Source organism: Roseixanthobacter glucoisosaccharinicivorans (genome assembly GCF_043195095.2).
Lineage (GTDB): Bacteria > Pseudomonadota > Alphaproteobacteria > Rhizobiales > Xanthobacteraceae > NCEH01.
In genome coordinates, this window is record NZ_CM195538.1 from 2,715,097 (window position 1) to 3,170,283 (window position 455,187).

The 455,187-nt window shown below is 66.4% G+C and carries 423 protein-coding genes, 6 tRNA genes, 3 pseudogenes and 1 riboswitch (2 of these 433 cut by a window edge); of the genes and pseudogenes, 203 read left to right on the forward strand and 229 right to left on the reverse strand.

Features of this window, described 5'->3' with window-relative positions; genetic code table 11:
* A protein-coding gene (locus tag V5F78_RS12585) for a DUF1194 domain-containing protein (RefSeq protein ID WP_394070908.1) crosses the window boundary here: on the forward strand, window positions 1–729 show its 3' portion. The gene continues 99 nt to the left of window position 1, outside the view; 729 of the gene's 828 nt are visible here — the last part of the coding sequence; its start codon lies beyond the left edge, outside the window; its stop codon occupies window positions 727–729.
* A gap of 422 nt (window positions 730–1,151) precedes the next feature.
* Here the strand turns inward: V5F78_RS12585 and V5F78_RS12590 are convergent, their stop codons facing one another.
* A complete protein-coding gene (locus V5F78_RS12590) occupies window positions 1,152–2,375 on the reverse strand; it encodes a class I SAM-dependent RNA methyltransferase (protein WP_394070909.1) in 1,224 nt (407 codons plus the stop codon).
* Window positions 2,372–3,100: a TlyA family RNA methyltransferase gene (locus V5F78_RS12595; RefSeq protein WP_394070910.1), complete on the reverse strand. Its 729-nt coding sequence runs from the start codon at window positions 3,098–3,100 to the stop codon at window positions 2,372–2,374. Before V5F78_RS12595 ends, V5F78_RS12590 begins: the two co-directional genes overlap by 4 nt.
* A 184-nt stretch (window positions 3,101–3,284) precedes the next feature.
* Between V5F78_RS12595 and V5F78_RS12600 the strand changes: the two genes are divergently transcribed.
* Both V5F78_RS12600 and V5F78_RS12605 read left to right on the forward strand, forming a co-directional pair.
* The gene (locus V5F78_RS12600; RefSeq protein WP_394070911.1) at window positions 3,285–3,893 is read left to right on the forward strand and encodes a hypothetical protein; all 609 of its coding nucleotides are present in this window, start codon (window positions 3,285–3,287) and stop codon (window positions 3,891–3,893) included.
* A 102-nt stretch (window positions 3,894–3,995) separates the two neighbouring features.
* Window positions 3,996–4,457, forward strand: coding sequence for a hypothetical protein (locus V5F78_RS12605; protein WP_394070912.1), 462 nt, complete (start codon window positions 3,996–3,998; stop codon window positions 4,455–4,457).
* 116 nt (window positions 4,458–4,573) lie between these two features.
* On the opposite strand, the gene dxs is transcribed toward V5F78_RS12605, so the two are convergent.
* Window positions 4,574–6,493, reverse strand: a complete 1,920-nt coding sequence (gene dxs / locus V5F78_RS12610) for a 1-deoxy-D-xylulose-5-phosphate synthase (RefSeq protein ID WP_394070913.1) — start codon at window positions 6,491–6,493, stop codon at window positions 4,574–4,576.
* Between the two features lie 279 nt (window positions 6,494–6,772).
* Window positions 6,773–7,666 carry a glycosyltransferase family 2 protein gene (locus V5F78_RS12615; RefSeq protein ID WP_394070914.1) on the reverse strand — a complete coding sequence of 298 codons (894 nt, stop codon included), beginning with the start codon at window positions 7,664–7,666 and terminating at the stop codon, window positions 6,773–6,775.
* Between the two features lie 131 nt (window positions 7,667–7,797).
* Between V5F78_RS12615 and V5F78_RS12620 the strand changes: the two genes are divergently transcribed.
* Window positions 7,798–9,174, forward strand: a complete 1,377-nt coding sequence (locus V5F78_RS12620; RefSeq protein ID WP_394070915.1) for an alpha/beta hydrolase family protein — start codon at window positions 7,798–7,800, stop codon at window positions 9,172–9,174.
* Window positions 9,171–9,761, forward strand: a complete 591-nt coding sequence (locus tag V5F78_RS12625; protein ID WP_394070916.1) for a protein-S-isoprenylcysteine O-methyltransferase — start codon at window positions 9,171–9,173, stop codon at window positions 9,759–9,761. Before V5F78_RS12620 ends, V5F78_RS12625 begins: the two co-directional genes overlap by 4 nt.
* 115 nt (window positions 9,762–9,876) lie before the next feature.
* Here V5F78_RS12625 and V5F78_RS12630 read toward each other — a convergent pair whose 3' ends face one another.
* Window positions 9,877–10,161 carry an exodeoxyribonuclease VII small subunit gene (locus V5F78_RS12630; protein ID WP_394070917.1) on the reverse strand — a complete coding sequence of 95 codons (285 nt, stop codon included), beginning with the start codon at window positions 10,159–10,161 and terminating at the stop codon, window positions 9,877–9,879.
* Window positions 10,162–10,358: 197 nt separating this feature from the next.
* Between V5F78_RS12630 and V5F78_RS12635 the strand changes: the two genes are divergently transcribed.
* The 3 genes from V5F78_RS12635 to V5F78_RS12645 all read left to right on the forward strand — a co-directional run bounded on the left by V5F78_RS12635 (window position 10,359) and on the right by V5F78_RS12645 (window position 13,611).
* Window positions 10,359–11,555, forward strand: coding sequence for an ATP phosphoribosyltransferase regulatory subunit (locus V5F78_RS12635; RefSeq protein ID WP_394070918.1), 1,197 nt, complete (start codon window positions 10,359–10,361; stop codon window positions 11,553–11,555).
* On the forward strand, window positions 11,552–12,532 hold the full coding sequence (gene hisG / locus V5F78_RS12640) for an ATP phosphoribosyltransferase (protein ID WP_394070919.1): 981 nt from the start codon (window positions 11,552–11,554) through the stop codon (window positions 12,530–12,532). The genes V5F78_RS12635 and hisG overlap by 4 nt, the downstream gene beginning before the upstream one ends.
* Window positions 12,533–12,636: 104 nt before the next feature.
* Complete coding sequence (locus tag V5F78_RS12645; protein WP_394070920.1) at window positions 12,637–13,611, forward strand: malate dehydrogenase; 975 nt, start codon at window positions 12,637–12,639, stop codon at window positions 13,609–13,611.
* 84 nt (window positions 13,612–13,695) lie between these two features.
* Here V5F78_RS12645 and V5F78_RS12650 read toward each other — a convergent pair whose 3' ends face one another.
* Window positions 13,696–14,901 carry an acyltransferase family protein gene (locus tag V5F78_RS12650; protein WP_394070921.1) on the reverse strand — a complete coding sequence of 402 codons (1,206 nt, stop codon included), beginning with the start codon at window positions 14,899–14,901 and terminating at the stop codon, window positions 13,696–13,698.
* A gap of 242 nt (window positions 14,902–15,143) precedes the next feature.
* On the opposite strand from V5F78_RS12650, the gene pepN reads away from it, so the two are divergent.
* From pepN to V5F78_RS12670, 4 genes are all read left to right on the forward strand, one after another.
* Window positions 15,144–17,777 carry an aminopeptidase N gene (gene pepN, locus V5F78_RS12655; protein WP_394070922.1) on the forward strand — a complete coding sequence of 878 codons (2,634 nt, stop codon included), beginning with the start codon at window positions 15,144–15,146 and terminating at the stop codon, window positions 17,775–17,777.
* Window positions 17,778–17,907: 130 nt separating this feature from the next.
* Window positions 17,908–18,192: a hypothetical protein gene (locus V5F78_RS12660; protein WP_394070923.1), complete on the forward strand. Its 285-nt coding sequence runs from the start codon at window positions 17,908–17,910 to the stop codon at window positions 18,190–18,192.
* A gap of 89 nt (window positions 18,193–18,281) precedes the next feature.
* On the forward strand, window positions 18,282–19,244 hold the full coding sequence (locus V5F78_RS12665) for a LysR family transcriptional regulator (protein WP_394070924.1): 963 nt from the start codon (window positions 18,282–18,284) through the stop codon (window positions 19,242–19,244).
* 216 nt (window positions 19,245–19,460) lie between these two features.
* On the forward strand, window positions 19,461–21,776 hold the full coding sequence (locus V5F78_RS12670; protein ID WP_394070925.1) for a sensor histidine kinase: 2,316 nt from the start codon (window positions 19,461–19,463) through the stop codon (window positions 21,774–21,776).
* Between the two features lie 27 nt (window positions 21,777–21,803).
* Here V5F78_RS12670 and V5F78_RS12675 read toward each other — a convergent pair whose 3' ends face one another.
* The 8 genes from V5F78_RS12675 to ccmI form a co-directional block, all read right to left on the reverse strand.
* The gene (locus V5F78_RS12675) at window positions 21,804–24,776 is read right to left on the reverse strand and encodes a bifunctional [glutamine synthetase] adenylyltransferase/[glutamine synthetase]-adenylyl-L-tyrosine phosphorylase (RefSeq protein WP_394070926.1); all 2,973 of its coding nucleotides are present in this window, start codon (window positions 24,774–24,776) and stop codon (window positions 21,804–21,806) included.
* A gap of 43 nt (window positions 24,777–24,819) precedes the next feature.
* Entirely contained in the window at window positions 24,820–26,214 is a 1,395-nt protein-coding gene (locus V5F78_RS12680; protein WP_394070927.1) for an ATP-binding protein, read from the reverse strand.
* 42 nt (window positions 26,215–26,256) lie between these two features.
* Window positions 26,257–26,973, reverse strand: coding sequence for a response regulator transcription factor (locus V5F78_RS12685; RefSeq protein WP_394070928.1), 717 nt, complete (start codon window positions 26,971–26,973; stop codon window positions 26,257–26,259).
* Between the two features lie 195 nt (window positions 26,974–27,168).
* A complete protein-coding gene (locus V5F78_RS12690; protein ID WP_394070929.1) occupies window positions 27,169–28,731 on the reverse strand; it encodes a Do family serine endopeptidase in 1,563 nt (520 codons plus the stop codon).
* Between the two features lie 214 nt (window positions 28,732–28,945).
* Complete coding sequence (locus V5F78_RS12695; RefSeq protein ID WP_394070930.1) at window positions 28,946–29,449, reverse strand: cytochrome c-type biogenesis protein; 504 nt, start codon at window positions 29,447–29,449, stop codon at window positions 28,946–28,948.
* Between the two features lie 4 nt (window positions 29,450–29,453).
* The gene (locus V5F78_RS12700) at window positions 29,454–31,457 is read right to left on the reverse strand and encodes a heme lyase CcmF/NrfE family subunit (protein WP_394070931.1); all 2,004 of its coding nucleotides are present in this window, start codon (window positions 31,455–31,457) and stop codon (window positions 29,454–29,456) included.
* A complete protein-coding gene (gene ccmE / locus V5F78_RS12705) occupies window positions 31,454–31,933 on the reverse strand; it encodes a cytochrome c maturation protein CcmE (protein WP_394070932.1) in 480 nt (159 codons plus the stop codon). The genes V5F78_RS12700 and ccmE overlap by 4 nt, the downstream gene beginning before the upstream one ends.
* 81 nt (window positions 31,934–32,014) lie before the next feature.
* Complete coding sequence (gene ccmI / locus V5F78_RS12710; protein ID WP_394070933.1) at window positions 32,015–33,256, reverse strand: c-type cytochrome biogenesis protein CcmI; 1,242 nt, start codon at window positions 33,254–33,256, stop codon at window positions 32,015–32,017.
* A gap of 161 nt (window positions 33,257–33,417) precedes the next feature.
* On the opposite strand from ccmI, the gene V5F78_RS12715 reads away from it, so the two are divergent.
* Window positions 33,418–33,840, forward strand: a complete 423-nt coding sequence (locus tag V5F78_RS12715; RefSeq protein ID WP_394070934.1) for a YidB family protein — start codon at window positions 33,418–33,420, stop codon at window positions 33,838–33,840.
* A gap of 10 nt (window positions 33,841–33,850) precedes the next feature.
* On the opposite strand, the gene V5F78_RS12720 is transcribed toward V5F78_RS12715, so the two are convergent.
* The 15 genes from V5F78_RS12720 to V5F78_RS12790 form a co-directional block, all read right to left on the reverse strand.
* The gene (locus V5F78_RS12720) at window positions 33,851–34,303 is read right to left on the reverse strand and encodes a hypothetical protein (RefSeq protein WP_394070935.1); all 453 of its coding nucleotides are present in this window, start codon (window positions 34,301–34,303) and stop codon (window positions 33,851–33,853) included.
* A 146-nt stretch (window positions 34,304–34,449) separates the two neighbouring features.
* Window positions 34,450–35,865: an ATP-binding protein gene (locus V5F78_RS12725; RefSeq protein ID WP_394070936.1), complete on the reverse strand. Its 1,416-nt coding sequence runs from the start codon at window positions 35,863–35,865 to the stop codon at window positions 34,450–34,452.
* An 18-nt stretch (window positions 35,866–35,883) separates the two neighbouring features.
* Window positions 35,884–36,555: a response regulator transcription factor gene (locus tag V5F78_RS12730; RefSeq protein ID WP_394071141.1), complete on the reverse strand. Its 672-nt coding sequence runs from the start codon at window positions 36,553–36,555 to the stop codon at window positions 35,884–35,886.
* A gap of 76 nt (window positions 36,556–36,631) precedes the next feature.
* Window positions 36,632–36,775: a hypothetical protein gene (locus V5F78_RS12735; protein WP_394070937.1), complete on the reverse strand. Its 144-nt coding sequence runs from the start codon at window positions 36,773–36,775 to the stop codon at window positions 36,632–36,634.
* Entirely contained in the window at window positions 36,747–37,055 is a 309-nt protein-coding gene (locus V5F78_RS12740) for a hypothetical protein (protein WP_394070938.1), read from the reverse strand. The genes V5F78_RS12735 and V5F78_RS12740 overlap by 29 nt, the downstream gene beginning before the upstream one ends.
* Window positions 37,052–37,933 carry a glycoside hydrolase family 108 protein gene (locus V5F78_RS12745; RefSeq protein WP_394070939.1) on the reverse strand — a complete coding sequence of 294 codons (882 nt, stop codon included), beginning with the start codon at window positions 37,931–37,933 and terminating at the stop codon, window positions 37,052–37,054. The genes V5F78_RS12740 and V5F78_RS12745 overlap by 4 nt, the downstream gene beginning before the upstream one ends.
* A gap of 315 nt (window positions 37,934–38,248) precedes the next feature.
* Entirely contained in the window at window positions 38,249–38,485 is a 237-nt protein-coding gene (locus tag V5F78_RS12750) for a hypothetical protein (protein ID WP_394070940.1), read from the reverse strand.
* Window positions 38,482–39,828, reverse strand: coding sequence for a hypothetical protein (locus V5F78_RS12755; protein ID WP_394070941.1), 1,347 nt, complete (start codon window positions 39,826–39,828; stop codon window positions 38,482–38,484). The genes V5F78_RS12750 and V5F78_RS12755 overlap by 4 nt, the downstream gene beginning before the upstream one ends.
* 11 nt (window positions 39,829–39,839) lie before the next feature.
* Window positions 39,840–40,163: a spike base protein, RCAP_Rcc01079 family gene (locus V5F78_RS12760; protein ID WP_394070942.1), complete on the reverse strand. Its 324-nt coding sequence runs from the start codon at window positions 40,161–40,163 to the stop codon at window positions 39,840–39,842.
* Window positions 40,164–40,215: 52 nt separating this feature from the next.
* Window positions 40,216–40,938 (reverse strand): DUF2793 domain-containing protein, encoded by a 723-nt coding sequence (locus V5F78_RS12765; RefSeq protein WP_394070943.1) that lies wholly within the window; start codon window positions 40,936–40,938, stop codon window positions 40,216–40,218.
* Between the two features lie 81 nt (window positions 40,939–41,019).
* The gene (locus V5F78_RS12770; protein WP_394070944.1) at window positions 41,020–41,808 is read right to left on the reverse strand and encodes a DNA-methyltransferase; all 789 of its coding nucleotides are present in this window, start codon (window positions 41,806–41,808) and stop codon (window positions 41,020–41,022) included.
* A gap of 30 nt (window positions 41,809–41,838) precedes the next feature.
* Window positions 41,839–45,753: a baseplate multidomain protein megatron gene (locus V5F78_RS12775; RefSeq protein WP_394070945.1), complete on the reverse strand. Its 3,915-nt coding sequence runs from the start codon at window positions 45,751–45,753 to the stop codon at window positions 41,839–41,841.
* Between the two features lie 393 nt (window positions 45,754–46,146).
* On the reverse strand, window positions 46,147–46,590 hold the full coding sequence (locus V5F78_RS12780) for an NlpC/P60 family protein (RefSeq protein WP_394070946.1): 444 nt from the start codon (window positions 46,588–46,590) through the stop codon (window positions 46,147–46,149).
* Window positions 46,587–47,477, reverse strand: coding sequence for a phage/gene transfer agent baseplate hub protein (locus V5F78_RS12785; RefSeq protein ID WP_394070947.1), 891 nt, complete (start codon window positions 47,475–47,477; stop codon window positions 46,587–46,589). The genes V5F78_RS12780 and V5F78_RS12785 overlap by 4 nt, the downstream gene beginning before the upstream one ends.
* A gap of 11 nt (window positions 47,478–47,488) precedes the next feature.
* The gene (locus V5F78_RS12790) at window positions 47,489–48,127 is read right to left on the reverse strand and encodes a phage distal tail protein, Rcc01695 family (RefSeq protein ID WP_394070948.1); all 639 of its coding nucleotides are present in this window, start codon (window positions 48,125–48,127) and stop codon (window positions 47,489–47,491) included.
* A 108-nt stretch (window positions 48,128–48,235) separates the two neighbouring features.
* Between V5F78_RS12790 and V5F78_RS12795 the strand changes: the two genes are divergently transcribed.
* A complete protein-coding gene (locus V5F78_RS12795; protein ID WP_394070949.1) occupies window positions 48,236–49,060 on the forward strand; it encodes a hypothetical protein in 825 nt (274 codons plus the stop codon).
* Between the two features lie 593 nt (window positions 49,061–49,653).
* Window positions 49,654–50,019, forward strand: coding sequence for a porin (locus V5F78_RS12800; RefSeq protein WP_394070950.1), 366 nt, complete (start codon window positions 49,654–49,656; stop codon window positions 50,017–50,019).
* 21 nt (window positions 50,020–50,040) lie between these two features.
* On the opposite strand, the gene V5F78_RS12805 is transcribed toward V5F78_RS12800, so the two are convergent.
* From V5F78_RS12805 to V5F78_RS12840, 8 genes are all read right to left on the reverse strand, one after another.
* Window positions 50,041–50,616 (reverse strand): phage tail tape measure protein, encoded by a 576-nt coding sequence (locus tag V5F78_RS12805; protein ID WP_394070951.1) that lies wholly within the window; start codon window positions 50,614–50,616, stop codon window positions 50,041–50,043.
* A gap of 196 nt (window positions 50,617–50,812) precedes the next feature.
* A complete protein-coding gene (locus V5F78_RS12810) occupies window positions 50,813–51,016 on the reverse strand; it encodes a rcc01693 family protein (RefSeq protein WP_394071142.1) in 204 nt (67 codons plus the stop codon).
* Window positions 51,013–51,357, reverse strand: a complete 345-nt coding sequence (locus V5F78_RS12815; RefSeq protein WP_394070952.1) for a gene transfer agent family protein — start codon at window positions 51,355–51,357, stop codon at window positions 51,013–51,015. Before V5F78_RS12815 ends, V5F78_RS12810 begins: the two co-directional genes overlap by 4 nt.
* Before the next feature lie 209 nt (window positions 51,358–51,566).
* Complete coding sequence (locus V5F78_RS12820) at window positions 51,567–51,974, reverse strand: phage major tail protein, TP901-1 family (protein ID WP_394013656.1); 408 nt, start codon at window positions 51,972–51,974, stop codon at window positions 51,567–51,569.
* 10 nt (window positions 51,975–51,984) lie between these two features.
* Window positions 51,985–52,404 carry a DUF3168 domain-containing protein gene (locus V5F78_RS12825; protein ID WP_394070953.1) on the reverse strand — a complete coding sequence of 140 codons (420 nt, stop codon included), beginning with the start codon at window positions 52,402–52,404 and terminating at the stop codon, window positions 51,985–51,987.
* Window positions 52,401–52,685: a hypothetical protein gene (locus tag V5F78_RS12830; protein ID WP_394070954.1), complete on the reverse strand. Its 285-nt coding sequence runs from the start codon at window positions 52,683–52,685 to the stop codon at window positions 52,401–52,403. Before V5F78_RS12830 ends, V5F78_RS12825 begins: the two co-directional genes overlap by 4 nt.
* Window positions 52,682–53,005: a phage head closure protein gene (locus V5F78_RS12835; protein WP_394070955.1), complete on the reverse strand. Its 324-nt coding sequence runs from the start codon at window positions 53,003–53,005 to the stop codon at window positions 52,682–52,684. Before V5F78_RS12835 ends, V5F78_RS12830 begins: the two co-directional genes overlap by 4 nt.
* Entirely contained in the window at window positions 53,002–53,565 is a 564-nt protein-coding gene (locus tag V5F78_RS12840; RefSeq protein ID WP_394070956.1) for a head-tail connector protein, read from the reverse strand. The genes V5F78_RS12835 and V5F78_RS12840 overlap by 4 nt, the downstream gene beginning before the upstream one ends.
* Before the next feature lie 82 nt (window positions 53,566–53,647).
* On the opposite strand from V5F78_RS12840, the gene V5F78_RS12845 reads away from it, so the two are divergent.
* Together V5F78_RS12845 and V5F78_RS12850 are read left to right on the forward strand one after the other, a co-directional pair.
* Entirely contained in the window at window positions 53,648–54,445 is a 798-nt protein-coding gene (locus V5F78_RS12845) for a S1 family peptidase (protein WP_394070957.1), read from the forward strand.
* Window position 54,446: 1 nt separating this feature from the next.
* Entirely contained in the window at window positions 54,447–55,445 is a 999-nt protein-coding gene (locus V5F78_RS12850; protein ID WP_394070958.1) for a transglycosylase SLT domain-containing protein, read from the forward strand.
* A gap of 640 nt (window positions 55,446–56,085) precedes the next feature.
* Here V5F78_RS12850 and V5F78_RS12855 read toward each other — a convergent pair.
* The 5 genes from V5F78_RS12855 to V5F78_RS12875 form a co-directional block, all read right to left on the reverse strand.
* Complete coding sequence (locus V5F78_RS12855) at window positions 56,086–57,333, reverse strand: phage major capsid protein (RefSeq protein WP_394070959.1); 1,248 nt, start codon at window positions 57,331–57,333, stop codon at window positions 56,086–56,088.
* 78 nt (window positions 57,334–57,411) lie between these two features.
* Window positions 57,412–57,921 (reverse strand): HK97 family phage prohead protease, encoded by a 510-nt coding sequence (locus V5F78_RS12860; RefSeq protein WP_394070960.1) that lies wholly within the window; start codon window positions 57,919–57,921, stop codon window positions 57,412–57,414.
* The gene (locus tag V5F78_RS12865) at window positions 57,918–58,106 is read right to left on the reverse strand and encodes a hypothetical protein (protein WP_394070961.1); all 189 of its coding nucleotides are present in this window, start codon (window positions 58,104–58,106) and stop codon (window positions 57,918–57,920) included. Before V5F78_RS12865 ends, V5F78_RS12860 begins: the two co-directional genes overlap by 4 nt.
* Window positions 58,107–58,571: 465 nt before the next feature.
* A complete protein-coding gene (locus V5F78_RS12870; RefSeq protein ID WP_394070962.1) occupies window positions 58,572–58,757 on the reverse strand; it encodes a hypothetical protein in 186 nt (61 codons plus the stop codon).
* 7 nt (window positions 58,758–58,764) lie between these two features.
* Complete coding sequence (locus tag V5F78_RS12875; protein WP_394070963.1) at window positions 58,765–59,940, reverse strand: phage portal protein; 1,176 nt, start codon at window positions 59,938–59,940, stop codon at window positions 58,765–58,767.
* 189 nt (window positions 59,941–60,129) lie between these two features.
* On the opposite strand from V5F78_RS12875, the gene V5F78_RS12880 reads away from it, so the two are divergent.
* Window positions 60,130–60,756 (forward strand): general stress protein, encoded by a 627-nt coding sequence (locus V5F78_RS12880; protein ID WP_394070964.1) that lies wholly within the window; start codon window positions 60,130–60,132, stop codon window positions 60,754–60,756.
* 424 nt (window positions 60,757–61,180) lie between these two features.
* Here the strand turns inward: V5F78_RS12880 and V5F78_RS12885 are convergent, their stop codons facing one another.
* The 3 genes from V5F78_RS12885 to V5F78_RS12895 all read right to left on the reverse strand — a co-directional run bounded on the left by V5F78_RS12885 (window position 61,181) and on the right by V5F78_RS12895 (window position 64,271).
* The gene (locus V5F78_RS12885) at window positions 61,181–62,410 is read right to left on the reverse strand and encodes a DNA-packaging protein (protein ID WP_394071143.1); all 1,230 of its coding nucleotides are present in this window, start codon (window positions 62,408–62,410) and stop codon (window positions 61,181–61,183) included.
* Between the two features lie 43 nt (window positions 62,411–62,453).
* Window positions 62,454–63,017 carry a helix-turn-helix domain-containing protein gene (locus tag V5F78_RS12890; RefSeq protein WP_394070965.1) on the reverse strand — a complete coding sequence of 188 codons (564 nt, stop codon included), beginning with the start codon at window positions 63,015–63,017 and terminating at the stop codon, window positions 62,454–62,456.
* Window positions 63,018–64,043: 1,026 nt separating this feature from the next.
* Window positions 64,044–64,271 carry a hypothetical protein gene (locus V5F78_RS12895; RefSeq protein WP_394070966.1) on the reverse strand — a complete coding sequence of 76 codons (228 nt, stop codon included), beginning with the start codon at window positions 64,269–64,271 and terminating at the stop codon, window positions 64,044–64,046.
* Between the two features lie 248 nt (window positions 64,272–64,519).
* On the opposite strand from V5F78_RS12895, the gene zigA reads away from it, so the two are divergent.
* Window positions 64,520–65,740, forward strand: coding sequence for a zinc metallochaperone GTPase ZigA (gene zigA, locus V5F78_RS12900; protein ID WP_394070967.1), 1,221 nt, complete (start codon window positions 64,520–64,522; stop codon window positions 65,738–65,740).
* A 138-nt stretch (window positions 65,741–65,878) separates the two neighbouring features.
* The gene (locus V5F78_RS12905; protein ID WP_394070968.1) at window positions 65,879–66,595 is read left to right on the forward strand and encodes an MgtC/SapB family protein; all 717 of its coding nucleotides are present in this window, start codon (window positions 65,879–65,881) and stop codon (window positions 66,593–66,595) included.
* Between the two features lie 34 nt (window positions 66,596–66,629).
* Here the strand turns inward: V5F78_RS12905 and V5F78_RS12910 are convergent, their stop codons facing one another.
* The 3 genes from V5F78_RS12910 to V5F78_RS12920 form a co-directional block, all read right to left on the reverse strand.
* The gene (locus tag V5F78_RS12910) at window positions 66,630–67,169 is read right to left on the reverse strand and encodes a hypothetical protein (RefSeq protein ID WP_394070969.1); all 540 of its coding nucleotides are present in this window, start codon (window positions 67,167–67,169) and stop codon (window positions 66,630–66,632) included.
* A gap of 160 nt (window positions 67,170–67,329) precedes the next feature.
* Window positions 67,330–67,758, reverse strand: coding sequence for a Rieske (2Fe-2S) protein (locus tag V5F78_RS12915; RefSeq protein ID WP_394070970.1), 429 nt, complete (start codon window positions 67,756–67,758; stop codon window positions 67,330–67,332).
* A gap of 111 nt (window positions 67,759–67,869) precedes the next feature.
* Window positions 67,870–68,619: a hypothetical protein gene (locus tag V5F78_RS12920; protein ID WP_394070971.1), complete on the reverse strand. Its 750-nt coding sequence runs from the start codon at window positions 68,617–68,619 to the stop codon at window positions 67,870–67,872.
* Window positions 68,620–68,964: 345 nt separating this feature from the next.
* On the opposite strand from V5F78_RS12920, the gene V5F78_RS12925 reads away from it, so the two are divergent.
* From V5F78_RS12925 to V5F78_RS12950, 6 genes are read left to right on the forward strand one after another with little or no spacing between them, the layout of a single operon-like run.
* On the forward strand, window positions 68,965–69,924 hold the full coding sequence (locus V5F78_RS12925) for an AAA family ATPase (protein WP_394071144.1): 960 nt from the start codon (window positions 68,965–68,967) through the stop codon (window positions 69,922–69,924).
* 19 nt (window positions 69,925–69,943) lie between these two features.
* The gene (locus V5F78_RS12930; protein WP_394070972.1) at window positions 69,944–70,933 is read left to right on the forward strand and encodes a DUF58 domain-containing protein; all 990 of its coding nucleotides are present in this window, start codon (window positions 69,944–69,946) and stop codon (window positions 70,931–70,933) included.
* Complete coding sequence (locus V5F78_RS12935; RefSeq protein WP_394070973.1) at window positions 70,930–71,460, forward strand: DUF4381 domain-containing protein; 531 nt, start codon at window positions 70,930–70,932, stop codon at window positions 71,458–71,460. Before V5F78_RS12930 ends, V5F78_RS12935 begins: the two co-directional genes overlap by 4 nt.
* On the forward strand, window positions 71,457–72,503 hold the full coding sequence (locus V5F78_RS12940) for a vWA domain-containing protein (protein WP_394070974.1): 1,047 nt from the start codon (window positions 71,457–71,459) through the stop codon (window positions 72,501–72,503). The genes V5F78_RS12935 and V5F78_RS12940 overlap by 4 nt, the downstream gene beginning before the upstream one ends.
* Window positions 72,500–74,626, forward strand: coding sequence for a VWA domain-containing protein (locus V5F78_RS12945; RefSeq protein WP_394070975.1), 2,127 nt, complete (start codon window positions 72,500–72,502; stop codon window positions 74,624–74,626). Before V5F78_RS12940 ends, V5F78_RS12945 begins: the two co-directional genes overlap by 4 nt.
* Before the next feature lie 2 nt (window positions 74,627–74,628).
* Entirely contained in the window at window positions 74,629–76,458 is a 1,830-nt protein-coding gene (locus V5F78_RS12950; RefSeq protein ID WP_394070976.1) for a BatD family protein, read from the forward strand.
* A gap of 301 nt (window positions 76,459–76,759) precedes the next feature.
* On the opposite strand, the gene ugpB is transcribed toward V5F78_RS12950, so the two are convergent.
* Window positions 76,760–78,073 (reverse strand): sn-glycerol-3-phosphate ABC transporter substrate-binding protein UgpB, encoded by a 1,314-nt coding sequence (gene ugpB, locus V5F78_RS12955; protein ID WP_394070977.1) that lies wholly within the window; start codon window positions 78,071–78,073, stop codon window positions 76,760–76,762.
* Window positions 78,074–78,186: 113 nt separating this feature from the next.
* Complete coding sequence (locus tag V5F78_RS12960; RefSeq protein WP_394070978.1) at window positions 78,187–79,260, reverse strand: helix-turn-helix domain-containing protein; 1,074 nt, start codon at window positions 79,258–79,260, stop codon at window positions 78,187–78,189.
* A gap of 344 nt (window positions 79,261–79,604) precedes the next feature.
* On the opposite strand from V5F78_RS12960, the gene V5F78_RS12965 reads away from it, so the two are divergent.
* A complete protein-coding gene (locus V5F78_RS12965; RefSeq protein ID WP_394070979.1) occupies window positions 79,605–79,952 on the forward strand; it encodes a twin-arginine translocation signal domain-containing protein in 348 nt (115 codons plus the stop codon).
* A gap of 138 nt (window positions 79,953–80,090) precedes the next feature.
* On the opposite strand, the gene V5F78_RS12970 is transcribed toward V5F78_RS12965, so the two are convergent.
* The 3 genes from V5F78_RS12970 to V5F78_RS12980 all read right to left on the reverse strand — a co-directional run bounded on the left by V5F78_RS12970 (window position 80,091) and on the right by V5F78_RS12980 (window position 83,411).
* Complete coding sequence (locus V5F78_RS12970; protein WP_394070980.1) at window positions 80,091–81,758, reverse strand: MFS transporter; 1,668 nt, start codon at window positions 81,756–81,758, stop codon at window positions 80,091–80,093.
* 53 nt (window positions 81,759–81,811) lie between these two features.
* Complete coding sequence (gene glsA, locus V5F78_RS12975) at window positions 81,812–82,816, reverse strand: glutaminase A (RefSeq protein ID WP_394070981.1); 1,005 nt, start codon at window positions 82,814–82,816, stop codon at window positions 81,812–81,814.
* An 82-nt stretch (window positions 82,817–82,898) separates the two neighbouring features.
* Entirely contained in the window at window positions 82,899–83,411 is a 513-nt protein-coding gene (locus V5F78_RS12980) for a DUF1269 domain-containing protein (protein ID WP_394070982.1), read from the reverse strand.
* Between the two features lie 613 nt (window positions 83,412–84,024).
* Between V5F78_RS12980 and V5F78_RS12985 the strand changes: the two genes are divergently transcribed.
* From V5F78_RS12985 to V5F78_RS13035, 11 genes are all read left to right on the forward strand, one after another.
* Entirely contained in the window at window positions 84,025–84,522 is a 498-nt protein-coding gene (locus tag V5F78_RS12985; protein ID WP_509276231.1) for a Na+/H+ antiporter subunit E, read from the forward strand.
* Window positions 84,515–84,805: an MrpF/PhaF family protein gene (locus tag V5F78_RS12990; protein WP_394070984.1), complete on the forward strand. Its 291-nt coding sequence runs from the start codon at window positions 84,515–84,517 to the stop codon at window positions 84,803–84,805. The genes V5F78_RS12985 and V5F78_RS12990 overlap by 8 nt, the downstream gene beginning before the upstream one ends.
* Window positions 84,802–85,146 (forward strand): cation:proton antiporter, encoded by a 345-nt coding sequence (locus V5F78_RS12995; protein ID WP_394070985.1) that lies wholly within the window; start codon window positions 84,802–84,804, stop codon window positions 85,144–85,146. Before V5F78_RS12990 ends, V5F78_RS12995 begins: the two co-directional genes overlap by 4 nt.
* Window positions 85,143–86,084 (forward strand): MnhB domain-containing protein, encoded by a 942-nt coding sequence (locus V5F78_RS13000; protein WP_394070986.1) that lies wholly within the window; start codon window positions 85,143–85,145, stop codon window positions 86,082–86,084. Before V5F78_RS12995 ends, V5F78_RS13000 begins: the two co-directional genes overlap by 4 nt.
* Window positions 86,081–86,449: an NADH-quinone oxidoreductase subunit K gene (locus tag V5F78_RS13005; protein ID WP_394070987.1), complete on the forward strand. Its 369-nt coding sequence runs from the start codon at window positions 86,081–86,083 to the stop codon at window positions 86,447–86,449. Before V5F78_RS13000 ends, V5F78_RS13005 begins: the two co-directional genes overlap by 4 nt.
* Window positions 86,446–87,954, forward strand: coding sequence for a complex I subunit 5 family protein (locus tag V5F78_RS13010; RefSeq protein WP_394070988.1), 1,509 nt, complete (start codon window positions 86,446–86,448; stop codon window positions 87,952–87,954). Before V5F78_RS13005 ends, V5F78_RS13010 begins: the two co-directional genes overlap by 4 nt.
* Window positions 87,951–89,588: a complex I subunit 5 family protein gene (locus V5F78_RS13015; protein ID WP_394070989.1), complete on the forward strand. Its 1,638-nt coding sequence runs from the start codon at window positions 87,951–87,953 to the stop codon at window positions 89,586–89,588. Before V5F78_RS13010 ends, V5F78_RS13015 begins: the two co-directional genes overlap by 4 nt.
* Window positions 89,589–89,807: 219 nt before the next feature.
* On the forward strand, window positions 89,808–90,929 hold the full coding sequence (locus V5F78_RS13020) for an efflux RND transporter periplasmic adaptor subunit (protein WP_394070990.1): 1,122 nt from the start codon (window positions 89,808–89,810) through the stop codon (window positions 90,927–90,929).
* Window positions 90,926–94,000, forward strand: coding sequence for an efflux RND transporter permease subunit (locus V5F78_RS13025; RefSeq protein WP_394070991.1), 3,075 nt, complete (start codon window positions 90,926–90,928; stop codon window positions 93,998–94,000). Before V5F78_RS13020 ends, V5F78_RS13025 begins: the two co-directional genes overlap by 4 nt.
* Before the next feature lie 67 nt (window positions 94,001–94,067).
* The gene (locus tag V5F78_RS13030) at window positions 94,068–95,105 is read left to right on the forward strand and encodes a patatin-like phospholipase family protein (protein WP_394013617.1); all 1,038 of its coding nucleotides are present in this window, start codon (window positions 94,068–94,070) and stop codon (window positions 95,103–95,105) included.
* 2 nt (window positions 95,106–95,107) lie between these two features.
* Window positions 95,108–96,559: a GntP family permease gene (locus V5F78_RS13035; RefSeq protein WP_394071145.1), complete on the forward strand. Its 1,452-nt coding sequence runs from the start codon at window positions 95,108–95,110 to the stop codon at window positions 96,557–96,559.
* Between the two features lie 172 nt (window positions 96,560–96,731).
* Here V5F78_RS13035 and V5F78_RS13040 read toward each other — a convergent pair whose 3' ends face one another.
* Window positions 96,732–97,967 carry an alpha/beta hydrolase gene (locus V5F78_RS13040; protein WP_394070992.1) on the reverse strand — a complete coding sequence of 412 codons (1,236 nt, stop codon included), beginning with the start codon at window positions 97,965–97,967 and terminating at the stop codon, window positions 96,732–96,734.
* Window positions 97,968–98,198: 231 nt separating this feature from the next.
* Between V5F78_RS13040 and V5F78_RS13045 the strand changes: the two genes are divergently transcribed.
* From V5F78_RS13045 to budA, 4 genes are all read left to right on the forward strand, one after another.
* Complete coding sequence (locus V5F78_RS13045; RefSeq protein WP_394070993.1) at window positions 98,199–98,762, forward strand: hypothetical protein; 564 nt, start codon at window positions 98,199–98,201, stop codon at window positions 98,760–98,762.
* A 76-nt stretch (window positions 98,763–98,838) separates the two neighbouring features.
* Entirely contained in the window at window positions 98,839–99,882 is a 1,044-nt protein-coding gene (locus tag V5F78_RS13050) for an AI-2E family transporter (RefSeq protein WP_394070994.1), read from the forward strand.
* Window positions 99,883–99,994: 112 nt separating this feature from the next.
* Window positions 99,995–101,650, forward strand: a complete 1,656-nt coding sequence (alsS, locus tag V5F78_RS13055; protein WP_394070995.1) for an acetolactate synthase AlsS — start codon at window positions 99,995–99,997, stop codon at window positions 101,648–101,650.
* A gap of 12 nt (window positions 101,651–101,662) precedes the next feature.
* Complete coding sequence (budA, locus tag V5F78_RS13060; protein ID WP_394070996.1) at window positions 101,663–102,511, forward strand: acetolactate decarboxylase; 849 nt, start codon at window positions 101,663–101,665, stop codon at window positions 102,509–102,511.
* 27 nt (window positions 102,512–102,538) lie between these two features.
* Here budA and V5F78_RS13065 read toward each other — a convergent pair whose 3' ends face one another.
* The gene (locus tag V5F78_RS13065; protein WP_394070997.1) at window positions 102,539–102,925 is read right to left on the reverse strand and encodes a DUF427 domain-containing protein; all 387 of its coding nucleotides are present in this window, start codon (window positions 102,923–102,925) and stop codon (window positions 102,539–102,541) included.
* 358 nt (window positions 102,926–103,283) lie between these two features.
* On the opposite strand from V5F78_RS13065, the gene V5F78_RS13070 reads away from it, so the two are divergent.
* The 12 genes from V5F78_RS13070 (at window position 103,284) to V5F78_RS13125 (ending at window position 115,997) form a co-directional block, all read left to right on the forward strand.
* Window positions 103,284–104,747, forward strand: coding sequence for an alpha/beta hydrolase (locus V5F78_RS13070; RefSeq protein WP_394070998.1), 1,464 nt, complete (start codon window positions 103,284–103,286; stop codon window positions 104,745–104,747).
* 32 nt (window positions 104,748–104,779) lie between these two features.
* Entirely contained in the window at window positions 104,780–106,372 is a 1,593-nt protein-coding gene (locus V5F78_RS13075) for a gamma-glutamyltransferase family protein (protein WP_394070999.1), read from the forward strand.
* Window positions 106,373–106,573: 201 nt separating this feature from the next.
* Entirely contained in the window at window positions 106,574–107,722 is a 1,149-nt protein-coding gene (locus V5F78_RS13080; RefSeq protein WP_394071000.1) for a trans-sulfuration enzyme family protein, read from the forward strand.
* Between the two features lies 1 nt (window position 107,723).
* A complete protein-coding gene (locus V5F78_RS13085) occupies window positions 107,724–108,458 on the forward strand; it encodes a TIGR04282 family arsenosugar biosynthesis glycosyltransferase (protein WP_394071001.1) in 735 nt (244 codons plus the stop codon).
* Window positions 108,455–109,213 carry a glycosyltransferase family 2 protein gene (locus V5F78_RS13090; protein WP_394071002.1) on the forward strand — a complete coding sequence of 253 codons (759 nt, stop codon included), beginning with the start codon at window positions 108,455–108,457 and terminating at the stop codon, window positions 109,211–109,213. The genes V5F78_RS13085 and V5F78_RS13090 overlap by 4 nt, the downstream gene beginning before the upstream one ends.
* A gap of 1 nt (window position 109,214) precedes the next feature.
* Complete coding sequence (locus V5F78_RS13095) at window positions 109,215–110,243, forward strand: NAD-dependent epimerase/dehydratase family protein (protein WP_394071003.1); 1,029 nt, start codon at window positions 109,215–109,217, stop codon at window positions 110,241–110,243.
* 6 nt (window positions 110,244–110,249) lie between these two features.
* The gene (locus tag V5F78_RS13100; protein ID WP_394071004.1) at window positions 110,250–110,618 is read left to right on the forward strand and encodes a DMT family transporter; all 369 of its coding nucleotides are present in this window, start codon (window positions 110,250–110,252) and stop codon (window positions 110,616–110,618) included.
* A 129-nt stretch (window positions 110,619–110,747) separates the two neighbouring features.
* Complete coding sequence (mtnK, locus tag V5F78_RS13105; protein ID WP_394071146.1) at window positions 110,748–112,004, forward strand: S-methyl-5-thioribose kinase; 1,257 nt, start codon at window positions 110,748–110,750, stop codon at window positions 112,002–112,004.
* A gap of 1 nt (window position 112,005) precedes the next feature.
* The gene (locus V5F78_RS13110) at window positions 112,006–112,473 is read left to right on the forward strand and encodes a PRC-barrel domain-containing protein (protein WP_394071005.1); all 468 of its coding nucleotides are present in this window, start codon (window positions 112,006–112,008) and stop codon (window positions 112,471–112,473) included.
* 34 nt (window positions 112,474–112,507) lie between these two features.
* Window positions 112,508–113,134 (forward strand): cytochrome b/b6 domain-containing protein, encoded by a 627-nt coding sequence (locus V5F78_RS13115; RefSeq protein WP_394071006.1) that lies wholly within the window; start codon window positions 112,508–112,510, stop codon window positions 113,132–113,134.
* A gap of 15 nt (window positions 113,135–113,149) precedes the next feature.
* The gene (locus V5F78_RS13120; protein WP_394071007.1) at window positions 113,150–113,938 is read left to right on the forward strand and encodes a molybdopterin-dependent oxidoreductase; all 789 of its coding nucleotides are present in this window, start codon (window positions 113,150–113,152) and stop codon (window positions 113,936–113,938) included.
* A 43-nt stretch (window positions 113,939–113,981) separates the two neighbouring features.
* Window positions 113,982–115,997 (forward strand): hypothetical protein, encoded by a 2,016-nt coding sequence (locus tag V5F78_RS13125; protein ID WP_394071008.1) that lies wholly within the window; start codon window positions 113,982–113,984, stop codon window positions 115,995–115,997.
* On the opposite strand, the gene V5F78_RS13130 is transcribed toward V5F78_RS13125, so the two are convergent.
* From V5F78_RS13130 to V5F78_RS13170, 9 genes are all read right to left on the reverse strand, one after another.
* Window positions 115,969–116,604, reverse strand: coding sequence for an NrsF family protein (locus tag V5F78_RS13130; RefSeq protein ID WP_394071009.1), 636 nt, complete (start codon window positions 116,602–116,604; stop codon window positions 115,969–115,971). The genes V5F78_RS13125 and V5F78_RS13130 overlap by 29 nt on opposite strands.
* The gene (locus V5F78_RS13135; protein WP_394071010.1) at window positions 116,601–117,155 is read right to left on the reverse strand and encodes a sigma-70 family RNA polymerase sigma factor; all 555 of its coding nucleotides are present in this window, start codon (window positions 117,153–117,155) and stop codon (window positions 116,601–116,603) included. The genes V5F78_RS13130 and V5F78_RS13135 overlap by 4 nt, the downstream gene beginning before the upstream one ends.
* Window positions 117,152–117,763, reverse strand: a complete 612-nt coding sequence (locus V5F78_RS13140) for a TetR/AcrR family transcriptional regulator (protein ID WP_394071011.1) — start codon at window positions 117,761–117,763, stop codon at window positions 117,152–117,154. The genes V5F78_RS13135 and V5F78_RS13140 overlap by 4 nt, the downstream gene beginning before the upstream one ends.
* A gap of 173 nt (window positions 117,764–117,936) precedes the next feature.
* Entirely contained in the window at window positions 117,937–119,076 is a 1,140-nt protein-coding gene (locus V5F78_RS13145) for a phenylacetaldoxime dehydratase family protein (protein WP_394071012.1), read from the reverse strand.
* A gap of 113 nt (window positions 119,077–119,189) precedes the next feature.
* On the reverse strand, window positions 119,190–119,927 hold the full coding sequence (locus V5F78_RS13150; RefSeq protein ID WP_394071013.1) for an ABC transporter ATP-binding protein: 738 nt from the start codon (window positions 119,925–119,927) through the stop codon (window positions 119,190–119,192).
* On the reverse strand, window positions 119,924–120,700 hold the full coding sequence (locus V5F78_RS13155; RefSeq protein ID WP_394071014.1) for an ABC transporter ATP-binding protein: 777 nt from the start codon (window positions 120,698–120,700) through the stop codon (window positions 119,924–119,926). Before V5F78_RS13155 ends, V5F78_RS13150 begins: the two co-directional genes overlap by 4 nt.
* Entirely contained in the window at window positions 120,697–121,899 is a 1,203-nt protein-coding gene (locus V5F78_RS13160; RefSeq protein ID WP_394071015.1) for a branched-chain amino acid ABC transporter permease, read from the reverse strand. The genes V5F78_RS13155 and V5F78_RS13160 overlap by 4 nt, the downstream gene beginning before the upstream one ends.
* Before the next feature lie 2 nt (window positions 121,900–121,901).
* Window positions 121,902–122,819: a branched-chain amino acid ABC transporter permease gene (locus tag V5F78_RS13165; protein ID WP_394071016.1), complete on the reverse strand. Its 918-nt coding sequence runs from the start codon at window positions 122,817–122,819 to the stop codon at window positions 121,902–121,904.
* Between the two features lie 40 nt (window positions 122,820–122,859).
* Entirely contained in the window at window positions 122,860–124,017 is a 1,158-nt protein-coding gene (locus V5F78_RS13170) for a branched-chain amino acid ABC transporter substrate-binding protein (protein WP_394071017.1), read from the reverse strand.
* A 406-nt stretch (window positions 124,018–124,423) separates the two neighbouring features.
* Here V5F78_RS13170 and V5F78_RS13175 point away from each other — a divergent pair, with 406 nt between their 5' ends.
* Complete coding sequence (locus tag V5F78_RS13175) at window positions 124,424–125,479, forward strand: carbon-nitrogen hydrolase family protein (RefSeq protein ID WP_394071018.1); 1,056 nt, start codon at window positions 124,424–124,426, stop codon at window positions 125,477–125,479.
* A gap of 84 nt (window positions 125,480–125,563) precedes the next feature.
* A complete protein-coding gene (locus tag V5F78_RS13180) occupies window positions 125,564–126,457 on the forward strand; it encodes a LysR family transcriptional regulator (protein WP_394071019.1) in 894 nt (297 codons plus the stop codon).
* 84 nt (window positions 126,458–126,541) lie between these two features.
* Here the strand turns inward: V5F78_RS13180 and V5F78_RS13185 are convergent, their stop codons facing one another.
* Entirely contained in the window at window positions 126,542–126,934 is a 393-nt protein-coding gene (locus tag V5F78_RS13185; protein ID WP_394071020.1) for a VOC family protein, read from the reverse strand.
* Between the two features lie 423 nt (window positions 126,935–127,357).
* Between V5F78_RS13185 and V5F78_RS13190 the strand changes: the two genes are divergently transcribed.
* From V5F78_RS13190 to V5F78_RS13235, 10 genes are all read left to right on the forward strand, one after another.
* Window positions 127,358–127,864 carry a YciE/YciF ferroxidase family protein gene (locus V5F78_RS13190; protein WP_394071021.1) on the forward strand — a complete coding sequence of 169 codons (507 nt, stop codon included), beginning with the start codon at window positions 127,358–127,360 and terminating at the stop codon, window positions 127,862–127,864.
* Window positions 127,865–128,305: 441 nt separating this feature from the next.
* On the forward strand, window positions 128,306–129,046 hold the full coding sequence (locus tag V5F78_RS13195) for an IclR family transcriptional regulator (RefSeq protein ID WP_394071022.1): 741 nt from the start codon (window positions 128,306–128,308) through the stop codon (window positions 129,044–129,046).
* Entirely contained in the window at window positions 129,043–129,858 is an 816-nt protein-coding gene (locus V5F78_RS13200) for an enoyl-CoA hydratase/isomerase family protein (protein WP_394071023.1), read from the forward strand. Before V5F78_RS13195 ends, V5F78_RS13200 begins: the two co-directional genes overlap by 4 nt.
* A gap of 7 nt (window positions 129,859–129,865) precedes the next feature.
* Window positions 129,866–131,494 (forward strand): acyl-CoA mutase large subunit family protein, encoded by a 1,629-nt coding sequence (locus tag V5F78_RS13205; RefSeq protein WP_394071024.1) that lies wholly within the window; start codon window positions 129,866–129,868, stop codon window positions 131,492–131,494.
* Window positions 131,491–131,934 carry a cobalamin B12-binding domain-containing protein gene (locus V5F78_RS13210; protein WP_394071025.1) on the forward strand — a complete coding sequence of 148 codons (444 nt, stop codon included), beginning with the start codon at window positions 131,491–131,493 and terminating at the stop codon, window positions 131,932–131,934. Before V5F78_RS13205 ends, V5F78_RS13210 begins: the two co-directional genes overlap by 4 nt.
* A complete protein-coding gene (locus V5F78_RS13215) occupies window positions 131,931–133,058 on the forward strand; it encodes a CaiB/BaiF CoA transferase family protein (protein ID WP_394071026.1) in 1,128 nt (375 codons plus the stop codon). The genes V5F78_RS13210 and V5F78_RS13215 overlap by 4 nt, the downstream gene beginning before the upstream one ends.
* Entirely contained in the window at window positions 133,055–134,002 is a 948-nt protein-coding gene (locus tag V5F78_RS13220; protein ID WP_394071027.1) for an ArgK/MeaB family GTPase, read from the forward strand. Before V5F78_RS13215 ends, V5F78_RS13220 begins: the two co-directional genes overlap by 4 nt.
* A gap of 151 nt (window positions 134,003–134,153) precedes the next feature.
* Window positions 134,154–135,158 carry a TRAP transporter substrate-binding protein DctP gene (gene dctP, locus V5F78_RS13225; RefSeq protein ID WP_394071028.1) on the forward strand — a complete coding sequence of 335 codons (1,005 nt, stop codon included), beginning with the start codon at window positions 134,154–134,156 and terminating at the stop codon, window positions 135,156–135,158.
* A 42-nt stretch (window positions 135,159–135,200) separates the two neighbouring features.
* Entirely contained in the window at window positions 135,201–135,734 is a 534-nt protein-coding gene (locus V5F78_RS13230; RefSeq protein WP_394071029.1) for a TRAP transporter small permease, read from the forward strand.
* Window positions 135,731–137,014, forward strand: coding sequence for a TRAP transporter large permease (locus tag V5F78_RS13235; RefSeq protein WP_394071030.1), 1,284 nt, complete (start codon window positions 135,731–135,733; stop codon window positions 137,012–137,014). The genes V5F78_RS13230 and V5F78_RS13235 overlap by 4 nt, the downstream gene beginning before the upstream one ends.
* A 181-nt stretch (window positions 137,015–137,195) precedes the next feature.
* Here the strand turns inward: V5F78_RS13235 and V5F78_RS13240 are convergent, their stop codons facing one another.
* Both V5F78_RS13240 and V5F78_RS13245 read right to left on the reverse strand, forming a co-directional pair.
* A complete protein-coding gene (locus tag V5F78_RS13240) occupies window positions 137,196–138,782 on the reverse strand; it encodes an amidase family protein (RefSeq protein WP_509276232.1) in 1,587 nt (528 codons plus the stop codon).
* Between the two features lie 90 nt (window positions 138,783–138,872).
* The gene (locus V5F78_RS13245) at window positions 138,873–140,306 is read right to left on the reverse strand and encodes a sigma-54 interaction domain-containing protein (protein WP_394071032.1); all 1,434 of its coding nucleotides are present in this window, start codon (window positions 140,304–140,306) and stop codon (window positions 138,873–138,875) included.
* A 183-nt stretch (window positions 140,307–140,489) separates the two neighbouring features.
* Here V5F78_RS13245 and V5F78_RS13250 point away from each other — a divergent pair, with 183 nt between their 5' ends.
* Genes V5F78_RS13250 through V5F78_RS13265 form a run of 4 tightly spaced genes read left to right on the forward strand, consistent with a single transcriptional unit; the run spans window position 140,490 to window position 143,758 of the window.
* On the forward strand, window positions 140,490–140,873 hold the full coding sequence (locus tag V5F78_RS13250; RefSeq protein WP_394071033.1) for a DUF485 domain-containing protein: 384 nt from the start codon (window positions 140,490–140,492) through the stop codon (window positions 140,871–140,873).
* Window positions 140,870–142,420 carry a solute symporter family protein gene (locus V5F78_RS13255; protein WP_394071034.1) on the forward strand — a complete coding sequence of 517 codons (1,551 nt, stop codon included), beginning with the start codon at window positions 140,870–140,872 and terminating at the stop codon, window positions 142,418–142,420. Before V5F78_RS13250 ends, V5F78_RS13255 begins: the two co-directional genes overlap by 4 nt.
* Before the next feature lie 14 nt (window positions 142,421–142,434).
* Complete coding sequence (locus tag V5F78_RS13260; RefSeq protein WP_394071035.1) at window positions 142,435–143,205, forward strand: haloacid dehalogenase type II; 771 nt, start codon at window positions 142,435–142,437, stop codon at window positions 143,203–143,205.
* On the forward strand, window positions 143,198–143,758 hold the full coding sequence (locus V5F78_RS13265) for an HPP family protein (RefSeq protein ID WP_394071036.1): 561 nt from the start codon (window positions 143,198–143,200) through the stop codon (window positions 143,756–143,758). Before V5F78_RS13260 ends, V5F78_RS13265 begins: the two co-directional genes overlap by 8 nt.
* Window positions 143,759–143,785: 27 nt before the next feature.
* On the opposite strand, the gene V5F78_RS13270 is transcribed toward V5F78_RS13265, so the two are convergent.
* A complete protein-coding gene (locus V5F78_RS13270) occupies window positions 143,786–144,352 on the reverse strand; it encodes a TetR/AcrR family transcriptional regulator (protein WP_394071037.1) in 567 nt (188 codons plus the stop codon).
* 163 nt (window positions 144,353–144,515) lie between these two features.
* Between V5F78_RS13270 and V5F78_RS13275 the strand changes: the two are divergent.
* The 8 genes and pseudogenes from V5F78_RS13275 to V5F78_RS13310 all read left to right on the forward strand — a co-directional run.
* Window positions 144,516–144,683: pseudogene (locus V5F78_RS13275) on the forward strand (phosphohydrolase); the annotation flags it as partial.
* A 302-nt stretch (window positions 144,684–144,985) separates the two neighbouring features.
* The gene (locus V5F78_RS13280; RefSeq protein WP_394071038.1) at window positions 144,986–145,966 is read left to right on the forward strand and encodes a CobW family GTP-binding protein; all 981 of its coding nucleotides are present in this window, start codon (window positions 144,986–144,988) and stop codon (window positions 145,964–145,966) included.
* Window positions 145,967–146,041: 75 nt separating this feature from the next.
* Entirely contained in the window at window positions 146,042–146,545 is a 504-nt protein-coding gene (locus tag V5F78_RS13285) for a DUF1097 domain-containing protein (RefSeq protein WP_394071039.1), read from the forward strand.
* Between the two features lie 26 nt (window positions 146,546–146,571).
* A complete protein-coding gene (nthB, locus tag V5F78_RS13290) occupies window positions 146,572–147,309 on the forward strand; it encodes a nitrile hydratase subunit beta (protein WP_394071040.1) in 738 nt (245 codons plus the stop codon).
* A gap of 26 nt (window positions 147,310–147,335) precedes the next feature.
* The gene (gene nthA, locus V5F78_RS13295; protein WP_394071041.1) at window positions 147,336–147,953 is read left to right on the forward strand and encodes a nitrile hydratase subunit alpha; all 618 of its coding nucleotides are present in this window, start codon (window positions 147,336–147,338) and stop codon (window positions 147,951–147,953) included.
* Window positions 147,954–147,962: 9 nt separating this feature from the next.
* The gene (locus V5F78_RS13300; protein ID WP_394071042.1) at window positions 147,963–148,301 is read left to right on the forward strand and encodes a nitrile hydratase accessory protein; all 339 of its coding nucleotides are present in this window, start codon (window positions 147,963–147,965) and stop codon (window positions 148,299–148,301) included.
* Window positions 148,302–148,340: 39 nt separating this feature from the next.
* On the forward strand, window positions 148,341–149,018 hold the full coding sequence (locus tag V5F78_RS13305) for an energy-coupling factor ABC transporter permease (RefSeq protein ID WP_394071043.1): 678 nt from the start codon (window positions 148,341–148,343) through the stop codon (window positions 149,016–149,018).
* A gap of 61 nt (window positions 149,019–149,079) precedes the next feature.
* Window positions 149,080–150,102 (forward strand): GlxA family transcriptional regulator, encoded by a 1,023-nt coding sequence (locus tag V5F78_RS13310; RefSeq protein WP_394071044.1) that lies wholly within the window; start codon window positions 149,080–149,082, stop codon window positions 150,100–150,102.
* Window positions 150,103–150,120: 18 nt separating this feature from the next.
* On the opposite strand, the gene V5F78_RS13315 is transcribed toward V5F78_RS13310, so the two are convergent.
* From V5F78_RS13315 to V5F78_RS13335, 5 genes are all read right to left on the reverse strand, one after another.
* On the reverse strand, window positions 150,121–151,095 hold the full coding sequence (locus tag V5F78_RS13315; RefSeq protein WP_394071045.1) for a LysR family transcriptional regulator: 975 nt from the start codon (window positions 151,093–151,095) through the stop codon (window positions 150,121–150,123).
* A 139-nt stretch (window positions 151,096–151,234) separates the two neighbouring features.
* Window positions 151,235–152,500: an MFS transporter gene (locus V5F78_RS13320; RefSeq protein ID WP_394071046.1), complete on the reverse strand. Its 1,266-nt coding sequence runs from the start codon at window positions 152,498–152,500 to the stop codon at window positions 151,235–151,237.
* A gap of 165 nt (window positions 152,501–152,665) precedes the next feature.
* On the reverse strand, window positions 152,666–153,469 hold the full coding sequence (locus V5F78_RS13325; RefSeq protein WP_394071047.1) for a helix-turn-helix domain-containing protein: 804 nt from the start codon (window positions 153,467–153,469) through the stop codon (window positions 152,666–152,668).
* Window positions 153,466–153,690: a helix-turn-helix domain-containing protein gene (locus V5F78_RS13330; RefSeq protein ID WP_394071048.1), complete on the reverse strand. Its 225-nt coding sequence runs from the start codon at window positions 153,688–153,690 to the stop codon at window positions 153,466–153,468. Before V5F78_RS13330 ends, V5F78_RS13325 begins: the two co-directional genes overlap by 4 nt.
* Window positions 153,691–153,698: 8 nt before the next feature.
* Entirely contained in the window at window positions 153,699–154,067 is a 369-nt protein-coding gene (locus V5F78_RS13335; protein ID WP_394071049.1) for a winged helix-turn-helix transcriptional regulator, read from the reverse strand.
* A 118-nt stretch (window positions 154,068–154,185) separates the two neighbouring features.
* Here V5F78_RS13335 and V5F78_RS13340 point away from each other — a divergent pair, with 118 nt between their 5' ends.
* Window positions 154,186–155,280: an alkene reductase gene (locus tag V5F78_RS13340; protein ID WP_394071050.1), complete on the forward strand. Its 1,095-nt coding sequence runs from the start codon at window positions 154,186–154,188 to the stop codon at window positions 155,278–155,280.
* A gap of 70 nt (window positions 155,281–155,350) precedes the next feature.
* On the opposite strand, the gene V5F78_RS13345 is transcribed toward V5F78_RS13340, so the two are convergent.
* From V5F78_RS13345 to V5F78_RS13355, 3 genes are all read right to left on the reverse strand, one after another.
* Window positions 155,351–156,469, reverse strand: a complete 1,119-nt coding sequence (locus tag V5F78_RS13345; RefSeq protein ID WP_394071051.1) for a CaiB/BaiF CoA transferase family protein — start codon at window positions 156,467–156,469, stop codon at window positions 155,351–155,353.
* A gap of 168 nt (window positions 156,470–156,637) precedes the next feature.
* Window positions 156,638–157,684, reverse strand: a complete 1,047-nt coding sequence (locus V5F78_RS13350) for an amidohydrolase family protein (protein WP_394071052.1) — start codon at window positions 157,682–157,684, stop codon at window positions 156,638–156,640.
* A 116-nt stretch (window positions 157,685–157,800) separates the two neighbouring features.
* Complete coding sequence (locus V5F78_RS13355; protein WP_394071053.1) at window positions 157,801–158,481, reverse strand: TetR/AcrR family transcriptional regulator; 681 nt, start codon at window positions 158,479–158,481, stop codon at window positions 157,801–157,803.
* Between the two features lie 233 nt (window positions 158,482–158,714).
* Here V5F78_RS13355 and V5F78_RS13360 point away from each other — a divergent pair, with 233 nt between their 5' ends.
* The 6 genes from V5F78_RS13360 (at window position 158,715) to V5F78_RS13385 (ending at window position 165,659) form a co-directional block, all read left to right on the forward strand.
* Entirely contained in the window at window positions 158,715–160,328 is a 1,614-nt protein-coding gene (locus tag V5F78_RS13360; RefSeq protein WP_394071054.1) for an AMP-binding protein, read from the forward strand.
* Window positions 160,329–160,366: 38 nt separating this feature from the next.
* Complete coding sequence (locus V5F78_RS13365; RefSeq protein ID WP_394071055.1) at window positions 160,367–161,467, forward strand: C4-dicarboxylate TRAP transporter substrate-binding protein; 1,101 nt, start codon at window positions 160,367–160,369, stop codon at window positions 161,465–161,467.
* A gap of 15 nt (window positions 161,468–161,482) precedes the next feature.
* Entirely contained in the window at window positions 161,483–162,013 is a 531-nt protein-coding gene (locus V5F78_RS13370; RefSeq protein ID WP_394071056.1) for a TRAP transporter small permease, read from the forward strand.
* Window positions 162,014–162,015: 2 nt separating this feature from the next.
* Entirely contained in the window at window positions 162,016–163,323 is a 1,308-nt protein-coding gene (locus tag V5F78_RS13375; protein ID WP_394071057.1) for a TRAP transporter large permease, read from the forward strand.
* Window positions 163,324–163,443: 120 nt separating this feature from the next.
* Window positions 163,444–164,499: an acyl-CoA dehydrogenase family protein gene (locus tag V5F78_RS13380; protein ID WP_394071058.1), complete on the forward strand. Its 1,056-nt coding sequence runs from the start codon at window positions 163,444–163,446 to the stop codon at window positions 164,497–164,499.
* A gap of 17 nt (window positions 164,500–164,516) precedes the next feature.
* Complete coding sequence (locus V5F78_RS13385; RefSeq protein ID WP_394071059.1) at window positions 164,517–165,659, forward strand: acyl-CoA dehydrogenase family protein; 1,143 nt, start codon at window positions 164,517–164,519, stop codon at window positions 165,657–165,659.
* Window positions 165,660–165,789: 130 nt separating this feature from the next.
* Here the strand turns inward: V5F78_RS13385 and V5F78_RS13390 are convergent, their stop codons facing one another.
* The 7 genes from V5F78_RS13390 to V5F78_RS13420 all read right to left on the reverse strand — a co-directional run bounded on the left by V5F78_RS13390 (window position 165,790) and on the right by V5F78_RS13420 (window position 172,813).
* Window positions 165,790–166,974 (reverse strand): acetyl-CoA C-acyltransferase family protein, encoded by a 1,185-nt coding sequence (locus V5F78_RS13390; RefSeq protein WP_394071060.1) that lies wholly within the window; start codon window positions 166,972–166,974, stop codon window positions 165,790–165,792.
* Between the two features lie 97 nt (window positions 166,975–167,071).
* Window positions 167,072–167,848, reverse strand: a complete 777-nt coding sequence (locus tag V5F78_RS13395; RefSeq protein WP_394071061.1) for an enoyl-CoA hydratase/isomerase family protein — start codon at window positions 167,846–167,848, stop codon at window positions 167,072–167,074.
* Window positions 167,849–167,933: 85 nt separating this feature from the next.
* Window positions 167,934–168,647, reverse strand: a complete 714-nt coding sequence (locus V5F78_RS13400; RefSeq protein ID WP_394071062.1) for an SDR family NAD(P)-dependent oxidoreductase — start codon at window positions 168,645–168,647, stop codon at window positions 167,934–167,936.
* 29 nt (window positions 168,648–168,676) lie between these two features.
* A complete protein-coding gene (locus V5F78_RS13405; protein ID WP_509276233.1) occupies window positions 168,677–169,429 on the reverse strand; it encodes a crotonase/enoyl-CoA hydratase family protein in 753 nt (250 codons plus the stop codon).
* 19 nt (window positions 169,430–169,448) lie between these two features.
* On the reverse strand, window positions 169,449–170,213 hold the full coding sequence (locus tag V5F78_RS13410) for an SDR family NAD(P)-dependent oxidoreductase (RefSeq protein WP_394071064.1): 765 nt from the start codon (window positions 170,211–170,213) through the stop codon (window positions 169,449–169,451).
* Between the two features lie 20 nt (window positions 170,214–170,233).
* Window positions 170,234–171,415 carry a thiolase family protein gene (locus tag V5F78_RS13415; protein WP_394071065.1) on the reverse strand — a complete coding sequence of 394 codons (1,182 nt, stop codon included), beginning with the start codon at window positions 171,413–171,415 and terminating at the stop codon, window positions 170,234–170,236.
* A gap of 216 nt (window positions 171,416–171,631) precedes the next feature.
* Window positions 171,632–172,813, reverse strand: a complete 1,182-nt coding sequence (locus tag V5F78_RS13420; protein ID WP_394071066.1) for an acyl-CoA dehydrogenase family protein — start codon at window positions 172,811–172,813, stop codon at window positions 171,632–171,634.
* A 396-nt stretch (window positions 172,814–173,209) separates the two neighbouring features.
* On the opposite strand from V5F78_RS13420, the gene V5F78_RS13425 reads away from it, so the two are divergent.
* The gene (locus V5F78_RS13425; protein WP_394071067.1) at window positions 173,210–174,430 is read left to right on the forward strand and encodes an ABC transporter substrate-binding protein; all 1,221 of its coding nucleotides are present in this window, start codon (window positions 173,210–173,212) and stop codon (window positions 174,428–174,430) included.
* A gap of 504 nt (window positions 174,431–174,934) precedes the next feature.
* Here the strand turns inward: V5F78_RS13425 and V5F78_RS13430 are convergent.
* The 3 genes from V5F78_RS13430 to V5F78_RS13440 all read right to left on the reverse strand — a co-directional run bounded on the left by V5F78_RS13430 (window position 174,935) and on the right by V5F78_RS13440 (window position 177,190).
* Window positions 174,935–175,011, reverse strand: a tRNA-Arg gene (locus V5F78_RS13430).
* A 233-nt stretch (window positions 175,012–175,244) separates the two neighbouring features.
* Window positions 175,245–175,556: a hypothetical protein gene (locus V5F78_RS13435; RefSeq protein ID WP_394071068.1), complete on the reverse strand. Its 312-nt coding sequence runs from the start codon at window positions 175,554–175,556 to the stop codon at window positions 175,245–175,247.
* Window positions 175,553–177,190 (reverse strand): GMC family oxidoreductase, encoded by a 1,638-nt coding sequence (locus V5F78_RS13440; RefSeq protein WP_394071069.1) that lies wholly within the window; start codon window positions 177,188–177,190, stop codon window positions 175,553–175,555. The genes V5F78_RS13435 and V5F78_RS13440 overlap by 4 nt, the downstream gene beginning before the upstream one ends.
* Window positions 177,191–177,515: 325 nt before the next feature.
* Here V5F78_RS13440 and V5F78_RS13445 point away from each other — a divergent pair, with 325 nt between their 5' ends.
* The gene (locus V5F78_RS13445) at window positions 177,516–178,856 is read left to right on the forward strand and encodes an Nramp family divalent metal transporter (RefSeq protein ID WP_394071070.1); all 1,341 of its coding nucleotides are present in this window, start codon (window positions 177,516–177,518) and stop codon (window positions 178,854–178,856) included.
* Between the two features lie 270 nt (window positions 178,857–179,126).
* On the opposite strand, the gene V5F78_RS13450 is transcribed toward V5F78_RS13445, so the two are convergent.
* Complete coding sequence (locus V5F78_RS13450) at window positions 179,127–179,801, reverse strand: GntR family transcriptional regulator (protein ID WP_394071071.1); 675 nt, start codon at window positions 179,799–179,801, stop codon at window positions 179,127–179,129.
* Window positions 179,802–180,169: 368 nt separating this feature from the next.
* Between V5F78_RS13450 and V5F78_RS13455 the strand changes: the two genes are divergently transcribed.
* The 5 genes from V5F78_RS13455 (at window position 180,170) to V5F78_RS13475 (ending at window position 186,154) form a co-directional block, all read left to right on the forward strand.
* Window positions 180,170–181,558, forward strand: a complete 1,389-nt coding sequence (locus V5F78_RS13455; protein WP_394071072.1) for a malonyl-CoA decarboxylase — start codon at window positions 180,170–180,172, stop codon at window positions 181,556–181,558.
* Window positions 181,555–183,084, forward strand: coding sequence for a malonate--CoA ligase (locus V5F78_RS13460; RefSeq protein ID WP_394071073.1), 1,530 nt, complete (start codon window positions 181,555–181,557; stop codon window positions 183,082–183,084). Before V5F78_RS13455 ends, V5F78_RS13460 begins: the two co-directional genes overlap by 4 nt.
* Window positions 183,085–183,228: 144 nt before the next feature.
* Window positions 183,229–184,248, forward strand: a complete 1,020-nt coding sequence (dctP, locus tag V5F78_RS13465) for a TRAP transporter substrate-binding protein DctP (RefSeq protein WP_394071147.1) — start codon at window positions 183,229–183,231, stop codon at window positions 184,246–184,248.
* A complete protein-coding gene (locus V5F78_RS13470) occupies window positions 184,245–184,805 on the forward strand; it encodes a TRAP transporter small permease (RefSeq protein WP_394071074.1) in 561 nt (186 codons plus the stop codon). Before dctP (V5F78_RS13465) ends, V5F78_RS13470 begins: the two co-directional genes overlap by 4 nt.
* Window positions 184,802–186,154, forward strand: coding sequence for a TRAP transporter large permease (locus V5F78_RS13475; protein ID WP_394071075.1), 1,353 nt, complete (start codon window positions 184,802–184,804; stop codon window positions 186,152–186,154). The genes V5F78_RS13470 and V5F78_RS13475 overlap by 4 nt, the downstream gene beginning before the upstream one ends.
* 28 nt (window positions 186,155–186,182) lie before the next feature.
* Here V5F78_RS13475 and V5F78_RS13480 read toward each other — a convergent pair whose 3' ends face one another.
* The 5 genes from V5F78_RS13480 to V5F78_RS13500 all read right to left on the reverse strand — a co-directional run bounded on the left by V5F78_RS13480 (window position 186,183) and on the right by V5F78_RS13500 (window position 197,966).
* Complete coding sequence (locus V5F78_RS13480) at window positions 186,183–187,091, reverse strand: transglutaminase family protein (protein WP_394071076.1); 909 nt, start codon at window positions 187,089–187,091, stop codon at window positions 186,183–186,185.
* A 6-nt stretch (window positions 187,092–187,097) separates the two neighbouring features.
* Window positions 187,098–189,614, reverse strand: a complete 2,517-nt coding sequence (locus V5F78_RS13485) for a circularly permuted type 2 ATP-grasp protein (protein WP_394071077.1) — start codon at window positions 189,612–189,614, stop codon at window positions 187,098–187,100.
* Between the two features lie 343 nt (window positions 189,615–189,957).
* Window positions 189,958–193,293 carry a transglutaminase family protein gene (locus V5F78_RS13490; RefSeq protein ID WP_394071078.1) on the reverse strand — a complete coding sequence of 1,112 codons (3,336 nt, stop codon included), beginning with the start codon at window positions 193,291–193,293 and terminating at the stop codon, window positions 189,958–189,960.
* A 136-nt stretch (window positions 193,294–193,429) separates the two neighbouring features.
* Window positions 193,430–196,642 carry an efflux RND transporter permease subunit gene (locus V5F78_RS13495; protein WP_394071079.1) on the reverse strand — a complete coding sequence of 1,071 codons (3,213 nt, stop codon included), beginning with the start codon at window positions 196,640–196,642 and terminating at the stop codon, window positions 193,430–193,432.
* A gap of 31 nt (window positions 196,643–196,673) precedes the next feature.
* Window positions 196,674–197,966, reverse strand: a complete 1,293-nt coding sequence (locus V5F78_RS13500; protein WP_394071080.1) for an efflux RND transporter periplasmic adaptor subunit — start codon at window positions 197,964–197,966, stop codon at window positions 196,674–196,676.
* 468 nt (window positions 197,967–198,434) lie between these two features.
* Between V5F78_RS13500 and secA the strand changes: the two genes are divergently transcribed.
* Entirely contained in the window at window positions 198,435–201,212 is a 2,778-nt protein-coding gene (gene secA / locus V5F78_RS13505) for a preprotein translocase subunit SecA (protein ID WP_394071081.1), read from the forward strand.
* A 372-nt stretch (window positions 201,213–201,584) separates the two neighbouring features.
* Here the strand turns inward: secA and V5F78_RS13510 are convergent, their stop codons facing one another.
* Together V5F78_RS13510 and V5F78_RS13515 are read right to left on the reverse strand one after the other, a co-directional pair.
* Window positions 201,585–202,760: a L,D-transpeptidase family protein gene (locus V5F78_RS13510; protein ID WP_394071082.1), complete on the reverse strand. Its 1,176-nt coding sequence runs from the start codon at window positions 202,758–202,760 to the stop codon at window positions 201,585–201,587.
* Window positions 202,761–202,937: 177 nt separating this feature from the next.
* Window positions 202,938–203,888, reverse strand: coding sequence for an acetyl-CoA carboxylase carboxyltransferase subunit alpha (locus V5F78_RS13515; RefSeq protein ID WP_394071083.1), 951 nt, complete (start codon window positions 203,886–203,888; stop codon window positions 202,938–202,940).
* Window positions 203,889–204,055: 167 nt separating this feature from the next.
* Between V5F78_RS13515 and V5F78_RS13520 the strand changes: the two genes are divergently transcribed.
* Complete coding sequence (locus tag V5F78_RS13520; RefSeq protein ID WP_394071084.1) at window positions 204,056–204,277, forward strand: hypothetical protein; 222 nt, start codon at window positions 204,056–204,058, stop codon at window positions 204,275–204,277.
* A gap of 28 nt (window positions 204,278–204,305) precedes the next feature.
* On the opposite strand, the gene V5F78_RS13525 is transcribed toward V5F78_RS13520, so the two are convergent.
* A complete protein-coding gene (locus V5F78_RS13525; protein WP_394071085.1) occupies window positions 204,306–205,631 on the reverse strand; it encodes a bifunctional folylpolyglutamate synthase/dihydrofolate synthase in 1,326 nt (441 codons plus the stop codon).
* A 53-nt stretch (window positions 205,632–205,684) separates the two neighbouring features.
* Window positions 205,685–206,578, reverse strand: coding sequence for an acetyl-CoA carboxylase, carboxyltransferase subunit beta (gene accD, locus V5F78_RS13530; protein ID WP_394044306.1), 894 nt, complete (start codon window positions 206,576–206,578; stop codon window positions 205,685–205,687).
* Window positions 206,579–206,839: 261 nt separating this feature from the next.
* On the opposite strand from accD, the gene V5F78_RS13535 reads away from it, so the two are divergent.
* Both V5F78_RS13535 and mctP read left to right on the forward strand, forming a co-directional pair.
* A complete protein-coding gene (locus tag V5F78_RS13535) occupies window positions 206,840–207,007 on the forward strand; it encodes a DUF3311 domain-containing protein (RefSeq protein ID WP_394071086.1) in 168 nt (55 codons plus the stop codon).
* The gene (gene mctP, locus V5F78_RS13540) at window positions 207,004–208,491 is read left to right on the forward strand and encodes a monocarboxylate uptake permease MctP (RefSeq protein ID WP_394071087.1); all 1,488 of its coding nucleotides are present in this window, start codon (window positions 207,004–207,006) and stop codon (window positions 208,489–208,491) included. Before V5F78_RS13535 ends, mctP begins: the two co-directional genes overlap by 4 nt.
* Window positions 208,492–208,649: 158 nt before the next feature.
* On the opposite strand, the gene trpA is transcribed toward mctP, so the two are convergent.
* The 6 genes from trpA to V5F78_RS13570 all read right to left on the reverse strand — a co-directional run bounded on the left by trpA (window position 208,650) and on the right by V5F78_RS13570 (window position 213,409).
* Window positions 208,650–209,489 (reverse strand): tryptophan synthase subunit alpha, encoded by an 840-nt coding sequence (trpA, locus tag V5F78_RS13545; protein ID WP_394071088.1) that lies wholly within the window; start codon window positions 209,487–209,489, stop codon window positions 208,650–208,652.
* Window positions 209,490–209,556: 67 nt separating this feature from the next.
* Entirely contained in the window at window positions 209,557–209,898 is a 342-nt protein-coding gene (locus V5F78_RS13550; RefSeq protein WP_394071089.1) for a hypothetical protein, read from the reverse strand.
* A complete protein-coding gene (gene trpB, locus V5F78_RS13555) occupies window positions 209,895–211,106 on the reverse strand; it encodes a tryptophan synthase subunit beta (RefSeq protein ID WP_394071090.1) in 1,212 nt (403 codons plus the stop codon). The genes V5F78_RS13550 and trpB overlap by 4 nt, the downstream gene beginning before the upstream one ends.
* The gene (locus tag V5F78_RS13560; protein ID WP_394071091.1) at window positions 211,103–211,807 is read right to left on the reverse strand and encodes a phosphoribosylanthranilate isomerase; all 705 of its coding nucleotides are present in this window, start codon (window positions 211,805–211,807) and stop codon (window positions 211,103–211,105) included. The genes trpB and V5F78_RS13560 overlap by 4 nt, the downstream gene beginning before the upstream one ends.
* A 52-nt stretch (window positions 211,808–211,859) precedes the next feature.
* Window positions 211,860–212,852 carry a complex I NDUFA9 subunit family protein gene (locus V5F78_RS13565; RefSeq protein ID WP_394071092.1) on the reverse strand — a complete coding sequence of 331 codons (993 nt, stop codon included), beginning with the start codon at window positions 212,850–212,852 and terminating at the stop codon, window positions 211,860–211,862.
* 167 nt (window positions 212,853–213,019) lie between these two features.
* Window positions 213,020–213,409 carry a hypothetical protein gene (locus V5F78_RS13570; protein ID WP_394071093.1) on the reverse strand — a complete coding sequence of 130 codons (390 nt, stop codon included), beginning with the start codon at window positions 213,407–213,409 and terminating at the stop codon, window positions 213,020–213,022.
* A 340-nt stretch (window positions 213,410–213,749) separates the two neighbouring features.
* Between V5F78_RS13570 and rpsT the strand changes: the two genes are divergently transcribed.
* The 11 genes from rpsT (at window position 213,750) to V5F78_RS13625 (ending at window position 230,343) form a co-directional block, all read left to right on the forward strand.
* Window positions 213,750–214,016, forward strand: coding sequence for a 30S ribosomal protein S20 (rpsT, locus tag V5F78_RS13575; RefSeq protein ID WP_394071094.1), 267 nt, complete (start codon window positions 213,750–213,752; stop codon window positions 214,014–214,016).
* Window positions 214,017–215,218: 1,202 nt separating this feature from the next.
* The gene (dnaA, locus tag V5F78_RS13580; RefSeq protein ID WP_394071148.1) at window positions 215,219–216,640 is read left to right on the forward strand and encodes a chromosomal replication initiator protein DnaA; all 1,422 of its coding nucleotides are present in this window, start codon (window positions 215,219–215,221) and stop codon (window positions 216,638–216,640) included.
* A 301-nt stretch (window positions 216,641–216,941) separates the two neighbouring features.
* Complete coding sequence (gene dnaN / locus V5F78_RS13585; protein ID WP_394071095.1) at window positions 216,942–218,066, forward strand: DNA polymerase III subunit beta; 1,125 nt, start codon at window positions 216,942–216,944, stop codon at window positions 218,064–218,066.
* Window positions 218,067–218,215: 149 nt separating this feature from the next.
* Window positions 218,216–219,406 carry a DNA replication/repair protein RecF gene (gene recF, locus V5F78_RS13590; RefSeq protein WP_394071096.1) on the forward strand — a complete coding sequence of 397 codons (1,191 nt, stop codon included), beginning with the start codon at window positions 218,216–218,218 and terminating at the stop codon, window positions 219,404–219,406.
* Window positions 219,407–219,542: 136 nt separating this feature from the next.
* A complete protein-coding gene (locus V5F78_RS13595; protein WP_394071097.1) occupies window positions 219,543–220,196 on the forward strand; it encodes a L,D-transpeptidase in 654 nt (217 codons plus the stop codon).
* Window positions 220,197–221,166: 970 nt separating this feature from the next.
* Window positions 221,167–221,829: an arsenical resistance protein ArsH gene (arsH, locus tag V5F78_RS13600; protein ID WP_394071149.1), complete on the forward strand. Its 663-nt coding sequence runs from the start codon at window positions 221,167–221,169 to the stop codon at window positions 221,827–221,829.
* Between the two features lie 297 nt (window positions 221,830–222,126).
* Entirely contained in the window at window positions 222,127–224,550 is a 2,424-nt protein-coding gene (gene gyrB, locus V5F78_RS13605; RefSeq protein ID WP_394071098.1) for a DNA topoisomerase (ATP-hydrolyzing) subunit B, read from the forward strand.
* 131 nt (window positions 224,551–224,681) lie between these two features.
* Window positions 224,682–226,466: a glucan ABC transporter ATP-binding protein/ permease gene (locus V5F78_RS13610; protein WP_394071099.1), complete on the forward strand. Its 1,785-nt coding sequence runs from the start codon at window positions 224,682–224,684 to the stop codon at window positions 226,464–226,466.
* Between the two features lie 197 nt (window positions 226,467–226,663).
* Window positions 226,664–228,148: a D-alanyl-D-alanine carboxypeptidase family protein gene (locus V5F78_RS13615; RefSeq protein WP_394071100.1), complete on the forward strand. Its 1,485-nt coding sequence runs from the start codon at window positions 226,664–226,666 to the stop codon at window positions 228,146–228,148.
* Window positions 228,149–228,607: 459 nt separating this feature from the next.
* Window positions 228,608–229,783, forward strand: a complete 1,176-nt coding sequence (locus V5F78_RS13620) for a CobW family GTP-binding protein (RefSeq protein WP_394071101.1) — start codon at window positions 228,608–228,610, stop codon at window positions 229,781–229,783.
* Window positions 229,780–230,343 (forward strand): DUF924 family protein, encoded by a 564-nt coding sequence (locus tag V5F78_RS13625; protein WP_394071102.1) that lies wholly within the window; start codon window positions 229,780–229,782, stop codon window positions 230,341–230,343. Before V5F78_RS13620 ends, V5F78_RS13625 begins: the two co-directional genes overlap by 4 nt.
* On the opposite strand, the gene V5F78_RS13630 is transcribed toward V5F78_RS13625, so the two are convergent.
* Both V5F78_RS13630 and ccrA read right to left on the reverse strand, forming a co-directional pair.
* Complete coding sequence (locus tag V5F78_RS13630) at window positions 230,333–231,613, reverse strand: TIGR03862 family flavoprotein (RefSeq protein WP_394071103.1); 1,281 nt, start codon at window positions 231,611–231,613, stop codon at window positions 230,333–230,335. The genes V5F78_RS13625 and V5F78_RS13630 overlap by 11 nt on opposite strands.
* A 216-nt stretch (window positions 231,614–231,829) precedes the next feature.
* Window positions 231,830–233,116, reverse strand: a complete 1,287-nt coding sequence (ccrA, locus tag V5F78_RS13635; RefSeq protein WP_394071104.1) for a crotonyl-CoA carboxylase/reductase — start codon at window positions 233,114–233,116, stop codon at window positions 231,830–231,832.
* Between the two features lie 356 nt (window positions 233,117–233,472).
* Here ccrA and V5F78_RS13640 point away from each other — a divergent pair, with 356 nt between their 5' ends.
* On the forward strand, window positions 233,473–233,712 hold the full coding sequence (locus V5F78_RS13640; RefSeq protein ID WP_394071105.1) for a GlsB/YeaQ/YmgE family stress response membrane protein: 240 nt from the start codon (window positions 233,473–233,475) through the stop codon (window positions 233,710–233,712).
* A gap of 106 nt (window positions 233,713–233,818) precedes the next feature.
* Window positions 233,819–235,792, forward strand: coding sequence for a methylmalonyl-CoA mutase family protein (locus tag V5F78_RS13645; protein ID WP_394071106.1), 1,974 nt, complete (start codon window positions 233,819–233,821; stop codon window positions 235,790–235,792).
* A gap of 94 nt (window positions 235,793–235,886) precedes the next feature.
* Here the strand turns inward: V5F78_RS13645 and V5F78_RS13650 are convergent, their stop codons facing one another.
* Both V5F78_RS13650 and V5F78_RS13655 read right to left on the reverse strand, forming a co-directional pair.
* Window positions 235,887–237,695: a TRAP transporter large permease gene (locus V5F78_RS13650; RefSeq protein ID WP_394071150.1), complete on the reverse strand. Its 1,809-nt coding sequence runs from the start codon at window positions 237,693–237,695 to the stop codon at window positions 235,887–235,889.
* Between the two features lie 139 nt (window positions 237,696–237,834).
* Window positions 237,835–238,452 carry a TRAP transporter small permease subunit gene (locus V5F78_RS13655; RefSeq protein WP_394071107.1) on the reverse strand — a complete coding sequence of 206 codons (618 nt, stop codon included), beginning with the start codon at window positions 238,450–238,452 and terminating at the stop codon, window positions 237,835–237,837.
* Between the two features lie 328 nt (window positions 238,453–238,780).
* Here V5F78_RS13655 and V5F78_RS13660 point away from each other — a divergent pair, with 328 nt between their 5' ends.
* Window positions 238,781–239,662, forward strand: coding sequence for a VOC family protein (locus V5F78_RS13660; protein ID WP_394071108.1), 882 nt, complete (start codon window positions 238,781–238,783; stop codon window positions 239,660–239,662).
* A 53-nt stretch (window positions 239,663–239,715) separates the two neighbouring features.
* Here the strand turns inward: V5F78_RS13660 and V5F78_RS13665 are convergent, their stop codons facing one another.
* The 3 genes from V5F78_RS13665 to V5F78_RS13675 form a co-directional block, all read right to left on the reverse strand.
* The gene (locus V5F78_RS13665; protein ID WP_394071109.1) at window positions 239,716–240,732 is read right to left on the reverse strand and encodes an ABC transporter substrate-binding protein; all 1,017 of its coding nucleotides are present in this window, start codon (window positions 240,730–240,732) and stop codon (window positions 239,716–239,718) included.
* An 82-nt stretch (window positions 240,733–240,814) separates the two neighbouring features.
* Window positions 240,815–241,621 (reverse strand): ABC transporter ATP-binding protein, encoded by an 807-nt coding sequence (locus V5F78_RS13670; protein ID WP_394071110.1) that lies wholly within the window; start codon window positions 241,619–241,621, stop codon window positions 240,815–240,817.
* Window positions 241,618–242,343, reverse strand: a complete 726-nt coding sequence (locus tag V5F78_RS13675) for an ABC transporter permease (RefSeq protein ID WP_394071111.1) — start codon at window positions 242,341–242,343, stop codon at window positions 241,618–241,620. Before V5F78_RS13675 ends, V5F78_RS13670 begins: the two co-directional genes overlap by 4 nt.
* Before the next feature lie 580 nt (window positions 242,344–242,923).
* Between V5F78_RS13675 and V5F78_RS13680 the strand changes: the two genes are divergently transcribed.
* The 6 genes from V5F78_RS13680 (at window position 242,924) to V5F78_RS13705 (ending at window position 246,022) form a co-directional block, all read left to right on the forward strand.
* Complete coding sequence (locus V5F78_RS13680; protein WP_394071112.1) at window positions 242,924–243,229, forward strand: hypothetical protein; 306 nt, start codon at window positions 242,924–242,926, stop codon at window positions 243,227–243,229.
* Window positions 243,230–243,253: 24 nt separating this feature from the next.
* Window positions 243,254–243,538, forward strand: coding sequence for an SH3-like domain-containing protein (locus V5F78_RS13685; RefSeq protein ID WP_394071113.1), 285 nt, complete (start codon window positions 243,254–243,256; stop codon window positions 243,536–243,538).
* A gap of 9 nt (window positions 243,539–243,547) precedes the next feature.
* Window positions 243,548–244,153 carry a nitrile hydratase subunit alpha gene (locus tag V5F78_RS13690; protein ID WP_394071114.1) on the forward strand — a complete coding sequence of 202 codons (606 nt, stop codon included), beginning with the start codon at window positions 243,548–243,550 and terminating at the stop codon, window positions 244,151–244,153.
* Window positions 244,154–244,246: 93 nt separating this feature from the next.
* A complete protein-coding gene (locus V5F78_RS13695) occupies window positions 244,247–244,402 on the forward strand; it encodes a DUF5993 family protein (protein WP_394071115.1) in 156 nt (51 codons plus the stop codon).
* A 10-nt stretch (window positions 244,403–244,412) separates the two neighbouring features.
* A complete protein-coding gene (locus V5F78_RS13700) occupies window positions 244,413–244,970 on the forward strand; it encodes a disulfide bond formation protein B (RefSeq protein ID WP_394071116.1) in 558 nt (185 codons plus the stop codon).
* 113 nt (window positions 244,971–245,083) lie between these two features.
* Entirely contained in the window at window positions 245,084–246,022 is a 939-nt protein-coding gene (locus tag V5F78_RS13705) for a DMT family transporter (protein WP_394071117.1), read from the forward strand.
* Window positions 246,023–246,107: 85 nt separating this feature from the next.
* Here the strand turns inward: V5F78_RS13705 and serA are convergent, their stop codons facing one another.
* From serA to V5F78_RS13735, 6 genes are all read right to left on the reverse strand, one after another.
* A complete protein-coding gene (gene serA, locus V5F78_RS13710) occupies window positions 246,108–247,694 on the reverse strand; it encodes a phosphoglycerate dehydrogenase (protein WP_394071118.1) in 1,587 nt (528 codons plus the stop codon).
* 222 nt (window positions 247,695–247,916) lie between these two features.
* Complete coding sequence (locus tag V5F78_RS13715) at window positions 247,917–249,092, reverse strand: phosphoserine transaminase (protein WP_394071119.1); 1,176 nt, start codon at window positions 249,090–249,092, stop codon at window positions 247,917–247,919.
* A gap of 250 nt (window positions 249,093–249,342) precedes the next feature.
* On the reverse strand, window positions 249,343–249,750 hold the full coding sequence (locus V5F78_RS13720; protein WP_394071120.1) for a DUF3597 domain-containing protein: 408 nt from the start codon (window positions 249,748–249,750) through the stop codon (window positions 249,343–249,345).
* A gap of 201 nt (window positions 249,751–249,951) precedes the next feature.
* Entirely contained in the window at window positions 249,952–252,180 is a 2,229-nt protein-coding gene (locus tag V5F78_RS13725) for an acyltransferase family protein (RefSeq protein WP_394071121.1), read from the reverse strand.
* Window positions 252,065–252,706: an NrsF family protein gene (locus tag V5F78_RS13730; protein ID WP_394071122.1), complete on the reverse strand. Its 642-nt coding sequence runs from the start codon at window positions 252,704–252,706 to the stop codon at window positions 252,065–252,067. The genes V5F78_RS13725 and V5F78_RS13730 overlap by 116 nt, the downstream gene beginning before the upstream one ends.
* Window positions 252,703–253,257 carry a sigma-70 family RNA polymerase sigma factor gene (locus tag V5F78_RS13735; protein WP_394071123.1) on the reverse strand — a complete coding sequence of 185 codons (555 nt, stop codon included), beginning with the start codon at window positions 253,255–253,257 and terminating at the stop codon, window positions 252,703–252,705. The genes V5F78_RS13730 and V5F78_RS13735 overlap by 4 nt, the downstream gene beginning before the upstream one ends.
* Window positions 253,258–253,518: 261 nt before the next feature.
* Between V5F78_RS13735 and V5F78_RS13740 the strand changes: the two genes are divergently transcribed.
* The 9 genes from V5F78_RS13740 to V5F78_RS13780 all read left to right on the forward strand — a co-directional run bounded on the left by V5F78_RS13740 (window position 253,519) and on the right by V5F78_RS13780 (window position 263,346).
* Window positions 253,519–253,809, forward strand: coding sequence for a hypothetical protein (locus tag V5F78_RS13740; protein WP_394071124.1), 291 nt, complete (start codon window positions 253,519–253,521; stop codon window positions 253,807–253,809).
* A 280-nt stretch (window positions 253,810–254,089) separates the two neighbouring features.
* The gene (locus tag V5F78_RS13745) at window positions 254,090–254,635 is read left to right on the forward strand and encodes a phage tail protein (RefSeq protein WP_394071125.1); all 546 of its coding nucleotides are present in this window, start codon (window positions 254,090–254,092) and stop codon (window positions 254,633–254,635) included.
* A 37-nt stretch (window positions 254,636–254,672) separates the two neighbouring features.
* The gene (locus V5F78_RS13750; RefSeq protein WP_394071126.1) at window positions 254,673–255,209 is read left to right on the forward strand and encodes a phage tail protein; all 537 of its coding nucleotides are present in this window, start codon (window positions 254,673–254,675) and stop codon (window positions 255,207–255,209) included.
* A 45-nt stretch (window positions 255,210–255,254) separates the two neighbouring features.
* The gene (locus V5F78_RS13755; RefSeq protein WP_394071127.1) at window positions 255,255–255,815 is read left to right on the forward strand and encodes a phage tail protein; all 561 of its coding nucleotides are present in this window, start codon (window positions 255,255–255,257) and stop codon (window positions 255,813–255,815) included.
* A gap of 15 nt (window positions 255,816–255,830) precedes the next feature.
* Window positions 255,831–256,331: a GNAT family N-acetyltransferase gene (locus V5F78_RS13760; RefSeq protein WP_394071128.1), complete on the forward strand. Its 501-nt coding sequence runs from the start codon at window positions 255,831–255,833 to the stop codon at window positions 256,329–256,331.
* Between the two features lie 404 nt (window positions 256,332–256,735).
* A complete protein-coding gene (locus V5F78_RS13765; protein WP_394071129.1) occupies window positions 256,736–258,304 on the forward strand; it encodes a winged helix-turn-helix domain-containing protein in 1,569 nt (522 codons plus the stop codon).
* Between the two features lie 438 nt (window positions 258,305–258,742).
* Complete coding sequence (gene ampH / locus V5F78_RS13770; protein ID WP_394071130.1) at window positions 258,743–259,873, forward strand: D-alanyl-D-alanine-carboxypeptidase/endopeptidase AmpH; 1,131 nt, start codon at window positions 258,743–258,745, stop codon at window positions 259,871–259,873.
* A gap of 23 nt (window positions 259,874–259,896) precedes the next feature.
* Entirely contained in the window at window positions 259,897–261,627 is a 1,731-nt protein-coding gene (locus tag V5F78_RS13775; protein ID WP_394071131.1) for a ShlB/FhaC/HecB family hemolysin secretion/activation protein, read from the forward strand.
* 126 nt (window positions 261,628–261,753) lie between these two features.
* A complete protein-coding gene (locus V5F78_RS13780; RefSeq protein WP_394071132.1) occupies window positions 261,754–263,346 on the forward strand; it encodes a serine hydrolase in 1,593 nt (530 codons plus the stop codon).
* 8 nt (window positions 263,347–263,354) lie between these two features.
* Here the strand turns inward: V5F78_RS13780 and V5F78_RS13785 are convergent, their stop codons facing one another.
* Window positions 263,355–264,704: a sugar porter family MFS transporter gene (locus V5F78_RS13785; protein WP_394071133.1), complete on the reverse strand. Its 1,350-nt coding sequence runs from the start codon at window positions 264,702–264,704 to the stop codon at window positions 263,355–263,357.
* Window positions 264,705–264,861: 157 nt separating this feature from the next.
* Here V5F78_RS13785 and V5F78_RS13790 point away from each other — a divergent pair, with 157 nt between their 5' ends.
* The 4 genes and pseudogenes from V5F78_RS13790 (at window position 264,862) to V5F78_RS13805 (ending at window position 269,554) form a co-directional block, all read left to right on the forward strand.
* Window positions 264,862–266,178, forward strand: a complete 1,317-nt coding sequence (locus V5F78_RS13790) for a DegT/DnrJ/EryC1/StrS family aminotransferase (RefSeq protein ID WP_394071134.1) — start codon at window positions 264,862–264,864, stop codon at window positions 266,176–266,178.
* Window positions 266,174–267,598 (forward strand): annotated as a pseudogene (locus V5F78_RS13795) (sugar porter family MFS transporter); the annotation flags it as partial. The gene V5F78_RS13790 and the pseudogene V5F78_RS13795, both read left to right, overlap by 5 nt.
* Window positions 267,595–267,933, forward strand: coding sequence for a hypothetical protein (locus V5F78_RS13800; RefSeq protein WP_394071135.1), 339 nt, complete (start codon window positions 267,595–267,597; stop codon window positions 267,931–267,933). The pseudogene V5F78_RS13795 and the gene V5F78_RS13800, both read left to right, overlap by 4 nt.
* Complete coding sequence (locus V5F78_RS13805) at window positions 267,926–269,554, forward strand: GMC oxidoreductase (RefSeq protein WP_394071136.1); 1,629 nt, start codon at window positions 267,926–267,928, stop codon at window positions 269,552–269,554. The genes V5F78_RS13800 and V5F78_RS13805 overlap by 8 nt, the downstream gene beginning before the upstream one ends.
* 347 nt (window positions 269,555–269,901) lie before the next feature.
* Here V5F78_RS13805 and V5F78_RS13810 read toward each other — a convergent pair.
* The 4 genes from V5F78_RS13810 to V5F78_RS13825 all read right to left on the reverse strand — a co-directional run bounded on the left by V5F78_RS13810 (window position 269,902) and on the right by V5F78_RS13825 (window position 273,180).
* A tRNA-Lys gene (locus tag V5F78_RS13810) sits at window positions 269,902–269,977 on the reverse strand.
* A gap of 107 nt (window positions 269,978–270,084) precedes the next feature.
* Window positions 270,085–271,584, reverse strand: coding sequence for a tripartite tricarboxylate transporter permease (locus tag V5F78_RS13815; RefSeq protein WP_394071137.1), 1,500 nt, complete (start codon window positions 271,582–271,584; stop codon window positions 270,085–270,087).
* A gap of 10 nt (window positions 271,585–271,594) precedes the next feature.
* A complete protein-coding gene (locus V5F78_RS13820) occupies window positions 271,595–272,056 on the reverse strand; it encodes a tripartite tricarboxylate transporter TctB family protein (RefSeq protein ID WP_394071138.1) in 462 nt (153 codons plus the stop codon).
* 143 nt (window positions 272,057–272,199) lie between these two features.
* Window positions 272,200–273,180 carry a tripartite tricarboxylate transporter substrate binding protein BugD gene (locus tag V5F78_RS13825; protein WP_394071139.1) on the reverse strand — a complete coding sequence of 327 codons (981 nt, stop codon included), beginning with the start codon at window positions 273,178–273,180 and terminating at the stop codon, window positions 272,200–272,202.
* Between the two features lie 292 nt (window positions 273,181–273,472).
* Between V5F78_RS13825 and V5F78_RS13830 the strand changes: the two genes are divergently transcribed.
* Complete coding sequence (locus V5F78_RS13830) at window positions 273,473–275,605, forward strand: DUF6600 domain-containing protein (RefSeq protein ID WP_509276234.1); 2,133 nt, start codon at window positions 273,473–273,475, stop codon at window positions 275,603–275,605.
* Between the two features lie 165 nt (window positions 275,606–275,770).
* Here the strand turns inward: V5F78_RS13830 and V5F78_RS13835 are convergent, their stop codons facing one another.
* Complete coding sequence (locus V5F78_RS13835) at window positions 275,771–277,357, reverse strand: 2-isopropylmalate synthase (RefSeq protein ID WP_394072134.1); 1,587 nt, start codon at window positions 277,355–277,357, stop codon at window positions 275,771–275,773.
* Window positions 277,358–277,846: 489 nt separating this feature from the next.
* On the opposite strand from V5F78_RS13835, the gene V5F78_RS13840 reads away from it, so the two are divergent.
* Window positions 277,847–278,176, forward strand: a complete 330-nt coding sequence (locus V5F78_RS13840) for a hypothetical protein (protein ID WP_394072135.1) — start codon at window positions 277,847–277,849, stop codon at window positions 278,174–278,176.
* 219 nt (window positions 278,177–278,395) lie between these two features.
* Here the strand turns inward: V5F78_RS13840 and V5F78_RS13845 are convergent, their stop codons facing one another.
* From V5F78_RS13845 to V5F78_RS13865, 5 genes are all read right to left on the reverse strand, one after another.
* Window positions 278,396–279,145 carry an NUDIX hydrolase gene (locus V5F78_RS13845; protein WP_394072136.1) on the reverse strand — a complete coding sequence of 250 codons (750 nt, stop codon included), beginning with the start codon at window positions 279,143–279,145 and terminating at the stop codon, window positions 278,396–278,398.
* Complete coding sequence (locus V5F78_RS13850) at window positions 279,142–280,239, reverse strand: alkene reductase (protein ID WP_394072137.1); 1,098 nt, start codon at window positions 280,237–280,239, stop codon at window positions 279,142–279,144. The genes V5F78_RS13845 and V5F78_RS13850 overlap by 4 nt, the downstream gene beginning before the upstream one ends.
* A 124-nt stretch (window positions 280,240–280,363) precedes the next feature.
* Window positions 280,364–281,260: a PhzF family protein gene (locus V5F78_RS13855; RefSeq protein WP_394072138.1), complete on the reverse strand. Its 897-nt coding sequence runs from the start codon at window positions 281,258–281,260 to the stop codon at window positions 280,364–280,366.
* Between the two features lie 65 nt (window positions 281,261–281,325).
* The gene (gene pdxY / locus V5F78_RS13860) at window positions 281,326–282,174 is read right to left on the reverse strand and encodes a pyridoxal kinase PdxY (protein WP_394072139.1); all 849 of its coding nucleotides are present in this window, start codon (window positions 282,172–282,174) and stop codon (window positions 281,326–281,328) included.
* A 128-nt stretch (window positions 282,175–282,302) separates the two neighbouring features.
* Window positions 282,303–283,238, reverse strand: a complete 936-nt coding sequence (locus tag V5F78_RS13865; RefSeq protein ID WP_394072141.1) for an SDR family NAD(P)-dependent oxidoreductase — start codon at window positions 283,236–283,238, stop codon at window positions 282,303–282,305.
* Window positions 283,239–283,319: 81 nt separating this feature from the next.
* On the opposite strand from V5F78_RS13865, the gene V5F78_RS13870 reads away from it, so the two are divergent.
* Window positions 283,320–284,339, forward strand: coding sequence for a polysaccharide deacetylase family protein (locus tag V5F78_RS13870; protein ID WP_394072143.1), 1,020 nt, complete (start codon window positions 283,320–283,322; stop codon window positions 284,337–284,339).
* A 38-nt stretch (window positions 284,340–284,377) separates the two neighbouring features.
* Window positions 284,378–285,637: an amidase gene (locus V5F78_RS13875; RefSeq protein WP_394072145.1), complete on the forward strand. Its 1,260-nt coding sequence runs from the start codon at window positions 284,378–284,380 to the stop codon at window positions 285,635–285,637.
* A gap of 60 nt (window positions 285,638–285,697) precedes the next feature.
* Here V5F78_RS13875 and V5F78_RS13880 read toward each other — a convergent pair whose 3' ends face one another.
* Window positions 285,698–285,925: a hypothetical protein gene (locus tag V5F78_RS13880; protein WP_394072147.1), complete on the reverse strand. Its 228-nt coding sequence runs from the start codon at window positions 285,923–285,925 to the stop codon at window positions 285,698–285,700.
* Window positions 285,926–286,417: 492 nt separating this feature from the next.
* Here V5F78_RS13880 and phnC point away from each other — a divergent pair, with 492 nt between their 5' ends.
* The 5 genes from phnC (at window position 286,418) to V5F78_RS13905 (ending at window position 290,780) form a co-directional block, all read left to right on the forward strand.
* Window positions 286,418–287,230: a phosphonate ABC transporter ATP-binding protein gene (gene phnC / locus V5F78_RS13885; protein WP_394072149.1), complete on the forward strand. Its 813-nt coding sequence runs from the start codon at window positions 286,418–286,420 to the stop codon at window positions 287,228–287,230.
* A 184-nt stretch (window positions 287,231–287,414) separates the two neighbouring features.
* Window positions 287,415–288,335: a phosphonate ABC transporter substrate-binding protein gene (phnD, locus tag V5F78_RS13890; RefSeq protein WP_394072151.1), complete on the forward strand. Its 921-nt coding sequence runs from the start codon at window positions 287,415–287,417 to the stop codon at window positions 288,333–288,335.
* A gap of 62 nt (window positions 288,336–288,397) precedes the next feature.
* On the forward strand, window positions 288,398–289,294 hold the full coding sequence (gene phnE, locus V5F78_RS13895) for a phosphonate ABC transporter, permease protein PhnE (protein WP_394072153.1): 897 nt from the start codon (window positions 288,398–288,400) through the stop codon (window positions 289,292–289,294).
* Entirely contained in the window at window positions 289,291–290,151 is an 861-nt protein-coding gene (phnE, locus tag V5F78_RS13900; protein WP_394072155.1) for a phosphonate ABC transporter, permease protein PhnE, read from the forward strand. The genes phnE (V5F78_RS13895) and phnE (V5F78_RS13900) overlap by 4 nt, the downstream gene beginning before the upstream one ends.
* Before the next feature lie 272 nt (window positions 290,152–290,423).
* Window positions 290,424–290,780, forward strand: a complete 357-nt coding sequence (locus V5F78_RS13905; protein ID WP_394072157.1) for a c-type cytochrome — start codon at window positions 290,424–290,426, stop codon at window positions 290,778–290,780.
* Between the two features lie 143 nt (window positions 290,781–290,923).
* Here the strand turns inward: V5F78_RS13905 and V5F78_RS13910 are convergent, their stop codons facing one another.
* Together V5F78_RS13910 and phnF are read right to left on the reverse strand one after the other, a co-directional pair.
* Window positions 290,924–291,535, reverse strand: a complete 612-nt coding sequence (locus V5F78_RS13910; protein WP_394072159.1) for a pyridoxamine 5'-phosphate oxidase family protein — start codon at window positions 291,533–291,535, stop codon at window positions 290,924–290,926.
* A gap of 8 nt (window positions 291,536–291,543) precedes the next feature.
* A complete protein-coding gene (gene phnF / locus V5F78_RS13915; RefSeq protein WP_394072161.1) occupies window positions 291,544–292,308 on the reverse strand; it encodes a phosphonate metabolism transcriptional regulator PhnF in 765 nt (254 codons plus the stop codon).
* Here phnF and phnG point away from each other — a divergent pair.
* The 10 genes from phnG to phnN all read left to right on the forward strand — a co-directional run bounded on the left by phnG (window position 292,307) and on the right by phnN (window position 299,944).
* Window positions 292,307–292,915 carry a phosphonate C-P lyase system protein PhnG gene (phnG, locus tag V5F78_RS13920; protein WP_394072163.1) on the forward strand — a complete coding sequence of 203 codons (609 nt, stop codon included), beginning with the start codon at window positions 292,307–292,309 and terminating at the stop codon, window positions 292,913–292,915. The genes phnF and phnG overlap by 2 nt on opposite strands.
* Complete coding sequence (gene phnH, locus V5F78_RS13925; RefSeq protein ID WP_394072165.1) at window positions 292,915–293,514, forward strand: phosphonate C-P lyase system protein PhnH; 600 nt, start codon at window positions 292,915–292,917, stop codon at window positions 293,512–293,514. Before phnG ends, phnH begins: the two co-directional genes overlap by 1 nt.
* A gap of 3 nt (window positions 293,515–293,517) precedes the next feature.
* Window positions 293,518–294,639 (forward strand): carbon-phosphorus lyase complex subunit, encoded by a 1,122-nt coding sequence (locus V5F78_RS13930; protein WP_394072167.1) that lies wholly within the window; start codon window positions 293,518–293,520, stop codon window positions 294,637–294,639.
* Window positions 294,636–295,205 carry a hypothetical protein gene (locus tag V5F78_RS13935; RefSeq protein ID WP_394072169.1) on the forward strand — a complete coding sequence of 190 codons (570 nt, stop codon included), beginning with the start codon at window positions 294,636–294,638 and terminating at the stop codon, window positions 295,203–295,205. Before V5F78_RS13930 ends, V5F78_RS13935 begins: the two co-directional genes overlap by 4 nt.
* A gap of 5 nt (window positions 295,206–295,210) precedes the next feature.
* Window positions 295,211–296,116: an alpha-D-ribose 1-methylphosphonate 5-phosphate C-P-lyase PhnJ gene (locus tag V5F78_RS13940; RefSeq protein WP_394072241.1), complete on the forward strand. Its 906-nt coding sequence runs from the start codon at window positions 295,211–295,213 to the stop codon at window positions 296,114–296,116.
* The gene (locus tag V5F78_RS13945) at window positions 296,113–296,589 is read left to right on the forward strand and encodes a GNAT family N-acetyltransferase (protein ID WP_394072171.1); all 477 of its coding nucleotides are present in this window, start codon (window positions 296,113–296,115) and stop codon (window positions 296,587–296,589) included. Before V5F78_RS13940 ends, V5F78_RS13945 begins: the two co-directional genes overlap by 4 nt.
* Entirely contained in the window at window positions 296,586–297,377 is a 792-nt protein-coding gene (gene phnK, locus V5F78_RS13950) for a phosphonate C-P lyase system protein PhnK (protein ID WP_394072173.1), read from the forward strand. The genes V5F78_RS13945 and phnK overlap by 4 nt, the downstream gene beginning before the upstream one ends.
* 11 nt (window positions 297,378–297,388) lie before the next feature.
* Window positions 297,389–298,138: a phosphonate C-P lyase system protein PhnL gene (gene phnL, locus V5F78_RS13955; RefSeq protein ID WP_394072175.1), complete on the forward strand. Its 750-nt coding sequence runs from the start codon at window positions 297,389–297,391 to the stop codon at window positions 298,136–298,138.
* Window positions 298,139–298,208: 70 nt separating this feature from the next.
* Window positions 298,209–299,363, forward strand: coding sequence for an alpha-D-ribose 1-methylphosphonate 5-triphosphate diphosphatase (locus V5F78_RS13960; RefSeq protein WP_394072177.1), 1,155 nt, complete (start codon window positions 298,209–298,211; stop codon window positions 299,361–299,363).
* Window positions 299,360–299,944, forward strand: coding sequence for a phosphonate metabolism protein/1,5-bisphosphokinase (PRPP-forming) PhnN (phnN, locus tag V5F78_RS13965; protein ID WP_394072179.1), 585 nt, complete (start codon window positions 299,360–299,362; stop codon window positions 299,942–299,944). Before V5F78_RS13960 ends, phnN begins: the two co-directional genes overlap by 4 nt.
* Before the next feature lie 42 nt (window positions 299,945–299,986).
* Here phnN and sciP read toward each other — a convergent pair whose 3' ends face one another.
* The 4 genes from sciP to V5F78_RS13985 all read right to left on the reverse strand — a co-directional run bounded on the left by sciP (window position 299,987) and on the right by V5F78_RS13985 (window position 305,186).
* Entirely contained in the window at window positions 299,987–300,262 is a 276-nt protein-coding gene (gene sciP, locus V5F78_RS13970) for a CtrA inhibitor SciP (RefSeq protein ID WP_348847339.1), read from the reverse strand.
* A 326-nt stretch (window positions 300,263–300,588) separates the two neighbouring features.
* Window positions 300,589–302,823, reverse strand: coding sequence for a glycine--tRNA ligase subunit beta (gene glyS / locus V5F78_RS13975; RefSeq protein WP_394072181.1), 2,235 nt, complete (start codon window positions 302,821–302,823; stop codon window positions 300,589–300,591).
* 61 nt (window positions 302,824–302,884) lie between these two features.
* Window positions 302,885–304,240 (reverse strand): MFS transporter, encoded by a 1,356-nt coding sequence (locus V5F78_RS13980; protein WP_394072183.1) that lies wholly within the window; start codon window positions 304,238–304,240, stop codon window positions 302,885–302,887.
* A 16-nt stretch (window positions 304,241–304,256) separates the two neighbouring features.
* Window positions 304,257–305,186: a glycine--tRNA ligase subunit alpha gene (locus V5F78_RS13985; RefSeq protein WP_394072243.1), complete on the reverse strand. Its 930-nt coding sequence runs from the start codon at window positions 305,184–305,186 to the stop codon at window positions 304,257–304,259.
* A 262-nt stretch (window positions 305,187–305,448) separates the two neighbouring features.
* On the opposite strand from V5F78_RS13985, the gene V5F78_RS13990 reads away from it, so the two are divergent.
* Window positions 305,449–305,862 carry a hypothetical protein gene (locus V5F78_RS13990; protein WP_394072185.1) on the forward strand — a complete coding sequence of 138 codons (414 nt, stop codon included), beginning with the start codon at window positions 305,449–305,451 and terminating at the stop codon, window positions 305,860–305,862.
* Between the two features lie 84 nt (window positions 305,863–305,946).
* Here V5F78_RS13990 and V5F78_RS13995 read toward each other — a convergent pair whose 3' ends face one another.
* From V5F78_RS13995 to V5F78_RS14015, 5 genes are all read right to left on the reverse strand, one after another.
* On the reverse strand, window positions 305,947–307,038 hold the full coding sequence (locus tag V5F78_RS13995) for a TRAP transporter substrate-binding protein (protein ID WP_394072187.1): 1,092 nt from the start codon (window positions 307,036–307,038) through the stop codon (window positions 305,947–305,949).
* A 157-nt stretch (window positions 307,039–307,195) separates the two neighbouring features.
* Window positions 307,196–308,332: an Mrp/NBP35 family ATP-binding protein gene (locus V5F78_RS14000; protein ID WP_394072189.1), complete on the reverse strand. Its 1,137-nt coding sequence runs from the start codon at window positions 308,330–308,332 to the stop codon at window positions 307,196–307,198.
* 150 nt (window positions 308,333–308,482) lie between these two features.
* The gene (locus V5F78_RS14005; RefSeq protein WP_394072191.1) at window positions 308,483–309,187 is read right to left on the reverse strand and encodes a uracil-DNA glycosylase family protein; all 705 of its coding nucleotides are present in this window, start codon (window positions 309,185–309,187) and stop codon (window positions 308,483–308,485) included.
* A gap of 99 nt (window positions 309,188–309,286) precedes the next feature.
* Window positions 309,287–309,898: a glutathione S-transferase family protein gene (locus V5F78_RS14010; protein WP_394072193.1), complete on the reverse strand. Its 612-nt coding sequence runs from the start codon at window positions 309,896–309,898 to the stop codon at window positions 309,287–309,289.
* Window positions 309,899–309,967: 69 nt separating this feature from the next.
* Window positions 309,968–310,453 (reverse strand): thermonuclease family protein, encoded by a 486-nt coding sequence (locus V5F78_RS14015; protein ID WP_394072245.1) that lies wholly within the window; start codon window positions 310,451–310,453, stop codon window positions 309,968–309,970.
* 143 nt (window positions 310,454–310,596) lie between these two features.
* Here V5F78_RS14015 and V5F78_RS14020 point away from each other — a divergent pair, with 143 nt between their 5' ends.
* Window positions 310,597–311,805 carry a sensor histidine kinase gene (locus V5F78_RS14020; protein ID WP_394072195.1) on the forward strand — a complete coding sequence of 403 codons (1,209 nt, stop codon included), beginning with the start codon at window positions 310,597–310,599 and terminating at the stop codon, window positions 311,803–311,805.
* A 17-nt stretch (window positions 311,806–311,822) separates the two neighbouring features.
* On the opposite strand, the gene cobT is transcribed toward V5F78_RS14020, so the two are convergent.
* From cobT to V5F78_RS14065, 9 genes are all read right to left on the reverse strand, one after another.
* Window positions 311,823–312,848, reverse strand: a complete 1,026-nt coding sequence (gene cobT, locus V5F78_RS14025) for a nicotinate-nucleotide--dimethylbenzimidazole phosphoribosyltransferase (RefSeq protein ID WP_394072197.1) — start codon at window positions 312,846–312,848, stop codon at window positions 311,823–311,825.
* 45 nt (window positions 312,849–312,893) lie between these two features.
* On the reverse strand, window positions 312,894–316,100 hold the full coding sequence (locus V5F78_RS14030; RefSeq protein WP_394072199.1) for an efflux RND transporter permease subunit: 3,207 nt from the start codon (window positions 316,098–316,100) through the stop codon (window positions 312,894–312,896).
* 12 nt (window positions 316,101–316,112) lie between these two features.
* Window positions 316,113–317,303, reverse strand: coding sequence for an efflux RND transporter periplasmic adaptor subunit (locus V5F78_RS14035; RefSeq protein WP_394072201.1), 1,191 nt, complete (start codon window positions 317,301–317,303; stop codon window positions 316,113–316,115).
* 139 nt (window positions 317,304–317,442) lie between these two features.
* The gene (gene murJ / locus V5F78_RS14040; protein WP_394072203.1) at window positions 317,443–319,011 is read right to left on the reverse strand and encodes a murein biosynthesis integral membrane protein MurJ; all 1,569 of its coding nucleotides are present in this window, start codon (window positions 319,009–319,011) and stop codon (window positions 317,443–317,445) included.
* A 159-nt stretch (window positions 319,012–319,170) separates the two neighbouring features.
* Window positions 319,171–320,325 (reverse strand): DegT/DnrJ/EryC1/StrS family aminotransferase, encoded by a 1,155-nt coding sequence (locus V5F78_RS14045; protein ID WP_394072205.1) that lies wholly within the window; start codon window positions 320,323–320,325, stop codon window positions 319,171–319,173.
* 23 nt (window positions 320,326–320,348) lie between these two features.
* Window positions 320,349–321,341 carry a Gfo/Idh/MocA family oxidoreductase gene (locus V5F78_RS14050; RefSeq protein WP_394072207.1) on the reverse strand — a complete coding sequence of 331 codons (993 nt, stop codon included), beginning with the start codon at window positions 321,339–321,341 and terminating at the stop codon, window positions 320,349–320,351.
* A 250-nt stretch (window positions 321,342–321,591) separates the two neighbouring features.
* Window positions 321,592–322,227 carry an outer membrane protein gene (locus tag V5F78_RS14055; RefSeq protein WP_394072209.1) on the reverse strand — a complete coding sequence of 212 codons (636 nt, stop codon included), beginning with the start codon at window positions 322,225–322,227 and terminating at the stop codon, window positions 321,592–321,594.
* A 206-nt stretch (window positions 322,228–322,433) separates the two neighbouring features.
* Complete coding sequence (locus V5F78_RS14060) at window positions 322,434–323,132, reverse strand: outer membrane protein (RefSeq protein WP_394072211.1); 699 nt, start codon at window positions 323,130–323,132, stop codon at window positions 322,434–322,436.
* A 206-nt stretch (window positions 323,133–323,338) separates the two neighbouring features.
* Window positions 323,339–323,932 (reverse strand): outer membrane protein, encoded by a 594-nt coding sequence (locus V5F78_RS14065; RefSeq protein WP_394072213.1) that lies wholly within the window; start codon window positions 323,930–323,932, stop codon window positions 323,339–323,341.
* A 208-nt stretch (window positions 323,933–324,140) separates the two neighbouring features.
* Here V5F78_RS14065 and uvrC point away from each other — a divergent pair, with 208 nt between their 5' ends.
* The 4 genes from uvrC (at window position 324,141) to V5F78_RS14085 (ending at window position 327,732) form a co-directional block, all read left to right on the forward strand.
* The gene (uvrC, locus tag V5F78_RS14070; protein WP_394072215.1) at window positions 324,141–326,264 is read left to right on the forward strand and encodes an excinuclease ABC subunit UvrC; all 2,124 of its coding nucleotides are present in this window, start codon (window positions 324,141–324,143) and stop codon (window positions 326,262–326,264) included.
* Window positions 326,265–326,352: 88 nt separating this feature from the next.
* The gene (pgsA, locus tag V5F78_RS14075; RefSeq protein WP_394072217.1) at window positions 326,353–326,991 is read left to right on the forward strand and encodes a CDP-diacylglycerol--glycerol-3-phosphate 3-phosphatidyltransferase; all 639 of its coding nucleotides are present in this window, start codon (window positions 326,353–326,355) and stop codon (window positions 326,989–326,991) included.
* On the forward strand, window positions 326,988–327,239 hold the full coding sequence (gene moaD, locus V5F78_RS14080; RefSeq protein ID WP_394072219.1) for a molybdopterin converting factor subunit 1: 252 nt from the start codon (window positions 326,988–326,990) through the stop codon (window positions 327,237–327,239). The genes pgsA and moaD overlap by 4 nt, the downstream gene beginning before the upstream one ends.
* A 4-nt stretch (window positions 327,240–327,243) precedes the next feature.
* Complete coding sequence (locus V5F78_RS14085; RefSeq protein WP_394072221.1) at window positions 327,244–327,732, forward strand: molybdenum cofactor biosynthesis protein MoaE; 489 nt, start codon at window positions 327,244–327,246, stop codon at window positions 327,730–327,732.
* Window positions 327,733–327,781: 49 nt separating this feature from the next.
* Here V5F78_RS14085 and V5F78_RS14090 read toward each other — a convergent pair whose 3' ends face one another.
* Together V5F78_RS14090 and V5F78_RS14095 are read right to left on the reverse strand one after the other, a co-directional pair.
* The gene (locus tag V5F78_RS14090) at window positions 327,782–329,077 is read right to left on the reverse strand and encodes a dicarboxylate/amino acid:cation symporter (RefSeq protein WP_394072223.1); all 1,296 of its coding nucleotides are present in this window, start codon (window positions 329,075–329,077) and stop codon (window positions 327,782–327,784) included.
* Window positions 329,078–329,222: 145 nt separating this feature from the next.
* Window positions 329,223–330,113 carry a branched-chain amino acid aminotransferase gene (locus V5F78_RS14095; RefSeq protein ID WP_394072225.1) on the reverse strand — a complete coding sequence of 297 codons (891 nt, stop codon included), beginning with the start codon at window positions 330,111–330,113 and terminating at the stop codon, window positions 329,223–329,225.
* 213 nt (window positions 330,114–330,326) lie between these two features.
* On the opposite strand from V5F78_RS14095, the gene V5F78_RS14100 reads away from it, so the two are divergent.
* Genes V5F78_RS14100 through V5F78_RS14110 form a run of 3 tightly spaced genes read left to right on the forward strand, consistent with a single transcriptional unit; the run spans window position 330,327 to window position 333,033 of the window.
* Window positions 330,327–330,878, forward strand: coding sequence for a MarR family winged helix-turn-helix transcriptional regulator (locus V5F78_RS14100; RefSeq protein WP_394072227.1), 552 nt, complete (start codon window positions 330,327–330,329; stop codon window positions 330,876–330,878).
* An 11-nt stretch (window positions 330,879–330,889) separates the two neighbouring features.
* Complete coding sequence (locus V5F78_RS14105; protein ID WP_394072229.1) at window positions 330,890–331,612, forward strand: response regulator; 723 nt, start codon at window positions 330,890–330,892, stop codon at window positions 331,610–331,612.
* A 41-nt stretch (window positions 331,613–331,653) separates the two neighbouring features.
* The gene (locus V5F78_RS14110) at window positions 331,654–333,033 is read left to right on the forward strand and encodes an ATP-binding protein (protein WP_394072247.1); all 1,380 of its coding nucleotides are present in this window, start codon (window positions 331,654–331,656) and stop codon (window positions 333,031–333,033) included.
* Window positions 333,034–333,218: 185 nt separating this feature from the next.
* Here V5F78_RS14110 and rpoC read toward each other — a convergent pair whose 3' ends face one another.
* From rpoC to V5F78_RS14170, 12 genes are all read right to left on the reverse strand, one after another.
* Entirely contained in the window at window positions 333,219–337,400 is a 4,182-nt protein-coding gene (gene rpoC, locus V5F78_RS14115; RefSeq protein WP_394072231.1) for a DNA-directed RNA polymerase subunit beta', read from the reverse strand.
* 127 nt (window positions 337,401–337,527) lie between these two features.
* Window positions 337,528–341,658, reverse strand: coding sequence for a DNA-directed RNA polymerase subunit beta (gene rpoB / locus V5F78_RS14120; protein WP_394072233.1), 4,131 nt, complete (start codon window positions 341,656–341,658; stop codon window positions 337,528–337,530).
* 263 nt (window positions 341,659–341,921) lie between these two features.
* Window positions 341,922–342,296, reverse strand: coding sequence for a 50S ribosomal protein L7/L12 (rplL, locus tag V5F78_RS14125; protein ID WP_394072235.1), 375 nt, complete (start codon window positions 342,294–342,296; stop codon window positions 341,922–341,924).
* A 54-nt stretch (window positions 342,297–342,350) separates the two neighbouring features.
* A complete protein-coding gene (gene rplJ / locus V5F78_RS14130) occupies window positions 342,351–342,869 on the reverse strand; it encodes a 50S ribosomal protein L10 (protein ID WP_394013499.1) in 519 nt (172 codons plus the stop codon).
* A 671-nt stretch (window positions 342,870–343,540) separates the two neighbouring features.
* Window positions 343,541–344,239: a 50S ribosomal protein L1 gene (gene rplA, locus V5F78_RS14135; RefSeq protein ID WP_394072237.1), complete on the reverse strand. Its 699-nt coding sequence runs from the start codon at window positions 344,237–344,239 to the stop codon at window positions 343,541–343,543.
* Between the two features lie 5 nt (window positions 344,240–344,244).
* Window positions 344,245–344,694: a 50S ribosomal protein L11 gene (rplK, locus tag V5F78_RS14140; RefSeq protein ID WP_394072239.1), complete on the reverse strand. Its 450-nt coding sequence runs from the start codon at window positions 344,692–344,694 to the stop codon at window positions 344,245–344,247.
* Between the two features lie 255 nt (window positions 344,695–344,949).
* Entirely contained in the window at window positions 344,950–345,480 is a 531-nt protein-coding gene (gene nusG, locus V5F78_RS14145; protein ID WP_348846924.1) for a transcription termination/antitermination protein NusG, read from the reverse strand.
* A gap of 8 nt (window positions 345,481–345,488) precedes the next feature.
* Entirely contained in the window at window positions 345,489–345,686 is a 198-nt protein-coding gene (gene secE, locus V5F78_RS14150; protein WP_394044203.1) for a preprotein translocase subunit SecE, read from the reverse strand.
* Window positions 345,687–345,998: 312 nt separating this feature from the next.
* A tRNA-Trp gene (locus tag V5F78_RS14155) sits at window positions 345,999–346,075 on the reverse strand.
* Window positions 346,076–346,318: 243 nt separating this feature from the next.
* A complete protein-coding gene (gene tuf / locus V5F78_RS14160; protein WP_509276235.1) occupies window positions 346,319–347,509 on the reverse strand; it encodes an elongation factor Tu in 1,191 nt (396 codons plus the stop codon).
* 270 nt (window positions 347,510–347,779) lie between these two features.
* A tRNA-Gly gene (locus V5F78_RS14165) sits at window positions 347,780–347,853 on the reverse strand.
* A 304-nt stretch (window positions 347,854–348,157) separates the two neighbouring features.
* Window positions 348,158–348,242, reverse strand: a tRNA-Tyr gene (locus V5F78_RS14170).
* A 295-nt stretch (window positions 348,243–348,537) separates the two neighbouring features.
* Here V5F78_RS14170 and V5F78_RS14175 point away from each other — a divergent pair.
* From V5F78_RS14175 to V5F78_RS14190, 4 genes are all read left to right on the forward strand, one after another.
* Complete coding sequence (locus tag V5F78_RS14175) at window positions 348,538–349,320, forward strand: molybdate ABC transporter substrate-binding protein (protein ID WP_394072594.1); 783 nt, start codon at window positions 348,538–348,540, stop codon at window positions 349,318–349,320.
* 88 nt (window positions 349,321–349,408) lie between these two features.
* Window positions 349,409–350,257, forward strand: coding sequence for a 23S rRNA (guanosine(2251)-2'-O)-methyltransferase RlmB (rlmB, locus tag V5F78_RS14180; protein WP_394072592.1), 849 nt, complete (start codon window positions 349,409–349,411; stop codon window positions 350,255–350,257).
* A gap of 305 nt (window positions 350,258–350,562) precedes the next feature.
* Window positions 350,563–352,233, forward strand: coding sequence for an MFS transporter (locus tag V5F78_RS14185; protein WP_394072590.1), 1,671 nt, complete (start codon window positions 350,563–350,565; stop codon window positions 352,231–352,233).
* A 234-nt stretch (window positions 352,234–352,467) separates the two neighbouring features.
* A tRNA-Thr gene (locus V5F78_RS14190) sits at window positions 352,468–352,542 on the forward strand.
* A 176-nt stretch (window positions 352,543–352,718) separates the two neighbouring features.
* Here V5F78_RS14190 and V5F78_RS14195 read toward each other — a convergent pair.
* From V5F78_RS14195 to V5F78_RS14205, 3 genes are all read right to left on the reverse strand, one after another.
* Window positions 352,719–353,420, reverse strand: a complete 702-nt coding sequence (locus V5F78_RS14195; RefSeq protein ID WP_394072588.1) for a metal-dependent hydrolase — start codon at window positions 353,418–353,420, stop codon at window positions 352,719–352,721.
* Between the two features lie 82 nt (window positions 353,421–353,502).
* Entirely contained in the window at window positions 353,503–355,113 is a 1,611-nt protein-coding gene (locus V5F78_RS14200; protein ID WP_394072586.1) for a solute symporter family protein, read from the reverse strand.
* 10 nt (window positions 355,114–355,123) lie between these two features.
* Window positions 355,124–355,405, reverse strand: a complete 282-nt coding sequence (locus V5F78_RS14205; protein ID WP_394072584.1) for a DUF485 domain-containing protein — start codon at window positions 355,403–355,405, stop codon at window positions 355,124–355,126.
* Between the two features lie 264 nt (window positions 355,406–355,669).
* Between V5F78_RS14205 and V5F78_RS14210 the strand changes: the two genes are divergently transcribed.
* Entirely contained in the window at window positions 355,670–356,404 is a 735-nt protein-coding gene (locus V5F78_RS14210; RefSeq protein WP_394072582.1) for a DJ-1/PfpI family protein, read from the forward strand.
* A gap of 32 nt (window positions 356,405–356,436) precedes the next feature.
* On the opposite strand, the gene V5F78_RS14215 is transcribed toward V5F78_RS14210, so the two are convergent.
* Window positions 356,437–357,789, reverse strand: a complete 1,353-nt coding sequence (locus tag V5F78_RS14215) for an aminotransferase class I/II-fold pyridoxal phosphate-dependent enzyme (protein WP_509276814.1) — start codon at window positions 357,787–357,789, stop codon at window positions 356,437–356,439.
* 150 nt (window positions 357,790–357,939) lie between these two features.
* Between V5F78_RS14215 and V5F78_RS14220 the strand changes: the two genes are divergently transcribed.
* A complete protein-coding gene (locus V5F78_RS14220) occupies window positions 357,940–359,049 on the forward strand; it encodes a M20 family metallopeptidase (protein ID WP_394072578.1) in 1,110 nt (369 codons plus the stop codon).
* A gap of 51 nt (window positions 359,050–359,100) precedes the next feature.
* Here V5F78_RS14220 and V5F78_RS14225 read toward each other — a convergent pair whose 3' ends face one another.
* The 4 genes from V5F78_RS14225 to paoA all read right to left on the reverse strand — a co-directional run bounded on the left by V5F78_RS14225 (window position 359,101) and on the right by paoA (window position 364,495).
* Entirely contained in the window at window positions 359,101–360,321 is a 1,221-nt protein-coding gene (locus V5F78_RS14225) for a D-amino acid dehydrogenase (protein WP_394072576.1), read from the reverse strand.
* 120 nt (window positions 360,322–360,441) lie between these two features.
* A riboswitch (glycine riboswitch) is annotated at window positions 360,442–360,527 on the reverse strand.
* A 131-nt stretch (window positions 360,528–360,658) separates the two neighbouring features.
* Complete coding sequence (gene paoC, locus V5F78_RS14230; RefSeq protein ID WP_394072574.1) at window positions 360,659–362,857, reverse strand: aldehyde oxidoreductase molybdenum-binding subunit PaoC; 2,199 nt, start codon at window positions 362,855–362,857, stop codon at window positions 360,659–360,661.
* A gap of 4 nt (window positions 362,858–362,861) precedes the next feature.
* Window positions 362,862–363,812 carry an FAD binding domain-containing protein gene (locus V5F78_RS14235; protein ID WP_394072572.1) on the reverse strand — a complete coding sequence of 317 codons (951 nt, stop codon included), beginning with the start codon at window positions 363,810–363,812 and terminating at the stop codon, window positions 362,862–362,864.
* A complete protein-coding gene (gene paoA / locus V5F78_RS14240) occupies window positions 363,809–364,495 on the reverse strand; it encodes an aldehyde dehydrogenase iron-sulfur subunit PaoA (RefSeq protein ID WP_394072596.1) in 687 nt (228 codons plus the stop codon). The genes V5F78_RS14235 and paoA overlap by 4 nt, the downstream gene beginning before the upstream one ends.
* A gap of 471 nt (window positions 364,496–364,966) precedes the next feature.
* Here paoA and V5F78_RS14245 point away from each other — a divergent pair, with 471 nt between their 5' ends.
* From V5F78_RS14245 to V5F78_RS14265, 5 genes are all read left to right on the forward strand, one after another.
* Window positions 364,967–365,608: a L,D-transpeptidase gene (locus V5F78_RS14245; RefSeq protein ID WP_394072570.1), complete on the forward strand. Its 642-nt coding sequence runs from the start codon at window positions 364,967–364,969 to the stop codon at window positions 365,606–365,608.
* 87 nt (window positions 365,609–365,695) lie between these two features.
* Window positions 365,696–366,709 (forward strand): amino acid ABC transporter substrate-binding protein, encoded by a 1,014-nt coding sequence (locus V5F78_RS14250; RefSeq protein ID WP_394072568.1) that lies wholly within the window; start codon window positions 365,696–365,698, stop codon window positions 366,707–366,709.
* Window positions 366,710–366,969: 260 nt separating this feature from the next.
* Complete coding sequence (locus V5F78_RS14255) at window positions 366,970–367,752, forward strand: NAD kinase (protein WP_394072566.1); 783 nt, start codon at window positions 366,970–366,972, stop codon at window positions 367,750–367,752.
* 42 nt (window positions 367,753–367,794) lie between these two features.
* Window positions 367,795–369,213, forward strand: a complete 1,419-nt coding sequence (locus V5F78_RS14260; protein ID WP_394072564.1) for an MBOAT family O-acyltransferase — start codon at window positions 367,795–367,797, stop codon at window positions 369,211–369,213.
* A 4-nt stretch (window positions 369,214–369,217) separates the two neighbouring features.
* The gene (locus V5F78_RS14265) at window positions 369,218–370,321 is read left to right on the forward strand and encodes an alginate O-acetyltransferase AlgX-related protein (RefSeq protein ID WP_394072562.1); all 1,104 of its coding nucleotides are present in this window, start codon (window positions 369,218–369,220) and stop codon (window positions 370,319–370,321) included.
* 256 nt (window positions 370,322–370,577) lie between these two features.
* On the opposite strand, the gene V5F78_RS14270 is transcribed toward V5F78_RS14265, so the two are convergent.
* Both V5F78_RS14270 and V5F78_RS14275 read right to left on the reverse strand, forming a co-directional pair.
* The gene (locus V5F78_RS14270; protein ID WP_394072560.1) at window positions 370,578–371,564 is read right to left on the reverse strand and encodes a rhamnan synthesis F family protein; all 987 of its coding nucleotides are present in this window, start codon (window positions 371,562–371,564) and stop codon (window positions 370,578–370,580) included.
* 44 nt (window positions 371,565–371,608) lie between these two features.
* Complete coding sequence (locus V5F78_RS14275; RefSeq protein WP_394072558.1) at window positions 371,609–372,172, reverse strand: nitroreductase family protein; 564 nt, start codon at window positions 372,170–372,172, stop codon at window positions 371,609–371,611.
* A gap of 257 nt (window positions 372,173–372,429) precedes the next feature.
* Between V5F78_RS14275 and V5F78_RS14280 the strand changes: the two genes are divergently transcribed.
* Window positions 372,430–373,449 (forward strand): RgsD C-terminal domain-containing protein, encoded by a 1,020-nt coding sequence (locus V5F78_RS14280; RefSeq protein WP_394072556.1) that lies wholly within the window; start codon window positions 372,430–372,432, stop codon window positions 373,447–373,449.
* Window positions 373,450–373,486: 37 nt separating this feature from the next.
* A complete protein-coding gene (locus tag V5F78_RS14285; RefSeq protein ID WP_394072554.1) occupies window positions 373,487–373,963 on the forward strand; it encodes a DMT family transporter in 477 nt (158 codons plus the stop codon).
* Between the two features lie 45 nt (window positions 373,964–374,008).
* Here V5F78_RS14285 and V5F78_RS14290 read toward each other — a convergent pair whose 3' ends face one another.
* The 6 genes from V5F78_RS14290 to V5F78_RS14315 all read right to left on the reverse strand — a co-directional run bounded on the left by V5F78_RS14290 (window position 374,009) and on the right by V5F78_RS14315 (window position 385,024).
* Window positions 374,009–376,993: an autotransporter domain-containing protein gene (locus V5F78_RS14290; protein ID WP_509276236.1), complete on the reverse strand. Its 2,985-nt coding sequence runs from the start codon at window positions 376,991–376,993 to the stop codon at window positions 374,009–374,011.
* Between the two features lie 390 nt (window positions 376,994–377,383).
* Window positions 377,384–380,092, reverse strand: a complete 2,709-nt coding sequence (locus V5F78_RS14295) for an autotransporter domain-containing protein (protein ID WP_509276237.1) — start codon at window positions 380,090–380,092, stop codon at window positions 377,384–377,386.
* A 421-nt stretch (window positions 380,093–380,513) separates the two neighbouring features.
* The gene (thrS, locus tag V5F78_RS14300; protein ID WP_394071389.1) at window positions 380,514–382,475 is read right to left on the reverse strand and encodes a threonine--tRNA ligase; all 1,962 of its coding nucleotides are present in this window, start codon (window positions 382,473–382,475) and stop codon (window positions 380,514–380,516) included.
* A 172-nt stretch (window positions 382,476–382,647) separates the two neighbouring features.
* Window positions 382,648–383,883: an alpha/beta fold hydrolase gene (locus V5F78_RS14305; RefSeq protein WP_394071388.1), complete on the reverse strand. Its 1,236-nt coding sequence runs from the start codon at window positions 383,881–383,883 to the stop codon at window positions 382,648–382,650.
* 104 nt (window positions 383,884–383,987) lie between these two features.
* Window positions 383,988–384,407 carry a membrane protein insertion efficiency factor YidD gene (yidD, locus tag V5F78_RS14310; protein ID WP_394071387.1) on the reverse strand — a complete coding sequence of 140 codons (420 nt, stop codon included), beginning with the start codon at window positions 384,405–384,407 and terminating at the stop codon, window positions 383,988–383,990.
* Between the two features lie 149 nt (window positions 384,408–384,556).
* Window positions 384,557–385,024 (reverse strand): iron-sulfur cluster assembly scaffold protein, encoded by a 468-nt coding sequence (locus tag V5F78_RS14315; RefSeq protein WP_394071386.1) that lies wholly within the window; start codon window positions 385,022–385,024, stop codon window positions 384,557–384,559.
* 355 nt (window positions 385,025–385,379) lie between these two features.
* Here V5F78_RS14315 and folE point away from each other — a divergent pair, with 355 nt between their 5' ends.
* From folE to V5F78_RS14330, 3 genes are all read left to right on the forward strand, one after another.
* On the forward strand, window positions 385,380–386,093 hold the full coding sequence (folE, locus tag V5F78_RS14320) for a GTP cyclohydrolase I FolE (RefSeq protein WP_394071385.1): 714 nt from the start codon (window positions 385,380–385,382) through the stop codon (window positions 386,091–386,093).
* A gap of 46 nt (window positions 386,094–386,139) precedes the next feature.
* Window positions 386,140–386,625, forward strand: coding sequence for a phosphoribosyl-AMP cyclohydrolase (hisI, locus tag V5F78_RS14325; RefSeq protein WP_394071384.1), 486 nt, complete (start codon window positions 386,140–386,142; stop codon window positions 386,623–386,625).
* 143 nt (window positions 386,626–386,768) lie between these two features.
* Complete coding sequence (locus V5F78_RS14330) at window positions 386,769–387,827, forward strand: patatin-like phospholipase family protein (RefSeq protein WP_394071383.1); 1,059 nt, start codon at window positions 386,769–386,771, stop codon at window positions 387,825–387,827.
* 85 nt (window positions 387,828–387,912) lie between these two features.
* Here V5F78_RS14330 and V5F78_RS14335 read toward each other — a convergent pair whose 3' ends face one another.
* Together V5F78_RS14335 and V5F78_RS14340 are read right to left on the reverse strand one after the other, a co-directional pair.
* On the reverse strand, window positions 387,913–388,344 hold the full coding sequence (locus tag V5F78_RS14335; protein WP_394071382.1) for a CBS domain-containing protein: 432 nt from the start codon (window positions 388,342–388,344) through the stop codon (window positions 387,913–387,915).
* Between the two features lie 149 nt (window positions 388,345–388,493).
* Window positions 388,494–389,243 (reverse strand): rhomboid family intramembrane serine protease, encoded by a 750-nt coding sequence (locus V5F78_RS14340; protein WP_394071381.1) that lies wholly within the window; start codon window positions 389,241–389,243, stop codon window positions 388,494–388,496.
* Between the two features lie 185 nt (window positions 389,244–389,428).
* Between V5F78_RS14340 and V5F78_RS14345 the strand changes: the two genes are divergently transcribed.
* Window positions 389,429–390,082 carry a transglutaminase-like cysteine peptidase gene (locus V5F78_RS14345; protein WP_394071380.1) on the forward strand — a complete coding sequence of 218 codons (654 nt, stop codon included), beginning with the start codon at window positions 389,429–389,431 and terminating at the stop codon, window positions 390,080–390,082.
* A gap of 61 nt (window positions 390,083–390,143) precedes the next feature.
* Here the strand turns inward: V5F78_RS14345 and V5F78_RS14350 are convergent, their stop codons facing one another.
* On the reverse strand, window positions 390,144–390,674 hold the full coding sequence (locus tag V5F78_RS14350) for a gamma carbonic anhydrase family protein (protein ID WP_394071379.1): 531 nt from the start codon (window positions 390,672–390,674) through the stop codon (window positions 390,144–390,146).
* Between the two features lie 124 nt (window positions 390,675–390,798).
* Entirely contained in the window at window positions 390,799–391,416 is a 618-nt protein-coding gene (locus V5F78_RS14355; protein WP_394071378.1) for a low affinity iron permease family protein, read from the reverse strand.
* A gap of 118 nt (window positions 391,417–391,534) precedes the next feature.
* Here V5F78_RS14355 and V5F78_RS14360 point away from each other — a divergent pair, with 118 nt between their 5' ends.
* From V5F78_RS14360 to V5F78_RS14385, 6 genes are all read left to right on the forward strand, one after another.
* Window positions 391,535–391,957, forward strand: a complete 423-nt coding sequence (locus V5F78_RS14360; protein WP_394071377.1) for an MAPEG family protein — start codon at window positions 391,535–391,537, stop codon at window positions 391,955–391,957.
* A gap of 74 nt (window positions 391,958–392,031) precedes the next feature.
* On the forward strand, window positions 392,032–392,691 hold the full coding sequence (locus V5F78_RS14365; protein WP_394071376.1) for a 5'-methylthioadenosine/S-adenosylhomocysteine nucleosidase: 660 nt from the start codon (window positions 392,032–392,034) through the stop codon (window positions 392,689–392,691).
* Between the two features lie 5 nt (window positions 392,692–392,696).
* Window positions 392,697–393,995, forward strand: coding sequence for an RsmB/NOP family class I SAM-dependent RNA methyltransferase (locus V5F78_RS14370; protein WP_394071375.1), 1,299 nt, complete (start codon window positions 392,697–392,699; stop codon window positions 393,993–393,995).
* 101 nt (window positions 393,996–394,096) lie between these two features.
* Window positions 394,097–394,318 (forward strand): hypothetical protein, encoded by a 222-nt coding sequence (locus tag V5F78_RS14375; protein WP_394071374.1) that lies wholly within the window; start codon window positions 394,097–394,099, stop codon window positions 394,316–394,318.
* 148 nt (window positions 394,319–394,466) lie between these two features.
* Window positions 394,467–396,029, forward strand: a complete 1,563-nt coding sequence (guaA, locus tag V5F78_RS14380) for a glutamine-hydrolyzing GMP synthase (protein ID WP_394071373.1) — start codon at window positions 394,467–394,469, stop codon at window positions 396,027–396,029.
* A 220-nt stretch (window positions 396,030–396,249) separates the two neighbouring features.
* A complete protein-coding gene (locus tag V5F78_RS14385) occupies window positions 396,250–397,599 on the forward strand; it encodes a tyrosine-type recombinase/integrase (protein WP_394071372.1) in 1,350 nt (449 codons plus the stop codon).
* A gap of 1 nt (window position 397,600) precedes the next feature.
* Here the strand turns inward: V5F78_RS14385 and V5F78_RS14390 are convergent, their stop codons facing one another.
* Together V5F78_RS14390 and V5F78_RS14395 are read right to left on the reverse strand one after the other, a co-directional pair.
* Window positions 397,601–397,831 carry a helix-turn-helix transcriptional regulator gene (locus V5F78_RS14390; protein ID WP_394071371.1) on the reverse strand — a complete coding sequence of 77 codons (231 nt, stop codon included), beginning with the start codon at window positions 397,829–397,831 and terminating at the stop codon, window positions 397,601–397,603.
* A 325-nt stretch (window positions 397,832–398,156) separates the two neighbouring features.
* Window positions 398,157–398,711 carry a TetR/AcrR family transcriptional regulator gene (locus V5F78_RS14395; protein ID WP_394071370.1) on the reverse strand — a complete coding sequence of 185 codons (555 nt, stop codon included), beginning with the start codon at window positions 398,709–398,711 and terminating at the stop codon, window positions 398,157–398,159.
* A gap of 176 nt (window positions 398,712–398,887) precedes the next feature.
* Between V5F78_RS14395 and V5F78_RS14400 the strand changes: the two genes are divergently transcribed.
* The 6 genes from V5F78_RS14400 to V5F78_RS14425 all read left to right on the forward strand — a co-directional run bounded on the left by V5F78_RS14400 (window position 398,888) and on the right by V5F78_RS14425 (window position 402,672).
* Complete coding sequence (locus tag V5F78_RS14400) at window positions 398,888–399,862, forward strand: SDR family NAD(P)-dependent oxidoreductase (protein ID WP_394071369.1); 975 nt, start codon at window positions 398,888–398,890, stop codon at window positions 399,860–399,862.
* A 108-nt stretch (window positions 399,863–399,970) separates the two neighbouring features.
* Complete coding sequence (locus V5F78_RS14405) at window positions 399,971–400,693, forward strand: SDR family oxidoreductase (protein WP_394071368.1); 723 nt, start codon at window positions 399,971–399,973, stop codon at window positions 400,691–400,693.
* 13 nt (window positions 400,694–400,706) lie between these two features.
* Window positions 400,707–401,237, forward strand: a complete 531-nt coding sequence (locus V5F78_RS14410; protein WP_394071367.1) for a cupin domain-containing protein — start codon at window positions 400,707–400,709, stop codon at window positions 401,235–401,237.
* Window positions 401,238–401,292: 55 nt separating this feature from the next.
* The gene (locus tag V5F78_RS14415) at window positions 401,293–402,039 is read left to right on the forward strand and encodes an SDR family NAD(P)-dependent oxidoreductase (RefSeq protein WP_394071366.1); all 747 of its coding nucleotides are present in this window, start codon (window positions 401,293–401,295) and stop codon (window positions 402,037–402,039) included.
* A gap of 47 nt (window positions 402,040–402,086) precedes the next feature.
* Entirely contained in the window at window positions 402,087–402,317 is a 231-nt protein-coding gene (locus V5F78_RS14420; RefSeq protein ID WP_394071365.1) for a hypothetical protein, read from the forward strand.
* 16 nt (window positions 402,318–402,333) lie between these two features.
* Entirely contained in the window at window positions 402,334–402,672 is a 339-nt protein-coding gene (locus V5F78_RS14425) for a DoxX family protein (protein ID WP_394071364.1), read from the forward strand.
* Between the two features lie 280 nt (window positions 402,673–402,952).
* Here V5F78_RS14425 and V5F78_RS14430 read toward each other — a convergent pair whose 3' ends face one another.
* Window positions 402,953–404,476 (reverse strand): FAD-dependent oxidoreductase, encoded by a 1,524-nt coding sequence (locus tag V5F78_RS14430; RefSeq protein WP_394071363.1) that lies wholly within the window; start codon window positions 404,474–404,476, stop codon window positions 402,953–402,955.
* A 44-nt stretch (window positions 404,477–404,520) separates the two neighbouring features.
* On the opposite strand from V5F78_RS14430, the gene V5F78_RS14435 reads away from it, so the two are divergent.
* Window positions 404,521–405,003 carry a MarR family winged helix-turn-helix transcriptional regulator gene (locus V5F78_RS14435; RefSeq protein WP_394071362.1) on the forward strand — a complete coding sequence of 161 codons (483 nt, stop codon included), beginning with the start codon at window positions 404,521–404,523 and terminating at the stop codon, window positions 405,001–405,003.
* Window positions 405,004–405,038: 35 nt separating this feature from the next.
* Here V5F78_RS14435 and V5F78_RS14440 read toward each other — a convergent pair whose 3' ends face one another.
* Window positions 405,039–405,482, reverse strand: a complete 444-nt coding sequence (locus V5F78_RS14440; protein ID WP_394071361.1) for a TetR-like C-terminal domain-containing protein — start codon at window positions 405,480–405,482, stop codon at window positions 405,039–405,041.
* Between the two features lie 329 nt (window positions 405,483–405,811).
* Window positions 405,812–406,042, reverse strand: a complete 231-nt coding sequence (locus tag V5F78_RS14445; RefSeq protein ID WP_394071360.1) for an Lrp/AsnC ligand binding domain-containing protein — start codon at window positions 406,040–406,042, stop codon at window positions 405,812–405,814.
* 2 nt (window positions 406,043–406,044) lie between these two features.
* Between V5F78_RS14445 and V5F78_RS14450 the strand changes: the two genes are divergently transcribed.
* Window positions 406,045–406,197, forward strand: a complete 153-nt coding sequence (locus tag V5F78_RS14450; protein WP_394071398.1) for a PLP-dependent transferase — start codon at window positions 406,045–406,047, stop codon at window positions 406,195–406,197.
* Window positions 406,198–406,241: 44 nt separating this feature from the next.
* A complete protein-coding gene (locus V5F78_RS14455; RefSeq protein WP_394071359.1) occupies window positions 406,242–407,273 on the forward strand; it encodes an adenosine deaminase in 1,032 nt (343 codons plus the stop codon).
* Here the strand turns inward: V5F78_RS14455 and V5F78_RS14460 are convergent.
* The 4 genes from V5F78_RS14460 to V5F78_RS14475 form a co-directional block, all read right to left on the reverse strand.
* Entirely contained in the window at window positions 407,234–407,680 is a 447-nt protein-coding gene (locus tag V5F78_RS14460; RefSeq protein ID WP_394071358.1) for an SDR family NAD(P)-dependent oxidoreductase, read from the reverse strand. The genes V5F78_RS14455 and V5F78_RS14460 overlap by 40 nt on opposite strands.
* A gap of 75 nt (window positions 407,681–407,755) precedes the next feature.
* Window positions 407,756–409,978 carry a xanthine dehydrogenase family protein molybdopterin-binding subunit gene (locus tag V5F78_RS14465; RefSeq protein WP_394071357.1) on the reverse strand — a complete coding sequence of 741 codons (2,223 nt, stop codon included), beginning with the start codon at window positions 409,976–409,978 and terminating at the stop codon, window positions 407,756–407,758.
* Window positions 409,975–410,427, reverse strand: coding sequence for a (2Fe-2S)-binding protein (locus V5F78_RS14470; protein ID WP_394071356.1), 453 nt, complete (start codon window positions 410,425–410,427; stop codon window positions 409,975–409,977). Before V5F78_RS14470 ends, V5F78_RS14465 begins: the two co-directional genes overlap by 4 nt.
* On the reverse strand, window positions 410,424–411,428 hold the full coding sequence (locus tag V5F78_RS14475) for an SDR family oxidoreductase (RefSeq protein WP_394071355.1): 1,005 nt from the start codon (window positions 411,426–411,428) through the stop codon (window positions 410,424–410,426). The genes V5F78_RS14470 and V5F78_RS14475 overlap by 4 nt, the downstream gene beginning before the upstream one ends.
* A 162-nt stretch (window positions 411,429–411,590) precedes the next feature.
* On the opposite strand from V5F78_RS14475, the gene V5F78_RS14480 reads away from it, so the two are divergent.
* The 3 genes and pseudogenes from V5F78_RS14480 (at window position 411,591) to V5F78_RS14490 (ending at window position 414,087) form a co-directional block, all read left to right on the forward strand.
* Entirely contained in the window at window positions 411,591–412,541 is a 951-nt protein-coding gene (locus tag V5F78_RS14480) for an AraC family transcriptional regulator (protein WP_394071354.1), read from the forward strand.
* A gap of 628 nt (window positions 412,542–413,169) precedes the next feature.
* Window positions 413,170–413,301 (forward strand): annotated as a pseudogene (locus tag V5F78_RS14485) (helix-turn-helix domain-containing protein); the annotation flags it as partial.
* Between the two features lie 150 nt (window positions 413,302–413,451).
* Window positions 413,452–414,087, forward strand: a complete 636-nt coding sequence (locus V5F78_RS14490; protein ID WP_394071397.1) for a LysR family substrate-binding domain-containing protein — start codon at window positions 413,452–413,454, stop codon at window positions 414,085–414,087.
* Here V5F78_RS14490 and V5F78_RS14495 read toward each other — a convergent pair.
* The 11 genes from V5F78_RS14495 to trbB are packed head-to-tail and all read right to left on the reverse strand — an operon-like array spanning window position 414,051 to window position 423,779.
* Window positions 414,051–414,305 (reverse strand): DUF2274 domain-containing protein, encoded by a 255-nt coding sequence (locus V5F78_RS14495; protein ID WP_394071353.1) that lies wholly within the window; start codon window positions 414,303–414,305, stop codon window positions 414,051–414,053. The genes V5F78_RS14490 and V5F78_RS14495 overlap by 37 nt on opposite strands.
* Entirely contained in the window at window positions 414,302–415,504 is a 1,203-nt protein-coding gene (locus V5F78_RS14500; protein ID WP_394071352.1) for a TraB/TrbI/VirB10 family type IV secretion system protein, read from the reverse strand. The genes V5F78_RS14495 and V5F78_RS14500 overlap by 4 nt, the downstream gene beginning before the upstream one ends.
* Entirely contained in the window at window positions 415,501–416,574 is a 1,074-nt protein-coding gene (gene trbG / locus V5F78_RS14505; RefSeq protein ID WP_394071351.1) for a P-type conjugative transfer protein TrbG, read from the reverse strand. The genes V5F78_RS14500 and trbG overlap by 4 nt, the downstream gene beginning before the upstream one ends.
* Window positions 416,571–417,260 carry a conjugal transfer protein TrbF gene (gene trbF, locus V5F78_RS14510; RefSeq protein WP_394071350.1) on the reverse strand — a complete coding sequence of 230 codons (690 nt, stop codon included), beginning with the start codon at window positions 417,258–417,260 and terminating at the stop codon, window positions 416,571–416,573. The genes trbG and trbF overlap by 4 nt, the downstream gene beginning before the upstream one ends.
* A gap of 3 nt (window positions 417,261–417,263) precedes the next feature.
* The gene (gene trbL, locus V5F78_RS14515; protein WP_394071349.1) at window positions 417,264–418,625 is read right to left on the reverse strand and encodes a P-type conjugative transfer protein TrbL; all 1,362 of its coding nucleotides are present in this window, start codon (window positions 418,623–418,625) and stop codon (window positions 417,264–417,266) included.
* Window positions 418,622–418,963, reverse strand: coding sequence for a putative entry exclusion protein TrbK-alt (gene trbK-alt, locus V5F78_RS14520; protein ID WP_394071348.1), 342 nt, complete (start codon window positions 418,961–418,963; stop codon window positions 418,622–418,624). The genes trbL and trbK-alt overlap by 4 nt, the downstream gene beginning before the upstream one ends.
* 9 nt (window positions 418,964–418,972) lie before the next feature.
* The gene (gene trbJ / locus V5F78_RS14525) at window positions 418,973–419,710 is read right to left on the reverse strand and encodes a P-type conjugative transfer protein TrbJ (RefSeq protein ID WP_394071347.1); all 738 of its coding nucleotides are present in this window, start codon (window positions 419,708–419,710) and stop codon (window positions 418,973–418,975) included.
* Window positions 419,707–422,145, reverse strand: coding sequence for a conjugal transfer protein TrbE (gene trbE, locus V5F78_RS14530; RefSeq protein WP_394071346.1), 2,439 nt, complete (start codon window positions 422,143–422,145; stop codon window positions 419,707–419,709). The genes trbJ and trbE overlap by 4 nt, the downstream gene beginning before the upstream one ends.
* 7 nt (window positions 422,146–422,152) lie before the next feature.
* Window positions 422,153–422,428 carry a VirB3 family type IV secretion system protein gene (locus tag V5F78_RS14535; protein WP_394071345.1) on the reverse strand — a complete coding sequence of 92 codons (276 nt, stop codon included), beginning with the start codon at window positions 422,426–422,428 and terminating at the stop codon, window positions 422,153–422,155.
* On the reverse strand, window positions 422,428–422,769 hold the full coding sequence (locus tag V5F78_RS14540; RefSeq protein ID WP_394071344.1) for a TrbC/VirB2 family type IV secretion system protein: 342 nt from the start codon (window positions 422,767–422,769) through the stop codon (window positions 422,428–422,430). The genes V5F78_RS14535 and V5F78_RS14540 overlap by 1 nt, the downstream gene beginning before the upstream one ends.
* Window positions 422,766–423,779 carry a P-type conjugative transfer ATPase TrbB gene (trbB, locus tag V5F78_RS14545; RefSeq protein ID WP_394071343.1) on the reverse strand — a complete coding sequence of 338 codons (1,014 nt, stop codon included), beginning with the start codon at window positions 423,777–423,779 and terminating at the stop codon, window positions 422,766–422,768. Before trbB ends, V5F78_RS14540 begins: the two co-directional genes overlap by 4 nt.
* A 266-nt stretch (window positions 423,780–424,045) precedes the next feature.
* Between trbB and V5F78_RS14550 the strand changes: the two genes are divergently transcribed.
* From V5F78_RS14550 to V5F78_RS14565, 4 genes are read left to right on the forward strand one after another with little or no spacing between them, the layout of a single operon-like run.
* Window positions 424,046–424,513, forward strand: coding sequence for a TIR domain-containing protein (locus tag V5F78_RS14550; protein WP_394071342.1), 468 nt, complete (start codon window positions 424,046–424,048; stop codon window positions 424,511–424,513).
* Between the two features lie 55 nt (window positions 424,514–424,568).
* On the forward strand, window positions 424,569–425,822 hold the full coding sequence (gene thcB4, locus V5F78_RS14555; protein ID WP_394071341.1) for a Thoeris type III anti-phage system protein ThcB4: 1,254 nt from the start codon (window positions 424,569–424,571) through the stop codon (window positions 425,820–425,822).
* The gene (thcA, locus tag V5F78_RS14560) at window positions 425,819–426,421 is read left to right on the forward strand and encodes a Thoeris type III anti-phage system protein ThcA (RefSeq protein WP_394071340.1); all 603 of its coding nucleotides are present in this window, start codon (window positions 425,819–425,821) and stop codon (window positions 426,419–426,421) included. The genes thcB4 and thcA overlap by 4 nt, the downstream gene beginning before the upstream one ends.
* A 10-nt stretch (window positions 426,422–426,431) precedes the next feature.
* Window positions 426,432–427,034 (forward strand): TIR domain-containing protein, encoded by a 603-nt coding sequence (locus V5F78_RS14565; RefSeq protein WP_394071339.1) that lies wholly within the window; start codon window positions 426,432–426,434, stop codon window positions 427,032–427,034.
* 24 nt (window positions 427,035–427,058) lie between these two features.
* On the opposite strand, the gene V5F78_RS14570 is transcribed toward V5F78_RS14565, so the two are convergent.
* The 14 genes from V5F78_RS14570 to V5F78_RS14635 form a co-directional block, all read right to left on the reverse strand.
* Entirely contained in the window at window positions 427,059–427,505 is a 447-nt protein-coding gene (locus V5F78_RS14570; protein WP_394071338.1) for a CopG family transcriptional regulator, read from the reverse strand.
* A gap of 7 nt (window positions 427,506–427,512) precedes the next feature.
* A complete protein-coding gene (locus tag V5F78_RS14575; protein ID WP_394071396.1) occupies window positions 427,513–429,495 on the reverse strand; it encodes a conjugal transfer protein TraG in 1,983 nt (660 codons plus the stop codon).
* A gap of 41 nt (window positions 429,496–429,536) precedes the next feature.
* Entirely contained in the window at window positions 429,537–431,276 is a 1,740-nt protein-coding gene (locus V5F78_RS14580; protein ID WP_394071337.1) for a relaxase/mobilization nuclease domain-containing protein, read from the reverse strand.
* Window positions 431,277–431,630: 354 nt separating this feature from the next.
* A complete protein-coding gene (locus tag V5F78_RS14585; RefSeq protein WP_394071336.1) occupies window positions 431,631–432,347 on the reverse strand; it encodes a lytic transglycosylase domain-containing protein in 717 nt (238 codons plus the stop codon).
* A 49-nt stretch (window positions 432,348–432,396) separates the two neighbouring features.
* Window positions 432,397–432,687, reverse strand: a complete 291-nt coding sequence (locus V5F78_RS14590; protein WP_394071335.1) for a DUF736 domain-containing protein — start codon at window positions 432,685–432,687, stop codon at window positions 432,397–432,399.
* Window positions 432,688–432,722: 35 nt separating this feature from the next.
* The gene (locus V5F78_RS14595) at window positions 432,723–433,268 is read right to left on the reverse strand and encodes a S26 family signal peptidase (protein WP_394071334.1); all 546 of its coding nucleotides are present in this window, start codon (window positions 433,266–433,268) and stop codon (window positions 432,723–432,725) included.
* A complete protein-coding gene (locus V5F78_RS14600) occupies window positions 433,265–433,780 on the reverse strand; it encodes a DUF2840 domain-containing protein (RefSeq protein ID WP_394071333.1) in 516 nt (171 codons plus the stop codon). Before V5F78_RS14600 ends, V5F78_RS14595 begins: the two co-directional genes overlap by 4 nt.
* Window positions 433,777–434,031: a hypothetical protein gene (locus V5F78_RS14605; protein ID WP_394071332.1), complete on the reverse strand. Its 255-nt coding sequence runs from the start codon at window positions 434,029–434,031 to the stop codon at window positions 433,777–433,779. The genes V5F78_RS14600 and V5F78_RS14605 overlap by 4 nt, the downstream gene beginning before the upstream one ends.
* Entirely contained in the window at window positions 434,028–434,666 is a 639-nt protein-coding gene (gene parA / locus V5F78_RS14610) for a ParA family partition ATPase (RefSeq protein WP_394071331.1), read from the reverse strand. The genes V5F78_RS14605 and parA overlap by 4 nt, the downstream gene beginning before the upstream one ends.
* The gene (locus V5F78_RS14615) at window positions 434,663–435,778 is read right to left on the reverse strand and encodes a replication initiator protein A (protein WP_394071330.1); all 1,116 of its coding nucleotides are present in this window, start codon (window positions 435,776–435,778) and stop codon (window positions 434,663–434,665) included. The genes parA and V5F78_RS14615 overlap by 4 nt, the downstream gene beginning before the upstream one ends.
* A gap of 14 nt (window positions 435,779–435,792) precedes the next feature.
* On the reverse strand, window positions 435,793–436,044 hold the full coding sequence (locus V5F78_RS14620) for a helix-turn-helix transcriptional regulator (RefSeq protein ID WP_002718036.1): 252 nt from the start codon (window positions 436,042–436,044) through the stop codon (window positions 435,793–435,795).
* 213 nt (window positions 436,045–436,257) lie between these two features.
* Window positions 436,258–436,803, reverse strand: a complete 546-nt coding sequence (locus V5F78_RS14625) for a DUF2285 domain-containing protein (protein ID WP_394071329.1) — start codon at window positions 436,801–436,803, stop codon at window positions 436,258–436,260.
* A gap of 31 nt (window positions 436,804–436,834) precedes the next feature.
* Entirely contained in the window at window positions 436,835–437,044 is a 210-nt protein-coding gene (locus V5F78_RS14630; protein WP_394071328.1) for a transcriptional regulator domain-containing protein, read from the reverse strand.
* Window positions 437,045–437,168: 124 nt separating this feature from the next.
* Window positions 437,169–437,432, reverse strand: a complete 264-nt coding sequence (locus V5F78_RS14635; protein WP_338829727.1) for a DNA -binding domain-containing protein — start codon at window positions 437,430–437,432, stop codon at window positions 437,169–437,171.
* 227 nt (window positions 437,433–437,659) lie between these two features.
* Between V5F78_RS14635 and V5F78_RS14640 the strand changes: the two genes are divergently transcribed.
* The gene (locus V5F78_RS14640; RefSeq protein WP_267211246.1) at window positions 437,660–437,905 is read left to right on the forward strand and encodes a helix-turn-helix domain-containing protein; all 246 of its coding nucleotides are present in this window, start codon (window positions 437,660–437,662) and stop codon (window positions 437,903–437,905) included.
* 19 nt (window positions 437,906–437,924) lie between these two features.
* On the opposite strand, the gene V5F78_RS14645 is transcribed toward V5F78_RS14640, so the two are convergent.
* Entirely contained in the window at window positions 437,925–438,137 is a 213-nt protein-coding gene (locus V5F78_RS14645) for a helix-turn-helix domain-containing protein (protein ID WP_394071327.1), read from the reverse strand.
* 137 nt (window positions 438,138–438,274) lie between these two features.
* Window positions 438,275–438,601, reverse strand: a complete 327-nt coding sequence (locus V5F78_RS14650) for a DUF736 domain-containing protein (protein WP_394071326.1) — start codon at window positions 438,599–438,601, stop codon at window positions 438,275–438,277.
* Window positions 438,602–438,842: 241 nt separating this feature from the next.
* Here V5F78_RS14650 and V5F78_RS14655 point away from each other — a divergent pair, with 241 nt between their 5' ends.
* The gene (locus tag V5F78_RS14655; RefSeq protein ID WP_509276238.1) at window positions 438,843–439,055 is read left to right on the forward strand and encodes a hypothetical protein; all 213 of its coding nucleotides are present in this window, start codon (window positions 438,843–438,845) and stop codon (window positions 439,053–439,055) included.
* 120 nt (window positions 439,056–439,175) lie between these two features.
* Here V5F78_RS14655 and V5F78_RS14660 read toward each other — a convergent pair whose 3' ends face one another.
* The 6 genes from V5F78_RS14660 to V5F78_RS14685 all read right to left on the reverse strand — a co-directional run bounded on the left by V5F78_RS14660 (window position 439,176) and on the right by V5F78_RS14685 (window position 446,153).
* The gene (locus V5F78_RS14660; protein ID WP_394071325.1) at window positions 439,176–439,616 is read right to left on the reverse strand and encodes a hypothetical protein; all 441 of its coding nucleotides are present in this window, start codon (window positions 439,614–439,616) and stop codon (window positions 439,176–439,178) included.
* A 148-nt stretch (window positions 439,617–439,764) separates the two neighbouring features.
* On the reverse strand, window positions 439,765–439,932 hold the full coding sequence (locus tag V5F78_RS14665) for a hypothetical protein (RefSeq protein ID WP_394071324.1): 168 nt from the start codon (window positions 439,930–439,932) through the stop codon (window positions 439,765–439,767).
* A 299-nt stretch (window positions 439,933–440,231) separates the two neighbouring features.
* Window positions 440,232–441,161 (reverse strand): DUF2493 domain-containing protein, encoded by a 930-nt coding sequence (locus V5F78_RS14670; RefSeq protein ID WP_394071395.1) that lies wholly within the window; start codon window positions 441,159–441,161, stop codon window positions 440,232–440,234.
* Between the two features lie 362 nt (window positions 441,162–441,523).
* On the reverse strand, window positions 441,524–442,576 hold the full coding sequence (locus V5F78_RS14675; protein WP_394071323.1) for a DUF7146 domain-containing protein: 1,053 nt from the start codon (window positions 442,574–442,576) through the stop codon (window positions 441,524–441,526).
* A 92-nt stretch (window positions 442,577–442,668) separates the two neighbouring features.
* Window positions 442,669–444,759: a ParB/RepB/Spo0J family partition protein gene (locus tag V5F78_RS14680; protein ID WP_394071322.1), complete on the reverse strand. Its 2,091-nt coding sequence runs from the start codon at window positions 444,757–444,759 to the stop codon at window positions 442,669–442,671.
* 197 nt (window positions 444,760–444,956) lie between these two features.
* Window positions 444,957–446,153 carry a DUF932 domain-containing protein gene (locus V5F78_RS14685; protein ID WP_394071321.1) on the reverse strand — a complete coding sequence of 399 codons (1,197 nt, stop codon included), beginning with the start codon at window positions 446,151–446,153 and terminating at the stop codon, window positions 444,957–444,959.
* A 219-nt stretch (window positions 446,154–446,372) separates the two neighbouring features.
* Between V5F78_RS14685 and V5F78_RS14690 the strand changes: the two genes are divergently transcribed.
* Complete coding sequence (locus V5F78_RS14690) at window positions 446,373–447,530, forward strand: IS110 family RNA-guided transposase (RefSeq protein ID WP_394071320.1); 1,158 nt, start codon at window positions 446,373–446,375, stop codon at window positions 447,528–447,530.
* Between the two features lie 304 nt (window positions 447,531–447,834).
* Here the strand turns inward: V5F78_RS14690 and V5F78_RS14695 are convergent, their stop codons facing one another.
* From V5F78_RS14695 to V5F78_RS14715, 5 genes are all read right to left on the reverse strand, one after another.
* Window positions 447,835–448,380: a DUF6886 family protein gene (locus V5F78_RS14695; RefSeq protein WP_394071319.1), complete on the reverse strand. Its 546-nt coding sequence runs from the start codon at window positions 448,378–448,380 to the stop codon at window positions 447,835–447,837.
* 184 nt (window positions 448,381–448,564) lie between these two features.
* The gene (locus tag V5F78_RS14700; RefSeq protein ID WP_394071318.1) at window positions 448,565–449,254 is read right to left on the reverse strand and encodes a Fic family protein; all 690 of its coding nucleotides are present in this window, start codon (window positions 449,252–449,254) and stop codon (window positions 448,565–448,567) included.
* A gap of 51 nt (window positions 449,255–449,305) precedes the next feature.
* Window positions 449,306–449,806, reverse strand: a complete 501-nt coding sequence (locus tag V5F78_RS14705) for a hypothetical protein (RefSeq protein WP_394071317.1) — start codon at window positions 449,804–449,806, stop codon at window positions 449,306–449,308.
* Window positions 449,807–449,809: 3 nt separating this feature from the next.
* The gene (locus V5F78_RS14710) at window positions 449,810–450,151 is read right to left on the reverse strand and encodes a Vch_cass14 family protein (RefSeq protein WP_394071316.1); all 342 of its coding nucleotides are present in this window, start codon (window positions 450,149–450,151) and stop codon (window positions 449,810–449,812) included.
* Between the two features lie 28 nt (window positions 450,152–450,179).
* Window positions 450,180–450,734 carry a hypothetical protein gene (locus V5F78_RS14715; protein ID WP_394071315.1) on the reverse strand — a complete coding sequence of 185 codons (555 nt, stop codon included), beginning with the start codon at window positions 450,732–450,734 and terminating at the stop codon, window positions 450,180–450,182.
* A 149-nt stretch (window positions 450,735–450,883) separates the two neighbouring features.
* On the opposite strand from V5F78_RS14715, the gene V5F78_RS14720 reads away from it, so the two are divergent.
* Complete coding sequence (locus tag V5F78_RS14720; protein ID WP_394071314.1) at window positions 450,884–452,371, forward strand: PDDEXK family nuclease; 1,488 nt, start codon at window positions 450,884–450,886, stop codon at window positions 452,369–452,371.
* Window positions 452,368–453,054, forward strand: coding sequence for a hypothetical protein (locus V5F78_RS14725; RefSeq protein WP_394071313.1), 687 nt, complete (start codon window positions 452,368–452,370; stop codon window positions 453,052–453,054). Before V5F78_RS14720 ends, V5F78_RS14725 begins: the two co-directional genes overlap by 4 nt.
* Here the strand turns inward: V5F78_RS14725 and V5F78_RS14730 are convergent.
* Window positions 453,051–454,211, reverse strand: coding sequence for a hypothetical protein (locus tag V5F78_RS14730; RefSeq protein WP_509276239.1), 1,161 nt, complete (start codon window positions 454,209–454,211; stop codon window positions 453,051–453,053). The two genes, V5F78_RS14725 and V5F78_RS14730, sit on opposite strands and share 4 nt — an antisense overlap.
* A gap of 73 nt (window positions 454,212–454,284) precedes the next feature.
* Between V5F78_RS14730 and V5F78_RS14735 the strand changes: the two genes are divergently transcribed.
* Window positions 454,285–455,016, forward strand: coding sequence for an AbiV family abortive infection protein (locus V5F78_RS14735; RefSeq protein WP_394071311.1), 732 nt, complete (start codon window positions 454,285–454,287; stop codon window positions 455,014–455,016).
* A 130-nt stretch (window positions 455,017–455,146) separates the two neighbouring features.
* Window positions 455,147–455,187, forward strand: partial view of a DUF6088 family protein gene (locus V5F78_RS14740; RefSeq protein WP_151690319.1) — the start only. It continues 553 nt past the right edge of the window; 41 of the gene's 594 nt are visible here — the first part of the coding sequence; the start codon lies at window positions 455,147–455,149; its stop codon lies beyond the right edge, outside the window.

A 455,187-nucleotide genomic window follows, 5' to 3' on the forward strand; every position in this document is an offset into this window, starting at 1 on the left:
CTGCCGGTCGATGTCCAGCTGGTGCTGGCGGTGGACGTCTCCTTCTCCATGGACCCGGACGAGCAGGCGCTGCAGCGCGAGGGTTATGCCTCGGCCCTTGTCTCGGCTGAATTCCTGGATGCCCTGCGGCTCGGTCCCAACGGCCGTATCGCCTTGACTTATATGGAATGGGCCGGCGAGCACGAGCAGAAGGTGGTCATCCCCTGGCAGGTGATCGACGGACCGGAGAGCGCCCGCAGGGTCTCCGAAGCGATCCGCGCCGCACCGCTGCGCCGGGTCTACCGCACCTCCATTTCCAGCGGCCTGCTGTTCGCCGCCGATCTTTTCAAGGACAGCGGCTTTCGCCCCTTGCGCAGGGTGATCGACGTGTCCGGGGACGGCGTGAACAACCAGGGGCGGCCGGTGGAATTGGCGCGCGACCAGGTGGTGGCGCGCGGCATCACCATTAACGGCTTGCCATTGCTGCTGAAACGGGCCTCAAACTCGATCCTCGATATCGCCGACCTCGATCTCTATTACGAGGATTGCGTGATCGGCGGCCCAGGCGCCTTCGTCATTCCGGTGCGGGAACAGGCCGAATTCGCCCGTGCGATCAAGACCAAGCTGGTGCTGGAGGTGGCGGGGATCGAGCCGCCCGCGCCCCGCCTTCCCGTGATCAAGGTGGTGCAGCCGGCCCGCGTTTCCTGCCTCATCGGCGAGCGCTTGTGGCAGGAGCATTGGAACAATTGATCGGGCCACGAAGCGGCCCCCGCCCCCGGCCAGCGTAAAATGTTTCACGTGAAACAATGACTTGGCGCAGACGAACATCGGTTTACTGGCACATCTCCGCGCCCTGCCGCCGGAACAAACCGCCATTTCAGCCGAATATTGGCTCATTTCGGCGAGGGCTGAATCCGGTTCGAGGACCAATCGCCATTCATGGCCTGACGCCGGTGCGGCAGAGCATCGTCATGCACGGGCCTGTCCCGTGCATCCACGCGGCACCGCTGGCACCGGCTTTTCAGGGCTCGCAGCTACGGCCCGGCGGGGATGGCCGGGACACGCCCGGCCATGACGCGCGAAAGATGACCCCCAGTCGATGCAAGACAGTCGCGTTCACCTAACGTCAGTGCCTCGGCGATCCACCGCGCCGCTGAATGTCGATCCGATCCCTACCGGGAGAACACGCCCACCAGTTCCACATGGGGCGAATAGCGGAACTGGTCCACCGGCGTCACCGACCGCAACACGAAGCCGCCCTCGGCGAGGAGGCGGGCGTCGCGGGCGAAGGTGACTGCGCTGCACGAGACATAGGCCAGCCGCGCGACCTTGGATCGCGCCAGCTCCCGCGCCTGCGCCTCCGCCCCCTGGCGCGGCGGGTCGATCACCACCGCGTCGAAGCGGGCCAGTTCCTCCGCCACCAGCGGACGGCGGAACAGGTCGCGCACCTCGCCCTCCACACCCTTGAGGCGGGCGGTGGCCTTTGCGGCGCGCTGCAAGGCCGCGACCGCGGGGGCGTTGCTCTCATATGCGCTCACCCGGGCCGTCTGGGCGAGGCGGAGCGCGAAGGTGCCGACGCCGCAGAACAAGTCGGCGACGCGCTTTGCCCCCTCGACCGCGCCGAGCGCCAGCCCCGCCAGTGTCTCCTCGCCCAATTGCGTCGCCTGGAGGAAGGAGGCCGGCGGCAGCTCGACGCGCGCGAGCCCCATGGTCAGCACCGGCGCGATGCGCTGGAGCACCAATTCCCCATGGCGGGTCAGGCGGGCGAGATCGAAGGTTTCGGCGAGCGCGCCGAGTTCCACCATCAGGTCCGGCGGCAGCGGGCCGGAACCGCGCACGTCGAGGTCAAGCCCGGTCTCGGTGGCGGTGACATGCAGATCCAGCGGCTTCTTCAAGGGCGCCAGAGCATCGGCCACGGCCTGGGCGGCGGCGAGCGCGCGGCCAAGGCCCGGTGCGAGAACCGGGCATTCGCGCAGCGCCACCATGGCGTGGGACTTGCGCTCGGCGAAGCCCACCACGGTGCGCGCGCCATATTGGCGGGCATGAAAGATCGCCCGCCGCCGGCCTGCGCCATGGGCGTCGATCAGATCGCCCACGGGCGCGGTGATGCCCTCGCGCGCCAGCGCCTCCACCACCAGGGAGCGCTTCCACGCCTGATAGGGCGCGGCGCGCCAATGCTGGAGCAGGCACCCGCCGCACACGCCGAAATGGGAGCACACCGGCACCGCGCGGTCCGGGCTGGCGGAAACGATGGTTTCCACCTTCAGCCGGTCCTTCTCTCGCACCCCGACCACGGTTTCCCCCGGCAGGGCATAAGCGGCGAACAGCGGGCCTTCTGCCGTCTCGGCAATCGCATCTCCCTGCGCGCCCATGCGGGCGATGACGGCTTCCATCATGGCTTCACCGCCCCGATCAGGAATTCATGATTGCCGTCGCCCCCCGTGATGGGCGAGGGAATGAGGCCCGTGACGCTCCAGCCCAGCGCCTCGACGCTCTCGCGGACGCGCGCGCAGACGGCGGCATGGATGGCGGCATCGCGCACGATGCCCTTGCGCACATGGGCCGGGCCGGCCTCGAACTGCGGCTTCACCAGCGCCGCGAGGCGCGCACCGGGCGCGGCCAAGGCGAGCGCCGCCGGCAAGACCAGGGCGAGCGAGATGAAGCTGACGTCGATCACCACCAGATCGACCGGCTCGGGCACCTTTTCGCGATCCAGGCTGCGGGCATCCGTGCCTTCCAGCAGCACCACGTCGGGATTGCCACGCAGGCGCGCGTGGAACTGGTCGTGCCCCACGTCCACCGCATAGACGCGCCGCGCCCCGCGCCGCAGCAGCACATCCGTGAAGCCTCCGGTGGAGGCGCCGACATCCAGCGCCACGCACCCTGCCGGATCCAAGGCGAAGGCCTCCAGCGCGGCTTCCAGCTTCAGTCCGCCGCGTGAGACGAAGGGGTGAATGTCCCGCGCCTCGATGGCCGCATCCTCCGCCACCTCGTCGGAGGGCTTGGCGACCGGCTTGCCATCGGCATGCACCTGCCCCGCCAGGATGGCGGCCTGCGCGCGCGCCCGGCTGTCGAACAGGCCGCGCGCCACCAGAAGCTTGTCGATGCGCTGCCGCGCCATGACCACACCCGCATTCAAGGAACCGCGGCGCGCCAAGGGAGCCGCGCCCGCGTTAAGCCAGCCGTGCAAATCTGTCGCGCGCGGCCGGCCGGTCGTGATATGCGATGGCTGGGGGAGAGGCAAACGGCAAGCGACGGAGCGGGCGACCTTGAGGGGACGCGCCGGCTGCCCGATGGGAGAATGTATGCGTATCGCCCTCGCAGCGTGCTGCGCCTTTGTGCTTGCCGCGATGCCCATCTGGGCCGGCAGTGCACAAGCCAACAGTTCCCAGGCCCACACCGGCAAGTCCAGCTCCGGCAAGGCCTCCAAATCCAGTTCCGGCAAATCCAGTTCCGGCAAGACCAACACGTCCAAGGGCAACGCGTCCAAGACCCAGATGCCCGCCGACACGCGCGTGTGGAGCCTGGTGCGCGGGGATGACACTTATGTGCTGCGCTTCGGGCAGCCCCGTGCCGCCGATCCGGCGTTCGCCGCGACCTGCCAGCCCTCGGCGCAATTGCTGCAGATCGCGCTGGAGGTGAATTCCACCAAGATCCGCTCCGGCGACGGGGTCGCGCTGTCTCTGTCCAGCGGCAAGCGCCATCTGGAACTGGCGGCGAGCGCCTTTCAAGGCTCCAGCGACGGCCTGCTGGTGGTGGAGGCGGCGGTGAGCCTGGAGCCGCGCGTGTTCGACATTTTCCGCGACGGGGAGACCCTCACCATCCGGCTGGCGGGCCAGACGCAGACGCTGCCGCTCACTGGCGCGCGGACCCGGCTTCAGGATTTCGAGCGCGCATGCCTCGCGTCCCGGTAGCATAAGACCGATATTCACCACGCTGGCACGTGCCCGGCCCCACCGGCTTCCCCTTTTCCGGCGGACGGTTATGATCCCGCGCCATTTTGTGAGGAATTGAGCATGTATCGTAAGGTCCTCGCGCTCGCGCTTCTCGCCGCCTCCGCGATGCCCGCGGCAGCCCAGGTGAAGATGCAATGGGCCAGCAGCAACAGCGATACCGGGGCGACCCTGACTTTCGGCGTGCCGGAGACGGACGAGTCGATCATCAGCTTCACCTGCGACAAGGGCAAGGACATGGTCCTTGTCAGCTCCTACATCGGCTCCAAGGGGCTGAAGGCGGAAGAGGCTACCCGCATGGTGCTGACCGCCGGCAAGGTGAAGAAGGAACTGGCCGGCCACGCGGTCGCCAATGAGGAAAGCGGCGCCGTGGACGTGGAAGCCGGCGCCAAGATGACCGACGTGAAGGCCCTGCTCGCCGGCGGCAAGCTCCTGGTGGTCGAGACCAAGGGCGCCAAGCAGCAGGTGGCGCTCGCCGGCGCGCCGGAAGCCTATGGCGCGTTCGAAAGCGCCTGCAAGAACTGAAGTCGCACCATCACGGGCGGAACATCGGGCCCGGCCGCAAGGTCGGGCCGATGAGGATCAGGTGGAGGACGACCGGGTCGAAGCCGCCCTGGGTAAGAGCGGCCCGGGGCCTTGATTCAGGCCCGCCGGGTTAAGCCGATACGGTCGGGGCGCTGCAGCACCGAGAGCACCTTGGCCACGATGCCGTCGGCGTCGAGCCCGGCCTGGGCGATCTGCCGGGCCGGCGTCTCCTGGTCGATATAGATGTCCGGCAGCACCATGGCGCGCAGCTTCAGGCCGCGATCCAGCGCCCCGGCATCGCTCAGGAACTGCATGACCTGGCTGCCGAAGCCGCCGATGGAGCCCTCCTCCACCGTAATCAGCGCCGCATGTTCGCATGCGAGGCGGCCGATGAGGTCCTGGTCGATGGGCTTGGCGAAACGCGCGTCGGCGACGCTCGCCGAAATGCCGAGATCCGCCAGCCGCTCCGCCGCCGCAAGGCAGGCGGCAACCCGCGTGCCGAGGCCGACCAGCGCCACGTCCGTACCCTCGCGCAGAAGGCGGCCGCGCCCGATGGGCAGCACCTCGCCCCGCTCCGGCCGCTCCACGCCCACGCCTTCGCCGCGCGGAAAGCGGATGGCGCTCGGCCCCTCGTCGAACGCAACGGCGGTCGCGATCATGTGGGTCAGCTCGGCCTCGTCGGACGGGGCCATAATGGTGAAGCCCGGCAGGCAGCCGAGAAAGGCGACATCGTACGCCCCGGCGTGCGTCGCGCCGTCCGCGCCCACGAGGCCGGCCCGGTCGATGGCAAAGCGCACCGGCAGGCCCTGGAGCGCCACGTCGTGCACCACCTGGTCATAGGCCCGCTGGAGGAAGGTGGAATAGAGCGCGCAGAACGGCTTGTAGCCTTCCGCCGCGAGCCCGGCCGCGAACGTCACCGCGTGCTGCTCGGCGATCGCGACGTCGAAGGTGCGGTTGGGGAATGCCTGGCCGAACAGATCGAGCCCGGTTCCGCTCGGCATGGCGGCGGTGATGGCCACCACCTTGTCGTCGTGCCGCGCCTCGTTGATGAGGCTCTCGGCGAATACGCGGGTATAGGTCGGCGCGTTGGACTTGGCCTTGACCTGCGCGCCGGTCACCACGTCGAACTTCACGACGCCATGATATTTGTCGGCGGAGGCCTCGGCGGGCGCGTAGCCCTTGCCCTTCTGCGTCACCACATGAACCAGGATCGGCCCGGTCTTGGCGTCGCGCACATTGCGCAGCACGGGCAGCAGGTGCTCGAAATTATGGCCGTCGATGGGGCCCACGTAATAGAAGCCCATCTCCTCGAACAGCGTGCCGCCGGTCCAGAAGCCGCGCGCGAACTCCTCCGCCCGCTGGGCGCCGCGCTCGACGAATTTCGGCATGTGGCCGGCGAGCTGCTTGCCGATCTCCCGCAGGGAGAGATAGGTGCGCCCGGAAATCAGCCGGGCGAGATAAGCCGACATGGCGCCCGTGGGCGGGGCGATCGACATGTCATTGTCGTTGAGGATGACGATCAGCCGGCTGTCCATGGCGCCGGCATTGTTCATGGCCTCATAGGCCATGCCCGCCGACATGGCGCCGTCGCCGATGACGCAGACGATGTTGCGCTCCTCGCCGGAGAGGTCGCGCGCCACCGCCATGCCGAGGCCGGCGGAAATGGAGGTGGAGGAATGGGCCGCGCCGAACGGGTCGTACACGCTCTCGGCGCGCTGGGTGAAGCCGGAGAGGCCCCCGCCCTGGCGCAGGGTGCGGATGCGGTCGCGCCGCTCGGTGAGGATCTTGTGGGGATAGCACTGGTGCCCCACGTCCCAGATCAGGCGGTCGTGCGGGGTATCGAAAACGTGATGCAGCGCCACCGACAATTCCACCACGCCGAGACCCGCGCCCAGGTGTCCGCCGGTGACGGACACGGCGTCGATGGTCTCAAGGCGCAGCTCGTCGGCGAGCTGGGGCAGCTTTTCGTCGGGCAGGCGTCGCACATCAGCCGGGCTGCGCACCGTATCGAGAAGCGGGGTCTTGGAAGCGGTCACGGAACACTCCGCACATGCCGGCAGCGCCGGCCCTATTGTCTTCCGGCAGCGCCGGCCCTGATAATCCGCCGGCGGCGCCGGCCCTGTTCGTCTTCCGGCAGCGCCGGCCCCATAATCCGCCAGTACCGCCGGTGCTTGCATCGACCCGAGCGGCTGAGCCGGGGATCGCACCCGGCCTTGCCGGGATAAAAAGCCTTACACACACACATAGGCATGTGCAACGCACACGGCCAGCGCCGTTAACCATTCATCCGGCGGGCGGCACGCCTGAAACGGGCGTCAGCGCCGCTCCTCCCGCCCCGACCCTGTGGGCGCCCCCGGCCCGTCCAGCAGGCCGGCGAGCTTGCCCGCGCGGATCATGAAGCGGTGGATATCGAAGGTCGCCAGCGCGAGCAGGCAGCCGCCAACGAGGCGCAGGGCGTCCTTCGCCATGTGAGGCGCGCGCCCGTACTTGCGGCGCACATAGAGTTCCGAACGCTTCTTGTAGCGATTGATGGCGAAGGTCGCGCCCCAGGAGCCGGTACTGGATTTCCCGCCGCTGTGGGACACCTGCGCGCCCGGCACCACGACGATGGGCAAATCGCGCGCCAGCGCCCGCAGGGCGAGGTCGTCGTCCTCGTGGTAGAGGAAAATCTGCTCGTCGAACCCGCCGAGGTCCAAAAACGCCTGGCGCTTCATGAGGAAGGCGGCTCCGTGCACGAACCGCGTGCAATAATCGCCCGCGATCTCCTCCGCCTTCAGCCGCGCGCCGCGCGCCACCGGCTCGAGAATCGAGCCTTCCTTGCGCATCGGCCGGCCGGTCTCGCCGAGGATGGACGGCATGATGATCGCCGGGCCATAGGCCCGTTCCGCCGCCACCAGGCGCTCCAGAGCGTCCGGCGCCAGGGCCGCGTCGGGATTGAGGAAGAAGACATACTCGCCCCGCGCCGCCCGCGCGCCTTCATTGCAGGCGGTGCCGAAGCCGAGGTTGCGCGGCAGGGCAATCAGCCGGGCGGGCCGCGCCAGATCGGCCATGAAGGGGGTGCCCTGCGGGCTCGCATTGTCCACCACGATCACCTCGCACCCTTCGGGCACGGAGGCGATGGCACGGCCGATCACCGCGCCGCTGTTATAGGAGACCAGGATCACGCTCACCGGCGGCGCATCATTGGCCTCAGTGTCGGTCAAGGTCATCGGTCCTCCGCGCGGGGCTTGGTCCATGTGTGGTAGCACTCAAGCGCGGCGGCTCCAACGCGGCCTGACGCCCGCCGCGCGGGCGCGGGGCCTTTCATCGCGCGCCGCGCTCCGTTAGAAGGCCATCGACCATGGCCGTGCACGAACCAGACCAGACGCTCCGCCGCCATTTCTTCTTCGTGGCGGGCTTCGATCCCATGAGCGTGGAAGGCCATCACAAGGTCTTCACCCGCGAGATCGCCCGATTCGCCAAGGTGTGGACGGTCGAGACCGGCTGCGATCACGCCATCGCGCCCACAGCGACCGGCGCCACATGGAATGCCCACGCCACGGGTCCCGGCTGGTCCACGCAGACCCGGTTCGAGCTGCTCGCCTGGGATGAATTCGTGCGTGCCGACATGGCGCGCAGCCGCTGGTCGCACATTCTCGGCACAACCCGGGCGCTCGCGGACATGATCGCGAGCGGCACGGTGGTGCGCTATTTCCGCCTCAGCCACCGCTATGGCATCTTTTTCGTTCTGACCTATGTGGTGCTGCTCGCCATCACGGCCGCAGCCCTCGCCGCCGGCTATGGCGCGGCGCATTTGGCCGCCACGCCGCTCGGCCCGATCCCGGCGCTGCTCCTCGCCGCGATCGCCACCGCCGGCGTTTTCTTCGGCCTCATGGCGACGCTGGGCAAACGGCTGCGGCTCAAGCAATCGCTGGATCTTGCGGAATTCTCGGTGGATTACGCGCGGGGCCGGCATCCCGACATCGACGCGCGGGTCGCCGCCTTCGCGGCGCGGGTGCGCGAGGTGGCGCGCAAGGGCGGCGTGGATGAGATCGTCATCGCCGGCCACAGCCTCGGCGCCATGCATGTGGTGAGCCTCATGGCGCAGGTGCTGGCGCGCGACCCAAAATTCGGCACGCGCATCCCGATCCGCCTGCTGACCCTCGGCTCCACCACCGCGAAATTCGCGCTGCATCCCGCCGGCACCCGGCTGCGGGCCGCCGCGCACAAGGTGCATGCGGCCCCGGCGGTCGGCTGGGCGGAATTCCAGGCGCGCGACGACATCGTCAGCTTTTACAAGGTCAATCCGGTCACGCTCGGCCATGCCGGCAATGCGGACGGGCGGCGCCGGCCGTTCGTGCGGCAGATCACCATTCGCGGCCTGCTGACGCCCAAGACCTATGCCCGCTTCCGCTTCGACGTGATGCGGCTGCACTGCCAGTTCTTCCTCGCGAACGATCGCAAGGCGCCGTACGATTTCTACGCCTTCATCTGCGCGCCCGTGACCTTCGACGAAATGGTGCGCCAGATGGACGGGCCGATGGCGATCTTCGCGCCCGACGGCGCGCTCATTCCCCTGGCCGACCGGCAATCCACGGCGGTGGGCGGCGCGGCCCCGGCCGAGCCGGCCGCAGCGTCCGCCGGCCCCGCGCAGCCGCCGGCGCGCGCCAAGGCACATCCCAGATCCGGGAGCCGCGCCCGGCAACATCCCAAAAACAGGAGCAGGAAGCGCCCATGAGCACGCTCGCCATCGCAAAACTGGCCTGGGCGCTCGGCGTCATCGCCTGGTACGTCATCCGCATGCCGTTCGAGCGCAAGGCGCGCAAGGCGCGGGTGGCCGACCGGCGCCACCGCACGACGCGGGAAATGGTGCTGCTGTCCATCTCCACGCTCGGGCTCGGCATCATTCCGGCGATCTATGCGGCGACCGGCTTTCCCCGATGGCTCGGCTATGCCCCGTCCCCGCTTCAGGTGGCCGCCGGCATCGCCGTGTTCGCGGTCTCGCTCTGGCTGTTCTGGCGCACCCACCGCGATCTCGGCCGCAACTGGTCGGTGACGCTGGAGATCAAGGACGCGCATCAGCTGGTGACGTCGGGCGTGTATGCGCAGGTGCGCCACCCCATGTATTCCGCCTTCTTCCTATGGGCGGTGGCGCAAGCGCTGCTGCTGCCGAACCTGCTGGCCGGCTTTTCCGGCCTCATCGGCTTCGGCATCCTGTTCTTCTTCCGGGTCGGCCAGGAAGAGGCGATGATGCGCGAGACCTTCGGCGCGCAATATGACGCCTATTGCGCCCGCACCAAGCGCATCATTCCCGGCCTCTACTGAGCGGGTCCCGGCCAGAAGGAACAAAGCCCGCACACGGCGTGGCGCGCGATTCGGACACTTTGTGTTCCCCGCGCGTTCGCCACGCGGGATGGGACTTGTCCCGCCCTGGCACAGATCAGCCGGGATCGAGCGGCGCCGTTCCACTCGGGCGGCCGTCGGAATCGCGGGTGATGGTCTCGACCCGCGCCTCGGCCTCTTTCAGCAGCGCATCGCAGCGCGCTTTCAGCAGTTCGCCGCGCTCATAGATGGCGATGCTCTCCTCCAGGGGCACGTCGCCGCGCTCCAGGCGCTGCACGATGCCTTCCAGCTCGGCCAGGGCCATTTCGAACGAGAGGGTCGCGACCGCCGGGCCGGCGCTGGCGCCTTTGGCCTGCGGGGGAGTCTTGGGAGCGTCGGCCATGGGCTTTCCTTTTTGCGTGCGAGCATCGGAGGCGGACCGGCCGCGCCGATTCCTCGGATCGTTTGCGCGCACCATAGCCGAGCCGGGCGCGAGGCTTAAGCGCCCTTCGGGCAGGCCGGGGTGGCCTGAGGGCTTCGCCTTTGCTAGAAGCCGCGCGAACACTTGAGCCCTTCTCCGGACCCCGGCGGACGAATTCCATGCCCTCCAAGGCGCAAAGCCGATTTCCCGAGCGCGAAGGCCGCGCCCTGGACGATGCCCTTCTCGCCCGCTACGAGGCCGCCGGCTTCGTGCGCATCGACACGCCCATTCTCCAGCCGGCGGACGTGTTCCTGGATCTTTCGGGCGAATCCATCCGCCGCCAGCTCTATCTCACCACCGATATGGACGGGCAGGAACTCTGCCTGCGGCCAGACCTGACCATTCCCGTGGCGCGGCAGGTGCTCCAGTCCGGCGCGCCGCTGCCGACTTTCGTGAGCTATCTCGGCCCGGTGTTCCGCTTTCGCGGGGAAAGCAGCGGCGAGTTCCGCCATGCCGGCGTCGAATCCTTCGGCCGGACCGATCTTGAGGCGGCGGACGCGGAAATCCTCGCGCTCGGCCTGGAAACCTGCGCCATCTATAATGTCCCGGCCCCGTCAATCCATCTCGGCGATGTGGCCCTGTTCGCGGCGCTGCTGGAAGCCCTGCCCCTTCCCCCGGCCTGGCGGCGGCGGCTGCTGAAGGATTTCGGCCAGAGCAGCCTGGACGCCGACCTCACCCGCCTCAATGCCGAGCGCGCGACCAATGGCGCGAGCCATGCCGGCGTGCTGAACGCGCTCACCGGCTCGGATCCGGAAGGCGCGCGGGCGCTGATCACCGACCTGCTCTCCATCGCCGGCATCACCACGGTGGGCGGCCGCAGCGTTTCGGAGATCGCCGAGCGATTCCTGGAACAGGCCTCGCTCGATGCCGGCAACGGCCTGTCGTCGGAAACGGCGGTCATCCTCGCCCGCTACCTGGAGATCACGGGCAATCCCGACGACGCCTCTGCGCGGCTGCGGGCGCTCGCGAAGGACGCGGGCATCGCGCTCGACGCCGCGCTCGATGCATTCGACCGCCGCGCCGGCTTCATCAGCGCCCACGGCATCGCCCTTTCGGATATCCAATTCTCCGCCGCCTTCGGCCGCCCGCTCGATTATTACAGCGGCATGGTGTTCGAGCTGCGCGACCCGCACGGGCGCGTGGAGGGACCGCTGGTGGCGGGCGGGCGCTACGACCGGCTGCTGGAGCGGCTCGGCGGGGGCGCCATCGTGCCGGCCGTGGGCCTCGCCGCATGGGTGGAGCGCCTCGCGCAGCTGGATCGCGCCGCGATGGACAAGGCCGCGGCACGCCCGGCCGATGGGGAGGCGGGACGATGAGCGACACCTTGATTCTCGCCGTTCCCTCCAAGGGCCGGCTGCAGGAAAACGTGCAGGCCTTCTTCGCCCGCGCCGGCATGCCGCTGCTTCAGGCGCGCGGCGCCCGCGACTATCGCGGCGCCATCGGTGGGGTGGAGAATGTGGAGGTGGCCTATCTCTCCGCGTCCGAGATCGCGGCTGCGCTTGCCTCCGGCACCGCCCATGTGGGCGTCACGGGCGAAGATCTGGTGCGCGAGAACATCTCCCACGCCGACACCCGCGTCGCGCTGCTGGAGAAGCTCGGCTTCGGCCATGCCAATGTGGTGGTCGCGGTGCCGCAGGCCTGGATCGACGTGCGCACCATGGACGACCTGGACGATGTGGCGAGCCATTTCCACAGCCGCACCGGCCGGCGCATCCGCGTCGCGACCAAATATGTGAACCTCACCCGCGCTTTCTTCGCCCGGCACGGCATCGTCGATTACCGCATCGTGGAAAGCGCGGGCGCGACCGAGGGCACGCCGGCCGCCGGCAGCGCCGAATTGATCGTCGACATCACCACCACCGGGGCCACCTTGTCCGCCAATGCGCTGAAGGTGGTGGACGATGGGGTGATGCTGCGCTCGGAGGCCAATCTGGTCGCCTCCCTCACCGCGCCCTGGAATGCGGGAACCCGCGCCGTCGCCCGCGCCATCTTCGACCGCATGGCGGCGGAAAAGCGCGCCCGCACCATGCGCGAGGTGCGCACCCGTTTCAGCAGCTGCGATGCCGGCCTGGTGGCGCAGGCGGTGGAGCTGTTCCGCTGCGTGGCGCCGTTCGGCGGGCCGACCTCATCCGGCATGCTGACCCTGCATTGCCCGCCGGACACCTTGCACGGTCTCGCCACCTTCCTGCGCGCCCAAGGCGCCAGCATGGTCACGGTGGGGGCGATGGAATATGTGTTCGCCTCGGACAATCCGCTCTACGAAGCGCTCGAAGCGCGGCTCGCCGCCAGCTGAGAACCCGCGCTTTAGAACAATTGCCTGCTGAAACGTCACGAAAGCCGTCTTATAAGCCGGAGCCGGACCCTTTCGCGTCCGATCCCGTTTTGGAGCTCAGCCTCATGACACGTCCCGCCAAGCGTATCGCAGTGACCGGAGCCGCCGGCCAGATTTGCTATTCCCTGCTGTTCCGTCTTGCGCACGGCGACGTGTTCGGCGCCGACCAGCCGGTGGTGCTCCAGCTGCTCGACTTGCCGCAGGCACAGGCGGCGGTGGGCGGCGTGGTGATGGAACTGGAAGACTGCGCCTTCCCGCTGCTCGCCGACGTCGTCATCACCGACGACCCGAAGGTCGCCTTCCGCGACGTGGATGCCGCCATCCTGGTGGGTTCGCGCCCGCGCTCGAAGGGCATGGAGCGGCGCGACCTGCTGCTGGCCAATGGCGAAATCTTCAAGGTGCAGGGCCGCGCCCTGAACGAAGCGGCGAGCCGCGACGCCCGCGTGCTGGTGGTTGGCAATCCCGCCAACACCAACGCCGCGATCCTCGCCCAGAACGCGCCGGACTTCCCGCGCGAGAACATCAACGCGATGCTCCGCCTGGATCACAACCGCGCCCTCTCCCAGCTGGCTGCCAAGGCCGGCATCGAGGTCGCCAGCATCCAGAAGATGGCCGTGTGGGGCAATCATTCCCCCACCATGTTCGCCGACTGGCGCTTCGCCACCTCCGGCGGCAAGAGCCTGCCCGAGATGATCAACGACGAAGCCTGGTATCGCGACACGTTCATCCCCACGGTCGCCAAGCGCGGCACGGCGATCATCGAGGCGCGCGGCGCTTCCTCCGCCGCATCCGCCGCGAATGCCGCCATCGACCACATGCACGACTGGTTCCAGGGCTCGAACGGCGACTGGGTCTCCATGGGCCTGCCCTCCGACGGCAGCTATGGCATTCCCGAAGGCGTCTATGCGGGCGTTCCCGCGATCTGCGCCAACGGCAGCTATGAGCGCGTCACCGGCCTGCCGATCGACGATTTCGCCCGCTCCATGATCGACCGCACGGTCGCCGAGCTGACCGAGGAACTGGACGCGCTCAAGTCCTGACCTTTCGGAAACTCTGAACGCAAAAAGGCGCGGCCGGCGGGAAGCACCCGCCGGCCGCGCCAGCTTCAAGCCACTCATGTGGGCTTATGTCATGTTAGAGACCCGCCGCGCCCGCACCTGGGCGAACGCGCGGCGCACCGCTTCCCCGCGCTCCATGCGCTTGGCGATCGCATTGAAGGCCAAGCGCGCCGGTTCCTCGATGCGGGAATAGGTGAGCGCCGAGAGCGCCAGCACCACCACGAGCACGCTCGCCAGCGCCGCATGGCTCTGCCACACGCCGCCGAGGTCGTAGAGCGTCTTGGCGTGCCCCTCCACCATCACCTCGTGCTCCAGTGCGACGCCAGCCGCGCGCGCCAGGCTCCAGGCCAGGAATGCCGCCGCCATCAGCACCAATTGGTGGCTCATATAGATGGAATAGGACCAGCGCCCGAGCGCGGCGAACGGCGGGGCTTGCAACAGGCGCGAGATCGCCCCCTGTTCGCGAGCGAACACCAGCACCGCCGCCGCGAACGCCAGCGGCGCGGCCAAGCTGAGCGCGCGCACCGCATCCGGCCCATGGCTGGAGCGAACCACGAACAGCGCCACGAGCGCGACGATGCCCGCTTCCCACGCCGTCGCCAGGGGCAGGCGTCGGTGGCCCCAGATCTCGTGCAGGCGATAGGCGATGACGCCCGTGAAGAAGCCGGCCACGCAGCGGAACAGGCCGAAATCGGCGGTCGAATTCATATAGCTCGGGGCAAACAGGGCCAGGAGCGCAATGCTCGCAAGCACCAAAGCGGCGGCGGCGAGGCTCAGGCGCCGCAGCGCCAGCACGCACACCGCGCCGAACAGCAGATAGGTGTAGAATTCCGCGCCGATGCTCCAGCTCGGGGCGTTCCAGGCCATGCCGTGCAGATCCACCGCGTTCAGTAGCAGCAGGTGGATGGGAATGGCGATGGCGGAATATTCGCTCGGCCCGAGGGTGAAGGCGAAGCGATCGGGGTGGGGCACCAGATTCACCAGCGCGATGAAGCCGATGAACAGCGCGAGCATGGCCGCATGCAGCGGCCAAAGCCGCCCGAACCGGCGCACCACGAACGCGCGCCAGGATGGCGCATCCCCCAGCCGGTCGCGATAGGCGTGGCACACCACGAACCCGCTGAGGACAAAGAAAAAGTCCACGAACAAAAATGCATTTGAAACAATCGGCGCCCCAAGCAGGGGCGAACGGAACACGAAGCAGAAATGGAAAAGGACCACCAGCAGCGCGCAGATCCCGCGCCAAGCATCCAGGGCTTTGAAGCGAACCATGAAACATTCCTCCGGTGCTGAAAAGCCGGAGGTCGGCGTAAGGTTCCCATGCGGAGAAGCCTTGGCTGAAATGCGGATACTTCATGACCCTATGTTTTTGAATATTTCTATCTTGGGCTTTGCCAAAGCGGGAACCCGCGCGGTTTCGCCCCTGAGACCGCCCCCTTCCCCCGCTCATTGCGACGGCCTAGTCTTCCCGCGCGCCGCAAGCGCCAAGACCGTTGCTTGTTCCGGAGTGATCGATGCGTGAAGCCGAGCCCCAACCCGTGCGCCTGGCCGATTACCGCCCGCCCGAATGGCTGGTGGATACCGTCGATCTCGATATCTCGCTGCATCCGACCGCGACTCGTGTGGTCTCGCGCCTTGCCTTGCGCCGCAATCCCGCTGGCACGTCCGACGCGCCGATCGCGCTGGACGGCGATGGCCTGACGCTGGTGCGCGTGGCGATCAACGGCACGCCGCTTGCCGGTGGCGCCTATGAGGCGACACCCCAGGCGCTGGTGATCCCCGCCCCGCCGGCGGATCGCCTGTTGCTGGAAATCGAAACGCTGGTGGACCCCACCGCCAACACCCAGCTCATGGGCCTGTTCCGCACCAGCGCCAATTATTGCACCCAGTGCGAGCCGGAGGGCTTTCGCCGCATCACCTATTTCCCCGACCGCTCGGACGTGCTGGCCGTCTACACCACCCGCATCGAGGCGGATAAGGACGAGGCGCCGGTCCTGCTCGGCAACGGAAATCTGGAGAAGAACGGGCCGATCGTCGGCACCAATCGCCATTATGCCGTCTGGCACGACCCCTGGCCCAAGCCGAGCTATCTGTTCGCCCTGGTGGGCGGCAAGCTCGACAAGGTGCCGAGCCATTTTGTTACCGCCTCCGGCCGGCCGGTGGACCTCGGCATCTATGTGGAGCCGGGAAAAGCCGACCGCGCCGCTTATGCCATGGACGCGCTGAAGCGCTCCATGCGCTGGGACGAGCAGGTATTCGGCCGCGAATATGATCTCGACGTGTTCAACATCGTCGCGGTTTCGGACTTCAACATGGGCGCCATGGAGAATAAGGGGCTCAACGTCTTCAACGACAAATACGTGCTGGCGACGCCCGAGACCGCCACCGACGCCGACTATGCCAATATCGAGGCGATCATCGCCCACGAATATTTCCACAATTGGAGCGGCAACCGCATCACCTGCCGCGACTGGTTCCAGCTGTGCCTGAAGGAAGGCCTCACGGTCTTCCGCGACCAGGAATTCTCCTCCGACCAGCGCTCGCGCCCGGTGAAGCGCATCGCCGACGTGCGCCTGCTCAAAGCCCAGCAATTCACCGAGGATGCCGGCCCCCTCTCCCATCCGGTGCGGCCGCAGGTGTATCGCGAGATCAATAATTTCTACACGGCGACCGTCTATGAGAAGGGCGCCGAAGTGGTGCGGATGCTGAAGACCCTACTGGGCGAGGAGGGATTCCGCGCCGGCATGGATCTGTACTTCACCCGCCACGACGGACACGCCGCCACCATCGAGGATTTCCTGAAGTGCTTCGCGGACGCCACGGGCCGCGATCTCGATGCTTTCGCGCTCTGGTATTCCCAGGCCGGCACGCCCCGGCTTGAGGTGACCGGCGCCTATGACGCGGGCGCCGGTACGTTTCGCCTGGATGTCGCCCAATCGACCCCGCCGACGCCGGGCCAGAGCGAGAAGAAGCCGCTGGTCATCCCGCTGGCGCTCGGCCTCGTCGGCCCCAATGGCAGCGACATGCCGCTGGTTCTGGAGGATGGCACCACCGTGCCGGACGGCGTGCTGGAAGTCACGGCGCCACGCCAGAGCTTCGTCTTCACCGGCATCGGCACGCGGCCCGTCGCCTCGCTGAACCGTGGCTTCTCGGCGCCCGTGAACCTGTCGTCCAACCTCACCAGCGAGGATCTGGTGTTCCTGGCGGCCCATGACAGCGATCCGTTTAACCGGTTCGACGCCCTCCAGGGCCTCGCCTTCGCCCTGCTGAAGGATGGCGCGCGCACTGGCGTCCTGCCGGATCCGGGCGCTCTCGTGGAGGCCGCCCGCCTGCTGATGGGTGATCCCGCCCTGGATCCGGCCTTCAAGGCGCAAGCCCTGGCGTTGCCGGGAGAAGCGGAAGTGGCGCGTGAACTGGCGCGCGACGTTAATCCCGATGCCGTCTTCGCCGCTCGCAAGGCCCTGCGCAAGGCGTTCGCGGAGGGCCTGGGCGATTTGTTCGCGGAGGCTTACGCGACCCTCGGCACGCCCGGCCCCTATACCCCCGACGCGGCTTCGGCCGGCCGGCGCGCGTTGCGCAATCTCAGCCTAGACTACCTGACCGTGCCCGCGACGCCGCAAGCGCTCGCCCGCGCCAAGGCGCAGTTCGAGGCGGCGGACAATATGACCGACCGCTTCGCCGCCCTCGCCGTGCTGTCCCAGCATGATGCGCCCGAGCGCACCGATGCGCTCGACGCCTTCTTCCGCCGGTTCGAGAATGACCCGCTGGTGATCGACAAATGGCTGAGCCTGCAAGCCATGATTCCCGAGACCGGGACGCTGGAGCGGGTGAAGCGCCTGTCGCTGATGCCCTTCTTCTCCATGACGAATCCGAACCGGGTGCGGGCGCTCATCGGCGCGTTCGTCACCGGCAATGCCACCCAGTTCAATCGCGCCGACGGAGCGGGCTACGATTTCCTCGCGGAAGTGGTCCTCGGTCTGGACGGCACCAATCCCCAGGTCGCCTCGCGCATGCTCTCTGCCTTCAAGACCTGGCGGCAGTTGGAGGCGGGGCGCGCCGCCCACGCGGAACGCGCGCTGCGACGGGTTGCCGAAACGCCCGGCCTGTCCGAAGATGTGGCCGACATTGCGATGAGATCCCTCGGGTAACGCAGAGATTACCAACAAAAACGGGATAATAAGCTGCGCGATTGGCCCATTATCCCGTGGCTGGCTAACGACTAGGTTCCCTGCATCAACACGCCGGCCCCGCCGGCTTTTCAAATGCAGGAGACTTTCCATGCGCAACCTGACCCTTGCCGCCCTTGCCATCGGCGCGGCCCTGACCGTTTCCGGCGCCGCCAGCGCCGACGAATACGTCACCGCCCAGAACAAGGAGGCCTATGCGGTCGCCGCCGAGTCCGCCCATCAGGCGGCCGCCACCGAATCGTTCGCCCTCACCCCGCTCGGCTATGCGGAGGCTCCGGCCGCCAGCCATCGGCTGAACGCCATCTTCCCCGCGCGGACCGCGCAGCCCACGGCTGCGAACTCCGCCGAGATCAGTGTTGGCGGAACGGGCGAGTAATTCCCATATAGGGTTAAACGATCCGGATCAGGACGCGGCGCGCAGCGATGCGCGCCGCGTGCCTTTGCATCTCAAGAGGAAGCATCGCCATGGCGCGCTTCGATGATATTGAAGTGTTCCTGCGGGTGGTCGAGCGCGGCAGCTTCAGCGCTGCGGCCGCGCAAATGGGCCTTCCCGCAACCTCGGTCAGCCGCAAGCTGAAGACCCTCGAAGACCGGCTCGGGGTGCAATTGCTCCATCGCACCACGCGGCGGGTCTGGCCGAGCGAGGCGGGGCAGGCCTATTACAACCAGTGCGTCGATGCGATCGCGGCGCTGGACCGCGCCGAAGCCAGCGCCCGGGCGCTCACCAAGGAGCCGGAAGGTCCGCTGAAGGTGCTCATCACCTATGCCCCGGCGATCCTGATCCTGGAGCCGGAGCTTGCTCAATTTCGCGCGCGCTATCCCAAGGTGCAGCTCAACCTGACCCTGGACAATCACCCCCTCGACCTCGCCGAGCACGGTTATGACGTTGCGGTGCGCCCCGGGCCGGTGCGCGATTCCAGCTATCATGTGCGTTCCCTGGGAACGCAGACCATGAGCCTGCTGGCGAGCCCGTCCTATCTCGACCGCAAGGGCCGCCCCGCCCACCCAAGCGAACTCGGGCTGCACGACCTCGTCGCGATCCGCAGCCGCCCGGGACCGCTGCACTGGGACCTCGACGGCCCTGCCGGGCCGATGGATTTGCAGATCCAGCCCGCCCTCGTCACCAATGATCCCATCATGGCCCTGCGGCAGACCTTGAGCGGAGCCGGCATCCTGATGATGTCGCGCTGCCTCGCCCGTCGGCGTCTGGATGCGGGAGAATTGGAGCTGGTTCTGCCCGACTGGCAGCGCCGCGAACCGCTTGAGACGGTCGCCCTGTTCCCCGCCCGCGCCACCCAAGACCTGAAGGTGCGCGTGTTCGTGGATTTCATGGTTGAGGTCTATTCGCGCTGGATCCGCCCGGCTGGATCGCCCCCGCTGGCGCTGGTCGCACAGCAAGGCGAGTCGCGCACCCGCGACGCAGCTTGAGCGATGCCGCAGCGCTTGCCGCAACGGTGAAAATAACCCGCGAAGTGCGTGAATTTTTGCGGTCTTGACTCTCCCGGACTCTAGACAACACCCCCCCGATTCGAGTCCAATCGACCCCGATTCGGAGAGATGCGGCACGTCCCTCCAAGTCTTGTGAGGACGATAGGTCGAGGGGCGTGGCCGCCCTAAGACCGGACACCGGAGGAGGGGCCGGCGATGGCACGCGCCAACGCTGAGAGCGTCGGTGTGCGCGGTCATGCCATAGGTGGATTGGCAAAATCCGTAGCACGACCCGCCTACCAGCGGCTTCTCGAAGCCGAGCCTTTTCTGCGCCGGATCGTCCCGGCGCTGATCATCACCTTCCTGGTCGTCATCGGCGTCGGTGCCGCTGTGCAAGTGCACAGCCATCGTCAAGCCGTGATCGACAACGCCAAGGATGACCTCAGCCTCCTCGCGCTCGCGACCGCCGAAGGGCTGAGCCAGCGCCTGGGCGGCAATCTCGCACGCGTCAGCCAGGCCTTGCTGGATTCCCTTCCGCCCCGCGCGACGCTGGGCGGCCGCCGCATCTACGTGACCGATCCCCAGGGCCGCATCCTCGCCTCGGCGCCGCAGGGCCTGCCGGCGGCGGCGACGCTCGCCGACGTGCTCGATCCCTCCCAGCCGCTCACGGTCTTCGCCGAGCGCGCCGGCGTGCTGGAAATTCCGTTCGGCGAGGACAGCGCGCTCGCCACCGTGCGCAACCTCAACCCGCCGCTCGGCCAGATCATCTACATGCAGCCGATGGCGCGGGCGCTCTCCACCTGGTCGGAAAGCACCACGCTGACGGTGACGCTGTTCACCACCACCGGCGCGGTGCTGCTCATCCTCGGCTTCTCCTTCCACTGGCAGGCGAGCCGGGCGCGCGAGGCGGACCACATCTACGACACCGTGCGCGTGCGCATCGACACCGCGCTCAATCGCGGCCGCTGCGGCATGTGGGATTGGGACATGGCGCGCGGCCGCATGTACTGGTCCGACACCATGTTCGAGATCCTCGGGCTGGACCGGCGCGATGACCTGCTCTCGTTCGGCGACATCGCCAAGCTGGTGCATCCGGACGACGTGAACCTCTACGAACTGGCCCAGGACCTCGCGGACCGCCCCGGCGCCTCGGTGGACCGGGTGTTCCGCATGCGCACCGCGCGCGGCGACTTCGTATGGCTGCGCATGCGCGCCGAAGTGGTGCAGCAGGGCGGCGAGGACGGCCCGCACCTCATCGGCATCGCCATGGATGTCACCGAGGCCCAGCGCATGGCGGAACGCACGGTGACCGCCGACACCCGCCTGCGCGACGCAATCGAGAGCATTTCGGAAGCCTTCGTGCTGTGGGACAGCCAGAACCGGCTCGTGCTCTGCAATTCCAAGTTCCAGAGCCTGCATGAATTGCCGGACGATGCGATCCAGGTCGGCACCTCGTTCGACACCATCGCCACCGTCGGCCGCCACCCCGTCACGCGCACGCCGCTGAAGCCGGAGGACAAGCCGGAAGAGGGCTCGCGCGCCTTCGAGGCCCAGCTTTCCAACGGCCGCTGGCTGAAGATTGCCGAGCGTCGCACGAAGGACGGCGGCTACGTCTCGGTGGGCACCGACATCACCCCGCTCAAGCGCCATGAGGAACGCCTCATGGACAATGAGAAGCGCCTGATGGCGCTGGTCGCCGACCTGCGCAAATCCCAGCAGACCCTTGAGCTTCAGGCCCAGCAGCTGGCGGAGCTTGCGGAGAAATATTCGGAAGAGAAGAACCGCGCGGAGGACGCCAACCGCGCCAAGAGCGAGTTCATGGCCAATATGAGCCACGAGCTGCGCACGCCGCTCAACGCCATCATCGGCTTTTCCGAGATCATGGAGAGCGGCATGTTCGGCCCGCTCGGCTCGGAAAAGTACGCGGAATATTGCGGCGACATCAAAGGCTCGGGCACCTACCTGCTGGACGTCATCAACGACATTCTCGACATGTCGAAGATCGAGGCCGGCCGCATGCAGCTGGAGCTGGAGGATGTGCGGCTCGACGAGATCGTCACTGACGCCCTGCGCGTTATGGCCCTCAAGGGACAGGAGAAGCAGATCTCCGTCACCGCCGAGGCCGGCGAGGGGCTCGCCGTGCGGGCGGATAAGCGGGCGCTCAAGCAGATCCTGCTGAACCTGCTCTCCAATGCGGTGAAGTTCACGCCCGAAGGCGGGCGCATCGCCATCAAGGCGCGGGTGAACGGCGGGGCGGCGGTCATCGCCATCGAGGACAGCGGCATCGGCATCGCCAAGCACGCCCTCGCCAAGCTGGGCCGGCCGTTCGAGCAAGTGGAAAGCCAGTTCACCAAGACCCACAAGGGGTCGGGGCTGGGTCTCGCGATCGCCAAGTCGCTGACCGAGCTGCACGGCGGGGCGATGCGCATCCGCTCGCAGGAAGGGGTGGGCACCACCGTCATCATCCGCCTGCCGCTGGATGGCGGCGCGGCCAATTCCAACGAGACGCCGCGCCTCACCTCGGTGGTGTGAGGCGCCCTCCCCGCCCGAGCGAGGTGGTCAGGCCGCCGCCTGCTCCAGAACCCGCGTGAAGATCTCCCGCACACGATCTTGGGTATCGCGCAGATGGGCGTCCAGGGTGGTGAAGTCCGGCATTTCTCCAGCCCGCGCCAGCAGCGCTTTCAGGGCCGGGCTCGCTTCCGCCGGCAGGAAATGGGTGTCGAGGGCGAGCCGCAGCACCTGCGTCAGATCCTGGTAGAGCCGGCAGGCGTTGGCGAGAAGGTGAATGTCCTCCGCCGGCAACAGGTGGAGTTCGCCCGCCACGGCGATGATGCGCGCGGTCGCCGTATCGACGATCTGCGGGTGGTCGGCGGCATGCACCAGCACCAGATATTGCGCCAGGAACTCCACATCCACCTGCCCGCCGAGGGCATGCTTGAGGTTCCAGCGGTCGGATTCGCCCTTCTCGGCCGCGATCGCCCCGCGCATGTCCAGGATGTCGCCGGCGATGCGGCGCGGATCGCGCGGCCGGGCCAGCACATCGCGGATCACCCCTTCCACGCGGTGGCAGAAATCCGGATGCGCAGAGATCACGCGGGCGCGGGTCAGCGCCATGTGCTCCCAGGTCCAGGCTTCGTCGCGCTGGTAATTCTCGAACGAGCGCAGCCGTGTCGCCACCGGGCCGGAACGTCCTGACGGCCGCAGGCGCAGGTCCACGTCATAGAGCTTACCGGCGTTGGTCAGGCTGGTGAGGGCGGTGACCAGGCGCTGGGTGAAGCGGGCAAAATATTGCGCGCCGTGGAGCGGGCGCGGGCCATCGGACGCGGGGTCGGCATCCGGGTCGAAATCATAAAGGACGATGAGGTCGAGATCGGAGCCGGCGGTCATCTCCCGGCTGCCGAGCTTGCCCATGGAAAGCACCGCCGTCTCGGCCCCGGCAATGGTGCCGTGCGCCTCCTGGAACCGCGCCCAGACGCGCGCATGCAAGGCACGGATGATGACTTCGGCGAGGCGCGCATAGGCCTCGCCCGCACGCGCGGCGGGCAGTGTGCCGGAGGCGATGCGCACGCCGATCAGCACATGCTGTTCCTGGCGGAAGCGGCGCGCGCGGTCGAGCTGCTCCTCATCGCTCTCGGCGGTGTCGAGCAGGATTTCCAGATGCTGCTCCAGGCTCGCCTGGTCGGGCAGCTTGTTGAAGAAGGCCGGGTCCAGCAGAGCGTCGAGCAGCGAGGGCCGCCGCGCCAGCGTCTCGCCGAGGCGCGGCGCGACCGTGAGGATGGTGGCGAGCAGCCGCACCAGATCGGGATGGCGCTGCAAGGCGTGCATCAGATGGCCGCCGGAGAGTTCGGCAAAGAAATTGTCGGCCGCGATCAGCGCCCCGTCGGGATCGCCGCCGCGCGACAATTGCTCCAGCAGCAGCGGCGCGATGCTGGCGAGCTGCCCGCGCGCCACATCGCTGCGCAGAACGCGATGGCGCCCCGCCATCCAGCCGCGCACCACGGTGCTGGCGGCGGGCGGATCGCGGAAGCCGAGGCGGCCGAGCACCGCCAGCGTCTGGCGGTCATCATGATCGGGAGGGAACAGCAATTGCCCGTCCAGCACCGCCGGGGGCGGGCTGTCCTCGAACAATTGGGCGTAATGGTGCTGTACGCGCTTCAGGCGCTCCACCAGGGCGGCGGCGAAGGCGTCACGGGTCTGATAGCCCATGAAGCGGGCGAAGGCGCCAAGCGCGTCGGTCTGCTCCGGCAAGGTGTGGGTCTGGGCATCCGCCACCATCTGGATGCGGTGCTCCACCCGGCGCAGGAAGATATAGGCCTCGGCCAATTCGTCGCGCACCGCGCCGGCAATCCAGAAATCGCGCACCAGCGCGTCGAGCGCCTCCAGCGTGCGCGAGGACCGCAGGTTGGGATCGCGGCCGCCGGCGATGAGCTGCTGGGTCTGGACGAAGAATTCCACCTCGCGGATACCGCCGCGGCCGAGCTTCACATTGTGGCCTTCCACCGCCACCACGTCGTGCCCGCGAAACGCATGGATCTCGCGCTTCATGGCGTGCACGTCGGCGATGGCGCGATAGTCCAGCACGCGGCGCCAGACGAAGGGGGCAAGATCGGAGAGGAATTCGCGGCCCACCGCGAGGTCGCCCGCCACCGGGCGCGCCTTGATATAAGCGGCGCGCTCCCAGGTCGCGCCCTCGCGCTCGTAATAGGCCAGCGCGGCGGCGGTGGAGAGCGCCACCTGCGTGGAGCCAGGATCCGGCCGCAGGCGCAGGTCCACCCGCAGCACATAGCCGTGGCCGGTGCGCTCCTGGAGCATGCGCACCAGGGCGCGGGTGATTTTGACGAAGAAGGGAGAAGGCTCCACGCCCTCGGCGAGGGGCGCCACATCGCGGTCATAGACCACGATCAGGTCCACGTCGGAGGAATAGTTCAACTCGCGCGCGCCATGCTTGCCCATGGCGATCACCGCAAGGCCGCAGCCCATGGCGGGATGCGCGGTATCGGGCGGCAGCAGCTTGCCGGCGGCGACCGCCTCGGCGAGCAGGAAATCCAGCGCCGCGCTCAGCGCCGTGTCCGCCACGTCGGTGAGCGCGCGTGTCACCTGAACCAGGTCCATGGCCCCGCCGATATCGGCCAAGGCGATGGTGAGCGCGGCTTCCGCCCGCATCTGGCGCAGCGCGGTCATCGCCTGCGCCTCGTCGGCGGCATGCGCAACCGCCTGCCGGCAGGTTTCGGTCAGGGCGGCGATATGCGCCGCCGGCGCGACCTCCAATGCCCGCAGGAGGCGCCGGGGATCGGTTCGGATGAGATCATGGAGAAAGGGTGAGGATTCCGAAACGCCAAGCAGAGCATCGCGCGCGCGGGGATACGTCGCGAGCATGGCATCGACGCGCGCGCGGTCGGCCAGGTCCAAGCTCTCGAGCGCGTAGCCGAGCTTGATCTTTGCCGCCTCAGCATCGCAAAGAACGGGGGTTTCCCACATCAAGGCGGCAAGCGAGGCGGCAGCAATAGGGGGCGAAGCGGAGGAAGCGGACATTTGCCTCACTTAAAGGCATGAGGGCATGCCTAAGCGCAAGCCCTTATGGCGTTTTCGCGGGCAAACGAAGGGTCGCGCGCAGGCCGGGGGCATTGTCGGAGAAGACCAGACTGCCGCCGTGCAGCCGCGCCACGGCGGCAACCAGGGACAGGCCAAGGCCGGAACCAGGCCGCGAGCGGCTGGTATCCAGCCGGACGAAACGCTCCACCACGCGTTCGCGATCCTGCGGCGCAATGCCCGGGCCGCGGTCACCCACCTCAAGCAGCGCCTCGTCGCCCTCGCGGCGCAGGCTGACGCAGATCTCGCCGCGCGCGCCTTCGGCGGCGCCGCCGTATTTGAGCGCGTTGTCCACCAGATTGGCGAGCGCCTGCGCCAGCAGCTCGCGCATGCCATGCACGGTCACCGGCTGCGCCTCCACCCGCAGGTCCATGCCCTGCTCATCGGCCAGCGGCTCGTAGAGCTCGGCGACATTCTCGGCGATGGCGCCGAGATCGAGGTCCACCATATTGTCCCGTGCCTGCCCCGCCTCGGCGCGCGCGATCATCAGCAGCGCGTCGAAGGTGCGCATCAGGGAATCGCTCTCCTCGATGGTGGTCTCAAGCGCCGCGCGCCATTCCTCCTCCGAGTGCGCCCCGCGCAACGCCTCTTCCGCGCGGTTGCGCAGGCGCGTGAGCGGCGTCTTGAGATCGTGGGCGATATTGTCGGAGACCTCCTTGAGGCCGACCATGAGCCCCTCGATGCGGTCCAGCATGGTGTTCAGGCTCTGGGCGAGGCGGTCGAACTCGTCGCCGGTCCCGTCCACCGCCAGCCGCCCGGAGAGATCGCCGGACATGATGGTTTCCGAGGTCGCGGTCATGGATTCGATGCGCTTCAGCACGCGCCGCGTCACGAAGATGCCCCCGGCGATGCCGAGCACCAGAATCAGCACCAGCGCGCCTTGGGCCGGCCGCACCACCAATTGGCGCAGGGTGTCGCGCTCCTCGATGTCGCGGCCCACCAGCAGGCGGTAGCCGCCGGGCAGCTGGAACACCTGTACGAAGGCGAGAAATTCCTTCGCCCCCGGCTCGTCGGAGCGGCGATAGGGCGTGATCCGCGTGCCCGGCTTGTCCAGCAGGCCGATGGGCAGGTCGGACACGTTGGAGGCCATCACCTCGCCGGTGAAATTGGTGAGCAGATAGATCGAGGAGCCCGGCCGGCGGGTGCGGCGGTCGATGACGATCACCAGGCGCTGGATGCCACCCAGGCGATATTGCTCCGCAAGGAAGCGCACCTCGCCTTCCACATTCTCCGCCACCTGGCTCTCGATCAGCGCGCGCGTATGCCAGGCCACATAAGCGATCATGGCGACCGAGAAGAGCGCGAACACGACCAGATAGGCCGCCAGCAGCTTGAACGCCGTGGTGCGCACCAATTGGAGCATGTTGCGGGGCATCCGCATGGATTTAGGCCGGCCGTGGGACGCAGAGAGGGCGTAGGGCCATCAGCGCAGCCCGACCCGGACCATATAGCCGGCGCCCCGCACCGTGTGCAGCAACGGCACGTCGAAGCCCTTGTCGATCTTGGAGCGCAGGCGCGAGACATGCACGTCGATCACATTGGTCTGCGGATCGAAATGATAATCCCACACGTTTTCCAGCAGCATGGTGCGCGTCACCACCTGCCCGGCATGGCGCATGAGATATTCCAGCAGGCGAAATTCGCGCGGCTGGAGCGGAATGTCCTTGCCGCCCCGGCTGACGCGATGGGCGAGCCGGTCCAGCTCCAGGTCGCCGACCCGGTAGATGGTTTCCGCCGCCTGCGGCGCGCCGCGCCGGGAGAGCGCTTCCACCCGCGCCAGCAATTCGGTGAAAGCATAGGGCTTGGGCAGGTAATCGTCGCCCCCGGCACGCAGGCCCACCACCCGGTCGTCCACCTGTCCGAGCGCCGAGAGAATCAGCGCCGGCGTGGTATCGCCGCGCCGTCGCAGGTCGGAGACGATGCTGAGGCCGTCCTTGAGCGGCAACATGCGGTCCACCACCAGCACGTCGTACTTGCCGTCGAGGGCGAGGGCGAGGCCCTCCTCCCCGTCGCCGGCATGGTCCACCACATGGCCGGCCTCGCGGAAAGCCTTGCGCAGATAGTCCGCCGCGTCGCGGTCGTCCTCGATGAGGAGCAGGCGCATGGAGAAGGTCAGACCTTGTTCGAGATTCGCGTCCATCATCCTAGCGCCGAAAGCGAGCCGGGGAACGGCCTGAAGCGGCCGCGCGAAGAGGTATCGGACAAAAGCGCGGCGCGGGAAGCACTTGAGCTTCCCGCGCCGCGGGGGCCGGACCGGCACAGGAGGACGGAACACAAGGCCCCGCGCCGTTCCGGAACGGCGGGCCGAAGCCCGCCGCAAACGCTGGTCCCGAGATCAGCCCTTGGCCTTGGCGTCGATGGCGATGGCGACGAAGCGCACGCCCTGTTCGCCCTTCACCCGCATGAGCACCGCCTTGCGGTTCTCGGCCTTGGCCGCCGCGAGGCCTTCGCGCACGTCCTTCGGGCTGGAGACGGTCTTGCCGCCCACGTCCAGGATCACGTCGCCGGAGCGGATGCCGCGCAGGGCGGCCGGGCCGTTCGGCTCCACGTCGGTGACGACCACGCCGTCCGAGCCAGCGCCCTTGACCGACTTGGCCGGGGCGAGCTGGAGGCCGAGGCGCGGCAGGCCGGTGCCGGGCGCCTCATCCCCGTCGTCCTGCTTGAGGCTCGCCTGCTGATCGTTGGGGATCTGCTCCAGCGTCACCGCCACATGGACCGGCTTGTTGTCGCGGATCACCGTCAGATCGACATTGGCGCCGGGCTTCATCATGCCGATCTTGCGGGTCAGGTCGCGGGCGTCCTTGATGGTATCGCCGTTCACCTTGGCCACCACGTCGCCGCTCTTCAGGCCGGCCTTGGCACCGGGGGTGCCGGGCTGCACCTGCGCCACCAGCGCGCCTTCCGACGTGCTCAGGCCGAGGCCGGAGGCGAGATCGTCGGTCACCGGCTGGATCTGCACGCCGATATAGCCGCGGGCCACCTTGCCGCTGTCGCGCAGCTGATTCACCACCGTCTTCACGGTCTCGGAGGGAATGGCGAAGGCGATGCCCACATTGCCACCCGAGGGGGAGACGATGGCGGTGTTCATGCCGATGACTTCGCCGTTCAGGCTGAAGGTCGGGCCGCCGGAATTGCCGCGATTGATCGGCGCGTCGATCTGGATGAAGTCGTCATAGGGGCCCGAGCCGATATCGCGGCCGCGCGCCGAGACGATGCCCGCCGTCACCGTTCCGCCGAGGCCGAACGGATTGCCGACCGCGATCACCCAGTCGCCGACGCGAGGCGCGCCATCGGCCAGCTTCACCCAGGGCAGGTCGCTCTTGCCCTCGATCTTCAGCAGGGCGACGTCGGTGCGCGGATCCGCGCCGATCACCTTGGCGGTATATTCCTTGCCGTCGGTGGTGGTCACGTCCACTTCGCTGGCGCCGTCCACCACATGGTTGTTGGTCACCACATAGCCGTCGGCGGAGATGATGAAGCCCGAGCCCTGGCCGACCACGCGGCGCTCACCCTTGTCGCCGCGATCGGCGCGCGGGCGCATCGGCATCTGGCCCTGCGGGCCGCCCTGCCCTTCGAGGCCGAAGCGCTTCAGGAAGCGTTCGATCTGCGGGGGCACGTCGCCGCCGAAGGGGCCATCCTCGCCCATCGCCATTTCCTGGGCGTTGACGTCCTTCTTGACCTTCACCGAGACCACGGCGGGCGAGACCTTCTCCACCGTATCGGCGAAGGAGAACGTGCCGGCGGGCTGGCTGGTGGTGATCTGCGCGTTCGCCGGCATGGAATAGGGCGGGATGAACTGGCCGACAACGATGCCGGTCACAGCCAGGCCGAAGACCCCGCCGAGCAGAGCGGAGCGGCGGCGACGGATGAGGGTGGACTTGCGCGGGAAGCCGGTCATGGGATCGTTCGTCTCTCTTCTGTCTGCCCCCCGTGGGGCAAGGTCGAGAACGAACATAGAGCCGGGAAACTTACAGCCGGCTGGCGGCAGGATTACCGATCGTTAAGGCGCGTCACGGCTGCGTGAGACTCCTTAATGCGCCCGCCCTCAGCGGCGCGGCACGTGAAGGCGAAGGGCGCCCGCGGGCGCCTGGCGCATTGGCACACTCCACACGTCAGGCGGGCGGCGGCGGGGGCGGCACGCGGCCGGTTTCGGCCAGGATAAGGCGCACCCGCTCTTCCTCGTCCGGGGTCAGGGGCACGGTGTCCGGCGCGGCGCGGCGGCGGCGCTGGATCGCCAGATACGCGGCAAGCCCCCCTGCCCCCAACACCAGCAGCGGCGCGCCCCACAGCAAGGCGTTGCGCCAGGAGAAGGTGGGGCGCATCAGCACGAACTCGCCATAGCGCGCCACCAGGAAATCGAGCACCTGCTGGTTGCTGTCGCCGGCTTTCAGCCGGTCGCGCACGAGCAGGCGCAGATCCTTCGCGAGCGGCGCCTCGCTGTCGTCGATGGACTGGTTCTGGCAGACCATGCAGCGCAATTCCTTGGAAAGCTCGCGCGCCCGCGCCTCCAGCACCGGATCGCTCAGCACCTCGTCCGGCTGCACCGCATGGGCCGGCGCGGCGCCGAGGGCGAGCGGCAGAACAAGGAGGAGAAGGGCGAACAGGGGGCGCAGCATGGGCTTATTCCGCAGCCGCCGGAAAGGCGCCGCGCCGCATGCGCGCGGGCTTCGGCGCCCCGACGCGCAGCCGCCGGTCTGCCAGCGAGAGCAGGCCGCCCAGCGCCATCACCACCGCGCCGAGCCATATCAGGGTCACGAACGGCTTCCAGGTCGCGCGCATGGAGAGGGCGCCGTCCGGATGCTCCTCGCCGATGGAGACATAGAGCTGGCTGAAGCCGAAGGTGCGGATGCCGGATTCGGTGGTCGCCATCTGGCGCGCGGCGAACTGGCGCTTGGCGGCCTCCACCGTGCCCTGGGAGCGGCCGCCGTTGTGGATCTCGAACACCGCCACGCGGGAGGTGAAATTGGGCCCGGCGCGATTTTCGAGGCGCGCGAGGGTGAGGTCGCGGGTACCGATGGTCACCGTTTGTCCGACCCGCACGGCGGCGATCTTCTCCAGGCTCCAGGCGCTCTCGCACACGATGCCCAGCAGGCAGATGCCGACCCCGAGATGGGCGATGGCGGTGCCGAAGGTGGAGCGCGGCAGGCCGGTGAGGCGGCGCACAGCAAGGCGCGCGGATACCCGCCCGATGCCGGCGCGCTCGGCAATGTCCGTCAGCGCCCCGGCGATGATGAACACCGCAAGGCCGATGGCGACCGGCGCTAGGACCGGCCCACGCTCCTCGCTGACCGCCGCCGTCGCAGCCGCGGTCACCACCGCCGCCACCACCGCGAAGCCGGCCGCCAGCATCAGCCGCTGGGCGACCCCCAGCAGGTCGCCGCGCTTCCAGGCCAGCAGCGGGCCGAACGGCATGGCGAACACCAGCGGCAGCATCAGCCCGCCGAAGGTGAGATTGAAGAAGGGGGGACCCACCGTGATCTTGTCGCCGGTCAGCGCCTCGAGCGCGAGGGGGTAGAGCGTGCCCACGAACACCGAGGCGGTGGCGGCGGTGAGGAAGAGGTTGTTGAACACCAGCGCGCCTTCGCGCGAGATTGGCGCGAACAGGCCGCCCTGGCGCAATTCCCCGGCGCGCAGCGCGAACAAGGCGAGGCTGCCGCCGATGAAGACCACCAGGATCGCGAGGATGAACACGCCGCGCAGCGGATCGGTGGCGAAGGCGTGCACCGAGGTCAGCACCCCGGACCGCACCAGGAAGGTGCCGATGAGGGAGAGGGAAAAGGCGAGGATGGCGAGAAGGATGGTCCACACCTTCAGCGCGTCGCGCTTCTCCATCACCACGGCGGAATGCAGCAGCGCGGTGGCGGCGAGCCACGGCATCAGGGAGGCGTTCTCCACCGGATCCCAGAACCACCAGCCGCCCCAGCCCAATTCGTAATAGGCCCAATAGGAGCCCATCGCGATGCCCAGCGTCAGGAAGATCCAGGCGGTCAGCGTCCAGGGCCGCACCCAGCGCGCCCAGGCGGCGTCGATGCGCCCCTCGATCAAGGCGGCGATGGCGAAGGCGAAGGCGATGGAGAGCCCGACATAGCCGAGATAGAGCAGCGGCGGGTGGATCGCGAGGCCGGGGTCCTGGAGCACGGGATTGAGGTCGCGTCCCTCGCCCGGCGGCGACAGCACCCGCAGGAACGGGTTCGAGGTCAGAAGGATGAACAGCAGGAAGGCCGTGGCGATGGACGCCTGGACGGCCAGCACGTTCGCCTTCAGCCGGTCCGGCAGATTGCCGCCAAACAGCGCCACCAGCGCGCCGAACACCGCGAGCACCAACGCCCACAGCAGCATGGAGCCCTCGTGATTGCCCCAGGTGCTGGTGATCTTGTAGACGAGCGGCATCTGCGAGTGGGAATTCTCCACCACATTGGCGACCGAGAAATCGGAGGTCACGTAGAGCGCCACCAGGCAGGCGAAGGCGCCGCCCACGAACACCAGCATGGCCAGCGCCACCGGCGCGGCGACGCCCATGAGCACCGGATCGCCCTTGGCCGCGCCCCAGGCGGGCACCGCCATCTGCACCAGGGCCAAAGCGAGGGCGAGGATCAGGGCGTATTGGCCGATTTCCGCGATCATTGCACGGTGCTCCGCCCGGGCGCCGGCGCCGGCGGGCCGCCGGGCTCGCCTTCCTTCCAATGCCCCTGCTTCTTCAACGCGTCGGCGACTTCGCGCGGCATGTAGCGTTCGTCATGCTTGGCGAGCACGGTGTCGGCCTTGAAGGAGCCATCGGTCTGCACCACGCCCTCGGCCACCACCCCCTGCCCCTCGCGGAACAGGTCCGGCAGGATGCCGGTATAGGTTACCGGAACCTGGGCATTGCCATCGGTGACGGTGAAGCGCACCGCCGTGCCCTGCTTGGCCACGCTGCCGGCTTCCACCAGCCCGCCCAGCCGCAGCCGCGCGCCGGGCGCAACCTTGTGCTCGGCGATCTCGCTCGGCGAGCGGAAGAACACGATGGTGTCGTTGAGCGCGGTCAGGATCAGCCCCGCGGCGAGCGCCAGCACGGCCAAGGCGGACCCGATGAGGATGAGGCGGCGGCCTTTACGCGTCACGGCGATCTGCTCCCGGAGCCCACGGCCTGAGGCGGCGGCTCGCGCATGTGTCGGCTAAGATGGAGCGGGGCGCGCGCATTCTCAATTGCCCGCCTCCGGCCCGATCTTCAATTCATCGGCAAGGGCTGCAAGGCGCGCCTGCGCGGACGCATCGCCCGCGAACGCCGCGCGGGCGGAGGTGAGCGCAGCCGCCGCCTTGTCGCGCTCGCCCAGCACCATTCGGGCGCGGACGAGGCGCAGCCAGCCGTCGAGATCCTTCGGGTCGGCATCGAGGCGCTGCTGAAGGCGGTCCACCATGCCCTGGATCATCTGCGCGCGACCGGCGGCATCGAGTTGGCCCGCCGCCTCCACGTCCTGCGCAGTGGGGCCGGGCGGCGCGGAGAGAGACGGCGCGGAGAGGGGCGGTGTGCCCGCGGCCGAGGGGACCGGCGCCGCGTCCCGGCGCATCACGGAACCGGAGGGGCCGGCGGCCGAGCGGGGCGGCGGCATCGCTGCCCCGATCCGGCCGAGTGCCGCGCGCACCAGGACGAGCCAGGGCGCATTCGGCGGCGAATCCTGCGCCAGCTTGGTCCAGATCGCCGCGGCTTCGTCCTTGCGGCCGTCCTGCTCGGCGGCAAGGCCCAGGAAATAGCGGGCGCGGGGCGATGTCGGATCTTGCGCGAGCGCGGCCTGGAAGGCGGCGGCGGCCTCCTTGGTCACGATGCCATCGGCCTGCACCACCAGCGCCTCGCCCAGCGCCGCGCGCCGCTCCGCGCTGTCGCCGAGATAGCGGATGGCCTGGGCATACGCGCGCACGGCATCATCCACGCGGCCAAGCCGCAGATAGACCGGGGCGAGGATTTCATAGCCCTGCCCGTCGGCGGGATTGGCGGCGAGATGGTCTTCCACCTTGCGCACCAGGATCGCGACGTCGGTGCGGTCCGGCGGCGCGGCGAGGCGCGCGGCGAGCGGCGCACCGGGCAGGCCGGGCGTGCCGAGCACCAGATAAAGCCCAATGGCCGCCAGCGGCACGCCCACCAGCGCGAGCCCGGCGGCAATGCGCCGGCGGGTGCGGGCGCGGACCGGATCCTGCGCCGGCTCGGGCGCGGCATCGGCGGCCACGAGCATGCGGCGCGACACTTCGATGCGGGCGGCATCGGCCTGCGCGGCGGGAAGCCGGCCGGCGGCCTGGTCGCGCTCCAGCTCGGTCAATTGGTCGCGATAGACCGCAAGGTCCGCCGCTTTCTCATCCTTCAGTGCCCGTCGGCGGGCGAGCGGCCACAGCACCGCCATCACCGCGACAGCGGTCATGAGGACGAAGGCTGCGAACAAGGAAGATGGCATCATCGTGTCCAGGCGTTAGCCGAGTAACGCGACGCTGCAAAGGATGCTTTCGGTCGCGGCGGCGCCGCGCCGCAGGCGCGAAGCGCCCGCTCTACGCCCGGCGGTGGTCGCGGCGCGGGCGGGCATCTGGTAAGGGAAAGGCGCACAGCCTTCCTGCCCGCATGGGCCGCACACAGGGGAACACCATGGGACTGTTCGATTCGCTCGGCGCGCTCGGCCAAGGCGGCGGCCTGTTCGGCGGCCTGCTGAACTCCGTCCTCAGCGGCGGCCTCGGGCAGAACCTGCCGGCGATGCTCAACAACGCGCTCGCCAGCACGCCCTACGGCAATCTCGACGGCCTTCTGGAGCAGCTGAGGTCTGCCGGCCTCGGCGAGCAGGTGACGTCCTGGCTCTCCAATGGGGAGAATCTCCCCGTCAGCGCCACCGACCTGACCAATGCGCTCGACATGCCGGTTCTCGCGGAAATGGCCGGCCGGCTCGGCCTGCCCACCGACATGCTGCCCAATCTGATGGCGCAATATCTGCCCGGCCTGATCGACAAGCTCAGCCCGAACGGCACGCTGGAAACCCCGCCGCCGGTCTGATCTCACCGCGCTAGGGCGCAACGGAGGTCCAGCTGCCTTCGCGGGCGACGCAGGCGATGCCACGGGCCGCCTGCGGTTTGCCCTGCACGTAAATGGTATGAGAGTAATCGCGGCACTTGAGATAGCCCGGCCGCGAATAAGCCGGGCCGGCGATCACCGTGCCATAGGCGCCGCTGTCGCCGCGCCAGCCCACCGGCGAACCGGGGCCGCCATTGTCCAGGGCGTTCAACTCGGCAGCATAGGCGCGCGCGCGGTCCTGCTCGTCGAGGCCGCGTCCAAGCGGGCCGCCGACCAGGCCGCCCGGCCCGCTCGTGTCCGCCGCGCCGGAATCCAGCGACGGCAGCGCGAGCGCACTGGCCGCAGGTCCCCCGGTCCCGCCGCTGCTCGCGCAGGCAGAGAGCCACAGGGCGGCTCCCAGGACGGCACTCAGCCTGGCGACCGCCACCCCCATTCGCACGCCCATGAAAGCCTCATTTCTCCGCTGCCACTGCCCGCCGCCACCGCCGCAGGGCGGGCACAACGACCGAGCTCAAGGATTTAGGCGAATGGAAAACTTTGGCAAGCGCGGGCGGTGCCGCACCGGGCGGCGCCACGCGGCCTGCGCCGCGCCTAGATCACCGGCAGGATCAGTTCCACCCGCAATCCACCGATGGGCGCGGTGCCGAGATCCAGCCGCCCGCCATAGAGCGCGGCCAGTTCCTGCACGATGGAAAGTCCCAGGCCCGAGCCGGGCTTGCTCTCGTCGAGCCGCCGGCCGCGCCGCCCGACTTCCGCGCGCTTGGCGGGGGTGAGGCCCGGGCCGTCGTCGTCGATGATGAAGCGCACATAGGCGCGATCGCCCGGCGCGTGGGGAAGCTCGGCGAACATTTCCACCTCGACGCGGCTCATGGCCCATTTGCAGGCATTGTCCACGAGATTGCCGAGCATCTCCTCCACATCCTGCCGCTCCCCGCGAAACCGCAGGTCGTCCATGATGCGCAGGTCGATGGACAGGTTCCGCTCACGATGGATCTTCTCCATGGTGCGGGCGAGCGCCACCAGGATCGGCCGCAGATCGCAGGCCGTGGTCGGAAGCGAGACGCGGGCGGCCATCCGGGCGCGCTGGAGATGATGGGAAATCTGGTCGCTCATCATGCCCGCCTGATCGCGCACGCGCGCGGCCAGAGGATCATCGCGGCCACCGGCCTCGTTCATCAGCACCGAAAGCGGCGTCTTCAGCGCATGGGCGAGGTTGCCCACATGGGTGCGTGCGCGCTCGACCACTTCCTTGTTGGCGTCGATCAGCGCATTCACCTCCCGCACCAGGGGCGCGACTTCTTCGGGATAGCTGCCCTCGAGCCGCTCGGTGGCCCCCGAGCGCACCGCGGCCAGCGCCACCGACAGACGCCCGAGCGGGCGCAGGCCGAAGCGCACCTGGAAGGCCACGATCAGAAGGAACGCCAGCCCGAGCACCCCGAAGGTGCCGAACAGCGCCATATTGAAGCTTGCGCTTTCCTCGTCGATCTCCGAGGCATCCCCCGCCACGGAGATGATGAAGCGCCCCTCCTCCCCCAAATCGAGCACCCGCTCCACCACCCGCAGGCGCTGCCCTTCGGGACCCGGCAGATAGCCTTCCTGCAGCCCCTCGCGGGCGACCGAAAGGTCGGTGCCGCTCAGGGAGGGCAGCACGGTGTCCACCAGCGAGCGCGAGGTCAGCAGCCGCTGGCCGCCCCGGTCCACCCGCGCCACCTGCCAATACCAGCCGGAGAGCGGGAACAGGAACAAGGGGTCGCCCAGCACCTGGGGCGGTGGCAGCTCGGTGCCGACCGAGGCTGGCCCCCCCGCGATCTCCGCCACGATGGTCTTCAGATAGATGTCGAGCCGGCGGTCGAAGGCGCGCTCGGTGCTGCCGCGATAGAGCGAGGACAGCACGAAGCCGACGATCAAAAGCACCGCCGCCGTCACCACCACGGCGGACAGGAACAGGCGGAACGCAAGCGACCCGCTGGCGCGGTCCCGGCGCGTCGGATCAGTCAGGGCTTCCACCACCGGGCACACTCCGCCTCATCGCGGCGCGTCCGGCGCCACGAGCAGATAGCCGAGGCCGCGCACCGTCTGGATGAGATCGCAATCAATCTTCTTGCGCAGACGGCCCACGAATACCTCGATCGTGTTGGAATCGCGGTCGAAATCCTGGTCGTACAGATGCTCCACCAGTTCCGCGCGCGACACCACGCGCCCGGTGTGGTGCATCAGGTACGACAGCAGGCGATATTCGTGGCTGGTGAGCTTGATCGCATTGCCCGCCACCGTCACGCGGCCCGAGCGCGTGTCGAGCCGCACCGCGCCGCACACCAGTTCGCTCGTGGCATGGCCCGTCGCCCGCCGCAGCAAGGCGCGGATGCGCGCGAGCACCTCCTCCATGTGGAAGGGCTTGGCGACATAATCGTCGGCGCCGGCATCGAAGCCCTGCACCTTGTCGCTCCAGCGATCGCGCGCGGTGAGGATCAGCACCGGCATGGTGCGCCGGGCCCGGCGCCAGGCTTCAAGCACCGAAATACCGTCCAGCTTGGGCAGGCCGATATCCAGGACCACGGCGTCATAGGGCTCGGTCTCTCCGAGATGCCGCCCCTCCTCACCATCGAAGGCCGTGTCCACCGCATAGCCGGCATCGCCCAGGGCCGTCACCAATTGGCGATTGAGATCCGGATCATCTTCGACCACCAGCAGGCGCACGCTGTTCCCCATTTCCCGTGTCCGCTCCACCATGCCAGAGCGCGGCCGCGATGTCAGGCGCATCAATGTGGCGGAATCAATGCCAGCCGCACAGCGCGACCCCCACCGCATTGTGCGCCTTGGCCTGGCGGATGGTGGCGTCGGTATCCGCGCGGGACCAGGTGATCGGTGCCGCGCTGGCGCAGAACACCTTAGTCTCGCCGCCACCCGTCGTCGTCACGCAGCCGCCCAGCATCGCGGGCATCGCGCTCAGCATCAGCACGCGCGCCGCGCGCCGCATCAATGGCCCTTTGCGCATCGCGTTCTCCCTTGGCTTCGCGATCGGTCCAACCCTGCTGGGCGCCGCGGCGCCCGGCGATGAAGACAAGGCCCGCGATCCCCACCGCGAGCGCCGCCCGGAGCCCCAGGATCCAGCCGGCCGCGAGCGCCACCGCAAGGCCGGCGAGCGCGAGCAGCCACCACGGCACCTGATAGGTGAGCCATTCCGCGAGCGTGCTCATGGCTGTGCCCGCATGCCGGCGCTCGCGCCTGCGGTCTCGGCGAGATCGAGCACGCCCGCCTGCCGGGTGCGGACATGGTCCGCCCACCAGACGGCGCCGATCCCTGCGCAGGTGAGCACCAGCCCCGCCAGGGTCAGGCCCGTGAAGACCAGGGAGAGCGAGGGCGACCCGCTCGCCAGCGGCGCCACCTGCCGCGCCGCCTCCGCGAGCGCCGAGGCCACGAGCCCGCCGGCCGCCGCGCTCGCGCCCGCCTGAGGACCGGGGAGCGGGGCGGCACTCGAAACCGGCGCCTTCGCCCCCGCAGGTCCTGCATCCAGCGGCAGGACCGGGACGCGAAGGACGGCGGCATCGCCAGCGCCTTGCGCCCAGGCCCGGCCGGCCTGCCGCACGTCGGCCACGCGCCGGGTCCATCCCGCGCCGAAGATCTTGAAGGTCGCGAGGCTCTTCAGCATCGCCAGCCGGCGATCGCAGATCGCGTCCACCAGCGCGGCGCGATCCGCACAGGCGGCCGCCGCCGCGAGCGTCACCGCGCCAATCGCAGCGTCGGCCGGAACCCCGAGCGCGCGTTGGAGCCATTTCAGCGATTGGGCGGGGCCGGAATTCACCGCGCCATCGAACACGACGTAATCTATGCCGGGCGGCAGGTCGTCGGCGCGTACCGCGTCCCAATATTGCCGCCGGTAGATCTCCACCAGCTCGGAGCGCTCCAGCAGGCGCACCGAGCGGCGCGGCGCCCCCTTGGCGGCGCGATAGGCGTCATAGACCCGCTGGATCACGCCCTGCATCGTGGGGCCGCCGGGATCGGCCGGGTGATCGCTATAGCCGCCCTCATGGACGAGCACGCGCGCCAAAGCGGCGTCGAAACTGGACGCTACCATGCACAGCTCCTATAATTTTTCGTTAAGAACGGGGAATCATTGGCGCCGCGCGACCATTCCGGTCACGGAACCCGCTGCGCCAGTCATGGGGATGTCACGTGGAACAGACGCTCGGCCGAATGTTTTTGATTTGCACTCTGATGTTCGTGAGTTTTTCTTTTTATCTTGAAGTAAACTCAATCGGCCTGGTCTATAGCTATCTATCTCGCGACAATGAGCTTGATTGTTATTATTTCACCGGGACGTCCGTCTATAAAACAACGCAATACAACGGAAATCCCTATTGCAACGTCTGGCAGGACGTTTACTGAGCCACTAATCCAGAGCGGCCGTATCGGGGGCCTGCCAGTCCTGCGGCGGCACGAGTCTCATGGCGCACGCCGCAAGCTGGGGCCGACGCACCGCATGAGCCGGATCATCGAGCACGCTCGCGGGCAGAACCCATGTCACGCCATCCGCCAGCGGCACCGGCTCCAGCGCGGCGCCCGGAGCCGTCGGGCCGCGGACCCCTTCCGCCAGACCGGCTGTGAGAAGAAGATAGATGTCGCTCATGATGCGGCTCCCAGGGCCATGAGGTAGGTCCGCAACGCCGAATAAAGCGCGAGGTGTTCGTCCTCGCTCAAGGTCCCGCCTGCGAATGCCGCCGAGACCTGCCCCGGATAATAGGTGCCAACATTGCGCCCCACCCACAGCTCCGTCGTCATGGCCGAAGAGGCTGCGGTGCTCGCTCCGATGGACACGCCGTTGCGGTAGAGTTGCAGGGCGTTCGCGGCGCTGCGGTTGCCCGCCGTCAGCCCGAGGGCCGTCGTGGCGCCGGGCACTGTCAGCGAGACATTGCTGTGCACCCGACAGTAGGTCGTGTTGGTGTCGGAGCGCGGCACGACGGGGATGCTGGACACTGTTGCACCAAGAACAGAGTTGGGGCTGGTGGTCTCGCTGGAGACCCAGGCGCCATAGGTCGCCGAATTCAGCGATGCCTTGCTAAAATCGACGCTCGGATTGGCGTTCGCGTCCAGATAGCTGGTGGTCCCGTTGCCGCTGTAGCCGCGATCGACGGTGAACGCGGGCGAGTTGACCGCGCTGAGGTCGAAGCGGGCGAGGCTCTGCATCTGGGAGGCCGCCGCCCCGCTGGTGGGGATGAAATTACCCGGCACGTCCATCCGCACGAGCTGCGGGGCCGCGATGCGCAAGGTGATGTCGATGGTGGCGCCCACGCTCGGCGCCAGGGCGAGGCGTGGCGATAAGCCGGTGGTTCCGCCCAAGGTCAGTAGCCGTGTCACCGCGAAGCGCTGGAGCGCCCCGGCGAGGGTCGCGATGACGCCGCTCGTTGCATTGTCGCTGTTACCGGGAGACGCATAGGTGACAATGTTCAGGCCCGTCAGGCCGGCCAGGGACCCACCCACCAGGGCGAGCATCACGGACGTCGTATACCGCTCACCCGTTGCCGCCGCGATGGTCGGGGACATTGCCATGTCGACGTAGGTGCTGGTCGCAGTGCCGGCCCAGCGCATATCCACGTAAGGCAGGCCATTGATGGTGCCGAGCCCCACCACAGACCGTGTGATCCCATTGGACGTGGCAATCTGAGCCCAGCCTGTCGGGAACGCGCCGCCCACCACGGCCCCCTGCATGGTGCTGTTGGGCATGAGATTGGTGACCGTACCGGTCCAGGGAATAAGGTTCAGCCGGGCCGCCTGCGCGTCATGGGCGGCGAGCAGATAGAGGGCGTCGAGCTTGGTCCAGAGGCCGGCGGCGAGCAGGCTCTTCACCAGCATGTCGATCTGGGTGCGCCGCGCCGGGGAAGGCGGAACGCTCATGCGCGTCAGCAGACTTGCGGTCTCCGGCGCCGGGGGTTGGCCGCGCTGGCGATAGAGCGCGGCGCTGGGGAGCGACAAGCCGAGCCGCATCACCGGTCCGCCAGCGCATAGAGGATGACGCCGGCCGTGGTGCCGGTGCTCCACACCCGGCGGATCTGCACCGGCGGCAGCGGCTGGAGGCCGCTCAGGGCGCGGAAGTCCACGGTGTCGGCATCGTTCGTGGCGCCTGCCGCCGTGACGCGCACGCTGGCGACACCCCCCGCCACGTCGGGCGGCACATAAAGCCACAGGCTCTTGGCATAAGGATCGAGATCGAGGGTGTCGGATGGCGCCAGCACGCGCACCGTGCGCGCCGGAGAGGAGGCCGAGGCGGCATGGCCGCGCAAGGGATCGCGGGTGGAATCATAAGCCATGGCGGAGTTCTTTCCATTTGGAGACGCACGGTCGCGCGATGCGGTTCGGCGATCAGGCCGAGGGTCCGGGACACAGCAGCAGATGCAGCGCCAGGCGCACGCTGCCGCCGGTGAAGGCGCCGCCATTGGCGCTGATGCGCAGGGCGGTGGGAGCATAGAAAGCGGTGGGGCCGATCACCCCGCCATTGGTCGAGCCGGCGGCGATGCCGAGCGTGCCGCCGAACTTCGCGCGCTCGGCGGCGATGCCGACATCGTAGGAGGTCGCTCCCGTGATGGCGATGAGCGTGCGACTGGTCACGCCGAGCACGATGGCGCGATCGGGAATGACCATGCTGGTGTCGACGCTGGAGCCGGAAAGGAAGCAATCCTCCTCCAGCACCCGCGCCTGGATGCCGGCGCCGTGCAGGCTTCCCGCGAGCATGCCGCCGCTGGCCGAAGGCGCCGCCCACGCGCTGCCGCCGAACATCAGCAGCGCGCCCTGGTCGGCCACATAGGCGAGAAAGCCGGCGCGGCAGGGCAGATAATCCCACGCGCCGGTGTCGTAGGTGGCGATGCTGCCCGCCTTGCCGCTCCAAAGGCCCGTGGCGCCCGCCGGCACATACCAGCATTGCCCATCGGAGGGGGCGCCGGGCAGGCTCGTCTGGGTCACGCTCTGGAGCACCAATTGCACCAGCGCATCGAGCGCGCGCACGGCGGCATTATGGGTGACATGCTTCTGCGCCTGCGCCGCCGCGAGATAGGGCAGCGCGAGGCGCGCGGACTGGTCGGACGACATGGAGCCTCCTTGGGGGTGAGAAATAATGGGGGTGCGGGGGCGGCACCGCGCCAATAGGCTGCGGATCTCGACGTCTGTTACCTAGTTTAGACACTGTTCTTTTTGCGAAATTCGATCGCGTTGCGTCATAGCAGAATTGGCTTGGAGCGCCTTCTCCAGCCGCCTACAGGCAATATCAAAATAAACCTTCTCGCACTCGATCCCGATATAAGATTTTTTCTGACTAATTGCCGCCAAACCGACGGTTCCAGCTCCCATAAACGGATCAAGAACTGGGCCATCTCCCATCACCGTCATTAGGTTTTCCATGAGAGATACTGGCTTGCCAGCAATGTGATACTTGCGAGCGGGGATTGGCTCGCGAACCACACCCGGCGCAACAGGGCCGGTCAGCGGCCGCGGACCGTTTGTGCCCCAAACTACGTATTCCGCCTGGGCTCGATACCGACCTAATTGAGGTCGCGCCCGCTCCGTCTTGTCCCAAGGAACAATGCCTCGCCACACCCAACCGCTGGCCTGCACAGCATCTGTGGTTATAGGAAGTTGGCGCCAGTCACTGAAGACACAGCAAATACCTCCTGGCTTAACAAGAGCGCGGCTTCGACCCAACCAGAGGCTTGACCACGCTAGGTAGGATCGTTGGTCACGGGTATCGCCCGCAAAATCAGGATAGATGCCGCGACTTCCGCGCGACTGGTATTTGACACTGGTGGCTACGGATCGATCGGATTGATGTGATCCCCCACTAGAATAGGGAGGATCACAAAGTAGGTCCGAGACGGAACCAATCGGCAACGTTAATAATATTTCTTGAGCGTCCCCATGGTACAACACCGCATCCCCAAATACTTCACGCCTAAACTGGGCCATCGATTATCTCCGTTCGCATTGAGGGGTGCCTCACACGGCCAGCGTCGCCTGGGCGAACGCGCCCACGCCGAGCACCGCCGAAAGCTGGGCGACGCGGAAGGTCAGCATCGCCTGCGGTCCGCCGAAATCCGCCGTCTCGTCGGCGGCGGCATAGCTGAAGGCAGGCGCGCCCAGCTCCACGGCGCGGACCACCGAGGCGGCTGAGAGAATCTCCAGCCGATAAGCTTCCACCGCCTCGCCGAGCGGCACGTCGACGCCATCCCATCCATCCCCGTCGGTGCGCGTGCGGCGGACCCAGGAAAGCGCGATATCGCCGCCTTGCCGGCGGGCGGAAAGATGCACCGGCGCATAGGGCTTCAAGGCCGCGCCGCCCACCTGCCCGCTCACCTGCGTGACGAAGGCATCGCCATGGTCGCGATCCGCGCGGCCCACGCGATAGACATAGGCGCGGCCGAAGGCGGAAACCCCGTTCGCCACGCTGGCGATATTCCCGTCCAGCACTACGAAGCTTGTGCCGGCGGGCCATGGGGCGGCACCCGCAGCCTCGGTGCCCGCCTGCCCGCGCAGCAGGCCGGAGAGCGCGAACAGGCCGTCTTCCACCAGTTCCGCCTGGGTGAATTGCACGATCTCCGGCGTGCGGCCCTCGGCGAGCAGAACCAGCGCGTTCGCCCCCTCCAGAACCTGCCCCTCGCTCGCGCCGAACAGCAGCCCGCCATCCAGCCGCACCCGCAGAACGGTCGAGCGATCGAACCGCCACATCGGACCCGGCGCGAGATCGTCCAGCGTCTCGCCCATGGTACAAGAGGCGCTGAAGGCGGCCACCGCCTCGAAGCTCGCCCCGTCGCTGGAGCGCCACACGGCGAGCGTGCCGGGCCAGGGCGCGGCGGCGGCGGCGAGCGATTGCAGCGGCACCGGATCGCCCGCCGCCAGCAGCGGCAGGTCGAGCACTTGCACGGCCGGCGGACCATAAGCCGGCGGCAACGCCACGCTGCCCGTGGGCACCCCCTGCAAGGGCGTGTCGAACACCTCCGGCTCGATGGAGCGGGCGGTGACGGCGCGCGCGTCCGCATCCTCGATGCGGGTGATTTCCAGCAGCCGCGTGCGCGGGCCGTCGACGATTTCCACCACGTCGCCCGGCGTAAGCGCGAGGCACGAAGGCGGCAGGGCGAAGGTGGCGCTCTCGCGCCCGGCCCACAGGTCCTGAAGCCAGATGTCGGCGGCGCGCACCATGACGGCGTCGGAGGCGACGACCGGAATTTCGGTCTGCGCCACATGCCGGCTCGCGCCCACCAGGCGCCGCGAGCCGACGCTGGCGGTGCGATAATCGGCGCCGTCATCAATGAAGCTGAGGTCCACTTCCAGGGGCAATTCGCTCTCCTGCGCGCGCACGAGGGACAAGGCCGCGCCCTCCTCGCCCGCCACCAGGTCGGCGGCATCGATGCGCGCCGCCACCGCCCCGCCGCGCGGGCGGAAGGCGAGGATGCCGCCCTCCTCGCGGGCGTCGAAGGCGAAGGCGCGGGCGAGCGGCTCCAGCGCGCTGCGGGCCGACATGGGCCGGTCCACGATGAAGCCGCTCACCACCCCGAGCACGCCGGCCGCGGAAATATTCTCCACGCCATGATCGGCGCACACCGTCTCGACAACGGCGGAGAGCGGCGCGGCGCCGAGCCGGCCGGTGAGCCAATGGCCGGTCTCCCAATTGGCGCCGTCCGCCCACACGTCGCGAGCCAGCGGAAATTGCGGATAGGGCCGCGCATCCCAGGTCCACAGGAAGATGCCACCCTCTTCCACCATGCGCCCGCCATAGGCCGGCGCGGGCGGATTGTCGGCGTCCCCCGCGCCCGCGTCCGGATCGAAGGCGCCGAGCAGCGCTTCCAGCGTGCGGCGCTGCATAAGATCGTCGCGCGCGCCGTTGGAGAAGGGCGGCAGGCCGCCTTCCGTCGATTTCGCGTCGGGAAAGGTGCTCGGCCGGTTGGCGCCCTTGTCCACCGCCGGACACCCCGCCTCGGTCAGGCGGAACGGCTTGGAGCCGGGCGTCCAGGCGGTCGGCACAGAGGCGCGCACGCCCGCCGTGCGCTCGTGGTGCGCATTGCTCCAGAATGACCAGAGGTCCTTCTGGCGATAGATCCAGGGCTCGCCGTAGGCGCCATCGGTGATGGGGGTGCGCGCCTGCGCGGCGCGGGCGGCGTCATCGGCATAATACCAGTCGAAGGCTTCGCCGCGCCGGGTGTTGGCGGTGAGATAATCGAGGTCGTAGGGACCTTCCGCCAGCGCCGCGTCGAGATGGCCACGGCCGTCGCGCCAATCGGCGAGCGGGGGGTAATAATCCACGCCGATGAAGTCCACGGCGGGCGAGGCCCACAACGCATCGAGCGGAAAGCGCACATCGCCGTTCGCAAAGCTCTGCGCGCCGTATTCGGTCCAGTCGGCGCCGTAGGACACCTTGGTTCCGGGGCCGAGCATGGCTTTGACATCCTGCGCCAGCACGCGCAGCGCCTGGGCCGCAGGAAAGGAGCCACCGGCGCCGCGCACGCGGGTGAGCGCGGCAAATTCCGAGCCGATGAGGAAGGTTTCCACGCCCCCCGCCATCTGCGCCAGGAAGGCGTAATGCAGCACCATGCGGCGCAGGCTCCATTCGGCCGGCCCCATGTAGAGGATGCCGCCGAAATAATTGGAGAAATGCCCCGGCTGCGCGGTGCCGAAGAGCGCCGCCACCTGCGCATCCGCACCCGCCCCGCCATCGGGCGAACCGGGGCGCCCCGGCGCGGGATCGCAGGTGATGCGCCCACGCCAGGGATAGGCCGGCTGGGAGGCAGCGCCGCTCCAGGGATCGCCCCGGCCGTTGCCGGGCGCGATGTCCATCATCACGAACGGGTTCAGCGTCACCTTCAGCCCGCGCGTGTTGAGATTGCGGATCGCCGCGATGACGCTGGCATCGCTCGGCGTGCCGCCATAGGCTGGGCGGCCGTCATGGTCGCTGACGATGGGCGCCAGCAGGCGCGGCAACCAGCCCACCGTCCAGGCGTAGGGGATGGTATCCTTCACCGCGCGCTCCACCTTGGGCCGCACGGTGCAGGCGCCGGCCCGCAGATCATCGCCGAACCAGGCAACCACCAGCGAGACCCGCTGCAGATTGGGACAGGCCGCCTGGAGCTGATCGAGCGAGGCTTCGAAATCGCTCTCGGCCCCGGTCACGTGGCGGTTCTCCGCGCCGTAGGCGCCGCGCCCCAGCACGCGCTGCACCTGCCCCGGCTCGTAGCCGAATTCGGTGGAGCCGGGGATCAAGGTGACCGCCTTCACCAAGGGTTCGAGGCGCCCCACCGCGCGCTCCACCTCCACCGTGATCTGCGGCACGCGATTGCCGAATTTCGCCAGCGGCAGGCGCTCGAACACCAGATAGGCAAGGCCGCGATAGGCCGGCACATTGCCCGCCCCCTGCTTGGCCTCGATCCAGGGATCGGGCGGCTGGTCGGCGCTGCCGAGATAGGCGCGCATCGTGAGGCCGGAAGTATCGAGCGGCTTGCCATCGGCCCAGATGCGGCCGATGCGGGTCACCTCGCCCTCGCACAGCCCGAGGGCGAAACTGGCGAAATAGGAATAGGAGATGGTGGTGGTCGTCACCTTCTGCGCGCGGCTGGATTTGCCGCCGCTGGATTGGACCTTCGTGGAGACCACCTCCTCCAATCGCGTTGCCCAGATCACCTGCCCGGCGAGGCGCACGCGGCCATAGATGCGCGGCACCGGCGCGCCGGCGCTGGAGGTCATCACATCCAGGTCGGACAGGCGCGATCCCTGCACCACGTTGGAGCGGCTGCCGCCGAGCAGCGCGCCGTCCACCACCGATCCACCGAGCGCCCCGAGCGCGCGCCCGGCGACCGCGCCCAGCGGCCCGAAGAACGCGCCGCCCACGAGCGAGCCGGCCGCGCCGAGAAGCAGCGTCGCCATTGAGGATCTCCGATTGGGTTGGGGGGATGAAGAAACGAGAAAGCGGCGGGCGGCGGGTGTGCCTTCCCCCTCCCCACCCCTCCCCCGCACGCGGGAGAGGGCGCCCGCTCGGATTGCCGTCGCAACGGCTCTCGCCGCCCGTGCAAAGCACCCCCTCTCCCGCAGACGGGAGAGGGGTGTGGAGGGGGCACATCGCGACACCGAAAGCTCTGTCCGTCATGGCCGGGCGTGTCCCGGCCATCCACGTGGCGCCGCCTGCGCGGGGCCTTAAAAGCCGGTGCCAGCGGTGTCGCGTGGATCCCCGGGTCAAGCCCGGGGATGACGGCTCACGCAGTGGCAAGCGGCAAAAAAGCGAAAAGGCCGCCGGCACGTGGGGAGGCGCCGACGCCCGCCCTATTCCACCCCCGGAAACGCGAAGGCATAGGCCAGATGCCGCCGCCACCAGGGCGTGACATGGCCCTCGCATACGGCGACGCCGTCATAGGCGTGGATCATGAAGCCGGAGGCTGAGAGAATGGCCGCGTGCTTGGCGGGAAGATGCGCGCGGAAGCGGAACAGCAGCACGTCGCCGGGCTGCGCGTGCGCAAGCGGAACCGCCCGCAGATGGCGCGCGGCGGTGCGCGCCAGGGTCTCGCTGCGCGAGGCCTCCGCCCAGTCCGGCGCATAGGGCGCGAGCGGCTCCGGCTCGGCCCCATAGAGGCCGCGCCACACCCCGCGCACCAGGCCGAGGCAGTCGGCGCCCGCGCCCCGCACGGAGGCGCGATGCAGATAGGGCGTGCCGAGCCAGGTCCGCGCCTCTTCCACCACGCGCGCGCGTGTCGGCGCGTGCGGGCTCATGCGCGCGCGCCGCCGTCGTATCCGCCCTCGCCCGGCACGGCGATGGTGATGACGAAATCATTGCCCGGCATGTGGGGGCAGCCGCGAAAATTGAGCGCGTTGGCGAACCGGTCGCGGCAGGTGGAAAAGCGCTTGTCGCAGCCCGCCGTAAGCGCGACGCCATCGCCCGGCATTACGGTTTCCGGCGGCCGCTGCCAGAGCTGGAACAAGGGCGTCTCGCCCTGCGCCTCGTGAAGCTTCACCTCGGTGGAGAAGCCGGCGTTGAGGCCAGAGGTAAAGCGAAGCTGCCCGGCCAGGAACGCCTGCGCGGCGATGCTGCCAAGCCCGGACAGGCGCAGCCGGAGCGCGCTCTCGACGCCGGCCACGACACCGGTGCGCGAATGGGGCGCGACGGTGAGATCCACCCGGCAGCGCGCATCGCCGAGATCGGCATCGCACAGGGCGGAAAACAGCCGCCCGCGGGTCTGGTTGAGCGCATCGGCGGGGGAGCGGATCTCGGCGGTGAAGGCGGCCCCCTCGCGCCGCACTTCGCCGAGCGTTCCGCGCCGGAGCAGCAGGTAATTTTCCGGCGCGCTCCAATCGATCAGCAGATGCTCGATGCGTGCGCCGTCGAAGCGCCCGGCGGCGAGGTCCGCCTCGCTCAGCGTGTCCGCGCTCAGCGCGCCGGAGACCTCCGCGCCGGTGACGCCGAGGCCTTGTCCGACAACACTTTCGCTCCCCGCGATGCCGCCCGCCGCGCGGAACGCGAGGCCGTCCACCAGCAGGTCGTTGTCATGGTCTGTGAAGCCGAGCGTGACGCCGTCGCGGCGGACGATGCGCCAGCCGTGGCACAGCGTGGTGGCGCCGCCGTCGAGGGCGGCCTGAAGGGCGGTTGGCACCGGGCGCATGGCGGCTCCTGTCAGCGGATTTCGATCACCGGAATGCGGGGGATGTCCCCGGCCGCGAAGGCGGTGAGATTGACCTCGAGAAAATCGGTGTCGAAGCGCACCGGCACGTCGAACTGGAACCCCGCGCTGACCCGCGCGCCGGAAGGGGGAACATGCTCCGGCAGGAAGGTCACGCGGCCGCTCGCGGGGTCGCATCCAAAGGCAATTCCCTCCACCTGCTCGATGCCGCCGACGGCCACCCGCACGGTCCCCGAAACCGGCTTGGCGATGGCCCGCGCATAAGGCGCGTGGAGGGCGCCGTAGGTCTTGGTCAACGTGAAGGCGGAACGCGCCCCATCGCCGGTGCCGAGGGTCTGATCGAGGGGCGAAATCGCGCGGTCCGGCGGGCATGAGAACTGGTCCAGCCGGTCGCGCCAACGGAAGCCGTAAAGACGTCCGCGCCGCTCTTCGAAAAAGGCCAGAACATCGTGCAGGGCGGCGAGGGTTTTTACGCCGTAGCCGGCGTCGAACCGGCGTCGCGAATCAGCGGAACGGGCGTTGCGCTCCTCGCGTCCCGAGGCGGTCGTAACCACCTGCGTGACCCGCTCGGGACCGCCGGAAGCGCCCAGGGCGACGTCCAGCGGGAACAAAACCTCATGAAAGGATGCCATATTGTTTCAAAACCTCCCAATTCTGAGGTGTTTTCAGTATCCAGCGTCTTGACATAGATTAGTGGGAAGCTTTGACTTCCAACTCCTCGTTGAGGATGGAGCCGAAGCATGGCCACGAAGACCGCGAAAAAGCCCGCCGCCGCCGCCCCGGCGAAAGCGCCGGAACCCGCCGCAGCGAAGCCCGCGGCAGCCCCCAAATCTCCTGTGGTGAAATCCCCCGCAGCGAAGGCCCCTGCAGCGAAGGCCGCAGCCCCCAAATCCGCAGCAGCCAAGCCGGCGCCCGCGAAGACCGCGAAGGCCCCAGCAAAGCCGGCGGCGGAGGCGGCACCCGCGAAGAAGCCAGCGGCCAAGGCCACCACGCCGAAAGCCGCTGCCCCGAAAGCCGCCGCTCCGAAGGCCGCCGCTCCGAAGGCCGCCGCTCCGAAAGCTGCCGCCGAGGTGAAGTCCGCGCCGGCCAAGCCGGCTGCAAAGCCTGCGGCCAAGCCCGCCGCGAAGGCGAAGGCCGCGCCGGCTCCCGCTGTCGAGGCTCCGGTCGAGCCGCCTGCGGCCGCCAAGAAGCCCGCGGCCAAGAAGCCCGCCGCCAAGACACCCGCCGCCAAGCCGGCGGAACCCAAGAAAGCGGCCGCCAAGCCTGCTGCGAGCAAGCCCGCCGCGAGCAAGGCGGCTGCACCCAAAGCCGCTGCACCGAAGGCCGCCGCCGTGAAGGCGGAGGCCGCTCCGGCGCCCGCCCCCAAGGCGGCCACCGCGAAGGCTCCCGCCAAGGCCAGCGCCACGAGCAAGGTCGCCGCGATCAAGGCCGCAGCGGATAAATCCGCCGCCGCCAAGAAGGCCGCCGAACCGGCGAAGGCGCCGGCCAAGGCACCTGCGAAAGCGGCTGCCAAGGCGCCCGCGAAAGTCGCGCCCAAGGCCAAGGCACCCGCCAAGAAAAGCTGAGGCCCCAAAGCTGAGGCCACAAGGGCCTTGGCACCGCGCGAGGGTCGGAGCCCGACGCCTCGCCGCACATCCGGTGATGCACGGGCCTTGCCCGTGCCTCCAGGCGGAGCCGCCCACGGCGGATTTCAAGGTTCGCGGGCTCCGCGCCGCCTGGATGGGACGCGCAATCGAAGGTAGGCCACGGCGTGCGCCGGTTTCGCCTGTCCCCGCTTGCCCACGCCACCGAAGCCCATTCGCCCCGCCCGCATCCGCCGATCCCGGTGCGCCGGGGCGAGGCCAGAGCCGAAGGTTCGCCAGGACAGGCAGGCCGGCGCGCAAACAACGTGCGCAAACGCCATCGCTTCCCGCCGTGCCAGGTGTGCGCTTGATTGAGGCGTGCGGTCGATCCGCTGGCGCGGAGTGAGGCGGCGTTGCCTTGCCCTCTTCGCGCGGCTTCGCACCCGCTCGCGCCCCGCAAAATATTCGCATCGCATCGGCGGATGTCGCCGCCTTGGCGGGCCTCATCGCCTTGGACGCGCCACGATCTGCCGGTTAAAACTGCGGACGGGACGGTTCCCCGATCTTGCGCGGCCGGGCCGCGTCATGAGGATGCCATGGGTCTGCCTTTCGCTCATATCTCCCCCGTGCACCGCACCGGCGCGGCGGCACGTGCGCTGCGTGGCCGGCTCGCCCTGGCGGCGCTGGTTGGAACTCTCGGCGCTGGCGGCGCCCTCGCGGGCGAGAGCGCCAAGTCCGGCACCGCGTCCGGGACCGCCTCCGGCGCGAACCCCTGCGCGCAATTCGGCGCAGGCTTCCAGCGGGCGCCGGGCTCCGACACCTGCATCAAGGTGGGTGGCGCCGTGCGGGTGGATGCCGGTTCTGGCAACACGGCCGGAAATGCGCCCAATCCCGGGAGTAGCAACACCACCACGACCGGCAATTCCGGCCCGGCCGTCGACCCATGGAAGCCGGCGCGCTGAACCCCGCCAACGAGGCAGAAGTCAGGCGCTGCGCTGCGCCCGTGCCACCGCCCGCGCCACGAGGCCGGAGAGATAGGCGTCCGAGCGGCGGAAGCTCGCCACGTCGGGCGTGCTGACATTCACCGTCACAGACGCGCGGGCCCCACTGTCCTGGGTGCGCACGCCGAGCGCACCGTCAGCGCCGCGCGCCAGGGGCAGGATGGCTTCGGCGCCCCGCTCGCCCATGAGGCCCGTGCCCGCACCGAGGGGAAAATAGGTCGGCGCGGCCACCACGCCACCCTTGGCGAAGGGCCGCACCGCGCCGTCGGCGATCACCCCGCCGCTGGCGAAGGCATTGCCGCCCAATATGCCGGAGAACAGGCCCGCGATCCCCTGCTCCACCGGCTTCAGAGCGAGGTTCAGCGCGAGGCTGGAGAGCCGCGCGCCGATGGTCTCCACCACATCGCCCACATCCTTGCCTTTCACGGCGATGCCGGTGAAGGCGCCGGTGAGGGTCGAGGCGAAGCCGCGCGCGAGGCGCTCGCTGTCGGCCAAAGCATCGCGGAATGGGCGGGTATCGGCATCGACCTTGACCGAAATGCCATCGACGGGGGTCATGGGTTCCTCCTGCTTGGACCGATCAATATTGAGCGGCAAGGTGGATCGTCGCGGCGCCCGAGGCCGGATGCGCGCGATGTTTTCTTTCATCGGGCCTTGAAGAGCGATGCCAGCGGTGCCGCGTGGATGCACGGGTCGAGCCCGTGCATGACGATGCTCTGCGGCAAGCGCGCCAAGCCAAGGGCGGCGATCCGCCCTAAAGCGTATCGGGAAAGCGGCGCATGAGAGCGGCGAGCCCGGCGCGATCGAGGCCGGCGCGCGGGTCCGCCCCGAAGGCGGAAAGCGCAGCGGCAAGCTCGCGCGGCGTCATGCGCCAGAACTGATCTGGGGGCAGCCGCAGAAGCCCGAGCCCGGCCCGCATGGCCTCCTCCCAGGGGAAGGGCCGCGCGGGCGCGCTCAGGCGGTCTGCGGCGGCTGAGGGCGGGTGTCGGCGGCGCCTCCGAAGGTCGCCGCGAGCAGGCGGCCGACGATGCGGGCATAGCCGACCGCCCCCTCCTCCGCCCGCATGGCCGCAACCTCGTCGTCGCTCACGTTTTCACCCGCGCCGCGAAGTCCGGAGGCGATGATGCGGGCGGCGTCGCGCGCCGTCAGGCGGCCATGCTCGAACCGCTCGGCCAGCGCGACGAGGTCGCCGGCGCCAAACGCCTGTTCGAGTTCCGCGAGCGCGCCAAGCGTCAGCACGAGGGTGCGCGGCCGGCCGTCGAGCACCGCCTCGATCTCGCCGCGATGGGCATTGGGCATCAGGATCTCCTCACGGATTGGTTCGGCAACAGGCCCCCTCCCCAGCCCTCCCCCGCACGCGGGAGAGGGGGCATTCGCTGGTCGTGACGAAGCGGCTTACCCCTCCGGCGCCCTGCGGCTCCCTCTCCCGCTTGCGGGGGAGGGTTGGGGTGGGGGCAACGGGAAAGTCCGGACACGAAGGGGGACAGCCCACCCATTCATCCCTCCCCTCACAGCGCGGCGAAGGTGATTTCCCCCGCGCTTTCCAGCGTCAGGTCGAAGGTGACTTCCCGGTCGTGCTCGGCCGCCACCTCCAGCGCCGTCACCTGGAACGGGCCGGAGACGGTGCCGAAATCGGGGATCAGCACCTGGCAGTCGCGCAGCGCGCCGTCGAAGAAGGCGGCGCGCACCAAAGCGTCGGAGGCGGCATCCTTGAACACGCCGCTGCCGGCGATGCTGGCGCGCTTCACGCCGGCGCCGGCGAGCAGTTCGCGCCACCGCCCGGCGGAATCGGAATGTGTGACATCGACGCTCTGCGCGTTGAAGGCGAGCGTGCGCGAGCGCAGCCCCGCCACGGTGGCGTAGCTGGTGCCGTCGTGCATCTTCAGCAGCAGGTCCTTGCCCTTCTGCGCGGCCATGGAAATCTCCTCAAGCAGGTTCGGTGACGGCGCGAAAGCGCACTAAGGCGTGGAAGGTCCGGCCGTCCTCGTCGCGCCGCACCTCGGCGGTGGTGGCGCGCAGATTGGCGAGGCGGTGGCCGGCGAGCGCGAGCGGCACGTCGTGCAGTGCCGATTGCACGGCGGCGGCGAGCGCGAAGGCTTCCGCCCGCCCGCTCTCGCGCGACCAGGCGTGCAAGGTCAGGCTCTGCTCGGTGCCGGCCTCGGTGGCGGTGGACCAATCCGCCACCACCGCTTCCCCGAGCGTGAGGAAGGGAAAGGCGGCGTCCGGCGGTGGTAGGTCATAGATGCGCGGGCCGCCCAGCAAGGCGAGCAGCGGGCCATCGGCCGCAAGGCACACGCGGATGGCGGTGCGCAGAGCCAGAGCGGGGCTGGTGAGAGGCACGCTCATGAGGTCACGCTCCGGCGCAGTTCGGCAAGGACGGGCGCGAGCCAGGGGTCCGCCGGCCGCGCCAGCGTGCCGGTCTCGCGCGCCACGGCGGCGGGATCGTCCGTACCCACGAGACGCGCTGGCCCTAGCGGGCTGATGTCGGCCGGCCGGCCGAGTGCGGGGGCAAGGCGCGCGGCGAGATCGCGCGCGGCCGCGTCCACCGCCTGTTCGGCGAGCCGCGGGGCGAATTGCGCGGCGAGCCGGCTCGCAAGGCCATCGAGACCGGAAACGGGCGTGCTCATGTCTGCTCCTCCCGGCAGAGGCATCGCGTGAAGCGTCCGCGCCCATCGGGATCGCTCAGCGCCTCCACGGCGAAGACGCGCGCGCCCAGCGTCAGCCGGTCGCCGCGCGAGAGCGTATTGGGCGCCCGCACGGTGATGCGATGGATCAGCGTCGCCATGCGCCGCTCGGCGCTCAGCGCGGGATCGCCCGCCGGGCTCTCGATGCGGCCCCAGAGCTGGTCCACGGCGAGAAACGTGGTGCTGGTGCCGCCCGCCCCGTCGGGCAAGCTCACCGCCGTCTCATGGATCAGGCGGTGGCGCAGATCCCCGGCGCCGCTCACAGCCGCACCGAACGATAGGGGCGCAGCAGCGCCAGGAGGCTATCCGGCATGCGGCTCTGGTCGCCCGGCGCGTCGCGATGCTCGTGCAGAAACGCGACCAGCTGGCGCACCGCCTGTAGCAGATCCGCCGGCACCTCCTCGGGCGTCGCGCCGTGGCCCATCTGAAGCTCCAGCACGATGCCGCCAAGCCGCCGCGTCGGCGCGGGGACGCGGGCGAGGTCGACCGCGATCAACGGCGGCAGGCGCGCGCCGGCGAGCGTGAACAGGTCGAGCGGGAGATCTTCCGTCGTGCCGTCTTCGGCGACCATCCGGGCCGCCAGCACCGCGCGCACCGGCGCGAGTGGCACGGTGATCAGGCCGCTCGGCGGCCAGGCGTCGCGGGTGAAGCGCCAGGTCTGGGACAGCAGGATGTGGCGGGTCTCGCTCTCCACCCATTGCCGGGCGGCGGCGATGAGCGCGGCCACCACCGCGTCCTCCGCGTCGGTGTCGATGCGCAGGAAGGCCTTGGCCTCGGCGAGCGCCAGGGGCTCGGCCGATGGCCCGTCTATGCGTTCACACATGGGGATCTCCGCTGAAAGATAAGATTGCGGCGCGCGCGGCGCGGCATTGACGAACGGCCCGCCGGGCCGGCAGAAACGGGCCATGACCATTGACGCGACCGATCCCTTGCCCGCTCCCGCCCGCCGCAATCGCAGATGGCGCGGGTCTGGCCCGCTCGCCGGCCTGCTCGCGGGCGTGCTGGGCCTCGGCGCGATGCCGGTGCACGCCATCGTCGGCGGCGAGGCGGCGAGCGGCGATATCGCCGCGCACACGGTGCTGATCGTCTCCACGCGCGGCGCCTCGTGCAGCGGCAGCGTGGTGGCGCAGGATCTGGTGCTCACCGCCGCCCATTGCGTGCAGCCGGCCGGCGACTATGCCGTAGCGCTGGTCGGTGAGAGCACGCCGCGCCTCCTTCCGGCGCTGCGCATCGCAGTCCATCCTGCCTTCAACGGCGAGCAGTTCCGCACCCGCCGACCGACGCCGGACCTCGCCTTGGTGAAGCTGGCCGAGCCGCTGCCGGAGCGCTTCAGCCCGGTGCGGATCGCCAGCGGCGGGCTGCCGGCGCGCGGCTCCTTCTTCCTCATCGCGGGCTTCGGCGTCAGCGCCGACGGGGCGGAGAAGAGCGCGGGCAAGCTGCGCACCGCGCTGCTGCCCTCCATCGGCACCACCGGCGGCATCATGGCACGCCTGTCGCCGCAGAGCGGGCTCGCGGGCGGCTGCGTCGGCGACAGCGGCGGCCCCGCCTTCCAGGAGGGCGAGGTGGCCGGCGTCATCGGCTGGGCCACCGGCCCCAACGGCGCGCGCGGCTGCGGCGGCGTCACGGGCGTGACCCTGGTGGGCCTGCATCGCGACTGGATCACCGCCACCGCCCGCGCCCTCGGCAGCCCGGTGAAGGGCTGACATGTCCCGCGCCCGCGCCGTTCTCCGCGCGGTGCGATCCATGTTTTTCGCCTGCCTCGCGGCCGCGCTCTGGGCGCCATCGGCTGGGGCGGCGGGCGGCGAAAGCGTGGACCAGGCGCTCTGCCGCCTGATCGAGGATGCGGCGCTGAAGGAGGCGCTCCCGGCCCCGTTCCTCACCCGCCTGATCTGGCGCGAAAGCTCGTTCCGCAGCCATGTGGTCAGCTCCAAGGGCGCGCAGGGCATCGCCCAATTCATGCCCGGCACGGCCGCCGAGCGCGGGTTGAAGAACCCGTTCGATCCCGAGGCCGCGCTGCCGGCGGCAGCAAGCCTCTTGGCCGATCTTCAGCGCCGGTTCGGCAATCTCGGCCTTGCGGCGGCGGCCTATAATGCCGGCCCCGCGCGGGTGGACGCGTTCCTCGCCGGCCGGTCGGGCCTGCCATCGGAAACGCGCCTGTACGTGCGCCTCATCACCGGCCGCAGCGCCGAGGATTGGGCGGCGGAGAAGCGCGGGGAGAAGCCGGCACAAGACGGGCCGCAGGCCGGCAAGGTCAGCGCGGACAAGACATCCGAGGCAGACACGCCTTCTGCCACAAAGGGGGCTTCCGACACGGCGCCGGATCGCGAAGCGCAACAGAAATCCGGCACGGCGCGGGGCTTCTCCGACGAGGGCAAGACCTGCCTCAGCGTGGTCGCCTCCTTGCGCCAGGGCGAGCCGGCGCTCGCTTCCGCGAGCGAAAACCCGGATTTCGCGCCCTGGGGCGTGCAGGTGTCAGGCGCCTTCTCGAAAAGCGTTGCGCTCGCCGCCTATGGCCGCGCCGCCACGCGCTTTGCCAGCGTGATCGGCGAGCGGCAGCCCATGGTCATCGGCACCCGCGTGCCGGGGCGCGGGCGCGGCCCCTTCTACCGGGTGCGGCTTCCCGCCCAGACGCGAGCGGAAGCCAACGCGCTCTGCACCAGCCTGCACAAGGCGGGCGGGGCGTGCATCGTGCTGGCGAACTGAGGGCGGGGCCGGACCCGCGCGGCGTGTCGGCCCCCTCACCCCAACCCTCTCCCCGACGGGGAGAGGGGGGATAGCGCTCGTGAACGTTCGACCTGTTCAGAAGGGGGAACAGGAGGGTTCGTTCGCACGCAAGGCCCTTCGCCCCGCCGCCCGCGCCCCCCTCTCTCCGTCGGGGAAAGGGCTGGAAAGGGCCGTCCCCAGAGGAACCGCCCCCTCCCTACCCTCCCCCGCAAGCGGGAGAGGGTTTTTCGTTCGGCGGACGAACGCCCATTCCCTCGCCATCGCCGTCGGCCCCCTCTCCCCGATGGGGAGAGGGCTGGGGTGAGGGGAAAGGGCCGTCCCCAAAAGAACCGCCCCCTCCCTGCCCTCCCCCGCATGCGGGAGAGGGTTTTTCTGTTCGGGAGGCGTAACGCTCTTCTGCCGGAGTTTCGGCTTTCCGCCCCCGCCGGAGCCATAGGCCCCCTCTCCCGCGTGCGGGGGAGGGTTGGGGAGGGGGAAAAGGTGGAGGTTGGGGAGGGGGAACAGGGCGGCCCCAGAGAGAGCCGCAGGCCCCTCACCCCGACCCTCTCCCCCTCGGGGAGAGGGAGGAATCGGGAAGTGAGGGGAAAGAAGGCAGTCCCCGTATTCGCCCCACCCGCCCTCAGCTCATACCGAACTTCAGCAGCTTGGCGGCGTCGAAATCCTGGATGCCGCCGCCCACCCGCTTGGTGGTGTAGAACAGCACATAGGGCTTGGCGGAATAAGGATCGCGCAGCACCCGCACGCCCGCACGGTCCACCACCAGGTAGAAGCGGCGGAAATCGCCGAAGGCGATCGCGAAGGCATCGGCCGCGATGTCCGGCATGTCCTCGCTCTCGGCCACCGGGAAGCCCATCAGGCTCGCGCTCTGCCCCGCCACGGCCGGCGGCGCCCACAGATAATCGCCGCTCTCGTCCTTCAGCTTGCGCACCGCCGCCTGGGTCCGGCGGTTGAGCACAAAGCTGGCGTTCTGGCGATAGCCGCCCTTCAACGCATAGACCAAATCCACCAGCGGATCAGACGGGTTGGTGGCCGGAAAGCCGCCGGAAACGCCGCTCGCCACATAGCCCACCTTGTCCCAGGTCCAGGCGCTCTCGGCCACCTTGGTATAAGCAAGGAAGCCCTTGGGCTTGGCGATTCCGTCGCCGTTGACGAAGGCCGCGCCCTCCTGGTCGGCGAAGGCGCTGTCCACCTCGGCGGCGATCCACTCCTCCAGATTCACCTGGGCATCGTCCAGCAGCGCCTGGGTGGCCGCCGGCATGGCGTAGAGCTCCATGGCGGGGAAGGCGAGCTCGGCCAGCACCGGGCTGTCGGTCTGCGGGCGGGCGGCGGTCTCGGCCGCCCAGCCGGCGACCGGGCCGCTCTTCATGAACGGCTTCTTGTAGGTGCCCGAACCGATGGTGCGCACGCTGGCGAGCGCGCGGATCGGGGAGAGCTGGGTGAGGCGGCGGCCGATCTCCTGCTCAGTTTCCATCGGCACCAGATAGCCGCCGTCGGCGCCGCTGCCGACCGAGAGCGCCTTCGCTTCCAGCGCCTTCAGGCCGCCGCTCTCGCCGGTGCGGACATAGCTCGCAAAAGCGTCGCCATGCTCCAGCGCCGCGCCCGAGCGCTGCTCCGGAGCGCCGCCGAGGGCGGGGCGCCGGCTCTTGGTGACATGGGCGTCCAGGCGGGCCTTCTGGCTGTCGAGGGCGGCATCGAGGCGGGCCAGCTTCTCCTGGGTCAGCGGATCGGCGGCGCGCCGCTCGATCTCGCCGAGGCGCTGTTCGTTGGTGGCCTTATAGGCCTCGAAGGCGAGCATGAGGTCGAAATGGGCTTCGTTCGCCTCGGGGGCGGTCACCTTGGTCTCGGGGGCGCTCAAAGGATGGGTCATGGATCGGTCCTGTGGGGAGGAGGAGAGGAAAGCGGATGCCGAAGGCTCGGCCGGATCCGGGCGCGGGCCGGCCATTGCTCAGGCGGGCATGCGCCCGGCCAAGAGGCGGCCGCGCGCGTCTTCCCCGCCGGGCGCCGCGATCACGCGGGCGTCGGGCTGCATGGGGAAGGTGACGATGGAAATCTCCCACAGGTCGATGCGGGAGATGCGGCGCACGCGGGTGCGCGGATCGGTGCGGGCGGCGGCGGCCTTGAAGCCGATGGACAGACCATCGAGCGCGCCGAGGCGGATCAGGCTCGCCACCTCGCGCGCCCGCTCCACGTCGCCGGCAAGGCGCCCGCGCACATAGAGCCCGCGCGCATCCTCGACGATATGGGTCCACACGCCGATGGGTTCGGCGGGATCGTGCTGGTAGAGCATGCGCACCGCGCCCGGCCCGCGCGCGGCGAGGCAGGCGGCGAACGCGCCGCGCTCGATGATGTCGCGGCCGAGGTCGAGCATCTCGAAGCGGCAGGCATAGCCGGCGATGTCGGCGCCCGCTTCCCCCGTGCCGGGCGGGAAAAGCGCGGTGCGCGCGGGGGTGCTCATGCGCCCTTCGGATCGGTGCCGCGCGACTTGCGGCGCTTGGCGCGTTCCAGCTTTTCCAGTGCCGCGACGAATTCGCGGAACACCCCGCCGGGTGCCGGCGCGCTCGGCGCCGCGGTGGAGCGATGAAGGGTGGGGCCGAACGCACGGATGCGCGGCGTGGACGCCTTGCGGCCGGGAGCACGCATGGAGGATCTCCGGTTTGGGAAGAAGAGATGGCGGGGAGCGAACGCCCGCGTCCCGGCCAAGTGGAACGCCACGGGCCTGGAACGCGCGCAGGGACCCAGCGCAAGGAACCGCCGCAGGCGCTTCAATCCAAAGCGCGCGGCGCTTTCGGCTGCTGCGCAGAACTCGTGCGCTGGGTCCCGGCTCGGCGCTCCGGCAAAGCCGTCGCTGGGCCGGGACACGAGGGCGATCACGATGCGCCTGCCCCTTGATCCCACGCCCGCACACAGGATCGGGAGCCAACCTCGCGTCCCGGCCAAGTGGAACGCCACAGGCGTGGAACGCGAGCCGGGACCCAGCGCAAGGAACCGCCGCAGGCGCTTCAATCCAAAAGTGAACGGTGCTTTCGGTTGCTGCGCAGAAATCGGACGCTGGGTCCCGGCTCGGCGCTCCGGCAAAGCCGTCGCTGGGCCGGGACAAGCGGGCGATCACTCGCCGCCGTGCCGAGCGTTGAAGCGCGCCAGCTCGCGCACGAAATCATCCAGCCGCTCGGTGGCCTTCGCCAGCCCCGCGAGCGCGCGGAACGCCACCGCCGAGGCGCTCACCGCCCACAGCAGCAGCGCCACATGGGCAAGATCGCCGCGCGCGGCGAAGATGCGGATCAGTTCATCCATGGGCACCTCACGCGCCGGGCACGCGGATGCCGTAGCCGACGGCCGCGCGCTTTTCCGCATCGGTGAGGAAATCCGCCGCGCCCACCCGCGCCCAGAGGTCCGAGCGCTCGGAGGAGAGCGCTTCCACCTGGTCGAGGTCCGGCACCAAGGCGAGACCCTCCCCATAGGCCGGCGCCAGCCAGGCGGAGAGCGAGGCCGCGAGCCGCTTCACCAGGGGCAGCACGGTGAGCCGCCACAAGGCGCGGTGGGCCTCGGCATAATTGGCATAGGTGTTGTCGCCGGGAATGCCGAGCAGCATGGGCGGCACGCCGAGCGCCAGCGCGATCTCGCGCGCCGCCCCGTTGCGGGCGGCCTCGAAATCCATGTCCTTGGGGCTCATGGCCAGCGGCTTCCAATCGAGCCCGCCTTCCAGCAGCAGCGGGCGGCCGGCATTGGTCGGGCCCTGGAAGCTTGCCTCCAGTTCGCCCTTCAGCCGCTCGAACTGCTCGTCGCTAAGCGAACCCGCGCCGCCATAGACCAGCGCGCCGGAGGGGCGCGCCGCATTGTCCAGCAGCGCCTTGTTCCAGGCGGTGGCGGCATTGTGCAGGTCGAGCGCCTGGGCGGCCGCCTCCAGCGGGGCGAAGCCGTAATGATCGTCCAGCGGATTGAAGAAGGTGAGATGCAGGATCGGCGGCACGCCGGCGGTCTCCGCGCCATCCTGCTGGATGCGCAGGGTGCGCCCGTCGAGCGTATAGTCGAACGCCTCCGGCCAGCCGTCCGCGCCGGGCACCACGCGCACCCGGTCGGGGCGCAACACATGGAGTTCGCGCACCGCGCCCTCCACCGCCACGGCTTCCAGATAGGCGTTGCCGGCGACCAGCAGATGGCCGCACAGCGCCTCCAGCAGGTCGGCCCCCTGGACGCGCGGATTGGGCCGGGCGAGCAGGTCCAGCAGCGGGTGATGATCGAGCTCGCGCGGCCCCTGCATCAGCAGCAGCGGCACGCTGGCGGCGGCCTCGCTCACCAGGCGCACGGCGCGATAGGCGATGGCATTGCGCAAGAACCCCTCGCGCGCCAGCGAGCCGTAATCGCGCGCCGACCAGCGCGGCCGGCTCTGGCCGAAGAATGCGACCAGCGCCGCGGTGCGGCTGGCCTTGGCCTCGGCAGGGCGCGCGCGCAGCGGGGCGAGGAAGGAAGAGAGCATGCGGAAGGCTCCTTGCAGGGCAAGCCGGGAACGCGGCAGCGGTAAAGACGTTGAAAGGCGAGCACCCGCGCACGCAGATCGCGCGCGGCCGGATTTCACAAACCGGATTTGGCAGGCAAGATCGCGATGCCGCTCCGGCGACGGCCCTGCCGTCCGGGATCCGGCGCTGCCAACCAGGAGCCGAGCGCAATGACCACCACCGTGACCGCCCTCTACGACAGCCAGGACGATGCCGTCGCGGCGGTGCGCGCACTCCAGATGGCGGGGATTGCCCGCGACGCGATCTCGATCATCGCCAAGAGCGCGGATGACCCGCCGCAGGCCGCCGAGACCCGGGACCATGAGGATCATGTGGCCGAAGTCATGCAGGATGCCGGCGCGGGCGCGGGCATCGGGGCGGGCATCGGCGGCGCGGGCGGGCTGCTGGCGGGGCTTGGCATCATCGCCATTCCCGGCATCGGTCCGGTGCTGGCGGGCGGCTGGCTGCTCTCGACGGCGGCCGGGGCCCTCGCCGGCGCGGCCGTGGGCGGCGCGGCGGGCGGCATCATCGGCGCCTTGATGGATGGCGGCCTTCCCGAGGACGATGCCCACGCCTGCGCGGAAAGCGTGCGGCGCGGCGGCGCGCTGGTGGTGGCGAAGGTAGACGCGGCGCGGCTGGACGCCGCCCGCACCATCCTGCGCGCACCGCCCGCCATCGACCCCGCGGCGCGGGCGAGCGATTACCGCAAGGACGGCTGGTCCCGCTTCAACCCGGAGGAACCGCCCCACGGCGGCGAAAGCGCTCCGCGCCGGGAGCGGCCGGATCGGCTGGCGTGAGATGGGAGCGGGCAAAGCCGCCGCTCCCAATCTCGCCCCAGGACGAAACGACATTCAGCGGCGACGGGTATCGTCGAGGCGCCTGACGGCAAGGGCGCGCGATTGTGTTTCTCTCACCGTTCGTCGTGGCCGGGCGTGTCCCGGCCACCCACGCCGGGCAGATAGCGCGGGCCCTGAAGAGCCGGGACCGGCGGTGCCGCGTGGATGAACGGGACACGCCCATGCATGACGCTCTTTCAGACGACGGCGACACGCGATGGATGCGATCGGTCCGGGCCCCCTCACCCCGGCCCTCTCCCCGTGGGGGAGAGGGGGGAAGGGAAAAGCGTGCGGACAGAGGAAGGCCGGTCTTCGATCATGTCCACCCCACGCATCGGCGCGCCCCCTCTCCCCGCCGGGGAGAGGGCTGGGGTGAGGGGGATGATCACAGCCCCCGCACCCGGGGCGGCGCGGATTTCACGCCCAGGGCCAAGGCGGTGACGGCCCAGACCAGCGCATCCAGCCGGTCCGGCGAGCGGCCGTTGGAAAGCCCGTCCAAGGCGAAATCGCACATCTCGTCCTCCAGCGCCGAAAACGCCCCGGCATGGCGCACGCGGCCCTGCTCATAGAGCGCGGCCACCGGCTCGGCACGCAAGAACTTGCCGCGCGTCGCCCGCACCTGCTCGACGGGAACGGACGGATCCACTTCGGCCAGCACGGCGCTCACCATCTCGCCGCCCTGGTTCACCTCGGCGACAATGCGGTCGGCATCGAAGCGGCGGAACAGGGCCACGGCGCGCGCCGCCCACAGGGCCGGGCGCAGCCCGCTTTCGCTCGCGTCCGCCAGCACATGGACGATGCCGGAGGCGTCGATGCCGGCGCAGACCAGGCCGCAGGCATCCGCCCCGGCGCGGGAGGAAGCCGGCGGGTCCACCCCGACCACGATCCGCACCAAGGGCGGCGCCTCTTCCTCGCGCGCGGCTTCCAGCGCCGGGCGGGACCAGAGCGCATCGGGCCGGTCCTCGATCAATTCGCCGTCCAGTTCCTGCCGGCCGAGGCGCGTGCCGCCATAGCGGGCCAGCACCGCATCGAGGAAGCCGGGGGCGAGATGCAGCGCGTTCTGCGCCGTGCGGGCGCGGCTGATGGCGCTCGAAGGGTCGGCCAACAGGCGCCGCAGCAAAGCGGAAGGGCGCGGCGTGGTGGTGATCATCTGGCGCGGCCGCTCGCCGAGCCGCAGGCCGAATTGCAGCATGTCGAAGGTTGCATCCGCGCGGCGCCATTTCGCCAGCTCGTCCAGCCATGCGGCCTCGAACTGCGGGCCGCGCAGGCTTTCCGGGTCCTCGGCGGAAAAGCCCTGGGCCACCGCGCCGTTGCGCCACACGAGCCGTCGGCGCGTTGGCTCCCAGGCCGGGCGCTCGTCCTCGGCATGGACGGAGAGGAGGCCAGAGACCCCCTCCACCATCACCTCGCGTACATCGGACATGGTTTCCGCCACCAAGGCGATGCGCCCCACCGGGCGTTCGGCGAACGGCGGGCGGCCGAGCGCAAGGCCGCGCACCCATTCGGCTCCGGCGCGGGTCTTGCCGGCGCCGCGCCCGCCCAGCACCAGCCAGGTGGACCAGGGGCCACCGCCCTGGGCGGCATCGGGGGGCAATTGGTCTGGCCGGGCCCACATTTCCCAATCGGCGAGCAGAAGGCGGGCATCGGCCTCGGGCAGTTCAGCCAGCAGGCTCGGCGCCGTCCCCGCCTTGGCGCAGGCGATCAAGGCGGCGCGCAAGCTCGCGGCGGAAGGTGTCGAGGCTTCGTCCACGCAGGCCCTCCTCCGATTGCGCGGCCGCGCCGCCTTTGCCCGTTGCCGGGGATTTCTCTGCCGCGCCCGCGCCATCGAGGGCGCCGAGTTCGCGTACCACGCGGGCCAGCACCGCGAGCGCCTTCGCGTCCTTCTCGCTATCACGCGCACCGGGGCGGGCGGGGGCGGCCTCCGGCCCATCCAGGGCGGCGACGCGGGCGTCGATTTCGTCCATCTGCCGCTCGGCGGCGTGCCACAGGCGCGCCAGGAAGACACGCCGGCGGCTGCGGCTCGGTGGCTTCGTGGTGCGCCCGCCATAGCGGCGCGGCGCGGGTGCGTGATGCACCGTGCCGTCGGGCTCGACGATGCGATCGGCCCAGAAATAGACGGAGGCGAGGGACAGGCCGGTTTCAGCGGCAATCTGGCGGATCGGCGTGCCGGCCTCATAGAGGGCGCGCGCCAGACCCGCCGCCTTGGGCGGGATGCGGGACATGGGGATCTCGCGAGTGGGATCGGGGGTCCGAGGTGGGGGCACGACGCGCCGGCGGAGCGGGCCGCCGCCGTCAGGCGCAAATCTCGAACATGAGCTGACCATAGTCCTAGAGCGCATCGCTGTCAAGGATTAATTTCCTACGAACGCACCGGCGGCTTAGGAGCGATCGACATTCACCGCGTGACGCCGTCGCAGAAGAGCATCGTCATGCACGGGCTTGTCCCGTGCATCCACGCGGCACCGCTGGTGCTGGCTTTTCAAGGCTCGCGCGGGCGGCCCGGCGTGGGTGGCCGGGACATGCCCGGCCATGACGACCGGTGAAAGAAAGACAATGGCGCGCCTGCCTTGAGGCGCCTTAAGCAGGCACCACGCCGCTGGATGTCGATCCGTCCGAGCGCGTTTGCAGCTGAGCATCGTCATGCACGGGCTTGTCCCGTGCATCCACGCGGCACCGCTGGTGCTGGCTTTTCAAGGCTCGCGCGGGCGGCCCGGCGTCGTTGGCCGGGACACGCCCGGCCATGACGACCGGTGAAAGAAAGACAATGGCGCGCACCTGCCTTGAGGCGCCTCGACGAGGCACCACGCCGCTGGATGTCGATCCGTCCGAGCGCGTTTGCAGCAGAGCATTGTCATGCACGGGCTTGTCCCGTGCATCCACGCGGTACCGCTGGTGCTGGCTTTTCAAGGCGCGCGCGGGCGGCCCGGCGTGGGTGGCCGGGACACGCCCGGCCATGACGACCGGTGAAACAAAGACAATGGCGCACCTGCCTTGAGGCGCCTTGAGGAGGCACCACGCCGCTGGATGTCGATCCGTTCTAGCGCGTTTGCAGCAGAGCATTGTCATGCACGGGCTTGTCCCGTGCATCCACGCGGTACCGCCGGCATCGGCTTTTCAAAGTCGGCGCGGGCGGCGCCCCGTTGATGGCCCGGACGTGCCCGGCCATGACGGCTCGTGAAAGAAAGACAATGGCGCACCTGCCTTGAGGCGCCTTGAGGAGGCACCGCGCCGCTGGATGTTGATCCGTCCTAGCGCCGAGCGGTGCCCGCCTTCCCTGCTAGCGCTTCGCGCATCCGGGCGCGCGCCCGCAGGTGGGACATGGCCACCACGTTCGGCGCCTCGATACAGATGCGTTCGAACCGCAGCACCATGTTGCGATGACACCCGCAGCGCAGGCAAAAGGCGGTGCCGGGGTCGAAATCATGGCTTTCCATGGGCGATGGCACAATCGAACGGGGTCCAGCGGGCGAGATCATGGGCGGCCCTCCTCAGGGGCGCGGAGCGTGCACCGAAACCGTTCCGGCGGCAGGGCGCAGAATGGCTCCGAAGCCTTGCCCCAGGCTGCGTTAAGCGCACCGCAGGGCTGAAGGTTCCGCACCCCGCCCGGTGACCGGCTCGCTGCTGTGTGCCCCGGCGCCCGGACACCCCCGCGCCCGGCCGCCTTGCGCCCCGCCCAGCTTCATGGCATGTAAATGATACAATATATCCATTAAAAGGAGCGGCCATGTCCGCCACCGATGCGCGCCTTCCCGTCACCGTGCTGTCCGGCTTCCTGGGCGCCGGCAAGACCACGCTGCTCAACCACATTCTCGCCAATCGCGAGGGCCGGCGGGTGGCGGTGATCGTCAACGACATGTCGGAAGTGAACATCGACGCCGAACTGGTGCGCCAGGGCGGCGCCAATCTCTCGCGCACCGACGAGACGCTGGTGGAAATGACCAATGGCTGCATCTGCTGCACCCTGCGCGGCGACCTGCTGGCGGAGGTGAAGCGCCTCGCCGCCGACGGGCGCTATGATGCCCTGGTGATCGAGAGCACCGGCATCGCCGAGCCCTTGCCGGTGGCCGCCACCTTCGAGTTCCGCGACGCGGAGGGCTTCGCCTTGTCCGATCTCGCCCGGCTCGACACCATGGTCACCGTGGTGGATGCCGCCAATCTGCTGAAAGACTATGGCTCCAACGATTTCCTGCGCGATCGCGGGGAAGTCGCCGGCGAGGACGATGCCCGCACCCTGGTCGATCTGCTGGTGGACCAGATCGAGTTCGCCGACACCATCGTGCTCAACAAGATTTCCGCCACCGCGCCAGACCAGATCGCCGCCGCCCGCGCGGTCATCAAGGGGCTGAATCCCAAGGCGAGGCTGATCGAGACCGATTTCGCCGACGTGCCGCTGGGCGAAGTCATGGGCACCGGCCGGTTCGACTTCGAGACCGCCCACGAACACCCGCTCTGGTATCGCGAACTCCATGGCTTTGCCGATCATACGCCGGAGACCGAGGAATATGGCGTCTCCAGCTTCGTGTATCGCGCGCGGCGGCCGTTCCACCCGGAGAAATTCTCCAACTTTCTCAAGACCGTGTGGCCGGGCCTGATCCGCGCCAAGGGCCTGTTCTGGCTCGCCACCCGCGACGCCTTCGTGGGCGACATGAGCCTGGCCGGCGCCATCTGCCGCACCGAGGCCATGGGCTTTTGGTGGGCCGCCGTCCCCAAGACGCGCTGGCCGAGCGATCCGCAATGGAAGGCCGAGCTGAAGCGCCATTGGGCGCCCGGCTATGGCGACCGGCGGCAGGAACTGGTGTTCATCGGCATGGGCCTCGACGAAGCCGCCATCCGCGCCGCCCTGGACGCGTGCCTGGTCGGCCCCCTCGATCCGAAGGCGCTCGACTTCGCCAAGCTCAAGTCCCTGCCCGACCCGTTCCCGAAATGGGGCCGCGCCGCCGCCTGACCCGCCCGCGCACCACCCGCCGGGGAAGTGCGCGATAGCGGCCTCCCCCGGCCGGCAATTTTCCGCCCCGCCGGCGGTGGAAATTTCCGCCCGGACTGCTAAGGCTGGGATCGGTGGAGCGTGCGGGGCTGCGGAATCATGAAATTCGCCGAAACTTTTGATTTATTGCAGTTTTTTGACACCTTCATCAGCTTCTCCGCGGCGTTCGTCTTCGGCCTGCTGATCGGCGCGGAACGCCAGTATCGCCAACGCACGGCGGGGCTGCGCACCAACGTGCTGGTGGCCATCGGCGCCGCCGCCTTTGTGGACCTGGCCCAGAGGATCGCCGGGACAACGGAGGCGGTGCGGGTCATCTCCTATGTGGTTTCAGGCATTGGGTTTTTGGGTGCCGGCGTGATCATGAAGGAAGGCATGAACGTGCGCGGCCTCAACACCGCCGCCACCTTGTGGTGCTCGGCGGCAGTGGGCGCGTGCGCCGGCACCGACATGCTCGCCGAAGCCGCCCTCCTCACCGCTTTTGTGTTGGCTGGCAATACCTTACTGCGGCCGGTGGTGAACCTCATCAACCGCATTCCCATCAACGACCGGAGCGCGGAACAGACGTACGAGGTGCTGGTCATCACCACCAGCACCGCCCTGGACGAAGTGCGCGACCTGTTGGTGGAACGCCTGGAAGCGGCCCATTATCCGGTCGGTGATGTGGAGGTGACCGAGCGCAGCAACGACAAGGTGGAAATCCTCGCCACCCTGGTCAGCACGGCCGTGGACGCCACGGAAATCGACGCCGTCATTGCCGAGATCGAAAAGCAGCCGGGCGTCCTGCACACCACCTGGAGCAGCAGTACGCAGGACTGATCCGGCTTTACTTTCGTGGCACGCCCCGTGACCGTCAGGCCGCGTTCTTGACCTTCATGCCGTCCTCGAACGAGATTTCCTTATAGTCCGAGAGGCTTGAATACTTCAGCCCCACATCGGCCAGGGCATCGAGCTTGGCGGAGGTATCGAACTTCTTCAGCTTGATCTTGTCGACATAGAAAGTGTCGATCAGCTCGTTATAGACGCTGGTCTCGTCGATATAGATGGCGAACACCTTCACATCGCCGAACCGGATGTAGAAGCGGTTTCCCTGCGGCAGATCGGCGATATAGATGAAGTAGTTTCCCGCCCCGTCGAAGGCTTCGCCGAAGGTCTCGACCAGCTTGGGCAAGCTCGCATATTCCTTGATGGAGCCGGCAAGGAAGCCGATGGCCGGCTTGCCGCTCTCGCAGACCGAGAACACTTCCTTCAATAGGGTTTCCGGCCCATCGAAGGCGATGTCGCCACGATAGCCGAAGCGGCCGGCCACATGGGTATCGGCGCTCAGAAGCGGCTTCAACAGCCGCCCCTCGGTTTCAAGCTTGGCGAAAGGCGTGTCGGAAACGGCGGTCATAGGGGTCGTCCTTCGATGGAATCGACGGGGCTCGTCGAGGCGTGGCCGTCGTTCGCATCGGCGGATCAGTGCCGGGCGACCCGCGACGTCGGGAGAAAACGCGCCTGTCGCGGGGCGCAAAAGGATGCAAAAGCAAGGAGAAAGCCGGCGCTGCGGCGCCTCAGTCGCTGGTGATCATCACCTCGGGAAAGGTGTCGGGCTCCTCGATGTCGAGCCCGTCCTCCTCGGCCAGCTCGATGCCGACCAGGCACACGTCGCCATCGTCGATCACGAGTTCCACCGGGGTCAGCGCCTGGCCCTGGCACGGGCCGATGAAGCAATGGCCGGTATCGAGGTCGAACTGGGCGCGATGCTTGCCGCAGGTGAGGAAATTGCCGTCCTCGTCCAGGAACTCGCCGGGCACGGTGTCGAGCCGCGTGCCCTGGTGGGGGCAGGCGTTCTCGAAACCGAAGAAGGCGTTGGATTTGCGCGTCACGAGGATCGGCCAGGGCTTGCTGGCCCCGGTCTCGTCCAGCCGCGCGAGCACGAAGCCGCGCGCGCCGCCGTCGTCGATCTCATAGGTGGAGCAGATGGCGAACAACTCGGTCATGGTCCCAGCCTTTCAACGGTCGGATGCGGGCGGCGTGTGGGAAAGCGAACATTCTTGGGACGGGTGCGCGGCCCCAGGGACGCGCCCACCGGCGCAACGCGAAAGACCCAGCTATCGGCGCGCCAGGGAACGCAGAAAGCCTTGATATTCCTCGGTCAATTCCATATCGACCGCCGGCGCCGCCTTCAGCAGCAGGTTGGCGATGAAGGGCTGGTCGTTGCGCGGCTCTTCCAGGGCTTCGCGCAGCACCGGAAGATTGTCCTCGATATGATGCAGGAAGGCGGCTTCCTTCTCCGCGATCAGGCCCCAGCGCGCCCGCATCCAGCGCGCCAGGGGATAGATCACCTCCTGGATGAAATTGGATTGCCGGGCCTTCTCGAAGAAGCGCAGGCCGGTGTTCCAATCCTCGCGCGCCCGCATGGGCGGCGGTGGCCTGTCGCCTTCCAGCCATTTGCGCCCGGCCACACCGACAAAATCCTCCAGCAGGATCGGATTTTCGTTGTGGGCGCGGAAATAGCCGACCGCGAGCGCACCGGGATAATCCTCGCCCATGCTGGCTTTCAGCGCGGTGTCGACGGCGTCCACCGCCGCCTTGTCGCCCTTCAGCGCCGCCGTCATGCAGAAGGCGAACAGCGCATCGTTTCCGACATTGCGGACACCGGGGCTTTTCAGATCCTGCGGGCTCAAGGCCGGCGTCACCCCATCGGCGGGGATGGTGGCGGTGCCGGCACGCTGGGCGCTGATGAAGGCGGTGATTTCCAGCCAGCCCATGAAGCTTGCGACAAATGCGTCCGGGTCCACATGCACCACGGCCAGATTGATCGGCTGCTTGCGCTTTTGCAGTTCGACCATATCGGTCATGTCGTCGCCCCCGATCTTGCAGCGGATTGGCGCGTTTGCGTCAATTCCTGTCTCTCAGAGGGGTCGATGCAAGCGCCATGCCGGGGAGGTTTGCGACAGGGTTAGCCACCGGCGTGGCAGCCGGCGCGGCGCCTTTCCTATCACATACACGGCAATAACGGTTATATATTACCGATATACGGCATTCACATTACATAAAAATCATCTGTCCCACGGTGCGGTGCGACGCAGCACTGGCTATAGAGTCGCAAACCCAGACCGGATTGAGCCTTGATGAACCCGACCCGCGACGCCGCACATGCCCATCTTGCCCCTACGGCGGCCGCCACCGAAGACTTGCGTCTCATGGATCTGCACCTGCTGTTCGACCGCCTCGCGGCCTATATGAACACCTGCATCCTCGGGCAGCCGGCATTCGTGGAATTGCTGCTGGTGGCGGTGCTGGCGGACGGGCACCTGCTGGTGGAGGGCGCGCCGGGCCTCGCCAAGACCAAGGCCATCAAGGCGCTCGCCAAGGCCATTGATTGCGACGACCAGCGCATCCAGTTCACGCCGGACCTGCTGCCCTCCGATCTCACCGGCACCGACATCTACCGGCCGGAGGATGGCTCCTTCCGCTTCCAGCCGGGCCCGGTGTTTCACAATTTCATCCTGGCGGACGAGATCAATCGCGCGCCCGCCAAGGTGCAGGCCGCGCTGCTGGAGGCGATGGCCGAGCGGCAGGTGACGGTGGGCGGCAAGACCTATGTGCTGCCCAAGCTGTTCCTCGTCATGGCGACCCAGAACCCGATCGAGCAGGAAGGCACCTACCCCCTGCCCGAGGCCCAGCTCGACCGTTTCCTGCTGCATGTGCGGCTGGATTACCCGGACATTTCCGCCGAGCGGCAGATCCTGCGGCTGGTGCGGGGCGAGGCGCAGGGCGAGGTGATCGACTTCGGCGAACGGGTCTCCCAGGCCGCCATCTTCGCTGCCCGGCGCGATGCACTCGCCACCTATATGTCGGAGGCGGTGGAGGAATATATCCTGCAATTCGTGTTCGCCACCCGCACCCCGCAGCGCTACGACAAGAAGCTCGCCGGCGCGATCGCCTTCGGTGCCAGCCCACGCGGCACCATCGCGCTCGACCGCTGCGCGCGGGCCTATGCCTGGTTGCGCGGGCGGGACTATGTGGTGCCGGAAGACGTGCAGGCGATCGCCAAATCCGCGCTGCGCCACCGCATCCTTCTGACGTTCGAGGCCCAGGCCGACGGCATGAGCGCGGACGATTTCCTCGACACGCTGATCGCCCGCGTGCCGGTGAAGTGAACCGGCCCGAGGACCAAAGATGAGCGATGCCCCCGCCGACGCCACCTATGGCCTCATCGCCCGCCTCGATGAATTGATCGCGGCGCGGCCGGAGGGCGGGAAAAGCGCGTTCGCGCCGCGCGGCAAGGTGCGCAGCCAGCAATTCGGCGGCTATCGCTCGGCCTTCCGCGGACGCGGCATGGAATTCGATGAAGTGCGCCTCTACCAGGCCGGCGACGACATCCGCACCATCGACTGGCGGGTAACGGCGCGCACCGGGCGCACCCACACCAAGCTGTTCCAGGAGGAACGCGAGCGCCCGGTCCTGATCCTGCTGGATTGCCGCTCCTTCATGCGGTTCGGCACGCGCGACACGTTCAAGTCCGTGCTCGCGGCGAAGGCGGCGGCGGTGCTGACCTGGATCTCCATCGAGGCCGGCGACCGGGTGGGCGGGCTGATCGCCACGCCCGCCGGGCTGCACTCCTACAGCCCCCAGCGCAGCCGCGCGCGCGTGCTCGGCTTCGTCAAGGCCATGGCCGACGGCACGCAGGAAGGCTTTGCGCTTTCGCCCGCCGCGCGGCCCGCGAAAGAGGCGCCGGCCGCGCCCGAGCCCGCCCTCGCCGATGCCGTCGCGCGCCTGCGCCGCGCCGCGCGGCCCGGCACCTTGGTGTTTCTGATCAGCGATTTCCACGATTTCACCGAGGCCGCCGCGCGCGAGCTCAGCCGTCTCGCGCTCCAGGCGCAGGTGACGAACATCTTCGTCTATGACGCGCTGGAAGAAGCTATGCCGGCGCGCGGCGCCTATCCGGTCAGCGACGGCGCGGCGGTGCGACTAATGGATGGCGGCAACCGGGCGATGCGCGAGACCTATGCCGCACGGTTCGCCGCCCGCCGCGCGGCGCTGGATGAGCTCTCGCGTCAGCGCGGCATGGCCTTCGTCGCGCTCCAGACCGGCGATGATCCGGCTGCGCTGCTGCATCCCGAGCGGCTGCGCAATGCCCGCCGGCAAGCCCGGAAGGCCGCCGCATGAAGCTGGCGCAGGCCTTCTCCCTTCCCGATGCCCCGGCAACCCTGCCCGGCGCGCCGGCCGAGGACCCGCTGGCCGGGCTGCGCGACATCCATCTGCCAGGGCCGGTCTCCTTCTGGCCGCTGGCGCCGGGCTGGTGGATGCTGGCAGGGCTCGTGGCGATGCTGGCCTTGATCGGCCTGTTCCTGGAATGGCGCCGGCGCCAGACGCTGGCGTATCGCGTGGACCAGGAATTGAAGGCCATCGCCCGCGACACCGCCCGGCACGGCGACGCGCGTGCGGTGGCGGCCGCCGGCGCGCTGCTGATCCGCCGCATCCTGGTGACACGCGCGGGCGATCCGGCGGCGGCGGCGCTCACCGGCGCGGAGTGGGAACGCGTGCTCGCCGAGGGCAAGGCGGGCCTTGCGCCCCCGCTTGCCGCCTTCGTCGCGGCCGCACCCTATCTGCCGGCCCATGCGCCCGGCGGCGACGGGGTGCCGCGCGCCGCGCTGGTGGCGGCGCTGCGGCGCTGGGTGCGGAGCAACGCATGATCCAGTTCCAATGGCTCTGGGCGGCCGCCCTGCTCCCGCTTCCGCTTCTGGCGCGCTATCTGCTGCCCGCCGCCCGGCGCAGCCGCGCCGGTGCGCTGCGCGTGCCGTTCTTCGCGCAGATCGCGCCCCAAGCCAGCGCGCGCGCGATCCTGCGGCGCGGCGGGAAGCTCGCCTTGCTCACGCTGATCTGGCTCGCCTTGGTGCTCGCCGCCATGCGCCCGAGCTATGTGGGCAAGCCGGTGCCAATCCCGGTCGAGGGCCGCGACCTGATGATGGCGGTGGATCTCTCCGGCTCCATGGCGCGGCAGGATCTGACGCAGGACGGCCTGCCGACCGACCGGCTCTCGGTGGTGAAGGCGGTGGCCGACGATTTCATCGCCCGCCGCTCCGGCGACCGGGTGGGGCTGATCCTGTTCTCCAGCCGGGCCTATATCCAGACCCCGCTCACCTTCGACCGCAACGTGACGCGCGACCTCCTGTCGGAGGCCACTATCGGCATGACCGGGCAGGAAACCGCCATCGGCGATGCCATCGGCCTCGCGGTGAAGACCTTGCAGGACCGGCCCGAGGACAAGCGCGTGCTGGTACTGCTGACCGACGGCTCCAACAATTCCGGCGTGCTGGATCCGATCCACGCGGCCGAACTGGCGCGGCAGGAGCATGTGAAGATCTATACCATCGGGGTGGGCGCCGACAGCCTCGCCATCGGCCAGCAGATCGTCAATCCCTCCGCCGACCTCGATGAAGCCGCATTGGCGCAGATCGCCACCTTGACCGGCGGACGCTATTTCCGCGCCCGCGACAGCGCCGGCCTCGCGGCGATCTATCACGACATCAATCTCATGGAGCCTGCGGCGGGCGAGCCGCTCTATCTCGCGCCCACGGTGGCGCTGTTCCAATGGCCGCTGGGCTTTGCCCTGGCGCTGAGCCTGATCCTCGCGGCGGTCCTTCTCGCGCCGGCCCTCGCCCGTGGCCGCGCCGCCGGCGCGCCGCGCGTGGCGGCATCGCGCGATGTGGCCCCCGGTGTCGGGGAGCGGCCATGAACCTGCCGTCGTTCGCCCTGCCCCATTGGCTCGCCGGTCTCCTGCCGGCGGGCTTTCATTTCCTGCGGCCGGACTGGCTGTGGGCGATCGTGCCGGCGCTGGGGCTGGCCGTGCTTGCATTCCGGCGGTTCGGCGCGGGGGGCAACCCCTGGCGCCATCTGGTGGATGCCCATCTGCTGCGCCATCTGAGCCTGCAGGAAACCGCGCGGGGGCGCCTCTGGCCGGTGCTGGCTCTGCTTCTCGGATGGGTGCTCGCCGCGCTCGCGATGGCCGGACCGACCTGGCAGAAACTGCCCACGCCGGCACTCGACCGGCTCGACCCCACCGTGATCGTGCTGAGCCTCGGCCAGTCCATGAACGCCACCGACCAGAGCCCCTCGCGGCTCGGCGCGGCGCGGCACAAGGTGGACGACATCCTCGCCCGCATGCGCGGCGGGCAGGTGGGGCTGGTGATCTATGCCGACGCCCCCTTCGTCGCCTCCCCCTTGACCGAGGACGGGCGGATCATCGCCCAGATGCTGCCGGAACTCTCCACCGAGCTGATGCCGGTGCTCACGGACCGGCCCGATCTCGCGGTCGCGCGCGCCACCGCGTTGCTGCGCGATGCCGGCGCCCCGGCGGGCCGCATCGTGCTGATCACCGACGGCGCGGGCGATGATCCCGCCGCCACGCTCGCCGCCGCGAAGGCCGCGGCGCAGGCGGGCTACCGGGTCAATGTCATCGGCGTCGGCACGCTGGCGGGGAGCCCGCTTCTGGCGTTCGACGGCGGCGTGTTGCGCGCGCGGGACGGCACCGTGATCACCACGCGCATGGACGAGGCGCGCCTGCGCGAGATCGCCGCCGCCGGGCGCGGCAGCTTCTCCGCCATGACCGTCGGCAACGGCGACCTCGACACGGTGCTCGCCAAGTCCTCCGGCTCGGCCGCGCCGCTGGATCCGGTGCTTCAGGACAGCGGCTTGTCCGCCGACCAATGGCTCGACATGGGCCCCTGGCTGCTGCTCGGCGTCCTCGCCCTGGCGCCGCTGGCGTTCCGCCGCGGCTGGATCGCGGTGCTGCTGGTGGCCGCGCTGGGCGGCATGCTTGCCCCGCGCGCGGCCCAGGCCCAAGGCGCGCCCGCACAAACCTTGGAATTGCGGGGCGTGGATACGCAAGGACAAGGCCCGCAGCCGCTCGCGGCGCAGGGGGCAGCCTCCGGCAGTGCCGATGCGGGTGGATCGCGCACCTGGGACGGCCTGTGGCGCACTCCCGACCAGCAGGGCGCCGACGCCTTCGCCCGGTCCGACTACGGCGCCGCCGCCCGCAGCTTCGAGAATCCGCAATGGCAGGCGAGCGCGCTCTATAAATCCGGCGCCTTCGCGGAGGCGGCCGACGCCTACGCCAAGGTGCCGGATGGCGATTACAATCGCGGCAACGCACTCGCCCGCGCCGGGAAGTTGGAAGAGGCGATCAAGGCCTATGACGCGGCGCTCGCCGCCCATCCCGGCCAGGACGACCCGGTCCGCGCCGATGCGGTGTTCAACCGCGAACTGGTTCAGAAGCTGCTGGACCAGCGCAAGAAGGACCAGGAGAAGAAGGACCAAGAGAAGAAAGACAAGGACAAGAAGGACCAGCAGAAGGATCAGGACAAGAAGGATCCGAAATCCGGCAACGACCAGAAGCCGAAGGACGAGCCCGGCAAGGACGAGAAGAAGGACAAGCCGCAGAAGCCGGGCGACGAGAAGAAGCCCGATCAGCCGCCGCCCACGCCTGATCCGAAAGGCGCACCGCAGAAGCCCGAGCCACAAAAGCCCGAGCCCCCGAAGGCACCGCCCAAGCCCGATCCGCAAAAGCCCGATCCGCAAAAGCCGGACCCGCAGAAGCCGGAACCGCCCAAGCCCAATCCGGCAGACCAGAAGCCGCCGGAGCAGAAGCCGCCCGAGAAGCCACCGGAGCAGAAACCACCGGAGCCGCCTCCACCCCAGCCTCCACCCGCTCAGCCGGGGGCGCCCAAGCCCTTGACCGAGGAGGATCAGAATCGCGCGCAGACCCTGCGCCTAGTTCCCGACGATCCCACTGGCCTTTTGCGCGCCCGCATCCGCAGCCATTATGGCGGCGCGGGCGTCGTCGACCCGCAGCAGGACTGAGAATGACCACCCTCCGCACCCTGCTCCGCGTCCTGCCGATGCTGGCCCTCGTGCTGGCGGCGCTCGCGTGCGCGGCGCCCGCAAACGCCGCCGCCCCCACGGCGCGGGTCGACCGCACCACGCTGTCGGTGGGGGAAAGCTTCGATCTGGTCATCACCCTGGTGGGCGGCGACGGCACCCAGCCGCCCGATCTGTCGCCGCTGGCGCGCGATTTCGACATTCTGGACCGCAACCGGGCAAGCCGGGTGGAGGTGGTCAACGGCCGGCGCACCCAGATCAACGAGTGGATCCTCACGCTCGCCTCGAAGCGGCCGGGCGCAATCACCGTTCCCGGCCTGACCCTCGCCGGCCAGACCACGGCGCCGATTCGCCTGTCGGTGGATGCCGCCTCCCCCGTGGATCCGGCCGAGGCGCGCCCGCTGTTCGTGCAGGTGGAGCCGATGGGGCCGGCGCCCTATGTCCAGGGCGAAATGCTGGTGGCGGTGCGCATCTACACCAACGGCCCGATGCTCGGCGGCGGCCTGACGCCGCCGGAGGCGGTCGGCGCCACCTTCACCAAGGTCGGTGACCAGCGGATGTTCAGCAAAGTGGTCGGCCGCCAGCGCTACCGGGTGGTCGAGCAGGGCTACATCATGCGCCCGCAGCGCAGCGGCACCATCGAAATCGGGCCGGTGACGCTGGTGGCGCAGTTTGCGAGCTTTGCCGGCGGGCGCCTCCCCTCGGACATGGCGCGCCTGCTCGGCCGCAACAGCTCGGTCCCCATGGCTGGGCCCGATCCCAGCTTCGGCCGCGAGGTGACGGTGACATCGGATCCGGTGCGCATCGAGGTCAAGGCCCGGCCGGCCGCGGCCACGGGGTGGTTCCTGCCGTCTCAGGGCGTCACGCTCTCCAGCACCTGGGATCCGCCGCTGGCCCAGGCCAAGGCGGGCGAGACGCTGACGCGCACCATCACCCTGGAAGCGGTGGGGGCGACGCCCAATCAATTGCCGCCGATGCCGATCGTCGAGGCGGATGGCGTGCGCCAATATGAGGAATCCAGCCGCTCCGACCAGGCGCTCATCAATGGCAAGCCCGGCGCGGTGCTGATCAAGACCATTTCGGTTGTGCCGACGCGTGAGGGCACCATCACGCTGCCGGGCCTGGATGTGGGCTGGTGGAACACCGACACCAACACCCAGGAAACCGCCCATTTGCCGGCGGAGACCTTCACCGTCGCCGCCTCCGACCAGGCGCGCCCCGCCGCGCCACAGCCCCAGACGCAACCGGCGCCCATCGCGGTGCCCCAGGCGCCGCCGCCGGCGGTCGAGACCCAGCTTTCCCTGCCGGCGTGGCTGGCGGACATGCTGAACCTGCGCACCGGCGCCACGCTGGCCGCGATCCTTTTGGTGCTGGGTGTGACCGCACTGCTGCTGCGCCGTCGCACGGGACACGTGGCGCGCGCGGCTCCTGCCCGGCGCCCGGCGTATCGCAGCGGGGGAGCGCCGCGCGCCAATACCGCCGCCGCGCTGGCCGATCTGCGCGCCGCCTGCAAGGCCGATGACGCGGTCGCCGCCCACGCCGCCCTCCTCGCCTGGACGCGCGCGGACGGTTCACCAGCCTCCGCCCCCGCCGGCGAACCGGACCCGCAGGCCCTCGACGCGCAGACCTTCCGCACACCCGCCATGGCCAAGGCGGCGGAGGATCTGCGCCAGCATCTCTATGGCGCGGGGTCCGCGCGCTGGAGCGGCGCCGCCTGCCTTTCCGCCGTGAACGCGGAATGCGCCGCCCGCGCCCGCTCCACCCGCAAACGCCGGGGCGCCCGCCTCGCCCCGCTCTATCCCCAGGCGGGCTAGGATCCATCGCCATTCATGGGGTTCCGCCGTCGCCAGAGGAACCGTCATGCACGGGCTTGTCCCGTGCGTCCAAGCGGCACCGCTGGAGCGGGCTCTTCAAGGCCTGCACGTTCGGCCCGGCGTAGATGGCCGGGACGCGCCCGGCCATGACGACCGGTGAAAGAAATACAATCGCTCACACCGGCGGTGAGCGCCTCGACGATCACCACGACGCTGACGGCCGATTGGTCCTGAAGCCCCGTCGGGCCAGCGCCGCGGAATCGGGCGGCGCCGGAGCGCGCGGGCCGGCCCAGCCTCGGCCCTATTGATTCGCCTTCTCGAACGCCCGCAACATCTCGTTGCCGCGCGCCTCGGCGGCGGTGAGCGCCTCTTTCGGGGTTTTCTTCCCCGCCAGCGTCGCTTCCAACTCCTCCTCGATCACGTCGCGGATCTGCACGAACGAGCCGAAGCGCAGCCCCTTGGAATTCTCGGTGGGCGGGTTGAGCGTCATTTGCAGGATGGAGACGTCGGTTCCGGGGTTCTTCTCGTAGAAGCCCTGGCTTTTCGAAAGGTCGTAGGCCGCTTGGGTGATGGGCAGATAGCCGGTCTGCTGATGCCACCAGGCCTGCACGTCGGCGCGCGAGAGATAGGTGAAGAATTTCGCCACCCCGCGATATTCCTCCTTCGGCCGCCCGTTCAGCACCCAGAGCGAGGCGCCGCCGATGATGGAATTCTGCGGCGCGCCCTTCACGTCTGGCCAATAGGGCAGCATGCCGTAGCCGAGATCGAACTTCGCATTGGCGAGGATCGCCGCGCGCGCCGCCGACGAGCCGATGGACATGGCGCATTCGCCGGAGAAGAATTTCGGATCCGCCTTCGACTGGCGGCCGCCGTAATCATAGATCTTGGATTTCTGCCATTCGGCCAGCGCGGTCCAATGCCGCTCCACCAGCGGATTGGCGATCTCCAGCACGGTGTCGAGCCCGCCCATGCCGTTCTGCTTCGTACCGATGGGAATATTGTGCCAGGCCGATAGGTTTTCGACATTCACCCAGGATGGCCATTGGGTGGTGAAGCCGCACGGCACGCCGGCGGCCTGGAGCTTCTTGGCATCGGCCTCCACTTCCGGCCAGGTCTTGGGCGGCGCATGGGGATCAAGGCCCGCCTTCGCGAACAGATCCTTGTTGTAATAGAGGATGGCGGTCGAGGAATTGAACGGCAGGGAGAGCATGTTTCCCGCCGTGTCGGAATAATAGCTGGTGACCGACGGCAAATAGGCCTTGGGATCGAACGGCTCGTGCGCGTCCGCCATCAGCTTGTAGACCGGATAGACCGCGCCCTTGGCGGCCATCAAGGTCGCGGTTCCCACCTCGAACACCTGCACGATCGCCGGGTGCTGCTTGGCGCGGAAGGCGGCGATCGCGCCGGTCATGGTCTCCGGATAGGAGCCCTTGTACACCGGGACGATCTTGTATTCGCTCTGCGACGCGTTGAAGTCACCGGCGACCTTCTCCAGCTTTTCCCCGAGCGCGCCGGACATGGCGTGCCACCATTGGATCTCGGTTTGCGCGGATGCGGGGCCGGCGAAGGCCAGCGCGGCGGCAAGCAGCGCCGACGGCAGGATGCGAGATGCCATGAGTGCCTCCTCGGGTGCGCCATGCACCGATCATGCGCAACGCATGATCACTTAGCGTTACGTTTCCATGACAATCGGCAAAATCTGGTGCCCCCAGCCCGGGCCGGCGTGCCTCAGGCCTGGAGCCCGCGCAGGATGGTTGCAAGATCGCGCGTCTCGCCCGGGGGCGCGCGCCGCGCCGGTGCCGGGGCGCGCGGCAGGCCGGCCAGCGCGGCGCTGCGGGCATCGCTCGGGCTGAAGCCGAATTCGCCGCGGAAGGCCCGGCTGAAGCCGGAGGCATCGGAAAAGCCGAAGAATTCGGCGATCTGCCCGATCGCGCGCCCCTCGGCCGGATCGCCCAGCGCGGCCAGCGCCGCCAGCAGCCGTTGGCGCTGGATGTAGCGCGTGACGCCGCCGAGATCCTCGAACAGGCGGTAGAGGCGCGACCGGGAAATGCCGAGCACGCGGCACAGGCCCGCCGGCGTAAGGGTGGGGGAATTGAGATTGGCCTGGATCACCCGCCGCGCCCGCTCCAGCGTGGTGCGCAGCAATGGCGCCTGGGCCTGCGCAAGCGCATCCGCACTCGGGGCGATGCAGGCCGCGAGCAGGGTGCGCGTCGCCTCGGCGACGGCGGGCAGGTCCGCCGCCGTGAGGCGCGGCATCTGTCGTTCCAGGCTCAACAGGTAATCGGCCAGCAGGCCGCCGAGGCCGGTATCGGGAATGTCTGTCGGCGCGGCATCGAAAGCCGCGGCGGTGCCGGCAAACAGATCGCGCGGAATGAACAGCGTCAGCACCCGCCGGTCGGAGCCGGCGCCGACGAATGGCCGCGCCAGCGAACGAAAACCCAGCGGCGCCCTGCGGCCGGGAATTTCGCTCTCGTAGAGCACGAGGCACCAATGGTCGATCGGGTCCTTGCCGATATGGCGCCAGCTGCGCTGATATCCGGCGCCGGGCATGCGCGCCGAGGTCAGGGCGAAGCGGCCGAGATCCCACACCGTCTTGTCCGCCTCGAATCCCACGGCGGGGGCGGCCACCAGGGAGAGGTCCACGGTCGCGGCGATGAAATCGCGCCAGCCGCCGAACTGCTCCGCCTTCGGCAGGTCTGCGGTGGTGAAATGCAGCGGGGCCAGCGGCAAAGCGGCCAGCTCTCCGCCGGTCTCGGCGTGCGCAACGGCAGGCTTGCTCTGGTTTATCGCCACGAAAGACACGTCGTTCCCGCCTGCTTCTCCGGCGCCCGCCGGTGCATTCGGGGATCATATTAGCGCAGGACCAGCCAAGGTTGAACGTTGCCGTTACATCCTCCCCCGCAAGAGGGCAATGCGCGCTTGGGATTGGGATCGAGTGCATAGCGCCGGGACGGGCTGCTCATCGCAAAAGCGAGCGAGCGCGCTAGCCTTGCCGATGCCCTACCCGCCGGTGTCCCCCCGACCTGCGCGGTGCGGGCCCTCGGGACTCCCCTGTCCCGATAGCGCTTCCCGGAAAGAGGCCCATCCTTTCCGGGAAGCCGGCCATTTGTCCGCGCCGCTCCGGCGGCGGCCCTGAGGGTGAAAGCATGCTGTCGCGTCGTAGCTTCCTGAGATCCCTGCTGACCGCGGTGGCCGCCGCCCCGCTCGCGAGCCTCGCGCTGCCGCAGGACGCGCAGGCCCAGCAATGGCAGATCCCCAATCGCCGCTCGCCCAATTTCAACGGTCCGCCGGCCCCCCGGCGCGAGGCCCGCCCACCGGCCCGCCGGGGCTATGTCTGGGTACCCGGCTATTGGATGTGGAGTTCGCGCAGCCGGCGTTATGTCTGGGTGTCCGGCCGCTGGGAGCGCAACCGTCCCGGCTTCCGCCATGTGGGCCCGCAATGGGTGCTGCGCGGCGGCAAGTGGGTGTTCATTCCCGGACGCTGGGTGCGCTGACACCCTTTGGGCACGGTCCGCTCGTCCCGAGCGCGCCGAAAGGGTCCCTCACCCCTCACCCCGGCCCTGACCCCCGCCGGCATCACCTCTCCCCCCCGGGGAGAGGTCGGCCGCGCAGCGGGCGGGTGAGGGGGCGCCTCAGCGCCGGGCGGCGGCGCGGGGCTTCTCCTCCAGTCCCTCGGCCGGGATGGTGCCGGGGATATAGTTCGGCAGCCGCCCGGCCGGAATGATGGTGACCAGCGCCAGGCCCGCCATCAGCAGCAGGCCCATCTTGAGCGCCGCGAGCCGCGCGTCGGTATTGATGCGTACCGCCTCTGCCACCTGCGCCGGGCTGGCGCTCGTGCGTTCCAGCACGCCCTTGAGCCGCTCGTTGCTGACGAAGGTGATGGCGTCGAGATCCACCTGGCTCTGGATTTCCGGCGGCAAGGTGGGATTATCGGCGAGCCCGCGCATGATGCTGGCGGAAAGCAGGCCCACCAGCAGCGCGCCGGCCACCGCCGTGCCGATGGCGGCGGCGAGATTGTTGGCGGTGCCGCGCAGCGAGCCCACATCCCCCGCCAGTTCCTTGGGCGATGCCGTGACCAGCACGTTGAACACCAGCGTCACCAGCGAGCCCTGGCCGATGCCGAACAGCACAAGGCCGATGAGCACCGGGCCGGAACTCCAGTCGTTATGCACCACGAACGCCAGCCAGAGCAGGGCAACCGTGCACAATAGGAAGCCGGCGCGGCCGATCTGGCGCGGGGTGAGCCGCTTGTAGAAGCGCACGATCAGCATGGCCGAGAAGAACACCGAGAGATTGAACGGCATCATGGCGATGGCGGTCGCGAGCGGCGAGCGGCCCTGGACGATCTGGATATAGAGCGGCACCGAGAAGTTCAGCGCCGCCTCCAGCGCCACCACCGAGAACATGGCGAACACCGCTGCCCGCTCCTGCGGCGAGGCGATGACCTCAAGCGCCAGCAACGGCGTCTTGCCGGCCGCCTGCCGGCGGCGCGTCCACACCAGGAAGGCCTGGCCGAGCACGATGCCGATGATGATCATCACCGGCGCGGGCGAGAGGCCGAACACATCGAACGGCGCCCCCGGCCGCGCGAGGCCGAGGCCCCAGCGGTTGAGATTGTTGAAGCCGAACGAGAGAATGATGATGGCGGCGGCCGCCAGCACCACGCCGACGAAGTCGATCTTCACCTCCGGGCGGCCATGGTCCGGCTTCAGGCGGAAGCTGAGCACGAACACCACCGCCGACAGCACGATCAGGATGCCGAACGCCGGGCGCCAGCCGATGAAGGTGCCGAGGATACCGCCCACCAGGAAGGCGGTGACGCCCGCCGCCGCCCGCGCCGAGCCCAGCGCGCCGAGCGCGGTCGCCTGCTGGGTGCCGGTGTAATTCTCGGCGATCAGCGCCACCAGCGCCGGCACCAAGGCGGCCCCGGCCGCGCCGCACAGGCCCTGGGCGAGGATCATCAAGGTGGCGTTGGGGCTGAAGGTCATCAGCACCTGCGCGCAGCCGAACAGCACCACCACGGTGCGGAACACCCGCAGCGCGCCGAACCGCTGGTTGAGCTTGGCGCCCAGCATGACGAAGCCGGCCACCGAAAGCGAATACATGACGATGGCGGTCGCGACCGTGGTCGGCGGCACGTTGAAGCTCGCCACCATGCCGCCGAGCGCGACCGGCAGCGAGGCGACATTGAACGACATGATCACCTGCCCCAGCGCAATGGCGATCATCGGCACCCAGGATTGGGCGGAAGAGGATGGCGCGGAAGAGGCGTCCGCGCGCGCGGCGGCTTGGGCCGACATGGCGTTTCTCCGATTTTTGCGATTTGGGCCGGCGCGCCCGGCGCCGTTGAATTTCAGGTCGCGGGCTGCGAGAGGAACAGGTCCATGCCCAGCTTCTGGGACAGGAATTGCGCCACCAGCTGGCCCTTCACGCTGTTGCCGGCCGCATCGAGCGGCGGGGCAAATGTGCCGAGCCCGCCCTTGCCCGGCGACACGGTGACGATGCCGCCGCCGATGCCGCTCTTGCCGGGCAGGCCGATCTCATAGAGCCAGTCGCCCGAGGTCTCGTAGAGCCCGGCGGTGGCCATCACCGCCAGCGCGTAATGGCAGACCATGGGGTCCACGACCCGTTCCCCAGTGATGGGGTTCACCCCGCCGTCGGCCAGCGTCGCGCCCATCACGGCGAGATCGTGGGCGGTGACGTCGAGCGCGCATTGGCGGGTGTAGAGGTCGGTCGCCTCCTTGGGATCGGCATAGATGCGCGACAGGCTCTGGAGCAGGCGGGCGATGGCACGGTTGCGGAAATTGGTGTCGCTGGCGCAGCCATAGACCTCCTCGTTCAGCGGCAGCGTGCGGCCGGCGAAGCGGGACAGGCCCTCATGGATGAAGCGCCATTTCGCGTCGGCGGTTTCGCCCGGCACCAGCGAGGTGGTGGCGATGGCGCCGGAATTGACCATGGGATTGGTCAGCCCGTCGGCGCTGCGCTCCACGGCGGAGAGCGAATTGAAGGCGAGGCCGGTGGCGTTGGCGCCGATCTTCTCGCGCGCCAGCCGTGGGCCGATGGCCTGGCACACCAGGGCGAACACGAACGGCTTCGACACGCTCATGATGGTGAAGGGAACGTTGGTGTCGCCGACTTCGTGCACGATGCCGTCGGTGCCCACCACGCAGATGCCGAACAGATCGCGCGGCACGCGGGCAAGGGCGGGATAGACCGTGGAATTGGCGCCGTCCGCATTGTCCTTGAAGCGCTTATGCGCCTCGACGACCAATTGGTCGATGCGCTCGCCCGCCGGCAGGTGACCGGTGGAGACATAGTGCGGCCCGGCATCGCCGAACGGCCCGGTGTTCTCCGTCATGTGCTCCTCCCTTGCTGCGCATTGCGGCAGCTTTTTCTGTCGGCGCCCGCGCCCGGCGGGCGCCGGATCGTGACGCCGGCGCTCAGGCCGCCTTGATGAGGGCGTTGCGCAGGCGCTCTTCCGCCTCGTTGGAGAGCGAGGTCTTCAGGATGCGGGGCTTGTAGGGCTCGACCTCGGGCAGGACCTTGTCCTCGGTCACCGAGCGCACCAGCACGAACAGGGCCGAGGAATTGGCCGGAATGGTGCTGCCTAGGTCCTTGATGAAGCCATCGTTGATGCCGAAATCCACCAGCGAGCCGGAGAGCGCGCCGGTGCCCGCGCCGGCCACCGCGCCGATCGCCATGCCGGCGAGCGGATTGAGGAACAGGATTCCCACCAGCGTCCCCCACAAGGCCCCCGACATGCCGCCGCGCGCCGCGCCGATGGCGGTGAGGTTCACCGCTTGCTTGATATGAACCTTGCCCTCCGCATCGCGCTCGACCACGCAGGCGTCCTCAAGATCAATCAGGTGTTCGACATGGAGGGAGCGCAGCTTGTTCAGGACTTCGTCCGCGGCGTGAATGCCATCGAACCCAAAGACAACCAAATTGCTCATAACGTTAATTCCGCGACCACGGAGGTTTTATGAAACCACCTGAGGGATGTTAGACCAGCTGGAGAGACAGACAGGCGGTGATTCAGTGCCATTCGCGGTGCGGTATTACATCCTGGCCGCGGCCTGTTGCATAAACGCTCAGTATTTATGCGCCGGCCAAGCGATTTATGCCGTATTCCGCGGGTCCAGCAATGGGCGGAGAATCCCGTGCCTATTCCATCCATCCCAATTTTCAGCGTGCCCCGGCGCCCCGGCCCGCCGGCCGGAAACGCACGCGGCCGGCGGAGGATCGGGACGACCTTCGATAGACAATTGAAATAATTCGTTTTCTTATTTTCCACGTTGATCATTGGCACGTGCGGCGGCGAAACCTGCCCTTTCGGAAAGTAACGGATCCGATACGCGCGACGCGTGCAATGCGGAACCGCGAGCGTTGCAACGCCCAAGGGCCGGCGATACAAGTTTTGAAGACTCTCTCGCAGCTTCCTGCCGTATCGCTTCCATCATGCAATGTCTGCGAAAGCGTTTTGACCCTGACGGTCCCACCGGACGTCAGCAGCCCCCGGCTGGAGAGACCTTCATGAGGGCAGGCACCGGACAGGTGGAAACCGGAATGACGGACCCGTCAGTCCATGGCCCTGCCTTCGCCCGACGCTGGCTGTGTTTCTTCCTGTTCTGGATCATGCTCGGCCGCGTCTCGGCGCTGGATCTCGGCGCGGGGGCGGTCATCTGCGCGCTGGCCGCAGGGGCGAGCCTTGCCCTGATGGCGCCCGGCACCGGCCGCGCGAAGCCGGCCGCGCTCCTCGCCTTCGCCACGCGCTTCGCCCGCCGCTCGGTGATCGCCGGATGGGATGTGGGGCTTCGGGCGTTCCAGACCCCGGTCCCGCTCCAGCCCGGCTTCATCACCTTCGCGACACGCTGCCCGCGCGGGGTGGAGCTTCAATCCTTCTGCGCCGTCACCGCGCTCCAGCCGGGCACCCTGCCGCTCGGCGATTCGGATGCGGGGCTGCTGCTGCATTGCCTGGACACCGGCGGCCGGGTGCACGACGCTCTCCGGCAGGATGAAGCGGCGTTCCGCGCCGCGATCGACGCCGGTGCCCGCCATGGCTGAAACCTTCCTTGGATTTGCCGCCGTCCTTTTGGCCTTCGCCGCCGCCGCCTTGATACGCCTGTGGCGCAGCCCGGGCGCGGCCGACCAGATGATGGCGGTGCAATTGCTCGGCTCGGTCGGCGTCGCCGTGCTGCTTTTGCTTTTCGCCGGCACCGGCACGCCGGCGATTCTGGACGTGGCGCTGCTGCTGGCCCTGCTCGCCGCCTTCGCCGCAGCGGCCTTCCACAGCGTGCGCGCTGCCCCAAGGGCCGAGGCGCCGCCGCAGCGGAGCACCACCCCATGAGCGTCGCGCGCGACGTCTTCACCCTCCTGTGCCTCCTGGCCGGCGCCGGCTTCTTCCTGGCCGGATCCCTCGGCCTCTTGCGCTTTCCCGATTCCCTCTCCCGCCTCCACGCCCTGACCAAGGCCGACAATGTGGGGCTCGCGCTGATCGTGCTCGGCCTCTTGCCCCAGGCCGGCAGTGTGCTGGATGGCGCGAAGATGCTGGCGGTCTGGGCACTGGTGCAGATCGCCTCCGGCACCGTGGCGCAATTGCTCGCGCAGGTCGCCCACGGCGAGAGCGGTGCGCAGGCCGGGGCCCTCGCCGATTCGCCGGACGCATCGCGCGGAGGCAGGCCGACATGAGCCTCGTCCTCGACAGTTTTCTCGGCGTGCTGGCCCTGGCGCTGGCGCTGCGCGTGCTGCTGGCGCGCGAGGCGCTCACCGCCGCCATCGGCTTTGTCGGGCTCGGGCTGGTGCTGGCGCTGGCCTGGGTGCGGCTCGATGCGGTGGACGTGGCGCTCACCGAGGCGGCCATCGGCAGCGGCGTCACCGGGCTGGTGCTGCTGCGCACCGCCGCGGCCGCGAAACCCGTCGCGCCGCAAGGCGTGGCGGTGCGGGGCCTTGCGGCCCTCATCGCCTTCGCCGTGTTCTGCGGCCTCGCGGTGCTGGTGCTGACCTTGCCGGAACCGGCGCCCTCGCTGGCCGAGGAAGCGGCCACCCATCTGGAGGCGACCGGGCTCGGCAATCCCGTCACCGCCGTGCTGCTGGTCTATCGCGCGCTCGATACGCTGCTGGAAACCGTGGTGCTGCTGCTGGCGCTGATCGGCGTGTGGTCGCTCTCCGCCGACCGCGACTGGGCCGGCGCGCCGCCGCCTTTGTGGCGGTTCGCGCCCACGCCGCCGCTGGTGTTCCTGGCGCGCCTCCTGCCGCCGCTCGGCCTTCTCATGGGGCTCTATCTGTTCTGGACCGGCGCGGACAAGCCCGGCGGGGCGTTCCAGGGCGGCGCCGTGCTCGCGGCCGCCTGGCTGCTGGTGCTGCTCGCCGGCCTGCGCGCCCCGCCGGCCGCCGGAAGTCGCAAGCTGCGGGGCTTGCTACTGCTCGGGCCGTTCTCGTTCCTCGCCGTCGGCGCGCTCGGCGCGGTGGTTGCCGGCGCGTTCCTCGCCTATCCCGAGGGCCTCGCCAAACCCATCATCGTCATCGTGGAAATCGCCATCACCATATCCATCGCCGTGACGCTCGGCCTGCTGGTGCTGGATCCGCCGCAGGCGCCCGACGTCCGGGACGGGCGGAGCGCCCCATGACCGCGCTGCTCTCCACCCCCACTTTGTTCGGCCTCACCGGCGCGGGGCTGGTGGCCATCGGCCTTTACGGGCTGATCGTGCAGGGCGACGCGCTGCGCCGCATCCTGGCGTTCAACATTCTGGGCGGCGGCATCTTCCTGCTGTTCGGGGTGATCGCGCGGCGCGGCGCGGGCGCCGGCTTCGGCGGCGATCCGGTGCCGCAGGCCATGGTCATCACCGGCATCGTGGTCGCCTTTTCCGCCACCGCGCTCGCGGTCGCCCTGGTGCGGCGGCTCCAGGCGCTGCCGCCGGAACCGGAGGACGAGGCCGAGGCGACCGCCGCTGCTCCCGCTGCCACATCGCGCCACCACCAGGCGGCGCCATGACCCCTCTCGCCGCCCCCGCCTCCCCCCTCGGGCTGTTGCTGGTGCTCGCGGTCATCGCGCCGCTGTGCGGGTTCGCGCCCCTGCTGCTGCTGAAGGCGCGCCCGGCCGAGCGTTCGGCCCTGGTGTTCCTCGCCGCCGGGCTCGCCATCGTGTGCGTCCTCTGTTTCGAGGTGGCCCGCAGCGGCGCGCCGCTGGCCTATTTCCTCGGCGGCTTCCGGCCGCCGCTCGGGGTCGGCCTGCGGGCGGACGGGTTTTCCGCCTTCATGCTGGGCGTGACGGCGGTGGTGATCGTCGCCGCCGGCCTGTTCGCCATGACCGCGCCCGGGGCGGACACGCCGCGCCTGCCGCTCGCCTTCTGGATGCTGCTGCTGGGCGTGTGGAGCGCGCTGAACCTCGTCTATGTGGCGGACGATCTGTTCGCGCTTTACGTGGCGCTGGAGCTGCTCACCTTCGCGGCGGTGCCGCTGGTGTGCCTCGACGGGCGCGCGCAGACGCTTTCGGCGGCGCTGCAATATCTGCTGTTCGCTCTGTTCGGCTCGGTGCTCTATTTGCTGGGCGCGGCGCTGCTTTATGGCACCTACGGCACGCTCGACATCATCCTGCTGGCGCAGCGCGCCCATGGCGAACCGGCGCTGTTCGCCGCCCTGGCGCTGATGACCGCCGGCATGCTGGCGAAGGCCGCGCTGTTCCCGCTCTATCTGTGGCTGCCGGCGGCCCATGCGGGGGCGCCCGCCGCCGCCAGCGCCATTCTGTCCGCCGTGGTCATCAAGGCGCCGATCTTTCTCGTGGTGCGTTTCTGGTACGACATCGCGAGCCCGGCGCAGACCGCCGCCGCAGCCCCGATCCTCGCCGCGCTCGGCGCCGGGGCGGTGGTGCTGTGCGGCGTGTTCGCGCTGCGCCAGGCGCGGCTGAAGCTGCTGATCGCCTATTCGACGGCGGCGCAGATCGGCTATCTGTTCCTCATGTTCCCGCTCGCCGCCGCGAGTGCCGGCGCGGGTATATGGGGCGCCATCGCCTGGACCGGCGGGGCGCTGCACCTCGTCTCCCACGCCCTGTCGAAGGCCGCCATGTTCATGGCGGCGGGCGTTATCGCCGAGACGCTGGGACATGACCGCATCGCCCAGCTTTCCGGCATCGGCCGCATCGTGCCCATCAGCGTCTTCGCCTTTGGGCTCGGTGGCCTCTCGCTGATGGGCTTGCCACCGAGCGGCGGCTTCGTCGCGAAGGTCATGCTGCTCACCTCCGCCGTGCAGCAGGGCGCATGGTGGATCGCGCTCGTCATCCTCGTCGGCGGGCTGCTCGCCGCCGGCTATGTGCTGCGCGTGCTGCTGCCGGCGCTGCAACGCCCCGATGCGGAAGTGGTGCCGGTTCCGGTCGCGCGCTGGCGCGAGATGGTGGCGCTGGCGCTGGCGCTCGGCGCGGTGGCGCTCGGCTTCGTGCCGCTCCAGCCGGCGGCGTTTCTCGCCATCGGCCGGCCGGCGAGCTGGGAGGGCGCCGTGCCATGAGTCCATCGGCCGCCCTGCTCATCGCCGCCCCGGTTGTGCCGTTCCTGCTGGCGCTCGCCTGCGCGCTCAAGAGCGTGCGCCGCGTCGGCCCGCTGCTCCTGGCGCCGGCGGCGGTGCCGGGATTGCTGGCGGCGCTGCTGGTGCCGCGCGACGTCTTCGTGCTGGTCGCGCCCGCCCCGTTCCGCATCAGCTTCTTTCTCGACGTGCCCGGCGCCATCCTGCTGGGCGGCGCGGCGCTGCTGTGGATCGCCGCCGGCACCTATGCCGCCACCTATCTGGCGAAGGACCCGCGCCGGGGCGGCTTCTGCGTGTGGTGGCTGCTCACGCTCTCGGGCAGCTTCGGCGTGTTCATCGTGGCGGATGTGGCGAGCTTCTATCTCGCCTTCGCGCTGGTGAGCCTTTCCGCGTTCGGCCTTTCCGCCCATGACGATACGGCGGAGGCGCGCCGCGCCGGCATCGTCTATCTCGCGCTCACCCTGTTCGGAGAAGCGCTGTTGATCGCCGCCTTCGTCATGCTCGCCTCCGGCAGCCCGCAGGCCAATCCGCTGATCCGCGACGCGGTCGCCCAATGGCCGCTCTCGCCCTGGCGGGACGCGATCCTGCTGCTGCTGATGGTGGGGTTCGCCCTGAAGATGGGGCTGGTGCCGCTGCATGTGTGGATGCCGCTCGCCCATTCGGTGGCCCCGGTGCCGGCCTCGGCGGTGCTGAGCGGCATCGTGGTGAAGGCCGGCGTCATCGGCCTGCTGCGGTTCCTGCCGCTCGGGGTCGCGACGCCCCATTGGGGCCTGGCGCTGAGCGTCGCCGGCATCTTCACCGCTTATTACGGCATCGCCCTCGGCCTCACACAGAAGCATCCCAAGCGCGTGCTGGCCTATTCAACCGTGAGCCAGATGGGGGTCGTCGCGACCGTCATCGGCGGCGCGCTCGTGCAGGGGGACGGCGGGGCGGCCGCCATCGCCGCCTTCTATGCCGCCAATCACATATTGCTGAAGGGCGCGCTGTTCCTCGCCGTCGGCATCGCGGCGGCGAGCGCGCCGGGGGCGGTGACGCCGGTGCTCGGGCTCGCCGGCCTTCTGGGCCTCAGCCTCGCGGGCCTGCCCTTCACCGGCGGGGCGTTGGCGAAGCTCGCCATCAAGGGACCCATGGGCGAGGGCGCGGCCGGCTTCCTGCTGGCGCTCTCGGCGGCGGGCACGACTTTGCTGATGGCGAAGTTCGTGCTGCTGCTGCGCGAGAGCGCGAAGGGCCGCGCCGCCTTTCCCCTGCCCCCCCAGCGCCTGCTCGCGCCCTGGATCGTGCTGAGCGTGCTCGCCCTCGCCCTGCCGTTCACGCTCTATCCGCTGGTGACGGGGGAGCGGATCGCCACGGCCTTCGCCTTGGTGAATGTGGAGAAGACGGCGGTGCCGGTGCTGCTGGGCCTCGCGCTCGCATTCGCGCTGCACCAGCGCGGCCCGGCGCTTCCCGAGGTGCCGGCGGGCGATGTGCTGGTGCTCGCCGAGCGCCTCGGGCCGCTGCTCGCGCGCACCCTGGCGGGCGTCGGCCGGCTCGACGACGTGCTGCGGCGCTTCGCCGTGGCGGGCCTGCTGCTCGCCGGCCTCGTGATCGCGCTCGCGGTCGCCGTGAGGGCCGCGCCATGACGATTTCGCCCGAAATGTCATGCGGCGGCGGGCAAAGCCCAAGTCCATTTCGCCCCGGCCCCGAGCCGCGTGCCGCGCTCTCCAATAATCGGAATGTAACCGCCATGCGCGGGCCTGTATTCCGCTTCCCCCCATCCCTGTCACCCCAATGCCAAGTTGGTGCTTTATGCGTGATGCCTCGGCGCGTCCCGGCATGCACTGGCCCGAAAGGAGCGCTCCGTGTCCGCTAGCAAACTGAAGACGCGCGCCAAGGCGCACAGCACCGGACGGCGGCTCGCGCTCGCGGCGGTGCTGCTCTCCCCCCTGGCCCTGACCGCCTGCGGCGGCGAGCAGACCGCTGCCGCCCCCGAGGTCCGGCCGGTCCGCGCGATCACGGTCTCGACCCGCCACACGCCGGACGACCTCACCTTCACCGGCCATGTGGAGGCGATGAACGAAGTCACCTACGCCTTCCGCATCGGCGGGCGGATCATCGAGCGGCTGGTGAATGTGGGCGACCATGTGGACGCCGGGCAGGTCATCGCGCGGCTCGATCCGCAGAACGAGACCAACGCCCTGCGCTCCGCCCAGGCGGCGCTGAGCGCGGCCCAGGGGCAGCTCGGCGTCTCGCGCAACACCTATGAGCGCCAGCGCGCCCTGCTCGCCCGCGGCTTCACCCCGCGCGCCCAGTATGAGCAGGCCGAGCAGGCCTATCTCACCGCCCGCTCGCGGGTGGAGGATGCCGAGGCGCAGGTGAAGATCGCCACCGACCGGCTGGATTTCACCGAATTAAAGGCCGATGCGCCCGGCACCGTCACCGCCCGCCGCGCCGAGCAGGGCGAGGTGGTGCAGCCCGGCCAGGCCATCGTGCAGGTGGCTCGCAAGGATGGCCGCGACGCGGTGTTCGACGTCTCCGCCCAAGTGCTGCGCGACATGCCCGCCGATCCCGAGGTGCAGGTGAGCCTGGCCGACGGCAGCGGCGCCAGCGCCAAGGGCCGGGTGCGCGAAGTGGCGCCCCAGGCCGATCCGGTCACCCGCACGTTCCAGATCCGCGTCGGCCTGATCGACCCGCCGGAGGCGATGCGCCTCGGCTCCACGGTCAATGGCTCGATCGCGGTGGACACCGGGCCGGTGATCGAGATTCCGGCAAGCGCCCTGACCCGCATCGACGGCAAGCCGGCGGTCTGGATCTTCGATCCCTCGACCAAGACGGTGGCCCTGCGGCAGGTGGATGTCGCCCGCTTCTCGCCTGCCACCGTCACCGTGGCCGACGGCCTCAAGAATGCGGAAATCGTCGTCACGGCCGGCGTCCAGGCGCTCCATCCGGGCCAGAAGGTCCGCCTGCTGGGGGCGAACCTGTGAGCGGCCTCAATCTCTCCGAATGGGCGCTGAAGCACCGCTCCATCGTCATTTATTTCATGGCGGTCGCCGTGCTCGCGGGGCTGCTCTCCTATGAACGGCTGGGCCGGGGCGAGGACCCGACCTTCATCATCAAGACCATGGTGGTGCAGGCCTCCTGGCCCGGCGCCTCGGTCGAGGACACGCTGAAGCAGGTGACCGAGCGGCTGGAGCGCACGCTCCAGGAAACGCCGAAGCTCGACTTCCTGCGCAGCTATACCAGCGCCGGCGTGACCACCATCTTCGTCAACCTCAAGGGCAGCGCGACCGCCCAGGAGGTGCCGGACATCTGGTACCATGTGCGCAAGAGCATCGGCGACATGCGCCACACCTTGCCGCAAGGCGTGCAGGGGCCCGGCTTCAACGACGAGTTCGGCGATACCTTCGGCATCATCTACGGCTTCACCGCCGACGGCTTCAGCCAGCGCGAATTGCGCGATTATGTGGAGGAGGTGCGCTCCAAGCTGCTCCAGGTGCCCGATGTCTCGAAGATCGAGATCCTTGGCGCGCAGGACGAGCGGATCTTCGTCGAGTTCAACATGCAGGAGCTGGCGAGCCTCGGCATCGACCGCTCGGCGGTGCTGGCCGCGCTGCAAAGGCAGAACATCGTGAGCCCGGCCGGCAGCGTGCAGACCGGGGAAGAGGCGATCTCGCTGCGCGTCACCGGCGCGTTCGATTCCGAGCAGGACATCGCCAACGTCAATTTCGTCGTCAACGGCCGCGTGCTGCGGCTCTCCGATATCGCGACCGTGCGCCGGGCCTATGCCGACCCGCCGCAGCCGCTGTTCCGCGTGAACGGCCAGCCGGCCATCGGCCTTGCCATCGCCATGCGCGACGGCGGCGACATCCTCGCGCTGGGGTCGCGCCTGAAGAGCGCCATGGCCGACATCACCGCCGATTTGCCCATCGGCATCGAGCCGCATCTGGTGGCGGACCAGGCGGTGACCGTCGACACCGCCATCGGCGAGTTCATGTCCTCGCTCTGGCAGGCGGTGGGCATCATCCTGGTGGTCTCCTTCATCAGCCTCGGCGTGCGCGCCGGCATGGTGGTGGCGCTCTCCATTCCGCTGACGCTCGCCGTGGTGTTCTCGGTGATGGAACTCGCCGGCATCGACATGCAGCGCATCTCGCTTGGCGCGCTCATCATCGCGCTGGCGCTCATGGTGGACGACGCCATGACCACCACCGACGCCATGATGAACCGCCTCGCGGCTGGAGACGACAAGGCGAGCGCGGCCACCTTCGCCTTCCGCACCTATGCGTTCGCCATGCTCGCAGGCACGTTCGTCACGGTGGCCGGCTTCGTGCCGGTGGGATTTGCGGCCAGTTCCGCGGGCGAATACACCTTCTCCTTGTTCGCGGTGGTCTCCATCGCGCTCATCGTTTCCTGGTTCGTGGCCGTGCTGTTCGCGCCGCTGCTGGGCGTGGCGATCCTGAAAGCGCCGGACAAGACCAAGAAGAGCGAGCCGGAAAAGCCCAGCAAAGTGCTCGGCATGTATCGCTCCCTACTCACGCTGGCGCTGAAGGCGCGCTGGATCACGGTGGCCATCACGGTCGGCCTGTTCGTGCTCTCCGTGCTGGCGATCCCGCTGATCCCGCAGCAATTCTTCCCCTCGTCCGACCGGCCGGAGCTACTGGTGGATCTGCGCCTGCCGCAGAACGCCTCGATCTACAACAGCGCCGACATCACCGACCGCTTCGACGCCATCGTGCGCGCCGATCCCGACGCGGAGCGTTTCAGCTCCTATGTGGGGCGTGGGGCGATCCGCTTTTATCTGCCGCTCAACGTGCAGCTTCCCAACGATTTCTTCGCCCAGTCGGTGATCGTCGCCAAGGACGTGGCGGCGCGCGAGCGCCTGCGGGTGAAGCTTGAGAAGGTGCTGGCGGAGCAATTCCCGGAGGTGGTGGGCCGCATCTATCCGCTGGAACTCGGCCCGCCGGTCGGCTGGCCGGTGCAATATCGCGTCAGCGGGCCGGATATCGAGAAGGTGCGCCAGATCGCGTTCCAGCTCGCGGGCGTCATGGCCTCCGACGCCAAGGTGGAGAAGGTCAATTTCGACTGGATCGAGCCGGGGCGGCAGGTGCGCATCCGCGTCGACCAGGACCAGGCCCGCCTGCTCGGCCTCAGCACCCAGGCGCTCGCCGGCGTGCTCAACACGGTGATGACCGGCACGCCGGTGACCCAGGTGCGCGACGACATCTATCTGGTGAACGTGGTCGCCCGCGCCACCGACGAGCAGCGTGTCTCGCTGGCCAATCTCGCCAGCCTGCAAGTGCCGCTGCCGAGCGGCCGCACCGTGCCGCTGAGCCAGCTCGCCAGCTTCGAATATGTGCAGGACTATCCCGTGGTGTGGCGGCGCGACCGGGTTGCCACCCTGACCGTCCAGGCGGATGTGATCGCCGGCGCCTTGCCCGAGACGGTGGTCGGTGCGCTGGCGCCGAAAATCCAGGAGCTGGCGAAGACCTTGCCGCGCTCCTACCACATCGTCACCGGCGGCACGGTGGAGGAGAGCGCAAAGTCGCGCGCCTCGGTGCTGGCGGTGGTGCCGGTGATGCTGCTGATCATGCTCACGGTGCTGATGTTCCAGCTTCAGAGCTTCTCGCGGCTGGTGCTGGTGCTTTCGGTGGCGCCCCTGGGGCTGATCGGCGTCTCCGCCGCGCTGCTCGCCTCCGGGCGGCCGCTGGGCTTCGTCGCCATCCTCGGCATCCTCGCGCTGATCGGCATGATCACCAAGAACGCGGTGATCCTGATCGGCCAGATCGAGGCCGAGCGGGCGCGCGGGGCGAAGGTTCAGGATGCGGTGATCGCCGCCTCCTGCACCCGCTTCCGTCCTATCATGCTCACCGCCATTTCCACGGTGCTCGGCATGATCCCCATCGCGCCGACCGTGTTCTGGGGGCCCATGGCCTTCGCCATCATGGGCGGCCTGCTGGTGGGCACCATGCTGACCCTGATCTTCCTGCCGGCGCTCTATGTCGGCTGGTTCGGACCCGACGCCCCGCCGGAGCCCGGCTCCGCAGCGGTAACGGCATAGCCAAGCCGGCCGGGCCGCAGCCTGCGGTCCGGCCGGGCACGACACGTGCGGGACATTGGAGAGCATCATGAGCGAACCCACCGCCAGCGGGCGCACCCCGGTATTGATCGACTTCGCCCTTCAGGGCGGCGGCTCGCACGGCGCCTTCACCTGGGGCGTGCTCGACCGCCTGCTGGAGGAGGACTGGCTGCGCATCGACGGCATTTCCGGCACCTCGGCCGGTGCCATGAATGCGGCGGTGCTGGCGGACGGCTTCGCGGCCGGCGGCGCGCCGGGCGCGCGCGAGGCGCTGGCCACCTATTGGAAGCGCGTGGCGGAGGCAGCCCGCTTCAGCCCGTTCCAGCGCGGCCCCATCGACAAGATGCTGGGGCGCTGGACGCTCGACAATTCTCCGCTGTTCGTCGGCCTCGACCTGATGTCGCGCCTCTATTCGCCCTACGATCTCAACCCGGGCAATTCCCACCCGCTGCGCAGCATTCTGGAAGACCTGATCAATTTCGAGCGGCTGAAAACCTCGCCGATCCGCCTGTTCATCACCGCCACCAATGTGCGCACCGGGCGCGGGCGGGTGTTCCGCAATGCCGAGATCACGCCCGACGTGCTGCTCGCCTCCGCCTGCCTGCCCACCATGTTCCAGGCCATCGAGATCGACGGCGAGAGCTATTGGGACGGCGGCTATTCCGGCAATCCCACCATGACGCCGCTGGTGCGCGAACTGGATTCGGACGACACGATCCTGATCCCCATCAATCCGGTCGAGCGCGCCGGCACGCCCAATTCGGCGCGGGAAATCCTCAACCGCCTCAACGAGGTGTCCTTCAACGCGGTGCTGCTGAAGGAATTGCGCATGATCGCTTTGCTGCGCCAGGTCGCGGACCCCGGCCACAGCGAGGGCGCGCAATGGGCGAAGATGCGCATCCACATGGTGCCGAACGCGCTGATGTCCACGCTCGGCTATTCCTCCAAGCTGAATGCGGAATGGGAGTTCCTCTCCATGCTGCGCGACGAGGGCCGCAAATCCGCCGAGGCGTTCCTGGCGCGGGACGCCGACAATCTCGGCAAGCGCTCCTCCATTGATCTCGACGTGCTGCTGGAAGGCGTGTGAGCATGGGACTTCTCGGCATCCTCCTCGGCCTCGGGCTGCTCCTGTTCCTGGCCTTCCGGGGCTGGTCCATCCTGCTGCTGGCGCCCATCGCGGCGCTGGTGGCGGCGGCGTTCTCGGGCGAGCCGCTGCTCGCCCATTGGACGCAGACCTTCATGAGCAATGCCGCCACCTTCGTGGCGCAGTTCTTCCCGCTGTTCCTGCTCGGCGCCCTGTTCGGCAAGCTGATGGACGACAGCGGCTCGGTGACCGTGATCGCCGACACCATGACCGAAAAGCTCGGTGAAAAGCGCGCCATCCTCGCGGTGGTGCTGGCGGGCGCCATCGTGACCTATGGCGGGGTGAGCCTGTTCGTCGCCTTCTTCGTGCTCGCGCCCATGGCCATCGCGCTGTTCCGCTCGGCGGGCATTCCGCGCCGGCTGATGCCCGCGGCGATCGCGCTCGGCACCTCCACCTTCACCATGTCGGCGCTGCCGGGCACCCCGGCGATCCAGAACGCCATCCCCATGCCGTTCTTCGGCACCACGCCGTTCGCGGCGCCGGGGCTGGGCGTAATCGCCTCGCTCATCATGCTCGGCTTCGGCATGTGGTGGCTGATGCGGGCCGAGCGGGCCGCGCGGGCGAAGGGCGAGGGCTTCGGCGACGAAACGCCGCTCGATGCCACCGTCGCCGACGACCAGTTCATCCGTGAGCGCGCCACCGCCTCCCATGAATTCGACACGGCGGAACTCTCCCACGGCGCCCACAGCACGACCCGCCCCTCCTTCCTCGTGGCGGCGACGCCGCTGGTGGTGGTGGTGCTGGTGAACCTGCTGATGTCCATGGTGATCCTGCCCCGGCTGGACGTGAGCTTTCTCAGCGAAGCGCGCTTCGGCGCCACCACGCTGTCCGCCGTGGGCGGCGTGTGGGCGGTGGCGACCGCGCTCACGGCGGCGATCCTGGTGCTGCTGGCGTTCAATTTCGCCCGCCTGCCGGACCTGCGGGCCACCATGGACGCGGGCGCCAATGCCTCGGTGCTGCCGGCCTTCAGCGTCGCGAGCCTGGTGGGCTTCGGTGCGGTGGTGGCGGCCATGCCCGCGTTCGAGCTGGTGCGCACCTGGGTGTTGGGCATCCAGGGCGGACCGCTGGTGTCGCTCGCCATCGCCACCAACATATTGGCGGCGCTCACCGGCTCGGCCTCCGGCGGCCTCACCATCGCGCTCGATGCCCTGGGCGCGTCTTATATGAAGCTCGCGGCGGAAACCGGCCTCGATCCCGCGCTAATGCACCGCGTGGCGGTGATCGGCGCCGGCACGCTCGACAGCCTGCCGCACAATGGCGCGGTGGTGACGCTGCTCGCGGTGTGCGGCTCGACCCACGCCAAGAGCTATTTCGACATCGTCATGGTGGCGGTGGTCGGCGCGATCCTGGCCCTGGTGGCGGTGATCGTGCTGGGCAGCACACTCGGCTCGTTCTGAATGAGCGGCCGATAACGCCTTCCGTCATGGCCGGGCGTGTCCCGGCCACCCACGCCGGGCCGATCGCACCGGCCTTGAAAAGCTGGTGACAGCGGCGCCGCGTGGATGCACGGGACAAGCCCGTGCATGACGAGTCCTGCTGCAAACACCGAGACCGCCCGCCGGCCGCGCTTCAGTTCCGCAGGCCGCCGGTGAACACCGTGATGGGCGCAGTCACCACCCCGCCCACGGCGGCGCCGAGCACCTGCACGGCTTCCGTTCCGCCCCCGCCTTCCCGGTCCCCGAGGTCCTGCCCGGACGACAGGCGCGTGCCGAGCAATTGCACCACCTCCGGGCTGGTGGCGAATTTGGAATGGTTGAGCGCATCGCCATTCTCAAGGCCCGACAGGTCCAGCACCACGATGCCGGTGGCCTGTTCCAGCTGGGCCGCCTTGTCGGGTTGGGTGAGGTCGATCGCGCCCACCCGCGTGACGCCACCGGCGATCAGCTGGGAGAGGCCGAGCGCGCGGTCGTTGCGCGACACGAAGATGGTGATGCGCGGGCGGTCCTTGCCCATCTCCGCCACCTGGCGGCGGAACACGTCGATATCGAGATCCGGCGAGGCCAGCACCACGTTGGAGATCTTCGCCGGGATGCGCCCGTCTTGGAGCGCGAGCTGGCGCAGGGATTCCACCGCGAGCCAGGCCCCCATGGAATGGGCCATCACCACCACGTCGTCCACATAAGGCGAGCGCGCCGCCGCGCGCATCACATAAGCGAGGTCGTTGCGGGAGAAGTTCGTGCTCTCGCGATCATAGACATAGTCCAGCACCCGCCCGCGCGAGGGCCAGGAGAACAGCACCGGCGCGATATCCGCGTTCATGTCGTGGACGATCTGGGCGAAGCGGAACACGGCGGAATCAAAGCGCGTGTTGAAGCCGTGCACGAAGATCAACACCCGCCGCTTCTTGCCCCTGGTGCCCTTGAACCAGTCCAGCACGCCGGAGCGCGGCACCGGCGCCACCTCGGAGATCGCGAAATCGCGCGTCGGATCGGCGGTGCCGGGCTGCGGCCACTGGATCGAGCCCAGAGGACGGTTGGGCGGGATCGACACCACGATATTGGTGAGCGAGAGCCCATCCCCGCGCTCGCCGGTGAACAGGACGCCCGGCTGGTCGGTGGGCGCGCGGGTGGTGGCGGCCAGAATATCCACGGTGGCGGCCACCGGCGTGCCAGGAGCGAGCGGCACCAGCACCCCCTCGGGATGGGGCGTGCAGCCGTTCAGCGCCAGCAGCGCGGCCACGGCGAGCAAGGCCGCGCGCCGGCCCGCGGTCCCAAAGCGGGCGGCCCGCAAGGCGGTTGCCCGCAGGCCGGTCGCCTGCGTGCCGGTCGCCGCGCGCCGGCGCCCTGCCCTGATCAATGGCGACACGCGATACCCCCGGCTCGTCCCCTGACGCTTCCGCCTTCCTGCAAAGCGGAAATCGGCAGCGGTTTCAAGCAAAACCGCGCACCCGTCCGGCGGCGCCACGCACCCGCACGGTGAATTTCCGCCGTCCGCGAAATGGTGTAAGCCCCAGCTTGACCATGGTGCGCGGCCCCACCGCGCCGCTCCCCGCAAGCCGCCGCCCGTTTCCCGGCCCATCCATCCAGGCAAGACCCGATGACCGCGACGCCCGGCGAAATCCACCTGCAATTGCGTAACCTGAAGAATTTCTTCCGCGTGCCCGAAGTGGACCCGTTCGAGGGCGAGACCATTGACCTGTCGGGCATCGACCAGGTGATGGACGCGCTGCGGGTGCAGAAGAACTGGCGCACCAGAAGGGCCAAGGCTGTCATCTGGCTGCCGGAGGGCGCCGACGACGCCGCGCTCGAAAGCCAATTGCCCCGCGCGCTCGCCAGCTATTGCAATTCCCAGATCCAATATTGCCGCCGCAAGATGCTGGAGGTGCGCCTGGAAGGGCGCCGCGCGCTGAAGATCGGCGCAATCTTCCTCGCGGCCTGCCTTGCGCTGTCCACGGCGCTGGACCAATGGCTCGGCTCGGACAGCCTGCTCGGCTATCTGTTCGGCGAGGGCCTGCTGATCGCCGGCTGGGTGGGCCTTTGGCACCCGCTGGAATTGCTGCTGTATTCCTGGTGGCCCTATTCCAGCGACATCAAGCTTTACGAGAAGATCAAAGGCATGGAAATGTCGGTGCGGCACGGCACCATGCCGCCGCAGGCGTGAGTCGCGGCTTCGTCGCGCTTTCAGGGATATCGCCGCCAGGCCCACCGGCCGGCCGGCTCGGGGGACAGGGGCGGGAATGATCAAGGATCGCGCGGTCAGGATATTGGTGGGAATCGTCGCGGCGGTCCTTGTGTGTGCGGCCCTCTCCGAGGCCCAGTCGATCATCGCCCCGGTGGTGTTCGCCCTGTTCGTGATCGCCATCGTCTGGCCGCTCCAGAAGGGCCTTCAGCGCTTTCTGCCGGGCGTGATCGCCGCGCTCGCGACCCTGGTGGTGACGCTCGCGGTGGTGGGCACCATCATCAGCCTCGTGGTGTGGGGCTTCGCCCATGTGGGCCAATGGGTGTTCGCCAATGCCGCGCGCTTCCAGGCGCTGTACGGGCAGGCGCACGACTGGCTGGAAGGCCACGGCTTCGTCATGGCCTCCATCATCACCGAGCATTTCGACGTGCGCTGGCTGCTGCTGGTGTTTCAGGATCTGTCGAGCCGCATGCAGAGCCTCGCGAGCTTCCTGGTGGTCACCTTCGTGTTCGTCATCCTCGGCCTGCTGGAGGTGGACATCGTGAAGCGCCAGCTGGCCGGCCTGCGCGGCGGCACGTTCGGGCCCTTCATGCTCTCGGCCGGCGCCGATATCGGCACCAAGATGCAGCGCTACATGATGGTGCGCACGCTCATGAGCCTGGCCACCGGCGTCGTGGTGTGGGCCTTCACCCTGGCCTCGGGCATGGAGCTGGCCACCGCCTGGGGCGTGATCGCCTTCTCGATGAATTATATTCCCTTCATCGGCCCGTTCGTTGCCACCCTGCTGCCCACCCTGTTCGCGCTGGTGCAGTTCGAATCCTGGCAGAGCGCGGTGTTCGTGTTCGTCTGCCTCAATATCATCCAGTTCCTCTCGGGCAGCTATCTGGAGCCGCGCATCGCCGGCAAGGCGCTGGCCGCCTCGCCCTTCATGGTGCTGTTCGCGGTGTTCTTCTGGAGTTTCCTGTGGGGTGTGCCCGGCGCGTTCATCGGCGTGCCGCTGCTGATCGCCGCCCTCACCTTGTGCGCGCACCATCCCGCCAGCCGGCCGGTGGCGGACCTGTTCTCCGGCCGCGCACCGCCGGAAGAGACCCCCGCGCACTGAGCGGCGCCGCGCGGCTCATTTTCCCCATTGGCGCGGTGCCGCGTTAGTGCGAAGCCTGTACGGTCCGATCCAATGATGGACACGTCGGCAACGACCGAACGGGGGAAGCGCCATGGACGAAGTGTGCGGAGCCGAAGTGCTGGTGCGCAATCTCAAGGCGCAGGGCGTGCGGCATGTGTTCGGCATTCCCGGCGCGAAGGTGGACCGGGTCTATGATTGCCTGAACGGCTCGGGCATCGAGACGGTGGTCTGCCGGCACGAGCAGAACGCCGCCTTCATCGCCGCCGGCGTGGGCAAGATGACCGGCAAGGCCGGCGTGTGCCTCGTCACCTCCGGCCCCGGCTGCACCAATCTCGTCACGGGCTTTGCCACCGCCAATTCCGAAGGCATGCCGCTGGTGGGCCTCGGCGGCTCGGTGCCGCGCGCCGAGATTATGAAGCAGACCCACCAGAGCCTCGACACGGTCAATCTGTTCCGCCCGGTCACGCGCTATGCGGCCGAGATCGAGGCCGGCGAATCCATCGGCGAGATCCTCGCCAACGCCTTCCGCGCGGCGGAATCCGGCCGGCGCGGCGCGGCCTATGTCTCGCTGCCCAATGACGTGATGAACGAGCCGGCGCCGGACCTTGTGCTCACCCCCGCCCGCGTGCCGCGCCTCGGCGCCGCGCCGGAGGAGGAGATCACGGAGGCGGTGCGCCTGATCGAGGCCGCGCGCCTGCCGGTGCTGCTGCTGGGCATGGATGCGAGCCGCCCGGCCAATGCCGCCGCCGTGCGCGCGCTGCTCTCAGCCCATCCGCTCGCCACCGTGTGCACCTATCAGGGCGCCGGCGTGGTGCCGCGCGCGGCGCTGGATTGCTTCGGCGGGCGGGTCGGGCTGTTCCACAACCAGCCCTCGGACCGCCTGCTGGATGCCGCCGACCTGGTGATCGCCGTCGGCTATAATCCCATCGAATATGACGCGGGCCTGTGGAACGCCGGCAAGACCAGAGCGGTGATCCATATCGACCATGTGATCGCCGCCGTGGACATGGATTACCGCCCGGCGGTGGAATTGTATGGCGACATCGCCGCGACGCTTGCGCGGATCGCCGCCCTGTTGCCGCGCCGCCCGCGCCTCGTGCCCCATGCGGCGCTGGATGCGGCCCGGCGCGAGCTGGAAGAGGTGCGCGCGGCCGGCGCGCGGGAAGCCGGCATGCCGATGCATCCCTTGCGCATCATCGCCGACCTGCAACCCTTCATCACCGAGGACGTGACCCTCGCCCTCGACATCGGCTCTTTCTACATCTGGCATTCGCGCTATCTCTACAGCTTCCGCCCGGAGCAATTGCTCATTTCCAACGGCCAGCAGACCCTGGGCGTGGCGCTGCCCTGGGCGATTGCCGCTTGCCTTGCCCGGCCGAACGACAAGGTGCTCTCGGTCTCCGGCGACGGCGGCTTCCTGTTCTCCGCCCAGGAGCTGGAAACGGCGGTGCGCCTCAAGTGCAATTTCGTGCACATGATCTGGCGCGACGGCAGCTACAACATGGTCGCGTTCCAGGAGCTGATGAAATACCAGCGCCATTCCGGCATTACCTTCGGCCCGATCGACACGGTGAAATATGCCGAGGCGTTCGGCGCCACCGGCTTCCGCGTGGAACATGCCGACCAGTTCGTGCCGATCCTGCGAAAGGCCATGGAAACGCCGGGGCCGGTGCTGATCGACATTCCGGTGGACTATCGCCACAACATCGCGCTTGGCGCCGCCATGCACGACAATGTCGTCTCGTAAGCGGAGCCACCCATGCCGACCCTGACTTGCGAGATTTCCCAATCGCTCTCGACCGCGCTTGAGGCCGCCGCCGCGGCGAGCGGTGAGACGGTCTCCCACATCGTCTCGCGCGCGCTCGCCGATACGCTCCAGGTGGACCACGGCACGCTGTTCCAGGTCTCCACCTCCGGGGCGCTGGTGGAAGGGCTGTTCCAGGGCGTGGTCTCGGTGGGCACGCTGCGCGAGCACGGGGATTTCGGGCTCGGCACCTTCGTCGATCTGGACGGCGAGATGATCGCGCTCGACGGCGCCTTCTTCCAGATGCGGGGCGACGGCTCCATCCGCCGCGCGGAAGATACCCAGCAGGTGCCGTTCGCCATCGTCACCCATTTTTCGCCCGAGGCGCCGGTGACGCTGGCGCCGTTCGCCTCCATCCACGACCTGGTGGCGCAGCTCGACGCGCTGCGGCACACGGACAATGTGTTCTTCGCCGTGCGGCTCTCGGGGCACTTCGCGCGGGTGCACAATCGCGTCGCCTGCAAGGCCGGCGCCCATGAAACCTTGGTTCAGGCGACGTCCCATCAGGCGGAGTTCGAATGCCGCGACGTGGACGGCACCATGATCGGCTTCTGGACGCCCTCTTATGCCAAGGGCCTCGGCGTGCCCGGCTGGCATGTGCATTTCCTCAGCGACGACCATCGCTTCGGCGGCCATGTGCTGGATTGCGCGGGCGAGGCCATCACGCTCGCCCTGGAGCGGATCGAGGATTTCCGCATCGCGATTCCCGAGAGTGCGGATTTCCTCGCCGCCGACCTTTCCGGCGACACCACCCAGGCCCTCGACACGGCGGAGCGGGTGCAGAAGCCCGCCCCGACCGCCTGAAGCATCCCCGGTCAGGACGTGAGCCGCTCAGGGCGTGAGCGGCTTGTCCTCGATGGAATCCACCCGGTCGGGATAGAAGGCCAAGTGGCCGGCGATCTCGGCCACCGCGGGGTACGGCGTCTCATAGGTCCACACCGCATTGTCCGCCCGCGCGCCGCCGCCGGGAATGCTGAAATAGGCGCACTCGCCCTTATAGGGGCAATAGGTGGCGTGATCGGTGCGCGCGAGCGCCGTCATGTCCACATCCTTGCGGGGAATATAGGCGACCGCGGGATAAGACGCCTCGCGCAGCATGAGCGCCGCGCGCGTATCGGCGATCACCCGCCCGCCGGCGGAAACCACGATCCGCCCGGGATGGCGCGCCACGGTGATGGGATGGTCGGGACCGGGCTGCTTCACGCTACGTTCTGCCATGGGATGGGCTCCCTCGTTTCGACGCCATCCTAGAGCCTGACGCGGCCAGGCTCTAAACACGAGTGAGAGACCGCCATCGCAGCCTGAATCCGGCGTCTCGCCCGGGGCGGATTCATTCGTGGCGCTTCATGCGCCCGAACCTGCGGTTTGGTGTGCGGTCAAGGGGCGGAGAAGCGCCACGAAACCGCTGTTCGTCTGCGCGAAGTCCTTGTTTCACGTGAAACATTTGGCGCCCAACGCCCGCCGTCGCAAGCTTTGGCGGGACAGAAAATCACGCAGGCGCGCCTTTCTCCCGGTGCACGGTCCATAATGCCGTCAGCCCGCCGATTCGACCGGGCCTGCCGGGAGAGACAACAACATGCGCCCGTGGGTGATGAAGGCGGTGCGAGCGCTGGTGATCGTGCTCGGCGTGGTGGCGCTGGTGCTGTTCGCGGGGCGGGCGCTGGATTCCCTGCGCGGCCCGCCGCTGGAGCCGTGGCATACTTTCGTACCGAAGGAACTCAGCATCGCCGAACTCGACCGCGCCGACTGGTCGGCCTATCTCGCCGCCGAGCAGCGCCTGTTCGACAGCGTGCGCACCGAGGTGACCGACAAGCTGCCGCCCCGCGACCGCGTCGCCTCCGACCGCTATTTCGCGCAAAGCCCCATCTATCCCGGCCGTTTCGCGCAGGATTTCAACCGCTCCTTCGTGCTGGAGCCGGACGGGCCGGTGCGCGGCGTCGCGGTGCTGCTGCACGGCCTCACCGATTCCCCCTACAGCCTGCGCCATGTGGCGCGGCGCTATGCGGCCTCCGGCTTCGTGGCGCTCTCGATCCGCCTGCCCGGCCACGGCACCGTGCCGGGCGGCCTGACGGTGGCGGAATGGCCGGACTGGCTTGCTGCCACCCGCCTCGCCATGCGCGAGGCCAAGCGCCGGGCCGGGCCGAACCTGCCGATCCACCTGGTGGGCTATTCCAACGGCGCCGCGCTCGCGCTGAAATATTCCCTGGACGCCCTCGACACGCCGGAGCTGCCGCGCGCGGAAAAGATCGTCGTGGTCTCGCCCATGGTGGGGATTACGCCGTTTGCCCGCTTCGCTGGCCTCGCGGCGATCCCGGCGGTGCTGCCGCCGTTCGCGAAGGCCGCGTGGCTGAACCTGCTGCCGGAGTTCAACCCGTTCAAGTACAATTCCTTTCCGGTCAAGGCGGCGCAGGAATCCTTCCGCCTGACCCAGGTGCTCCAGGATGCGATCCGCGCCCATCTGCGCGACGGCCGGCTAGAGGGAATGCCGCCCGTGCTCGCCTTCCAGTCGATCCTCGACCATACGGTGAGCACGCGGGCCGTCATCGACACCCTGTTCGCCGCCTTGCCCACCAATGGCAGCGAACTGGTGCTGTTCGACGTGAACCGCAATTCCACCTTCGCGCCATTCTTCTCCGCCGACTCCGATACCGCCTTGGACCGCCTGCTGCCGCGGGCGCCGCGCCCCTATCGCACGGCGGTGATCGCCAATATCTCGCCCGCCACCGCCGAGGCCGAGGAGCGCCTGAGCGAAGCGGGAGCAAGCGGGGAAACACGCCGCCCGCTCGGCCTGTCCTATCCACGCGAGATCTATTCGCTCTCCCATATCGCCTTGCCCTTCCCGCTCGAGGACGGCCTTTACGGGCTGCGACCGGACCCGGCGGATGATTTCGGCATCCAGCTCGGCACCATGGCCCCCCATGGCGAATATGGCGCGCTGGATGTGGGCGTGGACATGCTGCTGCGTGTCTCCTCCAATCCGTTTGTTCCCTATATGCTGGAGCGCATCGGCGCCGGCCTGCCCGCCGCCGCGCCGCGCTGAGCCATCGCGCGAGCCGACCAGGAAGATCTTCCATGCGCGATTTCGAGACCCCGGGCCGCTCTCTCGTCATGGCCACGCAGGGCATGGCCGCCACCTCCCATCCGCTCTCCAGCCTGGTCGCGCTCGACGTGCTGCAGGCCGGCGGCAATGCCATGGACGCGGCGATCGCCGCCTGCGCCGTGCAGGGCGTTGTGGAGCCGGGCTCCACCGGGATCGGCGGCGATTGTTTCGCGCTCTATGCGCCACGGGGCGGCGATCAGGTGATCGCCTTCAACGGCTCGGGCCGCTGCCCGCAGGCGGCCGCGCCGGGCTTCTTCGCCGAGCGCGGATTTGGCGAGATCCCGCGCCACTCGCCCCATGCGGTCAACGTGCCCGGCGCGGTGGACGCCTGGGAGCGCCTGGCGCAAGACCACGGCACCTGGCCGCTCAGCCGGCTGCTGGCGCCGGCGATCCGCCTCGCCGGCGAAGGCTATGCCGTGGCGCCGCGCGTCAGCCGGGACTGGTACGAGCAGACCGCTTTGCTGGCGCGCGACGAGGCGGCGCGGCGCATCTTCCTGCCCGGCGGCGCGGCGCCCCTGGCGGGCACGCGCCATGTCCAGGGCGAGCTGGCGCAGACCCTGACCCGGATCGCCGAGGGTGGCAGCAAGGCCTTCTACGAAGGCGCGGTCGCGCAGGACATGGTCGAATGCCTGCGCGCCCGCGGCGGCCTCCACACGCTGGAGGATTTCGCCGAGACGCGCGGCACCTACGTCACCCCCATCAAGACCGCCTATCGCGGGTTCGAGGTCCATGAGTGCCCGCCCAACGGGCAGGGTATCATCGCGCTGCTGCTGCTCAACATTCTCTCGCGCTGCGACGCCACGGGCGATCCCCTTTCCGCCGAACGCCTGCATATGGAGATCGAGGCCGCGCGCCTCGCCTATTCGGTCCGCGACGCGGTGGTCGCCGATCCCGAGCACAGCACGGTGCCGGTGGACTATCTGCTCTCCGACGCCCTGGCCTGTGAACTGCACGGCCTGATCCGGCCCGAGGCCCGCCAGGAGCCGCTGCCGGCGGTGGAGATGCCGGCGCACAAGGACACGGTCTATATCGTGGTCGTGGACAAGGACCGGAACGTCGCGAGCTTCATCAATTCCATCTTCTCGCCGTTCGGCAGCGGCCTCGTGAGCCCGAGGACCGGCGTGCTGTTCAACAATCGCGGCCAGGGCTTCACGCTGAAAGCGGGGCACCCCAACGCCATCGGTCCGTCCAAGCGGCCGATGCACACCATCATTCCCGGCCTGCTCACCCGCGCCGGCAAGGTGGCCATGGGATTTGGCGTGATGGGTGGGCAATATCAGGCGCTTGGCCACGCCCATTTCCTCACCAAGGTGTTCGACTACGGCCTCGATCTGCAAAGCGCCATCGACCTGCCCCGCGTGTCGCCCCTGTTCGGCACGGACGCGGTGGAGGTGGAAGGCAGCATGCCGCAGCCGGCGCAGGACGGGTTACGCCGTCTGGGCCACCGGATCGTGCGGCCCGCCCGCCCCATCGGCGGCGCCCAGGCGATCTGGATCGACTGGGAAAATGGCGTGCTGACGGGCGCCTCAGATCCACGCAAGGACGGTTGCGCCCTGGGCTATTGAGGGCTCCCGGCACGCTCCCGCACGCTCCCTGGCGACGGCATGGGATACCTGCGCCCCCAGGCGCGGCGCGATGCCGTGCGCGCCAAGGCTCACCGGCCCGCCGGCACCCCTGCGATCACACCCGTGTGAGCGTGTAACGAACCCCCGCGCCTCCACGAATACCGATTGATAGCTGTTCAATTGATCGAGAAATAAACCTGGATGGACGACCGGCACGTTCCCTCTCTGACGCGGCGCACGCTCGCCGCGAGCGCGCTGGGCGCTGGCGATCCGGCGACGCGCGGGCTCACCCCGCCGATCCATGTCGCGACCACCTTCATCCGCGACGCGGACAATGGCTATAGCACCGGCTTCGTCTATGGCCGGTCGGACAACAAATCCATCCATCAGGCCGAGGCGCTGATCGCCGAGCTGGAGCATGCCAGCGAAGCGATGATGTTCAGTTCCGGCATGGCGGCGGCGACGGCTGTGTTCCTGTCGCTCGCGCCGACCCATGTCGTCGCCCCAACCGTCATGTATTGGGGCCTGCGCCAATGGCTCCAGGAGCTTGCGCGCTACGGCCACGAGGTCAGCTTCGTCGACATGTCGGACCTCGAGGCGGTCCGCGCGGCGATCGTCCCGGGAAAGACCGGACTGGTCTGGATCGAGACCCCCAGCAACCCGCTGTGGACCATCACCGACATTCGCGCGGTCTGCGCCATCGCCCATCTCGCCGGCGCTATGGTCTGCGCGGATTCCACGGTTTCGACCCCGATCCTCAGCCAGCCGCTCGATTGCGGGTGTGACCTCGTCGTGCATTCGGCGACCAAATATCTGAACGGCCACTCCGACGTGGTCGCGGGCGTGGTCGCGACGGCGCGCGTGGATGCGGCGTGGTCGCGAATTCATGACATCCGGCGGCACCATGGTGCGTTTCTGAGCCCCTTCGACGCGTTCCTGCTGCTGCGCGGCTTGCGCACGCTCGACATGCGGGTCCTTGAGCAGAGCAAGACTGCGAGCCTACTGGCCGGGCGCCTCGCGGTTCATCCCGCGATCCGGGCGGTCCTTTATCCCGGCCTTGCTGATCATCCCGGCCATGCCATCGCGGTGCGGCAGATGAGCGGCGGCTTCGGCGGCATGCTCTCGATCCGCCTGGCCGATCGCGACCAGGCCATCGCGGTCGCGGCCCACGTCCGGCTGTGGCGCCGCGCCACCTCGTTCGGCGGGGTGGAGAGCCTGATCGAGCACCGGGCCTCCATCGAGGGCGTAGACTCGCCCTGTCCCGAGGATCTGCTGCGCCTCTCGGTGGGATTGGAAGATCCGGAGGATCTCTATCGCGATCTTCTCCAGGCGCTGACGGTGGTGATCTGACATGACACACGCACATAAGGCGACACCATCGGTCGCGGTCGCCATCATCTGCAAGACGCCGACCCCCGGCCGCTCGAAGACGCGCCTCTCGCCGCCCCTGCGGCCCGAGGATTGTGCCGGCATCTCGGCCTGTTTCATCCAGGACCTCTCGGCGACCATCGAAAGCCTTACGGGCACCGGGCGGGCGGAGGGCTATGCCGTCTACACGCCGGCGGGATCGGAAGCGCAATTGCGGGCCCTGCTGCCGGAAGATTTCGGCCTCGTGCTACAGGCCGACGGCGATTTCGGCGTGCGCCTGGAGACCGGGATCAACGATCTGCTGGCGGCGGGACATGCCGGGGCGATCGTGATCAATTCCGACAGCCCCACCTTGCCACGCGCGATCCTCGACGCGGCGGTGGAGGCGGCGCTGCGCGGCGACAATCTCGTCCTCAGCCCCGCGCTCGATGGCGGATATACGCTGATCGGCCTGTCGCGGCCGCATCCCCATCTGTTCGTCGACATCGCCTGGAGCACCCCGGCTGTTTATGAGCAAACGCTTGAGCGGGCCCGCGCGATCGACCTGCCGGTGATCGCGCTCGCGCCCTGGTACGACGTGGACGACGCGGCCTCCTATGCGCTACTGGAGCGCGAATTGGCCGGCACGCGTCCGCCGTTCGCCACCGGCCCGCTCCAGGGCGCGCCCCGGACGGCGGCTTTCGTGCGGCAGCGGCGCGAAGCGCTGGTGGCGTCATGACCATGAACCTTTCCCATCGCCCCACCACCGCTATCATCATCCCCTGCCTGAACGAGGAAGAACCGATTGCGGACGTAGTCCGCGAGGTGCTCGCGCAGGGGATCGGCGAGGTCATCGTGGTCGACAACGGCTCGACCGACCGCACCGCCGCACGGGCGGAGGAAGCGGGCGCGCGGGTGGTACGCGCGCCGGTGCGCGGCTACGGCCGGGCCTGCGCCGCGGGCCTCGCCGCCGTCGGGCCGGGGACCGAGATCGTGTGCTTCCTCGACGGCGATGGCAGCGACGTGCCGGCGTTCATTGCCGCGATCGTCGAACCGATCGCGCGTGGGGAAGCCGATTTCGTCATGGGCTCGCGCCTGAGGGGAAAACGCGAGGCGGGCAGCATGACGCCGCAGCAGATCGCCGCCGGCTGGATCGCAGGCCTATTGCTGCGATGGACCTACGGCGTGCGGTTCACCGACATGTCGCCGCTGCGGGCCATGCGGACGGAGACCCTCGGTGCGCTCGGCATGGCGGAAATGACCTACGGCTGGAACCTCGAAATGCAGATGCGCGTCGCCGCAGCCGGCCTGCGCAGCCGGGAGGTGCCGGTCGACCACCGCTGCCGGCGAGGCGGAGACTCCAAGGTCTCCGGCAATCTCGCCGCGGGCGTGAAGGCGGCTTGGAAGATCACCACGACCTTCGTGCGGCTGGCCTGGACCCTGCGCCGGGTCGAAGCCGGCGCGCCGCTCACCTCGCTTGCGGAAGGTCAGTGACATGCACCTGCTTCTGACCGGCGGCGCCGGCTTTATCGGCCAGCATGTCCTTGCCCGCCTGCTTGCGCGCGGCCACCAGGTGCGGGTGCTCGATTCCCTGCGCGCCGACGTTCATCGGGGCAAGCCCTGGACGCCGCCGCCCGGCGTCGAATTCCAGCTCGGCGACGTGCGGGACACGGCGGCCGTCGACGCGGCGGTGCGCGGCGTGGATGGCGTGCTCCACCTCGCCGCCAAGGTCGGGCTCGGGGTGGATGTGGGCGATCTGCCCGATTATGCCTCCTCCAACGATGTGGGAACGGCGGTTCTGCTCGCGGCCATGGCCCGCGCCGGTGTGCCGCGTCTGACCCTGGCGAGCTCCATGGTGGTCTATGGGGAGGGCGTGGGCCTGTGCCCCGAGCACGGCGTGGTGCGGCCTGCGCCGCGCTTCGAGGCGGCCCTGGCGGCGGGTGATTTCGAACCGCCCTGCCCCCATTGCGGTCGCCGGCTGAGCACCCAGCTCGTCAGCGAAACCACCGCCTTCGATCCGCGCAACGCCTATGCCAGCAGCAAGGTGGCGCAGGAATTCTATGCCGCCAACTGGGCGCGGGCGACCGGCGGTTCCGCGGCAATGCTGCGCTATCACAATGTCTACGGGCCGGGCATGCCGCGTGACACGCCTTATGCCGGCGTGGCCGCGATTTTCACCTCCGCGCTGCGCAACGGCCTCGCGCCGCAGGTGTTCGAGGACGGCGGCCAAAGGCGCGACTTCGTCCATGTGCGCGATATCGCGGCGGCCACGGTGCAAGCGTGCGAGATGCACACGCAGGGCGTCGCGGCGTTCAACGTCGGGTCCGGCACCCCGCGCACCGTGGGGGAGATGGCCGAGGCCCTGGCCCGCTCGCTCAAAGGTCCCGCACCCGTCGTGACGGGCCGCTACAGGCTCGGGGACGTGCGCCACATCACGGCCGATTCCTCGCGCCTGCGCACCCAATTGGGCTGGCGGCCGGCGATCGCCTTCGAGGACGGGATGGCTGAACTTGCACAAGCATAAAATCCCATGAACCGCCTCGCTTTGATCGCCGTCATCCTGCTCAGCGTCGCGCTGAATGCCTCGGCGCAGATCCTGTTGCGCTGGGGCGCGCGATCGGGCCTGGGATTTGAGAACGGCTGGAGCATCGCGAGCCTGTTCCAGGTGCTGCTGCGCCCGGGCATTCTTGCCGGCCTCGCCTGCTACGCCATCAGCGTGGCGGTGTGGGTGTTTGTGCTGAGCCGGGTCGAAGCCTCCTTCGCCTACCCCTTTCTCGGCCTCGGTTTCGTGCTGGTGGCGCTTGCCTCCTGGCAATTGCTCGGAGAGCCGCTCACGCCGCAGCGTCTCGGCGGCACGTTGCTGGTGGGCCTCGGTGTGGTGGTGCTCGCGGCGAGTTGAACGCCCGCCCGCCGCGAAAAGCACCCGCGCTGTAACGATCCCGGGGTCGCTCGCGAATTCCTTTCAGAGCGTCACCTGTGCCGGCCGGCGCGGCGGGCAGGATGCGACACACCGATGGAGGTCCGCGTGCTGGACAAACGTCCCTATGAGCCCCTCGATGCGGGCACCCTGTCCCGCCGGCTCTCGGCGGCGCCCGGCCTTGCCGAACGGATCGGGCCGGCCGAGCACTGGCGCGTCCGCGAGGTCGGCGACGGCAATCTCAACCTGGTCTTCATCATCGAGGGGCCGCTTGGCGCGGCGATCGCGAAGCAGGCGCTGCCCTATGCCCGCTGTGTCGGTGACAGCTGGCCCATGTCGCTGGAGCGGAGCTATTTTGAATACCACGCCTTGATCCGCCTGGGGCAGCGCGATCCGGGCCGGCTCCCGCACGTGTTCGCCTTCGATCAGGAGCAAGCCCTGATCGTGATGGAATATTTCACGCCCCACGTGATCCTGCGCAAAAGCCTGATGGCCGGAGAGGTGCTGCCTCAGCTCGAGAGGCATATCGGGCAGTATCTGGCGCGCACGCTGTTTCGGGGTTCCGATTTCGCGATGCAAACCGCGCATCGCAAGAGCGACCTCGCGCTGTTCGCCGGCAATGTGGAATTGTGCGGCATCAGCGAGGATCTGATCTTCACCGATCCGTTCTGCGTCTCGCCGCGCAACCGCGTCACGCCCGGCCTGGAAGGAGACGCCGCGGCCGTGCGCGCCGACCGCGATCTCAAGCTGGCCGCGGCGGCGCTGAAGCGCAGGTTCGCCACCGGCGCGGAAACCCTGCTGCACGGTGATTTCCATTCCGGCTCGGTCATGGTGACCGCGCAGGACAGCCGCGTCATCGACCCCGAATTCGCCTTTTACGGACCCATGGGCTTCGATATCGGGGCGTTCCTGGGCAATCTGCTGATGGCCTATTTTGCGAACGCCGGGCGCGGCACGCCGGAGGCCGCGCGCGAGGCTTATGGAGACTGGATTCTCCAGCTCGCGGAAGGGGTTTGGGCGAGCTTCGAGGACGAGTTCGCGCGGCTTTGGCGTACCGAGCGAACCGGCATGCTCGCCCTCACCGAACTGTTCGAGGACACCGCCGATCCCCAGGGCGCCGAAGCCGCCCTCGCGGCCGTGCTGCGGGACATATGGCGCGACACGCTCGGCTTTGCCGGCATCGAGATGCATCGGCGCATCCTCGGCCTCGCCCATATCCCGGAATTCGAGACCATCGAGGATGAAGCCCTGCGCGCCGCCTGCGAGCGCCGCGCCCTCGCCATGGGACGGCGCCTCATGCTCCAGCCCGACACCCTTTGCGCCCCCCGGCAGATCAGCCGGCTCGCCCGTTCCGTAAGGACCGTTTGACATGCGCCGCGCTGCCTTGCCCCTGCTTCTCGCATTGCTCCTGGCCCCGTTTGCGGCCCGCGCCGGCGGATTGCCCGGCGGTGCTCACACCCAGGGCCAGCAGGCCGTGAGCGACGATGACCAGACACCGCAAGAGCGGATGAATGCGCGTTTTCCGCAGAAGGTCCGGGTGGGCGATCTGATCGGCATTCCGATCCAGGATTTCGACGACCGCATCCTCGGCTATGTCACCGAAGTCGCCCGCAAGCCGGACGGGGACATCGTTCTCGTCATGCCCGAAGGCGGATGGTTCGGCCACGGCGGGCGTCCGGTGCCGATCCCCATCGAAACCGTCGCGATCCTCGCGCGCCACATCAACCTGCTCGATATCCCGCGCGAAGACGTGCCCAAACTGGCGACCTGGGACCCCTCCCAGGGCAGCCCCATCGCAAAGAACGACATCATTCGGATCGCAATCAGCCGCCGCTGACCCTGGCGCCCCACGATTAAACGGACCCACAGCGATGAAGATGCATCCCCTCCTCGTACGTATCGTCCATTGGACCAATGCGATCGCAATGATCATCATGATCGGCAGCGGCTGGAAGATCTATAACGACGAGGTCCTGTTCGGCTTTCTCCATTTCCCGGACTGGATGGTGCTCGGCATATGGGCGCAGCATGCCTTGCAATGGCACTTCTTCGGCATGTGGATCCTGATGATAAACGGCCTCATCTATCTGGCCTATGGCCTGCTCTCCGGCCGTTTCCGGCGGATGCTGCTGCCGATCCGTCCGCGCGAGGTGATTACTGAAGCGATCGCGGCGCTGACCTTCCGCCTCAAGCATACCGATCTCACCCACTACAATGCGGTGCAGAAGGTGCTCTATGTGGGCGTGATCCTGGTGATCATCGTGCAGGTCATCTCCGGCCTGGCGATCTGGAAGCCGGTTCAATTCTCTTTCCTGGTCGCGCTGTTTTCCGATTTCCAGGGCGCCCGCCTCGCCCATTTCATCGGCATGACCGCGATCTGCCTGTTCATGGTGGTGCATGTGATGCTCGCGCTGCTCGTGCCGCGAACCATCCTGGCCATGCTCACCGGCGGCCCGCAGGTGGCCGCGGGTCCCGCCCCCACTTCACCGACGCACTGAGCCGAAGGCCCGACGATGATCCGCTCCCGCACCGCCTCACGTTTTCGTCCGAAAATCCAGCCGGACCAGTCGCTTCTGGTGGAGAACCGCAAGCTGGTCGCGGAGATCGACCGGCGCAAGCTGCTGCGCGGGGCGATGAGCCTCGGCGCGCTGAGCTTCCTCACCGGCTGCGATATTTCCGATCGCCAATCGGTACAGAGCGCGCTGCGGACCGTATCGTCCTTCAACGATCGCGTTCAGGCCCTGCTGTTCAATCCCACCAAGCTTGCTCCCACCTATTCCGTGGACCAGGTCGTCAAGCCGCCCCGCTTCAACGCCTATTATGAGATCGAGGACGTCAAGCCCATCGACCTTGCCACATGGAAGCTCGAACTTGCCGGCCTGATTTCCGACAAGCGGCCCTGGACCCTGGATCAGGTCTATGCCTTTCCCGAGCAGGAAGTCATCATCAAGCACATCTGCGTGGAAGGCTGGGACTATATCGGCCAATGGTCCGGGCCCAACCTGCGGAATTTTCTGACCCACATCGGTGCGGATCTGAACGCCAAATATGTCGCCTTCCATGGCAATGACGATTACATGGAATGCATCGACATGGCTTCGGCACTGCATCCGCAGACCATTCTCGCCACCAAATATGCCGGCGAGCCCATTACCGACCCCTATGGCGCGCCTTTGCGCCTGCGCACCGCCGTAAAGCTCGGGTTCAAGAACCCCAAATGGATCCGGGCCATCGAAGTGACCAACACCTATCCCGGTGGATTCTGGGAAGACCAGGGCTTCAACTGGTTCGCCGGTCTCTGACCAGACATCCTCGCCGCGAGGCGGGATCAACGCACGGAGCATCATGGCCACGCCGTCCGCCGCGATCCTCTGTGCCCTGGTGGCGCTCCTGCTCTGGGTGCCGGTCGGCTGGCTGATCGCGCGCCGGTTGCCGCTGGGGCGCGATCTCGCCTTGGCGGCGGCGCCCCTGCTGGGGTGGGCGGTCCAGGGCATGATCGCCCTGCATGTCGCGACGGCCGCTGGCTTCACGACGATCGTCCTCCTCGTCGCCACCCTCGCGATCGGCGGCGCCACGCTTCTCCTGCCGGCCGCAAAGGACGGCGCGGCCGCTCCGCCTCGCCTGCCGGCCTGGATTTTCGCGGCAGCGGCGCTGGTGGCGGTAGGACCGGCGCTCGCCATCCTGCCCAAGTTCATGCCGGACGGCATCGCGCTGGCGAGCCCGATCTACGATCACGCGAAGATCGCTCTGGTGGACGAGATCGTGCGCACCGGCGTGCCGCCGGCAAACCCTTTTCTCGGCACCGCGCACGGGCCCGGCAGCACGGCTTATTATTATTTCTGGTTGTTCGGCGCCGCCCAGCTCGCGCGCCTTTCTGGCGCGACCGGCTGGGAGGCCGACATCGCGGCGACCTGGTTCACGGGCTTTGCCTCCCTCGCTCTGATCTGCGGCCTGGCCTTTCGCCTGTCCGGCGCCCGCTGGACCAGCGCTCTTTTCGTTCTCGTCGCCGCGCTGGGGGGATCGCTGCGACCGGTTCTCGCGGCGCTGTTCGGCGCGGATGCGGTCGATGCCGCGCTGGAGCCGGCAACGGGCCTCGCCGGCTCGCTGTTCCAGACCAGTTGGAGCCCGCACCATGTCGCCGCGGGTGCAACCGTGGTGCTGTCGCTGATCTTGATGGAGCGACTGGCGCACGCCCCGGGCATTCGACCGCCCGCCGGGCGCCGCGCCCCGCATCTTGCGCTCGTGCTCGTACTGGCGCTGATGATCGCCGCCGGGTTCGAGAGTTCCCTGTGGGTCGGCGGCGTGACCTTCCTGTTTTGCGCCGGCGCGGCGGGGCTCGTGCTTCTGCGGAGCGCCCCAGCCGGCGCGCGCCTCGCGTTCCTGGTCGTGGTCGCGGGCGCCGGGGCGCTGGCGTTGGCGCTGGTCTTTCCTCTGTTGAGCCTGCAACTGGCCGCCGCGTCCGGACGCGGCGGGGGCGTGCCGGTCGTCATCTCGCCGCTTGAGGTCCTCGGCCCTGCGATCCCCGACGCGTGGCGCGGCCTGCTCGACCTTCCGGCCTATTGGCTGATCCTGCTGGCGATCGAGTTTCCCGCCGCCTGGATCGTCGGCGCGATCGCCGCATTCCGCCTGAAGGACCCGCTGGTTCCCACGCTTTCGGCCGGGGCGTTCGCGAGCCTGTGCGGCGGCTGGCTGCTGGTGAGTACGGTCGGCGAGAACAATGATCTTGGATGGCGCGCCGTCCTGCCCGGCCTGCTGATCCTGACCGCTTATGCGGGCGCCTATTTCGCCCGATGCCTCGCGCGGCGCAACATCGCTGCTGCCCTCGCCGCTCTGGTCCTCGCGGGCCTCGCGTTGCCGGACGGCCTCATCCTGCTCCGCAACAACATGGTCGGGGATCTCTCGCCCGACGCCGCCCGCTTCCGCGATGCGCCGGCCATGTGGGCGGCCGTGCGCCGCCATGCCACGCCTCAGGAGCGGATCGCCAGCAATCCCGCGATGACGCGTACGCTTGCGCCGTGGCCCGTCAATTTGTCCTGGGCCTTGCTGGCGGATCGCCGCTCCTGCTTCGCTGGCAATGAGCTGACCTTGGCCTTCGCCACCTTGCCCGCGGACGCACGGACACGGGCGGCCGATCTGTTCGAGCGGGTCTTTGCCGGAACCGGCAGCCCGGACGATCTGGCTTCGCTGGTGCGCGATTTCGATTGCAAGCTCGTCCTGCTCACCCCGCAGGACGGTGCCTGGAGCCACGATCCGTTCGCGCACTCGGCGCTTTTCACGCCCACGGAGGAGGCTGCCGGCCGTTGGCGGATCTATCGCGCCGTTGGGCCTGGCGTCACCAGCGCAGAACCCGCGCACCCATGAGATAGCCCGCACCCACCACGATCGCGATGGCCGAGGTGTACCAGACGGCCACGAACAGCGGGCTGTCGTCCGGGCAATGGGAGGCATAGAGCGTTGCCGCGATGCCGCTGGCGGCAAGGCCCGCGGCGGCGCCGGCAAGACCGGGCCGGGCCGGCGCGCTCTCGCGCAGGGCCACAATCAGACAGGCCAATGGCCCCAACGCCAGGATGGGGATGACCGTGAGGCAGAACGCTGCATTCCGCCCCACCAGGCGCGTGGCCCACAGCGCTTCGGGAGTGACGAGCAACTCCACCATCGCCGCAAAGGCGAGCGCGATCGGCAGCGCGACCAGCACGAACGCCCAGGGCCCGACCCGGGCAGCCGGGCGGCCCACCTGCGTCACCGCACCGGCGGCACCCAGCAGCAAAGCGAGCGCGAACAGAAATTTAAACAGGAACCGCGCGTTGCCGCCCATGGCCAGGAGGTCCGGGCGCAAACCGACCGCGAGGGCGAAAATGATCGTGGAGATCAGCGCACCCAGGCTGAAGGCCAGCGCCAGGCGGCTGGACAGCCTCCAGGTTACGGCGGCGTCCTGCGCCAGAGCTCCGATCAGATCCTCAGTCTTCACACATTGCCTCGATACGCCGCCGCGAGTGTTCGCAATGCCCGGTGCAACGCCACCCGCACCGCGCCTTCGCTCATGTTCAACCGACCCGCAGTCTCTCGGACGCTGGTTCCATCAACCGATATGGACCGGACGATATCACGTTGTGGGTCCTTCAAGGTACTCAGGATCCGATCAATATCGTGCGCCTGCATTCCATCGGGAGGCTCGGCTGCTTCCAATACATCGGACAGGTCCTCGATGGGAATATTGATGTGCCGGCCGCGGCGCCGCAACGTATCCACCATCTTGTTGCGGACAATCGCGGAAAGCCAGGGACCGAGCGGGCGGGCCTGGTCCCAGGTGCCGCGCTTCAGATGGATCGCCAGCAGGACCTCCTGAACCACGTCCTCCGCATCGCTGCGCGGCGAACCATAGCTGTCGCAGCGGCGTCGGGCCATGGCACGCAGATGCGGCGTCAGCGCTTGCAGGAACGCGCGATAGGCGGTGGCGTCGCCCGCGATCGCGGCGCGCATCAAATTCGCCCACTCCTCTTCCCGCGATGCGAGCGTCATGCAAGCGGATCCCGCGCATCAGCCCCGCCGTCGTCTAGCAGGGCCAGGGCCGGGCGGACCAGGCCTTCCAGCAAGGCGCGCTCGGGGCGGTTGCGAGCGAGAACGCGCAGCCCGAGCAGGACGGCGAGCAGCAGGCGCCCGATATCCTCGGCGGACTGGCGGCGGGAAATGGTCCCTTCCGCCTGTCCGTCCAGGGCACACTGACGAAAAAATCCTTCCACCTGCACGAGGACTTCGCTGACCACGCGCTGGAACTCCGGATCATAAGGCGCGACTTCGAGCGCAGAGTTCACAAGCATACAGCCACGGCGGCCCGTGTCGTCCACAGATCGGTCGACGATTTCCTGAAAGAACGCGCCGAGGGCCTCGCGCGGGGGCAAGGCCTGGAACCGGCCGACGCGATCCGAGAAGCTGCATTCCACATAGCGGTCCAGCGCCCGGCGATAGAGCGAGCGCTTGTCGCCGAAGGCATTGTACAAGCTCGCATTGGTGATCCCCATGCGGGCGGCGAGATCGCGCACCGACGTCGCCTCGTAGCCCCGCTCCCAGAAGCATTCGACGGCCGCGCGAAGAGCGGTCTCCTCATCGAACTCTCTGGGCCTGGCCATGCTGAAAGCCGCTCGCGCGCTGGGACACCACGGTTTTAGAGCGCGAAATCTAAAATGCAATACACGCCAGCGCCACGCCCTGCCGATCGAGGGTGGATCGCGAAAATTTCACGCCGGACGAAGCGTCAACACCGACGCACGTCAGGCGCAGTCATGGCCCGAGACGATCGGTGCTAGGCTGGGCTAAGCCGCTCGGCTTCGAACCACTGCAACAGCCCGGTGTCCGGCGCGCAATTGATATATTCGAAGTGCTGGCCGCCCTCGGGCAAGACATACACTTCGTGCCAGGTTCGCAGTTGGTTGGCCGCCCCATAATGGGCATAGCGCTGGATCGCGGCCCCGAAGATGGCGGCGTGGGTGGCATGGCCTTCCGCCCAGCGCTCCATGTGGCGCAGGGAGAGGAAATAGGCGAGCGCGTGCTCCTCCGGCACCGGCGCTCCATCAGGCGTCAGGGTGCCCTGCCAGCGCATGGAGAGGCATCCCGTGGGCAGCGGATTCTGGGCCAGGAAATCCATTCCCGCTTCCAGCGGGACGCGCAGCTTGGTCTCATAGTCGGCCAATTGTTCTCCATCCATGCGGCCCCAGGTGTTGGCCGAGCGGATGACCGCGAGATTGGCCGGCACATGCACCCGCCAGCGCTCGCCGAAGCCCGCGCGGTCGGCATGGGGAACGGGCGCGCCGGAAAGCGGGGTATCGAGCGGATCGGCGGCGGCCAGAGGGATCCGGTCGCGCATGGCGCCATAATAGCCGCAATAGGGCGTGGGGAAGAGTTCCACCTCGGGGCAGCGCATGAGGCCGGCGGGATAATCCTTCCAATAGATGCTTTCCTGCCGGTCGCGCGGCACGCCGAGCACCTCCCGCCAGCTGCCGTACGCCCCCTCAAGGCGCTCGGGCGCATCCCACCAGGCTTGCGCCGACGCATCCGTCCACCAGGCGCCGAAATCGGCCTCGCTCACCCAATACGCGCAGATGATCTGCTCCACGTGACCGCTGGCCAAGCGTGACTGGGCGTAGTCGACGCAGCTGGGGCCGGACGGATGGCCGACGAGATGCGCGCGCACCCAATCGCGCATCGGGTGATGCTCCAGCGCCTCGGGATTTGCCGCCTGCGCCCCGAAAAAAACGATGCGCAAGCCGGCCGCGTCGGCGGGCAGCAGGAACGACCAGCGCTGCACCGCCGGCGTGAAGCCGGCAGGCTTGCGCAGCGGCGCGATCCGCGCCTGCGGCCCCACGGCCTCGGCCGGCGCGGCCTCCAGAAACCTCGGCGCGTCTTGCCCCGTGGCTGCGCGCGGTTGAATGGCAATGCCGCCCATGGCTGGATTCCTCGTTTCTAAAGCCGTTGACACCCTGCAACAGGCGCGCCGCGCGCGCAGGTCACAAAGCGCGCAAATCGGCCTGCGCAAAAGCAGGCTCGGGACGCGATGGTTCAATGCACCCCGAAATAGGCCCGGTGCAGCTCGCTATCCTCGCGCAAGGTGGCGGTGTCTCCGGACGCGACCACATGGCCCTGCGAGAGCACATAGCCGTAGTCGGCGACATCTAGCGTCTGGCGCACATTCTGCTCCACCAGGAGAATGGTCAGGCCGCTCTCCTTCAGCCGCCGCACGATGTTGAAAACCTCGGCCACGAACAACGGCGACAGGCCGAGCGAAGGCTCGTCGAACACCACCAGCTCGGGCTCGGTCATCAGCCCGCGCGCAATGGAGAGCATGGAGCGCTCCCCGCCCGACAAAGTGCCGGCCAGCTGCCCGCGGCGCTCCTTCAGGCGCGGGAAGATGGCGAACATCTCCTCCATGCGGGCCGCCACCTTGCGTGCATCGCGTTGCAGAAGGCCGCCGACCTGGAGATTCTCCACGACACTCATGCGCGGAAGGACGCGATTGCCCTCGGGCACGACGCCGATGCCCAGCGCCACGATCTTGTGGGGCGGCAAATCGTTGAGCACCGTATCGCCGAACCGCACCTCTCCCGAGCGTACGCGGTTGAGGCCGAGGATGGTGCGGATGAGGGTGCTCTTTCCGGCGCCGTTCGCCCCGAGGATGCAGGTCACCTGCCCCGGCGCGACCGTGATGGAGACCTGCTTGAGCACATCGGCGCGATCATAGCCCGAGGTGACGGCGGCGACGTTCAGGCTGCGGGTGGCGGCAATCGTCCGGCTGGTCAATGTCCGCTCCCCAGATAGGCGGTCTGCACCTCGCCATCTTCGATCATGGCATCGAAGCGCCCCTCGAAGATCTTGCGGCCGAAGTTCAGCACGACGCAGCGGTCGGATACGCGGCGGATGACGTCCATTTCGTGCTCCACGAGCACCACCGCGAGGTCCGGCGCCTCATCGCGGAAGGCGAGCAAATCGTCCATCAGCCGGCGGGTTTCGTCGGGCGTCATGCCGGCGGACGGCTCATCCAGGAGCAGCAGGCGCGGACTGGCGATCAGGGCCCGGCAGATCTCCACGCGCCGGCGGTCGATCATGGTGAGGTCACCGGCCGGGCGGAACAGGGCATCGCCGAGCGCCGGATTGAAACGGCAGGACAATCGGAGCGCGCGCTCAATGGTGGCGTCGATATCGCGCCGCAGCCGGCCCCGACGCAAAAGCGTCGCCGCAAGGCCGAGCGGCTTGTTGCGCAGGATGCCGAGGGCGATGTTGTCGAACACCGTCTGATCCAGCATGAGGCGGCACCGCTGGAAGGTGCGCGCGACCCCGGCCCGGCCGATGGATTGCGGGGATTTCGCGTAAATGTCCTCGCCCGCCAGGACCGCCGATCCCCCCGAAGGGTTGTAAAGGCCGGTGAGCACGTTGAAGAAGGTGGTCTTGCCCGAACCGTTCGGTCCCACAAGGCCGATGGTCTCGCCGCGCCCCACCTGAAGGTCCAGCCCATCGAGCGCCAGGAGGCCGCCGAACCGCTTTGTCAGGCCCGCGCAGGTCAGAAGCGCATTCATGATGTTGCCCCTCCCGAGCGTCCGCCAAGATCGCGCAACGGCCGCGGCAGCATGCCCGACGGCCGGAAGCGCAGGATGGCGATGACCACGATGGCGAAGATCAGGAGCCGATATTCCTGGATCGACTGCAACTTCTCCGGCAGCACGATCATGACCGCCCCGGCGAGGATGGCACCCCAGAAATTGCCGAGGCCGCCGAGCACGATGATGGACAGCATGATCAGCGATTCACCGAAGCCCGCGCCATTGGGATTCACGAAGCCGTTCATCATGCCGTAGAGCGCGCCGGCAACGCCGATCATCGCATTGCCGATCAGGAATGCGGTCGCCTTCCACCGCGCGGGCGAAAGGCCGAAGGCGGAAGCGGCGATCTCATCGGTGCGCACCGCGTCCATGGCGATGCCGATCCAGGAGCGTTCCAGCATCCGCCCCGTGGCGAAGGCCAGCGCGAACAGCAGCACGCCGGCAAGCGCATAGGGCAAATAGAAGGAGACATCGACGCCGGCGATGGTGGCGACGTCGCCGAAATCGAAGCCGAAGGGGGCAAAGCCCGGGATCTTCATGCCCTGCGGGCCGCCGAACGTGTCGTTCACTTCCAGCAAGGTGCGCAGCAGCACGCCGAAGGCGATGGTGACCAGCGCCACATAATGCCCCCGGGTGCGCAGCACCGGCAGCAGCATCAGCACGCCGATCAGCGCCGTCACCACGCCGCCGGCCACCAGCACCAGCAGGTGCGGCAGGGCGGTATGCCCGGCGAGCACGGCCGCCGTATAGGCGCCGATGGAGAAGAAGGCGGCGGCGGCGAAATTGGCGATGCCGCCGAACGCCATCTGAATATTGAGCCCGACGCAGGCGGCGGCATAGAGCGCGACGGTCGCGACCATCAGGAGGGCGTAATGGTCCTCCCGGAAGGTCCAGAGCAGCGCGAGCGTGGCAAGCAACGCCGAGGTGTTGGCGACGCTCGCCTCGCTGCGGCAGGCCCGCGTCAGCGCACGCCCCGCCTGCGAGCGATCGAGCGCAACCACCGCGAGGAGAAAGCCGACGACGATGAGCCCGGTCTCCCATTGCTCCTTGGCATGGAGCAGCCAGCCGAGCGCGGCGAAGGCCGCGACCGGAAGCCCGGCGGCGGCAACGCGCGCAAGCAGGCGGCCGGCGGGCGGAACGCCCATGCGGGACGTTTCGATGTTGGTTGAGCTCATGGTCAGACCCGCTCGCTCGAGCGCTCGGCGATGAGGCCGGTGGGGAACAGGCCGATCAGCGCGATGACGACCGCGAATGCGACCACATCCTTGTAGGCGCTGGCCGTCGGCACGGCGATGGTGACCAGCGTCTGGACGAAGGCGAAAAGAAAGCCGCCGAGGATCGGCCCCAGCAGGCTGCCCAGCCCGCCCACAACGGCGGCGGCGAAGCCGATGACCCCGAGCACCAGGCCCATGTTGAAGTTGATCTCGCGATAATAGAGCCCGAGCATCAGCCCGGCCACGGACGCCAGCGCCGAGCCCAGCGCGAAGGTGCCGAGCACGGTGCGGCGGAAGTCGATGCCGGCGAGCCGCGCCACGTCGGCATCCTGCGCCACGGCACGGATGGCAAGGCCGAGGCGGGTGCGGGTGATGAGGAGGTGCGTCGCCAGGATGATGGCGATGCCGGCCAGGAGAATGGCCACGCTGTCGAAGCCGACGCTGAACGCGCCGGCGGAGATCTGCCATTGCGGCAGCAGGACGGGAAACGGCTTGGGATTGCCCCCGTTCGGCACGCCGAGGCGGATCGCCTCGCGCAGGATGGTGCCGGCCATCAGCGTGGCCAGCAGCACGTTGACCGGCGGCGCATTGCGCAGCGGCAACACGAAAGCGCCTCCGATCACCACCCCGGCCAGGCTGCCCGCCGCGATGGCGGCAAGCAGGCCGAACACCAGGGCCAGCCCCGGCATATCGACCAGCAGTCCGATCACCGAGGCTCCGCCAAGCGCCGCGAACGCCCCGACGCTCACCACGTCGCCGTGCGAGAACTTAATCACGTCCAGCACGCCGAAGAACAGCGAGAAGCCCACAGCGACCATTGCGTAGACCATGCCCAGCATCAGCCCGTTGAACACGTGCTGGGCGAGAATGCCTATGTCCATTGGTGCGCTCCGGTCGAGGATGGCGGGAGGCGGCGCGGCATCATTTGCCGGCCAGCTTGCGCTTGCCGGAAGCATAGTCGCTGTCGGGCCAATAGACCCACTTTCCATCCTGCACCACGTAGACGTTCGCCTCCACGAGGTTCTGCCGGTGGTCATCGAAATTGATCTCGCCCACGAGCGCCTTGTAGCCCTTGGTGGCATTGAGCACCTCGGTCACCTTGGCGCGATCCGGCCCCGCCTTCTCGATCGCGTCCATGATCAGCGTGGTGGCGGAATAGGCGAACGGACCATAGGCGTCGGGGTCCTCGCGGAAGCCCGCCTTGGCATAGGCATCGGCGAATGCCTTGCCGCTGGGATAGCGCGACAGCGGCGCGCCATTGTGGAACGAGATGGTGCCCTCGGCCGCCTGCGCCGCGCCCTCGATGAAGCCCGCGGTCATGATGCCGGAGACGCCTGCCAGGTGAGATTCAATCCCGAGCCGGTCCATCTGCGAGCGTACGCGCACGCCGAGGGGCGTAAGGCCACCCACGAGCACATAGTCCGGCTTCAGCTCCTTGATGCGTGTCAGTTCCGCCGTGAAGTCCTGCTGATCCGGGCTGACCGGGAAGGTGGCCAGGATCTCGCCACCCGTCGGCTTCAGGAACTCGGAGAAATACTTGTTCTGCCCCTTGCCGTAGTCCGTGGTGTCGTGGATGACGACAAACGTCTTGGCGCCCTGCTCGGTCAGGAACTTCGCGGCCAGGCGCCCCTCATTGATCATCGTGCCGTTGACGCGATGGATCTGCTTGTAGTCGTTGCCGTAGGTGATCTCGGGCAGGATCGCGCCCCACACCACGACCGGGAATTTGAATTTCGCGTAAGTATCCACCGTGGCGATGCCGACCGCTGAGCAATAATGCGTCACGCCCGCGATGATCGAACGGTCAGAAGCAGCCTTGGTCGCGACCTGCACGCCAATATTCGGCTTGCATTCGTCATCGAGCACCACCAGCTCGTAGGTATATTTCGCGTTCGGATCGGCATTGCGCTGCTGCACGGCCAGTTGCGCGGAATTGCGGCCGCCCATGCCGGCGGCGGCATTGCCACCGGTCAGCGGACCGATGAAGGCGATCTTCACCGTATCCTTGGCCGCGGCGATGGACGGAACGGCGAAGGCGGCGAGACCCGCGAAGAGCAGGCCCACGAGCTTGGAAGTCATGTTGGTTCCCCTTCATTCTGGTTGAGGGGACCATATCCAGGCGCATTGCGCATGGGCACTGCGGAAAGCTGCAAAGGCGTCTGCACATGCTCCGGCCAACGATTGTGCAGGCTCTGCCTATTCATTGGACACTTGTGCCAGATTTCAGTTTGGGAAGGAGCCTCCAGCCAGCCAGAAGTCCAGGTCTCGCGGCTGCTCGGACGCATGTGGGATCGTTGAAATGAGATGATCATTTACGCAGCACAAGGTTTCTTGGCATGTACATCGGTGCGTGGCTGCACGTCGCGTTGCACGGATGCATGCTCAACGCTCCCCGGCCCGGATGCTATCCCGACGGCATGTCGCGTCACACTCGTGGACGCGCCCAAGGCTCGCGCCGTCTGAACGGCCACCACCGAGGTCCCACATGGTCAAGCTTCCACGCTTCAAAGCTGCCGCGGTCCACGCCGCCCCCATTTTCCTGGACAAGGCGGCGACGACGGAGAAGGCGATCTCCATCCTGCGTGAGGCGGCGCGGCAGGGCGCGGAATTCGTGGCCTTTCCCGAAACCTATATTCCCGCCTTTCCGGTCTGGGCCGCGATCTGGGCGCCGATCCGCAACCACGATCTCTTCGCGCGCATGGTGGAGGAATCGGTGTTCGTCGACGGCCCGGAGGTGGAGGCCATTCGACGCGAGGCCCGGCGCCTCGGCGTGTTCGTATCCATCGGCGTCAGCGAGCGGTCCCAGGCCAGCGTCGGCTGCATCTGGAACTCCAACCTGATCATCGGCGACGATGGCGCGATCCTTGTTCATCACCGCAAGCTGGTTCCCACCTTCTACGAGAAGCTGGTGTGGGCGGCGGGCGACGGCGCGGGCCTGCGCGTGGCCGACACGCGGATCGGCCGTCTCGGCACGCTGATCTGCGGGGAGAACACCAACCCCCTGGCCCGTTATGCCCTCATGGCGCAGGGCGAGCAGGTCCATGTCTCAAGCTGGCCGCCGATCTGGCCGACGCGCCCGCCTTCCGGCGGCGGCAATTTCAACAATGTGGCCGCGAACCGCATCCGCGCGAGCGCGCATTCGTTCGAGGCAAAAGCATTCGGCATCGTGACCGCGGGCTATATGGACAAGGCCATGCGCGACGCGCTCGTGGAGCGTGACCGGACGGTCGCCGCGGTGCTGGATGAGACCTCGCGCGCCGCCTCCTTCTTCGTATCTCCAACGGGCGACCAGATCGGTGACACGTTGCAGGATGAGGAAGGCATTCTCTATGCCGAACTCGATCTGAATTGCTGCATCGAGCCGAAGCAATTCCACGATGTGGTGGGCTATTACAACCGATATGACGTCTTCGACCTGAAGGTTCACCGCACCCGCCAGGCCCCGGCGGCGTTCGTGGACACGCCCCGCGAGGGTCGCGGGATCGACGCCGCGCCGCTCCTCGACGCTCCGGTCGCGCAGGGCGACCTGACCCCGTCCTAGGCGTCCGAGTATTGAAGCTTGCCATGGGCATCCTGTTCTCGGGATGATGCCGCGATAATCCATGGCGAGTCGGCGGAACCCTTCGTGTTCAACTGGAACGATCTGACCTTCTTCCTCGAACTGGCGCGCCAGAATCGGCTGATGCCGGCGGCGCGCCGGCTCAAGGTCGATCATACCACCGTGAGCCGCCGCATCTCGGAACTGGAGAAGGATCTTGCGATCAAGCTGTTCGATCGCAAGCCGGACGGTTTCGTCCTGACGGAACAGGGCCACCGCCTGTTCGCCATCGCGGAGCGGATCGAGCAGGACGCCGCCGAGATTCAGGAAACGCTGATCTCGGCCCCCACTTCTCCCACCGGCCGGGTCCGTGTCGCCTCCATGGAGGGGATCGGCGCCTTTTTCCTGGCGAAGATGTTCGCCGAATTCGCCCTGAAGGAGCCCGGCATCGTCGTCGAGCTCGTCACGGAGCGCCATCTGATCAATCTCACGAAGCGGGAAGCGGACATCTCCATCGGCTTCGTGCCGCCCACCGGGCAGCGCCTGGTGGTGCGCAAGGCGGGTTGCATGCGCCTCGCCCTTTTCGCCTCAGCCGACTATCTGGCGACCCATGGCATGCCGCGCCTGCCAAAGGATCTCGCGGGACATGTGTTCGTGGACTATATCGAGGATCTGGTCTCGATCCGGTCCGTGCACTGGCTGCTGGATGTGCTCGACCCGCCCGCCGTCGCGTTCCGTTCCACCAGCATGCACGCGCAGCAGAATGCGGTGGCCGCCGGCGCGGGCATCGCCCTGCTGCCGCTGTTCTCGGCCAAGTCCAACGACCGGCTGATCCCCGTTCTGCCCGAGCAGGTGGTGGTGATGCGCGACATCTATGTTTCGGTCCATGAGGACCTGGAATACATGACCCGCATCCGCGCGGTGATGCGTCACCTGACCCAGATCTTCCAGCGGGAAGCGGCATTCCTGACCGAATTTTGAGGGCAGCACGGCACGCCGGCTTCGCGCTCCCCACGCGGGTCCCTCACCGGGACGGCGCGGCACGACACAGCAGGCGCGTCGCACTCACTTGTAGCAGACGGCATTGAGCTTGTTGCCGTCGGGGTCGCGGACATAGGCGGCATAAAAGGTCGGTCCGTACTGCGGACGCAGGCCGGGCTTGCCTTCATCGCTGCCGCCATGGGCGAGCGCAGCCGCATGGAAGCCGTCGACGGTCTGACGATCGTTCGCGAGGAATGAAATCATCATTCCATTTCCCACCTGTGCCTCAAGGCCATCGAACGGGCGGCCCACCGTAATGTGCGGGCCGGGGTCCGGCGTGCCCCAGCTGGCCCAGCACCCGCCCTTTTCGTCGCTGTAATCCTCGAGCCGGGACTGACCGAGCACCGCCATCACGGCTTCATAGAAGGGAATGGCGCGGGACAGATCGTTGGTGCCAATCATCATATAGCTGAACATGGAAGGCGCTTTCAGGCTGGAGAGGGCTAGGCTGAGCGGGATGAGGCACGATCGGCGGCCTCGCTTCAAGACCTTCCTCACGTTCTGAGAAGACCGGCCATTTCCCGGACCGCCGTGAGATCGGCGACGAAAGCCTCATGGGCCGCGTGCCTGGAGGCTTCATCCGGCAGGCGCGGGAGATGGAACGAGGGCACGGCGAGACCGCCGCGCCGATTGCCGAAGGCGAACGTGTTGCGCTCCCGCGTGACCGCAACCGGAAGCCCGGCACGCCTTCGGGTGCCCACTCGCCCCGCCGCACTATTTCGCCCGCGCGCCTGACGGTCGGGAACGCCAATCCCCGACGCGCGTTGTGGACCGTCGGGCAGAACAATTGCCCCGTCGAAATTTTCCGCAAAATGCAATCAGTAAAGCAAAGGTGACGCCATGGCCCAGGAAAAGAATTTGGACACTTTGTTCCACGATACGCTCAAGGATATCTATTACGCCGAGCGCAAAATCCTCAAAGCCCTGCCGAAAATGCAGCGCGCGGCGCAATCGCCTGACCTGAAGGCGGCGTTCGAAAAGCATCGGCAGGAAACCGAAGGCCAGATCGAACGCCTGCAACAGGTCTTCGAGCTGATCGGCAAGCGCGCCCAGGGCAAGACCTGCGACGCCATCGAGGGAATCCTCTCCGAAGGCGAAGAGATCATGGAAGAATTCAAGGGCGTGCCGGCTCTGGACGCGGGCCTCGTCGCCTCGGCCCAGGCGGTGGAGCATTACGAGATCACCCGCTACGGCACCCTGAAGCGCTGGGCGACCGAGCTGGGACTTTCCGAAGCCGCAACCTTGCTCGACGCCACCCTGAAGGAAGAATCCAAGACCGACGCCGACCTCACGAAGCTCGCGGACGCCGGCGCCAACGACCGTGCGAAGGCACGCAAGGCCGCGTGATCCAGCGCCCCTACCCACTGGGCGGGGGCGTCTTTCTCTGACGGACAAGATTGAACAAGGCGGGCGGCCCTGGCCGTCCGCCGCCCATTTCTCCAGCCTTCCGCCCACCCTCCCGCCCTTTCTGGCTTGTTCACGCGGCTCAGCCGCACCCCTCGTAATCCCGTCGCCGCCCTCCGCGGCGGTCGCTGTCCGGTCAGCCGGATGGCCTGCGCCTAAGCATCTCGGTCCTTCCGCCTCCGCAGCCCAAGCGCCCATGAGCGCATCTGTGGCACGCCGCACGCGCCAGCCACCGAGAGTGACGCCGGCAGGCTCCCTTCCATGCCCCGCTTCAAAACCTGCGCTCCTCAGGGCGCGTTTGCCTGCGTCGCGCCGCGCCGCTTGACGCGCTTTCGATTTTCCATTTCAATATTCAGAACTTAATTTCGGATATATGAAATAAACATGAGCGCTGTGCGATCCGCCTCCCGGGCCTTCCAGATTTTCGAGGTGTTCGGCGCCGAAGGGCGCCCGATGCTGCTCACCGAGATTGCGCCGTTGATCGACGTGCCGCTGTCGAGCTGCTACGGGCTGATCCAGACCCTGCTTGAGCGCGGCTATCTCTATGCCGTGAGCCGCCGGCGCGGCTTCTATCCCACCCGCAAGCTGCACACCCTCACCACCGCCATCGCGGCCAAGGACACCTACCTCCAGCGCCTCCTCCCGCACCTGGAAGCCCTGCGCGACGCCAGCGGCGAGACGGTGATCGTGGGCACCCGACAGGGAGACCAGGTGCTCTATCTGGAGGTTCTGGAAGGGGCGCAGACGATCCGCTATTCGGCCCGCCCGGGCGACTTCAAGCCGCTGCATTCCAGCTCCATCGGCAAGGCGCTGCTGGCAGCCGGCCCGCGCGACGGCGTCGATACGCTGATGCGCAAGAAGTCCATCGTGCCCATCACGGCGCATACGATCACCGATCCCCAGCGCCTCGAAGCGGATCTGGAGGCCGGCCGGGCGCGCGGCTATTGCACCACCCATGGCGAGAACGTGGCCGATGTGACGGCGCTCGCCACCGCCCTGGAGGTGGACGGTATGGTGATCGGCATTGCCGTCGCCGGGCCGAGCTACCGCATGGACGGCGCCATGGACGCGCTTGCGGCCCGCCTGCTCGCCACCGCCGCCGACATCCAGGAGTCCGCGCGATGACCGCCGCGGCGACCCTCACCTCCGCGACGGCGGCAACCACTCCCACGCGGCAGCTTCGGGTGGCGGTGGCGGGAGGCCGGCTAAATGTCACCCTCGATCGCCCGCAGGCGCGCAATGCGCTGAGCCTCGACACCCTGCGGGAGCTCGAGATGGTGTTCACCCGCTTCGCCGCGGTGCCGGACATCAGCGTCGTGGTCCTCACTGGCGCCGGCGACCGTGCCTTCGCCGCCGGTGGAGACCTCAAGGAGCTCGACGCGCATCGCAGCGAGGCGCAAGCCGGCGCGCTGTTCGATACCGGCCGGGCGGCCCTCGATGCCGTGCGGCGGTTTCCCGCTCCGGTGGTGGCCGCGCTGAACGGGGTCGCGCTTGGCGGCGGCGCCGAATTGTCCATGGCGTGCGATTTCCGCCTCGCCGCCGCCCATGCCGGCATCGGCTTCGTGCAGGCGCAACTGGCGCTCACCACCGGCTTTGGCGGCTGCGCCGACCTGCAGGCCATCGTCGGCCCGCGCAAGGCCATGGGTTTGATGCTGGCCGCCCAGCTCCTCAAGCCGGCCGAGGCGGAGCGGCTGGGCCTTCTCGATGCCGTGGCGGGGGAAGGAGAGAGCCTCGACGCGCTGGTGGACCGCTTTCTCGCCCCCATCCTTGCCCGGCCGCCCGAGTTGGCGCGCGACCTGAAGGCGATGGCGCTGGCCGGCATGGATCCGGCGCGGCGCTCCGCCCTCAGCGCCGAGGAACGCGCCCGCTTCATCCGGGCCTGGACGAGCCAGGAGCATTGGGCCGCCGCCGAACGCATGCTCGCCCGCAGGAGCTGAGACCGCCATGACCGCCCTCAAGCAAAAGCCAGCCATGGAGACCGAGGAGCCGAAGGGCATCTCGCCGATGACGCCCTCCGGCATCGAGGTGCCACGGGTGGTGAGCGCCGACATGGTCGCGCGCGGCGCGCCCGAGCAGCCGGGCGAATTTCCCTTCACCCGCGGCATCTTCCCCGACGGCTTCCGCGGCCGCGCCTGGACCATGCGGCAATATTCCGGCTTCGGCACGGCCGAGGAATCCAACGAGCGCTACAAATTCCTGCTGCGCGAGGGCCAGACCGGCCTGTCCGTTGCTCTCGATCTGCCGACCCAGTGCGGCTACGACCCCACCGATCCCATGGCGCGCTCCGAAATCGGCAAGGTGGGGGTCTCGCTCTCCAACCTCTCGGAGATGGAGATCCTGTTCGACGGCATCGACCTGACCAAGATCTCCACCTCCTTCACCATCAACGGCACGGCGGCGCTGATCTATGCCATGTATGTCGCCTGCGCCGAGCGCCGCGGCATTGATCCGGGCCTGCTCACCGGCACCATCCAGAACGATATCCTGAAGGAATATGTGGCGCGCGGCACCTGGATCTTCCCGGTGCGCCCCTCCATGCGGCTGACGGCGGATTCCATCCTCTACGCCAACCGCACCACGCCGCGCTTCAACCCCATCTCCATCGCCGGAGCGCACATGCGCGACGCCGGCTGCAACGCCGTGGAGGAGATGGCCTACACCCTCGCCAACGGCATCGCCTATGTGGACGAGCTGCTGCGCCGTGGCGGCGATGTAGAGAAGTTCGCCAAGCGCCTGTCCTTCTTCTTCTATGTGCACATGGACCTGTTCGAGGAGGTGGCGAAGTTCCGGGCCGGCCGGCGCATCTGGGCCGAGTTGATGCAGGCGCGCTATGGCGTCAGCGATCCCAAGGCGCAGATGTTCCGCTTCGGCGTAGTCTGCGGCGGCTCCTCTTTGGTGGCGCCGCAGCCGCAGAACAACATCGTGCGCGTCGCCATCGAGACTCTGGCCGCGGTGCTCGCCGGGGCCCAATCCATCTTCACCTGCGCCTATGACGAGGCGTTCCAGATCCCAACCGAGAGCTCCGCCGAGATCGCCCTGCGCACCCAGCAGATCGTGGCGCTGGAGAGCGGCGTCGCGCGCACCGTCGATGCGCTCGGCGGTTCGCATTATCTCGAATGGCTCACCGACGAGACCGAGCGCCGCATCCGCGCCCAGATGGACGAGGTGGAAGCCTATGGCGGCGCCGTGAAGGCCATCGAGGACGGCTGGCTGCAGATGCGGCTCGCCCAGCGCGCGCACGAGCGCAAGCGGCAGATCGATTCCGGCGCGTTCCCGGTGGTCGGCCTCAACGTATTCCGCAAGGCCGAGGAGACGCGGGGCGCGGTGGAAGTGTTCCGCATTGATCCCAAGGCCAGCCGCCGCATCCTCGAGAAATACGAGGCGGTGATGGACCGGCGCGACGGCGCCGCCGTGACCCGCGCGCTCGACCGCCTCAGCGCCGCCGCCGCGCAGGACGCGGAAAACCTCATGCCCTATCTCGTCGAATGCTGCCACGCCTACGCCACCGTCGGAGAGATGGTGGCGCGGCTCAAGGGCTGCTGGGGCGAATTTCAGGAGCCCATCCGGCTATGAGCGACACCATCGACCCGCCCGTCGTATCCACCCCGCTGCTGCGCGGTAAGCGCATCCTGGTCGCCAAGCCAGGGCTCGACGGCCATGATATCGGCGCCAAGGTCATCGCCCTGGCGCTGCGCGATGCCGGGGCGGAGGTGATCTATACCGGCCTGCGCAAGAGCCCCGGCTTCATCGCCCGCGTGGCGGTGGACGAGGACGTGGATGCGGTGGGCCTGTCCATCCTCTCCGGCAGCCACAAGGAGCTGGTGGCCGACGCCATCGCCGCCCTGGCGGACCAGGGCGCCTCGAACATCCCGGTATTCGTGGGCGGCACCATCCCGGAAGAGGACGTATCGACGCTTCTGGCGCTCGGGGTGACGGCGGTGTTCACCGCCGACATGAAACTCGACGACGTGGTCGCAGCGGTGGCCGGGCGGCTGGCGGAGCGAGAGGCATGAGCGGCCCCCTCAGCGGCATCCGCGTCATCGAGGTCGGGCACATGCTGATGGGCCCCTACAGCACCATGCTGCTGGCCGATCTCGGCGCCGAGGTGATCAAGGTGGAGCCGCCGGAAGGCGACATCGGGCGCCGCGTCAGCCCGCACAGCATCGGCGCCCACAACGCCTATTTCGCCAGCCTCAACCGCAACAAGAAGAGCGTCGTGCTCGACCTCGCCAGCCGCGAGGGGCAAACGAAGCTTGGCGCGCTGGTCCAGAGCTCCCACGCCTTGCTGACCAATCTGCGGCCCTCGGCGATCCACAAGCTGGGGCTGACCTATGCCCATCTCAAGCGATGGAACCCGAAGATCGTCTGCGTCGCCCTCACCGGCTACGGCCTCGACAGTCCCTATGCGGACCGTCCGGCCTATGACTACGTCATCCAGGCCCTCACCGGCATCATGGCCCTGACCGGCGCGCCCGACGGCCCTCCGGTGAAGACCGGCTATTCGGCGGTGGACAATTCCGCCGGCATCATGGGTGCCCTCGGCCTGGTCGCGAAGCTGGTGGAAGGCACCGGCGGGCAGGTGGACATCGCCATGTACGACGTCATGCTGTCCCAGCTGAACTATATCGCCGGCGCATGGCTCAATGCCGGTGAGCCGGCGCGGCGGATGGACCACTCGGCGCATCCCTATATCGTTCCCGCCCAGATCTTCCCGACATGCGATGGCTGGATCGCGCTGTTCATCACTCATGACGATTTCTGGCGCCGTTTCGCCGAGGAATTGGGCCAGGCCCATTGGCTCACCGATGCCCGTTTCGCCACCATGGCGGCGCGGCGTTCCAACCGCGAGCTGGTGCTGGGCGAGATCGCGGCGGTGGTGCGCGAGAAGGGGACGGACGAACTGGTGCAGCGCCTGTCCAAGCTCGGGGTCGTCGCGGCCGGGGTCGAGTCCCTGGAGCAGGCGCTCGCCAGCGAGCAGGCCAGCGCGCGAGACATGGTGGTCCACATAGATGCGGGTGGCACGGCGATCCGCGTCGTCGGCAATCCCATCAAGGTGATGGGCGCCGTCGCGCAGTTCGCCCCGCCGCCGCTGCTGGGCGAGCACGACGATCTGGCTGGAGGAGGATGCGCGGCATGAGCGCGGCCCCGTCCCAGCCGGCCCTTGGCCAAAGCGCCTTCGACGGGCCGCCCCTCGGGGAGGCTCCCCTCGACCGGCGCGCCCTGGGGCGGGCGCTATCGCGCGCCGCCGATGCCGGCGTGGCGGACATCCTGGATGCGCCGCCGCGCGTCGGAACCCGGTACGCCCGTCGCATCGGCGTGACCGGCCCGCCGGGCGCCGGCAAGAGCACCCTGATCGCCGCGCTCGCGCGCCACCGGCTGGAGCGCGCCGACCGGGTGGCGATCGTCGCCATCGACCCGTCCAGCCCGAAGACTCAAGGCTCGATCCTCGGCGACCGGATCCGCATGGATGGGCTGGTGGACGACCCGCGCGTGTTCATCCGCTCCCTGGCGAGCCGCGGCGCCACCGACGGCCTCGCCGACAACCTGCCGGAAATCCTTTCCGTGTTCGACGATTACGACTTCGACGAGATCATCCTGGAGACGGTGGGCGTCGGGCAGTCGGAATTCGCGGTGCGCGCGCTGGTGGACATCGAGCTGCTGGTGCTGATCCCCGGTGCCGGCGACCAGATCCAGGCCATGAAGGCGGGCATTCTGGAGACCGCGGACATCTATGTGGTCAATAAGGCGGATCAGCCGGGCGCGCGCCGGGTCGAGGCGGAGCTGAAGGCCACCCTCGCCTTGACCACACGGAGCCAGGAGCCGCCTCCGGTGATTTGCGTGCGCGCAGACGCCGGGGAGAACATCGCAGCGCTCGACCATGCCATCGAGGCGCTGGCCGTGCGCAAAGCTTCCGACGCCGGGGCAGCGCTTCGACGGCGCGCGTGCCAGCGGGTCAAGGGCCTCGTCTGGCGACGCCTTGCGGAGGTTCTGGAGGCGCTGCCGCAATCCGCCTTCGATCAGCCGCTGCCGGCGCTCTACGCGGCCCTCCTTGAAGATCTGCACCAGGGGAAAAAGCGCTAGGCGCGTGTCGACCAGCGGCACCGCCGAAGGTGCGGGCCGCATGTTCTGTTGTTCGGAATGGGGAGCCGGTTTCGATCAGCTTGTAACGGCTTCAACACAGCAAACAGACCAAGCGCCGGAGCAACCGGCGTCTACAAAGAGGGAGGACGTCATGTTGAAAGCCCTGCTCAAAGGCGCGTTTTTTGCGCTTCTTCTTGTTAGCCAGCCCTTGGCGGCACGCGCCGAACCCCTTGTGCTGAAGCTCGCCCACCAATGGCCGCAGGACGAGCACGACTATGTCATTGCCGCAGGCATCAAGTTCGCGAAAGAGGTGGAGCAACGCACCAATGGGGAGATCAAGATCCAGTTCTACCCCGCCGAATCCCTCGTGAAGGCGCGCGACCTGCACGTCGCGCTCAAGACCGGCACCGTTGACCTTGCCATCTATCCCTACATCTACGCCGCCGGCGCCGTGCCCGGGCTGAACCTCGTATTGATGCCCGGCATCTGGAAGACGCATGAGGACGTCTACCGTTTCCGCACCACGCCGGTCTGGTCGGCGCTGGAGGACCAGATCAACGCCTACGGCTTCAAGACGCTGTCCTGGATCCAGATCGCCGGCGGTGTCGCCTCGATCGGAAATCCCATCCGCGTGCCGGAGGATGTGAAGGGCCTCAAGGTGCGCGCGTCCGGCAAGTACATGGAACTTGCCATGAGCAATATCGGCGCTTCTCCGGTCTCCATGCCCTCGTCCGAAGTGTATAACGCCATGCAACTCGGCTTGCTCAGTGGCATTTGGACCTCGTCCAGCTCGTTCGGCGCTTTCCGCCTCTACGAGGTGGCGAAGCATTATGTGTCCCCGCAGGACTACAGCCTGTTTTTCACCATCGAGCCCATCGCCATCAGCATGAAGACCTGGCGCAAGCTGACGCCCGAGCAGCAGAAGATCCTCATGGATGTGGGCCGCAGCCTGGAGCCCGAGGCGCTGGCGGGGGCCAAGGCGGAGGATGTGCGGATCGCGGAAAAGTTCGCGAGTTCCGGCGTCAAGGTGGAGAAGCTCACCCTGGACCAGTGGACCGCTTGGCAGGCCCCCTTCCAGCAAGCCCAGGAACGGTTCCGGCAAGACGTTCCCGCCGCCGCGAAGCTGCTCGACCAGATGATTGGAGAATATCGCTGAGAATGGTGCCGCCTCCGGTTCGCTGATCCACAGGAGAGAGCATTGAACCACCTGCTCGATACCGGCATGCGCGTGATTGCGTTATCAGTCGGCGCCGTCTGCTTCCTCATTGCCGGCCTTGTCTGTTACGAGGTGATCAACCGCACCGTCTTCGGCTACTCGCTGGTCTGGGTCGAGGAGGTGACGGGCTATCTCATCGGCTACGTTGCCTTCGTCGGTGCCGCCGCCACGCTGCACCAGGACGGCCATGTGTCGGTGGACCTGCTGGTGTCCCATCTGAAGGGCCGTCCGCTGCTGGTGCTGCGGGCGGCGGGGGAGCTGGTGATCGCAGCGGCGCTGGCGCTTCTTGCCTATCTCGCCGTCCTGTTCTGGCTCGATGCCTTTGAGACCGGAGAACGGTCCGGGACCTTGCTCGGCATCGAGCTGTGGATTCCCTATCTGAGCTTCGCCCTGGGGGCGGGCCTGCTCCTTCTGGTGCAGATCGTGCGCTGCGTCGCGCTGTTCACCGGGTCGGCCGCCCGGCCACAGGCGGATGCGGCGCTCGGCGCGGACGCGGCGAAGGAGGTCGCGCGATGACCCTCACCGGAGCCTTGATGTTCTCAAGCCTGCTGGGACTGCTTCTCGCAGGCGTTCCGGTGGCGATGGCCCTGTTCGCCACCTCGCTGGGCTCGCTTCTCCTCGTGTCGGGCGGGGATCTCTCCGCGCTCGGCCTGGTCGCCAATACGCTGTGGAACGCCATTACGCCCTTTACCCTCTCGTCGGTGCCGCTCTACATCCTGATGGGGGCGATCATTTCCGCTTCTGGGCTCGGGGCTCGGCTCTATGGGGCGGTGGCAACCCTGACCTCGGGGCTGCCCGGCGGCCTCGCGGTGGCCACCACGGCGGCCTGCACCATCATGGCCGCCATTTCCGGCTCCAGCGTCGCCACCGCGGCCGCGATCGGCGGCTTCGCCATTTCGGAGATGCGGCGCTTCGGCTACACCGACGCCCAGGCCGCCGGTGCCGTCGCCGCGGGCGGAACGCTCGGGATCCTCATTCCGCCCTCCATCCCGATGATCGTCTATGGCGTCATCGCCGAGGAATCCATCGGCCGCCTGTTCCTGGCCGGCATCCTGCCCGGGCTCCTGATGGCGGGATGCTTCGCGCTCTATCAGGTCTGGGCCGCCTGGAGCCGCAGGGACACGGTGACGGAAAAGGTGCGCTCGGCTTCGTTCCGCGAACGCCTGTTCGCGCTCGTCGATCTGCTGCCCATGGCGCTCCTGATCGGGTTGATCCTCGGCTGCATCTATACCGGCATCGCCACGCCGACCGAGACGGCTGCGCTCGGGGTCGGCGCAAGCCTTGTCCTGGCGCTGGTCCTGTCGCGGGACCTCACCTCCGACAAGCTGGTCTCGATCCTGCTGGAGACATCGCGCACCACAACCATGGTGCTCGCCATCATCGCCGGCGCCATGCTGTTCGGCTATGCGCTGACGACGACCGACGTCGCCCCGCGCCTGTCCCAGGCGGTGGCGGTCTCGCATCTTCCGCCGTGGCTGGTCTTCATCTCCATCAACCTGCTGTTCCTGTTTCTCGGCTGCTTCCTGGAGGTGCTTTCGGTCATCGTCATCACCACGCCGATCATCATGCCGGTCGTCACGGCCTTCGGCTGGGACAAGGTGTGGTTCGGCGTCATCCTGGTGATCAACATGGAGATGGCGCTCATTCACCCGCCGATGGGGCTCAACCTCTTCATTGTGAAGAGCGTTGCGCCAAACATACCACTGGCGCGGATCATGATCGGCGCCCTGCCCTATGTGGCCATCATGGCGCTGATCCTCGCCACGGTTGCCCTGATGCCGGGCGTATTCAGCTGAAGGGGATTTTCTTCTCACGCCCCCGGGACCGGGCGGTTTCGCATCCGCCCGGCCCCCGTTCTCAGATCGAAGGACGGGCGCCGGCAGCGCGCCGGCCTCCTCTGCCCACGCCCGGCGCCATCGCCGATTGGAGCACAGGTCGCGTCTTCAATCGGAGGCGGCGCAGATCCGGGTCAATGCGCTACATGTCCACCGCAAAGCCGGAAAAGTCCGGAGGCCGCCGCAGCAATGTTGCCTGCTCGAAGGCATAGGCGAAGGACAAAATGGCGGCGTCCGTGTCGATCGCAGCCCCGACAATGTCGACCGCGATGGGGCGCCCATCCTCCAGGACTCCAGCGGGAACCGTGATAACCGGAAGCCCCATCTCATTGATCTCGGTGCCGACGACCTGATCGCCGAGATAGGCCAGCGTATCGCCATCAATATCGGGGAGTGGAGTGACGGAACGGGGCAAGAAAAGTGCATCAATGCGCTTGTCGCGCAGGATCGTCTCATAATGGGCGCGCAGGGCCCCGGCCTGCTCGACGACGGCTCTCATGCCGGCATCATCGGTCCCGACATTTATGTCCGCGCTCGAAAGAAGCCCGTGCAGGGGAGCGGTGGTCGCCACACCGATCTCAAAGCCGGTGCGCGTCTTGAAATCCAGGCGGGATTCGGGGTTGAAGCCGCCCAAGGCCGCAAGGAAGGCATCGACGCCGGCCAGATAGGAGTTGGTGCCGACAAACGAGGTCCGGCCCTCCCACCGCGCCCGCCAGTCCGTATCGGCAAACACCACCGGAACCAGCTCGGCACCGAGGTTTGCCAGCACGTCGGTCATCCTGCGGTAATGGGCGGCGATCTCGGGATGCAGATCGGGGGCCCATTGCCCGGGCTCGAACAGGCCGATCCGAGCTCCCCTGAAGGCATCGGCATCGAGCACGGACGCAAAATCAGGCTTGCCGGTGCGACGCGCAGTTCGCGGGTCGGGGGATGCCGGCCCGGCCAGGACGTCCATCAGAATAGCCACATCGCGCACGGTCTTGGCGATGGGTCCCGCAACATCGTGATGACTGGACAGGCCGGGGAAGATGCCGTCGATCGGCACCATGCCGAAGCTCGGCTTCAGGCCGACCAGACTTTGAGCCGAGGCCGGAAAGAGAATGGAACCGGCCGTGTCGGTGCCCAGCGATGCGATGCCAAATCCGGCCGCGACCGCCGCGGCGCTGCCCGTGCTCGACGCACCCGGCGCGAAGCGAGGGTTGTATGGGTTCAGCGTATCGCCATTGTAGCTCGAATCGGCGCGCAGCCCGTCCAATCCGAAATCGGGCAGATTGCTCTTTCCGACAATCAGGGCGCCGGCCTCCTTGAGCCTCGCGACCACGCTGGCGTCGCGCTCGGGAACCAGGTTGATGCCATTGAAAACCCCGCCGGATGGGGCGACAACCCGATCATCCGCGGCAAACCCCGCATAGCCGGCCGTGGTGCGCACACCTGCAAGGTTCATATTGTCCTTGATGATGATGGGCACACCATGGAGCGGACCCTTTCTCACGCCGGCCCGCCACTCCGCGTCGACCAGTGCGGCCTGCTCCATGAGCGCCATGTTCACGCTGATGAAGGCATTCAGATAGGGCTCCAGCCGGGCGATCCGCGCCAGGCATGCGGCCGCGACATCCGAGGCGGAAAAACTTCCCGCCTCGTAGCCCGCCTGAAGATCGGAAATGGTCCAGCCGATCATGTCGATCTCGACAGAAGGGAGCGGAAAGGCCGGAAGCCTGAGATGCCTCATGTGCGGATGCCATGTCAGAGGAACGGATATCCGCCAATTAAAACGATCGTTCTAAAAAGAAGCAAGACAGGATCGTGCCCGACGCGAGCCTCAGCGCGGTGTCTCGCCCGGGCCCTTCATCTTCCGGACAATGGTGGATTGGCTCACGCCGAGATGGCGCGCCGCGGCCCGCGTGGTGGAGAAGCGCTGCAGCGCGCCCTCGATGATCGCGGCTTCAAAGCGGCGCACCTGTTCGTCGAGGCCGAGTTCCTCGACGCCAGGCAGGTCCACGCCCGGCGCCTCGCCGGTGGCGAGCGCAGGTGGAGCTGCGGCAATCGCCAAATCCTCAACCTCGATCACCGCGCCCGGCGAAGTGACCACCAGCCGTTCGACCAGATTGCGCAACTCGCGAATGTTGCCGGGCCAGTCATAGGCCACCAGCACCAGGGCGGCGGCATGCGAGAATTGCTTGTGAGTTCGGTATTGGGCGTTGAAACCGGCAAGGGCTTGGCGAACAAGCGGTAATATATCCTCACGCCGCTCCCGCAGCGGTGGCACCACCACCGGGACCACATTGAGGCGGTAGAAGAGATCCGCGCGAAAAGTCGAGGCTTCGACCGCGCGCGCCAGGTCACGATTGGTCGCCGCCACGATCCGAATGTCGAGCGGCATGGAGCGGGTGGAGCCGAGCCGCGCGACGGTCCGATCCTGCAGCACGTGGAGCAGCTTCACCTGCATGTCGACCGGCAATTCCCCGATCTCGTCGAGAAACAGCGTGCCGTGGTTCGCCAGTTCCAGCATGCCCGGCTTGCCGTTCTTATGCGCGCCGGTGAACGCGCCGGCCTCATAACCAAACAGCTCGGATTCGATCAGGTCGCGTGGGAGCGCGCCGCAATTGATCTTGATGAAGGCGGCATTGGCGCGCGAACTCTCGCGGTGGACAAGACGGGCGAAGACTTCCTTTCCGACACCCGACTCACCGGACAGCAACACCGTGGCATCGGAGGCCGATACGCGGCGCAGCAGGTCAACGATCCGGCGGGTCGCTTCTCCGTGGAACACCGGGCGGTCCGGCGACCATCCTTCCTGGCGCAGTTGCGCCACTTCGGTCTCTGCCCGCGCCAGATCGTGGCGGATGCGTGAGAGCTCGGTCTGAAGCTGGTCGAGCTCGGTCGTGTCGCGGGAATTGATGATGACGCGCCGCACCCGCCCGTGATCGTCGAACAGCGGTGTCCCGGTCGCGAGAATGGTCTTGCCGGTGTGCGTGCGCTGGATCGCCGTCACGCGCTGGCCGGTGGCAATGACGCGCGGGGCGATGACGGGGCGGATCAGGCCATCCGCCTCAAGGTCGACCACCAGTCGTCCGACGACGTCCTCTGCGCGAAAATCATAATTGCGTTCGCAGCCGGGATTGACGAGCAGCGTGCGCCCCTCGCCATCGGCGACGAAGATACCGTCGAACGAATTGCGAATGATCTCGCTGAAATCGCTCTCGGTCAGCGGCAGATCCGGCGCGGCGGCAGCATGGGGCGTGGGCAGGTTCATGGCGCTCTTTCCGATGCAAAATCGCATCGCTCGATGCAATCTTGCATCAAGAAGACTGGTCGCTGCAACTAACTCTTTGAAATTTCGACGGTGCGGAACTGGCACGCAAGTTGCGAACCATCAACCGGCCAGATCGCGGGTTTCCGCGGGACCAAGGCATAACAAGACCAAAGGAAACGCCCAATGACAATCCAGGCCGCGCCGGTGCATGCACCGGCCGTGGGAGCCTCGCCTCCCCTGCTCCTTTCCGCCGAGCGCATTGACTGGCATGAGCGCGTCGAATCCCCGAGCTTTCGCCGCCTGATGCAGGCCAAGTTCAAGATCATCAGCTGGCTGCTTGCTGTTTCGCTCGGCTTCTTCTTTCTGACGCTGCTGCTCGCCGGCTATGCCCGCCCCTTCATGGCAGCCAAGGCCTATGGCGCGCTGAATGTCGGCTATGTCATGGTCATCGCCATCTATCTCGTGACCTGGGGAACCGCGCTGCTTTACACGCTGGCGGCGCATTTGACATTCGATCCGCTCGCCGCCGCCGCATGCGACGCCGCCACCCGGGAGGGCACGCGATGAAACTGCTCTCCCTCGCCATCTTCGTGGTGATCCTCGCGGTCACCCTCGGCATCACCTATTGGGCGGCGCGGCGCACCCGTACCGCCAGCGATTTCTATACCGCGCATGGCAATCTCGGCCCCATTCAGAACGGGTTCGCGCTGGCCGGCGACTGGATGAGCGCGGCGGCCTTCCTGGGCTTCACAGGCCTCGCCGCGCTCTACGGCATGGATGGGTCGCTCTATGCCGTGGGCGCGCTCGTCGCCTTTCTCGCCATTTTGATGCTGGTGGCCGAGCCGGTGCGCAACACCGGCCGCTTCACCCTGGGCGACGTGATCGCCTTTCGCATGCAGCGCCCGCAGGCGCGGCTCGCGGCAGTGCTCGGCACGGTGGTCGTGAGCTTGGCCTATCTCGTTCCGCAGATGGCGGGCGGGGCGGCACTGATCAAGCTGCTGCTCGGCGTGCCCTATGCGATCTCGATCGTCGGCGTCGGCGTCGGCATGCTGGTCTATGTGGTGTTCGGCGGCATGCTGGCCACGACCTGGGTGCAGATCATCAAGGCCGTCCTGCTGCTCGGCACCGCCATCGTGCTGGTCGCCCTGCTGCTGGCACATTTCGGGTTCGATCCTCTCGCCGTGTTCGCGGCGGCCGAGCAGCGCTACGGACCGCAATTGCTGGCCCCGGGGAATTATCTCAAGCACCCGCTCGATCAGCTCTCGCTCGGGCTGAGCTTTGCCTTCGGCACCGCCGGGCTGCCGCACGTCATGACGCGTTTCTACACGGTTCCGGATGCCCAAACGGCTCGGCGTTCGGCGGTGTGGCTGATGTTCCTGGCAGGCGCCTTCTTCCTGGTGACCACCTTGATCGGCCTCGGCTCGGCGACGCTGGTCGGGCAGGACGTGATCCGGGCCGCCGACAAGGGGGGCAATCTCGCTCTGCCCCTGCTGGCGCAGTATCTCGGCGGCGGCCCCGGCAGCATCGGCGGAGAGATATTTCTCGCCATCGTGGTCGCCGTGGCCTTCGCCACCATCCTGGCCGTCGTGGCGGCACTGACGCTGTCCACGTCCGGCGCCATCGCGCATGATCTCTATGTGAATGTGATCCGCGGCGGACAGGTGGGCGAGCACGAGCAGGTGAAGGTGGCACGGATCGCCACCCTTGCCGTGGGCGCCTTCGCCATATTGTTCGGCCTGCTCGCTCAGGGCATCAACGTGGCGGTGCTGGTCATCCTGGCGATCTCGATCGCCGCCAGCGCGAATTTTCCCGTCATCGTGCTGTCGCTGTTCTGGCGCCGGTTCAACACCGCTGGCGTTGTGGCGGGCATGACGGCGGGGCTGGTCTCATCGGTGGTCCTAGCGATGACCGGACCGGCCTTCATGGGTGCCGACGCGCTGTTTCCCATCGTCAATCCCGCCGTTGCCAGCGTGCCGATCGGCTTTCTCGGCGCCATCCTCGGTGCGTTGCTGTCGCGACGCGATCCCGTATCGGAAGCTCAGTTCGATGAGGTCATTTTCCGCTCGAACACCGGCCTGCGCGAGGACGCGCCGACCCGACCCGCACACCACTAAAAATGAGATGTGACATGATTAAAGCCGTTGTCTTTGATGCCTATGGGACGCTGTTTGACATCCAGTCGGTCGCCGACGCGACCGAGCGCGCCTATCCCGGATATGGCGAATACATCACCCAGATCTGGCGGCAGAAGCAGCTGGAATATAGCTGGCTGCGCTCGCTCATGGGATGTTACCAGGACTTCTGGAGCGTGACGCAGGAAGCCCTGGCCTATACTTTGAATACGCTCGGACGCGCGCCGGACGCCGCATTCCTCCGCGAGATGGCAGACGCCTATAACCGGCTTCAGCCCTACCCCGACACTGCTCAATGTCTGAAGGACCTCGCCCCGCTGCGCCTGGCCATCCTCTCCAACGGGGCGCCGGACATGCTGCAACGCCTGGTCGCCAATGCCGGTCTCACCGAGCTTTTTGACGAGGTGATCAGCGTCGATTCCAAAGCGGTCTTCAAACCCCATCCTCGCGCCTACGAAATGGTGGAGGAAGTCCTTGGCGTGAAGCCGGAGAATGTCCTGTTCGTGTCGTCCAACGGCTTCGATGTCGGCGGCGCGAAGAATTTCGGCTTCCGCGTCGCACGCATCGCCCGTCTGCCAACCGAGAAGCTGACACGCGAACTGGAGGCGCGCCCGATCTCTCCCCTCACCATGTTCAAGGCACTCAGGATGCAGGAGGAGACATACGCCGAAACCGCGGACTTCGTGGTGCAGACCCTCTCTCAATTGCCGCAGCTGCTCGTCGCCGAGCAGGCCGCACAGACGCAGACCGCGGGGGTCCGTGCCTGACGCGACTTCGATCCGAGGGGAAAACCGAGACGCGACAGCACGCAGACGCGAGCGGATCGGCATCGCCGCCGCCGCCGTGCTCGTCACGATCTCGGTGTTCGCCCTGCATGTCGTGGCGCGCGCATCGGGGACGGCACTGGCGGCCTTTCCCTTTGCGACAACCCTCGTCCTCGTGTGTGGCGCGCCGGGAAGCGCGCCCTCCAGCAGTCGCGCCATCGTTGGCGGTCACATGGTCTGCGGCGTGGTGGCGCTGTGCGGCCACCAGCTCTGGCCGGACTCCGAGCTTGCGACGGCCGGCATGGTGGGGGTGGCGCTGGCGCTGATGATGGCCCTGCGCTGCTTTCATCCTCCGGCGGGAATCACCCCACTCATCGCCGCGCAGTTCCACCCGGACTGGAGCTTCCTGCTCTGGCCGGTGCTGACCGGCGCGCTTCTCGCGGCGCTTCTGGCGCGTTGTCTTGAGCCATTCTGGCTCTTCCGGCGCACCGGCGCCGCCACGGACCCGTCGGCGGCGGCGCCCTCCGCGCCGGCGCCGGACGCTCCCCAAAAATAGAAGAGCGGCAACAGCGAGTGTATCGGCTCAGGCCGCTCGATTTGCGTCGCCATCAAGAAGGGCGAACGCACAACCGATCACGCCCTCAAGCAGCGCTTTTTCCGGTCGCACGCGCGCAAGCACGCGCACACCCATCAGGACGCCGAGCAAATGGCGGGCGAGATCTTCGGCCGTCAAAGACGCGCTGATCGTTCCGTCGGCCTGCCCGGCCGCGACGCACCGCAGGAAGAAGGCTTGAAGCTGATTGAGGACGTCGGCGACGTCTTCCTTCAACTCCATGTCATGGGGCGCAACCTCCAGCGCGGCGTTGACCAGCATACAGCCCTTGTGATCCTGATCGCGCAGCGAGCGCCTGAGAATGTCCGCGAAGAATGCGCCGATAGCCGCGCGCGGCGCCATGCCCTCGCACCGCCGGATACGGTCCGCAACGCTTTCCTGGACATAATGCGCGAGCGCCTTGCGGAAGAACGCCCGCTTGTCGCCGAACGCATTGTAGATGCTGGCCCCGGTCAACCCCGTGCTCTCGATCAGGTCGCGAACGGAGGTCGCCTCATAGCCACGACTCCAGAAGCAATCGACGGCCGCGTCGAGCACCGCGTCTTCATCGAACTCCCTCGGTCTGGCCATTCCTTCGTCCGTCCGTTGGTTCCGCGCGCACCCTGCCATCATTCGCGCACGGGTGCATTATAGAACGACTGCACTAAAATTCGAAACGCCTCGTCGACGCGATCGACTGTTCACCTCTGAGCTTTCCGCCACGCCGCACTTCAAGGAAGACATCATCCAAGCCTTCTATGATGGCATCAAGCACAAGCCGGATACCACCTTCGGGAAGGTCAAAGCCGACGTCATCGCCGACAAGGAGCCGCGCTTCCATCGCGGCAATTTCTGCAGCGTCATCCGCTCTTCGCACTGGGCAAGATGATTTGAGCCTGCAGGCTGCTCGAAGCTTCGGCGCCAGGCAGCCTGCTGGCGGCGGGACCCTGCGCCGCTTCGGATCAGGCATACGTCAAAACAGGGTTTGCCCTGCACCTCATTTGTGCATTACCTTGATTAAATAGTAATCGCTCTGTCTAATTAAAAAACATGTCTGCTTAAGCAAAAATGGTTGTCCGTTTCTAGCGTCCCTTTGGCAGAATCTGAAGCATTGGCCATATTGCCGTTCCGCCTCGCCTCGCCTTGAATTTCGCCCAGTTCGAGCAACCAACTGGCGCTAAGGCGATCCCCATGGACAAAATTCCGGCGACGATACTCTCCGGCTTTCTCGGCGCGGGTAAGACCACCCTGCTCAACCATATTCTTACCGCCTCCCCTGGCGAACGTATTGCCGTGATCGTCAATGAATATGGCGAGGTGGGCATCGACGGAAAACTGGTGGTTGAGACGCAGGACAAGGTCATCGAGCTGAATAACGGCTGCATCTGCTGCACCGTGCGGGGGGATCTCATTTCCTCCATCCACGGCCTCTTGGCATCCGGCCGCGGCGTCGATCGCATCATTATTGAAACCTCCGGCTTGGCGGATCCCGCGCCGGTGATCCAGTCCTTCATGGTCGATGATCTCTTGCGCCAGAGCGTGCAGCTCGATGCCATCGTCACGGTGGTGGATGCCCGCCACATGGCCAATCATCTGGCCTTGGACGAAGCCCGCGAGCAGATCAGCTTTGCGGATATTCTTCTGCTCAATAAAATCGATCTCGCCGACGAAGACAGCCTCACGCGGACCGAAACCGAGCTGCGGCGCCTGAACCCGCTGGCCAGGATCGTCCGGACCCGCGATTGCGCGGTGGCCCGGCCTCAGGTTCTCGACGTCGCGGCGTTCGACCTGCGCAATATTCTCGCCATAGATCCCGACATTCTCGAGGATCACACCCATGAGCACGACAGCAGCATCGGCTGCGTGGCGCTGCGCGAGAATGTGCCGCTCGATCCAGCCGCATTCAACGCCTGGCTCAACCGCTTGGTGCAGGCCACGGGGAAGGACCTGTTCCGTGTGAAGGGCGTGCTCCAATTCGCCGGCGAGCCCCGTCGATACGTGTTCCACGGGGTGCACATGACCTTGGAGGGACGCCCAGGGCGCCCATGGCGCTCCGGCGAGGCACGGCTAAGCGAGATCGTCTTCATCGGGCGCCATCTCGATGAAGACGCGCTCCGCAGCGGCTGGCACGCCTTGGCTGTACGTCCCGGCGATCTGCTGGCCGCCGGTTGATCGCAGCGCGCCTGCCCGTGATCCGGAGGGATGCCCCCTCCGTCTTGCCGACCAAAAAACTCCAGAGGAAGAACCATGTCTCCACTTCTCGCTGCCATGACCAGCCTGGGCGTTCTCGGAGCCCTCGATACCTATCTCACCGCCACGCTTCTTCCGGTGCCGGTCTGGGTGACGTTCATCGCCTGGGCCTCCTTCTTCGCCTGCGGCGGAGGAAAAGCAGGCCTCATCAAGTCGGTCGCGTCCAATTGGACCGGCATCCTCATCGCATCGCTCACATTGCTCATCATCGAGATGGGACCCGCCCAGCCGATCTTCGCCGCCATCCTCGTGGGCCTCGGCACATCCGCAATGATCCTGGTCTCATCCTTCCGCCTTTTGAATTTTCCGCCGGCCATCGTGTTCGGCTTCGCGTCCCTGGTGGGGACCGGTGCTGCGGGCGGAACCACGATCACCGGCACGTCCGGCATCTCCCATCCCACCGTCGTGGCCATGGTGGCGATGCTGCTCGGTGCGCTGTTCGGCCTCATCTCCGAGTTGGGCACCCATGTGCTGACAGCCAAAGCGCCGGTGGCCGCCTGATCTCTTCTCACTTCAAGGAGCCTGACGTGAAACTTCAGCATTATCTCGGCGGCCTCGAGGGGCTCGGCCCGGTGAGCACCGAAACCCGCGTGTTCGTCGAGCCTTGGGAAACCCGCATCTTCGGTATTCACACGGCCATGATGGCGCTGTCGACCCAGCTCCCGTTGCCGGAAACGCCCTCCGCCTTCCGTACCGTGTGGACCTGGGCTGATCTGCGCAAGGGCGCGGAATCTCTGAACCCCTTCGACTATTTCCGCTACCGTTACTATGAGAAATGGCTGGGCGGTATCTGCGGATATTTCATCGCCAACGGCTACATCACCGCCGACGAGTTGGACGCCTTGACGGAGGAATATTACCAAGCTTCCGACAAGGCGTTGCCTACCGAGGGCGACACAGCCATCGACGCGCGCGTCCTTCAATATCTGGTGGAGGGGGACAGCCCCAAGCGGCCGCTCCAGGGGACCTATGACTTCGCCGTCGGCGACGAAGTGTTCGTCCGCGATGTGCCCAGCGTCGAGCATACCCGCCTGCCCGGCTATTTGCGCAACAAGACCGGCACCGTGGAGACGGTTTACGAAGGCGCGTACGCCTATCTCTGCGATACCGGCCCCGACGGCATCGGCTCCCCCATGCCGGTTTATTGCGTCCGTTTCGACCCGGACACGCTGTGGCCGGGCAATGCGGAGGCGAATTTCGTGATCTTCGCCGACCTCTTCGCCCACTATGTCGAGACACCCGCCGCAGTGGCGCGCGCCGCTTGACCGGTACGTTTCTTGGGGAGACTTCCATGACCGAACAATTCAATTATCGCGCGGATCGCGAGGCCTATAGCGCTGCCCGCGTGCGTGCCCTTGAAGCGCTCTTGATCAAGAAGGGCATCATCACAGATCAGACGGTAGATACGGTCCTGAACTTCTTCGAGACCAAGATGGGGCCGTTCAATGGGGCCAAGATCGTAGCCCGTGCCTGGATGGATCCGGCCTTCAAGGCGCGCCTGGTGGCGGACACCCCCAAGGCCATTGCCGAGCTGGCGCTGCCCGATGGTATGGCGGGGGCGGAGGGCGAGCATATGCAGGCCGTCGCAAACGCGCCGGGGGTGCACAATCTGGTCATCTGCACCCTGTGCTCCTGCTATCCCTGGCCGGTGCTTGGCCTGCCCCCCTATTGGTACAAGGACCCAACCTTCCGCAGCCGCGCCGCGCGCGAGCCCCGGGCTGTGCTGAAGGAATTCGGCCTCGCCATTCCCGAGGCGACGCAGGTGAAGATTTGGGATTCCAGCGCCCAGATCCGCTGGTTCGTGGTGCCGGAGCGCCCCGCGGGCACCGACAGCCTGAGCGAGACGGAATTGGAGGCGCTCGTCACGCCCGAGGCGATGATGGGCGTCGCTGTCGCCCGCGCGGCGTGAGGCAGGGCCGTGCTCACCGCCTTTGAACAATTCGCCGTCACAGAGATGATGGGCAAGCCCGACACGCCGCCCCGCGCCAACGGAACGCTGTGCTTCGGAAACGATTGGGAACGGACGGCCTTTGGTGTCGCCCTCGCCCTCGCCAAGAACGGCTATTTCGAATGGGACGACTTCCGTGATGAACTGATCGCGGAAATCGGCGGCTGGGAGGCTGACCACCCCGTCGATCGCTCATCTTGGAATTATTACGAGCGCTGGCTCGCGGCGCTGGAGAAAGCAGTGGTGAAGACCGGCCTTCTTGATCCTGCCGATCTTGCCGCGGCATTTGCCGAACAGCACGCGGGTTGACGCCAACCCCACCTCTATTCAGACCCGACGGAGCTTATCATGCATATCGAACCCGGCCTCGTGGACGATACGAAGATCGTCCTTAGTTACGCCACCGGCGGCGGCGCATTGCTCTATACAGCGAAGCTGTGCTGGGAAACGCTGCTCCAGCGCGGCCCGCTGTCCTTCCTCGTCCGCAGCGCCATCACAACGGCGCTGGTCTTCTCCTTCTTCGAACTTCTGCCGCATCAACCGGTGGGCGTGTCCGAAGTGCATCTGATCCTTGGCTCCACCCTGTTTCTGGTGTTCGGCGTCGGTCCCGCCGCTTTGGGGCTTTCTCTCGGCCTGCTGCTGCAAGGCTTCTTCTTCGAGCCGCAGGATCTGCCGCAATATGGCATGAACGTTACGACGCTCCTGGTGCCGCTGTTCGCCCTGACTGGCCTTGCCAAGCAAATCATCGCGCCCCAGACCCCCTATGTGGAGCTGAGCTACCGCCAGGCCTTTGCCTTGTCGGCCACCTATCAGAGCGGGATCGTGGCCTGGGTGGCGTTCTGGGCGCTGTATGGGCAGGGCTTCTCAATGGCGAACCTCACGGCCATTGCCACCTTTGGCGGGGCCTATCTGCTGGTCGTCACCGTGGAGCCGCTGGTGGATCTGGCGGTCCTCGCCGCCGCGAAGGCCCTCCATGGCCTCAAGGGAAGTGCGGTGGTGGAGACCCGCCTCTTCCACTCCGTCTAAGCCGCGCCCCATGGCCCCGCATCGCCATGCGGGGTCATGATTGACGAGCAAGAGGAAGACCATGCGCATTGCCATCCTTGCCCCACCGGGGGTGCAGTCCCTCGATGTGGTGGGCCCAGCGGAAATATTCTGGGAGGCGGCCCGCCGCTTGGGCGATATGAGCGCCTACGACGTGCAGGTGATCTCCACCGGTGAGCCGGCCATCGGCGGCACCGGTCAATTGCGCTTCCTCGCCGATCGCAGCATTTACGATCCGGACGAACCCATTGATACGTTGCTGGTGGCGGGCGATCCCTCCTTTCAGGAGATTGACCCGCAGGTCATCGCTTGGCTGCAACGTCGCGTGCCGACTGTGCGGCGTTACGGCTCCATCTGCACCGGTGTCTTTCTGCTCGCGGCGGCGGGACTGCTGGCGGACAAGCGGGTGACCACCCATTGGGAATGCGCCGACCGCTTCACCCGCCAGTTTCCAGACATTCGCCTCGACACCGATGCCATCTATCTGCGCGACGGGCCGCTGATCACTGCGGCTGGCGTCACAGCGGGCATCGACCTTGCGCTCGCACTGGTTGAGGAGGACCACGGGCGGGACATCGCCATGATCACCGCGCGCTATATGGTGGTGTTCCTGCGCCGGCCGGGCGGCCAGTCGCAATTCAGCGCGCATCTGGTGGGTCAGATGGCGGAAACGACCCTGATCCAGAAAGCGCAGGCCTATATTCTCGCCCACATCGCCCAGCCCTTGTCCGTGGATCATGTGGCGCAGGCGATCGGCATGAGCCCACGTAATTTCGCGCGCGTGTTCCGGCGGGAGTTGGGGCTGACCCCCGCGGACTTCGTCGCCGCCGCTCGGGTGGATGCGGCCCGCCGCCTGCTGGAAGACAGCACCCAGCCTTTGCAGCGCATCGCGGCGAACTGCGGCTTCGCGGACATGAACACCATGCGCCGGGTCTTCGCCAAAACCATCGGCGTAACACCTGCGGCCTACCGCAGCCGCTTCCACACAGGCCAGGAAGTCCAGACCACGACCGCCGCCCGCCGGCCCCGCCGCTCCGCCACGCGGGACAACGACACCCTCACCTAGCGCTTCTTCAGCTGATTATCAGGTAAGATCCGTCTTCGGCAGTGCGAACATCGTGATGGCGGTTGTCGTTAGAGTTCCTGGGGTGGCGCGCTCAGACTCCCCGCCGGCTACGTTCAAAGCCGCGACTTTGCCGAACGCGTCAGCAATGAAATCCATGAAGACGATCGCCCGGCGGGGCAGAAGGCGGTTGGCGGCGTAGAGGATGTGGATCGGCACCGGTGGCGCCTCGTGGTCCGCCAGCAACCGTCTCAGGCGGCCCGCCTTCAGGCCTTCATCGAAGAGCCAGGAGGGACCGAGAGCGATCCCGAGGCCCGCCTCGGCCGCCTCGCGCACGGCTTGCGGCGCATTTACCCGAAGACGGCCCGTAACGGCCACCTCGGTCTCCGAGAAGCGCCACACCGCGCCGGTCGAGAGCAGCGAATAAACGATGCAGTCGTGGTGGGCGAGATCGTGCGGGGTTCGAGGCGTGCCGCGTTCCTTGAGGTAGCTGATCGCGGCCACGCAGATGCGTTCGAAACGCCCAACGCGGCGGGCGCGCAGCGCGCTGTCGCTTAGATGGCCGATACGCAGGGCAAGCTCGGCACCTTCGTCGATCAGGTTCACAAACCGATCCGATATCTGCAAGTCGAGGTCCAGATCGGGATAGGCCCTCAGGAAGGTTGGGAGCAGCGGCATGACGAATTCATGGGCGAGCGCCGTCGGACAGGCGACGCGGAGGAGCCCAGCGGGCGCGATCTCGCTCTTCAGCCCGGACTCGGCTTCGGCCACCGCATCGAGGATCCGTCGCACCTCTGCGTAATACCTCTCGCCTTCCGGCGTCATATGCAGCTTCCGGGTCGATCGCTGCAGAAGTCGACGCCCAAGGTGACCTTCGAGCGCCGCAACGTAACGGCTGACATTTGGCTGGCTGAGGCCGAGATCGCGCGCTGCGCTTGAGAAGCTCCCCGTCTCCACGGTCCGGGCAAAGCATTGCATCAGCAGAAAACGGTCCATGGTCCATTATACAATAGCTGTAATAATACTGTGCAATCTGGCCCACTTATAAGGATTTAGCAATGGGCGCAGATTCGGGTTGATCCAGAGGCCACGAGATTTTCGGCGGGCGGGCGCGCATCTTGGGTGAGCGGATCTATCATCGCCCGTAGGGCGCCTGGTGATGATGGTACGCAGGGTGGGGCGCGCCCTTGGCTTCCTCCGACGGCACCGGATTGAAGAAAAGTATCCCGACGAGTGCACTGACGAGCTTAACCGCGAGGATGAGTGCTATACAGGCTGGCCACCCTCCAGCCGCATAGGCGAAGCCCGGCAGGAAGGCTCCCACGCTACCGCCAGCATAGTAACAACAGACATAAACGCCCGCGGCGGAGGACTTCGCTTTTCCGGCAACCAAACCCATCTGTCCGGTCGCTGCCGTCTGAGCGACGAAAACCCCGGTCGAGATCAGCGCAACACCAATCAGCGCGATGATCAGATCGGGAACAAGGGTCAAGAGGATACCTACGGTGCTGGTCGCCAACGCTGCTATCAAGCCGGTCCGATAGCCCACCCGCCCCATCCATCTCCCTGCAATCGGATTTGCAAGTGCGCCGAAGAGATTCAGCAGGAACATGAATCCTAGTTCAGCTTCGCTCAAGAGAAAAGGCGGTTTTACGAGATGAAATGTTATGTAAGTGAAAGTGCTGACAAACACGAAGAGGTTGTTGAAGGCACATGCGAAGATTGCGATCATGCTCGGATTCTTTAAATGACGACCCATGTTTCGCAGGCCGATTGTGATATCGCGTTCCCGCACAAAGTTCCGTGATTTCGGTAGAAACCGCCAAACGCACAAGCCGCCAAGTGCAATCACGCAGGCCAAGACCGCAAACGCGGTCCGCCAGCCCTGATAATCCGCCACAAGACCCGAGATGACTCGGCCAGACACACTCCCCACGACACCTCCGCTGACATAAGCGGACATGCCGAGGCCGACGTTCTTTCCGGCCCATTCTTCGCCAACGTAGGCGAGAGTGACGGAAAAGATACCGGGGATAAAAAGGCCTTGAATGAACCTCCACATGATCAATTGCTGGAGCGACGTTGCCGTCGCTGCGAGGGCCACAGGAATGGCAAGCCCCAAAATGCAGGTAACGATGACGGATTTGCGTCCGATCGCGTCGGCGATCACGCCCGAAATCGGTGCGGCGATCGCGACAGCCAACGTCGTTGCTGTGATGGTAAGGCCGACTTCCTTCGCGCTGGTATTGAAAAGATCCACCAAGGACGGGAGGAGCGGTTGAGTGGCATACACCGCCAGGAAGGGACAGCATGCGCAGAGCGCAACTGCCCAAAACCGCTGCCGATCAGACACATGGGTATGGGCGGCTGCCGAGGCACCTGGTTCGACCCTAGTGGACATTTTTGGCCTCATGATTTCGAACGTGATCTCATGTGCCAAGAATCTAAGAACTATGTCGGTGACGTTCGCTCGCTTCAAAGCCACAGTTCGTCGCAAAACGGTCAAAGGGCAGGCCAGTCTGTCGGGCAGCGACGATCGAAGCCGAAGATGACCTGCAGCGATGGGTCAGATTGATCGTTGCTTTGAAAAATAAGCGCTCGGAGCGGCGCCCAGGATCCGCCGAAACATCGCGCTGAACGCGCTCGGACTCGAGTATCCCATGTCGAGAGCGACCGAAAGGATCGGTTCTCCTCGCGCGATCTTAACAAGGCCGGCGAGAAGTCTTGCCTTTTGGCGCCATTGAGCGAAGCTCATCCCCGTTCCACTCAGGAATTGTCTTGCCAATGTCCGTTCGCTCGCGCCGACGATTTTGCTCCAACCGCCGAGCGTGAGATCGGCTGATGGATCAGCCAATAGCGCCTCGCAAATGCGAGCCACGCGCCGGTCGGCCGGAATAGGGAGATGAAGCGAGAGCACGGTGAGGGTTTTGATTTCGTCCAAGAGAACAGCCATCAAGCGCACAAGGCGCGAGGACTTGCCGTCTTCCTGGCTTCCGACTTCTACTGCGCGAAGAATGACCTCTCGCACCAACGGCGAAACTTCGATAACGGTGCAGCCGGTCGGAAAGGCCTGCTCGAACTCGGTGCCCGGCTCGAAGTAGAGCGTCCGCATTTTCAGGATGCCCGAGGCCTGGATTTCATGCTCGATCCCGGGGGGCAACCACACAGCGCGCTGAGGTGGAACAACCCATGCACCGCTGTCAGTTGTAATTCTCATCACTCCCGATGATGCGAAGACCAGTTGCGAGCGTCTGTGGGAATGCCGGGCGACCAGAGCATTCTCAGGATAATCCTTGGCCATTGTGGCGACCAGGAAGCCGTCCTGTCGTTCGCCGGGATGCTCGGGCGGTAAAGAAATCCTGGTAGTCATAAGAAATCACCAGCCGCCGCATCATTTTGCTTAAAACAGGCGCGCGGCGACATCCCGAGTGCGCGCAAAAACATCGCCGGGAAGGTGCCAGGGTTATTATAGCCGAGAGCCAGTGCCGTCTCCGTGATCAATTCACCGGCGACCAGCCTGGGCAGCGAGACTGCGAGGCAGGCTTGCCGGCGCCAGGTCGTGAAGGTGGAACCGTTCTTGTGCGGAAACAAGCATTGCTTCATCTGACCGAAATAGCGTCAGTCCGACGGGCGCGGGCCGCAGAGACGGCGGTGAGTTCGGCCATGTTTCTTGTACCCCACTCGCACAATGGTTGGAGTGATCTGCAGAGGTCTTGGCCAAATCCCGTCAACTCATACTCGACGTGAGGGGGCACTGTTCGATAATCAATGCGCCTCACCAAGCCATCCGTCGACATCTCCCTGAGCTGCTGGCTCAGCATCTTTTCGGTCACATTGCCGACCAGCCGCCGCAGTTCTCCGAAACGCCGGGGAGGCCCATACAGATGATAAAGGATCAGGAGCTTCCATTTCCCGCCGACGAGATCGAGGACCGCTTCCATTCCGCAGCCGAACGATGCCTTTGACATTTCCGCCTCGCTAAAACAGGCACTTACTTTTTAGTGTGTACTTGCCTCGAGTCAAGCTTCGGTTCATTTCCCATGCCGACGACCGACCCGCGCAGGATCGCCGATAGCGGAAGGAACCATGGCCATGGCAGAAAGTCTTTTTGAGCCCGCCCGCCTGGGGGCTATCGAAATCAAGAACCGCGTGGTCATGGCGCCCATGACCCGCGGACGGGCGGAGAATGATGGCCTGATCCCCACGCCGCTTATGGCCGAGTATTACGCGCAGCGCGCCGAGGCGGGCCTGATCATCTCGGAGGCAACGTGGCCCAGCGCGGACTCAGTCAGCTTTCTGAACGTACCCGGCCTCTTCACCAGAGATCAGACCAAAGGCTGGGCCAATGTGGTGGAGGCCGTTCACACTGCGGGTGGTCGGATCTTTTCCCAGCTCGGGCATACCGGCGGCGTCTCTCACCCCTTCTATCGCAACGGTGAACCACCGCTGGCTCCCTCCGCCGTCGATCTGCGTGAGAAGACCTTCATTCCCAGCGGGTTTGTCGACGTTCCGGTTCCACGCGAAATGACACTGGACGACATCAGGCGGACCATTCGCGACTTCGGGCTTGCTTCCGCCAACGCCAAGGCTGCGGGGTTCGACGGGATCGAGATACACGCAGCCCACACCTACCTCTTTCCAGAGTTTCTCCATACCGCGACGAACCTTCGCAATGACGATTACGGCGGCTCCATCGAGAACCGTAGCCGAGCCTTGTTCGAGGTCATCGAGGAAGTGCTCTCGGTCTGGGGCGCTGGACGCGTTTCCGTCAAACTTAGCCCCGGAGTCCGCTCTGGGCTGGTCTCCGCAAACGAAGATAATGCCGAGACGTACGGCTACGTCTTCCAGAAATTGAACGAATACCCGCTGGCATTCGTCCACGCCTTGGCTTTTCCCGATGCGCCCGAGGGTACGCCTGCTCATGAATTTGAGGATCTACCGACTTGGGTTCGGCAATTCTACAAGGGCCAAATGATCGTTGGCGGTGGCTACGATAAAGAAAAGGCACAGGCCGCGCTCGATGCTGGCCTTGTGGATGCTGTGGCATTCGGCGCGGCTTTCATCTCTAACCCAGATCTCGTTTCTCGTTTGAAGATGAGCTATCCGCTTGCTCCCGCAAATCCGGAATTATTCTATACCGGCGGCGCCAATGGCTATACGGATTATCCACGTTACGCTTAAGCGGCACGCCCTAGCGCGCGGACGAGCATGCCGGCGAGCGTACGGAGCTCAACGTGGCGGATGCCCACCGTCAGCTCACCGATGCGTTCCATAACTTCAAGGCCTCCGCCGGGACTAGCGGTCGAGCCACCGATGGGCGGGCCAAAGGGGTTCGGGAGAAGCGCGGGCTAGGAGACGGCTGCATCGATCCTCCCACGTCCACAAACGCCGTCCGCGCACGCATGTGCGGATGAAGCGCCGCTTCATCCAGGTCGAGGATGGGCGAAACACAGGTATCGCCGTTCTCAAGCAGCGCACACCATTCCGCTTGCGTCCTCTGCCGGAAGATCCCTGCAAGGTTAGCCTTGATTCGAGACCAACTGGAAGTGTCGTCGCGGTCGGCCTCATCCTTTTTGTTCACGCCAATCCGACGACATAGTTCACGCCAAAAGGGAAACTCTATCGCGCCAACGGCAATGTAGCGCCCGTCAGCACATTCATATGTGCAGTAAAACGGGGCTGCGCCATCGAGCAGATTGCTGCTGCGCCGCAGGTTCCACCGCCCATGCGCCCGCATGTCGTAGAACGCCGACATCAGGGACGTCACGCCGTCGCACATGGCGCAATCGACAACCTGTCCCTTCCCAGACCCCGCGCGTTCAATGAGAGCCGCAAGAATGCCCATGACGAGGTACAGGGCCCCCCCGCCATAGTCGCCGATGAGATTTAGCGGCGGGATAGGACCGGTTTCTTCGGTCCCGATTGCGGCAAGAGCACCGCTCAGCGCAATGTAGTTGATGTCGTGTCCGGCGATATGCGCGAGGGGCCCCTCCTGGCCCCAGCCCGTCATTCTCGCATAGACGAGCCCTGGCGCCTTCGCACGAACGGTGTCTGGTCCGAGGCCCAGCCGCTCCATGACCCCCGGACGGTAGCCCTCGATCAGGACGTCGGCCGCGCAGCAAAGCGCGAGCGCCACCTGAGCGTCGCATTCCTGCTTGAGATCGAGAGTGAGCACGTTGCGATTTCGCGATGTGGTCGTATCAAAGTCACTGTCGTCACCGCCACCGTGCCGTGTAATGCGCAGGACGTCGGCCCCCATGTCGGCCAACAGCATGCCAGCAAATGGGCCCGGCCCCAGTCCATGGAATTCCACAATGCGGATCCCTGCGAGGGGTCCTTGCTTCGCTTTCCGCGTCTTCGCTTCGTCCATTCTCGCTTCCCTTGCGAACTCCGCTGTCGAAAAACCTCGTCTGCTGCCCCGCGAAAGTCCCAATCGTTCGACGGCACCGTCGGTTCGAAGCAGCGTCGTCGACACGTCTTTTTCACGCGTGCAGTTCTGTGGTCCTCGGGGCCTTGGCCATGAAGCGTGCTGGTATGCCTAGGCAGCGGAAATCCGGTAGACACGGCTTGCGGTGCGCCAGAAGAGATCGTCCTTCTCATCCGCTGAGGCACCCGCCGCGAGGCGCTTGAATGCATTCCACAAGACGTCGTACCCGCAGGAGATCTCGTCGACAGGAAAGTTGCTTTCAAACATGCAGCGGGCTGGGCCGAACGCGTCGATGCATATATCGACATAAGGCTTCCAAGCAGCAGCCAGGTCTTCGGACGATGGCGGGCGCGGCAATTCATGAAATCCGAAACCGCCGAGCCGCATGCCCAATCCACCCAACTTGACCGTGACGTTCTGGCAGGTTGCGATATCACGGATGCCCTTTTCCCAAACGCGCAAGACTTCGTCCCTCATGCCGGCATAGGGGCCAATGCCGATGGGGCCGCCGACGTGATCGAGAATGATGTTCGCATCCGGAAATGCACGGGCGAGATCGGCGACATCGCTGAGCTGCGGGTGATACACCCAGCTGTCGAAAGTCAGCCCCATCCGTGTGAGGACCGCAAAGCCTTCCCGGAAGGCGGGCTCGCGCAGCACACCTTCGGGCGGAGTGCGAATTGTGGTGCGCACCGCCTCGTTCCGATCCCAGGCGGTGGACTGCCTGATGCCCCGAAACCGGCCGGCACCGACTTTCAAATGGGCGTCGAGCACCTCTTCCACGGCTGCACCCTGGCGCAGGTCCGCATATGAGATGATACCTGCACAGACCCCATAAGGGATGTCGCGGGCATCCGCCTGCTGGCCGATCCGCGCGGCAAAGGCTGTTTCACCTGTCGCGCGCAGATGCTCCGGCCCCGTCGTCAGATAGCCCTCCGTGCACTCGGCGAAGATCGTGGCGATGATGTTGTGTCCGCGCGCGCAGTCGGCCTCCAGTTCGTCGAGCAGATAGCGTTCGCGCGGCGCATACCAGAGATGATGGTGAGGATCGATGATCGGCTGGGCGGGATCGATGATCGGCTCCTGATGCAGGGCGAGCCAGTCTTTGTTAGCACTCGGGAGAATCGACCTCCCCACGGCCTGCGGCTTTGATTCCATTCCTATCCCTTTCGCACCATCTCGTTCTTAGCATCGTGTCGCCCTTGAACACGGCACAGAACAACCGTCAGCCGCCTCGAGGCGACCGTCGGACGGTGTCATGTCAAATAAAAAAGTCAAGATTGATTTTTTATGTCTGCCTGCAGCAGTGCGATCAGGGTTGTGGAGAGTATCGCAATCTGACGTTCGACCTTCGCGGTTCTCCCCTCTTCGATCTGGCGAAGTGCGATTCCGCGCAGGGTGTCCAGCATGAAGCGGCGCAGATCCACAAGCTCGTCCGAGGGCACGTCGGCATCAGCGAAAATGCGCACCCAGTCACGGTTCCTCTGCTCGGAAAATCGGGTCATTTCCGCCATCAAGCTGGCGTGAACAGTCGCGTTGAATCGCTCGTAAAGGCGGATCTCAAGGGCGGCGACATAATCCACGCTTCCAATAGTATTCCAGTAATGCTGTATTATCCTGGCTACGCGCTCTGAAAGAGGTAGGGCAAGAATGTGTGAAACCGAAATATCTAGATCAAGACTTTCGGCAATCTTGCGTCGAACGGCGACAAAAATTTCGTCTCGTGATTTGAAATGATACTGGAGTGCTCCTCTAGAAACGTCGGCGTATTCGGCCACAGCCATGGTACTGAAGTTCGAATGACCCTTCTCGCGGAGCAGTCTGATCGCAGCATGGATCAGCCTTTCGCGCGTCTCGATGCTGCGCTCCTGTTTGAGGTGGCCTCCATTGGGGGCGGTGGGCGGGTCGGAGATCGCCCCCTTTGGTGACCGCTTCTTTTGCGCGCCGTCCTTCATTCAGCCGACAATCCTTGTCCGATCAAATGCTCCCGCCGTGCCCGTCCGGTCATGAGCACGTCGGCTTGGCCGTGCCTGGCCATCGTCGGATTGAGAGTGGGGCGCCTCCATCCGAGGTGCAAGCGTTGAGCGATTGACGCGTTAAAAAAAATCACTAATGATGATTTTAATAACACAGCGCTGTCGTATGGACTGCGGCGCGCACGGGACGGCAACGCATCGTCGAGCAAGGAATGGGCGAAATCGAAATGACTACGTTTGCCACCGCTGGGCAGATTGTCCCGGAGGACAGCTTCAGCAGCTTGCTCGACCGACTTCCGCGTGAGGCGGAGCTCTTGAGCTGGGAGGGCGTTGCTTTCACCGCCGGGGAGATCCGGCAGCGCGTGGGTCGGTTGACCCATGGACTTGCAGAGCTTGGCCTCCGTCGGGGCGACCGGATTGCGGTCATGTTGCCGAATTCGCCCACATGGGTCGTGCTGGTCTTCGCCGCGGCTCGCCTTGGTGTGGCAATCGTTTCACTTAATCCACGCCTCGGTGCGAAAGAGGTCCGGGATATTGTCATTCGGACTGGCGCCGTAGCCCTGGTGCACGACAGCGGATATCGCAATGGCGCAACCTTGCAGACGCTCGCGACGGCGGGCGAATTGCCCAGCCTGCGCCATGTGATAGATGCTTGCCCCGAGCCGCGGGCGGGCTTGGCCGCCGGTGCTCCCGTATCTTCGCTGACCTCGCTTGATTTGGACCGTCCAGGCGAAATCAGCATCGGAAGGGCGGACGATCCCCTGCTGATACTGGCCACCTCGGGGACCACGAGCCTACCAAAACTCGTCGTGCATCTCCAAGGCCGTGTCGTACGCCATGCGCGTCATGGGGGGCGAGTCCTGGGGCTGGACGAGGCAGGTAGCCGCGTGTTGCTGATGCTGCCGCTCTGCGGTGCCTTCGGATTCACGGTGGGCTTTACGACCATTGCGGCCGGGGCCGTGCTTTCTCTGCGTGATGGGTTCGCGCCGGAGGCGGACGTGACCTCCATGCAAACTGAGCAGATCACAACCGTCTTCGGCACCAACGACATGTTGTTGAAGTTGCTGCAGGCGTCCGAAGAGCGGCGCCCGTTTCCCAACCTTCGATACTACGGTCACGCCAATTTCACGCCGGGCCTCGATGATCTCCCCGCGGAAGCGGATGCGCGGGGCGTTCGGGTTCGCGGTTGCTTCGGTATGACGGAGACGCTCGCATTATTCTCCGCCCAACCCGATGAGGCTCCCCTCTCACAACGGCAGCACGGTGGAGGCTTCCCCGTTGACGTCGGCGCGACCTTTCGAATTCGCGATCCTGAAACGGGTGTTCTGCTCGGCGTTGGAGATGTCGGTTTGCTTGAGGTCTCCACGCCGAACATAATGGCGCAGTATCTCGACGATAACGAAAGCACACATGCCGCTTTCACCGGCGACGGATACTTCCGCACCGGGGACATCGCACGGAAGGAGACCGACGGCAGTTTCACCTTCATTGCGCGCCACAGCGACGTGTTGCGCATTGGCGGGTATCTCGTGAGCCCGGTCGAGATCGAGGATGTCATTCGTCGACACGCTGCCGTCACTGCTTGCCAGGTCGTGTCTGTGGCCCTGTCCGAGGGTGTGCGGCCGGTGGCGTTCCTTGTGCTCGAAGCCGGTGCTCAATTCGATGCGGTGCGCCTTGAGCGCGCCTGTCGTTCGGATCTCGCAATCTACAAGGTCCCGGTACGCTTCTTCGTCTTGGACAGCCTGCCGGTGACCGACGGGCCGAACGGATCGAAGGTCAAAAAGTCTGCGTTGCGGGAGATGGCGAAAGAAATTATCGTCAAGTGACGATATCAAAGAACAAAAATATATAATGGGAGGAAATGATGAAAAATAGGACCGCCATTGGCGTCGTTTTGCTTTCCGGAATTCTATCTATTTCGGCTGCATCCGCCCGTGATCTGCAATACAACACCTATCAACCGAGCACCCACGGAGCGGTGCAGGTCACCGAGAAACTCGGCGGCCTCCTGAAGGAAAAGTCAAAAGGTTCACTCGGCTTGATCGTACAATCGGGTGGAAGCGTGGCGTCGGGCAAGGCAACACTCTCGGTGATCAGTGACGGTCTCATTGACGCCGGCCTCGTCACCGACGTCTATGTCCCAGGCGACCTGCCGAATACGGTAATCGGATCGAACCTCGCACTCGAAGGCACGAACGCCTTCGTAATGTCGGCGGCCATGACCGAATACGCGCTTTTGAATTGTCCCGGCTGCAAGTCGGATCTTGAGAAGCTCAACGTCATAAATCTTGGACATCACTCGACTGGATCCTACAAGCTTCTCTGCAAGCCGAAAGTCGCGACACTCAGTGATCTTGCTGGCAAAAAAATAAAAGCTGCCGGCCCCTGGACGAGGCTGGTTGCCTCATGGAAGGCCTCCTCCGTCAATATTCCATTCAACGATGTCTATGAGGGCCTGGAACGTGGACAGCTCGACTGCGCCGTTGCTCCAGACAGCGCCCTGACCGACTACGGGCTTTACGACGTGGTCAGTACAGTGATCGACTATCCCATCGGGACCTATCACGGTTACCACAGCTTCGTGATCAATCGCGATGTTTGGAAAAGCCTTCCGAAAGCGGATCGCGATCTGCTCATCGCCGAAATGCCGATGTTCATAGCAAAGCTGGCCGCCGTCTATGAAAAGGCGAATGCGGACGCGCGCGCCGCAGCTGAGGCGAAGGGCATTAAGTATCGGGACGCCGGGGAGGACCTACGCCAGTCTATTGCAGCCGCGCGTACCGAAGGACGGGCCACGGCGCTTACCGATGCGCGCAAGCGTGGGATCCAGAACCCCGACGAAAGCGTGGCAATCTTCACCGGATTGGTGAAGAAGTGGAACGATAAGATCGGCGACGGACCTGTCGACGTTGATGCTTTCGCGGCGATGTTGAAAAGTGAAATCTACGACAAGACCAAGTTTTGACGGGAGGATGGACCGATGCGCCTTCTGATCCGTGTCGTACAAGGTATCATCAAAGCGTGCGGTGCTTTGGGAGGCCTTATCATATTCCTCATGATGGTACACATCTGCCTCGACGTTGCGATACGCAATCTAAGCTCAACCCCGCTCACCGGCACCGTGGAGATCGTTTCGAGCTACTACATGGTGGCAGCGTGTTTCCTGCCGCTCGGCTTGATCGAACTGAGGGGCGAGCAGGTGTTCGTCGAGGTTTTCACTCAGCGGCTTCCACAGCGTGCGCAGCAATTTATGGACTTTGTTGCCCGCGTAGCAACGGTCGCTGCCTTCGGCGCAATTTCCGTGAGCAGTGCCATATATGCCTATGACATGACGAGACGGAACGAGTTTCTTGACCTCGTCTATTATGACCTGCCGATCTGGCCCAGCCGGTGGATGGTGTCGATCGGCTTTGCCGTCGCTGCCCTGGGCGCCTTCTGCGTCGCTCTGCGCACCCTCACGGGACATGGAGCAAGCCGTTTCCTTCAGCACGGTCCGTCAGCGGAGCTCTGAGCATGTCGTCAATCACCGTAGCCGTCCTCGTGCTCGGGCTATTGCTGTTGCTGCTCGTTATCCGCATCCCCATCGCGCTCGCGTTGATCGCGAGCGCGATGACCGGAATCGGAATCCTGCGCGGCTTCGACACTGTCTGGACCACGGTCGCCAAACTTCCCTACGATTTCGCCGCCCATTGGTCGCTTTCCGCCATCCCCATGTTCCTGCTCATGGGGAGCATCGCCTTCAACGGTGGCCTGACTGCCAGTCTGTTCGATGCCTGTCGGCTCTGGATGGGTCGCCTGCCCGGAGGGCTTGCACTAGCTGCTAATTTTGCCTGCGCCATGTTCGCTGCCGCGTCGGGATCCAGCGTGGCGACCTCCGCGGCCATGGCCAGAATCGCCGTGCCGGAGATGTTGAAGAGCAATTATGACCCTGGCCTTGCGACAGGTGTCGTTGCGGCTGCAGGAACGATTGGAGCAATGATTCCGCCGTCGATCGCCTTCATCATCTACGGGTGGTACACAGGACAACCTATAAAGTTACTGCTCATCGCGGGTATCCTTCCGGGAATTCTAACCGCAGTGATCTATTCGATCTTCATCATCGCAAGGGTGAAGATGAACCCGGCCCTGGCGCCCCAGCTCACCTATCGTCCCACCGAGGCGGAGAAAGTGCGGGCGCTCATCGCCATCTGGCCGATACCTGTGCTGATATCGATCGTCATCGGCAGCATGTATAGCGGCATCGCCACCGCCACCGAGGCTGGGGCGATAGGCTCCGCCTGTGCACTGGTCATATGTGCCTTTCGAGGCAACCTGACCTTCCGGATGCTGCGCGACAGCATCGGCGATGCCACCAGCAGCACGGTCATCATCATGATCATCGCGGTGGGCGCGTCTTTGCTCGCGAAGTTTCTGGCGCTCAGTGGAATGCCGCAGGCCATGGGGGGCTGGGTGGTGGATCATTCGGTATCGGCGTCGTCGGTGCTGGCCTTTACCATCATTCTCTATCTGATCCTCGGCATGTTCCTCGACCCAATCGGAATCATGCTCGTCACCTTGCCTGTCTTGTTGCCGATGTTCGAGGCGCTGGATCTGAACTTGATCTGGATGGGTGTTCTGATCGTGAAGCTCATTGAAATCGGCCTCCTAACCCCGCCAGTCGGCCTCAATATCTATGTTGTCAAGGGCGTGATGGGAGATCAGGTCAAAGTGGAAACCATCTTCAAGGGCGCCTTTCTGTTTCTTGCGGCGGAGGTGGTAATCACGGGGCTGCTCATCGCCTTCCCATCGATCAGCTTGGTTCTGCCAAACGCAATACGCTGACTGATTTCGGCGCCCGGCTCGCTGGCGAAGGCGCGCATCGTCCCCATGCCTTGAGGCTTGCACCTTCAGGCATGGGTTGGCCACCTTTCCCCGCGTCCGGGGGCGGACATGGAACCGACAATGGAAGACGTAAACGCGATTGTCGCCGAAACTGCCACGCGGCTGTTTCGCGACCATATTGATCATCACGTGCTGGTGGATGCGGAAGCCGGGGCCCTCCCCAAGTCTCTCTGGAACGCGGTGGAAGAGGCGGGCCTGACGCACGCCATGATCCCGGAACACGCCGGTGGCGTTGGATTGGATGGGGTCACGGCCGCCAACCTCGTGCGGCTCTTGGGTTATCACGCTGCGCCGCTGCCCTTGGCCGAGACCATGCTCGCCGCTCGCCTTCTGGCGGAAGCCGGCCTCGTGCCACCCTCCGGCCCACTAACGGTTGCGGCGGCAGGTGGCGGTTCCGGCCTTGCGCTGCGGCGCGCGGGTGACGGCTGGCATCTTTCCGGGGAGGCGGAGCGCGTACCTTGGGGACGCTTCGCAGGCGCCCTGGCGGTGGTGGGAGACGTCGGGGGCGAACGATTGGTGGCGCTCGCCGAGACCGCCCAGTGCACGGTCGCGCGGGGAACCAATCTCGCCCTCGAGGCGCGTGACAACCTTACCTTCGACCTTCGCCTGTCCCCTGAGCAAGTGGCGCCTGCCAGCGTCGGAACGAGCGAGTTGAAGTTGATGGGAGCCGCGCTCCGGAGCCTGGCTCTCGCCGGTGCTCTCGATCGCGTGCTCGAGCTGACGGCGGGCTACGTTGGCGAGCGTGTGCAGTTCGGCCGCACCCTCTCAAAATTCCAGGCGGTGCAACAGTCCATGGCGGTCCTCGCCGGTCAGGTGGCTGCGGCAGGTGGCGCAGCCGATCTCGCGGCCGAAGCGCTGGCGGGGTCCCTCAGCTTCGTACGTGTCGCCGCCGCGAAAATCCGGAGCGGCGAGGCCGCCGGGATCGCGGCCGGCCTCGCCCATCAACTGCACGGCGCCATGGGCTTTTCCCACGAGCACATGCTGCACTTCTACACCAGGCGCCTCTGGGCGTGGCGCGACGAGTTCGGCGGCGAAGCGGAATGGAGCCGCGCCCTCGGCGCCCAAGTGCTGCGCCAGGATGCGGATGGCCTCTGGCCTTTCGTCACCGCCGCTTGAATCTCACGGATCGATCGATGTCATACTTCAGCTATCCCGCCGCTGTCCTGCCCGCGAGTGCCGAAACGTTGCGCGCCGAGGTGCGGGAATTCCTCGCCATCGAGCTCAAGGATCGCGGGCCGCTCGAGCGTGCCCAATCTTGGATGGGATTCGACGCGGATTTCAGCCGTAAGATGGGGGCACGCGGCTGGATCGCTATGACTTGGCCGAGGGCCTATGGCGGCCACGAGTCCACGGCCCTGCACCGCTATGTGGTCCTGGAGGAGATGCTCGCCGCCGGGGCTCCGGTGGCCGCCCACTGGATCGCCGACCGCCAGAGCGGACCGCTGCTCCTGCGCTATGGCACCGAGGCGCAGCGTCAGAAGATCCTCCCCCGCATCTCGCGGGGCGAGTGCTTCTTCTGCATAGGCATGAGCGAGCCCAATTCGGGCTCGGATCTCGCTGCGGCGCGCACCCGCGCCGAGCCAGTGGAAGACGGCTTTCGCGTGACGGGCACCAAGCTCTGGACCACCTACGCTCACCATGCCCATTACATGATCCTACTCGCCCGCACGGAACCTGGAGAGCGTCACGAGGGGTTGTCGCAGTTCGTTGTGGACCTTGCGACGCCAGGGATCACCATCCGGCCGGTCCTCGACATTTCAGGCGCGCATCACTTCAATGAGGTGCATTTCGAGGACGTCTTCCTGCCAGCCGACAGCATTGTCGGGCAACCCGGCGACGGCTGGAAGCAGGTAATGGGCGAACTCGCGTTCGAACGTAGTGGGCCGGAACGTTTCCTTTCCTCCTTCGAACTGCTCAAGGCGCTGGTGCGGGTGTTGAGCGAAGATCCGTCGGATATTGCCCGCGAGCAGGTGGGCCGCCTCATGGCCCATCTCGTCGTGCTCCGGCGCCTGTCCACCTCGGTGGCCGGCATGCTCCAGGCTGGACAGGACCCGCAGTTCGAAGCCGCCGTGGTGAAGGACCTCGGTGCTCTTTTCGAGCAGGAGATCCCCGAAATCGCCCGCCGGCTGGTGGCCTGCGAGGCGTCCCTTGAATCGCAGCATCGCTTCCTAAACGTGCTCGCCTACACCATGCTCGCGGCGCCGTCCTTCTCCCTGCGCGGTGGCACTCGGGAAATCCTGCGGGGGATCATCGCCCGCGGTCTCGGGCTGCGGTGACCATCGCCCCCGGCGACCGAACGAGGGCCTGGGGAGCATAGCGGCCGACACCGCATTCTTCCGAAGTGCCCGTCGACCGGGAGATGGTCTCTCCCGGCGAGGCCATCTCCCTTCTTTTCGCAGTCTGTCCCTACATACGCTCCACGATCATAGCGATGCCCTGACCGCCGCCGATGCACATGGTGACGAGGCCATAGCGCTTGCCGGTCCGGTGCAGGTCGTAAAGAGCCTTGACGGTCAGGACGGCGCCCGTCGCCCCAACCGGATGGCCGAGCGCGATGGCACCGCCGTTCGGATTCACCTTCTCCGGATCGAAGCCAAGGGCCTCGGACACGGCGCAAGCCTGGGCGGCGAACGCCTCATTGGATTCGATCAGGTCGAGGTCTTCCACCGAAAGCCCTGCCTTCTTCAGCGCTATTTGGACCGCGGGAACCGGCCCCATGCCCATCTCGGAAGGATCGACCCCGGAAAGCCCGTAGGAGACGAGCCTGGCTATGGGCGTAAGCCCGCGCGCTCGAGCTGCGCCGGCTTCGGCGAGGAGGATGGCAGCCGCTCCGTCATTGATGCCTGAGGCATTACCGGCCGTCACCGTGCCGTCTTTCTTGAAGATGGGCCTGAGCTTCGCCATCTCGGCGAGGCTCGTGTCGGCGCGAAAATGTTCGTCCGTGTCGAAGGTGGCGGTGCCCTTGCGGGTGGTAACCTCGATGGGTGCGATCTGCTCCGTGAAGCGGCCTTCGGCCGTCGCCCGCGCCGCCCGGCGGTGGCTCTCCACCGCGGCCTGATCCTGCGCCTCGCGGGAGATCTGGTAGCGCTCGGCCACGTTTTCGGCGGTCACGCCCATATGACCGTGGCCGAAGGGATCGGTGAGTACGCCTACCATCATGTCTACCGCCTGGGCGCCGCCCATGCGCTGGCCCCAGCGGGCTTCCGGCAGGAGATAGCCGGCGCGGCTCATGCTCTCAGCTCCCCCCGCGAGTGCGATGGAAGCATCGCCGAGCATGATGACCTGGGCCGCGCTGATGATCGCCTGGAGGCCCGAGCCGCAAAGGCGGTTCACAGTCATTGCGGGAGATTCCTTGGGCACCCCCGCCTCCATGGCGACCACGCGGGAGATGTACATGTCCCGCGGCTCGGTGTGGATCACGTTGCCAAACACGGTGTGACCCACCTCCTGAGGTGCGATGCCGGCGCGGGCGATAGCCGCCCTTGCGACATGGGCGCCGAGGACAGTGGGGGGCACCTCCTTCAGCGCCCCGCCGAAGCTGCCGATCGGCGTGCGCGCGCCGGAAAGGAAGACGACCTCGGTCTGGCTCATGGATTAGCTCCTTCCAGTATCTTGTGGGGCAACGCCACGATCCCAAGGCAAAGCGGCGGATGTCGTCTCCGCGACCATCGTCCCCGGGCCGCGTGCCTCAGGCCTTGGCGCGGCCGGAGATGAAGCGGTCGACGGCGGCCTTGTGCTCCTGGGTGGACGTGACCACCGCATAGTGGGACGAGATGAGGTCGAGATTTGTCCTCAAGTCGTTGCGCAGGCCCTGGTAGATCGCCCGCTTGATGAAGCGCAGAGGAAGTTCCGGCGCCTTGGCGATCTTGCGGGCGATGGCCATGACCTCTTCCATGAGCCTGTGGTCGTCGATCACCTTGTTGACCATGCCGATGCGTAGCGCCTCGTCGGCATCCACGAAGTCCGCGGTGAAGAACAGCTCAAGTGCCTTGGCCGTCCCCACGATGCGGGGCAGGAAATGCGCCCCACCGGCGCCGGGCACGAGGCCGATCTTTATGTAGGTCTCGGCGAACCGTGCGCTCTTCGCCGCGTAGCGCAAATCGCACATCAGGGCGAGGTCGAGGCCTGCGCCGGTCGCCACACCGTTCACGGCCGCGATCACGGGCTTGTCTAGGTCCTCCAGCGTGAGAGGAATGCGCTGGATCTTCTCGAACAGCTCCGCCTTGCGTTGGGCCGGCTCCTGGTCGAGCCGGTCGGCCATCTCCATGATGTCGCCGCCGCTGCAGAAGGCCGAGCCGCCGCCTGTGACGACCACCACCTTGATCGCGGGATCGGTGCGGCACTGCTGGAGTGCTTCGGTCCAGGCCGCGATCATCTCGAAGGTAAAGGCATTCATGCGTTCCTGCCGGTCAAGCAGGATCGTGGCGATGCCGTCCTCGATACTGAACTTCAAGTGCTCGCTCACGAGATCTGCTCCATGGTGCTTCGGGTGGGCTTCGCCCGTCGGGCGTGGATGCCCACGTCCGAGCCGCTTGCCGCAACCCAAGGCCTCACGATGTCGAACCAAGGCTGAGCCCGCCGCAGACATAAAGTGTCTGGCCGGTGGTGAAGCCGCCGTCGACCGAAAGGAAAAACGCGACGGCCGCGGCGACCTCCTCCGGCCGGCCAACCCGCTGCAGCGGCACGTTGGCCATGAACCGCTCGCGGATTTCGGATCCCTTTGGCTGGAGTGCGGCGAACATTTCGGTCTCGATGGGGCCGGGCGAAACCACGTTGACGGTGATGCCGTCCGACGCCAATTCGAGCGCCGTGGACCGCGCGAGACCCGATAACGCCGCCTTGGATGCGGAGTAGGAAGCGCGTTCCACTTTCCCCAAGGCAGCCCGGCTGCCGATCATCACCACACGGCCGAATTTCGCCGCTCTCATGGGCTGGGATAGGGCCTGCATGCCCCAGACTACGGACTGCAGATTGACGCGGATCGTCCGCTCGAAACCGTCGTCCGTTATGGCCTCCAGCCGCTTCGCGTCGACGAATCCGGCGTTGGCCACGAACCGCGTTGGCGCGAATTCCTCGGCGATATCGAGGAACGCCTGCTTCGCGCTGGGCTCGGCCAGATCGACCGGCCGGAATATTCCGTCGAAATTGGCGGGGCGGGTGCGAGCAACGCCGATCACACGGTATCCGTCCGCGGCGCAGCGTGCCGCGATCGCGCTGCCGATGCCTCGGCTTACTCCCGTCACAACCACAGTTTCTTGTTGCATATCTGAACGTGCTCCCTTTCTTTCTGCTTTCACCGGCCGCGCCAGCGGGGTGCCCGCCGTTCGGCGAACGCGGCCGCGCCTTCCCTTGCGTCCTCGGAAACGAACACCGGATCGGTGAATTCGGCCTGGCGCGCAAATATCTCCGTCGACGGCCAGTCGGCCTGACGCCTGAACACCTGCAACGTGGCTGCTACGGCCAGCGGACCGTTGGCGGCGATGGTTCTGGCCAACTCCAGGGCCAAAGCGAGTGCCTCTCCCGGCTCGGCGATCCGGTTGATGAGCCCCGTCGCATAGGCATCCTCGGCGCCGATGAAATCGCCCGTCAGTAACAGCTCCAGTGCCCGGCGGGGCGCCATCTGGCGCGGCAGGCGCATCAGACCGCCGGCCCGGGCAACGAGGCCCCTCTTGACCTCCGGCAGGCCGAAGCGCGCGTTTCTCGCGGCGACGATCAGGTCGCAGGCCAGCGCGAGCTCGAAGCCGCCCGCCAGGGCATAGCCTTCCACCGCTGCAATCAACGGCTTTGACGGCAGGGCTTCGGTGAGGCCGGCAAAGCCCCGCCCCTCCACCTTGGGGATCTCACCGGCAAGGAACGCCTTCAGATCCATGCCCGCGCAGAATGCGCCACCTGCGCCGGTCAGAATGCCGATGCGCAGTTCCGCGCTCCCCTCCAGCCGGTCGATCGCAGCGGCGATGCCCTCCGCGGTGCGCCGGTTCACTGCATTCTTGACCGAGGGGCGATTGATGGTGATGACCGCGACCCCATCAGTCGCCTCGAACAACACGTCGTCCATGGAAGCAACCTCAGCGGGGGGCCATGCGGATGGCACCATCCAAGCGGATGGTCTCACCGTTCAGCATCGGATTCTCGATGATCTGCGAGGCCAGCAGGGCAAACTCCTCGGGGCGCCCGAGCCGTGCCGGATGCGGCACCTGCGCTCCAAGTGATCGCCGCACGTCCTCCGGCAGGCGTGCCAGAATAGGTGTGTCAAAAATGCCCGGAGCAATGGTGCAGACCCGGATGAGCCGGGCCGCCAGATCCCTGGCCGCAACCAGGGTCATTCCGACAATACCAGCCTTGGCGGAGGCATAAGGGATCTGGCCGATCTGACCTTCATACGCGGCGACGGATGCGGTGAGAATGAATACCCCCCTCTCTCCGTCCACGACGTCGTTCTGCGCCATGCGGGCGGCCGCGAGGCGCAGGACGTTGAAGCTGCCCACCAGATTAAGACGGATCAGCCCCTCAAAATGCTCGAGCGAGCCGGGATTACCCTCCTTGTCGAGAATGCGCAGCGCCCCGCCGCGACCGGCGCAATGAACAACGGCTCGGAGCGGCGCGCGTGCCGCCGCCGCATCGAACACCGCGGACATCTGCTCGCTGTCCGTCACGTCGGCCGCAACAAACTGCACGTTCGGGCCAAGACGCTCGGCGTGCTGGGCCCCGGCCGAGCCGGGCAGATCGGCGATCACGACGAAGACACCCTGCCGGGCCAACCGTTCCGCCGTAGCGAGCCCGAGGCCCGAGGCCCCACCTGTTACGACGGCTGAATTTCCCGCGATGTTCACGCGACGTCTCCTCTTGATCGTTATAGGCGTTCGATGATGGTGGCATTGGCCATGCCACCGGCCTCGCACATGGTCTGCAGGCCGAAGCGTCCGCCATTCTGTTCCAGAGCGTGGAGCATGGTGGTCATGACGCGCGCGCCGGACGCGCCGAGTGGGTGGCCCAGGGCGATGGCGCCGCCGCGGGGGTTGAGCCGCGCGAAATCACCGCCGATCTCCCGGTGCCAAGCCAGCGGCACGGGCGCGAACGCCTCGTTCACCTCCACGTGATCCATTTGGTCGATGGTCAGGCCCGATCGTTCCAATATGCGGCGGGTCGAGGGGATAGGCGCGGTCAGCATGAGCAGCGGATCATCACCATAGACATCGAAGCCGACGACGCGGGCGCGCGGGCGGAGACCCAGACGCAGGGCCGTCTTCTCGCTCATCATCAGCAGGGCTGCCGCCCCGTCGGTGATCTGCGAGGAGTTGCCGGCCGTCACCTGCCATTTGATCTGCTGGAAGCGCTCCTTGACCGACGCGTCCTCGAAGGACGGCTTTAACTGCGCCAGGCCGTCGACCGTTGTGGACGCACGGATGACCTCGTCGTGCGTCACGGTGATGCCGTCCGGCGTCCTGACCGGCAGGATCTCCGCATCGAAGGCACCACTCCGCTGGGCTTCCGCCGCCAGCCCCTGGGAACGAGCCGCAAAAGTGTCACAATCGGAACGTGTAAGCCCCCATTTCGCCGCGACGAGTTCCGCCGCTATGCCTTGTGAAACGAGCCCCGGTGCAAAGCGCTTCGTCACGGCCGGACCAAAAGGATCGGCCCCCATGCGGGCGCTGCCCATGGGGACGCGGCTCATGCTCTCGACACCACCCGCGATGACGATGTCGTAAGCCCCGGCCATGATGCCTTGCGCCGCGAAATGAACGGCCTGCTGGCTCGACCCACACTTTCGATCGATGGTGGTCGCGGGGACATGGGTCGGAAACCCGGCTGCGAGCACAGCCATGCGTCCCGGTGTCGCCGATTGCTCACCCACTTGAGAAACGCAGCCGATGATCACGTCATCGATGCGGCCTGCATCAATGGTGTTGCGCTCGACCAGGGCAGCCAGCACCTGGGCCAGCAGGTCGGTGGGATGGACCGACGACAGGCTTCCGCCGGGCTTGCCCCGACCGCTCGGCGTGCGCAGGGCATCCACGATGACGGGTATGTTCATTTTGAAACGTCTCCGATTTCGTCAGAAGGGCAGGACGTCAGAAGGGGCGCCCGTTGCATCGGCATAGAGGACGCAGACGGCCTCGGGGGCATCGTGCACGGCGTCGCCGATCCGTCGGACTTCGCGGCAGTCGCCGATCGAGATCGCTGCAACCCGCTGCAGCTCGGCGGATCGAGGGCGCGGATCCGTCCAGGTGGAAGAGCGGGTCGGAGCGCATCACACTGACTTGGCGGCTTTGGTGGACATGGTATTGCGCGCGATCACGAGCTTCTGGACTTCCGATGCACCTTCGTAGATGCGCATCGGACGAATATCCCGATAGAGACGTTCGACCACGCTCCCCCGCGCCACACCGAGGCCGCCGAACAGCTGAACGGCGCTGTCGATCACGCGCTGCGCCGCCTCGGTCGCCCCGAGCTTCGCCAAAGCCGACTCGCGCGACAGGCGCCCCTCTCGCGTGTCCTTGGCCCACGCGGCGCGATAGACCAGAAGCGCAGCGCTCTCGAGATCCAGCACCATATCGGCGATACGGCTTTGGATCGTTTCCAGCTCCGCCATGCGATGGCCAAACATGCGTCTCGCCTCGACCCGCTCCAGGGTCTCCGCAAGGGCGCGCCGCGCCATCCCAACGGCGGCGGCTCCAACGGACGGGCGAAAGACATCGAAGGTCGCCATCGCCGCCTTGAAGCCGGCACCCGCGCTGCCAATCATGTTCGTTTTGGGAACACGGCAATCCTCAATCTGCAGGCCGGCGATAGGATGGTCGGCGACGAGCCGGAGCGGCGACGTCACGGTGAGGCCGGGTACGTCCGCGTCCACGATGAACATCGAAAGCCCGCGGGCCCCGGGCGCTTCGCCGGTGCGAGCCACGACGACATAGAAATCGGCGGCACCGGCGTTCGTGATCCATGTCTTCGCGCCGTTGAGGACATAATGGTCACCGTCCGCCGTCGCCGTGGTGGCGACAGCGGCGACGTCGGAGCCGGCATCGGGCTCGGTCAACGCAAACGCGGGTATGCGCTCGCCGCGTCGGCAGGGATCGAGATAGTCCTGGCGCTGCCGCTCCGTGCCGGCCTGCCACAGGGGCGCCGTCGCCAGACCCTGAATGATGAATACACTGTCAACCAAGGCGGACTTGTAGGCCAGCGCCTCGCGGATCAGGCAGATGGCCCGCACATCGAGACGCTGGCTCGCGGCCCGTCCCGGAGCCGGGACGACATAGTCAAGGAAGCCCCACTCAGCCATTTCCCGGGCAAAGCTGCGGCACTCCCTGGCGAAATAGGGGCTCCCGCCCTCGCCCTCATCCTGCGACTGCGCCTGCCATTCCTTCAGGCGTGAGGCAAGATCGCGATGTGAGGGCGCGAAGAACGGCAGATCCCAGATATCCCAAGCACGCATGACAAACCCTTTCCCGCTCGCGCGGGCTCTTGGCGTTTCCCCCCGGCGATCTGCTCGCTCTCTTGCATTAATAAATCAACATAGATTTTTTTATGTCAATCCATTTTGTGCGGCGCCACGATCACGCGTCGGACCACACGCCTCGCGGCGCCACCCTTGAATTTATTGAATTTTATCAACATATTTAGCTTTTGATTTGCCGCTGAAGCAACCGGATAGGCTTCTTTCTCGAGCCGCGAGAGATGGGCTCAAGATTCTTCAAAAAACATTCAAATTCGCTTGTTTCATTCCGAGACTTCGTTAGGCTTCCCCAAAACGATCAAGAATATCCAAAGGGACGACGCGCCTGCCGGTCATTCACGACGCGTATCGGCAGGGTTCTTGAGGAGTCGGAAGATGAATTGTGCCTTGTCTAGAATTTCGAGGTATCTGCTCGCGCCGATTGCCACAATCTGCCTGCTGAGCGGCCCAGCAAACGCGGCTGGTTTCGAGGTGAAAATTGGCATTCTCACCGACATGAGCAGCGTATTTGCGGACCTCGTCGGCCCTGGCTCGGTGCTTGCCGCACAGATGGCCATCGATGATTTCATCGCAACTGAGCAGCCTAACTTCAAGATCACGCTGGTCAGCGCTGATCACCAGAGCAAGGCCGATGTCGCGACGGCGACCGCCCGGCGCTGGATGGAATGGGAAGGCGTCGACATGGTCGCGGACATTGCCGGCGCCTCTGTCTCGCTCGCCGTCTCGAAGCTGGCACCGACAATGAACAAGTTGGTCATCGCCACGGCGTCCGGTCAAAACAGCCTATCTCAAGAGGATTGTCAGGTTAACCTGATCCAATGGACCTATAATACATATGCAACATCGCGTATTACCGCCGATATTGTGACGCGGCAAGGACACAAATCATGGTATTTCGTCACTGCGGACTATGCGGGTGGTCGCTCCGTGCGGGATGATGCAAAGATCGGCATCGTCGACGCGGGAGGTAAGCTGCTCGGGGAATCGCTGCATCCCTTCGGAACCAACGATTTTTCATCCTTTTTGCTGAAGGCGCAGGGCTCGGGCGCCGACGTCATCGCATTCGCCAGCGCCGGAGCGGATACGGTCAACTCAATCAAGCAGGCCGTCGAATTCGGGCTCAACAAGTCAATGGTAATGGTGGGCGCTCTTGCATTCATCGGCGACATCAACGCCCTGGGTCTTCAGACCGCCCAGGGCATGTATCTGACGAATGCTTTCTACTGGGATCGCACCGAAGCAACGCGCGCATGGTCCAAGCGCTTCTTCGAGAAGCGTAATATGATGCCGACGATGGCTCATGCGGGCCTCTACTCCGCGGTCAGCCACTATCTGCGCGCGGTCAAGGCCGCTGGCACCGACGACACCGCGGCAGTGCTCGCCAAGATGCGGGAGCTGCCGGTCCACGACATGTTCGCCGAAAACGGCACGCTGCGAGAAGATGGGATGATGACACACGACATGTATGTTTGGCAGGTGAAGTCGCCAGCCGAGTCCAAATATCCTTGGGACTACCTGAAGCTCGTCAAAGTCGTTCCTGCCGCCGTAGCTTTCCATCCGCTTTCGGAAAGCAAATGTCCTTTCGTCGCAAGATAGGCCCGCAGTGAGGGCAGCCACCCAGGCTTCCAGGTCATTGGGGGCGCGCCAAAATCCGGAAACTCAGTTCCCGTTGGAAGCGTGGTAGCAGCCCAGTTGCTGGCGCTACCGTCATTGAGGACGGTGATACAACGCCCGCTTCCCACCACGCGTGCGTAGCGAAGAGCTTTCATATCACCCACCAAGGAAGGAGAGGTGGTTGAGAGTTGAAGGGACAGCAGCTCGAAGTGAAGAGAGGCGGGGGCGGATCTCGTGCTTGTGAATGACGATTCTTGAGGGGCGGGGAGGCATCGGGCGTCTGCCGACTTCCGTGCTCTTCATAGGCCGCCGCGGAAGCAGGCTTCGCGAGCCGAGCGTCTCATAGACCGTCGAATTTTGGAGAAGACGAGTTTCGGATGCAGGCGCGAGCCGCGCCCCGATCTTGCCAAGGCGGTCAATAGCTTCCAGCGACAGGATGGAAAAGCGCGACTGCCGCGCAATTGCCGAAGCAATTTTTGGTTGCAGTGGCGCACCCGAAGGGATTCGAACCCCTGACCTCTGCCTTCGGAGGGCAGCGCTCTATCCAGCTGAGCTACGGGTGCTTGTACAGAGGGGGATTCCTCTAACCCATCCCCCGCCGATTGACAATCGCCGGGGGCACCGGGCGGTGCCTTGTGCACATGGCGCGCGCCAGGGGCGCATCGCCCAGGCCCGCACAGTGCGGCGTCCGGCCCGAGGGGAGACATGGGTGCGGGACCGACGCGCGGAACAGGCCAAGGGCGCAAGGGCGCAAGGTCCGGCGCGGACGAACGGGCCACGGAGGGCGCGGGCGGCGTTATTTTGGTGGGGCGGGGGTCCATTCCTGCGCCTCGGCGGTGCCGGCGCGCGAATCATAGAGGCAGGCGAAGGTCGCGGCCCGGTTCTTCATGTGCGGCTGCGGCCAATGGCCTTTCACCATCACCAGTACATGGGCGGCGAACATCACCGGTGCGCCTTCCACACGGGCCTTCGCAAGCCCGCTCGCCGCAAGGCACGCCGTGCGCGCCTTGCCGTCCAGCTCGGCCCAGGCCGCTGGCGAGGACGCGTGCGCCGAGCCTGCCGCCAGCGCCAGGAGCGCGGCCGCGCCAAAGCAAGGAATGACTCTCATGCGTGCGCATCCTCCAAGATCATGGCGGCCCCCTTCTCGCCGATCATGATGGCCGGGGAATTGGTGTTGCCGGAGGTAATGGTCGGCATGATCGAGGCATCCACCACCCGCAGGCCCTCGATGCCGATCACCCGCAGGCGCGCATCCACCACCGCCATGGGATCGGAGGGCAGGCCCATCTTCGCCGTGCCCACGGGATGGAAGATGGTGGTGCCCACATTGCCCGCCGCCGTCGCAAGCGAGGCGTCATCATCCCCCACCGCCGGGCCGGGCAGAATTTCTTCCGGCCGATAGGGCGCGAGCGCCGGGCGCGAGACGATCCGGCGGGCGACGCGGATCGAGTCCGCCGCCACCGTACGGTCTTCCTCGGTGGAGAGATACTGCGGCTGGATCGCCGGCGCGGTGACGGCATCCGCATTCTTGAGGCGGATGGTGCCGCGCGAGGTGGGGCGCAGGTTGCACACGCTCATGGTGAAGGCGGGGAAGCGGTGGAGCGGGTCGCCGAACTTGTCGAGAGAGAGCGGCTGGACGTGGAATTCCAGGTTCGCCCGGTCCTGCGTCGCATCCGAGCGGGTGAAGATGCCGAGCTGCGAGGGCGCCATGGTCAGCGGCCCGCGCCGCAGGAAGGCATATTCCAGCCCCATGCCCGCGCGCCCCAGCAGCGAATGGTAGCGCTCGTTGAGCGTGCCGATGCCGGAAACCTTGAACACCAGCCGCAATTGCAGATGGTCCTGCAGGTTTGAACCGACGCCGGGCTTGTCCAGCACGGTTTCGATGCCGTTGGCCTGGAGATGTTCGCCCGGCCCGATGCCCGAGAGCATGAGCACCTGCGGCGAACCGAGCGCACCGGCGCACAGCACCACCTCGCGTTTCGCGGTCAGGGTGCGCGTGCCGCCCGGGGTCCGCAGCACGACGCCGGTGGCACGATTGCTCTCGATGCGCACCTTCTCCACATGCCCGGCGGTGATGAGATCGAGGTTCGGCCGGTTGAGCACGGGCTTCAGGAAGCCGCGCGCCGCGCTCCAGCGCAGGCCGCGCTTCTGGTTCACGTGGAAATAGCAGGAGCCCTCATTGTCGCCGGTATTGAAATCCGGGATGGCGGCGATGCCGTCCTGCGCCGCCGCGTCGCGCACTTTGTCGAGAAGCGGCCACGTGATGCGCGGAAACTCGACATGCCATTCCCCGCCTGTCGCATGATGGGCGTTGGGGCCGAGGAAATGGTCCTCGTGCTTCTTATAGAGCGGCAGCACGTCGTCCCAGCCCCAGCCGGGCAGGCCGAGCTGGCGCCAATGGTCGTAATCGGCCGCCTGCCCGCGCATATAGATCATGGCATTGATGGCCGAGCAGCCGCCGATGGTCTTGCCGCGCGGATAGGAGAGCACGCGCCCGTTCAGCCCGGCCTCGGGCTCGGTCTTGAAGCACCAGTCCGCGCGCGGATTGCCAATGGCGAACAGATAGCCCACCGGGATGTGAAACCAGATCCAGTCGTCTTTGCCGCCGGCCTCGACGATGGCGACTCGCACATTGGGGTCCGCCGAGAGGCGGTTTGCGACCACGCAGCCCGCCGATCCGGCGCCCACAACGATGTAATCATACGCATCCGCGCCCGTATCCGGGCGTCCCGGCGCCACCATGGCGGTCCCTCCCACTTTTGTTGGAACGGACTTTGGCGATGCGGCGCGCGGCCCGCAAGGGCGGCCTCGTCGCGCAGGGGGCCGCGCAGAAGACCGCGCGACGCTTTCGCGCAGCGCACTGCGGACCGTCTCTTGCATGAATGTCGGGGTCGGGGCAGCTCTTGCGAATTATTCGCAATAAAGTTGACAGGCGCCGGAAAGGAGGCCAGGATAATGCAACTCATTCGCAATCGCATGGTCCGGCACCTGTCGGGCCGGTGTGTCGAACGAAGGCTCCTCGACGCGCGCAATGCGCGGGTTCCCTCATCCGGTGCGCGGTGGCATCATGCTTGATCATTCACGGCAGGCGGGTTTGAACGGCTGGCGGCGCGAGCGGGGCGATCCCGCTTTGTCGGACGTGCACGGCTCCATCGACGTCACCAAGCGCCGGGGTTTCGCGCGCCTGTTCGCCTTCCTCGGGCCGGGCTATCTGGTCGCCACCGGCTATATGGACCCCGGCAATTGGGCGACCTCACTCGCCGGCGGCTCGCGCTTCGGCTATGCGCTGCTTACGGTGGCGCTGCTGTCCAATCTCATCGCCATCCTGCTCCAGGCGCTGTGCTCGCGGCTCGGCGTCGCCTGCGGGCGCGACCTTGCCCAGGCCTGCCGCGACAGCTTCCCCCGCCCGGTCGCCTATGTGCTGTGGGCGCTCGCCGAGGCGGCGATCTGCGCCACCGACCTAGCGGAGGTGATCGGCACCGCCATCGGGCTCAATTTGCTGTTCGGCATTCCGCTGGAAATCGGCGTCATCATCACCGCGCTGGACGTGTTCCTCATCCTGTGGCTGCAAAAGCTGGGCTTCCGCTTCGTGGAGGCGCTGGTGGTGGGGCTGCTGGGCGTCATCGCCGCCTGCTTCGGCGTGCAGATCGCTTTGGCCGATCCCAATTGGGGCGAGGTGATCCGCGGCTTCGCGCCGACCACGCAGATCATCACCAATCCGGACATGCTCTATCTCGCGCTCGGCATCCTCGGCGCGACGGTGATGCCGCATAATCTCTACCTGCATTCGGCCATCGTGCAGACCCGCAAGCACGACGGTACGGAAAGCGGCATCCGCCAGGCGATCCGCTATGCGACCTGGGATTCCACCTTCGCGCTCATGTTCGCGCTCACCATCAATGCCTCCATCCTCATCCTCGCCGCCGCCGCCTTCCACGGCCAGGGCGGGGAAGTGGCGGACCTCGGCAAGGCGCACGAATTGCTGAACCCGCTTTTGGGCAGCGCGCTCGCGCCCACCCTGTTCGCCGTGGCGCTTTTGTGCTGCGGGCTGAATTCCACCGTCACCGCCACCATCGCCGGACAGGCGGTGATGGAAGGGTTCCTGCATATCCGCCTCGAACCCTGGCTGCGGCGGCTGATCACCCGCTGCATCGCCATCGTGCCGGCGGCGGCGGTCACCATCGCCTACGGGGAAACCGGCGCCTCCTCCTTGCTGATCCTGAGCCAGGTGGTGCTCTCGCTGCAATTGCCGTTCGCCATCGTGCCGCTGGTCATGTTCACCAGCGACAAGCGCAAGATGGGCGTGTTCGTGGCGCCGCGCTGGCAGACGTTCCTGGCGGCGGCGGCGGGCCTGCTGGTGATCTCGCTCAACATCAAGCTGCTGGTGGATTTCTTCACCGGCGCCTGAGGGATAGCGGACCAGCCTGTGATTCCACCGGGCTGGAGCGCGGGACGTATCGAGACCACACACGGACGAGCCCCTGCGTGTCCCGGACCAGGGACGGCGAAGCCGGAACGCAGAGCCGGGACCCAGGATAAAATTCGGCGCAGCCGGCGAACGCGCAACGCGCCTTCGGGTTTGAAGCGCCTCCGGCTGTTTTATTGCGCTGGATCCCGGCTCGCGTTCCACGCCTGCGGCGTTCCACTTGGCCGGGACGCGAGCACAGCTCCCCGCCGCTCACCCCGCGCGCGCCACCACGTCCGCCTCGTCCTGCAAGGCGGTGATCAGCGACATGAAGCGCTCGCCCTGCACCAGCACATGGGCGCGCAGCGCCTGCGCGGCAACGTCGCCCTCGCCGGCCAGAAGCGCCGAAAGGATCGCCTCATGCTCGGCAAACGAAGCATCCATGCGGCGCGGCACCCGCAATTGCAGGCGCCGATAAGGCTGGAGCCGCCGTTGCAGGCGCAGCGCCTCCGCCGCCAGCACGCGATTGCCGGTGGCGGCGTAAATGGCGGCGTGGAAGGCGGCGTTGGTGGGATAATACGCCTCCGGGTCGGCGGCGCGCACCGCATCTGCACAGGCCTCATGGGCGCTCTTCAAAGCCGCGCGGTCCTCGTCCCCCATGCGCCGGGCGGCGAGCCGGGCACAGGCCGCCTCGATCTCCGCCATCAGCTCGAAGGATTCAATCAGCTCGCGCGGGCCGAGCAGCAGCACGAAGGCACCGCGCCGGGGGCGAATCTCCACCAGGCCCGAGGAGGCGAGCTGGATCAGCGCCTCGCGGATCGGCGTGCGCGAAACGTTGAAGCGCTCGGCGAGGCTCACCTCGTCCAGGCGCTGCCCCGGCCGCAGCCGGCCGGCGACGATGTCGTCCTCCAGCGCTTCCCGCAAACGTGGTGTCGCCTCGCCCCGCACGATCGGCCTCCCGCGATGATCAGAGGAGTTTAGCAGGCGATAAAAATGCAGCTAGTCAAATCTTGCATACAAGATCGTTGACAGGAAATGCAGACGGCGCTTTCATACCCTCACCATTCAGGAAGGTCGCCGATGCTCAAGCCCCCGGCCCAAGCGTGCCTGCGCGCACCGCGCCCCGATGCGCGGCTGTGCGTTCCGCGCCAAGCATCCGACCGGCCGGGGCCGGCGGCAGCGGCGCATGAGCCCAGGCTCGGGCGGCGAAGGGTTTTCGCGGCGTCAGGCCTCGCTCCGCGCCGCGCATGCCCTCTTGCCAGGAGCGGCCGCGGCCTGTGTCATGGGCGGCGATCTTGCATTGCGGGAAGGCGGTCATGAGTTCCAACACCTCGTTCTTCGGCGACCTCCTCACCACCATCGCGGAACGCGGGCGCGCGCTGCTGGACCGGTCCGCCCGCACCAGCGGCGCCACCCGCGCCGCGACCCTGATCGACCGCTGCGAGGATCTGCTCTCCGGCCGCGGCGAAGCCTCCGGCGTGGCGCTGGCCACCGACATCCTCGACCGCTATTCCCGCATGAAGAGCGGCGAGCGCATCGCCCTGTTCGAGGCGCTCCTGACCACCTTCGGCCCGGACAAGGGGAAGCTCGACGCGGCCATCGCCGCCTATGGAAACGCCGGCGACAATACCGATGCGGCCGAGGCCGCGATCGCCGCCATCCACCGCGCCAGCGAGCCGCGCCGGCAGGAATTGTTCCGCCGCTTCAACATGGCCGCCGGCGCCACGGCGAGCCTGGTGCGCATGCGCGAGCATCTGATGGACGCCATGGTCCACCGCCGGGACCTCGCGCCGGTGGACCGGGATTTCGGCCACCTCTTCTCCTCCTGGTTCAATCGGGGGTTCCTGGTGCTGCGCCGTATCGACTGGTCCACGCCCGCCAACGTGCTGGAAAAGATCATCCGCTACGAGGCGGTCCACGAGATCAAGGACTGGAACGACCTGCGCGCCCGCGTCGATGCCCCGGACCGGCGCTGTTACGCCTTCTTCCACCCGGCCATGGTGGACGAGCCACTGATCTTCGTGGAAATCGCGCTCATGAAGGAGCCGGCCGCCGCCATCGCGCCGATCCTCGACCCGGAGCGCGGCGCGCCGCTCGATCCCGCCACCGCGACCACGGCGGTGTTCTATTCCATCTCGAACTGCCAGCGCGGCCTTGCCGGCGTGAGCTTCGGCAATTTCCTCATCAAGCAGGTGGTGGAAGAGATTTCCCGCGAGATGCCCTCCCTCACCACCTTCGTCACGCTCTCGCCCACCCCCACCTTCCGCGCCTGGCTCGACGGCGAGCTCCGCAAGGAGGACAATCCGCTCCTCACCCCCGCCGATCGCGCCACGCTCAAGCTGCTGGAGACACCGGACTGGCAGGAGCGCGATGACCTGCGCGCCGAGCTGACGCCGGTGATCTGCGCCATGGCGGCGCAGTATTTCCTGGTGGCCAAGACCGCCAAGGGCCGCCCGGTGGACCCGGTGGCGCGCTTCCATCTCGGCAATGGCGCGCGGCTGGAGCGCATCAATCCCATGGGCGACCTCTCGCCCAAGGGTGTCGCCCAGGCCGCCGGCCTGATGGTCAATTATCGCTACGTGCTGGCCGACATCGAGAAGAACCACGAAGCCTTCGCCGGCAAGGGCGAAGTGGTGGCGAGTCCCGCCGTGAAGAAACTCCTGCGGGGCGAAACCGCCTCGCGTTCCCTGGTGCCGGTGCAATGAGCAAGACCAACCATCTCTTCTCCGCCATGCGGGCCGCCATGCCGGCCCTGGACCAGCCGCTCGTGCTGCATCCCGACGGCGCGGTGGAAACCTATGCCGACGCCCTCGCCCTCTCCGCGCGCATGGCGAACCTGCTCATCGACCTCGGCGTGAAGCCGGGCGACCGGGTGGCGGTGCAGGTGGAGAAATCCTGGCCCGCGCTGGCGCTCTATCTCGCCGCCGTGCGCGCGGGCGCGGTCTATCTGCCGCTCAACACCGCCTATACGCTGGCGGAACTCTCCTATTTCCTTTCCGATGCCGAACCCACCGTGCTGGTCTGCCGGCCGGAGATCGAGACCGACGTGCGTGCGCTCGCCGCCTCCCTCGGCGTGCCGCAGGTGGAGACCTTGGGCGCGAACGGCATCGGCTCGCTCACGGTGAAGGCGCAGGCCTATCCCGATACGTTCGAGGACGTGGCGCGCGGCCCCGAGGACCTTGCCGGCATCCTCTACACCTCCGGCACCACCGGCCGCGCCAAGGGCGCCATGCTGAGCCACGACAATCTGCTCTCCAACGCGGTCACCCTGCGGGATTATTGGCGCTTCACCGCCGACGACGTGTTGATACACGCCCTGCCGCTGTTCCACACCCACGGCCTGTTCGTGGCGAGCAACATCATCCTGCTGGCCGGCGCGCGCATGATCTTCTGCCCGAAGTTCGATGCCGCCCAGACGCTGCGCCTGATGCCACAGGCCACCAGCCTGATGGGCGTGCCGACCTTCTACACCCGCCTGCTGGACCAGGAGGGCCTGACGCGGGAGGCCACCGCCCACATGCGCCTGTTCGTCTCCGGCTCGGCGCCGCTTCTGGCGGAAACCCATCGCGCGTTCGCCGAGCGTACCGGCCAGGCGATCCTGGAGCGCTACGGCATGACCGAGACCGGGATGAACACGTCCAATCCCTATGACGGCGAGCGGCGCGCCGGCACGGTGGGCTTCCCCCTGCCCGGCGTCGACATCCGCATCACCGATCCGGAGAGCGGCAAGGTACTGGCGGCGGACGAGATCGGCGCCATCGAGGTGAAGGGCCCGAACGTGTTCAAGGGCTATTGGAAGCTGCCCGAGAAGACCGCCAGCGAATTCCACGACGGCTTCTTCATCACCGGCGACCTCGGCAAGATCGACGCGAGCGGCTATGTGCACATCGTCGGGCGCGGCAAGGATCTCGTCATCACCGGCGGCTTCAACGTCTATCCCAAGGAAGTGGAAGGCGAGATCGACGCTTTGCCGGGCGTCGTGGAGAGCGCGGTCATCGGCGTGCCCCACAAGGATTTCGGCGAAGGCGTGACGGCGGTGGTCGTGCGCACGCCCGGCGCCGGGGTGACCGAGGCCGATATCCATGCGACGCTGGAAAACCGGCTTGCGAAATTCAAGCTGCCCAAGCGGATCATCTTCGTCGACGAACTTCCGCGCAATACCATGGGCAAGGTGCAGAAGAACGTCCTGAGAGAGACCTACAAGGACATCTATCGCAGCAACGTCGCCTGAGCGGCGCGCGGCACCTGGTCTTTCCCCCGCCAAGCGGAAGGCCGGACCCAAGAAGAGGGAGCCACGACCCCGGATGAACCGGGGCGGGTTTCGAGGAAACGCCAAGACAACGCCCATTCCGGGCGAAGGAGGACATGCGCCATGTTGATCACGAGACGCCACCTGCTTGCCGGCGCCATCGCCGCCCCCGCCATCCTGAAGCTCACCGGCCCCGCCCGCGCGGCCACCACGCTCAAGATTTCCCATCAGTTTCCAAGCTCCGGCGGAGATGAAGGCGATTTTCGCGATCGTCTCGTGCGCAAGTTCGCCGAGCAGGTGGAGAAGCGCTCCAATGGCGAACTGAAGTTCGAGCTGTATCCCGGCTCTTCGCTCATGAAGACCAATGCGCAATTCTCCGCCCTGCGGAAGGGCGCGCTGGATATGTCGCTCTATCCCATCTCCTATGCCGGGGGCGAGGCGCCGGAATGCAATATCGGCCTCATGCCGGGCTTGGTCTCCTCCTATGATCAGGGCCTCGCCTGGAAAAACCAGCCGGTGGGCCAGGAGTTCGAGGCCTATCTGGAAAGCAAGGGCATCCGCATCGTCACCTGGATCTGGCAGGCCGGCGGGGTGGCGAGCCGCGAGCGGCCGCTGGTTTCCCCAGAGGATGCCAAGGGCATGAAGGTGCGCGGCGGCTCGCGCGAGATGGACATGGTGCTCCAGGCCGCCGGCGCGGCGGTGCTGTCGCTCCCCTCCAACGAACTCTATGTCGCCATGCAGACCGGCGCCTGCGACGCCGGCATCACCTCCTCCACCAGCCTGATTTCCTTCCGCCTGGAGGAATTGTCGAAGAATCTCACCACCGGGCGCGGGAAATCCTATTGGTTCATGCTCGAACCCTTGCTGATCTCGAAGATCGTCTATGACGGCCTGCCGAAGGCACAGCAGCAACTTATAGATACAGTGGGCGCCGAGATGGAAGCTTTCGGCAAGGCCGGCGCCATGGCGGACGACGAGAAGGTCGCCGAAGTGTTCCAGAAGGCCGGCGCGAAGATCCATGATCTCGATGCCGCGACCGTGGAAAAATGGCGCGCCATTGCCCGCGACACCGCCTGGAAGGATTATGCCGCCAAGACCCCGCTCAACGCCAAGCTGCTGAAGCTTGCGGAAGACGTGCGGGCATGAGCCACGGACTTGATCTTGGACCGGCCGGGGCGCACGCCTCGGCCGGCCAGCCGCTCCCCCCTCTTCTCTCCACGCTCCAAGGAGCCCTGTCCCTCCTCAACCGGCTGATCGTCGCTTTGGCTTCGATCGCCCTGGTGGCGGCGAGCCTGATCCTGTCCTACAGCGTGGTGACGCGCCTGCTGTTCCATGCCCCCACCTATTGGCAGGACGAGGCTTCGGTCTTCCTGCTGGTGGGCGCGACCTTCATGACCGCGGCCTATGTCCAGGGCCGGCGCGGCCATGTGGCGATCGAGGCGCTGAGTGCGCTGCTGCCGCCGCGCGTCAATGCCGCCCGGCTGCTGCTGGTGGATATCGCCAGCTTTGCCTTTTGCGCCTTCTTCACCTGGAAGTCGTTCGTATTGCTGGAAGAGGCCTGGATCGACGGCCATGTGTCCTCCTCCACCTGGGCCCCGCCTCTGTGGATTCCCTATGGGGTGATGACGCTCGGCATGGGCCTGCTGTCGGTCCAGATCGCGCTCCAGATCGCCTGCGCCCTCGCGCGGAGGATGCGCCCATGAGCACGCTCGTCGTCGGCTTGATGTATGGCGGGGCGACTCTGCTGACCATGTTCATCGGCATGCCCATCGCCTTCGCGCTGGGGGCGGTGGCGGTGCTGTTCATGCTCGGCTTCATGCCCGCCGCATCCCTCGATACGGTCACCCAGAATGTCTATGAGGAGATGGCCTCCATCACCCTCCTCTCCATTCCCCTGTTCATCCTCAAGGGCGCCGCCATCGGCAAGTCCCGCGCCGGGCAGGATCTCTATTCCGCGCTCCATGCCTGGATGCACAAGATCCCCGGCGGCCTCGGCATCGCCAATGTCTTCGCCTGCGCCTTGTTCGCCGCCATGGCCGGCTCTTCCCCCGCCACCTGCTCGGCCATCGGCTCCGCCGGCATTCCCGAAATGCGCAAGCGCGGCTATTCGGGCAGCTTCGCCGCCGGCCTCATCGCCGCCGGCGGAACCCTCGGCATCCTTTTGCCGCCCTCCATCACCATGATCCTCTATGCGGTCGCCGCCGAGCAGTCGCTCGGCCGCCTGTTCCTCGCCGGACTCGGGCCGGGCCTGCTGCTGGTGATGCTGTTCGCCGCCTATGCCATGGTGCGCTTCCGCCAGGAATTCGCCCGCGCCAAGCTGCTCTACGAACAGACCGGCGCCGCATCGCCGATCCTGCACGAAGAGCACCTCACCATGCGCGACCGCTTCGCCGCGCTGCCGCGGGTGCTGCCGTTCGTGATCCTGCTCACCGGCGTCATGGTCGCCCTCTACGGCGGCTATGCCACCCCCTCCGAGACCGCCGGCCTCGGCGGGATCCTGGCCCTGGTGCTGATCGCCCTGATCTACCAGGTCTGGACGCCGAAGGATCTGGAGCCGATCCTCACCTCCACCTTGCGGGAGGCCACCATGCTGATGCTGATCATCGGCATGTCGCTGCTCTATTCCTATGTGATGAGCTATCTGCACATCTCCCAGGCGGCGGCGCAGGCGATCGTGGCGCTGCATCTGTCCAAATGGCTGCTGCTGGCGACCATATTGGTGCTGGTGGTGGTACTCGGCTTCTTCCTGCCGCCGGTGTCGATCATCCTGATGACCGCGCCCATCATCCTGCCGCCCCTGAAGGCCGCTGGCTTCGATCTGATCTGGTTCGGCGTGGTGATGACCATCGTCATGGAGATGGGGCTGATCCATCCCCCGGTGGGGCTGAACATCTTCGTCATCAAGAACATCGCCCCCGACATTCCGCTCAAGGACGTGATCTGGGGCACGGTGCCGTTCGTGCTGCTGATGATGCTCGCCGTGGTCCTGCTCTGCCTGTTCCCCCAGATCGCGACGGGTCTCCCGGACCTCGTCATGGGCCAGGGACGGTAGGGGGCGGAAGAGGGACGACGCGCCGGCCCTATGAGGCCGGCGCCACCGCGTGCGGGCGCTCCACCGGCACCACGTCCACCCCGACGGCAAGCAGGTGCTCGCCGGAAGCGACGATGACGCCATCCACTGGCGCCACATCGGAATAATCGCGGCCGATGGCGAGAATGATGTGGTCGTTGCCGGCCGCGATCGCGTTTGTGGGATCAAGCCCGATCCAGCCCAAATCCTCCCCGCACCACACCTCTGCCCAGGCATGGGTGGCATCCGATCCGGCCAGGCGCTCCTGTCCCGCCGGCGGCACCGTGCGCAGATATCCCGACACATAGCGCGCCGAGAGGCCAAGCCCCCGCAGACCGGCGATCATCACGTGGGCGAAATCCTGGCACACGCCGCGCTTCGCCTCGAAGGCCTCGTGCGGCAGCGTGGTGACGTCAGTGGCGCCAGGCTCATAGGCGAAGTCGGAATGGATACGCTCCATCACCTCCCAGGCGGCGGCCAGGATCGGGCGGTTGGGCGCGCAACTCTCCGCCGTCCAGTCGGTAATGGCGGGATCGAGCGGAACGGAACGGCTCGCATAGAGCCCGTGCACCGGCGAATTCGGGCCGAGATCGGTGCTGGCGAACGCTGCCTCGCGCACCTCGTCCACCATCGGAGAGGCCTGGAGATCGGGCAGCGGCGCGGCCTTCACCTCGACCCGGCTATGGGTGGAAATCTCGAGCCGGTCGTGGGGCGTGTCGAGGGTGAGCCAGGCGATCGCATTGCCGAAGAAATCGAGCCCCTGCTCCATCTCGCCCGCGATCGGATCGGTGGCGAGGGAATGGGAGACCACGTGCTGGTGGTGCGGCCGGTCCACCGGCGTCATGTGCAGCACCTGGCGCGCCACGCGCACCTGCCCGCCGTAGAGATATGTGGTGGTCTGGCGGATGTCATAGAGCATGGCGCCTCACCCCTGCCCCGGCCAGGCGATGTCCGCCGCCGGCCCCTGGATGAAATAATGTGCCGCGATCTCGTCCGAGAGCTGGGCGAGATCGCCTTCCAGCGCGTCGAAATCCTCGATGTCGAAGGATTCGGCGGTGGCGGCCGTGAGGTCGGCGCGCATGCGCGCGATGATGCGCTCCGAGCGCGGCGGCGGCTCGTCCGGATCGCGCCCCGGCAGCACCCGCAGATGGGCGGCGATGCGCTCCACCTGGAAAGCGAGCGAGCGCGGATTGTCCGGGTCCAGCAGCACCAGGTCCAGCACGGGGCCGCGCGCCTCGATCACCACATAGCGGCTGCGATAGGTGATCTGGCTGTCGGCGAGTTGCAACAGCACGTCGAGCGCGCCGCGCGGGGCGCCCTGCTCGGCGAAGGTCCGCGCGAAGCGCAGCAGCGCCATGCCCCGCTCGATGCGCCGGCCGAGTTCGAGAAACCGCCAGCCGGTGAGGCGGTTCATGTTCTCGCTGGCGAGGCCGGAAAAGGCGGCGATGATGCGCAGCGCGGCATCCGCCCGCTCATGGGCGTCCGCTTCCGTGGGGGCGGTGGGCACCGGGGTATTGAGGCACGCTTCCAGATCCACCAGCGCGCGCCAGGCATCGGGCGAGAAGCGGTCGCGGATCACGGACGCGGCGGCGCGGGCCGATTTCACCACCTGCGGCAGGCCGCCGGGCAGATCGTGCCGCGTCAAGGCCGCGATGGCATGGCGGCTCGGCGAGGCGCCGGTGAAATCGCGCGGCATGGCGCCCCAGAAGGACAGCAGCGTGATCAGCCGCAGCACCAGCGGGCTGCTGGCGGGCTCGGTTTCCGCCAGCCGCCCCACCAGCGCCCGCACCAGGCGCAAGGTGGCCTCGGCCCGCTCCACATAGCGGCCGAGCCAGAACAGATTGTCGGCCGAGCGGCTCGGCAGGGTGCCGGAGGAGCGGCGCACCCGCACATTGTCGGGGCTTGGCAGCAAGGTGGTGGCGGGCACCTCGCGGTCCGCCAGCACCCACACATCCGCCGAGCGATCGCCGCGCTGGATCGAGAAGGCGCGCGCGTCGAGCCGTTCCGAGATGCGGCAGAAACCGCCGGGCATAACGGTCCAGCCCTCTTCGGTGGCGGCCAGGAACACCCGCAGCGTGAACGGGCGCGGCGTGAGCTTGTCGCCGGTCCACACCGGCATGGTGGAGATGCGGGCCACATCCTGCCCCACCAGATCGGCGCCGCGGCGCGCCATGACGGCGGACAGCTGGCGCCGCTCCTGGGGGCTCAGGTCCGCTCCGAGCACCGAGCCGCGCCGGCCGATGCCGGGCACCGGCGTGCCGAAGGCAGAGGCCACCACCAGTTCGTCCAGATGCTCCATCACCTGGGCACGCTCGGCGCCCTGCCCGCACCACCAGGTGCCCACATGCGGCAAAGCGAGCGGGCGGCCGAGCAGCTTGATGGCGAGCCGCGGCAGGAAGGCCATGAGCGCCGGCGCTTCCACCAGGCCCGAACCCAGCGCATTGGCCAGCGCCACACCGCCGATGCGCGCCACATGGGCGAGCCCCGGCACGCCGAGGCGCGAACGCGCGTTCAATTCCAGCGGATCGGCGAAATCCGCGTCGAGCCGGCGCAGCACCACGTCCACCCGCTTCAGCCCGGCCACGGTGCGCACATAAAGCGCATCGCCGCGCACCGCGAGATCCTCGCCCTCCACCAGCGAGAAGCCCATGTAGCGGGCGAGCAAAGCGTGTTCGAAATAGGTTTCGTTGAGCGCGCCGGGTGTCATCAGGCCGACCCGGCCCTCCCCGGTGCGGTCGAGTTTCAGGAGCGAGGTGCGGAAGCCCTGGAAGAAGCCGGCCAGCCGGTCCATCCGCATGGTGCGGGAGATATCCGGCAGGGCGCGCGACATGGCGAGGCGATTTTCCAGCGCATAGCCGACGCCCGAGGGCGCCTGGGTGCGATCGGACAGCACCCACCAGCGCCCGTCCGGGCCGCGCCCCACGTCGGCGGCGTAGAAGCGCAGGAATTTTCCCCCGCGCGGCATGGAGCCGACCATGGGACGCAGGAATTCCGGGCTTCCCGCGACCGCGGCGGCGGGAAGCGCGCCCTGCTCCACCAGCCGCGCGGGGCCATACAGATCGGCCAGCAGGGCTTCCAGCAATTGCGCGCGTTCCACCAGCCCGGCGGCGAGGCTGTCCCAGTCCGCCTTGTCCAGCAGCAGGGGAATATGGCTGAGCGCCCACGGCCGTTCGCCGCCGCCCTTGTCGTCATAGACCCGATAGAAGACGCCGCTGTCGCGCAGATAGCGATCGGCCGCGCCGAAGCGCCGGCGCACTTCCTGCGGGCCAAGTTCGGCGAGCGCTGTGAGGAACGGCACCCAATGGGCGCGCGGGCGGCCATCGGCGCCCATCATCTCGTCGCGCACGCCGGGCAGGGTCTGATAGCCGTCGAGAACGGCTTCCACCGCAGCGGCTGCGAACGGATCGTGATTGGCGTCCTCGGCCAGGCTCACTTTGTCCACGCTTGGCTTTTCCTCCCCCAGAGCCCGCTCGTATGACTCATGATCGCCGGTTCGCGCAGCGCCGCCATGTTGCCGTTCGCCGCTTCACCCGGCATCTGGCCCGTTTCAACCCAGGCAGATGCAGGCTTAACCGATGAAGGCTCGGCCGATGCAGGCTTCTTGCACGCGCGGTGCATGGCGGCGTTCCGCCGGCCCGCGCGCGGGTCCGGCGATGTGCCCAAGGAGGCGGACGCATCGCCGGTTCGCCTAGCTTGACGAACTTTTCCCGCGAGGAAAGAACTTATCTGCGAATTGGAACGATTTCTTTTTCCGCCGGCAGGTTGCCTTTCCGCCGGCGGAGCTTTCAGAGTCCGCCCGGGCGCCGCAGATCGAGGGTGGTGGGGAATTCGTCCGGCGCGGATTCCTCCGGCACATGGGGCACGCCGGGCGTATGGCCATGGTTCACGAACCGGGCGAGACGGCGCGATTCCGCCTCGTAGGAATTCACCGGATAGGTGTCGTAGCTGCGGCCGCCCGGATGGGAGACGTGATAGACGAACCCGCCGCGCGAGCGCCCGCTCCAGGTGTCGATGAGGTCGAACACCAAAGGCGTATGCACCGGAATGGTCGGATGCAAAGCGGAATAAGGATCCCACGCCTTGTAGCGCACCCCGGCGACGAAGGTGCCGCTGCGCCCGGTCGGCGCCAGCGGAATGCGCCGGCCGTTGCAAGTCATGACGTGGCGGGCCGGGTTGAACCCGTCCACCTGCACCTGCACGCGCTCCACGGAACTGTCCACATAGCGCACGGTGCCGCCGGCGGCGGCTTCCTCGCCGAGCACGTGCCACGGCTCAAGGGCCTGGCGCAGCTCGATATCCACGCCCGCCCGCTGCACCTTGCCGAAGCTCGGGAAACGGAACTCGAACTGGGCCTGGAACCAGAGCGGATCGAAATCATAGCCGGCATCGCGCAGATCGCCGAGCACGTCCTGGAAATCGGCCCAGGCGTAATAGGGCAGCATGAAGCGGTCGTTCAGCGCCGTGCCCCAGCGCACCAGCGAACCGGACAAAGGCTTGCGCCAGAGCGCGGAGATCAGCGCCCGCAGCAGCAATTGCTGGGCAAGGCTCATGCGCCAGTCCGGCGGCATCTCGAAGCAGCGGAACTCCACCAGGCCCAGGCGGCCGGTGGGGCCATCCGGCGAATAGAGCTTGTCGATCGAGATTTCCGTGCGGTGGGTGTTGCCCGTCACGTCGATCAGGATGTTGCGCAGCATGCGGTCCACCAGCCAGGGCGGCGGCGGCAGGTCCGTGCCCGGGGCGGGGAATTTGGAGAAGGCGATTTCCAGCTCGTACAGGCTGTCGTGCCGCGCCTCGTCGATGCGCGGATGCTGCGAGGTGGGGCCGATGAAGACGCCCGAGAACATGTAGGACAGCGAGGGGTGGCGCTGCCAATAGAGCAGCAGGCTCTTCAGCAGGTCCGGCCGGCGCAGGAACGGGCTGTCCGCCGGGGTAATGCCACCCACCACCACGTGATTGCCGCCGCCGGTGCCGGTGTGGCGCCCGTCGGTCATGAATTTCTCGGTGCCGAGGCGGGCGAGGCGTGCCTCCTCATAGACGATGCGGGTGGTCTCCACGCATCCCTTCCAATCGGAGGCGGGATGGATGTTCACCTCCAGCACGCCGGGATCGGGCGAGAGGCCGATCACCTGCAGGCGCGGGTCGAACGGCGGCGGATAGCCCTCCAGATGCACCGGCATCTTCAGCTCGGCGGCGACCGATTCCACGGCCGAGACGAAGGCGAGATAATCCTCCAGCGTGGTCAGCGGTGGCAGGAACACGCACAGCCGCCCGTCGCGCGCCTCGACGGAGACGGCGGTGCGCACCGCCTGGTCGGCCGGCTCCGGCGCACGCGCCAGATAATCGGAGAGGATCTGCCGCGCCCGCTCAGCGGAGGGGACGTGGCCGGTTGCCGCGTCGCGCTCGTAGCCCTGCGCCATCTCGTCGGGATCGGGCAGCGGGCCGCGCGGCTCCATGGGGTCGGCGGGAATGGTGTGGGGATAGAGGATCGGCGAGAGATACGGCAGGGAATCCAGCGGCAGGCGGAAGCCGATGGCGCTGTCACCCGGCACCAGGAACAGATGGCCGCGGCGGAATTTCCACACCTCGCTCAGCCAGCCCTGGCCACCGCGGGCATTCAGCCGCTGCACCGGGATGACATAGCCGCGCGGATTGCCGAGCCCTTCGGACAACGCCTTTGCCAGCGTGATGCGGGACTCGGGGTCTGCCAGCCGCTTGTCGCCGGGCTCGAGATTCTCCGGCAGATTGGCTTCCTTGAGCAGGAAGTGGGCATTGTCCTCATAGGCCGGCTGCACATATTTGCCGCCGAGCCCGAGACGCTCGGCGAGCGCGAGCGCGAATCGCTCGGCATCGGCGGTGGTGACGCCATAATCGTGCGCCTCGTCGGCGATCAGCGTCTCGTCATGCCAGATCGGCTTGCCGTCCTTGCGCCAGAACAGGCCGAAGGACCAGCGCGGCAGCGGCTCGCCGGGATACCATTTGCCCTGGCCGTAATGCAGCAGGCCGCCGGGCGCGAAGCGCTTGCGCAGGCGGCGGGCGAGATCGTCCGCCCGCACCCGCTTCTGCGGGCCGAGGGCGGCGGTGTTCCATTCGGCGCCCTCATAATCGTCGATGGAGACGAAGGTGGGCTCGCCGCCCATGGTCAGGCGCACGTCGTTGGTCATCAGGTCGGCATCGACCTTTTCGCCGAGCGCGTTCAGCGCGGCCCAGCTCTCGTCCGAGAACGGCAGCGTCACGCGCGGCGCCTCGGCGACGCGGGCCACTGACATTTCGAAATCGAATTCCACTTCCGCCGGCTCGACGCCGCCGGAGATCGGCGCGGCGGAGCGATAATGCGGGGTCGCCGCCAGCGGAATATGCCCCTCTCCGCACAGCAGGCCGGAGGTGGCGTCCAGGCCGATCCAGCCGGCACCGGGCAGATAGACTTCGGCCCAGGCGTGCAGGTCGGTGAAGTCCACCTCGGTGCCGGAGGGGCCGTCGAGCGCCGGCACGTCCGGCTTGAGCTGGATCAGATAGCCGGAGACGAAGCGCGCGGCGAGGCCGAGGCGGCGCAGGACCTGAACCAGCAGCCAGCCGGAATCGCGGCACGAGCCGAGCTTGCTCGCCAGCGTCTCGTCCGGCGTCTGCACGCCCGGCTCCATGCGGATCACATAGCCGACTTCGGCCTGCACGCGCTGGTTGAGGCCAACCAGAAAATCCACCATGCGCGTCTTGGTGCGCGGCACCGCGGCGACGAAGGCATCCAGCTCCGGCCCGCCATCCTCCAGCGCGAGATAGGGCGCAAGCTCAGCCTTCAGGTCGGGCGCGTAGTCGAACGGGAAATGGTCGGCATAATCCTCGATGAAGAAGTCGAACGGATTGATCACCGACATGCGCGCGAGCAGGTCCACCTCGACCTTGAACTCGGTGGTCTTCTCGGGAAACACGAGCCGCGCCAGCCAGTTGCCGAACGGGTCCTGCTGCCAGTTGATGAAGTGCTCGGCCGGCGTGATCTTCAGCGAATAGGCGGGAATATCGGTGCGGCTGTGCGGCGCCGGGCGCAGGCGCACGGTCTGCGGCCCGAGCATGATGGGCCGGTCATAGGAATAGCTGGTGACATGGTGGAGGCTCGCGAGGATCGTCATTCAGGTCACCAGCTCCGGTTGGCACGGCATGGCTTGAGGTTAGACAAGCGCATCGGCCCAAGAAAGCGTGAGTTTGCGGCGCGCATTGCCTCATTTGGAGGCAGGGCCGCGCGTGCGGCCCTGCCCGTCTTCGGCATCAGGCAGATGCGGGATGGCCCGGCACCGGGCCGGCCGGGGGCGCGGCGGGGCCGTCGTTCTCCGGCGTGCCGTGAGGCTTTTTCTTCTTCTTGTGCAGGTACTTTTCCTCGAAGCGCTGGAGCACCGTGTAGAAAGACGGCACGAACAGCACCGCGAGGCAGGTGGAGGCGAGCATGCCGCTCACCACCGCAATGCCGATCGACTTGCGCGAATTGGCACCGGCGCCGGTTGCGAACACCAGCGGCAGCACGCCAAGGATGAAGGCGAACGATGTCATCAGGATGGGGCGGAACCGCAGGCGCGAGGCCTCCACCGCCGCTTCCATGATGTCCATGCCCTCCTCCCGTTTCTCGCGGGCATATTCCACGATCAGGATGGCGTTCTTGGAGGCGAGCGCGATCAGCAGCACGAGGCCGATCTGGGTGTAGAGATTGTTGGCGATCCCCAGCCCCACCAGCGCGCCCACGGTGCCGAGCAGCGCCAGCGGCACCGCCAGGATGACCGAAAGCGGCTGGATCCAGCTTTCATACTGGCCGGCGAGCACCATGTAGACCAGCAGGATGGCGAGCGCGAAGACGTAGTACATCTGCGAGCCGACCTGCTTCTCCTGATAGGACATGGCGGTCCATTCGAAGCCCATGCCCGGCGGCAGCGTGGCGCTGGCGATCTGCTCCATCACGCTCAGCGCCTGGCCGGAGGAGAAGCCCGGCGCATTGGTGCCGACGATGGTGGCGGTGGGATACAGATTATACAGCGAGATCAGCGGCGCGCCGGGAATGACCCGGATGTCGATCAAGGTGCCCAGCGGCACCATCGTGCCGTTGCTCGCCCTCACCTTCAGATTGTTGAGATCCTCCGGCGAAATGCGCGACTTGGAATCGGCCTGCGCATAGACCTGGAACACGTTACCGAACTTGTTGATCTGCGTGATGTAGGCCGAGCCCACATAGGTGGATACCGCGTTGAACACCTGGTTCACCGTGACGCCCAGCGTCTCCGCCTTGATGCGGTTGACGTCCACCTGCAATTGCGGCGCGCCCACCCGGAACGAGGTGGACAGATGCGACAGGGAGGATTGCGCCTCGCCCTTGTCGATGATCGCATTGGCCACGCGATCCAGCAGCACATAGTCGAAATTGCCGTCGCGGATCTGCGGCTGCATCGTGAAGCCGGCGGCATTGCCGATGCCCTGGATCGCCGGGGGCACGAGCACAGCGATGCTGGCTTCCTGGATCTGGCCCAGTTCCTTGTTCAAGTGCGTGTAGATGGACAGGAGATCCTGGCCCTTGTGCTCTTCGCGCACGCTCCAGTCGTCGAACGTGACATAGAGCACGCCGGCGCTGCTGAGGGTGGCGTTATTGTCCAGGGCCGAGATGCCGGTGATACCGAGCACCACCTTCACGCCCGGGGTCTTCTGGGCGATGTCCGAGGCGCGTTGGACGATCGCCTGCGTGCGCTCGGTGGAGGCGCCGTCGGGCAATTGCACCGCCAGCACCACATAGCCCTGGTCCTCGATGGGCAGGAACGAGGTGGGCACGCGGGTGAGGCCGTAGCCGGCGAGCGCGATCAGCGCCAGCGCGACCAGCACCATCAGGCCGGAGACGTGCACCATGCGCGAGATGAGGCCGGTATAGGCCCGCTCGCAGCGGTCATAGATGGCGTTGAAGCCGCGATAGACCACATTGCGCTTTTCCGGCGGCGTCGGCTTGCGCAGCCACAGGGCGCACTGGGTGGGCTTCAGGGTGGCGGCATTGATGGCCGAGATGAAGGCGGTGGCCGCGATGACCAGCGCGAACTGCTTGAACATCTCGCCCGTCAGGCCGGGAATGAACGAGGCCGGCAGGAACACCGACATCAGCACCAGGGTGATGCCGATGACCGGGCCGAACAATTCGTCCATGGCCTTTTCGGCGGCCGGCTGGCCCTCCATCCCCTCCTCGATGTGGCGCGCCACACCCTCCACGATCACGATGGCATCGTCCACCACGATGCCGATGGCGAGGATGAGCGCGAACAGGGTCGAGAGATTAATGGTGAAGCCCATGGCCGCCATGGCCGCGAAGGCGCCTATGATGGTGACCGGCACCGTGGTCGCCGGCACCAGGGTGGCGCGCCAATCCTGCAGGAACAGGATGATGACCACGAGCACCAGGATGCCCGCTTCGTAAAGCGTCTTGTAGACCTCGCCGATGGAGGCGGCGACGAACAGCGTGGTGTCGAACGGGACGGTATAGGCGACGCCTTCGGGGAAGGAGGTCTTCAGCTGCTCCATCTTCGCCTTGACCGCCGCCGCCACGTCCAGCGCGTTGGCGTCGGGCAATTGGAAGATGGCGATGCCGGTGGCCGGCTTGTTGTCCAGCTGGAAGGTCTTGCTGTAGCTCTGCGCCCCCAGCTCGACCCGGCCGATGTCCCTCACGCGCAGGATGCGGCCGCCGTTCTGGTTGTCCACCTTGACGATGATGTTCTCATAGTCCGGTACATCGTTCAGGCGGCCCTGGATGTTGACCGTATATTGGAAGTTCGTGCCCGAGGGCGTGGGCGGCATGCCCACCTGGCCGGCGGTGACTTCCTGGCTCTGGCCCTTGATGGCGTTGACCACGTCCGAAGGCGTGAGGCCCACCGCCTGCATCTTGTCCGGATCCATCCACACGCGCATGGCATAGTCGCCGGCGCCGAAGATGAGCACGTTGCCGACCCCGGGCAGGCGCGCCAGTTCGTTCTGAACGTAGATGGCGGCGTAGTTGGAGAGGAACAGGCCGTCATAGCGCCCGTCCGGCGAGGTCAGCGCGACGAACTCCAGGATCGAGGTGCCCTTCTGGAGCACCGTGACGCCCTGGGTCGACACCGCCGCGGGCAGCGAGGCCAAGGCGATGGACACGCGGTTCTGCACCAGCACCTGCGCCATGTTCGGATCGGTGCCGATGGCGAAGGTCACGACCAGCGTATAAGTGCCGTCGCTGGCCGCCCAGGACTGCATGTAGAGCATGTCCTGGACGCCGTTGACCTGCTGCTCGATGGGCAGCGCCACCGTGTCGACGATGGTCTTGGCGCTCGCGCCGGGATAGCTGGTGGTCACGGTGACGGTGGGCGGCACGATATTGGGATATTGGGCCACCGGCAGACGGATCAGGCAGACCGAGCCGATCAGGACGAAAAGCAGAGCGAGGACGTTGGCTAGGACCGGTCGCTCGATGAAAAAGCGCGAGATCATGTTCGCCGCCTGTGGTTCGAGGGATCGGCCGTCAGTTCTTCGGCGCCGCGGGGGTCGCGGCGGGTGCGGTCGCAGCAGGCGTGGTGGCAGCAGGCGGCGTTGCGGCGGGTGTGGTCGCGGCGGGCGTGGTGGCCGGCGTGTTCATCTCCGGCGAGATGGGCTTCTTCGGCGGCGGCGGGGTCATGCTCCCCTTCTCCACCGTGACCTTCGAGCCCGGCACCGCCCGCTGAAGGCCGTTCACCACCACCTGGGTTCCTGCCGTCAGCCCGCCCGCGAGGGCGCGCAAGCCATTGTCCTGCTTCTGGCCGAGCTGCACCACCTGCTGGGCGACCGTGCCGGAGGCATCCACCGTCAGCACATAGCTGCCGCTCTGGTTGGTGCCGATGGCGGCGTCATTGACCACCACCATGTCGCTGGCCGCACCGAGCGGCAGGCGCACCCGCGCGAACAGACCCGGGATCAGCGCGAGGTCCTTGTTGTCGAAGATGCCGCGCACCGTCAGCGTGCCGGTGTTGGGGTCCACCTGCGGGGCGACGTAGTCGAGCTTGCCGGCGTGGGGATAGCCCTGCTCGGTCTGCAGGCCGATCTCGACCGGGATATTGGCGAGGTCGCGCGAGACCGACTGCAGGGTCCGGCCCTGCTTGGCGAGGCCTTCCTTGATGTTCAGGACCTGGGTCTCGGAGAGCGAGAACCACACATAGATGGGGTTCACCTCGACGATGGTGGCAAGCTTGGTGGGGCCGCTGTAGCCCACCAGCGCGCCCACGTCCTGGAGATGGGCGGTCACCACGCCGTCGAACGGCGCGGTCACCTCGGTATAGCCGAGGTTGATCTTGGCGATGTCCAGCGCGGCCTGGGCGTTCTGCACGTTCGCCACCGCCTGGTCGCGCTTGGCGCGGGCCTGGTCGAGGGTGGCCTGGGAGGCGAAGTCCTGCTTGGCGAGCTGATTCTGGCGATTGAACTCGGCCTCGGCCTGAACCTGGAGCGCCTGGTTGGCCGAGAGCGTCGCCTGGGATTGCTCCAGATTCGCCTTGTACTGGTCCTGCTCGATCACGAACAGCACGGTGCCCTTCTTCACCAGGGCGCCGTCCTTATATTTGATGTCGGTCAGGAAGCCCTGGACGCGGGCGTTGAGGTCGACCGTGTTGATCGAGGCGGTGTTGCCGGTGAGTTCGAGGTACCGCACCACGGGCTGGGAGGTTGCCTCGGCGACGGTGACGGTGGGCGGCGGCGGGGCGACATAGGTGTTCTTTTCCTCGCAGCCGGCGAGCGCCACCGCGATCACCGGAATCGCAAGCACGAACCGCGCCGGTGTCCCAGCCATACCAAGGCCTGCCTGCAAGCCAGCATTCAAGCCGACGCGGCAAACACGCGTTACCCGCCCCATCATCGTAAATCCCCCGGGACCTCAATCGTGCCGGATACTACTTAGCACCCTCGGACAAGTCCATGACAGCGCACGCACTGCGGTACGGGATCACGCGTTAAATTCGCCGCGCCACCGGCCTGCCGGAGCGGGAATATCGCGCCGGAAGCGGCGCGGCGCGGCCGGCTCTCATTGACAAGCCTGCGACCCGTTCATAAGTCTCCCGTCGTATCCTGGATGGGCACGTGCACCGCAACGGCCTTTCAGCCGGTCTTGGGCGCGGTCGGCCCCGGTGAAGCGAATAACAAGCGTGGACTTGCTGGCGCCGCATTGCGCGTGTCGAAAGGCGAGTTCATGGACCGGAGGGTCCGGCGGCCCGTCTCCGCCCCTCCGCTACAAGAGACGGGACGGAATAGAGACGTCACGATGCTAGGTGGACTTGCCCGCAAGATCTTCGGCTCCGCGAACGACCGCATGGTCCGCGGATTTCGCCCCATGGTGGCGGCGATCAACGCGCTCGAACCCGAAATCTCCGCGCTTTCGGACGATCAGCTGCGCGCGCGCACGGCCGAATTCCGCGCCCAGCTGGCCGCCGGCAAGAAGCTGGACGACCTGCTGGTGCCCGCCTTCGCCACCGTGCGCGAGGCCGCCAAACGCGTGCTCGGCCTGCGCCCGTTCGACGTGCAGCTGATCGGCGGCATGGTGCTGCACAATGGCGACATCGCCGAAATGAAGACCGGCGAGGGCAAGACCCTGGTCGCCACCCTGCCGGTCTATCTCAACGCGCTTGCCGGCAAGGGCGTGCACGTGGTGACGGTGAATGACTACCTCGCCCGGCGCGACGCCGAATGGATGGCGAAGGTCTATAATTTCCTCGGCCTCACCACCGGCATCATCGTGCATGGCCTGGACGACGACCAGCGCCGCGCCGCCTATGCCAGCGACGTCACCTATGCCACCAACAACGAGCTGGGCTTCGACTATCTGCGCGACAATATGAAATACGACCGCGCGCACATGGTGCAGCGCGGGCATTTCTACGCCATCGTCGACGAAGTGGACTCGATCCTCATCGACGAGGCGCGCACGCCGCTTATCATCTCCGGCCCGCTCGACGACCGCTCGGATTTCTACAACACCATCAACACCTATATCCCCCGCCTCACCAAGGACGACTATGAGGTGGACGAGAAGCAGCGCAGCGTCTCCATGACCGAAGCCGGCATGGAGAAGATGGAGCAGATGCTCTCCGCCGCCGATTTGCTGAAATCCACCTCGCTCTACGACATCGAGAACGTGTCGGTGGTGCACCACGTCAACCAGGCGCTGCGGGCCCACACGCTGTTCCAGCGCGACAAGGACTATATCGTCCGCAACAACGAAGTCGTCATCATCGACGAGTTCACCGGCCGCATGATGCCGGGCCGGCGCTATTCGGAAGGCCTGCACCAGGCGCTGGAAGCCAAGGAGCACGTCCAGGTTCAGCCCGAGAACCAGACGCTGGCCTCGATCACCTTCCAGAATTATTTCCGCCTCTACGAGAAGCTCGGCGGCATGACCGGCACCGCCAATACCGAGGCGGCCGAGTTCGGCGACATCTACAAGCTCGACGTGGTGGAAGTGCCCACCAACGTGCCCATCGCCCGTAAGGACGATGACGACGAGGTGTATCGCACCGCCACCGAGAAATACGCCGCGATCATCGAGGTCATCAAGGATTGCGCCGAGCGCGGCCAGCCCGTTCTGGTCGGCACCACCTCGATCGAGAAATCCGAACTGCTGGCCGAAATGCTCAAGCAGGCCGGCCTGAAGCAGAAGGACTTTTCCGACCCCGCCGCGTTCAGCGGCCACGGGCACGAGAAGGCCTTCGCGGTGCTGAATGCCCGCTATCACGAGCAGGAAGCCTATATCGTCTCCCAGGCCGGCGTCCCCGGCGCGGTCACCATCGCCACCAACATGGCCGGCCGCGGCACCGACATCCAGCTCGGCGGCAATGTGGAGATGCGCGTCGCGCAGGAATTGCAGCATTTGCCCGACGGGCCCGAGCGGGCCGAGGCGGAAGCGCGCATCCGCGCCGAAGTCGCGGAGATGAAGCAGAAGGCGCTGGCCGCCGGCGGCCTGTGCGTGCTCGGCACCGAGCGTCACGAAAGCCGCCGCATCGACAACCAGCTGCGCGGCCGCTCCGGCCGCCAGGGCGACCCCGGCCGCTCCAAATTCTTCCTGTCCCTCGACGACGATTTGATGCGCATCTTCGGGTCCGACCGTCTGGACGGCATGCTCCAGAAGCTCGGCCTGAAGGAAGGCGAGGCCATCATCCACTCCTGGATCAACAAGGCGTTGGAGAAGGCCCAGCAGAAGGTCGAGGCGCGCAATTACGACATGCGCAAGAACGTCCTGAAATATGACGACGTTCTCAACGACCAGCGCAAGGTGGTGTTCGAGCAGCGGCTCGACCTGATGAACGACGCCGATATCGCCGAGACCGTGGAGGACATGCGCCACTCGGTCATCACCGACCTCGTCGCCAAGTATATTCCGGAAAATTCCTATCCCGAGCAATGGGATGTGAAGGGCCTCGACTTCGCCGTGCGCGACGTGCTGACCCTCGACCTGCCGGTGGAAGCCTGGGCGCAGGAAGAAGGCATCGCCGGGCCGGAAGTCACCGAGCGCATCATCCGCCGCGCCGACGAATGGATGGCGGGCAAGGCGGGCCAGTATGGCCCCGACCTGATGCGCTACATCGAGAAGTCGATCCTGCTCCAGACGCTGGACCATCTGTGGCGCGAGCATATCGGCATGCTGGACCATCTGCGCCAGGTGGTGGGCCTGCGCGGCTATGCCCAGCGCGACCCGCTGAACGAATATAAGTCGGAAGCCTTCCAGCTGTTCTCGGCCATGCTCGGCCGCCTGCGCGAGATCGTCACCTCGCAGCTGATGCGCGTGGAGATCGTCACCTCTCCCCCGCCGGAAGAGGCGCTGCCGGCCATGGAAGGGCATCATATCGACGCCACCACGGGCGAGGATGAATTCTCCGCCTCGGGCGCCGCCATCGGCACCCGGCCCCAGCCGGACCTGGCGGGCGACATCGCGGTGGCCGCGCGCGATCCGAACGATCCCTCCACCTGGGGCAAGGTGGGCCGCAACGAGAATTGCCCGTGCGGCTCCGGCAAGAAATACAAGCACTGCCACGGCCGCTTCGCCTGAGACGCGCGGCGGCTGCGGCTAGCTGCTCCTGAGGCCTGCCACGTCTGAGGCTTGGCTCCGTGAATCAAAGCGCCCGGCTAAGCCGGGCGTTTTTGTTTGCTCCCGCCGGCCCGTCGGCCGATCGCGACGAGGCGGGCGCCAAAGCGGCCGGACGGGGGCGGAGGGGCGTCAGAGGGGCGATTTGAACCGGAGCGGCACGCCGGATTCATCTGCGACGAACGTTCGCCCGAAATGCCGGTTTCGTCCGCCGAAAACCCGCGGAGAAGCGGCCTTAAACCACACTTCGTCTGCGCTAAGTCATTGTTTCACGTGAAACATTTTCGTCCGGAAGACGCGCCCTGGAGGCGCCGAAGCAGGATTTTCGACCCCGGACTAGCGCGCGCTGGAGGAGAACGCACCCGGCGTGACGATAGCTGTGGAGCCCTGCAACACCGACGCGGTGCCGGCGACCTGGCCGTTCAGGCTAGCGGTCTGTTGCACAGGGCCCGGACGCACCGACGCGTTCGATTCCGCCATCTGGCTTTCCGGGGAAATGCCCGGCGGCCGGGTGGTTTCGGGCATGGTGCCCGGCGGCGTCCCGTTCACGTCCACCGTGTAATCATTCGCCTCATCGGCGACAGGGCGGAACTTGGCGAGGAACACCGGATGCATGCCGCCGTCGGTGCCGGTCTTCACCGGCGCCACGGGCAGTGACTTGGACAGCGCGGCGACCTGCTGGTCATCGGCCATGCGCTTGGCGGCGACGGCGCCGGCAATCTCGGCGGGAACGGTATAGGCCGGGCACGGAGCGGAGGCGTCGAAGCCGCGCCCGCCTTCCACCTGCGCGTTGAACACATAGTGCCGGTCGCACACGTTGACCTTGGGCTCCTGCTTCGTCACCTCGAAGCTGTCGTAGCCTTCCTTGAGGTTGCGCCAGAAGGCCATGTTCGGATTGGTGCGGTGGCGGGCGAGGTTCTTCGGCGTCATGCGGAACGGCATGGCCTGGAGCTGGAACGAGCGCTGACCGCCGGCGAAGCTCTCGCGCGCCAAAGCGAAGATCTCGGCGATCTGCTGGTCGGTCATGGCGTAGCAGCCCGACGAGGAGCAGTCCCCATGGATCATCAGGAACTCGCCGGTGCGCCCGTAGGACTTGTCGAACGCGTTGGGAAAGCCGGTGTTGATCGCGAGGTAATAACTGGAATTGGGGTTCATCAGCGCCGGTGTGATGGCATAGAAGCCTTCCGGCGCCTGGCGATCCCCCATCTTCACCTTGGGGCCGAGCTCGCCCGACCAGCGGCAGATCGGATAGGTCTTGAGCAGTGCATAGCTGCCGTCGGTCTTCTGCTTCCAGACCTCCAGCTCGGATTCCTGCTTGAACAGGCGCACCAGGATCGGGCTGGAGGGCGTCATGCCCTTTTCCTGGATCAGGGTGACCATCTGGGGCGACAGCGGCTGCTGGGAGCGCCGGGACAGGTCGCCCTGGCCGTTGCAGCCGGCAAGCACCACCGCCGCCGTGGCGGCGAGCGCCGCGAGCCGAAGACGGGAAAAGAGGGGAAGCGGACGGCTCAACGCAGAACTCCAAGGTCCGTTTCGGGCGCACTAAGAGCCATGATGCAAGGTCCACCCTTGACGGCGCGTTACCATATGATGGCGAAAAAGCGATAAATTAGCGTTTGTTAGCCGCACATGACCGGCCAATTGCGGCCGATATGAGATGGTTCCAGACAAAGCGCGCGAAGTCCACTCTTAGAGGGTGCGTCCAATCGCGAGGAACTTTGCACGACGAGCCTTGCGCACGGCTGCCGCATCCATCCCGGCCATCCCGCTGAGGGCTTCGGCGATGGCATCCCCCGTCGCGGCGATAGCCGCCTTGGGGTCGCGATGGGCCCCGCCCGTGGGCTCCTTGATGATGGAATCGACCACACCGAAACGCACCAGGTCCTGGGCGGTGATCTTCATATTGGTCGCCGCCTCCTGCGCCTTGGCGGTGTCGCGCCAGAGGATCGAGGCCGCGCCCTCGGGCGAGATCACGCTGTAGATGGCATGCTCCAGCATCAGCACCTTGTTGGCCGTTGCAATGGCGATGGCGCCGCCGGAGCCGCCCTCGCCGATCACCACCGCCACATTGGGCGCGCCGAGCGCGAGGCAGGCGTCGGTGGAGCGGGCGATGGCCTCGGCCTGTCCGCGCTCCTCGGCACCGATGCCGGGATAGGCGCCGGCGGTATCCACCAGCGCGATCATCGGCACGTTGAAGCGGTCCGCCAGCTCCATCAGGCGCGCGGCCTTGCGATAGCCTTCCGGCCGCGCCATGCCGAAATTGTGACGGATGCGGGTTTCCGTGGTGGAGCCCTTCTCGTGGCCGATCACACACACGGGTTCGCCCCGGAAGCGTGCGAAGCCGCCGATGATGGCTTCATCCTCGCCATATTTGCGGTCGCCCGCCATGGGCGTGAATTCGTCGAACAGGCCCTTGGCGAAATCGCCGAAGTGCGGCCGCGCGGGATGGCGCGCCACGAGGGTTTTCTGCCAGGGCGTAAGGGTGGAATAGAGCTGCGCCAGGGCGTCGGCCGCCTTGGCCTCAAGGCGCGTCACGTCGTCGGCAATGGCGACGCCGTCCCCGCTCGAAAGTGCCCGCAGTTCTTCCACCTTCGCCTCGAGCTCGGCCACCGGCTTCTCGAAGTCCAAATAGCTGCGCATGCCTGTCCGTGGGTTTTGGGGAATGAGTGGACGGGTCCGTCCGGCACCTCATGGCGCGGCCGGAAGCTGCTCTTCGCGGCGCGGTAAGTCAAGGTGCGCCTGCCGCCAAGGCAACCGGATTTGCCCTCGTGCGTTATATCCCAATGGATTAAAGAGGAGAACCCCGCATGTCCGCGTCACCGCGACACCCCGCTTTCGATCAGACCAAGGCCGACAAGGCCTCCAAGGCCGGCACGCGCCGCGTCCCGGAACCCGCCGGAAATCCCACCTCTGGCAAGCCCGCCGCCGGCCCGCATGCCAAGGCGGAGCTGACAGATCGTGCCAAGACACCCGGCACCGGCGCCCTGCCCGACCCCGATCGGCCGAACGAGGATGCCACTTCCGGCTGAGCACAGGTCGAGGCCCCCGTAGGACACCTCAGAGCAAGGCGGCGCCATTCTCCTGCAGCACCGCGCCCGCCAGATAGAGCGAGCCGGCGATCAGCACCCGCGGGGGCGGCACGAGGGGGAAGGAGGCAAGCCCCTCCAACGCGGCGCCGACATCGCGCGCCACCGAACCGGACATGCCGAGCGCGGCGGCCGCTGCCGCCACCTCTTCGGGCGAAAGGCCCTTGTGCTCGCCGGGAACCGGAACCGCGATCACTTCGCGCGCGAGCCCCGCGAACGGCGTCAGGAAGGCCGCCACGTCCTTGGAGCCCAGCATGCCCACGATCATGACCAGCGGGCGGGCATAGCGCTCTTCGAGTTCCGCCAAGGCGCTGGCGAGCGCGGCCCCGCCGGCGGCATTGTGCCCACCGTCGAGCCACACTTCCACGTCGCCGGGCGCGCGGGCGGTCAACGGGCCCGGCGCCAGGCGCTGCAGGCGCGCCGGCCATTCGGCCGCGCGCAATCCGGTCTCGATCGCGGCGGCGGTGACGCCCAGGTGCGGCAGCGCCCGCAAGGTCGCGACCGCAAGGCCGGCATTGTCGATCTGGTGCGCGCCCATGAGGCGCGGGCGCGGCAGGTCGAGAAGCCCTGCTTCGTCGGAATAGACGAGGCGCCCCGCCTCCTCATGCATGGTCCATTGCTGGCCACGCGCGAATACAGGCGCCAGCTTGCGTGCGGCGGCGCGCTCGATCACCGCCAGCGCGTCATCCGGCTGGCCGGCGACAATGACCGGCACGCGGCGCTTGATGATGCCGGCCTTCTCGGCGGCGATCAGCTCCAGCGTCGGCCCGAGGAAATCCACATGGTCGATGGACAGCGGTGTGATGACGCTGGCAAGCGGCGCGTCCACCACATTGGTGGCGTCGAGCCGCCCGCCGAGCCCCACCTCCAGCAACAGCACATCCGCCGGCACCTGGGCGAACAGGACGAAGGCAGCCGCCGTCGTGATCTCGAACAAGGTGATGGGCGCCCCGGCATTGGCCGCTTCCACCTGGTCGAGAGCCTGGGAGAGGGCCGCATCCTCCACCAGCGCGCCGGCGAGGCGGATGCGCTCGTTGAAGCGCACCAGATGGGGCGAGGTATACACGTGCACGCGCTTGCCCGCCGCCTCCAGCGCCGCGCGCAGGAAGGCGATGGTGGACCCCTTGCCGTTGGTCCCCGCCACGTGGATCACGGGCGGCAGGCGCAGTTCGGGATGGTCGAGCGCGGCAAGCAGACGATGGACCCGGTCCAGCGAAAGGTCGATCCGCTGGGGATGAAGCGCCGCGAGGCGCTCCAGAATGGCGTCGGGTCCGCCGACGGGGCGGGAGAGGGACATCGTCTTCTACCCCTGCGCGGCTTCGGCCGCGCGGCGCAATGGATGGGTGGGCATCAGGCTGCGGCGGGGCGCGGCAGGCGCCCCTTGGGCGGCACGGCCGGTGCCTTCACCAGGATGCGGCAAAGCCGGCCCAGCGTCTCGCGCATCTGGTGGCGATGCACCACCATGTCGATCATGCCGTGCTCGCGCAGATACTCGGCCCGCTGGAAGCCGTCCGGCAGCTTCTCGCGAATGGTCTGCTCGATCACGCGCGGACCCGCAAAGCCAATGAGGGCGCCGGGTTCGGCGATCTGGATGTCGCCCAGCATAGCGTAGGACGCGGTCACGCCGCCGGTGGTGGGATTGGTGAGAACCACGATGTAAGGCTTCTTCGCCTCGCGCAATTCCTGGATCGCCACCGTGGTGCGCGGCATCTGCATCAGGGAGAGGATGCCTTCCTGCATGCGCGCGCCCCCGGAGGCGGCGAACATGATGAAGGGTGTGCCCTTCTCAGCGGCGGTCTGAAGCCCCTTCACCACCGCTTCGCCGGCAGCCATGCCGAGCGAGCCGCCCATGAAGCCGAAATCCTGGACGGCGATGGTCACCGGCAGGGCTTCCAGCAGGCCGGTCGCGACCTTGACGGCATCTTGCATGCCGGTCTTGGTGCGGGCGTCCTTGAGGCGGTCCGCATAGCGGCGCTCGTCGCGGAACTTCAGTGGGTCGATGGTGACCTCGGGAAGCGCGACCTCCGCATAGGCGCCGTCGTCGAAGGTGGCCTTCAGCCGCTTCGTGGCGTCCATGCGCATGTGATAGCCGGAGCCCGGGATCACATAGAGATTGGCCTCCAGATCCTTGTGGAACACCATCTGCCCGGTTTCCGGACACTTCACCCACAGATTCTCCGGCACATCCCGGCGCGCCAGGAAATCGCGGATCTTCGGGCGGACGACGTTGGAAATCCAATTCAAGGAGAATGCTCCGGCTGTGGCGCGCTCCATGTAATACCGAGCGGGCGGGAACGGAAGAGCGGTCGCGCTGCGCTGCGCAAATCCAGCGCCGCCGACCCTCGCGTCATCTCGCCAAAGGGCTTGGGCGCGCATGGTGGCGAAACCACGGCGGAGCGGCGCTATTCCGTTAAGGAATGAAAATACACCCGACATTTTGATTGGACCGAGCTTTCCAAGCGGTTTAAGCGGCGGAAAGTTTGCCCTTCAGAAGGTTTCCCTAAGGTGCGACTCCTCCTGCTCTTGCCCTTCCTGGGGCTGCTGTGGGTGCCGTTCTATAATGAACGCCTGCCCGAGCTGTTCGGCTTCCCCTTTTTCTATTGGTATCAGTTGGCCTGGGTGCCGCTGACCTCCCTTCTGACCTTCGTGGTTTATAAGGCGACCAAGGAATGATCGGCGCCATCGACTGGACCGCCCTGTCGGTCTTTCTGTTCTTTTTTGTGCTCGTCACCGTGATGGGCTTCGTCGCGTCGCGCTGGAAGGCGGCCGACAACCATGCCAAGCTCGATGAATGGGGCCTCGGCGGGCGCCAGTTCGGGGTCTGGATCACCTGGTTCCTGGTGGGCGGCGACTTCTATACCGCCTACACCGTGATCGCCGTGCCGGCGCTGGTGTATGCGGTGGGCGCCTACGGCTTCTTCGCCCTGCCCTACACGATCATCGTCTACCCCTTCATTTTCCTCGTCATGCCGAAGCTGTGGAAGGTCGCCCACGCCAGCGGCCACGTCACGGCGGCAGACGTGGTGCACGGCATGTATGGCAGCCGGGCGCTGGAACTGGTGGTCGCGCTCACCGGCCTCATCGCCACCATGCCCTATATCGCGCTTCAGCTGGTCGGCATGCAGGCGGTGATCTCGGCCTTGGGGCTGACGGGGGAATTCCCGATCATCGCCGCCTTCCTTATCCTCGCGCTCTATACCTATTCGGCCGGCCTGCGCGCCCCGGCGCTGATCGCCTTCGTCAAGGACATCATGATCTATGTGGTCGTGCTGGTGGCGGTGGTGCTGGTGCCCATGGTGCTCGGCGGCTATGGCGCGGTGTTCCACGCCGCGGATCTCGCCTTCCAGGCCAAGGGCGGCGCCACCGGCCTCACCCTCCAGCCGCAGCAGATGCTGCCTTATGCGACGCTCGCGCTCGGCTCGGCGCTTGCCGCCTTCATGTATCCGCATACGCTCACGGGCGTATTCGCCGCAAAGAGCGGGGATACGATCCGCAAGAACGCGATCCTGCTGCCCGCCTATACGGTGCTCCTGGGCCTGATCGCTTTGCTCGGCTACATGGCACACGCGGCCGGCGTGAAGGTGGCGAGCCCCACAGACGTGGTGCCGGTACTGTTCAAGACCCTGTTCCCGAGCTGGTTCGCCGGCTTCGCCTTCGCCGCCATCGGCATCGGCGCTCTGGTGCCGGCGGCCGTGATGTCCATCGGCGCCTCAAACCTGTTCACCCGCAACGTGTGGAAGGCCTATGTGAACCCGGCCGTCACCGATGCGGGCGAGGCGCAGGTTGCCAAGATCGTGTCGCTGGTGGTGAAGGTGGGCGCGCTCGCGTGCATCCTCTTCCTGCCGACCAAATTCGCCATCGACCTGCAATTGCTCGGCGGCCTCTGGATCCTCCAGACCTTCCCGGCAGTGGTGTTCGGCCTGTTCACCCGCTGGTTCCGCGCCGGCGCGCTGCTGGCGGGCTGGGTGGTCGGCATCGGCGGCGGATCGTTCATCGTCTTCTCGGACGGGCTGGTGCCGGTGCATCGCGTGGTGCTTGGGGGCGAGTCGTACACGATCTATGTCGGGCTGCTGGCGCTCGTCGCCAATCTGCTGGTCGCGGCCCTCGGTACGGCGCTGCTCGACCTGCTTGCGCCCCGCCGCATGGCCCGTGCCTGAGGCGACATCGGCGTCGAGCGACGCCGGTGGCACGGGCGGACGACGGGCCGGGGTCAACCCGGCCCCGACCTCGTCCGGTTTCCTGAACCGGTCATTGCTGAAAATGCCGGTTTAGAGTCCAGCCCGCGCCGCCATGACGCGGCGTTCGGACGGCGGATCTATTCCGCCGCTTGGCGGGAAACGCCGCGCACCGCAGCGGCGAGATCACGCACCAGGGTTTCCACATCCGCCACGGTGCGGGCCGTCGCGGCGCCGGCCTCATCAAGCGAGGCGCGCACCACATCCACCAGCGCCGAACCGACGACGACGGCATCGGCGCCGGCTGCGATGGCTGCCGCCTGGGCCGGTGTCTTCACGCCGAAGCCCACCGCCACCGGCAGATCCGTATGCCCCTTGATGCGGGCCACGGCCGCCGAGACCAGGTGGGCGTCAGGCGTCGCGGCGCCGGTAATGCCGGTGATCGAGACGTAATAGACAAAGCCCGCCGTATGGGCGAGCACCGCCGGCAAGCGCTTGTCGTCGGTGGTGGGCGTGGCGAGGCGGATGAAATCGAGGCCAGCGGCGAGCGCGGGCAGGCACAATTCGTCGTCCTCTTCCGGCGGCAGGTCCACGACGATGAGGCCGTCCACGCCGGCTTCCTTCGCATCCACGAGGAAGCGCGGGACGCCATAAATATAGACCGGGTTGTAATAGCCCATCAGCACGATCGGGGTCGCCGCGTCGCCCTCGCGGAAGGCGCGCACCATGGCCAGCGTCTTCGCCAGCGTCTGCCCGCCCTTGAGCGCACGCAGGCCAGCAGCCTGGATCGCCGGGCCATCGGCCATGGGATCGGTGAACGGTACGCCCAGCTCGATCACATCGGCGCCGGCCGCTGGCAAGGCCTTGAGAATCGCCAGCGAGGTCGCGGCATCGGGATCGCCCGCCGTGATGAAGGTGACGAGGCCGGGACGGCCTTCGGCGGCGAGGGAGTCGAAACGGGCGGTGATGCGGGTGGTCATGATGCGTCTTTTGTTCGTCCCCTGCGAAAGGGGCCGGCCGCGCGCGACCGGAAAAAGTGAGACCCGCTCAGTTCGGGCTGGTGATGGCGCAGGTCGCCGACACGGCGCTGGTGGCACCCATCAGGCGCACCTGATCCGACCCCGTGAGGCCGGGGAAGGTGGAAAACAGTGTCGTGGACGAGGTGCCGAGCTTTTTCTTGCTCTTGGAGAAGAAATCGCAGGTCACGATAATCTGGCTCAGCATGAGGGTGCCGCTGTTGGCCACCTGCACATTGACGAAGGCGCCCGTCGGATCGGTGACCACCGACCCGGTGGTCAGGGCAAGGCCCGCAGGTGCCGCCGAAGCCGGACCGGCGAGAGCGAGCGGAAGAACGAGGCCCACGGCCGCGCAAGCAGACGCAAATTTCATATCTGGCCCCCCAGAATTTCCGCCACGGTGAAGATGTCCTTGTCGCCGCGGCCGGACAGATTGACGATCATGATGTGATCCTTCGGCTTTGTGGGCGCGAGTTCCATCACCTTGGCGATGGCGTGCGCGCATTCCAGCGCCGGGATGATGCCTTCCTGCTTCGACAGCAGCATGAATCCTTCAAGTGCCTCGGCATCGGTGCAGGGTATATATTTCACCCGGCCGATATCATGCAGCCAGGAATGCTCGGGGCCAATTCCGGGATAATCCAGGCCCGCGGAGATGGAGTGGGCATCCTTGATCTGCCCGTCGTCGTCCATCAGCAGATAGGTGCGGTTGCCGTGCAGAACGCCCGCCCGCCCGCCGATGATGGCGGCGGCATGCTGGCCGCTCGAAATGCCGTGACCCGCCGCCTCGACGCCATAGATCTCCACATCGGGATCATCGAGGAACGCGTGGAACAGCCCGATGGCATTGGACCCGCCGCCGACCGCCGCGATCAGGGAATCGGGCAGGCGGCCTTCCATCTCCTGGATCTGGGCGCGCGCCTCGGTGCCGATGATCGACTGGAAGTCACGCACCATGGCCGGATAGGGATGGGGACCGGCAACCGTGCCGATGCAATAGAAGGTGTCGTGCACGTTGGTCACCCAGTCGCGCAGCGCCTCGTTCATGGCATCCTTCAGCGTGCGCGTGCCGGACTGCACCGGCACCACGCTCGCGCCCAGCATGTTCATGCGGAACACGTTCGGCTTCTGCCGCTCCACGTCCACCGCGCCCATATAGACTACGCACTCGAGGCCGAAGCGGGCGCACAGCGTCGCCGTTGCAACACCGTGCTGGCCGGCGCCGGTCTCGGCGATGATGCGCTTCTTGCCCATGCGGCGGGCGAGCAGGATCTGCCCGAGCACGTTGTTCACCTTGTGGGAACCGGTGTGGTTCAGCTCTTCGCGCTTGAGATAGATTTTCGCGCCGCCCAGATGCGCGGTGAGCCGCTCGGCGAAATAGAGCGGGGAGGGACGGCCCACGTAATGGGTGAGATAGCCGTCCATCTCTTCCTTGAAGGCGGGGTCGACCTTGGCGGCCTCATAGGCGGCCTGCAGCTCCAGCACCGCGGGCATGAGGGTCTCGGCGACGAAGCGGCCGCCATGGATGCCGAAATGACCGCGCTCGTCCGGGCCGGTGCGATAGGAATTCAACGCAGTCACTTGGCTTGACTTTCCACCCTGGAGGCAAGGGACGCCGCGCGCGCGGCGCGGACGAAGGCAAAGATCTTTTCCGCCGATTTCACGCCCGGCGCGGTTTCAACACCGGAGGAGACATCGACGCCGTCGACCCGCACGCGGGCGATCGCCTGCGCCACATTGTCCGGATCCAGCCCACCCGAAAGCATGATCGGGCGACCGGGGTCAAGGCCGTCGAGCACGGACCAGTCAAACACCCGCCCGTTCCCGCCAGGCAGAAGATCGTCCGGAGCAGGCTTGGCGTCGAACAGCAGGCGGTCGGATACCGCCGCATAGGCAGGGACGACATCGAGATCCGCAGCCCGCGCGATGCTGAGCGCCTTCATCACCGGTAGGCCGAAGCGCGCGCGGATCGCCGCCACCCGCTCGGCCGTCTCGCGGCCATGCAATTGCAAAATATCCGGCTTCACCGCTTCCAGGATATCGCGGAGCAGCGCGTCGTCCGGATCCACCAGCAGCGCCACCTTCAGGGCACGGCCGTTGACTTGGGCGGAAAGCGCGGCGGCATCGGACAGGGACAGATGGCGCGGGCTCTTGGCGAAATGCACGAAGCCGACGAGATCCGCGCCGGCCTCCAGAGTGGCGTCAAGCGCGGCGGCGCTGTTGACGCCACAGATCTTCACCTCAAGGCCCGGCTTGGACCCACCCGCAGCCAACGCGCCCATGTCACCACCGTCGGGCGCGGCGCGCCGCGCCTTGTCCCGTTTCAGATCCGCCTCAGGTCTCGATGCGGGTGAACTGGCCCGCCTTGCGGAATCGCCAAAGATAGCTCGGCAGCACGCTCGCCATGGCGGCGGGCAGGATGTCGAGGTCCTGGATGGTGCGATGCTCCGCGATGGCGGCGTCCGAGACCACATTGTCGAGATGCAGCATCGCCACCTGATCGCGCGTCAGCAGCGCACTGCCGCCCGGCACCCAGCCGAGCACGCGGGCCATCAGGTCCGCCACGCCGAACGGCAGGTCCATCAAAATGCGATGGCTGCCGATTTCCCGCAGCAGCAATTCCATCAGTTCGCGGAAGGTGCGCACTTCCGGCCCGCCCAGTTCATAAGTGGTGGCGGCCTTCGCTTTGCCGTCCACCGCCCGCTCGACGGCGGCGGCGACATCGGCCACGAACACCGGCTGAAAGCGCGTCTTGCCGCCGCCGATCAAGGGCAGCGCGAAGGCGAACCGCGTCATGGCGGCGAAGCGGTTGAAGAAGTCGTCTTCCGGGCCGAACAGCAGCGACGGCCTCAGGATGATGCTGTCCGGCACCGCAGCACGCACCGCCTCCTCGCCGAGCCCCTTGGTGCGGGCATAAACGGCGGACGCGGCCGAATCGGCGCCAATGGCCGAGACATGCACCACCCGTGCACCCACCTCGGCGGCGGCGGTGGCGATGGCACGGGCGCCGTATACGTGCACCGCATCAAAGCTCTGGCGACCGCGCGCGGCGAGGACGCCCACGAGGTTCACTACAAAATCGGAACCCTGCGCCGCCCGGCGCACCGAATCGGCGAAGCGCACATTGGCCTGTACCAGCTGGATCTGGCCGACATAGCCGTAAGGCAGCAGGAAGTTCGCAAGATCGGGCCGACGCACCGCCACGCGGATGCGATAGCCGCGCCGCGCCAAGGCACGCACTACATAACGGCCGAGAAAGCCGGATCCGCCGAACACCGTCACCAGGCTGTCCGTCACGGGCCGATCGGCCACCGTCACTTCGCTCATGCCCTATTCCTCCGGCTCGCGCGCACGCGGCGACCTGCTCTATAGGTTTGTGCGTGACATACGCGATTGCGCGGGGCGTCGTCCAGTTGCCTCGGCGTCGCGGGGATCGTTCGCTCACCCTCGGGCGCGGACCGCCGGCTTGGGCGCTCCGCGCAAAAGGAGAAGGATCAGGCTGGCGTCTTGGGAGCCTTGGCGGCGGCGGCGAGCGCGGCCACCTTGGCCTCGATGTCGTTGATGTTCTGCGCGAAAGCCTGGGGATCGAGCGCGGAACGCTGGAGCTCCACCGCCCAATTGGGATTTTGCAGCGTGAAAGTGGTGAAGGCGGAAGCGGCGCCGGTTTTGCTCAGCACATGGTCCGCGACCCGGGCGGGAATCGCTTCCTCAATGAAGAAGTCCAGGCCGGGATGAGTCTTCGCGAAGGCAACGAAGGCATCGGAGAGAGCGGTATATTGGCTGTCCTTCAGCAGGGCATTCAGCGTCACCAGGAAATCCGAGACGGCGGTCTCCGGCGGATGCTTGCGCGGGGGGATATTGGCAGCGGTACTGGATGCAACCATGGTGAGTCCTCCGAAACGGTTTCGTGCGGCGGCGTCGGCCGGCGCAGTGCGTGGGTCTCCCCACGCTCCGCGGCTGTATTTTGTCGACCAAGCCTGCCGACGCAAGCCTCACGCTTGCCAATCAAGGGAAAGATCCGTCTCGGCAGCATTTAATTGGATCAAATCGGCACAGCTCAGGCGCCGCCGGCGGTTCTGGAGTTGACTGCTGGCCATCCTGCTCCTATAAGCGCCGACACTTCGCTGGCGACCGAGGTTGCCGGCGTGTTCAGCCATTCAGACGCAGCGCAAATGGGCCGCATTGGCCACGGTTTGCGTGCGATAACGTGATAGAGGACGGCCGATGGCCAATACGCCCTCCGCCAAAAAGGCGGCGCGGAAGATCGAGCGTCGCACTGAGGTTAACCGGAACCGCCGTTCGCGCGTCCGCACCTTCCTGCGCAAGCTGGAAGATGCCCTCGCCACCGGCGATGCGACGGCCGCCAGCGCGGCTTTCAAGGCCGCCGAGCCCGAGATTATGCGGGCGGTGAGCAAGGGTGTTCTTCATAAGAATACCGCTTCCCGCAAGGTTTCCCGCCTCGCGGCCCGCGTCAGCAAGCTGAGCGCGTGATTTGAGCTGAAGATCGCGGCGCAGGTCGCGCCGCGCCCAAGCTTAGCAATAGAATGGCCCGGCATCGCCGGGCTTTTTTATTTTAAAGCTACGCGGAAGGCGCGGGCGCGGAGCCAGGGCCCGCGGGGGCGCCGCCCCTTCGGCTACGGCGCGCGCGGGCTCCTGGACCTGTGGCTCGCCGCCCGGCGACGCGACCATTCCCCGCTTTAGCCGGCGAAGACTCGCTGGTCATCTCCGGCCGAGACTGCCCCCGATTCTCAGCCTGCGGGGCGCCTAGCCGTTAACCGGCGTGGGGTCAAGCCGAAGCCGATCCGGGCGCGGAACGACCGCGCGGCCGGACCGATCAGGAAAAACTTATGAGGCGTAACGGGTTATGGGCCAAGGCCGGAAGTACCTCTGCAGGCGACCAGAGCAGCGGTATCAAATTACTTCTTGATTTGAATCCTAGGACCGCCTCGTGAGCCACAAAGGATTGCGAATCTCGCTGTCGAGTCAGAGGTTTGCCGGCTGAACTAACGCGAGGGGAGAAATGTGTTTGTCACCCGATTTCCACCGGATTGAAGTGCGACCGGGAAAGCCGTTGCACCCTCCCCATGCCCTGTGTATGTTCAATCTCACCTCTGAGGGACATCCCGAGGAAATCATCAATAGAGCAGCAGTTTCACGACTCTTCGTGGATGGAGGGAGGGTGTATTATGTGCGTTAGCGTCTCACCTCCCCTCCCGCGCTGCGTGTACATTTCACCTGCGTATTCTTCAGGTTTTTGGGATAGTCTGTCTTTGATCCTTTGATTGATCCAGGACAGAGAAATAAACAAAAACTATTCTATTTTTTGGAGAACCGGCGAGCGTTTTGTTCGACGGCGGATGGGGCGGCTATGACTTCTCTCTCAGGCGCTAGACCTAGCGAAGACGCAACTCTTTTTCGTCGCGGACAGGCCTTCGGGATCGTCGGCCGCGACCGGGATGAGCGGCTTCGGGATCGCGCCGTCGAGGACCCTGCCCGCAGGACGCCCTCGTGACGAAAACGCGGGCCTAGCCCCTTTTCGTCGCTTCACCTTCACCTTCTCATTCACTTGGACTTGGAGACGCGCCGTCGCCGGCGCGAACGCTCTCCGCGTCGCAACCAGGGAACCGCCCCGGGCGGGAAAGACCCTCATGTTGAAACCGGAAACCGTGGACGTTGCGCAGTTTCGCCCCGCCATGACCGCCGCACCGGCAGCGGACTTCTGCGCGCAGCAATGGGACCGGGTTCGCCAGCGCTTGCGCGAGGAAATCGGCGAGGAATCCTATACCAGCTGGTTCGCCCGCATCGAGCTGGATCGGGTCGCGGATCGCGTGCACCTGTCGGTGCCCACGCGCTTCCTGAAGGCCTGGATCCAGGATCATTATGTCGAGCGCCTCGCCGAGCTGTGGCAGGAGGAGAGCGGCACGGCACGCAAGGTGGATCTGTCGGTGCGTTCCGCCGTCGCCCGCGCCATTCCGCTGAAAGCCGCCAACGAGCATCGCGAAGTCGTGGTCGAGCGCGCCGCAGAGCCGCGCCCCCAGGTCGTCGCCGCCTCCGCCATGCCGGCCGACGTGGGTGCGGGCTCCCCGCTTGATGCCCGCCTCACCTTCGAGACGTTTGTGCTCGGCAAGTCCAACACGCTCGCCCACGCCGCCGCCCGCCAGGTCGCGGAGGCGGTTCCCGGCGCCGGGCCGATCTTCAACCCGCTTTATCTTCATGCCGCCGTCGGCCTTGGAAAGACTCACCTGCTTCAAGCGGTCGCCTGGGCCGGGGCAAGCCGCGGGCGGCGCGTGGTGTATCTGACCGCCGAGCGCTTCATGTACGGCTTCGTCGCCGCGCTGAAGACCCATGCCGCCATCGCGTTCAAGGATGCGCTGCGCTCCATCGACACCCTGGTGATCGACGACCTGCAATTCCTCACCGGCAAGAACATGCAGCAGGAATTCTGCCACACCCTCAACGCCCTGATGGATGCTGGGCGACAGGTGGTGGTGGCCGCCGACCGTCCGCCGTCCGAGCTCGACGCGCTCGACGACCGGGTGCGCTCTCGCCTTGCCGGCGGCCTTGTTGTGGAACTCGGCCAACTGGAAGAGGACCTGCGCCTTCAGATCCTCAAGACCCGGTCCTCCGCCCTCGCCGAGCAGCATCGTGGGTTCTCGGTTCCCGCCAACGTGCTCGAGCTGCTCGCTCGCACGGTCGGCCAGAGCGGCCGCGACCTGGATGGCGCGCTGAACAAGCTGCTCGCCTTCAACAAGCTCACCGGCGAGCCGGTGACCATGGAAATGGCCGAAAACGCCGTTCGAGACCTCGTGCGCCCGTGCGATCCCAAGCGCGTGCGGGTGGACGAGATTCTGCGCGTCGTGGCCAAGCATTATAACGTGTCGCGCGCCGATCTGCTGTCCCAGCGCCGCACGGCCAATGTGGTCAAGCCCCGCCAGATCGCCATGTATCTGGCCAAGACGCTGACCTTGCGCTCCCTGCCGGAGATCGGCCGCCGCTTCGGCGGGCGCGATCACACCACGGTTCTGCACGCGGTGCGCAAGATCGACGGCCTGATCGCTACCGACCGCGCGCTCGCGGAAGAGATCGAGGCGCTGAAGAAGCTCGTCAACGAGTGAGGATCAGCGCGCCGGGGCCCGCCCCCGGTGCTTGCGGGGTGCGCCCGATCGCACGCGGCGCGGCCCCTCCGTGCGCCGCAAACGCGGCCGCATGGGCGGCGCAAGGTACGCGCAACGCGGGAATTGCCCGCCTTCCACGTCGGCAACGGGGAAAAAGCGGCTAGATGCCCTTGCTTTGGTGCAGCGCGGGCGGCAATGTCTGCGGCCCACGGGTTCGTTGTGAACGATCCGGTCGCGGGCCGCACTGGCGCCAGCCAGGGCGTGCTTAGTTTCCCCGCACGAGAGTTACGGGTCCGGGCCAATGAAGGTCACCGTCGAACGCGCCGAGCTTCTGAAGTCGCTCAGCCACGTCCATCGCGTCGTCGAACGCCGCAACACCATTCCCATCCTCGCCAATGTGCTCATCCGCACCGGCGCCTCGGGACTGGAGCTGAAGGCCACCGACCTCGATCTGGAAGTCGTTGAAACCGTCCTGGCCCAAGTGGACCAGGACGGCGCCACCACCGTGCCGGCCCATGTCGTCTACGACATCGTGCGCAAGCTGCCCGAGGGGGCGCAGGTGCTGCTGGAATCCAGCGGCGACCGCGGCACCCTGGCGGTGCGCGCCGGCCGTGCCCGCTTCACCCTGCAAACCTTGCCGCAGGAAGATTTCCCCGATCTCGCCGCCGGCGAATTCACCCATGCCTTCAAGTTGAAGGGCGCGGAGTTCCGCCGCCTGGTGGACAAGACCCAGTTCGCCATCTCCACCGAGGAGACGCGCTATTATCTGAACGGCATCTTCCTGCACGTGGCCGAGGCCAAGGGCGCCGGCAAGGCCACCTTGCGTGCCGTCGCGACGGACGGACACCGCCTGGCCCAGGCCGAGCTTGAGGCGCCCGAGGGCGCGGCCGGCATGCCCGGCATCATCGTGCCCCGCAAAACCGTCGCCGAGGTGCAGAAGCTTCTGGAGGACAAGGACGCGGAAGTCACCGTCTCGCTGTCCACCACCAAAATCCGCGTTGCGGTGGGCGCCGTGGTTCTGACCTCCAAGCTGATCGACGGCACCTTCCCGGACTACAACCGCGTCATTCCAGCCGGCAACGACAAGGTGCTGCTGGTGGACAAGACTGACTTCGCCGCTGCCGTGGACCGCGTGTCCACCGTGTCGAGCGAGCGCGGTCGTGCGGTGAAGCTCTCCCTCACGGACGGCAAGCTGGTGCTCTCGGTGACCAATCCGGATTCCGGCAGCGCCACCGAAGAGCTGGAGGTGGATTATGCCGCCGAGCCGCTCGATATCGGCTTCAACAGCCGCTACCTGCTCGACATCACCGCCCAGCTTGAAGGCGACACGGCCGAGTTGAAGCTTGCCGATTCCGGTTCGCCCACGCTTGTGCGCGACAGCACGAAGACGGATGCGCTCTACGTGCTCATGCCCATGCGGGTGTGATCCGAAGCGGAGGGGCGCGCCGTTCCCCTGCCCTTCGCGCCCCGGTGCGGTTTGCTCCGGCGCCCTTGCGTCCGGCGCCCCTTGCGTCCGGCGCGGCGCGGACCATCTTGAGGGTTCCGTCCGCCGTTCCTCAACCGACCTGAGATCGCATGACCCGCGCGCCTGATGCCGCGTCCGGCGCCGCCGCACCCGCCCCTTCACGCGCCGGGCCGCGCGCCCTTGTCCGCAAGCTGATTCTTACCCGCTTCCGGTCCTATGGCTCCGCGCAGCTCAGTGCGGATGAAGGCCCGATCGTCCTCACCGGCCCCAATGGCGCGGGCAAAACCAATCTTTTGGAGGCGATCTCTCTGCTGTCGCCCGGGCGCGGCCTGCGGCGCGCCGCTCTCGACACGGTCGCGCAGCATCCGGGCGATGGCTCATGGGCAGTCGCGGCCGAGATCGAGGGCATCTGCGGCCCGGCGCATCTTGGAACTGGCATGGACGCGCCCGCGAGCGGGGGCGGCGGCGCGCGGCGCTGCCGGATCGCGCGGGAAAGCGTGACCTCCGCTACGGCTTTTCTCGATCATATCAAGGTGGTCTGGCTGACCCCGGACATGGATGGCCTGTTCATCGGACCGCCCTCCGAGCGGCGGCGGTTTCTCGACCGGCTGGTCCTGGCCGTGGACGGAACGCACGGCACACGGGTGAATGCTTTGGAGCGCGCGTTGCGCGCGCGCAACCGCTTGCTGGAGGAAGGCGGCACCGCACGCTTCCTCGACGCGGTGGAACGCGAAGCGGCGGAGCTGGCCATCGCGGTTTCCGCCGCACGGCTTGAGACCGTCGCCCGCCTGGCCGCCGAGATCGCCGCGGACCGCGATGCCGCTTCCCCCTTTCCGCTCGCCGCGATCGCTCTCGACGGGAGCGTGGAACGCATGCTGGCCGATGCGCCGGCCTTGCAGGTGGAAGACAGCTACCGCGCACTTTTGCGTGACAGCCGCCCGCGCGATCGCGCCGCGGGCCGCACTCTGGAAGGCCCGCATTTATGTGACCTCGTCGTGCATCATGCGGAGAAGGCCTTGCCTGCGGCGCGCTGCTCCACCGGGGAACAGAAGTCGTTGCTGATCGGCCTCGCCTTGTCCCACGCGCGCCTCGTCGCTTCCATGCAAGGTCTTGCGCCCATTGTTCTTTTGGACGATGTGGCGGCGTATCTCGACGCCGAGCGACGGCTCGGCCTGTTCGCCGCGCTGGCTCGGCTCGGAGCGCAAGTCTGGATGACGGGGGCGGATCCGAGCGTGTTCGCGGGCCTTGACAGGGCCCGGCGCTTCACGGTTCGCCCAGGATCTATCGTTGCGGAAGATTGACCCGCAATGCCCGCTCCCGCAACGCGCTTTGCGTGAGCGGGCCGTGCTTTTTCCCCCTGTGTGGCGCGTTCGCCACCCGTCGCGAATCTGCGCATGCTACCCAAGTGGAGATGATTCGCAGCTGCTTCGGGGACCCATGCCCAGCGAAAGCCTTCCCACCGCCGTTTTGAGCCGGCGGCTCTTCGTTCTCGGCACACCGCTGTTCCTGGCGGCCTGCGTCACCGACAATAGCGGTGCGCCTCCCGCGCCCGGGCTCTCGATGTATGGCCCGGTCACCGGCGAACCGTTCGAAGTGGATGCGGTCGACACCACGCAGATCGACCCGATCTATCTGCGCCAAGTCGTCAATTATCCCACAAAATATGCGCCGGGCACGATTGTCGTCGATGTTGAGAACAAGTTTCTCTATCTCGTCGAAAAAGACGGCAAGGCGATCCGCTACGGCGTCGGCGTCGGCAAGCAGGGCTACAGCTACAGCGGCTGGGCGACCATCAAGCGCAAGGAAAAATGGCCGCACTGGACGCCCACGCCGAACATGATCGCGCGCCAGCCGGAGCGCTATGGACCCTATGCCGCCGGCCTGCCGGGCGGGGAAACCAACCCGCTCGGCCCTCGCGCGCTCTATCTCTATGACGGCGACCGGGACACCATGTTCCGCCTGCACGGCACCATCGAGCCGGACAGCATCGGCCAGCAGGTGTCCAGCGGCTGCATCCGCCTTTTGAACCAGGACATCATTGATCTCTACCAGCGCGTTCCGCTCGGTACGCGGGTGTATGTCCAGCGCTGAAACCGCTGCTGGATCGACTGAGTAGCCCCGCGAGAGCCCTTTATGCCCGCCTCGCAGCCGCCTTTCGCGTGGCTGCGGGGGACGCATTGCGACGCGCCGTGCGATCCGTTCGCTGGTCCGGCTGTCGCGATCCGGGGACCTGCCCTGCGCTTCGGCGGCGCTTCCCCGCCCGAACGATCTCTAGTGACCCCCCTGCCCCGCTTAGGCTGCGCTGACGTGCCGCCCGCACTGGCTTTGCCTGCGCGCGCTCCCTGCGAATAATCGACGCCACGTGCGCTGCAGAACCGCTCCTGCCATCCGCCCCTTCCCCGCGCAGGTCCCGGCGCGCGGGCGGCATCGCGCGCGACGGCCCACCCATCCTCCCCCATTGCCCCTTCGTCCCCCGCGAACACGCTTGCCCTTCGCAGGCTAGGCGGTCGCCGCCGGGAACCACCTCCACCGGCGCCGCGGCCGGTCAATCGGCCACGGCGCGGCGTCAGGCAATGGCCGCGCGACAGGCTGGCGCTTTCCGTTCTTTTTGAGATCATCGTGAAGACTTCGATGTTCAAAATTGGCCGGATCGCCATTACACTCCGATCACGCATTGATTCACTCACGGCGGAACGTTCGCCAATCCTGACAGGTCCGCCAACGGGATCTTCGCGTAAACCTTGTTCCCTCCCGTACAGGACGCTCAGGTTGCGCGCCTGGAAGGAGATCATCGGCACGCAATGTGCGGGCCGGCGCAGAATCGTCCGTTCCGCAACGACATTCCGCGGGATCGAAAGGGATGCGCCCGAGGTGCCGAGCCGGAAGTCCGTTCATGTCGATCACCGCCGATCAAAACAGGCCTGCAATGCCATGCCCATCACCCGCACCGTAAGTTCGCGGAACGCCGTGCGGCCGTTGGGGGCGCATCCGCTTGGTGCGGAAGGGGCGCGCGTTGGCTGAACACCTTGCTCCGGACCAACTGCTGGGCGATGCCTTCCGCATGCCGGACGCGCAGGCCCTGTTCGCCCCGCCCCCACCCCATCCCCCGCGCATCCTATTGCTCTACGGTTCGGCCGGGTCGCGTGCCTATAGCCGCCTGCTGACCCTGGAAGCGGCCGCTCTGCTGGAACGCCTGGGCGCGCAGGTGCGCATCTTCGAACCGCTGGGCCTGCCTCTGCCCGACGATGCCGCGGCGGATCATCCAAGGGTCGCGGAATTGCGGGCCATGTCCGCCTGGTCGGAAGGCCAGGTCTGGTGCAGCCCGGAAAGCAACGGCGCCATGACCGCGATCCTCAAGGCGCAGATCGACTGGCTGCCTTTGCCCCTTGCCCCCGGCGCGCCCGCACTCACACAGGGCAAGACCTTGGCGCTGATGCAGATTTCCGGTGGCACCCGCTCCTTCAACGCGGTCGATCAGATGCGTATTCTCGGCCAGCGCATGCGCATGATCGCGATCCCCAGCCAATGCTCCGTCGCCGAGGCCTATAACGCGTTCGAGGACGAGGGGCACATGAAGCCGTCGCCCGCCTATGACGACGTGGTGGACCTGATGGAGGAGCTGGTGAAGTTCACATTGCTGACCCGCAGCGCCTCCGCCTCCCTCACCGAGCATTACAGCGCGCGCAAGGACGCGTTGGCGGAAAAACCTCCCGCTCCCCGCTGACGGGCGGCGCGCGCGGCCACTTGACGGGCGACACCCCGCCAAGCCCGCGCGGGAAGCGACGCGTTGCCGGCTTGACGTTCGTCGCGCGCGGGCGCACACGTGCGTGATGGATTTGGCGCGCCTTGCCCTTCTTGCTTGTGTTCGCGCACGGACCACCGCGTTGAGGGCGAGCGGTCCATGCGAGGGCGGTGCAGACCCGGCGCGCGGTCGCGATGGCCACGAATGGGCATTTGCCACCAAATAACCGCGGCTTTGCGGTAAAAGCTATCTAAGCGTTCCAACGATTCGAGATTGACCATGGCCGAACCCGCGCCCGCGGCATCCCCCGACGATTACGGGGCACAATCCATCCAGGTGCTGAAGGGCCTCGACGCCGTGCGCAAACGGCCCGGCATGTATATCGGCGACACCGATGACGGCTCCGGCCTGCATCACATGGTCTATGAGGTTGTGGACAACGCCATCGACGAGGCGCTGGCTGGCTATGCCAATGAAGTCACCGTCACGCTGAACGCCGACGGCTCGGTGACCGTGACCGATGACGGGCGCGGCATTCCCACCGACCTGCATCATGAGGAAGGCGTCTCAGCGGCCGAGGTCATCATGACCCAGCTGCACGCCGGCGGTAAGTTCAACCAGAATTCCTACAAGGTCTCCGGCGGCTTGCATGGCGTCGGCGTCTCGGTGGTGAACGCACTGTCCACGGTGCTCGACCTCACCATCTGGCGCAATGGCAAGGAGCATTTCATCCGCTTTCGCCATGGCGACGCGGAAGCCCCGCTGGTGGTGAAGGGCGATGCCCCTGCCGGCAAGCGCGGGACCATGGTGACGTTCACGCCCAGCCCGGAAACCTTCACCCACATCCAGTTCGATTTTGCCACCCTGGAGCACCGCTTGCGCGAGCTGGCGTTCCTGAATTCCGGCGTGCGCATCCGCCTGACCGACGCACGAACCCCGGACGTGCGGGTCGAGGATCTGATGTATGAAGGCGGCGTGGAAGCCTTCGTGCGCTATCTCGACCGCTCCAAGACCGCGGTGATCGCCAAGCCCATCGTGATCCGCTCGGAGCGCGACGGCATTCAGGTGGAAGCCGCGCTCTCCTGGAACGACAGCTATCACGAGACCATTCTCTGCTTCACGAACAACATCCCGCAGCGTGATCGCGGCACCCATTTCACCGGCTTTGCCGCCGCGCTGACGCGCCAGGTGATGGGCTATGCGGAAAGCTCCGGCATCACCAAGAAGGAGAAGGTCACGCTCTCCGGCGAGGATTGCCGCGAAGGCCTGACCGCCGTGCTCTCCGTGAAGGTGCCCGACCCGAAATTCTCCTCCCAGACCAAGGACAAGCTGGTCTCCTCCGAAGTGCGCCCGGTGGTCGAGGCGCTGGTGGGCGAGGCGCTGAATTCCTGGCTTGAGGAAAATCCGGCCGAGGCCAAGGCCGTGGTCGGCAAGGTGGCGGAAGCCGCCGCCGCGCGCGAAGCTGCCCGGCGCGCCCGCGAACTCACGCGCCGCAAGAACCCGCTCGACATCGCCTCCCTGCCCGGCAAGCTTGCCGACTGCCAGGAGCGCGACCCTGCGAAGTCGGAAATCTTCATCGTCGAGGGTGACTCGGCTGGCGGCTCCGCCAAGCAGGGCCGCGACCGTGCCTTCCAGGCCGTGCTGCCCCTGCGCGGCAAGATCCTGAATGTGGAGCGCGCGCGCTTCGACAAGATGCTGTCCTCCGAGCAGATCGGCACGCTGATCACCGCGCTCGGCACCGGCATCGGCCGCGATGACTTCGACATCGCCAAGCTGCGCTATCACAAGATCATCATCATGACCGACGCGGACGTGGACGGCTCCCACATTCGCACGCTTCTGCTCACCTTCTTCTTCCGGCAGATGCCGGAAATCCTGGAGAATGGGCACCTCTACATCGCCCAGCCGCCGCTCTACAAAGTGGCGCGCGGCAAGTCCGAGACCTATATCAAGGACGAGCGTGGGCTAGAGGATTACCTCATCAATGTCGGCCTCGACGATGCGGCGCTCTATCTCGCCTCGGGCGAGGTGCGCACCGGCGCCGATCTTGCCGCCGTGGTCGAGACCGCGCGCCAATTGCGCGGCGCGCTGAACGCGCTGCACCCGCGCTACAACAAGGCGATCGTGGAGCAGGCGGCGTTGGCCGGCGCGCTCAAGCCGCATCTGCTGCGCGAGCGCGACGCCCAGGCCGAAATGACCGAGGTGACGCGCCGCCTCAACATGCTGGCCGAGGAGACCGAGCGCGGCTGGGAAGGCGTCGCCGACGAGACCGGCTTCCGCTTTTCGCGCACCGTGCGCGGCGTGCTTGAAACCAATTTTCTCGACGCCACCTTCCTGGTTTCGCCCGACGCCCGCCGCCTCGATACGCTGGCCGCCGCCCTCGATGGTGTGTTCGCGGGGGAAGCGCGCCTCAAGCGCAAGAGCGACGAGACCGTGCTTCTGGGTGCGGTGGATCTGTTCGACGCGGTCACAGACGCCGGCCGCAAGGGCCTCTCGCTCCAGCGCTACAAAGGCCTCGGCGAGATGAACCCCGGCCAGCTCTGGGAGACCACGCTCGACATCAACGCCCGCTCCCTGCTGCAGGTGAAGGTGAAGGAGGTCGACGCCGCCGGCGATCTCTTCAACCGCCTGATGGGCGATGTGGTGGAGCCACGCCGCGAATTCATCCAGGAGAATGCGCTGAAGGCGAGCGTGGACGTGTGACGATGGGCGCAGGCCCATTCTGCTGACTCCCCCTGTCCTGCCTACCTAAATAGCCACAAGGCGCGGTTCGTCGCCTTGCGGGCGCCCTTTATCTCGGCTTTGCTGCGGCGCAATCCGGGGAGGAAGGGGCCATGCAATTGCTGCGCATCTATGCGAGGGCCCTTGCGATGCTGGGGCCGCTGGCCAAAGTGGGGCTGGCGCTCGCCATCGGCAATGTGGCCCTCGCCATGGCCCAGTTCGCCGAGCCGATCCTGTTCGGCCGCATCATCGAGGCTCTGGCCGGCACCCAGCGTGAAGGCGGCCCCTCGCTGGTCTCGATCCTGACCCCGCTGCTTGCGGCCTGGGTTGCCTTCGGCCTCTTCAACATCGTCGCCGGCGTGCTGATCTCGCTACATGCCGATCGCCTCGCCCATCGCCGGCGGCTGGGCGTGCTGACCGAATATTTCGAGCACGTGCTTCAGTTGCCCCTCTCCTTCCACGGCGAGACCCATTCGGGCCGGCTGCTGAAGGTGATGCTCCAGGGCACGGATTCGCTCTGGAGCACGTGGCTGTCCTTCTTCCGCGAGGATTGCGCGGCGATCGTGTCGCTGCTGGTGCTGCTGCCGGTGGGCATCTACATCAATTGGCGGCTGGGCCTGGTGCTGATCGCGCTGATCGTGGTGTTCGGCATCGTCACCGCCTATGTGCTCGGCCGCACCCAGGCGATGCAGGAAGAGGTGGAGGAACACAATTCCAGCCTCGCCGAGCATGCCACCGACGCCTTGGGCAATGTGGCGGTCATCCAGAGCTATACCCGCATCGAAGCCGAGGTGAGCGGGCTGCGCGCCACCGCGAGCCAGCTGCTGGCGGTGCAGATTCCGGTTTTGTCGTGGTGGGCCTTGGTGTCCATGGCCACCAAAGCCGCCACCACCTTGACCATTCTCGCGATCCTGCTGATCGGCACCTGGCTGCATCTGCAAGGGCTCGCGGCGATCGGCGACATCGTCACCTATGTGGGCTTCGCCACCATGCTCATAGGCCGGCTCGACCATACGGTGAGCTTCGTCAATCATTTGGTGATGAGCGCGCCGGGGCTCGGCCAGTTCTTCGAGGTGCTGGACACGGTCGGCGCGGTGCGTGACCGACCCGGCGCCCAGGACCTCGCGGCGGTGAAGGGCGACGTACGCTTCGAGGACGTATCCTTCTCCTACGACGGCAAGCGCGCGGCTTTGCGCGATGTGAGCCTGCATGCCGCACCGGGCGAGACCGTGGCGTTGGTGGGCACGACAGGTGCTGGAAAATCCACCGCCCTCGCCCTCCTGCACCGGGTGTTCGACCCCCAGTCCGGCCGCGTGCTGGTGGATGGCATCGATATCCGGGACATCACACTCTCCTCCCTGCGGCGGCAGATCGGCGTCGTGTTTCAGGAGGCGATGCTGTTCAACCGCACGATCGAAGACAATCTGCGGGTGGGCAAGCCCGATGCGACGGCGGAGGAGATGCGCCTCGCCCTCTCCCGCGCCCAGGCGCTGGAACTGGTGGAGCGCAATCCCGAGGGCCTGCACGCCCTGGTGGGCGAGCGCGGGCGGGCGCTTTCCGGAGGCGAGCGCCAGCGCCTCTCCATCGCCCGGGCCCTTCTCAAGGATCCGCCGATCCTGATCCTCGACGAGGCCACCAGCGCCCTCGACGCCACGACCGAAGCCAAGGTGCAGGCGGCGCTGGACGAGGTGATGAAGGGACGCACCACCTTCGTCATCGCCCATCGGCTCGCCACCGTGCGCAATGCCGACCGCATCCTGGTGTTCGACGAGGGGCGCGTGATCGAGGCGGGCAGTTTCGAGCAATTGATGCGGCTCGGCGGGCGGTTCGCGGAGCTCGCGCGGGCTCAATTTCTGGACGATGGCACGCATGTGGATCGCCCGCTCGCGGAAACGTGAGCGCCACGGCACCCGCGCGCGACAGGGTGCAACGCCTGGAGACGCAGGATTGAGGCCCCGTGCGCGGCCCGCATTCAAGCTGAAGCTTGCATGGCAGGGCCGCGCCTGCCGCTTTCATCTTTCCGGATGCCCCAAAAAGAGCTAAGGAAAGCAAGGCCACGGGGGTCTTTCCAGCTACGGAGCCAACTTTGCCGGGCTTGTCCTGTCTGTCCGCGCGCGGTGCGCTGCGCCGCCTGACCTTCGCGATCGCCGCCCTCGGCGCGCTCGCGACCGCAGGCCACGCCACCCCGATCCTTCTGGTGGAAGCGGACACGGGCAAGGTCTTGGAACAGCAGGACGCCGGAAAGCCTTGGTATCCCGCCTCCGTCACCAAGCTGATGACAGTGTATGTGGCGCTGAATGCCATGCGCGAGGGGCGTATTACCCCCGATACGCTGATGACGGTTTCGCCCTATGCCGCCTCCATGCAGCCGACCAAGATGGGATTCGCGCCGGGCACCCAAGTGACCCTCGACAATGCGCTGAAGATGCTCCTGGTCAAATCGGCCAATGACATGGCCGTTGTGATCGCGGAAGGCGTCGGCGGCAGCGTGCCGTCCTTTGTCGCCGAGATGAACGATACCGCCGCCCGCCTCGGCATGGCCGGTACCCATTTCGAAAATCCCAACGGCCTGCCCAATAATGACCAGTTCACCACCGCGCGCGACCTCGCGGTTCTGGCGCGGGCCCTGATTTATCATTTTCCCGAACATGAAATGCTGTTCCGCATCCCGGCCATCAAGATCGGCAAGCGGGTGCTGCGCAATTACAACCGCCTGATCGACCGCTATCCCGGCGCCGACGGCATGAAGACCGGCTTCATCTGCGCTTCGGGCTTCAATCTGGTGGCCACCGCCACGCGCGGCAACAAACGGCTGATCGCGGTCATTCTCGGCGCGCCGTCGGGAGTCGCCCGCACCGAGCAGGCGGCGCTGCTGTTCGAAAAGGGCTTCCAGCCGTCCTGGTCGATCTTCGGCGCCGCCTCGCCGACGCTGGACACCGTCGCCGACACCGGCGGCACGCCCACCGACATGTCGCCCCAGATCTGCGGCCGCAAGCGCGCCGTAGTGGCGGCCGAGAACGAGGACGAAAACGCGTACGGCGCACCCGGTTCCGGGCCGAACGCCTATGCCGTCTCGGCGGATCTTGCCGCCGGCTTGAGCAAGGGCGAGGGCGCGGCGCTTCTGCAAAACCTGCCGCCCTCCATGCCGCCCATCCCGGTATTCGTCGGCCCGCGCAATGCACCGATCTCTCCGGAATCCGCCATGGCGCCGGATGAAGCCCCGGCTCCGAAGAAGAAGAAGCCGGCGGCCACCGCCAATGCGGACCCGCAGGCCCCCGCCGCCAAGCCCAGAAATGCCGCCGCCAAGAGCGATGCGGCAAAGAGCGATCCTGAGGCTGCAAAGACGGCCGCCAAACCTGCCGCCAAGCCCGCCGCGAAACCCAAGCCTGCGGCCAAGGAAGCGAATACCGCAACCGGCGTGCCCGCGCCTGCCAAGAAGCCGGCGGCCGCCGGCGCTTCCGCCGCAGCCGAGCCGGCCTCCAAGCCGAAGGCGAAGCCGGCCAAGCCCGCCGCGAGCGAAGGCGGCGATCCGCTCACCTTCGGCCCACCGCCGGCCGCGCCCACCAAGCCCGGCGCCTGAGCCTTCGTCCCGCTCCTGGGCTAAGGCCTTGAGGCGAGGCGGCCAAGGCCAGACGCACGAGGTCAGATGCGCAAGGCCGTATTTTCACGGGCAGAAGGTCCCGGGCCGGCGGCGCGAGGGGAATGCATTTGGCCGCTGCGCCGATCCCGTCTGCGCGCCCCTCGGCGCATGCCGGTCTTGCACACAAGCCTGTCTCAAATGCCCTTGCGGCGGCGCGCGCCGGTCCCATCTGTGTCATGCACGCACGCAGTTGACCGCCGCGTGTCGAACTCTGGAGGTTCGGCCCTGTGCGCTCTGGCAACCGGTTGCCCCCCATGATGCGCGGCATCGCGGGTCATTGGCGCAGGGCGATCGGCCGACGCGCTTGGCCGCTTGCCCGCACTGCCCTATAGGCAGGGCGAGCGCGGTCCTGGTTCGGCGGCGCCCCTCTGAGGCGACCTGCCTCACGGATGAAATAACATGACTTCCTCATCGCCGCTCCCCGAGGCCGCACAGGCCCCCTCGTCCCCCGCGAAACGGCAGGGACCGCCCGAGCCGATCCCGGTCACGGTGCTCACCGGCTTCCTCGGCGCGGGCAAAACGACTTTGCTGAATGCCCTGCTGGCCGATCCCGCGCTCGCCGATACCGCCGTGCTGATCAATGAATTCGGTGAAATCGGGCTCGACCATCTGTTCGTGCGCGAAGTCTCCGAGGGCGTCGTGCTGTTGGCGAGTGGCTGCGTGTGCTGCACCGTGCGCGGCGATCTCGTCACCGCGCTGGAGGACCTGCTGCGCGGGCGCGACAACAACCGCCTGCCGCCCTTCTCCCGCGTGCTGATCGAAACCACAGGCCTCGCCGATCCCGCCCCCATCCTCTTCACCCTGATGACCCATCCCTATCTGGTGATGCGCTATCGGCTGGACGGCGTGGTGGCGGTGATCGACGCGATCAACGGCGATGCCACCCTCGATGCCCAACCCGAATCGGTAAAGCAGGCGGCCATGGCCGACCGCCTCGTGCTCACCAAGACCGATCTCGTGGAGACCGAGGCCCAGCGTACCGCACTCGCGGCCCTGAAAGCCCGCCTGCGCCAGCTGGCCCCCGCCGCTCCATTACTCGACGCCGCAAAGGGCGAAGCCACCGGCGAGGCCCTGCTGAAAGCCGGCCTCTATGATCCGAGCGGCAAGGCCCCCGATGTCGCCCGCTGGCTCGCGGAGGAGCGCATCGCCGCCGCGGAGGAAGAGACCGGCGCGCCGCACGATCCCAACCGCCATGACGCGCGCATCAAGGCGTTCACGCTCGCGACCGACGCCGCCGTCTCCGCCTCCACCCTCGATCTGTTCCTGGAGCTGCTGCGCGCCACCTATGGCGCGAACCTGCTGCGGCTGAAGGGCATCGTGAAGCTGGCCGACGATCCGGACGCGCCCATCGTGCTGCACGGCGTGCAGCATGTGATGCACCCGCCCACCCGCCTGCCCACATGGCCGGACGACGACCACCGCACGCGGCTCGTGATGATCGTGCGCGATCTCGACCCGGCGGTGGTGCGGCGCCTGTTCTCGGCCTTTCTCGGCATCCCGCAGGTGGATACGCCGGACCGCGCCGCCCTCACCGACAATCCGCTCGCTCCCGCCGGCATGAGGCAAGCGCGATGACAGCCCTGCCCTCCCCCTCCGAGATCGTCGGCTTCTGGCGTGCGGCCGGCTACGATCGCTGGTTCTCGTCCGATCCCGCCTTTGATACCGAGGTGCGCGCCCGCCTTCTTCCGGCGCACGAGGATGCGGTCGCGCGTGGCGCGGGTTCGACCATGCTCGCGGATTACGAGGACAGCGCCGAAGGCGCGCTCGCCCTGGTGCTGCTGCTCGACCAGGCGCCGCGCAATGCCTTCCGCGGAACGCCGCGCGCCTTCGCCACCGATGCCGCCGCGCGCCAAGTGGCGGACCGTGCCTTGGCGCGCGGGTTCGAGCAATCCTTCGAACCGGCGCTGCGCGCCTTCTTCTTCCTGCCGCTGATGCATGCGGAGGATCTCGCCTGCCAGGAGCGGTGCGTGGCGCTCTACCAGAAGCTGGGCCAGGCGGAGGAACTGAAATACGCGATCATCCATCGCGATGTGATCGCCCGCTTCGGCCGCTTCCCCCATCGCAATCCCATCCTCGGCCGTCCCATGACGGCGGAGGAAGAGGCCTATCTCGCCGCCGGCGGTTTCAAGGGGTAGCGCGCGCCGCGAGGAAGGCGGAGATTCCCTCCGCCGCCGCCCGGCCGGTGGCGAAGCAGGCCTGGAGCAGATAGCCGCCGGTGGGGGCTTCCCAATCCAGCATTTCCCCGCAGGCGAAGGTGCCGGGAACGGCCCGCAGCATGAAATGATCGTCCAGCGCGTCGAAGGCAATGCCGCCGGCGCTGGAAATCGCCCGCTCCAGCCCGGCAACCGCACGCACCTGAATGGGCGCGGCCTTGATGAGGCGCGCGAGTGCCGCCGGATCTGTGGGCAACGCGACTCCAGCCGCCTCGCGCAGCAGGCCCACCGCCACCGGCGAGAGACCGACCGCCTTGCGCAGGCGATTGGAGAGCGATTGTTTCAGCGGCCCCGTCGCCAGCCGGCGGGTGATCAGCGCCTGGTCGAAATCCGGGCGCAGGTCGAGCCGCAGATGGGCTTCGCCCTCGGCCGCGAGGCGGTCGCGCACCGCGCGGGAGAGCGCATAGACCGCTCCGCCCTCCAGGCCCCGCGCCGTCACCACGGCTTCCCCACGCACGGGACCCGCGCCGGCGCAGGAGAGGGCGATGCGCTTCAAGGGTTCGCCGGCAAATCGTTCGCGGAACGGCGCGGACCAATCGACCTCCAGCCCCATATTGGCCGGCGCGAACGGCGCGAGCGCAATGCCCCGCGACGCGAGATGCTGCGCCCAGCCCCCATCGCCGCCGAGCCGGGGCCAGGACGCACCGCCGAGCGCGAGCAGCGTCGCATCGGCGACGATCTCCTTCGGTCCTTCCGACGTCTCGAACATCAGGGCGCCGGTCGAGGACCAGCCGCGCCATTCGTGCCGGGTGTGCAGCTCCACGCCGAGGGTGCCGAGCCGCCGCAGCCATGCCCGGAGCATGGGCGAAGCCTTGAAGCTGTCGGGAAACACCCGGCCGCTGGAGCCGATGAAAGTGGATTCGCCGAGTTCCGCCGCGAAGGCGCGCGCGGCGTCGGGCGGAAAGGCGCGGATCGCCCGCTCCAGCAGCGGCGCGATCTCGCCATAGCGGGAGAGGAAGTGCTCCAGCGGCTCGCTGTGGGTGAGATTGAGCCCGCCCCGCCCCGCCATGAGGAATTTGCGTGCGGGCGAGGGCATCTTTTCGAACACGCTCACCCGGTGGCCCTGCGCGATCAGGCGATCGGCGGCCATGAGTCCGGCCGGTCCGGCGCCGATCACCGCCACATGGGCCGCAGGCGCGGAGGCTGCGGGACGCGCGACGGGATCGGTGGAAAGCTCAGGGGAAGGGTTCATCAAGTGGGTGTAGAGGCCCGGCGGCCTTTGCGGAAGCAAAAGCTCGCCATTCCCGCCGCCCATCTGCCGCGCATGGCGAGACAAGCACAGGCGGCAAGGCTTCAGGTCGAGCGCACGCGCATCGCGCGGAAAACCCTGCAGCACATGAAAAGCACGGGAGCAGGCGCTGCCCCCGTGCCGTCTTGCCTGCGCTGTCTAAGCCCCGACCCTGGGCGATCAGCCGGCGGCGGTGGCTTCCAGCACGTCCTCGAAGCTGCGCAGGCCGGTGCGCGGCGCGTTCACCAGCACCGCCATGTTGCCGGGCGCGTGCTGGTTCTTCCACATCTTGGTGTGCGCCATGGGAATGCGATCCCACGGGAACACTTCCGACATGCAGGGGTCCACGCGCCGGTCGATGATGAACTGGTTCGCGGCCGAGGCCTGCTTGAGATGGGCGAAGTGCGAGCCCTGGATGCGCTTCTGGCGCATCCACACATAGCGGGCGTCGAACGTGATGTTGAAGCCGGTGGTGCCGGCGCAGAACACGATCATGCCGCCGCGCTTGGCGATCAGGGTGGAGACCGGGAAGGTCTGCTCGCCCGGATGCTCGAACACGATATCCACGTCGCGCTTGCCGGTGATGTCCCAGATCGCCTTGCCGAACTTGCGGGCTTCCTTGGTCCATTCGGTATATTCGGGCGAATTGACCTTGGGCAGCTGGCCCCAGCAATTGAAGTCCTTGCGGTTCAGCACGCCCTTGGCGCCGAGGCCGAGCACGTAGTCCCGCTTGGTCTCATCGGAAATCACGCCGATGACATGGGCGCCGGAGGCCGCGGCGAGCTGGACGCCGAACACGCCGAGGCCGCCCGAGGCGCCCCACACCAGCACATAGTCGCCCGGCTTCACGGTGTGCGGCGGATGGCCGAACAGCATGCGATAGGCGGTCGCCATGGTGAGCGTGTAGCAGGCGGATTCTTCCCAGGTCAGGTGCAGCGGGCGCGGCATGAGCTGCCGCGCCTGCACGCGGCAGAACTGGGCGAAGGAGCCGTCCGGGGTCTCATAGCCCCAGATGCGCTGGGAGGGGGAGAACATCGGGTCGCCGCCATTGCACTCCTCGTCGTCCCCGTCGTCCTGGTTGCAATGAACCACGACCTCGTCGCCGACCTTCCAGCGCTTCACCTTGGAGCCCACCGCCCAGACGATGCCCGAGGCATCGGAGCCGGCGATATGGAAGGGGGCCTTGTGCACGTCGAAGGGAGAGATGGGCTGCCCGAGCCCGGCCCAGATGCCGTTGTAATTGACGCCGGCCGCCATCACGAGCACCAGCACGTCGCTCTCGCCGAGGGTCCAGGTGGGCACCACCTCGACCTGGAAGGATTGTTCCGGGGGCCCATGGCGGTCGCGGCGGATCGCCCAGGCGTACATATTGGCGGGCACATGGCCCAGGGGCGGGATCTCGCCCAGCTCGTAAAGATCTTTCACGGCGGCGCCCTGCGGCGTGCTGGCGACTGCACTTTGACCCATTGCTCCCGTCCTTCCTTCCTCCGGGGCCGTTTCGGCCGCATTTGTTTCGCGCTGCAGCGTAGCAGAGAAAATTCCGCTGGCGAGCCCCGTTTATGACGCCTCTATGCTTTACCGCCGTCGCACTGCAACCGCGTGGATCACGCGCGATGCGGCCGGCGGCGGCGCAGCGGCAAGGGTGTTCGCGCAAGGTCGCACGGGCCGGGCGGCGGGCGCGCCCCCAACTTTGGTCGCGGACACCACGCAAATCCGCCGTTTCCAGACACGCGCGATGCGTGCGCACTCGACCGCCCCACCTCTTTCAGGCAAAAATCCAAACCGGGCGCGCCCCGCGCCCCGCTCGTTTTATGAGGTTTGCCATGATCGGCCTTATCGGAATGCTCCTCATCGGCGCAATTGCCGGCTGGCTCGCCGGCCAGTTCTTCCGCGGCGTCGGTTTCGGCCTGCTCGGCAACATCGCTGTCGGCATTGTCGGCGCGCTGATCGGCGGCTTCTTGTTCGGCAATGTCTTCATCGTCGGCGGACTGCTGGGCCAGATCATCAGCGCCACCATCGGGGCGGTGATCTTGCTGTTCGTCATCAGCTTGGTGAAGCGCTGACCGCAGCGCGGAAGAATTCTGCGCCGCACCGCATATTTTCCAATCGACGACAGCCGCGTTGCAGCGCACATTATTGCAATATCGGGTGGAGAATGAGGACGTGACAATGACCAGCCGCGATAAACCCTGGTTGTTCCGCACCTATGCGGGTCATTCCACTGCCGCGGACTCCAACCGGCTCTATCGTTCCAACCTGGCCAAGGGCCAGACCGGCCTTTCGGTCGCGTTCGACCTGCCCACCCAGACCGGATACGACAGCGACCACCCCCTGGCGCGCGGCGAAGTGGGCAAGGTGGGGGTGCCGATTTCCCATCTCGGCGACATGCGGACCCTGTTCCAGGACATTCCGCTCGCCGAGATGAACACGTCCATGACCATCAACGCCTGCGCCCCCTGGCTGCTGGCGCTCTATATCGCCGCCGCCGACGAGCAGGGCGCGGATCGCAAGCAGCTCCAGGGCACGACGCAGAACGACATCATCAAGGAATATCTCTCGCGCGGCACCTATGTGTTCCCGCCCGCGCCCTCCATGCGGCTCACCAAGGACGTGATCGTCTTCACGACCGAGCACCTGCCGCGCTGGAACCCCATGAACGTGTGCTCCTACCATCTGCAGGAGGCCGGTGCGACGCCGGTGCAGGAACTCGCCTTCGCGCTCGCCAACGCCATCGCGATCCTCGACACGGTGAAGAATTCCGGCGAGGCCCAGGGCGCGGTGTTCGGCGAGGTGGTGGGGCGCATCTCCTTCTTCGTGAATGCCGGCATGCGGTTCATCACCGAGATGTGCAAGATGCGTGCGTTCGTGGATCTGTGGGACGAGATCTGCATCAACCGCTATGGCATCACCGATCCCAAGCAGAAGCTGTTCCGCTACGGCGTGCAGGTGAATTCGCTCGGCCTCACCGAGCAGCAGCCGGAGAACAACGTCTATCGCATTCTGCTGGAGATGCTGGCGGTGACGCTCTCCAAGAAGGCGCGCGCGCGCGCCGTGCAATTGCCGGCCTGGAACGAGGCGCTCGGCCTGCCGCGTTCGTTCGACCAGCAATGGTCGCTGCGCATGCAGCAGGTGGTGGCCTATGAGACCGACCTGCTGGAATATGGCGACATCTTCGACGGCTCGACCGAGATCGCCAAGAAGGTCGAGGCGCTGAAGGACGAGGCGCGGGCCGAACTCGCTCGCATCGAGGCCATGGGCGGCGCGGTGGCGGCGGTCGAGAACAGCTACATGAAGCAGGCATTGGTGGAATCCAACACCCGCCGGCTGGAGAATATCGAGCGCGGCGAGCAGGTGGTGGTCGGCGTCAATCGCTGGACAGAGACCGAGCCCTCGCCCCTCACCACCGGCGAAGGCTCCATCCTTACCGTGCCCGAGCACGTGGAGCCGGAGCAGATCGCCCGCCTCCAGGCCTGGCGCGCGGCGCGCGATCCGGCGGCCGTGGATGCGGCGCTTGCCGGCCTGCGCAGCGCGGCGCAGGAGGGGCGCAATATCATGGAGCCCTCCATCATCTGCGCGAAGGCCGGCATCACGACCGGGGAATGGGGCGCGTGCCTGCGCGAAGTGTTCGGCGAATATCGTGCGCCGACCGGCGTCGGCCGCGCCGCGCGCATCGACACCCAGGGCCTCGACGAGGTGCGCCGCAGCGTCGAGGCGGTTTCCGCCAAGCTCGGCCGCCGCATCAAGTTTCTGGTGGGCAAGCCGGGCCTGGACGGACATTCGAACGGCGCCGAGCAGATCGCCGTGCGCGCCCGCGATGCCGGCATGGAAGTGGTCTATGAGGGCATCCGCCTCACCCCGGCCGAGATCGTCAATGCGGCGCTGGAGGAGAGCGTCCACGTCATCGGCCTCTCCATCCTCTCCGGCTCCCATGTGCCGCTGGTGCGCGACGTGATGGACCGTCTGCGCGCCGAGGGGCTGACCGACGTGCCGGTGGTGGTCGGCGGCATCATTCCGCCCGAGGACGAAGCCCAGCTCAAGGCGATCGGCGTCGCGGCGGTCTATACGCCCAAGAATTTCGAGCTGAACCGCATCATGGCCGACATCGTCGCCATCGTTGACCGTGAGGCGCAGAAAGCCGCCTGAGCCCGGCTTTGCGGCGTTCGGATCTTCAGCATCCGCAAAAACAAAAAGAGCGCCAACCGAGGTTGGCGCTCTTTTTTTACGTGGGCGACACCGACTACTTGCCGAAATCGAGCACCGGGGGCGGCGGATCGCCGATATCGGGCGAGATGTTGTCGAACTGCTGCTGGATCTGGTTTTGGTCCAGCGATACGCCGCCCGATTTGTAGTGCGTCACCATCTGCGGAAACAGGATGACCAGAGACACCATGATCAGCTGGATGATCACGAACGGCACCGCGCCCCAATAGATCTGCCCCGTGGTGACCGGCTCCATGCGCAGCCCGGTCACGCGGTCGAGATAAGGCACCTTCGGCGCCACCGAGCGCAGGAAGAACAGGGCGAAGCCGAACGGCGGATGCATGAACGAGGTCTGCATGTTCACCGCCAGGATGACGCCGAACCAGATCAGATCAATGCCCAGCTTGTCGGCGGCCGGTCCCAACAGCGGGATGATGATGAACGCCAGCTCAAAATAATCGAGGAAGAAGGCGAGCACGAACACCAGGAGGTTCACGACGATCAGGAAGCCGGTCTGGCCGCCGGGGAGCGAGGTGAGCAATTCTTCCACCCAGCGATGCCCATCCACCCCGTAGAAGGTGAGCGAGAACACGCGCGCGCCGAGCAGGATGAACAGCACGAAGGCCGAGAGCTTGGCGGTGGAATAGGTCGCCTGCCGCAGCAGGTCGAACTTCAGCCGCCCGCGCGCCGAGGCCAGCAGAATGGCGCCCACCGAGCCCATGGCGCCGCCTTCGGTCGGGGTCGCAACGCCGATGAAGATGGTGCCGAGCACCAGGAAGATCAGCGCCAGCGGCGGCACCATCACGAACACGACCTGCTCGGCGAGCTTGGAGAGCAGGCCGAGCCTGAACACCCGGTTGATCACGGCGACCACGAACGCGAGGCCCACCGTCATGGACATGGTGAGCACCACGTAATCGGCGCCAAACTTCACGCTGCCCCGCTGCATGATGGCGATGGCGGCGGCAATGGCGAGCGCCAGCGCGATGAACAGCGAGGGCGTCAGCAGCTTGGCCGTGCCGGACATCACGAAATAGAGCAGCACGAACGAGACCACGCCCCACACCGCAAGATTCGCGACGCCGGGAATGAAGCCGGCGGTGAGCCCCGGCAGCGAGCCGGTGGCGATCAGCACGGCGAAGCCCGCCGCCGCGATCGCCCCGAGGATGCGCGCGGGCATCATCTTCTGATTGGGGTCACGCAGGTTCTGCGCTTCCAGCGGCAGGCCGGGGGTCGCGGTGGGGAACAGCGTGGAAACCAGGAAGATATAACCCGCATAGAGGCAGGAGAGGATCAGGCCCGGCAGGAACGCGCCGGTATACATGTCGCCGACCGAGCGGTTGAGCTGGTCCGCCATGACGATCAGCACCAGCGACGGCGGGATGATCTGGGCCAGCGTGCCGGACGCGGCGATGACGCCGGTCGCCACGCGCCGGTCATAGCCGTAGCGCAGCATGATGGGCAGCGAGATCAGGCCCATGGAGATGACGGACGCGGCAACCACGCCGGTGGTGGCGGCCAGCAGCGCGCCGACGAAGATCACCGCATAGGCGAGGCCGCCACGGATCGAGCCGAACACCTGACCGATGGTGTCGAGCAGGTCCTCGGCCATGCCGGAGCGTTCCAGCACCAGCCCCATGAAGGTGAAGAACGGGACCGCCAGCAGCACCTCATTGTTCATGGTGCCATAGACGCGCTCCGGCAGGGCCTGGAGGAAATCTGGGCGGAACAGGCCGAGCTCGATGCCGATGAGGCCGAAGATCAGGCCGTTGGCGGCCAGCGCGAAGGCCACCGGATAGCCGAGCAGCAGGAACAGCACGAGGGCGCCGAACATGATCGGCGCCATATTGTGGGTAAACCAGCCACGCAGGCCGGGTTCTGCGGCGAACGCGAAATCGCTGGAAAGGCCAAGCAGAACCAGGGCACAGGCGAGCACAAGGCCGACCTTGAGGGTGCGGGATGCGGACATTTTTCTGTTCTCCCGCTCAGGCCTTGGGGGTCGGATCGAGGGGGACGTCGACCCGGTCGGCATCCGCCAGCAAACGCTCCGCCTCGGCGGCGAGGGCGAGATGACCGCCCACATTCTCGTTGGGGTCCTCCATGCGCCCCGTGATGATGGCGACGCGCTTGATCAATTCCGAGATCGCCTGGAGCAGCAGGAAGAAGAAGCCGATGGGCACCAGCGCCTTCGCCGGCCATTGCGGCAGGCCGCCGGCATTCAGGGATTGCTCGTTGATGCCGTAGGAATTCAGCGCGAACGGGATCGCGGTCACCAGCAGCACGATGGCGAAGGGCATCAGGAAGAAGATGTGCCCGAAAATATCAATACCGTCGCGGGTGCGCTTGGGCAGGCGCGAGCTGAGAATGTCGATGCGAATGTGCTCATTGTCGATGAGCGTCCAGGAGGCGCAGAGAAGGAACACCGCCGCGAACAGCACCCATTGCAATTCCAGCCAGGAATTGGAGCTGAGATCGAAGACCTTGCGGATCACGGCATTCAGCGCCGACACCAGCACGGCCACCAGGATCAGCCATGCCACCGCCTTGCCGATGCGGATGTTCACGGCATCGATCGCTCGGCTGAGCGCGAGCAGAATGTTCATTTGGGAGTGTCCCCGCATTTCCACTTGAGGCGATCTCTTTCGCGTCGCCATTGGCCGGGCACCATAAGGGAGACCTAAATGCATTCAAGCCTCAACTATCGTCTAAGCGTCACAATCCCAGTCGGGCGAGGGCTTTCAACAGGATGAGCCCGGTCATGGGGATGTGGCGGCGCGGTTTGCACGCGGATGTTTGCATCGCTGCAATGGCGCGAGGGCCGAGGCGTGCATAAATTTGAGTGCATCGACCCGCCGCATGGGTCCGCGCCGCCTCGCATGCGAGGCCATTGCGCGAGGGGCAGTGCGCGGGAGCCGGTCCAGGAGTCGTCATATGCCCGTTTCCGCCGCCCTTTCCCCCACCGCACCGCCGCACGCCAGCCTGTCTGGCGCCTTGCGGCTGGGCGCGGTTCATCTGCGCACACGCGCGCCGGACCGGCTCGCGGCCTTTTATGAACAGGTGGTCGGCCTCGCCCGCCTGCCCTCGCAAGCCGGCGGGATCGCGCTCGGGGCCGGCGACACGGCTCTGATCGTGCTGGAGGATGCACCCGATGCGATAGCGCCGCCGCCCCGCGCGCCCGGCCTGTTCCATACCGCCATCCGCGTGCCCGACCGGGCCAGCCTCGCGGTGCGGATGAATGTGCTGCGGGCCCACGGCGTGCCGTTCGGCGCCTCCGACCATCTGGTGAGCGAGGCGCTCTATTTCGACGATCCCGACGGCAACGGCATCGAAATCTATCGCGACCGCCCGAAAGCCGAATGGTTCGGGCCCGACGGCAAGCTCCAGATGGCGACGCTGCGGCTCGATCTGAACGGCCTCGCCGGCGAAAGCTCAGGCCTGGGCCCCGCCCCCACCGGCACGGACGTCGGCCATGTGCATCTGAAGGTGAGCGACCTCGCCGCCGCGCATCGATTCTGGGTGGAGCTGGCCGGATTCGAAGTGATGGCCCGCTACCCCGGCGCCTTGTTCGTCAGTGCCGGCAAATACCACCATCATCTCGGGCTGAACGTGTGGCATTCGCAGGGCGCCGCACCGCCGCCCGCACATGCGAGCGGGCTCGCCGGGTTCGAGATCGCGCTTCCCGCGGCGGACATTGCCGCCATCCGGCAGCGGTTCGCCGCGACGGGCACGGCGCTCCCCGAGGCGGACGGCGCTGTGCTGCTGGAGGATCCGGCGGGAAACCGCGCCAGGCTGTCTGTGCTCCGCGAGGACTGACAGCCCCGCGTCGGCGCGCCCCGCCTGCGGCCATGCCGGCGGGGCGAACTTAGCTAGGGCTTGGGGGTCACCGCCACCGCGCCGGCGTCGATCTTGCTGGCGTCGACAGCCGCGGCGGTGCTCATGTCGGTGGTGGACTTCAGGTCGGGCACGCGCGGAAACACCTTCAGCTGGCTCGCCAGCTTGCCGAGGTTCACATAGCGCTCCATCTCCGCCGGCGTCATGGCCACGCGAAGCGCATTCACGTCCTTGACCGACCATTGCGGATCATAAGCCGTGGCGGTGGCGACGACCTCCGCGGGCAGCGACTTGGCCGCAGCGGAATCGCGGAACCACGCGTTCGCCTCGTCATGATTGGCGGCCGCGTAGGCCAGTGCTTCCTTGTGCGCCACCAGGAACCGGCGGATCACATCGGGCGACTTCGCGCGGAAATCGTTGCGGGCGGCAACCACCATGGTCAGCGAGGTGTCCGACGCGATGACCTTGGCCAAGCCCTTGCTGACGAAAAATTCGATCCACGGATCCCAGATGAAGACCGCATCGACCCGGCCGGCCGCGATGGCATCCGACAGATCGACGAATCCCATATTGACCACATCCACGTCGGTTCCGGCCTTCAGGCCGGCATCGGCGAGCATGGCGACCGCCGCGAGGTGAATCGAACTGCCAACCGGCCCGTAGAGCTTCTTGCCCTTGAGGTCCTGCACATTGGTGATGCCGCTTTTGGTGGTCGCGAGGATCGCGCCGCGGAAGGTGGACTGCCGGGCAACGACTGTGGTCGGAGCGCCCGCAGCGGCCAGCGCCACCGACGGCAGATCGCCGACGAAGCCCACGTCGATCGCCCCGGAAACCAGCGCCTCGTTCACGGCCGGCCCGTAGGTGAACATGATGAATTCGCCTTTGAGGCCGTTGCGCGCAAGAATGTCCGTGCGGGCCAACGTATTTGCGATCTGGCTGCTCACGGTCGACGTCGGCTGCCAGCCGATCCGTATCGTATCGGCCGCATGGCCGACGGTCGCGAACGCGACCGCAAACAAGCTCAAGACCAAGCCCGATGCCCAGCGCTTCATGAACAGATCCCCCTTACGTCTGGCACGGAAATACGTGCGTGAATGAATGCCCAGGTCGCCACGGCATCCGCGATCGGACCGATCAGCCGGCCGCCGCTGCCTCGCCGGGCTGGAGCTGCCAATCCTTGCGGAGCGACTCCCACAAGCCGTCGGCGAGCCGTCGAAATTCGGGATCGGACCTGATGTCCGGCAATCTCGGGCGCGGGAGCGCGACCTCATGGACCTCGCGAATGCGCCCGGGGCGCGCACTCATCACGACGATGCGGTCGCCGAGGAAAACCGCCTCGTCGATCGAGTGCGTCACGAAGATGATGGTCATTCCGGTTTCCGCGGAAATGCGCGCCAGTTCCTCCTGCAGCAGGACGCGGGTCTGCGCATCGAGCGCCCCGAAGGGCTCGTCCATGAGCAGGACTTCCGGATCGACGGCGATGGCCCGCGCGATCGCCGCGCGCTGTTTCATGCCGCCCGACAGCTCGTGCGGATAGCGCTCCTCGAAGCCGTTCAGCCGAACGGTCCGCAGCACTTCGCGGGCGCGCCGGCGCCGCTCGGCCTTCGCGACGCCCTTCGCCTTGAGGCCGAATTCGACATTCTCCTGGACGCTTTTCCAAGGGAACAGGGCATAATCCTGAAACACCACGGTGCGGCGCGGATCGGGACGGCTGACGGGCGCGCCATCCTGCATCACCTCGCCTTCCGAAGGAGCAAGGAAACCCGCGACGATGTTCAGCAAGGTGGACTTGCCGCAGCCGCTCGGGCCGAGCAGCATCAAGACCTCGCCTTTGCGCACCTCGAGATCGACCCGGGCGAGCGCCAGAGTGCCGCTCGCTTCGTCGCGGCCGGCGAACCGCTTCGAGACGCCGCGAATGGAGATGGCGGAGCAGACCGTCACGAGATCGCCTCCCGCCGCCAGCGCATCACCCGGCGCTCCAGCATCAGCATCAGGCTGTTCGCGGCATAGCCGATGGCGCCGATGGTGAGCATTCCCGCAAGGACGCTCGAAGTCATCAGCATCATACGGCTCTGCTGGATCATGTAGCCGAGGCCGGATTGCGCCGCGATCAGCTCGGCCGCCACCACGCACATCCAGCCCACCCCCAGCGCGATGCGAAGGCCGGGAAAGATCATCGGCAGCGCGGCGGGCACGATCACGTCGGTGAGGACCAGAAGCGGACGCGCGCCGAGGCACAGCGCGGCGTTGATCTGGCTCTTCTCGATGCCGCGCACCGCCACATAGGTATTCACGAACACCGGAAAAACCGCGCCGATGAACACCAGGAAATAACTCGGGGCATTCCCGACGCCGAACCAGAGGATCGCCAGCGGGGTCCAGGCGATCGGCGGGATCGGCCGGATCACCTCGATGATCGGCTTCAGCAGCTCGGACGCGAGGTCCGACCACCCGAGGAGAATGCCGAAAGCGATGCCCACGATGCTCGCCAGCGCGAATCCGGCGAGCACCCGCTGGATGCTGGCCCAGCTGTTCTCCAGCAAGGTTCCATCGCGCAGCAGATCGATCAAGGTTGCGGCGACCGCGCTGGGCGGTGGGAACAGGAGCGTATTGAGATAACCGAGCGAGGACAGCGCCTGCCAGACAGCGACCAGCGTGCCCAAGCCCGCCAGCCTGAGCCCCCATCTGCGCAACCGGCGCCATCCCGACCACATCACGCAGGCCCTTAGGGGAAGTGATAGTGAATCCGCCATCCCAACCATTGATCCCGACTGATTGTGCATGTTCGCCGCAAGGCCGATCGCGACGTATTCGCCGCGTCCTGACGCAAGGACCGAGGCCGGACCGCAAGAAATTCCAAAGACAATAGCCGCGCGCACCTGCAATCGCAGGCCTACACCATGCGCTTTCAGCACAAGGACCGCAGAACAATACGCTTACCGCTTATCCTTCCCGAAGATCGTAAGCACACTGCACATTGTTTTCAATTGCCCGTTACAAAACTACTGCTGCTATTTCGAGCATTATTTGCCGATATTCTAGGCAATCGGAGGCCCATTTGCCGCAATCCGGGCAAAGGCCACGGCGCGCGCCGCCGTGCGGGCACGCGGATGGGTCGGCGCTCCGGAAATCAGCAGATGGTGATGCGGCCGCCGCTCCGGCTCGTGTTTACATCCGGATCTCAATTCAGCTACCAAATCCTGGAGCGCGGGTGATCCGGACGCGAACAAGGGCCGTTGGGACATGGACAATCTTGAGCGGGCGGCAACTCACGATCTCGGCGGCCAGTCGCGCTTCATGTGCCTGCCGGTCGAGAAGGATCCGCGCCCCGTCGAGCTGAACGAATTCGAACGGCGTTGCGACACCTTGCGCCTGGTGCTCGGCGCCAAGGGCATCATGACCGTGGATGAGCTGCGGCGCGGTGTCGAGGCCCTCAGTCCCGCAGAGTATAATTCCCTCTCTTACTATGAAAAATGGCTGAGATCCATTATTCTGATCTTGGGTGAGAAGGGCGTTATCGACCCCAATCTCTTTTCGAGTGTCGAATAGAAGTATCGAAAAGGAACGACTGGGATGCTCGACCTTCCCCTCGACCGTGAGGTCACGGTCATGTCCGACTGGCCCGAGGAGCGCGGACCGTGCCATGTGCGCACGCCCGCCTATCTCCGGGGCAAAAGAGGGCGGATCGTCGCCTTTCTCGGCGAGTATGAGGATCCGGGCGATCTGGCGTTCGGACGGCCGAGCGTGCGCCGCAAGCTCTACCACGTGCGCTTTTCCCTCGGCGAGCTTTGGCCGGAGGAAGCCCACGGCGACGATTCCCTCCTGGTCGAATTGTACGAACACTGGCTCAAGGTCTAGGAACGCCCCATGGCCCAAACCGCCCAGGACCCGCGCAGCATCGCCACGCTGGACCGGCTCATCGCGCATCTCCAGTCTGCCGGCATCGTCACGGAAGCCGAGCTGCGCGAACGGATGGACGCGGCGGCCTCCGCCACCCCGCGCAATGGCGCCTTGCTGGTTGCCCGGGCATGGACCGACCCGCAGTTCAAGGACCTTCTGCTGCGCGACGGGACCGCGGCGGCCGAAAGCTTCGGCTTCTACCCCGTCGGCGGGCCGCCGCTCGGCGTGCTCGAGAATACGCCGAACATCCATCATCTGGTGGTCTGCACCCTGTGCTCTTGCTATCCGCGCTGGCTGCTCGGATACCCCCCGCACTGGTACAAATCCTCCGCCTATCGCGCCCGCGCGGCCCGCAATCCCCGCCAGCTCCTGGAGGAATGGGGAATGACATTCCCGCGCGAGACCGAGATCCAGGTGGTGGACAGCACCGCGGATTATCGCTGGATGGTCCTTCCCATGCAGCCGCCGGAAACCGTGGGCTGGACGAGCGAGCAACTGGTTGAGATCGTGACCGCGGATTCGCTGGTGGGCGCGGATGTGATCCGCCTCGACCCGGCCCGGTCCGGCGTCTGAGCATTAAGCCCCCGCCCGCGCTTCAAGGGGGCTAGAGTTCCCCCGGAGAATCGGCGCGCGCCGCGCCCGAACTGGCCCAGGGGGGCTGCGTCCATGATGACCTTGCCGTTTTTCGGTTTCTTCGTTGCGTTCGCGCTGGTTCTCGCGGGCCAGCGCATTCCCTCCATGCTGGTGTGGGGCCTGTCGCTGCTGGCGATGCTGACCCTGTTCAAGATGCACGCCACCGATCCGCTCAATCTCGTGCTGTGAGGGGGCCGGCGTGACACCTTCCCTCTCCCGCACCCTCAATGCCCTCGGCCTGTTCGCGGTCTCCGTGGTATTGGCGGCGGCATTCTTCGACCAGATCGTGTTCAACGATCTGCCCTGTCCGCTCTGCCTGCTTCAACGCGCCGGCTTCGTGGGCGCCGGGGTCGGCCTTGCCCTGAACGTGAAGTTCGGCCCGCGCCCCAGCCACTATGCCGTCATGATTCTCTCCGCATTCGCCGGCGGCGCCGTGTCGGTGCGACAGACGCTGCTGCACATCGTCCCCGGCGAGGGCACCTATGGCGATGCCTTCTTCGGCATCCATTTCTACGCCTGGGCGGCGGCGCTGTTCGGCGTCATCGCGCTTGGCGGAGCGATCCTGCTGCTGTTCGACCGGCAGTTCGCGCCAGAGGCGGTGCCCGGCCGCCCTACCCGCTTCGCCCTCATCGCCGTCGCGCTGGCTACGGCGATTGCCCTCGCGAACGGCCTTTCCACCGTGCTGGAATGCGGCGGCGGCATGTGCGCCGACAATCCGACCTCCTACCAATTGCTCGACCAACTGCGCGGAAAATAAGCGGCAACTTGGCCGTACCGGCGGACTCATCAACGCTTATGATGGGTGGCGCATCAAAATTCTCTTTTCCTGGCGTGTGAAATGCCTGAAAAGGCGGCACGCCAGGAAGCCCCATGTTGCCTTCGTCCCCCCGTTCGCCCCTCGGCCGGCTCGGCCACCGCATCAACAATGCGCCCTATCTGCTGCTCTCCATCACCGCTCTTCTGTGGGCGTGCAACATGGTGCTGGGCCGCTTTGTGGCGGGGCACATCCCGCCGATCACGCTCGCCTGCCTGCGCTGGGCGGGAGCGACGCTGATTCTGCTGCCCTTTTCCTATCGCCAGGTAATCGCCGACTGGCCGATCGTGCGCCGCAATTGGCTGTTTCTGACGGTCCTCTCGGCCTGTGGCATCGCCTGCTACAACGCCATGAGCTATTACGGGCTGCAATATACCCAGGCGCTGAACGGCCTGCTGGTGCAATCCTCCTCCCCCCTGCTGATCGCGCTCTGGAGCTTGCTCCTGTTCCGCGACCGGCTCTCGAAGGGCCAGATCGCCGGGATCATCATCTCGCTGCTGGGGGTGGTGGTGATCGTGAGCCGGGGCGACATCGACGTCCTGCTGCACCTCAAGCCCAATGTGGGCGACATCTGGATCATCACGGCGCTCGTGATCTATGCCTTCTATGCCGCGAACCTGCGGGTGCGCCCGCCCATGCGCTCGCTGTCCTTCCTGACCGTGATCATGGGCATCGGCGCCGTGTTGCTCATCCCGTTCGCGCTCTTTGAGATCAGCCAGGGCCACGTCATGCATTTCAACCGCATGACGCTATCGGTGCTGGGCTTCGTGATGACGGCGCCGTCGCTGATCGCCTATATGGCCTTCAATCGCGGCGTGGAACTGGTGGGCGCCAATCGCGCGGCGCCGTTCTTTCATCTCATGCCGGTGTTCGGCTCCGCGCTCGCCATCCTGGTGCTGGGTGAGCAATTGGAATGGTTTCATGGCGTCGGCTATGCGCTGGTGATTGCCGGCATCATCACCGCAACCCGCGCCCGCGCGCCCGCCCCGGTCTGACGCACCGGCCTTACGGCAGCAAAAAGCCGCCGGAAACGATCCGGCGGCTATCTTGGTCTTCTCTATCCGCGAACAGGGACAGCCTTCAGAAGGCGAGGCCCTTGGCGTGCTTCACATGGGGCAAGGCTTCCACCTTGGCGATCACGTCGGCGGGCAGCGCGCCGTCTACTTCCACGAGCGCGATGGCGTCCCCGCCCTGGCGGTCGCGGCCGAGGGCGAAGGTGGCGATGTTCACGCCCGCATCGCCCAGCAGGCTGGCGAAACGGCCGATGAAGCCGGGCTTGTCCTCGTTGGTGACATAGAGCATGGACGGCGCGAACTCAGCGTCGACCTTGATGCCCTTGATGTTGACGATGCGCGGGTGGCCATCGGCGAACACCGTGCCGCACACCGAGCGCTCGAACGTATCGGTGATGACGGTCAGGGTGATCAGGCTGTCATAATCGCTCTCGGCGGCGCGGGTGGTCTCCTCGATCACGATGCCGCGCTCCTTGGCGACGCTCGGGGCGGAAACCACATTGATGTCGGCCAGCACCGGGCGCAGCAGGCCGGCAACCGCCGCGCTGGTCAGCGCCTTTACCTTCAGCTCGGCGACCGCGCCCTCATAGGTAATGCGCACGGTCTTGATGTCGGTGTCGGTGAGCTGCCCCGCGAACGAGCCCAGCTTTTCCGCCAGCTCGATGAAGGGCTTCAGCTTGGGGGCTTCCTCGGCGGTGATGGAGGGGAAGTTCACCGCGTTCGAAATGGCGCCCGACAGCAGATAATCGCTCATCTGCTCGGCCACCTGAAGCGCGACATTCTCCTGCGCCTCGGTGGTGGCGGCGCCGAGGTGCGGGGTGCAGATCACATTGGGATGGCCGAACAGCGGGTTGGTTTCGGCCGGCTCGACCGTGAACACGTCGAAGGCCGCGCCGGCCACATGCTTGCTGTCGAGGGCGGCGCGCAAGGCCACCTCGTCCACCAGGCCGCCGCGCGCGCAATTGATGATGCGCACGCCCTTCTTGGTCTTGGCGAGGTTTTCCGCCGAGAGGATGTTCTTGGTCTTCTCGGTCAGCGGCGTGTGGAGCGTGATGACGTCCGCGCGGGCGAGCAGGTCGTCCAGCTCCACCTTCTCGACGCCGAGGTCCTTGGCGCGCTCGGCGGAGAGGAAGGGATCGAACGCGATGACCTTCATCTTCAGGCCGACGCCGCGCTCGGCGACGATCGAGCCGATATTGCCGCAGCCGATGATGCCCAGCGTCTTGGCGGTCAGCTCGACGCCCATGAAGCGGTTCTTCTCCCATTTGCCGGCCTGGGTGGAGGCATCGGCGGCAGGGATCTCGCGGGCGAGCGCGAACATCATGGCGATGGCATGCTCGGCGGTGGTGATGGAATTGCCGAACGGCGTATTCATCACGATCACGCCCTTGGCGGTCGCGGCCGGGATGTCGACATTGTCGACGCCGATGCCGGCGCGGCCGATCACCTTGAGGCGGGTCGCCTTTTCCAGGATCTTCGGCGTCACCTTGGTGGCGGATCGAATGGCAAGGCCGTCATAATTGCCGATGACCTCAGCCAGCTTGTCCTTGTCCTTGCCGAGATCGGGCTGGAAATCAACGTCGATGCCGCGATCCTTGAAGATCTGCACGGCGGCGTCGGACAGCTTGTCCGATATGAGAACGCGAGGCGCCATGGTGTGGGCTCCGGATGAATGGGGGTGCAAGCTCGGGCCGTTCCGCGGCACGCTTGGGCGCAGTCCGGCCGTTGAAGCCCTCTCCCGCTTGCGGGGGAGGGATGGAAGGGGGAATGCCGTAGAGCGGGCTTGCGCTGATCGCGCCGGAGAGCGGGGTATTCCCCCTCCCCGGCCCTCCCCCGCAAGCGGGAGAGGGGGATTGTCAGCGGTCGCGCGTCGGGCTCACGCCGCCTTGGCGAGCGAGCCCTTGGCGACGTTGAACGCCCAGTCCAGCCAATGGGTCAGAGCTTCCACGTCGGAGGCCTGCACCGTGGCGCCGCACCAGATGCGCAGGCCCGGAGGGGCATCGCGATAGGCGCCGATGTCATAGGCGATGCCGCCCTTTTCCAGGCCGGCGGACAGGGCCTTGGCGAAGGCTGCCTGTGCATCGGCGGGAAGGGACGTCACGTCCGGGTCCACCACCTTCAGGCACACGCTGGTGTTGGAGCGGGTCACGGGGTCCTTGGCCAGGAAGTCCACCCAATCGGTGCGGTGCACCCATTGCGCGATGGCTTCGAAATTGCGGTTGGAGCGTTCCTTCAGGCCCGGCAGGCCGCCCACCATCTTCGCCCATTCCAGGGCGTCGATATAATCTTCCACGCACAGCATGGAGGGGGTGTTGATGGTCTCGCCCTCGAAGATGCCTTCGATCAGCTTTCCGCCCTTGGTCATGCGGAAGATCTTGGGCAGCGGCCAGGCGGGCTTGTAGGTTTCGAGCCGCTCCACCGCGCGGGGCGAGAGGATGAGCATGCCGTGCGCGGCTTCCCCGCCCAGCACCTTCTGCCAGGAGAAGGTCACCACATCGAGCTTGGCGAAATCCAGCGATTGGGCGAACGCCGCGGAGGTGGCGTCGCAGATGGTCAGGCCCTCGCGGTCGGCCGGAATCCAGTCCGCATCCGGCACCATGACGCCGGAGGTGGTGCCGTTCCAGGTGAAGACCACGTCGTGGGTGAAGTCCACCGCCTTGAGATCCGGCAGCTCGCCATAGGGGGCGGTCATGATGCGCGCGTCGGCGAGCTTGAGCTGCTTGACGACGTCCGTCACCCAGCCTTCGCCGAAGCTTTCCCAAGCGAGCATGTCCACCGGGCGGGCGCCCAGCATGGACCACAGCACCATTTCGACCGCGCCGGTGTCGGAGGCGGGCACGATGCCGATGCGATAATCGGCCGGCACCTCGAGCACGTCGCGGGTGAGATCGATCGCCTGCTTGAGCTTGGTCTTGCCGATCTTGGCGCGGTGCGAGCGGCCGAGCGGCGCGTCGCGCAGCGCATCCAGCGTCCAGCCGGGACGCTTGGCACAAGGACCGGACGAAAAATTAGGGTTCTCCGGGCGGGTCGCCGGAGCGTCAGTGGTCGTCATGATGGCCATCCTTTCAGATGGGCGCCTCCCGTTGGGGGGAGGTGTCCCGCCGCGGGCAATAGGCCTTTCCGTGGCGCAAGGCAAGAGAAAGCATGCTCACGAAAACTTGGGGCTTACGACAGGAGTGCTTCCCTGATCGTGCGGCGGCCCGCGAATACATGCGGCGCACTTTCATCCGGTGTCCATCCCGCGAAAAGACCCGCGCCCCGTTGGGGGCGAGGGTCTCGCGCGTGGGCGTGTGTGCCCGGTGTCAGTGCTTCAGGTCTTCGGGAACCTTGCCGCCGTTTTCAGCCAGCTTGGCCATCACCTGCTTGTGCAGCCAGATGTTCATGGTGGCGGAATCGCCCATGTCGCCGGAATAATTCAGCTCGTGCGCGAGTTCCTTGCGCGCGGCGAGCGAGGAATCGAGATCCAGCAGCTTCATCAGGTCGACGATGGAGTGGCGCCAGTCCAGCTTCTCGCTGTTCTTGGCGGCAAGGCCGGAGAGGACGGCTTCCACATCCACCGCGGGCGTCGCCGGGGCGGCGGGAGAAGCACCGGGAACGGGGGGCGTCGCGCCGCCCGAGGTGCCGCCGGGCGAAGGCGCGTCTGGGGCGGGAGTGCCCGCCTGTGCCGAATGGCCGAAAATGGCGGAAACGATCTTTCCGAAAATGCTCATCTGCTTCTCCTGCGTGTTCCGCCTGGAGAACGCCCCCGCTGCGGAATGGTTCGAATATGCCGCCGCCGGCGCGCAATCATTCGCCGGCGGCAAAGCCAGCCTATGCGCGCATGGAGCAAGGCGGATGACAAACATGCCGTGACAGGCGCGGAATTTACCGGCCGCATCGGTCCGCGCGGCGCGACGATCCCCGCCGCCGGCTCACTCGCTGGCCCGTGTCGCCGCCTTTGCACCGCCGCCGCCGACGTCGATCAGCGCCGGCAGCCCCAGCAGATCGGCGAACTTCTCGCGCGTCGCCAGCGGAATGTTACGACGGAAATGATCGCGGTCGAAATACAGGAACTGCCCGTCGAAACGGGCCATGCACCCCAGCTGGTCGCACATCTTGTCCGCCGGCACCGCCACCACCACGTCCTCCCGCACCCCGCGCAGCGAGCGGAACATGGCATCGACGTCGCGCTGGTCCTGCCCGAACTCGGCCGGGGTGAGGCGGCTCACCTCGCGCCGGCAGGGGGCGCGCAGCAGCGAGCCGTCATGGGCGGCGACACAGGGCAGCGGATCGCTCGCCCAATGGGGAATGTCGGCGAACAGGACGATCCTGCGGCCCGGCGCCGCGAGGCGCGGGACTAGATCGAGGAACGCCTCCCGCATCACCCGCAGCCCCGCCTCGTGACTGGTCGCGTCCCCTTCCCGGCGATAGACCGAATCCGGCATGAAGCCCCAGTTGGAGGCCAGCATCACCAGGTTGATCTGCGGGTTGGCCTTCAGCAGCGCGAGGGTGGCGCGATAGGTGCGCTCGCATTCCGGCGGCAGGCCCACGGGTTTGCGGCGCAATCCCTCCTCGGAGAAGATGGCCGGACAGATGCGCAGCAGCGCCACCGCCGTGCCGGTCTTGCGCCCGGCGACGTCCAGCAGATGCATCAGGTGCTCGGCATGGCTGTCGCCCCAGATCACGCCGCGCGTCTTGGCGCTCGCCCAATCAGCACCGGCCACGCACACACTCGGCCCGCCATCCAGCGAGACCTGCTGCGGGCAGGGCCAGGCCCACATGCGCGCGAGCGAGCCCAATTCCTCCAATTGCGGCGAGACCCGGCCGGAAATGCCGTCGGCGCGATCAATGCCGAAGCTGAGCGCGGCCACCAGCAGGCACGCCCCGCTTCCCGCCAGCACCACTTTGCGCGGCGAAAAGCGACGCACGCGGAACGGCTGCTCGACGAACCGCCAGGAGAGCCACGCCAGCAGCACGGAGGCCGCGAGCGCAGCCAGGGCCTCGCGCGTGCCGAGCGGATCGCCGTTCTGGTACTGGCGCGCGAACACGAGCACCGGCCAGTGCCAGAGATAGAGCGAATAGGAGATGCGGCCGATGAAGGGCAGCGGCGGCAGGGCGAGCAGCCGCGCGCCGAGGGTGGGCGCGCGGGTCGGCATCAGCAGCAGCGCCGCGCCGAGCACGGGTGCCAGGGCATTCAGCCCCGGAAAGGGGCTCGCGGAGGTCAGCACCAGAGCGGGGGCGATGACGAGGCCCAACCCGGCCAGCTTCAGTCCCTGAGCGATGAGGCCCGGCAACCGCGCGAGCCGATCGCGCGCCAGCACCAGGGCACCGCCCAGCGCCAATTCCCAGGCGCGGCCAAAGGGCAGATAGAAGGCGCTTTTCGCCCCTTCCGCCACCTTCTGCACCGCCAGCGCGAAGCTGAGGCCCACCACCAGCGCCACGACCAGCCCCAGCAGGCGCGGCCAGCGCCGCGCCCCGCGATACGCGCCATAGAGCACCAGCGGCCAGGCAAGATAGAATTGCTCCTCCACCGCCAGCGACCAGGTGTGCAGCAGCGGCATCGCCTCGGCCGCGCCGTCGAAATAGCCGGTATTGCGGAAGAAGAAGAAATTGGAGAGGCCGAGCGCCGCGAAGGCCGCGCTGCGCCCGAGCACCGCATAGGCCCCCGGCGCCAGGATCAGGAAGCCCGCGCCCAGCGTCGCGGCGATCACCACCAGCAGGGCTGGCAGAATGCGCCGCACCCGTCGATCATAGAAATCCAGCAGGGAAAACGACCCGACGCGCATCGCCTGGAGCAGATTGTCCGTGATCAGGTAGCCGGAAATGACGAAAAACACGTCAACGCCAATAAATCCGCCCGGAAGAAACGAAAATCCAGCGTGAAACACAAGGACAAGGGAAACCGCAATCGCCCTTATGCCGTCAATATCGGCCCTATACTGATTCATGAAGGGGCAACCCACGGAACGCCGAGGGGTTCTTTTATCCCCCGCGCGCTCCCCGCACAATAGCCCGAAGCACCCCCGCGCCGCCGGCGCGCGGCCCTCACCAGCGCAGCATGCGCGGCCCCATGAGCCAGCCGAAGGCGGTGACGGCGGCGATGCCGGCCACGTACCACACGCCCACATAGACCGGCGTGTCGTTGAGGCAATAGGCGGCATAGGCCAGCGCCCCGAGCCCGCCGGCGCACAGGCCAGTCAGCGCGCCGCAATAGCGCAGATGCGTGGGCGCGCCCTCGCGTACCACCAGCGTCAGCGCGACCAGCGGCAGGGCGGAAAGCAGCGGAATGGAGACCACGCACACGGGCCATTCGTAGAACAGCACGGTGGCGCGCCAGGCGGCGAGCGGAAGCGTCGCCAGCTCCAGCGCACCGAGGATCCACAGCAGCACCAGCGGCACGCAGAGGAGGCGCAGCGGCGCCGGGTCCGCCGAGCCGGCCCGTGCCGCCTTGCGCAAGCCCCAGAGCGCAATCGCGACCAAGGTCACGAGAAAGCCGATCTTCACGGCGAAGCCCGCGGAGAGCATGGCCTCCATCAGGTCCGCGCGCAGGCCCAGGGCGACGATCACGGCGGCGATGGCGGCGGTAAGCGACATCAAAAGCGCGGCCAGCCCTTGCCGGTCCTGCTGATGGGGATCGACCGGCTCGACCCGGGTGGCGAGAAAGTCGATCAAATCGTCGGTGTTCATGGGCGTGCCTCCGAAAGGATGGCGGCGAGCTTTTTCATGCCGCGATGAATGCTGACCTTGATGGCGGCATCGGACATTCCCGTTCGGGCTGCCGCCTCGGCGATGCTCAGGCCCTCGAGCTTCACGTATTCGATGGGCAGCCGGAAGTTGTTCGGCAAGCTCGCCAACGCCTTTCGCAACTCGCGCGCCGTATCGATCCCCTCATATCCATCCTGCGCCGCCACATGCTCCGCATCCTCGATTGGCAGATGCGAGAACGAGCGATGCCGCGCCCGCAGGAAATCAATCAGCTTGTAGCGCGCGATCCCATAGATCCACGCCAGCACCGGGGAGCCGGGCAGATAGGATTGCCGGCGCGTGTGGATCACCAGGAGCGTGTCCTGGAGCAGATCCTCGGCCGCATCCAGCCCGTGGCCATAGCGCGAAAGCTGCCGACGAAAATAGGCGCGCAAATGCGTCGAGGCCCCGCGCAGCAGGTCGCGATGCGCCTGCGCGTCGCCTCCCTGGCTGGCGATCATCAAGTGATCAAGGTCCGCATCGGCGTTCAGCATGATGTCCTCATTCACGAGGACTTCGCAGCGACACCGCGCTTCGTTACCGGCATGAGCATCACGAACCCGCGATACCGCCGCTGGCTGCCCCTCCCGTGGCGTTAAAAGGCCCGCGAGCGCACGTGATCCGTGAAAATCTCGCAAAAGGTTACAGCCGTAGATCTCACATGAGATTGAATTCGATTTATTCGATACCTGTAACCATCAGAGCATGGCCGCCGGAATAGAGAGTGTAACCCACAAACACTTGGAGATACTTCGATGAACAAGCTCTCTTTCCCCCTGCTCGCCCTCGGTGCCGCCGTCCTGTTCGCGGGTGCCGCACGCGCCGACGAATATGAAGCCGCCCTGAACCGGGAGAATTATTCGGTGGCCGCACAGTCCGCCGCGAGCGTCTCGGAAATGCGTGGCGCCGATACCGCCCTCGCCTATGGCGCGGTCGCCGCGCCGCACATCGCGACCTATGTCTTCGCCCAGCCCGAGACCCGCGCGCTGTCGCAGAAGGATGCGCTGTTCCTCGCGCAGGGCGATCGCGGCATCGGCAACAACTGATCCGACCCCATCCGCATCCCGGCGGGGGCTTCCTCCCCCGTCCGAAACGCCGAAGCGCACGCCCGCGATGCCAATCGCGGGCGCATTCGTTTCAGTCTCCGCTTTGCGGTGAAACACGGGTTTGCCGGCATGGTCCGCGCGGCGCGCGGACGGGGGATGCAACCGCTCCGGCCGACCCGGTTGCAAAACATCGAGACACAACTAAAAATGGTTGCGCTCATCAGTATTTGCCTCCTAGAGTTGCAACCATCGCAACGAGAACATTTCGCCGGAGGCGCCAATGAGCGATTATTATCTGGGTGAAATCCGCATTTTCCCCTACGGACGAGTTCCCGCCGGATGGGCCAAGTGCGACGGCACGCTGATGCAGGTTCAGCAATATCAGGCCCTGTTCACGCTGCTGGGCAACCGGTTCGGAGGCGACGGCCGCACCACCTTCGCCCTGCCAGACCTGCGCGGGCGGGTGCCGGTCAATTTCAACGTCCAGGCCCAGGCGGACCGCATCACCATCCAGCTCAACAAGCCCTTGGGAACGGAAACCGTCACGCTGACCCAGGCCGAGCTGCCGACCCATACCCATCTTTATTGCGTCTCGACCCAGCAGGGCAATGTGAACGCACCGAACGACGCCGTGTTCGCCGAGGTCACCCAGGTCGACGCGTCCAAGCCGCAGGCCAATTATTACGGCGCCGCGAGCCAGATGACCGCCGTGAAGGCTGATGCGATCCGCACGGAAGGCACCGGCGGCCCTCATTCCAACATCCAGCCCTCGATCGCGCTCAACCTGTGCATCGCGCTCGTAGGCAATTATCCCCCGCGCCCTTGATCCGCCGAGACCTGTTCTTCAAGGAAAGGATAAAAGCATGGCTGATTATTATATCGGCGAGATCCGCATGTTCGCCGGCCTCAGGGTGCCCAGCGGCTGGGTTCGCTGCGATGGGGCGACGATTCCGGTCGCCGGAAACGAAGCGCTCTTCGCCCTCATCGGCACCACATATGGTGGCGACGGCAGAACCAATTTCGCGCTGCCGAACCTCAGCGGCCGCGTCCCGCTCGGCGCGGGCCAGGGGCCGAACCTTTCGCCTCATCCCCTCGGGCAGGCCATCGGCACCGAAGGGGTGGCCCTTACCACGGCCATGATGCCGACCCACACCCATACGCTGCAAGCCAGCACCGGCCCGGGAACAAGCCGCACGCCGGGCCCCACGCTGGCCTTTGCCACCATCCCCTCCCCCTTCGTCGCCTATACCAATCCCCCGGCGGGGGCGACGACCACCGACGACGACTTCGCCACCGTCGCGATCTCCGTCTCCGGCAGCAGCGCATCGCATTCCAATCTCATGCCGGTCATCGGCGTCGATTACATCATCGCTCTGCGCGGGGTCTTTCCGTCTGACTAAAAGTACAGAGCAATTCGTCGAAAATTCAATATCGGGAGCGGCGACATGGACGGATATATTGGTGAGGTTCGAATTTTCTCAACGGACTACCCACCGCGCGGTTGGATGCCCTGCACCGGGCAGATCTTGCAAGTGGGTCAATACCAGGCGCTCTTCAGTGTCCTCGGCAACACTTATGGCGGCGATGGCCGGACAACCTTCGGCATTCCGGATCTGCGGGGCCGCGCCGCCGTGTGCACCGGCGCATCCACCGGCGCCACGCTGACCTTCCAGCGCGGCACCACCGCCGGCCTGCCCGCGGTCGCGCTCAACGAGGCGCAGATGCCCGCCCACACTCACCTGACGCATCGGGTGAACGTGTCCGGCAGCATCACCAACAAGACCGCGGGGCCGAGCAGCACCAGCTATCCCGCCGCCGTCACGCTTCCGACGCCGACGGGCAGTGCCAATTGGCCCGCGCTCCAGACGCCCGCCAATCCGAACACCACGCTGAACTTCAGCACCATTCTCCCGGCCGGCGGCGGCGCCGCCCATCAGAATGTGCAGCCGGTGCTCTCCTTCATCTTCTGCATCTGTATCGACGGCGAATATCCGGTGCCGGACTAAGCCGGCCCGGGCGCCGTGACCGCAGTCTCATTCGCCCTGCCGGCCGGCGTGCAGCTGCGCGCCGCGCGTGCGGAGGACCGGGTCTTCCTGGAAGACCTGTTCATCGCCGTGCGGCGCGACACGCTGGCCGCGGCGGGATGGCCCGAGGCACAATTGCGCGCCTTCCTGGCCGATCAGTACCGGCTTCAGCAGCACCACTACGCGACCCATTATCCGGGCGCTGCGCAGATGATCATCGCGCGGGACGAGCGCGCCATCGGCCTGCTGCACCTGCACGCAACCGCCCGCGACCTGCGCGTGGTGGACATCGCGCTCCATGAGGAAAGCCGCAATGCCGGGCTGGGTGCGGCGTTGCTGCGCGCCGTGTGCGCGCAAGCGGCCGGCGAGGGCCGCACGGTGAGCCTGCATGTGGCGATCGGAAACCCGGCCTGCCGGCTTTATCAGCGCCTCGGATTTCAGGCGACCGATCCGGGCGACGGGGTCTATCAGAAGATGGTCTGGCAGGCGGAGCCGTGAACACCGCCGCGGCGCGATGTGGGTCCGGACGTGCGCCATTGGCCAATGGAAAGAATAGCCCCGATCCGGCCGTCTGCTGCTCGCGCAGCAGAAACAAATGACCGATGACACGTCTTCAACGGACACTGCGATCACATCCGCGGCGCCATTGACCGGCCCTGAGCCAAGCCTTGCGCTCAAAGGGCGCGGGACACAGAAAACAGGCCTTGTTTCTTCATGCCCCCGGCGGAAGCGCCAGATCTCAACGCCATTTGACAATGCTCCGGCGGCAAAATGGCTCGACCCAAAATTGCACGTGGGGCATCATCCGCTCCGCGATTGCGTCGGTGGGGCGGCCCTGGGGACAAGCTTGAATGGAACGAGAGGGATCGAGCGCAGGCGGATTCATATTCGGCGATGTCGTAATGGATGAAACCTGCCTGTTCGCCCATCGTAGAGGCGAGCAGATTCGCTTCACCCGGAGCGAGCGCGCGCTTCTGCTTGTGTTATCGCGAAACCCGCACCGGTTGATGCCGCGCAGCCAGCTGCTCGATGCGATCGCGCCGACCCAGGCCGATGCATCCGACCGCAACGTCGATTTTCTCATCAACCGCCTGCGCGCAAAGCTGGGGGATAGCGCACGGTCCCCTCGATATATCGCCACGCAATATGGCGAGGGCTATGTGTGGATCGCAACGAAGCTGCCGGCTGTCTCCGCCCGGCCCGATCCAGCGCCGGCCAACGTCCTTCTGGCCATCGCCCCTCTGGTCCCACTTCATGACAAACGCCTGGCGGAACGGGCGGGGGCCATTACCGGACAGATGCGCGACATGATCGCGGACAGAGTCAGCGAAGGCCAGGCCGTCGTCGTCGTGGGGCGCGACGAGAGCGCGCCACCCCAGGGCGCGCGCTATCTCCTGAAGGTGAGCTTCCAGGACAGCGGCGCCCGTCTGGATTGCACCGCGATCCTGCGGGAAGTCCCGTCGGGACGCATCATCAGGGCCTTTCGGCTGGAGTTCGGCGGCGCCAGCCTCGCCATGCTCACGCCGGAGGTGGAGCGCGCCGCGGGCAGCATCATCGAGGCGTTGCACCGGACCCTGACGGACGCCTCGGAAGGGCTCGGCACGCCCGCCGATCAGCCGCTGGACATCCGCCTGCGCAAGGCAACCACCCTCTTGTCGGCCTCCAACCCGAAATGGCTGGAGAAGGGGCTGCAGCTGCGCGAGGCGCGGGCGCGCAATCCGGGCAACGCGGACATCGCCCTGCAATGGTGCCTGCATCTGTTCTCGCGCCTGGTCCTCGCCGATCCCTTCACCGGCATCAGTCGCCGAGAGCGCGAGGAGATCGAGAGCGAGATCGAGGCGACCGTGCTGGACTGCCTGCCGCTCATCGAGACCAACCCCTTGCTGATGCTGGCCGCCGGCAAGCTGCTCTATTTCGTCGATCGCGGCCATCTTGAGCTGGCCGAGGATCTGACGGAGCGTGCCTTCGCCCGCACGGCGGATTTTGCCGCCGCCCTGCCAGTGCTCGGGCAGCTGCGACAGGCGCGCAGCGATTTTACCGCCGCGCTGGCATTCTTCGACCGCGGCATCGAGATGGCGGATCCCGATTCCGAGTTCCGGCAGCACATGCGGGTCCTCAAGTGCATCGCCTTGCTGGCGGCGGGCGACCGCGAGGCGCTCAAGACCGCGGCGGCGTTTTCCTACGAAAGCCCGGATTGCCCGCCCCCTCTCAGCGTGATGATCGCGGTGCTGTTCACACCCCCCGATCAGCCGCTGCCGCAGGCAGTCACCGACGTCCTGCGCTCGGTCGGTCCCGAAGGGGCGCGCAACGCGCTCGCCTTCACCTATATGACATCGGTGCGTCACCTCACCTCGCTGCAGGCCCGCGCCAACCTCATGCAGGGGGTCGTCGCCCATCTCACCGAATTGCACGGCACGGGCGTCATTCCGCCATTCGTCCTCATGGGCACGGGCCTGATCGCCGCAAGCTGAGCGCGCGGTATCGGCACTTTTCCGTGCGCCTCCCGAGGGGCGCGGCGCAATTGTGCCGTTTTCAAATACTGCTCAAACAATTGCCTGCTAGCGATATCTCGGCTGTCCGAAAGGTCTCGTCACCGGTCGGATCTCCCGGCCTATGGCCGCATCAGTCGATCGGTCCGTTTTCGGACGCGTGAGAGACTTTGATGATCGCGACTCGCCATAGTTGCGGCCATCACTTCTAAATCTCTGGCTTGCGACCATCCTTCGCTCGGCCACGCTGATCTTCCGTGTGCTCGTCCCGGCTGTCCGGCCGACGGGCGGCACCGGCAGGGCGATGTCCGCGGCGTACGGATGATCCTGCGGCCCTCGCGACGATGGAGCTGAACACGCCCCACGATCGTGGGCGCGGATGAACACCCATGGAAGGAGGGGAAGACTATGCGTGGTTTGATGTCTGCGAGAGCCGCGGCGCTGGTCATCGGCGGCTATGCGGCGCTGGCAAGCGGGCCTGTCCGGGCCGAGGACGCTTTCCTGAAGGAGATGGTCGAGCTTCAGGCGGAGATCGCTTTCCTGCAGATGAACACGCCCGCGCTCGTGGTCGGCGTCGTCCGGAACGGGGAAAGCATCGTCCTCGGATACGGCAGCCGCGCGGACGGGCAAGGCGCCCCGGACGGTGACACGATGATCCGCGTAGGATCCCTGTCGAAGGTCGTGGCGGGAGAAGTCCTCGCCAGCCTGGTTGCAGACCACACGGTCAACTTCACGGATCGCCTGCAGGACAGGCTGGGCTGGCCGGTCACGGTGCCCACCGCCGGCGGCCGCGAGATCACGCTGCTCAATCTGGTGACCCACGGTTCGGGCCTGCCGCGCGAGGTGAGTATTCCTCGCGATCCCGCGCATCCCGAACAGGTCACGCGCGAGATGTACATGGAGGCTCTGAAGGGACAGAAGCTTCTCTTCCCGCCGGGCACCGGCCTTCATTATTCGAATTATGCGTTCGACCTGCTGGGTGAGGCGCTGTCGAAGGCCGCCGGCAAGCCCTATGCGCAGCTGCTCAAGGAGCGCGTGTTCGATCCCGCGGGGCTCAAGGATACCCACGTGCGGCTGAACGAGGCCGAACGGGCGCGCATCTACCAGGGCCATGCCCCGGACGGGAGCCCCATGCCCCTCACCGAGGTCTCCGACATGCAGGCAGCGGCAAGCGGCCTCTACACGACGCCCAACGACATGGTGCGCTGGATGAAGTGGCACCTCGACCGCTTCGCACGGCCCGGCGCCGAAACGCGCGCCCTCGACCACGCCGCCTATGTGTCGCGCGATGCCCAAGACCCCGTCTCCGGCCTCGATCATTCCGGCCATATGGATGCGATGGGGCTCGGCTGGGTCGTGATGAATCCCGAGGGCAGCCGCCCGCTGATTCTGCAGAAGTCCGGTGGCCGGCAAGGCATCCTGTCCTACATCGCCTTCTCCCCCGCCCGGGACATCGGCGTCTTCGTCTCGATCAATAAGTTCGACATGGCCGCCGGCGACATCCTGCCCCACTTCGCGAACGAGTTGATCCGTCAGCTGGCGCCCCGATGATCGGCCGGCAGGGATTAGCGCCTTTGAGCGCACGCGGCGGCATCGGGCACCTCACCCGATGGCCGCGATGGATCGCCGGGGCAACTGCGTTTGTCCTGTGCGCGCCGCTGCTGGTGGCGGGGATGATCGCTCTTGCGGCGGGCGCGAGAGCGCAGGTGCTGGAGCAGGTCACATCCGAACAATCGGCGGTCATCCAACGCTTCTCGGAGCCGCGCGCGCCGGGAACGATCAACATTGCCGTCCCAGACCTGCAGCGCCGGATTCCGCCCGAAAATGCCAAGGGAATGCGGTTCACGCTGCGCTCCCTGCGGGTGGATGGGGCGGTTGCCGTGCCGCTGGCGCAGCTGGAGCCGATCTGGCAGGACGCCATCGGCACGACGATCAGCCTGGCGGATCTCTACGAGATGGCCGCCAAGGTGGAGCGCGCCTATACAGCGGCGGGCTATTTCTCCATGGCCGTCGTGCCGGTCCACGACTACCGCTCGGGCCACGTGGTCATCACCCTTTACGAATCCTATGTCAGCAAGGTGGTGATCAAGTCGGACCGACCCGGCCTGGAGGCGCGCCTTGCGCCTTACATCAACCGGATCACCGCCATGCGGCCCATCCGCATCAAGGAAGCCGAGCGCATCCTGCTGCTGATGAGCGATCTGGCGGGGCTCAAGATCGACGGTGTGTTCAAGAAGCCGGACAAGCCGTCCGGCGGGGGCGATCTCACTCTCGATATCAGCTTCACCCGGCTGAGCGGCGCCGTCGTTCTCGACAATATGGGCACCGCCCAGATGGGGCCGGTGCAGCTTGCAGCCACCGCTACGCTGAACGACGTGTTCGGGCTGTTCGAGGCCACCGAATTTGCCGGCATGACCATTCCCAACACCCCCCGCGAGCTGCTGTTCGGCCAGGTCACCCAGGACATCCCCATCGGGTTCGATGGGCTGCACGCGGGCTACCGGTTCGGCTACATCTCTTCCCATCCCGGCGCGGATCTCGCCCCGTTGGACGTGGACGTGTCGGCGACCTTCGGGAATCTGTTTGTCAGCTATCCCTTCCTGCGCACCATCGAGCACAGCCTCTTCGGGCGCGTGGAGGTCAATTTCAAGAACAATGAAGTCAACATCGGGCCGGATCTCAGCGCCCTCGACGACAATCGCTGGGTGGCGGCCTCGCTGCGCTATCTCGGCGAGCTCGAGGGCGGCTCCGCGACCGTGATCGCCTCGGCGGCGCAAGGTCTTGATGACCTGGGCGCGCGCGCCGATCGCTGGGCGTTTCCCTCGCGTGCCGGCGTGCCCGACGACTATCGCTTCGTCAGACTCGACCTCGACGTCCGCAAGGAGGTGGTGCCGGAGCTGAACGCACGCCTGCGCATGGCCGCGCAATATGCGTTCGACCCCTTGCCTTCGGTGGTGCGCCTGAACGTCGGGGGCGACCCGTTCGGGCGCGCCTTCGACAATTCCACGGCGGCGGGTGACAGCGGCATCGCGGCGACATTCGAGCTCAGCCGGGCCCTCCCATGGTCCGCGCCGGGAATCTCGGATCTCCAGGCCTTCGTGTTCGTCGATTATGCGGCACTCTGGAGCCAGGAGGTCGGCGTGGACTATGCGGACGCCAGGCTCGGCTCCGCCGGCGCCGGCCTGCGCGCGAGGCTGGGCGATGCGCTCAATGCTCAGCTGCTCGTCGCCATTCCCTGGGAAGACTCCGCAGCACTTTCCACGACGGGCACGCGCGTGTTCGTCCAGATGGCAAGGGCTTTCTGACGTGCAAGCGTTCTGACGCACATGCGTCCCGGGATGTCGGCGTGACCACACGCCGGCGCCCCACTGACCTAACCCCTGACGTGGCCGCCTTGTTTGCAGGCGATCACATTGCCGGAGACCGATGTCATGGCCATGCTCACCTCGTTTGTTGGCCGGGGAGCCCTGAAGCTCGCCGCCGCCTTTTTACTCGGCTCCGCGGTGTTGCCGTTGCAAGCGCAGACCGTCCCCGTGACGCTTGGGGCGTTCCCCCCGGAAGACGTCATGCCGCTCGCCCAGGGCGGGATGGAACGAGCGCTGGCGGACCTGCCGGCGGCGATTGAAAGCGTCATGAAGCAGAGCGGCCTCCCGGGGGCGGCGGTCGCCGTGGTGCACGGCGGCAAGACGGTGTTCGCGCGCGGCTTCGGCGTTCGTGAACTGGGCAAGCCGGCATTGATCGACACGGACACCGTGTTCCAGCTGGCCTCGGTGTCCAAGCCGATGGCCGCCACCGTAGTCGCCGCGCAGGTGACGGCCGGGGTGGTGAAGTGGGACGACAAGGTGGCGCAGCTCATGCCGGGCTTCGCGCTGAAGGATCCCTATGTGAGCGCCAATGCGACGGTGGGCGACTTCTTCGCGCATCGCACCGGCCTGCCGCACGCGGGCGGCGACATGCTCGAGGACCTCGGCTTCGACCGCACCACGATCCTGGAGCGGCTGCGCCTGCTGCCGCTGGCGCCGTTCCGTATCTCCTATGCCTATTCCAACTTCGGTCTCACCACCGGCGCCGAGGCAGTGGCGCGGGCCTCGGGCCAGTCGTGGGAGGACCTCTCCCAGAAGGTGCTCTACGGCCCGCTGGGCATGACATCCACCAGCTCGCGGTATCAAGACCTGCTCAAGCACGAGAACCGGGCGGTGCTGCACTCGCTGGAAGACGGGCATTTCACGCCACGCTTCCAGCGCAACCCCGACCCGCAGTCGCCGGCCGGCGGTGTGTCGTCCAGCGTGACCGACATGGCCGAATGGATGAAGCTGGTGCTCGCCAACGGCCGCTACAACGGAAAGGAACTGATTTCCCCCGCCGCGCTGCTGCCGGCCCTGCGGGCGCAGGCCTTCAGTTCGCCCGCCCCTACCATCGGCGCGCGATCCAGCTTCTACGGCTTCGGCTTCAACGTCGGGGTCGATGCGGACGGTCGGCCGGACCTGTCCCATTCCGGCGCCTTCGGGACCGGTGCGGGCACGCAGGTGCGCTTCCTGCCGTCCGCCGACATCGCCATCGTGGTGCTGACCAACGGCGCGCCCGTGGGAGCCGCGGAGGCGATCTCCAGCCAGTTCATGGACACGGTCCTCTATGGCGCGCCCACCCGTGACTGGTACGCGCTGTTTCATCCCCTGCTGCTGGCCTTCAATGACCCTTCCGGCGATCTGGCCGGCAAGACCGCGCCGGCGAAGCCCGCCGCAGCCCGCCCCGTGGCCGATTATGTGGGCACCTATGAGAATGCCTATTATGGTCCGGCGCGGATCACGCAGGGCCAAAATGGCCTGGTGCTGGCGCTCGGCCCCGGCACGCTGTCCATGCCGCTCACCCACTGGGACGGTGACACGTTCGCGGTGGTCCCGCGCGGCGAGAACATGCCCTATGGCTCGCTGTCATCCGTGCGTTTCGTGGTGAAGGCCGGCAAGGCGAGCGAACTCAAGATCGAATATCTCGACGCCGAGGGCCTCGCCACATGGACGCGGTGAGCGCGAGGCTACGCGCCGCCGCCGCCCCCCACCGAGCGCAGCGGCGTGCCGGCGAGCACGTCCGCCTCGATGGTCTCCAGCGACCGCCCGCGCGTCTCCGGCACGAAGACGAAGCAGATGGCCAGCGCCAGCAGGCACACCAGCATGAACAGGCTGATGACGCTGGTCAGGCCGATCCACTCCGTCATGGAAAGGAAGACGAACGCCACCAGCATGTTGAACAGCCAGCTGGCGGCGGATGCGGCCGCGATGCCGGTCTCACGGATGGCGGCGGGGAACAGTTCGGACATCAGCACATAGGGCAACGGGCCGAGGCTGATGGCGAAGGCGGCGATATAGAGGCCGAGGCCGGCGAGGCTCAGCCAGGGCCAGTCCAGCACGGCTGCGCCCACCACCGTCGCGAGGCCGGCCGCCATGGCAGTGCAGCCGAGAATGAGCAGCGGCCGGCGGCCGGCACTGTCCACATACCGCAGCGCCACCAGGGTGGCGATCACGTTCAGCAGGCCGATGCCGAACGTCGCCGCGAAGGCGGAGGTGCCGGCGGCAAAGCCGAGCTGTTGGAAGATGTGGGGTGCGTAATAGAGGATCGCGTCGATGCCGCTGAGGTTCTGCAGCACGAACAGCGCGCTGCACAGCATCAGCACCGCCCCGGTGCGCCCCCGCGTCAGCAGCGGCCACATCGGCCCGCGGGAGCGGGACCCGCCTGCGGGCGCGCCCATCTCGGCGCCGATGCCGAGCCAGTGCGCGGCCTCTCCGGCGGCGGCGTGCCGGCCTTGCGCGGCAAGCCAGCGCGGGCTTTCCGGCAGGCCGGCGACCGCCAGCAGGCCGGCCGCTGCGGGGATGAGGCCAAGGCCCAGGATCAGCGCCCAGTGCTTGCCCGGCGCGAACAGCAGCGGGGTGGCATAGGCGGCGAGGATGCCCAGGGTGACGGCCAGCTGGAACAGTCCCACCACCGCCCCGCGCTGGCGGGCGGGCGTGATCTCGGCCGCATACATGGGCGCGATCATGGCGGAGATGCCGACGGCGACGCCGATCAGCACTCGGCCCGCCAGCAGGTTGGCCATCCCCGGCAAGGCCAGCGTGAGCCCGCAGCCGACCGCAGCCAGCAGGAAGGTCGCCACCATGGCCCGGCGACGGCCGATGCCCGACGACAGGGGCCCGGCCGCCACCGCGCCGAGGAAGGCCGCGCCCGGCAAGCTGGCGACGAACAGCTGCTGCGCGCTCAGCGACAGGGCGAATGCCGGGCTGATCACCCCCAGCACGCCAGCGATGGCGCCGGTGCTGTAGCCAAACAATATGCCAGAACTCAGCACCATGAGGGACGGCATGCCGAGGCGCAGAAGGGTCTTCGGGGTCATGGCGGGAAAATCCGTGCTCGAATGCCGATGAATTACGTCTAATTATTTGATAGATGATAACCTATCAAATGATATTAATCCATGTAATACACAAATTTACGATCCTATCAGCATAATATACTTTCGTGTGAGGGTTATGTCTTCCATCGAATCGAATATGGAAAGTGTTCGCCATGAGCGGACAAATCGTCTGGCGATCGACGGTGGCGAGCCCGTGCGCACCGCGCCGCTCCCCTGGGAGCTGCCGGGCGCGCACTGGATCGGCGAGGAGGAGCGCGCGCTGGTGGAGCGGGTGGTGCTCGCGCGCAGTCCGTTCCGCTTCTACGGCCTCGATCCCCAGCACATGGTGGACACGCTGGAGCGCGAATGGTGCCAAGCCTACGGGCACACCCACGCGCTGGCGGTGTCCTCCGGCACCGCGGCGCTCGCCGTGGCTGTGGCGGCGCTGGAGATCGGGCCGGGCGACGAGGTGCTGATCCCCGGCTATCTCTGGGTGAGCTGCGTGTCGGCGGTGGTGCGCAACGGCGCCATTCCACGCCTCGTGGACATGGATGCCACCTATTGCATGGATCCCGAGGATGTGGCCCGCAAGATCGGCCCGCACACCCGCGCGGTGCTGTGCGTGCACATGAGCGGCGCGCCGGGGCATATCGAGCAGATCGCCGCCATCTGCAAGGCGCGCGGCGTGAAGCTGATCGAGGACTGCGCCCAGGCCGCGGGGGCGAGCATCAACGGAACCGCCGTCGGCCGGTTCGGCGACATCGGCATCTTCTCCTTCCAGCTCAACAAGAACATGACCTCCGGCGACGGCGGCATGATCGTGTGCGAGGACGACGCGCTGTTCCGGCGCATCGTGGCGCTCCACGACCTGGGCTATCCGCGCACGCCGGCGGGCCGTCTGGACGTGTCCGACCCGGACTGCCAGCTCTGGGGCATGGGCGCGCGCATGTCTGAATTGGCCGGCGCCATGGCCTTGGCCCAGTCGCGCAAGCTGCCGGCCATCACCGCCGCCATGCGGCGCGCGAAATGGGCCATCCGCACCGCCGTCGAGGGCATCGCGGGCCTCACCTTCCGCGAGGTGCCGGACCCCGCCGGCGATACCGGCCCGACCCTGCTGATGCTGCTGCCCGATGCGGAAAAGGCGACATCCTTCATCGAAGCGCTGCGGGCGGAAGGCATCGCCGGCCCGCCCGGTTCGCTGTCCTGCATCACCATGCGGGAATGGGGGCTGCATTGGTATTTCAACATTCCGAGCCTCGTGAACAAGCGCTCGAATGCCCGCGACGGCTTCCCCTGGACCCATCCCTCCAACGCGTTTGCCGCCGACTATGACTATGGCCACGGGGCATTGCCGGTCTGCGACGACGTGCATGCCCGCGGCACGCTGCTGACCATCAGCTCAAACCTCAGCGAACAGGACATCCGCGACATCGTTCTCGCCATCCGCAAGGTGGCGGCGAACCTGTGGCGCTGAAGCGGACAGGACGACGGACATGATGATCTATGTAATTGCGACCGTGGCCGCCATCGCCGGCTTTCTGTTCGGCTTTGACGAGGGGGTCATCGCCGGGGCGCTGCACCTGCTCCATGCCCAGTTCGGCATCGACCCCTTCATGGAAGGGGTGATGACGTCGGCGGTGCCGTTCGGTGCCTTGTTCGGCGCGCTGCTCGCCGGGCGGCTGGTGGATGCGCTTGGCCGGCGCTGGGTGCTGCTGTGCGCGGCGCTCCTGTTCGCCATCGGTGCGGCCTTCGCCGCGGCGGCGAACGGCATTGCCATGCTCAGCCTCGCCCGCCTCCTGCTCGGCTTTGCCATCGGCATGGCCTCGCTGGTGGCGCCGCTCTACATCTCCGAGAGCGCGCCGCCCGAGCGGCGGGGAATGCTGGTCTCCATCTATCAGCTGGCAATCACGCTCGGCATCCTCGGCGCCTATCTCATCGCCCTGGTCTTTTCCGACTCCTGGCGCTCCATGTTCCTGTTCGGCGCGGTGCCGGGCGTGGCGCTGTTCCTGGGTATGCACATGCTGCGCGATACCCCGCGCTGGCTGGTCAAGCAGAACCGGGGCGCGGAGGCGCGCCTCGCCATCGCCAGCATCCGCGACCTGCCGTCAGGCGATGCGCGGGTGGATGCGGAGATTCACGAGATCACCCGTACCGCCGACAGCGAGCGTGGCAGAGGCACATGGGCCGAACTGTTTGGCCCGGTGGCGCGCCCGGCGCTGGTGGTGGGGATCGGCCTGTTCCTGCTCCAGCAATTGAGCGGCATCAATGCCGTGATCTATTACGCGCCGGTGGTGTTCCGCGAGGCCGGGTTTGACCTGTCTTCGGTGCAGCTGATGGCCACCATCGGCATCGGGATCGTCAATGTCCTCATGACCGTGGTGGGCATGGGGCTCATTGATCGCATCGGCCGTCGCCCGCTGCTGATCATCGGCTTCTGCGGCGCGGCGGTGAGCCTCGGCATGATCGCCATCGCCGCCGCCACCGACGCGGAATCGCTGGATGTCCTCGCGTTCATCGGCCTCGTGCTCTACATCGCCTCGTTCGCCGTGAGCCTCGGCCCGCTGCCGTGGGTCATGATGTCGGAGATCTTTCCGCTCAACGTGCGCGGTCTCGGCATGGGCGCGGCTTCGCTGGCCAATTGGGGCTTCAACTTCATCGTCGTCTTCTCCTTCCCCTTGATGGTCGCCCATATCGGCCTGGGCGGGGTGTTCGCCATCTATGCGCTGGTGTGCGTGGCGGGCATCGTCTTCGCCATGCGGCTGGTGCCGGAGACCAACGGCGTGGCGCTGGAGGACATCGAGCTCCACCTGCGCTCCGGGCAGCCGCTGCGCACGCTCAAGCGCCGCACGGCCGCGCCGGATGGCGGCATCCTCCTGAGCGGGGGGCGCGTGTGAGCAAAGCCTGCAGGGATCTGGCGATGCCGGGCGCCGGCACCAACATGGACCTCGGCGGGCTCGTGGCCGCCCTGGTGGCGCGCAGCCCCTACCGCGCCGTGCTGACCCCGATGCTGTGCGACATCACCCGCATCGCTCTCGCCAATGGGCAGCTCAGCGCCGCCCTGGCGGACATCGCGCGGCGGTCGGATTTCGCCCGGACCGGCGTGCTGCGCCGGAGCGATCTCGACGCGGGCGCGGCACCGCTCTCGGCCTTTCTCGAGCAGGTCTATTTCTCTTCGCCGGCTTTCCTGACCTCGGTGGGGGAATGGCCCGTGGGAGGCGCGCGTGGCTGAAGCCGAACACTGCGACGTCTGCATCGTCGGCACCGGCGCCGGCGGCGGCATCCTCGCCCATCGGCTGGCCCTGGCCGGCCTGAACGTCGTCTCGCTGGAGCAGGGCGGCCTGCTGGCGCCGGATCATTTCCGAAGCGTCGCGCCCCCCGGCGCGGCGCGGGACTTCGGTATCGGCCCCCGCACGGCATGGCCGAGCGATCCGCACGACAGCCTTTTCACCCATCCCCTGTTCGTCGATCGCGCCGAAGGCTCCACCAACCGGCCCGAGGGCGGGTTCCGGCACTTTCAGGTGCTGAATGTGGACGGGCTCCAGACCCTCTGGAACGGGGTGAGCGTTCGCTTCTCGCGCACCGACTTCGCCGATTGGCCCATCAGTTACGACGCGCTCGCCAGCCACTATGCGGCTGTCGAACTGCGGATCACCGTCTGCGGCACCCAGGAAAACATCCCCGAACTGCCGGACGGCCTGTTCGTGCCGCCCAAGCCCCTGCGGCCGCCGGACGAACTGGTGGTGCGGGCGGTGAAATCGCTGGGCGAGGCCTATTCGCACGCCATTCCCAACCGCAAGGCCATCAACACCCGCGCCGGCACCGAGGGGGCGTGCGTCTCCACCGGCGTATGCACGTCCGGCTGCCCCGTGGGGGCGGTGTATAAATTCTCCGCCCGTCTGCTGCCCGAGCTGCGCCGCCGGCCCAATTACGAGCTGCGCACGCACGCAAAGGTGGTGCGGCTTGTCCGCGAGGACGGCTCGCGCTCCGTCTCGGCGGTGGAATATGTGGACACGCGGACCAACACGCCCCGCAGCCTGAAGGCGAAGCTGGTGGTGCTGGCCACCGGCGCGGTCGAGACGCCCCGCATCCTGTACAATTCCGCGGACGCGGCGAGCCCCGCCGGCCTCTCCAACGACAACGGCCGCGTGGGGCTTTCGCTGCAGGACAATCCCAAGGCGGTCCTGTCCACTTCGCTCTGGAAGCTCTGGGGCCGGCGACGCGGCTATGACATCGGCTATGGCGACCTGCTGATCCTGATGTCGCGCGGCAAGCTGCCGGACGGGTCGTCCTTCCCCTTCATCGGCCACGGCATCCACGGCATTCCCGATGTGCCGCACTATCTGACGGGGATGAAGGGCTTTCCGCCGGCAGTGAAGGTGCGGATGGCGCGGATGATGTTCTACAGCTACGTGACGCTCGGCCTGTTCTGCGCCGGCGAGATCGTGCCGGGCAACCGGGTGCGCCCCGGCCGGACGCAGGACCGCTACGGCGTGCGGCACGTGGATGTGGATTTCGCGGTGACGGACACCGCCCGCCAGCGCATGGATGCCATGCTCGCCTGGGGGCGCAAGGTGCTGCGGCGGGCGTCCTCCACCCTCGTGCATGCCAGCGTGGACAACAGCGGCACCGGCATCCACTACGCCGGGACCACCCCCATGTCGGCCGATCCGGCCGGCGGCACGGTGGACACCAACCTGCGCAGCCACGAGATCGACAATCTCTACATCTGCGACGGCGGCGTCATTCCCTTCTTGCCGGACAAGCACCTCACCCTGACCATCATGGCGCTCTCGGACCGCCTGGGAGAGCACCTGATCGCCAAGGCCCATCAGAACGGCGGCAGGCCCTGACACGGACGGGGCGTTGCCGGGCAGGCTTGCGCAGGCGCGCGACCTCTCGGCGCCGCTCCCGTCGATCCGCGCGACAGCAGCCGCGCCGGCGCGGCCGGTCCACACCAGCTTCACCATCCCTATGGCCGCATCCGCGCCGTGCGCGCCGCCGACAGCACCGGGCCGGCGCACGTCGCGCGGATCGCGGCCCCATGCCGCCGACGGCACATGCCTGCTCCGACGATGTTTGACGCAAAGCCGTATCGCGATAAAGCGTGTGCAATGTTGGGAAATCGCAGACTTCGGCGAAGACCGTTTCAGCACCGAGGGCTGAAACGGCGAAACGGCCTGAAGTCTTTAGATTTTAATGGTGGGCGCACTAGGGCTCGAACCTAGGACCCGCTGATTAAGAGTCAGCTGCTCTACCAACTGAGCTATGCGCCCCGCCGCGAAGACGTGTCCTCGTCGGGAGGTGGTCGTGTAGCAGAGCTATTTTGCCCTGTCCAGCGCGACCTGTGGAAAACACCGCCCTTTTTCGGGCGGCGTTTTTCTCATTCCTTGAACGCCTCCTCGCGGGTCTTCTGCACCGAGGGCAGCAGCACCACCACCAGCGCGGCGGCCGCCAGGAACAGTAGAACGGCGGAGATCGGGCGGGTGACGAAGACCGTGGCGTCGCCGCGCGAAATCAGCATCGCCCGGCGCAGATATTCCTCCAGCATCGGGCCGATGACGAAGCCCAGCAACAGCGGCGCCGGTTCGCAATCCAGCTTCACCAGCACGTAGCCGAGCACTCCGAACAGGGCCATGGTGTAAACGTCGAACGTATTGTTGTTCACGCTGTACACGCCGATGCAGCAGAAGGCGACGATGGCCGGGAACAGGATGTGGTACGGCACGGTGAGCAGTCGCACCCAGATGCCGATCAGCGGCAGGTTCAGCAGCACCAGCATGAAATTGCCGATCCACATGGAGGCGATCACGCCCCAGAACAGATCCGGCTTTTCCGTCACCACGTTCGGCCCGGGCGTGATGCCCTGGATGATCAGAGCGCCGATCATCAGCGCCATCACCGGATTGGAGGGAATGCCGAGCGTGAGCATGGGGATGAAGGAGGTTTGCGCGCCGGCATTATTGGCGCTCTCAGGTCCCGCCACGCCCTCGATGGCGCCCTTGCCGAAGCGGCCGGGGGTCTTGGAGATCTTCTTCTCGACCGAATAGGACGCAAAGGACGAGAGCATGGCCCCGCCCCCGGGCAGAATGCCCAGGAACGAGCCGAGGATCGTGCCGCGGATCACCGGCGCGATGATCGCCTTGAACTCGTCCTTGGTGAGCATCAGACTCTTCACCTTGGCGGCGACCAGGCTGCGCTGGGATTCGTCCTCCAGGTTGCGGATGATTTCGCCGAGCCCGAACATGCCCATGGCCAGCGCCACGAAATCGAACCCGTCGGCGAGATCGGGCATATTGAAATCGAAGCGCGGCACGCCGGTGTAGATGTCCTGCCCGGCGAGGCCCAGCAGCAGGCCAAGCACGATCATCGCCAGCGCCTTCACCACCGAGCCGGACGCCAGCGTCACAGAGGCGACGAGGCCGAGCACCATCAGCGAGAAATATTCCGGCGGGCCGAACTTCAAGGCGAGTTCCGCGAGCGGCGGGGCGAACACCGCGAGCAGGAAGGTCGCGACCGTGCCGGCGAAGAAGGAGCCGAGCGCGGCGGTGGCGAGCGCTGCCCCCGCGCGGCCCTGGCGCGCCATCTGGTGGCCGTCGATGGCGGTGACCACCGAGGAGGATTCGCCCGGCAGATTGATCAGGATCGCGGTGGTTGAGCCACCATATTGGGCGCCGTAATAGATGCCCGCGAGCATGATCAGCGCCGACACCGGCGGCAGGCCGAAGGTGATCGGCAGCAGCATGGCGATGGTGGCGATCGGCCCGAGCCCCGGCAGCACGCCGATCAGCGTGCCGAGCACTACGCCGACGAAGCAATAGAAGAGGTTCTGAAACGAGAGCGCGACGGAAAAGCCGAGGCTGAGATTGTCGATGAGTTCCACGGCGATGTCCTCAATAGCCGCCCAGCCAGGGGCCGAGCAGCGACAAGGGAAGGCCGAGGCCGAGGATGAACACCGCCCAGCAGAACACCACCATCACGACCGTGATGGCGAGCGCCGTGCGGACACGGAATTTCTGGCTCGCCATGGCCGAGAGAAACACGGTGACCGCGAGTGTCGGCAGGAAGCCGAGCGGATGGATCGCGGCGCCGAAGAACACCGTGCACAGCGTCAGCAGGATCAGCCCGCGCCAGGCGATGGAGGTGGTGCGCTCGCCGGGAAAGCGCAGCCCGTTGATCAGCACGATCACGCCGAACACGCCGAGCAGGACCGACAGCAGCAGCGGAAAATAGCCCGGCCCCATGCGCACCGCGGTGCCCATGGCCAATTGCTGCGTCTGCAGGCCGAAGACCACCGCAATCACGATGAACAACAGGCCGGACAACACATCCTTCGGATTGCGAATGAACCCCATCGACCCCATCCCCCGACTATCCGGCGCCCGCCCTCACGGGCGGCGGCGCGGCGTTCCCCATTCGCCAACAGGACGCCCGCCGAACGGGCGCCCGCCGGACGTGTGCGTCTTCATGGCGGCGCCGGACGCGCCGCCATGCGCGATCAGTCGGCGTAGACGCCGGCGACCTCGATCACCGGCTTCCACTTGGCGACTTCGGACGCCAGGAACTGCTTGTGGAACGCGGGGCTGCGACGATCCTTCGGCTCGGGCTCGGTGCCGAGATCGGCGAAGCGGGCGACCACCTTCGGGTCGTCCAGCGCCGTGTTCAGGGCCGCGTTGAGCTTGTCGACGATCTCCTTGGGCGTGCCCTTCGGCGCATAGACGCCATGCCACACCGCCACTTCGAAGTCCTTCAGCCCGCTTTCCTGCATGGTGGGCAGGTCGGGCAGAGACTTCACCCGGTCCTTGGTGGTGACCGCATAGGCCTTCACCTTGCCGCCCTTGATCTGGCCGGTGGTATTGGTGGTCTGGTCGCACAACAGGTCGATCTGCCCGCCGACCAGGTCGTTCATGGCCGGGCCCGTGCCCTGGTAGGGAACGGTGGTCATCTGGGTGCCGATGGCGGACATGAACAGCATGCCGCACAGGTGCGAGGCCGCGCCCACGCCGGCATTGCCATAGGTGACGCGATCCTTGTTCTTCTTCACATAGTCGATCACGTCGGAGATCGTCTTCGGCTCGAAGCCGGGCTTGGCGATCAGCGTCATGGGCACGGCGGTGACGAGGCCGACATCCTCGAAATCGGTGAGCACATTGTAGGGCAGCTTGCGATACAGCGAGGCCGAGGTCGCCTGGCCGATATGATGCAGCAGCACCGTGTAGCCATCGGGATTGGCCTTCGCCACCTGCCCGGCGCCACGCGTGCCGCCCGCGCCGCCCACGTTCTCGACGATGATCTGCTGGCCGAGCGTCTTCGACATGGATTCGGCGACGAGGCGCGCCACCGTGTCGGTGGGTCCGCCGGCGGAGAAGGGCACCACCATGGTGATGGGGCGGGTGGGATAGGCCGGCTGCGCGCCGGCCGGGGCGGCGGCCAGGCCGAGCAAAGCTGCGGCGGCGACGAGTGCGTGCTTCATGCGCATAGGGTCCTCCATGAAAGCGGCGGGGTTTTTTGGTCTGCGAGAACATTCCCCTGCGTACGTTGAAGAAGGTCGGCGGGGCTCCAGTCAAGCCGGACTTTACTCTTATTTTCCTCAAAGCTTCCCCAAGGGAGGCGCGGTTTGCACTGCACCACTGCCATGATCATCACAAAAACGGCGGCGCAAGACCACACTGCCTCCAATAAGTCCATGATTTGCCTTGTTGTTCTATTTTCGCCACGGGAACCGGCGCGCGCCGCCGTCGTTGTGCAAGGTGCAACGGAGCGCCTTTTGAATGACCGAGATTTCTCGCCCGCTTTTGATTGCCGGCCTCGCGGTGAGCTTCCTCCTCCAGGGACCGGCGACCGCCGCCTGGGCGCAAGGCGGCCCGCCGCCTGGCCAAGCTTCAGGTAACGCGCAGGCAAAGGTGAACATCGACGTGTTCTACGCTCCTCTGGCGGAGCACGGCACGTGGGTCGCCCATCCCGAATATGATTACGTGTGGGTGCCTTCGGGCCTCGACCCGTCCTGGCGTCCGTATCAGGAGGGCCGCTGGATCTGGACCGATTCCGGTTGGTATTGGGAATCGGGCGAGCCGTTCGCCTGGGCGACCTATCATTACGGCCGCTGGGGCTATGAGCCGGAATATGGCTGGTTCTGGGTGCCGGGCGATACCTGGGCGCCGGCCTGGGTGAAATGGCGGCGCGGCGGCGAGCGCACCGGCTGGGCGCCCATCGCCCCCGACGCGCGCGGCTACGCCTATGGCGCCCCCAAGCGCTATGAGGTGCCGGTCGCCGAGAGCTGGGTGGTGGTCGAGGACCGCTATATCTCCGCGCCCGACCTTGGCGTGCGCGTGGAGCCGATCGCGCAGATCGGTCCCTGGCTGGAAAGCGACCCGCGCGAATACGACCCGGTCTATCGCGACGGCGCGGTGATGACGCGGTTCGTCGCGGCGGACACGTTCGCCGGTGTCCTGGCCGCCCCGCTGGTGACCCGCCAGATGGTCTATGTCGACCGCTACAATGAGGAATTCATCGCGCCGAACGGCACCTATATCGGCGTCTACCGGCCGTTCGTGGCGCGCGGACCGGCGGTGGCGCCGCCGCGCTATAGCCGCGAGATCGCCCCTGACCGCCGGGTGGTGATCAACCAATATGTGCGCACCGAGGGGCGCGGCCTCTCGGCTCCCTCGGCCGCATTGCTGGCGGTGCTGGGCGTGCAGCAGCGCCAGGATCTGCGCGCGGCGCGCTGGGAGGGGGACGGACAGGCCTATCAGCGCGATCTGCAGCGGTTCCGCCAATCCGAGCGCGGTCAATTGGAGCAGCGCTGGTCGCAAGCCGACCGCAACGCGAAGGCGTTCGAGCAGGAGCGTGTCCGCGCCATCCAACAGCGCGAGCAGGCCCAGCAAAACGTGTTCCAGCAGCGCCAGCAACGCGCAGATCAGGTGATCCAGAGATTGCAGCGCGAGCGGCCGGATGCCCTGCCGGCCACCGCGCCCGCCGGCACGCCCGCCGCGACGCCTGCCCAATCGCCCGGTCCCGAAGCGCCGAAGCCGGAAGTGCAGAATCCGCGCCCGCCCGCGGGCGCTTCTTCGGCGCCCCAGGTGGCGCCGCCCCCGCCGGGTGCCGCCGGTCCGGGCGGCCCCGCGCAGCGGCCCGCGCCGCCCCCGGGCGCGCACCCGGATGCCCCCCCGCCGCCGCCTCCCGGCGCGGCTCGGCCCGACGCACCGCGCCCGCCGGAACACCCTGCCCCGCCGCCACCGCCGGCGGCCGGCGGCCCGGCAGCGCCCCGGCCTGATCGTCCGCCCGCCCGGCCCGATGTGCCGCCCCCCGGCGCGCCGCGTCCCGATGGGGTGCGCCCTGATGCGCCGCGCCCGCCGGGCGAGCGCCCCGGTGCCGCGGAAGATCGCAAGGGTCCGGAGGATCGTAAGGGTCCGGAAGATCGCAAGGGCCCGGAGGATCGCAAGGGTCCCCCCGATCGCCCGACGCCGCCGCCCCCGAACGCCGCCCGCCCCGCACCCGACAAGCCGCCGCAGGCGGAGCGGCCGGATCGCACCCCGCCGGCCGAACGCGCGGCGCCGGCGGAGAAGACCGCGCCTCCACCCGCACCGCGCGGCGAGGCGCCCGAGCGCGCCCCGCAGAAGGAGCGCGAGGCGGCGCCCGAACGGCCCGTCCCGCCGCCGGCCGCCGTCCGCCCGGAACCGCAGCGCGAGCGCCCGCCCCAGGCCGAGCGCCCACCCCAGGTGGAGCGTCCGGCCGCCGCCCCGCCGCCGGTGCAGAAGCCGCCCCAGGCGGAGCCGGCGCCCCCGCGCCCCGCCGGTCCGCCGCCGGCCGCAAAACCGCCGCAGGCCGAGCGCCCCGCCGGTCCTCCCCCGGGCCCGGGTCCCGCCGGCCCGGGTGGTCCGGGTGGCGACAAGGACGCCAAATGAAAAAGGGCCGGGCAAATGCGCCCGGCCCTTTTTCTTAGACACCCGCGTTACATTCCGATTGAACGGCGCCGGTCCCGATGGTCATGCCCGGCCTTGAGCCGGGCATCCACACTCCACCGCTGGCGCGTTCAGACCATCGCCGAGCGTTTCGGCGATGCGGAACGTTCAGCCCACGGCGGCCTGCGCGTTCACGCTGTTGCGCTTCACCGCGAGCTTGTTGAGCGCGGTGATATAGGCCTGCGCCGAGGCGACGAGTGTATCGGGATCGGCGGCGCGGGCGGTCACCACCTTGCCGTCTTCCTCCAGCCGCACGGAGACTTCCGCCTGCGCGTCCGTACCCTCGGTGACGGCATGGACCTGATACAGCTCCAGCTTCGCATGGTGGGGCACCAGGGCCTTGATGGCGTTGAAGGTGGCATCCACCGGGCCGTTGCCCTCGGCTTCCTCGGTCATCACCTTGCCGTCCACCTCCAGCTTCATGGTGGCGCGCTGCGGGCCGTGGGTGCCGGCGATGACGGAGAGCGAGATCAGCTTGGTGCGGTCATAAGCGGCGGCGATGCCGCGATCCACCAGGGCCTCAATGTCCTCGTCATAGACCACCTTCTTGCGGTCGGCGAGATCCTTGAAGCGGGTGAAGGCGTCGTTCAGGGCGTTCTCGCCCAATTCGTAGCCCAAGGTCTTCAGCTTGTCGCGGAAGGCGGCGCGGCCGGAATGCTTGCCCATGACCAGCGAGGTCTTGGTGACGCCCACGCTCTCGGGGGTCATGATCTCATAGGTCTGGTTGTGCTTCAGCATGCCGTCCTGGTGGATGCCGCTCTCATGCGAGAAGGCGTTCCGCCCGACGATGGCCTTGTTGTACTGCACCGGGAACGAGGTGACGCCCGAGACCAGCTTGGAGGCGCGGGTGAGCATCTGCGACTGGACGCCCGTGGTATAGGGCAGCACGTCCCGACGTACGGTCAGCGCCATCACCACTTCTTCCAAAGCGGCATTGCCGGCGCGCTCGCCGATGCCGTTGACCGTGCATTCGATCTGCCGCGCGCCGCCTTCCAGGCCGGCCAGCGAATTCGCCACCGCCAGGCCCAGATCATTGTGGCAATGCACGGAGAAGATCGCCTTGTCCGCGTTCGGCACTTTCTCCCGCATGGTGCGGAACATGGTGCGGTATTCGTCCGGCGTGGCGTAGCCGACCGTGTCGGGCAGATTGATGGTGGTGGCGCCGGCCTTGATGGCGGCTTCCACGCAGCGGGCCAGATAATCCAGCGGCGTGCGGGTGGCGTCCATGGCGGACCATTCCACGTCTTCCACCAGGTTGCGGGCCTGGGTGACGGTGGTCTTGATGATTTCCAGCACCTCTTCCTGCGTCTTGCGCATCTGGTGTTCCAGATGGATCGGCGAGGTGGAGACGAAGGTGTGGATGCGGCCGCGCCGGGCATGGCGCACCGCTTCGCCGGCGCGGGCGATATCGCCGGGAATGGCGCGGGCGAGGCCGGCGATCACGGCGCGCTTGGAGCGGCGGGCGATCTCGGCCACGGATTCAAAATCGCCGATGGAGGCGATGGGGAAGCCCGCCTCGATGATGTCGACGCCCATTTCGTCCAGCAATTCGGCGACCTGCAGCTTCTCTTCCAGGGTCATGGAAGCGCCGGGGCATTGCTCGCCGTCGCGCAAGGTGGTGTCGAAGATGACCACGCGGTCCTTGTCGGCGGCGGCGGGCATCTCATGATGAGAGGCGTCGGTATGGGAGGTCATGGCTCGGTCCTTCTCGGGTCTCGGCCGGTCTCCCGCGCGCATCTGGCGTCTTAAGGGAGGGCGGGCCGCAATTGCGCTGATGTCTCGTTCAGATCCGATCCCCTGAGTGCCCAGGCGCGCAGCGCCCGGCCGGCCCTCAGGGGCGGCTAAGGAGAAGGAGCGCGCGCAGAATGTGAGCGTTTCCCGCAACCCAGGGGGTGCGGGAGGAGGGACCTGCGCAGTTCGTCCGATGTGACGACACGGTTCGCGGCTCGCTCACTCAATGGCTCTCTAGCGGCCCTGATAGACGAAATGCGCCGCCGGCACAAGACAGCAGCGCGCGGCCGACGCTCTTTCCCATTCGGCCTCAGCACACCTGCGGTCAGCACACCGGGCGACGGGCGCCCCCACCGCCCCTCGTCGCCGCGAGTCTCGCGCGGCTCCCTGTTTCGCCCCTTGCTCCAAACCGCGCGAGGCGCCACCCTTCGCGGTCTTGAACGGGAGTATGCCATGAAGGCTCGCCTGTCCGCCTGCACCCTCGCCGGGCTGCTTCTCGCCGCCTGCACCACCACCTCCTCCCCGCCGCCCGCGCCGTCGCTGGCCTCGGCCGCGCCCGCCGGCGCCGCCGATTCGACCGCGGGCGCCGCCAGTTGCACCTCGGCCCTGGCGAATTTCATGAAGGTGGTGGATGCGGACGCCGCGAGCGGCAATCTCAACCAGAGCGTCTTCAAGCGCATCTCAGCCGACCTCGTGACGCCCAGGGCCACCTGCGCCGCCGGCAAGGACGGCGAATCGCGCAGCCAGCTCGCCGCCATCCGCGCCCGCTATGGCTATCCCTAGGGATTAACCAACGCGGCCGGGGCCGCGGCGCGGGCCGGATTCATGCGCGCCGAACGTTGGCCCGAACGTTGGTCCGAACAGTCGGTTTCTTCCGTCGGCAACCGCCGAAAAGGCACGGAGAAGACTCAGCAAACCGCTGTTCGTCTACGCTAAGCCATTGTTTCACGTGAAACATTTTGGAGATTCGCGGGCCGCCCGGGCCTTCCCCGGCCCAATCCCTCAGGGCAGATGATGGCGCAGATAGGAGGCGGCGAAGGACGTGACCTTGTCCGTGATCTGGGACCGATCCCGGATCACCACCGCATCGACAAGTTCCGGATCGGCCTCCCGCGCAATGAAATCGCGGATGCGCCCGGCGAGTTCCTCGCCCGGCATGTCGAACACCAGGCGATGCACCAGCGCCAGCCGCGCGCCGTCGAACACCAGGCTCCAGCCGCCGTCGGCATGGATCAAGGACGGGTCGAGCCCGGTTTCCTCCCGCAACTCGCGCAAGGCGGACTGTTCCAGATCCACCCGCCCGTCCGGCGTGATGTCGTTCAGGTCGGGCGTGCCGCCGGGAAAGAACACCCGCCCCGAATTCGCGGTGCGCGTGCCCATCTCGCCCAGCACGAACGCCCCGTCATTGCCCTGGAGGCCGCACAAGGCGAATGCGTTCCAGGCCCCAAGCTCCGGCCAGTCACGCGCCCGCCACCACAGCAGCGTGGCGAAATCGGTCTCCAGGAAATGGCCCCGCAGGAGCCCGCCCGTGAGGGCGAACTCCCGCAGAACCAGGATGCGGCCGTTCCACAAATGGGGATTGGCCGCGAGTTGAACGGCGAACTCGGCCTCAATCTCGGAGCGGTGGGCCTCCGCCTCGGTCCAGATCTCGGCCGCGATCCGCAGATCGAAGCCGGTGAACGGCAACACCTTGTCGAACACGCGATCCGCGGCCGGGACCAAGCTCCCACCCGCCTCCGGGCCGGCGCTCACGCCACCGCTTCCAGGGCCGGATAGTCGGTATAGCCCTCGGCGCCGCCGCCATAGAGCGTCTCGCGCTTCACCTCGTTCAGCGGCGCGCCGGTGCGCAGGCGTTCCACCAGATCCGGATTGGCGATGAACGGGCGGCCGAAGGCGATCAGGTCCGCCTTGCCTTCCGCAAGCACCTTTTCGGCGAGCGCGAGGTCATAGCCGTTATTGGTCATCCAAGCGCCGGAATAGCGGGCGCGCAGCTGCTCGAAATCGAAGCTCGGATCGACGTCGCGCGGACCGCCGGTGGCGCCTTCCACCACATGGATATAGACCGGCTTCAGCTTCTCCAGCTCTTCCACCGCATAGTTGAACAGGGCCTGGGGATTGCTGTCGGTCAGATCGTTCGCGGGGGTCACCGGCGAGATGCGCAGGCCCGTGCGCTTGGCACCGATCTCGTCGATGATCGCCGCCGTCACTTCCAGCAGCAAGCGGGCGCGGTTCTCGATCGAGCCGCCGTAGATGTCGGTGCGCTTGTTGGCGCCGTCGCGCAGGAACTGGTCCAGCAGATAGCCATTGGCGGCGTGGATCTCGACCCCATCGAAGCCGGCGGCGATGGCATTGGCGGCGGCGCGGCGATAATCGGCGATGATGCCGGGGATCTCAGCCAGCTCCAGGGCGCGCGGCTCGGAGGTCTCGGCAAACGTGTTGTTCACGAAGGTCTTGGTCTTCGCCGTGATGGCGGAGGGGGCCACCGGCGCGCCGCCGTTGGGCTGGAGCGAGACGTGGGAAACCCGGCCCACATGCCAGAGCTGGATCACGATCCGCCCGCCCTTGGCGTGGACCGCATCCGTTACCTTCTTCCAGCCGGCGACCTGCTCGGCGGTGTAGATGCCCGGGGTGTCCTGATAGCCCTGGCCCTGCTGGGAAATCTGCGTCGCCTCGGTGATGATCAGGCCGGCGGAGGCGCGCTGGGTGTAATATTCCACGGTCAGCGGGCCGGGCACGAAGCCGGGCAGCGCCCGGTTGCGGGTCAGGGGCGCCATCACGATTCGATTGGGAAGGGTGAGGTCGCCGAGACGATAGCTTTCAAAAAGTGTGGCTTTCGCGTCGCTCATGGGAATGCCTTTGGTTTGCGGCCTGCGGCCGGCAATGGTGCGATGCAGCGCAGATAGATCTACAACGGCCACAACCAAGGGGTCGGCCGAACACTTTTTCGCCATATGCCTTGAGGGAAGCCCCTCAGAGGTGCAACACGCCCTCGGCCACCACCACCGCATTGCCGCCGATGGTCGCCTCCACCACGTGGCCGCCCTTCACCGTAAAGCCCAGATTGATGCGGCTCGGCCGTCCCATCTCGAAGCCCTGGTCGATGCGGACCTTGTGGTTGCCCTCCACCCGCGCCTCCGCATCCAGCAGCACGGCGGGAAAGGCGGCGGCGGCAGCGCCCGTGGCCGGATCCTCCTCCGTCCCCAGGCCGGGCGAGAACATGCGGGCACGGAAATCGGCATCGCCCTCCTCGTCCGGGGTATAGAGATAGAGCGCCTCGCCATAAGAGCCGAGGTTGCGGATGAAGGCCGCCTCGTCCGGCCGGGCGCGGGCGAGCGCGGTCAGATCGGCCAGCGGCACGAACAGGAACGGCACCCCGGCGGAGGCCACCACGGGGCGATGGGCGTCGAACCCGATATCGCCGACGCTGAGATTGAGCGCATCCGCGCAGGCCTGGCGGGAGATATCCACGTCCTCCAGCGTGCTGCGGCGCGGCACGATGAAGGTGGCGCTGCCCTTGCGGGCGCCGGTCGTATCGCTCGCCACGTCGCAGATCAGCGTGCCGATCTGCTCTTCCAGCCGCATCTGCCCCTTGGCGAGCTTGTCTTCCAAGGCGAGCAGCACCGCCGCGCCCACGGTGGGGTGGCCAGCGAACGGCATTTCATGGGCGGTGGTGAAGATGCGCACCCGCGCCCGGTGGGAGGGGTCCTTCGGCGGCAGGACGAACACCGTCTCGGAGACGTTGAACTCGCGGGTGATCTGCTGCATGGCCGCATCGTCGAGCCCTGCGGCATCCAGCACCACCGCCAACGGGTTGCCACCGAACGGGCGCGAGGTGAAGACATCGAGCGTCACATAACGGCGCGGCATGGCGGGTCATCCGATGAGGCAGAACGCGAGCGGCGGGCTCGCGCGGTACGAGCCACAGTTTTGCCTCAAACTGCCTCCGGCGTGAAGACACGGCTTGGTCGCACGAACTCTTCCTGCGCCTCCACCAACAACAATTCCCGCGCTCCGGCCTGATCGGTGCGCCGCAACAGGCCATAGATCGAGGAGGCGGCCGCGCCGAGCGCCACCGCAACGCTGCCGCTGCGCTTCCAGTGGAAATAGAACAGCGCCGCGATCGCATCGCCGGCCCCATTGAGCGAAACGTCGAGGCGCGGCGTGCGCACCAGGAAGCGCCCTTCCGGCCCACAGGCGAGCAGGTCGATGGATTGGGCCGGTGTCTCCTGCGAATGCAGGCTGGTGACGAGCACGACCCCGGGGCCGGTCTTTTGCAGGTGCGCGCAAGCGGCGAGCGCATCGGCGCGGGTCACAAGTGTTTGCCCGGTCAGCCATTCCAGCTCGAACTGATTGGGCGTGATCACATCCGCCGCCGGCACGGCGACGTCGCGCATGAATTCGGGAATGCCCGGCCGCACGAAGATGCCCCGCCCCACATCGCCGATCACCGGGTCGCAGCAATAGGTCGCCCGCGGATTGGCGGCCCGCACCCGCGCCACGGTGGCGAGGATCGCCGCACCGAGATCGGCCGACCCCATGTAGCCGGACAGAACGCCGTCGCAGCTGGCCAGCTGGCCGCGCTCGGCGATGCCTTCCACCAGTTCCAGCACCAGCTCGGCCTCGAACACTTGCCCGCGCCAGGCTCCGTAGCCCGTGTGGTTGGAGAATTGGACCGTGTGGATGGGCCACACCTCCACCCCCAGGCGCTGCAAGGGAAAGACGGCGGATGCGTTCCCCACATGGCCGAAGGCGACGTGGGACTGGATGGACAGAAGGTTCATTGGCCGCGCCCGCTCGGAAGGATGCGGCGCGTTAGCGCGCATCGGCCGGCAGCACAAATGGATTTTGCTGATCCGCGCCAGAAGCCGCACTGATGCACCGCGCCGCCACCCATCGGCGCAGGCGCTGCTCAGCCTTCCGGTGGCGGGCCGTAAGCGCGGCGGCTCACCCGCGCCAGGAATCGCCGGGGTGCGAGGCGAACCGCGAACGTCATCAAGCGGTTGGCAAGCCCGACCACTTCCACTCTCTTGCCTGCCAGCATGGCCAGATAGCCCGCTTCTGCCACCGTGCGCGCATCCGCGACCGGCCCGCGGAACACCCGCGTCGCCCCCATGCCGGCACGGGCGGCAAAGCCGGTATGAGTCGGGCCGGGACACAGAGCCGTGACGGCGATGCGGGTCTCGCTTAATTCCTCGCTCAAAGCTTCGGAAAACGAGAGCACATAAGCCTTGCTCGCGGCATAGACGGCGGCGAAAGGGCCCGGGGCGAAGGCGGCGGTGGAAGCAACTTGCACGATCCGCCCCTGCCCCCGCGCCAGCATGCCGGGCAGGACAGCGCGGGTCAGAAGGGTGAGCGCCGCAATATTTGTGGCGATCATGCCCTCGGTCGCGTCAAGGTCGGCGTCGACGAACGGCCCGTAGGCACCGAATCCCGCGTTGTTCACCAATACGTCCAGTTCCATTCGCGCGATTTCGGCGCCGAGCATGTCTACCGCCACGGGATCGGAGAGATCGGCGACGCGCACCTCAACCTGCGCCGCCCCGGCGGCCCGCACCACCCCCGCCGCCGCCTCCAGGCGGGCGGCATCGCGCGCCACCAGGATCACGGCGAACCCATCCCGCGCCAGGAGACGCGCGAACTCCAGCCCGATGCCGCCGCTGCCGCCGGTCACGAGGGCGAGGCGCGGCTCGTCCGAGGCGGGCGGTTGGCCTTGCGGGAGGGAGGAATCTGGAGCCATCTTGGTGTCCTGTCGCGCCGGCGTGGTGGCGATCTTCGGCGCGCCGCGTGGCTTGTGCAAGGCGCGCGGCGTCTGCCCGGCGGCGGGCTGCGCCGGCTGCAAGGCCACGCACGAAGCTTTGCACGGGTAAGCCTTGCGAGCCCACGCGGACCATGCCACTCCCACCCCACGATGCTCCGACCCCCGGCCTTGCCCTTGCCCCTGTCCCTGCCCCTTCCCCTCGCGCGTCTATCGCGCTCCGCCGCCGCCGGTCTGCTGGCCCTCGCCTGCGCCGCGTCCACGCTCTGCGGGCCGGCACGTGCCGCCCCATCCCTTGCCGCGTCGGCCTGCTATGCGCCTGAAGCCCTGCGCGCGCGGCCGGGCGAAGAGATCGTGCGGCGCGCCGCCGCCCCCGCTTCCCTGCCCGACGTGCGCCTGCCCCCGGCCCAGCCCGTGCCGGCTTCGCTCTCCGGCTCGATTCGCCGGGTGGACCTGCCGGCCGGTGTGAAGCTGGTGGCCCTCACCTTCGACCTGTGCGAGGCCTCGGGCGAAGTTTCGGGCTATGATGGCGCCCTGGTGGATTATCTGCGGGCCGAGCATGTGCCCGCCACCTTCTTCGGCGGCGGCAAATGGATGGTCAGCCATCCCGATCGCGCCGCCCAGATCCTGGCCGATCCGATCTTCGAAATGGGCAACCACACCTGGTCCCACGCCAATCTCGCGGTGAAGACCGGGGAGGCCATGACGCGCCAGGTGGACGATGCCGACACCGCCTTCGGCCTCTCCCGCGCCAACGCCACGCAAGCGGGCTGCATGCTGGAAAAGGTGCCGGTCCGCCCCGCGCTGTTTCGCTTCCCTTACGGCTCGTGCAGCGCGGAATCGATGAATTACGTCAACGAGACCGGCCATCTGGCGATCCAGTGGGACGTGGATTCCGCCGACCCCGCCTTTCTCGGCGCGAGCTTGATGGCGCAGAACATGCTGCGGGCGATCCGCCCCGGCTCGATCGTGCTGATGCATGCCAATGGCCGAGGCAAGCACACGGCCGAGGCTCTCCGGATCTTGATCCCGGCGCTGCGGGCGAAAGGCTATGGCTTTGCCACGGTGTCGGACCTGATCGCGGCCGGCAAGCCGGTGATCGCCTCGACCTGCTATTCCGAGCATCCGGGCGACACGCGCGTCTATGACGAGGCCGCGCGCTCCGGCCGCCATATCCTCTCGCGCCCCTGAGCGCGGACCGTTCAGAACCAAAGAAGAAAGACCTTCCCATGCTCCTTGCCCGCGACCTTGCCCACGACGTGCGATCCGGCCGGCTGACCCCTCTCGATCTGGTGGACATGTGCGATCAGGCGATCGCGGCGCAGGACGCGCAGGTGCGGGCGTTTGCGGTGCTTGATCTTGCGGCGGCGCGCGCCGCCGCGCAGGCACCGGGCCAGGCCGATCGCCCGCTCGCCGGGCTGCCGTTCGCGGTGAAGGACATTCTCGATACCCGCGAATTGCCGTCGGAATATAATTCCCCGATCTATGCCGGCCACCGCCCCGCCAGCGATGCGCCGGTGGTGAGCCAGGCGCGGCGCGGTGGCGGCGTGCTGCTCGGCAAGACCGTGACCACGGAATTCGCTTTCCTGGAGCCGAGCATCACGCGCAATCCGCGCCGGCTCAGCCATACGCCGGGCGGCTCCTCGGCGGGCTCGGCAGCCGCGGTGGCAGCCGGCATGGTGCCGCTCGCGCTCGGCACCCAGACCGGCGGCTCGGTCATTCGGCCGGCCTCCTATTGTGGCGTCACCGGCTATAAGCCGACCTTCCGCATCCTGCCCACCCTGGGCATGAAGACCTTTTCCTGGCATCTCGACACCATCGGCCTGTTCGGCGCACGGGTGCAGGACGTGGCGTTCGCCGCCGCCGGCCTCACCGGGCGGGACCTCGACATCGGCACCGAGGTGGCGCAAGCGCCGCGCATCGCGGTCATCCGCACCGTGCGCGCCGACCAGGCGGACGCGGACGCCCATGGGGCGCTCGACCAGGCCGCCCGCGCCCTGGCCGCCGCCGGCGCCCATGTGAGCGAGGTCGCGCTTCCACCTGAACTGGAAGCCGCCGACGCGATCCACTCTACGATCCAGGATTACGAGGGCGCGATCGCCTTCGCCGACGAATATGACCGCATGCGCCACCTGCTCTCGCCGCTGCTGGCACGCTATCTGGAACAAGCCGCCAAGGTGCAGCCGGATGCCTATGATTCCGCCCGCCGCACCGCCAAGCACGCGCGCCACCGGCTTGGCGACTTCTTCGCCGATTATGATGCCATCCTCACCTTCTCCGCCCCCGGCACGGCACCTGAGGGCTATGGCACCACCGGATCCGCCATCTTCAACCGGCTGTGGACGCTGATGGGCACGCCGACGGTGAATGTGACCGGGCTTTCGGGCGCCAACGGCATGCCCATGGGCGTGCAGATCGTGGGGCGTTTTGGCCGGGATCGCACCGCCTTGACCGTCGCCGCCCTCGCCGAGCGCGCGATTCAAAGCTGAAATACAATATATCAAAACAGGGCGATGTGCAGTGCGACACCGCCATGTGGATGGTATCGTTCACTTCTCGAAAATAGACGCTGCGACGCAGGATAATACGCCGCGCTGCGGCAGCGTTATTTCCTTTTCCATTTTTTGGTCTTTGTTAAGCTTCGCTCGGAGATCGACCAAAAAGGGACTTGAGAAGTGGACCTGGGCTCGATACTCGACATGCTGAAAGTAAGCACCGCTTTCGCCGTAATCGGCGCGGTCTTGCTCGGCATGATCTGAGTTTGACCACACGCTCAAGCCGCCTTCGTAAAAGAGCAAAAATCGCGAAGGGCAGGTCGATCGGCGCGGCGCTGGAGAGAAAATCTCCGGCGCCGCGTGCCTCACCGGCGTGCGGCGGCCCTGACACCCCCGGTCTCCCAGTTTTCCATCTCCCCGTTTCCCGCATTTTCCGCGCGCACACGAGCGTCAGCGTCGCGCGCATCGGGCGCTCGACTCGCGGCCAATGCACCGCGCCGCCAGCCGCCCCCATCGGAGCGCGTCGGCCCGTGGCCGGGGCTCATGTGGCAACACCGGCGGGAGTCGACCTTCAGGGCTAGGCCCTTGGCCCTAAATGTACTTTTGTCCCAACAATCAGGCTTTCAGGCCGGATTGTGACGCCCATGACGAATTTATGAAGCCCGGCATTGGAGGATTTACAAGGGCGCGGCGGCACCCGATCACCGCAGTGTCATAAGATTGTTGCGGCGCCCGCTTAAGGAAATGTCCCGGTAAGCACCGGAGCAAAACCAGATGATGGTGATCGAAGGGCTGACCTGCCGATTTGGCGAAAAGGTCGCTGTGTCGGACGTCAACCTCGAGATTGGGCAGGGCGCCTTCATCGGCGTCATCGGCCGTTCGGGCGCGGGCAAGTCCACCTTGCTGCGCATGATCAATCGCCTGCAGCCCTCCAGCGGCGGCGCGATCCGCTATGACGGCGTCGATGTCACGGCGCTGAAGGGCCGGGAGTTGCGCCTGTGGCGCGCCCAGGCCGCCATGATCTTCCAGCAGTTCAACCTGGTGGGTCGGCTCGACGTGCTCACCAACGTGCTCATGGGCCGCCTCGCGACCATGCCGCGCTGGCGCGCGCTGTCCAAGATGTGGAGCGAAGAGGACAAGGCCGTCGCGCTGACCGCGCTCGATCAGTTCGACATCGCCCAATTGGCCGCCCAGCGCGCCGACAGTCTCTCGGGCGGCCAGCAGCAGCGCGTGGCCATCGCCCGGGCCCTGGTGCAGGAGCCGGGGCTGATCCTGGCGGACGAGCCCATCGCCTCGCTGGATCCGCGCAACACCAAGGTGGTGATGGATGCCCTGCTACGCATCAACAAGCATTTCGGCATCACCGTCCTGTGCAACCTGCACTCGCTCGATCTCGCCCGCACCTATTGCGATCGCCTGATCGGCATGGCCGCCGGCCGCGTGGTGTTCGACGGCGCGCCCGAGGCGCTGACCGAGGGGGTCGCCCGCGAACTCTACGGCCTGGAGGCCGGCGAGGTGATGGACATGCATGGCGCCGCCGAGCCGGACTTCGAACCCGCCCTGGTGCCGGACGCCGCCGCCGTGTGAACCCGCCGCCCCCTTCGTGTTGGCCGGGCGCCAACGCAGGCCCGCCACCGGCACGCGCGTGAATGCGACAGCGCATGGCAATCCCACTTCGCGCAGCCCATCGCCGCGCGCGGTTTTCCAAAAGTACGCGTGATTTCAAGCGTTTTTACCCCCCGACCATACCCGCATCCTCAAGGAGCGAGACATGCTGACCCGCCGTACCCTCATGACCGTGGCGACTGCCGCGGTGCTCTCCGCCGGCTTCGCCGGCGCCGCCGCCGCCCAGGATTGGAAAGCCAAGTATCCCGAGCTGGTGTTCGCGGTCATCCCGGCCGAGAACGCCTCGGGCGTCACGGACCGCTACCAGCCGCTCATGGACTATCTCTCCAAGGAGCTCGGCGTGAAGGTGACCCTGCGGGTCGCCAATGATTATGCGGCCGTGATCGAGGGCCAGCGCGCCGGCAACGTCCAGATCGCCGCCTATGGCCCGGCCTCCTTCGCCCGCGCCCTGCTCACCGGCGTGAAGACCGAAGCCTTCGCGATCGAAGTGAACCAGGACGGCACCAAGGGCTATCATTCGGTGCTCTATGTGAAGGCCGACAGCCCCTATAAGTCGATCGAGGATCTGAAGGGCAAGAACCTCTGCCTGGTCGATCCCAATTCCACTTCCGGCAACAACGTGCCGCGCTTCGCCCTCAGCAAGATGGGCATCACCCCCGACGCTTTCTTCAGCAAGGTGGTCTATGCCGGCTCCCACGAAAACGCCGTGATCGCCGTGCAGCAGGGCACCTGCGACGCCGCCTTCAACTGGTGGAACGACGAGAACGAATCCAACCTCATGCGCATGGATCGCAAGGGGATGGCGAAGTATTCGGACTATCGCATCATCTACAAGTCCGACCTGATCGTGAACTCGCCCTACGCCTATCTGTCGGACCTGCCGGACGATCTGAAGGCGAAGATCCGCGACGCTTTCTTCTCCATCCAGAAGAACGACAAGGCCGCTTTCGAGAAGATCTATGAAGGCAAGGCCCAGCCCTGGCAGCCGGTCGACAACGCCGCCTATAAGCCGGTGATCGAGCTGATCAAGTTCGTCGACGAGCTGCGCAAGAAGAAGGCGTCCTGACGCCGAAAGGACGGCCCGCTTCGGCGGGCCGTCCGCTCCCGCAGGTTCGGAACTCACGCCCCATGCCCTTTCCCCTGCCCCACGCGTTCGCGACCCTTCCGGCCGAGCAGCTCGCGCCGCTGGCGCGCCATTATGCGGCGGCCATGGCCTCGCGCCGGCGCCATGTCTATATCGGCCTCGCGGTGATCGTGGTCTGCATCGCCCTCTCCTCCTGGATGGGCGAGGTGAAGCCGGCCGTATTCCTGGCCAATGCGGGGCGGCTCGGGAATTATTTCTACGACATCACGCCCACGCTCACCTTCGCCAATCTGGCCGCCGACCTCGGCGAATGGTTCTGGAACCTGGACCATTGGCTGAAGCTGCTGTGGGACACCATCCTGATCGCCTATCTCGGCACGCTGTTCGGCGGCCTCGGCGCGTTTTGCCTGTGCTTCCTGGCCAGTGCCAATCTCGTGCGCTCCCCCTGGATCAGGCTCGGCGTGCGCCGCTTCCTGGAATTCTGCCGCACCGTGCCGGAGATCGTGTTCGCCCTGCTGTTCGTGGTGGCGTTCGGCCTCGGGCCCATGCCCGGCGTGCTGGCGCTGTCCATCCACACCATGGGCGCGCTCGGCAAATTGTTCGCCGAAGTGGTCGAGAACATCGACATGAAGCCGGTGGACGGGGCCACCGCCTCGGGTGCGGACTGGGTGCAGAGCGTGCGCTTCGCGGTGCTGCCGCAGGTACTCTCCAATTTCGCCTCCTACGGCCTGCTGCGGTTTGAAGAGAATGTGCGCGAAGCCGCCATCATGGGCTTCGTCGGCGCCGGCGGCATCGGGCAGGACCTGGTGGAGGCGGTGCGCAAATTCTACTATTCCGATGTCTCCGCCATCCTGCTGCTGATCATCGGAACGGTGGTGATCATCGACCTTGTCACCGAGCGCGTGCGCCATGCGCTGCTGGGCACGGAGCGGCGTTCATGAACCGCGCCCGCCTCACCCCCGATGCCGCCGATCGCGCCCGCCTCGCCGCGCTGCATCCAGCGATCTTCACGCCCTCGCTGGCGCGCCGCGCCTGGACCTTAGGGTCGCTCGTGGTGCTGGTGGTTCTGGCGATCTATGCCATGTGGCAGCTGGAATTCAGCTTCGCCCGCATCGGCAGCGGCATCCGCCAGCTCTGGCTGTTCCTCACGCTGATGCTGCCGCCCGATCCCGGGACGCAATTTTCGCTCTATGTCCACGCGCTCGGCGAGACCCTGTCGATCGCCTTCCTCGGCACCTTCACCGGCGCGGTGATCGCGGTGCCACTCGGCTTCCTGGCCGCCCGCAACGTGGTGCCGAACTTCTTCCTCCACATGCTGGTCCGGCGGTTCCTGGACGTGCTGCGCGGCATCGACCGACTGATCTGGGCCCTGATCTTCGTCACCGTGGTGGGGCTGGGGCCGTTCGCCGGCATATTGGCCATCGCCACCGCCAGCGTGGGCATCTTCGCCAAGCTGTTTTCCGAGGCCATCGAGGCCACCGACCGCAAGGCGGTGGAAGGCATTCTTTCCACCGGAGGCACGGGGCTGGATGCGGTACGCTTCGGCCTGCTGCCGCAGGTGATGCCGGTGCTCACCAGCCAGGTGCTGTATATTTTCGAGAGCAATTCGCGCCAGTCCACCATCGTCGGCATCGTCGGCGCGGGCGGGCTCGGGCTTCACCTTGTGGAGCAGATCCGCGTGCTGGAATGGCAGAAGGTGAGCTTCCTCGTCCTCATGATGCTGGTGATGGTGGCGGTGATCGATTTCATCTCCGCGCGCCTGCGCTTCGCCATCATCGGCCGCAAGGACGTGGTCTGAGGCGGCTCCCGCAGCGGCTCGGGCGCTTTCAGCAGACCAAAAGTGGAATGCGGTTTCGCCTTAAGAAATCGCGTCACCACCGGCTGGCGCACGCGGCCAAAATCTTTTCGCCCGCTCAATGTTGCCTTCTCTGGACAGGTTCCAGTGTGGAAGCTACGCAAGCGGCCGGCCGGGCGATCAAAAGGGGGGCTACCCTTCGGGCGTTTGGGCCACATCCGCCCCTCATGCAGGGCGCGGGTGGATGAAAAACAGCCAATCCTGAGGGGGTTACCATGTTCAAAATGTCTGGACGCGCTGCCGTGGCGCTCCTGCTGCTCACCGCGACCGCCCAGGCCGGCGATCCGCCCACGGCCTTCAATCAATGCAAGGCCTGTCATAAGGTCGAAGCGGGCAGAAACGCCATCGGACCGTCGCTCTTCGGAATCGTCGGTATGAAGGCCGGAAGTGTCGCGGGCTATCAGTACAGCCCCGCCATGAAGAATTCCGGACTCACGTGGGATGACGCCACCCTTACTAAATACCTGGCCAGTCCCAAAGACACGGTCCCCGGCACCAAGATGGCCTTTGTCGGCCTGAAGAAGCCGGAGGAGGTCGCGGCTGTCATCGCCTATCTGAAAACCTTGAGGTGAACGCCGGCCACGGCGTGCACGCCCGATGAGGCGAAGAGCCGGCGGTCCTTCGGCCCGCTCCCTTCACCGGATGGCCTCGAAGCGGAGCGGGCTCGAGCCGCTCGCTCTGCCGACGTGACGACCATCTGAACCCGCTCCGCCGCTCAGTAGAGCACGCTCGCGTAGCGCCGCAGCATCTCTTCTTGCGTCTCCGGCGGTGCTTCCAGGCCGGCATGGTCCTTCAGCATCTCGCCCATGGTCGGCAGGGCCGAACGCGCGATCTGCGCGTCCTGGCTCCACAAGGCCGAGCGCATGAGCGACTTGGCGCAATGCAGATAAGCCGAATCGACCGTGATCTTCAGGACGCTCGCCGGCAGCTTGCCCGCCACCGCGAAGCGCGCGCACAGCGCGGCGTCGGCATGAATCTCCGCCCGCCCGTTCACCCGCAAGGTCTCGTCCACGCCGGGAATGAGGAACAGCAGCCCCACGCCGGGGCGCTCCAATATGTTTTCGAGACTATCGAGCCGGTTGTTGCCGGGCCGATCTGGCAGGAGAAGCGTGGTGTCGTCCTCCACCGCCACGAAGCCGGGCTGGTCACCGCGGGGCGACACGTCCATGGAGCCGTCGGCGCCTCCGGTCGCCAGCAACACGAACGGGCTCAGCGCAATGAAATGGCGGCAGTGACGGTCGAGGACATGAATTTCCTTGGCCACGGAACGGCCGTGCGCGGGCTTGTAGAGGGTGCGCAGCGCCTCGCGGCTCTCGATCTTGGTCATGAACGCTCTCAGGGCCTGATGACGAGCTGGACCCGGTCGGCGGCGAAGCTGGAGCGGCCCCATTGCAGGGGCGTGCCGTTGGCTTCCACATCCACCCGTTCCACCACCATCACAGCCCGCCCAGGGCTCAGCGACAAGCGTTCCTGCTCGGTCTCGTTCGCCGGCCGGGCGGAAACGCGGGTCTCGCGACGGCGGAAATCGAGAATGCCGATGGTGGACAGCGCCCGCGTCAAGGACCCGGTGGCGGCATAGACGAGGTCCAGGTCGCGGCAGCGGGACTGCGGAAAATAAGCCCGCCCGCAGGAAATCGGCACGCCGTCGGCTTCATGGATGGTCTCGATGACGAGCACCGCCGTGCCTTCGGGAATTTCAAGCGCCTGCGCCACCTCGCGGCTCGCCGGCTCGACCGCCGAGCCGAGGCAGCGGCCGAATGGCTCGCGCCCATTGGCGGACACGATCTCGCAGAAGCGGGTGCGCGTGCCGATGGGATAGCGCAGCGGGGCATCCTTGACGAAGGTGCCGCGCCCGGCTGTGGCCTCGATCATCCCCTGTTCCGTCAGAACCGCCAAGGCGCGCCGCACCGTGTGGCGGTTGACGCCGAAACGCAGGGCAAGGTCCGCCTCCACCGGCAGCCGCGCGCCCGGCGCATGCACGCCGGCGGCGATCTCGCCCTCCAGGCGCTCGGCGATCTGTTTCCACAGCGCGATCCCCGATCCGCGCTTCACATCCACATCCACCGCATCTGTCATCGCAGCGTGACCCATTTCGTCCATGGTCGTCACCGTTCCCATCATTTTTGCGCCCGCTTTGCCCGCGTGCCTTGCTTATTTGTATACATCACTATACAAAGCATTTCCAGAAACACAACACGATACCTCCAACTGGCAGATCGCGCTGCACCTGACCCGAGGATCGAGCGCAATGAACGACAGCCCGGATGACGCGACCGCCCGCCGCATCGAGATGATGCGCCTTCTTTCGCGTGCCACCCAAGAAGAGCTCGAAGCCGCCGTGGAGCGATTCGCGCCCTTGCCTCCCATGCGAAACTTGCGGGCGCCGGACACCGGCCTCGCCATGCTGCGCGGCCGCGTCGGCGGGGATGGCGCGCCCTTCAACCTGGGCGAGGCCACCGTGACACGTGCGGCGGTGCAACTCGAAGCGGGGGCCACGGGTGTCTCCTACATGCTCGGGCGCGAGCCAGAGCGCGCACGAGCCGCCGCCATCCTCGATGCCCTCTGGCAGGACGAAGCCCTGCGCGGCGCCGTCGAACTGGCTCTTACCGATGTACGCCGCCGCCTTGACGATGAAGTGACGCAGGGCGCCGCCAAGACCGAAGCGACCAAAGTGAATTTCTTCACCATGGTCCGGGGAGAAGATTGATGCCCGCCACAGCATTGGCGCCCGGCTTCGCCGACGCCCCGCGCGAGGCGCAGGAGGTTTTCAAGGCGGTGATGTGGGCGCTCGCCCGTCCCGGCCGCCCGGTGCCGCTGAACGCCCGGCTCGCTCCGCCCGCCCCGCTCTCGCCCGAGATGGCCGCCATCGCCCTGGCCCTGCTGGATTATGAAACCCCGGCATGGCTGGATCCGGCCCTGGCCGCGGCGCCCGCGGTCGCGGCCTTCCTGCGCTTCCATACCTCCGCACCGCTGGTCGAGACGCCCGCAGCGAGCCGCTTCGCCCTGATCGCCGATGGGGCGGCCCTGCCCGACTTCGCGCGCTTCGCCCTCGGCGAGCCGGATTATCCCGACCGGTCCACCACGCTCGTGGTGCAGGTGGAGACACTGGGCGAAGGCCCGACCCTGCTGGAGGGGCCGGGCATCGAGACCCGCCTGGGCTTTGCGGCCGCGCCGCTGCCCGCCGATTTTTCCGCCCGCCTCGCCGCCAACCGGCAGCTGTTTCCGCTGGGCGTGGACCTCATCCTCGTCGCGCCGGGAGCCGTGCTCGGCTTGCCGCGCTCGGCGCGCGTCATCGGGGAGGCCTGAGCCATGTATGTGGCCGTCAAGGGCGGCGAAACCGCCATCCGCAACGCCCATGCCCTGCTCGCCGAGACCCGGCGCGGCAATCCCGGCGTGCCGGAAATCGGCATCGACCAGATCGCCGAACAACTCACCCTGGCCGTGGACCGCGTCATGGCCGAGGGCGCCCTCTATGATCGCAGCCTCGCCGCGCTGGCCCTCAAGCAGGCCCGGGGCGACGTGATCGAGGCGATCTTCCTGGTGCGCGCGTTCCGCACCACCCTGCCCCGCTTCGGCTATGCCCAGCCGGTGGAAACCGGAGCCATGCGCGTGCGCCGCCGCGTGTCGGCCACCTTCAAGGACCTGCCCGGCGGGCAGGTGCTGGGGCCGACCTTCGACTATACCCATCGCCTGCTGGATCCGAACCTCGCCACCTTCGCCGCCACCCCGGCGAATGAACAGGCTGCGACGCCGATTGCGCCTTCGGTGGCGCCGGCCAATCCGCCGGTGGCGATGGCCCGCGTGACCGATCTGCTCGGCGATGAAGGACTGATCGAAGCTTCCCCGCCCGACGACGGCACCGAGCCCGGCGACATCACCCGCGCGCCGCTCTCCTTCCCCGCCGACCGTTCGGTGCGCCTCCAGAATCTCGCGCGAGGCGATGAAGGCTTCCTGCTGGCGCTCGGCTATTCCACCCAGCGCGGCTATGCCCGCACCCATCCGTTCGTCGGCGAGGTGCGCATGGGCGAGGTGGAGGTGAGCATGTTCGTGGAGGAACTTGGGTTTGCCGTTCCGCTCGGCGAAATCAGTCTCACCGAATGCCAGATGGTGACCCAATTCCACGGCTCGGCGCAGGTGCCGCCGCAATTCACGCGCGGCTACGGCCTCGTGTTCGGCCAGAGCGAGCGCAAGGCCATGTCCATGGCGCTGGTGGAACGCGCCCTGCGTCATGCCGAGCTGGGCGAGGAGAAATCCGCCCCGGCCCAGGATGCGGAATTCGTGCTCTCCCATTCCGACAACGTGCAGGCGACCGGCTTCGTCGAGCATCTGAAACTGCCGCATTACGTGGATTTCCAGGCCGAGCTGGACCTGGTGCGCCGCATGCGCGTCGAGCATTCCGAGGCCGCCACGCAGAAGGAGGCCGCGGAATGAACACGCACTACAGGCACCTTCTGGAACAAATAGAAAACCGTCCCGAATTTTTCGAATACGTAGGTGCCGAAGATTTTAAATTAAAGAAATTTTTAGACCGAAATATAAGAAATCAAAGCCAATTGACCGAATCTGATCTTTTTGAAATCGCAAAAATTAAGAGCGCGCGACGACCAAAGCTCGTTTACTCCAATGAAAAAGGTGCCATTGAAAAGATAACCAGATTTGCGTTCTCGGAAGATAATGAGACCACGAAGCTTCGCATATTATGCGCTCTGAATGGTGTCGGCCCTGGCGTGGCTTCCGCTGTCCTGGCATGGACTAGGCCGGAGCAGTATGGCGTCATCGACGTCAGAGCTTGGAGAGCTCTACACCATTTTAATATGCAAGGTTTCGAATCTTCAAAAGCAACTATTAAAATTGAAGATTGGGATATTTATCTGAGAACAATCAGAATAATTTCCAATATGGCCGGCAGGACACCTCAGGAAGTAGACCTTTGGCTATATCATTTCGACAGCAAGGAAATTGGTAAAATTTCCAAAGCTGGGAGAAACAAAAAATGAGCCAGATGCCGGCCATCACCTATAATTTCGCCTATCTGGACGAACAGACCAAGCGGATGATCCGCCGGGCGATCCTGAAAGCCATCGCCATTCCCGGCTATCAGGTGCCGTTCGCCAGCCGCGAGATGCCCATGCCCTACGGCTGGGGCACCGGCGGCGTGCAGGTCACCGCCTCCATCCTCGGGCCGGACGACGTGCTGAAAGTGATCGACCAGGGCTCGGACGACACGACGAACGCGGTCGCCATCCGGGGCTTCTTCGAGACCACGGCCGGCGTCGCCACCACCACGCGCACGCAGGATGCCACCATCATCCAAACGCGCCACCGCGTGCCCGAGGCCCCGCTCCACGCCGGGCAGGTGCTGGTCTATCAGGTGCCGATTCCCGAGCCGCTGCGGTTTTTGGAGCCGCGCGAGAGCGAGACCCGCAAGCTGCACGGCCTCGCCGATTACGGCCTGATGCATGTGAAGCTCTATGAGGACATCGCCCGCCACGGCCATATCGCCACCACCTATGCCTATCCGGTGTCGGTGTCGGGCCGCTATGTGATGGATCCCTCACCGATCCCGAAGTTCGACAATCCCAAGCTGAACGACAGCCCGGCGCTCCAGCTGTTCGGCGCCGGACGCGAGCAGCGCATCTATGCGCTTCCCCCGCATACCCGCGTGGTGTCGCTGGATTTCAAGGACCATCCCTTCACGGTGCAGCATTTCGCGAAGCCCTGCGCCCTGTGCGGCGCGCAGGGGGTCTATCTCGACGAGGTGGTGCTCGACGACAAGGGCGGGCGCATGTTCGTGTGCTCGGACACGGATTATTGCGCCGAGCGGCGCGACGCCGGACATGTGGGTGAGCTCGGCGTGCCCGTGGACGGCGTACCGGTGCCGGGCGCACCGGCGGAGGACGCCGCATGAGCGTGCTCGACGCCCCCACTCTCACGGTGCGCCACGCCACCGAAGCGGACCTGCCGGCGGTGCTGGCGCTCTATGCCCAACCGGGCATGGACGATGGCGCCATGCTGCCGTTGGAGGACGCCACGGCCCTGTTCCGCCGCTTCAGCGACTATCCCGACTATAAGCTCTATGTCGCGGAGGCCGGCGGCGTGGTGGTGGGCACGTTCGCCCTGCTCATCATGATCAATCTCGGCCATCTCGGCGCGCCCTCGGCGATCGTCGAGGACGTGGTGGTTGCGCCCCACATGCAGGGCGCCGGCATCGGGCGCGAGATGATGCGCGTCGCCATGGCCCATGCGGCGGAGAAGGGCTGCTACAAGCTCGTCCTCTCCTCCAACCAGAAGCGCGAACGCGCCCACGCCTTCTACGAGCAGCTCGGCTTTGCGCGCCACGGCTTCAGCTTCCATATCGAGCTTGCGGGAGAGGATGCATGAGCGCCCTTGCGGACGAGGATCAGCCGCTGCTTTCCGCGCGCGGCCTGACGAAATTCTACGGCGCCCGCCTCGGCTGCCGCGATGTGGACCTCGACGTCCATCCCGGCGAGGTGGTGGCCATCGTCGGGGAATCCGGCTCGGGCAAGTCGACGCTGCTCGGCCTGCTCTCCACCGAATTGGACCCGAGCGCAGGCACCGTCTCCTACCGCATGCGCGACGGCGTCATGCGGGGCCTCGCCGATCTCTCCGAGGCCGAGCGGCGGCTTTTGCTGCGCACCGATTGGGGCTTCGTGCGCCAGCACGCCGAACAGGGCCTGCGCATGGCGGTCTCGGCCGGCGGCAATGTGGGCGAACGGCTGATGGCGGTCGGCTGGCGGCACTATGGCGAGATCCGCGACGAGGCGGGCGACTGGCTCGACCGGGTCGAGATCGCGCGCGACCGCATGGACGACGATCCGCGCACCTTCTCCGGCGGCATGCGCCAGCGCCTGCAGATCGCCCGCAATCTCGTCACCCGCCCGCGCCTCGTGTTCATGGACGAGCCCACGGGCGGCCTCGATGTTTCCGTGCAGGCGCGTCTGCTGGATTTGGTGCGCTCGCTGGTGGCCGACCTTGGCCTGGCGGTGATCATCGTCACCCACGATCTCGCCGTGGCCCGCCTCCTCTCCCACCGCATCCTGGTGATGCGCCACGGCCGGGTGATCGAGGAGGGGCTGACGGATCAGGTGCTCGACGACCCGCGCGAGCCCTATACCCAGCTGCTCGTCTCCTCCGTGCTGGCGGCATAAGGAGCCTCGCGATGAACACCCACATCTCTCCCACGCCGGCTGCCGACGACGTCCACACACGGGCCGTTCCGCTTTTGCAGGTGAAGGGTCTCTCCAAAGCGTTCACGCTGCATCTGCGCGACGGCATGCGCCTGCCGGTGGTGGAGGGCGTGAGCTTTGAAGTGCGGGCCGGCACCTGCGTCGCGCTCGGCGGCCCCTCGGGCGCCGGAAAAAGCTCCATCCTGAAGATGGTGTTCGGCAATTACCGCACCGATGCCGGCGCGATCCTGATCGCCGACGGCGCCGAGCAGGTCGACGTGGCCCGCGCCGCGCCGCGCCGGATGCTGCGGTTGCGGCGCGAACGCATCGGCTATGTCAGCCAGTTCCTGCGGGTCATTCCCCGCGTCTCCACCCTGGACGTGGTGGCCGAGCCGCTGCGCGCCGAGGGCGTGGAGGCGCCGGCCGCGCTGGCGCGGGCGCGCACCCTGCTCGCCCGCCTCAATCTGCCCGAACGGCTCTGGGGCTTGCCGCCCGCGACCTTTTCCGGCGGCGAGCAGCAGCGGGTGAACATCGCCCGCGGCTTCATCGGCGCCCAGGGCCTCCTGTTGCTGGACGAACCCACCGCATCCCTCGACGCCGCCAACCGCGCCGTGGTCATCGAGCTGATCCGCGAGAAGAAGGCCGAGGGCGTCGGCATGCTCGGCATCTTCCACGATGGCGAGGTGCGCGAGGCGGTGGCCGATCTGGTGGTGGACGTCTCCGGTTTCTCCGCCGCGCATTAGGCGCGGTCCCCCTTCCACCTGTCGCCGGAGTGCGCCTCCGCGCGCGGCGATGCGATGAAAAGGCTCAGCCATGTCCGTTCATTCCACCGGCGAAAGCGTTTTCGCCAATGCCCGCGTTGTGCTGCCCGACGAAGTCCTGCATGGGCATGTCCGCGTGCGTGACGGTCGGATCGCCGAGATCGGTACCGGCGCGGTGCCAGCCGGCGCCGAGGATCTCGCGGGCGATTACCTGCTGCCCGGCCTCGTGGAACTTCATACCGACCATGTGGAAGGCCATCTCGCGCCCCGTCCCAAGGTGCGCTGGAATCCGGTCGCCGCCGTGCTCGCCCATGATGCGCAGATCGCCGCCTCGGGCATCACCACCGTGTTCGATTCCCTGCGCGTATGGCCCGACCGGCGCGCCGTGGGCATGGATGGCGATGCGCCTTTGCTCGCCACCGCCCTTGGCGAGGCCCGCGCGGCCGGCGCCCTGCGCGCCGACCATTTGATCCATCTGCGCTGCGAGGTGGCGACTGACACGGTGGTGGAAGAAGCGCAGGCGATCATGGATGCGCACGACGTGCGCCTCGTCTCACTGATGGACCACACGCCAGGTCAGCGCCAGTTCGCCACCATCGACCAGTTCCGCAGCTATTATAAGAAAAAGAGCGGCATCACCGACGAAGAGATGGACATCATCGTCAAGGCGCGCCTGGAGTTCCATAGCCGCTTCGCGCGGGAGAATCGCGCCAGCCTGGTTGCCATCGCGCGCGAGCGGGGCATCGTGCTGGCGAGCCATGACGATGGCACAGACGCCCATGTGGAGGAAGCCATCGGCGACGGCGTCGCCATCGCCGAATTCCCCACCACCCATGATGCCGCCCGCCTCTCCCATGCCGCCGGCATTCGCGTGCTGATGGGCGCACCCAATCTGGTGCGTGGCGGCTCGCACACGGGCAATGTCTCGGCTCAGTCGCTGGCGCAGGCGGGCTTGCTCGATATCCTGTCGTCGGATTATGTGCCGTCTAGCCTTTTATGGGCTGCCTTTGATTTGACCCAGCGCGAAAGCCAGATCACCTTGCCGCAAGCCGTCGCCATGGTCACGCGCACACCCGCCGCCGCCGCGAGCCTCACCGATCGCGGCGAGATTGCGCCGGGCAAGCGGGCCGATCTGGTGCGGGTGCGCCTCGCGGGCGAACTGCCGGTCGCCACCGCCGTGTGGCGTGAGGGGCGGCGCGTGGCATGAGCCTGACGCAGGACGCGATCGCCGAGGCGCCGCAGCCGCTCGGCCCGGGCGCGCTGATCCTGGTGGTCGGCCCCTCCGGCGCCGGCAAGGACACGCTGCTGGACTTTGCGCGCGCACGTCTTCGCGGAAATGCACGGGTGCATTTCGCGCGCCGGCTGGTGACCCGCCCGGCAGGCGCGGGCGAAGAACATGGCACGCTGAGCGTCGAAGATTTCGCCGCCCGGCAGGGCGAATTCGCCCTCGCCTGGCAGGCGCACGGCCTCTCCTACGCCCTCGGGGCGGAAGTGGCGGCGCAGGTGCGCGCGGGCGACGTGGTGGTGGCCAACGGCTCACGCGCCACTTTGCCGGAGGCGCGCAAGCGCTTTTCCCGCCTGTTCGTTGTGCATGTGAGCGCGCCGGTCGCGGTGCGCGCCGCCCGCCTCGCCATGCGCGGGCGGGAAGCGGAGGACGATATCCGCGAGCGCCTGGAGCGGGCGCCCCAGATCGACCTTCAGCCCGATCTGCTGCTTGAAAACGTCGGTCCACCGGAGACGTGCGGCGCACGCCTCGCCGATTTCATCGCCACGCACGCGCCGGCCTGAACCGGCGCGCGGCGAAGCCCGGCTTCCCCGCGGCGCCGGATTTCAGTTTCGATAATGCTGAATGCGCGTGGTGCGCAGGCCGGGCAAGCCGTGCTGGTCGATGGAAGCCTGCCACGAGAGGAACTCGTCCACCGTAAGCGTATAGCGCTTGCACGCCTCTTCCAGGCTGATGAGCCCGCCGCGCACCGCCGCCACCACTTCCGCCTTGCGCCGTATCACCCAGCGTCGAGTGTCCGGCGGCGGCAGATCCGCGATGGTCAACGGGCTCCCATCGGGCCCGATCACGTATTTCACCCTAGGCCGATAGGCATCGGTCATTGCTACGCTCACCCATTACTCAACCCAACCCTGGGCGAACGTGACAGGCGGCGATGAAGATTTCCCTAAAGGACAATAAAAAGGTGTTATTTACTTCTATTAACGCGAGTTAAAACCTATAACTTATGTGTAAATGCGAAGGTTATGCCCTCGTAACTGTCATTACAGTACGCGATAACTGAAAACGAAAACGCGAGCTGATCCTGAGGGCGCAAGACGAATCGAAACAAAGCCACCAAAACGGCAACCGCCGCGCTCCCGCTTTACGCAAGGCACGGCGGCTTCCGATGGTATTGGAGGATGCGCGGGGCGCAATCGGCGGGGAATTACCCCTCGATCCGGTCAAAATCGGCGATCGCACGCGTGGACGCGCGGATCTCATCCAGCAGCTTCAGGCGATTGATGCGCAATTGCGGCTCGCTCGCATTCACCGTCACCGCCTCGAAGAAGGTATCGACCGGGCCACGCAGATGGGCCAGCGCCGCCATGGCGGCTGCATAATCCTCCCGCGCCACCGCCTCGACCACCTGCGGCTTGACGGTTTCGATCATGGCCGCGAGGCGTTCCTCGGCCGGCTCCACCAGGAAGCGGGCGTCCGCCGGCCCCTCGTAGCGCTCGCCGTCCTTCTTCTCCTCGATGCGCAGGATGTTCACCGCGCGGCGATAGCCGGCCAGCAGGGTGGTGCCGTCCTCGGTCTCCAGGAAGCGCTGGAGTGCCTCGACGCGGCGCACGATCAATAGAAGATCGTCCTGGTTCTCGAGGCCGAACACCGCGTCCACCAGATCGTGGCGGGCGCCGCGCTCGCGCAGATGCACTTTCAGCCGCTCGGCGAAGAAAGCGAGCAGGTCGCGCGCCACGTCGCCGGAGAGGGTCTGTCCCTCCGCCCGCTCCATGGTCTGCGCATCCGCGCCGGGCGCCAGCTTCAGGATCCGCCGGGCGAGGCCCTGGAGCAGGTCGCTCACCACCTTGTCGGCCAGCGCACCCACGCGGAAGACGTCGTGCGGATGGCTGGCGTAATGCGCCTCCCCGAGGATCGGCCGCGTCGCCGAGACCAGAAGCGGCAGCAGCGGCAGGCGCAGATTATTGTCGAGCACGATACGGATGACGCCCAGGGCGGCGCGGCGCAGCGCGTAGGGATCCTTCGAGCCCGTCGGCTTCTCGTCGATGACCCAGAAGCCGACCAGCGTGTCGATCTTGTCCGCCAGCGCGACGGCGATGGACACCGGCGCGGTAGGCACGCGATCCGAGGGGCCCTGTGGCTTGTAATGATCCTCGCTCGCGGCGGCGATCTCGGCCGGCAGGCCCTCGCCCTGGGCATAATAGCGGCCCATCAAGCCCTGAAGCTCGGGGAACTCGCCCACCACTTCCGTCAGCAGGTCGGCCTTCGCCACCCGCGCGGCACGCGTGGCGAGCGCGGGATCGGCCCCCACCTGCGGCGCGATCTCGGCGGCCAAACGGGCGATACGCGCAATGCGCGCGCCCTGGCTGCCGAGCTTTTCATGGAAGGTGACGGAATCGAACTTGCCGAGGCGGCCTTCCAGCGTGCCCTTGCGGTCCGTGTCCCAGAAGAATTTCGCATCCGACAGGCGGGCGCGGATCACCCGCCCGTTGCCGGCGACGATCTCACCGCCGCCGTCGCTCGCGGCGATGTTGGAAATCAGGATGAAGCGATTGGCGAGGCGCCCGGTCTTCGGGTCCTTCAGCACGAAGCACTTCTGGTTGGCGCGGATGGTGGCGCGGATCACCTCGTCGGGGATGGAGAGGAACTCCTCCTCGAATTGACCGATCAGCACCACGGGCCATTCCACGAGACCGGCCACTTCCTCCAGCAGCGCTTCGTCCTCCACGAGGTCGAGCCCGTGGACCAGTGCGAGGTCCTTCGCGTCGGCGAGGATGATGTCCTTGCGGCGGTCACGGTCGACCACCACCTTGGCGGCCTCCAGCTTGGCGAGATAATCCTCCAGCCGCCGCACCTTGATGGGCGCCGGGGCCAGGAAGCGATGGCCGTGGGTGATGTCGGAGGAGACGATGCCGTCGATCTCGAAATGCACCACCTCCGGGTCTTCGACCTCGGTGCCGAAGGTGCACAGGATGGAATGCAGCGGCCGCACCCAGCGCAGGCTGCCCGAGCCCCAGCGCATGGATTTCGGCCAGGGGAAGCTGCGCACGATCTGCGGCACGATCTCAGCGATCACCTCGGTGGTCGGCCGGCCCGGCCGCTCCACCACCGCGACGTAGAAATCGCCCTTCTTGGGGTCGCTCTGAATACTCGCCTGCTCGATGGAGGCAAGGCCCGCGCTCTTCAGAAAGCCCTGGATGGCCCCCTCCGGCGCGCCGACGCGGGGGCCCTTCTTCTCCTCGCGCGTATCGCTCTGCCGGCCTGGCAGGCCGTGCACGGCGAGCGCAAGGCGGCGTGGCGTCACGAAGGCTTTCGCGCCCTCATAGAGCAGGCCACGTTCCACCAGGGCATCGGTGACGAGCTTGCGAAGCGATTCCGCCGCCTGCGCCTGCATGCGGGCCGGGATTTCTTCGCTGAACAATTCAAGGAGCAGATCGGGCATTGGCTTTGGCTCATCCTCCCGCAAGACGGGGGGCGGCGCGCGGGCGCCTTCTGGAGTGAAGTCAGGTCTGGCTGTTGCCTAGAGGGTTTCGCGGATCGCGTCGAGATGGCGCGGCCACCTGTTCGCGATCCAGAGGCAGGCCGGCGCGATCTTCCATGGTGAGAAGCCCGGCGAGCGCGATTGCCGCAAGCAGGATAAGATAGAGGGCGGGCGCCATGGCGCTGCCCATTTGCTCCTGAAGAAACACAGCAATGATGGGCGCCGTTCCGCCGCCGAGCCCAATGCCGAGGTTCCAGCTTATCGCCACCGCCGAGCAACGGGTCCGGTGGGCGAACATCTCCACCAGGGTCGCCGGCATGGTGCCGCCGCCGAGCGCGATCAGCACCGCAAAGCCCATCTGCCCGAGGAACACGTCCTGCGGCACCGCGCTGCTCAGCAGGCGAAACAGCGGCCAGGAAAATGCGATCATCCCAAGAAAGCCCGCGCCCAGCACCCATTTGCGGCCGATGCGGTCGCTGAGGGCGGCGAAGACCACGCACAGGATCAGCGTCACCATCATGTTGGCGGTGTTCATCTGGAGCGCCACGCGCGCACTGAGATGGTCCACCTGCTGCATGTAGGTCGTGAGATAAACGAAGATCAGATAGAAGATCACGCCCACGAGGAAGGTCATGGAATTGGCCCGCAGGATCGCGCGCCAATCCTCCCGGAACGCCCGCACCATGGGCGGTGCTTCCCCGGCTTCCGCCGTGCCCGTGTCCTGTGCCATGGATTTGCGCACGGCCAAGGCGAAGGCACCGAGCACGACGCCCAGCAGGAACGGAATGCGCCAACCCCAGTCTACCAACTGGTCCTGGGTGAGGAACGAGGCGGTCAGCGCGCCGATGCCAGAGCCCAGCAGCGTGCCGCCATTGCTGCCGACGGTGCAGAACGAGGTCACCAGGCCGCGCCAGCGCGGCACGCTGTTCTCGGCCAGGAATACCGCCGAGGTGGTGAACTCGCCACCGATGGAAACGCCCTGCGCGAGTCGCAGCACCAGCAGCATCACAGGTGCCGCCACGCCGACCATGGCGTACGTGGGCAGCAGGCCGATGGCGACCGTGGAGACCGTCATCAGCGCGGCAGACACAAACAGCGCCCGCTGGCGGCCATAGCGATCGCCGATATGCCCGAACAGGACGGCACCAAGCGGCCGCATGAGAAAGGACGCGGCGAAAATGCCGAACGCCGAGAGCAGGCCGACGACCGGGGAGGAATTAGGAAAGAAGTTTTTCGCGAAAATGCTGGCGAGGAAACCGTAAGCGGCGAAATCATACCATTCCAGGAAATTGCCCACGGCCCCTGCCGCCAGCATGTGGGGAGTGGCGGGCCCTTCCGGCGCGGGCGCGGCCGACTCCATGGGCATCGCCTCGCTCATGGTGCCCCCTTGCGCCTCAGGCAGTGGCGCCGCCGGCCTCGGTCTTCAGCCACGCCGCGCCGCAGCCCTTGGCGAGCTCGCGCACCCGCAGGATATAGCTCTGCCGTTCGGTGACCGATATCACGCCGCGCGCGTCCAGCAGGTTGAAAACGTGCGAGGCCTTGATGCATTGGTCATAGGCCGGCTGGGCCATGAGGTGGCGCTCGCCCGCGTCTCCGTCCGCGAGATATTTCGCGCACGCGGCTTCCGCCATCTTGAACTGCTCGAACAGCATGTCGGTGTCGGCATATTCGAAATTATGGCGCGAATATTCCTTTTCCGCCTGCAAGAACACGTCGCCATAAGTGGTCTTCTCGGCGCCCTCGCGGCCGTTGAAGTTCAGGTCGTAGACGTTTTCCACGCCCTGCACATACATGGCGAGGCGCTCCAGGCCATAGGTCAACTCACCGGAGACCGGGGCGCATTCGAAGCCCGCCACCTGCTGGAAATAGGTGAATTGCGAGACTTCCATACCGTCGCACCAGCATTCCCAGCCGAGGCCCCAGGCGCCGAGCGTCGGGCTCTCCCAATCGTCCTCGACAAAGCGCACGTCATGCAGGGTGGTGTCGATGCCGATGGCGGCGAGCGAGCGCAGATAGAGGTCCTGGAGGTTGTCGGGCGACGGCTTCAAGATCACCTGGAACTGGTAATAATGCTGCAGCCGGTTGGGGTTCTCGCCATAGCGCCCGTCCTTGGGGCGGCGCGAGGGCTGCACATAGGCGGCGCGCCAATGCTTGGGGCCGAGCGCCCGCAGCGTGGTGGCGGGATGGAAGGTGCCGGCGCCGACTTCCATGTCATAGGGCTGCAGCACCACGCAGCCCTGGTCCGCCCAGAAGCGCTGGAGCGCCAGCAGGAGGCCCTGGAAGGACCGGTCGGGCCGCATATGGGACGGAAGCGCGGGATCGATCATGGCATCGTTCTGACTGCGGCGGCAGCGCGGCTCGCGGGCGGCGGCCCCCGCCGCTTCCCGTGCCCCACCGCGGCCTCTGAGCACGCGAGGCGCTCCCCGAGGAACGCGCGCGGACACTAGGCGGGCGGCGAAGCGAGATCAAGCAGCGGCGAAAGGTTCCCGCCTAGCGCCGCGCTCGCGCTCAAACTTTGTGTGATTGAACCACTTAGCCGAGTTCGCGTTGGGTGCGCAGTGGGAGTTCACTTAAGGAGAACATAGCATGCGTAAACTCACTCTGGCCACGGCAGCGTTCCTGGCCCTCTCGACCATGGGCGCTTCCGCCCAGATGAGCGGAACCGCAGCCGGACAGGATCCGCACAAGGGTCCGGCTCAGGAAGGCGGCCGCACCCAGGCCACTCCGGGCGCCAGCGGTTCCGGCGTGATCGCACCCAACGACAAGGCTGCCGCCCCGACCCCGCACTCGGGGACGACCGCCGGTGATCCCCATTCCGGCCCCGCGCAGCAGGGCGGCCGCGCTCAGGCGACCCCGGGCGGTAGCAGCACCAGCGGCGGCGTGATCGACAGCACCGGCTCCATCACCCCGCGCAGCGGCACCGCCGCTGGCCAGGATCCGCACAAGGGTCCGGCCCAGGAAGGCGGCCGCACCCAGGCCACCCCGGGCGCCACCCGCTGAGCGGCTTAAGTGCCGTTAGTTAAGTAAAAACGCCCGGAATGCAGCGCATTCCGGGCGTTCTCTTATGTCCAGATACGTTTTGAATCAGCCGCGGGTGCGGGCACGCACCATATAGTCGTCATAGGTATATTCGACGATCTGCCACCACAGATATTCCTCGTTGCGGAATGCCTTGGCGTGGTCGTGGACCTTCTTGAAGTCCGGGTTCTTGGCGCCGATTTCCTCATAGAGTTCCTGAGCCGCCTTGTAGCAGGCGTCCATCATCTCATTGGGGAAGCGACGCAGCTGGGCGCCGGCCTTCACGAGGCTCTGAACCGCCTTGGGGTTCTTGGCGTCGTAATTCGCAAGCATGTCGACATTGGCCTGGGCGGCGGTGGAGCGCAGAACCGCCTGGTAATTCTTGGGCAGTTCGTTCCACTTTTCCTGGTTGTAGAAGAAGGTCAGCGAAGCGCAGCCTTCCCACCAGCCGGGATAATAATAATATTGCGCGACCTTCTGAAGACCGAGCTTCTCATCGTCATAGGGGCCGACCCATTCGGCGGCGTCGATGGTGCCCTTTTCCAGCGCGGGATAGATGTCGCCGCCGGCCAGCTGCTGCGGCACGACGCCGAGCTTGGCCATGATCTGGCCGGCGATGCCGGCGATGCGCATCTTGAGACCCTGGAGATCCTGGACCGTCTTGATTTCCTTACGGAACCAGCCACCCATCTGCCCGCCGGTGTTGCCACCCGGGAGCATGTAGACGTTATACTTCTTGTAGAATTCGTTGAGCAGCTCCAGGCCACCACCATGGTAGAACCAGGCATTGATCATGCGGGCGTTGAGGCCGAACGGAAAGGCCGAGCCGAACGCGAAGGTGGGATCCTTGCCGACGTAGTAGTAAGAGGCCGTGTGGCACATCTCGACGGTCTTGTTCTGCGTGGCGTCAAGCGCCTGCAGGCCGGGGACGATTTCGCCGGCAGCGAAAACCTGGATCTGGAACTTTCCGTCGGTCGCTTCCGCCACCGATTTCGCCATCAGCTCGGCCGCGCCGTAGATGGTGTCGAGGGATTTGGGGAAGGACGAGGTGCAGCGCCACTTCACTTCCGGCATGGTCTGGGCGATCGCCGGCATGGCGATGGCGGTGGAAGCGGCGACACCCGCGCCGGCGGCGGTGAGGAACTCACGGCGTTTCATTGATTGCACTCCCTGAAATTCTTTTATGACCACCTGCGTAAGACCAAAGTGTCGCGGGGTCATCCGCGACTTTCTTCTAACGGATGCAACCCCACCTTGGCGACCGGGGCGACGAAGAAATTTCACAGATGCCGTAGGGTCATCCCGCTGATGTGATCTATTCGATGACGATCCGGGGCGCCTTGCGCGCGCTCGCGCCGAGCCGCTCCATGGACGCGCGCACATTGCGTGCGATGTCGCGATAGAGTTCGGCCTGCGGGCTCTGCGGATCGCTGACCAGGACCGGCACGCCCGCATCGGACATCTCGCGGATGCGCATATGCAGGGGGATCGCGCCGAGGAACGGCACGTTCATCTTCTTCGCCTCGTCCCGCGCGCCGCCATGGCCGAAAATGTCCGAGCGCTCGCCGCAATGGGGGCACAGGAAATAGGACATGTTCTCGACCACGCCGAGAATCGGCACGTTCACGCGGTTGAACATGGCGATGCCGCGCCGCGCGTCGATCAGCGCCAGGTCCTGCGGGGTGGAGACGATGACCGCGCCGGCCAGGTTCACCTGCTGTGCCATGGTGAGCTGCGCGTCCCCGGTGCCGGGCGGCATGTCCACCACCAGCACGTCGAGCGGCCCCCATTTCACTTCCCGCAGCATCTGGGACAGGGCCGACATCACCATCGGCCCGCGCCAGATCATGGGGGTGTCCTCCTCCACCATGAAGCCGATGGACATGAGCTGGAGGCCGAAATTTTCCAGCGGGAGCATGGTGCGCCCGTCCACCAGCTCCGGCTTGCCGTGCACGCCGGAGAGGCGTGGCACCGAGGGGCCGTAGATGTCGGCGTCCAGAAGGCCGACCTTCAGGCCAAGATCACGCAGGCCGAGCGCCAGGTTGATCGCGACCGTGGACTTGCCCACCCCGCCCTTGCCGGAAGCGACCGCGATGATCGCGGCGACGCCCGGCACCTCGATGGCGCGCGCGGGCGCGCCGCCCGGTGCGCCATGGCTGTGGCCCGGTCCGGCCGGCGGCGCGCCGGCGGGGCGCGCACCCATCTTGCGCTCGGCGGTCAGCGCCACCAGCGCCGAGGCGACCCCCGGCATGGCCTTGACCGCGGTCTCGGCGGCGATGCGCACGCTCTCCCAGGCGCGGGCCTGCGCCGCGTCCACATTGATGGAGAGATACACCTTGCCGGAGGTGACGACGACACCCGACAGGGCGGGCGAGGCGGACAGCGGCACGCCTTCAGGGGTGCGAACCTGAGCGAGCGTTGCCCGAACCTCGGCTTCCGTCACTTCGGACATTCCGCGTCTCCTTCATGGACCGACACCCGCGAACCGGGTGGCCGCCTCACATTCACGTCGGGGCGGTAAAGCATCAGGTGGCGGGAGGCAAGGCTTGGCACAAGGAGGAGCCGCCGGAAAGATGCGGGATCCCATGCCGGATCGGCTGCCCTAGGAGGCGGACAGGGCGCGGCGAACATCCGCGCGCAGCTCCGGCAGGACCTCGGCCTCGAACCAGGGGTGGCGCTTCAGCCAGCCGGTATTGCGCCAGGAGGGGTGGGGCAAGGCATAGAGGCGCGGTCGCAGCGCCGCCGCCCGCACCGCGCGCCAGTTCTTCACCGTCTGCGTCAGGCTGGAGCCGAGCAGATCGGCAAGGCCCAGGCGGCGAAAATGATAGGCCTGCGCCGGGCGGCCGATGGTCAGCACGATGTCGAACTGCGGCAAAGCGGCGAACAGCCGGTCGTGCCACAGGCGCGCGCATTCCCGGCGTGGCGGCAGGTCGCCGCCGGCTGAATCCTGGCCCGGGAAGCAGAAGCCCATGGGGGCAATGGCGATGCGGGCGACGTCGTAGAATTCCTCCTGGCTCACCCCCATCCAGGCGCGCAGGCGGTCTCCGGAGGCATCGGTGAACGGCAGGCCGGAGAGATGCACCTTGGTGCCCGGCGCCTGGCTCGCCACCAGGATGCGCGCCGTCGGCGACACACGCAGCACCGGACGGGGCGCATGGGGCAACGGCAGCCCCAGCGGAGCCTCCACGCACGCACGGCAGGCGCGGATATCGGCCACCAGCGCGGCGAGATCCACGCGCGGCGCGCCCGCGTGCGCCGGTTGCGGCGCGCTCTCGCCCGGGTCCCTTCCGATCTCAGCCTTTGTCATCGCCACACGCCGGCCCTGCTGAAGCCTCCGCCACACCGGCGGCCGCTTCACATGGGGATGACACCTTGTCGGCGAAAGGGCAGTCGGCGGACGCTTGGCTCAGGCTTTGAAGCTCGGGCGCTCCGCCATCTGGGCGCGCCAACGGGCGATGTTCTTCAGCTCGGCGGGAACCTCGATCCGCGCCGCGACCGCGAAGTCCAGCGCGACTCCCGCCGTGATGTCGGCGACGCTGAAATCCGCGCCGGCGACGAAGGCGTTGCTGTCGAGCTGGCCGTCCAGGAATGAGAGGAAGTCGCGCACCTTGGGCTTGTTGGCCTCGCCCCATTCCTTCACCTGGGGCTGCTCGCGCTCCGCCATGCGGGGGTGCAGATGGCGGAAGGCGAACTGGATCGCCATGAGCAGCTCGATCTCCACCATGCGCTGCCACATCTCGATCACGCCCTGCTGCGTCGGCGTGGTGCCGAACAGACGCGGCTCGCCCTGCATGGCCTCGAAATAGCGGCAGATGGCGATGGTCTCGGCGATCACAGTGCCGTCGTCCAGCTCGAGCACCGGAACCCGGCGGCGCGGATGCAGCTTCACGAATTCGTCCTGCCAATGCTCAAGCTTGGTCAGATTGACCTCGACCGTGGGGACGGTGATCCCCTTTTCCGCGAGGAAGATGGCGACCCGTCGCGGGTTGGGTGCACCCGTGGTCATGTAAAGCTGCATGGCGTCGCCTCCGGTATCTGAGGGCACTCACCACGCAGCACAGCCCAGGTCAAGAGTGCGTGCGAGCGCTCAGCGCGGGTGGTCCGCGCGCCAGTCCGCCGGGCGCTGGAACGGCCCGGCCCAGAGGCCCAGACCCTGCCGCCTAGCCGCTTCCTGCCCCGCCTTGTAGGTTCGTCCGGAGAGGGCGAGCGCCAAGCCCTCCTCGACCATCACGCGCGCCACGTCGCGGCCGCGCGCGGTGCAGGTGCCGATGCGCCGGCCATAGACATCGGTGCCGCGCAGGCGGCAGGTGACCAGCGGCACGTCGAGCAATTGCGCGAGCCGGTGGTGCGCCGCCGCCCCGCACGGCCAGACCGCGCGCGGCGCGCCGCAGGTCTGCGCCAGCTCCGGCGCGTCGATGCCGTCGAGCCGCACGCGCAGATCCAGGATGCGCAGCGTGTCGCCATCCACGGCGAAGGCGGGGCCGGCGATCTCATCGTCCCGCGTCAGCAAGGCCGCGAGCGCGGCGAGCGCCAGAAGAAGGGCAGCGGCGGTGAGCAGATCGCGCAGGCGCATGCGGTGCAAGACGCGATTCCCGTGCGCATGGTCAATGGGGACCCGCCGCGTTAACCTTTCATTAACCCTCCTCGCGCAGGAGTCATTCTGAAACCTCCCGTGGGCAGACTCACCTGCCCAGGGGTGCGCGGAAGGTTCGGGCCATGGAACGCCTCTTCGGCTCTGGCGCTCGCCCCGCCCTCGGCCCCACCGGGACCGGGATGCCGAAAGGATTCCGCGCGGTCCGCCCGCGCGATCTTCCCCGCGCGGCCGGCCATCTGCAGGCCGCCCATCGCGCCGCGCGGCGCGCCGCCGGGCGGCTGGCGATCGCGGGCGCCGCCGCGCTGGCGGTTCTTCTGCTCGCGGTCCTTCTCCAGCCCTCGCCCCTGGTCCGGACGCTGCTCCTGTTGGTCGCCCTCGGGCTCGCGCTCGATGCCGTCCGGCAGGGCCTGCGCCTTCACCAGGCGTTGCGCGCCGGCACGCGGGCCTTGGCGCGGTTGACGCAAAGCGCGGCGCGCGCCGCGCGCGCAATCGCCGAGGCGCAGGCGGAAAACGCGGCCAAGTCGCGCTTCCTGGCCGAGATGAGCCATGAGTTGCGCACCCCGCTGAACGCGGTGATCGGCTTTTCCGAAATGATGGCCGAAGAAGTGCTCGGCCCCCATGCGGTCGCGGCCTATGGCGATTATGCCCGCGACATCCACAGCTCGGGCCGGCACCTGCTGGCGCTCGCCGACGACATCCTCGACGTGGCCCGCATCGAGACCGGTCATCGCACCTTGCTGGAGACGGCGGTCAGCCTCGATGCGCTGGCGGCGGATTGCGCCCACATGATGCGCTTGTCCGCCCACGGAAAGGCCATGCGCCTGGCCGTGGTCGCATCGCCCAACGCGCCGCGCCTGTGGGCGGACGAGCGGGCGTTGCGGCAGATCACGCTGAACCTGCTGGCCAATGCGGTGAAGTTCACGCCGGCCGGCGGAACCGTAAGCCTGCACGTGGGCCTGAGTGAAACCGGCGCGCCGTTCCTCGCGATCGAGGATACCGGCCCGGGCATCGGCGCAGCCGAGTTGCCGTTGAAACTGGAGGCCCACAACCGGGAAAGCCGGCTCGATCTCGCCACCGGGCGCGGCGCCGGGCTTGGGCTCGCCATCGCGCGCGGACTCGCTGCGCTGCACGGCGCGCGCCTCACCCTGGAGCCGAGGCCGGCGGGCGGGACGCGGGCGCAGGTGACCTTCCCCCCCTCCCGCGCGCTGCCGGCAGGCGAGCCGGAGACCGCGGGAGAGCAGATGGGGGCGCATGCGCGCGCGCGTCATCCGTCAGATGAGGATGTGCCGCCTTCATCACGCCGGACAACGCGCCTCGCGGCGGCCGAATAACCGCCGGACGCAGGCGCTCAGTCCTTGTCGGAAACGCCCGCTTCGGCAAATGTCGCCATGCCGCGATGGCAGGCCACCGCCGCCTTCACGATTCCCACCGCCAGCGCCCCGCCGGACCCTTCTCCGAGCCGCATGCCTAGGTCCAGCAGCGGCTCAAGGCCGAGATTTTCCAGCAGCTGGCGGTGCGCCCGCTCGGCCGAGACATGGCCGGCGAGGCAATGGTCGAGGGCCGTCGGGTCCATCGCGTGGAGCACGGCGGCGGCGGCCGTCACCACATAGCCATCGAGGATCACCGGCACCCGTTCATGGCGCGCGGAGATGATGGCGCCCGCCATGGCGGCAAGCTCGCGCCCGCCGAGGCGGCGCAGCACTTCCAGGGGGTCGCCGAGCGCGGCACGGTGCAGCTCCACCGCTTCGCGCACCGCATTGATCTTGCGGGCGAGCACCTCGCCCGATGCGCCGGTGCCGGCGCCCACCCATTCCTCCGCCGTTCCGCCATAGAGGCCATGGCAGATGGCGGCGGCGACCGTGGTGTTGCCAATGCCCATTTCGCCCAGCACCAGCACATCGGCGCCGCCGGCGATCGCCTGCATGCCGAACGCCATGGTGGCGGCGCAGGCACGCTCGTCCAGCGCCGCTTCCTGGGAGATATCGCCGGTCGGCAGGTCGAGCGCGAGATCGAACACCCGCAGCCCGGCATCGAAGGTGGCGCAGATCTGATTCACCGCTGCCTTGCCGGCGGTGAAGGTGTCCAGCATCTGCTTGGTGACGGAATTGGGATAAGGCGAGACGCCGCGCTCGGTCACGCCATGGGTGCCGGCGAACACCGCCACCATGGGCCGGTCCGCCGTGGGCATGGCCTTGCCTTGCCAGGCGGCGAGATGGGCGGCGATATCCTCCAGCCGCCCGAGCGCGCCGGGTGGCTTCACCAATTGGCCCTGCCGCTCGCGTGCGGCGTCGCGCGCCGCTTCGTCCGGGCCCGGCAGGGTCGCGATCAGCTGGCGGATATCGTCGAAGGGGAGACCGGTTTCGGCAGAGTGCATGACGCTCTCGATGGGAATGACGCGCGGCTTCTGCCGCGCACCTTTCTATTCCGCCGGAGCGGGATGGTCACCTGTCGGATGCGACCCGGCGGGATGATCGCCGGAGCCATCCTTGGCCCGCTTGCGCCCGAGCGCGGCCAACCAGCGCGCGGTCACGTAGAACACCGGGGTGAAGATGAGGCCGAACAGCGTCACGCCGATCATGCCGGAGAACACCGCCGTGCCCAGCGCCTGGCGCAATTCCGCGCCGGCGCCGATCGCCCACACCAGCGGCACCACGCCGAGGATGAAGGCGAGCGAGGTCATGACGATGGGACGCAGACGCAGCCGGGCGGCTTCCACCGCCGCCTCCTGGCGCCCGTGGCCCTGGTCCTCCAGCTGCTTGGCGAACTCCACGATCAGAATCGCGTTCTTCGCCGCCAAGCCTATCAGCACGATGAAGCCGACCTGGGTGAGGATGTTGTTATCCTGACCGCGCAGAATCACGCCGAGAAGCGCCGCGACCAGGCACATGGGCACGATGAGAATGACCGCCAGCGGCAGGGTCAGGCTCTCATATTGCGCCGCCAGCACCAGGAACACGAACACCACGCCCAGGGCAAAGGCGAAGATGGCGGTGTTGCCGGCCCTTTGCTGCTGGTAGGCGAGCGCGGTCCATTCATAGGAGAAGCCCTGCGGCAGAACCTGTGCCGCCAGCTTCTGCATGATCGCCATCGCTTGGCCCTGGGAATAGCCGGGCGCCGGACTGCCGTCGAGTTCCGCCGCCGGATACAGATTGTAGCGCGGCACGCGATAGGGGCCGGAAATGTCCGAGATGGTCGTGAACGACCCGAGCGGCACGGTATCGCCTGCCGCATTGCGCACGCGGATGGCGAGAATGTCCTTCGGATCCAGGCGGTAAGGTGCATCCGCCTGCACCTGCACGCGGAAGGTTCGCGAGAACAGGTTGAAGTCGTTCACATAGCTCGAGCCGATATAGGTCTGTAGCGCAGCGAACACATTGCCCACGTCCACCTGGAGCAACTGGGCCTTCGAGCGGTCGATGTCGAGATACATCTGCGGTGTCGAGGTCTCGAACAGCGAATAGACCTGCATCAGGCCAGGGGTCTTCGCCGCCGCGCCCATCATGGCATATACCGCACCCTGGAGCGCCGGATAGCCGGCGCCGACCCGGTCCTCCACCATCATGCGGAAGCCGCCGGCATTGCCGATGCCGTTCACCGGCGGCGGCTGCACCACGATCAGCAAGGCTTCCTGGATCGAGGCGAGCTTGCGGAACAGTTGCCCCTGCACCGCGGTCGCGGTGCGGGTGGGGTCACCGCCGCGCTGCGAGAACGGCTCCAGGATCACGAACATGGCGCCGGCGTTCGGCGCATTGGTGAAGGTGGCGCCCGAGAAGCCGGCGATGTTGATGATGTGACCGACGCCGGGGGTGCCGATCACCTGGTCCGCCGCCGCCTTCATCACCGCTTCGGTGCGCTGCATGGAGGCGCCGGGCGGCAATTGCACGGCGACGATCAGATAGCCGCGATCCTGCTGCGGAATGAAGCCCTGGGGCGTCGTCACGAAAAGATAGCCGCCGAAGCCGACGATGCCGACATAGACGATCAGCACCAGCGCGACGATGCGCACCAGTCGCCGGGTCATCCAGGCATAGCCGTTGCCCAAGCCCTCGAACATGCGGTTGAAGATGCGGAAGAAGCCGACCAGGGGCCGGGCGTACCAGGCGACCGGCGCGTCCGCATGTGCATGCGGACGCAGCAGCAGCGCGCACATGGCGGGCGAAAGCGTCAGCGAGACCAGCAGCGAGATCAGGGTCGATCCGGCGATGGTCAGCGCGAACTGGCGATAGAACTGGCCCGAGATACCCGTGATGAAGGCGGTGGGAATAAACACCGCCGAGAGCACCAGCGAAATCGCCACCAGCGCCCCGCCCACCTCGTCCATTGTCTTGTAGGCGGCATCGCGCGGACTAAGCCCCGCCTCGATATTGCGCTCCACGTTCTCCACCACGACGATCGCGTCGTCGACCACGATGCCGATGGCCAGCACCAGGCCGAACAGCGACAGATTGTTCAGCGAGAAGCCGAACAGCGTCATGACGAAGAAGGTGCCCACCAGCGAGATCGGGATCGCCAGGATCGGGATGATCGCGGCGCGCCATGTCTGGAGGAACAGGATCACCACCAGCACCACCAGCACCACGGCCTCGCCGATGGTGTGGATCACCGCCTCGACCGACTGCTGGATGAATTCGGTGGGGTTGTAATAGATCGCGTATTTCAGGCCCGAAGGCAGATCCTTGCCCAGCTCCGCCATCTTCGCCACCACCGCATTGCCGGTGGACAGCGCGTTCGAGCCGGGGCGCTGGAACACGCCGAGCGAGATGGCGACGTCCCGGTCGAGGAACGAGGTGGAGGAATAGTCCTGCGCGGTGATCTCCACGCGGGCCACGTCCTTCAGCCGCACCAGCGCGGTATTGGTCTGCTTGATGACCACATTGCCGAACTGGGTGGGATCGGACAGGCGCCCGAGCGTGCGCACCGCGATCTGGAACGCGCGCTGCTGCGGCACCGGCGGCTGGTTCAGCACGCCGGAGGCCACCTGCACGTTCTGCGCCTGGAGCGCTGTGACCACATCCCCCGCGGTGAGGTTCAATTCCTGAAGCCGCGCCGGATCGAGCCATACCTGCATGGCATAGTCGCGCGCGCCGAACACGGTGATCGAGCCGACGCCGTCGATACGCGAGAGCACGTCCTTGATCTGGACGTTCGCAACATTGGAGATGAACAGCGGATCGCGCGAACCATCGGGCGAATAAAGGCTCACCACCAGCATCAGGTCGGGCGAGCTCTTCGCCGTTACGATGCCGATCTGCTGCACTTCCTGCGGGAGGCGCGGCTGGGCGATGGCGACGCGGTTCTGCACCTGCACCTGGGCGATGTCGAGATTGGTGCCGAGGTCGAAGGTGACGGAGATGGAGAAGCGGCCGTCAGCGGACGAATTGGAGGAGACATAGAGCATGCCCTCCACGCCGTTGATCTGCTGCTCGATGGGCGTCACCACCGTCTCGGCCACCACCTCGGCGCTGGCGCCGGGATATTGGCCGGTGACGGTGATCACCGGCGGGGCGATCTCGGGATATTGGGCGACCGGAAGACGCAGGTAGGACACCGCGCCGAGAATCAGCACGACCACCGAGACGACGGACGCGAAGATGGGACGGTCGATGAAGAAATGGGAGAAGCGCATGGGGTCTTCTCCTCACTTCGCCGTGGTGGCGCTTGAACCTGAAGTGGCTGCGGCGGGCGCGGCGGCGGGCGTCGCCGGAGCTTCCTGCGGCGTCACCTTCACGCCCGGACGCACGCGCATCAGCCCGTTCACCACCACCAGATCCTCGGGAGAAAGACCGGACTTGACGACCCGCGCCGTGCCTTCCAGCTGGCCGATCTCGACGAACTTCTGCTGGATCACATTCTCGGGGCCGACCACATAGACGAACTTGCGCAACTGCTCGCTGCCGATCGCCGAATCCGGCACGGTCAGCGCCTGATAGGGCGCCGAGGCGGGCAGCTGGATGCGCGCGAACATGCCGGGGCGGAACAGGTCGTTCTTATTATCGAACACCGCGCGACCGCGGATCGTGCCGGTGGCGCGATCGACCACATTGTTCAGGAAGTCCATCTTGCCGACATGCACGAAGGTCTTGTCGTCGATCAGCTTCAGCTTCACCGGCCCGCCGGTCAGTGCCTTGCCGTCGTTGAGCCGCTGGTAGCGCAGGAGCGAGGCTTCGTCGAAGGTGAACTCGAAGCGGATCGGATCGGTGGAAACGATGATCGCGAGCAGCGTCGGCGAAGCGCCGGCACCGCCAAGCACGTAATTGCCCACCGACACGCGGCGATCACCGATGCGGCCGGCGACCGGCGCGCGCAGCTCGGTGAATTCAAGGTCAAGCTTGGCCGAGGCGACGGCGGCTTCCTGCGCCTGCACCGTTGCGGCGGCGGTCCGCTCGGTCTGGGTGCGCTGGTCGAAGGCCTGCTTGGAGATGGCGTTGGAGGTCTTGTCCTGGAGCAGGGTACGGGCACGCTCGAGGTCAGTCTGGGCGAAATCGAGATTGGCCTTGGCGACCGCGAGGTTCGCCTGCGCGGAATCGAGCGCGATCTTGAAGGGGCGCTGGTCGATGGTGAACAGCAGGTCGCCTTCCTTCACCAACTGGCCGTCGGTGAAGTGGATCTTGTCCAGATAGCCCGAGACGCGCGCATGCACGTTCACTTCGTTGATGGCAACGAAGCGCCCGACATATTCGTCATAGTCCGTGATGGTCTGGCTCTTGGCCTTCGCCACGGTGACGGCGGGCGGCGGGGGAGCGGCCTGCTGCTGCGGCTGGCTGCACCCCGCGAGAACAAAACCAACAGAAAGAAGAGCGGCAAGCGGAAGGCGGGCCGATACGGACATGAATGATGCTCCGACAGGCACCACCTATGGCGCCCCATGATTGTCAGAGTGACGGGCGGCGCCTTCCGCAATCGACGTGCCACGTCACTAGCGATGGTCGAATAGCACAGCGATGTGCGATGCAAAACGCTTTAAAGCGTTAATCTGTGGTTCGTGCGACGTCCGAGGCGGCGGAAGCGCGCCGCCCGGCAAGGCCTCGCAGGAACCTTCGACCCAGCATTGCCCAAACGGAAAGCGCATAGGCAAGACCTCCCGCGCCAACCACCAGCACGAAGATCACTTCCTCGCGAGCAAAGGTGAATCCCGCTGTGAGCTTCGCCGCCAAAGGACCCGCCCCCAGCAGCACCCCCGCCAGCACGACGGCGCACACCGCGAGCCGCAACAGATTGCCCGGCAAGGTGCCATCGCCCACGGGCAGCCCCTGGCGGCGGGCAAACCAGATCAGCAGGCCGAGATTGATCCAGCCGCCGAGGGCCGTCGCGAGCGCCAGCCCCACCTGCGCCAGCGCGCCCATGAGGGCGAACTTCAGCGCCACATTGATCGCCACCGCCAGCAGCGCCGCCTTCATCGGGGTCGCGGTATCGCCGCGGGCATGGAACGGCGCGATGAAGGCGCGCACGACCACGAAGGCGATCAGACCGATGCCGTAGGCCTGCAAGGTGGCGGCCGCTTCCGCCGCATCGCCGCGCGTGAAAGCACCGCGCGCGAACAGGGCGCGCATGGTGAGATCGGGAATCAGCAGCGCCGCAACCACGAATGGCAGCGCCAGCAGCACCGCCAGCTCGATGGAACGGGCCTGCGCATGGGCCGCGCCCGCATCATCGCCGCCGGCGAGCCGGCGCGACATTTCGGGCAGCAGCACCGTGCCGATGGCGATGCCCACCACGCCGATCGGCAATTGGTTGATGCGGTCCGCATAATAAAGCGCCGAAAGCGCGCCGGTGGGCAGGAAGGTGGCGATGATGGTATCGGCGAACAACGCGATCTGCACCCCGGCCGATCCGATGATGGCCGGACCGAGCGCCTTGAGGAATTGCCGCGTGCCGGGATCGAGGCGCGGCCGCCCGAAGCGCAAGCCGATTCCCGTGCGCTCCGCATCCCAGCCGACCAGAATCACCTGCCCGACGCCCGAGATCAGCACGCCCCACGCCGCCGCATGCCCAGCGGTGGGAAAGGCCGCCGCGCTCAGCAGCGTGCCGACCATGCACACATTCAGCAGGATGGGCGACGCCGCCGCCATGGCGAACCGGTCGGAGGCATTGAGCGCGCCGGAAATCAGCGTCGCCACCGAAATCAGCGCCAGATAGGGAAAGGTGATGCGCGTCAGCGTGATCGCCAGCGCGAACCGCTCGGGGTCATCGGCGAGGCCCGGCGCGAGCAGGCCCACGAACTGGGGTGTGAAGGCCAGTGCCCCCGCCAGCAGCACGCCGTGCACCAGCGCCATGGCGGTGAGGATCTCGTCGGCGAAGGCGCGCGCGGTCGCGGTGCCCCCCTGCTCCTTCAGCCGGGCATAAGTCGGTACGAAGGCGGCGTTGAACGCTCCTTCCGCGAAGATGGCGCGGAAATGATTGGGCAGGCGGAAGGCGACGAGAAACGCATCCGCCACCGGCCCGGCGCCCAGCACGGCGGCCATGACGACATCGCGCACGAAGCCAGCGAGCCGCGAAAGCAGCGTCAGCCCGCCGACGGAAAGGATGTTGCGGAACATGGGCCGGCTTTTCGTGACAGGCGGACAATGGCGGCGTGCGGCCGCGACGGGAATGCACCCATCGCGGCGATTCGCCCGCGCAGCATAAGCGAAAGCCGTCGCCCGCCCCACAGCGCCGGTCTGGCGCCGAAACGGGAGCAGCGCCGGGGGCGCGGCCCGCTATGCGGCGAGCGCGCGCCGCACGGCCGCGATGATCCGATCCTGCGTCGCCTCGTCGAGATAGGCATGCATCGGCAGGCTGATGACCTCCTCGCACAAGGTCTCGGCCACCGGCAAAATCGCGCCCGCCGCCGGATAGGCGCCATAGGCGGGCTGGAGATGCATGGGGATGCGATAATAAACGGCGGTGGGGATGCCTTCCGCCTTCAGGGCTTCGGCCAGCGCATCGCGACGGCCCGGCGCGAGGCGGATGGTGTATTGCGCCCACACGGAGGTCGCGCGCGGATCGACGAAAGGCACCACCGCCACATCCGCGAGCTGCGCGTTGTAGCGCGCGGCCACCTTGTCCCGGGCGGCGATCTCTTCCTCGAAGATGGCGAGCTTCTCCAGCAGCACCGCCGCCTGGATGGTGTCGAGCCGCGCGGTCATGCCGATGCGCACGTTCTGATACTTGTCCACGCCCTGCCCGTGCTCGCGCACGCTCTTCAGCACGGTGACGAGCTCCGCGTCATCGGTGAAGATGGCACCGCCGTCGCCATAGCAGCCGAGCGGCTTGGCCGGAAAGAAGGAGGTCGCGGCGGCATCGCCGATGCTGCCGGTGCGCTTGTTGTTCCAGGTGCCGCCGAAGCCCTGGGCGGTATCCGCCAGCACCTTCAGCCCGTGGCGCTCCGCGATCGGCAGCAGCGCGTCATAATCGGCCGGCTGGCCGAACAGATCCACCGGGATCACAACCTTGGGGATCAGCCCCTGGTCCTTGGCGACATCAATCGCCAGTTCCAGGCTCTCGGGATCCATGTTGAAGGTGTCTTCCTTCACATCCACAAACACCGGCGTCGCGCCGACCCACGGCACCACTTCGGCGGTGGCGCAGAAGGTGAAGGCGGGGCAGAACACGGCATCGCCCGCCTTTACGTCCCACGCCATCAGCAGCAGCGCCAGCGCGTCGGTGCCGCTGGAGCAGGCGACCGCGTACTTCGAGCCGGCGAAGGCGGCGAGCCGCTCCTCCAGCAGTGTCACTTCCGGGCCATTGATGAAGCGGCAGGAATTCAGCACGCCCTGCACGGCCTGATCAATCTGCGCGCCGATCCGCTGGCGCTGGGCGGCGAGGTCGATGAAGGGAATGGGTGCCATCTGGGCCTTCACGTGAGACGTCATGATTTGTCCTTGAAAGGGGCCATTCAGCCTGCGGCTCGAAGGCGGGCCGTGCGCGCCTTCGCTTCCGCGCGCTCGCTGAGGCAGGCGATGGCGATTTCCAGGCTCGCGACACCTTCTTCGCCGGTGACCGGCGGCGGATTGCCGGTGCGCACCGCCTGGAGGAAATTCTCCAGCTCCGTGCGCAGCGGTTCGGAATAGGCCACCGGCAGGTGGCGCATGGAATAGGCGCCGTCCGGCCGATAGTCGAAGCATTCGGTGACCTGGCGGGTCAGCAGGTCGCCGATCACATATTTCTTGCGGGTCGCCACATGCACGGTGCGCGCCTTGAACGGCGTCAGCCAATTGGTGTTGATGTGCGCCAGCACGCCCGAGGCGGTGCGGAACTGCAGCAGCGCGATATCCTCGCGCTCGGCCATGGCGCTGGAGGTCTGCGGCTGCAACTCGACGATGTCCGATTCGGTGAACCAGCGGATCAGGTCGATGTCGTGCACCGCAAGGTCAATGACCACGCCGACATTGGACATGCGGGGGGGAAACGGTCCGACGCGGGTGATGGCGATGGAGAGCAAATCCTCGCCGCGGATCGCTTCCTTCACCGTCTGCACGGCGGGATTGAAACGCTCCACATGGCCGACCATCAGCGTCACGCCCCGCGCTTTGGCGGCGGCGATGATCTCGCGGCCCTGTTCGGCGGTGGAGGCGACCGGCTTTTCCACCAGCACCGAGGTGCCAGCATTGATGATGTCCAGCGCGATCGGGTGGTGCAGATGGGTCGGCGCGGCGACGATGATGGCGTCGAGGCCCAGTTCCAGCAGCGCACGATGATCCGCCACAGCCTGGCAGCCGAGAAAACCCGCGACGCGGCCCGCCTGCCCGGCATCGGGATCGGCGATGGCCACCAGTTCGGCGCCCGGCAATTGGGACAGCACGCGGGCATGGTTGGAGCCCATGATGCCGATGCCGGTAACGCCGACACGGATGCGGCGCTGCCCCAGAGATGCTCTGTCCTGAGCCATGAGAGGCCTCTTTCTTTGTCGCTCCGTCCGGCTCCTATCACGGGAGATGCGCCGGACGCGAGCCGCGCGGGTCCGTTCGACCCTTCGCGACGTTCAAGAATTGCGTCGGCGTATTACCGGAGATGCTGCAACGCGGCAAATCCCGCTACGGTAATTCAATGCTTCCCGGCGGCCCGCGCGCGGTGCCTATCCATAAAAAAAGGGATGCGCGGCCGCGCATCCCTCTCTCCGACACCGCGTTCGCGCAGGTCTAGAATTTGTAGTTCACGCCCAAGCGGGTGGTGCTCGAGGTCAACCCCGCATCCGCGCCGATATTGTCGTAAGTTTTCGAGCCGAGGTCGGTATAGAGATACTCGGCGCGGGCGGTCCAATTGTTGGTCAGCGCATATTCCAGGCCGCCGCCCACGGTCCATCCCACATGGGTGTTGGAATCGCTGAGGCCGAAATCGGTGATGGTGTTCTTGCCATAGGCAAGGCCGCCGGTGACATAGGGTAAAACGCGATCGAACGCATAGCCGAGGCGCGCGCGCACGGTTCCGAAATAATCCAGCTTGCTGGAGAGGCCATAGGCGCCGCTGGAGATATCGCCGCCCTGAAGATCGGCCTCCACGCCCACGAGAACATTGTTCACGAATTGGTAATTATAGCCAACCTGCCCGCCTGCGGACCAGCCGGAGGGATTGAGCCCGTAGAAATCGGCCGCATCCTTGCCCGAGCCCCAGCTGTATCCGGCGTTGCCGCCGATATAGAAGCCGGTCCAGGAGAAAACGGGCGGAGCGGTGACCACCCGCGCCGGCGCGGGAGCAGGCCTGCTCAGATCGGCCGCCATGGCGGGCACCGCGAGCAAGGTGCTCAGCAGGGCACCGGGCAGAAGAAGCCTTTTCATAAGACGCACCTCGACACTTGACGCGAAGCGTAGCCTGCGCCCCCAGGCCGGCCCGGAGATGGCGGGTGGAAGGCGAAGGCGTGGCAGGGAGAGGGTCTCTCCATGGCGCCTCGCGCCCTTCTACGGCACCAAAATACCTCCAATATCGCAAAGAAAAACCCCGGGCTTGCGCCCGGGGTCTAAAATCAGCCGAAGCCGATCGGCGATCAGAACTTGTAGTTCACGCCGAGACGGACGGTGTTCACGTCCAGGTCGGTGTTGATCGAACCGAGGGTCGAGGGGATGGAATACGTGTTGCCCTGGAAGTTGGCATACAGGTATTCGACCTTGGCGGTGATGTTGTTGGTGAAGGCGTATTCCACGCCGCCGCCGATGGTCCAGCCCCAGTTGGTGGTGGAGGTGTCGACGCCGTAGAAGTTGCCGAAGCTCACGCGCTCCCAAGCAGCACCACCGGTGATGTAGGGCAGCCAACGATCCATGGCATAACCGGCGCGAGCGCGGATGGTGCCGAAGGTCTTGATCTCGGGCTCGACATTGGCGCCGATGAACGGACCGCTGAGGATCAGGCTGCTGTTGGAGATCGAACCCCACTGGGCGTCGGCCTCAACACCGAGAACGATGTTGTTGGCGAACTGGTAGTTGTAGCCGATCTGACCACCACCGAGGAAGCCGTTGGCATCGCCACCGCTGTAGTTGGTATACGGCGCGCCATAGAACGGCGAGACGTTGAACGAATTGCTCGCCCAACCCCAGCCGACGTTGCCGCCGAGGTAGAAGCCGGTCCAGGAGAAGACCGGGACGACGGCCACGGCCTTGACGGGGTACTTGGTGGCGAGGTCGGCCGCAGAGGCGGCGCCGCCGAGGAGGGCCAGGGCAGAGACCCCGGCGAGAGCGCGCTTCAACATTGTTACACCCTTCATTACGATGCGAAACCAGAATGAGCGGACCTTACAGCGAGTCCGCCGTCCCGTCTGTCACCCTGGAGCAACACCGCCCTAAGAAAACAGGGCGACATTGTGACCAGGAGACTACATCAGAACACAATTGGCAATCAAGGGGTAGCAAACCCAAGCTTCCGGCCAATAGCGTCCTAATTTCCCAGCTTAAGATTTTAGAAACGATAGTTCACGCCTGCACGCAGAACATTACCGTCATACCCGACCGAAGCCGGTCCGATCAATGACGAGTAAGTAGAACTACCAAGATCGACGTAAAGATATTCCGCACGGGCACTCCAGTTGCGATCGAGGGCAAATTCTGCGCCCGCTCCGATCGTCCAGCCAGAATGTGACTGTGAATTACTCAGCCCCGCGAACTCAAATTGCCCCTGGCCGTAAGCGAAGCCCGCTGTCGCGTAAGCCATCACCCGGTCAAACGCGAAACCCAGCCGAGCCCTTACGGTTCCAAGGTAATCGACATTAAATGCGCCGGCGCTCATGCCGGACCAGTCGAAATCGGCCTCGAGGCCCGCAACGAGCGGCGATCCCGCGAATTGGAAATTATATCCGCCCTGCAAGCCGCCGATGAACCCGCTCGGGCTCTGGGAAGCCGCCGTGCCCCACCCGTAACCGGCGTTGGCGCCGAGATAAAAGCCGGTCCAGGAAATCGGCCCGGCCGGAGCCGCATAGCCATAATTGCCGTATTGAGTCATGTCGGCGGCGCCCGCCGGCGCCGTCAGGCTCACGCATGTGGCGGCGATGGCCAACCAACCTCTGCTCATCCTCCATCCTCCTGCCGATAACCCCGCCAAAGCCGGATCCCGCAAAAGGCATAAGTCGGAAATGGCAAAAGAAGTCTGGCCAACGCCCCGTCCGGCCCCACGCATTGCGAAGACAGGGTAAGCAAAGGGTAAATCCGGGCCTCCCACCCCCGCCCCCCTGGCCCCGGGGGCAGCGAATCCCTACCTTGCCGCCATGATCGCCCGCCCGCCCCTCGACCAGCCCGACGACACCTTCGACTCCCAGGATGCGGACGAGGACGTCGCGCTGGTGCTGGAAACCCAAGCCGAAGACGAAATTTCCCCCGGCACCCTCGCCACCGGGCGAGACGCGATCGCGCGCGCGGTGAAGCACGCGCCCTCGGGTCCCGGCGTCTATCGCATGATCGCGGCGGACGGCACGGTGCTCTATGTGGGCAAGGCCAAGAGCATCAAGAAGCGGGTGCTCAGCTATACCCGCCTGGTCGGCCACACCAACCGAATCGCCCGCATGATCGCGGCGACGGTTTCCATGGAATTCGTCTCCACGCGCACCGAATCCGAGGCGCTTCTGCTGGAAGCGAACCTCGTCAAACAGCTGAAGCCGCGTTTCAACGTGCTGCTGCGAGACGACAAGTCCTTTCCCTACATTCTCATCACGGCGGATCACCCGGCCCCGCAGATCCTCAAGCATCGCGGCGCGCGCAGCCGGCCGGGGGATTATTACGGCCCGTTCGCGAGCGTCTGGGCGGTGGATCGCACCATCAACGCCCTGCAGCGGGCGTTCCTGCTGCGCTCGTGCTCCGACAGCTATTATGAGAACCGCACCCGGCCATGCCTGCTGTTCCAGATCAAGCGCTGCTCCGGCCCCTGCACCGGCGAGGTGAGCCATGCCGATTACGCGGAGCTGGTGCGCGAGGCGCGGGCTTTTCTCGCCGGGCGGTCCCGCGCGGTGAAGGAGGAGCTGGCGCGCGAGATGGAGGCCGCCTCCGAGACGCTGGAATTCGAGCGCGCCGGGCGCCTGCGCGATCGCCTCGCCGCGCTTTCCGCTGTCCAGGGCAGCCAGGGCATCAATCCGCGCTCGGTGGAAGAGGCGGATGTGTTCGCCTGCCATCAGCAGGGCGGCGCCACCTGTATCGAGGTGTTCTTCTTCCGCACCGGCCAGAACTGGGGCAACCGCGCTTATTATCCACGGGCCGACAGATCGCTCGACGAACGAGAGGTGCTCGGCGCCTTCATCGCCCAATTCTACGAGGACAAGCCCTGTCCCCGCCTCATCCTGCTCAGCCACGAGGTGGAGGAACAGGCGCTGATCGCCGAGGCGCTCAGCGAGAAGACCGGCTCCAGGGTGGAAATCGCGACGCCGCGCCGTGGCGAGAAGCTCGATCTGGTCAGCCACGCCTTGCAAAACGCCCGCGAGGCGTTGGGCCGCAAGCTGGCCGAGACCGCGACCCAGGCGAAACTGCTGGAGGGCGTGCAGGAAGCCTTCGCCCTCAAGGGCCCGCCCCAGCGCATCGAGGTCTATGACAATTCCCACATCATGGGCACCAATGCGGTGGGCGGCATGATCGTGGCGGGGCCGGAGGGCTTCCGCAAAAGCCAGTATCGCAAGTTCAACATCAAATCGACGGACATTACCCCGGGCGACGATTTCGGCATGATGCGCGAGGTGCTGCGCCGGCGCTTCGCCCGCCTGGTGAAGGAAGCGCCGCGCGGTGCGGCACCCGCCGCCGAGGACCAGGTGTCCACGCCTGTTGACGAGGCGCCTGTTGACGAGGCGCCGGACGCCGAGACGCCGGATGCCAATGAGGAGATGGCGCTTCCCGCCGCCGACCTGGAAGAACCCGCGCCTGTGCTGCCCGACGAGGCGGATGCGGTCTCCCCATGGCCGGACCTCGTGTTCATCGACGGCGGCCTTGGCCAGCTCAATGCCGCGCGCGCAATTCTCGAGGAACTCGGCATCACCGACGTGCCGCTGGTGGGCATCGCCAAGGGACTCGACCGGGAGGCGGGGCGCGAGCAATTCTTCCTCCCCGGCCGCCAGCCGTTCCGCCTGGAGCCGCGCGACCCGGTGCTGTATTTCGTCCAGCGCCTGCGCGATGAAGCCCACCGCTTCGCCATCGGCTCGCATCGCGCGCGCCGCAAGAAAGATATTACCGACGCCGGGCTTCAGGCCATTCCCGGCGTGGGGCCCACCCGCAAACGCGCGTTGCTGCGGCATTTCGGAACCCTCAAGGCGATCGAGCAGGCCTCGCTCGCGGATCTTGAGCAGGTGCCGGGCATCAACGCCTCGACCGCGCAGGCCATATACGGCTATTTCCATAGCCAGCCGGGGCGCTGACACGCGCGCCGGCGCGGACCCGCCTCGACCCCGCCTGTATTCCGGGGCATGGTGCCACCCACCCGAACCAAGAACGAGCCGCATCAACATGGCCGAGGCCCAAACCAGACCCAGCGCGCGGCCCCGCACCAGCAAGGAGCGCGGGCTGGTCCTGTCGCTGCCGAACATCCTCACCTATTCGAGGTGCGCGGCGGTGCCCCTTGTGGCGGCCTGCATGTTCTGGTCGGATATCCTGCACGGCGGCATCTGGCTGCGCTGGGTGGCGCTGGGCCTGTTCATCGCCGCCGCGGTGACCGATTTCTTCGACGGCTATCTCGCCCGCGCCTGGTCCCAGCAATCGGCGATCGGCCGCATGCTGGATCCCATCGCGGACAAGCTGCTGGTTTCCACCAGCCTGCTGGTCCTCGCCTCCGACGGCACCATCCGTGGCTGGTCGCTCTGGGCGGCGATCGTGATCCTGTGCCGGGAAATCCTGGTGAGCGGCCTGCGCGAATTCCTGGCCGAGCTGCATGTGAGCGTCCCGGTATCGCGGCTCGCCAAATGGAAGACCACGTTGCAGCTGGTGGCGGTGGGATTCCTGCTCGCAGGCCCTGCCGGCGATTTGGTGATTCCCGGCGTCACCTTCGTTGGCCTCAGCCTGTTATGGGTCTCCGCTGTGCTGACCCTCTATACGGGCTATGATTATTTTCGCGCCGGCGCGCGGCATCTGGTGGAGGATGACCGGTGAAGATCCTCTATTTCGCCTGGCTTCGGGAGCGCGTGGGGCTCGCGGAGGAGGAGATCCCGGTGCCGCCGGAGGTCGCGACCGTATCCGAGCTCGCCCATTGGCTGGCAACCCGCGATGCCGCCCACGCCCATGCCTTTGCCAATCCGGCGGTGGTGCGCGCGGCGCTCGACCGGCGCCATGTGAAGGGCGACGCGCCCCTGGCGGGAGCGCGCGAAATCGCTTTCTTCCCCCCCATGACCGGTGGCTGACGCCATGAGCGATCCCCTCCCACCGTCCGAGGCGGCCTTCGGCGCGCGCGTGCAGGCCGAACTCTTCGATGCCGCCGCCGAGGCCGAGGCGATGACCCGGGGGCGGGTCGACGTCGGTGCCGTCGTCACCTTCGCCGGCCTGTGCCGGGCCGATGTGGCGGCCGACGGAACCGCCCTCACCGCGCTGACGCTGGAGCATTATCCCGGCATGGCGGAAGAGGAGATGGGCCGGCTAATCGAGGAGGCGCGCCAGCGCTGGCCGCTGCTCGGCGCGCGCATCGTGCACCGCCACGGGCGCCTGGTGCCGGGCGATCCCATCGTGCTCGTGGTCACGGCCTCGCCCCATCGCGGGGCCGCGTTTGCGGCCGCCGAATTCCTGATGGACTGGCTGAAGACCAACGCCCCCTTCTGGAAGAAGGAGGATCGCGCGGGTTCCGGCGATTGGGTCGAGGCCAAGAGCACCGACGACGCCGCCGCCGAGCGCTGGAAATAAGCCGGCGCCCGGCCCACGGCCGAGCGCCCCCGTTCAGATGCTCAGATGTTCAGATGCGCGCGGCCTGCGCCTCGGTGACGAGCGGCGGCACATCCTTGCCGTCCAGCACCGCGTTCAGCCGGTCCAGGTCCAACTCCCCTTCCCACCGCGCCACCACGAGGGTCGCGACCGCATTGCCGGTGATGTTCGTCAGCGCCCGGCATTCGCTCATGAAGCGGTCGATGCCGAGGATCAGCGCCATGCCCGCCACCGGAATTTCCGGCACCGCCGCCAGGGTTGCAGCCAGCGTGATGAAGCCCGCGCCGGTCACCCCGCTCGCGCCCTTGGACGTGAGCATGGCCACCGCCAGCACGATCAGTTCATGCTCAAGCGTCAGCGGGGTGTTGGTGGCCTGGGCGATGAACAGGGTCGCCAGGGTCATGTAGATGTTGGTGCCGTCGAGATTGAAGGAATAGCCGGTCGGCACCACGAGGCCGACCACCGACTTGGAGGCGCCGGCATTCTCCAGCTTGCGCATGAGCGGGGGCAGCGCGCTTTCCGAAGAGGAGGTGCCGAGCACGATCAGCAATTCCTCGCGGATATAGCGCACCAGCTTCAGCACGTTGAAGCCCACCATCCGCGCGATGGTGCCGAGCACCAGGACCACGAACAGAATGGCGGTGAGATAGAAGGTGGCGATCAGCTCCAGCAGATTGCCCAGCGCCGACAGGCCATAGGCGCCGATGGTGAAAGCCATGGCGCCGAACGCACCGACCGGCGCGACGTAAAGAATGATCTTCACGATGGCGAACACGACCTTCTCGATCGCCTGCACCGCCTTAAGCACCGGCTCGCCCTGATCGCCCAGCGCGCCGATGGCGAAGCCGGTGAGGATCGAGATCATCAGCACCTGGAGGATCGAGCCTGCGGTGAACGCGCTAACGAAAGTGTGCGGGATGATGTTCAGAAGGAAATCGACGGTGGAGGTATGCGCCGCCTGGGTGGTGTAATTGGCGATCGCCTTGGTATCGAGCGTGGCCACGTCGACATTAAAGCCGTCGCCGGGCCGCACCACCTCGCCGATGATCAGGCCGAGCACCAGGGCGAAGGTCGACACCACTTCGAAATACAGCAGCGCCTTGCCGCCCACCCGCCCGACCTTCTTCACATCGCGCATGCTGGCGATGCCGACGACCACCGTGCAGAAAATCACGGGCGCGATGATCATGGTGATCAGCTTGATGAAGCCGTCACCCAGCGGCTTCATCGCCGCGCCGGTATGGGGGAAGAACGCGCCGAGCAGCAGACCGCAGAACACGGCAAACAGAACTTGGACGTAAAGCACCTTGTACAATGGACGGCGCATGGCGTTTCCCCTCGCGGTTCCCGCGCTGTGAGGCAGATGAACACCCTAAAGCAAAAGGGGCGGCTGTGGCCGCCCCTCGGTTTCGCTTATGCGCTGCCCCTAAGAGAAGGGCAATATTGGCCTAACGTAACTCGGGCGCTTTTTCTTACGCCGCCGCCTGCTTCGGCCGCACCGCCGCGCTATAGGCATCCATCAGCTGGTGGGTGATGCCGCTCGGGGCAAACCGCCAGTCCGCGATCTCGCCCACCGGGGTCACCTCGGCGGCGGTGCCGGTGATGAAGCACTCGCTGAAATCCGCGAGTTCTTCCGGCTTGATCGCGCGTTCAACCACTTCGATGCCATGGTTCTTCGCCAGCCCGATCACTGTGCGGCGGGTGATCCCGTCCAGGAAGCAATCGGGCTTGGGGGTATGGATGACGCCATCCTTCACGAAGAAGATGTTGGCGCCGGTGCATTCCGCCACGAGGCCGCGATAATCCAGCATCAGCGCATCCGCAAACCCGCGCCGCTCCGCCTTGTGCTTGGAGATGGTGCAGATCATGTACAGGCCTGAAGCCTTGGCGCGGCAAGGGATGGTGGCGGGATCGGGACGGCGGAACTCCGCCAGATCCAGCCTCAGCCCCTTCTGGCGCTGCTCGGGGTCAAAATAGCTCGGCCATTCCCAACAAGCGATCGCGAGGTGAATGGTGTTCGACTGCGCCGAAACGCCCATCATCTCGCTGCCGCGCCACGCCACCGGGCGCACGTAAGCGTCGACCAGGCCGTTCTTTTCCAGCGTCAGGCGCTTGGCGGCGTCTATCTCGCCGATGGAATAGGGAATGGTGAAATCCAGCATTTCCGCCGAGAGACGCAGCCGCTCGGAATGCTCAGCGCTCTTGAAGATGGCGCCGCCATAGGCGCGCTCGCCTTCGAACACGCAGCTGGCATAATGCAGACCATGGGAGAGTACGTGAATCTTCGCGTCCGCCCAGGGCACCAGGACCCCGTCGAACCAGATCCAACCGTCGCGTTTGTCGAAAGGCTCTCCACCACTCATGGTCTTAACTCCTGATCCGGCCGCGTCTTTAAGACGGCCTTCGCCTCCCATGACGGCCGCCCTTTGCAGCCGTGCCCGGTACGGATATTTTCACACCTGACATATGGTGCAGGCTGTGAAAGGCGCAATGATCGAACTCCAGATGGGTTATTGGAGACCGATCCTTTCGCGACCGCAAGCCTGTGAGTAATGATCGGACCGAAAAAAGTCAACATGGCTGACATAAATCCCCTTTCCACCGCCCCCGAAGCGTCCGAGACCGATCGGCCGGCCGGGGCCCCGCAGGCCGAGTCACTGGTGGAGTTGATCGAACTTTTCTTCTTCGCTTACAGAGACTTCGTCGGCGACCCGGACGCCATCCTCGCGCCCCTCGGCTTTGGCCGGGCGCATCATCGCGTCCTGCACTTCGTCAATCGCCATCCTGGTATGCGCGTGACGGACCTCTTGGACATCCTGCGCATCACCAAGCAGAGCCTCGGCCGGGTGCTGCGCGAGCTGGTGGACGAGGGGTTCGTGGAAAGCCGCGCCGGCGCGTCCGACCGGCGCCAGCGCCTGCTTTATCCCACCGCAAAGGGGCAGGCGCTGGCCCGTGAGTTCGTCGCCCTCCAGAGCCAGCGGATCGCCCTGGCCCTGGAAGAATGCGGGCCGGGCGCGCGCGAGGCGGCGCAGCGCTTTCTTGTGGCCATGATCGACCCCGAAGATCGCACCGAAGTGGAGCGGCTCACCCGGCGCGCTGCTGCATCCGCCCGCGTGCGGCCCGCCTGAAGGCACCAGACATGATCGAAGCGACGACCCCCCATCCCGCTCCGCCGGCGCCAGCGGACGACGCGCCCCATCTGCTGGTGGTGGATGACGACAACCGCATCCGCACCCTGCTGTCGCGTTTCCTCAGCGAACATGGCTATCGCGTTACCACCGCCGCCTCGGCCCAGGAGGCGCGGGGCCGCCTGGAAGGGCTGGAATTCGACCTGCTGGTGCTGGATGTGATGATGCCGGGGGAATCCGGGCTCGATCTCGCCCGCTCCCTGCGCACCACCTCGGCCGTGCCGATCCTCATGCTCACCGCGCGCTCGGAGATCCAGGACCGCATCGCCGGGCTTGAGGCGGGGGTCGATGATTATCTCGGCAAGCCGTTCGAACCGCGCGAACTGCTGCTGCGTGTCGGCTCGATCCTCAAGCGCGCCGCGCCGGCGCCGCAAAAAGCCATCGAGGAGGTCCGCTTCGGCGAATTTAGCTTCCACCTCGGACGTGGCGAACTGAGCCGCGGCGGGGAGATCCTGCGCATCACCGAGCGCGAGCGCGACATGCTGCGCGCGCTCTCGGAAAACCCCGGCGAAACGGTGCCGCGCATGGCGCTCGCGGGCAACGGGGCGGCGAGCGAGCGGGCCGTGGACGTGCAGGTGAACCGCCTGCGCCGCAAGGTGGAGCGCGATCCGGCCAACCCGACATATGTGCAGACCGTCCGCGGCATCGGCTATCGGCTGGTCGTAACCCCATGAGCCTGCGCGAAGAGACCAAGCCCGCAGGCGGACGTGGCGCCATGGAGGCCCTGCGCGCCGCCATGCGAAGCCTTGCCGGCCGGCTGGTCCATGCCAATGCCCGGTTCGGGGCCTGGTTCAACCGCGTCACGCCAAAGGGGCTTTATCCCCGCTCGCTGCTGATCATCGTCATTCCCATGGTGATCCTGCAATCGGTCGTGGCCTTCGTGTTCATGGAGCGCCATTACAACACCGTCACCCGACGCCTTTCCGCGGCGGTCAGCCAGGATATCGCTGCGGTGGTCGCGCTCTATGCCGCCTTTCCGCACGACAAGGACGCGACAGTCCTGCGCCGGATCGCCTGGCAGAATCTGGAGCTGACCCTCGACATCCTGCCGCCCGACCCGCTGCCTGAGCCGGGTCCGCAGCCCTTCTTCTCGATCCTCGACAGCGCGCTTTCGCGCGAAATCGGCCGGCGCATTTCCGAGCCTTATTGGATCGACACGGTGGGGCGCTCCAGCCTGATCGAAGTGCGAGTGAAGATGCCAGACGTGGTGCTGCGCATCTTCGCGCGGCGCGGGTCGGCCTATGCCTCGAATTCCCACATCTTCCTGCTCTGGATGGTCGGCACCTCCCTGGTGCTGCTGACCGTCGCCATCTTGTTCCTGCGCAACCAGATCCGCCCCATCGAGAACCTCGCCGATGCCGCCGAGGCATTCGGCAAGGGGCGCGATGTGGAGAATTTCCGCCCGCGCGGCGCGCGCGAGGTGCGGCGGGCGGCGGTGGCGTTCCTTGAGATGAAGCGACGCATCGAGCGGCAGATCGAACAGCGCACCACCATGCTGGCGGGCGTTTCCCACGACATGCGCACCATCCTCACGCGCTTCCGCCTGGAGCTTGCCTTCCTCGGCGAAGGGCCCGAGGTGGAGGCTTTGCGCAAGGATGTGGACGAGCTTCAGGGCATGCTGGAAGCCTATCTCGCGTTCGCGCGCGGCGATCCGGGCGAGCAGGCTTCGCTGACCGACATGGGGCAGGTGATCGAGGATCTGCGCACCAATGCGGAGCGCCACGGCGCCATTGCCCGCGCCAGCTTCATGGGGCCGCCCCTGGTTCAGGTGAAGACGGATTCGCTCAAGCGCTGCATCGGCAATCTGGTCAGCAATGCGGTGCGCTATGCCCGGACGGTGGAAATCTCCGCCACCCGCGATGCCCGGTGGCTCAGCGTTAATGTGGACGATGATGGCTCCGGCATCCCTCCCGAGAAGCGCGAGGAAGTGTTCCGACCCTTCCTGCGGCTCGATGATGCCCGCAACCAGGATGCCGGCGGCTCGGGTCTCGGCCTGGCCATCGCCCGCGACATTGCCCGCGCCCATGGCGGCGACATCATCCTCGGCGACAGCCCGCTCGGCGGACTGCGGGCCACCGTGCGCCTGCCGGTGTGAGCCGACGAACCGCGCGGAGAAAGCCTTGACGCGGCGATGACCGCGCCTGTTCGCGCGATGTCGGCGAATATCCGCAGGGTGATCGGCACACATTTCGGCGAACACGCACGACGCCCGCCTCAACGCAAAAGGCCGCCCCGAAGGGCGGCCTTTCGTGTGTCACGGACCAGGCTGGAAGACCCGCCTCACTCCGCGGCGTCGGCGGGGCCTTCCACGAGGGGCTGGCCGTCGCTCTGCTCGCGGGTGGCGACGATGAGGTCGTCGCGGGAGTTCGCGACCGCCCGCAGCTTCGCCATCTGCGCGCCGGTGCCCGCCGGGATGAGCCGGCCGACGATGACGTTTTCCTTCAGGCCGTCCAGCGGGTCGATCTTGCCGTTGACCGCCGCTTCCGTGAGGACGCGGGTGGTCTCCTGGAACGAGGCCGCCGAGAAGAACGAACGGGTCTGCAAGCTCGCCTTGGTGATGCCGAGCAGCACCGGATGCCCGGTCGCCGGCTTCTTGCCTTCGGCAATGGCCCGCTCGTTGGCTTCCGCGAAGTCGATCCGGTCAACCTGCTCGTTGTCGAGGAACTCGGTCTCGCCGGAATCGTCCACTTCCACCTTCTGGAGCATGTTGCGGACGATGACTTCGATGTGCTTGTCGTTGATGTTCACGCCCTGGAGCCGGTAGACCTCCTGGATTTCATTGACGAGGAAGGCCGCGAGCTCTTCCACGCCCTTGATCGCCAGGATGTCGTGCGGCGCCGGGTTGCCGTCCACCAGGAAGTCGCCCTTCTCCACCACGTCGCCGTCCTGGAGATGGATGTGCTTGCCCTTCGGGATCAGGTACTCGACCGGATCCCCGCCGTCCTGCGGCTCGATGATCAGGCGGCGCTTGTTCTTATAGTCACGGCCGAAGCGGATGGTGCCGCTGACTTCCGCGATGATCGCCGCATCCTTGGGACGCCGCGCCTCGAACAGTTCCGCCACGCGCGGCAGACCGCCCGTGATGTCGCGGGTCTTGGCGCTTTCCATCGGCACGCGGGCAACGACGTCGCCGGCGCGGATGGTGTTGCCCGGATCCACCGAGATGATGGCCTCCACCGGCAGCGAATAGCGCGCCTCGCCGCCACGGGCGAGCTTGAGGATCTTGCCGTCCTTCCCCTTGATGAGGATGGCCGGGCGAAGCTCCGAGCCGCGGCCGACACGGCTGTCGGTCACGACGCGCTTGGCGATGCCGGTCGCCTCGTCGATGGCCTCGTTCATGGAGGCGCCTTCGACCAGGTCCTCGAACGCCACCGTGCCCTCGACCTCGGTCAGGATGGGACGGGTATAGGGATCCCATTCCGCGATGCGCTGGCCGCGCTTGATGGTGTCGCCTTCGTCCACCTTCAGGCGAGAACCATACTGGATGCGGTGAACCGCACGCTCCGAGCCGTCCTGATCGACGATCACCACGGCCAGGTTACGCACCATGACGATGAGGTCGCCTTCCGAGTTCCGCGCCACGTTGCGGTTGCGGACCTTGACGGTGCCCTCGAAGTTGCTCTCCACGAAGGAGGAATCCGCGAGCTGCGCGGCGCCGCCGATGTGGAAGGTACGCATGGTGAGCTGGGTGCCCGGCTCGCCGATGGACTGCGCGGCGATGACGCCCACCGCCTCGCCCATGTTGACCGGCGTGCCGCGGGCGAGATCGCGCCCGTAGCAGGTGCCGCACACGCCGTTGCGGGTCTCGCAGGTCAGCACCGAGCGGATCTTGATTTCCTGGATGCCGGACTTGTTGATCCGCTCGATGTGCCATTCCTGGATCATCTCGCCCTTGGGCACGATGATGGTGCCGGTCGCCGGCTCCACCACGTCTTCCACGGCGGTACGGCCGAGCACACGCGAGGAGAGCGAAGCCACGACCTGGCCGCTGTCCACGATGGCCCGCATGTGGATGCCGTTCTCGCTGTGGCAATCCACTTCCGTGATGATCGAATCCTGCGCCACGTCCACGAGGCGGCGGGTGAGGTAACCCGAGTTCGCCGTCTTGAGCGCGGTGTCGGCGAGGCCCTTACGCGCACCGTGGGTGGAGTTGAAGTACTCCATCACGGTCAGGCCTTCCTTGAAGTTCGAGATGATCGGGCTCTCGATGATCTCGCCCGACGGCTTGGCCATGAGGCCACGCATGCCGGCAAGCTGCTTCATCTGCGCCGGCGACCCACGCGCCCCGGAGTGGGACATCATGTAGATCGAATTGATCTGGCGGTCGCGCCCGGTCTTGGGATCCTTACGGACCGCCGAGATTTCCTTCATCATCTCGTCGGCGATGCGATCGGTGCACTTGCCCCACGCATCGACGACCTTGTTGTACTTCTCGCCCTGGGTGATCAGGCCGTCATTGTACTGCTGCTCATATTCCTTGGTGAGGGTACGGGTCTCCTCGACCAGTTCCCACTTCTTCTTCGGCACGACCATGTCGTCCTTGCCGAAGGAGATGCCGGCACGGAACGCGTTGTAGAAGCCGAGCGACATGATCTTATCGCAGAAGATCACGCTCTCCTTCTGCCCACAGTGACGGTACACCGTGTCGATCATGTTGGAGATTTCCTTCTTCGTCATACCCTTGTTGACGACGTCGAAGGGAACCTTGGGGTGCTTCGGCAGCAGTTCGCCGATCTTCATGCGCCCCGGAGTGGTATCGAAGATCTTGGACATGCGCTTGCCATCGGCATCAACGCCGATGTAGCGCCCCTTGACCTTGGTATGCAGCGTGATCGCCTTGGCCGCGAGCGCGTGGTCGATCTCGCCCATGTCGGCGAACATCATGCCCTCGCCGGGCTCGTTGTCGCGCATCAGGGAGAGGTAATAGAGGCCGAGAACAATGTCCTGCGACGGCACGATGATCGGCTGACCATTGGCCGGGTGCAGGATGTTGTTGGTCGACATCATGAGCACGCGCGCTTCCAGCTGGGCTTCCAGCGAAAGGGGCACGTGCACGGCCATCTGGTCGCCGTCGAAGTCCGCATTGAACGCCGAGCAGACCAGCGGGTGCAGCTGGATCGCCTTGCCTTCGATCAGCACGGGCTCGAACGCCTGGATGCCGAGGCGGTGGAGCGTCGGGGCGCGGTTGAGCATCACGGGATGCTCGCGGATCACCTCGTCGAGGATATCCCAAACCTCGGGACGCTCTTTCTCCACCAGCTTCTTCGCCTGCTTGACGGTGGCCGAATGGCCCTTGGCGTCGAGACGGGCGTAGATGAAGGGCTTGAACAGCTCCAGCGCCATCTTCTTGGGCAGGCCGCACTGGTGGAGCTTCAGCTCCGGACCCACCACGATGACCGAGCGGCCGGAATAGTCCACGCGCTTGCCGAGCAGGTTCTGGCGGAACCGGCCCTGCTTGCCCTTCAGCATGTCGGCGAGCGACTTCAGCGGGCGCTTGTTGGCGCCCGTGATGACGCGGCCGCGACGGCCGTTGTCGAACAGCGCATCCACCGCTTCCTGAAGCATGCGCTTCTCGTTGCGGATGATGATGTCCGGCGCGCGCAGCTCGATCAGGCGCTTCAGGCGGTTGTTACGGTTGATGACGCGGCGATAGAGATCGTTCAGGTCCGAGGTCGCGAACCGGCCGCCGTCCAGCGGGACGAGCGGGCGCAGGTCCGGCGGGATCACCGGCACATGGGTCAGGATCATCCATTCCGGCTTGTTGCCGGAGAGCTGGAAGGCCTCGACGATCTTCAGGCGCTTGGCGAGCTTCTTGGGCTTCAGCTCAGTGGTGCTCTCGGCGATCTCGACGCGCAAATCGGCGGCGATCTTGTCGAGGTCCATGGAGCGCAGCAGCTCGCGGATGGCTTCCGCGCCGATCATGGCGGTGAAGCTGTCATCCCCGTACTCGTCCTGGGCGCGCAGATAATCGTCCTCCGAGAGGAGCTGACGATACTTCAGCGGCGTCAGGCCGGGCTCCAGCACGACGAAATATTCGAAGTACAGGATGCGCTCGAGGTCCTTCAGCGTCATGTCGAGCAGCAGGCCGATGCGGCTCGGCAGCGACTTCAGGAACCAGATGTGCGCCACCGGAGCGGCGAGCTCGATATGGCCCATGCGCTCGCGCCGCACCCGCGAGAGCGTGACTTCCACGCCGCACTTCTCGCAGATGATGCCCTTGTACTTCATGCGCTTGTACTTGCCGCACAGGCACTCGTAGTCCTTGATGGGACCGAAGATGCGCGCGCAGAACAAGCCGTCACGCTCGGGCTTGAACGTGCGGTAGTTGATGGTCTCCGGCTTCTTGATCTCGCCGTAGGACCACGACGCGATCTTGTCCGGGCTCGCGATCGAGATCTTGATCTGATCAAAGGTCGGAGCCGGGGTCGCCGGATTGAAGAGATTCATCACCTCTTGATTCATGACCGTCTCCTTCGGCTCGGTCGCTCGCCCCTCATGCCGCCTGATGGGGTTTCGACCGGAAAATGCAGGATCTTATCGGCAGGAGTGCGGAGGCGCGTCGCGCCCCCGCCTTCCGACAGGCGCGGCCTCATTCGGCCGCGGGCAGATTTTCGCGGGTGCCGGGGCTGACGTTGCGCCCGGTCTTGGAATTCACCAGCTCGACGTTGAGGCCCAGCGAGCGCATTTCCTTCACGAGAACGTTGAAGCTCTCGGGGATGCCGCTCTCGAAGGAATCTTCGCCGCGCACGATGGATTCGTAGACCTTGGTGCGGCCGGCCACGTCGTCCGACTTCACCGTCAGCATCTCCTGGAGCGTGTACGCCGCGCCATAAGCTTCGAGCGCCCACACCTCCATTTCGCCGAAGCGCTGGCCACCGAACTGCGCCTTGCCGCCCAGCGGCTGCTGGGTCACGAGCGAGTAGGGGCCGATCGACCGCGCGTGGATCTTGTCGTCCACGAGATGGTGCAGCTTCAGCATGTAGATGTAGCCGACCGTGACCTTACGATCGAACGGCTCGCCGGTGCGCCCGTCGAACAGCGTGGACTGGCCGGAACGGTCGAGGCCCGCCTTCTCCAGCTGGGTCTCGATGTCGGCTTCGTGGGCGCCGTCGAACACCGGGGTGGCCATCGGCACGCCCTTGCGCAGGTTCTCGCCCAGCTCCAGCACCTGGCCCTCGTCGAGCACGGTGATGTCCTCGGGACCATAAATGGTCTCGAGCGTCTCGCGGACCGGGCCGAGGTCCTTCTTGCCGTAATAGGCATCCATGGCAGCGGCCACCTGACGGCCGAGGCCCGCGCAGGCCCAGCCCAGATGCGTCTCCAGGATCTGCCCGACGTTCATGCGGCTCGGCACGCCCAGTGGGTTGAGCACGATATCCACATTGGTGCCGTCTTCCAGGAAGGGCATGTCCTCCACCGGCACGATGCGCGAGACCACGCCCTTGTTGCCGTGGCGTCCCGCCATCTTGTCGCCGGGCTGGATCTTGCGCTTTACGGCGACGAAGACCTTGACCATCTTCATCACGCCGGGAGGCAGCTCGTCGCCGCGCTGGAGCTTCTCCACCTTGTCGAGGAAGCGCTGCTCGAGGCGCTTCTTCGATTCGTCGTACTGCGCGCGAATGGCTTCGATCTCGGCCATCAGCGCGTCGTCGGCGATGGCGAACAACCACCATTGCGAGCGCGGATACTCGGTGAGCGCGGCGCGCGTCACCTCGGTGTCCTTCTTGAAGCCCTTCGGGCCGGCGATCGCCACCTTGCCGTCCAGCAGCTCGGTCAAGCGGCCGTAGACGTTGCGGTCCAGAATCGCCTGCTCGTCGTCGCGGTCCTTGGCGAGACGCTCGATCTCTTCCCGCTCGATGGCGAGCGCGCGCTCGTCCTTGTCGACGCCGTGGCGGTTGAACACGCGCACTTCCACGATCGTCCCGGTGGTGCCGGGGGGCAGCCGCAGGGAGGTGTCGCGGACGTCCGCGGCCTTTTCGCCGAAGATGGCGCGCAGGAGCTTTTCTTCCGGCGTCATCGGGCTTTCGCCCTTGGGGGTGATCTTGCCCACCAGGATGTCGCCGGCGCGCACTTCCGCGCCGATATAGACGATGCCGGCCTCGTCGAGATTCTTCAGCGCCTCTTCCGAGACGTTGGGAATGTCGCGGGTGATTTCCTCGGGGCCGAGCTTCGTGTCACGGGCCATGGCCTCGAATTCCTCGATATGGATCGAGGTGAACACGTCTTCCTTGACGATGTTCTCCGAGAGCAGGATCGAGTCTTCGAAGTTGTAGCCGTTCCACGGCATGAACGCGACGAGCACGTTGCGGCCGAGGGCCAGCTCGCCGAGCTCCGTGGACGGACCGTCGGCGATGATGTCGCCCTTGCGCACCTGGTCGCCCACACGCACCAGCGGACGCTGGTTGATGCAGGTGGACTGGTTGGAGCGCTGGAACTTCATCAGGCGATAGATATCGACGCCCGACTTGGAGGGATCAGCCTCCTCGGTCGCACGGATAACGATACGGGTGGCATCCACCTGGTCGATGACGCCGGTGCGGCGGGCCGCGATGGCGGCACCGGAATCCCGGGCCACGACCGCTTCCATGCCGGTGCCGACCAGCGGCGCCTGGGAGCGCACGAGCGGCACTGCCTGGCGCTGCATGTTCGAGCCCATCAGCGCGCGGTTCGCGTCGTCGTTCTCAAGGAACGGGATCAGCGCGGCCGCGACCGACACCAATTGCTTGGGCGACACGTCCATGAAGTCCACGCGGTCCGGCGGCACCAGCAGCACGTCGCCGGCGTGACGGCAGACGATCAGGTCTTCCTCGAACCGGCCGTCCTTGTCGAGCGGGATGTTGGCCTGCGCGACGTGGTACTTCCCCTCCTCCATGGCGGAGAGATAGACCACTTCGTCGGTCACATGCCCGTCGTTCACGCGGCGATAGGGCGCCTCAATGAAGCCGTACTTGTTGACGCGCGCGAAGGTCGCTAGCGAGTTGATCAGGCCGATGTTCGGGCCTTCCGGCGTCTCGATCGGGCAGATGCGGCCGTAATGGGTCGGATGCACGTCGCGAACTTCGAAGCCGGCGCGCTCACGGGTCAGACCGCCCGGGCCAAGCGCCGAGAGGCGGCGCTTGTGGGTGATCTCGGAGAGCGGGTTGGTCTGGTCCATGAACTGCGAGAGCTGGGACGAGCCGAAGAACTCGCGCACCGCCGCCGCCACCGGCTTCGCATTGATCAGGTCCTGCGGCATCACGGTGTCGATGTCGACCGACGACATGCGTTCCTTGATGGCGCGCTCCATGCGCAGCAGGCCGACGCGATACTGATTCTCCATCAGTTCGCCAACCGAACGCACGCGGCGGTTGCCGAGATGGTCGATGTCGTCGATCTCGCCCTTGCCGTCGCGCAATTCCACCAGCGTGCGGATGACCGCGAGAATGTCCTCGCGGCGCAGGATGCGCACGGTGTCCTCGGCGTCGAGGTCCAGGCGCATGTTCATCTTCACGCGGCCCACGGCCGAGAGGTCGTAGCGCTCGGAATCGAAGAACAGCGAATGGAACATCGCCTGGGCGCTGTCGAGCGTCGGCGGCTCGCCGGGGCGCATGACGCGATAGATGTCGAACAGCGCGTCCTCGCGCGTGACGTTCTTGTCCACCGCCAGGGTGTTGCGGATATAGGCGCCGGTGTTGACGTGGTCGATGTCGAGGATCGGGATCTCGTTATACCCGGCCTCTTCGAGCACCTTCAGCAGCTTCTCGGTGATTTCCTCGCCGGCCTCGGCATGGATTTCGCCGGTGGCGGCATTCACCAGGTCTTCCGCGATGAACTGGCCGACCATCTCCTCGTCGGAGATCTTCAGGGCTTTGAGGCCCTTCTCGGCGAGCTGGCGGGCGGCGCGCACGGTCAGCTTCTTGCCGGCCTCGACCACGACTTCGCCGGTGTCGGCGTCGACCAGGTCAGAGACCGCCTTGTAGCCCTTCATGCGCTTGGGATCGAACGGCATGCGCCAGCCGTCCTTCGCCCGCGAATAGAGGATCTTCTCGTAGAAGGTGTCGAGAATCTCTTCCGAATCGAGGCCGAGCGCATACAGCAGGCTCGTCACCGGGATCTTGCGGCGACGGTCGATGCGGGCATGCACGATGTCCTTGGCGTCGAACTCGATGTCGAGCCAGGAGCCGCGATAGGGAATGATGCGGGCGGCGAACAGCAGCTTGCCCGAGGAATGGGTCTTGCCCTTGTCATGGTCGAAGAAGACGCCCGGCGAGCGGTGCATCTGCGAGACGATGACGCGCTCCGTGCCGTTGACGATGAACGTGCCGTTCATGGTCATCAGCGGGATGTCGCCGGTATAGACGTCCTGTTCCTTGATGTCCTTGACGGACTTGGCGCCAGTGTCGGGATCGACATCGAACACGATCAGGCGCAGCGTCACCTTCAGCGGGGCAGCGAACGTCATGCCGCGCTGGCGGCACTCGTCCACGTCATATTTGGGCTGCTCGAACTCATACTTGACGAATTCCAGCATGGCCGCGCCGGAAAAGTCCGAGATGGGGAATACCGACTTGAACACCGCCTGGAGACCGTCGTCCACGCGCCCGCCCTTCGGCTCCTCGATCTGGAGGAACTGGTCGTAGGATGCCTTCTGAACCTCGATGAGGTTCGGCATCTGCGCGACTTCCTTGATCTTTCCGAAGAATTTGCGGATCCGCTTGCGACCGGTGAACGTTTGCGCCATCTCGATCCTCGTCCGTCCTGGCCCTTGCACGGAACGCACCCCGACGAGGCACGCGCTCCGGCCCTTAAGACCGCCATTGCTCCCGCGACGAAGGGGTTGGGGGCCCGAGAGCCATTCCCCTCCATCTGCAACGGCTCGCCGGGTCGTCGCATTTACGGCGACCGGGAGAACCGTTCTCACTCCTGCCCGCCCCGCCGGCTCATTCCCGCCGGGACAGATGAAGCGGCCCCGGGGAAACCCGGGGCCGCCTCGCATTCAAAAGCTCACTTGAGCTCGACCTTGGCGCCAGCCTTCTCGAGCTGGGCCTTGAGCTTCTCGGCCTCGTCCTTGGCGATCCCTTCCTTGACGGCTTTGGGAGCGGCCTCGACGAGGTCCTTGGCTTCCTTGAGGCCCAGGCCGGTGATGGCGCGGACTTCCTTGATGACTTCGATCTTCTTGTCGCCGGCAGCCGCGAGCATCACGGTGAACTCGGTCTGCTCTTCGACCGGGGCCGCAGCGGCGCCGGCCGGGGCAGCCGCAACCGCAACGGCGGCAGCGGCGGAAACGCCCCACTTCTCTTCGAGGAGCTTCGCCAGCTCGGCGGCCTCGAGGACGGTGAGGGAGGACAGCTCGTCAACGAGCTTGGTCAGGTCAGCCATTGTCGTGTCTTCCTAAGATAGGTTCGAAATTCAGGTTTGCGAGATCCAACCGCCTCACGCGGCCTCGTCCTGCTTGGCATAGGCCCCGAACACGCGGGCAAGCTTTGCTGCCGGCGCGGTGGTGAGCTGGGCGATCTTCGTGGCCGGGGCCTGGATAAGGCCGACCAGCTTCGCACGCAGTTCATCCAGGGAGGGCATGGTGGCCAGAGCCTTCACACCATCCGGATTCAGGGCCGTTTTGCCCATCGCGCCGCCGAGGATAACGAACTTGTCGTTGCCCTTGGCAAACTCGACGGCAACCTTCGGCGCTGCCACGGGATCGCTCGAATAAGCGATCAGCGTGGGACCCTTGAGAAGGGTCGCCACGTGGGCAACGTCGGAGCCTTCCAGAGCGATTTTGGCGAGGCGGTTCTTCGCCACCTTCACGGTCGCACCGTTCTGCTTCATCTGCCGACGAAGTTTCGACAGCTGAGCTACGGTGAGGCCGGAATAGTGGGCCACCACGACGACCGAGGTGTTCTGAAACACTTCGGTAAGCGTCGTGACGAGCTGTTGTTTTTCCGCTCGATCCACGTCTGGCTCTCTTTAAGCCTGTGGTGGAACCGAAAGCCGGCTCCACCGGTTGCGCCTTGCCGCTCGTCCGCTTCCCGGAAACGTCAACACGAGGATATATCCACGGGGAATACATCCACATCAGACATGCCGGCCGCGCACGCGCGACGCTCACATGCCCTGTCCCCTCGGGAACCGGGTCACCGGCCACAAGGCACTGGTTCGAACCGATCTTGTTGCGACACGCGGGTGCGCATCGCGCGAAATCCGGTCTTCCCCGTCTATGCTGGCCCTCCAGAGGACAGCCTCGGGCGAGGTTGTCTGGCGAGGATTAAGCCATGCGAGCATGGCGCCTGCAGTCTCGGACAGGACTCTTGCCTCTCCGATATCCCGGTTCGAGAACCGGCAGATCAGACAGGCAATGAGGCCGGGCGGGCGAACCCTCCCAGCCCCTCCACCCGTTTCCGGGTGGAAGCTCGATCTATTCACGCAGGTGCGTTTCCACACCAGCGAAACATGCCATATAGAGGCTCGGGCGCCACTTGTCACGCCCTTTTCGCATTTTTTGCTTGACCGGCCGAAAATCCTGGCACAGGCGCCTGCGTCGCAGGCCCCGCCCAAGCCCCTCTTCCCGGTCAAGAAAAAGGCCGGGCGCTGGGCCCGGCCTCTTCATTCATGCGCTTTGCGACGGCTCAGGCGCTGATCACGGTGGAGGGCTCCACCTTGATGCCGGGGCCCATGGTCGAGGACACGGCGACGCGCTGCACATAGGTGCCCTTAGCGCCGGTCGGACGGGCCTTCACAACCGCGTCAACGAAGGCGCGGATGTTTTCGGCCAGCTTGTCGGCCGGGAACGAGGCCTTGCCGATGCCGCCATGGATGATGCCGGCCTTCTCGACGCGGAACTCCACCGCGCCGCCCTTGGCGGCGGCGACGGCGCCCTTCACGTCCATGGTCACGGTGCCGACCTTGGGGTTCGGCATCAGGCCGCGCGGGCCGAGGATCTTGCCGAGACGGCCGACCAGCGGCATCAGGTCCGGGGTCGCGATGCAGCGATCGAAATCAATCGTGCCGCCCTGGATGCTCTCCAGCAGGTCTTCCGCGCCGACGATGTCGGCGCCCGCCGCCTTGGCTTCGTCAGCCTTGGCGCCGCGGGCGAACACCGCCACGCGCACGGTCCGGCCCGAGCCGTTCGGCAGGTTGCACACGCCGCGGACCATCTGGTCCGCATGGCGCGGGTCCACGCCCAGGTTCAGCGCGACCTCGATGGTCTCGTCGAACTTGGCGGTGGTGCGCTCCTTGAGGAGCGTCAGGGCCTCGTCGAGGCCATAGAGCTTGAGGCGGTCGATGCCTTCGTGAGCTGCGCGGATGCGCTTGCCTTGGTTCGCCATCGTGCTCACCCCTGAACCTGGAGGCCCATGGACCGGGCCGAGCCTTCGATCATCTGAACGGCCGCTTCCACGGAATCGCAGTTCAGATCCTTCATCTTCTTCTCGGCGATCTCGGCGAGCTGGGCGCGCGTGACCTTGCCGACGAAGTTGCCCTTGCCGGGCGTCTTCGAGCCAGAGCCGGGCTTCTTCTTCGTCTCGAGGCCGGCGGCCTTCTTGAGGAAGTAAGAGATCGGCGGGGTCTTCAGCTCGAACGTGAAGGAGCGATCCTGATAGACGGTGATGACGACGGGGATGGGCATCCCCTTCTCTTCCTTCGCCGTCTGGGCGTTGAACGCCTTGCAGAATTCCATGATGTTCAGACCGCGCTGGCCGAGCGCGGGTCCGATCGGGGGCGCCGGGTTGGCGCTGCCAGCCGCAACCTGCAGCTTGACGTAACCGGTGATTTTCTTCGCCATTTCAAAACTCCCGTAACATGGCCGAGGCCGCGCGCGGCGGTTCGGACCGGGGTGCGTGGTGCGGGTCGCAGGAGCGTTTGGCGAGACGCTCCGTCACCTCCCACGCTGGCCGCTCCCTAAGAAGGAGAGGCCGAAAAACCTGTCCGGCCCCGGATCGGAAATCCGGGGCCGGACAGGAAGCGGGTCACATAATGGAATTGTCGCGCCGGCGCAAGGGTCGCCGGCCACACGGAAGGGCCAAGGCCCAAGCCGGGATCAGACCTTCTCGACCTGGCCGAACTCCAGCTCCACCGGCGTGGCGCGGCCGAAGATGGAGACCGCCACCTTGAGACGCGAGCGTCCCTCGTCCACTTCTTCCACGATGCCGTTGAAGGAGGCGAACGGGCCGTCGGAGACCTTCACCGTCTCGCCGACCTCATAGCTGATGGACGGCTTCGGCCGCTCGATGCCTTCCTGGACCTGCTGAAGGATGCGCATGGCCTCCTTCTCGGAGATCGGCATCGGCTTGTTGTCGGCGCCGAGAAAGCCCGTGACCTTGGGCGTGTTCTTGATGAGGTGGAACGCCTCGTCGGTGAGGTCCATCTTCACCAGCACGTAACCGGGGAAGAACTTGCGCTCGGCGTCGACCTTCCGGCCGCGGCGCACTTCCACCACCTTCTCGGTGGGCACCAGGATCTGCTCGAACAGATCGGTCAGCCCGCGCTGCTCCGCCTGCTCGCGGATCGAATCGGCGACCTTCTTCTCGAAGTTCGAATATGCGTGAACGATGTACCACCGGTAGGACATGGGCGCTCTCAGTGGCCGAGGGTCAGGAGCTGGCTCACGCCGAAGCGCATCACCTGGTCGGCGATAAGGAAGAAGACGGACGCGATCAGCACCATCACGAACACCATGGCGGTGGTGATGAGGGTTTCGCGCCGGGTCGGCCAGGTCACCTTCCGGGTTTCGGTGCGGACCTGCTGAAAGAACTCGGTGGGGCTGATCTTCGCCATGTCGCCTCGGCATCTCCGCGAACCTGCGCCCGCGCGATGCCTTCTCCTCGCTGGCGGCCGCCCGGAGCAAAGGCCCAGGGCCGGCCGTTCCAAAAACCCTTTCCGCCCCGGTGCCGCAGCGCCTTCGCGGAATACGGACCGGGCTCTCCCGGCTTCGTGCCGCCGGCAATCGCCGATACGCCACGGGTCATTCCTTCTTGTGGATCAGGAAATGCGCCGGCTTGCAACTCAAGCCGCGGTGTCTTTCCCGGTCCGTCCGGCCGCCCGCTTTCGCCGCGCCAGATTTATGCTTCCCCGAACCTTCGCCGCGCCTGGCAGGAGTGGAGGGACTCGAACCCCCAACCCCCGGTTTTGGAGACCGGTGCTCTAACCAGTTGAGCTACACTCCTAGGCCCGCGCACGCGAGGGGTAAGCACCCCCGCGCCGGGAAAACGACCCAGCGCATCGGGGCCTTGTGTCTAGTCAGCGAAACAGCATCTGTAAAGAGGCCTTCGCGGGGACGCTTCGGGCTATCCCCAAGCAGCGCCGGAACCCCGGCCGCGGCCGGCGGGAAAATGCGGAGGGCATCCCAAACGCAAACGGGCCGGCTCGAGAGCCGGCCCGTTCGATCCAAAGCGCCGTGTGGCGCAAGATCACTCGATGATGGAAGCGACGACGCCAGCGCCGACGGTCCGGCCACCTTCACGGATGGCGAAGCGCAGCTTCTCCTCCATGGCGATGGGGACGATCAGGGCCACGTCCATCGAAACATTGTCCCCGGGCATCACCATTTCGGTGCCCTCGGGAAGCGTGCAGATGCCCGTCACGTCCGTCGTGCGGAAGTAGAACTGCGGGCGGTAGTTGGTGAAGAACGGCGTATGACGGCCGCCTTCTTCCTTCGTCAGGATATAGGCTTCGGCCTTGAACTTCGTGTGCGGCTTCACCGAACCCGGCTTGCACACGACCTGGCCGCGCTCCACGTCCTCGCGCTTGGTGCCGCGCACCAGGATGCCCACGTTGTCGCCCGCCTGCCCCTGGTCCAGCAGCTTGCGGAACATTTCAACGCCGGTCACCGTCGTCTTGGTGGTCGGACGGATGCCGACGATCTCGACTTCCTCGCCAACCTTGATGATCCCGCGCTCCACGCGACCCGTCACCACCGTGCCGCGGCCCGAGATCGAGAACACGTCTTCGATCGGCATCAGGAACGGCAGGTCAACCGGACGCTCCGGCTGCGGGATGTAGCTGTCGACCGCCGCCATCAGCTTCAGCACCGCTTCATGGCCGAGCTCGGGCGACTTGCCTTCGAGCGCCATCAGCGCCGAACCGTGGATGATCGGGATGTCGTCGCCCGGGAAGTCATACTTCGACAGAAGCTCGCGCACTTCCATCTCCACGAGCTCCAGCAGCTCGGGATCGTCCACCATGTCGCACTTGTTCAGGAACACCACCAGCGCGGGAACGCCGACCTGGCGCGCCAGAAGGATGTGCTCGCGGGTCTGCGGCATCGGGCCGTCGGCCGCCGACACCACCAGGATCGCGCCGTCCATCTGCGCCGCGCCGGTGATCATGTTCTTCACATAGTCGGCGTGGCCCGGGCAGTCCACGTGGGCATAGTGGCGGTTCGTGGTCTCATATTCCACGTGCGCCGTCGAAATCGTGATGCCGCGCGCCTTCTCTTCAGGCGCCTTGTCGATCTGGTCGTACGCCGTGAACGTCGCGCCGCCCGCTTCCGCAAGCACCTTCGTGATCGCAGCCGTCAACGACGTCTTGCCATGGTCAACGTGACCAATCGTGCCGATGTTGCAGTGCGGCTTGTTGCGTTCAAATTTTGCTTTGGCCATCTTCTCTCTCAGTTCTTCGGTGGCGCCGTGTCAGGCTGCAAAAAGGCCGCCGTGGGATAGGGGGTTTCGAAGAAGTTCGCAAGACCCGGCCTGCGCCCGAAGCGCACAGGTGGCATGCGGAACACCATGCCGGACGCCATATGCAGCGGGCATCGGCGCAGGTTTGCGCCCTGATTCGCGCCACGCGCCCCGCCGCCGTCGGCGCGGCCCTGCGTCCGAAACATCCGGGACGCTCAGCCTGACGCATTGGGCCAGCCGACGCACATGATCTGGAGCGGGTGAAGGGAATCGAACCCTCGTCATCAGCTTGGAAGGCTGTTGCTCTACCATTGAGCTACACCCGCGTACCGCGCGAAGCGGACGGGCCATGCCGGGCGGGGCGAACGTATCCGGCCTTCCGGCCCAGGATCCATCGCTCCGATGCCAGGATCGAATTCGGCTCCCCGCCGCCATCCGCTCCCGCATGCCCCGTCATGGCGCGCCGCAGCCATAACACAGGAGATTCCCGCGCAAAAGCCCCACCTGGAGCCATGCACAGGCGCCACCGGCCCATGCCCGGCACAGCTCCGCCCCGGGCGAATGCGCAGCGCCCGCACCTGCGCGCTCTTCTCAATCTGGAAATGCGCGGCACCAGCGCGCGACGACGGGTGGTGGAGGGGGTTGGATTTGAACCAACGTAGGCAGAGCCAACGGATTTACAGTCCGTCCCCTTTAACCACTCGGGCACCCCTCCACATCGACGCCCGTCGTCTTGTCCCTCACCTGCCAATTTCCGGCCGAGGGTGCAAGCGCTGACCGCATGCCGGAAGCCGGCTTTGGCCATTCTGCGCGCCCGAAGCAGCGCTCCGGGTTCACAAGGATCGGCTTTATGTGAGGGGCTCCGGCACAAGTCAACCGGAAATGAGGCGTCATCCACGGCGCGAGACAAGCCCGTTTGATCGGCGCGGAACCCGCGCATGCTGTATGAATACCCGCTGCTGCGGGAGAGACGAGATATGCTGCGCCTGCCGCTCCCAGCCGAGGCTTTCATGATCGCGTCCCGAATCTTCAAGAGCGCCCGCCTGCCGCTCGCCTTGCTCGGCCTCGCGCTGGGCTGCGCGAATGGCCAGGCGGCAACCCTCACGGTGCTCACCGCCGGCGCGTACAAGCCAGTTCTCATGGCGCTGAAAGCCGATTTCGAATCGGCCGGCGGGCACACCCTGCTTGTGGATAACGATACCGCGGGCGCGCTGGTGAAGCGGATCGCCGGCGGGGAACGGTTCGACCTCGTGATCCTGCCGCCGTCCGCGCTCGAAACCCTGGCGCCGAGTGGCCGCATCGCGGCGGACCCGCCCACCGAAGTGGCACGCGTCGGCATCGGCGTGGCCGTGGCGGCGGGCGCGCCAAAGCCGGACATTTCCACGGTCGCCGCGTTCCGCCAGGCGCTGCTGAATGCGCGCAAGGTGGCCTTCATCGACCCGGCCTCGGGCGGATCGAGCGGGCCCTATCTGATCCGCCTGTTCGAAAAACTCGGCATCGCGCAGGAGATGAAGGCGAAGAGCGTGCTGGTGCCCGGCGGACTGGTGGCGCGCCGCCTTGTCTCGGGCGAGGCGGACCTTGCCCTGCATCAGATCAGCGAGATCCTCGCGGTGCGCGGCGCCGAGCTGGTGGGGCCGCTGCCGGCGGAGATCCAGAACGAGACCGTCTATGCCGCCGCCATCGCGGCCAACACGCTGCATCGCGCAACCGTCCAGGCGCTGATCGACGCGCTCACCGGGCCGCAGGCGGCCAAAGTGCTGGCGGACCAGGGCATGACGGCGCCCGGCCCCTGATTGCAACCGGCACGTTTGATGTCGTCCGGCCGCCTTTGGCGCCCTTTGGCCCTTGCGCGGGCAGGCCGGCTCTGACATCGCTGTGGCCATGTCTGATCGGCCAAGCCGCCCCCCGTCCCGTCCCGGCTCCCGCCCCGCCTTCGGCGACAAGGCGGGCAAGCGCCCGTTTCCGCCCCGCCGCCCCCGCAGCGGGGGACCCCCGCCCAAATGGGAGGGCGAGGACGATGTCGCTTTGCTCTACGGCTGGCACACGGTGACCGAGGCGCTGGCCAATCCCAAGCGGCGGTTCCGCAAGATCCTCGCCACCGAGAACGCCATCAACCGCCTCGCCGAGGAAGGCTTCAAGCTGCCGATCGCACCGGAAATGGTGCGGCCCGGCGACATCGACAAAGTGCTCGGCCCCGACGCGGTCCACCAGGGGCTGCTGGTTCATGCCGACCACCTTCCCTCCCCCGCGCTGCGGCAGGCGGCCAAGCACGACCTCGTGCTGGTGCTCGACCAGATCACCGACCCGCACAATGTGGGCGCGATCGTGCGCTCGGCGGCGGCATTCGCCGTGGGTGCCATCATCACCACCGCCCGCCACAGCCCGCCGGCCACCGGCGTGCTGGCGAAGAGCGCCTCCGGCGGGCTGGAACACGTGCCGTTCTGCCTCGTCACCAATCTGTCCCGTGCGCTCACCGAGCTGAAGGACAACGGCATGCTGGTGGTCGGGCTGGACAGCGAAGGCGAAGCCGACCTGGAAGACACCAAGCTGCACGCGCCGCTTGCGCTTGTGCTCGGCGCCGAGGGCAAGGGCCTGCGCCAGCTCACCCGCGAGACCTGCGACGTGCTGGCGCGCATCGACCTTCCCGGCGCCATCAAGAGCCTGAACGTCTCCAATGCTGCCGCGCTCTCGCTCGGTATCGCGCGCCGCGCCCTGAAGAAAGCCGGCTGAGTTTTTCTGTCGACGCCCCGTCCTATTGCGTGCAGCGCACCATATTTCGCCCTGCACCTAAGACCATTTGCCAATCGCACGCGCGATCAAGCTCGGTCATCTTTCTCCCATGGCGCAAAAGCGCCGGTTCGATTCAATCCGCGCGCCAATGACGCGGAACGGCAAGACTTGGGAGGAAATGCCACTTCGGCCCCGCGCCGGAGCCATGGCCCGTTCCCGCAGGATTGCCCAGTCGCGCCGCGCCCGCGCCGCCTGATCCGCCTCCCCGAGGGGAGGACCGGCGATCCTTGAGGGAGGAAGACTTCATGACTGTCACGACTGCGGGGCCCGTCGCCAAGGGCGTGCCGATGACCCGGGAGGAGAAGAAGGTCATCTTCGCCTCGTCCCTGGGCACGGTTTTCGAATGGTATGACTTCTATCTCTACGGCTCGCTCGCGGCCATCATCGGCGCCCAGTTCTTCAGCGCCTACCCCCCTGCGACCCGCGACATCTTCGCGTTGCTGGCGTTCGCCGCCGGCTTCCTGGTGCGCCCCTTCGGCGCGCTGGTGTTCGGCCGCCTCGGCGACCTCGTCGGCCGCAAATATACCTTCCTCGTCACCATCCTGATCATGGGCATGTCGACCTTCATCGTCGGCATCCTGCCCAATGCGGCGACCATCGGCTTCGCCGCCCCCGTGATCCTGATCGCGCTGCGCCTGCTGCAGGGCCTCGCGCTCGGCGGCGAATACGGCGGCGCGGCGACCTATGTGGCGGAACATGCGCCGCAGGGCCGTCGTGGCTTCTACACCTCGTGGATCCAGACCACGGCCACGCTCGGCCTGTTCCTGTCGCTGATCGTCATCCTCGTCACCCGGTCCGTGGTGGGCGAAGCCGACTTCGCGGCCTGGGGCTGGCGCGTGCCGTTCCTGATCTCCATCGCGCTGCTCGGCGTGTCGGTGTGGATCCGTCTGACCCTGAACGAATCCCCCACCTTCAAGCGCATGAAGGAAGAAGGCACGGGCTCCAAGGCCCCGCTGTCGGAAGCCTTCGGCGAGTGGCGGAACCTGAAGTTCGTCATCATCGCGCTGCTCGGCCTCACCGCCGGCCAGGGCGTGGTGTGGTACACGGGCCAGTTCTATGCCCTGTTCTTCCTGCAATCGATCCTGAAGGTCGACGGCTATACCGCCAACCTGCTGATCGCCTGGTCGCTCGTTTTCGGCACCGGCTTCTTCGTGTTCTTCGGCTGGCTGTCGGACAAGATCGGCCGCAAGCCGATCATCCTCGCCGGCTGCCTGATCGCCGCCTCCTGCTACTTCCCGCTGTTCAACATGATCACCACCGCGGCCAACCCGGCCCTGGAAAAGGCGATCACGTCGGTGAAGGTGGCGGTGGTTGCCGATCCCGCGACCTGCGGCAGCCTGTTCAATCCGGTGGGCACCCGCGTCTATACCGCCCCGTGCGATCTGGCGCGTGACTTCCTCGCCAAATCCTCGGTGCGCTACTCCACCGAATCGGCGCCGGCGGGCACGCCCACCACGATCCGCATCAACGACACGGTGGTGCCGTTCGGTCCGGACTTCGGCAAGGCCACCACGGCCGCGCTGCAGGCTGCGGGCTATCCCAAGGCGGGCGATACGAACATCGTGAAGATGGCGCATCCCTTCGACATCTTCCGCCCGCAGCCGGCCGCGGTCATCGGCATCCTGTTCGTGCTCGTGATCTTCGTGACCATGGTGTACGGGCCGATCGCGGCGGCGCTGGTGGAATTGTTCCCCACCCGCATCCGCTACACCTCCATGTCGCTGCCCTACCACATCGGCAACGGCTGGTTCGGCGGCCTGCTGCCGGCCACCGCCTTCGCCATGGTGGCCGCCACCGGCGATATCTACTACGGCCTCTGGTACCCGATCGTCATCGCTTTGATGACCTTCGTCATCGGCTTGCTGTTCGTCCCCGAGACCAAGAACCGGAACCTCGACGACTGGCACTCGCACTGAGGCTCGTGCTCCGGCGGCCGGCTCCTTGCCGGCCGGCCAAGGGGGAGACGCCGGCTGCCCCGGCATCTTCCCGCGACGGCCCCGCCCCGGCGGGGCCGTTTGCGTTTGGGGCGCGGCATCTGCGCTCGACAGGGCCCGGCATCTGGGGACCGCCAAGGCGACATCTTGTTCCCGCCGCCCGGCGCTGGTAGGCATGGCACAGATGGCCCCGGCACCCAGCGTCGCAGGCCCGAAGCCGGTTTAGCTCAGCGGTAGAGCAGCGGTTTTGTAAACCGAAGGTCGGGGGTTCAATCCCCTCAACCGGCACCATTTTCCGAGGTTTTTTGGTCCAGCACCGATCGGGATCGGCCCCGTGCCCTCATATCTTCATCCGGCCGCGCGTCCGGTTAAAGCGATGGCGCTTGACCGTGCGCCCCTGCCAGCCATTTGTGGACGGCCACAAAGCGCGCCGCTTCAGACGCCGGGCGTGGATTTCCGTCGGAGGATCAAATCTCAAACGGCTCCCCGGCCGGGGGAACGATGACGCGCGTGGCCGCTCCCTCAAGGCCGGCCACGAAATCGGACGGATCAGGCGCCAGCAAACCGAAGGTCCCGTAATGGCACGGGATGACCGCGTCAAAACGGAAATAGCGTCGCACGGCGATCGCGGCGATCCTTCCGCTCATGGTGAAACGGTCTCCCACCGGCACGATGCCAACCTGCGGCGCATGGAATTCCTGGATCAGGGCCATGTCGCTAAAAATGTCGGTATCGCCCATGTGGAACAGGGATGGACCGTGCTGCGGCTTCAGGATGAGGCCATTGGGATTGCCGAGATAGGTCGAGCGGCCACCCTCGCCCAGCGTGCCGGAAGAATGCACGGCGGGCGTGAAGGCCACGTCGAAACCGCCGCAGCTGACGGATCCACCGCTGTTGCCGGGGTTGATGTTCGAAGCGCCCTGCCCCGCGAGATATTGGCAGATCTCAAAATTGGCGATCACTTGCGCGCCGCTTTGCGCGGCGATGGCTGCCGCGTCGCCGAGATGGTCGTCGTGCCCGTGGGTGACAAGAATGTGCGTCACCCCCTGCGCGGCTTCCGCGATGCTGCCGGGAAAGCGCGGATTGCCCGTGAAGAATGGGTCGATGAGGACAATTGCCGCTCCGGTCTCGATGCGGAAGGCTGAATGTCCGAGCCAGGTCAATTTCATGAAGCGCTCCAAAAGGACGTGCATGTGAACAGCGAGGGGAGCACCGCCAGGCGGGCTCCCCCTTCTTTTGTCTGCCGGTTGGCTAGAGGGGCTGGGGCTTGGCGCCGGCGGCCGCAACCTCGATTTCCGGCGAGGGCGGATCCAGGCGAGCCGGACCGAAGACGATGGCATCGCGCAGCGCATCGAACTTTGCCGCGGCCTCCGGCTCCGGCGTGAGCAGTGACACCACGATGGCGGTGGCGAACGAGAGCGGCATCGCGACGATGGCCGGATTGCGCATGGAGATGAACCACCAGTGCGACTGGAGATCGGCCAGATTGCGCCCGAGCACGTCCACCTGGATGGTCGGCGAGAGCAGGATCATGGTGAGGCAGACCACCGTCCCCACCAGGATGCTGGAGACCGCCCCCGCAGTGGAGAGCCGGCGCCAGGAGATGGACAGCACCAGGGTTGGAAAATTGGCGGCGCAGGCCACTGAGAAGGCAAGGCCCACCATGAAGGCGACGTTCTGGCCCTCGAACACCGAACCGAGCGCCACGGCCAGCACCGCGATGAGCACGGTGGAGATGCGTGCCACCGCCATCTTCTCCTTCTCCGGCGCGTGGCCGGAGCGCACCACATTGGTCCAGATGTCGTGGCACAGGGTGGCCACTCCGGAGAGCGTCAGCCCGGCGACCACGGCCAGCATGGTGGCGAAGGCCACCGCGCAGATGAAGCCGAAGAAGGCCTCGCCGCCGAGGGTCAGTGCCAGAAGCGGAGCGGCCATGTTGCCGCCGCCGCCGGCCTTGGCGACCACCGCCGGGCCGACAAGCACCATGCAGCCGAAGCCGATGATCAACACAAACAGATGGAAAATGCCGATCAGACCCGTCGCATAGGTGATGGAAAGGCGCGCGTCGCGCACGTCCTTCACGGTATAGACGCGCATCAGCACATGGGGCATCGCGGCGGTGCCGAACATGAGGGCGAGGGCGAGCGATATGGCTTCCCAGCCTCCCGGCACAACCTTCTCGCCCGGCTGCAGCACCCGCTCGCCGAACTGCTGCGCCGCGGCCTGGAACAAGGCGCGCGGATCGAAGCTGAAGCGGCTGAGGACGAGAGCGGCAAGCACGGCCCCGCCGATCAGCAGCAGGATGGCCTTGATGACCTGAACCCAGGTCGTCGCGATCATGCCCCCGAACAGCACATAGACCAGCATGGCCGCGCCGACGATCATGACCGCAGTGGAATAGGGAATGCCGAACAGGAGCTTGATGAGCGCGCCGGTCGCGACCATCTGGGCGATCAGATAGAACAGGATGACGGTCAGCGAGCCGATGGCGGCCGCCGAGCGCACCCAGCGTTGATTGAGCCGGTATGCGACCAGATCGGCCATCGTGAATTTGCCGACATTGCGCAGGGGCTCGACGATCAGGAACAGCATGATCGGCCATCCCACCAGCCAGCCGATCGAATAGACCAGGCCGTCGAAGCCGTTGGCGGTGATGATGCCGGCAATGCCGAGCAGCGCGGCCGCGCTGAGGAAGTCGCCCGCGAGGGCCCAGCCGTTTTGCCAGGCGGAGATCCGCCCCTCGGCTGTGAAGAAAGAGGTGGTGCTTCGGGTGCGCCGTGCCGCGACATAGGTGATCCAAAGCGTCAGCATGACGAAACTGAGGAAGAAGGCGATCGACAGACCGCTCTGGGTGCTGGGCATGGATGCCTCCTCATTTCTTGAGAGCGCGGACCGCCGGGTCGTAGACCTTGTTGGTCCACACCACGTAGGCGGCACACAGCAGGAAAGCCGAGACAATGATGCTCGGCCCGGCGATCAGCGCCACCGAGACCCCCGGTGCGAGGATCGTGGCCAGCGCCGCCTTGTGAAAGGCGATAAGGCCCATGAAACTGAAATAAATCAGCATCATAGCAAGACTGAGCGCGATCGAGACCCGCCAGCGCAATCGGACCAGCCGCACGATGGGCGCATCCACTTTGGCCGATACATTCATTATCGTTCCCCTTTTTTGTCATACATTTGTCTTCATATATTAGACTTTGTCTTTCATCAAGCCGGACTGTCTTTCGACGATGAATTTTTTGGCCTGCCTTATTGGAGGCATTTCCAGGGTTTTCATGCATAAATTCACGGCATTTAGGGAACAGACATAAAAGTCATTAGGTCATTTGTGCTGCATTTGTCTTGACTGATGGCGGGAGCTTTGTCACATAGGGTCGTCCGCGCAATGCGGGAATGCCTGAGGAAAGGCCCAACGATGATCCCGTCAGACCAGCACCTTCACATCGGCTCGATCCTGTTCGACGGATTGGACCAGATTGATTTCACCGGGCCCTTCGAGGTCCTCGCCCGAATTCCCAATTCCAGTTTTCACATCGCCGGCAAGACGCTTGCCCCGGTAAAGGACACGCGCGGCCTCACGCTCACGCCGGAAAAGACCTTCGCGGACATGCCGAGGCTGGATGTGCTGCACGTGCCTGGCGGCCCCGGCCAGGAGGCCCTGATGGAAGATGAGGAGACGCTCGACTTCATCCGCACCCAGGCGGCCGGCGCCATGTTTGTCTTCTCGGTGTGCACCGGCGCCCTCATCTGCGGCGCCGCCGGGCTGCTCAAGGGCAAGCGCGCGACCACCCACTGGGCCGCCATGGACGTACTTCCCTATCTCGGCGCGATTCCCCTCACGGACCGGGTGGTGATCGAGGGCAATTATATCTTCGCCGGCGGCGTCACGTCCGGCATCGACGGCGCGCTTCGGCTTGCGGCGATGCTGCGCGGCGACAAGGCGGCGCAGCAGATCCAGCTGTACATGCAGTACCAGCCCGAGCCGCCGTTCGACGCGGGGACGCCGGAGCGGGCGCCCAAGGACATTGTCGCCGCCGCGCGGGATTCGGTGAAGGAGCTGACCGCCCAGCGGATCGAGACCGCGCGCCGCGTCGCGCGCCGCCTGGGCGTGGCCGCTCCGGACGATGCGGAACTTGCGCGTTCCGCCTGAGAGGCCGGTTCAGGGTCCCAGTCGAAAGAGGCTCACGCGCCTCTTTCGACCACGTCCTCGCGCAGGATCGAATCGAGCGTGCGCGCGAATTCCTCCGCCAGCGGCTTCGGGATGACGCTGGTGGTGATGCGGATGGCGGAAGGCGCCGCAAGGCGGAACACGGAGCCCGTGCGCACCGTCCAGCCCGCATCGAGCAGCCGCCGCGCGACCATCTGTTCGTCCGCCACCGGGATCCAGACATTCATGCCGTCCCGGCCATGGGCCTTGATGCCGCGGCCGGCCAATGCGGTGATCACGTCCTCGCGCCGCCGCTCATAAGCCCCCGCCGCACTGGCAACCAGCTGCCGGTAGCCCGGCGCCGTCAGCACCGCCAGCACCGACTTCTGAAGAATCGAGCTGACCCACCGCGACGTGAAGGCATTCAGCGCGAGGCTCGCGCGGCTGAGCTCGTGGCTGGAATTGACCACCGCCAGCCGAAGATCCGGCCCGATATATTTCGACACCGAGCGGATGATCGCCCACAGTGGGCGTCCCGGCTCCACCAGCGTCATGGGCGGAAAACGCGAGAGGACGGCGAAATGATCGTCCTCGATCACCAGCACGTCGGGATAAGCCCTGATCTCCTCGCGCAAAGCAGCAAACCGCGCGAGGCTCCAGGATCCGCCCAGCGGATTGTGCGCGCGCGGAGTGAGGATGACCGCCTTTGCGCCGGCCGCGAGCGCATGGCGCAGCCCCTCGGGCGTCACCCCCTCGTCGTCCACCGGCATCGCCAGAGGCACATAGCCGCCCTGGCGCATGAGGCCGAGCGTGGTCATGAAACAGGGGTCCTCGACCCCCACCGCATCGCCCACCGCCAGCAGCTTGCGCAGAATGGTGCCGATTGCATCGAAGGTGCCCGAGGCGAGCCAGAGTTCGCCCATGGGCAGCTCGTCCAGCGCGAATTGCTGCCCGAGGAGGCGCAGCAGCTCCGGATCGTCAGGCGGGTCCTCGTAGGACCGCTGGTGCCAGCCGAGGCTGCGCACCACGGAGGACATGTCCGGCAAGAGGGCGGGATCGGGGTTGCCGCCGGCGAGATCGCGCGGCGAGGCGGCCGGTGGCGGCGCCGTTCGATCCGGCGCGACCCGGCTTCCCTGCCGGCCGCGACCTTCCACCAGGCCACTGTCAGACAATTGCTTGTATGCGGCGGCAACGGTATTGCGATTGATGCCCAGCTCTTCGGCCAGCTGGCGCACGGTCGGGAGCGACGCGCCACGCTTCAGTCGCCCCGCATCCACCGCCGAACGGATGGACAATGCGATTTCTGTTGCCGTTCGGCCGGTGATCAAGACCTTCTCCCTGGCATGGCAAAGCTGCCGCTCGGCGCGTCCCCACGATAGACAGCCCAACGCGCCGCCGCCACCTTCCGACAGCGAAGTACGCGCCTGCGCCACGCTCCTTAGTCTATTCAGACATAAAAAGTCAAATTAGAGAATCCTGGATTTTTGTCTTGTCCCTCCGGTCGGGACAATGCTGTGATGCGGATGGAGGCCTCCCCTATGACAGATGCAATCGAAATTGCCCGCGCCCTGATGCGCATCGACACCTGCAATCCCCCCGGCAACGAGCAAGCCGCCGCAGACATCCTCGTCCCGCTGCTGGCCGCCTCCGGATTTGAGGTGGAGCAGCATCGCTTTGCGCCTGGTCGCGTCAATCTGGTGGCCGTGCGGCGCAGCGCGCACAGGCGGCCGGCCCTGGCCTTCACCGGTCATCTCGACACGGTCCCGCTGGGAACGGCCCCCTGGCACCATGATCCCTTCGCCGGCGAGATCAGCGAGGGGCGCCTCTATGGGCGGGGCGCCTCCGACATGAAGGCGGCGGTCGCGGCCTTCGTGGCGGCGGCGATCGACGCGCGCGACATCGCGGCGGACCTTGCCCTCGTGATCACCGCCGGCGAGGAGCGCGGATGCGAGGGCGCGCTTGCGCTGGCGCGGGATCGGGTGACCCTGCCCGAGATCGGCGGGTGGATCGTCGCAGAGCCCACCTCCAATGCCGTGGCCCTGGGCCATAAGGGCGCCGTCTTCTGCTTCGTGCATTTCACCGGCGTCTCGGCCCATTCCTCCACCCCGCAGCTCGGCGTGAACGCCATCTATCGCGCCTGCACGGCCGCACTGGCCTTCCGCGACCTGGATTTCCCAGGCCGGCACGCGGTGCTGGGACAGGCCACGGTGAATGTCGGCCTGATCGAGGGCGGGCACGCGCCCAATGCGGTGCCGGACCGCGCGCGCCTGCACGTGGACGTGCGGACCTTGCCGGGAATGGATCACGCGGAAGTCCTGGCCCGTCTTGCCGCCGTCGCGGGCGATCACAGCCGCGTGGAATGCGTCCACGATCTTGCACCGGTGTGGACCGATCAGGGCGCACCGTTCGTCGCCCTGTGCGCGGCGGCGCGCGAAGCGGAGGGCTATGTGGCCGAGCCGCCGCGCGGCGCCGCTTTCTTCACCGATGCCTCGGTGCTTGCGGGGCTCGCGCCGGCGCCCGTCGTCATCCTTGGCCCTGGCGAACCCAGCCAGGCCCATGTCACCGACGAATGGTGCGGCGTGCGCGAGATCGAAGCGGCGCAGCGCATCTATGGGCGGCTGATCCGCATGCACGCGGCCAAAGATTGAGCGCGGGGCGGCCGGCCGGCGGGCGGTTTCGCTCCGCCCGCCGGCGCGCCCTCAAGCGGACATCTGCGCCGCAACCAGTTCGGCGGTGGCGCAGGAGAGCGTCCAGCCGAGGTGGCCGTGGCCGGTGTTGAAGAACACGTTGCGCGCCCGCCGACTGGCGCCGACCCGCGGCAGCATCCCCGGCAGCATGGGCCGCAACCCCGCCCACACCGCGACGTCGCTGGTATCGAGCCTTGGAAAATGCCGCCGCGTCCAGCTGACGAGGGGCGCGATGCGGTCGGCCCGCACATCACGATTATAGCCGTTCAGCTCCGCTGTCCCGGCGATGCGGAAGCGGGAGTCGCCAAGGCGGCTGGTGACGATCTTCGCGGCATCGTCGAGCAGAGCCACGCGCGGGGCATGGTCCACATCCTCCGGCTTCACCGCCACGGTGATGGAATAGCCCTTCACGGGATAGACATTGAGCCGCTCGCCCACCAGCGCGGCCAGCCGCCGGCTCCCGACCCCGCCGCAGATGACCACAAGGTCCGCCGTCAGCGACCCGACCGCCGATGCGTCGTCCACGCCGTGCCATTCGACCGTGCGGGCATCTCCGCCGTCGCGGATGGCGCTGACTTCGACCCCGTGGACGAACTTTCCGCCCAGGCGCTCACAGGCCACGGCAAGGCCACGCGTGAACAGGCAGATGTCGCCGGAGGCGTCGCGCGGGGTGAAGAATCCGCCATGGAACGCGCCCTCCAGCGTGGGCTCGATGGCCCTGATTTCCTGCGGCGTCACGGGTTCGCGCTCAAGGCCGCCGCGCTTCAGCAAGGCGTTGACCTCGGCGGCATGGTCGAAGCTCGCTTTATCGCGATAGACATGCATGAGGCCGCGCTTCTGCAGGTCGAAGGCGATGCCTTCCCGCTCGGCGATCTCAAACAGATGCCGCCGCGCCGCGATGGCGAGGCGGACCGTCTCGACGGTGTTTTCCTCGTATCTGCGGATCTGGCCGACGAATTCCGCGAGCCAGGACAGCTTGTGCCAGCTGGGCTTCGGGTTCAGGAGCAGCGGGGCGGAGCGGGTGAAGATCCAGCGCAGCCCGTGGGCGACGTTGGACCATTGGTTCCAGACCTCCGCATTGCTGGCGGAAAGCTGGCCGCCGTTGGCGAAGGAGGTTTCAAGGGCGGCGTAGGGGTGCCTCTCCAGCACCGTCACCGCGTGCCCGCGGCGCAGCAGGGCATAAGCGGTGGTGACGCCGGTGATGCCGGCGCCGATAACGATCACATGTCCCATGATTGAAGGCTCTCTTCCGTGACAGTTCACGCCCCCTCTGTCACGGAACCTGAGAGCTTCTCCGCCATGGCGGATATCCCCTTCGGTGGATCAGGATGGTCCTGATCTCTCTCCAGAGTGCCTGCTGAATCGGTCCTTTTGCCTGAGAGATTCCGGGGCGGTTGCTCCTTCGGCGGCGCCGAGGCGCCCTCTCCCGATTCATCTGAACGGCAGGCGCCAGGATAGGGATTTGCCTGCCCATTTCAAGTCAAATAGTGTTTTGTCCCTCATATGACTGATGCACGCCGGCGATCGCCCCGGCCCGCTGCCGCGCCGGGGCGATCGCCGCACCTGCGGCTCAGCTGAGTTCGGGCAAGCGGTCGAGATGCTTGTCCAAGGTGATCGGATAGTCGCGCACCCTGACGCCGGTGGCGTTGTAGATGGCATTGGCGACCGCCGCGGCGACGCCGCAGATGCCGAGTTCGCCCACGCCCTTCGCCTTCATCGGCGAGGACATGGGGTCGGTCTCATCCAGGAAGATCACGTCCTGGTGCGGGATGTCGGCGTGAACCGGCACCTCGTAACCGGCAAGATCATGATTGACGAAGACGCCCAGGCGCTTGTCGATCTTGAGCTCCTCCATCAGCGCGGCGCCCACCCCCATGGTCATGGCGCCGATCACCTGGCTGCGCGCGGTCTTGGGGTTGAGGATGCGCCCGGCGGCACACACCGCCAGCATGCGCCGCACGCGCACCTCGCCGGTTACAGCGTCCACGCCCACTTCCACAAAATGGCCGCCGAACGTGGATTGCTGGTATTTTTCGTTGAGGTCGCCGTATTCCATGGTGTCTTCCCCGGAAAGGCCGCCTGCCCCCACGGCCTCGGTAAGGGGAACACTGCGGTTGCCGAGGCGCACCGCTCCGTCGGCGAACACCGCGTCGGCGGAATTGAAGCCGAGCTTCTGCGCCACCGCTTCACGCAGCTTCACGCACGCGGCATAGACGCCGGCCGTGGAGCTGTTTCCACCCCACTGCCCCCCAGAGCCCGCCGACACGGGGAAGCTGGAATCGCCAAGGCGCACGCGCACCTTTTCGAGCGGCATGCCCATCATCTCGGCGGCGGTCTGAGCGATCACGGTATAGCTCCCGGTGCCGATGTCGGTCATGTCGGTCTCGACCGTGAGCAAGCCGGTGTTGTCGAGGTGCACGCGCGCACCGGACTTCATCACAAGGTTATTGCGGAAGGCGGCCGCGACGCCCATGCCGATCAACCAGTCGCCGTCGCGGACGCTTCCCGGATGCGCGGCGCGCGCGCTCCAGCCGAACCGATCGGCGCCCTGCCGCAGGCAATCCACCAGCCGGCGCTGCGAGAATGGACGTTCGGGATTCTCAGGATCCACCTGCGTATCGTTCGCGGCGCGAAACGCGATCGGATCCATGCCGAGCTTTTCCGCCATCTCGTCCATGGCGATCTCCAGCGCCATCATGCCCGGAGCCTCGCCCGGCGCGCGCATGGCATTGCCTTCCGGCAAGTCGAGTTCGGCGAGACGCAGCGCCGTCATGCGATTTCCGCCGGCATAGAGCAGGCGCGTCTGCTGCACGGCCAGTTCAGGCCCGCCGCCCGGCAGGTCGCCGGACCAGCTCTCATGGCCAATGGCCGTGATCTTTCCGTCCTGGCTCGCGCCGATGCGGATGCGCTGGATGGTGGCCGGGCGATGGGTGGTGTTGTTGAAAATCAATGGCCGCGAGAGGGCCACCTTGACCGGCCGGCGCGCGGCGCGCGCCCCAAGGGCGGCCATGAGCGCATCCGCCCGCAGAAACAACTTCCCGCCGAACCCTCCGCCGATGAAGGGCGAGATAAGGCGGACGTTCTGCTTTGGAATGCCGAGGGTCTTCGCCATGTCGGCAACGCCCCAGGCGATCATCTGGTTGGAGGTCCAGAGCGTCAGCTTACCGCCGTTCCAGGCGGCGATGCTGGCGTGCGGCTCCATCATGGCATGGGCATGGTCGGGAGTGCTGTAGGTCTGATCGAGCTTCACCGGCGCGGCGGCGAACGCCCCTGGGAAATCCCCGCGCTTGGTGTCGGCCTCGGTGTCCTCTGGGATGGTCGCGCTCTTGCGCGCTTCCGAAAGATCGAACGCGCCATCGGCCTTTACGTACTCCACCTGGATCAGATGGGCCGCCGCCCGGGCCTGTTCGAAGCTCTCCGCAACGACCACGGCGACAGCCTGATGATAATGCTCGATATCCGGCCCGCCCAGGAGCTTCGCGGTGTTCTTGATGCCCTTGCCCAGCGGACCGGCATTCTCGGCCGTAACAATGGTGATAACCCCTGGTGCGGCCTTAGCGCGCGCGAGATCCATGGAGGCGATCCGGCCCTTGGCGATGGCGGCACCCAGCACATAGCCATAGGCCGCGTTCGCCATCCCCTCGTGGTGCTCATAGGCATAGGGCGCCGTGCCGGTGGTCTTCAGCGGCCCGTCGATGCGATCGAGCGGATGGCCGATGACCTTGAGCTGGTCGATGGGATTGGTGGTTGCGGGCGTATCGAATTTCATCGGTTCAACCCTTCGCCTCGTTGAGCGCGCTGGTAAGCGTGCGTCGGACCAATGGCAGCTTGAATGCATTGTCGCTGGTCGGCTTGGCGCCTGCGAGAAGACGCTCGGCCACCGCATTGGCGCCGCGCGGCATCTGCGCCTCGGCCGCTTCCAGGCGCCACGGCTTGTGCGCCACGCCGCCGAGCGCCACGCGGCCCGTTCCATCCCGCTGGACGATGGCGGCCACCGAGATGAGCGCGAACGCATAAGAGGCCCGGTCGCGGACCTTGCGGTAGATATGCGTGCCGCCCACCGGCTTTGGCAGCGTCACGGCGGTGATGAGTTCGCCGGCGTCCAGCACCGTCTCCTGCTGCGGGGTATCGCCCGGAAGCCGGTGGAAATCGGCGATGGCGATGCGCCGCGTGGCGCCGTCCGCCTTCACCGTTTCCACCGTGGCATCAAGCGCGCGCATGGCCACCGCCATGTCGCTCGGATGGACCGCGATGCAGGCCTCGCTTGCGCCAAGCACGGCGTGCTGGCGGCTGAAGCCGCCGATCGCCGCGCAGCCGCTGCCGGGCTGACGTTTGTTGCAGGGCATGTTGGTGTCGTAAAAATAAGGGCAGCGGGTGCGCTGGAGCAGATTCCCGGCCGTCGTCGCCTTGTTCCGCAATTGCCCCGAGGCGCCCGCCAGCAAGGCGCGGGACAGGACGCCGTAATCGCGGCGCACACGCGCGTCTGCCGCCAGATCCGTATTGCGGACCAGGGCGCCGATGCGCAAGCCGCCATCCTCCGTCGGCTCGATCGTGTCGAGCCCGAGGCCGTTGAGGTCGATGAGATGGCCCGGCGTTTCGATTTCCAATTTCATGAGATCAAGCAAATTCGTGCCGCCGGCGATGAACTTGGCCTCCGGAACGCGGGCCGCAGCGGCGACGGCTTCGGCAGGCGAGGCTGCCCGCTCGTAGGTGAACGACTTCATGCCTGCCTCCCAGCCACTTCGTTGATGGCATCCAGGATGTTGGAATAGGCCCCGCACCGGCAGATGTTGCCGCTCATGCGCTCGCGCACCTCGGCGTCCGTCACATCGGGCGCTGCGTTCAGATCGGCGCTCACGTGGCTGGGAATGCCGGCCTTGATCTCCCCCAGCATCGCGACGGCGGAGCAGATCTGGCCCGGCGTGCAATAGCCGCACTGATAGCCGTCGTGCTTCACGAACGCGGCCTGCATGGCGTGGAGATTTTCCGGCGTGCCCAGCCCCTCGATGGTGGTGACCTGGTTTCCCTCATGCATGACCGCGAGCGTCAGGCATGAATTGATGCGCCGGCCATCCACCATCACCGTGCAGGCGCCGCACTGGCCGTGGTCGCAGCCCTTCTTCGTGCCTGTGAGGTGCAGATGCTCGCGCAGGGCATCCAATAAGGTGGTTCGGTTATCGAGTTCGAGCTGGCGGGGGACCCCGTTCACCTCGAACGATATTTTTGAACTTGTTGGGTTTGTGGGGCTTGCTGGGTTTGTGAGGCTTGTGGCGACTGCGCCAGCTTGCGCCTGCGCCGCCGATGGGGCGGCGGATGCGGTCACCGTCACGGACAGCGCGGTTCCGATCAGCAACTCCCGCCGGGTCACTGACAGGTCGGATGGAGTCTGCAATGGATCATTCCTCATGAGGACCATGGGTTCCAGACGCGCCGCCTGAACCCGGTTGACCCGGCTCAACGTGCATCGCAGCAATCGGATCCAGGCGAGCACTTCACGATTGAGTTGATCGGGCGCAGCCGGGCATCGGACAGCGCCCACGGGCGGGTGGCCGCGCGGTCAAGGCGAGCGTGTCTCCGGGCAGATCCGCGCGGCGGCAGCACGCCGACGATGAGGCGAGGCACCGCCACGCGGAGACGATTGCGGCGCAAGCCGGCTCGACTGGAAGTTAGGTCAAGCTTTTTCACTTTTCCTGGCCCGCAAGCTCAGCTAATCGAAGCATGGGGTGTGCCGTCTTTGCGCGGCACGCGGGACCGAAGCGGGGAGAGCGGCATCAAGGGCATGTTGCGCACGGCAGTCGTCGCCGAAAGCGCAATTTTAACCCGGACTTGCCAGTCTCTGCCCGCGAAGCTCCTTGGGGGCGCGAAGAAAGAGGCCGGCATGATGCCCAAACTGTTCAAGACCCTGGCGCTGACCGCCCTGCTTCAGGTCGGCGCATTCGCGTTTGGTTCCTACGCCATGGCGCAGTCCACGCCGGTGCCGCAGCGCGGCGTTCCCGGCGCGACCCTCGACATCGGCGACCAGCCCGGCCTCGTCCCGCCCGCGGACGACGAGGTGGACATGGATCCGGCCTACAAGCGCCAGCCGGTCTATTTCCGCACCACTGAGCCGCCGGGCACCATCATCATCAGCACCGACGACAAGTTCCTGTATCTGGTGGAAGGCAATAATCGCGCGCTGCGCTACGGCATCGGCGTCGGCCGCGACGGCTTCACCTGGAAGGGCCTGGTCACGGTCGTCCGCAAGGCCGAATGGCCCGATTGGACGCCGCCGGCGGAAATGATCCAGCGCCAGCCCTATCTGCCCCGCTTCATGGCCGGCGGCCCGGGCAACCCGATGGGCGCCCGCGCGCTCTATCTCGGCGGCACGGTCTATCGCATCCACGGCACCAACCAGCCCGAGACCATCGGCTATGCGGTGTCTTCCGGCTGCTTCCGTCTGGTGAACAGCGAGATCATCGACCTCTACACGCGCGTTCCCGTGGGCACCAAGGTCATCGTGCGCCAGGCGGTCACGCTCTGATCCACCGCACCGCCGGTGCCGCAGCAATGGCCGCCGCATCCGCGGCGGCTTCTTCTTACTTCCAATCACCTCAATGGGGCGGGATTCATGAAGACACTCCTGGCGTTGCTGACCGGCGCCGTCGTGGCGCTGTCGGCGCACGGCGCGAGCGCGCAGACGCTCAAGGCGGTCAAAGATCGCGGCGAGCTGGTGTGCGGCGTCAGCCGCGGACTGCCCGGCTTCTCCAATCCGGATTCCACCGGCAAGTGGACCGGCTTCGACGTGGATCTCTGCCGCGGCATCGCCGCAGCTGTGCTGAACGATCCCTCCAAGGTGAAGTTCGTGCCGCTGAACGCCGAGGAGCGCTTCGCCGCGCTCAAGGACGGCAAGGTGGACGTGCTCTCGCGCAATTCCACCTGGACCTTGCAGCGCGAAGGCGAGCTCGGCCTGCTGTTCGGCCCCATCACCTATTATGACGGCCAGGGCTTCATGGTGCGCTCGGCGCGCAAGATCACCTCGGCCCTTGAACTGGACAATTCCAAGGTCTGCGTCCAGGCGGGCACCACCGCGGCCAATTATGCGACGGATTATTTCGCCGCCAACAACATGAAGCTCGAGCTGATCTCCCTGCCCTCCTCCGACGAGCTGGTGAAGGCTTATGAGAGCGGCAAGTGCGACACCATCACCACCGACGTGTCGCAGCTTTATTCACTGCGCCTCGTGCTCGCCAAGCCCGGCGACCATATCGTGCTGCCCGACGTGATCTCCAAGGAGCCGCTCGGCCCCGTGGTGCGCCAGGGCGACGACCAGTGGTTCAATGTGGTCAAGTGGACCCATTACGCCATGCTGAACGCCGAGGAACTGGGCGTGAACAGCACCAATCTCGACCAGGCCCTGAAGTCCGAAAAGCCGGACGTGAAGCGCCTCGTCGGCACCGACGGAAATTACGGTGAGCAGATCGGCCTCACCAAGGATTTCGCGGTGCGCATCGTCAAGGCCGTGGGCAATTACGGCGAAGTGTTCGAGCGCAACGTGGGCGCCGCCTCCAAGCTCGGCATTCCGCGCGGCATCAACCAGCTCTGGAGCACCGGCGGCATCCAATACGCCCCGCCCGTGCGCTGAGCCTTCCGAAAACCGCTCCGCCGCTCGCTTGATCGTGAGCGGCGGAGTGCCGTAAGGCCCCCTTGATCAGACATGGCCGCGCATGCCCCTTCATACGTCGCGGTGGCCTGGATCCGGCCGCTGATCCGGTGGCCCGACGCAGATGAAGAGAAGGAACTCGCGCGACTTCGGCCTGCCTCGACAAGCGCGGCGTGGACCGATACGAAAGGCGCGGGTGCTGTGCCGGCACCGAAAGAAGGGGTCGCCGCGCGACCGTCCGCATGAGCGAGCCCAGCCGACGCCTCGAAAAGATCGCCTTCGTGGCCAGCGAGACCACCGAGGCCCAGGCCGCTCGCACGCGCCTGATTCACCGCTATGGCGATGTCGCCGAAGCCGATGCGGACGTGATCGTCGCACTCGGCGGCGATGGGCTGATGCTCCAGACCATGCACGCCTTCCGCGACCGGGGCGTGCCGATCTACGGCATGCACCGCGGCTCCGTCGGCTTCCTTATGAACACCTATCGCGAGGACGCGCTTCGCGAGCGGCTCGCCGCCGCCCAGCATGTGGTCATCCACCCCCTCATCATGGAGGCGGTCGACCGTGCCGGCATTCGCTATCAGGCGCCCGCCATCAACGAAGTGGCCTTGCTGCGCCAGACCTATCAGGCCGCAAAGCTGCGGGTCTCGATCGACGGCAAGGTGCGGCTGGAGGAATTGATCTGCGACGGCATGATCGTCGCGACCCCCGCCGGATCCACCGCTTATAATCTCTCCGCCCATGGGCCGATCCTGCCGCTGAGCACCGCCTTGCTCGCCATCACGCCCATCTCGCCCTTCCGTCCCCGCCGCTGGCGCGGGGCGCTGGTGCCGGACAAGGCGCGCATCGACATTTCGGTGCTCGAACCGGAAAAGCGCCCGGTCAGCGCGGTGGCGGACCATTACGAGGTGCGCGACATCGTCAGCGTATCCGCCCGGCTCGATCCGACATCCTCCATGGATATGCTGTTCGATCCCGACCACAGCCTGGACGAGCGCATCCTGCGCGAGCAATTCGTCTACTGATTTTGACCAGCGCGCCCCGGCGCGGCCCGAGAATAGAGTGAAATGGTCTTTTCCTCCGTTACATTCCTCTATTATTTCCTGCCCGCCTTCCTGGTCTGCTATTTCGCGACACCGGGCATTCGGGCAAAGAACTTCGTTCTCCTCGGCTTCTCCCTTGTGTTTTATGCCTGGGGCGGCCTGTTCAACCTGCTCGTTCTCGCCGCCTCCATGCTGGGGAATTTCGTTCTGGCGCAGGTGCTGGGCGCGCGACCGCCGGGCAAGCGGCTGCCGATGCTGGCGCTCGCGGTGGCGCTCAATCTCGCCGGGCTCATCGTATTCAAATATGCCGGGTTCCTGGCCGAGAACCTGAACGTGCTGCTGGAGCCTCTCGGGGTCTCGGTGCCGGTGGTGCACCTCGCCTTGCCGCTCGGCATCTCCTTTTTCACCTTCCACGCCATCTCCTATCTCGTGGACGTGTATCGCGGCCGCGCGCGGGCCAACGGCCGGCTGGAGGAGATCGCGGTCTATATCACCATGTTCCCGCAGCTGGTGGCGGGGCCGATCGTGCGCTATTCCACCATCGCGCACCGCATCCGGGAGCGGCGCACCACGGTGGGCCGGGTCTCGGCGGGCCTGCGCATCTTCGTCATCGGCCTGTCCTGGAAGGTGCTGATCGCCGACGAGGTGGCGCCGCTCGCCACCATGGTGTTCGACCAGACCACCATGCCGAACTTCTTCACTGCCTGGATCGGCGTGCTCGCCTACGCGCTGCAGATCTATTTCGATTTCGGCGGCTATTCCAACATGGCCATCGGCCTCGCCCTCGCCATGGGGCTGAAGTTCCCGCGCAATTTCCGCCTGCCCTATGGCGCGCTGTCGATCACCGATTTCTGGCGCAAGTGGCACATGAGCTTGTCGAGCTGGTTCCGCGACTATGTCTATATCCCGCTCGGCGGTAACCGGCACGGCCATCTGCACACCGCGCTCAATCTTTGGACCGTGTTCCTGCTCTGCGGCTTGTGGCACGGGGCAAGCTGGACCTTCGTGATCTGGGGCGCGCACCACGGCGCGTTCCTGGTGCTCGAGCGCACCCGCTTCGGCAAGGCGCTCGCCGCCGGCCCCAAGGTGCTGAGCCATCTCTACGTGCTGCTGGTGGTGCTGTTCGGCTGGGTGTGGTTCCGCGCGCTCAGCCTGCCGCAGGCGATGGACGTGTTCGCCGGGCTGGTGGGCCTCAACGGCTTCGGGCCGCTGGCGCCGGGCCTTTTGGTGGCGCTGCAGCCGCTGACCATCGCGGTGATGATCCTCGCCTGGCCGCTCGCCATGTATGGCCTGCCCACCTTGCCCGCCGGCCCGCTCTCGCCCAACATGCGGCGGCTCGCCTATGGGGCGTGCGACAGCCTGATCATGCTGGTGCTGTTCGTGCTGTCGTTCATCACGGTGGGGGCGTCCAATTACAGCCCCTTCCTCTATTTCCGGTTCTAGCGGCATGTCGCTCCTGCTCGCCTACCGCCGCTGGTGGTGCTTCTTCTTCCTGGCGGTGCTGACGCTGCCGACGCTCGGGCTGGTGATGCCGGACCTGCCCGGCCCGGTACGCCTGATGACGACGCCGCAGGAACGCTGGTGGGTGCATGCCACCGAGCGCCTGGACCCCTTCATCAACGGCCGTTACGGCTTTCGCGGCATCGTGATGGCCGGAAATGCGACCTATCTGCGCGCGATGAAATCCACCCGTGAGCGGCCGGTGCTGCTCGGCGAGGGCGGGCAGATGTTCTTCACCGGCGAGCAGACGCTGGAGCAGTCGCTGGGCCGGCTGTTCCGCATCAAGCCCATGACCGAGCTCGCCGACACGCTCTCGCGCCTCAACGCCCTGTTGAAGGCGCGCGGGGCCAAGCTCGTGGTCTCCTCCCCGCCCAATGCCGCCACCGTGCTGCCGGAAAAGCTGCCGGCCTGGGCGCGCGGGCAGATGACCCACCCCACCGAGCTCGATTTCCTCACCGAGCAGATGGAAAAGCGCGGCATCGCCTATGTGGACCTTCGCCCCATTCTCATCGAGGCGAAGGCGCAGGGGCCGGTGTTCCGCCGCACCGACACCCATTGGAATCAGCGCAGCTCCGTGCTCGCCTTCAATGCCATGATGGCCGCAGCCGGCCGGCCGGACCTGGAGATCGCGCCCGATACGGCGATCGGCCCCTTGCAGGATGCGCCCTCGGGCGATCTTGCCCGCTATCTCGGCGAGGCGAACCCCACCGGCGACAAGGATTATGGCGAGATCGCCTCCAATCCCAAGCCGGTGCTGACCCCGCTGAAGGGGTTGATGCCGGAGCGCCCGGCGGATGATCCGTTCCAGCCCTATGCCTATTCCACCGGGCATGCGGGGCCGAGCATCCTGGTGATCGGCGATTCCTTCTCGCAGCATTATTGGCCGCGCCTGCTGGAGCGGGTGGCGAGCCGCTTCGCCTGGATGCATCACAGCGCCTGCAAGTTCGAATGGCCGGCGGTGGAGCGCTTCAAGCCCGACCTGGTGATCTATATGGTCACGGAACGCTCCCTGCCCTGTCGCGGGCAGCCGGTCGGCATGCCGCCGGGCTGAGCTGCCTGGGACGGAACGACATTCATGGGTTGACGCCATTTAAGCAGCGCATCGTCATGCACGGGCCTGTCCCGTGCATCCACGCGGCCGCGCTGGCATCAGCGTTTCAAGGCCCCGCGCGGGTGGCCCGGCGTGGACGGCCGGGACAAGCCCGGCCATGACGCGCGAAAGATGACTCCCTGGCGATGAAAGACATTCGGGTGCATCTGCGGTGAGAGCCGCGACGATCCGACATGCCGCTGAATGGCGATTGGTCCTAGCGCATCTCCAGCAGAGCGGCCGCGCCGTCGCGGCCGGCGCCGAGGTGAAAGGCGATCTCCTTGACGTCGAAATCGGCCCCATCGAGGAAGCCCCGCCAGCCGGCGAGATCCACGCCATAGGGATTGTCGCGGAGCAATTGCACCTTCACGAAGGGAAAGCCGTCGGCGATCAGCGCGCGCCAACCCTGGTGCAACTGGTTCTCGCCCTGGGCGCCCGGGGCGCCCGGAAACAGGATGTCGACGCGAAGGCCCGCCCGTTCCAGCACCGCGCGCTGCGCGACCTCGTAATCGCGGATGATCTGGAGCTTGTCGCCGAGCGAGCGCACCTCGCCCCAGAAGGCGCGGGCTTCGGGATGGGCGAGCGCGGATGCCTGGTAGAGGAACAGATAGCTCTGGAAATGCGGGGCCAATTCGGCGCTCTGGGTCAGCGCGACCACGTCCGACGTGCTGGCGCGCATGCGTTCCAGCGTCGCCGCGAGCGCCGGGGTGGCATGGTAGACGCTGTCATTGGCGAACAGCACCTCGGGTGCAGCCCACACCTCTGGCAGATAGCGCAAGGCGGCCGCCCAGGCCGCGAAATCATAGCCGTGGTTCTCCCGCGTGATGACCGCGTCGGCGACCTGCGGGCCGGGATCGAGGCAATCGAGGTCGGGCCGGTCGGTGGCGATGATCAGCACCACCTGCATGCCGCACGCCTTCAGGTCCGCACACAGGCGCAGAGTATGGCCGAACACCCGCCCGTCCGCCGCCGCCGTCACCATCAGGCACACCGGCCCGCCGGAAAGCGAGGCGGACGGCAGGCGCACCGCGCGGAGGGCGGGGCCGAGCACGTCGCGATCCTCCTGCACCGGCGCACCGGATGCGGTGGACAGGAGCCGCAGCGCCTTGCGGATGCGGCGCACGGGATTGGCCCGCGCGCTCACGTCCAGCGCGGCGATGAGCAATTGCTTGGACGCCTCCATCCGTGTCTTGAACGACACCATCGCCTGCCCTCCCTGGCGCCAGCCCTCTGTGGGGGCGCCCTTGCTCAGAAGCGGGTCACGATCTCGTCGAGGTTCGGCCGCGGGCGATCCTCCAGCTTCTGCGTCGCGGTGCCGATATAGACGAAGCCGGTGATGCGCTCATGCTCGGCAAGGCCAAGGGCCGCGCGGGCCTTGGGCTCATAGGCCGGCCATTCGGTGAGCCAGGTCACCCCATAGCCGAGCGCGGTCGCGGCGATCAGCAGGTTTTCCACCACCGCCGCGGAAGACAGCACCTGCTCGATTTCCGGGATCTTCACATGGGGCGCCGCGCTCGACACCACCGCCACGACCACGGGCGCGCGCAGGAAGCGGTTGCGCTCATCCTCGACGCGGCGCGGCGTGGCCTGCGGATCCACCTGCGCCAGCACGTCGGCGAGCACAGCTCCGGCACGGGCCCGCCCGTCGCCTTCCAGCAGGATGAAGCGCCAGGGCACGAGCTTGCCATGGTCCGGCACGCGGGCGGCGATGGTCAGCATCTCGTGCAGATGCTCCGCCGACGGGCCGGGCGCGGCGAAATCGACAATGCGGGTGGAACGGCGGGTGCGAAGCACCTCAAGAATATCGGACATGGCAAGCCTTCAAGCAATCGCCGGACGCAGCGCCGCCCGGCATCGGCCGGCAGGAGGAAGATGGCCGGGATGAGCGGCGTCCGGATTTTCCGCGCCTGCCTTATCACGCCGGGCGCGGCAGCAAAAAGCGACATAGCGCTCCTTGCGCGATCCGGCGCCGGAAGCGGGGCCACCCGCCAAGGGCGCAATGCCCGCCAGGAGCGCAATGTCGGTGTGGTGACTTGAAACCGCCGCGGTTTCGATGCACGTGAGGAGCCATGCGCCGAAAGATCGAAGCCGCCCGCCGCCGGTGGAACTGGCTGATTCCCTTGCTGCTCCCGCTTGTGGCCGCCGCGCTGGCGAATGGCGCGGCTTTCGGCCAGGCGATGCCGTTTGCCGGTGCGACCCCCGCGCCGCCGCCGATAGATGCATTCTCCGCTCCGCCGGCGCTCGGTGCCAATCCCGGCCTGCGCACCACGCCGCAGGGGCAAGTCCCCAGCCGCGAACCGCACGCGGTGCTTCCAGCCGCGCCCGCGGGCAAGACCACGGTCGGCGTGTTCGCGCGCTTCAGCGCCGACGGCCCCGCCATTCCCCATGGGCTGATGTGGCGCGTGTTCGCCGATACGCCCGAAGCCTCCGGCGCTTTCCCCCTCGTCGCCGAGAGCACCGATCCCGCCCCGGTGTTCTTTCTCAGTCCCGGCGGCTACATCGTGCATGTCACCTACGGGTTCTCCACCGCCGCCCAGCGGCTGCAAGTGGGCGCCGTGGCCCGGCGCGAGCAGTTCATTCTGCCGGCGGGCGGCCTGCGGCTTCAGGCCGACGTGGAATCCAAGATCATCCCGGGCCAGAAACTGACCTTCGACATTTACGAAGGCTCGTTCCTCCAGGGCCGCACGTCCACCCAGCCCTATTATCGTGGCGCCAATGCCGGCGACGTGGTGCTCCTGCCGGAGGGCACCTATCACGTGGTTTCCACCTATGGGGACGCCAATGCGGTGGTGCGGGCGGACGTCAACGTCCAGGCCGGCAAGCTCACGGATGCCACCTTCCACCACCGCGCGGCGCAGATCGTGCTGAAGCTGGTGGCGGAGAAAGGTGGGGACGCCCAGGCCAACACCCAATGGTCGGTCGTGACGCCGGGCGGCGATACCATCAAGGAATCCATCGGCGCCCTGCCCACGGTCATTCTCAGCGAGGGCGACTACACCGCGATCGCCCGCAATGACGGCAAGGTCATCAGCCGCGACTTCAAGGTGGAAGCGGGCAAGGACCGTGAGGTCGAGGTCATCAACAAGTGAGATCCCCGCCCCTTTCCGCCCCATCCGGAGCCTGCATGTGACGACCCTCTATCTGGCCGCCGCCTTCATCATCGGCGCATGCATCTCGCTTCAGGCGCCCATCAACAACCAGCTTGCCCAGGCCTTCGGCCACAACACCATTCTCGCCGCGCTGTTTTCCTTCCTTGTGGGCACGGCGTTCCTCACCGTCGTCGCCGTGGCGCAAGGCGGCATTCCCGCAGCGCTGGCGGCGCTTCCAAGCCAGCCGCTGTGGAAGCTGTGCGGCGGGTTCCTCGGTGCTGCTTTCATCATCGGCTCGATCTATCTGGTTCCCAAGATCGGCCTTGCGAGCCTGCTGGCCCTGGTGATCTGCGGCCAGCTCATCTCATCCCTGCTGCTCGACCATTACGGGCTGGTCGGGCTGATCGAGCGCAGGCTGACTCCGGTGAAGCTGGTGGGCGCCCTCATCATCATGGCGGGCGTCATCTTCATGCTGTTCGGCGACCGGTTGCTCAGCGCCATCCGCAATTCTTGACTTCGCCCGGCGAGGCACCGCCGCCGGGCGCGCAGGAGGCTGCGGTCAGAACTTCCAGGCGATATTGGCCTGGAAGGCATTGACGCTGACGCCATCGGCGAACTGGCCCACATAGGACAAGCCGACGCGCGCCTGGGCGGACAGGTTGAGGTCCGCGCCCACTTCCAGCAGCGCGGTATTCTCCGCCAGCGGCACGCCGCCGACGGTGAAATTCGCACCGGGCACGGCGCGCAGGGCGAGCTGCGCGGTTGGGTCGAGATCGCCGAACGCATATTGCCAGGCCGCAGAGGCGTGGGGCGCCAGCACCATGCCGTTGGACAGCGCGATGGAGGTTGCCGCCCGCAAGCCGAGCGAGGAATAGCCCACGCCCGCCGAAGACGACGCGCCGGAAACCCCGGCAAACGCGCCGCTCTCGGTGAAACTGTCGGTGTTGAGCTGCACCCAGGCGAGGCCGGCGAACGGTTCCAGCGCCACCGACTGAACCGCGAAGCCGTAGCCGACTTCGCCGAACACTTGCGCCGTGCCGCCGTCATATTGCGCATTGGCCTGCTGGGCCAGGCCCGGAACGACCACGGTGCGCGTCGCGTCGATCTGGTTGAAGGCGTAGCTCGCGCCAAGCCGCAGGTTCCACGGGCCCGCGCTGGTGCCGGCATAGAGCGCCAGCAGCATGCTGTTGACCTCGGTGGAGCTGGCCACCGCGTCCACATTTGCGTTCGACTGGGAATAGCCAAGCGCCGCGCCGATGCGCCAATCGCCGGCACGGATATCGGCGCCGGAAATGATGCCGCCAATGCTCTCGCTCACGCTGGAGGCATTGCCGTTGCCGTCAAGATTGGTCCAGCCGCCGAAGCCCTGGGCCCAGATGGTGGTGCTGCCGCCTGCGGGAGCCGGAGCTGCGGTCGGCGCCTTGGTGGCATAAGCCAGCGCGCCGAGCGCGGTGGTGGGCGCAGGCTGCGCGGCTGCCTGCGGGTCGGCAAACGACAGCGCGGCCGGGCCGCCATAGGCGAGCGCGCCCATGGGGCCGCTTTGTGCGCCATAGGCGCCCTGACGCAGCCGGCCCAGGATCGCCTCGCGCCCATAGATGCCGTCCCCGATCAGCACCGATTGCTCGCTCGCATAAGCTTCGCCCGAAAGCGACTTCAGTGCGGCCGGAAGCTGGCTCGCGCTCAAGCTATAGAGGCCGTTGAGCGCCACAGCGCCGGGGGTGGTGCCGTTCGGGAGGATCCCGCTGTTGAAACCGAAGTCCACCGCCCCGCCGACGGCGGACTGGTTGGCCGTGAGACCGGCCTGCCGCGCCATCTGCGAGGTCAGGTTCAGCGCCACATTGGTGCCCGAATAGGCCAGCGCCGCACTGACATAGGTGGGGAGCCCGGGAGTGGTCAGCGTCTCGAAGGCGCCCGTCGTCCCATCGGTGGCGGCAAGCAAGGTATAGCTGTTCGACAGCGCCGAGGTCACGAAGGGAACCTCCAGCGTGCCGGCGAGCCGCGCGACGCCGGCAATGCCGAAGAAGTCGTTGCTGCCCGGCGTGACCCGCAAGGAGAGCGTGCCAGCCGAGGTCTGGACGAAGGTGCCGCCGAACAGATGGGTGATCGACGGCCCGGTGCCGCTGACGCCGAGCCAGCCGCTGTTCTCGAACCTCTTGTCCAGCCCCGCTGTTGCAGCGATGCGGCCGTCGATGATGCCCATATTGACGATGACGGTGCCGGTGGCGTCGGGGCCGCTCCGCACCGCGTCGGACTCGATGGTTGTCTGCAAGGTGCCGTAATTCAGGAAGGTGCCGTAGAGGCCGTGCAGGTCCACCGCCGCCCCCGCGATGCCGCTGGACGTGACCGTGCCGGTATTGGTCAGCACGCCATAGGTTTCCCCGCGCATGCCGATGCCGCCATTGCCGCTGACCTTGATGGTGCCGCTATTGACGATGTCGTCACCGATGCTTCCCGACAGGACGGCGTCATTGTCGGCGCTGGAGGTGAGCGTTCCGGTGTTGCGGATGGGATTGTAGATTCCCGCGATGGTCGCGACATAGCCGTTGGGCGTGGTGGAGCCGGGGGTCAGATAAATGCCCACCACCGTGTCGCCATAAGCGGAGTTGGAAGACACGAGCGAGGCGCCCGGAATATTGATTTCATACCAGGTGGGAATGCCCAGCGCGTCCACGTGCAGCACGCCGGCATGCACTTCGCCGTCCACCGTCACCCAGTCGGCCACCATATTGTATTCGCCGGATCGCCCGGCGCCGGTGATGCCCTCCAGATGTGTGACGACGGCGCCGGGATGGTCGTATTGGGTCCAGGTGCCGGTGGTCTGATTATAGAGATAGCCGTGCTCGGCGCCGATGCCGCCGCCCGGCACATCGAAATAACCGCCGGCGATCATGTTGCCATACACGCCGTAGGCGGTGGTGCTGGCCGCGCCCGGCTTGTTGTTGGTGGCATAGGTACCGGTGGAGATCGTGTAGATCATCGCATTGCCGGTCGCGAGGCGGGTGTCGTAATCGCCCACCACCTGATCGCCGAACGTGCTGTGGGCGATGGTGAAGAGGGTCTGATCTCCCATCGGGCTGGGATAGGCGAGCCCGGTCAGCTGCTGCCCCGGCGCCGCCGCGGCGTCGTAAAGATAGCTGAGATCATAGGGCGAAGAGGCCGTGGTGATATAGCTGCCCACGGTGCGCAGCACGCCGCCCTGGTTGCCGAAGCTCGGTCCATAGGGCGAGGAACCGATGGCGCCGGGATAGTTCACGCCGTTCGCGGTGGCGACCGGCATGGCCGACCATTGCCCGGTGACCGTATTGTAAAGCAGCCCGCCGGTGGCCGTGGTGCCCGGCACCACATAATTGCCGACGATCGTATTGCCGCGAATACCCGTGAGGAAGGTGCCGGTGGTTCCGTAATTCAACGTCGTGTAGGGGGTCGGTGTGGGCGCCGGCGGCTGGGCGTGGGCGCCTGCCCCTAGCGTGCAGACCGCCGCACCCGCAACGGCAAAATAGGCGCAAGAAGAAAGAAGATGGATTCGTTTATTCGTCTTTTTCATGAAAACCCACCACAGCGCACACAATGTCCTAAAGACCTATCAGAGCAGCATCCGAAATCTAGCCGGATATGTTCGATTTCTGGGACTTGCGGGCCTGAAAGGTAAAACGCTGCGTCGCGTGATATTTTAAGCACATATCCGCGAGAATAGGACAGGGATGACGACCCATCTGCACCTTCGCTCACGTGGATCAGCGTGCAGATGGATGCTTTTTCCCTCGAAGGCGCCGGCGGGAACCGCTGGGATATGCTCGGCCCTGCGCGCTGCTGCACTGCCGGCCCGCGGCCTGCGACGGGGAGCAAGCCATCCAAGAAAAGGCACAAGGCCCGAGCAGGTGATGGCAGTCCTTGATCTGCGCCGGCGGCGAACGCGCCGGCGCAGGAGGAGTCCTCAGAACCTCCAGGCGAGATTGGCCTGGAAGGCGTTCGTGGTGACGCCATCGGCGAACTGGCCCACATAGGACAAGCCGACACGCGCCTGGGCGGACAGGTTGAGGTCCGCTCCCACTTCCAGCAGCGCGGTATTCTCCGCCAGCGGCACGCCGCCAACCGTGAAGGTCGAGCCCGGCAGGCCACGGAACGCCAGCTGCGCCGTGGGATCCACATCGCCGAAGGCATATTGCCAGGCCGCCGAGGCGTGGGGCGCCAGCACCATGCCGTTGGACAGCGCAATCGAGGTTGCCGCACGCAGGCCGAGCGAGGAATAGCCCACGCCCGAGGACGTGGATGCCCCCGACAGCGGCCCCACCAGCCCACTCTCGGTGAAACTGTCGGTGTTGAGCTGCACCCAGGCGAGGCCGGCGAACGGTTCCAGCGCCACCGACTGAACCGCGAAGCCGTAGCCGACTTCGCCGAACACTTGCGCCGTGCCGCCGTCATATTGCGCATTGGCCTGCTGGGCCAGGCCCGGAACGACCACGGTGCGCGTCGCGTCGATCTGGTTGAAGGCGTAGCTCGCGCCAAGCCGCAGGTTCCACGGGCCCGCGCTGGTGCCGGCATAGAGCGCCAGCAGCATGCTGTTGACCTCGGTGGAGCTGGCCACCGCGTCCACGTTCGCGTTCGACTGGGAATAGCCGAGCGCCGCACCGATGCGCCAGTCGCTGGCGCGGATATCGGCGCCGGAAATGATGCCGCCGATGCTCTCGCTCACGCTGGAGGCATTGCCGTTGCCGTCAAGATTGGTCCAGCCGCCGAAGCCCTGGGCCCAGATGGTGGTGCTGCCGCCGGCGGGTGCTGGAGCTGCGGCCGGCGCCTTGGTGGCATAAGCAAGCGCGCCGAGCGCGGTGGTGGGCGCGGGCTGCGCGGCCGCCTGCGGGTCGGCAAACGACAGCGCGGCCGGACCGCCATAGGCGAGCGCGCCCATGGGGCCGCTTTGTGCGCCATAGGCGCCCTGACGCAGCCGGCCCAGGATCGCCTCGCGCCCATAGATGCCGTCCCCGATCAGCACCGATTGCTCGCTCGCATAAGCTTCGCCCGAGAGCGACTTCAGTGCGGCCGGAAGCTGGCCGGCGCCGATGCTGTAAAGGGAGGAGAGGCCGGGAGGCAAAGTACCGAGGGCGGACCCGGGCGCACCGTTAAGCGCCCGGTCGATGCCCGCGCCCGCAGCCCGCTCGTTGAGCGTGAGGCCGGGGAACTGCGCCATCGTGGACGAGACATTCAGCGCGACCGCATTGGTGCCATAGGCGAGGCTCGTGGAGAAGAAGATGGGCAGGCCTGAAGCGTCCAAGCTCGCGAACGTACCCGTTGCGCCGTCGCTCGCCGTCAGCACCGTATAGCTCTTCTGCAGGCCGTCGGTGCCGGCGAAGGAGGCCGCGAGCGTGCCGCCAAGCCGTGCCGCGCCGGTGACGTCCAGCCGATCGGCGGCCGCGCCATCCACCCGCAGGGCGAGCGTGCCGCTCGATGTCTGAACGAACACGCCGCTCATCTGATGGGCGACGCCCGCGCCGGCGCTGCTGATGCCGAGCCAGCCGCTGTTTTCAAAGCGTGCCTGGGGACCCGCGTTGAACACCACGCGGCCGTCGATCACGCCGGTATTGACCACCATGGTCCCGGAGGCATCGGCGCCGGCGGTAATGGCGTTGGCCCCCGGCGCCGCGGTAATGCGGCCGGCATTCAGCAGCGTGCCGTCGAGGCCATTGAGCTGAACACCGCTCGCGCCCGCGCCGGTCACGGTGATGGAGGCGTTATTGGTGACGACCCCGTAGGTATCCGCACTGATACCGACGGCATTTGCGCCCGAAACGAGGATTGATCCGTCATTGACGATATCATCGCCGCTGAGGCCGGAAATTCCCGTGCCGCCGGCCTGCGATACGGTCAACTCCCCAGTATTGCGGATCGGATCATAAACGCCAGGCACGGTGACGAAGTAATTCATCATGCCGTCCGGGCCAAAATAAAAGCCCACCGCATTGCCGGCGTAGATGGAATCGACGGAGGTCAGCGTCGACCCGGGCACATCGAGCTCGAACCATTGCGTCGAGCCGTCGGCGTAGATGTGAAGGATGGCGGCGTGGGCGCCGCCCTGGGCGTCCATCCAGTCGGAGGCGAGGTTGTATTCACCGTGCCGCCCGCCGCCGGTCACGCCTTGAAAATGGGTCGTGATGGCGCCGGGATGGTCGTAGGTTGTGAAGGTGTCGGTCTTGATATCGTAAAGGAATCCATGCTGGGCGTTCAGCCCCAGCGTATCGGTGTAGCCACCCGTCACCTTGTCGCCATAAATGCCATAGGCGGTGGTGACAACGGCGCCGGGACCCGACAGCGGCGTATAGGATTTGCTCACGGCATTGTAGATGAAGGCGCCCGCACTGCCCTCCGTGGTGTCGTAATTGCCCACGATATTATTGCCGAACTGGCTGTGCGGAATGGTGTTCGCCACCGTCGCGCCGTTCGAGGACGGATAGATGATGTTGGTATATTGCGCCCCTGGCGCAGCGGCGGCATCGAAAAGATAGCCGACATTTCCGGAAGTGGATGTCGTCTTGTAGGACCCGACGACGCGAAAGATCCCGTCGGGCGAACCGAAGGTGGGTCCATAAGGCAGGGCCGTATAGACGCCGGGATAATTGACGCCGTTCGCGGTGGAGGTGGGGATGGGCACCCAGGTCTGCGTATCCGTGCGGTAAAGGATACCGCCCGAGGCCCCGCTCCCGTCCGGGACGATATAATTACCAACAATATTGGCGCCGCGAATTCCGGTAAAATTCGCCTCAGCGACCGGATAATTCAGGTTGATATATTGAAGTTCCGGACTTGCTGCAGCGGGAACACTTGCAATCGTCGCCGGAATTAAAATGAAAGAACAGCTCTGTAGCAGCCTGCTCCGCAATGATGCGCTATTCATACTTTGCTCCCCCATCATCTAACCCGAAGAAGATCAGATGAATTGCCGAGAAAAAATATAGGGGGACACAAACGAAAGGAAAGAGAATTGAAATAACAGGTCAAAAAAAGCCAGGGGCAACATCGCTCGCTCGAAGGGAGAGCCGGCCGAGGCGCTGGCTCTCCCCCGAGAAGACCGGTCAGCCGGCCTTGCGCCGAATGTCCGGCGGGGTCGCCTCAGCGGCCAATAGCGCGAGGGCCTCCTCGAGAGGCAGGACGGTTTGCTCGTTGGAGCCCAGCCGTCGGATCGAGACCGTCCCCTCCGCCGCTTCCTTCTTTCCCGCCACCAGCAACACCGGCACCTTGGCCAGCGAATGCTCGCGCACCTTGTAGTTGATCTTCTCGTTGCGGATGTCCTTCTCAACCCGCAGGTCGCGGGCGCGCGCCGCTGCCGTCACCTCGGCGGCATAATCGTCCGCTTCCGAGGTGATGGTCGCCACCACCACCTGCACCGGCGCGAGCCAGAGCGGGAAATGGCCCGCGAAATGCTCGATCAGGATGCCCGTGAAGCGCTCCATGGAGCCGCAGATGGCGCGGTGAATCATCACCGGCGTCTTCTTCTGTCCATCCGCGTCCACATAGAAGGCCCCGAAACGCTCCGGCAGGTTGAAGTCCACCTGGGTGGTGCCGCACTGCCATTCCCGGCCGATGGCATCGCTCAAGGTATATTCGAACTTCGGCCCGTAGAACGCGCCCTCGCCCGGCAGGATGCCGGTCTTGATCTTGCCGCCGGACTGTTCCTCGATCTGCTTGAGAACGCGGGTCATCACCTCTTCCGCATGGTCCCACACCGCATCCGAGCCGACGCGCTTTTCCGGACGCGTGGAGAGCTTCACGATGATCTCCTCGAAGCCGAAATCGGCATAGGTGGAGAGGATCAGATCGTTGATCTTCAGGCATTCGGCCGCCATCTGCTCTTCGGTGCAGAAGATATGCGCATCGTCCTGTGTAAAGCCGCGCACGCGCATCAGCCCGTGCAGCGCGCCGGAGGGCTCATAGCGGTGCACGGCGCCGAACTCGGCAAGGCGCAGCGGCAGGTCGCGATAGGATTTCAGCCCGTGCTTGAAGATCTGCACGTGCCCAGGACAGTTCATGGGCTTCAACGCGAAGACGCGCTCGTCCTCGGTGTCGTCGCCGGCCGACTGCACCTTGAACATGTTTTCCTTGTACCAGCCCCAATGGCCGGAGGTCTCCCACAGAGACTTGTCGAGCACTTGCGGGGCGTTCACCTCGGCATATTCCACCTTCAAGCGGCGGCGCATATAGGCGACGAGGTTCTGGAACAGGGTCCAGCCCTTGGAATGCCAGAACACCGTGCCCGGCCCCTCCTCCTGGAAGTGGAACAGATCCATCTCCCGGCCGAGGCGGCGATGGTCGCGCTTCTCCGCTTCCTCCAGACGATGGAGGTAAGCGTCTAGGGCGGCTTGGTCGTGCCAGGCGGTGCCGTAGATGCGGGTGAGCATGGGATTGTTGCTGTCGCCGCGCCAATAGGCGCCAGCCACCTTCATCAGCTTGAAGGCGTTGCCCACCTTGCCGGTGGACGGCATGTGGGGGCCGCGGCAGAGGTCAAACCATTCGCCCTGCTTGTAGATTTTAAGATCCTGGCCTTCGGGAATGGCATCCACCAATTCCACCTTGAAGGCCTCGCCCTTCGCGGCGAACACCCGCTTGGCCTCCTCGCGGGACCAGACCTCCTTGGTGAACGGGCGATCCTTCGCGATGATTTCGCGCATCTTCGCCTCGATCTTCGGCAGATCGTCGGTGGTGAAAGGCTCATTTCGGGCGAAATCGTAATAGAAGCCGTTCTCGATCACCGGACCGATGGTCACCTGGGTGCCGGGATAGAGGCTCTGCACCGCCTCGGCGAGCACATGGGCCGCGTCATGGCGGATCAGCTCCAGCGACAGGGGATCGTCGCGGGTGACGATCTGGATCCGGGCGTCCGCGAGGATCGGGTCGGAGAGGTCGGTCAGCGTGTCATCGAGGATGATCGCGACGGACTTCTTGGCGAGCGATTTGGAAATGGCGCCGGCCACATCGGCGCCCGTGGTGCCGGGGGCGAACTCGCGCTGGGCGCCATCGGGGAAAGTAAGCGTAACCATTGGTCTTCTCCTGCCCACTCCTGCGTACTCCGCAGGTAGGCTCTTGTTGAAGCGGCCTCCTCTAGGCCGCCCGGGACGTGCCGTAAAGGCCAAAGCCCTCCCGGGGCTTGCCATCCAGCGCGCGCGACGGCGGGGAGACTGGCCCGGAAGTCCCGGGCTCAGACTTCCGGAGCTAAGGCGCCGCTTTGGGCAGGTCCGCGCAATTGCCTGCGGCCGGCACCCCGGCAAACCGGTCGGCGAGGAAGGCCAGCGCATCGGGGCCGCCGGCGGCCATCACCCCGTCGTGGTCCTTCCCCACGAACGTCTTGTAGGTGACCACGTTCCCCTTGGCGCAGAGCGCGCGCACCGAAGCGTCCGTATCTTGCGGGCGCACGGTCACGTCGGCGGTGCCCTGCATCACCAGGGTGGGCACGGAAATGGAGAGCGCGCCCGGCTCGTTCTGCGCCGCCATCTTGAGGAAGGCCGCAAGGTCCGGGTCCGCCAGGAACTGGTCCTTGGCGACGGCGGTGGCCCAATAGCTGTCGGTCAGAGCCTTGGTCATGCAGCCCTGGTGCAGCTCCGCGAGATGCGGCTGCGCCTTCGCCGTCAGGATGCGGCCGATGTCGATGGCCTTATCGGTGGTGGCGTAGGACTGGAGCGTATACAGCACGTAGGGCAGTGCCAGTTCCACATTGTCGGACGCGCGCACCGCCGCGAGCCGGTCGGCGATATGGGTGCCCGGCGCCATGGCGATATTGCCGACCAGCTGAAGCTCCGGCGCGTAGGACGGCCCCTCGGCGGCGGTGAACAGATCCGCCTGCCCCCCTTGGGAGTGGCCCATCACGGCATATTTCGGCCCGATCTGCGGCTCCAGCACGCGCGCGGCACGCAGCATGTCGAGGGCATTCCTGCCGTTCGGCACGCCCTGGAGAAACGGGTGGAAGCCCGCCACGCCGAGGCCCTGATAATCGGTCGCCACCACCGCATAGCCTTTGGCGACGAACGGATCGAGCAGCGCCCGGATATCGGCGATATAGCCGTGTTCCGGCCCGCCATCGGTGTCGCGCGAGGGGCCGCAGATGGCGGCAAGGCCGGTGGTGCCGTGGGTCCAGGTGATCACCGGCCATCCGCCGGCGGGCGGCGTGCCCTTGGGAATCGATATGGTCCCCGACACCGCCACCGGCTGGCCGGCGGGATCGACGGAGCGATAGAGCACCAGCAGATTGCGCGCCGCACTCGGCAGCGCCATGGTGCCCGAAAGCGCACGCACCCAGATCGGGGAACCGGCGGGGCCTTCCGGCAGCGGCGCGGGCGGCACATAGAAGGCATCGGCCGCCGGCCCCTGCTGGACCGCCAATGCGCCCCCGGCGCAACCGACCAGTGCCGACAGGCTCAGGGCGATGCTGAACAAGAAACCGCGTGTCTTCACCGGGCGACTCCCCCGACCGAGGCATGGAGAAAGCGGCATAGCGCATCCGCGCAGCCCAGGTGTGACCGGAAACAAAATACCCTCGCGCCCATCTGCCCTTCCCGTCAGGTCGGCTCATCCGGCGGCTGGCGCCAGACCCCATAGCGCCAGGGCCGGTGCCAGCGCCCATCGGCCGGCAGGCATTGGGGCACCGGGTCAAACCCCGAGCCGCCCCAGGGATGGCAGCGGCAGAGCCGCGCCGCGCCCATCCAGCCGCCCGCCCAGGCGCCATGGCGGGAAATCGCCTCATCGGCATATTCCGAGCAGGTGGGCAGATAGCGGCATTGCCGCCCCATGAAGGAGGAGAGCGTATAGCGATAGAGCAGGATGGGCGCGCGCAAGATCAGGCGCGGCACACGGGACAGGGCCGCCGCGATACGGGCAGCGGGGGACGCGCGCACGACCTTACCCGGCCGCCGCCCCCACGCGAGGGTTTCTTGAAGGCCGAGCCGCCCGCCGCGATCCGAGGACTGTTTCATGGCCATGGGTGATCGACTTTCGCCCTGCTTGTCCTTAGTCCGGCCGGCCTATCCTGCAGCGCGCCGGCCGAACGAGCGGCGCAGGCCGCCCGGTCCGAGATCCGCGCACGGCGTGCCAGAACGCGGCGCATCCCGGATCGCGAGCCCGGCGTCGTTCAGCTGCCGGCGCTGGCCGGTGCCTCGCGCGCGGCGCCGGCCTTGGCCTCGATCTGGTCGATGGCATCTACCACCGCGTCGAAGGTGAGCAAGGTCGAGGCGTGGCGTGCCTTGTAGTCGCGCACCGGCTCCAGCACTTCCAGCTCGGCCCAGCGGCCGGAGGGCGGAGGGCCGTTCTCCTTGAGCATCTTGCGCATGGTCTCGCGCAGCGCCCGCAATTCGGCGACGCTCGAACCCACCACGTGGCGCGCCATGATGGAGGAAGACGCCTGGCCGAGCGCGCAGGCGCGCACCTCGTGGGCGAAATCGCTCACCGTGTCGCCCTCGAGCGCCACATCCACGGTCACGGTCGAGCCACACAGCCGCGAATGGGCGGTCGCGCTGGCCTGGGGATGGTCCAGCCGGCCGATGCGGGGGATATCGGCCGCATAGCCGAGGATACGGGTATTATAGACGTCGTTGATCATCGTGCGATCCCGGCCGCCCCATGGCGGCGTCATCATCCGGCCCGCCCGGCACCAGCCCGTGAAGGGGCGCTGCCATGCGGTTTGCGCGGCACGCTCAAGCAAAAGCGCACTTTGCGTTGCCTGTTCGCCGTCTTATATAGTCCATGTGCGGCGCGGCGGAAGACGTCGGCGCCTGATTGCGAAGCATACGCCCTCGGGAGCAGCCTCCCGCCGGCGGCACTTCGCGCGAACGGACGGCAAGGCCGCCGCCGGGGCTTCCGGTGGGGCGCGGAAAGTGAGGGTCCGCGCATGCGTAGCCGACACCGGTGACACTCTCGCCCGGACTTGGTCCGCGGCGGGTCGAACGGAGTTGGGTATGGACGCGGTTGTCAAATTGTTGCGGGCGCAGGCCGAGAACGAGGCCAAGGCCCGCAAGCATGTGAAGCATCTCCAGGCGCAGGCCAAGCGGCACGACGACGCTCCGCAGGACGCGGCGGCGGACGAGGTGCATGATCCCGCGCGCCCGTCCAAGCGCGAGGCGGAAGCGGCGGTGCGCACCCTGCTCGCCTATATCGGCGAGGATCCGGACCGCGAGGGCCTGCTCGAAACCCCCCATCGCGTCGTGAAGGCCTATGGGGAATTGTTCTCCGGCTACCGCCACGACGCGGCCGAGGCGCTTGACCGCACGTTCGGCGAAATCGGCAATTTCGACGATTTCGTCCTGGTGCGGGACATTCCCTTCTATTCCCATTGCGAGCACCACATGGTGCCGTTCGTGGGCAAGGCGCATGTCGCCTATTTCCCGGTGGAGCGGGTGGTCGGCCTCTCCAAGATCGCGCGGGTGGTGGACATTTACGCCAAGCGCCTGCAGACGCAGGAGCATCTGACCTCGCAGATCATCTCCGCCCTGGACGAGACGCTAAAGCCGCGCGGTGTGGCCGTGATGATCGAGGCCGAGCACATGTGCATGGCCATGCGCGGCATCACCAAGGCGGGCGTCTCCACCATCACCAGCCAGTTCACCGGTGCGTTCCGCGACGATCCGGCCGAGCAGGTGCGCTTCATCACTTTGGTGCGCGCCAAGGGCTGAGCAGCTGGGCCCGCGTCCGTGGCGGCGCCGGCCCCTTGGAGTTTTCATGAGCCTTCAGACCCCCGTCTTCGCGGCCAGCGCCGGCACGGCCGAGCTTGAGGAAGGCACGCGCCTGACCCCGCGCTTCGATGCCAACGGCCTCGTCACCTGCATCGCCGTGGACGCGGTGACGAACGAGGTGCTGATGCTCGCCTTCATGAACGAAGAAGCGCTCGCCCTCACCATCGAGACCGGCGAGGCGCATTATTACAGCCGCTCCCGCCGCAAGTTGTGGAAGAAGGGCGAAAGCTCCGGCCACACCCAGAAGGTGCTGGAGATCCGCGTGGATTGCGACCAGGACGCGGTGCTGCTGAAAGTCGAGATGGGCGGCACGGGTGCCGCCTGCCACACCGGCCGCCGCTCCTGCTTCTATCGCCGCGTGCCCATCGGCGGCAAAGCTTCGGCCGCCACGGCCCTGGAATTCACCGGCGATGAGCCGCGTTTCGATCCGAAGGCGGTCTATGGCGACCATTCCGGCCATTCCCACGATTAAGGATTTGTTGGACGGCGCGGGCGCAGCCTCACGCCAGCCCCAGGGCGCACCGTGGCAAAGCCACGCTTCGGACATCAAACTCCGTTAGAAGGGTTTGAGTCCCGGAGCTTGCCACCGGCACGCCGGCCGGTCGGAGGTCGCGCATGTTTCAAGGTTTTACCCGCCGCACTCGCACCGACGAAGCCCCAGGCGAAAGCGAGGCCGATCCACGTCCCGAGGTCGCGCCCGCCCTGGAGGCCCAGAGCGAGGTCGAGCCGCCATGGAAGGCCGGCCGCAAGGGCGGGCCGAAGATCGCCCTGGCGCTGGGCGGCGGCGCGGCGCGCGGCTTTGCCCATATCGGCGTCATGCGGGCTCTGGAAGCCCACGGCATTCGCCCGAGCGTAATCGCCGGCACCTCCATCGGCGCGGTGGTCGGCGGCATCTGGGCCGCCGGCAAGCTCGACGCGCTGGAAGATTGGGCGCGCAGCCTCAACAAACGCAACGTGCTCGGCTTTCTCGATCTCTCCCTGGGCGCGGCCGGCCTGATCGCGGGGCGCCGTCTGATGGAGCGCATGCGCCTGGAACTCGGCGATCTCACCATCGAGGATTTGCCGGTGGTGTTCGGATGCATCGCCACCGAACTCGGCACCGGCCATGAGATCTGGCTGACCCGCGGCGAACTGGTGGAAGCGATCCACGCCAGCTATTGCCTGCCGGGCATCTTCACCCCGGCCAAGGTGGGCGGGCGCTGGCTGATGGACGGCACGCTGGTCAATCCGGTGCCGGTGTCGGCGGCCCGCGCGCTCGGCGGGCGGATCGTGATCGCGGTCAATCTCAATTCCGAGATCTTCGGACGCGGCACCGTGATCCAGGACCATGGCAGCGCCATCGCGGAGGTGGCGGACGTGGTGGTGGAGCACAAGAAGGAAGGGCTTTCGCGCATGCTGCGGCCGGACCGCATGCTGCGCCGGCAATTCCTCTCGGGGCCGAGCGAGGGGCCGCGCGGAATCTCGGCGGTGATGATCGACGCCTTCAACATCACCCAGGACCGCATCGCGCGCTCACGCCTTGCCGGTGATCCGCCGGACGTCACGGTCTCGCCCAAGCTCGCCAAGATCGGCCTGTTCGATTTTCATCGCGCGGAAGAAGCCATCGCCGCCGGGCGCGAGGCCGTGGAACGGATCGTGGACGACGTGCACAGCGCGATGGAAGCCCTGAAATAGGGCTGCTGGAACAGGCCTCGCGGCGCGCCCGGTGGGACGGGCCCGCCGCGAATGCGGTCGGGGCGCCCGCCCCGACCTTCGCGCGTCACGCGGTCATGATGTAGTCGCGCAGTTCCGCGCTCTCGCGCTCCATCTCCTCGACGCGATATTTCACCACGTCGCCGATCGAGATGATGCCCACGAGCGTGTTGCCCGACACCACCGGCACGTGGCGGAAGCGCCCGCGCGTCATACGCTCCATGATGGCGGGAACGGTCTCGTCGGCGGTGCAGGTCACGACCGCGCGCGTCATCACCGAGGAGACTGGCTGGGACAGCACGTCCGGCCCCCGCTCGCCAAGGATGCGCACCACGTCGCGCTCGGAAAGAATGCCTTCCAGGCGCCCGTCCGGGCCCGTGGCGACGATGGCGCCGATGCGATTCTGCGACAGGCTCTGCACCGCCTCCGTGAGCGAAGCCTCCGGCGAGATGGTGACGAGGCCCGATGTCTTGCGTTGAAGAATAATGCCTACGGTCATGGCTGACCTCCATTCCCTAGTGAGAGGCGGATCCGGCGTTATTGACGCTCACCGGTATTGCCTTGAGGGAATGATCATCCGCGATCGCGCGTTCCGCAACCCCGCTTGACGGCGCGTCCCGAGGTTTGACTGGTATTTCAGCACGGCCCTCAGCGCGGGGGGTGGGAAGGCACCGGCGCGCGGGGAATGGGATCGAACAGCGGGAACAGCAGCAGGCCCGCGAAGAAGCCTCCCATATGCGCCTGCCAAGCCACCTCCGCCCCTTCCGTGCCGGGCAGCGTGATGGCGGCGCCGAACAGGAAATTCACCACCACCCACACCGCGACGAAGGTCAGCACGCGCGGCTCGCGGAACGCACCGAGCAGCGAGGCGGCCGGCGGATGCTCGGGCGCGCCGCGCACCGGACGGCCGAGCGCGCCGCCGGGTGAGAAGGCAAAGCGCACCGCCGCCGCCATGGCGCCTGACACCACGGCCGAAGCGCCGATCATCGGCACCATGGCGTCGGGATAGGCGATGAGATGGGCAAGCGCGCCGGCGGCCGCCGTGACCACCACGAAGGCGAGGAAGCGCGGCGTGCCGAAGCGCCGCGCGACGGGCGTCGCGAACGCCAGCATCCAGACGAGATTGACGCCGAGGTGCACGAAATTGGCGTGCAAAAAGGCATAGCTCACGAACGTCCAGATATCCGCCCCGAGGCCGCCGGGCAGCGCGAACGTGGCGTCATAGCGCGCCGGGATGAAGGCGAAATAGGCGAGCAGCAGGACGTTGGACTGCTCGTCCAGCAGGAATTCGCGCGCAACCGTGATCGCCGCCATGACCAGGGCCAGCAGCGCCACAATTCCGGGAATGTTGAACACCGGCTCGCGGGGCGGGCGGCGTGGATCGCTGAGGTCGAGCACGTCCCGCACATAAGGGTGGGCGCGGTCCGCAGCAAGGAAAAAGCGCGTGTATCCGCGCTTTCGCGCGCCCCACGCCCCCACTGGCCAAGGTCGTTAACGCCCATTAAGGTTAATGAAAGGTTGACGGCGCGAATGCGGCGAACCTCAGGCATTATGAAGTTGTTAACCCCTCGCGACTGCGTGCCATGCCGTTTCACCTTGCGAAGTTTCACCTTGCGAAAAAGCTTCTGCTGGCGGCCCTGCTGATGGCGGGCGCCGGGAACGCGATGGCCGGCGACCGGCGGGTGGCGAGCCTCTCGCCGGTCCTGGTGCCGCACCTCCAGGCCGTGGGGGGCACCTCCGCTCCCATCGGCTATGTGCGCTTCTGCGCAGAGAACAAGGCGGATTGCGTCGCCGAGGGCGATCTCATTCCGCAAGTCCCGCTCGATGCGCCGCATCTCTCCACGCTCGATCAGGTCAACCGCAGCTTCAACACCTCCATCACCCCAATGACCGACATGGATCATTATGGCGAGCTGGAGCGCTGGGCCTATCCGGACGACGGCAAGGGCGATTGCGAGGATTACGTGCTGGCCAAGCGCCGCGCGCTGATCAACCTCGGCTGGCCGGCCTCGGTTCTGCTCATCACCGTGGTGCGCGACAAGGAAGGCGACGGCCACGCCGTGCTCACCGTCGTCACCGACCGGGGCGACGTGATCCTCGACAACCAGGAAAACCAGATCCTTCCCTGGCAGGAGACCGGCTATCGCTATGTGAAGCGCCAGTCGCAGGGCGATCCCACGCTGTGGGTCTCGCTGGGCGACACGCGCTCTCCCCCGGTCGTCGGCGGCGGGCGCTGAACGCCTCCACCCCACCTCCGCTCTCTGTGTGCCGCACCCGTTCCCTTGGGCGCGCGGGTCCTTAGTCGATCCGCTTGAGACCGCCGGCGAAGCGCTTCCAATTGGCCCGATAGCGTTGCGCCGCGCCCTTGAGTGCGGCAATCGCCCCGTCATCCAATTCGCGGACCACCCGCGCCGGCGTGCCGACGATGAGGGAATTGTCGGGAAATTCTTTGCCCTCGGTCACCAAGGCATTGCTGCCTACCAGTGAATTGCGCCCGATCCGCGCGCCGTTCAGCACGGTCGCGCCCATGCCGATGAGGCTGTCGTCGCCGACCGTGCACCCGTGCAGGATCGCCATATGGCCGACGGTGACGCCCGCGCCGAGATGCAGCGGAAACCCCGGATCCGTGTGGAGCACGCAGTTTTCCTGGATGTTCGTGCCGTGGCCGATGAAAATTGGCTCGTTATCGCCCCGGAGCACCGCGCCGAACCACACGCTCGCCTCCTCCGAGACGATCACGCGGCCGATCAGGGTGGCGTCGGGCGCGATCCAATAGCGGCCCGTGGCCGGCACGTCCGGGCCGACCCCGTCCAGGGAATACAGCGGCATGGATCCCAATCTCCCCGCGCCCTTCGCCTGGCGCGTTCCGCTCCCTGCCTAGCGCGCCTTGGCATCCGGGGCTAGGTGGCCGCGCCGCGGGCGCCTGCCCCGGCGCGGCGCAAGATGCGCGGGATCAGGCGGCGCGGCCCGGAAGATCGGGGCAATCCGCCGCAGCCACCTGGCGGCCACCGTCGCACGGCCCGGGCGATGAAGCCGCGTCCGGCGCGCATCCGGCTGCGCCCTTCTCGGCGGTCTTGACCGGCGCGGTCTCGGACGCGACCGCTCCGGGATCGCGCGCTCCGCCCTGCCCCTTGCCCTCTTCCCGCGCACGATCGGCGAGAAGCGCATATTCCATCCGCAGCTTTTCGAGCGTCGTCTCGTCCAGGTCCTCCAGATCCAGCAGCGCGTTGCGCGGCCCCTCGGTGCGCGCGATCAGTTCGTCGAGCTTGATCTGGAGCGCGGCGGTGTCGCGGTTCTGGCTATTCTGGATCAGGAACACCATCAGGAAGGTGACGATGGTGGTGGAGGTGTTGATGATGAGCTGCCAAGTATCATTGTAGCCGAACAGCGGCCCGGTGGCGCCCCAGATGAGGATGATGGCGACCGCGCATACGAAGGTGGCGGGCTTGCCGGCATAGCGCGAAACCTCCTGCGCCAGGCGCGTGAAGAACGGGCGCGGGGCACGGCCGCGCTCCACCTGGCGGGGGTCGGGCAATTTCGAGGGCTGCGAGAAGGAAGAGGTGGCGGTCATGGCTGTGTTTCCTGTTCAAGGATGGAACGTGCAGCCGTGCTCGAGGTTCCTCACCATGAGCGGCGCAATGGGGGCGCAATCGGCGTCCCCCCGCCGCACGCACGCGAAAGGCCCATCCATGACCGTCGCCATGATCCTGCTGCCCCTGTTCGTGGAAGTGGGCCTCACCTTGCTTCTGATGTTCGCGCTGCTGCCGGTGCGCATGCGCGCCCTCTCCAGCGGCGAGGTCTCCCGCGCCACCGCTGCCGAGGACACAAGCGCCTATCCCCCGCGGGCCCAGCGCTTCGCCAACGCATTCTCGAACCAGTTCGAGCTGCCGGTCCTGTTTTACGTGATTACCGTGCTGGCGCTGTTCACGCGCAAGGCGGACATCGTGTTCGTCATCCTCGCCTGGGTGTTCGTGATCTCCCGCATCGTCCATGCGCTGGTGTTCACGACCGCAAATCAGCTGACCACCCGCTTTGCCGCTTATGCGGTGGGCGCCATCGCGCTCGCGATCATGTGGGTTCTGTTCGCTCTGGCCATCCTCCTCAATGTGTGAGGCGCGCGGGTGATTGACAGGACCGCCGCGCCAGCCGAGGAGTGCGGCTCACGCATTTCCTGGATTGCCCTGCGATGGAAGACCCGTCCCGCCATGTCCGTGCCGTCGGCGATCTCGACATCCTGTTCGTCATGGCGACGCAGATGGAATACGGGCCGCATCTGCGCGCGCGCATTGATCCCCTGATCACCGGCGTCGGGCCGGTGGAAGCGGCGATGGCGACCACCCATGCGCTCGCCCACCTCGCCGCCGCCGACGCTTTGCCCGACCTCGTGTTCACGCTCGGCTCGGCCGGGGCGCGCGCGCTGGAGCATGCCGGCATCTATCAGGTATCGCATCTGGCCTATCGCGACATGGACGCCTCCCCGCTCGGCTTCGAGAAGGGGCGCACGCCGTTCCTCGACCTGCCGGCCCTGGTGGAGATCCCTCACCAGATTCCCGGCATCGCGGCGGCCTCGCTCTCCACCGGCGGCGCCATCATTTCCGGCGCGGCCTATGATGCCATTTCCTGCGACATGGTGGACATGGAGACCTTCGCGGTGCTGCGCGCCGCCCAGCGGTTCGGCGTGCCGCTGGTGGGCCTGCGCGGCATCAGCGACGGGCGCTCCGAACTGTCCCGCTACGAGGATTGGACGGAATATCTGCACGTGATCGACGAGCGGCTCGCCGCCGCGCTCGACCATTTCGAGGCCCAGGTGAAAGCCGGCGCCTTCCTTCTCGACCCAAGGACCTGATTGAATTGATCCCCTCAGCCCGCCTGTCCGCCGCCATCGAGGTGCTCAGCGATATCGCCGCAAAGCGCCGCCCCGCCGGCGACAGCCTCAAGGAATGGGGCCTCGCCCACCGCTTCGCCGGCTCGGGCGATCGCGCCGCCATCTCCGGCCTGGTGTTCGACACCTTGCGCCGACGCGCCTCGGCCGCGCATGTGATGGGCGCGGACACGCCGCGCGCCCTGGTGCTCGGCACGCTCGCGGTGATGCGCGGGCTCGATCTCGACGCCATTTCGCGCCTGTGCGACGGCGCCCGCTTCGCGCCCGCGCCGCTAAGTGCGGAGGAAACCGCCCGCCTCGCCAACCCCAGCCTTGAGACCGCCGCGCCCTGGGTCAAAGGCGACTATGCGCAATGGCTCGATCCCTATTTGAACGTTGTGTTCGGCGCGGATCGGGTCGATGAGGGCCGCGCGCTCGCCTCCCGTGCGCCGCTGGACCTGAGGGTCAATACGCTGAAAACCACGGCGGACGCCGCGCTCGCCGAACTCTCCCATCTGTCGCCCCAGCCGGGCCAATGGTCGCCGCTGGCGCTGCGCATCATCCTCGACGCGGAGGGCAAGGCCCCGCCCCTCACCTCGGAGGGTGCGTTCGTCAAAGGCGAAGTGGAGGTGCAGGACGAGGGCTCGCAGATCGCCGCCATCCTCGCGAGCCCCCTGCCCGGCTCGCAGGTGCTGGACCTGTGCGCCGGCGCCGGCGGCAAGACGCTCGAATTCGCCGCGCTGATGGACAACAAGGGCCAGCTCTATGCCCATGATTCCGACATTCGCCGGCTGAAGCCGATCCACGAGCGCCTCGCCCGCGCCGGTGTGCGCAACGTACAGATCCGCGCGCCGCGTGGGGAGGCCGACGTGCTCGCCGACCTCGCCGGCCAGATGGACCTGGTTCTGGTGGACGCACCCTGCACCGGCACCGGCACTTGGCGCCGCAACCCGGACGCGAAATGGCGCATGCGCCCCGGCGCGCTGGCCGAGCGCACCGCCGAGCAGGCCAAGATCCTGGAACAGGCCACCCGCTATGTGAAGAGCGGCGGCCGCCTCGCCTATGTCACCTGCTCCCTGCTCGACGTGGAAAACGGCGCCCAGATCCGCGCTTTGCTGGAGAAGCACCCGGACTTCTCGGTTGTCCCGCCGATGGAGACGGTTCTGGCGCTCGGCAGCCAGGGCCTCGCGTTGCGCACCGCCGCCCTCGAAAGCCCCGAGGGCTTGCTGCTGACGCCGCGCCGCACGGGGACCGATGGATTCTTCGTGAGTGTGTTGAAGCGGGGGTGAGGCGCGGAGCTTTACGGCTCCCGGTGGAACCTTCCCGACCTCCGAAGCGTCCTTAGCGCAGCGGTCGCGCTCGCGCACCCATCGGAATTCAGGAGATTTCCATGTTCATTATCCGCCTGCTCGTGGTGCTCATTATCGCCGTCGGCGGCTATTGGGCCTATTATGTGTTCGCCGCGCCCTCGCCCTATGACCAGATCGGCGTCGCGATCAATTCCCATCTGCCGGAAGAAGCCCGCGCCTATGGCTGCGTCGAGTTGAAGAAGCGCCATACCTCCGCCACCGCCGCCCCCGAAGGCTGCGAAGGCCATTGGACGTCCATCTGAGGCAGCACGCGCGGCCCTGCGCGCCCGTCATGTGTGAACCGCATGTGTGAACCGCGCGCCGCGGGGCGGTGCGCGCTTTTGCAATTCGCGACTTTGCCGTTAAAGGAAGGCGCAATCCTCGCCACTCCCGCCGGAAAGCCGCGCCGCCATGCAAGATACCGTCCTCATCATTGATTTCGGCAGCCAGGTGACGCAGCTCATTGCACGGCGCGTGCGCGAGGAAGGCGTCTATTCCGAAGTGGTGCCGTTCCAGAAGGCCAAGGAAGCCTTCGATCGCATGAGGCCCAAGGCGGTGATCCTCTCCGGCGGCCCCGCCTCCGTGCCCGACGGCGATAGCCCCCGCGCACCCCAGGAGATCTTTGCGGCTGGCATTCCCGTGCTCGGCATCTGCTATGGCCAGATGACCATGGCCGAGCAGCTTGGGGGCGCTGTGGAAAGCGGGCACCACCGCGAATTCGGCCGCGCCACGGTGAAGGTGGAACGCAGCTCCGCTCTGTTCGACGGCATCTGGAACGAGGGCGAAGGCCATACCGTGTGGATGAGCCATGGCGATCGCATCACCGCCTTGCCCCCCGGTTTCGTCGTGAAGGGCACCTCACCCAACGCCCCGTTTGCCGTCGTCGAGGACGAAGCCCGCCGGTTCTACGGCCTGATGTTCCACCCCGAGGTGGTGCATACCCCGGACGGCGCCCGTCTGCTCTCCAATTTCGTGCGCAAGATCACCGGCCTCTCCGGCGATTGGACCATGGGCGCCTTCCGCGAAAGCGCCATTGCCAAGATCCGCGCCCAGGTGGGCGACAAGCGCGTGCTCTGCGGCCTCTCCGGCGGGGTGGATTCCGCTGTCGCCGCCGTGCTGATCCATGAGGCCATCGGCGATCAGCTCACATGCGTCTTTGTAGATCACGGCCTGATGCGCCAGGGCGAGGCCGAGCAGGTGGTTTCGCTGTTTCGCAACACCTACAATATCCCGCTCGTGCATGTGGATGCCTCCGAGCTGTTCCTACGGGAATTGGCCGGCGTCTCCGATCCCGAGACCAAGCGCAAGACCATCGGCAAGCTGTTCATCGACGTGTTCGACGCCGAGGCCAAGAAGATCGCCGCCGACGGCAAGGGCGCACCGGATTTCCTCGCCCAGGGCACGCTCTACCCCGACGTGATCGAAAGCGTCTCGTTCACCGGCGGCCCTTCCGTGACCATCAAGAGTCACCACAATGTGGGCGGCCTGCCCGAGCGCATGAACATGAAGCTGGTGGAGCCGCTGCGCGATCTGTTCAAGGACGAGGTGCGCGTGCTCGGCCGTGAACTCGGCCTGCCGGAGAGCTTCGTCGGCCGCCATCCCTTCCCCGGCCCCGGCCTCGCGATCCGCTGCCCCGGCGAGATCACCCCGGAGAAGCTGGAGATCCTGCGCAAGGCCGATGCCATCTATCTTGAGGAGATCCGGGCTGCCGGCCTGTACGACGTGATCTGGCAGGCCTTCGCGGTGCTGCTGCCGGTGCGCACCGTTGGCGTGATGGGCGACGGACGCACCTACGACCACGTCCTCGCCCTGCGCGCCGTCACCTCGGTGGACGGCATGACGGCCGATTTCTACCCCTTCGACATGAACTTCCTCGGCCGCGCCGCGACCCGCATCATCAACGAGGTCAAGGGCATCAACCGGGTCGTCTACGACGTCACCAGCAAGCCGCCGGGCACGATCGAGTGGGAGTGAACTAGGGTGGTGTCAGACCATCCCGCGCAGTGCCAGAAATCGCACGAACACTCTGACTGACAAGGATTATTTGTCCCACCCCGTATCGCTGCATGTCACCCCAACCCGGTCACTTTGTTGGTACCGATGTTGGTATGGCGCAGGATGGTCGAGAAACGGGCTTTCGGTACCAACACCCCTCTTGATGGTATTCGATCGCCCCTCTGACCGGATGCGGATGATGAGCGATCTCACTGATAAAGAACTGAAAAACCTGAAGCCGAAGGCCAAGCTCTACAAGGTCACCGATCGCGACGGGATGTACGCGGCCGTCACGCCGACGGGCGTCGTCTCGTTCCGATACCAGTATCGAGTGAGCGGGAGACAGGAAGTGTTGACCATCGGCCGCTACAGCGCCGAGGCGGCACGCGGGTTGTCACGAGCGCCCGACGCGCTGGAATACGGAATGGAGGTGTCGCTTGCGGAGGCTAGGTCGCTGCTGGTGCGCGCCCGGCGTCAGGTCGAGCGGGGCGAGTCGCCGTCTAAAGCCAAGGTGGAGAAGCGCACGGCGTTAGCCGAGGCGGTGACGTTCGGCGGGTGGGCGGAAGCTTACTTCAAGCACAAAGCCGATCCCAAGTCCGGGGCCGAAAGGCTCGCCGACAGCACCCTGGCGATGCGCCGATCCGTTTATGATCGCACCATTGCGGGCGAGTTGTCGAAGCTCAAGATGGGAGAGGTGACGCCGCAGCGTCTCAAACGTCTGTGCGACGAGGTCAAGGAGAAGCGCGGGCCGGCCGTTGCCGTGCATGTCCGCGAGGTCGTGTTGCTCGTATTTCGCCATGCGCAGGGAAGCGGGCTGGATGTGAGCAACCCGGCCGAGTCGATCCGCACGAGCGCCATCGCCACTTTTGAGCCGCGCGATCGCGCCCTGTCTCCGTCGGAGGTCCGTGCGGTCTTGACGGCTCTGGATCACGTGACCGCGGCGCCCACGCTGCGCTCGGCGGTGAAGTTTGTCCTGCTGACGGGTGTTCGCAAATCGGAGTTCATCGACGCCACTTGGAAGGAAATCGACTTCGCCGCTGCGCGCTGGACGATTCCGGCCGAGCGCATGAAGGCTGGCAAGCCGCATGTCGTCCCGCTAAGCGATCAGGCGCTCGATATTCTGACGGCGTTCCGCACCATGTTCGGCGCCAGCCGATACCTGCACCCCGGCCGGTACGATGGTGATGTGCCTATCAGCAACGCTACGCTCAACCGCGTGATCGACACGGCAGTGGAGCGCATCCGCGAAAACGACCCGGAGTTTCAGAGCCTCGGTGTTCACGACTTGCGCCGCACGTTTTCGACAGGCTTGAACCGTGCCAAGTTTGACGATCGCTGGATCGAGATGAGCCTGGCTCATTCGCCTCGGAACCGGATCGCGGCTGTCTACAACGTAAACCGCTACCTGGCCGAACGGAAGATCATGCTTCAGTGCTGGGCTGACATGCTCGACGCCTGGGTGAAGGGCGAATCTGCGAAGGAGCTGATCGCCGACGCGAAGCAGCGCGCCGCCGAGATTCACGACGACGAGCTGGACGACGATCTATGAACTACGCGCGGCTCGCGCTCATTCTCACTGTTGTCGCCTCTGGTGGCCGCCAGCCGGCGGGATTGGCGATCCAACAATCGATATCGGACTCGTGCCAACCGGCGCCGTTCATGCTGATTTTTAGCTGGGCTGGGAACGTGCCCTCGGCGATCTTGCGGTAGATGGTGGAGCGGCTGAGACCGGTGCGGTCGAGAACGGTTCTCAGACGGACGATACGGTCTGGTACGAGCATGGTCGCGCTGCCTCCTGCTGGATGCTTTTGACATTGCAGAGACAAGACAGGGCCAGGATTTGCCGTTGTGCAATAGATATCTAGCAGTCGTAGTTGTGTGGAGTAGAGGGGGCAAAAAATAAGTGGTCTACAGTCCGAAACCCGACCTCTGCTGAGGTCGCTGTCGTGGCTGGGCGCGATTGCTGGAGCTGGACTGCGGCTCGAGCCGATCGCGATACCGAAGCCTTGCTTGCGGCTTCCGGGTACGGATTCAAGCTGTGGATCGCGTTCGAGACTCTTCGTCTTACCGAGTATCGCCGACCGCGGACCTGTACCCCATGCAGCATTAACCGCGTCGTGTAAGCAGCACCAACTCGGCCGCTTCTTCGGCGTCTTTCAGGAGCGTCTTGCGTGGCGCGCCTAACTGCGCGTGCATCGTCAGACCGCGGGCAAGGTCGATAACCTGGCGCGCGCGCGTGGTGACAGGAAAGTCAGATGGGATTTCTCCCGCGCTGATCCCGTCGCGGAAGCGGCGTTCCACGAGCGCTACGCCGCCTGCGGCGGCGTCCTTCAGAAACTGCCTGACCTCAGCGTCGTCCACGAGCGGCGCGACGCACACCATTAGGCATCCTCGGACCGACCCTTCCTCGGTCGCGACTTCCACGGCGTGTCTCAGGAAGCCGGCGATCGCTTCGCGAAGAGCCGGTGGCGAGAAGAGCGCCTTCGCTGCGCCGGCGCCCTTCCGCTCAGCGTAAGCCCGAAGGACACGCAGGAAGAGCGTCCGCTTGTCTCCGAACACGGAATACAAGCTCTGCCGTCCTACACCCATGCCGGCGATGAGATCGTCGATCGCTACACCATCGTAGCTTTTCGACCAAAAGATCTGCGTCGCTTTGTCCAATGCCTCGCTCTCGTCGAAGGTTCGGGGGCGCCCACGACCCCTGCTCGAATTTTTTAGCATTTGGTCCAAAAATCCTTGACCACGAGTTCTGTCCCTAATATATGAGGAACTAGTCCAAAAATAGCAAGCTGGCTCATGACCTCACGTTCCGACCTTCTCTCACGACGGACCCAAATATGAGACATTTAATCGCTCTGGTCACCGGCGCTACGTCCGGGCTCGGTTATGCCGCAGCTCGCTTGCTCGCCGGTGGGGGATGGCAGGAGGTCATCGTAACGGGGCGCAGCCTGGCCAAGACCAAGGAAACGGCCGCCCAGCTCGCCGACGAGACCAAGAAGCGGATCTTCACGCCGCTCGAGCTTGATCTGAACAGGGCCGCCAGCGCCAAGTCTGCGATCGCCGAGCTGGTCAAGCGCGGTCGGCCGATTGATTTCCTGCTCCTCAATGCCGGATTGGTCCCCACCAAGAAGCGCGTGATCACTGCGGAGGGCGTTGAAGCCTCCCAGGCCCCGCTTGTCGGCCATCATGACCTGGCTGTCGGACTGCTCAACGCCAACCTGCTGAGCCCCGAAACGCGGATTGTCATCACCAGCGCTGAGCCGGCTCGCGGGGGCGTGCCGATGTTCAAATATACCGACCTGCCGGCGTTCGCAGCACAACACTTTGGGGGCGACCAAACCGCCGCTGCTGAAGCGCTCATCCGGAGCGGACCAAACGTGAAGTATTCGCCTAACACTGCGTATGCCGACGCGAAGCTCATGATCGCCTGGTGGGCCGAGGCGCTGGCGCGGCGGCTACCTTCCGGCATGGCCGTCTACGCTGTCTCGCCCGGGGCGTCGAACGCCACCAACGTCGCGCGAAACGCTGGTCCGTTGCTGAAGTATCTGATGATTCCGATCGTGAACCTCATCCCCGGCATGAACCAGACGCCGGAGGTCGCCGCCAGTCGCTACATCCAGGCGTCGGAGTTCGGAACCGACGTCTCAGGGCAGTTCTTCGCTTCGGCCAAAGGGAAGTTCTCAGGCCCGATGGAACTACAGCGAGAGCCACACCTCCACGTTCGCGCCAGCCAGGAAGCCGCATGGCGCGCCGTCGTTAAGGTCTCCGGCGCCGACCTGTCTCACCCGGCATCCTTGAGCGCGGTGTCCTAACACCTGACCGCCGCCACGGCGCAGAAATATCATCCGAAATTGTCCAAAAATTCACAGGCGCAATGGCGTCCCAGGAGAATATGAATGGCACGGTATCAAGATAAGAAAGTGGTGATCCTCGGCGGCACCAGCGGCATGGGTCTCTCGACCGCAAAGATGCTCCTCGCTGAAGGCGCACGCGTTCTGGTGACAGGCCGCTCGCAAGCCGGGCTAGACTCGGCGAAGCAGGAGCTTGGGACTGACGCCCTCGTGGTTTCGAGCGACGCGCGATCGTTGACCGATATCGACGCCCTCGCTGCTCAGGTGAAGGCCGAGTTCGACACCATCGACCTGCTTTTCGTGAACGCGGGATTCAGTACCCCAGCGCCACTCGCGAACGTCACCGAGGCCATCTACGACGAGATGTTCAACCTCAACGCCAAGGGGCCGTTCTTCGCGGTCCAGAAGTTCGCGCCGCTCATCAACCGAGGCGGCTCCGTCGTCCTCACGACCTCGGTCGCCAACGTCAAGGGCCTGCCCGGGCAAGCCGCCTATGGCGCCGCCAAAGCGGCGCTGCGATCCTTGGCTCGGACGCTCGCGACCGAGCTGCTTCCCCAGGACATCCGCGTCAATGCCGTGTCGCCCGGTCCCATCGCCACGCCGATCCTCGACAAGGTGTTTCCCGATAAGAACATGGCCGCCCAGGTCCGGGAGAAGACGATCGGCATGATCCCGATGAAGCGTTTCGGGACCTCGGAAGAGATCGCGAAAGCCGTCCTCTTCCTCGCCTTCGACGCGACCTTCACGACCGGCCTTGAGATTCCGGTCGATGGCGGCTGGTCGCAACTCTGAGGGAGCGGGTGACATGAAGATGCGCCGAATTGTGAGCGCCGAGACCAAGGCTGGTGTCGTCATGCAAGTGGACGATCTTCTCGACACCGAAACCGCCGATCGGGTCACGAATATCTGGGGCTTTGACAAGATTCCCCAGCTGCCCCTTACGCCTGAGCAAGTTCTCGGTGAATACAAGCGGCTTGGGATCTTCGGGCCAAAGGATTCGGTCCGCGTCGATCTTCAGGTCGTTCCTCCCGAGAATGTGGGCGAGACGGACCTCGGCGCCTTGATGGCCAAGATCGATTTCGGCACCGGCGGGGGCATGACCCCTAGCGAGCTCGGCGGTGCGATGCACCGGACCGACACCATCGACCTCGCGGTGGTGCTCAAGGGCGAAGTGGATATCGCCTATCCGGGAGAAGACGGCCAAGTGCGCTCGGTCACGGCCAAGGAGGGCGACTTCTTCGTGCAGAACGGGGCCTTTCACGAATTCCACAACCTCTCGGACGATCCGTGCGTGATCCTCATGGTCGTCTTCGGAGCCGAGAGGCAGGCAACCTAATCAGCAAGGCCCATCAACTGCGGTCAGACCTGCCCCCGACGAAGAAAGAAACAGCATGTCTTTGTTGAAAAACAAGATCGCCATCGTCACAGGCGGCAGCAGCGGCATCGGCCTCGCGACCGCCAAAAGGTTCGTTGAGCAGGGTGCCTATGTGTTCATCGCCGGGCGACGGCAGGCCGAGATCGACAAGGCTGTCGCCGAGATCGGCGACAATGTCACCGGCATAAAGACGGACATCTCAAACCTTAATGACCTCGACCGTCTCTATGAGACCGTTGCGGAAAAGGGAAAGATCGATGTGCTTGTCGCGGGCGCGGCCTTCGTCGAAAGGACGATGACCGCCACGGCGACACCCGAGCACTTCGACAAGACCTTCAACACCAATGCCCGCGGCACCTATTTCACCGTTCAAAAGGCGCTGCCTTACCTGAACGATGGTGCGTCGATCATCCTCGTGGCGGCGGCCGGGAAGAACAAAGGCCTCCCCGGCCGCAGCGCTTACAGCGCGACCAAGGCCGCGATCCGGTCATTTGCCCGGACCTGGACCAGCGAACTGAAGGATCGGGGCATCAGGACCAACGTGTTGAGCCCGGGCGCGGTCGACACGCCCATGTTCGCCGATCAGTTTCCGTCCGGAGAGGGCGCGGCCGAGGCCCGAAAGCAGATCGTCGCGATGACCCCCTTGGGACGCCTGGCGGATCCCGACGAGATCGCCTGCGCGGCGTTGTTCCTCGCCTCGGGCCTCAGCAGCTACGTCGCCGGCATCGACCTTCCCGTCGATGGCGGCCTGACGGCCATCTAGCCCGAAGGATTAGTGCAGCGCCGATCATCATTTCCGAGGAGCTCCTGATGACACACACAGCCAATTATGCGGCCCCGGGGCCGGGGAAATTCCGGCGCATCCTCGCAGCCGCCTGGGCTTTCCTGCAGGCGATGGAGTCCACCAGCTTCGACTACACACTCGACCGCATCGAGCGCCTGGAGCGGGAGGTCGCACGACTGAAGGAGGAGCTACGCCAAAACCGGAATCCGGAGGCTAGCGATGCCCACATCGCTAGCACCGCTGCGCCCGAACATTGAAAGCGGGGACCGGACTATGCCGATAATCAAATTTATCATTGTCGGCCTTCCGATCGCACTTGGCGTCGTGATGATCGGGACGGGCGGGCTCAACTTCGCAGGCCCTCCATTGGCCCGAGAAAACTTCGCGCTCTGGGGCTCTCCGGCCGGGTTTAACCGGGTGACCGGCAGCCTTGGAGTCTTAATCGGCTTAATTCTGGTGATTCCGGCGAAGTCGCGGGTTGGGGCGCTCGCGAGCGCCATTTTCAGGCTCGCCGCCGTCGCGACGCTGATCCGTAGTCGCGACTGGGGGCACCTGCCGGTCGCTGCGGCCCTGATGGCGGTCTCCGCCGCGGCGATAGCAGTCCACGGATAGATGAAAATGCGGCGCTTCGACGAAATCATCGATTTGGCGGCCGAGCGCCACGGCAGCCGAGACACGTTTGATCAAATGCTCGCTGAAACCCGGCCTTTGGCGCTGCAGGACATCGCCGCGATTCCCGACGATCGCATCCTCGCGTCCATGACCCGGCGTGCATTCTGCGCCGGCTTTTCCTTAAGTCATCGACGCGAAGTGGGAGGCTCTCGAGTCCGCTTTCGAGTAGTTTGCCCCTGCCCGCTGTGCATGGATGACCGAGGAGCGCTTGACGAACTGCTCAAGGACAAGGGTAATCACCCCGTCTGGAGTTCGCTACCGCGAGCCGATCGAGATAATTTTCTAACGAGCCAACATCGTTGCGGCCGACGATTGCGCCGATATAGCCGTCTGGACGCACAAGCACCCAGTCGCCGGATGCCAATCCATATGCGTCGTTGAACGAGCCACCAACGTCAACGAGATCGCCTTGTGTGCCGAACGTGTGGACGTGCAAACAAGGACGAGCAGGCACCGCATCGCGTGCTGCATCCTGTCCGATCAGCGTCCAATGTGTACCCTTGAAGAGCGAAAACAGACGGGTCGGCTGACCAGCGGCGCCCCGGATCAACGCGTCGGGAGCGCGATCGCCGGCGAGCGGTCCCCGAGTGCGCTGGGGTCGCTCCAGCGCAAGCGAGGATTCCGGATAGCCCAGATCGAGCTGGTTCACCTCACGACCGCGTCGCATCTCGCCACGCTTGACGGCATCGAGCAGTTTGGTTGCGAGGCCGAGGACAGCGGCAGCTACAGGCCGGCGCTCTTCTTCGTAGCTATCGAGTAATATGTCCCGCGCGCCGTTTAGCACCGCAGCCAGCTTCCACCCAAGATTATATGCATCTTGCACGCTGGTATTCAGCCCTTGACCTCCCGTCGGGGGGTGAACATGCGCAGCATCGCCGACTAGGAAGACGCGGCCGACACGATAACGATCAGCAAGACGGGCGTTCATGTTGAAGGCCGATGCCCACGCCACCGACCTGATGCAAATGTCGTGACGCCCGGTCCGCTTGGCAACCAGTGCGGTCAAGCCTTCGGCGGAGAGGTCGATGTCGCCGTCGAGCGGGATCGGGCCCTGCACTTGGAACAGGTCGGTTCCAGACAGCGGGCAGAACGAGATCTGCCGCTCCATGTCGCCTTCGTTGAACCGATGCCAGACTTCCCGACTGAGGCCGGTCAGTTCCACGTCGGCGACGACCGCGCGAACACCCAGCGTTTTGCCGGGAAAGCCGATGTCGAGCGCGTGGCGCACGAAACTGCGGCCGCCATCGGCGCCGACCAGCCAGCGAGTGCGGATAATCTCCTCCCCCCTCGTACCTAGAATATGGGCCGTTACCCCATCCGCGTCCTCGTCAAAGCCCAGAAGTTCGCAACCGAACTGCGGGCGCTGCCCAAGTTCGATAAGTCGCTCGCGCATGACGCTCTCAGTCAGGAACTGGGGCGCCATCAGCGCGAGATGATAGGGCTCCATCGTGGTGGGCTCCTGCTGCTCTACAACCACGGAGTCGGTGTAGCTTCTGTCGTCCTGATATTCGCGCTGTTTTGGATATGCGCCGCCCGCTGCAACGATCCGGTCGAGAATACACAGGTCTTCGAAAATCTCCTGTGTGCGCGGCTGGATGCCTTTGCCGCGCGAACCGCGAAAGGGGTCGTCTATCTTCTCGATCAGCCGGAAGGAAACGCCCCGGCGCGCCAGGTCGATTGCCAACGTCAATCCGGCCGCTCCCGCGCCGCAGATCAGCACGTCTGCCGCAAATTGCTCTGTCACTGTCATCTCCATGTGTGTAATATGCACATAATTGGAGCTTGCGCATGGAGTCAACTAAACAAGTGCATAATACACACATACGGTCTCAACTCCGCGAGCTTCACGGCGCGTTGATCGACATTGTGAGCGTGATGAACCGTCCACAGCGCGACGCCGCAATGGTGCGGGAAGCTGGAATCACGCTCGATCGAGCGTTGTTCCCGCTGTTGGTCATGGTGGAGCGGTTGGGCCCAGTAGGCGTCGTCGGTCTCGCCGATCGCGTCGGGCGTGACTACACCACTGTCAGTCGTCAAGTCGCGAAGTTAGAGGCATTGGGCCTCGTTGAGCGCCAAGGAGGCGCCGCCGATCGTCGCGTTCGCGAGGCAACCATCACGGCCAAGGGTAAAGCGATGACGGAGTTGGTGGATGACGCGCGCGAGCGAATTGGCAGACGAATCTTTGCCGAGTGGAAGCAGCGCGACGTCGAAGACCTGGTACGACTCATGCGCAGGTTCGCGGACGATATTCAGGACGATACATCTAGCTAGTCGCACGACTACTGATCAGTAGGGCGGCTGTCGACTCATCGAAATGCTATTAGCGTCTCCGGTCCGCTGCAGTACGGCGGCGTTCTAGCGATGATTTGGTCGTACCATTGGACCACGCCCCTTTTTGGTTGCAGACGTGGTTGTCGCCCTTTCGATGGGGTGATCGCCGACGTGTGGTTCCCCGCTGCTGAACCTTTCAACAAGGATTCGAAGCGAGCCTCAGTTCCTGAAGCGGGGATGCGTCCTGATTGCGTAAGGACGACCAAGCCATGCAACGCGCCCCATAGCACTTCGGCTGGAAACACCGGCTCTCGCCGATTTGGACCTAGTGCGGCGACTAACGCCTCGAAGGCGGCGCGAAGTGCTGATGGCGCTTCATCGCTGGCGAATTTGATGTTTGTCGGCAAGACAAACATCGCCTCATAGACGATCGGCCGGGACCGGGCAAAATTAACGTAGGCGGCACAGACGTTACGCAATACGCCATCGGCGCCAGCAATATTTTAGGTCTCCGCCTTTAATCGGGTCGCGAGCTCCTCAAATCCCCTCGTAGCGACTGCGGCCCTGATCTCGGCCTTGCCCTTGAAGTGGCTGTAGAGAATAGGCTGGCTGTAAGTGATCAGGTCCGCCAGAGGGCGACGATCCTGTTGAGGTCGCGCAGCGCTACATTCATAGCCCCGAGGCTGAGAACGACGCCAGGCCTTCGATGTCGCCGACATCCTCAGCGTTGACTCAACGATCCTCATCCCGTCGGCAAGTGCTCCGCTAGATTGACGAAAGGGGGATGAAGTCTCTCGCAGAGATCGTGTCAGTTCGACCTACGGGAGAGTGCGGAACACCGGCAGTTCGCCCCTCCTGCGCTCATCAAAATCATCGATGTTTCGATACGGGCGAACCCCGGCCTGTTGGTGAACTGGTCGAATGCCAGGTCCTTCAGGCGTCGGGTGTCCTGCAACACCACCACATGTACGACCAGATCGTAGCGCCCTGTCACGAGGACCGCCGATCGCACCTCTGGCACGCCAACGACTTCGTCCATGAATTGGTCGGCCGTCCCGCGTTCATGCTACCCACGCTCCCGAGGAACGGGCCGCGCATGGTTTCTCGGCCGGGCTCATCCGGTTGTCTGTCGGATTGGAGAACTATGACAATATCCGGCTCGATATCCTGACCGCGCTAGAGCAAATGTCGTAGCGAACGATGGCTGCGGCCCTCCCAAGGAAAAGGAACAGTGTGTCGTGAATGAACTGGATGACTTCATCGGCGGTCTGCCTAAGGCCGAATTGCACATGCATCTGGAAGGCAGCCTTGAGCCGGAGCTGATTTTCGAACTGGCGCGCCGCAATGACATCGCCTTGCCTTGGATGAGCATCGAACAACTCAGGTCAGTGTATCAGTTCGACGATTTACAGTCGTTTCTCGATCTGTATTGGATCGGCTGCACGGTACTGATCAGCGAGCAAGATTTCTATGATATGACCATGGCTTACCTGCGTCGCGCGCGAGCCGATAACGTGCTGCACGCAGAGGTCTTCCTCGCTACGCAGAACTTCACATCGAGAGGCATCAAGATCGATACGGTGATGGGCGGGGTAAAGCGGGCCTTTGCCGACGCCGCCAAAGAGCTTGGCATCAGCACGGGGCTGATGATCATTGCCCAGCGCCACCGGGACGAGACAACCGCGTTCCAACTGCTCGATCAACTCATGCCATGGTCGAACGACATCGTTGCGATTGGAATGGGCGGGCCGGAGGTAGGGCATCCGCCGTCCAAGTTCAAAAACTTCCTTCGAGAATGCCGCAGTCGCAGCTTTCGGCTTGTAATGCACGCGGGTGAGGAGGGGCCGGCTTCTTACGTGCGTGAAGCGTTCGACCTGGGAGCCGACCGGATCGACCATGGCAATAGCTGCGTCGACGATCCTGATTTGGTCCGCGCAATCGTCGAACGACAGACTCCGCTGACGCTATGCCCTATTTCGAACCTGAGGTTGAAAGTGATCCCGGCAATCAGCGCGCAGCCATTGCTGCGACTATATGAGCAAGGCGCGCGCGTTACTATCAATTCCGACGATCCTTCGTATTTTTGTGGTTATATCAACGACAACTTCAAAGCTTGCCACGAGGCCTTCGGGCTGACCAGGGAGCAACTCCTCCAGCTTGCGCGCAACAGCTTCACCGCAGCTTTCCTTTCTGATTCCGACCAGCGCCGTTACCTTGGCCTGGTGGATGCCTACGCGAACGGAGGAGGAGCCGGTCGGGCAGGTGCCTGACGATCCGCGCGCGTCTTGGGATCGTGGAGGTTGCTCGTCGTGATCACCACGACGGCGCCGGGGGCTAATTTCGGGCTTAAAAGCCGCAGAAGGAGATAATGGGCGAGATGATTCACGGCGAAGGTGGGCTCGAACCCATCCTCGGTCCGCTGATTAATATCGCGAACCTGCATGCCGGCGTTAAGCACGAGCCCATCTATGCTCGTGTCATCGAGCCATTGTTCGACCGCAGCCGCGAAGCTGCGCACGCTGGCGAGACGCGCTAGGTCGAACGGCAGAGTCTTGAGCTTGGACGGTGCTTTACTTCGCGCGCCAACTAAGAGGCGAACGCCCGGCGCTCGCCGTATTTCTTCGGCCGCGGCGAGTCCGATGCCGTTGGTCCCCCCTGTCATCACGATCGTCTTCATTGGGACCTCATCTTTCCGGGGCACCACCCGAACCTTCAATTTGGCTTCACGGTTCGCGCGGACGGAGCTGCCCCACTAGACGGTGAACCCCTCATCGATCAGCGGCAGCGATCGGACGCGTTTACCGGTAGCGGCGAAGATGGCGTTGGCGATGGCCGGCGCGATCGGCGCCGTGGGCGGCTGGCCGACACCGCCGGGATTGGCGGTGCTGGCGATGATATGCACTTCTACCTTAGGCATCTGCGCCATCCGGACCATGTCGTAGTCGGGGAAATTGCTTTGGGTCACCCGCCCCTTCTCGATGGTGATCTTGCCATAGAGGGCCGCCGTCATGCCGTAGACGATACTGCCCTGAACCTGCGTGTCCACGCTGTCGGGCGTGATCACCAGACCGCAATCCATCGCGGCCACGACCCGTTTCACGCTGAGCCTGCCGCCCTCGACCGCGACCTCGGCGACCTCGGCGACGATGCTTCCCGCGGATGGATGCAGCGCCACGCCGCGGCCCTGGCCCGGCGGCATGGGCTTGCCCCAATCGCCCTCCTTGGCGACTCGTTCGAGCACCGCCAGCATGCGTGGCTGGCCCCTCAACAACCGCCGGCGCAATTCGACCGGGTCAATGCCTCCGGCCGCCGCGATCTCGTCCAGAAAGCACTCTTTGAAGAACGCATTCTGTGAGTTGCCGACCGAGCGCCAGTAGCCGACCGGCACGAGGCTTGGCTGCGTCGAACTCCCCATCACATGGTTCGGAATCGCATAGGCGAGCTCGGCGGCGCCCTCAGCGATCGCGGGATCGCCTTTCAGCCAGACAATCGGCGGGAATACGCGGGCAAAGATCGAAGATGTGGCGACGTCCTGTTGCCAGGCCACCGGCATACCGGTCTCGTCAAGCCCACCAGCTATTCGGGCGAGCTCCATCGGCCGGTAGAAATCATGCTGCAAGTCCTCTTCGCGCGACCAGATCACCTGCACCGGTTGCTTGACCACCTTGGCTAAGGTCACAGCCTGGGCGACAAAGTCAGCCTCGCCGCGTCGGCCGAAGCCGCCGCCGAGAAGGGTCGTGTGGATACGGACCTTTGAGGCTGAGACATCCGCCGCCTTGGCCGCCGCCGTCTGCGCCCTCGTCTGGTTTTGGCAGGGGGCCCAGACATCAACGCCATCGGGTGTGATCTCAGCGGTGCAATTCATTGGCTCCATCGGAGCATGGGCAAGGAACGGCAGGCGGTATTCCGCAGTTACGATCTTTCTCGCGTTCTTCATCGCCTCACCCACATCGCCGGTCGTAGTGATGTTATGGAGGGGACCATCGAGCGCGGCCAAGTAGTCGGCCTGCAGCGCAGCTGAATTGAGATTGGCGTTGGGGCCATCCTCCCAGTCTACTGCAACGGCTGCGAGTCCCTGCTTCGCGTGCCATGTGGTGTCTGCGACTACGGCGATGCCGCCAGGCACGGCTTGAACCATCTTGACACCCGGGAGCTTCAGCGCCTCCGCCGCGTCGAACTTCTTGAGTTTGCCTCCAAACACCGGGCAATTGGCCACCGCCGCGAACAACATGTTCGGCCGGCGCACATCGATGCCGTAAATAGCGCTGCCATCGGTCTTGTCCGGTACGTCAAGACGCGGAAGGTTCTTGCCGATCAGATTCCAAGCAGAGCTTGGCTTCAAAGGCACATGATCGGGCGGGTCGAGTTTGGCGGCGCTGGCCGCGAGTTCACCGTAACTACGCCGCCTGCCACTTGGAACGTGGCGGACGACACCAGCCGCCACCTCGCATTCTGCCGGCAGCACGCCCCATTCCCGGGCCGCCGCCTCGACCAACATCACCCGCGCCGTGGCACCAAGTTGACGCAGCCGGAAAAAGCCGTCGCGCACGCTCGTCGATGCGCCGGTGGCCTGCACGCTGGCGGTCCTGGCGAGTGCGGCGAGGCCCCAGTCCTTGAAGCCGCCCGTCTGATCCTGATCAGCGTGCCCACCCGTCAGCACATCCATACTGGTATAGAGATTGATGAAGGCGGGGTCGGCCGGACCGGTCTCCACCTTGAGCTTCTGCCAGTCGCATTCGAGTTCTTCGGCCATCAACTGCCCGAGGCCGGTAAAAATGCCTTGGCCCATTTCGGAGCGACCGCAGAACAATGTGACGGCGCCGTCGCGCTCGATGCGGAGCCAGTGATCGAAGGCGTTGGCTTCTGCCTTGGCGGCTTGTTCGTGGCGATACAGGGCGGCAACGCCGATCACCAGGCCGGTTGCGCCGGAGAGGACCAGGAAGCCCCGCCGGCTAAATTTTGGACGCAGGCTCATTGCGCGCGCCCTGCCGCCATGTGAATGGCTTGGCGCACCCGCTGATAGGTCCCGCAGCGGCAGATATTGGTCAGGGCCGCGTCGATATCAGCATCGCTCGGCTGCGGGCTCTGTGTTAGCAGCGCCGCCGCGGCCATCAGCATGCCGGACTGGCAATAGCCGCATTGCGGCACTTGCGCCGCAATCCAGGCCCGCTGCAGCACATGGTTCCGATTCGGTGACAGCCCCTCGATGGTCGTGATCTCGTCGTCGCCAACCGTGGAGACCGGCAGCGTGCACGAGCGAACCGCTTTGCCGTCGATCAAGATGGTGCAGGCGCCACAAGCGCCAATACCGCAGCCGAATTTCGTGCCGGTCAGCCCGATCGAATCGCGCAACACCCAGAGTATTGGCGTGTCATCCTCGACTGGCACCTGGTGTATTTGACCGTTGATGTTGAGCTTGATCATCGGGCTAATCTCTGGCCAGAAGCGATCGGATTCTGAGCGATGTCAGTGCTGTGAAGGGTAGTCGCGATATCGGGCATCAGCCGCGCATGCGTTGGCCGCCAACTCAGCCGCTCCTGCGTAGCCTGGCTGGAAGCCGGATTGTCAGCGGCGACGAATGGCGCAAGCCAGCCGAAGTGCTTGGCAGCGTCTTGGGAGGACACACTTTTAACTGGAACGCCCAGATTGCTCCCGATGGCTTCCGCGACATCCCGGAATGGGATTCCTTCCTCCGCGACGGCATGATATCGGGCGCCGGCCTCGCCGCTTTCGAGCGCGAGCCGGAATAGTTTCGCCGTATCGAGCCGATGCACCGCCGCCCATCTGTTCTTCCCATCGCCGACATAGGCGGAAACGCGTTTCTTGCGTGCAATGGCGATCAATTGAGTCACCAAACCCATCTTGGTCTCGTCGTGAACCGACGGCGGCAGCCGGACAATGGTGGCCCTGACGCCGCGTGCGACAAGCGCCAAGGCTGCTTTTTCCGATAAGGCTCTCACGCCGCCTGGTGCATTCGGATCGGCGAAATTGTCCTCGAGCGCCAGCGCGCCCGGCGTCATCGCCATGGTCGGGAAGGCGCTGACCAGGGATCGTTCGCCATCATGGAGCGCATTGCCGAGCGTCTCGATTGCGCGCCGGTCCACCGCAACGGCGGCGGTCATGAATCGCTTGACGATATGGACCGGGCTTCCGCCGAATATGACCCGCAGACGGGTGTTGAGGCTCGCCTGCATGGGAGAATGTAAGAAGGCTGTGTGGATCACAGCATCGGCTGCCGCTGCTCCCCGGCGCAGGCCGTCCAGATCTTCGATTGACCCGCGATGGGCTTTTGCTCCGGCGGCCTCAAGCCTGGTGGCTGCGTCTGCCGAACGCACCAGTCCGGTCACCTGGTGCCCAGCCTTCACGAGATCATTGACGACGGCGAATCCTATAAATCCGGTGGCACCCGTAACGAAAACCCGCATCCCGCGATCCCTTCAGTGCGATTTCGGTCGGAGACGCTTGGAGGCGGCGGACACGAGCATCGCAGCGTTTCTTTCAAACCCGGAACTAGATTGGACGCTTGCTGCAGGACGATCTATGCCTTATCGTCCGTTTTTGGTTTTTGATCGTTCGAGAATTGGCTCATGGACCCGCTGTCAGATGTGTTGTCGCTGCTGAAGCTGCGCAGCTATGTGTCGGGCGGATTCGACGCGAGTGGAGACTGGGCGGTGCAATTCGGTCGCCACGACGGGATCAAATTCCATGCCGTTCTTTCAGGCGAATGCTGGCTATCGGTCGACGGCACGCCCGCACCGGTGAAGGTCAGGGCGGGTGAATGTTTCCTGCTGGCAAGAGGAAAGCCGTTTCGACTCGCCAGCGATATGGCCGTGGAACCGGTTGGCCTTGAGGCGCTCCTGCCACCGGTGCAGGACGGACGTATTGTCACCTACAACCGGGGCGGCGAATTTCTGAGCATCGGCGGCTACTTTACCCTGGCCGATGGCCAGGCTGATTTGCTCTTGAATATACTCCCGCCGCTGATCCACATCCGCGAGGAGCCGGCCCGAGCGACATTGCGGTGGTGCGTGGAGCGGATGAGGCAGGAACTGTGCGACCCGCAGCCCGGGGATTTCATCGTCGCCCAGCAACTCGCGACCATGGTGCTGGTGCAGGCCTTGCGGCTGCACCTATCTGACGGACGGCGCGACGGGATCGGCTGGCTCTTCGCGCTTGCCGACAAGCGGATGCGGGGGGCGATCAACGCGATGCACGAATCTCCCGGTCACCGGTGGACGTTGCAGGCCATGGCCGAGCAGGCGGCCATGTCGCGTACCTCCTTCGCGCTGAAGTTCAAGGAGACGGTCGGGCTTTCGCCCATGGACTATCTGACACGATGGCGAATGACGCTGGCCGCCGACCGGCTGACCCATTCTCGCGACTCTATTTCCGAGATCGGGCTGGCGCTCGGCTATGAATCCGAGAAATCCTTCAGCACGGCGTTCAAGCGGATCATGAAATGCCCGCCCCGCCAATATGCGCGCGGGCAAAAGGGAGATCAAGCCGAAGCAGCGTTGAGACCGCGGCTCGCTCAATAGCCGCCTAACGCCTATCGGCGAGACTCTACCGTTCCCATGCGGCGACAATCGCGACAGGGTCCCCCGGCGGGACGATCTGGAGCTCGTGGTCAGGAGCAAGACCGGGGGCAGCTGAGCCATGCCGTCGCGCGGTGCGATCGACCTAACAGCAGCATCCTTGATCGTAGATGAAGTTTCGAACGATTGAAAACTGAATCCGGACGCCATGACATGGATCGTCCTTCTTGAGGCCTCTATTCTGATTCGGATGTGCACGAGTTGGATTACCGAGGGCTTTGGCGAGGCCGTTCGCACGTGTTCGCGGATGGGAGTAAAATTAGCCGCACATCGGCGCCCACACCGCAGGCGATCTAGTCCGGAGGAGCCATGAATGGGTGTCCCGGCATTCGATGTTCTTTTCAACTCCGAAAGCCTTATTTCATCTGCTACTGACGACCTCCGCTCACCGAGCGGCCATGGCAAAGATTTGGAAGCGTCTCTCACTGTCAGTTACTGCCAGTCAGTGTATTCCTCTTCTTTAGCCAGCAACATGCAAACTCGCCAGCGTCATTGGCAACGAACCAATTCCACGAGGGCTCTTTACGCGGTGGTGCAAAGCAATTGCCGCATTTTGATACGGCATTATTAGATGATTCCCGAGCTTCAGGATCTGAGATGGGCGATTATTGCGTCCCAGCATAAGAGCCTTAGGCAGGCGGCGGAGAGCCTTAGCATCCGACAGTCCACGCTTAGCCGGCGGCTTCGGGATCTTGAGAATCGGTTGGGAGCGGTACTGTTCGAACGCACCAATGGAGGAACACGGCCAACGGCTGCGGCCCAAGAATTTCTCGAAGCCGCGCGACGCGTCTTCGATGAGATAGAAATGATCACAACCCGCCTCACGACTCGCTCCCGAGGCGAGAGTGGTCGATTGACCATCGGCGTCCATGCTTCGCTTTCCGCCGGTAATCTTCGAGCAACAATCCTTGATCACCGGCGGCGATTCCCCGAGGTCGAGACGCGTCTGGTCGACGGATCGAGCGACAATCTAATCTGCGATATCAGCTGTTCCACCATCGACGTTGGCTTCGTCGCAGAGAGCTATACGAGATGGAACGACAGGTCGTTGTCAGTCTGGAGCGAGCGCGTGATCCTCGCGCTCCCTGAGAGCCACTCCCTCAGCGGCCGTGATGCGGTTCACTGGAGTGATTTGAGGCACGAAGCGCTGTTATTGCCGGAGCGCGGTCCGGGGCCCGAATTGCTGAAAATGCTTGTCAGCAAAGTTGGGTATTCCGACACTGACCATGTTCTTCGCCACGATGCCGGACTTGATCGGCTTCTTACCCTAGTCGGCGCAGGGTGGGGTAGCTTGCTCGTCCTAGAGGGCGCGACCGGCGCAGCGTATCCGGGTGTCATTTTTCGGGAGGTGCATGACACGGAGGGGCCAACTCGGCTTCCAATCCGCGCGTACTGGCGCGCGGCGAATTGCAATCCATCGCTGCCACCCTTTCTCAATATCCTCCGAGAACGCTATCCGGATCTCTCGGGTGCTCTCGCTCCAGGCTGAGCAGAGTTCCGTCGCGCCTTAGCGAATGCCCGATCCGTCGCCATGAACCGTTCGATCATTGGCGCAATCAGCTTGGCCGGATCGAGCACGGACTGGCCGGTGCTCCGACCGAGAATTTCGGCATAAGCAACTAAGTCGCGATGCACCGCGGCGGCCAATTCGATGCTGAGTTTGACCGGCTTGTCGTCTGCGAGCGGCCCGAGTTTAAGCTTCGTCATGGAGTCCCTCCGTGGCCGTAGGGCGCCAGCACCAGATCGCGCGTGACGATGACACGAACCGGGAAGCCCGGTCGGATAGTGAGCGTCGGCTGGATGTTGAGCTGGCGCTGCACGATCTGCTGGCCGGTCTGGCTGATCGAGTTCGAAGCGCTCGAGCGGATCGCCTGGACGAGATTGTTCTCGTTCTGGCTCGTACCGGCTTCCGCGCCGACGCTGAGGAGGGTCGAGAGGACGGCGGCCTTGAACAGCATGCCCCAGTGGTTATCGACCTCGTCTTCGAGCCCCGCATAGCCTTGCGTATCGGCGCCCGGCTGTCGTTCCAGCACGATCGAATTGCCGTCCGGCATGATGATGCGTGTCCAGACGAGGAGGATGCGGCTCTGACCGAAGGCGACCGAGCTGTCGTATTGGCCGATCAGCTTCGCGCCCTGCGGGATCAACAGAAACTGCCCGGTTGGACTGTCGTAGACGGCCTCGGTCACCTGGGCTGTGATCTGACCCGGAAGGTCCGATCGAATTCCAGTAATGAGCGCCGCCGGGATCACCGTCCCCGCCTGAACGACATAGGGCGAGGCCTTTGCTTCGAGGCGGTCGGGGCTGACCGTCCGCTTGTCCGGCGTGGCGTTGAGGAAGGCGGTCTTGCGATCCTGCATGTTCTGCGCGGATCCGGCGTCGACAGGCGGCGTGGGCGTCGAACCGCTCTGCGTCCCCGTCGCCGGCGGAGTGACCAGGCTGACCGGCTGCGGCTGCTGGTTGGTCTGGGCGAACAGGCGGCTTACGCGGGCGGCGTCCGTCTCCTGGGCAAGCCGCTGGGCTGCGGGATCGGGCGTGGTTGCCGGAGCGCCGGTGTTCGGCGCGGCGCCGGCATTCAGGATCGGCTTGCCGAGGTCACCGGGCAACGGCGGTCCGAGTGGCGGCGCCTGGCGCGGCAGGCCGGTGTAGTCCTTCGGCAGCCCCGCGAGGCCTTCAGCCGAGGGCCGGTTCTGGGTGCTGAGCAGCTCCTGCCCGGACTGTCCCTTGTTGTGGGTCTGGAGGGCATAGCCGAGCGCTCCGGCGACGGCGAGCGCGGACACGGCTCCGAGCGTGATCAGCACCTTGCGAGAGAGGCGCGTGACGCGTGGCCGTTCGCCCCTGAGGCGCAGGTCGGGTGGCACGACGGGCGTCGGCGCCGGCTGTTGTTCTTCCGGCTCGTCCGTCATGACCGCGGCCTTCCGTCGGTGCGGACGATGCGGACGCGCCGCTCGCTGTCCTTGTCGCCGAGACGCAACTCGGCTGCCGCGAACAGTCGATCGACGATGTAGTAGTTCTGTCGGACCCGATAGTTCACCAGCTCGGATCCGCCCGCGGGCCCGATGACGAAGAGCGGCGGCATCTCGCCCTGGCGGATGCCGGACGGGAATTCGATATAGACTTTCTGGCCATCGTCGAAGGCGCGCAGCGGCCGCCAGGCGGGGCTGTCTCCCTCGATCGCATAGCGGAAGTTGATCGCGGCGAGATCGACACCGGTGGCGATCGGCGCGGCGGTCTCGGCCGCCGCATTCTGCTGGCGCAGCGCGATGAGCTGGTCTTCCGGGTACTGCCAGGAGACCGAGGCCATGTAGGTCTTCTCGGTCGAGCGCAGCTCCAGCAGGTAGGTCCGACGATCGGTGTTGATGACTAGGTTCGTGACCAGCTCGGGCCGGGTTGGCTTCACGAGGATATGGACCTTCTTGGTCGGACCCGCACCGCTTTCCGTGTCCCCAATGATCCAGCGCACCGTATCGCCGGCGGCGACGGGTCCTGTGCCGACAAGCTGCTCCCCTTCCTGCAGGGCGATGTCGGTGATTTCGCCGGGCGCCGTGTAGGCCTGATAGAGCGCGCCCGCGGAATAGGGGTACACCTGCACGGCGTTGATGAAGCCGTTGCGGACCGGCTGGATTCGGGCGGCGGCATTGGCCTGGTTGACGCGCACGGTGGGATCGGGCGCCTCGGAAGTGGGCTTGCCCGTGCTGAGCGGCTTCAATTGACCCGGCAGGGGCAAGGGCTTGGGCAGCTCGACGATCTTGACCGGCGCGGGCGGATCGACGGTGAGCTTCGCCGGCACGGCGCTGTCGTAGTTGATGTCGGGCGGAATGAACTTGTGGGCGCAGCCGCCGAGCGCAGAGACGGAGAGTAGCAAAGCCGCAAGGCCGGCTTTACGGAGAGGCGTAATCCCGCCTTGCCGGTTCTGCTGAGAGACTGAAGGACGTGAAGCCGGACCGCCGGCTTCCATGGAAATCGGCGAGGTCATTGTCCCAGCTCCTTCGACCAGTTGATGGCGGTGACGTAGATGCCGAGCGGGTTCTTGCGGAGCACGTCGGCGGAGGTCGGCGTCTGGATCGCTACGGTGAGGATCGCGGTCCAACGCGAATTGTCGGCGAGCGCGCCGTCCTGATAGCGGTGCTCGACCCACTCGACCCGGAAGCTGGACGGCGAGGCGCGGATCACACTCGAGACGTCGATGGCGATCTGCTGATGGCCGAGCTTGGCGAACGGGTCGTTCGCGCGGGCATAGTCGTTGAGCGCCTGGGACCCGGAGGTGCTGGTGAAGTCGTAGGCCTGGAGCCAGTTCTGCCGCACGATGATGGGATCGGCCGGCAGAGAGCGGACCATCTCGACGAAGTGAGCGAGATACCAGGCGATCTGGGGATCGCTCGGGGTGTAATCGGGCGTTGCGGCGGCGACCGCCTGTGCCTGGCCGAGCTTATCGACTTGGACCACCCAAGGGACGATGCTGCCATGGGTCGATTGCCAGACGAGGCCACCGGCGAGGCCCATGGAGAGCGCAAGCGAGCCGAAGGCCATAAGGCGCCAGTTCTTGGCCTGCACGCGGGCCGAGCCGATCCGCTCGTCCCACGCCTGGGCGGCGCGCTGATAGGGCGTTTCGGGTTCCGGGGTGCGACCGTAGCGGACGGTGGATCGGCGGAAGAGCGCCATTGTCTATTCTCCCGAGAGATCGACGGAATGGCCGCCGCCATGGCTGTCGCCGGACTTGAGGACTTGGGCGGCGGTCTGGGCGCCGCGCGCCATCGACTGGTTCTGCTTCATGCGGCGGGCCCAGGCGGGCGGGCCGGACGCATTCGAGCCGGCATCGGGCGCGCCGCTGCCGCTCGCGGTCTGCTCGCCGCCAACCGTGCCTTGGGTGGATGAGCCGCCGGTGGCAGCGAAACCGGACCGGGCGCCGGCGGCGAAACTCTCACGCATCGAACCGGCGGCGCGCTCTGCCGCGCGCCGAATAGGCGCCGCCGCTGAAGACGCGGCGGCCCTGCTGACCCCGCCGAGGCCGGCCGCCACGCCCGAGGCGCCGGACCGGCCGGCGGAGGCCAGGCTGTAGGCGGAGGATGCGCCACCCGCCATCGCCGCGCCGCCACGGGCGGCGGCGGCCGTGCCCGAGGCCGCGGCTATCGCTCCCCTCCCGGCCAGGCCGAGCGCACCCGCGCCGGCCATTGCGGTGCCAGCGACGGCAAGGCCGGTCCCGACCGCAGCGCCGGCACCGAGCTGGGGTGCGCCAGAGACCAGGCCAGTCGCGATGCCGGGTCCGAAGATGCCGAGACCGAGCATGGCCAGCGCAGCGAGCACGACGGAGAGCGCCTGCTCGATCGTCGGCTGGCCACCGGCATAGGTCTGGGTGAACTGCGAGAAGAGGCCCGTGCCGATCCCGACGATGACGGCCAGCACCATCACCTTCACGCCGGAGGCGACGATGTTGCCGAGCACCTTCTCGGCGAGGAAGGCGGTCTTGTTGAAGAGGGCGAAGGGAATGAGGATGAAGCCGGCGAGCGTCGTCAGCTTAAACTCGATCAGCGTGACGAAGAGCTGCACCGCCAGGATGAAGAAGGCGATCAGCACCAGCAGCCACGACACCATCAGCACCGCGATCTGCACGAAGTTCGCGAAGAAGCTGGTGAAACCCATCATCTGGCTGGCCGCGTCGAGCAGCGGCTGGCCCGCATCAAGCCCGACCTGGGCGAGTTTCCCCGGCCGCAGAAAATCGGCCGTCGAGATCGAGGAGCCGCCAGCCTTCAGGCCGAGGCCGGCGAAGCTGTTGAATACGACGGCCGAGAGATTGTTGAAGTTGGTGATGATGAAGGCGAAGAAGCCGATGTAGAGCGTCTTCTTGACCAGGCGCTGGAGGATGTCTTCGTCGGCGCCCCACGCCCAGAACAGGCCGGCCAGCGTGATGTCGATGACGATCAGCGTCGAGGAGAGATAGGTGACCTCACCCTTGATGAGACCGAAGCCGGAATCGATGTAGGTCGTGAAGGTGTTGAGGAAGGTGTCGATGACGCCGACGTTGTTCATCGCGCGTCTCCTGACGAAGGGGTGGCCGGCGCGACGGCGCCCATCGTCGTCGCGGGGTGCGGCGATGGCGGCAGCGGCCGCGCCGGCCTGCCGAAGAAGCGCCGGCGGTTCTCCTCCCAGACCGCCACGCAGCGCGCATCCTCGGCATCCTGGGGCCCGAGCGCGCTGCAGCGGCGCAGCTCGGCCGTGAGGTCATCGGGAGCGGGCGGGGCAACGGTCGGGGCGATCTCAGCGGCCGGCGTGGAGGGACGCCGGTTGATCGCGAAGAGGGTCGCGATGAAGGCTGCGATTAGCACGACGATCACAGCGGCGCGGAAGATCTCCGACCGGCCCAGCATCGCCGTGCCTCAATTGCCGGAGAACATGGTGACGTTGCCGGGCTGATAGCCGCTGCGCGTCGAGAAGGTCTTGTAGTTCTGCTGGCCCTGCGCCTCGGCGGCGGCCACGCGCGCCTGCTCCAGCGCGTCGGCGCGGCTCTTCGCCGAAAGCACTGCCACCACGTCGGAGAGCTGCTGCGATTGCAGCGCCAGAAGCTGGTTGCCGGCCTGCGCGGCCTGCAAGGCGCCCGTCGCGCTCTGGCTGGCCGTGACCAGGGAGGTCATGGCGCTGGAGTTGGTCGGGATGTTGCCGACCACACCGGCCTGAACTTTCAGGCTGTCCTCGAAGGCCCCGACCGAGTTCTGCCAGCGCTGCTGGGCGTTGGCGACCATGGCGGTCGTCGAGCCCGTGCCGGCGGCCGAACCGTAGCTGGTCGAATAAGCTGTTTGGACGCGCTGGACATTGAACGAAATGTTCTGCGCCTGGCTGAGCAGCGACTGGGTCTGGGCGATCGACGACTGAAGCTGGGTCAGCGTCGACATGGGCAGGTTGGCGAGATTGCGCGCCTGGTTGACCAGGTTCGTCGCCTGATTGGTCAACATCTGGATCTGGTTGTTGATCTGCTGCAGCTCACGCGCCGCCGTCAGCACGTTCTGGCCGAAGTTGGTCGGATCGTAGACGATCCACTGCGCCGAGGCCGGCGGCGCGGCAATGCCCAACGACAATGCGACGGCGCTTGCCGCCGCCAGATGGCGCAGCTTGATCATGATGACTTCTCCAGGTTGGTCAGGTCGGGAATGAGATCGGCCGCCCACAGGAGCTCGTGGTCGGCGAGCCAAGCCGGCGTGAAAGCCTCACGGCCGTACTCGGTAGTGACGCGTTCGATCGCCGCGTGGTCCTGTTTGGAGGATGCGGCGCAGAAGGCGAGCGCGACAGGTCCAAGGCCCAGCTCGAACAGCCGGTTGCCTCGGCGGGATTGGCAGTAATAGTCGCGCTTGGGTGTCGCCCGCGCGAGGATCTCGATCTGACGATCGTTGAGACCGAAGCGCCGATAGATCGCGGTGATCTGCGGTTCGATCGCGCGCTCGTTCGGCAGGAAGATGCGCGTCGGGCAGCTCTCGACGATCGCAGGCGCGATATTGCTGCCGTCGATGTCGGAGAGCGACTGGGTGGCGAAGACGACGGAAGCGTTTTTCTTGCGTAGGGTCTTCAGCCACTCCCGGAGCTGCTGCGCGAAAGCCGGGTCGTCGAGGACGAGCCAGCCCTCGTCGATGATGAGCAGCGTCGGCCGGCCGTCGAGGCGGCCCTCGATGCGATGGAACAGATAGGTCAGCACGGCTGGCGCTGCGCCCGCGCCGATCAGACCCTCGGTCTCGAATGCCTGGACTGACGCCGAACCAAGCTGCTCGCTCTCGGCGTCGAGCAACCGGCCGGAGGGACCGCCAATGCAATAGGGCTGAAGTGCCTGCTTCAACGCCGTCGATTGCAGCAGCACCGCGAGGCCGGTGATGGTCCGTTCACCGCGCGGCGAAGAGGCCAGCAACGTCAGCGCCGACCAGACATGCTCCTTGGCGGTCGGGTCGATCGTGACGCCTTCCTTGGCGAGGATCGCCGTCACCCATTCCGCCGCCCAGGCGCGCTCGGCCTGATCGTCGATCCGCGCCAGCGGCTGGAGCGACACCGAAAGCTCCGACCCGGCCGACAGGCTGCCGCCGAGATCGTGCCAGTCGCCGCCCATGGAAAGCGCGGCCGTGCGGATCGACCCGCCGAAGTCGAAGGCGAAAATCTGGTTGTTGCGATAGCGGCGGAACTGCATGGCCATCAGCGACAGCAGCACCGACTTGCCGGCGCCGGTCGGGCCCACAATCAGGGTGTGGCCGACGTCGCCGACATGCAGGCTGAGCCGGAACGGCGTCGAACCCTCGGTCTTGCCGAACAGCAGCGGCGGCGCCTGGAAATGCTCATCGCGCGCCGGCCCGGCCCAGACCGCCGAGAGCGGAATCATGTGAGCCAGATTCAGCGTCGAGACCGGCGGCTGCCGGACGTTGGCGTAGGCGTGGCCGGGGATGGACCCGAGCCAGGCCTCCAACGCGTTCACCCCTTCCGGCATGCAGGTGAAGTCGCGGCCCTGGATGACCTTCTCGATCAGGCGGAGCTTCTCGGCCGCGAGGCCGGCATCCTCGTCCCAGACCGTGACAGTCGCGGTGATGTAGGCCTGGCCGACATCGTCGGAGCCCAGCTCCTGCAGCGCCATGTCCGCGTCGGCCGCCTTGTTGGCGGCGTCGCTATCGACCAGCGTCGAGGCCTCGTTGGTCATCACCTCCTTGACGATGGCGGCGATCGACTTGCGCTTGGCGAACCACTGCCGCCGAATCTTGGTCAGGAGCTTCACCGCTTCGGTCTTGTCGAGCAGGATCGCGCGCGTGGCCCAGCGATAGGGGAAGGCCAGACGGTTCAGCTCGTCGAGGATTCCGGGGTGGGTCGCGGTCGGAAAACCGACGACGGTGAGCGTGCGCAGGTGGTGCGACCCAAGCCGCGGCTCGAGGCCGCCGGCGAGAGGTTCATCCGCGAGCAACGCATCGAGGTGCATCGGCGTCTCCGGGACGCGGACGCGCTGCTGGCGGGTCGAGACGGTCGAGTGCAGATAGGTCAGGGTGTCGCCGTCATCGAGCCACGCCACCTCGGGCATGAAGCCCTCGACCAGTTGCAGGACGCGGTTGGTGCGATCGACGAAGCCGCGCAGCAGCTCCCAGGGATCGACGCCGCTTTGGGCGCGGCCCTCGTAGAGCCAGCTCTCGATGCGCGAGGCGTCCTCGGCCGGCGGTAGCCAGACGAAGGTCAGGAAGTAGCGGCTCTCGAAATGCGCGCCCGCTTCCTCAAACGCGTCCTGCCGTTCAAGATCGACCAGCGCCGACGCGGCATCGGGAAAGGCCGAATGGGGATAGGTCTGCGCGGCGATCCGCTGCGCCTCGACGAAGATCGCCCAGCCGGAGCCGAGGCGGCGCAGCGCATTGTTCAGCCGTGCGGTAACGCCGACAAGTTCCGCTGGCGTGGCGCTGTCGAGGTCCGGCCCTCGGAAGCGAGCCGTGCGCTGGAAGGAGCCGTCCTTGTTGAGGACGACACCCTCACCGACGAGAGCGGCCCAGGGCAGGAAGTCGGCGAGGCCTGCGGTGTGATGGCGGTATTCGGCAAGGTTCAGCATGGCCGCCTCAGACCCCCAGATACGGCGGGTAGCGAAGGTGCCGGCGAACGACGTCGACGAACTGCGGGTCACGCTTGGCCGCCCAGACGGCCGCGGCGTGGCCCACGGCCCAGATCAGCGCGCCGGGGATCCACAGCCGGAGGCCGAGCGCGATCGCCGCCGCGAGCGTGCCGTTGGCGATCGCGACGGTCCGTGGCGCCCCGCCCATCAGGATCGGGTCGGTAAGCGCGCGATGGACCGGCGCGAAGAAGCCGGGCACGTCGGGATCGACGATCGCGGCCATCAGACCAGCGCCCCGCCGCTGAACGAAAAGAACGAGAGGAAGAAGCTCGACGCGGCGAAGGCGATCGAGAGACCGAAGACGATCTGGATCAGCCGGCGGAAGCCGCCGGACGTGTCGCCGAAAGCGAGCGTCAGGCCGGTCACCGTGATGATGATGACCGAGATGATCTTGGCGACCGGCCCCTGGACCGACTCCAGGATGGAGTTGAGCGGTGTCTCCCACGGCATCGAGGAGCCGGAGGCATAGGCCGCCGGGGCGAAGGCCAGCGTCAGGGTCGCGAGTGCGACCAACTCGGCCAGACGACGACGCGAACGGAGGGCGATGGCGAGAACACGGGTCATGATGGGTCTCCAGGGGGCAAGGGGTCGCCGCCCTCCCCAGCGGGTTGGACGCGGTAATCGCCGGTGGCGGGATCGAGCCCGGCGATGAGGGCGAGTTCGGAGAGGCGGCGCTCGGAGCCGCGGCCGCGCAGCACCGCGACGAGATCGATGGTCTCGGCGATCAGCGCCTTGGGGACGGTGACGACGGCTTCCTGGATGAGCTGTTCGAGGCGGCGGATCGCGCCCAGCGCCGTGCCGGCGTGGATGGTGCCGATCCCGCCGGGGTGGCCGGTGCCCCAGGCCTTGAGTAGGTCCAGCGCTTCAGCGCCGCGGACTTCGCCGATCGGAATGCGGTCGGGCCGAAGGCGCAGCGAGGACCGGACGAGGTCTGACAGTGAGGCGACGCCATCCTTGGTGCGCATCGCGACGAGGTTCGGCGCGCGGCATTGCAGTTCGCGCGTGTCCTCGATCAGCACCACGCGGTCGCTGGTGCCGGCGATCTCGGCCAGGAGCGCGTTGGTGAGCGTCGTCTTGCCCGTGCCGGTGCCGCCAGCGACGAGGATGTTCTTCCGCGACGCGACGGCCGCGCGCAGCGACTCCGCCTGTCCGGCTGTCATGGTGCCGGCGGCGACGTAATCGTCGAGGGTGAAGACGGCGACGGCGGGCTTGCGGATGGCGAAGGCCGGCGCGGTGACGACGGGCGGCAGCAGCCCCTCGAACCGTTCCCCCGTCTCGGGCAGCTCGGCCGAGACACGCGGCCGATCCGCGTGGACCTCAGCGCCGACGTGGTGCGCGACCAGGCGCACGATCCGTTCGCCATCGGCGGCGGAGAGCGTGCGGCCAGTATCCTCCAGGCCACCCGACAGGCGGTCGATCCAAAGCCGGCCGTCGGGATTGAGCATCACCTCGACAATCGAGGGGTCTTCGAGGAAGGCGGCGATCGCGGGCCCAAGCGCGGTGCGCAACATGCGCGCGCCGCGTGAGAAGGCCTCTGAATGGAGTGGAGCAACCGCCACGATCGTCCCCGTCATTGGCCAATCGCGACACGCGATTAGCGACGGGGATGATTAGAAGAGGTAATAAATGGGGCGGTTCAACAAGTATTCAGATGGCGTAGGCGACGGTCGTAGCGCAGCGAAAAAATACTTGCTAGGTGCGGATCGGCTACGCGAGAGGACGGCATCTAAGGTGCGCTCACCGACGGAGATAGCGGTGTCACTACGCTCGGATTTGCCGACCTCAGACCACGAGGCACCCTAGCGGCGCCGACCGGCTAATGTATGATGGAACGCCTAGAATGAAGGGCGAGGAGGAAACCATGGCGCGACACGTATTCTTTAGCTTCCACTACCAACGCGATATTGTTCGCGTGAATCAGATTCGAAATCTGCCCGAAATTGTCGATGAATCGGCGGCTGGCTTCAAAGACAGTTCGCTGTGGGAGGAAGCGAAGAAAAAGAGTGATGATGCCGTTAAGAAGCTAATTGATGATGGTCTCATTGGAACAAGTGTAACGGTCGTCTGCATTGGCAACAAAACCGCTGGGCGTAAATTTATAAACTACGAGATCCAGAAGTCTATTGACCGAGGCAATGGCATTCTTGGTGTTCAGATTCATCATCTAAAGAATTTTGCTGGAGAGGTGGACACCGCGGGAGATACGCCTGCGCTTCTTACCAAGAACAAGTATCCCGTATATAAATATGATGATCATACCAAACTGAAAGCATGGATTGAAGCGGCAGCTAAAGCGGCCGGGAAATAGTTGTAGCGGATTCCTTTGTAATTACCGCTTAACATGAAAGAAGGACCGCTGCTTCATGGCTGTACCCCTGTCTCTCACTGGCAAGTACCAACTCGTGGTCCTTGGGCAGGAAGGGAACCCGCAAGTAAGCGAGCGTGCTGGTCGGCTGGTCGCCGCCGTGGCGCACGCCTTTGACAAACTGGGGGTGAATCCAAAGAAGTTTCTGGTCAGTCTGACGTCAGGTCACTGCGACTCCGATATAAACCGCCGAATGCCTGCGGTCGCAGTTTTCTTTGGCTCGGTTCCGTCGCCCGTATTGTCGGTTATCGACACGAAGAGACTCGAAATTCTCCTTGGCGATGGCGCCCTGGTCATTCCCGTAGTTGAGAGCATCACGAACTTTGGCACGATGGTGACGCCTGAAGTAGCTACGCTGAATGGGTGTTCTCTGGCGGACTGCGGCAGTGATTTCGAACGTCTTGCTGCTCGCATTCTCGAGGGCTTCGGCCTGCTGCGTGAAAAACGGCGCTTGTTCATCAGTTACAGACGTGTCGAGTCGAGCGGTGTGGCCACGCAACTCTATGAAGCGCTCGATGCCGCCGGCTTTGACGTATTCCTCGACACGCAAGGAGTAATCCGCCCCGGGGAGCCATTCCAAGAGATCTTATGGCATCGACTGGCCGATACGGACGTCGCGGTCCTGCTTGACACTCCTGGCTTTCTAGCAAGCCGATGGACCGAAGAGGAGCTCGCTCGGGCGAATACCTCCAACATCCAACTCCTACAGATCTTATGGCCCGGCCAGACAGAGGGAGCAACGGCTGCATTCAGTGCATTCCATCCTCTCTCCGAAGGCGATTTTGCTGGGTCGAACACTCTCGGCCCTGGGGCTCAGCTCAAAGACGTTGAAGTAAGCGAAATCGTCGATGCGGTTGAAGGGCTTCGAGCGAGAGCATTTGGCGCACGCCACGCCTTCCTTGTCCGTGAATTCGCGATTGAAGCGCGCCACGAAGGAATGCAGGTGCTGACGACTTTGGAGCGCAACCTCATTCTCTCAGCGGCCGGTGGGTTCAGGGCGTTGGTTATGCCTGCGATCGGAGTCCCAGACGCCGAACGATACGAGTCGCTCGGGCGGTTGCACCAGCGCGATTTGGATGAAGGTAAGGCCTACGCTCAACCACCTATTTTGCTTTACGACCAGACCGGCATCCGCAGCCGGTGGCTTCAGCACCTTGGATGGCTCAATGACAACATCGCTTGCGCGCGTAGCCTTAGCATCGTGGACGCAAAGAAATGGCTAAGCGACCTAAAAGCCGCCAGCGGAATATGACCGTGCCGGTCGAGCGGCGGATATTTTTGTCGGCCAGCGTCCCGCTGCCGTCACGCAACGCTGTCTATTTTAACACGGCAGATGTTGTTGCTATCAGGGATGCCGTTCGAGCGCTTACGATCGTTATCGTGGAAACAGGAATTCAATTAGTATTTGGTGGTCATCCAGCAATTTCTCCGATGATCAGGCTCCAGATCGCCCAGGCAGGTCTGCCGGTCGGAGACAAGGTGGTGATGTTTCAAAGTCGATTTTTCGGGCGGGAATTTCCCGAAGACAATAAAGCGTTCGAGCGCGTGACCCTTACTGACGCTGTCGATAACGACAGAGAAAAGAGCTTAGGCCACATGCGCGATATGATGATGAGAGGCCCGTTTCTATGTGGAATTTTCATTGGCGGCATGGAGGGTGTGGAAGAGGAATACAACTTGTTTTGCAAAGCGCAACCGGGAGTGCCCGTGTTTCCTGTAGCGTCGACGGGAGCTGCCGCAGGAAACCTCTACCGCTTGAATCCGGATCTTCCGAAGAATTATCCCGAATTGCAATCGGAGATCAGCTACATCAATCTTATGCGGCGTATAATCGGTTCAACCCCTCCCTAGGATCCGCAGGATGGCTCGGCGCACATTCTTCAGCTTTCACTACACGCCCGATGTGAGCCGTGCATGGGTTGTTCGAAATTCATGGGTAACGAAAGTGGCACAGGGCGAGCGCGATGACGCTGGTTTTTTTGATAGCTCGGTGTTCGAGGCAAGCAAGCGGGAAAGCGATGATGCACTGAAGCGCTTTCTTCGTGAGGGTATGAACAATACTACGGTAACATGCGTCCTAGTGGGTGCGGAAACTTGCCTGCGCCGATGGGTGCGCTACGAAATATTCCGTAGTTTCATGCGAGGCAACGGACTACTCGCCGTTCGCATCCATACAATCGGATCGTTGCACAGCCCGGCCAGCGCCATCGGCGACAATCCTTTCGATTGTCTCGCATTTACGCTGGATAATGGCACGGTACGATTTAAGGAAATCAAAACTTCGGGCTGGCAACTGGCAAGTGATGTTGGGACCATGCCACTAGGCGATGTGACCTACGATCTTGGTGACCGGACCAACCATACATTCTCGACCTTATTTCCTATCTATGATTGGGCTGCCGATAAAGGCTACGACAATCTTGGTACATGGATTGAGTCGGCGGCTAAGAAAGCCGGAAGATAACCGGAAGATAGGGGGCCATGAGCCTCATTTGGCATCGAATTGGGTTGCCGAAGGCTCCTGAACATCGTCCGGAATTTCCTGCCGCAACTTCGGACCTTCGTTCAGACGCCGGCCCAGCGTGGCGACGAAATTGTCGTAGCGCGCTCCAGCCTGCGCCCGCGCCGCCTTGGCGGCCGGTTCGGGGAGCGGCGGTGTGGTGTTGAGCCAGAAGCGGATGAACAGCGCCAGCGTCTCGACACCGATCCCGACATCGCGCTCGAGCCGAGCTAGGCGCCGGTCCTGATGGTCGAGCCGCTTCGCGATGGCGGCCTCCCTGCGCTCATCTGCATCCGGCGACAGGAACGACGCGATCGCAGCTTCGGCGATCAGCGACATCGACTGCTCCCGTCGCGCCGCATAGGCCGACAAGGCCCGCATGACATCCGGATCGAGATACACGGAAAGCTGCGCCTTCTTCTTTGCCGTCACCATGCGGACCTCACGTCCCGAGATCGTCGCCGGGATCGAGCGAGGCTTGCTGGGCGAGGCCCTGCATCAGGTCGTTCATGCGGCCGATGCGCGGTGCGTCCTCCTCCATCTCGTCGGGCTGGTCGAGCGCAAATTCATTCTCGATCGGAGCCTGCTTCTCGACCGTGCCTTGGCTGAGTTCCGGCTGCTTCCGGCGGTCGGCGTTCTTCGGGTTTTCGTCGTCGGCGTCCTCGCCATCGGCCGCTGCCGGCGCCGGCGGCCGCGGCGGTAACGGGCGCGAACTCCAATCGTCGGGGCGTCCCTCTTTCGGCTGCACCGGATCGGGTGGAGCCACGATGCGCTCCTGAAACCGTTCATCCTCGTAGTAGCGTGCTTTCTTCGCCCGGATCGGGTGGACGCCCGACACCATGACGATCTCGTCGCTAGGTGGGAGTTGCATCACCTCGCCAGGCGTCAGCAGCGGGCGCGCGGTCTCCGAGCGCGAGACCATGAGATGCCCGAGCCATGGAGATAGCCGGCTCCCCGCATAGTTCTTCATCGCCTTCATCTCGGTCGCGGTGCCGAGCGCATCGCTGACCCGCTTCGCCGTCCGCTCATCGTTGGTCGCGAAGCTGACCCGCACATGGCAGTTGTCGAGGATCGAATTGTTCGGGCCATAGGCCTTCTCGATCTGGTTCAGCGACTGGGCGATCAGGAAGCTCTTGATCCCGTAGCCCGCCATGAAGGCCAGCGCGGACTCGAAGAAGTCGAGGCGGCCGAGCGCCGGGAACTCGTCGAGCATCAAGAGGAGCCGGCGGCGCCCGGCCTTGGCCTGCAGATCCTCGGTCAGCCGCCGGCCAACCTGGTTGAGGATCAGGCGGATGAGCGGCTTGGTGCGGTTGATGTCGGACGGCGGCACGACGAGGTAGAGCGTCGTCGGCCGATCGCCGGCAACGATGTCGCCGATCCGCCAGTCGCAGCGGCGCGTCACTTCGGCCACGACTGGATCGCGATAGAGGCCGAGGAACGACATGGCCGTGCTCAGCACGCCGGACCTTTCGTTGGCGGATTTGTTCAGCAGCTCGCGCGCGGCGGAGGCGACCACGGGATGGACGCCGGCCTCGCCGAGGTGGGCGGTCTTCATCATCGCCGCCAGGGTGGACTCGATCGGCCGCTTGGGGTCGGACAGGAAAGCGGCGACGCCGGCGAGCGTCTTGTCCTCTTCGGCGTAGAGGACGTGCAGGATCGCGCCGACCAGCAGAGCATGGCTGGTTTTCTCCCAGTGATTGCGCTTCTCGAGGCTGCCTTCCGGGTCGACCAGAATGTCGGCGATATTCTGCACATCGCGCACCTCCCATTCGCCGCGCCGGACCTCGAGCAGCGGATTGTAGGCAGACGACTTCGCATTGGTCGGATCGAATAGAAGGACGCGGCCATGCTGGGCACGGAAGCCGGCGGTAAGCTGCCAGTTCTCACCTTTGATGTCGTGGACGATCGCCGAGCCGGGCCAAGTGAGCAAAGAGGGAATAACGAGGCCCACGCCCTTGCCGCTCCGGGTCGGGGCGAAGCACAGCACATGCTCCGGCCCGTCATGGCGCAGATAGCTGCGCTGATGCCGACCGAGCACGACACCGTCCGGGCCGAGCAACCCGGCCTGCTCGATCTCCTTCGGTTGCGCCCATCGCGCCGAGCCGTAGGTGTCGGCATTCTTCGCTTCGCGGGCCCGCCAGACCGACATGCCGATCGCGACGGCAGCGGCGATCAGTCCGCCCGATGCCGCGATGTATGCGCCCTCGACGAAGATGGACGGCGCATAGGCGTCGTAGGCGTACCACCACCAGAAAAAGGCTGGGGGCAGATAGAAGGGGAAATGCAACAGCTCGAACCAAGGCCGCCCAAGCTCCGGCTGGAAGCCGAGGCGCCAGGCGGTCCATTCCGTGGCCGTCCAGATCGCCAGCAGCACGATGGCGAAGACGGTGATGACCTGGCCCCAGAGGATTTTGGTCGCGGACACAGCGGACTTCCTTTCTTGAAGTTGCTGGTGGGTAGGGTCGGTCACAGGCCGAGCCCCCGATTTTTGCCGAAGCCCCAGTCGATCCCGCCGTCGCCCCGCGTGACGCCGGAGACGTGGCGGCCGAGTTGCTTCTCCAGAGAGGGCGTCCAGGGCACGAGCTGGAAGCCAAGGCCGTCGTCGATCATGGCGAAGCGGCCCGAGGCGAGCGCGAACCGCTGGCGATAGGCGCCAGCGACATACTCGCCGGCGGCCGCCTGATTGAATGGCTGGCCGGTCTCGGCCGCGAGCCGCTCGCCCAAGGCCTCGACCTCCCGTCGCCGAAGTGTGCCGATCAAGCCGTGGGAGAAGACGATGCCTCGTGCCTGGCGTTCCGCGAGGCCCTGCTCGACGAGCTGTTCGGCCCGCTGGTCCATCGCGTCGCGCACCTCGGCGCCGAAGCCGGCTTGTCCAAGCGCCACGGGATCACGGGCGACGGCCTGCCGATCGAGCCAGGTCGCACCGCTGGCCGTCACCTGGTTCTCGATCGAGAGATCGGACCGCACGGCGAGCGCGACGCGACGTCGACCTTGCGCATCATCGAACTTGCGCAGCTCGACAACTGAGCCCGGCGCGCTGTCGCCGGCGGCGTCGAGGTCAGGAAATTTTATGTGGTGGGTGCGGCCGTCGACGCCGTCGACCACGGCATAGGCTGTGCCCTTCAGCTCGTCGTCGAGGCCACGGTCGACGAGCCTGCCGACTATGGGAACGTCGAGGCTCTCGCCGGCGAGGACGTAGCTCGCGGTCGCCCGATCGATGCCGCGTTCGGTCAGGCCGCGGTGGATGCGCTTGATGATGTCGCCGCGCTCGCCGAGTTCGCGTAGCGTCGTCTCTGCGGCCGCGTCCGTGGTCCATTGGCCGGGGCCGATCTGATGCGCGAGGCCGAGGCTCTCCAGATGCCGCAGCCGTCCGACCTTTAGACTATGGAATTCGTCGGGCGGCTGAGCGGCGCCGGGAGCCAGGTCGACGACGCCATGCCGATCGGCATCGCGAACCAGTTGCCGATCAAGTTGGGTCCAGCGCTCGGCCTCCACCTGGCGCTCGAGCGCGTGCCGGATATCAAGATCGCTGCGCAGCCCCAGCTCCTGTGTGACCAGGTCCTGGGCGCGGGCGCGCATCCCCTCCTTGATGTAGTCGCGCGAGATGACCAGGTCCTGACCATCTTCGGCGACGCCGCGCACGATGATGTGGACGTGCGGGTGCTGCGTATTCCAGTGATCGACGGCGACCCAGTCGAGCTTGGTGCCGAGATCCTTCTCCATCTGGCCGACCAGCTCGCGAGTGAAGCTCTGGAGGTTGGCCATCTCCGGGGCGTCTTCGGGCGAGACGATGAACCGGAAATGGTGGCGGTCCTTCTCGCACCGCTCGGCGAAGGCTTTCGGGTCGGTGTCGTCGGTCTCGGGACCGAACAGCCGCGCCTTCTCCCCGTCCCGGGTGACGCCCTCGCGCCGGAGGTAGCCGAGATGGGCGCCGAGCGGCGCGGACCGGGCGGTGTGACGGACCACGCGGGTCTTAACCGTCACCAGACGCGAGCGGCCTGTCAGGAGATGGTTCGCCCGGACGGCGGCGACACGGCCGCGGCCGAAGGTCGAGCGGCTGTTGCTCCGGAGCAGGCCGTGCCGCGAGATGCCGCCGCCGGCACGCTGAGCGGCGGCGAGCGCCTGGGCGATGAACGGCTTGGCGCGCTGACTGCGAGAAGATCGGATGCGGCCAGGCCGTGGCTGGAAGTCGTTCTCCTCAGCCATGGCCGGCCCCCGCAATGTGCAGGAAACCCAGCTCCGGCAAGGGATTGCAGGCCGCGCGCACATTGCGGGTGGACGCCACACATTGCCGGATCAGTGAAAAACCCCAGCAAAAACAACCGACCGACCGAGCCGCACCCTGCGGCCTTTTATCTGGCCCTCGGTCGGTTGGTTTCTGCTCTCCTCCCCTGTCCGCCCTTCCTTCTTCCCGGAAGCACGCTTCCCCACGCCTGCCTGCGAAATCGCCCCCTGTGTTTGCGATGCATCCTCCTGAGCCGCTGGGGGCCGCCGAGCCGACACGGAAAGCCCGAGGTGACCTAGGCGATGTAGTGGCACGTCGATGGAAGAGCGGCGCGATCACGGCTTCGGCCCCGCTGCGGAAACGTGGACGAACAACCCATCGGATTGCGGTGCGATGGCCGACAGGTCGCGCACCGAGACGCCAGGCGGCGAGTCGCTCGACGGCGGTTTGGCCGTCGCGCGATCGAAAGGTTCAGCGCTTGCCGATCGCACGATGAAAAGCGGCGCCTGGGTCCAGGACGACGGATCGGAGGCCGCCACGAGGACAGGCCCATCGGTCGCGCCGTCCCCGACAAAAGGGACAAGCGCTGCGACGTAAGCGACGGTTTCAGGCGGCAGCGGACGATGCCGATCGCGATAATCTTCGTATCGCCCAGGCCCGGCATTATACGCCGCGAGGAATCCTGGCGATCCGTAGCGGTCGTGCATCTCGCGCAGGAAAGCCGCACCAGCCAGGATGTTGTCGTGCGGGTCGAACGCGTCGCGCCCGAGGCCGTAGCGAGCGCGCAGCGCTGCCCATGTCTCGGGCATGAGCTGCATTAGGCCCATCGCGCCCTTGGGTGAGATGGCGCGTCGATCGCCACGGCTCTCGATCCGCATGATCGCTCGAATCCATGCCGCCGGGATGCCGAAGCGTTGCGCGGCTTCGGTAACGAGAGCGGCGTAGGAATCGCTCGAAGCCTGCACCGCGATGGGCGTCGCCTGAGCGTGAACGGCGACGACGGGCATGCCGAACGCCGTCACGCTGGCGAGCAGAAGAAGCGCGCGCCGCATGTGATCAGCCCCGATCGCCGCGCTTCGGCGGACGGTTCCAGTTCAGCACTCAGGCCGACTTGTCATCGCCCGACTGGAAGAGGTTCGCGCGGATCGGCTGTGACAGCGCCAGATCGTCAATGACGAGCGAGACGTACTCGCCCGCCTTCTCGCCGGTGCGCTTCCAGCCCGCGCCGATCTCCGGGCCGTCGCCATCGCCAAGGTGGATGCGGTAGTCCGGCGCGTTCTCTGCATCGGAGGATTCGGCCGGAACGAGGGAAAGGTCACGGTAGAAGAAGAGCGTCTGGATGCGCCCGGTGAAGCCGGACTTGTCTCGGGTGAACTGACCAATCTGCGCCATGGGAAACCTCCGTTGTTGGCGGGTTGAGAAGCGGGTCAATCGGTGGCGGCACGCCATACGAAGCGGCCGTCACCGGCCTCGTCGGTCCACAAGGGGACCGCGCGGGCGACGATCGCGGTGGTGGGAAGCGGGCCGAAATAGCGTCCGTCCAGGCTGTCCGGGACGGTCGGGTTCATGAGGAAGACTTCGGTGGGGCCGAGCGTGTGGCAGCCGCTCCAACGCGGGAGCGGGCGGCCGAGGTGATCGCGCTCACGCGCCGCGCCGACGGCGATATGATCGACGGTGATGGCGTCGCCCGCGCGGCATACGGTCTGCCCAGGCAGCGCCATCACACGCTTCAGCAACGGCACGCCCTTGGGCAGGAAGCCACCATCGGCGAGATAGCTGGCGATGGGTTCGGGTGCTCGCACGGCAACCAGTTCGAGCGCGTGCAGCCGCCCAGCCGGACGGAGCGCGTAAAGCCCGGTGGGCGTGCTCGCCGTGGCGTTCCAGATCAGGCGCGGCGCCGGATGAACGAAGGCCACGCCGATGAAGACGAGCATGGCGAAATACGTCGTCATGACGTAGCCGAAGCGGGTCATAGCGTGACGCTCCGGCGCTTGAGCCAGGCGGCGTGCTGCTCGCGCGTGTAGGGGCGCGGTTCATGGCCGGCGGCGAAACGGTTGTGGAGGTGACGCCAGTATTCCGGCGCGGCATCGGCGGGATCGATGTCGAGCGCCTCGATGGCATCGATCGCCTGCAGAACGCGCTCGACCTTGGGCCAGCTATCGACGCGCAGCAGGATCTCGCCGCCCGGGCGCACGAAGGGCAGCGTCTGGAAGCGTGCGCCAGGCTCGACGGCGCGCACGATGTCCATGCGCGAGACGACGGTGCCGTAGTCGTTCGACGCCCAGCGCACGAACGCGAAGATGCTGCCGGGCTTAAAGCTGGAGATGCTGCGGCGGCGATCGAGGATCTTCTCCTCGGCGCGGCGGCCGAAGCGTAGCCAGTGTTCGATTTTCTTCTCGATCCAGGTCAGCTCGACATGGGTAAGTGCGACGGTGCGCCGATGCGATGGCGGCACGACGCGCGGCGACGGCTCGTTATCGTTCATGAGGTCTCTCCGGGATCGGCGGGGAATTCGCGCGCCAGGAGGTCGCGCAGCATGTCGGCGACGGTGATCCCACGCCGGAAAGCGGCGACCTTGATGCGGCCGCGCAGCGCCGGCGTGACGTCGATCGTCAACCGGGCGGTGAAGGCGGAGGGCTCGTCGCCGCGACGGCTTGAGGCGTCGGGCGCCTTGATCCAGCTCTCGGCGTTGCCGGGCCGGGCGGCGAAGCCGCGTCGGGGGCCACCCGCGCTCATGGCGCAATCCTCGAAACTTCTGCGGCGAGCGCCGCGATCTCGCGCGCCGCGGCGCTCTGCTCGGCCAGCTCGAACACGAGGCGGCCGGATTGCGCGGCGTCGGCGAAGATGACGCGCTGGCCGATGGTGCTGGTGAGCACCGGCGGATCGTGATCGGCCAGAGTCTCGGCCGTCTCGCGGGCGATGACCGTGCGCGCGCCGCAGCGGTTCAGCACGAAGCGCGCGGCGAGCCGGGGGCGATAGATGCGGGCCTCGCGGAGCAGGTCCAGCATCTCGGCCGAAGCCCAGCCATCGAAGGGCGACGGCTGTACCGGGATCAGCACGAGGTCGGCGGCCAGGAGCGCCGAGCGCATCAGCCCCGCGACACGCGGCGGTCCGTCGATGACGACGTGATCGGCGGTGCGTGCAATTTCCGGCGCTTCGCGATGGAGCGTGTCTCGCGCGAGGCCGACGACGCCGAATAGCCGCGAGACGTTCTCCCGCGCCCGCTGCTGCGACCAATCGAGTGCTGAGCCCTGCGGGTCGGCATCGATCAGCGTGACGCGCTTGCCATGCAGCGCCAGCTCGCCGGCGAGATGAAGCGCAAGCGTGGTCTTGCCGACGCCGCCCTTCTGGTTGAGCAGAGCGACGATCATCTCTTCCTTCCCGGCTTGCGACCGAAGGGCAGCGATGGCTGTCGTGCTGGTGGCTCGGAGGCCTGCGCAGCGGAGGTGGCGCGTTTATCCGCAGATCGCGCGGACCAACAACAAGAGTTAGATTCTGAGTTAGACTCTAAGTTAAGGCCTGGAATCGCCGTTTCCGGCCAAAGTGTTAGCTGCGGTTCGTGCGTGCGAAGTCCCGATAGGGCTGCGTGCGGAGTCCCGATATCGTTTGCGTGCGAAGTCCCGAGCGCTTCCACAGCGCCATCCACAGGGACTGTGGATATGTGAGCCGGCAGGATGCGCAGCAGCTCGCGGCGGCCCTGCCACTCGATGCGCAGGCGATAGCCGGGCAGCGGCTGGCGCGCGGCGATGCGTCGGAGTTGCAGCGCGAAATCGGAGACGCGCACCAGGCTGCCGGACTTCTCGTGCAGATGAGCGATCTCGAACAGCCAGCCTTTGGGCTGGCGACCGGCGTGCTTGCGGGCGACGCGGTAAAGCCAGCGCTCGATGCCGCCGGTCAGACGGAAGTAGGCGGGGTCGATGGCCAGGACGAGCGAGCGGTCGATGACGCCGCGGTAGAACCAGTCGGGGAGTACGAACTCCATACCCTCGACGCGGCCGTCGCGCGTCGTGCATTCCTCCCACTCATTGATCCAGGAGAACTGATGACGGCGCCAATGTTCGCCGTTGCGGATGGTCGTGCGGATGACGGTCGATTGCAGGCGGGCGAGCGCGCCCTTGAGGAGCTTGTAATCGCGTGCGCCTGTCTGCCGACCGATCGCGGTCAGAAGCTGGTAGGGCGTGAAGCGAAGGAAGCGCGAGGTCTTGAAGCCGAGGTTCTCGGCCTCGACGATCTGGCTCGCCGCCCAGATCAGCACGTCGGCGTCCCAGATGGTCGCCATGCCGTGCTCGGGCACGGCGTAGACCTCGACCCGAACACCGGCGGCTTCGTAGAGGATCGGCGCCGTGTGCCTAGCTTTGGCCAGCGAGAAGAACGGCCGCTCCATCAGGTCGCGCTGATCGCGCGGGCTGGCGTCACCCGTGGCGACGACGAACGGGTCGAGCTTGCTCCGTTCGCTGGCGGTGATGAGGCGGCGAGACGACATCGACGAGCGCCGCTTCAGCGATGCGCGTGGCCGGCGGCGCGGGCCTCGACGTATCGAGGATCGGACGTCGAGCTGCACGCGGCCTGGTCGGCCCAGGCCTCGAGGTCGTCGATCGCGTAGACGACACGCCCGCCGAGCTTGCGGAAGGTCGGGCCGCTACCGTGGCAGCGGTATTTCTCCAGCGTCCGCGGTGAGATGCCGAGGATGCGCGCCGCTTCATGTGTGCGGACGTAGCGCGTGGCGAGTTGCGCGGCCCTGTCGGGCATGATGTGCCTCCGTCTTGCCTCGAAGCGCCGCGGCCAAGTCGCGGCATGTCGGGGTCACGGTGGCGGAGAGTTCAGGCGTTGGGGGTGGACGAATATTTTCGTTGGCGTGTGTCCCCCCGTTTGCGTCGGGACGAACGGAGACGTCGCGGACGAGGCCAGTGGCCCATGGTCGGTGTGGTGATAGCGATGCGTGGGGATGGATGGAGGCGCGCGTCAGAGACCGCGCAGGAGCTTCAGATAGCCCCTTTCGACGAGGGCGATCGAATCGTGGATCAGGCGGTTGGCTTTGCGGCGCGCGTGGGAATCCTTCCACTCGACAGAGGGAAGTTGGGCGTGGTCGGAGCTGAGAACTTCCGCCGCGATGTCGCGCGGGCCACCGCCGGCATCGTGAACGTCGAAGGCGTGGAGGAGTTGAATCAGTCGCCGTTTCTGGAAAGACGTGAGCCGCAGGGCGGCCGGGAGAAAGTTGATGCGCTGGCCGCTGAGTCGACGGGCGAAGCGTAGCGCGACGTCGAGCCGAAGCTCGAACATGCTGTCGAGCGGCAGAAGCACGGCCGGCCGTCGCGTGGCTTGGTCGTCTTGCAGGCGGATATGGAGTTCGTCCGAGCCGTCGACGATCACCAGTTCACGTCCATCGGCGTCCGTGCGCTCGACGAGTGCCGGACCGAAGGCGCTGGGATCGAAGGATGAAGCGGCCTCGAACCCGGTTGGCGCCGGTTCCAGGATCAGCGTGGCCGGCGAAACTTCCGGCAGCCACATGACGGGTTCGAGTCCGACTGGAGACGCGGGGTCATGGGCGAAAGCGCAACCCCCATCGCCGAGCCAGACCGGCACGGGCGGTCTCGGCATCGACGGAGGCGCGTGCGATCTGGCGTTGTGTTTGCGCGAAATCGCGGCGGTAGTGGATGTTGCGGCGCAGGAATTCGACGGCGAAGCCGGGGCGTTCGAGGCGGTTCAGGCGATCAATCGTCTCCGGCGAGCGCCAATACTCCGTGGGCATGGCGTTTCCTCTCGTTTGTCCTCTCTCAAGGAGGGCCGCCACGATCCGGAAAACTCGTCGGCAAAAGTAGCCCTTAAGGTTGCATCGCGTGTGGCTGCGAGCCGTGGGAGTGTGGGGTGTCGGTTCACTGCATCCGGGGTTCAAGCAAGTGCCGATAGCCCGTCTCAGTCATCCAGCGGGCCCGCGCCAGGTGGCTGTCATGAACCGTTTTGGCACGGGCGGGCTCCTGGGCCGGGTTGAGGCCGAAGATCACCTGGACGACTTCGCGCCAGTCAGCGCCCTCTTCGTCGGCCATTAGCAATCGAAGATAGATCGCCAGATGTTGCTCGTCATAGGCGTTCAAGCGGTCGGTGTGCGGCGGCCGGTCCTGGAAAGGCACCTGAGTCATTGCGATCTACCCCCTTGAGATCAAAGCAATGTGTTAGCCATTCATTTACCGCGAATTTTTGCAAGATTTGGGCCGCGAATACTTACGCCGCGATGCTTGGCGCGCATCACGTTGCTCGCGGAAATGGCAAACTGAGGCCTCCGCAGCGTCGATGAAAAGCAAAGGCATGTACGAATCGGAACGATCATTCCTGGAACGATAATTCCTATATCGGCTCCATCATCGCCATGGATCTTAAGGAGGTCATGGCGGTCAATCTGCGTCGGTTGCGTCATGCGAAAGGGATGACGCAAGAGGAATTGGCCGAAAGGGCCGGGTTGAGCGCCCGGTACGTCGGAGGGATCGAACGCGCCGACGTCTCGGCGAGCGTCACGGTGCTCGGCCGGATCGCGGAGGCGCTCGAGGTGGAAGCAACCGAACTGGTGCGCGCCGTGCCCGTGAAGGCGCGGAAAAAGGCGGCGGTCGAGCCTTAGTTTCTGTAACGACTGCGGTTCACGTCTCGCGCCGGAAGAATTCGGCAGGGTCCGACTCAAGGACCTCGGCGAGCTTCTCCAGCATGTCGACGGTCGCGGAATGCTGCTCTCGTTCGAGCATTCCGACATAGTTGCGATTGATGCCCGCACGATCGGCAAGCTCCTCCTGTGACATGCTTTTGGCATGTCTCAGTCTTCGCAGATTCGTGGCGACGATCTCCCGCAAGCTCATGCGGTGAGATCGCCGTGCCACCTAATATACTGCCACCTAGTAAACTAGGTATTCCGACCGTTCAAGGTTGGCGGCCGTCCCTTCGAGCAGAAGGCGATGCCCCGCCCGGACCAGCCGGACGGGGCATGGGGAGCGGATCAGTCGCTCCGGCGGCCGTTGGGGCGGGACCAGATCAGGCTGTAGCCCTCGCCCTCCTCGTCGTCGAAAAGGTTGGCGAAGATCGGGGCGGTGAAGCTCGGATCGTCGAGCTTGAGGCCCAGATAGTCGCGGCCCTCGTTGGAGCGCTTGGACCAGGCGGCGCCGATTTCCACCCGACCGACATAGACGCGGTGGCTGGGGCTGTTGTCGCCAGTGCGGGCGGCTTCGGGAACGATCCGGACGTTCTTGGCCTGGACCGAGAGGGTGACGATTTCGCCGGTGAACTCGTTCGAGCCGGTCTTCTTGAAGGTGCCGATGGTGGCCATGGTCGTTCTCCTTGAACTCTGTTTCGAGCCCGCACCATTGCGGCCTCGATGGCGATCGGTTGGCCGGAGGCGATCGACGGCGCACCCCGAAGGGGCTCGACAGCAAAGGAGGGCTTTCTTGTTGCGCGAGGAATGACGGCGCAGCCGGCAGGGGAAGAAAGTTTGACGCCGCTGTTGTGCCATAGGCGATCGAGGCTTCAGCCGTCCTTCGGCTAGATCAGCCCATTGAAGAGGCCGTTTGGTGCTCTCGATCTACAGAGATGACATCAAGGAGAACGTGGCGACCGTCGCTCTGGAAATGAGCCGACGCGGGCCTTCGGCGGATAAGGCCCTTCTCCATCCGGGCGACGCTCGGTCGTTCGAAACCAACGCTCTGCGCGAGCCCAGTTTAGCGAACCGCAATGTCAGCCGCGTGGACGTAGCGCGAATACGCTTGGTCGAAGTGCGCCTGTAAGGGCGCTGCCGGTGCCGTCGCGGTGACAATCCACACGCACCGTCAGACCCTGCCATCGCCGACGACGAGAATGGGCGCGGCCGAGGCTAGATCCGCGTCCCGCCCTGGCCGCCGGTCGTATCAGGTCCGCGCCATGCCTTGTCCGGCCAGTCCGGGCGTAGCCATTCCCGTGAAGCGCAAGCACGCCGTGATGCCGACGGCGATCGCACCGATCACTGCGAAGATCGTTTGCCAGGTCGCGGAGGGCATCGCCATGTGCGCGATCCCGTAGGTGGCGCTATATCCGGCGACGACGGCGGGTGCGACGAAGAGCAGGATGATCAGAAGCCGCAGCCAGGTCCAGGGCACGAACCCCAGCGCGAACTGGCCGATCCCGAACGTCGCCCCGCCGGTGACCAAGCCAACCAGGATGCCCCCGAGCACGCCGGCGCCACTGTGAAACGCCCAGACGCCGAGCGTCAGGCCCACGAAGAACGGCAAGGCGAAGACAGCAAGGGTGAAGAGCAGCCAGCAGATAAAGCAGATGCCGGCGATGACGAGCAGTGGTCCAAAGATGATCATGGCGGTGTTCTCCGAAAGATAAAGGTCTGACGGTCGCGCCTTCCACCACCACCACGGCGCGATCTCGAATATAGCCGAAAATGGGCAGGAACGGGAGCGGAATTCCCGTGGGAGTTCCGCTGCCCGGGCAGCCTAAGGATCGGCCTCTTCATCGCTGGAAGGGGTCGAATTCGTGGACGATGGCGGCCGGATCGCCGTCATATTCACTGGCGGGCATGGCGCCGTATCCGCCCGTTCCGGCTCGGAAAATGACGACGCAGACCATCAGGGTTCGAGCGAGGTTCCAGCCGTTGGCGAACGCGAGGGACTGAGACATTGATCTGGCTCCTGTGCTCAGGCGGGGGCCATCCCCGCGCGACAGGCGCCCGATGTGTTCGGCCAGGGGCCGCAATCACCGCGTAGACGAAGACGAAGCGGCGGCACGCATGGCGTAAGCCGACCCCTTGCGGGTTGATGGCGTCAGGGCCGTGGTCGGACCAAGGATCAGCGCTTCGAGACGCGGGGTGGTCCTTGCCGACAGGAGTCAGGCGGCGTTCCGTCCCTCACCGACGTGTGGGACCGCGGCGGCGTCGCGTGTTGAACGCCCGTGAACAATCGAACACGGCAAGGCGACGCTTACGCGCCGCCGAACTTCCAGACCGGGATGCCGAGCTTCTTCGCCTTGTCGGCGAGGTTGTCCTGGATCCCGGTTCCGGGGAAGTGCAGGACGCCGATCGGCAGCACATCCAACATCGCATCGTTGCGCTTGAAGGGTGCGGCTTTGGCGTGCTTCGTCCAGTCGGGCTTGAAAGCGATCTGCGGGACCTTGCGGTTGTCGGCCCATTTGGCGGCGATCAGCTCGGCACCCTTGGGCGATCCGCCGTGCAGCAGGACCATGTCGGGGTGCTTGGCGTGGACTTGGTCGAGCTTGGCCCAGATCAGCCGGTGATCGTTGAAATCGAGCCCGCCGGTGAGCGCCACCTTCGGGCCCGCGGGCAGGAGCACCTGGTTGTCGGCGCGTTTCTTCGCCGCCAGGAAATCGCGGCTGTCGATCATCGCCGAGGTCAGGTTGCGATGGTTGACCTTCGATCCATTGCGCGGCCGCCAGGCTGAATGGGTGTGCTGCTCGAACTGGTCGCCGGCCTGGTCGCGCATCAGCTCGAAGGCGTTGCGTCGTTCGATCAACGTCTGGCCTTCCGCCGTCAGTCGCTCCAGCTCGACGGACTTGACCTCGCTGCCGTCCTGCTCCCGCTGCGAGCGTTGCTGCGCCAGTTCGTTGTCGTCGAGTTCGCGTTCGATCCGGTCGATGGCGCGGTGGAAGACATTCACCGTCGACCAGAGCAGGTCTTCGAGGTCGGGTTCGAGGCGCGTGTCTGAAAGCGCCACCATTAGTGCGTCGAAGATGTCGGAGATGCTGCCCGCGAGGATATTCGCTTCGGGAAGCGGCCGGGGGTCGGGTTCGTCGTGAAAGGGGCGGTAGCCGTAGAGCTGGAGTTCGTGGAGGACCTGGTCGGTCGTGGATGAAGAGTGGTGTGGTTCGAAGTCGTCGTCGCGGTCGGTGGTCATCGCAGGCTTCCTCGTCGGATCGACCGCGCCCATCGCGGCCTTCATGGCGACGAAGGCGGCGGGCGGTCCGGACCTGCACCCGGAGCGCAGCGGAGGGCCGAAGCGGCAGCGGAGGATGGCGAAGGCCGGCGATTTTGCTTCGCGATGGAAAGCGGCGCTACTCGGGGTCCCCGCGCGATCTATCGCGTGGGGTGGGTCGGGCCGCGCCGGAAAATCGCTGGTCGCAGCCATTGCCGGTCCGGGCCGTTTGCCGCCCGATCGCCCTCTCAGAAGGCCGTGGGGGCGGCCCTTTCCGACTTTGGTGGAGCATGACCGCCAGCCTCGCCGTGACGGCGCGGACGCGTCTTCTCATCCCGTTCCGGCTATCCCGCCAGCTCCATGAAGCGGGCAACGTCCTGTGCGGCGATCTGCACCCGGCTTGCCGCCCGAAGCGCATCGATACCGAGCAGCCGGAGATCCTCGTTGAAGTCGCCGAGCTGCGGCGAGATCACGATCGCCTCGATGCCAGCCTTTTGCGCCCGGTCGATCAACGTCGCCATCGCGCCGTCACCGGCAGGATCGTCGTCGCGGGCGATGTAGAGCCGGCGAAGCGTGTCCGGGAACAGGATGGCGGAGAGATGCGCCGCCGAGAGCGCCGCGACCATCGGCATAATCGGCAAGACGCATCGGAGCGACAGCATCGTCTCGATGCCTTCGCCAGCCACCATGACTTCGCTCGCTACGCCAAATCGTACAGCGTGACCGAGAAGGTCGCCCATCGCCCGTCGCGGCGTGTCGATCGGCGCCTTGCCGAGCGTCGCCTCGCTGAAGCCGCCCGGATCGAGCCAGGTGCGATGCGCCCCAGTCTGATGCCCTGCTAGGTCGGTGACGGAAGCGATCATCGCCGGCCAAGTCTCGGTCGAGCTATCGTCGTCGGGCCGATAGTAGCAACGCGGATGGAAGCGGAGGCTTCCGGTTCCGTGCAAAGTCGTAATGCCGCGATTGCGGAGATACGTTTCTACGAGAGTCCCGGAAATCGGCTGCGACATGCCGAACAGTCGCCGTGACGCTTCCGGCGATCCGGTCGGGGCACTGGGTCTGCGTACTCGGGATTGATCGGGCTCCGGCTCAGGATGCGGGAGGCTAAGGAAGGATCGCGCCTCGTCGGCGACATCCTTGAAGTCTACCAGGCCACAGCTTTCGCGGATGACGTCGAGCAGGTCGCCATGCTCGCCGGTGGCGGCGTCCGTCCATTTGCCCGCTGGCCCTTTCGTCGTGTCCCTAAGCCGCACGAACATGGAACGGCCAGCGACGTTGCGGGCGTCGCCGACAAGCCAATAGCCGCCTTCACGACGGCCGGCGGAGAGGTAATGGCGGCACACTGCCTCGGCCTGCCGACCTAATCGTTGTGCGAGATCATGTGCGGTGTTGCTCATGACGGTCCTCGAAAAGAAAAGGCCCGCCGCCCAGGTCCCCGAAGCCTGCTTCGTGGGGTGGTCCGGGCGACGGGCCTCGTTGCAGTCGGCAGCTATTCGGCCGCGATCATCGGCTCGCCGGCATCGTCATTCTGCGGGACCGGCTCGTCATCGTCCTCCGGCAGTTTTTCGCTGGACTGCTCTGCGGTTTCCTCGGCCGCAGATTCCGGCGCGGCTTCGGCTTCGACGGCGCGACCCGGCGTGCGGAGCGGCTCGGGCAGCCAGCTGGTGTCGGCCAGGAGCGTCTCGGCCTCGGCCGCCATATCGCCCTTCTTCAGATGCTCGATCCGATCGGCGGCGCGCTGCCCCTTCGCCTGGGAAACCGCCTGGAGGATGCGAGCCTTCGTCACCCGGCCGAGGAAGTTGTCCACGGTCGGCTTCCACCCGGCTGCCGTCATGTCGAGGTCGACCGCCTGCGCTAGTCTGTCGGCGTGAGCGGCGGCACGGGGCCGCCGGTTCCAGGGCTCGTACACCGCATTGACCGACAGGCTGACGATGTGGGCGAACAGGCCCGCCTGGCTGTCGCGGTCCCATTCCTGCAGCGCGCCCCAGAGATCGGCCGATTCCTTGGGCAGCGCCTTCGACCAGCCTTCGTGCCGAGCCCGGATCGCCTCGGCCGACGCACTGTCATTGAGCCCCGGCGCCTGCGTCCCGAAGCTGACGCTCTTCAGGTCCAGCTCGAGGCAGCTATCCGAGCCGTAGTGGTAGAAGGTCTTCAGCGTCAGAACGTGCAGGGCTGCGACAAAGGCGACGTCCGACCGCTCGCCCAACGCGTGGCGCAGGCCCAGCGTCCGGTGCGAGGTCAACTCGGTCATCAGGCGGTCGGAGATGGGCGAGAGACCCTCGTCCTCCTCCCGCTCGGCGTCGGGCTCCGCCGTCATGACGACCTCGTCGCCCTCGTAGGTGGCGGCCGTCTCGCGCTCGTCCTCGCCATCCACGTCCGGCTCGGACGCTGGCTCGGCCGCCAATTCGTCTTCCGGTCGGACATAGCCCCGCTCGACCCGAAGCTGGCCGTCGGCGCCGATGCTGATGAAGGCGCCGGCGCGCGCGATCTCGACGCTGTCGAACACCGCGGGACGGTTGTCGAAGGCCTCGATCAGCGTCTCCAGCTCCGACAGGCGCTCATCCACTTCCTCCGGAAGCTCGTCGGCGTCTTGGTATTCCTCGGACAGCCGGTCGAACTCCACCTGGAGCGCGTCGCGGCTCGCTTCCTCCTCGGCCGACAGCGGCACGGCCTCGCCGCGAAGCTGGCGCAGACCGAAGGCATGGCCATAGGCGAAGTCGGGGGCGACCTCGATCCATTTCCAGCCTTCGGCGGCGATCGCCTCGGCGTCCGCCTTCAGCTTGTCGGCCACCATCTGATCGACGAGCGGGACATCCTGCAGCCAGCCGCCATCATCGCCCTGGAACAGATCGCGCAGCACCGTGCCGCCGGCCACCACATAGGCGTCGAGACCGATGAACTGCGCTCGCTTGTCGGAGGCGCGGACCGCATCCTCGGTCAGCATGCGGCGGATGACGTAGGGCTGCTTGTCGTAGGAGACCTTCAGGCGCTCGAAGACCTGCTCCTGGCGCTCATGGTCGCCGGAGACGGTGAAGGCCATGAGCTGGTCGAGCGTCATGCCGTCCTCGGCATAAACGTCGAGCAGCGCCGGCGAGACCGACGCGAGCTTCAAGCGCTGCTTCACCACGTTGACCGAGACGAAGAAGGCGGCGGCGATCTCCTCCTCCGACTGGCCCTTCTCGCGCAGCGCCAGGAAGGCGCGGAACTGGTCGAGCGGATGTAACGGCGCGCGCTGGACGTTCTCGGCGAGTGAGTCCTCCTCGGCAATGCCGCTGTCGCGGACGATGCACGGCACCGGCGCAGTCTTAGCGAGGCGCTTCTGCTTTACGAGCAGCTCCAGCGCCCGGTAGCGCCGGCCACCGGCCGGGATCTCGAACATGCCGGTCTCGATGCCGGCCTGGTCGACGACAGCGCGCACGCTCAGGCCCTGCAAGAGGCCGCGGCGGGCGATATCGTCGGCCAACTCCTCGACCGAGACGCCGGCCTTCACGCGCCGCACGTTCGACTGGGAGAGCAAGAGCTTGTTGAAGGGGATGTCGCGCGAGGGCGAGAGGGTGATCTTCTGAACGGTGGTAGCCATCGGGATGTACTCCGCGACGAGCGCCGAAAGCCTCTCTCTCGGCATCAACTCGTCACGAAGCGCAGCGCCGCCCTCTCACTCTGGAGGGCAGCGCCGCAGAATCGACGACTTCCAATTAGCGCACCTTCGACTCCCAATTAGCCGGCATCGGCTGAAAGCCGGAGACGCGCCTTTCCGTATCTCCGGCTTTCCGGGACTCAGGCCGCCCGGTCGAGCAGCTTCTTGGCCCGCGCCTCCAGGTCGAGCCGCGCGTCCTGCTGGGTCTTGTCGCGCGCGACGGCGGTGATGCCCTGCACGAAGTCGAAGACGCTCTCGGGCTTGCGGCCTTCCTCGGCCAAGACGGTCCCGATGATCTTCGCCGTCTCGGCCTTGGAGAAGCCACGCTTGCGCAGGAAGTCGCTGCGGTCCTCGTCGGAGCGGGCGACGATCTTTTCCCGCGCCGCCTTGATGCCGTTGACGAAGGGGAGCGGCGAGGAATTGGCGAAGCGGGTCAGCGCCGGCGCCGCCTCATGCGCGAAGCGGGAAGCGGCGTATTTCGAGTGGCGGATGGTGATCTCCTCGAAATCCTCGACGCCCCAGAGATTGCGGTTCTGACAGACCGCCCGGAGATAGAAGCTCGCCATGCCGAGCGTCTTCGCGCCCACCTCGGAGTTCCAGCAATAGAAGCCGCGAAAATAGAGGTCGGGCGAGCCATCCGGCAGCCGGCCGGCCTCGATCGGATTCAGATCGTCGACCAGGAAGAGGAAGACGTCCCGATCAGAGGCATAGAGCGTCGTGGTGTTCTGGGTAATGTCGACACGCGGGTTGTAGATGCCGGTCGACCAGTCGAGGACACCCGGCACCTTCCAGCGAGTGTCGCCCGTGCCATTGCCAGCGATGCGCCGCACGGCCGAGACCAGCTCATGATCGAAGATGCGGCCGTAGTCGGGCCCGGTGACGGCGCGCAGCTCGACGCGGCCATCTTCGATCTCCAGCGTCTTCACCTGCTCGGCGCGATGGGAAGTCAGCCCGTATTGCAGGTTGATTCCGGCGAGTGGCGCCGGAAGCTGGCGCAGATAGGCCGCCGGCGCGCCGACCAGGCTGGCGAGCTGGCCGAAGCTCCAATGGGTGGGCGCGATCGGCGCATCAGACCCAGGCAGCATCAGGGCCAGGCGCTCTGCATCGTCGCGGCTGGCGTCTACCCGGATCGCCGCGCTCTCGACGGTTCGGGTGCGGCTCCGCTCGGTCCGGCCACGGACGGCGGCATAGAGGTCCGACAGGGACAGGTAGCGCTCGTCCGCTGGCCGCGAGAACCATTCCGACGACACCCGGCCGATCCGCTGGCCGCGGCTCGCATCCACCTTGTAGCCGTCAGCGCGGTCGCGAGCGGCGTCCAGAATCTCCACATGGGTCATGGCTAGTCTCCATGACGGGCGCCGGAGGCCTCTCCTCCAATCTTCAACCCGTCACGGCGAAGCCGGTCCGTCCTCTCACTCTAAAGGGGCGTTGCGGGGATCTCTCCGCAGAAGGGGGTGCGTCGGCGACCGCGGCGCCGACCAGGGGGAAGAAGCTATGGGGCCGGTGCTGAAGATCTGAGAGCATCGTCGCATCTTCCACCCGACGGAGACGCCCCGATGAAGCTGATTGATGATCTGAGCCGTTCGCTTGTGGCCTTTGACCAAGAGTCCGCAGTCGTCGCAGTGATCGAGTTGAGTAACGCAAGCTGGCTCGTCGCCGGCACATTACCCGGCGTTGCGCGCCGGCCACTGAAGAAGCTGGACCCGGATCCGGCGGCGCTGGAGCAGTTGCTGACGCGCTGGCGGATCGAGGCCGAGGCTGCCGGGCGACAGATCGGCCGGATGATCGTCGCCTATGAAGCCGGCCGCGACGGATTCTGGTTGGCGAGGTGGCTACAAGCCCGAGGCTTCGAGACCTACGTCATCCACCCCACCAGCGTGGCGGTGTCGCGAGAGCATCGCCGATCCAAGACCGACCGGCTGGACTCCGCCATGCTCATGCGGGTGTTTTTCGGCTGGCTGCGCGGCGAGCGCGGCCATTGCAGCATGGTCGCCGTCCCCAGCCTCGAGGAGGAGGACGCCAAGCGACCCAGCCGCGAGCGCGAGAGCCTGGTCGGCGAGCGGACCCGGATCATCAACAGGGTCAAGTCCGGTCTGCTCAGGCTCGGCGTGCGAGGCTTTAACCCGGCGCTGCGGCGGGCCGCCAAACAGTTGGAGACCCTAGTCACGCCGGAGGGCGCAGCCCTGCCGCCCAATACCCTGGACGAGGTCCGCCGCGACCTGGCGCGTCTGGCCGTGGTGCGCGAGCAAATCGAGGCCATCGAACGCGATAGGCTGGCGCGCCTGCAGCAGGCGCCGAAGTCGCGGTCCAACGCCATGGTCGTGCTGTTGGCCCGTGTCGTCGGCGTCGGCCTGGAGACCGCCGACATGCTGGTCCAAGAGGTCCTGTCGCGGCCGCTGCGGGATCGCCGGGCGGTCGCGCGCTACGCCGGCCTGACCGGCTCGCCCGACGAGAGCGGGGCTCGGCGACGAGAGAAGGGTCTGGCCAAGTCCGGCAACGCCCGCGTGCGCCGTGGCCTGATCCAGTTGGCCTGGCGATTCCTGATGTTCCAGAAGGGCAGCGGCCTAGCTGCCTGGTATCGCTTCCGAACCGAGGCGGCGCCGACCGGGCGCAAGAAGATGATCGTCGCCCTGGCCCGCAAGCTGCTGATCGCCTTCTGGCGGCTGGTGACCACCGGCGCCGTGCCCGACGGCCTGGTTCTGCGCGCGGCTTGAAGGAGGCGCTGGCCCGCAGGAACGACAGAGTTTGACGGCGACCGGAAGCTCGGACGCCGTCTATCAAGATCCGAGGTGGCGGTGACACGAGGAACGCCGTGGCCAATACGCCGAGGGAAGAATGTGCCCGCCGCCTCGGAGCCTCGCACTCGAAGCGAATGGCTGCTTCATGGTCCAGGTCCCCCGGCGGACCTAACCGAATACAAGGTTGCGGTGCGATCCGTCGCGCCCGAAGGCGAGCTCCCCTCGGATCAAAATCTGAAGTCCCCCTCAGCGGACCTTCGGGCAGTCCTTCTAGATGCAGCTAGACCTTATCTGAGACCCACTCTCTCGCGTTCCGAAGCCTAATGCCGCTGGCGTGGATGGAACTCGACCAAATGTCCCGAAGCGGCGTGAGCCGAGGGATCGGCCGCAGCTCGACATCACAGGACGCCAGTTCGCCCACGAGGTCGTCAATCAACGCGACGCCCAGGGGTTCCACTCGAACACGGGATACCCACATCCCTGCATCCTCAAGGTTCTCAAAAGATGCCGGCGGCAGGTCGTACCGGTAGAGACTTCCGCTTCGGACGCGCTCCAGCCACCCGTCTTCGATGTAGGCGATGATCCGGCTCTCGGCACTGCCCCACCAGAGGTCTCGATCCTCGGCGGTTGTGGCCGACGTCTGCCACAACAATATGCGCGGGCAGTCGCGCGGAAAGAGGTACATCGCCTGGTGGAGCTGGTCGATTGCCCACACGAGCGGTCCATTCAGCCATTCTCGGCCGCCCGGTCGCTGGGAAGGAACAGCAACCGGGCGAGGCTCAAAGACGTCAATGGCGCCGTGGTCGCTGAAATGGAATAGCCGCATCCAATCAGATGAGCATTCCTAGCATCCGCATTCCACCTTTTCTTGGGACCAGGTCGGAGCCTGGCCTGGCAGCAACTGGTGAGTGAGGGTTAGCCCCATCACCCTCCATCGAGCCTCGTAAGGCCCTTGACAGAGAAATCCCCATACAAGGCTTTCCCCTCAAGGACCAGTCCGGAGGCTTCGTCTATGCGTAAGGCGACACCGTCCCGACATGCTTGCGCGGTGCGTTGAACGGACCGTCGAGAAAAAAGGCGAGATATTCGGCCACCAAGCCCAGTTCGCCATTCTCCTCGCCAACGGGCGCTCGTGTAAAAATTTCCAGGGCGCTCGCCAGCAACCGGTCATAGGGCCGCGGATGAATGGCGAAGCGTGCAGAGAGCGGGTAGCCGAATTCGGTTGCCATCGCCGCGAAGATGGCGCGCTGCACATGCCCATTGCCGTCAAGGAACGGGTGGATCTTCCCGAACCAGCAGAACGTGTAGCTCAACGCTATCAGCTTGCCGAAGTCGTCAGTGCTCTCATCGCCAATCAGTTCGCGGGTTTGTTGCAGAAGCTGATTCATGCGGGCGGGCACCTCGCCCGGCAGGCAGAATTCATAGTGGTTTCCAGGCTCCATTTGGCTGTCGGCGGAAATCCTCCGATTGGCCAGCGAGGTTCCAGCGGTGCCGCGATAGGCGCCGGCATATTCGCCGTGGTCCGGTGGTGCGAAAGACGCGAACAGCTCGCGATGAAGATCGCGCGGATCGGAGAAGATGGCCTGTCGGCGTTTGGGATCGGCTCCAATTTCCGCCAACAGCGCCGTGCATCGGGTCGTCATCGTGGAATCATAGGCGGGCGCGTTGTGAGCCTGCCAAAGCGGCGGTGGTGCAGTCATTCGATCTCTCCAGCGCGCGCGGCGCCTGCGTTTTTGACGGTGCAGCGCTGTCTAGTGCAAGGGCGCAGAGGTTTCACCGAAGGCGGCCTCGGCCTCCTTCAGGCAGCGATCCCAAAAGGCCATCGCGGCGTGAAGCTTTGGCAGGACAGGTCTGCCCATGCGGTCGCGAACCTCGCGCGCATCGAAACCAGCGACGTGAGACACGCCACCCGGCACCGACGGGTCGGCGACCACCGCAATCGGACCGAAGGCCTCGCTGCGCAGTTGCAGCCCACCCTGGAATTCCTTCAAGAGGGCGTTGCGCGTCGGCTCGATGAAGTCGCCGAAGATCGGATCCCGCTTCCAGGTTGGCCACTGCGCCTTACTCCAGGCACGCCGGTCGGTGTCGGCGCAGTCCACCTTCTCGAACACATGACCAACGGAGCGGAGGAGGGCGATGATCGCCACATATTGGGATTGATAGTCGGCGACTGGCCGCATCATGCTGTCGTCGCGCTCGAAGCGGGCGACAAGGTCGCGGATGAAGTTGAGCTGGGCGCGCGCAACAAGCATCGTTCACAAGGCCCGAAAGGCCGCTTCGATATCGGCGGGCGTGTTGGTGTCGTCGAACGCGTGCAGCACCGCGCCGGTCTGGGTGCGGTCTCGGATTTCGATCTTCTCGGTCTCATGGTTGTAGGCGAAGACGTATGTCTTACCCGCGATGTTCACCCACAGCATGTTGGCGGGACTGCCGGCGAAGCGGCGGATCCGGATGGAATCGGGTTCGCCGCGCCAGATGATGCCGCCGAGCAGCGCCAGGGCGATACCCTTCACCTTGCCGGCGTGATGATCGGCACGCCCCATTACGCCTGTGGCGTAGGTGTGCAGTTCTTCGACGTCCTTGGCCGTGATCGCCATATATCCTCCCCTTGTGGTGCTTCGCCGCTCAGGCGCGGCGGAGCATGCGTTCGATCCGCACGCGCTGATAGCCGTGAGAATGGACCTGCTGGCGCAGTTGCCGAATGTCGCGGATGTTGAAGGCCACGGCCGCTTTGAGTGGGCTGGCGAAGGTCGCGTAATAGGTCCAGCGCGTGTCGGTAGGTAGCGGCGCATTCTGCCTGCGATCGGTTATCGCCACATCGCGCGGGTCGCTGGTGCTGCGGAACGCGTGAAACGTGACCCAATCCGGCCGACGATACCGCGCCGCCTTGCTGAACGGCACGGACTGTACCTTCACGTCGGCCTGGTCGAGGACCCAGCCCTGCTGCTCAAGAATCTGGCGCACCATGTGGCCGACCATCTGCTTGACGCGATCGGCCAGGATGTCCTCGCGGAATTCAGCGAGGAGCTGTTCCTCCATGCCCTCCACGGCTGGCTTGCTGAGTTGAGACGCGGTCTCCAGCCGGGCGACGTTTTCAGGCAGGGTGACAAAGGCCCAGATGCGCTGACCAAGTTCGGACGCATAGAGCGACGCAAATTTCTCGGGGCTATAGGCAAACATGACAAGGCCTCCTTTACCGGGCATATTTGCCCGGTTATAAGTGCCTGTCAATGGCGGTTGCGGACAATCCGCGACCAAGCGGGAAGAAGGCGCGGGGTGCCATGCGGACGATATCTGGACCTGAAGCGAGGGCACTAGTCGAAAGCCAGTTGGCTGCACACGGCAACGGCGTGCTTTCGGTTCTCGCCCCCTATCGGCGCGATGATGCGATAGCCGCATGGCACGAGACGATCCGAGCCGTGGAGGAATTCATCAATCTCCCGAAATTCGGGATCGCCGACGATCGGCTCCGGGCTTGGTTGTGCGCGATCCGGCTGGACGATGCGTTTGTTTCAAACCCGGGCCCGACATGGCTAGCTGTGCGTCAGGCGCTCGCGGGACATCTCGAGCCGCCGGTCATTTCTCGCTTCATACGGGTCATGCTCTACGCGGGCGCCATGGGCGCAGCCTTTGCTCAACACGGCCTCAACGCCCGCAGTGCAAGCATCACGCTCGACACGATCGGCGGCGCAGTCGACTATTTTCAATCGCGGCGACGGCACTTCGTCTCGCTGCTCTACACCATGCCCTATGCCTGCTCGGGCTCGGTCGTTCTCCAGCCTTACGATGCGCTGACCGTTTTCATGCCGCAGGTCGAGCATAGCTGCATCGCCATCACCGGCTTCCATCAAAAGTTGGCGCTACTCGAGGCGTTGCCGGATTTCAGTCTGGAGGTCGACCACATCGGCGCGATGGCGAGCCACGGCTTCGAGACCTTGGACGACTATTTCCTCGAACCGGAGCGCGCATCGATCCATGTGATGGCCGAGCTGCGCGGCGACCAGTTCATGATGCCCGCCATGGAGCCGCTGGATCGAACGAAGATCTTTTCGGCCGCCGAACTGCGCAATGGCGTGAAGCTGATCGGGGCGACCTACGAGACCTTCGGCCTGAAGGACTCCGATTTTTCCGCCATGGGCCTGCTGGTGGTCGCCTTCGCACGCCATTGCCGCGACGACTATTACGTCGAGATCGGAAAGGAGAAGTTCCGCTCGATGCTGCGCGCGCAATCCGCGCTCGATCCCGCGGAGCTTGAGACGCTCCTCGTCAACAAGCCCTCGGACTATGCGACGAACACCAATGCCTATCAGCCGTTCCTGGACCTTGGGGACAGGGTCGTCTCGAACGTCAATCTTCTGTCGCGCTTCCTCTACGCGTTCAAGAATGTCCACCTCGGCAGCCGCCGGCGCTTCCAGATCCATGCCGGCTTCATTTTCGAGGACATGGTGAAGCGCGACCTCGACGGCATGGGCTTCGCCGTGACGGACATCAAGCGGATCAATCGGAAGGAATTCGATGTCGTCGCCACGCGCGGCGGCGTCATCTTCAACATCCAGTGCAAGAATAACTGGGTTGATCTGTCGAAGATTGAGGCGGAGCGCGCGCTGTTCGTCCGATATAACAGATCCCTGACGAATTATTATGCGCGCGCCCTGAAAAAGGAGCGCGGCCGCGAGCATCTTCTGAAACAGGCACTGGGAATGGACAAGGTCGTGCATTACGTGGTCAGCCGATTTCCGGTGATCGGCGCCGACCCCGCGGTGATCAACTACAATCAGATCGATCGGCTTGGTTTCGCCGGCCAGGCGGGCGCATGACGAATCCTGCTGATATTCGGGACCTGCTCTTACGGTTCACGGGCCCCGACCTGACGCAGACGCTTGCGCGGATCGAGGCCGCGGTGCGCGGCGTGGCGGCGGAGGACTGCGCAAACTTTCTCGAGGGCGCTGGCGTGGGTCGGGAGGCGCTGGCTGCGGCCGCCGAGATGAAGCGCCTGGCTGGGCAGATCAATGTGACCATCCATGCGCTCGGCATCCTGCTCTGCCTTCCGCACATCCTCGAACCGGACGAGCGGGTCGAATATGTGTCGCTCGGCGCCGGGAATACCGGGCGCGATTTCGACCTGGAGACCAACCTGCGGGTCGCCGAATTCAAATTCATAAGGTGGCGGGGCGGTGCGGAGTCGATCCGTCAGAATTCAGTGTTCAAGGATTACCTGCTGCTCGCCGAGCATCCGACAGCAAAGCGAAAATATCTCTATCTGCTCGGCACCGAACATGCGCTCAGATTCCTACGCGGCGGTCGCGCCCTGTCGAGCGTGCTGAGCCGGAACGACAAGCTGCAGAAGATGTTCGCGGATCGCTTTGGCGAGGCGTTCCGGACGGTCGGCGACTATTACGCGGTCCACTCAGGCGGAGTGGAGATCGAGGATGTCTCCCCGTGGCTTTCGGAGCTGGCGGAAGAGTTGATCGCGGAGCCGGACGCGGGCGCCGACGACTAGGGCGCGGGACGAGTGACGCGGGTGCGGCGTGCGCCGCTACTCGCTGGCGGGCGCGTCGCGGTCAGGAGGGCTTCCTCCGCCGATTTCTGCGGTCCCATGAAGTCCATGCGATCGGCGATATAGGCGCCGAATGCGCGGGCATCTTCGGATGACGGCATCGGGACCCCGTGTGTGAGCGGAAGAAACGCCGTCAACGCGATACGGTAGAGCGGCGCGGCATATTCAAAGATCGTCCGCTGGGGCGTGGGGAGAAAAAGACTGCTGCGCTCCACGGGATTGCCGTGAAGGAAATCGTTTCGGCACTCGTAGAGCACTTGATAGAGCCAGGACGCCAATGTCCGCTTCACCTTGGTCTTGCCGCCTGTGTCGTGGACGAGCTGGCTGCTTTCCGACTCTGCCCAGGGCGTCCGCTCGATCATCTCGAACACCTTGTCGCGGTTCGCCTGGCCGCTTCCGCCAGGATGCACGAGAATCTCGAAAGCGCTGACCCAAAGGGAGACGACCCGTCCAACGTCGTAGAACGTCGTATCGGTGCCGGCCGGCAAGAGCGAGGCTTGGTAGGCCATGTTGAGCGACCGCATCAGCGCGACGTCCTCCCAGGCTGGCTCCGTGGCCTCGTAGCGTCGACGCCAGCGGGCCATGAGCGCGGACAGGAGCGGCTGGTCGATGTCTCTTTCGCCGAGTGATGTGCGGAACAGGGCCGGCGACGATTGACCCTTGAAGCGAGAGAGCTCATGCGTGCCGAGGATCGCCGGCGTGCTGCCGATCACGTCTTCATAGTGTCGGTCGAGCATCCAGGGGTAGATGGCGAAGGCCTCGCCGAACAGCACGCGATGCCCGCGCGGATATCGGAGTTCCAGCGCCCGGCCATGGGTGACCGCCGCGAGCGCGATAAGGTCTCGAAAACTTGCCAGCGCCGTCACATCGCGAAAAATCGGCGGCGCGGCCGAGCCGAGGATCAGGACCGAGGGCTCGAACTTCTCTCCGAAATTGTCCGCGAAGCGGTTGAGGAAGCGTCTGAACGAGGGATGCGCCCGTTTGAGGGCCGCAACGCGAGGGTCTTTGACGGGCGCGAGCGCCGCGATCTCACAGCCGATGGCAGCTTCCAACGGAATATTCGGCAGGACGAATACCGGCGTCCAATCGGCAGCAGTCATGTGTTATTCCTGTCTCGACGGCAAACGCCTGCGGTCGCTGAAGTATTTCTGTCTACAATATGCTGGAACAACAATGAACGACATCGAGCGGGACGACAGGGGAGAGAAAGCCGCGAAAGGCGACCAGGCGCCGTTGGCGGTTCTCGTCCGCGGCGCCGAGAAGACATTCGATAATGCGGAGCGCCTTTTTTTCGAGGCGGAGCTTCTGGTGAAAGCTGGCGCGGTGGCGCGTGCCCTTTGCCTTCACCAGATCTCTCTCGAGGAGTGTTCGAAGGTCAACAACCTCGGCGCCTGGGCGGTCAGCCTGGTTCTTGGGGTCGAAGTCGATCAGAAGAAGGTGCTCGCCGCCTTCGGGCGTCACGCGGCCAAGAATAAATCGAATGCATACATGCTGAAGGGTTCGGAGGCTGAAACCGATGCGAAGGCCCGTGGCGACTGGGAGGCTGCCATGGAGGCGTTCAGGCAGACCCAGGACGAGTTTCACGAGACGTCGAACCGCGCCAAGAATGCCTCCCTTTACGTGGACTGGGTTGATGGTGAGTTCACCGCGCCAAGCGAGCGCATCACCAAAGAGATGCTGGCCGAGATCACCGAGCGCAACGCCGAGTTTCTCGGCTATGCACAAAGCGGGCTGAAGATGCTCAAGCGGCTGGAGACGTCGCCGGATGTAATGAAGGGCCTGCTCACGCCTTTCGTCGAACAGGCCGAAAAACTCCGCGAAGAGAAGCCGGACGATTTGATGGGCGCAATGGAGACATTGCTGTCGGGCTTTCTCGAAGAGGGCAAGCAGAAGCTGAAAGGTTAGGCTTGGCATCGAACGCCCCTCCTCTTCGAACGGGGCCGCTCTCGACAGATGGGCAGGTCGGGAGGGTAGGCATCTAACCAATCTTGAAAACTGTCAGAAAACCGCGTATATTTCTGACAGGAGATTTGCGATGCAGCGCTTGACTGAACAGATTCTTGAGCATGCGACGCG

Coding starts and splice junctions, on each gene's coding strand:
- V5F78_RS14735 (WP_394071311.1), top strand. CDS start 454,285: ATGAACGACATCGAGCGGGACGACAGGGGAGAGAAAGCCGCGAAAGGC.
- V5F78_RS14205 (WP_394072584.1), bottom strand. CDS start 355,405: ATGAATGTATCGGCCAAAGTGGATGCGCCCATCGTGCGGCTGGTCCGA.
- V5F78_RS13790 (WP_394071134.1), top strand. CDS start 264,862: ATGGAAAGTGTTCGCCATGAGCGGACAAATCGTCTGGCGATCGACGGT.
- V5F78_RS12595 (WP_394070910.1), bottom strand. CDS start 3,100: ATGGCGCGGCAGCGCATCGACAAGCTTCTGGTGGCGCGCGGCCTGTTC.
- V5F78_RS13515 (WP_394071083.1), bottom strand. CDS start 203,888: ATGCGCAGCTATTTGGACTTCGAGAAGCCGGTGGCCGAGCTCGAGGCG.
- cobT (WP_394072197.1), bottom strand. CDS start 312,848: ATGCACTCTGCCGAAACCGGTCTCCCCTTCGACGATATCCGCCAGCTG.
- V5F78_RS13640 (WP_394071105.1), top strand. CDS start 233,473: ATGATCGGCCTTATCGGAATGCTCCTCATCGGCGCAATTGCCGGCTGG.
- phnH (WP_394072165.1), top strand. CDS start 292,915: ATGCCCGCCACAGCATTGGCGCCCGGCTTCGCCGACGCCCCGCGCGAG.
- V5F78_RS14210 (WP_394072582.1), top strand. CDS start 355,670: ATGATCCCGTCAGACCAGCACCTTCACATCGGCTCGATCCTGTTCGAC.
- V5F78_RS14540 (WP_394071344.1), bottom strand. CDS start 422,769: ATGACCCGTGTTCTCGCCATCGCCCTCCGTTCGCGTCGTCGTCTGGCC.
- V5F78_RS14345 (WP_394071380.1), top strand. CDS start 389,429: ATGCCGTTTCACCTTGCGAAGTTTCACCTTGCGAAAAAGCTTCTGCTG.
- ampH (WP_394071130.1), top strand. CDS start 258,743: ATGTCTGCGAGAGCCGCGGCGCTGGTCATCGGCGGCTATGCGGCGCTG.
- V5F78_RS13350 (WP_394071052.1), bottom strand. CDS start 157,684: ATGGAATCAAAGCCGCAGGCCGTGGGGAGGTCGATTCTCCCGAGTGCT.
- V5F78_RS14615 (WP_394071330.1), bottom strand. CDS start 435,778: ATGTCGTCTCGCCGCCTCATCACCGCCAGCGAACGGAGCAAGCTCGAC.
- V5F78_RS12635 (WP_394070918.1), top strand. CDS start 10,359: ATGCCCTCCAAGGCGCAAAGCCGATTTCCCGAGCGCGAAGGCCGCGCC.
- V5F78_RS14030 (WP_394072199.1), bottom strand. CDS start 316,100: ATGCGCTTCTCCCATTTCTTCATCGACCGTCCCATCTTCGCGTCCGTC.
- V5F78_RS12790 (WP_394070948.1), bottom strand. CDS start 48,127: ATGGCATCCTTTCATGAGGTTTTGTTCCCGCTGGACGTCGCCCTGGGC.
- V5F78_RS14220 (WP_394072578.1), top strand. CDS start 357,940: ATGACAGATGCAATCGAAATTGCCCGCGCCCTGATGCGCATCGACACC.
- V5F78_RS13550 (WP_394071089.1), bottom strand. CDS start 209,898: ATGAAATTTGCGTCTGCTTGCGCGGCCGTGGGCCTCGTTCTTCCGCTC.
- V5F78_RS13070 (WP_394070998.1), top strand. CDS start 103,284: ATGCGCCCGTGGGTGATGAAGGCGGTGCGAGCGCTGGTGATCGTGCTC.
- V5F78_RS14640 (WP_267211246.1), top strand. CDS start 437,660: ATGGATCTTAAGGAGGTCATGGCGGTCAATCTGCGTCGGTTGCGTCAT.
- V5F78_RS13850 (WP_394072137.1), bottom strand. CDS start 280,239: ATGAGCGACGCGAAAGCCACACTTTTTGAAAGCTATCGTCTCGGCGAC.
- pdxY (WP_394072139.1), bottom strand. CDS start 282,174: ATGAACCTTCTGTCCATCCAGTCCCACGTCGCCTTCGGCCATGTGGGG.
- thcB4 (WP_394071341.1), top strand. CDS start 424,569: ATGGCTGTACCCCTGTCTCTCACTGGCAAGTACCAACTCGTGGTCCTT.
- V5F78_RS12720 (WP_394070935.1), bottom strand. CDS start 34,303: ATGGGCGTGCGAATGGGGGTGGCGGTCGCCAGGCTGAGTGCCGTCCTG.
- V5F78_RS13660 (WP_394071108.1), top strand. CDS start 238,781: ATGCCCGTTTCCGCCGCCCTTTCCCCCACCGCACCGCCGCACGCCAGC.
- V5F78_RS13835 (WP_394072134.1), bottom strand. CDS start 277,357: ATGACCTCCCATACCGACGCCTCTCATCATGAGATGCCCGCCGCCGCC.
- paoC (WP_394072574.1), bottom strand. CDS start 362,857: ATGAAATTCGATACGCCCGCAACCACCAATCCCATCGACCAGCTCAAG.
- dnaA (WP_394071148.1), top strand. CDS start 215,219: ATGACCGCCGCACCGGCAGCGGACTTCTGCGCGCAGCAATGGGACCGG.
- V5F78_RS12895 (WP_394070966.1), bottom strand. CDS start 64,271: ATGATCTCGCCCGCTGGACCCCGTTCGATTGTGCCATCGCCCATGGAA.
- V5F78_RS12805 (WP_394070951.1), bottom strand. CDS start 50,616: ATGACCCCCGTCGATGGCATTTCGGTCAAGGTCGATGCCGATACCCGC.
- V5F78_RS13930 (WP_394072167.1), top strand. CDS start 293,518: ATGTATGTGGCCGTCAAGGGCGGCGAAACCGCCATCCGCAACGCCCAT.
- dctP (WP_394071028.1), top strand. CDS start 134,154: ATGTTGAAAGCCCTGCTCAAAGGCGCGTTTTTTGCGCTTCTTCTTGTT.
- V5F78_RS14650 (WP_394071326.1), bottom strand. CDS start 438,601: ATGGCCACCATCGGCACCTTCAAGAAGACCGGCTCGAACGAGTTCACC.
- V5F78_RS12800 (WP_394070950.1), top strand. CDS start 49,654: ATGGGTCTGCCTTTCGCTCATATCTCCCCCGTGCACCGCACCGGCGCG.
- V5F78_RS14695 (WP_394071319.1), bottom strand. CDS start 448,380: ATGCGGCTATTCCATTTCAGCGACCACGGCGCCATTGACGTCTTTGAG.
- V5F78_RS14495 (WP_394071353.1), bottom strand. CDS start 414,305: ATGACGAAGCTTAAACTCGGGCCGCTCGCAGACGACAAGCCGGTCAAA.
- V5F78_RS14400 (WP_394071369.1), top strand. CDS start 398,888: ATGAGACATTTAATCGCTCTGGTCACCGGCGCTACGTCCGGGCTCGGT.
- V5F78_RS13160 (WP_394071015.1), bottom strand. CDS start 121,899: ATGAGCTCAACCAACATCGAAACGTCCCGCATGGGCGTTCCGCCCGCC.
- V5F78_RS13015 (WP_394070989.1), top strand. CDS start 87,951: ATGAGTCCATCGGCCGCCCTGCTCATCGCCGCCCCGGTTGTGCCGTTC.
- V5F78_RS14275 (WP_394072558.1), bottom strand. CDS start 372,172: ATGTCCGATATTCTTGAGGTGCTTCGCACCCGCCGTTCCACCCGCATT.
- V5F78_RS14235 (WP_394072572.1), bottom strand. CDS start 363,812: ATGAAGTCGTTCACCTACGAGCGGGCAGCCTCGCCTGCCGAAGCCGTC.
- V5F78_RS14605 (WP_394071332.1), bottom strand. CDS start 434,031: ATGAGCGCGGGTGGCCCCCGACGCGGCTTCGCCGCCCGGCCCGGCAAC.
- V5F78_RS13750 (WP_394071126.1), top strand. CDS start 254,673: ATGGCTGATTATTATATCGGCGAGATCCGCATGTTCGCCGGCCTCAGG.
- V5F78_RS13250 (WP_394071033.1), top strand. CDS start 140,490: ATGACAATCCAGGCCGCGCCGGTGCATGCACCGGCCGTGGGAGCCTCG.
- V5F78_RS13720 (WP_394071120.1), bottom strand. CDS start 249,750: ATGAGCATTTTCGGAAAGATCGTTTCCGCCATTTTCGGCCATTCGGCA.
- V5F78_RS13030 (WP_394013617.1), top strand. CDS start 94,068: ATGAGCGAACCCACCGCCAGCGGGCGCACCCCGGTATTGATCGACTTC.
- V5F78_RS14470 (WP_394071356.1), bottom strand. CDS start 410,427: ATGATCAAGCTCAACATCAACGGTCAAATACACCAGGTGCCAGTCGAG.
- V5F78_RS13065 (WP_394070997.1), bottom strand. CDS start 102,925: ATGGCAGAACGTAGCGTGAAGCAGCCCGGTCCCGACCATCCCATCACC.
- V5F78_RS14020 (WP_394072195.1), top strand. CDS start 310,597: ATGGAACGCCTCTTCGGCTCTGGCGCTCGCCCCGCCCTCGGCCCCACC.
- V5F78_RS12700 (WP_394070931.1), bottom strand. CDS start 31,457: ATGATCGCGGAAATCGGCCAATACGCCCTGATCCTCGCCCTCGCTTTG.
- thcA (WP_394071340.1), top strand. CDS start 425,819: ATGACCGTGCCGGTCGAGCGGCGGATATTTTTGTCGGCCAGCGTCCCG.
- V5F78_RS14375 (WP_394071374.1), top strand. CDS start 394,097: ATGTTCATTATCCGCCTGCTCGTGGTGCTCATTATCGCCGTCGGCGGC.
- V5F78_RS13035 (WP_394071145.1), top strand. CDS start 95,108: ATGGGACTTCTCGGCATCCTCCTCGGCCTCGGGCTGCTCCTGTTCCTG.
- V5F78_RS13095 (WP_394071003.1), top strand. CDS start 109,215: ATGCACCTGCTTCTGACCGGCGGCGCCGGCTTTATCGGCCAGCATGTC.
- V5F78_RS14270 (WP_394072560.1), bottom strand. CDS start 371,564: ATGGTGTCGTTCAAGACACGGATGGAGGCGTCCAAGCAATTGCTCATC.
- V5F78_RS13645 (WP_394071106.1), top strand. CDS start 233,819: ATGACCAGCCGCGATAAACCCTGGTTGTTCCGCACCTATGCGGGTCAT.
- V5F78_RS14100 (WP_394072227.1), top strand. CDS start 330,327: ATGGCTGACATAAATCCCCTTTCCACCGCCCCCGAAGCGTCCGAGACC.
- V5F78_RS14335 (WP_394071382.1), bottom strand. CDS start 388,344: ATGACCGTAGGCATTATTCTTCAACGCAAGACATCGGGCCTCGTCACC.
- V5F78_RS13825 (WP_394071139.1), bottom strand. CDS start 273,180: ATGCGCATGAAGCACGCACTCGTCGCCGCCGCAGCTTTGCTCGGCCTG.
- phnL (WP_394072175.1), top strand. CDS start 297,389: ATGAACACCCACATCTCTCCCACGCCGGCTGCCGACGACGTCCACACA.
- V5F78_RS14225 (WP_394072576.1), bottom strand. CDS start 360,321: ATGGGACATGTGATCGTTATCGGCGCCGGCATCACCGGCGTCACCACC.
- V5F78_RS12660 (WP_394070923.1), top strand. CDS start 17,908: ATGCGCAACCTGACCCTTGCCGCCCTTGCCATCGGCGCGGCCCTGACC.
- V5F78_RS14175 (WP_394072594.1), top strand. CDS start 348,538: ATGATCGCGTCCCGAATCTTCAAGAGCGCCCGCCTGCCGCTCGCCTTG.
- V5F78_RS13490 (WP_394071078.1), bottom strand. CDS start 193,293: ATGACGATCCTCGCGAGCCTCCACCATGTCACCAGCTATTCCTATGAC.
- V5F78_RS12690 (WP_394070929.1), bottom strand. CDS start 28,731: ATGACCGGCTTCCCGCGCAAGTCCACCCTCATCCGTCGCCGCCGCTCC.
- V5F78_RS13120 (WP_394071007.1), top strand. CDS start 113,150: ATGATCCGCTCCCGCACCGCCTCACGTTTTCGTCCGAAAATCCAGCCG.
- secE (WP_394044203.1), bottom strand. CDS start 345,686: ATGGCGAAGATCAGCCCCACCGAGTTCTTTCAGCAGGTCCGCACCGAA.
- V5F78_RS12630 (WP_394070917.1), bottom strand. CDS start 10,161: ATGGCCGACGCTCCCAAGACTCCCCCGCAGGCCAAAGGCGCCAGCGCC.
- V5F78_RS14265 (WP_394072562.1), top strand. CDS start 369,218: ATGTCGCTCCTGCTCGCCTACCGCCGCTGGTGGTGCTTCTTCTTCCTG.
- V5F78_RS13335 (WP_394071049.1), bottom strand. CDS start 154,067: ATGTCAAAGGCATCGTTCGGCTGCGGAATGGAAGCGGTCCTCGATCTC.
- V5F78_RS13625 (WP_394071102.1), top strand. CDS start 229,780: ATGACAGCCCTGCCCTCCCCCTCCGAGATCGTCGGCTTCTGGCGTGCG.
- V5F78_RS13310 (WP_394071044.1), top strand. CDS start 149,080: ATGCGCATTGCCATCCTTGCCCCACCGGGGGTGCAGTCCCTCGATGTG.
- trbJ (WP_394071347.1), bottom strand. CDS start 419,710: ATGATCAAGCTGCGCCATCTGGCGGCGGCAAGCGCCGTCGCATTGTCG.
- V5F78_RS13050 (WP_394070994.1), top strand. CDS start 98,839: ATGATCAAGGATCGCGCGGTCAGGATATTGGTGGGAATCGTCGCGGCG.
- V5F78_RS14420 (WP_394071365.1), top strand. CDS start 402,087: ATGACACACACAGCCAATTATGCGGCCCCGGGGCCGGGGAAATTCCGG.
- V5F78_RS13595 (WP_394071097.1), top strand. CDS start 219,543: ATGCCCAGCGAAAGCCTTCCCACCGCCGTTTTGAGCCGGCGGCTCTTC.
- V5F78_RS12695 (WP_394070930.1), bottom strand. CDS start 29,449: ATGCTGCGCCCCCTGTTCGCCCTTCTCCTCCTTGTTCTGCCGCTCGCC.
- V5F78_RS13435 (WP_394071068.1), bottom strand. CDS start 175,556: ATGAGAGTCATTCCTTGCTTTGGCGCGGCCGCGCTCCTGGCGCTGGCG.
- V5F78_RS12780 (WP_394070946.1), bottom strand. CDS start 46,590: ATGAGCCCGCACGCGCCGACACGCGCGCGCGTGGTGGAAGAGGCGCGG.
- V5F78_RS13285 (WP_394071039.1), top strand. CDS start 146,042: ATGTCTCCACTTCTCGCTGCCATGACCAGCCTGGGCGTTCTCGGAGCC.
- rplA (WP_394072237.1), bottom strand. CDS start 344,239: ATGGCGAACCAAGGCAAGCGCATCCGCGCAGCTCACGAAGGCATCGAC.
- dnaN (WP_394071095.1), top strand. CDS start 216,942: ATGAAGGTCACCGTCGAACGCGCCGAGCTTCTGAAGTCGCTCAGCCAC.
- V5F78_RS13420 (WP_394071066.1), bottom strand. CDS start 172,813: ATGCGTGCTTGGGATATCTGGGATCTGCCGTTCTTCGCGCCCTCACAT.
- V5F78_RS13840 (WP_394072135.1), top strand. CDS start 277,847: ATGAAGGCTCGCCTGTCCGCCTGCACCCTCGCCGGGCTGCTTCTCGCC.
- V5F78_RS14435 (WP_394071362.1), top strand. CDS start 404,521: ATGGAGTCAACTAAACAAGTGCATAATACACACATACGGTCTCAACTC.
- V5F78_RS12875 (WP_394070963.1), bottom strand. CDS start 59,940: ATGCTCTCTTCCTTCCTCGCCCCGCTGCGCGCGCGCCCTGCCGAGGCC.
- V5F78_RS13570 (WP_394071093.1), bottom strand. CDS start 213,409: ATGGTTGCATCCAGTACCGCTGCCAATATCCCCCCGCGCAAGCATCCG.
- V5F78_RS13470 (WP_394071074.1), top strand. CDS start 184,245: ATGAGCCACGGACTTGATCTTGGACCGGCCGGGGCGCACGCCTCGGCC.
- V5F78_RS12855 (WP_394070959.1), bottom strand. CDS start 57,333: ATGACCCATCCTTTGAGCGCCCCCGAGACCAAGGTGACCGCCCCCGAG.
- V5F78_RS14005 (WP_394072191.1), bottom strand. CDS start 309,187: ATGACAAAGGCTGAGATCGGAAGGGACCCGGGCGAGAGCGCGCCGCAA.
- V5F78_RS14330 (WP_394071383.1), top strand. CDS start 386,769: ATGTTTCAAGGTTTTACCCGCCGCACTCGCACCGACGAAGCCCCAGGC.
- trbL (WP_394071349.1), bottom strand. CDS start 418,625: ATGAACAACGTCGGCGTCATCGACACCTTCCTCAACACCTTCACGACC.
- V5F78_RS13390 (WP_394071060.1), bottom strand. CDS start 166,974: ATGAGCCAGACCGAGGTCGTCTTCCTTTCCGGCGCGCGCACGCCGATC.
- V5F78_RS12665 (WP_394070924.1), top strand. CDS start 18,282: ATGGCGCGCTTCGATGATATTGAAGTGTTCCTGCGGGTGGTCGAGCGC.
- V5F78_RS13445 (WP_394071070.1), top strand. CDS start 177,516: ATGCTTGATCATTCACGGCAGGCGGGTTTGAACGGCTGGCGGCGCGAG.
- V5F78_RS13165 (WP_394071016.1), bottom strand. CDS start 122,819: ATGGACATAGGCATTCTCGCCCAGCACGTGTTCAACGGGCTGATGCTG.
- trbK-alt (WP_394071348.1), bottom strand. CDS start 418,963: ATGCTGGGCCGGTCGGAGATCTTCCGCGCCGCTGTGATCGTCGTGCTA.
- V5F78_RS12645 (WP_394070920.1), top strand. CDS start 12,637: ATGACACGTCCCGCCAAGCGTATCGCAGTGACCGGAGCCGCCGGCCAG.
- V5F78_RS12715 (WP_394070934.1), top strand. CDS start 33,418: ATGGGCCGCACACAGGGGAACACCATGGGACTGTTCGATTCGCTCGGC.
- V5F78_RS12940 (WP_394070974.1), top strand. CDS start 71,457: ATGATCCAGTTCCAATGGCTCTGGGCGGCCGCCCTGCTCCCGCTTCCG.
- V5F78_RS13755 (WP_394071127.1), top strand. CDS start 255,255: ATGGACGGATATATTGGTGAGGTTCGAATTTTCTCAACGGACTACCCA.
- V5F78_RS12740 (WP_394070938.1), bottom strand. CDS start 37,055: ATGAGCACGCTCGCGGAATGGCTCACCTATCAGGTGCCGTGGTGGCTG.
- rplL (WP_394072235.1), bottom strand. CDS start 342,296: ATGGCTGACCTGACCAAGCTCGTTGACGAGCTGTCCTCCCTCACCGTC.
- V5F78_RS13440 (WP_394071069.1), bottom strand. CDS start 177,190: ATGGTGGCGCCGGGACGCCCGGATACGGGCGCGGATGCGTATGATTAC.
- tuf (WP_509276235.1), bottom strand. CDS start 347,509: ATGGCCAAAGCAAAATTTGAACGCAACAAGCCGCACTGCAACATCGGC.
- glsA (WP_394070981.1), bottom strand. CDS start 82,816: ATGACGGAGAACACCGGGCCGTTCGGCGATGCCGGGCCGCACTATGTC.
- V5F78_RS13195 (WP_394071022.1), top strand. CDS start 128,306: ATGAGCGCTGTGCGATCCGCCTCCCGGGCCTTCCAGATTTTCGAGGTG.
- V5F78_RS13730 (WP_394071122.1), bottom strand. CDS start 252,706: ATGAACACCGACGATTTGATCGACTTTCTCGCCACCCGGGTCGAGCCG.
- V5F78_RS14630 (WP_394071328.1), bottom strand. CDS start 437,044: ATGCCCACGGAGTATTGGCGCTCGCCGGAGACGATTGATCGCCTGAAC.
- zigA (WP_394070967.1), top strand. CDS start 64,520: ATGTCCGCCACCGATGCGCGCCTTCCCGTCACCGTGCTGTCCGGCTTC.
- V5F78_RS14670 (WP_394071395.1), bottom strand. CDS start 441,161: ATGACCACCGACCGCGACGACGACTTCGAACCACACCACTCTTCATCC.
- secA (WP_394071081.1), top strand. CDS start 198,435: ATGCTAGGTGGACTTGCCCGCAAGATCTTCGGCTCCGCGAACGACCGC.
- alsS (WP_394070995.1), top strand. CDS start 99,995: ATGGACGAAGTGTGCGGAGCCGAAGTGCTGGTGCGCAATCTCAAGGCG.
- V5F78_RS13765 (WP_394071129.1), top strand. CDS start 256,736: ATGGATGAAACCTGCCTGTTCGCCCATCGTAGAGGCGAGCAGATTCGC.
- V5F78_RS13940 (WP_394072241.1), top strand. CDS start 295,211: ATGCCGGCCATCACCTATAATTTCGCCTATCTGGACGAACAGACCAAG.
- V5F78_RS12990 (WP_394070984.1), top strand. CDS start 84,515: ATGGCTGAAACCTTCCTTGGATTTGCCGCCGTCCTTTTGGCCTTCGCC.
- V5F78_RS14625 (WP_394071329.1), bottom strand. CDS start 436,803: ATGTGGCTGCCGGAAGTTTCGCCGGCCACGCTGATCCTGGAACCGGCG.
- V5F78_RS14045 (WP_394072205.1), bottom strand. CDS start 320,325: ATGACGTCTCACGTGAAGGCCCAGATGGCACCCATTCCCTTCATCGAC.
- V5F78_RS13690 (WP_394071114.1), top strand. CDS start 243,548: ATGGCCCAAACCGCCCAGGACCCGCGCAGCATCGCCACGCTGGACCGG.
- V5F78_RS13705 (WP_394071117.1), top strand. CDS start 245,084: ATGTTGCCTTCGTCCCCCCGTTCGCCCCTCGGCCGGCTCGGCCACCGC.
- hisI (WP_394071384.1), top strand. CDS start 386,140: ATGAGCCTTCAGACCCCCGTCTTCGCGGCCAGCGCCGGCACGGCCGAG.
- V5F78_RS12980 (WP_394070982.1), bottom strand. CDS start 83,411: ATGAGCAATTTGGTTGTCTTTGGGTTCGATGGCATTCACGCCGCGGAC.
- V5F78_RS13320 (WP_394071046.1), bottom strand. CDS start 152,500: ATGTCCACTAGGGTCGAACCAGGTGCCTCGGCAGCCGCCCATACCCAT.
- V5F78_RS13380 (WP_394071058.1), top strand. CDS start 163,444: ATGGAAGACGTAAACGCGATTGTCGCCGAAACTGCCACGCGGCTGTTT.
- V5F78_RS12845 (WP_394070957.1), top strand. CDS start 53,648: ATGACCATTGACGCGACCGATCCCTTGCCCGCTCCCGCCCGCCGCAAT.
- phnN (WP_394072179.1), top strand. CDS start 299,360: ATGAGCCTGACGCAGGACGCGATCGCCGAGGCGCCGCAGCCGCTCGGC.
- V5F78_RS14620 (WP_002718036.1), bottom strand. CDS start 436,044: ATGCCCGACAGGGCCGCGCAACTCGCCACGCGCTACGTCCGCACACAT.
- mctP (WP_394071087.1), top strand. CDS start 207,004: ATGATCGGCGCCATCGACTGGACCGCCCTGTCGGTCTTTCTGTTCTTT.
- V5F78_RS13085 (WP_394071001.1), top strand. CDS start 107,724: ATGACACACGCACATAAGGCGACACCATCGGTCGCGGTCGCCATCATC.
- V5F78_RS14055 (WP_394072209.1), bottom strand. CDS start 322,227: ATGAAAAGGCTTCTTCTGCCCGGTGCCCTGCTGAGCACCTTGCTCGCG.
- gyrB (WP_394071098.1), top strand. CDS start 222,127: ATGGCCGAACCCGCGCCCGCGGCATCCCCCGACGATTACGGGGCACAA.
- rpoC (WP_394072231.1), bottom strand. CDS start 337,400: ATGAATCAAGAGGTGATGAATCTCTTCAATCCGGCGACCCCGGCTCCG.
- ccrA (WP_394071104.1), bottom strand. CDS start 233,116: ATGGGTCAAAGTGCAGTCGCCAGCACGCCGCAGGGCGCCGCCGTGAAA.
- phnF (WP_394072161.1), bottom strand. CDS start 292,308: ATGGACGAAATGGGTCACGCTGCGATGACAGATGCGGTGGATGTGGAT.
- V5F78_RS14015 (WP_394072245.1), bottom strand. CDS start 310,453: ATGCGCCTGCGCGATCTGCTCACCGCCGCTGCCCTTCTTCTGGCGCTC.
- V5F78_RS14280 (WP_394072556.1), top strand. CDS start 372,430: ATGCGCCGAAAGATCGAAGCCGCCCGCCGCCGGTGGAACTGGCTGATT.
- V5F78_RS12840 (WP_394070956.1), bottom strand. CDS start 53,565: ATGTGTGAACGCATAGACGGGCCATCGGCCGAGCCCCTGGCGCTCGCC.
- V5F78_RS14410 (WP_394071367.1), top strand. CDS start 400,707: ATGAAGATGCGCCGAATTGTGAGCGCCGAGACCAAGGCTGGTGTCGTC.
- V5F78_RS14245 (WP_394072570.1), top strand. CDS start 364,967: ATGATGCCCAAACTGTTCAAGACCCTGGCGCTGACCGCCCTGCTTCAG.
- V5F78_RS12860 (WP_394070960.1), bottom strand. CDS start 57,921: ATGAGCACCCCCGCGCGCACCGCGCTTTTCCCGCCCGGCACGGGGGAA.
- V5F78_RS13340 (WP_394071050.1), top strand. CDS start 154,186: ATGGCCATGGCAGAAAGTCTTTTTGAGCCCGCCCGCCTGGGGGCTATC.
- V5F78_RS12880 (WP_394070964.1), top strand. CDS start 60,130: ATGACCACCACCGTGACCGCCCTCTACGACAGCCAGGACGATGCCGTC.
- V5F78_RS13685 (WP_394071113.1), top strand. CDS start 243,254: ATGCTCGACCTTCCCCTCGACCGTGAGGTCACGGTCATGTCCGACTGG.
- V5F78_RS14645 (WP_394071327.1), bottom strand. CDS start 438,137: ATGAGCTTGCGGGAGATCGTCGCCACGAATCTGCGAAGACTGAGACAT.
- V5F78_RS13935 (WP_394072169.1), top strand. CDS start 294,636: ATGAACACGCACTACAGGCACCTTCTGGAACAAATAGAAAACCGTCCC.
- V5F78_RS13170 (WP_394071017.1), bottom strand. CDS start 124,017: ATGACTTCCAAGCTCGTGGGCCTGCTCTTCGCGGGTCTCGCCGCCTTC.
- trbG (WP_394071351.1), bottom strand. CDS start 416,574: ATGACCTCGCCGATTTCCATGGAAGCCGGCGGTCCGGCTTCACGTCCT.
- V5F78_RS13620 (WP_394071101.1), top strand. CDS start 228,608: ATGACTTCCTCATCGCCGCTCCCCGAGGCCGCACAGGCCCCCTCGTCC.
- V5F78_RS13400 (WP_394071062.1), bottom strand. CDS start 168,647: ATGCAACAAGAAACTGTGGTTGTGACGGGAGTAAGCCGAGGCATCGGC.
- V5F78_RS13855 (WP_394072138.1), bottom strand. CDS start 281,260: ATGCCGCGCCGTTATGTGACGCTCGATGTCTTCACCTCGCGCCCGTTC.
- V5F78_RS14185 (WP_394072590.1), top strand. CDS start 350,563: ATGACTGTCACGACTGCGGGGCCCGTCGCCAAGGGCGTGCCGATGACC.
- V5F78_RS13785 (WP_394071133.1), bottom strand. CDS start 264,704: ATGACCCCGAAGACCCTTCTGCGCCTCGGCATGCCGTCCCTCATGGTG.
- V5F78_RS13205 (WP_394071024.1), top strand. CDS start 129,866: ATGACCGCCCTCAAGCAAAAGCCAGCCATGGAGACCGAGGAGCCGAAG.
- phnG (WP_394072163.1), top strand. CDS start 292,307: ATGGTCGTCACCGTTCCCATCATTTTTGCGCCCGCTTTGCCCGCGTGC.
- V5F78_RS14390 (WP_394071371.1), bottom strand. CDS start 397,831: ATGCTCGTACCAGACCGTATCGTCCGTCTGAGAACCGTTCTCGACCGC.
- V5F78_RS13045 (WP_394070993.1), top strand. CDS start 98,199: ATGACCGCGACGCCCGGCGAAATCCACCTGCAATTGCGTAACCTGAAG.
- V5F78_RS13475 (WP_394071075.1), top strand. CDS start 184,802: ATGAGCACGCTCGTCGTCGGCTTGATGTATGGCGGGGCGACTCTGCTG.
- trbE (WP_394071346.1), bottom strand. CDS start 422,145: ATGCTGAACCTTGCCGAATACCGCCATCACACCGCAGGCCTCGCCGAC.
- V5F78_RS13480 (WP_394071076.1), bottom strand. CDS start 187,091: ATGCTCTATGACATCCGCCAGACCACCACATATCTCTACGGCGGGCAG.
- V5F78_RS13260 (WP_394071035.1), top strand. CDS start 142,435: ATGATTAAAGCCGTTGTCTTTGATGCCTATGGGACGCTGTTTGACATC.
- V5F78_RS14580 (WP_394071337.1), bottom strand. CDS start 431,276: ATGGCTGAGGAGAACGACTTCCAGCCACGGCCTGGCCGCATCCGATCT.
- V5F78_RS14725 (WP_394071313.1), top strand. CDS start 452,368: ATGACGAATCCTGCTGATATTCGGGACCTGCTCTTACGGTTCACGGGC.
- murJ (WP_394072203.1), bottom strand. CDS start 319,011: ATGTTCCGCAACATCCTTTCCGTCGGCGGGCTGACGCTGCTTTCGCGG.
- V5F78_RS13780 (WP_394071132.1), top strand. CDS start 261,754: ATGGCCATGCTCACCTCGTTTGTTGGCCGGGGAGCCCTGAAGCTCGCC.
- V5F78_RS13200 (WP_394071023.1), top strand. CDS start 129,043: ATGACCGCCGCGGCGACCCTCACCTCCGCGACGGCGGCAACCACTCCC.
- V5F78_RS14710 (WP_394071316.1), bottom strand. CDS start 450,151: ATGGCGATCACGGCCAAGGACGTCGAAGAACTGCACACCTACGCCACA.
- V5F78_RS12745 (WP_394070939.1), bottom strand. CDS start 37,933: ATGGTAGCGTCCAGTTTCGACGCCGCTTTGGCGCGCGTGCTCGTCCAT.
- V5F78_RS13305 (WP_394071043.1), top strand. CDS start 148,341: ATGCATATCGAACCCGGCCTCGTGGACGATACGAAGATCGTCCTTAGT.
- V5F78_RS14690 (WP_394071320.1), top strand. CDS start 446,373: ATGAAGCTGATTGATGATCTGAGCCGTTCGCTTGTGGCCTTTGACCAA.
- V5F78_RS13990 (WP_394072185.1), top strand. CDS start 305,449: ATGCGTAAACTCACTCTGGCCACGGCAGCGTTCCTGGCCCTCTCGACC.
- V5F78_RS14200 (WP_394072586.1), bottom strand. CDS start 355,113: ATGCCCAGCACCCAGAGCGGTCTGTCGATCGCCTTCTTCCTCAGTTTC.
- recF (WP_394071096.1), top strand. CDS start 218,216: ATGACCCGCGCGCCTGATGCCGCGTCCGGCGCCGCCGCACCCGCCCCT.
- parA (WP_394071331.1), bottom strand. CDS start 434,666: ATGATCGTCGCTCTGCTCAACCAGAAGGGCGGCGTCGGCAAGACCACG.
- V5F78_RS14565 (WP_394071339.1), top strand. CDS start 426,432: ATGGCTCGGCGCACATTCTTCAGCTTTCACTACACGCCCGATGTGAGC.
- V5F78_RS12770 (WP_394070944.1), bottom strand. CDS start 41,808: ATGGCCCAGTTTAGGCGTGAAGTATTTGGGGATGCGGTGTTGTACCAT.
- V5F78_RS14090 (WP_394072223.1), bottom strand. CDS start 329,077: ATGCGCCGTCCATTGTACAAGGTGCTTTACGTCCAAGTTCTGTTTGCC.
- V5F78_RS13745 (WP_394071125.1), top strand. CDS start 254,090: ATGAGCGATTATTATCTGGGTGAAATCCGCATTTTCCCCTACGGACGA.
- V5F78_RS14035 (WP_394072201.1), bottom strand. CDS start 317,303: ATGTCCGTATCGGCCCGCCTTCCGCTTGCCGCTCTTCTTTCTGTTGGT.
- phnE (WP_394072153.1), top strand. CDS start 288,398: ATGCCCTTTCCCCTGCCCCACGCGTTCGCGACCCTTCCGGCCGAGCAG.
- V5F78_RS13910 (WP_394072159.1), bottom strand. CDS start 291,535: ATGACCAAGATCGAGAGCCGCGAGGCGCTGCGCACCCTCTACAAGCCC.
- thrS (WP_394071389.1), bottom strand. CDS start 382,475: ATGGTTACGCTTACTTTCCCCGATGGCGCCCAGCGCGAGTTCGCCCCC.
- V5F78_RS12935 (WP_394070973.1), top strand. CDS start 70,930: ATGAAGCTGGCGCAGGCCTTCTCCCTTCCCGATGCCCCGGCAACCCTG.
- V5F78_RS14250 (WP_394072568.1), top strand. CDS start 365,696: ATGAAGACACTCCTGGCGTTGCTGACCGGCGCCGTCGTGGCGCTGTCG.
- V5F78_RS12670 (WP_394070925.1), top strand. CDS start 19,461: ATGGCACGCGCCAACGCTGAGAGCGTCGGTGTGCGCGGTCATGCCATA.
- V5F78_RS13830 (WP_509276234.1), top strand. CDS start 273,473: ATGACCGAGATTTCTCGCCCGCTTTTGATTGCCGGCCTCGCGGTGAGC.
- phnD (WP_394072151.1), top strand. CDS start 287,415: ATGCTGACCCGCCGTACCCTCATGACCGTGGCGACTGCCGCGGTGCTC.
- V5F78_RS14600 (WP_394071333.1), bottom strand. CDS start 433,780: ATGAACGATAACGAGCCGTCGCCGCGCGTCGTGCCGCCATCGCATCGG.
- V5F78_RS14570 (WP_394071338.1), bottom strand. CDS start 427,505: ATGGTGACGGCAAAGAAGAAGGCGCAGCTTTCCGTGTATCTCGATCCG.
- V5F78_RS13240 (WP_509276232.1), bottom strand. CDS start 138,782: ATGAGGCATCTCAGGCTTCCGGCCTTTCCGCTCCCTTCTGTCGAGATC.
- V5F78_RS14360 (WP_394071377.1), top strand. CDS start 391,535: ATGACCGTCGCCATGATCCTGCTGCCCCTGTTCGTGGAAGTGGGCCTC.
- V5F78_RS14110 (WP_394072247.1), top strand. CDS start 331,654: ATGGAGGCCCTGCGCGCCGCCATGCGAAGCCTTGCCGGCCGGCTGGTC.
- V5F78_RS13315 (WP_394071045.1), bottom strand. CDS start 151,095: ATGGACCGTTTTCTGCTGATGCAATGCTTTGCCCGGACCGTGGAGACG.
- V5F78_RS13280 (WP_394071038.1), top strand. CDS start 144,986: ATGGACAAAATTCCGGCGACGATACTCTCCGGCTTTCTCGGCGCGGGT.
- V5F78_RS12815 (WP_394070952.1), bottom strand. CDS start 51,357: ATGCCCAATGCCCATCGCGGCGAGATCGAGGCGGTGCTCGACGGCCGG.
- V5F78_RS13980 (WP_394072183.1), bottom strand. CDS start 304,240: ATGAGCGAGGCGATGCCCATGGAGTCGGCCGCGCCCGCGCCGGAAGGG.
- V5F78_RS12765 (WP_394070943.1), bottom strand. CDS start 40,938: ATGTCGTCCGACCAGTCCGCGCGCCTCGCGCTGCCCTATCTCGCGGCG.
- V5F78_RS13565 (WP_394071092.1), bottom strand. CDS start 212,852: ATGAGCGAAGTGACGGTGGCCGATCGGCCCGTGACGGACAGCCTGGTG.
- V5F78_RS12600 (WP_394070911.1), top strand. CDS start 3,285: ATGCGTATCGCCCTCGCAGCGTGCTGCGCCTTTGTGCTTGCCGCGATG.
- V5F78_RS13520 (WP_394071084.1), top strand. CDS start 204,056: ATGTCCGCGTCACCGCGACACCCCGCTTTCGATCAGACCAAGGCCGAC.
- V5F78_RS14590 (WP_394071335.1), bottom strand. CDS start 432,687: ATGGCGCAGATTGGTCAGTTCACCCGAGACAAGTCCGGCTTCACCGGG.
- nthA (WP_394071041.1), top strand. CDS start 147,336: ATGACCGAACAATTCAATTATCGCGCGGATCGCGAGGCCTATAGCGCT.
- folE (WP_394071385.1), top strand. CDS start 385,380: ATGGACGCGGTTGTCAAATTGTTGCGGGCGCAGGCCGAGAACGAGGCC.
- V5F78_RS13345 (WP_394071051.1), bottom strand. CDS start 156,469: ATGGACGAAGCGAAGACGCGGAAAGCGAAGCAAGGACCCCTCGCAGGG.
- V5F78_RS13370 (WP_394071056.1), top strand. CDS start 161,483: ATGCGCCTTCTGATCCGTGTCGTACAAGGTATCATCAAAGCGTGCGGT.
- V5F78_RS14095 (WP_394072225.1), bottom strand. CDS start 330,113: ATGAGTGGTGGAGAGCCTTTCGACAAACGCGACGGTTGGATCTGGTTC.
- V5F78_RS14365 (WP_394071376.1), top strand. CDS start 392,032: ATGGAAGACCCGTCCCGCCATGTCCGTGCCGTCGGCGATCTCGACATC.
- phnE (WP_394072155.1), top strand. CDS start 289,291: ATGAACCGCGCCCGCCTCACCCCCGATGCCGCCGATCGCGCCCGCCTC.
- V5F78_RS13360 (WP_394071054.1), top strand. CDS start 158,715: ATGGGCGAAATCGAAATGACTACGTTTGCCACCGCTGGGCAGATTGTC.
- V5F78_RS13090 (WP_394071002.1), top strand. CDS start 108,455: ATGACCATGAACCTTTCCCATCGCCCCACCACCGCTATCATCATCCCC.
- V5F78_RS12920 (WP_394070971.1), bottom strand. CDS start 68,619: ATGACCGATATGGTCGAACTGCAAAAGCGCAAGCAGCCGATCAATCTG.
- V5F78_RS14700 (WP_394071318.1), bottom strand. CDS start 449,254: ATGACTGCACCACCGCCGCTTTGGCAGGCTCACAACGCGCCCGCCTAT.
- V5F78_RS12985 (WP_509276231.1), top strand. CDS start 84,025: ATGACGGACCCGTCAGTCCATGGCCCTGCCTTCGCCCGACGCTGGCTG.
- arsH (WP_394071149.1), top strand. CDS start 221,167: ATGCCGGACGCGCAGGCCCTGTTCGCCCCGCCCCCACCCCATCCCCCG.
- V5F78_RS13905 (WP_394072157.1), top strand. CDS start 290,424: ATGTTCAAAATGTCTGGACGCGCTGCCGTGGCGCTCCTGCTGCTCACC.
- V5F78_RS13135 (WP_394071010.1), bottom strand. CDS start 117,155: ATGACGCTCGCATCGCGGGAAGAGGAGTGGGCGAATTTGATGCGCGCC.
- V5F78_RS12775 (WP_394070945.1), bottom strand. CDS start 45,753: ATGGCGACGCTGCTTCTCGGCGCGGCCGGCTCGCTCGTGGGCGGCGCG.
- V5F78_RS12890 (WP_394070965.1), bottom strand. CDS start 63,017: ATGTCCCGCATCCCGCCCAAGGCGGCGGGTCTGGCGCGCGCCCTCTAT.
- yidD (WP_394071387.1), bottom strand. CDS start 384,407: ATGGCCATGAAACAGTCCTCGGATCGCGGCGGGCGGCTCGGCCTTCAA.
- V5F78_RS13740 (WP_394071124.1), top strand. CDS start 253,519: ATGAACAAGCTCTCTTTCCCCCTGCTCGCCCTCGGTGCCGCCGTCCTG.
- rlmB (WP_394072592.1), top strand. CDS start 349,409: ATGTCTGATCGGCCAAGCCGCCCCCCGTCCCGTCCCGGCTCCCGCCCC.
- V5F78_RS12915 (WP_394070970.1), bottom strand. CDS start 67,758: ATGACCGAGTTGTTCGCCATCTGCTCCACCTATGAGATCGACGACGGC.
- V5F78_RS13630 (WP_394071103.1), bottom strand. CDS start 231,613: ATGAACCCTTCCCCTGAGCTTTCCACCGATCCCGTCGCGCGTCCCGCA.
- V5F78_RS13715 (WP_394071119.1), bottom strand. CDS start 249,092: ATGACGACCACTGACGCTCCGGCGACCCGCCCGGAGAACCCTAATTTT.
- V5F78_RS12825 (WP_394070953.1), bottom strand. CDS start 52,404: ATGAGCGTGCCTCTCACCAGCCCCGCTCTGGCTCTGCGCACCGCCATC.
- sciP (WP_348847339.1), bottom strand. CDS start 300,262: ATGACCGATGCCTATCGGCCTAGGGTGAAATACGTGATCGGGCCCGAT.
- V5F78_RS12870 (WP_394070962.1), bottom strand. CDS start 58,757: ATGGATGAACTGATCCGCATCTTCGCCGCGCGCGGCGATCTTGCCCAT.
- V5F78_RS12910 (WP_394070969.1), bottom strand. CDS start 67,169: ATGACCGCCGTTTCCGACACGCCTTTCGCCAAGCTTGAAACCGAGGGG.
- V5F78_RS12785 (WP_394070947.1), bottom strand. CDS start 47,477: ATGCGCCCGGTGCCAACCGCCCTTCAGGCCGCCCTCGACGGCGGCGCC.
- V5F78_RS13735 (WP_394071123.1), bottom strand. CDS start 253,257: ATGCTGAACGCCGATGCGGACCTTGATCACTTGATGATCGCCAGCCAG.
- V5F78_RS13610 (WP_394071099.1), top strand. CDS start 224,682: ATGCAATTGCTGCGCATCTATGCGAGGGCCCTTGCGATGCTGGGGCCG.
- V5F78_RS13100 (WP_394071004.1), top strand. CDS start 110,250: ATGAACCGCCTCGCTTTGATCGCCGTCATCCTGCTCAGCGTCGCGCTG.
- V5F78_RS12675 (WP_394070926.1), bottom strand. CDS start 24,776: ATGTCCGCTTCCTCCGCTTCGCCCCCTATTGCTGCCGCCTCGCTTGCC.
- rpoB (WP_394072233.1), bottom strand. CDS start 341,658: ATGGCGCAAACGTTCACCGGTCGCAAGCGGATCCGCAAATTCTTCGGA.
- V5F78_RS14000 (WP_394072189.1), bottom strand. CDS start 308,332: ATGTCCGAAGTGACGGAAGCCGAGGTTCGGGCAACGCTCGCTCAGGTT.
- V5F78_RS13115 (WP_394071006.1), top strand. CDS start 112,508: ATGAAGATGCATCCCCTCCTCGTACGTATCGTCCATTGGACCAATGCG.
- V5F78_RS13175 (WP_394071018.1), top strand. CDS start 124,424: ATGGTCAAGCTTCCACGCTTCAAAGCTGCCGCGGTCCACGCCGCCCCC.
- V5F78_RS13655 (WP_394071107.1), bottom strand. CDS start 238,452: ATGAACATTCTGCTCGCGCTCAGCCGAGCGATCGATGCCGTGAACATC.
- V5F78_RS13235 (WP_394071030.1), top strand. CDS start 135,731: ATGACCCTCACCGGAGCCTTGATGTTCTCAAGCCTGCTGGGACTGCTT.
- V5F78_RS13650 (WP_394071150.1), bottom strand. CDS start 237,695: ATGGCGCCGATCATGTTCGGCGCCCTCGTGCTGTTCCTGCTGCTCGGC.
- V5F78_RS12590 (WP_394070909.1), bottom strand. CDS start 2,375: ATGATGGAAGCCGTCATCGCCCGCATGGGCGCGCAGGGAGATGCGATT.
- V5F78_RS13460 (WP_394071073.1), top strand. CDS start 181,555: ATGAGCAAGACCAACCATCTCTTCTCCGCCATGCGGGCCGCCATGCCG.
- glyS (WP_394072181.1), bottom strand. CDS start 302,823: ATGCCCGATCTGCTCCTTGAATTGTTCAGCGAAGAAATCCCGGCCCGC.
- V5F78_RS14415 (WP_394071366.1), top strand. CDS start 401,293: ATGTCTTTGTTGAAAAACAAGATCGCCATCGTCACAGGCGGCAGCAGC.
- V5F78_RS14315 (WP_394071386.1), bottom strand. CDS start 385,024: ATGATCAACGACGTCTATAATACCCGTATCCTCGGCTATGCGGCCGAT.
- V5F78_RS14665 (WP_394071324.1), bottom strand. CDS start 439,932: ATGTCTCAGTCCCTCGCGTTCGCCAACGGCTGGAACCTCGCTCGAACC.
- serA (WP_394071118.1), bottom strand. CDS start 247,694: ATGGCGCCTCGCGTTCTCATATCGGACAAGCTGTCCGACGCCGCCGTG.
- pgsA (WP_394072217.1), top strand. CDS start 326,353: ATGGCCGAGGCCCAAACCAGACCCAGCGCGCGGCCCCGCACCAGCAAG.
- V5F78_RS12965 (WP_394070979.1), top strand. CDS start 79,605: ATGCTGTCGCGTCGTAGCTTCCTGAGATCCCTGCTGACCGCGGTGGCC.
- V5F78_RS12930 (WP_394070972.1), top strand. CDS start 69,944: ATGAGCGATGCCCCCGCCGACGCCACCTATGGCCTCATCGCCCGCCTC.
- V5F78_RS14535 (WP_394071345.1), bottom strand. CDS start 422,428: ATGGCCGCGATCGTCGATCCCGACGTGCCCGGCTTCTTCGCGCCGGTC.
- V5F78_RS12905 (WP_394070968.1), top strand. CDS start 65,879: ATGAAATTCGCCGAAACTTTTGATTTATTGCAGTTTTTTGACACCTTC.
- V5F78_RS12615 (WP_394070914.1), bottom strand. CDS start 7,666: ATGACCTTGACCGACACTGAGGCCAATGATGCGCCGCCGGTGAGCGTG.
- V5F78_RS14195 (WP_394072588.1), bottom strand. CDS start 353,420: ATGAAATTGACCTGGCTCGGACATTCAGCCTTCCGCATCGAGACCGGA.
- V5F78_RS13110 (WP_394071005.1), top strand. CDS start 112,006: ATGCGCCGCGCTGCCTTGCCCCTGCTTCTCGCATTGCTCCTGGCCCCG.
- ccmI (WP_394070933.1), bottom strand. CDS start 33,256: ATGCCATCTTCCTTGTTCGCAGCCTTCGTCCTCATGACCGCTGTCGCG.
- paoA (WP_394072596.1), bottom strand. CDS start 364,495: ATGAGGAATGATCCATTGCAGACTCCATCCGACCTGTCAGTGACCCGG.
- V5F78_RS12680 (WP_394070927.1), bottom strand. CDS start 26,214: ATGCGGATGCCCCGCAACATGCTCCAATTGGTGCGCACCACGGCGTTC.
- phnC (WP_394072149.1), top strand. CDS start 286,418: ATGATGGTGATCGAAGGGCTGACCTGCCGATTTGGCGAAAAGGTCGCT.
- V5F78_RS13220 (WP_394071027.1), top strand. CDS start 133,055: ATGAGCGCGGCCCCGTCCCAGCCGGCCCTTGGCCAAAGCGCCTTCGAC.
- V5F78_RS13945 (WP_394072171.1), top strand. CDS start 296,113: ATGAGCGTGCTCGACGCCCCCACTCTCACGGTGCGCCACGCCACCGAA.
- V5F78_RS14480 (WP_394071354.1), top strand. CDS start 411,591: ATGGACCCGCTGTCAGATGTGTTGTCGCTGCTGAAGCTGCGCAGCTAT.
- V5F78_RS14425 (WP_394071364.1), top strand. CDS start 402,334: ATGCCGATAATCAAATTTATCATTGTCGGCCTTCCGATCGCACTTGGC.
- uvrC (WP_394072215.1), top strand. CDS start 324,141: ATGATCGCCCGCCCGCCCCTCGACCAGCCCGACGACACCTTCGACTCC.
- V5F78_RS13010 (WP_394070988.1), top strand. CDS start 86,446: ATGACCCCTCTCGCCGCCCCCGCCTCCCCCCTCGGGCTGTTGCTGGTG.
- V5F78_RS12820 (WP_394013656.1), bottom strand. CDS start 51,974: ATGGCCGCGCAGAAGGGCAAGGACCTGCTGCTGAAGATGCACGACGGC.
- V5F78_RS13500 (WP_394071080.1), bottom strand. CDS start 197,966: ATGGCTGGGACACCGGCGCGGTTCGTGCTTGCGATTCCGGTGATCGCG.
- V5F78_RS13560 (WP_394071091.1), bottom strand. CDS start 211,807: ATGGGCGCGTTGGCTGCGGGTGGGTCCAAGCCGGGCCTTGAGGTGAAG.
- V5F78_RS14010 (WP_394072193.1), bottom strand. CDS start 309,898: ATGCAGCTTTACATGACCACGGGTGCACCCAACCCGCGACGGGTCGCC.
- V5F78_RS13385 (WP_394071059.1), top strand. CDS start 164,517: ATGTCATACTTCAGCTATCCCGCCGCTGTCCTGCCCGCGAGTGCCGAA.
- V5F78_RS12685 (WP_394070928.1), bottom strand. CDS start 26,973: ATGGACGCGAATCTCGAACAAGGTCTGACCTTCTCCATGCGCCTGCTC.
- budA (WP_394070996.1), top strand. CDS start 101,663: ATGCCGACCCTGACTTGCGAGATTTCCCAATCGCTCTCGACCGCGCTT.
- V5F78_RS14675 (WP_394071323.1), bottom strand. CDS start 442,576: ATGAGCAACACCGCACATGATCTCGCACAACGATTAGGTCGGCAGGCC.
- trbF (WP_394071350.1), bottom strand. CDS start 417,260: ATGGCGCTCTTCCGCCGATCCACCGTCCGCTACGGTCGCACCCCGGAA.
- nusG (WP_348846924.1), bottom strand. CDS start 345,480: ATGTCCTACCGGTGGTACATCGTTCACGCATATTCGAACTTCGAGAAG.
- V5F78_RS13495 (WP_394071079.1), bottom strand. CDS start 196,642: ATGATCTCGCGCTTTTTCATCGAGCGACCGGTCCTAGCCAACGTCCTC.
- V5F78_RS12995 (WP_394070985.1), top strand. CDS start 84,802: ATGAGCGTCGCGCGCGACGTCTTCACCCTCCTGTGCCTCCTGGCCGGC.
- V5F78_RS13425 (WP_394071067.1), top strand. CDS start 173,210: ATGAATTGTGCCTTGTCTAGAATTTCGAGGTATCTGCTCGCGCCGATT.
- V5F78_RS14680 (WP_394071322.1), bottom strand. CDS start 444,759: ATGGCTACCACCGTTCAGAAGATCACCCTCTCGCCCTCGCGCGACATC.
- V5F78_RS13215 (WP_394071026.1), top strand. CDS start 131,931: ATGAGCGGCCCCCTCAGCGGCATCCGCGTCATCGAGGTCGGGCACATG.
- V5F78_RS14550 (WP_394071342.1), top strand. CDS start 424,046: ATGAAGGGCGAGGAGGAAACCATGGCGCGACACGTATTCTTTAGCTTC.
- V5F78_RS13455 (WP_394071072.1), top strand. CDS start 180,170: ATGAGTTCCAACACCTCGTTCTTCGGCGACCTCCTCACCACCATCGCG.
- V5F78_RS13125 (WP_394071008.1), top strand. CDS start 113,982: ATGGCCACGCCGTCCGCCGCGATCCTCTGTGCCCTGGTGGCGCTCCTG.
- V5F78_RS14465 (WP_394071357.1), bottom strand. CDS start 409,978: ATGAGCCTGCGTCCAAAATTTAGCCGGCGGGGCTTCCTGGTCCTCTCC.
- V5F78_RS12750 (WP_394070940.1), bottom strand. CDS start 38,485: ATGAGCGACATCTATCTTCTTCTCACAGCCGGTCTGGCGGAAGGGGTC.
- V5F78_RS13725 (WP_394071121.1), bottom strand. CDS start 252,180: ATGCCGCCTATTGCCTCAACGACACGCCGGTCTATGTGGGCGTGTGGT.
- V5F78_RS14730 (WP_509276239.1), bottom strand. CDS start 454,211: ATGACTGCTGCCGATTGGACGCCGGTATTCGTCCTGCCGAATATTCCG.
- hisG (WP_394070919.1), top strand. CDS start 11,552: ATGAGCGACACCTTGATTCTCGCCGTTCCCTCCAAGGGCCGGCTGCAG.
- V5F78_RS14445 (WP_394071360.1), bottom strand. CDS start 406,042: ATGGACGAAGTCGTTGGCGTGCCAGAGGTGCGATCGGCGGTCCTCGTG.
- V5F78_RS14705 (WP_394071317.1), bottom strand. CDS start 449,806: ATGCTTGTTGCGCGCGCCCAGCTCAACTTCATCCGCGACCTTGTCGCC.
- V5F78_RS13075 (WP_394070999.1), top strand. CDS start 104,780: ATGCGCGATTTCGAGACCCCGGGCCGCTCTCTCGTCATGGCCACGCAG.
- V5F78_RS13245 (WP_394071032.1), bottom strand. CDS start 140,306: ATGAACCTGCCCACGCCCCATGCTGCCGCCGCGCCGGATCTGCCGCTG.
- V5F78_RS14635 (WP_338829727.1), bottom strand. CDS start 437,432: ATGACTCAGGTGCCTTTCCAGGACCGGCCGCCGCACACCGACCGCTTG.
- ugpB (WP_394070977.1), bottom strand. CDS start 78,073: ATGGCATCTCGCATCCTGCCGTCGGCGCTGCTTGCCGCCGCGCTGGCC.
- V5F78_RS13140 (WP_394071011.1), bottom strand. CDS start 117,763: ATGGCCAGGCCCAGAGAGTTCGATGAGGAGACCGCTCTTCGCGCGGCC.
- pepN (WP_394070922.1), top strand. CDS start 15,144: ATGCGTGAAGCCGAGCCCCAACCCGTGCGCCTGGCCGATTACCGCCCG.
- V5F78_RS13375 (WP_394071057.1), top strand. CDS start 162,016: ATGTCGTCAATCACCGTAGCCGTCCTCGTGCTCGGGCTATTGCTGTTG.
- V5F78_RS12945 (WP_394070975.1), top strand. CDS start 72,500: ATGAACCTGCCGTCGTTCGCCCTGCCCCATTGGCTCGCCGGTCTCCTG.
- V5F78_RS14475 (WP_394071355.1), bottom strand. CDS start 411,428: ATGCGGGTTTTCGTTACGGGTGCCACCGGATTTATAGGATTCGCCGTC.
- phnK (WP_394072173.1), top strand. CDS start 296,586: ATGAGCGCCCTTGCGGACGAGGATCAGCCGCTGCTTTCCGCGCGCGGC.
- guaA (WP_394071373.1), top strand. CDS start 394,467: ATGCAAGATACCGTCCTCATCATTGATTTCGGCAGCCAGGTGACGCAG.
- V5F78_RS14460 (WP_394071358.1), bottom strand. CDS start 407,680: ATGAAGACGATCGTGATGACAGGGGGGACCAACGGCATCGGACTCGCC.
- V5F78_RS12925 (WP_394071144.1), top strand. CDS start 68,965: ATGGATCTGCACCTGCTGTTCGACCGCCTCGCGGCCTATATGAACACC.
- V5F78_RS14350 (WP_394071379.1), bottom strand. CDS start 390,674: ATGCCGCTGTATTCCCTGGACGGGGTCGGCCCGGACGTGCCGGCCACG.
- V5F78_RS13190 (WP_394071021.1), top strand. CDS start 127,358: ATGGCCCAGGAAAAGAATTTGGACACTTTGTTCCACGATACGCTCAAG.
- rplK (WP_394072239.1), bottom strand. CDS start 344,694: ATGGCGAAGAAAATCACCGGTTACGTCAAGCTGCAGGTTGCGGCTGGC.
- V5F78_RS12885 (WP_394071143.1), bottom strand. CDS start 62,410: ATGTGGGCCCGGCCAGACCAATTGCCCCCCGATGCCGCCCAGGGCGGT.
- V5F78_RS14050 (WP_394072207.1), bottom strand. CDS start 321,341: ATGGCTCAGGACAGAGCATCTCTGGGGCAGCGCCGCATCCGTGTCGGC.
- V5F78_RS13820 (WP_394071138.1), bottom strand. CDS start 272,056: ATGGGGTTCATTCGCAATCCGAAGGATGTGTTGTCCGGCCTGTTGTTC.
- V5F78_RS14595 (WP_394071334.1), bottom strand. CDS start 433,268: ATGACCCGCTTCGGCTACGTCATGACGACGTATTTCGCCATGCTCGTC.
- V5F78_RS13005 (WP_394070987.1), top strand. CDS start 86,081: ATGACCGCGCTGCTCTCCACCCCCACTTTGTTCGGCCTCACCGGCGCG.
- V5F78_RS13210 (WP_394071025.1), top strand. CDS start 131,491: ATGAGCGACACCATCGACCCGCCCGTCGTATCCACCCCGCTGCTGCGC.
- V5F78_RS12950 (WP_394070976.1), top strand. CDS start 74,629: ATGACCACCCTCCGCACCCTGCTCCGCGTCCTGCCGATGCTGGCCCTC.
- V5F78_RS14060 (WP_394072211.1), bottom strand. CDS start 323,132: ATGTTGAAGCGCGCTCTCGCCGGGGTCTCTGCCCTGGCCCTCCTCGGC.
- V5F78_RS12650 (WP_394070921.1), bottom strand. CDS start 14,901: ATGGTTCGCTTCAAAGCCCTGGATGCTTGGCGCGGGATCTGCGCGCTG.
- V5F78_RS13695 (WP_394071115.1), top strand. CDS start 244,247: ATGATGACCTTGCCGTTTTTCGGTTTCTTCGTTGCGTTCGCGCTGGTT.
- V5F78_RS13960 (WP_394072177.1), top strand. CDS start 298,209: ATGTCCGTTCATTCCACCGGCGAAAGCGTTTTCGCCAATGCCCGCGTT.
- V5F78_RS14355 (WP_394071378.1), bottom strand. CDS start 391,416: ATGACCGCCACCTCTTCCTTCTCGCAGCCCTCGAAATTGCCCGACCCC.
- V5F78_RS13145 (WP_394071012.1), bottom strand. CDS start 119,076: ATGGGCGGCATTGCCATTCAACCGCGCGCAGCCACGGGGCAAGACGCG.
- V5F78_RS14290 (WP_509276236.1), bottom strand. CDS start 376,993: ATGAAAAAGACGAATAAACGAATCCATCTTCTTTCTTCTTGCGCCTAT.
- V5F78_RS12760 (WP_394070942.1), bottom strand. CDS start 40,163: ATGGCTTATGATTCCACCCGCGATCCCTTGCGCGGCCATGCCGCCTCG.
- V5F78_RS12850 (WP_394070958.1), top strand. CDS start 54,447: ATGTCCCGCGCCCGCGCCGTTCTCCGCGCGGTGCGATCCATGTTTTTC.
- trpA (WP_394071088.1), bottom strand. CDS start 209,489: ATGACCACCCGCATCACCGCCCGTTTCGACTCCCTCGCCGCCGAAGGC.
- V5F78_RS12605 (WP_394070912.1), top strand. CDS start 3,996: ATGTATCGTAAGGTCCTCGCGCTCGCGCTTCTCGCCGCCTCCGCGATG.
- V5F78_RS12625 (WP_394070916.1), top strand. CDS start 9,171: ATGAGCACGCTCGCCATCGCAAAACTGGCCTGGGCGCTCGGCGTCATC.
- V5F78_RS13080 (WP_394071000.1), top strand. CDS start 106,574: ATGGACGACCGGCACGTTCCCTCTCTGACGCGGCGCACGCTCGCCGCG.
- V5F78_RS13525 (WP_394071085.1), bottom strand. CDS start 205,631: ATGTCCCTCTCCCGCCCCGTCGGCGGACCCGACGCCATTCTGGAGCGC.
- trbB (WP_394071343.1), bottom strand. CDS start 423,779: ATGACGGGGACGATCGTGGCGGTTGCTCCACTCCATTCAGAGGCCTTC.
- V5F78_RS12795 (WP_394070949.1), top strand. CDS start 48,236: ATGGCCACGAAGACCGCGAAAAAGCCCGCCGCCGCCGCCCCGGCGAAA.
- V5F78_RS14500 (WP_394071352.1), bottom strand. CDS start 415,504: ATGACGGACGAGCCGGAAGAACAACAGCCGGCGCCGACGCCCGTCGTG.
- V5F78_RS13185 (WP_394071020.1), bottom strand. CDS start 126,934: ATGTTCAGCTATATGATGATTGGCACCAACGATCTGTCCCGCGCCATT.
- V5F78_RS13665 (WP_394071109.1), bottom strand. CDS start 240,732: ATGAAGCGCTGGGCATCGGGCTTGGTCTTGAGCTTGTTTGCGGTCGCG.
- rpsT (WP_394071094.1), top strand. CDS start 213,750: ATGGCCAATACGCCCTCCGCCAAAAAGGCGGCGCGGAAGATCGAGCGT.
- V5F78_RS12620 (WP_394070915.1), top strand. CDS start 7,798: ATGGCCGTGCACGAACCAGACCAGACGCTCCGCCGCCATTTCTTCTTC.
- V5F78_RS13325 (WP_394071047.1), bottom strand. CDS start 153,469: ATGACTACCAGGATTTCTTTACCGCCCGAGCATCCCGGCGAACGACAG.
- V5F78_RS14085 (WP_394072221.1), top strand. CDS start 327,244: ATGAGCGATCCCCTCCCACCGTCCGAGGCGGCCTTCGGCGCGCGCGTG.
- V5F78_RS14105 (WP_394072229.1), top strand. CDS start 330,890: ATGATCGAAGCGACGACCCCCCATCCCGCTCCGCCGGCGCCAGCGGAC.
- V5F78_RS14260 (WP_394072564.1), top strand. CDS start 367,795: ATGGTCTTTTCCTCCGTTACATTCCTCTATTATTTCCTGCCCGCCTTC.
- V5F78_RS12830 (WP_394070954.1), bottom strand. CDS start 52,685: ATGAGCACGCCCGTTTCCGGTCTCGATGGCCTTGCGAGCCGGCTCGCC.
- V5F78_RS14585 (WP_394071336.1), bottom strand. CDS start 432,347: ATGCGGCGCGCGCTTCTTCTGCTCGCCAGCGTGACGGCGTTCGGCATG.
- V5F78_RS13355 (WP_394071053.1), bottom strand. CDS start 158,481: ATGAAGGACGGCGCGCAAAAGAAGCGGTCACCAAAGGGGGCGATCTCC.
- V5F78_RS13365 (WP_394071055.1), top strand. CDS start 160,367: ATGAAAAATAGGACCGCCATTGGCGTCGTTTTGCTTTCCGGAATTCTA.
- V5F78_RS14685 (WP_394071321.1), bottom strand. CDS start 446,153: ATGACCCATGTGGAGATTCTGGACGCCGCTCGCGACCGCGCTGACGGC.
- V5F78_RS14715 (WP_394071315.1), bottom strand. CDS start 450,734: ATGTTTGCCTATAGCCCCGAGAAATTTGCGTCGCTCTATGCGTCCGAA.
- V5F78_RS14255 (WP_394072566.1), top strand. CDS start 366,970: ATGAGCGAGCCCAGCCGACGCCTCGAAAAGATCGCCTTCGTGGCCAGC.
- V5F78_RS14385 (WP_394071372.1), top strand. CDS start 396,250: ATGAGCGATCTCACTGATAAAGAACTGAAAAACCTGAAGCCGAAGGCC.
- V5F78_RS13995 (WP_394072187.1), bottom strand. CDS start 307,038: ATGAAACGCCGTGAGTTCCTCACCGCCGCCGGCGCGGGTGTCGCCGCT.
- V5F78_RS12970 (WP_394070980.1), bottom strand. CDS start 81,758: ATGTCGGCCCAAGCCGCCGCGCGCGCGGACGCCTCTTCCGCGCCATCC.
- V5F78_RS13000 (WP_394070986.1), top strand. CDS start 85,143: ATGAGCCTCGTCCTCGACAGTTTTCTCGGCGTGCTGGCCCTGGCGCTG.
- V5F78_RS13415 (WP_394071065.1), bottom strand. CDS start 171,415: ATGAACATACCCGTCATCGTGGATGCCCTGCGCACGCCGAGCGGTCGG.
- V5F78_RS14660 (WP_394071325.1), bottom strand. CDS start 439,616: ATGATCATCTTTGGACCACTGCTCGTCATCGCCGGCATCTGCTTTATC.
- V5F78_RS13155 (WP_394071014.1), bottom strand. CDS start 120,700: ATGAATGCGCTTCTGACCTGCGCGGGCCTGACAAAGCGGTTCGGCGGC.
- V5F78_RS12865 (WP_394070961.1), bottom strand. CDS start 58,106: ATGCGTGCTCCCGGCCGCAAGGCGTCCACGCCGCGCATCCGTGCGTTC.
- V5F78_RS13255 (WP_394071034.1), top strand. CDS start 140,870: ATGAAACTGCTCTCCCTCGCCATCTTCGTGGTGATCCTCGCGGTCACC.
- V5F78_RS13875 (WP_394072145.1), top strand. CDS start 284,378: ATGCTCCTTGCCCGCGACCTTGCCCACGACGTGCGATCCGGCCGGCTG.
- V5F78_RS13680 (WP_394071112.1), top strand. CDS start 242,924: ATGGACAATCTTGAGCGGGCGGCAACTCACGATCTCGGCGGCCAGTCG.